At 31.9% G+C, this 461,373-nt stretch carries 408 protein-coding genes, 1 tRNA gene, 6 pseudogenes and 1 riboswitch (1 of these 416 cut by a window edge); of the genes and pseudogenes, 190 read left to right on the forward strand and 225 right to left on the reverse strand.

Annotated features, from left to right (window positions below):
* From M4I21_RS00300 to M4I21_RS00335, 8 genes are all read right to left on the reverse strand, one after another.
* Nucleotides 1-538, reverse strand: partial view of a flavodoxin family protein gene (locus M4I21_RS00300; RefSeq protein WP_249556957.1) — the 5' portion only. Its footprint begins 197 nt before the window's first position; 538 of the gene's 735 nt are visible here — the first part of the coding sequence; the start codon lies at nucleotides 536-538; the stop codon falls past the left edge of the window.
* Between the two features lie 26 nt (nucleotides 539-564).
* The gene (locus tag M4I21_RS00305) at nucleotides 565-2,127 is read right to left on the reverse strand and encodes a protein adenylyltransferase SelO (protein WP_249556958.1); all 1,563 of its coding nucleotides are present in this window, start codon (nucleotides 2,125-2,127) and stop codon (nucleotides 565-567) included.
* Nucleotides 2,128-2,130: 3 nt separating this feature from the next.
* A complete protein-coding gene (locus M4I21_RS00310) occupies nucleotides 2,131-2,406 on the reverse strand; it encodes a GNAT family N-acetyltransferase (RefSeq protein ID WP_249556959.1) in 276 nt (91 codons plus the stop codon).
* 60 nt (nucleotides 2,407-2,466) lie between these two features.
* Nucleotides 2,467-3,018, reverse strand: a complete 552-nt coding sequence (gene msrA, locus M4I21_RS00315; protein ID WP_249556960.1) for a peptide-methionine (S)-S-oxide reductase MsrA — start codon at nucleotides 3,016-3,018, stop codon at nucleotides 2,467-2,469.
* Nucleotides 3,015-3,476, reverse strand: a complete 462-nt coding sequence (gene msrB, locus M4I21_RS00320; protein ID WP_249556961.1) for a peptide-methionine (R)-S-oxide reductase MsrB — start codon at nucleotides 3,474-3,476, stop codon at nucleotides 3,015-3,017. Before msrB ends, msrA begins: the two co-directional genes overlap by 4 nt.
* 160 nt (nucleotides 3,477-3,636) lie before the next feature.
* Nucleotides 3,637-4,062 (reverse strand): 3D domain-containing protein, encoded by a 426-nt coding sequence (locus tag M4I21_RS00325; RefSeq protein WP_249556962.1) that lies wholly within the window; start codon nucleotides 4,060-4,062, stop codon nucleotides 3,637-3,639.
* 112 nt (nucleotides 4,063-4,174) lie between these two features.
* Nucleotides 4,175-6,406 (reverse strand): TonB-dependent receptor, encoded by a 2,232-nt coding sequence (locus M4I21_RS00330; RefSeq protein WP_249556963.1) that lies wholly within the window; start codon nucleotides 6,404-6,406, stop codon nucleotides 4,175-4,177.
* A 143-nt stretch (nucleotides 6,407-6,549) separates the two neighbouring features.
* The gene (locus M4I21_RS00335; protein WP_249556964.1) at nucleotides 6,550-6,996 is read right to left on the reverse strand and encodes a hypothetical protein; all 447 of its coding nucleotides are present in this window, start codon (nucleotides 6,994-6,996) and stop codon (nucleotides 6,550-6,552) included.
* 187 nt (nucleotides 6,997-7,183) lie between these two features.
* Between M4I21_RS00335 and M4I21_RS00340 the strand changes: the two genes are divergently transcribed.
* A complete protein-coding gene (locus M4I21_RS00340) occupies nucleotides 7,184-7,345 on the forward strand; it encodes a hypothetical protein (protein WP_249556965.1) in 162 nt (53 codons plus the stop codon).
* A 63-nt stretch (nucleotides 7,346-7,408) separates the two neighbouring features.
* Here M4I21_RS00340 and M4I21_RS00345 read toward each other — a convergent pair whose 3' ends face one another.
* Nucleotides 7,409-8,965: an NAD(P)/FAD-dependent oxidoreductase gene (locus tag M4I21_RS00345; RefSeq protein WP_249556966.1), complete on the reverse strand. Its 1,557-nt coding sequence runs from the start codon at nucleotides 8,963-8,965 to the stop codon at nucleotides 7,409-7,411.
* Between the two features lie 256 nt (nucleotides 8,966-9,221).
* Between M4I21_RS00345 and M4I21_RS00350 the strand changes: the two genes are divergently transcribed.
* Genes M4I21_RS00350 through M4I21_RS00360 form a run of 3 tightly spaced genes read left to right on the forward strand, consistent with a single transcriptional unit; the run spans nucleotide 9,222 to nucleotide 11,285 of the window.
* Nucleotides 9,222-9,824, forward strand: a complete 603-nt coding sequence (locus M4I21_RS00350; RefSeq protein WP_249556967.1) for a transcriptional regulator — start codon at nucleotides 9,222-9,224, stop codon at nucleotides 9,822-9,824.
* Complete coding sequence (locus tag M4I21_RS00355) at nucleotides 9,818-10,534, forward strand: DUF3307 domain-containing protein (protein WP_249556968.1); 717 nt, start codon at nucleotides 9,818-9,820, stop codon at nucleotides 10,532-10,534. The genes M4I21_RS00350 and M4I21_RS00355 overlap by 7 nt, the downstream gene beginning before the upstream one ends.
* A 10-nt stretch (nucleotides 10,535-10,544) precedes the next feature.
* Entirely contained in the window at nucleotides 10,545-11,285 is a 741-nt protein-coding gene (locus M4I21_RS00360; protein WP_249556969.1) for a hypothetical protein, read from the forward strand.
* Between the two features lie 150 nt (nucleotides 11,286-11,435).
* Here the strand turns inward: M4I21_RS00360 and M4I21_RS00365 are convergent, their stop codons facing one another.
* The 5 genes from M4I21_RS00365 to M4I21_RS00385 all read right to left on the reverse strand — a co-directional run bounded on the left by M4I21_RS00365 (nucleotide 11,436) and on the right by M4I21_RS00385 (nucleotide 18,278).
* Entirely contained in the window at nucleotides 11,436-12,065 is a 630-nt protein-coding gene (locus tag M4I21_RS00365; protein ID WP_249556970.1) for a response regulator transcription factor, read from the reverse strand.
* Between the two features lie 889 nt (nucleotides 12,066-12,954).
* Entirely contained in the window at nucleotides 12,955-14,955 is a 2,001-nt protein-coding gene (locus M4I21_RS00370; RefSeq protein WP_249556971.1) for a PorP/SprF family type IX secretion system membrane protein, read from the reverse strand.
* Between the two features lie 113 nt (nucleotides 14,956-15,068).
* On the reverse strand, nucleotides 15,069-16,286 hold the full coding sequence (locus M4I21_RS00375; protein WP_249556972.1) for a TolB-like translocation protein: 1,218 nt from the start codon (nucleotides 16,284-16,286) through the stop codon (nucleotides 15,069-15,071).
* A gap of 138 nt (nucleotides 16,287-16,424) precedes the next feature.
* Nucleotides 16,425-16,802, reverse strand: coding sequence for a response regulator (locus M4I21_RS00380; RefSeq protein WP_249556973.1), 378 nt, complete (start codon nucleotides 16,800-16,802; stop codon nucleotides 16,425-16,427).
* 3 nt (nucleotides 16,803-16,805) lie between these two features.
* Nucleotides 16,806-18,278: a sensor histidine kinase gene (locus M4I21_RS00385; RefSeq protein WP_249556974.1), complete on the reverse strand. Its 1,473-nt coding sequence runs from the start codon at nucleotides 18,276-18,278 to the stop codon at nucleotides 16,806-16,808.
* A gap of 1,149 nt (nucleotides 18,279-19,427) precedes the next feature.
* On the opposite strand from M4I21_RS00385, the gene M4I21_RS00390 reads away from it, so the two are divergent.
* The 3 genes from M4I21_RS00390 to M4I21_RS00400 are packed head-to-tail and all read left to right on the forward strand — an operon-like array spanning nucleotide 19,428 to nucleotide 27,822.
* Nucleotides 19,428-23,033: a carbohydrate-binding protein gene (locus tag M4I21_RS00390; protein ID WP_249556975.1), complete on the forward strand. Its 3,606-nt coding sequence runs from the start codon at nucleotides 19,428-19,430 to the stop codon at nucleotides 23,031-23,033.
* Nucleotides 23,034-23,089: 56 nt separating this feature from the next.
* Nucleotides 23,090-25,027, forward strand: a complete 1,938-nt coding sequence (locus M4I21_RS00395) for a T9SS type A sorting domain-containing protein (protein WP_249556976.1) — start codon at nucleotides 23,090-23,092, stop codon at nucleotides 25,025-25,027.
* 56 nt (nucleotides 25,028-25,083) lie between these two features.
* A complete protein-coding gene (locus tag M4I21_RS00400; protein ID WP_249556977.1) occupies nucleotides 25,084-27,822 on the forward strand; it encodes a right-handed parallel beta-helix repeat-containing protein in 2,739 nt (912 codons plus the stop codon).
* Between the two features lie 125 nt (nucleotides 27,823-27,947).
* Here M4I21_RS00400 and M4I21_RS00405 read toward each other — a convergent pair whose 3' ends face one another.
* From M4I21_RS00405 to M4I21_RS00475, 16 genes and pseudogenes are all read right to left on the reverse strand, one after another.
* Nucleotides 27,948-29,024 carry a hypothetical protein gene (locus tag M4I21_RS00405; RefSeq protein WP_249556978.1) on the reverse strand — a complete coding sequence of 359 codons (1,077 nt, stop codon included), beginning with the start codon at nucleotides 29,022-29,024 and terminating at the stop codon, nucleotides 27,948-27,950.
* Between the two features lie 174 nt (nucleotides 29,025-29,198).
* Nucleotides 29,199-29,741, reverse strand: coding sequence for an REP-associated tyrosine transposase (locus tag M4I21_RS00410; RefSeq protein WP_249556979.1), 543 nt, complete (start codon nucleotides 29,739-29,741; stop codon nucleotides 29,199-29,201).
* Nucleotides 29,742-29,838: 97 nt separating this feature from the next.
* On the reverse strand, nucleotides 29,839-30,171 hold the full coding sequence (locus M4I21_RS00415; protein WP_249556980.1) for a hypothetical protein: 333 nt from the start codon (nucleotides 30,169-30,171) through the stop codon (nucleotides 29,839-29,841).
* Nucleotides 30,172-30,178: 7 nt separating this feature from the next.
* The gene (locus M4I21_RS00420) at nucleotides 30,179-30,523 is read right to left on the reverse strand and encodes an EndoU domain-containing protein (RefSeq protein WP_249556981.1); all 345 of its coding nucleotides are present in this window, start codon (nucleotides 30,521-30,523) and stop codon (nucleotides 30,179-30,181) included.
* Between the two features lie 118 nt (nucleotides 30,524-30,641).
* Nucleotides 30,642-30,785: pseudogene (locus M4I21_RS18675) on the reverse strand (transposase); the annotation flags it as partial.
* A gap of 85 nt (nucleotides 30,786-30,870) precedes the next feature.
* Entirely contained in the window at nucleotides 30,871-31,866 is a 996-nt protein-coding gene (locus M4I21_RS00425; RefSeq protein ID WP_249556982.1) for a hypothetical protein, read from the reverse strand.
* Between the two features lie 93 nt (nucleotides 31,867-31,959).
* Entirely contained in the window at nucleotides 31,960-32,577 is a 618-nt protein-coding gene (locus M4I21_RS00430; RefSeq protein ID WP_249556983.1) for an imm11 family protein, read from the reverse strand.
* A 71-nt stretch (nucleotides 32,578-32,648) separates the two neighbouring features.
* Nucleotides 32,649-32,906 (reverse strand): hypothetical protein, encoded by a 258-nt coding sequence (locus M4I21_RS00435; RefSeq protein WP_249556984.1) that lies wholly within the window; start codon nucleotides 32,904-32,906, stop codon nucleotides 32,649-32,651.
* 6 nt (nucleotides 32,907-32,912) lie between these two features.
* Nucleotides 32,913-35,285: a TonB-dependent receptor gene (locus M4I21_RS00440; protein ID WP_249556985.1), complete on the reverse strand. Its 2,373-nt coding sequence runs from the start codon at nucleotides 35,283-35,285 to the stop codon at nucleotides 32,913-32,915.
* Nucleotides 35,286-35,324: 39 nt separating this feature from the next.
* Nucleotides 35,325-36,182 (reverse strand): hypothetical protein, encoded by an 858-nt coding sequence (locus tag M4I21_RS00445; protein WP_249556986.1) that lies wholly within the window; start codon nucleotides 36,180-36,182, stop codon nucleotides 35,325-35,327.
* Nucleotides 36,183-36,269: 87 nt separating this feature from the next.
* Nucleotides 36,270-36,560 (reverse strand): hypothetical protein, encoded by a 291-nt coding sequence (locus tag M4I21_RS00450; RefSeq protein ID WP_249556987.1) that lies wholly within the window; start codon nucleotides 36,558-36,560, stop codon nucleotides 36,270-36,272.
* Between the two features lie 6 nt (nucleotides 36,561-36,566).
* Nucleotides 36,567-42,845 (reverse strand): hypothetical protein, encoded by a 6,279-nt coding sequence (locus tag M4I21_RS00455; RefSeq protein WP_249556988.1) that lies wholly within the window; start codon nucleotides 42,843-42,845, stop codon nucleotides 36,567-36,569.
* Between the two features lies 1 nt (nucleotide 42,846).
* Nucleotides 42,847-44,214 (reverse strand): PKD domain-containing protein, encoded by a 1,368-nt coding sequence (locus M4I21_RS00460; protein ID WP_249556989.1) that lies wholly within the window; start codon nucleotides 44,212-44,214, stop codon nucleotides 42,847-42,849.
* A gap of 1 nt (nucleotide 44,215) precedes the next feature.
* The gene (locus M4I21_RS00465; protein ID WP_249556990.1) at nucleotides 44,216-47,590 is read right to left on the reverse strand and encodes a T9SS type A sorting domain-containing protein; all 3,375 of its coding nucleotides are present in this window, start codon (nucleotides 47,588-47,590) and stop codon (nucleotides 44,216-44,218) included.
* 3 nt (nucleotides 47,591-47,593) lie between these two features.
* Entirely contained in the window at nucleotides 47,594-49,672 is a 2,079-nt protein-coding gene (locus M4I21_RS00470; RefSeq protein WP_249556991.1) for a fibronectin type III domain-containing protein, read from the reverse strand.
* Nucleotides 49,672-54,393: a hypothetical protein gene (locus M4I21_RS00475; protein ID WP_249556992.1), complete on the reverse strand. Its 4,722-nt coding sequence runs from the start codon at nucleotides 54,391-54,393 to the stop codon at nucleotides 49,672-49,674. Before M4I21_RS00475 ends, M4I21_RS00470 begins: the two co-directional genes overlap by 1 nt.
* A 510-nt stretch (nucleotides 54,394-54,903) precedes the next feature.
* Here M4I21_RS00475 and M4I21_RS00480 point away from each other — a divergent pair.
* From M4I21_RS00480 to M4I21_RS00545, 14 genes are all read left to right on the forward strand, one after another.
* Entirely contained in the window at nucleotides 54,904-67,707 is a 12,804-nt protein-coding gene (locus M4I21_RS00480) for a T9SS type B sorting domain-containing protein (RefSeq protein ID WP_249556993.1), read from the forward strand.
* Nucleotides 67,708-67,825: 118 nt separating this feature from the next.
* The gene (locus tag M4I21_RS00485) at nucleotides 67,826-68,020 is read left to right on the forward strand and encodes a hypothetical protein (RefSeq protein WP_072302409.1); all 195 of its coding nucleotides are present in this window, start codon (nucleotides 67,826-67,828) and stop codon (nucleotides 68,018-68,020) included.
* Between the two features lie 134 nt (nucleotides 68,021-68,154).
* Nucleotides 68,155-68,847 (forward strand): hypothetical protein, encoded by a 693-nt coding sequence (locus M4I21_RS00490; protein ID WP_249556994.1) that lies wholly within the window; start codon nucleotides 68,155-68,157, stop codon nucleotides 68,845-68,847.
* Between the two features lie 12 nt (nucleotides 68,848-68,859).
* Entirely contained in the window at nucleotides 68,860-69,348 is a 489-nt protein-coding gene (locus M4I21_RS00495) for a hypothetical protein (protein WP_249556995.1), read from the forward strand.
* A gap of 58 nt (nucleotides 69,349-69,406) precedes the next feature.
* Complete coding sequence (locus tag M4I21_RS00500) at nucleotides 69,407-70,630, forward strand: DUF4272 domain-containing protein (RefSeq protein WP_249556996.1); 1,224 nt, start codon at nucleotides 69,407-69,409, stop codon at nucleotides 70,628-70,630.
* Between the two features lie 27 nt (nucleotides 70,631-70,657).
* Entirely contained in the window at nucleotides 70,658-71,188 is a 531-nt protein-coding gene (locus tag M4I21_RS00505; RefSeq protein ID WP_249556997.1) for a hypothetical protein, read from the forward strand.
* Between the two features lie 58 nt (nucleotides 71,189-71,246).
* Nucleotides 71,247-71,942: a DUF3667 domain-containing protein gene (locus tag M4I21_RS00510; protein WP_249556998.1), complete on the forward strand. Its 696-nt coding sequence runs from the start codon at nucleotides 71,247-71,249 to the stop codon at nucleotides 71,940-71,942.
* A 21-nt stretch (nucleotides 71,943-71,963) separates the two neighbouring features.
* The gene (locus M4I21_RS00515; RefSeq protein WP_249556999.1) at nucleotides 71,964-72,218 is read left to right on the forward strand and encodes a DUF4448 domain-containing protein; all 255 of its coding nucleotides are present in this window, start codon (nucleotides 71,964-71,966) and stop codon (nucleotides 72,216-72,218) included.
* Nucleotides 72,219-72,261: 43 nt separating this feature from the next.
* The gene (locus M4I21_RS00520; RefSeq protein ID WP_249557000.1) at nucleotides 72,262-73,092 is read left to right on the forward strand and encodes an SH3 domain-containing protein; all 831 of its coding nucleotides are present in this window, start codon (nucleotides 72,262-72,264) and stop codon (nucleotides 73,090-73,092) included.
* A 111-nt stretch (nucleotides 73,093-73,203) separates the two neighbouring features.
* Nucleotides 73,204-73,830 (forward strand): DUF1444 domain-containing protein, encoded by a 627-nt coding sequence (locus M4I21_RS00525; RefSeq protein WP_249557001.1) that lies wholly within the window; start codon nucleotides 73,204-73,206, stop codon nucleotides 73,828-73,830.
* A gap of 45 nt (nucleotides 73,831-73,875) precedes the next feature.
* Nucleotides 73,876-74,364: a P-loop nucleotide/nucleoside kinase family protein gene (locus M4I21_RS00530; RefSeq protein WP_249557002.1), complete on the forward strand. Its 489-nt coding sequence runs from the start codon at nucleotides 73,876-73,878 to the stop codon at nucleotides 74,362-74,364.
* A gap of 26 nt (nucleotides 74,365-74,390) precedes the next feature.
* Nucleotides 74,391-74,762: a hypothetical protein gene (locus M4I21_RS00535; RefSeq protein WP_249557003.1), complete on the forward strand. Its 372-nt coding sequence runs from the start codon at nucleotides 74,391-74,393 to the stop codon at nucleotides 74,760-74,762.
* 48 nt (nucleotides 74,763-74,810) lie between these two features.
* Nucleotides 74,811-75,263: a hypothetical protein gene (locus M4I21_RS00540; RefSeq protein WP_249557004.1), complete on the forward strand. Its 453-nt coding sequence runs from the start codon at nucleotides 74,811-74,813 to the stop codon at nucleotides 75,261-75,263.
* Between the two features lie 23 nt (nucleotides 75,264-75,286).
* Nucleotides 75,287-75,967: a hypothetical protein gene (locus M4I21_RS00545; RefSeq protein ID WP_249557005.1), complete on the forward strand. Its 681-nt coding sequence runs from the start codon at nucleotides 75,287-75,289 to the stop codon at nucleotides 75,965-75,967.
* Nucleotides 75,968-76,008: 41 nt separating this feature from the next.
* Here M4I21_RS00545 and M4I21_RS00550 read toward each other — a convergent pair whose 3' ends face one another.
* On the reverse strand, nucleotides 76,009-76,818 hold the full coding sequence (locus tag M4I21_RS00550; RefSeq protein WP_249557006.1) for a hypothetical protein: 810 nt from the start codon (nucleotides 76,816-76,818) through the stop codon (nucleotides 76,009-76,011).
* Nucleotides 76,819-76,872: 54 nt separating this feature from the next.
* Complete coding sequence (locus M4I21_RS00555; RefSeq protein ID WP_249557007.1) at nucleotides 76,873-77,328, reverse strand: hypothetical protein; 456 nt, start codon at nucleotides 77,326-77,328, stop codon at nucleotides 76,873-76,875.
* 165 nt (nucleotides 77,329-77,493) lie between these two features.
* Between M4I21_RS00555 and M4I21_RS00560 the strand changes: the two genes are divergently transcribed.
* From M4I21_RS00560 to M4I21_RS00655, 20 genes are all read left to right on the forward strand, one after another.
* Complete coding sequence (locus tag M4I21_RS00560; RefSeq protein WP_249557008.1) at nucleotides 77,494-79,341, forward strand: tetratricopeptide repeat-containing sensor histidine kinase; 1,848 nt, start codon at nucleotides 77,494-77,496, stop codon at nucleotides 79,339-79,341.
* A complete protein-coding gene (locus M4I21_RS00565; protein WP_249557009.1) occupies nucleotides 79,338-80,078 on the forward strand; it encodes a LytR/AlgR family response regulator transcription factor in 741 nt (246 codons plus the stop codon). The genes M4I21_RS00560 and M4I21_RS00565 overlap by 4 nt, the downstream gene beginning before the upstream one ends.
* A gap of 114 nt (nucleotides 80,079-80,192) precedes the next feature.
* A complete protein-coding gene (locus M4I21_RS00570) occupies nucleotides 80,193-80,603 on the forward strand; it encodes a hypothetical protein (protein ID WP_249557010.1) in 411 nt (136 codons plus the stop codon).
* Nucleotides 80,604-80,614: 11 nt separating this feature from the next.
* Entirely contained in the window at nucleotides 80,615-81,073 is a 459-nt protein-coding gene (locus M4I21_RS00575; protein WP_249557011.1) for a DUF3806 domain-containing protein, read from the forward strand.
* A gap of 49 nt (nucleotides 81,074-81,122) precedes the next feature.
* Nucleotides 81,123-81,668 carry a hypothetical protein gene (locus M4I21_RS00580; RefSeq protein ID WP_249557012.1) on the forward strand — a complete coding sequence of 182 codons (546 nt, stop codon included), beginning with the start codon at nucleotides 81,123-81,125 and terminating at the stop codon, nucleotides 81,666-81,668.
* 36 nt (nucleotides 81,669-81,704) lie between these two features.
* On the forward strand, nucleotides 81,705-82,424 hold the full coding sequence (locus tag M4I21_RS00585; RefSeq protein ID WP_249557013.1) for a DUF6882 domain-containing protein: 720 nt from the start codon (nucleotides 81,705-81,707) through the stop codon (nucleotides 82,422-82,424).
* A 208-nt stretch (nucleotides 82,425-82,632) separates the two neighbouring features.
* A complete protein-coding gene (locus M4I21_RS00590) occupies nucleotides 82,633-85,392 on the forward strand; it encodes a T9SS type B sorting domain-containing protein (protein WP_249557014.1) in 2,760 nt (919 codons plus the stop codon).
* Nucleotides 85,393-85,416: 24 nt separating this feature from the next.
* Nucleotides 85,417-85,905: a MepB family protein gene (locus M4I21_RS00595; protein WP_249557015.1), complete on the forward strand. Its 489-nt coding sequence runs from the start codon at nucleotides 85,417-85,419 to the stop codon at nucleotides 85,903-85,905.
* 99 nt (nucleotides 85,906-86,004) lie between these two features.
* On the forward strand, nucleotides 86,005-87,465 hold the full coding sequence (locus M4I21_RS00600) for an SH3 domain-containing protein (RefSeq protein WP_249557016.1): 1,461 nt from the start codon (nucleotides 86,005-86,007) through the stop codon (nucleotides 87,463-87,465).
* Between the two features lie 37 nt (nucleotides 87,466-87,502).
* Nucleotides 87,503-88,207: a hypothetical protein gene (locus M4I21_RS00605; RefSeq protein ID WP_249557017.1), complete on the forward strand. Its 705-nt coding sequence runs from the start codon at nucleotides 87,503-87,505 to the stop codon at nucleotides 88,205-88,207.
* A gap of 49 nt (nucleotides 88,208-88,256) precedes the next feature.
* Nucleotides 88,257-88,829: a hypothetical protein gene (locus tag M4I21_RS00610; RefSeq protein WP_249557018.1), complete on the forward strand. Its 573-nt coding sequence runs from the start codon at nucleotides 88,257-88,259 to the stop codon at nucleotides 88,827-88,829.
* Between the two features lie 150 nt (nucleotides 88,830-88,979).
* Nucleotides 88,980-89,474 (forward strand): hypothetical protein, encoded by a 495-nt coding sequence (locus tag M4I21_RS00615; RefSeq protein ID WP_249557019.1) that lies wholly within the window; start codon nucleotides 88,980-88,982, stop codon nucleotides 89,472-89,474.
* 536 nt (nucleotides 89,475-90,010) lie between these two features.
* The gene (locus M4I21_RS00620) at nucleotides 90,011-90,574 is read left to right on the forward strand and encodes a hypothetical protein (protein ID WP_249557020.1); all 564 of its coding nucleotides are present in this window, start codon (nucleotides 90,011-90,013) and stop codon (nucleotides 90,572-90,574) included.
* A gap of 479 nt (nucleotides 90,575-91,053) precedes the next feature.
* Nucleotides 91,054-91,893, forward strand: a complete 840-nt coding sequence (locus tag M4I21_RS00625; protein WP_249557021.1) for a hypothetical protein — start codon at nucleotides 91,054-91,056, stop codon at nucleotides 91,891-91,893.
* Nucleotides 91,894-91,922: 29 nt separating this feature from the next.
* Complete coding sequence (locus tag M4I21_RS00630; protein WP_249557022.1) at nucleotides 91,923-92,126, forward strand: cyclic nucleotide-binding domain-containing protein; 204 nt, start codon at nucleotides 91,923-91,925, stop codon at nucleotides 92,124-92,126.
* An 11-nt stretch (nucleotides 92,127-92,137) separates the two neighbouring features.
* Nucleotides 92,138-92,500 carry a Crp/Fnr family transcriptional regulator gene (locus tag M4I21_RS00635; protein ID WP_249557023.1) on the forward strand — a complete coding sequence of 121 codons (363 nt, stop codon included), beginning with the start codon at nucleotides 92,138-92,140 and terminating at the stop codon, nucleotides 92,498-92,500.
* Between the two features lie 69 nt (nucleotides 92,501-92,569).
* Nucleotides 92,570-93,067: a hypothetical protein gene (locus tag M4I21_RS00640; protein WP_249557024.1), complete on the forward strand. Its 498-nt coding sequence runs from the start codon at nucleotides 92,570-92,572 to the stop codon at nucleotides 93,065-93,067.
* Between the two features lie 193 nt (nucleotides 93,068-93,260).
* Nucleotides 93,261-93,824, forward strand: coding sequence for a TetR/AcrR family transcriptional regulator (locus M4I21_RS00645; RefSeq protein ID WP_249557025.1), 564 nt, complete (start codon nucleotides 93,261-93,263; stop codon nucleotides 93,822-93,824).
* Between the two features lie 103 nt (nucleotides 93,825-93,927).
* Nucleotides 93,928-94,017 (forward strand): hypothetical protein, encoded by a 90-nt coding sequence (locus M4I21_RS18630; RefSeq protein ID WP_349628824.1) that lies wholly within the window; start codon nucleotides 93,928-93,930, stop codon nucleotides 94,015-94,017.
* A gap of 204 nt (nucleotides 94,018-94,221) precedes the next feature.
* Complete coding sequence (locus tag M4I21_RS00655; protein ID WP_249557026.1) at nucleotides 94,222-95,202, forward strand: alpha/beta fold hydrolase; 981 nt, start codon at nucleotides 94,222-94,224, stop codon at nucleotides 95,200-95,202.
* A 91-nt stretch (nucleotides 95,203-95,293) separates the two neighbouring features.
* On the opposite strand, the gene M4I21_RS00660 is transcribed toward M4I21_RS00655, so the two are convergent.
* Nucleotides 95,294-95,962, reverse strand: a complete 669-nt coding sequence (locus tag M4I21_RS00660) for an RluA family pseudouridine synthase (protein WP_249557027.1) — start codon at nucleotides 95,960-95,962, stop codon at nucleotides 95,294-95,296.
* A 25-nt stretch (nucleotides 95,963-95,987) separates the two neighbouring features.
* On the reverse strand, nucleotides 95,988-97,067 hold the full coding sequence (locus M4I21_RS00665; protein WP_249557028.1) for a methyltransferase: 1,080 nt from the start codon (nucleotides 97,065-97,067) through the stop codon (nucleotides 95,988-95,990).
* Between the two features lie 364 nt (nucleotides 97,068-97,431).
* Here M4I21_RS00665 and M4I21_RS00670 point away from each other — a divergent pair, with 364 nt between their 5' ends.
* Together M4I21_RS00670 and M4I21_RS00675 are read left to right on the forward strand one after the other, a co-directional pair.
* Complete coding sequence (locus tag M4I21_RS00670; RefSeq protein ID WP_249557029.1) at nucleotides 97,432-97,941, forward strand: hypothetical protein; 510 nt, start codon at nucleotides 97,432-97,434, stop codon at nucleotides 97,939-97,941.
* A 147-nt stretch (nucleotides 97,942-98,088) separates the two neighbouring features.
* Entirely contained in the window at nucleotides 98,089-98,688 is a 600-nt protein-coding gene (locus tag M4I21_RS00675; protein WP_249557030.1) for a DUF6642 family protein, read from the forward strand.
* 53 nt (nucleotides 98,689-98,741) lie between these two features.
* On the opposite strand, the gene M4I21_RS00680 is transcribed toward M4I21_RS00675, so the two are convergent.
* Nucleotides 98,742-99,512: a TIGR03915 family putative DNA repair protein gene (locus tag M4I21_RS00680; protein ID WP_249557031.1), complete on the reverse strand. Its 771-nt coding sequence runs from the start codon at nucleotides 99,510-99,512 to the stop codon at nucleotides 98,742-98,744.
* A gap of 9 nt (nucleotides 99,513-99,521) precedes the next feature.
* Entirely contained in the window at nucleotides 99,522-100,784 is a 1,263-nt protein-coding gene (locus M4I21_RS00685; RefSeq protein WP_249557032.1) for a putative DNA modification/repair radical SAM protein, read from the reverse strand.
* 136 nt (nucleotides 100,785-100,920) lie between these two features.
* On the opposite strand from M4I21_RS00685, the pseudogene M4I21_RS00690 reads away from it, so the two are divergent.
* The 11 genes and pseudogenes from M4I21_RS00690 to M4I21_RS00740 form a co-directional block, all read left to right on the forward strand.
* Nucleotides 100,921-101,097: pseudogene (locus M4I21_RS00690) on the forward strand (helix-turn-helix transcriptional regulator); the annotation flags it as partial.
* Nucleotides 101,098-101,154: 57 nt separating this feature from the next.
* Nucleotides 101,155-101,526 (forward strand): annotated as a pseudogene (lexA, locus tag M4I21_RS00695) (transcriptional repressor LexA); the annotation flags it as partial.
* Between the two features lie 370 nt (nucleotides 101,527-101,896).
* Entirely contained in the window at nucleotides 101,897-103,114 is a 1,218-nt protein-coding gene (dinB, locus tag M4I21_RS00700; protein ID WP_249557033.1) for a DNA polymerase IV, read from the forward strand.
* Nucleotides 103,114-106,116, forward strand: a complete 3,003-nt coding sequence (locus M4I21_RS00705) for a DNA polymerase III subunit alpha (RefSeq protein WP_249557034.1) — start codon at nucleotides 103,114-103,116, stop codon at nucleotides 106,114-106,116. The genes dinB and M4I21_RS00705 overlap by 1 nt, the downstream gene beginning before the upstream one ends.
* Nucleotides 106,117-106,910: 794 nt before the next feature.
* Entirely contained in the window at nucleotides 106,911-107,624 is a 714-nt protein-coding gene (locus tag M4I21_RS00710) for an SIR2 family protein (protein WP_283771744.1), read from the forward strand.
* A 436-nt stretch (nucleotides 107,625-108,060) separates the two neighbouring features.
* Nucleotides 108,061-111,546, forward strand: coding sequence for an AAA domain-containing protein (locus tag M4I21_RS00715; protein ID WP_249557035.1), 3,486 nt, complete (start codon nucleotides 108,061-108,063; stop codon nucleotides 111,544-111,546).
* Nucleotides 111,547-111,782: 236 nt separating this feature from the next.
* Nucleotides 111,783-112,499 (forward strand): hypothetical protein, encoded by a 717-nt coding sequence (locus tag M4I21_RS00720; RefSeq protein WP_249557036.1) that lies wholly within the window; start codon nucleotides 111,783-111,785, stop codon nucleotides 112,497-112,499.
* A 133-nt stretch (nucleotides 112,500-112,632) separates the two neighbouring features.
* The gene (locus M4I21_RS00725) at nucleotides 112,633-113,502 is read left to right on the forward strand and encodes an SH3 domain-containing protein (protein WP_249557037.1); all 870 of its coding nucleotides are present in this window, start codon (nucleotides 112,633-112,635) and stop codon (nucleotides 113,500-113,502) included.
* Between the two features lie 169 nt (nucleotides 113,503-113,671).
* Nucleotides 113,672-114,568 (forward strand): SGNH/GDSL hydrolase family protein, encoded by an 897-nt coding sequence (locus M4I21_RS00730; protein WP_249557038.1) that lies wholly within the window; start codon nucleotides 113,672-113,674, stop codon nucleotides 114,566-114,568.
* Nucleotides 114,569-114,876: 308 nt separating this feature from the next.
* A complete protein-coding gene (locus tag M4I21_RS00735; protein WP_249557039.1) occupies nucleotides 114,877-116,562 on the forward strand; it encodes a serine hydrolase domain-containing protein in 1,686 nt (561 codons plus the stop codon).
* A gap of 140 nt (nucleotides 116,563-116,702) precedes the next feature.
* Nucleotides 116,703-118,844, forward strand: coding sequence for a tetratricopeptide repeat-containing hybrid sensor histidine kinase/response regulator (locus M4I21_RS00740; RefSeq protein WP_249557040.1), 2,142 nt, complete (start codon nucleotides 116,703-116,705; stop codon nucleotides 118,842-118,844).
* Nucleotides 118,845-119,137: 293 nt separating this feature from the next.
* On the opposite strand, the gene M4I21_RS00745 is transcribed toward M4I21_RS00740, so the two are convergent.
* Nucleotides 119,138-119,518: a Fur family transcriptional regulator gene (locus M4I21_RS00745; RefSeq protein ID WP_249557041.1), complete on the reverse strand. Its 381-nt coding sequence runs from the start codon at nucleotides 119,516-119,518 to the stop codon at nucleotides 119,138-119,140.
* 302 nt (nucleotides 119,519-119,820) lie between these two features.
* Here M4I21_RS00745 and M4I21_RS18635 point away from each other — a divergent pair, with 302 nt between their 5' ends.
* The 16 genes and pseudogenes from M4I21_RS18635 to M4I21_RS00825 all read left to right on the forward strand — a co-directional run bounded on the left by M4I21_RS18635 (nucleotide 119,821) and on the right by M4I21_RS00825 (nucleotide 130,449).
* Nucleotides 119,821-120,042: a hypothetical protein gene (locus M4I21_RS18635; RefSeq protein WP_349628825.1), complete on the forward strand. Its 222-nt coding sequence runs from the start codon at nucleotides 119,821-119,823 to the stop codon at nucleotides 120,040-120,042.
* On the forward strand, nucleotides 120,032-120,697 hold the full coding sequence (gene folE, locus M4I21_RS00755) for a GTP cyclohydrolase I FolE (RefSeq protein WP_249557042.1): 666 nt from the start codon (nucleotides 120,032-120,034) through the stop codon (nucleotides 120,695-120,697). Before M4I21_RS18635 ends, folE (M4I21_RS00755) begins: the two co-directional genes overlap by 11 nt.
* 706 nt (nucleotides 120,698-121,403) lie before the next feature.
* Nucleotides 121,404-121,967 (forward strand): TetR/AcrR family transcriptional regulator, encoded by a 564-nt coding sequence (locus M4I21_RS00760; protein ID WP_249557043.1) that lies wholly within the window; start codon nucleotides 121,404-121,406, stop codon nucleotides 121,965-121,967.
* Nucleotides 121,968-122,020: 53 nt separating this feature from the next.
* Nucleotides 122,021-123,013, forward strand: coding sequence for an alpha/beta fold hydrolase (locus M4I21_RS00765; RefSeq protein ID WP_249557044.1), 993 nt, complete (start codon nucleotides 122,021-122,023; stop codon nucleotides 123,011-123,013).
* 5 nt (nucleotides 123,014-123,018) lie between these two features.
* Nucleotides 123,019-123,345 (forward strand): TfoX/Sxy family protein, encoded by a 327-nt coding sequence (locus M4I21_RS00770; protein WP_249557045.1) that lies wholly within the window; start codon nucleotides 123,019-123,021, stop codon nucleotides 123,343-123,345.
* A 2-nt stretch (nucleotides 123,346-123,347) separates the two neighbouring features.
* Nucleotides 123,348-123,677, forward strand: a complete 330-nt coding sequence (locus M4I21_RS00775) for an NAD-dependent epimerase/dehydratase family protein (protein WP_249557046.1) — start codon at nucleotides 123,348-123,350, stop codon at nucleotides 123,675-123,677.
* A gap of 8 nt (nucleotides 123,678-123,685) precedes the next feature.
* Complete coding sequence (locus tag M4I21_RS00780; protein WP_249557047.1) at nucleotides 123,686-123,883, forward strand: hypothetical protein; 198 nt, start codon at nucleotides 123,686-123,688, stop codon at nucleotides 123,881-123,883.
* A gap of 10 nt (nucleotides 123,884-123,893) precedes the next feature.
* Nucleotides 123,894-124,283: a hypothetical protein gene (locus M4I21_RS00785; RefSeq protein ID WP_249557048.1), complete on the forward strand. Its 390-nt coding sequence runs from the start codon at nucleotides 123,894-123,896 to the stop codon at nucleotides 124,281-124,283.
* Nucleotides 124,284-124,306: 23 nt separating this feature from the next.
* A pseudogene (locus M4I21_RS00790) lies at nucleotides 124,307-125,048 on the forward strand (SDR family oxidoreductase).
* Nucleotides 125,049-125,066: 18 nt separating this feature from the next.
* Nucleotides 125,067-126,134: a haloalkane dehalogenase gene (locus M4I21_RS00795; protein WP_249557049.1), complete on the forward strand. Its 1,068-nt coding sequence runs from the start codon at nucleotides 125,067-125,069 to the stop codon at nucleotides 126,132-126,134.
* A 20-nt stretch (nucleotides 126,135-126,154) separates the two neighbouring features.
* Complete coding sequence (locus M4I21_RS00800) at nucleotides 126,155-126,790, forward strand: SDR family oxidoreductase (RefSeq protein WP_249557050.1); 636 nt, start codon at nucleotides 126,155-126,157, stop codon at nucleotides 126,788-126,790.
* Between the two features lie 68 nt (nucleotides 126,791-126,858).
* The gene (locus M4I21_RS00805) at nucleotides 126,859-127,302 is read left to right on the forward strand and encodes a nuclear transport factor 2 family protein (protein ID WP_249557051.1); all 444 of its coding nucleotides are present in this window, start codon (nucleotides 126,859-126,861) and stop codon (nucleotides 127,300-127,302) included.
* Nucleotides 127,303-127,330: 28 nt separating this feature from the next.
* On the forward strand, nucleotides 127,331-128,326 hold the full coding sequence (locus M4I21_RS00810; protein ID WP_249557052.1) for an SDR family NAD(P)-dependent oxidoreductase: 996 nt from the start codon (nucleotides 127,331-127,333) through the stop codon (nucleotides 128,324-128,326).
* Between the two features lie 47 nt (nucleotides 128,327-128,373).
* Complete coding sequence (locus M4I21_RS00815) at nucleotides 128,374-129,072, forward strand: DNA alkylation repair protein (protein ID WP_249557053.1); 699 nt, start codon at nucleotides 128,374-128,376, stop codon at nucleotides 129,070-129,072.
* A gap of 21 nt (nucleotides 129,073-129,093) precedes the next feature.
* Entirely contained in the window at nucleotides 129,094-129,996 is a 903-nt protein-coding gene (locus M4I21_RS00820; protein ID WP_249557054.1) for a haloalkane dehalogenase, read from the forward strand.
* 9 nt (nucleotides 129,997-130,005) lie between these two features.
* Nucleotides 130,006-130,449, forward strand: a complete 444-nt coding sequence (locus M4I21_RS00825; protein WP_249557055.1) for a hypothetical protein — start codon at nucleotides 130,006-130,008, stop codon at nucleotides 130,447-130,449.
* Between the two features lie 732 nt (nucleotides 130,450-131,181).
* Here M4I21_RS00825 and M4I21_RS00830 read toward each other — a convergent pair.
* Nucleotides 131,182-131,544 carry a helix-turn-helix domain-containing protein gene (locus M4I21_RS00830; RefSeq protein ID WP_249557056.1) on the reverse strand — a complete coding sequence of 121 codons (363 nt, stop codon included), beginning with the start codon at nucleotides 131,542-131,544 and terminating at the stop codon, nucleotides 131,182-131,184.
* Between the two features lie 666 nt (nucleotides 131,545-132,210).
* Between M4I21_RS00830 and M4I21_RS00835 the strand changes: the two genes are divergently transcribed.
* Complete coding sequence (locus M4I21_RS00835) at nucleotides 132,211-133,644, forward strand: T9SS type A sorting domain-containing protein (RefSeq protein ID WP_249557057.1); 1,434 nt, start codon at nucleotides 132,211-132,213, stop codon at nucleotides 133,642-133,644.
* Nucleotides 133,645-133,852: 208 nt separating this feature from the next.
* On the opposite strand, the gene M4I21_RS00840 is transcribed toward M4I21_RS00835, so the two are convergent.
* The 3 genes from M4I21_RS00840 to M4I21_RS00850 all read right to left on the reverse strand — a co-directional run bounded on the left by M4I21_RS00840 (nucleotide 133,853) and on the right by M4I21_RS00850 (nucleotide 140,882).
* Nucleotides 133,853-137,422, reverse strand: a complete 3,570-nt coding sequence (locus M4I21_RS00840; protein ID WP_249557058.1) for an NACHT domain-containing protein — start codon at nucleotides 137,420-137,422, stop codon at nucleotides 133,853-133,855.
* Nucleotides 137,419-138,534 carry a metallophosphoesterase family protein gene (locus M4I21_RS00845; protein WP_249557059.1) on the reverse strand — a complete coding sequence of 372 codons (1,116 nt, stop codon included), beginning with the start codon at nucleotides 138,532-138,534 and terminating at the stop codon, nucleotides 137,419-137,421. The genes M4I21_RS00840 and M4I21_RS00845 overlap by 4 nt, the downstream gene beginning before the upstream one ends.
* Before the next feature lie 650 nt (nucleotides 138,535-139,184).
* Nucleotides 139,185-140,882: a glycerol-3-phosphate dehydrogenase/oxidase gene (locus M4I21_RS00850; protein ID WP_249557060.1), complete on the reverse strand. Its 1,698-nt coding sequence runs from the start codon at nucleotides 140,880-140,882 to the stop codon at nucleotides 139,185-139,187.
* 255 nt (nucleotides 140,883-141,137) lie between these two features.
* On the opposite strand from M4I21_RS00850, the gene M4I21_RS00855 reads away from it, so the two are divergent.
* The 3 genes from M4I21_RS00855 to M4I21_RS00865 all read left to right on the forward strand — a co-directional run bounded on the left by M4I21_RS00855 (nucleotide 141,138) and on the right by M4I21_RS00865 (nucleotide 142,512).
* Nucleotides 141,138-141,446: a hypothetical protein gene (locus tag M4I21_RS00855; RefSeq protein ID WP_249557061.1), complete on the forward strand. Its 309-nt coding sequence runs from the start codon at nucleotides 141,138-141,140 to the stop codon at nucleotides 141,444-141,446.
* A gap of 250 nt (nucleotides 141,447-141,696) precedes the next feature.
* Nucleotides 141,697-142,005: a hypothetical protein gene (locus M4I21_RS00860; protein WP_249557062.1), complete on the forward strand. Its 309-nt coding sequence runs from the start codon at nucleotides 141,697-141,699 to the stop codon at nucleotides 142,003-142,005.
* 204 nt (nucleotides 142,006-142,209) lie between these two features.
* Nucleotides 142,210-142,512, forward strand: a complete 303-nt coding sequence (locus M4I21_RS00865) for an HPF/RaiA family ribosome-associated protein (RefSeq protein ID WP_072302229.1) — start codon at nucleotides 142,210-142,212, stop codon at nucleotides 142,510-142,512.
* A gap of 62 nt (nucleotides 142,513-142,574) precedes the next feature.
* Here M4I21_RS00865 and M4I21_RS00870 read toward each other — a convergent pair whose 3' ends face one another.
* The gene (locus M4I21_RS00870; protein WP_249557063.1) at nucleotides 142,575-144,551 is read right to left on the reverse strand and encodes an alpha-ketoacid dehydrogenase subunit alpha/beta; all 1,977 of its coding nucleotides are present in this window, start codon (nucleotides 144,549-144,551) and stop codon (nucleotides 142,575-142,577) included.
* A 128-nt stretch (nucleotides 144,552-144,679) separates the two neighbouring features.
* On the opposite strand from M4I21_RS00870, the gene M4I21_RS00875 reads away from it, so the two are divergent.
* From M4I21_RS00875 to M4I21_RS00895, 5 genes are all read left to right on the forward strand, one after another.
* Nucleotides 144,680-145,630: an isopenicillin N synthase family dioxygenase gene (locus M4I21_RS00875; protein ID WP_249557064.1), complete on the forward strand. Its 951-nt coding sequence runs from the start codon at nucleotides 144,680-144,682 to the stop codon at nucleotides 145,628-145,630.
* Nucleotides 145,631-145,757: 127 nt separating this feature from the next.
* Nucleotides 145,758-146,087 (forward strand): translation initiation factor, encoded by a 330-nt coding sequence (locus M4I21_RS00880; RefSeq protein WP_249557065.1) that lies wholly within the window; start codon nucleotides 145,758-145,760, stop codon nucleotides 146,085-146,087.
* A 69-nt stretch (nucleotides 146,088-146,156) separates the two neighbouring features.
* On the forward strand, nucleotides 146,157-147,089 hold the full coding sequence (locus tag M4I21_RS00885) for a DUF1835 domain-containing protein (RefSeq protein ID WP_249557066.1): 933 nt from the start codon (nucleotides 146,157-146,159) through the stop codon (nucleotides 147,087-147,089).
* 1 nt (nucleotide 147,090) lies between these two features.
* Nucleotides 147,091-147,957: a nucleoside phosphorylase gene (locus M4I21_RS00890; RefSeq protein WP_249557067.1), complete on the forward strand. Its 867-nt coding sequence runs from the start codon at nucleotides 147,091-147,093 to the stop codon at nucleotides 147,955-147,957.
* A gap of 5 nt (nucleotides 147,958-147,962) precedes the next feature.
* Nucleotides 147,963-148,808 (forward strand): substrate-binding domain-containing protein, encoded by an 846-nt coding sequence (locus M4I21_RS00895; protein WP_249557068.1) that lies wholly within the window; start codon nucleotides 147,963-147,965, stop codon nucleotides 148,806-148,808.
* A gap of 14 nt (nucleotides 148,809-148,822) precedes the next feature.
* Here the strand turns inward: M4I21_RS00895 and M4I21_RS00900 are convergent, their stop codons facing one another.
* On the reverse strand, nucleotides 148,823-149,488 hold the full coding sequence (locus M4I21_RS00900; protein ID WP_249557069.1) for a uracil-DNA glycosylase: 666 nt from the start codon (nucleotides 149,486-149,488) through the stop codon (nucleotides 148,823-148,825).
* Nucleotides 149,489-149,554: 66 nt separating this feature from the next.
* Here M4I21_RS00900 and M4I21_RS00905 point away from each other — a divergent pair, with 66 nt between their 5' ends.
* Complete coding sequence (locus tag M4I21_RS00905; RefSeq protein ID WP_249557070.1) at nucleotides 149,555-151,051, forward strand: YfcC family protein; 1,497 nt, start codon at nucleotides 149,555-149,557, stop codon at nucleotides 151,049-151,051.
* A gap of 99 nt (nucleotides 151,052-151,150) precedes the next feature.
* Here M4I21_RS00905 and M4I21_RS00910 read toward each other — a convergent pair whose 3' ends face one another.
* The 8 genes from M4I21_RS00910 to M4I21_RS00945 form a co-directional block, all read right to left on the reverse strand.
* Nucleotides 151,151-153,796, reverse strand: a complete 2,646-nt coding sequence (locus tag M4I21_RS00910; protein ID WP_249557071.1) for a carboxypeptidase-like regulatory domain-containing protein — start codon at nucleotides 153,794-153,796, stop codon at nucleotides 151,151-151,153.
* Between the two features lie 20 nt (nucleotides 153,797-153,816).
* Nucleotides 153,817-154,572, reverse strand: a complete 756-nt coding sequence (locus tag M4I21_RS00915) for a GLPGLI family protein (RefSeq protein ID WP_249557072.1) — start codon at nucleotides 154,570-154,572, stop codon at nucleotides 153,817-153,819.
* Between the two features lie 136 nt (nucleotides 154,573-154,708).
* Complete coding sequence (locus tag M4I21_RS00920) at nucleotides 154,709-155,470, reverse strand: GLPGLI family protein (protein WP_249557073.1); 762 nt, start codon at nucleotides 155,468-155,470, stop codon at nucleotides 154,709-154,711.
* A gap of 297 nt (nucleotides 155,471-155,767) precedes the next feature.
* Nucleotides 155,768-156,379, reverse strand: coding sequence for a DEAD/DEAH box helicase (locus tag M4I21_RS00925; RefSeq protein ID WP_249557074.1), 612 nt, complete (start codon nucleotides 156,377-156,379; stop codon nucleotides 155,768-155,770).
* Between the two features lie 235 nt (nucleotides 156,380-156,614).
* Nucleotides 156,615-157,457, reverse strand: coding sequence for a 1,4-dihydroxy-2-naphthoyl-CoA synthase (locus M4I21_RS00930; RefSeq protein ID WP_249557075.1), 843 nt, complete (start codon nucleotides 157,455-157,457; stop codon nucleotides 156,615-156,617).
* Nucleotides 157,458-157,517: 60 nt separating this feature from the next.
* Nucleotides 157,518-158,750, reverse strand: coding sequence for a glycosyltransferase (locus M4I21_RS00935; RefSeq protein WP_249557076.1), 1,233 nt, complete (start codon nucleotides 158,748-158,750; stop codon nucleotides 157,518-157,520).
* An 11-nt stretch (nucleotides 158,751-158,761) separates the two neighbouring features.
* Nucleotides 158,762-160,273: a DEAD/DEAH box helicase gene (locus tag M4I21_RS00940; RefSeq protein WP_249557077.1), complete on the reverse strand. Its 1,512-nt coding sequence runs from the start codon at nucleotides 160,271-160,273 to the stop codon at nucleotides 158,762-158,764.
* 144 nt (nucleotides 160,274-160,417) lie between these two features.
* The gene (locus M4I21_RS00945) at nucleotides 160,418-160,927 is read right to left on the reverse strand and encodes a DUF6155 family protein (RefSeq protein ID WP_249557078.1); all 510 of its coding nucleotides are present in this window, start codon (nucleotides 160,925-160,927) and stop codon (nucleotides 160,418-160,420) included.
* Between the two features lie 211 nt (nucleotides 160,928-161,138).
* Here M4I21_RS00945 and M4I21_RS00950 point away from each other — a divergent pair, with 211 nt between their 5' ends.
* Nucleotides 161,139-162,002, forward strand: coding sequence for a sigma-70 family RNA polymerase sigma factor (locus M4I21_RS00950; RefSeq protein ID WP_072302244.1), 864 nt, complete (start codon nucleotides 161,139-161,141; stop codon nucleotides 162,000-162,002).
* A gap of 436 nt (nucleotides 162,003-162,438) precedes the next feature.
* Here the strand turns inward: M4I21_RS00950 and M4I21_RS00955 are convergent, their stop codons facing one another.
* The 8 genes from M4I21_RS00955 to M4I21_RS00990 form a co-directional block, all read right to left on the reverse strand.
* Nucleotides 162,439-163,665 (reverse strand): YaiO family outer membrane beta-barrel protein, encoded by a 1,227-nt coding sequence (locus M4I21_RS00955; RefSeq protein WP_249557079.1) that lies wholly within the window; start codon nucleotides 163,663-163,665, stop codon nucleotides 162,439-162,441.
* Nucleotides 163,666-163,699: 34 nt separating this feature from the next.
* Nucleotides 163,700-166,036: an alkaline phosphatase family protein gene (locus M4I21_RS00960; RefSeq protein WP_249557080.1), complete on the reverse strand. Its 2,337-nt coding sequence runs from the start codon at nucleotides 166,034-166,036 to the stop codon at nucleotides 163,700-163,702.
* Between the two features lie 2 nt (nucleotides 166,037-166,038).
* Nucleotides 166,039-167,469, reverse strand: coding sequence for a glycosyltransferase family 2 protein (locus M4I21_RS00965; RefSeq protein WP_249557081.1), 1,431 nt, complete (start codon nucleotides 167,467-167,469; stop codon nucleotides 166,039-166,041).
* Nucleotides 167,470-167,493: 24 nt separating this feature from the next.
* The gene (locus tag M4I21_RS00970; RefSeq protein WP_249557082.1) at nucleotides 167,494-169,413 is read right to left on the reverse strand and encodes a hypothetical protein; all 1,920 of its coding nucleotides are present in this window, start codon (nucleotides 169,411-169,413) and stop codon (nucleotides 167,494-167,496) included.
* 10 nt (nucleotides 169,414-169,423) lie between these two features.
* Nucleotides 169,424-169,792: a response regulator transcription factor gene (locus M4I21_RS00975; protein ID WP_249557083.1), complete on the reverse strand. Its 369-nt coding sequence runs from the start codon at nucleotides 169,790-169,792 to the stop codon at nucleotides 169,424-169,426.
* Between the two features lie 11 nt (nucleotides 169,793-169,803).
* Nucleotides 169,804-171,513 carry an ATP-binding protein gene (locus tag M4I21_RS00980; RefSeq protein ID WP_249557084.1) on the reverse strand — a complete coding sequence of 570 codons (1,710 nt, stop codon included), beginning with the start codon at nucleotides 171,511-171,513 and terminating at the stop codon, nucleotides 169,804-169,806.
* Nucleotides 171,514-171,844: 331 nt separating this feature from the next.
* Nucleotides 171,845-172,234 (reverse strand): acyl-CoA thioesterase, encoded by a 390-nt coding sequence (locus M4I21_RS00985; protein ID WP_072302246.1) that lies wholly within the window; start codon nucleotides 172,232-172,234, stop codon nucleotides 171,845-171,847.
* A gap of 31 nt (nucleotides 172,235-172,265) precedes the next feature.
* On the reverse strand, nucleotides 172,266-173,162 hold the full coding sequence (locus tag M4I21_RS00990) for a DUF72 domain-containing protein (RefSeq protein WP_249557085.1): 897 nt from the start codon (nucleotides 173,160-173,162) through the stop codon (nucleotides 172,266-172,268).
* A 103-nt stretch (nucleotides 173,163-173,265) separates the two neighbouring features.
* Here M4I21_RS00990 and M4I21_RS00995 point away from each other — a divergent pair, with 103 nt between their 5' ends.
* Nucleotides 173,266-173,673: a glyoxalase gene (locus tag M4I21_RS00995; protein WP_249557086.1), complete on the forward strand. Its 408-nt coding sequence runs from the start codon at nucleotides 173,266-173,268 to the stop codon at nucleotides 173,671-173,673.
* On the opposite strand, the gene M4I21_RS01000 is transcribed toward M4I21_RS00995, so the two are convergent.
* Nucleotides 173,665-174,345, reverse strand: a complete 681-nt coding sequence (locus M4I21_RS01000; protein ID WP_249557087.1) for a DUF2461 domain-containing protein — start codon at nucleotides 174,343-174,345, stop codon at nucleotides 173,665-173,667. The two genes, M4I21_RS00995 and M4I21_RS01000, sit on opposite strands and share 9 nt — an antisense overlap.
* Before the next feature lie 98 nt (nucleotides 174,346-174,443).
* Between M4I21_RS01000 and M4I21_RS01005 the strand changes: the two genes are divergently transcribed.
* A complete protein-coding gene (locus M4I21_RS01005; protein ID WP_249557771.1) occupies nucleotides 174,444-175,238 on the forward strand; it encodes a serine O-acetyltransferase in 795 nt (264 codons plus the stop codon).
* Nucleotides 175,228-176,109, forward strand: coding sequence for a cysteine synthase CysM (cysM, locus tag M4I21_RS01010; RefSeq protein ID WP_249557088.1), 882 nt, complete (start codon nucleotides 175,228-175,230; stop codon nucleotides 176,107-176,109). Before M4I21_RS01005 ends, cysM begins: the two co-directional genes overlap by 11 nt.
* Nucleotides 176,110-176,135: 26 nt before the next feature.
* Here the strand turns inward: cysM and truA are convergent, their stop codons facing one another.
* A complete protein-coding gene (gene truA, locus M4I21_RS01015) occupies nucleotides 176,136-176,930 on the reverse strand; it encodes a tRNA pseudouridine(38-40) synthase TruA (RefSeq protein ID WP_249557089.1) in 795 nt (264 codons plus the stop codon).
* Nucleotides 176,931-177,022: 92 nt separating this feature from the next.
* On the opposite strand from truA, the gene M4I21_RS01020 reads away from it, so the two are divergent.
* Together M4I21_RS01020 and M4I21_RS01025 are read left to right on the forward strand one after the other, a co-directional pair.
* Nucleotides 177,023-177,460 (forward strand): hypothetical protein, encoded by a 438-nt coding sequence (locus tag M4I21_RS01020; protein WP_249557090.1) that lies wholly within the window; start codon nucleotides 177,023-177,025, stop codon nucleotides 177,458-177,460.
* 187 nt (nucleotides 177,461-177,647) lie between these two features.
* Nucleotides 177,648-178,133, forward strand: coding sequence for a hypothetical protein (locus tag M4I21_RS01025; protein WP_249557091.1), 486 nt, complete (start codon nucleotides 177,648-177,650; stop codon nucleotides 178,131-178,133).
* Nucleotides 178,134-178,208: 75 nt separating this feature from the next.
* On the opposite strand, the gene M4I21_RS01030 is transcribed toward M4I21_RS01025, so the two are convergent.
* The gene (locus M4I21_RS01030) at nucleotides 178,209-179,090 is read right to left on the reverse strand and encodes an anti-sigma factor (RefSeq protein WP_249557092.1); all 882 of its coding nucleotides are present in this window, start codon (nucleotides 179,088-179,090) and stop codon (nucleotides 178,209-178,211) included.
* A 219-nt stretch (nucleotides 179,091-179,309) separates the two neighbouring features.
* On the opposite strand from M4I21_RS01030, the gene M4I21_RS01035 reads away from it, so the two are divergent.
* On the forward strand, nucleotides 179,310-180,002 hold the full coding sequence (locus M4I21_RS01035) for a response regulator transcription factor (protein ID WP_249557093.1): 693 nt from the start codon (nucleotides 179,310-179,312) through the stop codon (nucleotides 180,000-180,002).
* A 2-nt stretch (nucleotides 180,003-180,004) separates the two neighbouring features.
* Nucleotides 180,005-181,492, forward strand: a complete 1,488-nt coding sequence (locus M4I21_RS01040) for a sensor histidine kinase (RefSeq protein ID WP_249557094.1) — start codon at nucleotides 180,005-180,007, stop codon at nucleotides 181,490-181,492.
* Here M4I21_RS01040 and hisIE read toward each other — a convergent pair.
* From hisIE to M4I21_RS01135, 19 genes are all read right to left on the reverse strand, one after another.
* The gene (gene hisIE / locus M4I21_RS01045) at nucleotides 181,489-182,085 is read right to left on the reverse strand and encodes a bifunctional phosphoribosyl-AMP cyclohydrolase/phosphoribosyl-ATP diphosphatase HisIE (RefSeq protein WP_249557095.1); all 597 of its coding nucleotides are present in this window, start codon (nucleotides 182,083-182,085) and stop codon (nucleotides 181,489-181,491) included. The genes M4I21_RS01040 and hisIE overlap by 4 nt on opposite strands.
* A gap of 22 nt (nucleotides 182,086-182,107) precedes the next feature.
* Nucleotides 182,108-182,863 carry an imidazole glycerol phosphate synthase subunit HisF gene (hisF, locus tag M4I21_RS01050; protein ID WP_249557096.1) on the reverse strand — a complete coding sequence of 252 codons (756 nt, stop codon included), beginning with the start codon at nucleotides 182,861-182,863 and terminating at the stop codon, nucleotides 182,108-182,110.
* A 72-nt stretch (nucleotides 182,864-182,935) separates the two neighbouring features.
* On the reverse strand, nucleotides 182,936-183,664 hold the full coding sequence (gene hisA / locus M4I21_RS01055; protein ID WP_249557097.1) for a 1-(5-phosphoribosyl)-5-[(5-phosphoribosylamino)methylideneamino]imidazole-4-carboxamide isomerase: 729 nt from the start codon (nucleotides 183,662-183,664) through the stop codon (nucleotides 182,936-182,938).
* A 64-nt stretch (nucleotides 183,665-183,728) separates the two neighbouring features.
* Nucleotides 183,729-184,310, reverse strand: coding sequence for an imidazole glycerol phosphate synthase subunit HisH (hisH, locus tag M4I21_RS01060; RefSeq protein ID WP_249557098.1), 582 nt, complete (start codon nucleotides 184,308-184,310; stop codon nucleotides 183,729-183,731).
* A 25-nt stretch (nucleotides 184,311-184,335) separates the two neighbouring features.
* Nucleotides 184,336-185,469 carry a bifunctional histidinol-phosphatase/imidazoleglycerol-phosphate dehydratase HisB gene (hisB, locus tag M4I21_RS01065; protein WP_249557099.1) on the reverse strand — a complete coding sequence of 378 codons (1,134 nt, stop codon included), beginning with the start codon at nucleotides 185,467-185,469 and terminating at the stop codon, nucleotides 184,336-184,338.
* A gap of 44 nt (nucleotides 185,470-185,513) precedes the next feature.
* Nucleotides 185,514-186,563 (reverse strand): histidinol-phosphate transaminase, encoded by a 1,050-nt coding sequence (gene hisC, locus M4I21_RS01070; RefSeq protein ID WP_249557100.1) that lies wholly within the window; start codon nucleotides 186,561-186,563, stop codon nucleotides 185,514-185,516.
* A complete protein-coding gene (gene hisD / locus M4I21_RS01075) occupies nucleotides 186,563-187,846 on the reverse strand; it encodes a histidinol dehydrogenase (RefSeq protein ID WP_249557101.1) in 1,284 nt (427 codons plus the stop codon). Before hisD ends, hisC begins: the two co-directional genes overlap by 1 nt.
* Nucleotides 187,846-188,703, reverse strand: coding sequence for an ATP phosphoribosyltransferase (hisG, locus tag M4I21_RS01080; RefSeq protein WP_249557102.1), 858 nt, complete (start codon nucleotides 188,701-188,703; stop codon nucleotides 187,846-187,848). Before hisG ends, hisD begins: the two co-directional genes overlap by 1 nt.
* A gap of 255 nt (nucleotides 188,704-188,958) precedes the next feature.
* On the reverse strand, nucleotides 188,959-189,771 hold the full coding sequence (locus tag M4I21_RS01085; protein ID WP_249557103.1) for a prohibitin family protein: 813 nt from the start codon (nucleotides 189,769-189,771) through the stop codon (nucleotides 188,959-188,961).
* Nucleotides 189,772-189,779: 8 nt separating this feature from the next.
* Nucleotides 189,780-191,816 carry a vWA domain-containing protein gene (locus tag M4I21_RS01090; RefSeq protein ID WP_249557104.1) on the reverse strand — a complete coding sequence of 679 codons (2,037 nt, stop codon included), beginning with the start codon at nucleotides 191,814-191,816 and terminating at the stop codon, nucleotides 189,780-189,782.
* 46 nt (nucleotides 191,817-191,862) lie between these two features.
* Nucleotides 191,863-192,609, reverse strand: coding sequence for a 3-oxoacyl-[acyl-carrier-protein] reductase (fabG, locus tag M4I21_RS01095; protein ID WP_249557105.1), 747 nt, complete (start codon nucleotides 192,607-192,609; stop codon nucleotides 191,863-191,865).
* A gap of 134 nt (nucleotides 192,610-192,743) precedes the next feature.
* On the reverse strand, nucleotides 192,744-193,196 hold the full coding sequence (locus tag M4I21_RS01100; RefSeq protein ID WP_249557106.1) for a DUF1569 domain-containing protein: 453 nt from the start codon (nucleotides 193,194-193,196) through the stop codon (nucleotides 192,744-192,746).
* A 106-nt stretch (nucleotides 193,197-193,302) separates the two neighbouring features.
* The gene (sucD, locus tag M4I21_RS01105; RefSeq protein WP_249557107.1) at nucleotides 193,303-194,175 is read right to left on the reverse strand and encodes a succinate--CoA ligase subunit alpha; all 873 of its coding nucleotides are present in this window, start codon (nucleotides 194,173-194,175) and stop codon (nucleotides 193,303-193,305) included.
* 70 nt (nucleotides 194,176-194,245) lie between these two features.
* On the reverse strand, nucleotides 194,246-195,181 hold the full coding sequence (locus M4I21_RS01110; protein ID WP_249557108.1) for a UDP-3-O-(3-hydroxymyristoyl)glucosamine N-acyltransferase: 936 nt from the start codon (nucleotides 195,179-195,181) through the stop codon (nucleotides 194,246-194,248).
* Nucleotides 195,182-195,225: 44 nt separating this feature from the next.
* Complete coding sequence (efp, locus tag M4I21_RS01115) at nucleotides 195,226-195,792, reverse strand: elongation factor P (RefSeq protein ID WP_249557109.1); 567 nt, start codon at nucleotides 195,790-195,792, stop codon at nucleotides 195,226-195,228.
* 8 nt (nucleotides 195,793-195,800) lie between these two features.
* Nucleotides 195,801-196,586 carry an acyl-ACP--UDP-N-acetylglucosamine O-acyltransferase gene (gene lpxA / locus M4I21_RS01120; protein WP_249557110.1) on the reverse strand — a complete coding sequence of 262 codons (786 nt, stop codon included), beginning with the start codon at nucleotides 196,584-196,586 and terminating at the stop codon, nucleotides 195,801-195,803.
* Between the two features lie 4 nt (nucleotides 196,587-196,590).
* On the reverse strand, nucleotides 196,591-197,991 hold the full coding sequence (locus M4I21_RS01125; RefSeq protein WP_249557111.1) for a bifunctional UDP-3-O-[3-hydroxymyristoyl] N-acetylglucosamine deacetylase/3-hydroxyacyl-ACP dehydratase: 1,401 nt from the start codon (nucleotides 197,989-197,991) through the stop codon (nucleotides 196,591-196,593).
* The gene (gene lpxD / locus M4I21_RS01130) at nucleotides 197,981-199,006 is read right to left on the reverse strand and encodes a UDP-3-O-(3-hydroxymyristoyl)glucosamine N-acyltransferase (RefSeq protein WP_249557112.1); all 1,026 of its coding nucleotides are present in this window, start codon (nucleotides 199,004-199,006) and stop codon (nucleotides 197,981-197,983) included. The genes M4I21_RS01125 and lpxD overlap by 11 nt, the downstream gene beginning before the upstream one ends.
* A 227-nt stretch (nucleotides 199,007-199,233) precedes the next feature.
* On the reverse strand, nucleotides 199,234-200,457 hold the full coding sequence (locus tag M4I21_RS01135) for an HD domain-containing protein (protein ID WP_249557113.1): 1,224 nt from the start codon (nucleotides 200,455-200,457) through the stop codon (nucleotides 199,234-199,236).
* 37 nt (nucleotides 200,458-200,494) lie between these two features.
* Between M4I21_RS01135 and porX the strand changes: the two genes are divergently transcribed.
* From porX to M4I21_RS01155, 4 genes are all read left to right on the forward strand, one after another.
* Nucleotides 200,495-202,039, forward strand: a complete 1,545-nt coding sequence (gene porX / locus M4I21_RS01140) for a T9SS response regulator signal transducer PorX (RefSeq protein WP_249557114.1) — start codon at nucleotides 200,495-200,497, stop codon at nucleotides 202,037-202,039.
* Nucleotides 202,040-202,089: 50 nt separating this feature from the next.
* A complete protein-coding gene (gene tsaE, locus M4I21_RS01145) occupies nucleotides 202,090-202,509 on the forward strand; it encodes a tRNA (adenosine(37)-N6)-threonylcarbamoyltransferase complex ATPase subunit type 1 TsaE (RefSeq protein WP_249557115.1) in 420 nt (139 codons plus the stop codon).
* Between the two features lie 76 nt (nucleotides 202,510-202,585).
* The gene (locus M4I21_RS01150; protein ID WP_249557116.1) at nucleotides 202,586-203,785 is read left to right on the forward strand and encodes an alanine dehydrogenase; all 1,200 of its coding nucleotides are present in this window, start codon (nucleotides 202,586-202,588) and stop codon (nucleotides 203,783-203,785) included.
* A 3-nt stretch (nucleotides 203,786-203,788) separates the two neighbouring features.
* Nucleotides 203,789-204,175 (forward strand): DUF4258 domain-containing protein, encoded by a 387-nt coding sequence (locus tag M4I21_RS01155; RefSeq protein ID WP_249557117.1) that lies wholly within the window; start codon nucleotides 203,789-203,791, stop codon nucleotides 204,173-204,175.
* Between the two features lie 69 nt (nucleotides 204,176-204,244).
* Here the strand turns inward: M4I21_RS01155 and M4I21_RS01160 are convergent, their stop codons facing one another.
* Nucleotides 204,245-205,414, reverse strand: a complete 1,170-nt coding sequence (locus tag M4I21_RS01160; protein ID WP_249557118.1) for a proline dehydrogenase family protein — start codon at nucleotides 205,412-205,414, stop codon at nucleotides 204,245-204,247.
* Between the two features lie 95 nt (nucleotides 205,415-205,509).
* On the opposite strand from M4I21_RS01160, the gene aroB reads away from it, so the two are divergent.
* Nucleotides 205,510-206,571 carry a 3-dehydroquinate synthase gene (aroB, locus tag M4I21_RS01165; protein WP_249557119.1) on the forward strand — a complete coding sequence of 354 codons (1,062 nt, stop codon included), beginning with the start codon at nucleotides 205,510-205,512 and terminating at the stop codon, nucleotides 206,569-206,571.
* Nucleotides 206,572-206,668: 97 nt separating this feature from the next.
* Nucleotides 206,669-206,968 (forward strand): hypothetical protein, encoded by a 300-nt coding sequence (locus M4I21_RS01170; protein ID WP_249557120.1) that lies wholly within the window; start codon nucleotides 206,669-206,671, stop codon nucleotides 206,966-206,968.
* 16 nt (nucleotides 206,969-206,984) lie between these two features.
* Here the strand turns inward: M4I21_RS01170 and M4I21_RS01175 are convergent, their stop codons facing one another.
* The 3 genes from M4I21_RS01175 to M4I21_RS01185 form a co-directional block, all read right to left on the reverse strand.
* Nucleotides 206,985-207,500 carry a DinB family protein gene (locus M4I21_RS01175; protein ID WP_249557121.1) on the reverse strand — a complete coding sequence of 172 codons (516 nt, stop codon included), beginning with the start codon at nucleotides 207,498-207,500 and terminating at the stop codon, nucleotides 206,985-206,987.
* 71 nt (nucleotides 207,501-207,571) lie between these two features.
* Nucleotides 207,572-208,051, reverse strand: coding sequence for an Lrp/AsnC family transcriptional regulator (locus tag M4I21_RS01180; protein ID WP_013622539.1), 480 nt, complete (start codon nucleotides 208,049-208,051; stop codon nucleotides 207,572-207,574).
* A 107-nt stretch (nucleotides 208,052-208,158) separates the two neighbouring features.
* Entirely contained in the window at nucleotides 208,159-209,274 is a 1,116-nt protein-coding gene (locus M4I21_RS01185) for a M14 family metallopeptidase (protein WP_249557122.1), read from the reverse strand.
* Between the two features lie 304 nt (nucleotides 209,275-209,578).
* On the opposite strand from M4I21_RS01185, the gene M4I21_RS01190 reads away from it, so the two are divergent.
* Together M4I21_RS01190 and M4I21_RS01195 are read left to right on the forward strand one after the other, a co-directional pair.
* The gene (locus M4I21_RS01190) at nucleotides 209,579-209,950 is read left to right on the forward strand and encodes a helix-turn-helix transcriptional regulator (RefSeq protein ID WP_249557123.1); all 372 of its coding nucleotides are present in this window, start codon (nucleotides 209,579-209,581) and stop codon (nucleotides 209,948-209,950) included.
* A 57-nt stretch (nucleotides 209,951-210,007) separates the two neighbouring features.
* Complete coding sequence (locus tag M4I21_RS01195) at nucleotides 210,008-210,385, forward strand: hypothetical protein (RefSeq protein WP_249557124.1); 378 nt, start codon at nucleotides 210,008-210,010, stop codon at nucleotides 210,383-210,385.
* 174 nt (nucleotides 210,386-210,559) lie between these two features.
* On the opposite strand, the gene M4I21_RS01200 is transcribed toward M4I21_RS01195, so the two are convergent.
* The 4 genes from M4I21_RS01200 to ychF form a co-directional block, all read right to left on the reverse strand.
* Nucleotides 210,560-211,519: a sterol desaturase family protein gene (locus M4I21_RS01200; protein WP_249557125.1), complete on the reverse strand. Its 960-nt coding sequence runs from the start codon at nucleotides 211,517-211,519 to the stop codon at nucleotides 210,560-210,562.
* Between the two features lie 48 nt (nucleotides 211,520-211,567).
* Nucleotides 211,568-214,207 (reverse strand): DNA gyrase/topoisomerase IV subunit A, encoded by a 2,640-nt coding sequence (locus tag M4I21_RS01205; protein WP_249557126.1) that lies wholly within the window; start codon nucleotides 214,205-214,207, stop codon nucleotides 211,568-211,570.
* A gap of 31 nt (nucleotides 214,208-214,238) precedes the next feature.
* Nucleotides 214,239-216,095, reverse strand: a complete 1,857-nt coding sequence (locus M4I21_RS01210) for a DNA topoisomerase IV subunit B (RefSeq protein WP_249557128.1) — start codon at nucleotides 216,093-216,095, stop codon at nucleotides 214,239-214,241.
* Between the two features lie 230 nt (nucleotides 216,096-216,325).
* The gene (gene ychF / locus M4I21_RS01215) at nucleotides 216,326-217,420 is read right to left on the reverse strand and encodes a redox-regulated ATPase YchF (protein WP_249557129.1); all 1,095 of its coding nucleotides are present in this window, start codon (nucleotides 217,418-217,420) and stop codon (nucleotides 216,326-216,328) included.
* A gap of 108 nt (nucleotides 217,421-217,528) precedes the next feature.
* Here ychF and M4I21_RS01220 point away from each other — a divergent pair, with 108 nt between their 5' ends.
* The gene (locus M4I21_RS01220; protein WP_249557130.1) at nucleotides 217,529-220,219 is read left to right on the forward strand and encodes a TonB-dependent receptor; all 2,691 of its coding nucleotides are present in this window, start codon (nucleotides 217,529-217,531) and stop codon (nucleotides 220,217-220,219) included.
* Between the two features lie 76 nt (nucleotides 220,220-220,295).
* Here the strand turns inward: M4I21_RS01220 and M4I21_RS01225 are convergent, their stop codons facing one another.
* Complete coding sequence (locus M4I21_RS01225) at nucleotides 220,296-220,646, reverse strand: 4Fe-4S dicluster domain-containing protein (protein ID WP_249557132.1); 351 nt, start codon at nucleotides 220,644-220,646, stop codon at nucleotides 220,296-220,298.
* 87 nt (nucleotides 220,647-220,733) lie between these two features.
* Between M4I21_RS01225 and M4I21_RS01230 the strand changes: the two genes are divergently transcribed.
* The 6 genes from M4I21_RS01230 to M4I21_RS01255 all read left to right on the forward strand — a co-directional run bounded on the left by M4I21_RS01230 (nucleotide 220,734) and on the right by M4I21_RS01255 (nucleotide 225,605).
* On the forward strand, nucleotides 220,734-221,795 hold the full coding sequence (locus M4I21_RS01230; protein ID WP_249557133.1) for an acyl-CoA reductase: 1,062 nt from the start codon (nucleotides 220,734-220,736) through the stop codon (nucleotides 221,793-221,795).
* Nucleotides 221,796-221,952: 157 nt separating this feature from the next.
* Nucleotides 221,953-223,017 (forward strand): 3-phosphoserine/phosphohydroxythreonine transaminase, encoded by a 1,065-nt coding sequence (gene serC / locus M4I21_RS01235; protein WP_249557134.1) that lies wholly within the window; start codon nucleotides 221,953-221,955, stop codon nucleotides 223,015-223,017.
* Between the two features lie 26 nt (nucleotides 223,018-223,043).
* The gene (locus M4I21_RS01240; RefSeq protein ID WP_249557136.1) at nucleotides 223,044-223,997 is read left to right on the forward strand and encodes an NAD(P)-dependent oxidoreductase; all 954 of its coding nucleotides are present in this window, start codon (nucleotides 223,044-223,046) and stop codon (nucleotides 223,995-223,997) included.
* An 82-nt stretch (nucleotides 223,998-224,079) separates the two neighbouring features.
* Entirely contained in the window at nucleotides 224,080-224,721 is a 642-nt protein-coding gene (locus M4I21_RS01245; RefSeq protein WP_249557138.1) for a DUF937 domain-containing protein, read from the forward strand.
* A gap of 78 nt (nucleotides 224,722-224,799) precedes the next feature.
* Nucleotides 224,800-225,255 carry a DUF6146 family protein gene (locus tag M4I21_RS01250; RefSeq protein ID WP_249557142.1) on the forward strand — a complete coding sequence of 152 codons (456 nt, stop codon included), beginning with the start codon at nucleotides 224,800-224,802 and terminating at the stop codon, nucleotides 225,253-225,255.
* A gap of 32 nt (nucleotides 225,256-225,287) precedes the next feature.
* The gene (locus M4I21_RS01255) at nucleotides 225,288-225,605 is read left to right on the forward strand and encodes a DUF6787 family protein (protein WP_249557143.1); all 318 of its coding nucleotides are present in this window, start codon (nucleotides 225,288-225,290) and stop codon (nucleotides 225,603-225,605) included.
* Between the two features lie 27 nt (nucleotides 225,606-225,632).
* Here the strand turns inward: M4I21_RS01255 and M4I21_RS01260 are convergent, their stop codons facing one another.
* The 5 genes from M4I21_RS01260 to folE (M4I21_RS01280) are packed head-to-tail and all read right to left on the reverse strand — an operon-like array spanning nucleotide 225,633 to nucleotide 228,498.
* On the reverse strand, nucleotides 225,633-226,112 hold the full coding sequence (locus M4I21_RS01260; protein ID WP_249557144.1) for a monoheme cytochrome C: 480 nt from the start codon (nucleotides 226,110-226,112) through the stop codon (nucleotides 225,633-225,635).
* Nucleotides 226,113-227,333, reverse strand: a complete 1,221-nt coding sequence (locus tag M4I21_RS01265) for a sulfite oxidase (protein WP_249557145.1) — start codon at nucleotides 227,331-227,333, stop codon at nucleotides 226,113-226,115. It lies immediately after the preceding gene.
* 21 nt (nucleotides 227,334-227,354) lie between these two features.
* On the reverse strand, nucleotides 227,355-227,540 hold the full coding sequence (locus M4I21_RS01270) for a hypothetical protein (RefSeq protein WP_249557146.1): 186 nt from the start codon (nucleotides 227,538-227,540) through the stop codon (nucleotides 227,355-227,357).
* Between the two features lies 1 nt (nucleotide 227,541).
* Nucleotides 227,542-227,844, reverse strand: a complete 303-nt coding sequence (locus M4I21_RS01275) for a hypothetical protein (protein ID WP_249557147.1) — start codon at nucleotides 227,842-227,844, stop codon at nucleotides 227,542-227,544.
* 54 nt (nucleotides 227,845-227,898) lie between these two features.
* Entirely contained in the window at nucleotides 227,899-228,498 is a 600-nt protein-coding gene (gene folE, locus M4I21_RS01280; protein ID WP_249557148.1) for a GTP cyclohydrolase I FolE, read from the reverse strand.
* 174 nt (nucleotides 228,499-228,672) lie between these two features.
* On the opposite strand from folE (M4I21_RS01280), the gene M4I21_RS01285 reads away from it, so the two are divergent.
* Genes M4I21_RS01285 through M4I21_RS01295 form a run of 3 tightly spaced genes read left to right on the forward strand, consistent with a single transcriptional unit; the run spans nucleotide 228,673 to nucleotide 230,847 of the window.
* A complete protein-coding gene (locus M4I21_RS01285; RefSeq protein WP_249557149.1) occupies nucleotides 228,673-229,524 on the forward strand; it encodes an ABC transporter ATP-binding protein in 852 nt (283 codons plus the stop codon).
* Between the two features lies 1 nt (nucleotide 229,525).
* Nucleotides 229,526-230,083, forward strand: coding sequence for a CPBP family intramembrane glutamic endopeptidase (locus tag M4I21_RS01290; RefSeq protein WP_249557151.1), 558 nt, complete (start codon nucleotides 229,526-229,528; stop codon nucleotides 230,081-230,083).
* Entirely contained in the window at nucleotides 230,083-230,847 is a 765-nt protein-coding gene (locus M4I21_RS01295; RefSeq protein WP_249557152.1) for a TIGR02757 family protein, read from the forward strand. Before M4I21_RS01290 ends, M4I21_RS01295 begins: the two co-directional genes overlap by 1 nt.
* A gap of 35 nt (nucleotides 230,848-230,882) precedes the next feature.
* Here M4I21_RS01295 and M4I21_RS01300 read toward each other — a convergent pair whose 3' ends face one another.
* From M4I21_RS01300 to M4I21_RS01350, 11 genes are all read right to left on the reverse strand, one after another.
* Entirely contained in the window at nucleotides 230,883-233,510 is a 2,628-nt protein-coding gene (locus tag M4I21_RS01300; RefSeq protein ID WP_249557154.1) for a TonB-dependent receptor, read from the reverse strand.
* Between the two features lie 63 nt (nucleotides 233,511-233,573).
* Nucleotides 233,574-234,395 carry a GLPGLI family protein gene (locus M4I21_RS01305; protein WP_249557155.1) on the reverse strand — a complete coding sequence of 274 codons (822 nt, stop codon included), beginning with the start codon at nucleotides 234,393-234,395 and terminating at the stop codon, nucleotides 233,574-233,576.
* A gap of 421 nt (nucleotides 234,396-234,816) precedes the next feature.
* A complete protein-coding gene (locus M4I21_RS01310) occupies nucleotides 234,817-235,674 on the reverse strand; it encodes a 5-oxoprolinase subunit C family protein (protein ID WP_249557157.1) in 858 nt (285 codons plus the stop codon).
* Nucleotides 235,655-236,383 (reverse strand): 5-oxoprolinase subunit PxpB, encoded by a 729-nt coding sequence (gene pxpB / locus M4I21_RS01315; RefSeq protein WP_249557159.1) that lies wholly within the window; start codon nucleotides 236,381-236,383, stop codon nucleotides 235,655-235,657. Before pxpB ends, M4I21_RS01310 begins: the two co-directional genes overlap by 20 nt.
* A 3-nt stretch (nucleotides 236,384-236,386) precedes the next feature.
* Nucleotides 236,387-237,127 carry a 5-oxoprolinase subunit PxpA gene (pxpA, locus tag M4I21_RS01320; RefSeq protein WP_249557161.1) on the reverse strand — a complete coding sequence of 247 codons (741 nt, stop codon included), beginning with the start codon at nucleotides 237,125-237,127 and terminating at the stop codon, nucleotides 236,387-236,389.
* Nucleotides 237,127-238,359, reverse strand: coding sequence for an Nramp family divalent metal transporter (locus M4I21_RS01325; RefSeq protein WP_249557164.1), 1,233 nt, complete (start codon nucleotides 238,357-238,359; stop codon nucleotides 237,127-237,129). Before M4I21_RS01325 ends, pxpA begins: the two co-directional genes overlap by 1 nt.
* Before the next feature lie 110 nt (nucleotides 238,360-238,469).
* On the reverse strand, nucleotides 238,470-240,005 hold the full coding sequence (locus M4I21_RS01330; RefSeq protein ID WP_249557165.1) for a YifB family Mg chelatase-like AAA ATPase: 1,536 nt from the start codon (nucleotides 240,003-240,005) through the stop codon (nucleotides 238,470-238,472).
* 104 nt (nucleotides 240,006-240,109) lie between these two features.
* Nucleotides 240,110-242,503, reverse strand: a complete 2,394-nt coding sequence (locus M4I21_RS01335) for a penicillin acylase family protein (RefSeq protein ID WP_249557166.1) — start codon at nucleotides 242,501-242,503, stop codon at nucleotides 240,110-240,112.
* Between the two features lie 85 nt (nucleotides 242,504-242,588).
* Nucleotides 242,589-243,896, reverse strand: a complete 1,308-nt coding sequence (tilS, locus tag M4I21_RS01340; protein ID WP_249557168.1) for a tRNA lysidine(34) synthetase TilS — start codon at nucleotides 243,894-243,896, stop codon at nucleotides 242,589-242,591.
* A gap of 19 nt (nucleotides 243,897-243,915) precedes the next feature.
* Entirely contained in the window at nucleotides 243,916-245,220 is a 1,305-nt protein-coding gene (gene pabB / locus M4I21_RS01345) for an aminodeoxychorismate synthase component I (protein ID WP_249557169.1), read from the reverse strand.
* A gap of 4 nt (nucleotides 245,221-245,224) precedes the next feature.
* A complete protein-coding gene (locus M4I21_RS01350) occupies nucleotides 245,225-245,755 on the reverse strand; it encodes an NADPH-dependent FMN reductase (RefSeq protein ID WP_249557170.1) in 531 nt (176 codons plus the stop codon).
* A 124-nt stretch (nucleotides 245,756-245,879) separates the two neighbouring features.
* Between M4I21_RS01350 and M4I21_RS01355 the strand changes: the two genes are divergently transcribed.
* The 4 genes and pseudogenes from M4I21_RS01355 (at nucleotide 245,880) to thiD (ending at nucleotide 248,248) form a co-directional block, all read left to right on the forward strand.
* Nucleotides 245,880-246,998 (forward strand): heparan-alpha-glucosaminide N-acetyltransferase domain-containing protein, encoded by a 1,119-nt coding sequence (locus M4I21_RS01355; protein ID WP_249557172.1) that lies wholly within the window; start codon nucleotides 245,880-245,882, stop codon nucleotides 246,996-246,998.
* A 38-nt stretch (nucleotides 246,999-247,036) separates the two neighbouring features.
* Nucleotides 247,037-247,093, forward strand: a pseudogene (locus tag M4I21_RS18525) (hypothetical protein); the annotation flags it as partial.
* Between the two features lie 3 nt (nucleotides 247,094-247,096).
* A complete protein-coding gene (locus tag M4I21_RS01360; RefSeq protein ID WP_283771747.1) occupies nucleotides 247,097-247,291 on the forward strand; it encodes a CDGSH iron-sulfur domain-containing protein in 195 nt (64 codons plus the stop codon).
* A 138-nt stretch (nucleotides 247,292-247,429) separates the two neighbouring features.
* Complete coding sequence (gene thiD, locus M4I21_RS01365) at nucleotides 247,430-248,248, forward strand: bifunctional hydroxymethylpyrimidine kinase/phosphomethylpyrimidine kinase (RefSeq protein ID WP_249557176.1); 819 nt, start codon at nucleotides 247,430-247,432, stop codon at nucleotides 248,246-248,248.
* Nucleotides 248,249-248,301: 53 nt separating this feature from the next.
* On the opposite strand, the gene lpdA is transcribed toward thiD, so the two are convergent.
* On the reverse strand, nucleotides 248,302-249,702 hold the full coding sequence (lpdA, locus tag M4I21_RS01370; protein ID WP_249557177.1) for a dihydrolipoyl dehydrogenase: 1,401 nt from the start codon (nucleotides 249,700-249,702) through the stop codon (nucleotides 248,302-248,304).
* 119 nt (nucleotides 249,703-249,821) lie between these two features.
* Complete coding sequence (locus tag M4I21_RS01375) at nucleotides 249,822-250,286, reverse strand: Lrp/AsnC family transcriptional regulator (protein ID WP_249557773.1); 465 nt, start codon at nucleotides 250,284-250,286, stop codon at nucleotides 249,822-249,824.
* 161 nt (nucleotides 250,287-250,447) lie between these two features.
* Here M4I21_RS01375 and M4I21_RS01380 point away from each other — a divergent pair, with 161 nt between their 5' ends.
* The 5 genes from M4I21_RS01380 (at nucleotide 250,448) to M4I21_RS01400 (ending at nucleotide 254,735) form a co-directional block, all read left to right on the forward strand.
* Complete coding sequence (locus M4I21_RS01380) at nucleotides 250,448-251,650, forward strand: aminotransferase class I/II-fold pyridoxal phosphate-dependent enzyme (protein WP_249557179.1); 1,203 nt, start codon at nucleotides 250,448-250,450, stop codon at nucleotides 251,648-251,650.
* A gap of 84 nt (nucleotides 251,651-251,734) precedes the next feature.
* On the forward strand, nucleotides 251,735-253,405 hold the full coding sequence (locus tag M4I21_RS01385; RefSeq protein ID WP_249557181.1) for a Na+/H+ antiporter NhaC family protein: 1,671 nt from the start codon (nucleotides 251,735-251,737) through the stop codon (nucleotides 253,403-253,405).
* A 125-nt stretch (nucleotides 253,406-253,530) separates the two neighbouring features.
* Nucleotides 253,531-254,175, forward strand: a complete 645-nt coding sequence (locus M4I21_RS01390) for a peroxiredoxin (protein WP_249557183.1) — start codon at nucleotides 253,531-253,533, stop codon at nucleotides 254,173-254,175.
* Nucleotides 254,176-254,182: 7 nt separating this feature from the next.
* Complete coding sequence (locus tag M4I21_RS01395; protein ID WP_249557184.1) at nucleotides 254,183-254,497, forward strand: thioredoxin family protein; 315 nt, start codon at nucleotides 254,183-254,185, stop codon at nucleotides 254,495-254,497.
* Nucleotides 254,478-254,735, forward strand: a complete 258-nt coding sequence (locus tag M4I21_RS01400; RefSeq protein WP_249557185.1) for a DUF6952 family protein — start codon at nucleotides 254,478-254,480, stop codon at nucleotides 254,733-254,735. The genes M4I21_RS01395 and M4I21_RS01400 overlap by 20 nt, the downstream gene beginning before the upstream one ends.
* 231 nt (nucleotides 254,736-254,966) lie before the next feature.
* Here the strand turns inward: M4I21_RS01400 and M4I21_RS01405 are convergent, their stop codons facing one another.
* Together M4I21_RS01405 and M4I21_RS01410 are read right to left on the reverse strand one after the other, a co-directional pair.
* A complete protein-coding gene (locus M4I21_RS01405) occupies nucleotides 254,967-255,440 on the reverse strand; it encodes an ankyrin repeat domain-containing protein (RefSeq protein WP_249557187.1) in 474 nt (157 codons plus the stop codon).
* Nucleotides 255,441-255,507: 67 nt separating this feature from the next.
* Nucleotides 255,508-256,965 (reverse strand): catalase, encoded by a 1,458-nt coding sequence (locus tag M4I21_RS01410; protein WP_249557188.1) that lies wholly within the window; start codon nucleotides 256,963-256,965, stop codon nucleotides 255,508-255,510.
* A gap of 228 nt (nucleotides 256,966-257,193) precedes the next feature.
* On the opposite strand from M4I21_RS01410, the gene tpx reads away from it, so the two are divergent.
* Genes tpx through ribB form a run of 6 tightly spaced genes read left to right on the forward strand, consistent with a single transcriptional unit; the run spans nucleotide 257,194 to nucleotide 263,813 of the window.
* Nucleotides 257,194-257,691: a thiol peroxidase gene (gene tpx, locus M4I21_RS01415; RefSeq protein WP_249557190.1), complete on the forward strand. Its 498-nt coding sequence runs from the start codon at nucleotides 257,194-257,196 to the stop codon at nucleotides 257,689-257,691.
* 1 nt (nucleotide 257,692) lies between these two features.
* Nucleotides 257,693-258,064 carry a diacylglycerol kinase gene (locus tag M4I21_RS01420; RefSeq protein WP_249557192.1) on the forward strand — a complete coding sequence of 124 codons (372 nt, stop codon included), beginning with the start codon at nucleotides 257,693-257,695 and terminating at the stop codon, nucleotides 258,062-258,064.
* Between the two features lie 44 nt (nucleotides 258,065-258,108).
* Nucleotides 258,109-260,520 carry an FtsK/SpoIIIE family DNA translocase gene (locus M4I21_RS01425; RefSeq protein ID WP_249557194.1) on the forward strand — a complete coding sequence of 804 codons (2,412 nt, stop codon included), beginning with the start codon at nucleotides 258,109-258,111 and terminating at the stop codon, nucleotides 260,518-260,520.
* Nucleotides 260,521-260,538: 18 nt separating this feature from the next.
* Nucleotides 260,539-261,180 carry an outer membrane lipoprotein periplasmic chaperone LolA1 gene (gene lolA1 / locus M4I21_RS01430; protein WP_249557195.1) on the forward strand — a complete coding sequence of 214 codons (642 nt, stop codon included), beginning with the start codon at nucleotides 260,539-260,541 and terminating at the stop codon, nucleotides 261,178-261,180.
* A gap of 25 nt (nucleotides 261,181-261,205) precedes the next feature.
* Complete coding sequence (locus M4I21_RS01435; protein ID WP_502798709.1) at nucleotides 261,206-262,693, forward strand: LptF/LptG family permease; 1,488 nt, start codon at nucleotides 261,206-261,208, stop codon at nucleotides 262,691-262,693.
* Nucleotides 262,683-263,813 carry a 3,4-dihydroxy-2-butanone-4-phosphate synthase gene (gene ribB, locus M4I21_RS01440; protein WP_249557199.1) on the forward strand — a complete coding sequence of 377 codons (1,131 nt, stop codon included), beginning with the start codon at nucleotides 262,683-262,685 and terminating at the stop codon, nucleotides 263,811-263,813. The genes M4I21_RS01435 and ribB overlap by 11 nt, the downstream gene beginning before the upstream one ends.
* A gap of 95 nt (nucleotides 263,814-263,908) precedes the next feature.
* Here ribB and M4I21_RS01445 read toward each other — a convergent pair whose 3' ends face one another.
* The 3 genes from M4I21_RS01445 to M4I21_RS01455 all read right to left on the reverse strand — a co-directional run bounded on the left by M4I21_RS01445 (nucleotide 263,909) and on the right by M4I21_RS01455 (nucleotide 266,582).
* The gene (locus tag M4I21_RS01445) at nucleotides 263,909-265,102 is read right to left on the reverse strand and encodes a DegT/DnrJ/EryC1/StrS family aminotransferase (RefSeq protein WP_249557201.1); all 1,194 of its coding nucleotides are present in this window, start codon (nucleotides 265,100-265,102) and stop codon (nucleotides 263,909-263,911) included.
* Nucleotides 265,103-265,181: 79 nt separating this feature from the next.
* Nucleotides 265,182-265,814: a nitroreductase family protein gene (locus M4I21_RS01450; RefSeq protein WP_249557203.1), complete on the reverse strand. Its 633-nt coding sequence runs from the start codon at nucleotides 265,812-265,814 to the stop codon at nucleotides 265,182-265,184.
* 15 nt (nucleotides 265,815-265,829) lie between these two features.
* Complete coding sequence (locus M4I21_RS01455) at nucleotides 265,830-266,582, reverse strand: sulfite exporter TauE/SafE family protein (RefSeq protein WP_249557775.1); 753 nt, start codon at nucleotides 266,580-266,582, stop codon at nucleotides 265,830-265,832.
* Nucleotides 266,583-267,141: 559 nt separating this feature from the next.
* Here M4I21_RS01455 and M4I21_RS01460 point away from each other — a divergent pair.
* The 15 genes from M4I21_RS01460 to M4I21_RS01530 all read left to right on the forward strand — a co-directional run bounded on the left by M4I21_RS01460 (nucleotide 267,142) and on the right by M4I21_RS01530 (nucleotide 277,491).
* Nucleotides 267,142-267,510, forward strand: coding sequence for a hypothetical protein (locus tag M4I21_RS01460; RefSeq protein WP_249557205.1), 369 nt, complete (start codon nucleotides 267,142-267,144; stop codon nucleotides 267,508-267,510).
* A 164-nt stretch (nucleotides 267,511-267,674) separates the two neighbouring features.
* Nucleotides 267,675-268,436, forward strand: a complete 762-nt coding sequence (locus M4I21_RS01465) for a hypothetical protein (protein WP_249557207.1) — start codon at nucleotides 267,675-267,677, stop codon at nucleotides 268,434-268,436.
* 95 nt (nucleotides 268,437-268,531) lie between these two features.
* A complete protein-coding gene (locus M4I21_RS01470) occupies nucleotides 268,532-268,972 on the forward strand; it encodes a DUF4952 domain-containing protein (RefSeq protein WP_249557208.1) in 441 nt (146 codons plus the stop codon).
* Nucleotides 268,973-269,141: 169 nt separating this feature from the next.
* Nucleotides 269,142-269,606: a hypothetical protein gene (locus tag M4I21_RS01475; protein WP_249557210.1), complete on the forward strand. Its 465-nt coding sequence runs from the start codon at nucleotides 269,142-269,144 to the stop codon at nucleotides 269,604-269,606.
* 128 nt (nucleotides 269,607-269,734) lie between these two features.
* Nucleotides 269,735-270,214 carry a hypothetical protein gene (locus M4I21_RS01480; protein ID WP_249557212.1) on the forward strand — a complete coding sequence of 160 codons (480 nt, stop codon included), beginning with the start codon at nucleotides 269,735-269,737 and terminating at the stop codon, nucleotides 270,212-270,214.
* A gap of 62 nt (nucleotides 270,215-270,276) precedes the next feature.
* Nucleotides 270,277-270,672, forward strand: coding sequence for an immunity 22 family protein (locus M4I21_RS01485; protein ID WP_249557214.1), 396 nt, complete (start codon nucleotides 270,277-270,279; stop codon nucleotides 270,670-270,672).
* A 179-nt stretch (nucleotides 270,673-270,851) separates the two neighbouring features.
* On the forward strand, nucleotides 270,852-271,349 hold the full coding sequence (locus M4I21_RS01490) for a hypothetical protein (protein WP_249557216.1): 498 nt from the start codon (nucleotides 270,852-270,854) through the stop codon (nucleotides 271,347-271,349).
* Between the two features lie 202 nt (nucleotides 271,350-271,551).
* Entirely contained in the window at nucleotides 271,552-272,436 is an 885-nt protein-coding gene (locus M4I21_RS01495; protein WP_249557217.1) for an alpha/beta fold hydrolase, read from the forward strand.
* Nucleotides 272,426-272,932 (forward strand): RNA polymerase sigma factor, encoded by a 507-nt coding sequence (locus tag M4I21_RS01500; RefSeq protein WP_249557219.1) that lies wholly within the window; start codon nucleotides 272,426-272,428, stop codon nucleotides 272,930-272,932. The genes M4I21_RS01495 and M4I21_RS01500 overlap by 11 nt, the downstream gene beginning before the upstream one ends.
* A complete protein-coding gene (locus tag M4I21_RS01505; protein WP_249557221.1) occupies nucleotides 272,925-273,524 on the forward strand; it encodes a hypothetical protein in 600 nt (199 codons plus the stop codon). The genes M4I21_RS01500 and M4I21_RS01505 overlap by 8 nt, the downstream gene beginning before the upstream one ends.
* Before the next feature lie 271 nt (nucleotides 273,525-273,795).
* A complete protein-coding gene (locus M4I21_RS01510) occupies nucleotides 273,796-274,518 on the forward strand; it encodes a hypothetical protein (protein WP_249557222.1) in 723 nt (240 codons plus the stop codon).
* A gap of 67 nt (nucleotides 274,519-274,585) precedes the next feature.
* Nucleotides 274,586-275,476: a hypothetical protein gene (locus tag M4I21_RS01515; protein ID WP_249557223.1), complete on the forward strand. Its 891-nt coding sequence runs from the start codon at nucleotides 274,586-274,588 to the stop codon at nucleotides 275,474-275,476.
* 7 nt (nucleotides 275,477-275,483) lie between these two features.
* On the forward strand, nucleotides 275,484-276,059 hold the full coding sequence (locus M4I21_RS01520) for a hypothetical protein (RefSeq protein WP_249557225.1): 576 nt from the start codon (nucleotides 275,484-275,486) through the stop codon (nucleotides 276,057-276,059).
* A 57-nt stretch (nucleotides 276,060-276,116) separates the two neighbouring features.
* A complete protein-coding gene (locus M4I21_RS01525) occupies nucleotides 276,117-276,608 on the forward strand; it encodes a hypothetical protein (protein ID WP_249557227.1) in 492 nt (163 codons plus the stop codon).
* Between the two features lie 106 nt (nucleotides 276,609-276,714).
* Nucleotides 276,715-277,491, forward strand: coding sequence for a hypothetical protein (locus M4I21_RS01530; protein ID WP_249557229.1), 777 nt, complete (start codon nucleotides 276,715-276,717; stop codon nucleotides 277,489-277,491).
* A gap of 339 nt (nucleotides 277,492-277,830) precedes the next feature.
* Here the strand turns inward: M4I21_RS01530 and M4I21_RS01535 are convergent.
* From M4I21_RS01535 to M4I21_RS01550, 4 genes and pseudogenes are all read right to left on the reverse strand, one after another.
* Nucleotides 277,831-277,915 (reverse strand) — tRNA-Ser (locus M4I21_RS01535).
* A 155-nt stretch (nucleotides 277,916-278,070) separates the two neighbouring features.
* Nucleotides 278,071-278,529 (reverse strand): RNA methyltransferase, encoded by a 459-nt coding sequence (locus tag M4I21_RS01540; RefSeq protein ID WP_249557231.1) that lies wholly within the window; start codon nucleotides 278,527-278,529, stop codon nucleotides 278,071-278,073.
* Nucleotides 278,526-280,061, reverse strand: a complete 1,536-nt coding sequence (locus M4I21_RS01545) for a Fic family protein (RefSeq protein ID WP_249557232.1) — start codon at nucleotides 280,059-280,061, stop codon at nucleotides 278,526-278,528. Before M4I21_RS01545 ends, M4I21_RS01540 begins: the two co-directional genes overlap by 4 nt.
* 278 nt (nucleotides 280,062-280,339) lie before the next feature.
* Nucleotides 280,340-280,462: pseudogene (locus tag M4I21_RS01550) on the reverse strand (RNA methyltransferase); the annotation flags it as partial.
* A 119-nt stretch (nucleotides 280,463-280,581) separates the two neighbouring features.
* Here M4I21_RS01550 and M4I21_RS01555 point away from each other — a divergent pair.
* Nucleotides 280,582-281,619, forward strand: coding sequence for a polysaccharide lyase family 7 protein (locus tag M4I21_RS01555; RefSeq protein WP_249557233.1), 1,038 nt, complete (start codon nucleotides 280,582-280,584; stop codon nucleotides 281,617-281,619).
* Between the two features lie 16 nt (nucleotides 281,620-281,635).
* Here M4I21_RS01555 and M4I21_RS01560 read toward each other — a convergent pair whose 3' ends face one another.
* The 20 genes from M4I21_RS01560 to M4I21_RS01655 form a co-directional block, all read right to left on the reverse strand.
* The gene (locus M4I21_RS01560; protein WP_249557235.1) at nucleotides 281,636-283,378 is read right to left on the reverse strand and encodes a hypothetical protein; all 1,743 of its coding nucleotides are present in this window, start codon (nucleotides 283,376-283,378) and stop codon (nucleotides 281,636-281,638) included.
* A 3-nt stretch (nucleotides 283,379-283,381) separates the two neighbouring features.
* Nucleotides 283,382-283,819, reverse strand: a complete 438-nt coding sequence (locus M4I21_RS01565; RefSeq protein WP_249557237.1) for a hypothetical protein — start codon at nucleotides 283,817-283,819, stop codon at nucleotides 283,382-283,384.
* Entirely contained in the window at nucleotides 283,816-285,060 is a 1,245-nt protein-coding gene (locus M4I21_RS01570) for a restriction endonuclease subunit S (protein WP_249557239.1), read from the reverse strand. Before M4I21_RS01570 ends, M4I21_RS01565 begins: the two co-directional genes overlap by 4 nt.
* A complete protein-coding gene (locus tag M4I21_RS01575) occupies nucleotides 285,053-286,678 on the reverse strand; it encodes an HsdM family class I SAM-dependent methyltransferase (protein ID WP_249557241.1) in 1,626 nt (541 codons plus the stop codon). Before M4I21_RS01575 ends, M4I21_RS01570 begins: the two co-directional genes overlap by 8 nt.
* 93 nt (nucleotides 286,679-286,771) lie before the next feature.
* Nucleotides 286,772-287,122: a four helix bundle protein gene (locus M4I21_RS01580; protein WP_249557243.1), complete on the reverse strand. Its 351-nt coding sequence runs from the start codon at nucleotides 287,120-287,122 to the stop codon at nucleotides 286,772-286,774.
* Nucleotides 287,123-287,150: 28 nt separating this feature from the next.
* The gene (locus tag M4I21_RS01585) at nucleotides 287,151-288,122 is read right to left on the reverse strand and encodes a virulence RhuM family protein/type II toxin-antitoxin system death-on-curing family toxin (protein ID WP_249557245.1); all 972 of its coding nucleotides are present in this window, start codon (nucleotides 288,120-288,122) and stop codon (nucleotides 287,151-287,153) included.
* Between the two features lie 57 nt (nucleotides 288,123-288,179).
* Nucleotides 288,180-291,248 (reverse strand): type I restriction endonuclease subunit R, encoded by a 3,069-nt coding sequence (locus tag M4I21_RS01590; RefSeq protein ID WP_249557246.1) that lies wholly within the window; start codon nucleotides 291,246-291,248, stop codon nucleotides 288,180-288,182.
* Nucleotides 291,249-291,653: 405 nt separating this feature from the next.
* A complete protein-coding gene (locus M4I21_RS01595; RefSeq protein WP_249557248.1) occupies nucleotides 291,654-292,622 on the reverse strand; it encodes a hypothetical protein in 969 nt (322 codons plus the stop codon).
* Between the two features lie 226 nt (nucleotides 292,623-292,848).
* Entirely contained in the window at nucleotides 292,849-293,070 is a 222-nt protein-coding gene (locus M4I21_RS01600; RefSeq protein ID WP_249557250.1) for a hypothetical protein, read from the reverse strand.
* Between the two features lie 149 nt (nucleotides 293,071-293,219).
* Complete coding sequence (locus M4I21_RS01605) at nucleotides 293,220-294,071, reverse strand: universal stress protein (protein WP_249557255.1); 852 nt, start codon at nucleotides 294,069-294,071, stop codon at nucleotides 293,220-293,222.
* A gap of 149 nt (nucleotides 294,072-294,220) precedes the next feature.
* A complete protein-coding gene (locus tag M4I21_RS01610) occupies nucleotides 294,221-295,069 on the reverse strand; it encodes a universal stress protein (RefSeq protein WP_249557257.1) in 849 nt (282 codons plus the stop codon).
* Nucleotides 295,070-295,153: 84 nt separating this feature from the next.
* Nucleotides 295,154-296,050: a 3-hydroxyacyl-CoA dehydrogenase gene (locus M4I21_RS01615; protein ID WP_249557258.1), complete on the reverse strand. Its 897-nt coding sequence runs from the start codon at nucleotides 296,048-296,050 to the stop codon at nucleotides 295,154-295,156.
* A 38-nt stretch (nucleotides 296,051-296,088) separates the two neighbouring features.
* Nucleotides 296,089-296,454, reverse strand: coding sequence for an arsenate reductase family protein (locus M4I21_RS01620; RefSeq protein ID WP_249557260.1), 366 nt, complete (start codon nucleotides 296,452-296,454; stop codon nucleotides 296,089-296,091).
* Between the two features lie 29 nt (nucleotides 296,455-296,483).
* On the reverse strand, nucleotides 296,484-296,678 hold the full coding sequence (locus tag M4I21_RS01625) for a hypothetical protein (RefSeq protein WP_249557262.1): 195 nt from the start codon (nucleotides 296,676-296,678) through the stop codon (nucleotides 296,484-296,486).
* A gap of 24 nt (nucleotides 296,679-296,702) precedes the next feature.
* Nucleotides 296,703-297,161 carry a hypothetical protein gene (locus M4I21_RS01630; RefSeq protein WP_249557263.1) on the reverse strand — a complete coding sequence of 153 codons (459 nt, stop codon included), beginning with the start codon at nucleotides 297,159-297,161 and terminating at the stop codon, nucleotides 296,703-296,705.
* Between the two features lie 157 nt (nucleotides 297,162-297,318).
* A complete protein-coding gene (locus M4I21_RS01635; protein ID WP_249557265.1) occupies nucleotides 297,319-297,630 on the reverse strand; it encodes a hypothetical protein in 312 nt (103 codons plus the stop codon).
* A 52-nt stretch (nucleotides 297,631-297,682) separates the two neighbouring features.
* Nucleotides 297,683-297,880, reverse strand: a complete 198-nt coding sequence (locus M4I21_RS01640) for a hypothetical protein (RefSeq protein WP_249557267.1) — start codon at nucleotides 297,878-297,880, stop codon at nucleotides 297,683-297,685.
* A gap of 125 nt (nucleotides 297,881-298,005) precedes the next feature.
* Complete coding sequence (locus tag M4I21_RS01645; protein WP_249557269.1) at nucleotides 298,006-298,665, reverse strand: hypothetical protein; 660 nt, start codon at nucleotides 298,663-298,665, stop codon at nucleotides 298,006-298,008.
* An 85-nt stretch (nucleotides 298,666-298,750) separates the two neighbouring features.
* Nucleotides 298,751-299,191 (reverse strand): hypothetical protein, encoded by a 441-nt coding sequence (locus M4I21_RS01650; protein WP_249557271.1) that lies wholly within the window; start codon nucleotides 299,189-299,191, stop codon nucleotides 298,751-298,753.
* A 222-nt stretch (nucleotides 299,192-299,413) separates the two neighbouring features.
* Nucleotides 299,414-299,884: a nucleoside deaminase gene (locus M4I21_RS01655; protein WP_249557272.1), complete on the reverse strand. Its 471-nt coding sequence runs from the start codon at nucleotides 299,882-299,884 to the stop codon at nucleotides 299,414-299,416.
* 237 nt (nucleotides 299,885-300,121) lie between these two features.
* Between M4I21_RS01655 and M4I21_RS01660 the strand changes: the two genes are divergently transcribed.
* Nucleotides 300,122-305,140 carry a translocation/assembly module TamB domain-containing protein gene (locus tag M4I21_RS01660; protein ID WP_249557274.1) on the forward strand — a complete coding sequence of 1,673 codons (5,019 nt, stop codon included), beginning with the start codon at nucleotides 300,122-300,124 and terminating at the stop codon, nucleotides 305,138-305,140.
* Between the two features lie 13 nt (nucleotides 305,141-305,153).
* Entirely contained in the window at nucleotides 305,154-307,466 is a 2,313-nt protein-coding gene (tamL, locus tag M4I21_RS01665) for a translocation and assembly module lipoprotein TamL (RefSeq protein ID WP_249557275.1), read from the forward strand.
* 108 nt (nucleotides 307,467-307,574) lie between these two features.
* Here the strand turns inward: tamL and M4I21_RS01670 are convergent, their stop codons facing one another.
* The 8 genes from M4I21_RS01670 to M4I21_RS01705 all read right to left on the reverse strand — a co-directional run bounded on the left by M4I21_RS01670 (nucleotide 307,575) and on the right by M4I21_RS01705 (nucleotide 316,168).
* Complete coding sequence (locus M4I21_RS01670) at nucleotides 307,575-308,513, reverse strand: hypothetical protein (RefSeq protein WP_249557277.1); 939 nt, start codon at nucleotides 308,511-308,513, stop codon at nucleotides 307,575-307,577.
* Nucleotides 308,514-308,524: 11 nt separating this feature from the next.
* Nucleotides 308,525-309,484, reverse strand: coding sequence for a DUF6175 family protein (locus M4I21_RS01675; protein WP_249557278.1), 960 nt, complete (start codon nucleotides 309,482-309,484; stop codon nucleotides 308,525-308,527).
* 18 nt (nucleotides 309,485-309,502) lie between these two features.
* Entirely contained in the window at nucleotides 309,503-310,027 is a 525-nt protein-coding gene (locus M4I21_RS01680) for a hypothetical protein (RefSeq protein WP_249557280.1), read from the reverse strand.
* Nucleotides 310,028-310,037: 10 nt separating this feature from the next.
* Complete coding sequence (locus M4I21_RS01685; RefSeq protein ID WP_249557281.1) at nucleotides 310,038-311,246, reverse strand: hypothetical protein; 1,209 nt, start codon at nucleotides 311,244-311,246, stop codon at nucleotides 310,038-310,040.
* A 263-nt stretch (nucleotides 311,247-311,509) separates the two neighbouring features.
* Nucleotides 311,510-311,701, reverse strand: coding sequence for a cold-shock protein (locus M4I21_RS01690; protein WP_072302199.1), 192 nt, complete (start codon nucleotides 311,699-311,701; stop codon nucleotides 311,510-311,512).
* 198 nt (nucleotides 311,702-311,899) lie between these two features.
* A complete protein-coding gene (locus M4I21_RS01695; RefSeq protein ID WP_249557283.1) occupies nucleotides 311,900-313,162 on the reverse strand; it encodes a DUF2130 domain-containing protein in 1,263 nt (420 codons plus the stop codon).
* A 262-nt stretch (nucleotides 313,163-313,424) separates the two neighbouring features.
* Nucleotides 313,425-314,417, reverse strand: coding sequence for a hypothetical protein (locus M4I21_RS01700; protein ID WP_249557284.1), 993 nt, complete (start codon nucleotides 314,415-314,417; stop codon nucleotides 313,425-313,427).
* Nucleotides 314,418-314,497: 80 nt separating this feature from the next.
* On the reverse strand, nucleotides 314,498-316,168 hold the full coding sequence (locus tag M4I21_RS01705; RefSeq protein ID WP_249557286.1) for a hypothetical protein: 1,671 nt from the start codon (nucleotides 316,166-316,168) through the stop codon (nucleotides 314,498-314,500).
* Nucleotides 316,169-316,342: 174 nt separating this feature from the next.
* Here M4I21_RS01705 and M4I21_RS01710 point away from each other — a divergent pair, with 174 nt between their 5' ends.
* Nucleotides 316,343-316,912, forward strand: coding sequence for a Crp/Fnr family transcriptional regulator (locus M4I21_RS01710; RefSeq protein WP_249557288.1), 570 nt, complete (start codon nucleotides 316,343-316,345; stop codon nucleotides 316,910-316,912).
* Between the two features lie 70 nt (nucleotides 316,913-316,982).
* Nucleotides 316,983-317,726 carry an acyl-CoA desaturase gene (locus tag M4I21_RS01715; protein WP_249557289.1) on the forward strand — a complete coding sequence of 248 codons (744 nt, stop codon included), beginning with the start codon at nucleotides 316,983-316,985 and terminating at the stop codon, nucleotides 317,724-317,726.
* A gap of 111 nt (nucleotides 317,727-317,837) precedes the next feature.
* On the opposite strand, the gene M4I21_RS01720 is transcribed toward M4I21_RS01715, so the two are convergent.
* Complete coding sequence (locus tag M4I21_RS01720) at nucleotides 317,838-318,428, reverse strand: DUF6515 family protein (RefSeq protein ID WP_249557290.1); 591 nt, start codon at nucleotides 318,426-318,428, stop codon at nucleotides 317,838-317,840.
* A gap of 230 nt (nucleotides 318,429-318,658) precedes the next feature.
* Between M4I21_RS01720 and M4I21_RS18530 the strand changes: the two genes are divergently transcribed.
* A complete protein-coding gene (locus M4I21_RS18530) occupies nucleotides 318,659-318,787 on the forward strand; it encodes a hypothetical protein (RefSeq protein ID WP_283771736.1) in 129 nt (42 codons plus the stop codon).
* A gap of 311 nt (nucleotides 318,788-319,098) precedes the next feature.
* Here M4I21_RS18530 and M4I21_RS01725 read toward each other — a convergent pair whose 3' ends face one another.
* From M4I21_RS01725 to M4I21_RS01770, 10 genes are all read right to left on the reverse strand, one after another.
* Entirely contained in the window at nucleotides 319,099-319,827 is a 729-nt protein-coding gene (locus M4I21_RS01725; RefSeq protein ID WP_249557291.1) for a LytR/AlgR family response regulator transcription factor, read from the reverse strand.
* A 3-nt stretch (nucleotides 319,828-319,830) separates the two neighbouring features.
* On the reverse strand, nucleotides 319,831-320,805 hold the full coding sequence (locus M4I21_RS01730; protein ID WP_249557293.1) for a sensor histidine kinase: 975 nt from the start codon (nucleotides 320,803-320,805) through the stop codon (nucleotides 319,831-319,833).
* Nucleotides 320,806-320,876: 71 nt separating this feature from the next.
* The gene (locus M4I21_RS01735; RefSeq protein WP_249557295.1) at nucleotides 320,877-322,097 is read right to left on the reverse strand and encodes an ABC transporter permease; all 1,221 of its coding nucleotides are present in this window, start codon (nucleotides 322,095-322,097) and stop codon (nucleotides 320,877-320,879) included.
* A 2-nt stretch (nucleotides 322,098-322,099) separates the two neighbouring features.
* Nucleotides 322,100-322,843: an ABC transporter ATP-binding protein gene (locus tag M4I21_RS01740; protein WP_249557296.1), complete on the reverse strand. Its 744-nt coding sequence runs from the start codon at nucleotides 322,841-322,843 to the stop codon at nucleotides 322,100-322,102.
* Between the two features lie 4 nt (nucleotides 322,844-322,847).
* Nucleotides 322,848-324,092 carry an efflux RND transporter periplasmic adaptor subunit gene (locus tag M4I21_RS01745; protein ID WP_249557298.1) on the reverse strand — a complete coding sequence of 415 codons (1,245 nt, stop codon included), beginning with the start codon at nucleotides 324,090-324,092 and terminating at the stop codon, nucleotides 322,848-322,850.
* A gap of 11 nt (nucleotides 324,093-324,103) precedes the next feature.
* Nucleotides 324,104-325,432 (reverse strand): TolC family protein, encoded by a 1,329-nt coding sequence (locus tag M4I21_RS01750; protein WP_249557299.1) that lies wholly within the window; start codon nucleotides 325,430-325,432, stop codon nucleotides 324,104-324,106.
* Nucleotides 325,433-325,705: 273 nt separating this feature from the next.
* A complete protein-coding gene (locus tag M4I21_RS01755) occupies nucleotides 325,706-326,464 on the reverse strand; it encodes a hypothetical protein (RefSeq protein ID WP_249557301.1) in 759 nt (252 codons plus the stop codon).
* A gap of 300 nt (nucleotides 326,465-326,764) precedes the next feature.
* A complete protein-coding gene (locus M4I21_RS01760; RefSeq protein ID WP_249557303.1) occupies nucleotides 326,765-326,917 on the reverse strand; it encodes a hypothetical protein in 153 nt (50 codons plus the stop codon).
* 161 nt (nucleotides 326,918-327,078) lie between these two features.
* The gene (locus tag M4I21_RS01765; RefSeq protein WP_502798710.1) at nucleotides 327,079-329,574 is read right to left on the reverse strand and encodes an ABC transporter permease; all 2,496 of its coding nucleotides are present in this window, start codon (nucleotides 329,572-329,574) and stop codon (nucleotides 327,079-327,081) included.
* Between the two features lie 44 nt (nucleotides 329,575-329,618).
* Nucleotides 329,619-330,308, reverse strand: coding sequence for an ABC transporter ATP-binding protein (locus tag M4I21_RS01770; protein WP_249557306.1), 690 nt, complete (start codon nucleotides 330,306-330,308; stop codon nucleotides 329,619-329,621).
* A 31-nt stretch (nucleotides 330,309-330,339) separates the two neighbouring features.
* Between M4I21_RS01770 and M4I21_RS01775 the strand changes: the two genes are divergently transcribed.
* Entirely contained in the window at nucleotides 330,340-331,077 is a 738-nt protein-coding gene (locus tag M4I21_RS01775; RefSeq protein WP_249557308.1) for an arylesterase, read from the forward strand.
* A 110-nt stretch (nucleotides 331,078-331,187) separates the two neighbouring features.
* On the opposite strand, the gene M4I21_RS01780 is transcribed toward M4I21_RS01775, so the two are convergent.
* Nucleotides 331,188-331,955, reverse strand: coding sequence for a hypothetical protein (locus tag M4I21_RS01780; RefSeq protein ID WP_249557309.1), 768 nt, complete (start codon nucleotides 331,953-331,955; stop codon nucleotides 331,188-331,190).
* 868 nt (nucleotides 331,956-332,823) lie between these two features.
* On the opposite strand from M4I21_RS01780, the gene M4I21_RS01785 reads away from it, so the two are divergent.
* The 6 genes from M4I21_RS01785 (at nucleotide 332,824) to M4I21_RS01810 (ending at nucleotide 340,601) form a co-directional block, all read left to right on the forward strand.
* Nucleotides 332,824-333,504 (forward strand): TetR/AcrR family transcriptional regulator, encoded by a 681-nt coding sequence (locus tag M4I21_RS01785; protein WP_249557310.1) that lies wholly within the window; start codon nucleotides 332,824-332,826, stop codon nucleotides 333,502-333,504.
* Nucleotides 333,494-335,161: a peptidase domain-containing ABC transporter gene (locus M4I21_RS01790; RefSeq protein ID WP_249557312.1), complete on the forward strand. Its 1,668-nt coding sequence runs from the start codon at nucleotides 333,494-333,496 to the stop codon at nucleotides 335,159-335,161. The genes M4I21_RS01785 and M4I21_RS01790 overlap by 11 nt, the downstream gene beginning before the upstream one ends.
* A gap of 3 nt (nucleotides 335,162-335,164) precedes the next feature.
* Nucleotides 335,165-336,526, forward strand: coding sequence for an HlyD family secretion protein (locus M4I21_RS01795; protein WP_249557314.1), 1,362 nt, complete (start codon nucleotides 335,165-335,167; stop codon nucleotides 336,524-336,526).
* On the forward strand, nucleotides 336,526-337,920 hold the full coding sequence (locus tag M4I21_RS01800) for a TolC family protein (RefSeq protein WP_249557318.1): 1,395 nt from the start codon (nucleotides 336,526-336,528) through the stop codon (nucleotides 337,918-337,920). The genes M4I21_RS01795 and M4I21_RS01800 overlap by 1 nt, the downstream gene beginning before the upstream one ends.
* A gap of 200 nt (nucleotides 337,921-338,120) precedes the next feature.
* Nucleotides 338,121-339,497 carry a right-handed parallel beta-helix repeat-containing protein gene (locus M4I21_RS01805; RefSeq protein ID WP_249557320.1) on the forward strand — a complete coding sequence of 459 codons (1,377 nt, stop codon included), beginning with the start codon at nucleotides 338,121-338,123 and terminating at the stop codon, nucleotides 339,495-339,497.
* Nucleotides 339,498-339,740: 243 nt separating this feature from the next.
* Nucleotides 339,741-340,601, forward strand: a complete 861-nt coding sequence (locus M4I21_RS01810; RefSeq protein WP_249557322.1) for a sigma-70 family RNA polymerase sigma factor — start codon at nucleotides 339,741-339,743, stop codon at nucleotides 340,599-340,601.
* Nucleotides 340,602-340,759: 158 nt separating this feature from the next.
* Here the strand turns inward: M4I21_RS01810 and M4I21_RS01815 are convergent, their stop codons facing one another.
* The 3 genes from M4I21_RS01815 to M4I21_RS01825 all read right to left on the reverse strand — a co-directional run bounded on the left by M4I21_RS01815 (nucleotide 340,760) and on the right by M4I21_RS01825 (nucleotide 344,199).
* Complete coding sequence (locus M4I21_RS01815; protein ID WP_249557324.1) at nucleotides 340,760-342,217, reverse strand: CotH kinase family protein; 1,458 nt, start codon at nucleotides 342,215-342,217, stop codon at nucleotides 340,760-340,762.
* A 229-nt stretch (nucleotides 342,218-342,446) separates the two neighbouring features.
* Complete coding sequence (locus M4I21_RS01820) at nucleotides 342,447-343,541, reverse strand: alkene reductase (protein WP_249557325.1); 1,095 nt, start codon at nucleotides 343,539-343,541, stop codon at nucleotides 342,447-342,449.
* Nucleotides 343,542-343,611: 70 nt separating this feature from the next.
* Nucleotides 343,612-344,199, reverse strand: coding sequence for a Crp/Fnr family transcriptional regulator (locus tag M4I21_RS01825; protein ID WP_249557327.1), 588 nt, complete (start codon nucleotides 344,197-344,199; stop codon nucleotides 343,612-343,614).
* A gap of 294 nt (nucleotides 344,200-344,493) precedes the next feature.
* Between M4I21_RS01825 and M4I21_RS01830 the strand changes: the two genes are divergently transcribed.
* Nucleotides 344,494-345,972 carry a glycoside hydrolase family protein gene (locus M4I21_RS01830; protein ID WP_249557328.1) on the forward strand — a complete coding sequence of 493 codons (1,479 nt, stop codon included), beginning with the start codon at nucleotides 344,494-344,496 and terminating at the stop codon, nucleotides 345,970-345,972.
* Nucleotides 345,973-346,042: 70 nt separating this feature from the next.
* On the opposite strand, the gene M4I21_RS01835 is transcribed toward M4I21_RS01830, so the two are convergent.
* The 6 genes from M4I21_RS01835 to M4I21_RS01860 are packed head-to-tail and all read right to left on the reverse strand — an operon-like array spanning nucleotide 346,043 to nucleotide 352,921.
* Nucleotides 346,043-346,927 (reverse strand): carbohydrate kinase family protein, encoded by an 885-nt coding sequence (locus M4I21_RS01835; protein WP_249557329.1) that lies wholly within the window; start codon nucleotides 346,925-346,927, stop codon nucleotides 346,043-346,045.
* Nucleotide 346,928: 1 nt separating this feature from the next.
* Entirely contained in the window at nucleotides 346,929-348,425 is a 1,497-nt protein-coding gene (locus M4I21_RS01840) for a mannitol dehydrogenase family protein (RefSeq protein WP_249557330.1), read from the reverse strand.
* 11 nt (nucleotides 348,426-348,436) lie between these two features.
* Complete coding sequence (locus M4I21_RS01845; RefSeq protein WP_249557331.1) at nucleotides 348,437-349,405, reverse strand: ABC transporter permease; 969 nt, start codon at nucleotides 349,403-349,405, stop codon at nucleotides 348,437-348,439.
* A gap of 28 nt (nucleotides 349,406-349,433) precedes the next feature.
* A complete protein-coding gene (locus M4I21_RS01850) occupies nucleotides 349,434-350,948 on the reverse strand; it encodes a sugar ABC transporter ATP-binding protein (RefSeq protein WP_249557332.1) in 1,515 nt (504 codons plus the stop codon).
* A gap of 17 nt (nucleotides 350,949-350,965) precedes the next feature.
* Nucleotides 350,966-352,030 (reverse strand): substrate-binding domain-containing protein, encoded by a 1,065-nt coding sequence (locus tag M4I21_RS01855; protein WP_249557333.1) that lies wholly within the window; start codon nucleotides 352,028-352,030, stop codon nucleotides 350,966-350,968.
* A gap of 21 nt (nucleotides 352,031-352,051) precedes the next feature.
* On the reverse strand, nucleotides 352,052-352,921 hold the full coding sequence (locus M4I21_RS01860; RefSeq protein ID WP_249557334.1) for a hypothetical protein: 870 nt from the start codon (nucleotides 352,919-352,921) through the stop codon (nucleotides 352,052-352,054).
* Between the two features lie 259 nt (nucleotides 352,922-353,180).
* On the opposite strand from M4I21_RS01860, the gene M4I21_RS01865 reads away from it, so the two are divergent.
* Nucleotides 353,181-353,912, forward strand: coding sequence for an NUDIX hydrolase (locus M4I21_RS01865; RefSeq protein ID WP_249557335.1), 732 nt, complete (start codon nucleotides 353,181-353,183; stop codon nucleotides 353,910-353,912).
* Between the two features lie 34 nt (nucleotides 353,913-353,946).
* Here M4I21_RS01865 and M4I21_RS01870 read toward each other — a convergent pair whose 3' ends face one another.
* The 8 genes from M4I21_RS01870 to M4I21_RS01905 form a co-directional block, all read right to left on the reverse strand.
* Nucleotides 353,947-354,285 carry a TfoX/Sxy family protein gene (locus tag M4I21_RS01870; protein ID WP_249557336.1) on the reverse strand — a complete coding sequence of 113 codons (339 nt, stop codon included), beginning with the start codon at nucleotides 354,283-354,285 and terminating at the stop codon, nucleotides 353,947-353,949.
* Between the two features lie 2 nt (nucleotides 354,286-354,287).
* Complete coding sequence (locus tag M4I21_RS01875; protein ID WP_249557337.1) at nucleotides 354,288-356,174, reverse strand: monovalent cation:proton antiporter-2 (CPA2) family protein; 1,887 nt, start codon at nucleotides 356,172-356,174, stop codon at nucleotides 354,288-354,290.
* Nucleotides 356,175-356,180: 6 nt separating this feature from the next.
* On the reverse strand, nucleotides 356,181-356,774 hold the full coding sequence (kefF, locus tag M4I21_RS01880) for a glutathione-regulated potassium-efflux system oxidoreductase KefF (RefSeq protein WP_249557338.1): 594 nt from the start codon (nucleotides 356,772-356,774) through the stop codon (nucleotides 356,181-356,183).
* A gap of 381 nt (nucleotides 356,775-357,155) precedes the next feature.
* Nucleotides 357,156-357,638, reverse strand: a complete 483-nt coding sequence (locus M4I21_RS01885; RefSeq protein ID WP_249557339.1) for a cupin domain-containing protein — start codon at nucleotides 357,636-357,638, stop codon at nucleotides 357,156-357,158.
* Nucleotides 357,639-357,801: 163 nt separating this feature from the next.
* Entirely contained in the window at nucleotides 357,802-358,809 is a 1,008-nt protein-coding gene (locus M4I21_RS01890; protein WP_249557340.1) for a zinc-binding alcohol dehydrogenase family protein, read from the reverse strand.
* A 20-nt stretch (nucleotides 358,810-358,829) separates the two neighbouring features.
* Nucleotides 358,830-359,495: an oxygen-insensitive NAD(P)H nitroreductase gene (nfsB, locus tag M4I21_RS01895; RefSeq protein WP_055445944.1), complete on the reverse strand. Its 666-nt coding sequence runs from the start codon at nucleotides 359,493-359,495 to the stop codon at nucleotides 358,830-358,832.
* A gap of 271 nt (nucleotides 359,496-359,766) precedes the next feature.
* Nucleotides 359,767-360,396, reverse strand: coding sequence for an alpha-ketoglutarate-dependent dioxygenase AlkB family protein (locus M4I21_RS01900; RefSeq protein WP_249557341.1), 630 nt, complete (start codon nucleotides 360,394-360,396; stop codon nucleotides 359,767-359,769).
* An 82-nt stretch (nucleotides 360,397-360,478) separates the two neighbouring features.
* Nucleotides 360,479-361,030: a thioredoxin family protein gene (locus M4I21_RS01905; protein WP_249557342.1), complete on the reverse strand. Its 552-nt coding sequence runs from the start codon at nucleotides 361,028-361,030 to the stop codon at nucleotides 360,479-360,481.
* Between the two features lie 336 nt (nucleotides 361,031-361,366).
* Between M4I21_RS01905 and M4I21_RS01910 the strand changes: the two genes are divergently transcribed.
* Nucleotides 361,367-362,260 (forward strand): AraC family transcriptional regulator, encoded by an 894-nt coding sequence (locus tag M4I21_RS01910; protein ID WP_249557343.1) that lies wholly within the window; start codon nucleotides 361,367-361,369, stop codon nucleotides 362,258-362,260.
* A 66-nt stretch (nucleotides 362,261-362,326) separates the two neighbouring features.
* Here the strand turns inward: M4I21_RS01910 and M4I21_RS01915 are convergent, their stop codons facing one another.
* Together M4I21_RS01915 and M4I21_RS01920 are read right to left on the reverse strand one after the other, a co-directional pair.
* On the reverse strand, nucleotides 362,327-362,950 hold the full coding sequence (locus tag M4I21_RS01915) for a hypothetical protein (protein WP_249557344.1): 624 nt from the start codon (nucleotides 362,948-362,950) through the stop codon (nucleotides 362,327-362,329).
* 139 nt (nucleotides 362,951-363,089) lie between these two features.
* The gene (locus tag M4I21_RS01920) at nucleotides 363,090-363,659 is read right to left on the reverse strand and encodes a hypothetical protein (RefSeq protein ID WP_249557345.1); all 570 of its coding nucleotides are present in this window, start codon (nucleotides 363,657-363,659) and stop codon (nucleotides 363,090-363,092) included.
* A gap of 80 nt (nucleotides 363,660-363,739) precedes the next feature.
* Between M4I21_RS01920 and M4I21_RS01925 the strand changes: the two genes are divergently transcribed.
* From M4I21_RS01925 to M4I21_RS01935, 3 genes are all read left to right on the forward strand, one after another.
* Complete coding sequence (locus tag M4I21_RS01925) at nucleotides 363,740-364,555, forward strand: DUF1853 family protein (RefSeq protein WP_249557346.1); 816 nt, start codon at nucleotides 363,740-363,742, stop codon at nucleotides 364,553-364,555.
* Nucleotides 364,556-364,609: 54 nt separating this feature from the next.
* A riboswitch (SAM-I-IV-variant riboswitch) is annotated at nucleotides 364,610-364,705 on the forward strand.
* Nucleotides 364,706-364,759: 54 nt separating this feature from the next.
* Entirely contained in the window at nucleotides 364,760-366,076 is a 1,317-nt protein-coding gene (locus M4I21_RS01930) for a Na+/H+ antiporter NhaC family protein (protein WP_249557347.1), read from the forward strand.
* 46 nt (nucleotides 366,077-366,122) lie between these two features.
* Nucleotides 366,123-367,022 carry a DMT family transporter gene (locus M4I21_RS01935; protein WP_249557348.1) on the forward strand — a complete coding sequence of 300 codons (900 nt, stop codon included), beginning with the start codon at nucleotides 366,123-366,125 and terminating at the stop codon, nucleotides 367,020-367,022.
* A gap of 29 nt (nucleotides 367,023-367,051) precedes the next feature.
* On the opposite strand, the gene M4I21_RS01940 is transcribed toward M4I21_RS01935, so the two are convergent.
* Genes M4I21_RS01940 through M4I21_RS01955 form a run of 4 tightly spaced genes read right to left on the reverse strand, consistent with a single transcriptional unit; the run spans nucleotide 367,052 to nucleotide 369,384 of the window.
* Nucleotides 367,052-367,717, reverse strand: a complete 666-nt coding sequence (locus M4I21_RS01940) for an SCO family protein (protein ID WP_249557349.1) — start codon at nucleotides 367,715-367,717, stop codon at nucleotides 367,052-367,054.
* Entirely contained in the window at nucleotides 367,695-368,312 is a 618-nt protein-coding gene (locus tag M4I21_RS01945; RefSeq protein WP_249557350.1) for a toxin-antitoxin system YwqK family antitoxin, read from the reverse strand. Before M4I21_RS01945 ends, M4I21_RS01940 begins: the two co-directional genes overlap by 23 nt.
* Entirely contained in the window at nucleotides 368,239-369,075 is an 837-nt protein-coding gene (locus tag M4I21_RS01950; RefSeq protein ID WP_249557351.1) for a YHYH protein, read from the reverse strand. The genes M4I21_RS01945 and M4I21_RS01950 overlap by 74 nt, the downstream gene beginning before the upstream one ends.
* Before the next feature lie 18 nt (nucleotides 369,076-369,093).
* On the reverse strand, nucleotides 369,094-369,384 hold the full coding sequence (locus M4I21_RS01955) for an EF-hand domain-containing protein (protein WP_249557352.1): 291 nt from the start codon (nucleotides 369,382-369,384) through the stop codon (nucleotides 369,094-369,096).
* Between the two features lie 278 nt (nucleotides 369,385-369,662).
* Here M4I21_RS01955 and M4I21_RS01960 point away from each other — a divergent pair, with 278 nt between their 5' ends.
* Nucleotides 369,663-370,607, forward strand: a complete 945-nt coding sequence (locus tag M4I21_RS01960; RefSeq protein ID WP_249557353.1) for a sensor histidine kinase — start codon at nucleotides 369,663-369,665, stop codon at nucleotides 370,605-370,607.
* Entirely contained in the window at nucleotides 370,600-371,280 is a 681-nt protein-coding gene (locus tag M4I21_RS01965) for a LytR/AlgR family response regulator transcription factor (protein WP_249557354.1), read from the forward strand. Before M4I21_RS01960 ends, M4I21_RS01965 begins: the two co-directional genes overlap by 8 nt.
* Here the strand turns inward: M4I21_RS01965 and M4I21_RS01970 are convergent.
* The 3 genes from M4I21_RS01970 to M4I21_RS01980 form a co-directional block, all read right to left on the reverse strand.
* Nucleotides 371,277-371,714: a GNAT family N-acetyltransferase gene (locus M4I21_RS01970; protein WP_249557355.1), complete on the reverse strand. Its 438-nt coding sequence runs from the start codon at nucleotides 371,712-371,714 to the stop codon at nucleotides 371,277-371,279. The two genes, M4I21_RS01965 and M4I21_RS01970, sit on opposite strands and share 4 nt — an antisense overlap.
* A gap of 7 nt (nucleotides 371,715-371,721) precedes the next feature.
* On the reverse strand, nucleotides 371,722-373,017 hold the full coding sequence (locus tag M4I21_RS01975; protein WP_249557356.1) for a phosphoribosylamine--glycine ligase: 1,296 nt from the start codon (nucleotides 373,015-373,017) through the stop codon (nucleotides 371,722-371,724).
* A gap of 228 nt (nucleotides 373,018-373,245) precedes the next feature.
* Nucleotides 373,246-375,753 (reverse strand): TonB-dependent receptor, encoded by a 2,508-nt coding sequence (locus M4I21_RS01980; RefSeq protein WP_249557357.1) that lies wholly within the window; start codon nucleotides 375,751-375,753, stop codon nucleotides 373,246-373,248.
* A 270-nt stretch (nucleotides 375,754-376,023) separates the two neighbouring features.
* Here M4I21_RS01980 and M4I21_RS01985 point away from each other — a divergent pair, with 270 nt between their 5' ends.
* The 5 genes from M4I21_RS01985 (at nucleotide 376,024) to M4I21_RS02005 (ending at nucleotide 382,614) form a co-directional block, all read left to right on the forward strand.
* Complete coding sequence (locus M4I21_RS01985; RefSeq protein WP_249557358.1) at nucleotides 376,024-377,643, forward strand: M14 family metallopeptidase; 1,620 nt, start codon at nucleotides 376,024-376,026, stop codon at nucleotides 377,641-377,643.
* Between the two features lie 10 nt (nucleotides 377,644-377,653).
* Entirely contained in the window at nucleotides 377,654-379,393 is a 1,740-nt protein-coding gene (locus tag M4I21_RS01990) for a M14 family metallopeptidase (protein ID WP_249557359.1), read from the forward strand.
* A 136-nt stretch (nucleotides 379,394-379,529) separates the two neighbouring features.
* The gene (locus M4I21_RS01995) at nucleotides 379,530-379,964 is read left to right on the forward strand and encodes an RrF2 family transcriptional regulator (protein WP_249557360.1); all 435 of its coding nucleotides are present in this window, start codon (nucleotides 379,530-379,532) and stop codon (nucleotides 379,962-379,964) included.
* Between the two features lie 77 nt (nucleotides 379,965-380,041).
* Nucleotides 380,042-380,383, forward strand: coding sequence for a cupin domain-containing protein (locus M4I21_RS02000; RefSeq protein WP_249557361.1), 342 nt, complete (start codon nucleotides 380,042-380,044; stop codon nucleotides 380,381-380,383).
* An 11-nt stretch (nucleotides 380,384-380,394) separates the two neighbouring features.
* Nucleotides 380,395-382,614 carry a nitric-oxide reductase large subunit gene (locus tag M4I21_RS02005; protein ID WP_249557362.1) on the forward strand — a complete coding sequence of 740 codons (2,220 nt, stop codon included), beginning with the start codon at nucleotides 380,395-380,397 and terminating at the stop codon, nucleotides 382,612-382,614.
* Nucleotides 382,615-382,679: 65 nt separating this feature from the next.
* On the opposite strand, the gene M4I21_RS02010 is transcribed toward M4I21_RS02005, so the two are convergent.
* Nucleotides 382,680-384,803 (reverse strand): M3 family metallopeptidase, encoded by a 2,124-nt coding sequence (locus M4I21_RS02010; protein ID WP_502798707.1) that lies wholly within the window; start codon nucleotides 384,801-384,803, stop codon nucleotides 382,680-382,682.
* Between the two features lie 146 nt (nucleotides 384,804-384,949).
* Here M4I21_RS02010 and M4I21_RS02015 point away from each other — a divergent pair, with 146 nt between their 5' ends.
* Genes M4I21_RS02015 through M4I21_RS02045 form a run of 7 tightly spaced genes read left to right on the forward strand, consistent with a single transcriptional unit; the run spans nucleotide 384,950 to nucleotide 390,258 of the window.
* Nucleotides 384,950-385,519 carry a pseudouridine synthase gene (locus M4I21_RS02015; protein ID WP_249557363.1) on the forward strand — a complete coding sequence of 190 codons (570 nt, stop codon included), beginning with the start codon at nucleotides 384,950-384,952 and terminating at the stop codon, nucleotides 385,517-385,519.
* Nucleotides 385,520-385,572: 53 nt separating this feature from the next.
* A complete protein-coding gene (locus tag M4I21_RS02020) occupies nucleotides 385,573-385,986 on the forward strand; it encodes a DoxX family protein (protein ID WP_249557364.1) in 414 nt (137 codons plus the stop codon).
* Nucleotides 385,986-386,564, forward strand: coding sequence for a TetR/AcrR family transcriptional regulator (locus M4I21_RS02025; RefSeq protein ID WP_249557365.1), 579 nt, complete (start codon nucleotides 385,986-385,988; stop codon nucleotides 386,562-386,564). The genes M4I21_RS02020 and M4I21_RS02025 overlap by 1 nt, the downstream gene beginning before the upstream one ends.
* Before the next feature lie 38 nt (nucleotides 386,565-386,602).
* Nucleotides 386,603-387,235 (forward strand): NAD(P)H-dependent oxidoreductase, encoded by a 633-nt coding sequence (locus tag M4I21_RS02030; RefSeq protein WP_249557366.1) that lies wholly within the window; start codon nucleotides 386,603-386,605, stop codon nucleotides 387,233-387,235.
* 11 nt (nucleotides 387,236-387,246) lie between these two features.
* Entirely contained in the window at nucleotides 387,247-388,245 is a 999-nt protein-coding gene (locus tag M4I21_RS02035) for an NADP-dependent oxidoreductase (RefSeq protein ID WP_249557367.1), read from the forward strand.
* A 36-nt stretch (nucleotides 388,246-388,281) separates the two neighbouring features.
* Nucleotides 388,282-389,439 carry an iron-containing alcohol dehydrogenase gene (locus tag M4I21_RS02040; protein WP_249557368.1) on the forward strand — a complete coding sequence of 386 codons (1,158 nt, stop codon included), beginning with the start codon at nucleotides 388,282-388,284 and terminating at the stop codon, nucleotides 389,437-389,439.
* 9 nt (nucleotides 389,440-389,448) lie between these two features.
* The gene (locus tag M4I21_RS02045) at nucleotides 389,449-390,258 is read left to right on the forward strand and encodes a type 1 glutamine amidotransferase domain-containing protein (protein ID WP_249557369.1); all 810 of its coding nucleotides are present in this window, start codon (nucleotides 389,449-389,451) and stop codon (nucleotides 390,256-390,258) included.
* Between the two features lie 168 nt (nucleotides 390,259-390,426).
* Here M4I21_RS02045 and M4I21_RS02050 read toward each other — a convergent pair whose 3' ends face one another.
* From M4I21_RS02050 to M4I21_RS02080, 7 genes are all read right to left on the reverse strand, one after another.
* Nucleotides 390,427-390,876, reverse strand: a complete 450-nt coding sequence (locus M4I21_RS02050) for a KTSC domain-containing protein (RefSeq protein ID WP_249557370.1) — start codon at nucleotides 390,874-390,876, stop codon at nucleotides 390,427-390,429.
* Between the two features lie 78 nt (nucleotides 390,877-390,954).
* Complete coding sequence (locus tag M4I21_RS02055; RefSeq protein ID WP_249557371.1) at nucleotides 390,955-392,214, reverse strand: NAD(P)/FAD-dependent oxidoreductase; 1,260 nt, start codon at nucleotides 392,212-392,214, stop codon at nucleotides 390,955-390,957.
* 142 nt (nucleotides 392,215-392,356) lie between these two features.
* On the reverse strand, nucleotides 392,357-392,548 hold the full coding sequence (locus tag M4I21_RS02060) for a cold-shock protein (RefSeq protein ID WP_249557372.1): 192 nt from the start codon (nucleotides 392,546-392,548) through the stop codon (nucleotides 392,357-392,359).
* Between the two features lie 207 nt (nucleotides 392,549-392,755).
* Entirely contained in the window at nucleotides 392,756-393,262 is a 507-nt protein-coding gene (locus M4I21_RS02065) for a peroxiredoxin-like family protein (RefSeq protein ID WP_249557373.1), read from the reverse strand.
* Between the two features lie 148 nt (nucleotides 393,263-393,410).
* On the reverse strand, nucleotides 393,411-394,961 hold the full coding sequence (locus M4I21_RS02070) for an SDR family NAD(P)-dependent oxidoreductase (RefSeq protein ID WP_249557374.1): 1,551 nt from the start codon (nucleotides 394,959-394,961) through the stop codon (nucleotides 393,411-393,413).
* Nucleotides 394,962-394,964: 3 nt separating this feature from the next.
* Nucleotides 394,965-396,275, reverse strand: coding sequence for a DEAD/DEAH box helicase (locus M4I21_RS02075; protein ID WP_249557375.1), 1,311 nt, complete (start codon nucleotides 396,273-396,275; stop codon nucleotides 394,965-394,967).
* A gap of 15 nt (nucleotides 396,276-396,290) precedes the next feature.
* Nucleotides 396,291-397,628: a DEAD/DEAH box helicase gene (locus M4I21_RS02080; RefSeq protein WP_249557376.1), complete on the reverse strand. Its 1,338-nt coding sequence runs from the start codon at nucleotides 397,626-397,628 to the stop codon at nucleotides 396,291-396,293.
* A 101-nt stretch (nucleotides 397,629-397,729) separates the two neighbouring features.
* On the opposite strand from M4I21_RS02080, the gene rlmF reads away from it, so the two are divergent.
* Both rlmF and M4I21_RS02090 read left to right on the forward strand, forming a co-directional pair.
* Complete coding sequence (rlmF, locus tag M4I21_RS02085) at nucleotides 397,730-398,587, forward strand: 23S rRNA (adenine(1618)-N(6))-methyltransferase RlmF (protein ID WP_249557377.1); 858 nt, start codon at nucleotides 397,730-397,732, stop codon at nucleotides 398,585-398,587.
* 72 nt (nucleotides 398,588-398,659) lie between these two features.
* Nucleotides 398,660-400,831 (forward strand): endonuclease MutS2, encoded by a 2,172-nt coding sequence (locus M4I21_RS02090; protein ID WP_249557378.1) that lies wholly within the window; start codon nucleotides 398,660-398,662, stop codon nucleotides 400,829-400,831.
* Between the two features lie 1,143 nt (nucleotides 400,832-401,974).
* On the opposite strand, the gene M4I21_RS02095 is transcribed toward M4I21_RS02090, so the two are convergent.
* Nucleotides 401,975-403,942 (reverse strand): thiol-activated cytolysin family protein, encoded by a 1,968-nt coding sequence (locus M4I21_RS02095; RefSeq protein ID WP_249557379.1) that lies wholly within the window; start codon nucleotides 403,940-403,942, stop codon nucleotides 401,975-401,977.
* A gap of 356 nt (nucleotides 403,943-404,298) precedes the next feature.
* Here M4I21_RS02095 and M4I21_RS02100 point away from each other — a divergent pair, with 356 nt between their 5' ends.
* The 5 genes from M4I21_RS02100 to M4I21_RS02120 all read left to right on the forward strand — a co-directional run bounded on the left by M4I21_RS02100 (nucleotide 404,299) and on the right by M4I21_RS02120 (nucleotide 410,422).
* The gene (locus M4I21_RS02100) at nucleotides 404,299-406,173 is read left to right on the forward strand and encodes a tetratricopeptide repeat protein (RefSeq protein ID WP_249557380.1); all 1,875 of its coding nucleotides are present in this window, start codon (nucleotides 404,299-404,301) and stop codon (nucleotides 406,171-406,173) included.
* A 39-nt stretch (nucleotides 406,174-406,212) separates the two neighbouring features.
* Nucleotides 406,213-406,620, forward strand: coding sequence for a thiol-disulfide oxidoreductase DCC family protein (locus M4I21_RS02105; protein WP_249557381.1), 408 nt, complete (start codon nucleotides 406,213-406,215; stop codon nucleotides 406,618-406,620).
* 43 nt (nucleotides 406,621-406,663) lie between these two features.
* Nucleotides 406,664-407,929, forward strand: a complete 1,266-nt coding sequence (locus tag M4I21_RS02110; RefSeq protein ID WP_249557382.1) for a mechanosensitive ion channel family protein — start codon at nucleotides 406,664-406,666, stop codon at nucleotides 407,927-407,929.
* Between the two features lie 109 nt (nucleotides 407,930-408,038).
* A complete protein-coding gene (locus M4I21_RS02115; RefSeq protein WP_249557383.1) occupies nucleotides 408,039-410,060 on the forward strand; it encodes a DUF4139 domain-containing protein in 2,022 nt (673 codons plus the stop codon).
* Between the two features lie 50 nt (nucleotides 410,061-410,110).
* On the forward strand, nucleotides 410,111-410,422 hold the full coding sequence (locus tag M4I21_RS02120; RefSeq protein ID WP_249557384.1) for a hypothetical protein: 312 nt from the start codon (nucleotides 410,111-410,113) through the stop codon (nucleotides 410,420-410,422).
* A 181-nt stretch (nucleotides 410,423-410,603) separates the two neighbouring features.
* On the opposite strand, the gene M4I21_RS02125 is transcribed toward M4I21_RS02120, so the two are convergent.
* Nucleotides 410,604-411,935, reverse strand: coding sequence for a dicarboxylate/amino acid:cation symporter (locus tag M4I21_RS02125; protein WP_249557385.1), 1,332 nt, complete (start codon nucleotides 411,933-411,935; stop codon nucleotides 410,604-410,606).
* A gap of 125 nt (nucleotides 411,936-412,060) precedes the next feature.
* Entirely contained in the window at nucleotides 412,061-413,122 is a 1,062-nt protein-coding gene (gene aroC, locus M4I21_RS02130) for a chorismate synthase (protein ID WP_249557386.1), read from the reverse strand.
* 167 nt (nucleotides 413,123-413,289) lie between these two features.
* On the opposite strand from aroC, the gene M4I21_RS02135 reads away from it, so the two are divergent.
* Nucleotides 413,290-414,156, forward strand: a complete 867-nt coding sequence (locus M4I21_RS02135) for a UDP-2,3-diacylglucosamine diphosphatase (protein WP_249557387.1) — start codon at nucleotides 413,290-413,292, stop codon at nucleotides 414,154-414,156.
* A gap of 10 nt (nucleotides 414,157-414,166) precedes the next feature.
* Here M4I21_RS02135 and M4I21_RS02140 read toward each other — a convergent pair whose 3' ends face one another.
* Nucleotides 414,167-417,073 carry an FAD-binding and (Fe-S)-binding domain-containing protein gene (locus M4I21_RS02140; RefSeq protein WP_249557388.1) on the reverse strand — a complete coding sequence of 969 codons (2,907 nt, stop codon included), beginning with the start codon at nucleotides 417,071-417,073 and terminating at the stop codon, nucleotides 414,167-414,169.
* 89 nt (nucleotides 417,074-417,162) lie between these two features.
* On the opposite strand from M4I21_RS02140, the gene M4I21_RS02145 reads away from it, so the two are divergent.
* Nucleotides 417,163-417,678, forward strand: coding sequence for a porin family protein (locus M4I21_RS02145; RefSeq protein WP_249557389.1), 516 nt, complete (start codon nucleotides 417,163-417,165; stop codon nucleotides 417,676-417,678).
* Between the two features lie 108 nt (nucleotides 417,679-417,786).
* The gene (locus M4I21_RS02150) at nucleotides 417,787-418,896 is read left to right on the forward strand and encodes a TlpA disulfide reductase family protein (protein ID WP_249557390.1); all 1,110 of its coding nucleotides are present in this window, start codon (nucleotides 417,787-417,789) and stop codon (nucleotides 418,894-418,896) included.
* A 73-nt stretch (nucleotides 418,897-418,969) separates the two neighbouring features.
* Here M4I21_RS02150 and M4I21_RS02155 read toward each other — a convergent pair whose 3' ends face one another.
* Together M4I21_RS02155 and M4I21_RS02160 are read right to left on the reverse strand one after the other, a co-directional pair.
* Nucleotides 418,970-420,607: an LVIVD repeat-containing protein gene (locus tag M4I21_RS02155; RefSeq protein ID WP_249557391.1), complete on the reverse strand. Its 1,638-nt coding sequence runs from the start codon at nucleotides 420,605-420,607 to the stop codon at nucleotides 418,970-418,972.
* A 118-nt stretch (nucleotides 420,608-420,725) separates the two neighbouring features.
* A complete protein-coding gene (locus M4I21_RS02160; RefSeq protein ID WP_072302107.1) occupies nucleotides 420,726-421,373 on the reverse strand; it encodes a rhomboid family intramembrane serine protease in 648 nt (215 codons plus the stop codon).
* 58 nt (nucleotides 421,374-421,431) lie between these two features.
* Here M4I21_RS02160 and M4I21_RS02165 point away from each other — a divergent pair, with 58 nt between their 5' ends.
* Entirely contained in the window at nucleotides 421,432-422,319 is an 888-nt protein-coding gene (locus M4I21_RS02165; protein WP_249557392.1) for a lysophospholipid acyltransferase family protein, read from the forward strand.
* Between the two features lie 56 nt (nucleotides 422,320-422,375).
* Here the strand turns inward: M4I21_RS02165 and glmM are convergent, their stop codons facing one another.
* Nucleotides 422,376-423,764, reverse strand: coding sequence for a phosphoglucosamine mutase (gene glmM, locus M4I21_RS02170; RefSeq protein WP_249557393.1), 1,389 nt, complete (start codon nucleotides 423,762-423,764; stop codon nucleotides 422,376-422,378).
* Nucleotides 423,765-423,859: 95 nt separating this feature from the next.
* Between glmM and M4I21_RS02175 the strand changes: the two genes are divergently transcribed.
* Complete coding sequence (locus M4I21_RS02175) at nucleotides 423,860-424,456, forward strand: acyl carrier protein phosphodiesterase (RefSeq protein ID WP_249557394.1); 597 nt, start codon at nucleotides 423,860-423,862, stop codon at nucleotides 424,454-424,456.
* Nucleotides 424,457-424,460: 4 nt separating this feature from the next.
* Here the strand turns inward: M4I21_RS02175 and M4I21_RS02180 are convergent, their stop codons facing one another.
* From M4I21_RS02180 to M4I21_RS02190, 3 genes are all read right to left on the reverse strand, one after another.
* Entirely contained in the window at nucleotides 424,461-425,813 is a 1,353-nt protein-coding gene (locus tag M4I21_RS02180) for a DEAD/DEAH box helicase (RefSeq protein WP_249557395.1), read from the reverse strand.
* Nucleotides 425,814-425,937: 124 nt separating this feature from the next.
* A complete protein-coding gene (locus tag M4I21_RS02185) occupies nucleotides 425,938-426,387 on the reverse strand; it encodes a cold-shock protein (RefSeq protein ID WP_072302102.1) in 450 nt (149 codons plus the stop codon).
* A 259-nt stretch (nucleotides 426,388-426,646) separates the two neighbouring features.
* Nucleotides 426,647-427,219: a uracil-DNA glycosylase family protein gene (locus M4I21_RS02190; RefSeq protein ID WP_249557396.1), complete on the reverse strand. Its 573-nt coding sequence runs from the start codon at nucleotides 427,217-427,219 to the stop codon at nucleotides 426,647-426,649.
* 162 nt (nucleotides 427,220-427,381) lie between these two features.
* Here M4I21_RS02190 and M4I21_RS02195 point away from each other — a divergent pair, with 162 nt between their 5' ends.
* Entirely contained in the window at nucleotides 427,382-427,645 is a 264-nt protein-coding gene (locus M4I21_RS02195; RefSeq protein ID WP_249557397.1) for a heavy-metal-associated domain-containing protein, read from the forward strand.
* 66 nt (nucleotides 427,646-427,711) lie between these two features.
* Here the strand turns inward: M4I21_RS02195 and M4I21_RS02200 are convergent, their stop codons facing one another.
* The 11 genes from M4I21_RS02200 to M4I21_RS02250 form a co-directional block, all read right to left on the reverse strand.
* The gene (locus M4I21_RS02200; protein WP_249557398.1) at nucleotides 427,712-428,320 is read right to left on the reverse strand and encodes a hypothetical protein; all 609 of its coding nucleotides are present in this window, start codon (nucleotides 428,318-428,320) and stop codon (nucleotides 427,712-427,714) included.
* Nucleotides 428,321-428,322: 2 nt separating this feature from the next.
* The gene (locus tag M4I21_RS02205; protein ID WP_249557399.1) at nucleotides 428,323-428,811 is read right to left on the reverse strand and encodes a sigma-70 family RNA polymerase sigma factor; all 489 of its coding nucleotides are present in this window, start codon (nucleotides 428,809-428,811) and stop codon (nucleotides 428,323-428,325) included.
* Nucleotides 428,812-428,924: 113 nt separating this feature from the next.
* A complete protein-coding gene (locus tag M4I21_RS02210) occupies nucleotides 428,925-429,509 on the reverse strand; it encodes a nucleotidyltransferase family protein (RefSeq protein WP_249557400.1) in 585 nt (194 codons plus the stop codon).
* A 9-nt stretch (nucleotides 429,510-429,518) separates the two neighbouring features.
* Nucleotides 429,519-430,529, reverse strand: a complete 1,011-nt coding sequence (locus M4I21_RS02215) for an XdhC family protein (RefSeq protein ID WP_249557401.1) — start codon at nucleotides 430,527-430,529, stop codon at nucleotides 429,519-429,521.
* Between the two features lies 1 nt (nucleotide 430,530).
* Nucleotides 430,531-431,730 (reverse strand): molybdopterin molybdotransferase MoeA, encoded by a 1,200-nt coding sequence (locus tag M4I21_RS02220; RefSeq protein WP_249557402.1) that lies wholly within the window; start codon nucleotides 431,728-431,730, stop codon nucleotides 430,531-430,533.
* Nucleotides 431,731-431,732: 2 nt separating this feature from the next.
* Complete coding sequence (locus tag M4I21_RS02225) at nucleotides 431,733-432,797, reverse strand: HesA/MoeB/ThiF family protein (protein WP_249557403.1); 1,065 nt, start codon at nucleotides 432,795-432,797, stop codon at nucleotides 431,733-431,735.
* 22 nt (nucleotides 432,798-432,819) lie between these two features.
* Nucleotides 432,820-433,410 (reverse strand): NTP transferase domain-containing protein, encoded by a 591-nt coding sequence (locus M4I21_RS02230; protein WP_249557404.1) that lies wholly within the window; start codon nucleotides 433,408-433,410, stop codon nucleotides 432,820-432,822.
* Between the two features lie 30 nt (nucleotides 433,411-433,440).
* Nucleotides 433,441-434,424, reverse strand: coding sequence for a GTP 3',8-cyclase MoaA (gene moaA / locus M4I21_RS02235; protein WP_249557405.1), 984 nt, complete (start codon nucleotides 434,422-434,424; stop codon nucleotides 433,441-433,443).
* Nucleotides 434,425-434,448: 24 nt separating this feature from the next.
* On the reverse strand, nucleotides 434,449-434,694 hold the full coding sequence (locus M4I21_RS02240) for a MoaD/ThiS family protein (RefSeq protein WP_249557406.1): 246 nt from the start codon (nucleotides 434,692-434,694) through the stop codon (nucleotides 434,449-434,451).
* A gap of 2 nt (nucleotides 434,695-434,696) precedes the next feature.
* Complete coding sequence (locus M4I21_RS02245) at nucleotides 434,697-436,862, reverse strand: xanthine dehydrogenase family protein molybdopterin-binding subunit (RefSeq protein ID WP_249557407.1); 2,166 nt, start codon at nucleotides 436,860-436,862, stop codon at nucleotides 434,697-434,699.
* A gap of 24 nt (nucleotides 436,863-436,886) precedes the next feature.
* The gene (locus M4I21_RS02250; RefSeq protein ID WP_249557408.1) at nucleotides 436,887-437,348 is read right to left on the reverse strand and encodes a (2Fe-2S)-binding protein; all 462 of its coding nucleotides are present in this window, start codon (nucleotides 437,346-437,348) and stop codon (nucleotides 436,887-436,889) included.
* Nucleotides 437,349-437,561: 213 nt separating this feature from the next.
* Between M4I21_RS02250 and M4I21_RS02255 the strand changes: the two genes are divergently transcribed.
* Both M4I21_RS02255 and M4I21_RS02260 read left to right on the forward strand, forming a co-directional pair.
* The gene (locus M4I21_RS02255; protein WP_249557409.1) at nucleotides 437,562-438,653 is read left to right on the forward strand and encodes a vWA domain-containing protein; all 1,092 of its coding nucleotides are present in this window, start codon (nucleotides 437,562-437,564) and stop codon (nucleotides 438,651-438,653) included.
* 167 nt (nucleotides 438,654-438,820) lie between these two features.
* Complete coding sequence (locus M4I21_RS02260) at nucleotides 438,821-438,988, forward strand: hypothetical protein (RefSeq protein WP_249557410.1); 168 nt, start codon at nucleotides 438,821-438,823, stop codon at nucleotides 438,986-438,988.
* Nucleotide 438,989: 1 nt separating this feature from the next.
* Here M4I21_RS02260 and M4I21_RS02265 read toward each other — a convergent pair whose 3' ends face one another.
* Nucleotides 438,990-440,465 carry a M14 family metallopeptidase gene (locus M4I21_RS02265; protein ID WP_249557411.1) on the reverse strand — a complete coding sequence of 492 codons (1,476 nt, stop codon included), beginning with the start codon at nucleotides 440,463-440,465 and terminating at the stop codon, nucleotides 438,990-438,992.
* Between the two features lie 87 nt (nucleotides 440,466-440,552).
* On the opposite strand from M4I21_RS02265, the gene M4I21_RS02270 reads away from it, so the two are divergent.
* On the forward strand, nucleotides 440,553-441,890 hold the full coding sequence (locus tag M4I21_RS02270; RefSeq protein WP_249557412.1) for a serine hydrolase domain-containing protein: 1,338 nt from the start codon (nucleotides 440,553-440,555) through the stop codon (nucleotides 441,888-441,890).
* A gap of 851 nt (nucleotides 441,891-442,741) precedes the next feature.
* Here M4I21_RS02270 and M4I21_RS02275 read toward each other — a convergent pair.
* Both M4I21_RS02275 and M4I21_RS02280 read right to left on the reverse strand, forming a co-directional pair.
* Nucleotides 442,742-444,295, reverse strand: coding sequence for a DEAD/DEAH box helicase (locus tag M4I21_RS02275; protein WP_249557777.1), 1,554 nt, complete (start codon nucleotides 444,293-444,295; stop codon nucleotides 442,742-442,744).
* 109 nt (nucleotides 444,296-444,404) lie between these two features.
* A complete protein-coding gene (locus tag M4I21_RS02280) occupies nucleotides 444,405-445,340 on the reverse strand; it encodes an EamA family transporter (RefSeq protein ID WP_249557413.1) in 936 nt (311 codons plus the stop codon).
* A 166-nt stretch (nucleotides 445,341-445,506) separates the two neighbouring features.
* Here M4I21_RS02280 and M4I21_RS02285 point away from each other — a divergent pair, with 166 nt between their 5' ends.
* The 4 genes from M4I21_RS02285 to M4I21_RS02300 are packed head-to-tail and all read left to right on the forward strand — an operon-like array spanning nucleotide 445,507 to nucleotide 448,321.
* The gene (locus M4I21_RS02285) at nucleotides 445,507-445,803 is read left to right on the forward strand and encodes a GNAT family N-acetyltransferase (RefSeq protein WP_249557414.1); all 297 of its coding nucleotides are present in this window, start codon (nucleotides 445,507-445,509) and stop codon (nucleotides 445,801-445,803) included.
* A complete protein-coding gene (locus M4I21_RS02290) occupies nucleotides 445,803-446,681 on the forward strand; it encodes a pirin family protein (protein WP_249557415.1) in 879 nt (292 codons plus the stop codon). Before M4I21_RS02285 ends, M4I21_RS02290 begins: the two co-directional genes overlap by 1 nt.
* A 12-nt stretch (nucleotides 446,682-446,693) precedes the next feature.
* Nucleotides 446,694-447,407, forward strand: a complete 714-nt coding sequence (locus tag M4I21_RS02295; protein WP_249557416.1) for a pirin family protein — start codon at nucleotides 446,694-446,696, stop codon at nucleotides 447,405-447,407.
* Between the two features lie 32 nt (nucleotides 447,408-447,439).
* Nucleotides 447,440-448,321, forward strand: a complete 882-nt coding sequence (locus tag M4I21_RS02300; protein ID WP_249557417.1) for a pirin family protein — start codon at nucleotides 447,440-447,442, stop codon at nucleotides 448,319-448,321.
* Between the two features lie 20 nt (nucleotides 448,322-448,341).
* Here the strand turns inward: M4I21_RS02300 and M4I21_RS02305 are convergent, their stop codons facing one another.
* The 9 genes from M4I21_RS02305 to M4I21_RS02345 form a co-directional block, all read right to left on the reverse strand.
* Entirely contained in the window at nucleotides 448,342-448,935 is a 594-nt protein-coding gene (locus M4I21_RS02305) for a Crp/Fnr family transcriptional regulator (protein ID WP_249557418.1), read from the reverse strand.
* Nucleotides 448,936-449,013: 78 nt separating this feature from the next.
* Nucleotides 449,014-449,556 carry a porin family protein gene (locus tag M4I21_RS02310; protein WP_249557419.1) on the reverse strand — a complete coding sequence of 181 codons (543 nt, stop codon included), beginning with the start codon at nucleotides 449,554-449,556 and terminating at the stop codon, nucleotides 449,014-449,016.
* Between the two features lie 154 nt (nucleotides 449,557-449,710).
* Nucleotides 449,711-450,805 (reverse strand): hypothetical protein, encoded by a 1,095-nt coding sequence (locus tag M4I21_RS02315; RefSeq protein WP_249557420.1) that lies wholly within the window; start codon nucleotides 450,803-450,805, stop codon nucleotides 449,711-449,713.
* A 52-nt stretch (nucleotides 450,806-450,857) separates the two neighbouring features.
* Complete coding sequence (locus M4I21_RS02320) at nucleotides 450,858-451,361, reverse strand: SMI1/KNR4 family protein (RefSeq protein WP_249557421.1); 504 nt, start codon at nucleotides 451,359-451,361, stop codon at nucleotides 450,858-450,860.
* A 45-nt stretch (nucleotides 451,362-451,406) separates the two neighbouring features.
* On the reverse strand, nucleotides 451,407-453,344 hold the full coding sequence (locus M4I21_RS02325) for a heavy metal translocating P-type ATPase (protein ID WP_249557422.1): 1,938 nt from the start codon (nucleotides 453,342-453,344) through the stop codon (nucleotides 451,407-451,409).
* Between the two features lie 45 nt (nucleotides 453,345-453,389).
* Nucleotides 453,390-453,800 carry a Fur family transcriptional regulator gene (locus tag M4I21_RS02330; RefSeq protein ID WP_249557423.1) on the reverse strand — a complete coding sequence of 137 codons (411 nt, stop codon included), beginning with the start codon at nucleotides 453,798-453,800 and terminating at the stop codon, nucleotides 453,390-453,392.
* Between the two features lie 4 nt (nucleotides 453,801-453,804).
* Nucleotides 453,805-455,016 (reverse strand): efflux RND transporter periplasmic adaptor subunit, encoded by a 1,212-nt coding sequence (locus tag M4I21_RS02335; protein WP_249557779.1) that lies wholly within the window; start codon nucleotides 455,014-455,016, stop codon nucleotides 453,805-453,807.
* Entirely contained in the window at nucleotides 455,012-459,337 is a 4,326-nt protein-coding gene (locus tag M4I21_RS02340; protein WP_249557424.1) for a CusA/CzcA family heavy metal efflux RND transporter, read from the reverse strand. Before M4I21_RS02340 ends, M4I21_RS02335 begins: the two co-directional genes overlap by 5 nt.
* 108 nt (nucleotides 459,338-459,445) lie before the next feature.
* Nucleotides 459,446-459,751: a DUF6660 family protein gene (locus M4I21_RS02345; protein ID WP_249557425.1), complete on the reverse strand. Its 306-nt coding sequence runs from the start codon at nucleotides 459,749-459,751 to the stop codon at nucleotides 459,446-459,448.
* Between the two features lie 215 nt (nucleotides 459,752-459,966).
* On the opposite strand from M4I21_RS02345, the gene M4I21_RS02350 reads away from it, so the two are divergent.
* On the forward strand, nucleotides 459,967-460,428 hold the full coding sequence (locus M4I21_RS02350) for a COG2426 family protein (protein WP_249557426.1): 462 nt from the start codon (nucleotides 459,967-459,969) through the stop codon (nucleotides 460,426-460,428).
* Between the two features lie 10 nt (nucleotides 460,429-460,438).
* On the opposite strand, the gene M4I21_RS02355 is transcribed toward M4I21_RS02350, so the two are convergent.
* Nucleotides 460,439-461,194, reverse strand: a complete 756-nt coding sequence (locus tag M4I21_RS02355; RefSeq protein ID WP_249557427.1) for an XRE family transcriptional regulator — start codon at nucleotides 461,192-461,194, stop codon at nucleotides 460,439-460,441.
* Nucleotides 461,195-461,373: the final 179 nt, after the last annotated feature.

A 461,373-nucleotide genomic window follows, 5' to 3' on the forward strand; every position in this document is an offset into this window, starting at 1 on the left:
ACTCGGTGTCACCATAACTTGGTCCTGGTCCAACTTCACCAATCCACCCAGCATCTGCTTGTGGCGGTATAGAATAGCCAATGTGTTGCATAGCGTATAAAATACCCATAGCACAGTGTTTTACGCCGTCTTCATTACCAGTAATAATAGTGCCGCCAACTTTTCCGTAGAACAAATACTGCCCTTTTTCATTGGTCATACCACTCATAGCATAAAGTCTTTCTATAAGTTTTTGAGCTACAGAAGACTTTTCGCCCAACCAAATAGGAGTACCTATTATTAGAATATCTGCATCTATAATTTTCTTAAATAGCTCTGGCCATTCATCTTTTTCCCATCCGTGCGCTGTCATATCCGGATAAACACCACTAGCCACGTCGTGATCTATAAGACGTATTTCTTCTACAGTTACATTCTCTTTTTGCATTATTTGCTTAGAAACATCCATAAGTTTGGAAGTGTGACTTTCCGATGGAGATTTTTTAAGCGTACAATTAATGTACATTGCTTTTAAGGTACTGAAATCTGTTTTTTGCATAGTGTTTGTTTTAGGTTTCACCAGGTTTAAGAGCTGCAAGACAGCATAGAACAACCTACTTTATGTCTTGCCCATTCAGGTCTTTTTGCAAACCATTTGTTGTGGTTTTGTTGTTCGTTATATGGTTGTTTTAGAATAGTATACAATTCATTAATTAAAGTATAATCTCCATTTTCTGCAGCGTCTATAGCTAGCTGGGACATATAGTTTCGCAACACATATTTTGGATTAACTAAGTTCATTTGTTGCTTGCGCTTCTCTGGGGCTGTATGCTCTAACTCTAATCTATTTGCATAAGCAGTAAACCATTTGTTCCATTTACTTTTTACAGCGTTTGTAAGTGCATCAGGATTGTAATAAGCATCTTCTAACAGCTTTAGAGCCTCTTCAGGAGCCTTATTGTTAAAGTTGGCTAACGTTCTATAGAATATGGTCATATCTGTCTCTACAAGCTGTAAATTAGCTTCTAGTTCTTGAATTAGTTTAAAGTCGGAATCAAATTCTGTATACAGACCTATTTTAGAACGCATCATTTTTAAAGAAGCCTTATCATAACCTAGTTTGTAATCGTCTAAAATAGCTTCTAATGGAGCAGCTTCATTAACTAAGGGAAACAAAGCATTTGCCAATTGAAAAAGATTCCATAAACCAACGTTAGGCTGATTGCTGTAACGATAGCGTCTATTTTCTGCGTCTGTTGTGTTAGGAGTCCAATCTACATCATAGTCTTCTAACCAGCCGTATGGCCCATAATCTATAGTTAACCCAAGGATAGACATATTATCTGTATTCATGACACCATGCACAAAACCTACACGCTGCCAATGCACAATCATTTCTAATGTACGCTCTGCAACTTCTTTAAAAAATGCGATATATGTTTCTTTAGATGGATCCCCTAAATGAGAAAAATGATTTTTAATAGTATAATCCACTAGTGTTTTTAGTGTAGCAGTATCTTCTCTTGCTGCTAATAATTGAAAACTTCCAAAACGCAGAAAACTAGGCGCAACTCTAGATACAACAGCGCCTTTTTCATAAGCAGCATTGCCATTGTATAACATATCTCTTAAAACTTGGTCTCCTGTAAGAGCTAAAGATAAGGCTCTTGTTGTTGGTACACCTAAGTGGTACATGGCTTCGCTACACAAATACTCTCGTACAGATGAGCGTAGCACAGCCAAGCCATCTGCAGTTCTAGAATACGGAGTTTCGCCAGCTCCTTTAAGCTGTAACGCCCATATTTTGTTGTTGTGTTCTACCTCTGCAAGGTTAATAGCTCTACCATCTCCTAATTGTCCGGCCCAATTGCCAAATTGGTGTCCGCCATAGCACATAGCATATGGTTTTGTATCTACCATAACACTATTACCTGTAAACACATTTAGGAACTCTTTGGTGGCGCTATCTTTTTTAGTTAATCCAAGAGTTTGCAACATATCATCAGACACGTGTAACAATTGTGGATTAGCTGTTTGTTTAGGTGTAACATAAGAGAAACAAGCATTGGAGACCTGTCTTCTAGAATTTTCTAAAATAGGATCTGCGGGTAATTGCGATGTAAATCTATCTTTTAAATTAAATTTCATTGCTTATGCTTGTTCAATTATAGAATTCCATTTGTCACTTCTTTTGGCAATAGCTTTTACATAACCGCATACAGCCACAGCTTTGTAACCTTCTGTGGTTAATAGCTCAAAAGTTTGTTCTACTAAAACTTTACCAACACCTTTTCCTCTTAGGCTAGTAGGTACTTCAGAATATACCAAGTACATTTTACCATCTTTTAATTTATAATCTACAAATGCAGTTGAACCTTCTACATCCATAGTAAATTTTTGATTTTCTTTATCGTGTATAACTTTCATTCTTTCTAAAATTTAAAATACCTGCAAGTCAAATAGAAATACAGGTATTATATGTTTTTATTAAGCTGTTACGCTTTTTAATTTATCTGCGTGCATTTGTCGTAGTTTGGCCAATTTTGGATCTATAACTACGGTACAGTAGCCCATTGTTTTATTGTTTTCATAAAAACTCTGGTGGTCTTCTTCTGCGTCATAAAAAACACCAATAGGACTAAGTTCTGTTACAATAGGGTCTGCATAGTAAGGAGCCATTTCTGCTAAAACAACCTCAGCAACCTCTTTTTGCATTTGACTATGGTAATAAATTACAGATCTGTATTGTGTACCAGCATCTGCACCTTGTCTGTTAAGCGTAGTAGGGTTGTGGGTGGTCATAAATATAACTAGTAAATCTTGGTAAGATACCTCTGCCGAGTTATATGTAACTTGTACCACCTCTGCGTGACCAGTTAGGCCAGAGCATATTTCTCTGTACGTTGGTCTACCAGGCGCAATACCGCCAGTATACCCAGAAACTACCTTTTCTACACCTTTAACCTCATTAAAAACTGCTTCTGTACACCAAAAGCATCCTCCACCAACAGTTAACGTTTCTAATTTTCTATTCTTCATTCTTGTATTTCCTTTCTATTTTGTAATTGTAAAGCTTCTGAGTTTACACAATAGCGTAAACCACTAGGTTCTGGTCCGTCTGGAAAAATATGACCTAAATGCGCGTTGCACGTATTGCATAAAACCGCTACCCGAACCATTCCAAAACTACTATCTTTTACATATTTAATAGCATTTTCTTTAATGGGTTGTGTAAAACTAGGCCAACCAGAGTTAGACTTAAACTTAATGTCAGAGTTAAACAACGGCGTATTACAGCAAACACAATTATAATCACCGTCTGTAAAAGAACTGCACAATGCACCTGTATGCGCTGGTTCGGTTCCTTTTTTACGCGTAATTCTATATTGTTCTGGCGTTAGCAATTGTTTCCATTCACTATCCGACTTTTCAACTTTAAAATCTGGATCTAGATTGCCCTTTACAGCAAAATGAATTACATTTTTCCAAGTTAGCATAAACCAATTTCCTTTCTACTTTACAATTGTTATGATACTGTTATATTACTTGTGTATTTTGTCGTACTAAAAGTAAATTCCTATCAATTTAAAAGAGATAAGAAATTATATTATAATACGCAAAAAGCAATAGCTTAAAGATAAGAAGAACTCAATAGACTTAAGGTGTATTTAAGCTATCTTTAAGAGTTTTGTACTGTATATTAATTTTTTTGACCCCGTATTCTATAGCCTTTTCTACATCTACACCCATATAAATATCTATACGGTTGCGCCATTTGGAGTGCATTTTGTCTTTTACCAGAAAAGTACCACTAAACCCTTCTAGTTTTACTTCTGTATTTCTGTCTAGGCCTAATTTTAAAAGATCTTTAGAAACAGCAATGTATTTATCTCCAGGAGCAAGACTATCTCCCCATGCAGCAATAGTAGGTTGTAAAGATGTTTGGTATGCTAAAGAGTTGTATGCAGTAGCTCTAACGTTAAGGGTTCTCCAGACATACGGATCCTCTTTCTTTTGTACGCTTGTGTTAGAACAAGAAAAGAGTGTTATACAGCATAAAATGAAGGCAAGGTTCTTTAGCATTAAACTAAATATACTATAAATTTTATAAAATTAGTATAAATGCTGTTGGTTGATAAAAAATAAACCCACAACTAAAGCTGTGGGTTTACTAGGTGCAATAAAAATACCGTTTTTAAAAAGTTACGGAAACTTTAGCTTTTAAAAAGAACGGAGTTCCCGGTGTAAAATGAATTTCATCTACAGAATTAGTTTCATTAAATAATCTTGTTTCTGTAGCAAACTGACTCTCGTTCCACTCTGTATCAAACAGATTCTCTATAATAACTCCGTATGTCCAGTTTTTAGTATTGTAGCTTAGGTTAAAATCTGATAAAAAGTAACCATCTGCAACAATAGAGTTATCTTCATTAGCGGGTCTATCTTTTACGTATCTGTAATTTAACCCACCAGAGAACTTACCAACGTTTTTAAATGTTAAACCACCAGCAGCAGTTAAAGAAGGTGCTAATGGTATGTAATCTTCACCATCTGTTTCTTCTGTACTTCTTGCGTAGGCGTAATTAGCATCACTATAAAAATATAAACTAGGAGTAATATTGTATCTAAAACCAAGATCTACACCATAACGTTGCGTTTTTCCACTAGGTTCTACCACGCCAGCATCACCAACATATACAAATTCTTGTTCTAGGAATAAGCTCCATAAAGCAGCGTTTATAACTAGTTTAGATGATGGTTTTAGAATTACACCCAAGTCATTACCATAAGCTGCAGGTAATATTTCTTTACCATTGTTAGCTGTTACTACACGTGTGTCGTTAGAATGAAAACCAATACCTGATTTTAAAAATAACTGTACACTAGGAGAGGCAGCATATATAAAGTTTAGCTTAGGACTTACAAAGACCTTGTCTTCACTTAAACTAGTATAAGTAGTTTGTAGTTTATCTATATAATCGTTTTTAAAATAGTCTAAACGTAAACCAGGATTAATTGTCCATTTGTTTTTCTTGTACGTAGCGTTTAAAAAACTATACATATTTACTTCATCAACATCACCTAAAGCATACGTTTCTATGGTAGTTTGTCTGTTTGCTGTATGCGATAACTCTACGTCATTTATATCATCATATCTAAAACCAACACCAGCTTCTAATTTTAATTGCGAGTTGTCTTTATCAAAATGGAAATTATGCGCGTAAACAGATTCGGCTCCAAAAATACTACGAGACTCTTTCTGTTTTATTTGATCGCCGTTAACAGGATCATCTAAAAAGAACGTAAAGTTAGAGAATAGCTCAAAATCGTACTTAGATACAAATGCCTTAGAAGTAAGAGACTCGTGCTCATTAAATTGTTTGGTGTGATTAAACCATAGGTTAGACCTACTAGTTTTACCACCTTCTGTATCGTCTATAGCGCCAAACCTACCAATTAATCCTTGGTCTATTGCGCGTTGCGGTATTTGCCCAGAAGCATCCCATTTACTTTGAAAATGACTAGCAGTAATAGTAAACTCTTGATCGTCATAGTTATTAAAGTTATAACGGCCCATTAAGTTAATTCTATTAAAATTTTGAGGAGAATCAAAAACACCATCTGTAAGTACAAGTTCAGAAGCTAAATACATATTACTTTGTTCTTCTTCTAATAACTTAAGCATACTTACAGCGCGTAAACTATTAAATTGTCCGGCTTCTACAGAAAGTAAGTTTTTGTCTAACTTCTTTTTGGTTTTAAGGTTTACATACCCAGCAGTGTTAAAGTTACCAACATTAGCATAGTAAGGACCTTTGCCAAAATCTATATTATCTACTGTTTCTGGTATAATAAAGTGCATATCTGCATATCCTTGTCCGTGTGCATGAGACACCATATTTACAGGTAAGCCATCTACGCTAATGGCTACGTCTGTACCATGGTCAATATCAAAACCACGTAAAAATATTTGTTCTGCTTTACCACCACCTGCGTGCTGACCAATAATTAATCCAGGAACTTTACGTAAAATCTCTTGTGAAGACTTAACGGGGTTTGTTTTTACATCTACATTTAAAAACGTACTAAGTGAGTTTACTTTAGATACTAGAACTACTTGGTCTAAAGAAACAGCGCTTTCTGTTAAGCTAACTTTTATTGTTGTATTTAAATGTTCTTCTGTAATTGTCATTTGTTGCGTAGCGTACCCAAGGTTGTAAAAGAAAATAACATCGTTTAAAGAGACATCATTCAACTTAAAAAAACCAGAAGTGCTAGAGTAGGTGTAGTCACCTGTTGTTTGGTTGTACACACTAACACCTTCTATAGGTGTATTGCTATTAGATACTACAGTACCTTTTAGTTCGTGTGCTTGTATACTTCCAACGGTTGTAAGGAGCAGTACTAATGCTATAAAATATTTCATTTGTTGTAGTTTGTTGTAAGTAGTATCTAGATCTAGAACAATGTTCTGCATCTAAATACTAGAATTGTAAGCGCATAGTTTAGCCATAGGCATAGTTGAGCCTAAAGTAACTTGCAGTTCTTGTATAAATAATTTTGTTTCTGCTAGTACAAGCAGTAGTAAGCCAGTGCGCTTTTTGGAGGTTTTTCTACAGCTGTTATATAACCATTTGTAGTTTTATCTAGGCTAGTATAACTATGATTAACATGTAGTGGAGTGTTATTTTTAAAGATGTAGGTATATGTATCTACAATATGCTTGTCTATTTTTATGTCTAGTACAAGGGTGTCGTTAGAGTCATTATCTGGTGCGCCAAAAAGGTTATTTATAAATGTAATTACTTGGTGCTCGTGATTTACAGTGTGAGAATGACTATGTGCTGTTGCTGAGGTATTGCTGTGCGAGTGTTCTGAAGCTGTAGTATGTGTTTCTATGGCGTGAGAAATAGCGTGTAAACCATCTTTTATTTGATCTTGCAACGGATGAAGTACATACAATAAGCTTATGCTTACTGCTATTAACCGTACTATATGCTGCTTAATGTTTCTCATTTTATGCTTTAAAACACTTTGTTATTATTGTTTATTTAAGTGTTATTTTTGCAGCTACCAAAGCTATAAAAACTTAGACACTCTTACCATACTAACGAGAAAATTTGAAGTAGGGTTTTAAAAAAAGTGAAAAAAATACGTTTTTTTGTTTTTAGGTTGATAGTAGAACGTTTTAAATAAGGTACTTATGGCAAAAAAAGGAAGAGAGAAGAATACATTAAACAAGGCTAAACACACTAAATTGATGGCCCGAAAAATTAATAAAAAGAAAAAAGAAGAAGCTTTACGTAAAGAGCGCCTTAAAGCTATTATTAAAAAAGCGCACGAAACTAGTGAAAGTCCAGAGTAAAGTAAATAGTATAAGTAAAAAAGCCCAAAGCTGAGTGCTAAAGGCTAGTTGTTCATAATTAAGTTATATACCACTTACTGCTGCTTCAGCACATCTTTCGCCATCCATAGCCGCAGAAATAATACCTCCTGCATAACCACCACCTTCTCCGCACGGGAATAAGCCTTTAATTTCTGGATGCTCTAATTTTTCTGTTCTAGGGATATTTACAGGTGATGAGGTTCTAGATTCTACACCAATAATGTTGGCTTCAGAGGTATAATACCCATTCATTTTATCACCAAAAGCTTTAAATCCACCTCGTAAACGACTGCCAATTAGCTTTGGTAAGAGGGAGTGTAGTGGAGCAGATTTTAATCCTGGTTGGTAAGAGGTATCATTTAAATCTGTAGATAATTTTCCTTCTACAAAATCGGTTAGTCTTTGTGCGGGTGCAACTTGACTTCTTCCGCCTGCATTAAAAGCTAACTTCTCTAAGTCTTTCTGGTATTCTAACCCTTTTAAAACACCAAAATGGTTGTATTTAGGAATATCTTCATCAATATTTAATTCTACAACAATACCAGAATTTGCGTATAAATTATTTCGTTTAGAAGGCGACATACCGTTTACAACAATTTCTCCAGGAGCCGTTGCTGCAGGTACTATAAATCCGCCGGGGCACATACAAAAAGAATACACACCTCTTCCTTTTACCTGCTCTACAAGGCTATATGCCGCAGCTGGCAATAACTCATCTCTTTGTCCGCTACAATGGTATTGTATGCTGTCTATAATATGCTGTGGGTGTTCTACACGTACACCCATTGCAAACGATTTTGCTTGTAATGCAATTTCTTTTTTATGCAATAAATAGTAAATGTCTCTAGCCGAGTGTCCTGTTGCAAGAATTACACTATTTACAGCCATTTCATCTCCATTTGCTAAAATAATGGCTTTTAAAGTGTTGTTTTTTATGTCAAAGTCGACCACTTTAGTATCAAAATGAACCTCACCACCGTACTTTATAATATTTTCTCTAATATTTTGTACAAGTTTAGGAAGCTTGTTGGTACCAATATGTGGGTGTGCGTCTATTAAAATTTGTTCTGTAGCTCCGTGGTATACTAAGTTTTCAAAAATTCTACGTACATCTCCACGTTTAAGACTACGGGTGTATAACTTACCATCAGAATAGGTGCCAGCGCCACCTTCACCAAAACAGTAGTTAGAGTCTTCGTTTACAATATGTTCTTGGTTAATGGCTTTTAAATCTCTACGTCTGTCTTGTACATTTTTACCCCGCTCTAAAACAATAGGCTTGTAACCTAGTTCTATGCAACGTAAGGCAGCATACATTCCTGCGGGTCCAAAACCAATAATATGTACTTCTTTAGCATTAGAAACATCTTTATAATCAAACGTATAATTACTACTTTCTGGAGCTGGTTCTTTTATATAAACAGATACTTTATAATTAAAATATATTGTTGCTTTACGTGCATCTATAGACTTACGATCTACTTTTACTGCAGTAATTTCTGATGTGGGAATGCCTAAATATTTTGCAGCTTTTTTAGTTAGAATGCCTTCTATAGGTTCTTCTTTTAATGTAGTTCTAAGCTGAATGTTTCTTACCATACCGCAAAAATAGTGGTTTTAAAAGAATTTATCTTTTTTGTCTTTGATAATTTTAAGATTGATGAGACAATAACCGGGAAGACATGTAGAAAATATTATAATAACACTTTTTTATAGGGCTTAAGAAGTTGTTTTAAAGTGATAAATGCTTGAAAATACTATTATATGTTAAAGAGCATATAATTTAATTTATATGCAAATAGGCATATATTTGTAATTATATGTAAAAAAGCATATATTTGATAAAATTTAAAGAATGATAGCCGTAATAACAGGAGATATTATAAACTCTAGGGCAGAAGATGTATCCCTTTGGATGCCGGTGCTAAAAAAAGAGTTACAAAAGATAGGTGAAAGGCCTATGGATTGGGAAATATACAGAGGAGATAGTTTTCAAGTAAAAACGACTCCTGCTTTGGCTTTAAAAACAGCATTAGAATTAAAAGCAGTTATAAAAGAGTTTAAAACTCTAGATGTTAGAATGGCTATTGGTATAGGAGAAGAAAGCTATTTAGCAGATAAAATAACAGAGTCTAACGGAACAGCTTACGTAAACTCTGGCGAATGTTTTGAAGAATTAAAAAAGCAAACTTTAGCAATAAAAACACCTTGGACAGATTTTAATACAGTACTAAATTTGTTGTTAGATGTACTTGTATTAACCATAGATAACTGGACACCAAACTATGCGTTATTAATAAAAGAAAGCTTAGCAAACACAACTGTAACACAGAAAGAACTAGCAAACAAGCTAGATAAAAAGCAAAGCAATATAAGTACTAGTTTAAAAAAAGCTGGTTTTGACGAAATTATAAAAATACTAGATTACTATAACAATCAAACGGAAAAACTATGTTAGTACTTACTTTAAAGTTGCTTTTGGCACATATTTTAGGAGATTTTGTGTTGCAACCTAATAGCTGGATCAAAGACAAGCAGAAAAAGAAACAAAAATCTATTTACTTGTATTGGCACACACTTATACACTTAGTAGCTTTGGTTTTAATTTTAGAGTTTAATGCTACATACTTCTTAGGAATAGGAGCTATTGTAACTACGCACTACATTATAGACTTAGCAAAGCTTAAACTACAGAATAAGAAAAACGCTAGAGTCTTATTTTTTCTAGATCAGGCGTTGCACTTAATAGTATTACTAGTAGTAGCATATTGCTATACAGATGTTACTTTTAATATGTCGTATTTAACTGCACCAGGTGTAATTCTGTTTCTTATCGCTATTTTTTTACTCACAAATGTATCTGCTATACTAATGAAGGTTATAATCTCTAGATGGAAATTAGAGAACGACACTAAAAAATCGCTTAAAAATGCAGGAGCCTATATTGGCGTATTAGAGCGCTTATTTATTTTTATATTTATTGTTTTAGGACAGTGGAGTGGAATTGGCTTTTTGTTAACAGCAAAATCGGTTTTTAGATTTGGAGATTTATCAAAAGCAAACGACCGTAAGTTAACAGAATACATCTTAATAGGAACATTAATTAGCTTTGGATTGGCTATTTTAATTGCCCTAGGATATACTTATATATTAGAACAATTGCCTTAATACCATTGTTATGGAGTCAGAAAATAAAAAAACATCGACCTCTAAAATGCAGAAAATGTTACATTTAGATTACAAGAGGGATGACGATATTTGGCTAACTAATACTCAGACTTTACGTAAATTAATAGGTATTTTAGGTATAATATTGCCTTTTTTCTTATTTGGCTTCTTGTGGCTTACAGCAGAGCATACAAGCATATTAGAGTCTATTAGTCATTATTACTACACTCGTGCAAATCCTATTTTTATTATAGTCGTAAGTATTATGGCTATATTTTTAATGGTGTATAAAGGCAGAGAACCAATAGATTTTTACGTTTCTTTTATTGCCGGGCTATTTGCAATTCTATTATTGCTGTTTCCTACAGATAATATTGCAATTACGTGTTGTGACGCAGATGCAGCTTATAGCGTAACATATATACAAGACAATGTTTGGCGTGTACGTTTTCATTACATAGCTGCAGCTATATTTTTATTAAGCCTTAACTATATGTCGATTTTTATTTTTACAAGGTCCAATAAACCTAAAGCAGAACGTACTAAAGAAAAAAAACAACGTAATACAATTTATAAAATAAGCGGAATAGTAATGTTAGCGTCATTACTTGTAATAATGCTTGGTTTGTTAAAAGTTATACCAGAAGAACTATACAGCCAAAACCACATTACTTTTTGGATGGAGTCTGTTGCTATAGAGTGTTTTGGAATATCTTGGTTGGTAAAAGGAGAAACCATTTTTACGGATTAAAAATATAAAACCCCTGAAAAAATCAACAATTTCAAGGGTTTTATGGTAAAATATGGACAATCTAAATAAATAGCCTAGACTATTTAAATTTTAGCATAAGCAGAATAGCATAAGTAGGTTTTGTTTGTTTTGCTTTGCTTGCACGCGTTTTTAAGCACAATCTAATTGTCTAAGTCTGTCCAATGCTTCTGACTTAGAATTTACATTAAGTTTTAAATATATATTTTGAATATGAAAGTTTACTGCACTTGCAGTTACAAATAACTTTTCTGCAATTGTTTTGTATGTCTCTCCTTCGAACAAATAATCAATAATTTCATTTTCTCTTTTAGAAAAATCGCTAAGAGATTTACGCTGAAACATAGCTATTACTTGTTTAGCAATATCGTTACTAATTGCAGCACCATCAAACCTAATAGAGTTCAAGGCATCATACAACCTCATTTCTGTAAGTGGTTTAGTTAGGTAGCCATTAGCACCATTTTTAAATGCTTTTTTAATTAAAGTGAAATCATTTTGTTCACTAACAATTATAATTTTAGCATTTTTAGCTTTCTTTTTAAACTTAATTAATACATCTATACCGCCCAATTCTTCTTCTGGAATATCTGTAATAATAATATCTGGAGAAACAGTAGTAGAAGATCTTAAAGCTTCTTTAGCAGAGCTATAAGTCCCAATTAAATTGTAATCTGAATACAGGTTAAAATAGTCATTGTAGGTTTTAATAAAGTTTTTGTCGTTATCTATTACAATAACATTTAAATTTTTTGGTAGCATAAGTAGGGGGTTTTGCATACTGTTACCAGTATACGGGTTAAGTAATATAAGTAAAATTTGGGGTGTATTTGTTCTTAAATAAAAGCAATAGTATACTATTCTTAATTATTTTTTAAGATAATTAAGTGTAATTTGTTAAGTACAATTTGCAACTAAAACTAAAGGGTAGGGGTAATACTTTTTTAGTTTTAGATTGAAAAAAACTTTTACAAATTTAGTTCCTAAGCTTACTAAATAGGATTAAATACTGTGATGTAAAAACTGTTTACAGCGGAGATTATCACTTTCTTTCGGGGAAAAAGGTGAACAAATAATGTAGGTTGTGTAAGATTGTTTTTTGGTACTTTTTAGAGTGTAAAAAAGCTTCATATAATTTGGGTTTTGGGGGTTAAAGAAACCTTTTTATCAGTTTCTAAACTTAACTTTTAGAGCAGAAAAACACTGTAGTTTAATAGTTTTTTACTTTTTTAATTTCTTATTTACGTTCTATTATTAAAACTAAAAAAGAAACTATTAAATAGGTTATACACTATTTCTCTGTATCTCTATACTAAAGATAGAAAATTTGAGTTAGCTACCAAAATTTTTATGTAGGACGATTCGCTGTTAAACAATGTTAAAATGCATTTCATCGATAAAAAATTACATTTGAACGCTTATTTAAAAGGGGCTAATCGATAAAGTGTTAAGAAAATCACGCCTTATTAAGAACGATTCTAAAGTTTAGTTTTTAGATGAACTACACTTTTAAGCAAAAAAAAATAGTCCAAAAGACAAGTATAAGAACGTTATATACTTTGTCTTTTAGGACTACCCGCAACCCCCGATGCGTATTTTTACTTATAAAATAACCCAATTTTTCCTCTTGGAAGAGGTAACTTAATTTGTATTAATCTTCATATATGTTTGATGCCGTTGCAGTTGATGTAGAAAAAGTAGGATTGTCTACTTTTAAGATCCATTTTTCATCCTGGTATTTACCATTTAAGTTAGATGCATATGCTGTTTCAGCTTCTTCTTCATAATTGTAGTCTGCTAAGTATACATAGTAAAGATCATTTTCTTTATTGTAGAACTGCTTAGCATTAATGTTTTGTTCTTTTAGCTTAGTAACAAAAGCATCTAAATATTTTTTAGTCTTGTATACATTTGCAATTACATAATAACCAGATTTTACGCCATCAATATCAGACTCGTTAACCACTTTTAATGGTAACTTTTTAAATTTGTCTGCGTCTTTTTTAGTAGCATCTAATTGGTAAGTAACTTTCTTAGTTGTTGTAGATGCTACTGCTGTAGTAGGCATAGTGTTTACATTTTGTGGTGTAGTATTTATGTTTTGTTTAATGTCGTTTCTTAAAATACGTACAATAGTCTCAAACTTCTTTTCTAATTCTGCACTACGTGCGTTTTCTATAGAATCTTGTCTTAATATAAGTTCGTCTAAAATTAGTCTGTTTTGGTATGCTAGTGAGTTTGTGTCTTCTTGTACTGTCTCTTCTGCAACAACACTATTTTTAGCAGCTCTTTTATTATTTTTATTCTCTTTTCTTTTGTTGCTGTTTAAGGTAACACTTTGCGACTCAAAGTTTTTAACAATTGTATTGTACTTGTCTTGTACTTTACTTTGTGGCACTCTTGAGCTAGATGTACTAGCGTAAGTAGCTTTAGGAGTTACTGTAGTACTCTTAGCTTCTTGTGTATTACTTTGTTTTTTCTTTAAATTATTTTGTTCTGTAATTAAGGCTAAAATTTCTCTTTCTCTTTTTTTACTAGAAATAGCCATTTTAGTTGAGTTTTTACCACCTTCTAAAGCAACTATTCTTTCTTTATCTCTTTTTTGATCTTCCATTAGAGCTAAAATTTGCTCTTCATAGTTTCTAATAATACCATCTACTTTACGGTCTTGAGAATTTTGCTCATCATTTGTAGCAAAAGCAGGTCCGTTATTTTTAAATGTATATGCTAAAGACAATTCGTGGTTCCATCCTAAATCTGTATTGTCTTGCATAATATCTTTTTCAAGTAAATACCCTAAAGACATTTTATTACTTAAGTTAAACCCAAGTCCCATAGAAACTCCGTGCTCATTATCTATTGTAGATTGTAACCATCCGTATTTTGGTAAATCTAAAAGCATAGAACCTACATAAGATAAATTACCATTTTCACTTTTACCCATTTGTACTAAAGGCATAAATCTAGCATCAGCAAACAAACCTCTAGTTGCATTAAATGGTTGTGTGTATTGTAAAGATGCTTTTACACTTCTATCATTAAAATTAGTAGAGAAAGCATTTGTTGTTTGGTTGTATTTTAATAAATCTTTAGCGTAGATACCAACATCAAACCTACCAACAGATAATGTAATAGCTGGTTGTATAGCCAATTTGCTTTCTTTTTTAGAATCTACCAATTGTATATCGTTATCTTCTGCTACAATTCTGTTTTTATCTAAACCTTCGTTAAAATAAGTAACGTTAGCCCCAAAAGTAAGTTTGCTTTTAGCCCCTAATTGTACCGCCGTTGCGTAGTTTGCATTAAAGCCAAACTCTTGTACAACACCTGCCCACTGGCTGTAAATACCGATCCCAAAAGCAGTATTGTCATTAATTTTACTACTAAAACCTACAAAATAGTTTTGTACGTTATCATCAAAAGTAGCATACTGGTTTCTGTGTAATATGTTTAAGTACGATTTGTTTTCTCTTACCAAAGAAAAGGTAGGGTTAATTAAAAATCGATTAAAAAACAATTGGTTGTGATAAGAATTGTTAGAACTATTCTCTGAAACCTTAGCTTCTTGTGCTGTTACTGCTTGCAAGCTTAGTACTACATATACTAACACTAGTAAACAGATTTTGTTAAATGATGAAACGTTACTTTTCATAGTAGTAAAAATTATGGTTATTTTGGGGGGGTAAAATTACAGGTGCTTTTTGCCAAAGCACAGGTATTAGTATTGTAAACTAGGGGGTAATAGATGTTTACAGTACCTGGGTCTTAATCTTCAAAAACAGAAGTAGAATAATTAATAGAAGACTCGTCGTTTGCAGCTTCTAAAGAATTAAAGTCTCTATCATTATTTTTAGGATAGCTAAATGCAACTCTTTGCACATTACCTTGTCCTCTGTTAGACATTACATATCCCGTTCCTTTGTTAGACATAAGATCTATAGAAAAATCATCTTTATCACTATTAATTTTACTACCTAGGTTCGCAGCTATACCAACTTTTCGTTGTCCAACTTCTACCATATAAATATCTAGTCCGCCGTAACCTTTATGACCGTTAGAGGCAAAGAATAATGAGTTTCCGTTTACAATTTTAGGATATAAATCGTTTTTTTCTGTGTTTACCTTTTTACCTAAGTTTTTTGCAACTCCAAAATCTCCTTTAGCATTAATAGATGCTACATAAATATCGAACTTACCAAAAGTGCCTGGCATATTAGAAGCAAAAAATAAACGTTTGCCATCTGCAGATACTGTAGGGTGCATAACAGAGTAGCTTTTTGGAGCTAGGGCAACTTCTTTAACGTTTTTCCATTCTCCGTTTATTTTTTCTGCTTTGTAAATTTTGTGAACCAATTCTTTTTTAGAGAAGAGTCCAGTAGCTGGTTTTTCATAAACACCTTTACTAAAATAAGCTGTTTTACCGTTTGCAGTAACGGCAACAGGAGTTTTGTAAGCGTTTTGCTTGTCTTTAATTTCTTCGGTATAGTTGTTTTGTTGCGTAACCGTTTCTAGTGAAGAGTTTTGTTTTGGGTTAAAACTATACTCGCCATACTTACCTGTATACGTAGCGTTGTTTTTTTGTTTGCTAGTTTTGTAGTCAGATGCTACAGCAGCCATCCAGTCTTTATTATCTGTAGTTGTAGCAATTGCCTTAATACCTAGTTGTTTAAGCGCAAATTGGTAACGCTCTTCGTAGCTCGTATTTAGCATTTGGTTATTGCTAACTTCCTTTAATTTTTTATACCAGAATAAAGATGTTTTGTATTTTTTTACTAAAAAGTTAGCGTTACCTAAATCTTCGTAAATTTCTTTGTCTGTGTAACCTAAACTTTTAAGTTTTTTGTAGTTGTCTACTCTTTTTTGAACTTCTATAGTAGCTGTTTTAGAAGTGTTATAGGCAGTAGTTTTTTGAGCCGATAACGAATAGCATAAAAATGTAGTTAAACATCCTAAAGCAATCTTGTGGGTCATTAAGTTTTTCATAAGATAGGGGTTAAATTATTGTTACCTCAAAGATCTTACAATTGCTCTAATTTGTTATTAGTAAATATTCATAGGTTTTTGCTTTTTTCGGTCATTTCATCGATAAAATTAATAATTTATACGATGAATAACGCTTTTTTACTGTTTAGCACTCAATTTTGCACATATAACTTCGAACTCAGCCTTGAGTTGATTTTCATCAATTGGCTTACGTATAATATGTAATGGGTTTGTTTTTTTTGCGCGTTCTATTGTAGATACATCAGAATTTCCAGTGATAAAAACAAACGGTAATTGATACTCTATATTAATAATTTCTGCCACCTCTATGCCGTCTTTGTCTCCGCTTAAACCAATGTCTAATAAAACTACATCTGGTGCAAAGTTTTTTAGCGTAGCTATTGCCTCATTACTATTACTAGCCGTTCTAACAACACAGTTCATACCTTCTATGATACTTTCTATAAACATTTGGATAATCATGTTGTCTTCTACAATTAATACTTTTCTTGCCATAACTTATGATGTTTGTTCGATTTCTTGAAATGTGATGATGTAATGAGTTCCTTTTTTAGAGTTATCTTTTTCTATATTACCTCTAAGCTGAAGTGCCAGCTTGTGTATTAGTTTTAAACCAAGAGATTTCGTATTTCTAAAATTAATATTCTTAGGGAATCCTGCACCGTCATCACCTATAAGAAGCAAAAAGTTAGGATATACTAGTTTTTTTACTTCTATAGATAATGTTCCTGTATTATTTTCTTTAAACCCGTACTTTAAAGAATTTGTAATAATTTCGTTAATCATTAGCCCTAATGGTACAGATGTATCTATGTTTAAGAAAAGATTGTTTGTCTTAATCTGTAAATTAACAGTATTGTTATTACCTCTCATAGACAATAACAATGTAGATGTAAGTTGCTCTAAATAATTACCATAACTAATTCTGCTTAGATCATTAGACTTGTAGAGCATTTCATGAATTATTGCCATTGAATTAATTCTATACTGACTATATCTAAACAGAGCCTTAGTTTCCTCGTCTTTTATAAAGCTAGATTGTAGACTTAGTAGACTGGTAATTACTTGTAAATTATTTTTTACTCTGTGGTGTATTTCTTTTAAAAGCGTATCTCTTTCATACAAACGGTTTTCTACAGTCTGACTAAGGACTGTTATGTCTTTATTTTTTTTGTACAAACTAAAAACTATAATTAAGAAGAAAAGTCCGCCTATATTTAGTAAAGCGGCATTTTTATATGTTTCAAATTTATAGGCTGCTCGCTTACTTTGTATATCCCGTATATCTGGACTTGTGTAAATAGTCCAAACGTAATTACTTTCCAAGCTAATTTTCTTTGTAAAATAAAGAATATTGCCATTTTCGTCTTTACTTAATAAATCTATTGTATCTGTTTTATATAACTCTTGATTCGCAGCAACAAAAACTTCATTCTTAGAATTTAATAGGTTTATATCTAAGCTTTTTAAGTTGTTAAGCCAATTTTTAGCATTAAGATTTATACCTGCAATACCCTGTAGTTTATTGTTTACATATATAGGACTAAAAAAACGGATTGTTGGTCTATAAGGTTTTTCAATTTTTTTGTTTTCGATGTTTAAATCTAAATAAGAAATAAAAACCTGCCCTTTTTTTAGTTTTATAGCTTCTTTAAAGTAGTATCTTTCTGATTTATCTTGATATTTATGTAAGGGATAAATGGAATCATTGGATGTACGTATAATTTCTAAGCCTTCAGTATTAATTAGTCTAGCCTGAAAATAATTAGAATCGATATCTAGAAAGTTTTTTAATTTATGTTCAATCTTGTTTAAGGCTATATTTTCTTTTAAGTCTAACTCTATTAATTTACTTATATATAATATGTTTTTTTTACTGATATTATATAGTTCAGAAATTCTAGACTCTGCTTCGTCTAACTTATTATTCGTTTTTATGTTTTCAGCAAGAGTAATGTGTTTTGTATACATAACTACCTGTTTATATGAAATGCTCCATATAATTATAGAAACAATTATAAATAAGACAACAGAGATAAGTGTAAGTTTTTTTCCCATGGGGTAAGAAAAAGATTTAAAAAATTAAATAATTAATATTTTTATATAAAATCACATATATCTAAAGTAGTCTTTTTAGTACGTTCAGATATAATTTTTTTGTTATAAAAGTATACTAAGTCGCATTTTAGTTATAGCTAGTACGTTTTTATGTATAGATGAACATTAAAAAATTGTGTACTTGTTTTTTTGAATTGATTTATAATCATCAATATGTCTTTTTTTTATGACATATGTCATATATGCTATTGCTTTTCAGTTAGTTATATTTTTTTTTATGTTTCAAATAAAATACGCAAATCTTTAAATGAGCATCACTTTTGATAATTGGCCATTTTTTAGTAATTATAGGGTATTATAACTAACCGTTGATTCTAAAGGGTTTCTAATGAATTATTCTTTTTAGGTTAAAAAAATGCTTAATTGAGATAAAATACACTTTGTTATCGGTAAGAAAAAACTTACCTTTGCTGTAACCCCCAAAGATTTTTTATTAATTTAATTTTATTAGAATGAAAACATCTTTACTCGAAACCTACTTAATAGCTAAGAACAAGTCAATATCTTGTGATAACCTAACCTCTAATCGGTTAAAATATAATTTACTTCCACTTAAACACATTAACTAATAGTTTTTTTTACTAAAAAAGGCAAGCCAACGTATTTAAATATAAGTTTTGGTTTATGTCATATTAGTAAATTCTAAGTAGTTTACATTCTTCAAATTTTATTCTAAAAGTATATGTTTTAGAGTATAACTTTATTTTATGCAACTACTATTATTGGCTATTATGGAGATCATAAATACACCTTTTTTGTATAAGAAAAACTTTTGTTATTGTATATAAAATAACGAATCTTATAACTCTTTTTTTCATTTTTTTATAAGAATATAGGACGTTAGAAAGTTCTCTCTGCTTGCTTATTTATCATTTTAAGTAGAGGGGCTATAGAACTGTTATGTCTTCATATTTGTCTTAAAGAATTAAAGTCTTAAACTCTTTTTAGTGGTTATAAGAGCTCGTTTATAGTTCATTAATTAATAATTTAAATTTTACTACTATGAAATTTTTTAAACCTTATCTATTTATTGGATTCATACTATTAGGTATGTTTTTAAATGCCCAAACGCCAGACGGAGAATTAAAACGATGGCACAAATTATCCTTAACATTTAATGGGCCAAGTACTACAGAAACCTCTAATCCTAATCCATTTTCAGATTATAGACTAGAGGTAACCTTTACCCATGCGGGAAGTAGCAGAAGTTACACTGTACCAGGTTATTTTGCAGCGTGTGGAGATGCAGAAAATACAGGGTGTGATTCTGGAAACAAATGGAGAGTACATTTTGCTCCGGATGATATTGGAGCTTGGAATTGGACGGCCGTTTTTAAATCTGGATCTAATGTTGCCATTAATGGCGGTGGTTCTAGTGCTGGCTTTATGGATGGTACTACAGGATCTTTTACCATTGCAGAATCTGATAAATCTGGTAGAGATTTTAGAAGTAAAAACCTAGGTAGATTACAGTATGTGGATGAACATTATTTAAAGCACACTGGCACAAACCCTAATACCCCAAACGGGCCTTGGTTTTTAAAAGTGGGAGCAGATTCTCCGGAAAATCGTTTTCATTATGTAGATTTTGATGGTACACCAGCTAATACGGCAGGTGGTAACAAGAGTAAAACTTGGGAAGCACATACTAGAGATTATGTAGCTACAGACGCCAGTGCGTATACTTGGAACGGCGGTAAAGGAAAAGGAATGTTAGGTTCTATTAATTACTTATCTGGACAAGGAGCAAATGTAATCTCTTTTTTAACTTGGGCAGCAGGTGGAGATGATGGTGCTGTTTTTCCTCACATTTTAAAAGGATCTTCTGCAGATTATTCTAGCGCAAGTAAACCAGAACAATGGAACAAATTACATAAAGACAGGTTTGATGTTTCTAAGCTTGCTCAATGGGAAAAAGTAATGGAATATGCAGATAAAAAAGGAATGTACTTGCATTTTAAGACAATGGAAGCAGAGAATTGTAAAGCAATGGATGGACATTCTTTTGGTAGAGAAAGAAAGTTGTATTACCGAGAATTGATCGCAAGATTTGGTCATCATTTAGCTTTAAATTGGAACTTGTCTGAAGAGACAGAAATGAAAGATGAAGTAGTAAAATCAACTATATCTTATATTAAAGATATGGATCCCTATGATCATAATATCGTAATTCATACCTACCCAGGTAAGCAAGATGAAGGATATACTCCATTACTAGGAAATAAGTCAAAATTATCTGGAGCCTCTGTTCAATCAGCTCAAAACAACATTCATAGGGATATAAAAAAATGGGTAGAAAAATCTAGAGATTCAGGAAAAAAATGGGTAGTTGCCAATGATGAACAAGGTAGTGCACCACAGGGTATTATGGTGTCTGACAAACAAGTTAGAGAAAAAGTGCTTTGGGCAACCTTACTTGCAGGTGGTGCTGGTGTGGAATATTATAGTGGTTACACTAGTGATGATGGCGATCTTAACGGTCAGGACCATAGAAAAAGAGGTGTAAAGTATAAAGAAGGTAGCTATGCGCTTAAATTCTTTAATGAAAACCTATTATCTAGCTTAACAAAAATGGTTTCTGATGATGGTATTACTTCAGATAATAAAGATTATGTGTTTACGGAGGAAGGTAAAACGTATGCTATTTACAGACCCAACGGAGGAAACACATCTTTAAGTTTGCCAAGTGGTAACAATAAATATAATGTACAATGGTTTAACCCTAGAGCAGGCGGTAATTTAACAGCTAAAGCTACATTGGGTTCTAATTTAGTAGCTCCAGATACTAATGACTGGGTTGCTTTGGTTACAAGTAAAAATGAAGACGGTAATGCAGGTGGTTGTGATGATACCTTTAGTGGAACAATTACTCATGATGCTTATTTACAGGGAACAACAAGGTTTAATAACGGAGATCTTAGAGTTGAGAGTGGCAAAAGATTAGCTTACCTACAATTTACAGTACCAGCAACAACTAAAACAGTTACAAGCACAAAGCTAGAGTTAACGGTTTCTAGTGATGGCGGTAATGGTTTAATAGAAGTTTTTAAAGGTTCTAGCAATAACTGGTCGGAGTCTAACTTAGCTAATACTAACAAACCATCAGAAGGTGCTAAACTAGGAACTTTAAATACAAATTACAGTGTTGGTACTACTTATACTTGGAACCTGTCTAATGTTACACCAGGACAAACAATTTCTTTAATTGTAAAGCAAACTGGCGGTAATGATGTTTCTTTTTCTTCTAAAGAAGGAGCTGCTTCTCCTAAATTAATTTTAGAGGTTGAGTGTGATGATGCTAGCGGTGCGGTTGATAGTGCTATTTCTTTACCAGGTACTTTAGAGGTAGAAGATTTTACGGATCAGTCGGGTATTGAGGTAGAAAATACATCTGATGTTGGTGGAGGAAAAAACATAGGCTATGTAGAGAATGGTGATTTTACCAATTACAAAGTAACTGTAGCAGAAGCTGGTGACTACCAAGTACAAGCAAAAGTAGCTACAAACACTACAGGCGGTACAATTAAAATTGATGCTGAAGGTGCTAATGTTGGGGAGCTTACGGTTGTAAATACGGGTGGTTGGCAAACTTGGAAAACGGTAACTACAATCGTTAATTTAGAAGCAGGTGAGCAAACACTTCAATTGAACTTCACGGGTGGTTCTGGTTATTTATTTAATGTAAATAAACTAATTTTTGTAAAAGATGTTACAACTGGAGAATCTGGCAATGATTGTATTGCGGTAGAAAAAAATGGAATATTAGCTGTAGAAGCAGAACATTTTGACAGTCAATCTATAGATGGCGATAGAAAATGGTATTCTTTTGACGAGACTACAACGAGTACTCCAACTCCAGATCCAGATCCAAATCATTCTAACGGAGCAAGTGGTAAAGGATATTTAGAAATTCTACCAGATACAAGAGTAACTCACGGTGATCCACTTAACGCTCAAAGTTTTTCTGATCAACCAGGGAAAATAGCAATAGTGAATTACAAAGTTAAGTTTACTAGTCCAGGAAAATATTTTGTTTGGGTAAGAGCACATTCTACAGGATCAGAAGATAACGGTGTACACGTTGGTATTGATGGAACTTGGCCAGCTTCTGGACAAAAAATGCAATGGTGTACTGGTAAACAAAAATGGACTTGGGAGAGCAAACAACGTACAAATGCAAACCATTGTGGAGAACCGCAAAAAATCTTTATTGATGTACCAACCGCAGGAGAGCATACAATTTCTTTTTCAATGAGAGAGGATGGATTTGAGATGGATAAGTTTGTATTATCTAAGACCTATACTAAACCTGTTGGATCTGGACCAGAAGAAATATTAGAGGGTTGTTCTAGTTCTAAAAGCGACATTGTTGCTTTAGCAGTCACTAATAGTAAGGTTGTAGTTTTTCCTAACCCTGCACAAAACTATGTCACTATTTCGGGTATTGCTAGTGGTAAACAAATTGTTGTATTTGATTTTACTGGCAATGTAGTACTTAAAAAAGTAGCTCGTAGTACGGCAGAAACTTTAGATATTTCAGGGTTAAGACCAGGAACATATATAATTAAAGCTGAAGGAGAAAAAAGCATTCATTTTTTAAAAAATTAAGTAATATAGAGCTATTTGGGAGCATATCCCAAATAGCTTTTTTAATTTAAAAACATATGAAAGATAAAATTCTCACACTTTGGAGTGTAACTGTTTTTAGCATTTTTCTACAATTGTTAATGACTTTTACTGCAAATGCACAATTAAAAGTAGGTGACCCCGGAGTAATATTTGATGCTAATAAGTACGATAATCGTTATCCGCAAATGAAACAATGGGAAAAAGCCGGTGTTAGAGGCGGTATTCCCTTTTTAAAGGATGTAAAAGTTGTAAAAACACTTACTAACGGTGCAAATAGTGATGCTATTAATAAAGCAATTAATGATGCAGCTAAGCAAAGTGGGCTAGTAGCTGTTTTACTTAAAAACGGTGCGTATACCATTGACAAACGAATTACTATGAAATCTAATGTCTCTTTAATAGGAGAAAGTAGAGACAAGGTAAAATGCGTTATAAGTATGAGTAGTGGTGATGCTTTTAGTTTTTATAAGGTTCGTAAAAGTGGTATTTATACATTGACTATAGAAGGTAGTTGGGGTACACCTAAGTACAATTGGAACTATAGTTTAGATGCTAATGACGAGCTTAAAAATAACGATAACATCTCCGTAAAGTTTAATGACTCTGAAGATTGTTGGTTAGATAAAGTTAACATTTTAAATTCTGCTAGAGATCCTGTTAGGGTACCAGCAAACCATATAACATTAAGAGATTTAAGAGTAGATGGCGCGCATAAAAAAGCTGGTGGTGCACAAGGATATTTTTTTATTCAAGGTGCGTATAATCTAATTACAGGTTGCGAAATTACGCATTTAAGACATATTTCTCTACAAGGAAGTAATGTGGAGTACAATGTGGTTTATGATAATGATTTTAAACAAGAAGTGAGTTTTCATAGTGGAGATAAAGGCAATAACCTAATAGAAAACAATAGAATTACGTTGCCTTTTGATATGCCTAATTCTAAAGCAGACACACCTAATTCGGTTTATAATAATAGTGATGAACCTAATTATTTTGCTATTATGGGACCTTGGTCAATTCAACATCAGAATTCTAAAAACCCAAACTTTATTTATAAAAATAACTGTTTAGAAAAAAACCATAACAATGCTACCCCTTGGTCTAACCCTAATTTACTATATAAAGGACCTAGGCAAGTAAAACCATCGAACCCAGCTACTAATTTTCCGGCTTTGTCAGCAAGCTTAACTCCAAAAGGAGAAACGTTGTACCCTATTATTTTAGGAGGAGGCACAACCGGCGGAAGCGCTTGTAATGAAGAAGAAATTGTATTATTGTCTGAAGATGCATACTTACAAGGATCACAAAAGTACAATACGAGTGAGCTAAGAGTAGAAAAAGGCAAAAGGGTATCTTATCTTAAATTTAAAATACCTTCTAATATAGCAAGTATAGTTAGTGCTACTTTGCATTTAAGTGTGTCTACAGATAGTGGTGATGGTGGTATAGATATTATTAAGGGTAGGTCTAGTAATTGGACCGAAGATAATTTATCATCTACCAACAAGCCATTGGAGGCATCTAAAATTGGCACTTTAACAGGATCTTATTTGTTAGGAAAAACGTATCAATGGTCATTGTCTAACTTACAAGCAGGAGAAACAGTAACCCTTTTGGTAAAGCAAATTAGTGGTAATGATGTGTCATTTTGGTCTAAAGGAGGTGTAAAACCACCAAAATTAGTATTAAAGCTAAATTGTACACAAGAAAACACGAATAGTATATTTTCTTTAAAGGCTGATAATAGTACAACCGAGGTAAAAGTGTATCCTAATCCTGCACAAAATTATATTACTATTTCGGGTATTGCTAGTGGTAAACAAATTGTTGTATTTGATTTCACAGGCAATGTAGTACTTAAAAAAGTAGCTCGTAGTACGGCAGAAACATTAGATATTTCAGGGTTAAGACCCGGTACATATATAATTAAAGCTGAAGGAGAAAAAAGTATTCATTTTTTTAAAAAATAACAACCAAAAGTCGCTTAGCTATTATAGTTAAGTGGCTTTTTATAAAATAACTTACTATGATATTAAATAAACAAAAATTAAAAACATACATGTTGTGTGTTTTTCTATTGTTAAGTGGACTGTCTGTAGTTGCACAAAAAAACTATTATGTTAGTGCCTCTGGTAACGATGCTAATAACGGAACGTCTGCAGCATCTGCTTGGAAAACAATAAATAAAGTAAATAGTGCTAAAAATAGTATTAGTGCTGGTGATGTTATCAATTTTAATAAAGGAGATGTTTTTTATGGCTCTTTAGATTTAAAAGGAAAAAAAGGATCATCTGGTAAATATATAGTTTTAAAAGCGTACGGATCTGGTGTAAAACCTGTAATTAGAGCTGCTAAAAAGATGAATAACTGGACACGCCACAGTGGTAGTATCTGGAAAACCAACTTGGGTAAAGTAGCTAATGGTAGAGTTCCATCTCTGTTTTTAAACAACCAAGCGCAGCAAATAGGTAGAGAGCCAAATGTTAGTGCCGCTAATGGTGGTTACAGAACAATTAAATCTCACGGAGGAAATAATACATCTATTTCTGAAGCATCTAGTTTGCCATATGCTTCAAACAGGTTTAAAGGAGGTGAAATTACCATTAGAACCACAGATGATAATGTTAAGGTAGAAACGGTTACATCTCACGGAGGTACAACGGTAAATTTTGGCTTGTCTGATACTAGCAATTCTTTTGAAAATAATATTGAGAATAATTTTGGATACTTTTTTCAGAATCACGTAAATACATTGGATAAAAACGGAGAATGGGCACACGATACTAACGCCGGTGTTTTGTATTTGTATAGCAATAGTAATCCAAACAATTTAAATGTAGAAATACCAGCAGGAGAAGAAGCTTTGGCTTTAAATAATACCAATTATATTAAAATTCAGGATTTAAGAGTAGAAGGTGGTTTAAAGCAAACGTTGTCTATAAGTGGAGCATCTAACCTAACTATTGCAAACTGTAATTTTTACAACGGTAACAACTATTTGTCTTTAGGGTATACAATTAGTAATATTAAAGTAACCAATAGTGTTTTTGAAGAAAGTAATAATATTGCTATACGATGGGAAGGTGTAAGCGGACTTACTTTTACAAATAATACGGTGCAAAATATAGGGATGCGTACAGGAATGGGAGCGCGCAGCTTTATTGGTTATACAGGAGCAAGATTTATTAGCAAATCTGGCTCATCAGCAAATATTATAGAAAAGAATACCATAAAAGATATTGGTTATCACGCTTTAAACTATTCAGGTGGTAATTTTACAATAAGATATAATAATGTAAGTAATTATTGTTACACAAAAGATGATGGTGGTGGTATATATTCTGTAGGTAATAGAAACGGAGATAACAGTATTTATAAGAATATAGTGCATGATTCTCCTGGTGCAATTAGAGGTATACCAAGTGGTAGAGGTGTTAAAACTGCAGGTATTTATATAGATAATGACTCACAAAACCAGTTAATTTATGAAAATACAGTATATAATGTAGTGGGTTGGGGATTAATGGCAAACCTATCTAGTAAAAATACGATAAGAGACAATACGGTTTACAATTGCGATTTTGGTTTGGTATTATCTACCTATAACAATAGTTTTGGAGTAGGTGGTAGCGTAGCAAAATCTACAAATAACACAGTTAAAAATAATATTCTATTTTCTAAAAAAGCAACTCAGGTTGCTGCTAGGTATACCAATCAAATTACAGATGCAGGTTTTAATACTTTCTTGGGGGACCTTAATAGTAATTACTATTGCATGCCTTTTAATGGGAGTAAAGAGATAAGCATACTTGCAGGAAGGCAATCTGCGGAGTATACTTTAGATGGTTTTAAAACAAAATATCCAAATTACGAGAAAAAAGGAAAGAGTGCTCCGGTTACTTTTGCAGCAACAGCAAACCCTAATACTTTTATTAAATTTGAAATAAATAATACAGGTGTTGCAAAATCTGTAAGTTTAGGGTCTACAGATTATGTAGATGCTAAGCATAAAAATTACACAGGAAATATAACTTTAGCTCCTTACTCTGCTATAGTATTATTAAAAGGTAAGGGTGATGATGCTTCACCAGTAACGTCTCAGTTAATAGACAACGGTATGTATACCATAGAGTCTGTAACGTCTAACCAAAGATTATTGTCTAGAGCCTTAGAGACATTTAACGCTAAAATGGTGAATCCGGGTAATTTTGATGATCAAAAATGGATTTTTACGCATTTAGGAGATAATGTATACACTATAAAAAATAAGGCAAATAATAGGTTTTTAGAAGTGCCTTATGGTAAATGCGAAAACGGAACCCAAGTAGCAACATATACAAACGCAAAAAGTACACACCAACAATGGAAAGTTGTAGAAAACGGAGCTAATGTATATGGCTTACTACCTAACCATTGCCAAACACAAGGTTTAGACCGTAACAACGGGACACTTAATACAAATTCTATAACTTATTTTTATGGTAAGGACAATGGCAACCAGAAATGGAAAATAGTGCCAACAACAGCTAGTTTAAGAAGTAATGCTGTGGCTTTAACAGTATATCCTAACCCAGCAAGTGAATTTATTACGATAGCAGGAGTAAAAGTAGGGGATAAGCTTGTCGTTAGAAATATGAGTGGCGTTGTTGTAAAAGAAATGAATGCAACAGCAGAAGAAGCAGTTATTTCTTTAGATAATTTAAAATCTGGAATGTATATTATTTCTATACCAGGAACAGAAAGCAAACAGTTTTATAAACAGTAATCTTAAAAATTAGTAAAAATGCCACCTAAATGTACCATTTGGGTGGTTTTTTAGTTTTCTGTTAAGCTTTTTACTTATTACGTCACGAGCGTGACGCTCGCGCTAGCGGGGTGTTTTTTTTGTTTTTATATTGATTCTTCTTTCTCAAAAATATATAATGTGTTATCTCCGCTAAGTTGATATAGTTTATTATTGGCTAGTTGAGGAATATCAGTTTTTACCCAATCTCCTTCAAACCTATAGTGCCAATCTATTTTTAGTGTTTTTCTATTAAATGCAACAATACATTGCGGTATATAGTCTAAACCTAACTCTAAACGGTTCATTTCTGCTATAGTATAAATGTGAGTTTTATCTTCTGCATAGCCAGTACTCCATCTAAAACCAGAAAATATGTGCTCTTCTAAAGTGTTTTTTAATGATTGATAATTTGCTTTGCCTGTAACTAAATCTATTGTTACTAAAAAAGCACCAGCTAAATGGTATAGGTACGATTTAGAGATATCTAACTGAAAACCATCAGTAGAAGGTAATTTATGTTGCAAACGCCCTTGAAAAGCAGAACTTCCATAACCAGGCAATGCTTGCCATTTTCTATTTAGTTCACCTGTTTGAATATTAATGTCAAGAATCATTTGACCTGAACAAGCAACTAATATAGAGTTCTGCCAAGCACCTATAAATTTAATAACTTCATAGTTTTGTAAGTTGCCATCTCTGTCTTCAAACTTACCTAGTGTTGATAATTCAAATTTCCATTGCAATTTTGCTATAGGAAGAGTATAGGCGTAGATTTCGTTGTTTATTAAACAACAGTAAATGTTTTTATTTGAAAAATTAATAGAGTTTTTTTTATCTATAATATCCAAGTTAAGAATTACTTCATTTTTATCAATCAATGCTTCTTGAATATTCCCTTCTTTCAGATATTGATACCCTAAATATGAATTGCTTGAATGGAAAAATGCTTTTCCTTCTCCTTTTTCAATAACTTCTCCAGAAGTTTTATAAATTTTATAGTTGCCATTCCAGTCATTTAAATATACCTTATTATTAAATATTTCAAAACCATCAACAGGTGTGTCAAATATCGAAAATGATTTTTCGTTAAAAAATAACTTTTTATTCGAAAAAAAATATAAGTTATTTTTTTTCGAATACTTAATTACTTTCGATATCTCCTTTTTTTTGTAAAAATTCATTTATTCGGATTTTATAAAACTATACAAGTTAGAATTAACATCATCAATTAGTTCAGTGAATTTTGATTGAGCATTTAAACCTGTAAGATTTAAACTTTGTTTTAATTCGTCATTCCCCCGCTAGCGCAAGCATCTTGCTTGTGCCGTTAAACCAACTAAAAGTTTTACTAATAATCATATATCAATATTTAAAATGGTTTGGTCATCTTGGTAATTTCTAGCGCTACTATATTTCCAGTCTACGGGACTAGTTACAAAACCAGATTCTACAGGGTTGTTGTGTATATAATCTATTTTTTGTTGAATAACTTTTGTACTCCATAATTCTATTGGTTTGTTATGTTGTTGCCAAAATTGCATTTTAGATACATTGCTTTTATTTTTTCCAGCTCTTTCTAACATCCAAAGCAACCATTCTTTTCTACTTTCTTGTGGATTATCTTGAATTGTTTTAATTAATTTTCTAGCTGTATAACCTTTAAAATCTCTAAGTAATCCAGAAGGATCTTCTTCGTTTGACCTAAAAATTAAGTGAATATGGCTAGGCATAAAACAATAAGCAAATACCTCCATTCCTTTTTCTTTTCTATAATAATTAATACTTTCTTCTAATACATTAAAATAAGTTTGTCTAGTAAATACATCTATCCAATAAACAGTAGCAAAGCTTACAAAGTAAGCTGCTGTTGGATTATTAAATTTGTATTTTCTGCTCATTTTACTTTTATATTGTTTTGTTGCTCTGCTTACTCTTTACGGCACGAGCGTGACGCTCGCGCTAGCGGGGCACCCTAATTACTTGCTGTCTAAATTATTATACTAAATCCTGTTCTTTTAACCAATCATTAATTACATTATATAAAGAAACTGAATCAACTTCAATTTCACTTTCAAAGTAATCATAATTAATTATAGATTTTTCTTTTTTAAAATCTATAATTGTAGAATCAAATCCAAATTCGTATTCTTCAATTTCAGAAGATAATACTAATTCAATATTCGATACTATTTCTTCCAAATATGTAACACCAGAACCCCCAGCTTCTTTTGACAGAATTAAACTTAATTCACAAAGCATATAATGTTCACCAGACATAGATATATCAAAAGAATACCTTTTTCCTATTTCAGATAAATTAGACATCATTTTAAAATTAATTTATTAGAGGAAAATAGGAGTTTATTGTTCCTAATGTTTCATTATAATAAAAACCTATTTTGATTTTACCATCACTTGAAAAACCATAATACCCTTTGTTAACATCAGTCGGGTCAATATATCCTTTATTATTTTTAATTGCAAATTCTACTTCAGATGTAATTTTAGTTTTAGTCCAATTATTAGGGAAAAATGTAGAGACTCCTCCATTTCCGCTTTTTGTTACTATTACATTTCCTTGTAAATCTTTAATTACAACTTTTCCTGTATAAACCCCATGCAATCCATCATCTATCTTTTGAATATCTACTATATAATCCGTTGTTTTAGTTCTTGACACTATTGTTTTACCTTGTTTTATTACAATATAAATATCAACTTTTGCCAAATCAGAATGGACCCCGATAGCGCAAGCATCTTGCTTGTGCCGTTAGACAAACTAAAAGTTTTACTAATAATCATATATCAATATTTAAAATGGTTTGGTCATCTTGGTAATTTCTAGCGCTACTATATTTCCAGTCTACGGGACTAGTTACAAAACCTGACTCCACAGGGTTGTTGTGGATATACTCTATTTTTTGTTGAATAACTTTTGTACTCTATAATTCTATTGGTTATTACTTTTATATTTTTTATTGCTCTGCTTGCTGGTTACAGCACGAGCGTGACGCTTAAGGTAGCGTTTTAACTTTTTTTTAATTCTTCAGTAAAAATATAAAGAGTATTCTTGTGTAAACCTCTCAAGTATAATTTTTCATTATGATATACAGGCACATCAAATTGTTCGTCGTTTTCTAAAGGAAAATCTTGAATAAAAATTAATTCAGAAGTATGTATGTCAATTGCTCCAAATTTTAAATTCTCCCCTTTGCCTCCCACAAACCAAAGTTTATTATCATAAATAGAATTTTTACTTGGATTAAAGTTACTGTCATCAGATATTACTATATCTTTTTGGAGTACTATTTCCCCTGTTAGAGGATTAAATTTTTGGTATTGATTACCATAATAACCGTAGCAAAGTTCATCTAGAGGATTAATTAATGTTGCTATTATATTTTTATGATATGGTAGCTCAAAATTATGTTCCCAAATAACATTACCTGTTTCTAAATCTAAACCTGTAACTTTTTTAAATTTATTGGTTTGTTTGTACGCTATTATAAGAAGCGTTTTTCTGATTTTTTGAATTTTACTTGTGATATTATACTCTTCATTTAAACAATGTTCCCAAAGGAAGTTTTCATTTAGCATATTATATGCTTTAATTGTTGTTGGTTTATATGAATTATATTCCAATCTGTAATTTTGGTCGAGTATAGTCCCTCTAAACATAGGAATAGTTATGAGTTCTGTGTTTTTAGAGTAAAGCGTATAATACTCATTTTCTTTCTCATCTTCCCATCTAATTAAAATTGATTCTAGGTTGTCAATTATACCGACAGAAATTACACCTCTCTTTTCTATGCTAATTACTTTTTTAAAATTTAAATCATATATATTGACCAGACATTTTTTTATATCAAAAAAATATCCTTTTTCTAATTGATCATATAGTTTCCCTTCAGCCTTAAATGAGGTATTTCCTTTTTTAATAGTTTTATCTATAAACTTTATAACTAAAGAATTATCAGTAAATCCAAAATTTAAGACCTCATTAATTGAATTTATCAGTTTCATTGTTTATTAATATATTATCTAATTTTTATAAAATTAACCACCGCTAGCGCAAGCACTTTGCTTACTCGTTACGGCACGAGCGTGACGCTCTCGCTAGGTGAGAGTTTCTATTTCTTCAAATGCACATCCTTTAATATTATTTAATTCTAAAGCTTGTTTTGCTTTTTCACTTACAAAAGCATACTCCATTGCTTCCTTTATTTTAAATACAGGCTTGAAGCCATCTTTAGGAACTTTCAAAACTAATCTTTTAATCGTACCTACTTTTTCTGGAAAAATTAAACTTTTTGTAAAATCAGAATTTGAGTAATCAAAAACATCTTCACAACTCTTAAACTGTAAGGCTAAATAATTATAGTTACTAGGCACTTCTTCATTTAACTTATCTTTTCTATCAAATTGATTACCTATGAAGGAGTCATCAAGCATACAAACTGGAATGATATCAAAATCAAATTGTTTTACATTTTTTAAAATACTAAACATTCGATTACTAATAATTGGAAATGATACGTCTGTAAATGGAAAGTCTGAATCAGGAATTGATAAAAAATCAGCTGTAAAATATAACATTTTAGGCTTATCAAAATCACGAATTCCCATCATATTAGCCCCAATTACTTCTCTACCATCAAATTCATTGCAATAAGCATCGTGATCAGCATCTACCTTAGGGTTTTTAACTGAACTAATTTTATAAACTTTCTCCATACAATTAATTTATTGAACTTCCCCCCGCTAGCGCAAGCATCTTGCTTGTGCCGTTAAACAAACTAAAAGTTTTATTTTTTTTTACTAAAATCCCTTATTATTTTATAAATATAGTAGGTGCTTAAAACAACTAAAGTTCCTTTACCTAAAAACTCACCAAATTTGTTGTTGTGTAGGTAAGCTAATATAGCTTCAAATAATATAGGTCGCCAACCCGTAGGTTGAGTTTCTCTAGGAGTCCAAGAGTCATAAATATAGTAGAGAAACGCTAAACAGAGTACCACAAATAAGTTATGTAACAGCTCTTGTGTTTTATCTGAGATTTTCATGGTAACCTATTTCTTAATCTGCTTATGGTATAAATCAGCTAAATAATACTCTAAAAAGTTTACAATGTCTACTTCGGTTTTACCATTGGTATACATTAGATATACTTTGTTTATGTGCTTGTCTTTAAAAGCTGTTAAACGTGTACTATTAATCTCTTCCATAATGTCCCAAGTACGCATACCCTCTAACATATCTCTATGGTTGTCAAAACGCTCATTAACAACCTTTAGTTTTTCTTTAGATGCTTTTGTTTTTTTAACTTTAGGATCATTATTCTCTGCATTTAAACGTATAAACTCTTTCTCTAATTTATAATCTATATCTTCTGCATCTTTAACAAGCTTGTTATAAGCACGTAGTACAAAATCGTTGTACTTTTCCTGAAAACCTTTAAAATCTTCTATGGACTTTAAATAGATAATCGCCTGCTCCTTATAAACGGCATCTTTTTTACCAATAGCTTTTATCATATTATCTGCCAAGCCTCTTAACTCAAGGTTTTTATCATCTGGTATTTTTCCAAAATCAGGATCTTTTGTAATTCGTAAAATGGTGTCTGTAATATTATTTGCATAATCTACATACTTGTATTTTTTATAATTAATAGTAATAATACTGTCTCTTGTTTTACGTTTCCTATCTTTTTTCTCCCATTTAATTTTAGGTTTTTTAACATCAAAAGAATAGTTGTAAGATACTGTTGCTGTAAACTCTTTTAAACCAGAAACCGTTGGTGTGGTTCTAAAAAGCTGAATTGCATTTAAACTAAGATTGTGTTTCTCTAGCAACACGTAAGACACACCACCTCTAAGATTGGTAATATTTGTTGTACCACCAGTGTTTTCAGTTTTGTTATAAGATGATGCTAAAACTGACTTTAATTTGTTGTCAAAAAAACCTTTTTTAACGCTTAGGGTAGGTCCCCAAGTTGTAGCATCTTCCCGCCCAATAGTATTGTATGTTCCGTTTAATGACGGTGTAATATTTAGGTTTAATTCTGTAAAGCCAATAGTGTAGGAGGTTGCAATGTTATGAAAAGTAGACGCATCACCAATTCTAACAATTCCGCCTTGCTCATTTGCAATATCACTAACGTTGTAGTTTAAATTTACATTCTCTTTTTTAGTTTTTGAGCTCGATAAAATATAGTTGATATTCAAATTTGCGTTTTGCGATATCTGCTTGTAGTTTAAAGAATCTGTAGCATTGTTTAAAAGATTATCATCGTTAATATCATCAAACTGATTGGTTCTAACGTTTGTATAGGTACTAAAGTTAGAGTAGGAGCCAGTAAATGTTAAACGCTCTGATGCCGTGTACGTTGCATTTGCAGCACCAACAAATCTGCTTGTAGGGTTTGCTTTTTGGTCGTCTAAATCATCTCTCTGAAAACCAACATTAAAGCTTAAATTCACTTTATTGTTAAACAACGGCCTAGATAGGTTTAGTGTGATGTTCTCAAAGTCGTTGTTAAAAAAATAAGCACCTAAAGTCTCATAACCAGGATCTACACGCTCATAATTAACACCAAGATTAGCTTGGTAAAATGAGTAGTTTACACCTAATTTATAAGCACTATAATACTCCGTAGAAGCTCGGTTTTTAAAAAAGCTACCCAACAATCCTTTTTTACCGCTAGAGGTTTCTTGCGCTCTAGTGTCTTGTGTAATTGCTGTTGTGGCATATTCTGCACGCACTTCTAAATTTTTAGACAATTTTACGCTACCCTCAAAGCCTAGAACAAGATTTTCTTTAGGCAACACCCCTTCTTCATCTGGGTTAATGTCAATGGAGTTTTCACGGTCCGATGCATAAAAAGTAGACACGCCTACACTGTATTTATCTTGCTCAAACACCGTTTTAAAACCATAACCCATTCTTTGGTAGGCAACAATAGCACGCTCATCTTCTACAGGCTCTGTAGCCTTTAAAAGTCTGCCATACATAGCACTAAACGTAAAACCTTTGCTAGGTGTTAGTTCTACACCACCACCAGTAAATTGGTGTCCGCTTAACGTATAAGGAGAAAATGTCATATTTACATCTCCAATATGCGCAGTAATCCACTTGTATTTTGGGTGTAAGCTTAGTCTGTTAAAATTAAAAGGCAATTGGTAACCTAACTGTTCCCCTTGGTTAGAGTAGTTGTAGCTAACAGGAATAGAAAAATTATAATAACTAAAATTTAAATTACCTTGTGCGTAATATGTAAAAGGTTCTCTGTTATTTCTTTGGTTGCTGCTGTAAAATACAGAACTAGCAGAAATACCTCCGCCTACTTTAAAAGGCGAAGATTTTCCAAAAGTTTCTAAATCTACACTTTGCGATAAGGCAAGTATAGGTAGTAGTATAAAAAGTGTATGTAATATATTTTTCAAGAAAAAAGTTGGTTGGTGTTTATAATAGTAAAATAAGAATTATAGTTTTTCTCTTAAAATATGGTTTATAGCCATAGCTTTTAAAACCTCTTCTTTTGTTTTTAACTTGTCTAATTTGTCGCTTTCTTCCTTTCTAAAAGGAACGTATGTTTTGTAATTATAGGTTACGTATGACGCCAAAGGCACTCTTTTAGCATTTAATAAGTACGTTTTTTTATACGTAGTATTATTTGCAAATGTTTTAAACTCATACACACCGTAACCAATTAATAATGGCTCACTATCTGGGTTTTCTTCCGTAGCAGTATTTTGGTAAATTTCTAACTCAGTAGCAGTAACCACCATAGTGCTTTTAATACTAGTTGTTTGCTTAGGAGCATAGCTTTTTATAAAAATATCACGATTTTCAAAGTCTCTTTCTACTTTGTAGCCAATGTGTTTTTTAAGCTCTTTTTCGTTGTTTTGTAGTTCTACCAATTTTGTTGGAATTTTGATAGACTTAGCAATTAAATTAGGAATATTAGCTTCATTATAGCCGTTATTATTTAAAAATCCAGCTTCTACCAAGTACTTTACAATTCTTTTTTGCGTAATGTAAAAGCCTTTTTCTACTATAGCAAGTGTGTCTTGTATTTTGTCTCCTGTAACCACGTGGTAGTCTGTAGTTTCATCATCATGAAATAAGATAGACTCGTACGTAATTGTTTTTACTTTAAAAAGCGGATTACCATCTACATCTGATATTTGGTAGTATTTAGGTGTCTCCGTTTTTATCTTTTCTATATTGGCAACTTTTACTTTATCTAAAAATATCTCTCCTTTTTTTTCTTTTATTTTTTGCGCCGTGGCACCAAGAGATACTAGAAATAAAGAGGCAATAAGCAATTGTTTTTTCATAATAGAGTTTACTTTATTTGGGTGTTTTTTTGTTTTTATATTGTTTTTGCTCTGCTTACTTGTTACGGCACTAGCTGGATGATTGTGCTAGCTGGGGGATTTTTCTTCTAATACAGATTCTGCATATTCATAAGCCATAAAGAAACAAGTAAACAATAAATATTCATCAGTAGATTTTTGAACTTCATTTTCATCAGAAAGCCATTCATTAAACTCCACTATTATTTCTTCAGTAAAAATATTTACTAAAGATTTTAATTCTTCAATACTTGAATTCTCAATTTGCTCATCTCTATATCCGTCATCTCCAAGCCCCCATTTCTTGGCCTTAGAGATTAAAGCTCTTAATTTTTTCGGAATGTTTTCTTCGTTATACATATTTATTTAATTAGAGGTTAAAGTTTTTAAATAATCATCCCATAATTTATAATACTCATCTCTAACTAATTGAGGGGTGTCAGCTGCGTCAAACTGTTTTTTTGCTAAATCTAAAATATCATCTTTAGTTACCTTTGAGTAATCAACTTTGGTTACACCTTGTTTTATTCTCATTTCTTTTGCCCAAGTATTGAAAACACCTCTTGTAGCATTATGATTAGGATTATTTAGCATATAAACAGAAGGGGCTTTATTGGCGGAATAATTTGAATACTTAGCTTTCATCCAAACAGAATTAACTCCGTGATGAGATTGAACACCTGTAGGTCTTGGTGTTATATCTGTATGTTTACCGACATAAAATACATTATCTCCTTTAGCAATAGCTGCTTTAAACTCATCAATATTCTTAAATAATCTATTCCCCACCGCATCAACAGCCTCACCAGCCCTTCTAAACTGTATAGTTACGTTCTTCTCTGTGTTTAATATTATTTCAGGTTCCGCATCAAAATTATTTCTTTTAATAGTTTTTCCAGAAGGAGTTAAGAAAGCAGCTTCTTTTGGAGGAACAGGAGGAATTTCGTCTGTTCCTTTTATAAGTTTTTTAAACTCAGTAAGGTTGGCAGGCTCACCACCAATGTAACGTTGAGATGCTATGTACTCTTCTTTTATAATTTTTGTTTCTGGATAACGCGCTAATCCTTGAGCATAAATTTCTGAAGCTATTCCTTGTTTTTGTAAATATGGAGGAACGTTTATATTAAAATCAATAGTTTTTGTTGCTTGCGTATAGGTAATTTCTGCAACACCTATTTCTACGTCATCTAAAAATTTCACTTTACAATATTTACTTGTAATGTCAATATTTGTCCATAACCTATTATTAATACCTGCAGAACTAGTTTTCCAAGTTTTATAACTGCTCCCAATTAAATCAGAAACCTCATCTAAATGACCTAGGTTCATTTTAAGAGCATCATCAACACCCATATCATCCAAAACAAACCAAGCTTCTGCTGATTTTGGTTTATTATTTAGAGCAACGAGTGATTCCGATAATTCTGAAAATTCGTCCGCAAATCTTGCTAATTTATCCTGATCGTTTATATCTAATAATGTTTGCTTTAACTTAGAAAGTCCTTTTTCATCTATCACTTTAAATAGATTTGTGATTTCATTTGTCGCCGCTATTGTTCTAAGTTTTATAATACCAGTGGCAGACTCAAAGACTTCAACAAAATCATCTACATATTTACCATTTAGTTCTTTTAATAGTTTAAGTTCTCCTATTTTAGCATAATCCGATGGTATTGCATCCGAAAAAGATAACATTTTGGAATCTGATATGTTAGTAACCATTGTGTTAAAACCTTCATCTACATATTCAACAGTGCCAACAGGTTTGTTATTTATGTGTAATGAATTATAGTTTTTAACCGTTATAGTTTTATTATCAAATCCTTTAATTATTGAGTTTTGGATTTCTGTTGCTTTAAAACCTTGTTTTAATTGATTATTTAACAACTGTACTTGACCATCTGTAGCTACTTTTTTAAGATTTAAAATAAAATTTGAAAAATCTGATTTAGTTTTATTAATTACTGATAATGATTTGTCTTTTAAATACCCTCGAAGATTATCAATTTCTAAAACTTTTTTACCAGCTTTTACAACTACTATTCCTATAATAGCCGCACCGTATGTTAATGATAATGTATCCCATGCTTTAATGAATTCTTCACCTCCGTCTAGACCTCTTAATTCATCATCTGTTAATACGATAAGTATTTCGCCTGTTCCTAAAGTCACTTCTATGCCAAGGGCCAAAGTACTTGACGCTGATATTGGTGCAGTAATTATAGTTAAAGTTGCCAGAGCAAACTTTAATTCAAGTGCCTCAACTCTTTCTGTGTGTCTGTGAGCAAAATGATGAGCCCAAAGAATTGGCGCAACAATAGAGGTGTTCGCTTTAATTTCTTTCTGGCCTTTTATATAATTAAAATCTTCTAAGAAATTAAATTTAACATAAGATGTTAGAGGATCTCCTTCATAATAATAATGAAAATTAGGCTGAAATTTATTGCCTTGAAAATCATGCACAAAACGTTTTAGAACATATGTAAATCTAACTTTTTGATCATTAGTAGTAACTCCTGGATAATCATATTTTTTTGTTGTGAAGTGTTGACAAGGAGCTAGACCGTCTAATATTCCTCCACAATCAGTAAAAAGACCTGAATTTCTAACTTGAAAATGATTAACGTTTATTGGTATTATTCCATTTACTTCTTTATTCACCAAATTATCTACTGGTTCTGCAGGAAAAATAGGTGGTGTTCCATATTCTTTGGTTAATTCTACAATGAAGTGAATAAACATTTCACGTTCCGTATTATCTAAATCAGTATAAATATCAATTATAGATTTGTTGTTTTTCTCTAGGGTGAATAAATCAAACCATTTTTTTAACTCTGTTGTAGGTGTATTATATAATAAACTTATAAAAGTGCTACCATAATCATCTAATCCAGATTTTATAAGGGTATTAAAAATTTCTATCCTTCTTTCAAAAGGAATTAATTTTAAAGAGCATTGACACTCTTCTAAATTTTCAATAATTGCTTCAATACTTTCAGAGTCTAGATACGTTTCCGTAGTTAATTTTTTAATTAACTTTGGTGCTTTTAAATAAATTTCAAAGTATTTTTTATAATAACCTTCTTGTTTACTTAATTGACTAAATGTGTATTTCATACTACTTTCACTTGAAAAAGTAGTTATGTCATCTAAACTAGCAACAACTGGAAACTTAGTTTTAAATTCTTCAAAAGATGCATCGTTACATACCTGGTGGAGTTCAGGGTTCTCATGAATTAAAGAAGAAAGACCAAATATAAAAGAAACATATTCTGAATCTGATTTAGCGTTTTCTTTATTCGAAAAGATATAACTCTCTACAAAAGAATCATTAAATTCACTTGAAAGACTTACTGGTACATCTAAATATTTTGAATCAACATTAAATAATCTTGAAATATCATTAATTCCCTTGAGTTTTTCTTCTGAAAATAAAGAAAAACTAGATTGGTTTTTATTAAAATTTTCAATATTTGTAACTTGAAATAAATAACCAGATTCTTTATCATTTAAAACTAACCTTCCAATTATTGGTTTAATATTGGTAACACCTAACGCTTCAGTTATAGTATCTTGATACTTACCAATTTCTTCGTTTTTATATCCGAAATCACCTCCTGAATTTTTACCTATGGTGTGATCATATTTTTTTCCGGCAATAGTAAAGTTAAGCAGAGTCCCTAATGGGCTTATTCTACCACTCAAACTATATAAATCTCCTGTGCTAAATGTTATTTGTTCTACTTTTTCAGGTATAGTTATAATTTTTCCAAATGGATCAACAAAAGAATAAGTGTGGTCTTTGTTTTCAAAAGATTTTAGAGCACTAATATCATATATTGTTGCTTGCTCCCCATCCTCTTCATCTTGAAAAATATAGAACTTTAAATTTGGGTTGTGTATTTGTGCCCAGTCCATATGGCTTAAAAGGTCATCGTTGGCATAGTCCATAAGCCAAGGAGTTTTTCCTTTTATATCATTGCCATAAGTTGTAAAAGGGTGTTGTAAGGCAAAAATACCATGAGCAACTTCATGCGCTGTTACTTTTGCTAAATCTCCTTTGCCTTCTTCATCTGAGCTTAACCCACCATTAAATACAAAACCAAACTGGCGTTTTAGTGGCATAAATCCAGCTATAGACTTAGTAGTGTTAAAACCTGAATTAAATGTAAAGACGTAGTACTTATCTTTTTGGTAGTCTATTTTTTGTTTTAAATCGGCAATAATTGCTTTTTGCTCTTGGTTATAGGTGTTTAACCAAGGTTTGTCTCCAATTTCTAATTCATTATCCGCACCTAATAAGCCACTAGTTAAAGAAACACTTTTAGTTTCTATATTAAGTGTAGTTGCAGCTTGGTTAAAAATTGTATTTAACTCTATTGCTGTAGGTAGTTGTGCACCGTCTACAGAAACGAGTACAACGTCTACAGTTTTTCTAGATAAATGCCATAAATTAAACGCACCAGCCGTTTGTTGTTTGGTAGTATCTTGTTTAGATTTTACAACTGCGTAAATAGGTTCGTTCTCAAAAGTATACCTTCCTTCTACACTTAAGTTAATAGTGTTGTTGGTAGCTTTTGTATGTGTTAATAACTCTCCTTGTTTGGTCTTAAAAATAAGATCATCAATGGTATAGTCCGAGTTAGATATACTAACAGTTGCTGTAATAAGTGAAGGTGTATTTTTTTCTGCTACGTGGTTTACAATATCATAATTGGCACCTTGTGCATCTTTTATAGTTTTGTATTCTTCATTTAACTTGGTATTATTTATTCCGCTTGGTAATTTGTCATACCCGTAAGTACCTCTAGAATTAAAAGTTACAGTAATGCCTTTGGCAGTTAAAGACTCTATGTCTCCGTTTTTGGTTACGCCTTCTACATTATCTGCATTTACAGGTCCGCCCTCATCTATTTTACCACCTTTAGTTACATTACCTTCTGCATCTACGTGGTAGGTGTTGCCAGCACTATCTACAATAACTTTATCATCACCTAAAGGAGAAGTTCTAACTTGTGCATCATTAGGATTTCTAATAACAACTTGTCCGTCTTCAACAGTAATGTAATCTTCAAAATAATCTGGTGGAATAACAAAGTTTACATTTATATTATCAATATCATTATCACCTTCAATAAGCTCTGTTAGTTCAGATATATCAGACATACCAGCACCACCTGTTGTCGCAAACTTTTCATCATACTCTGTCTCTACAAGGCCAGTTGTTAATTGCTTGTCTGTATTAATTTGTATGTTGTTAAAACTAACCCTTATTTGTGTGTCTCCTAAATAAGGTACTACTATAAAGCCCCAACCGGTATAACTACCATTACCGCCGTTAACTTCTTTTACAGTTACAGGAAAATCACCTGCGGTAAAAACATCGTTAACACCTAGTTGCTGTAAAGGGTCTTGGTTTGTAATTACAATTTCTGGTGGTATGCCACAATTGTACTCACTAGCATCTTCTTTGCCGGGAGTTGTAAAGGTGTTAACCGCAGAGTAGCTATAGCCACCGTTTTGCACACATTGGCCACCAACTCTATATTCATAGGTAGTTTCTGCTTCTAAAAAGAACAATTTCTTTTTAGTTTCAACAGTTTCAGACTCAAACCACACATTATTACTACCGCCTTCTTTTCTAAATTGTATTTGGTAGTTGATATGGTCTGGGTTTTGCTGCCAGGTAATTTCTTCTGTGGTTGTTCCCTCAGACTTTGCTAAAATATACTGTGGAGCATCACACTGACCAGTATAGGTAAAGTAAAATATTTCACTATAACCACCATTTTTAAATACAGCAGTTTCACTAATACCGTTGCTAACAACAGCACGCACACGCCAACCGTATGTTTTGCCTTCTAACAGGCTAGTTTCTCCAGGACCGTAGAGTAGGGTATTAGCAAAACCTGTAGTTTGGTATAAATTAGGTGAAGCTAAAAAAGCCGTTTGTGGGTCTACTTGAGTATCCCAAAGTTCACGCAGTTCAAACTCATATTCAACACCAGTTGCATTTACGTGTCTTGGCGTCCATTGAAAAATAAGATTTTGAGGATCTCTAGCTGGAACTTGTTCTCCGTTTTGTGGTAAATTTAAAAAAGGTGGGTCGTTTAAGACCAGATATACAGGAAAGCATTTTTTTTCTGATAATGGTCTTCCGGTTGTCCAATCAAAAACCTCAAAACAAAACTGATACAGGCCGTCTGGTAAGGGTTTGTTGTATTCACTAGGTGTAATACCATCTAAGTTTTGTAAATCGAAATACGGTTGTAAATCTAGGTTAGATAAGCGTAAAGGAATACCACCTGTTAATTGTATTGGCGCAGCATTTTGTACAAAGTCTTTGGACTGTATGCGGACACTGTTTCCAGAGATCGAAAATCGTAAACGCACTTGTAAGTCGGACTCATTAACATCTGTTAAAAGTAAGTTTACCAATAGTTTTTCTGCGGTAGTTGTACTGTAGTCAGACAGTTTTAAACTATAAGGAGGAGTCAACTGTGGAGATACTTGTACAGGAAATACTTGTGCCGATGTTACAGAACTCGTAAGTAGTACGAGCATTACTAATGCTATTCCTAAAAACTTGTTTATAGGTGCACTTAATAAGCTTGCTTTAAAAGGTATTAAATTACGTATATTCATCTTACTGTTTCTGTATTTTAATATCGGTTAGTATGTAAGAGGCTTGTCCGTCTTTTACATATTCTTTTATTTTTATAGCACCATTTCTACCGTCTGCAGTAGTAAATAATACAATTCTAGGTACTGTAGCATCTGTAAAATGCTGCGATCCTCCGTTTGTTTCTGTAACGGTTAAACCGTTTAATACACTATCGTCTGTTATGGCATCAAATTGTGCAACAGTTAATAGTGTTGTACAGCCACATTGCTCTTGAGAATTTATAATACGTGTGTTTTGTGCATTTGCTAGTGCAGGAAACGTAGTAGTGCTTAAATCGTCTGGAGAAACAAATTTGTTAAATGAAAAGTCTTCACCCAAGCCAAAAAGGACAATGTCTATTAAACTCCCATCTATAGCGGCTAGTGTTTCTTTATTGTATATTTCTCTTGTTGTAGCAGAATAAAAAGCACCAATAGTATTATTGTTATGCGCTGTATTAATTCCGAATTTTACATCCGTTAAACTTCTAATATTGGTGTCTGCTAATAACTCTATAGTTTTAGAGATCGATTTTGATTCTTTGCCATTAGAAACTGTTAATGTTAGTGTTTGAGTGCCTTCTGCAGTAAAAGTAACAGTTGGGTTTTCATCAGTACTAGTTGATGGTGTAGCATTAGTAAAAGTCCAGTTGTACGTTAAAACACCTGTGCTGTTATTTTGCATTGTAAGGGTTACGGGAATTTGAAGATCATCATCTTGAAAAGCAACTTCCCAATCAAAATCTGCTACTAAACCATCTGCAACTGTTATTGTTTTTTCTAGTTGATGTGTTTCTTTACCATTACCAACAACTAAAGTTATAAGATGATCCCCAGGCTCATTAAAAACGACTGTTCCTGGTTGTTCCTCTGTAGAAGTTTCTGGAGTACCACCTGCAAACGTCCAATTATAAGTTGTAGCTCCTTTTGTGTTATTAGTTATTAAAACTGATGCAGGAGCAAAATTATTAGTTTGTATTTCTGCATCAAAAGCAACTTCTACTGCAGCATCTAAATTAAATGTAACTTCTTTGCTTTCTGCAGATCCATCTTTGTTAGCTGCATCTAAACGTATGGTATACTCTCCTAAAGTAGTATAGACTAATGCACCTGGGTTTCTGTCTGTACTAGATTCACGATCTGCGCCTACAAAAGACCAAGAATAAGAATCTGCACCAACCGTTTTATTTAAAACTTTAACCGTAACAGGTATAGAATAATCTTCATTTACTATTGCAATTTCAAAATCTATAGCAACAGGTACGGCCTGCTCTTGTGTACAGGCCGTACACAAGAGTAGCATTGCTATTGCATTAAGGCAATAAAAAACTATTTTTTTAGGATGTAGCATATTACTTAATAATGATTTTTCTTATTTCGCTTCCTTTAGCAGTTTCTAACAATAAAACATAAGTTCCAGAAGCAAATGCAACTCCGTAATTAAGATTAAAATTAACAGCTGCTTTCTCTTTACGTTGGTGTACCAACCCTTGAGACGCCATACTAAATATTTTAAGTGATATAGAACTAGCTTCAGAAAGTAAAATGTCTACACTAAATTCACCATTAGATGGGTTAGGGTATATTTTAAATTCCTGAATAAATGGAATTACAGCATCGCCTATATCTGGAATGTTTTCTGCTTCGCCAATAATAATAGTTTTCATATAGTCTAAGAAACAAGTCCCTTGGTTAGAGCGCAGTAATATCTCGTAAGAACCAGGTTCATCAAACAAAAGAATAACATTTTCATCTGTTTTAGCAATAACTACAGCTTCCTCTGGTAAAAACCACTCTACTTTATCGCCTATAGGTTCACTAATGTTTACCAAAGCTAATTCTTCACCAGCAAAAGCCTGAGTACTTACAATAAAGTGTGCATCTATTGGCGTATCTGATACCGTAATTACAATACTATCGCCTCCACTACAACCAAGAAGTGTTGTAACTTCTACAGTATAGGTACCAGCTTCGGCAACTTCTATACTTGGTTCTGTACTTGTAAATCCGTTGTCCGATGTCCATAAGTATGTGGTGCCGTTACCTTGGTATGTTGCATCTAAAACAATACTTTGTCCACCACAAAGTAATCTGTCTTCTCCTAAACTAATTAAATCTGGACTAGGATTTTCTAATGTAACTTCAACTGTCTCTGAACATAAATTAGCATCGGAAACTGTAATTGTATATGTACCTGCTGTTAAGTTGTTGGCGTAAAAACCAGTCTGACTAGTTATAACATCACCATCTTTAAGCCAATTGTATGTGTAATCTTCTAATCCGCCACTAATACCTAAAGATATTACACCGTCTGATCCGTTGTTACAAACAGGATCGTTTTCTTCTAAAATAGCAACTTGGAGTGGGTTAGGAGCATCAATTATAACCTGACTCGTAGCCTGACATCCTTTTTCATCAGTTACAAAAAGAAGGTAAGTTCCTTTTTCTAGGTTTTCAATTCTAGATGATGTAGACCCATTAGACCAGTTTAAAGTATACGAACCAGTTCCGCCAGTGATTGTAGCTTCTGCCCAACCTTCAGTACCATCAGAACATAGTAAATCTCCTTTGGTGAAAGTAATAACAAACGGTTCTGGATCTAGCAAGTCGTGAATAACATCAGTCTCATTAACCAAACTATTGTTTACATAGTTACCAATAACAATACCGTTAGCATCTCTAATGTTTACGGAATAACGAGCAGCAGTTAAATTACTTATGGTATTCCCATTTTCTTCTGTAAGTTCTTGAAAAATACCGTTTTCATCTTCTTTTTTCCAAGTATAGTAATACAATAACCCTCCATTATCAGTTGGAGCCAATTGTATACCTCCGTTGGCGTTAGCTACTAATTCTCCATCGCCCACAGGGTTGTTAAAGTCGTTTGTACTATTACAAGAAACGGCATTTGTTTCCTCTATAGTTAATACCAATTTTTCTGGTTGGCCAATTGAAAACTCTCCTTCAGCAAAGCAGGTAGTTTTTTGTATTGCTTGTGTATGGTTTGCATCTGTTACAGTTAAAGTATACGTTTCAGCACCTATGTTCTCTAAAGTAAAGGTTTGACTTATTTCAGTAGTATCAAAATCAGAATTAGAAGCATAACCAATATCAAATACAGTTCCGGCTGAGTTTTTCCAAACAGCTGTATAAGGCCCAGTACCACCAGTAACTACGGCAATAATTCGGCCATCTGTAGAACCAAAAGCTTTAGCGTCGTTACTATCATTATCTCTATCAACTGTTATTGGTAAAAATTCTAGAGCTAGGATGTTAGCAGGTTCTTCAATTGTTTCTGATAATTCTTTATCTACATCTTGAACAGGAACATACTCACCCTCTACTAATATTAAGTTTTTAGCAACACATTGGTTACCGTCTCTAACCTTAATTTTGTTAAGTCCAGCAGATAAATCACTAACCGTATGTGTAAATGTATTATCAAAATTAACCCAATCTTCAACAGTGCCATCTGGTCTTGTTAGTTGGTATTGATAATTACCATCTGTACCACCTTCTGCTGTAATTAAAACGGTACCATCTTGTCCTCCGTTACAGTTTACATCGGTAGGATTTGAAAGAGTGAAGTTTACATAAGCTGGTTCTTCAACATTAAATTCTATTTTATGATTATCACCATCAGCAAATAAGGTTGTTCCCCCAAGAAATTCAACACGAAAACCATCATCAGTACTTCCTGGTAACCCCGTTATGGTTAATCTATCATTAATGATGTCATTAGCTGTAATATTATCAAATTTAGGGTCTATAGTTATTTTAGCATATAATGTCTCTCCAGATGTATCAGTACCTGCCACAACAGATAAGTCTAAAACTTCCAATGCAAAACTTTGACCAGGTTCTAAATTTTCATTAAAAACGAGTGTTATTTCTGCATCATCTGTACCGTTACAGCGTAAGCCGTCATTATTTTCAATAGCAGTGATATGTGGTGCAGATGGGAGGATTTTATAGAAACGAATACTTCCTGGTGACTGATCGTCATAACAAGGTTTAATTCTAAAATAAATGTATTTATTGAAATACCACTCCGGTGGATTAGCTGTTAAAATATCACTAGCTATAAATTCTAAAGAGCTAGGAGTTGCAGGTCTTGTTATATTTGTCCATAAATTAGGATTTGGCATTGCGCTAGTATTATTTACTATTTGGTATTGCCAATTGTAAGAATCATTACTAAATGAAGGATCTGCTTCTATAGTTTTTACATCTTCAAAACCAAGTGAGCCACTACTACTAATTACATCAACCGAAGTGGAAATTTTATAATCAAATCTAATATCGTGTCTAACTTCAAACTCCCCTTCATTTCGATTTGTATAATTAATAGTGTTATTAAAACAAGAATTTGATTCTAATTTTATTTCAGGATCAAATTTTAAATAAGAATCATTACCACCACCGCAACTTCCTCTTTTTTCTGTTACATCTGCAAAAACTTTTAAGGATTTTAACTTTCGACCTGAATATTCTATTAATATATTATCATAATTATAAGTGTGTGTACCTCTACGTTCTTTTCCTTTCCTATGGGAGAAAAATTCTTCAGAACCATCATCGAAAACAGCTGTTAATACAATATTACTACCACAAACTTTTTCATCTCCTTCTACTTCATAGCTGAAATTAGTGATTTCTATTGTCGATTTTTGTGCATTAATAGCACAGCTAATTAATATAAATAATATAAATAGTATTTTTTTCATAGCTTAATAATTTACTTCTATAATCTCTAAAGTTCCAAAACTACCATTTGCAAATACGGTACGTACTTGATAGATGTATATGTTATTAGGAGATATATTGTTGTCTATAATTTTTGTAAGTGTTGCTGGTAATTGCTTCCAAGTCGAAGGTTTCCCTTCTTTTTTAGATTTAAAAATCACTAATTCTTTAATCTCAGATGGTAATTTTCGCCAGTTTAGCGTAATACTGTTTTGCTCTCTGTCTATAGTAGCATTCAATCCCTTTAAAACTTTGTCTTCTGTATTAGAAGCTGTTTCTATGGTTAGCGTAGGTGAGTCGGCAGAGGATAATCCGCTATCATCTACAGCCTGAATTTTATACGTATATTTTGTAGCAGCTGTTACTTTGTTGTCTATAAAATTGGTAATGGAATCTTTTGTTTCAAAAATTAACTCCCACTCGCTCACAGTGCTTTTATTTTTACGATAAAGTTGGTGCTTGTCTACATCTGCACTAACACTTTTAATCCAAGAAAGAGTCACGCCTGTATTTGTAACCTCATACGCTTTAAAAATAGGAGAGGAGGGTGGCACTACATCTGGTTTTTTAATTTCTAGTACTTCTGAGTAGTCGGAGTTGTTATACCTGTTATCTACAGCAACTATGGTATAGTACACTTTATCATTTAAAGATTTAACTTGTACTGTATCTATAAATTTGTTTGTGGTAACCGGGTCTATTGTAATTTGTGCATATTCTTCATTTTTAATATTTCCTCTAAAAACACGGTAGCCTAACATATCTTTTTCAGTATTAGACTCCCAAGTAATAGTGGTTATTCCTAAACTGTCTATAACACCAATTAGTCCATTTGGTTTTGCAGGCGGAATAGAATCTACAAACTGCACCAAAGCAGAAAATGAAGTTGTTTCTGTACTATCTTTACCAATAGCAATTACTTTTATATAATTGGTGGCATATGGCGTAGTAACGTTTGCCGATCTAGTTTGTGGTGTTATTCCTTTTTTTATAATTTCATATTTGCCATTATCCTTTGTGGCAGCTTTTATTTGAAACTCGGCTACCTCTAGTTCTTTTTCTTTTGGAAACTCCCAAAAGATATCCGCATTGGTATCTCCTATCAATTTATGGTTGGTAATAAAAGGCGTTGCAGTTAGTGCTTTTTGTCCTTGACCAACAATAGATTTTGAAGGCTCACCTTGCTCTCCAAAAGGAGAAACACCCAATACTCTATAATGGTATTTTTTATTATTTTGCGCTAATGTATCTACATAATACATACGTTTTGTAGGCGAATCTTCTGTGTTGTTTAGGTTTACCAATGGCAAGTCGTCTAAACGTTTGTAATTGGTACCATCTTCAGAACGTTCTACATAATATGTTGCATAAATACTTTTAAAAAGCTCATATTCCCAAGTAAGTAATACCTCCTTGTCGTTAAAAACTCCTACTAAATCTATAGGAGCGGGTAGTGCTTCTGTATTAGAGGCTTCTATATAGACTATACCTTCTTTTACGTTGGCTGCTAACTCTGTGGGAATAGCTGATTTTATACGGTATAAATAGCCTTCGTTGCTTTTAATATCGGTATCTTCAAAACCTAAACCAGCTAATTTTGCAGCTTCAAAATTCATATCAGCAGCAAATAATGCAAAAGAAAAGCGCTGTTCTAATTGTTGTACTTTATTTACAATTGCCATTAGTTCACCTTCATCTGTACCAACCTCAAAATCTTCACCGTGAATAGCTTGTGCTAGTATAGCTGCATTGTCATTGGCCATAGAAATTTCTTCCCAAGATGCTACAGGAGCAGGTTTTAAAGTGCCTGTTACTATTGTTTTTTGTTCTGGTGATTCTAATCTTTTTCCATCTCTGTATACTGTAAAGCGTTCTAGTGTATAACCGTACGTATTTGCTCTTTGCCATACTACAGCATCTGTTGGCGCCCAACGCACCAATATTTTGCCTTGTTGCGCTCTGGCAATAGCCTGTATAGATGGCGTTGCAATGCTGTCTTGTTGCTGAGCAAAAGAAGATTGGATAGCAAATAAAATAAAAAAGAAAAATATTTTTTTAATCATTAATCTAGGTCTAATGGGTTTTTAAAATTCACAGTTGCAGAACTTCCCAACTTATTACCAGGTAAAACATACTGTACTTTTATTGTATATGTTCCTTTTGGAATAAAAATATATTCTGTATCTAGTATTGCGGCATTTGGATTAGTTAACGTAATTATACCATCTACATAATCATTTAAAACATTAGTTTTAGTGGTAGTGTAGTCTAATTTATAGATTTCAGGTAAATTATACCTGAACGGAAAATGTGTTCTTGTCCACCCTGTATTAATGCCATATGCGATGTTTGTAACATAGTTAGTAAACAACGGTAATGCTCTTTTTGGTGGTAAACCATAAGGGTTTTCTGGTCTTGTTATTTTATAAGCTCCAGTACTATATTTTTGGTATAGAATAGGGTTAATATCTTGCTTAAAATAGTTGTCATTTAAATCTGACTCTGCTAAAATCATTGGTTTATTATCCGTGTAGGCTGTACCAACCAATTCTGCCGTTTCAAAAGCCTCATGGTTATCTATAGCATTGTATAGGTAAACAACGTCATTTGTAATTTTGCCCCAACCATAATTGTCCACTTTTATAGCCTTTATTTTTTTAGCAAATGTATTGTAAGCACTACTTGTAAAATTATAACCAATACGTTCTATACTGCCATCTTTAGAAACAGATTGCGCGTTGTTGTCGGTCACAGTCATTGTATTATCATCTCCTAGATCTGTACTATTTTCTGTTCTAGTAGATGTAGTTTCTGCACTTCCGTTTTTAGGTTTACTAAAAATTGATAAAGCGTAGGTTGTAGATTTGTCTAATGTTGGTAAAGTATAATTAATTGTGTTACTAGCATTATTGTATGAAAATGCAGGTTTTTCTTCTTCTCCAGTTTCATTAATTAATGCCAATTCACTTTTCCATTGCGAATCATCAAACAAGTAATCTTGACCTTGTTTTAATTGTATATACCCATTATTGTATTCTTTTGGGTAGTAATATTCCTGATCTATAACGGGGTAGGAGTATACTATGTTTTTTAATGGAATATATTCTGGAGCACCACCTGTTGTAAACGAACGTTCTTCAGTTTCTTTTGCAGGAGCACCATCTACCATTACTATTTGATAAACACCATTTACTCTTTCTTTAAAGCCAACAGTTACACTAACTTTTAAAGCAGTAGAAGGTGGTAATATATCTTCAGGAACAAAAGTAACATTGTTACTGTTTTCTCCCCATTCTAAAGTACCAGTGATTTCAGTATTACTTTCATCTGTAATTTTAAATTCGTCTAAGGTAATTTTATAAATATGATCGCCATCTGCTTCAGGAATTGTCAAAGCTTTTTCTACAGCCATATTAAATGCTGCTTGTGGTGTAGCAAAAACATCAGCTTCTGTTTCTCCGTCTCTAGGAGTAAGATCACTTACAATTTTTAAGCCTCCAAGTGGAGAGCCATTATCAAACTCGCATTCTTCACCAAGAGTTACTTTAAAGTTAAACTTACCTTTAACCAAACCTCCTAGTAAATCATAATGTCCGCCAACATAACCACGCATCCAAATAGGATTTGGTGCTTTGGCTTGTAATAATACAGCAGCACCAGCCTTTATAATAGGAATACGCTTTTTAACAAAGAATAACTTTAAGTTGATACCTAATTCTCCTTGTAAATATGCATAGGCTTGTCCGTTTGCATACCAACCATTAATTCCAACTTGGTCACCTGTATTAACGCATTGAGCATCACCATAATTTTTTAACATAATATCGTACCCTACACCCGCTTGAAAACGAGCATAGAACATTAGAAAGTTTAACTCTCCGGTGTCAATGGAAAAATCACTTCCATAGGCAAAACCACGGCCGTCTCCCAAGGCATTTTCATCCCTCATATAGTTTAATGTTTCAGCATCTACCCCTAAAATTTCGGCTACAATAGCAGGGGGAGGAGGACTACCAGGAATATTATCACCTAGCATAAAATAATCACCTGTTTTAACAGATAAAGAATTAATACCTAATTTTAAACCAAGTCTATCCGTTGGTGTTCCCATGTATACATACCATTCTTCTTCAGATAGATGAGCAACACCCCAGCCAGCTCTTCCGCCAGAACTTCTACCTTGTAAAGCTCCACCAATAACATTTACATATAAATCCATAGTTGCATGAAAAGATTTATTAGCAAAATCAAATTCGATTCCTATATTGGCACTAATACCTTGTTTACCAACTTTTATGGGTTTGTATTCATCAACTGCTTTATCTAAAAAGGTTTTCCCCATTTTACTATCCATAACACCGTTAAGAGCTTCGGTGTCTACCATTTCATTTAGTTTTTCTGATAAGCTAGCAACTGGATTTTCAATTTCAAAAGCTTGCATCACAATTGCCTCTCCAAAGAAACCTAACCTGTTTACACCGCCACTACTATTAAATTCAATTTCAAAACCAGCACCTATTTTAATAGCTTTTTCATCCGGAATACCACCATAAATCATTGCTTTTACTCCTAAACCAGTATCATCATTAGGGATATAAGAAAGTCCTGAAGGAGAAAAATCTGGACCAGCATTAGCTCGTCTTGTCATTTTGTAAAAAGCACCACCTGCAAAACCGGATAATTGTATAGGTCCGGCTTGTATTTTTAGGCCATGTACTGCAGCATCTACATACCAATACCTAAATTCTTTTTTACCAAAAATTGCTTTACACGTAATTGGTCCAAAAGCACTAAAAGTACCTTCTATATTACCAGAAAAACCATTGCCATAAATAGGGTCGTCATTCATAAGAAGCAATCCTCCTTTTATTTTAACGGCACCCATATTGGCTTCAATATTTATTTCAGAAAGATCTATACGATCGTATTTCCATTTTTGAACAAAATTCTCCTCACTAAACTTACCTATGATGCCTAATCTTGCATCAGCAGCAAATCCTTTATCAGACTTCCCCATAAGATTTATCTTTAAATCAAATGAAATACCGGCTTCTTGGTCATTAGAACTAAAAGCAATATCTGCTATGGAAACAGGGAAATTGGCAAGTTTAACTTCGTCTTTGTACCCAAAATAATCTACTTGTAAAATAGGGGCTTCTGTTTGTAGTACTAAATTCTGGAACTCTATCCCTTTAAAGTTAACCATACTACTATCTTTGGACATAGTACCTTCATCTTCTAAAGATTTTTTTTGGCTAGCGGAGATAGCCATACGACCATTTAATACGGCTTTAGGTTTAAAATTACCATTGGTAACTTTAAGTTCTATAAAAGAGTTAGGTAGTAATTGTGCTTCAGCCTGCCATACATTAAAGTTTAATGTATCTGCAGTAGCAACGCGTACAAGGTATTCTTCTTCACTTATTAAACCCTTATAGGATAAGCCTAGTTTTTTGCCTTCTTCTTTGGTAGTAGGAGTATCTTCTTTTTTAGCCGAAATTGGTAGTACTATTTGCCCATTAAACGCAGCACTAGTTATACGATTAGTAGTAAGTTCTACAGCAATTGAGTCAACAGAAAAGGCCCATGCTTTTTTGTCGTTGGTTCTTCCTTTATCTAAAGGAATAATATTCTCTGCGGAGAATAGACCAGACACACCATTATTATCAATGATCATATTAGTGGCCGTAAACTTAACACGTTCTTGTTTGGCTATACTTTCTGATGTTTTAAAGGTTTTTGGTAATGATACTTCTAAAGATTGTACATAAACACCTCGCCACAATTCAACATTAGGTAATAGTAATCCTTTTTCTTGGTAATGTTGAGGAAAAGGAATATCGGGAGTACGAGTATCACTAAAATCTAATGTAGCCTCGTTTAAATTAAAAACAAACTTGTCTGGGTGTTTTGTAAGTGCAAATGGTTGAAGATCTATGGTGGCTACAATATCATTCCATCCACTGGCAACCATAGAAAATTTACCCGTAACTCTATTGTCAACTTGTGCCGTAGAACCATCTATTCTTTTTACGCTTTTAAACTCTTCTTCCGGTTCGCCAAGGTCTGTAACTGGTATAATTAAATTCCTTGAGAATTGTACCTCAGCTGCTAAACCCATTTCTTTTACACCATTACAGTCTATAGTAACATAGGTAAGGTTATCTGTATTTCCTGTTTTATAGTCAAACCCACCTTTAAGTTCTAATAGCCAGTTACCAGCGTTAAAAGGTATTTGTACATCACCCAAAAGTACAAGGTTGGCATCACCAAAAATTCCACCATCGTGAGAAAGCTTTACATTGTTTGCTCCAAAAAATATTTCTAATGGATCTCCATTATCATCAGTTTGCGGCAATCTAACTCTAGCAAAAACGGTTAATTCTGTATAATCTTTGTGTATGGTAGCTTTTGCAATTCCAATTGCATAATCTACTTCACTAACAGTGGTTTTAATACCAACAGGTAAGGTAACTATATCATTATTAGATAGAGTATTTACCCAGGTATCATTTAAATCTATTTCTTCAAGTACAGCTGCAGCTTCATTTCTATCATTAAGAATAGGTGTAGGAACAGGAAATTCATTTTTGATATTCTGAAAAGAAAATACGTTTTTAGAATTGAACAATTCTAAAGTAGAACCTATAGCGTTTGCACTTTTTAAGATACTATCTATTTTTGCTTTTGGCAAGTCAGGATTAAGCATTCCAAAGCTAAAAAGAGGGTAAACCAATAAGAGTAGTAACAAAAAAACAGATTTAAACTTTTTGTTGTAATTCATGAGTAGGGTTTATCAAAAAAAAATTATTGAAGCGCAATATAGGAATTTACCTTCATTATAAGGTTTTAACTTTTATTTAGTAAGTCATCTAATATATATTTGATGTATTACAATACATATACGTGTAGTATGCATCTTTTGGTTTTTAAAAAATTAACATTGCTTTAACTATAATAGTATACTGTAGGGTTCTATTATATTTTCTAGATAAAATGTACATTTTTCACGTTTAAAAACCTTTTATATGTAAGATTAATAGTACTATTTGAGAGGCGGAGTTGTACTAGTATCTTGATCTTTATTATTCATTGTATTTTCAAGTAATTAGGCTATTCATCGGTCTTTTTTGCATAAAAAAAAATAACAATTCTTCTTTTATTTTTTGTGATGTTAATTTTTTTAAGTGTTGCAACACTCTACAGGCTTTTTACAACAAAATATTGCTTTACTGCCTACTTAATGTTCTTTTTGATAGTAATAACACGCGTAGTGAGAACCAAAAAATACCCAATGATCAAAAGAATTCTTATTTTTATTTTAGTAGCGTTAGGCTTTAGTTTATCAATGAAGGCTCAGTTAAGTGATCTTCATTACTTGCCGCCGCTAAAGCAAGGACAAAACAACCAAGCCATACAACAACAGGCTGTTTACTTGTCTACTCCAGAGCCAACAACATTTACGGTTAATGCCTATAGAGGAACAAGTACAACACCAATAGCAACATTTAATATATCAAATGTTAGTCCGGCTGTGTATACACTTGGCAATGGAGATAATAACATAACACTTGTAGACAATAGCAATACGGGTGTTGTTTTAAATAATAGTGGATTACGATTTGAATCTCCTAGTGGAAATAAGTTCTATGTAAATTATAGAGGGTATTCGGCAGCACAAGCAGCATCTTTAACATCTAAAGGTAGGGTTGCAATGGGTACTCGTTTTAAATGGGGAGGTATTCCTAATTTAGGACAGCACTCATCTAAGTCTAATACATTGGGTATTATGGCTACAGAAGATAATACGGTGGTTACTGTTTCTGGCTACGATCCTAATTGTGAGTTTAGATTGGGTTCTGATGTAGCAGGAATAACAGATAATACATACCAAATAACATTAAATGCAAACGAATCTTTTGTTTTTGAAGCATACGTAGGTAACTCGCCAACACAAGCACAAAGAGATGGTTGGATTGGTGCTTCTGTTACTTCTACAAAGGATATCGTTATTAGTAATGGTGGTATGAATTTTGGTCGTCAGGCTGGTTCATCAAATCGCGATGCAGGTATAGATCAACCTGTACCAGAAAATAGATTAGGAAAAGATTATGTATTTGTTAGAGGTAATGGTGGTACAAGTGGTGCTACAGAATTTCCTTTAATAATAGGAACAGCAGATAATACAAATATATATGTTAATGGTGGTACAACACCAGTTGCAACTATAGATAATGGCGATTATTTTGAAATACCAAGTAGTTACTATTCATCTAATACAGTCGGTGCAAATATGTTTGTGCAAACTTCTAAAGATGCTTACGCATACCAATGTCTTGCTGGTGCGGCAGAAGTATATACACAGGGTTTAAACTTTGTTGCTCCTGTAAACTGTTTGCTGCCAGATGTTATGGACAATATTCCGAACATTAGAAATATGGCCGGAGCTACCGTAACTGGTGGTGTAACCATTATAGCAGCTACAAATACACCAGACGCCAATGTAAAGGTATATCAAAACGGAACAGAGATTACTACTATGCCGGCTTCTGTACCAGTTGCAGGAACATCTGATTGGAAAACATTTTTTATACCAAACTTAGATGGTAATATTAGCGTACAATCTACAGGCCCAGTAGCCGTAGGTTTTTTTGGTTATAATGGAGCCAGAGGTGTTGCCGGATATTTTTCTGGATTTGATACCGTACCTGAAGTTACTTTAGAGATTAGAGGCCCTAGCGGATGTTTTGTTGGTTCTGAAATATTTGAAGCCACAGGGAATTTTGATGCTTACCAATGGTATGAAGATGGCGTACTTATTCCTGGAGCAAATAGCCCAAGTTATGCTCCTTCTGGAGCAGGAGAATTTTTTGTAAGAGGTACTAAAGGTCCTTGTACGTATGATTCTCAGCCAATTAAAGCACTATATTGTGATCCAGATGTTGTTTTAGATAAAACAGTAGATAAGGCAGAAATAGTAGAAGGAGAAACAGCTACGTTTACAATTAAGGTGCGTAATTTAGGCTTAGGTCCATTAACAAACCTTCAAATTACAGATAATATTCCTGCTGGTTTAACACTAGTTTCAAGTTTTACAATTACAGGTAGCTTTAGTGGTACTATTTGGAATATAGGGACACTTGATGGTGGAGAAACAGCTGAATTAGAATTAGTGGTGCGTGGAGATGAAATAGATATACTTCCTTTGTTAAGTTTAGTAAATACAGTTACTAATACACAAGACCAAGTAGATAAAAATATTACTACTGATAGTCCTACAGCAAGAATTATTGTGCATAATGATTATGATAATGATGGTGTAATAGATTCTATAGATTTAGATGATGATAATGATGGTATCTACGATTCTGTAGAACAACTTTGTACTATTTCTGGCGATGTAACTTTTGGTACTCCTGCTTCAACAGTGCAAGGAGGAACACCAATAACAGAAATTTTTACAAATTTTAATGATTTATGGAGAAGCTCTTCTACGAGTATAAGTAGTACAAGACCAAATCTTTCTCATGAATTATTAGCTTTTACATCTGGTGGGACTACTTTTTCTACTGGTGTTATAGATGACGATATTTTTGATGCCAACAGCAATGGTTTGATGGATGGTATTGATACTAATAACGATGGCTTGGTTGATTTAAATATTTCTGAATCTAACTGGTTGGGATTAACACCTTCTAATAATATCTTTGGCGAAATGACTATAGAAGCTAGCCTTAATGATGGTGATGCAAATAACGCTTTAGGTTTAACTGTAGTAGGCGATCCTACCTCGGACCCATTAAATCCATTATTAACCAATGGTCAAAATGGTTTAGATTTAGGTACTGCAATAGCTAATATTGGAAATAATTGGGTATATGAAATAGACCCAATTGTAGCATCTACAATTGGTGATGGTGTTCCGGATATTTTATTAACACAGGTTGCTCAACCTGGAGGTTCCGGTCATATTATTAGCTTATACGATGCTAGTGGTGCCCCTTTAGGTAATGCGGTACAGGTAAAAGATTCTGGAAGTGGAGCTCTATCTACCGTAGTGGGTTCTTACAATTTAGATGTTTACAACTCTAATGGGAGTGTTTTCGCTTCAAATACATTCAGAGATTATCGTTTAGCAACTATTGAATTATCAGAATTTGGCATACCTGCTAGCAGTATAAATGATGTTGCATTTTTACGTTTAGAATTATCTAGTAATGCAGATATTGCTTTTCTAGCCTACAATACAGATTCATTCACTGGGTTTTGTGCTAATTTAGATACCGATAACGATGGTATCCCAGATCATTTAGACTTAGATAGTGATGGTGATGGATGTAGTGATGCTAATGAATATTATAAAGATGATAATGCAGATGGCGGAGACGACGGTGTTTTCGGATCAGGAACGCCAGCTGTAGACCCAACAGATGGTACTGTAATTGCAGCACCTTATGTAGAAGTTTTAGCTCCTGAAATTTTATTAGGAAATACGGTTGAAGATTTATCTGCTAATGATATTAATGGTGATGCAGTTAGTTTAGGACAAACTATGCAGTACGTACTACGTTTTCAGAATACAGGAGATGATGATGCTACAAATTATACTATTAGAAATATACTACCAGAGAATGTTATATTAGAAGGAGTAGATTTTTCAGGTGCGCCAGGATCATCTTACACAGAGGATGTTGCTAATCATACCTTAAACTTTACTATTCCAAATAATTTAGTAGAAGTAGGAGATACAGAATATGTTATAAGAATAAAAGTTTCAATTACTGCAAATTGTTCAGAGTTTGTAGCTGCTTGTTCTTCTACACTAGAAAACATAGCATACTCTACCTACCAAGGTACGGTTAATACAAATACTTTTTCAGATGAAGGAGGAGCAACTTCTATTGGAGCTTGTACAAGAGATCCAGAAGTGGCTAGTAATTCAATTTTAGATGATTTAGCAGCTTGTAACCAAGCAAGAACAGTACAATTATGTGGAGACGATGTTGTGTTGTCTGCTGGTGCTGGTTTTACAGCTTACAATTGGGTGTTAGACAATAACGATAACGGCGTTGTAGATGCTGGCGATACTGTGTTAAATGATGGTGATCCAGATTCAGATCCTAGTACATACCTAACAACTGTTATTGGTAACTTTATTGTAGAAAAAACAGGAGATGGGACTTGTCCTAATTTAATAGAGCGTATTAAAGTAGAACGTTTTGGTACTACACAAACAAACCCTGTATTAGACTATTTTAATTATGTAAATAGTGATGCTAATCCAGATAATGATATGCAAGGTGAAGTAGCTACTTGTCCTATAGACGGTAGTTTATTACCTAAAATATATTTATGTGGTGCTTCAGATGAAGCAACTATACAATTGGGTATTACAGACGCAGAAAGTATTACTTGGGAAAAGTTAGATGACACTAGTTGTTCTGATGCGGGTGAAGATTGTGCAAACAAAAACGGAACCTGTACTTGGAATGCAGTATCTAACGTAGATAATTATACAGCTAATGAAAGCGGAGAATACAGAGTTGTTGTTCGTTATTCTGGAGGTTGTTTTAGTCGTTTTTACTTTACAGTTTACAAAAACGAATTGGAGATAGAGTTTACATCTAAAAACATTTTATGTGATACAGATGGTAACATAAGAGTTACTAACGTAGGTGCTGGTTATGGTTTTCAGTTGGTAGACGGAATTAGTGGAGCAGTAGTTGTTCCTTTTTCAGCCAACAACGGACCAAATTTTGATATCGCAACAAGTGGTACATATAGAGTACAAGCAACACAATTAAACCCAGCAGATAACACTCCTATAGCTGGTGCTTGTATTTTTGAAACAGAAGATATAGGTATTAGAAGAGATATTTTTACAGTAAGTGTTACAACAACTCCAGAAGATTGTAATACTGGTGGTACAATAAAAGTACAAGTATCTAATGCATTACCAAATTATGGATATGAACTTCGTTTAGATGACGGTTCTAACGGAGGTGATGGTTCTCCAGTACGTAACCACCCAACGGTTAAAGATAATACATATGAGTTTACAGGTGTTACACCTGGTGACTATATTGTAATAACGAGTACACAAGATGGTTGTTTAGATACTAAAACAATTACAGTAGGTGAAATAGAAGAACTTAAATTAGGTGCTGTTACTACGGCAAATATTACGTGTAATTCAGGTATTATTAATCTAACTCCATCTGGTGGCTTGCCAAGCCCTATTTATGAAATGGCGATTTATAGTAAAAATGGTGTGTTATTGTATGCTGATGAGGCTTCTGTACCAGATTCGGCCTTTACTGAAAATACTAGTTTCTTATTTGGATATCGTGGAACTCCATTAACTTATTATCCTAATGAAGAAGGTGAATATACTTTTATAGTAAGAGATGGTAATGGTTGTTTTGCTATTTCATCCCCAGTTACTATTGAAGATTTAGGAGCGCCAGAAATAACAGCAACACACAGTAAAATTACATGTGCAGATTCTGCTACATCAACCTTAACAATAAATGTAACAGGTGGCACAGCTCCTTATAGATATAGTTTAGATGGTGGTACAAATTACCAAACTCCAAATACGTTTGATAATTTAGCTGCAGGTATATACACTATTACCGTAATGGATTCTAGTGGAGCAACTATAGATACAGGTTGTAAGGTAAATGAAGACTACGAAATAGATCAGCCTTTTAGGTTATCTGCTTCTGCTTCAATTATAGAAGATGCTTCTTGTAACCCATTAGGAGCTTTGGTAAAAATATTAAATCCTAACGGAGGAGATGGTACGTACGAGTATAGCTTTAACGGAGGTACAAGTTTTAGCGCTACAGATACAGCTAATTTAGCTCCAGGAAATTATGAGTTAGTATTACGTGATGGTTTAGGTTGTACGTACGAAATGGAAATTACAGTTCCTGATCCAATTACGGCACCAACATTTTCTAGTGCTATAGGTTATGATTGTTTAGGTGATGGTACAATAACAATGACACCATCTAACACAACAGACTTTAGTTATATTTATAAGTTAAATACAGTAGCCAATACACTACCAAGCAATAATGTATTTGCAGGTGTAGGTAATGGTACATATACAGTTACGGTAGATTATGCAAGTGTTTTAACTGCTGGTCAGTCTACTTTATTCTACGAGAGTTTTGGTGCAGGTGCTACTACACAAATAGCAGAAATAGGATCAGATTATTGTTACGAGCCACAAAGTGGTGCAGCAACAGCTTGTAATCGTGGTCCGGCTGGTATTCTGGTAAATGGTGAATATACAGTTACCAATCTTGTAACAAATCCTATTACTTCATTAAGAAGTCCTAACGACCATACTGGTGTTACAGACGGAAGATTCTTAGCAATAGATGTTAGTACATTTTCAGATGTATATGCTGCGCCAGTTTTAAACGGTGTTTTATGGTCTAGAAACGGAATTGAGGTATTGGCTAATCAAGATATTACTTTCTCTTTATGGGCATACAACTTAATGCAAGTTGGTGGTAGTGGTAACAATCCAGAAATGACAATAGAATTAGTAGATGGTTCTGGTACTGTTATTTCTAGTGTTGCAACTGCAGAGATTCCTAAAAACACAAACGCAGATGATTGGCATAACCGTACGGTTACTTTTAACCCAGGTGCTAATACAACTGTAGGTATTGTTATACGTAACAATGTTAATAGTAATGACGGTAACGATTTAATAATAGATGATTTACAAGCAACACAATCACCAGAAGCATGTGCTCAATCGGCAGATGTAACTGTTATTGTAGAAGAAAATAAAGCATTTACAGCAAAATTATTAGGAACAACAGATCCAAGTTGTAATGGCGGTTCAGACGGTAATATCCGTTTTGAGGTTACTAATTTTGATGCCGTTACAGGATTTGAGTATTCTGTAGATGGTGGTGCAAATTGGGTTACCTCTTTAACATCACCAGTAACAACAGCTTCTAATTTAGCAGATGGTGCGTACAATGTACTTATTCGTAAAGTAAGTGATAACGCTTGTATTACAGATATTGATGCAACATTAACAGATCCAGCGGCAATAGTGCCTAGTTTAGGAGAAACTGCAACGTATACTTGTTTTAATACTGGAGCAACATTAACAGCTTCTGCAACAGGTGGTTCTCCTGGTTACGAGTATCAGTTAGAAAGGGCTGCAGATAACTCTATTGTTAGAGCATACCAAACAGATGTTAATTTTGCAAATGTAACAGAGGGAGATTATGTGGTACGTGTAAAAGATGATAAAGGTTGCGAAGTTGCATCAACAATAGCAATTACAGTAGATAAGTTTGATGATATAGATTTTGATTTAACAGCTACATCTTGTTATGATGGTGCTAATAACGCTACAGTAACTGTTACAGTTACAAGTGGTAATGGCGATTATACGTTTAGGTTAAATGGTGGAGCTTGGATTACTCCAACACCATCAACTTCTAATACGTATACATTTACAGATTTGCCAAATGGCAGTTATGATATAGATGTGAATGATTCTTACGGGTGTGGACCTGTTCAAAAATCAATTACAATTAATCCATCATTAAGAGGTGACGCAACATTACAATCTGACTTAACTTGTTCGGCTGATGCTGTTATTAATTTAAACATTGTTGGTGGTTCTGTTACTTATACTTATGAATGGTCTACAACAAATTCTGGCCCATGGAGCGTAACAGGATTTACAGGAGATACATTTTCTACAAATACGGCAGGTACATACTTTTTTAGGGCAACAGATTCATCTACACCAACGCCATGTGTTTTTGTAACAAACTCTGTTGAAGTTTCTGCTGCAGATACTCCGGTAATAACAAGTATTACTGCGACAGATTTAACATGTAATGGTAATAATACAGGATCTTTAGATATTGTAATTGATACTAATGTAGGACTAGCTCCGTATACTATTAATGTTTTAAACACAACTACATCAAATGATTACGGTAAGCAAACAACAAATTTAGAGGCAGGTGACTATATAATTACGGTTACAGATAGTAAAAATTGTTTTGTAACAGGAACAACTACCGTAAATGAACCAACTGTTATTACTCCTAATATTTCATCTACAGATATACAATGTACTGCAACAGGTACAGATTTAGGTACAATTACTGTTGATGCAAGCGGAGGTACAGCTACTTATATATATAGAGTTAATAATGCAGACTTTAGTGTTTCTGAAACATATAATACATTATCAGGAACTAATGATCATACATTTTCTAATTTAGATTTTGGAGATTATACAGTTACTGTTACAGATATTAATGGATGTGAGACATCTACGTCAGTTACAATTGCTACAGGACCAGATGTATTAGTTACTACGGTAGGAGCTTCTGGTTGTACGCCAGGAAGTGGAGAAATGTTGGTAGAGGCTCAAGCTACAAATGGAACATTAGGAGCTGGTTCTTTTTACTTTGCAGTATTTCCTGCTCCTCCATTTGATCCAATGGATCCATCATGGCATGCAGAAGATGTTTTGCCAGCACCAGACAATACACACTTATTTACAGGGTTAACACCTGGTGTTATATATACATTTATTGTACATGATACAGATACTAATTGTGAATATATGCAAGAAGCTACCGTTCCTGTTTCTAGCAATTCTACATTAATTTCTACTATAGACGACATTGCACCTATAACTTGTTTTGGTAGCTCTGATGGAGTGGTTGAATTTACAATATCTGGTTATGATGCAACTAATGTTAATTATGAAATTTTCTCTTATGCAACTAATGTTAGTACGGGTATAACAGGAATTATTTCAGGTGCAGCTGGTGGTCCAGAGACAGAAATAGCTAACAGTCTTCCTCCTGGTGAATTTTATATATTATTTACAGAAGTAGATGGTATAAACCCGGGGTGTGTAAATACATCTGATGTATTTACTGTAGAGCAAGCTCCAACTTTATTAGAGATTTCTGCAAGTACTACTAAGAATGCAAATTGTAATGAGTTAGGTACTGTAACTGTTCAGGGGCGTTATGGTGTAGGTCCTTACCAATACCAATATTTATTAGATACAGATGCAGCGCCAACAGCAACATCTAGCGGTTGGGAAAGTAACACTATTAAAAACCTTGCTGTAGGTGATTATACAATTTATATAAAAGATGCAAGCAATTGTATACAAGAAACAGATGTAACGGTAGCTTTAGATGTGGCACCAGTAATAAACTCAATAACAGTAGTAGATTATTGTGTTGCAGAAGGTAGTTATGAGGTAGAGGTAAGTTTATCAACACCAGATACGGCATCATATAACCTTAGTATTAATGGAGGTGCATTACAATCTACGAATTTTGTTAATGGCAATTATACGGTATCAGGATTAAGATCTTCAACAGCTTTACAAACAATTAGTATACAAGATGTAAACGGTTGTGGTAATACAGTAAATTTTGAAATTTATCCAAAGTTTCAGGCTAAAGCAGAAATTACAAAGTTGTTAGATTGTAGGGTTAGTCCCGAAAGTCCTAATGCTTCAATAACAATTTCTGGTTTTGATGGTTCAGGGTCGTTTTCTTATGAGGTATCTGGTCCAATAACACAACCTAGAACAGTTATTTCAGACCCTTCAAATATAGAAGTTTGGACAGGAGCTGCAACAGTAGGTAGTTATCTAGTATCTGTGTATGATGATAACACTCCATTATGTAGTCCAAAAACTTTTACTATAGAAGTATTGGATAGGGTAACACCAAACTTTACAGCTACGCCAACAGACGTAACTTGTAACGGAGGAACTGATGGTGTTATTAAAATTGCAGAAGTAAACAATGGGAATAACCCATTAACATATACAATTGCACCTGCTGCAACTTATGATGCAGTTACAAACTCGTTCTCTGGTTTATCTGCAGGATCTTATGATGTTACAGGTACAGGACCAAACGGTTGTGTAACTACTAGAACATCTATAGTAGTGGGAGAGCCAAATGTAATAGCATTTGCTATGCCAACTGTTAACCAATTTGGTTGTACAGCAGATAATTCTACTAATAATGCAACTATTGTTTTAGATGCGGCAAGTATCTCAGGCGGTAGTACTGTTTACTCTCGTTATGAGTTTGAGGATGTTGCAACAGGTACTATCTTACAAAACGGAACAGCTTTAACATACACGTATACAGATTATGCTGGTGCAGATGTTATAGTACGTGTTTTTGATAATAAAGGTTGTAGTGCAGAGCAAACAGTAACCGTTAATGCTTATGATCAGTTAGTTTCTGCTTCAGTAACTGTAGACGATGCTATTAGTTGTGCAAATCTAGGAGAAGATATTAGTGTAAATGTTGTTGGTAGTATCTCTACTTATGCAACTAATCCAGGAGATTATCAATTTACATTATTGCCAAGTGGAACACCGCAGGCTTCAAATGTATTTGCAGATTTACAACCAGGCACACATACTATTTTAATAGAAAATACGGTTACAGGTTGTCAAATAACAACAGAGCATACAGTATCAGAACCTAATACGTTCGATGTAAACGTAGAGGTGTTATCTAATGTAGTTTGTTTTGGAGATGAAGGTGAAATTAGACTTACAATGAGCGACCTTACGTATACTGGTAATTTCACTTTTAGAGTTTACCAAACAAATGGTACGCCAGCAGATCCTTCAGATGACGTAAGTTATACAGGATCGATTAACTCTATAGATATGGGGCCAACAGCTCCTATTAATTTACCTGCCGGTAACTACAGAGTAGAGGTAGTGCAAGATGGTTTTCCAAGTTGTGCTCAAAACAGAATATTTAGTATCACTACGCCAAGTGCAGTATTAGGTTTAGAGCCAGTTGTATATCAAGAAGCAGGTTGTACTAACGATATGGGAACAGCTAGTATTAATCCAACCGGAGGTGTTGCTCCATATACGATTACTATTGTTAATAATATGACAATGGTAAGCACTACAGAGACTAATGTTAACTCGTTCTTATTTCAGAATTTAGATGCGGGCGAATATTCAGTAACTATAGAAGATACTTTAGGTTGTGTAGACACATTCTCTAATGCTTTTGAGCTGTTAGTACCAGATGCAATATCAGGTACCATAGCTGCAACTAATTTAGTTTGTGCAGGAGATAATGATGCTTCTATATCTATAAGTTTAAATACAAGAAATGTAACACCTAATTACAGGTATATTTTAAATACGTATTCTGATATTTCTGGTAGTACTTTAGTATCAAGTACCGTTAGTCAGACTACAGCAGCCTTTTCTAACATAGGGCCAGGTTTTTATAATATTAGTGTTTTTGATGATATTAACTGTTCTTTTGAATCTTCAATATTAGAAATTGTTGATCCATTAAAGCCAGCAGGAAGATTAATTACAACAACTGCTTTAGGTTGTACAACTGGTGCAGAATTACAATTATCTGCAACTGGTGGTACTGCTCCTTATACTTGGAGCGTAGATGGTACTACGTTTTCAGCTATGAACAATGCAAATGGTCCAGGAACGCATTTGTTTACAGGACTTTCAGATGGTACCTATCAATATTACATAAGAGATAACTTTAACTGTATCTCTACACTATCTAATGTTGTAGTTATAGATCCTATTGAGGCTTTAACACTTGCAATAGATGAAAGCGCTGCAGTAATTAACTGTAATGGAGAAAGTACTGCCGTAATCACAGCTAAAGCAGATGGCGGTTTAGGTAATTATCAATATGGTTTATTTACAGATGCTACATTAACAAATCAAATTAGAGCATACCAAGCATCAGAAATATTTGCAGATTTACCAATGGGTACCTATTATGTAAACGTACAGAGTAATGATTGTGAAACAATATCTACAGTAATAAACATAACAGAACCTACGGCATTAAATGTAATACCAGATATTACAAATGTGAGTTGTAATGGTGATGATGATGGTAGTATTGTTTTAAATGTAACAGGTGGTACAGGCAACTATCAATATGCAATATCTCCAAACTTAAATCAGTTTGATGATGAAAATGTATTTGATGAATTAATAGCTGGTGATTATAGTGTTATAGTACAGGATGCTAATGGTTGTTTTGAGCTTATTGAGTTTACAATTACAGAACCAGTAGTATTAGGTATGAGTTTAACATCTACACCAGAAATTTGTGCTGGTGAAGAAGATGGTACTATAACAGTTACAGCAACGGGCGGTACATCTGCATACAGTACAAGTATAAATAGTAACGATGATGCCGACTTTGTAGAAGGTAGAATGTTGTTTACAGATTTAGCAAGCGGTAGTTATGTAATATTTGTAAAAGATGCAATGGGTTGTATAACTAACCAGGTTATAGAAATAGAAGCTGGTGCAAACTTAACTGTTACACCAGAGGTTATTTACGAGTGTACTGGCGATACTCCAAACAATAGCATTTCGCTTATTTTTGAAGATCCAACAGTAACATCAGATGTGTTATACGGTTTAGATACTGCAGACCCAGCACTTATGGTGTTAAGTCCAGACTTTACTAATATGGCTCCTGGTATGCACTTTATAACAATTGCACACGCAAATGGTTGTACAAATACAATTAATTTTGAAATTGAAGATTTTGAACCATTAGCATTATTTGTAGAGCAACAAAGTATAAACGAGATTACTGCTTTAGCTACAGGCGGTAAACCAGGGTATACATATTACTTTAACGATGTTAACAACGGAGAAGATAATACGTTTTATATTAAGAAAACCGATACATATACTGTAAGAGTTGTAGATGAAAACGGATGTGAATCTATACAAACCATTTTTATGGAGTTTATAGATATAGAAATTCCTAATTTCTTTACACCAGATGGTGACGGACAAAACGATTTATGGATACCTAAAAACATAGATCAGTTTCCAGATATTTATATTACAATTTTTGACCGTTACGGTAGAGAAGTGTATAAGTTAAAAGATAACGAACAAGGCTGGGATGGTTTATACCAAAAAACAGATTTACCTACCGGAGATTACTGGTATGTAATTAAGTTAAATGGTGAGAACGATACTAGAGAGTTTGTTGGACACTTTACATTATACAGATAATATCAATTTTTTAGATTGATGTAAAAGCCCTTCTATTTTTATAGAAGGGCTTTTTATTTTATAAGTTTAATATGGTTTTATTACATTTGAAAAATCTTAGACAAACAAACTGAACAGGTTGAATACAACTAAATTTGTACTTTTTACAGCAGAAAATAAATACGTAGTAGAGTATTTGTTGCAACAACTAATATTGAGCGATAGTATTACTGAAGCTCTTATTTTTGATAATTATGACCTAGCTATAGGTTTTAGAAAAATGCTGGTAAAAAATTGCAATCTAGACTGCTCTATAAATACTTATATAGAATAATTTTTGCTTCATTAAAAAACAATTTCTAAATTACTCACTGTAAGAACTATCTTTTGTGTTTGAGAGTAATAACTTTTGTTTAATACGAAGATCTGGTAAAAGAAGTTCATAAATAACTTAAAATATACCCAAATTTGAAAGATTATTTTTATGAGGTTGAGAAACCAAGAATTTTAAAAATTTTAATGTTTTTAAAGGAGTCTTTACCTAAAAAATGTACTAAAACTAATTATCAACTTACTCAAAATTTATTGCAAAAGCCATTTAGTTCCGAACTAAATCTTCAGGAAAAATTGCAAATAATTGCAGACGAAATGCGTGTGCACTTATTAATTAAAGAACCAATAAAGATCTTAACTCTTCAAAATGTTGAAGCCGGAAAATTTGAAATGATAAATGATTTAAATTGTATTTATATAAATGCAAATACAGGTACTCAAAATTTTCATCAAAAAATTGCAATTCTAGCGCATGAAATGTCACATTATTATTTAATGAGAAAACACAATATAAAAAAAGAGTTTGTTAAAGAGAATGAACTGTTAACAGAATTGAATGCCGTGTATTGTGGATTTGGTTTTTTATTATATAATGGATATCAAGAAGAAAAAATAGAATTAGGAAATAAGACTCACAAGCACAAAGTTGGTTATATTAGTACTAAAGTTGTTCAGGAAACAATAATACAAACAGCTTATGTTAGAAAGCAAAACCCTAATCATATTATGAAAAACTTAGATTTAGGATTTAAAGACACAATTACTTTAAAATTTAAACTAAAAAAATTAGTTAAGGAATACAATTTAGCAATGGCTACTAAAAATTAATTAAAATAAAAAATGGGACTATTTAATTTTTTTAAAAAGAAAGATAGCAATACAAATAAAAGTGAAACGTCTAAAGATGAGCAACAAAACAAATTTATAAGTGATATGACTAAGTCTGCTGAATTCTTTGTAAACAGCAGTTCTGAAAATTTTAAAGGATTAGATTATACTGTTAAGAGTTTAGAAGTTGTTGATGATATGTTAGATGAGGCATCTGATTTTTATACGCAAATGGATAAGGAACAACAGCAAAATTTAATTACGACAGTTGGCTCCTATATTTTTGAAGTAGCGCGACAAAATTTTGGAGGAAAATATTTTTGGTATGATAAATTAAATCAACCAATTCTTGTTACTGGTCAGCCTAATTTTGAAGCTTCAATTATAGCCAATGACAAAGTTGAAAAGAGGCTAGTAAATGGTGCAGAAGATAATATCCCTTTTTATTTTATTGGTTATGTGCAGCTTGTAAATAACAAGAAATCAGGAATGATTGTTTAAATCTTAACATCAATACATAAAAATTAAAAAACTATAAATTCTTAATAGTAAATAACATATGATTTGTACTGTATATACACATAAACTAGGTGTAGATAAAATTGTAGAAGTACTAGAAAAAGGTATTTCTAATGTAAATGTAAGCGTAAATACTACAGATAATTCTAGCTTAATAACAGTAGAAACTAAAGGTGGTTTATTTGGTAAAGACAGTAAATTGGTAATTCGTAAAAGAGAAAGGTTACAACCAGATTACCAAATTCACGAAAGCAAAGAGTGCCCTTTAAACGAGAATCTAAAAGGTTTGTATGGGTATATAAACTCTCTACCAACAACTAACGAAAAGGTAAAAGGTTTGTTCTTGGCTAAAGTACAAACAATAAACTCAGAGTTTTCTATACAACAAGAAAAAGGTACAACCAATAACCTAAAAGAGGTAATACAAAACTTGGCTCAGGAATTAGATGCTATCCTTTTTGTACAACCAGATGCTATAATATCAAAATCTAACGGGCAGCATTTTTTAGATAAAAACTTAGATTTAATTATAGACGCTACTGGTACGTGCGAAATAGAAGATTTAACGGTAAACATAGACTCTAAGTATTATGACAAACCACAAGTAGAAATTACAGAGGACCAGAAAATAAGAAAAGAAAAAAACGATGCATTTATAGCATCAAAAAATATAAAAGCAAATAAGAATTTACCATATATAGATAGTGAAAATAGCGCCATAATACGCACTGCTAAAGAAGTAGCAGAACGTTTAACTATTTTAGCCATTACCAATCAGGTTGCATTTAACACAATGGCTGCTCCAGAGGCAATTAACTATATTTTAGAACATAATTTGTCTAATTTGGTAACAGCCAAAGAAAAAGCATTTTTAGAAAACTCTACAGACGAGCAAAAAAATCACGAAACTTGGAAGTGTGAGTGTATTTGGACGCTTTATTGGGCATTAAAAAAGGTAGACGATTTAGGGTTTCCAAATCAGTTAGCAGATTTAAACAATGTACCAATAGAAGATTATCCAATAGGGAAAAATAAAAATCCGTGGGACTTTATTAATGCACAAACCCAATTAAGAAGTACATCAGAACTATTAGATGCAAACGATTTGTATTATCGTTTAGACTGGGCCTGTGTAGATGCTCGAATAAACGAACAACAGTTAGAAGAAGTTCACGGTGGCGTTGTGTACGAAAGGCATTATGCGCTAAACTGGCTTGTAAATCATATGGATGCCGAATGGGATGATGTTTCTTGTGACACTTAAAATTTATTATTCATAAAAATCTAAAATATGCCTAGAGCTATTGTTTTAACAATTATTGTATTTGCTGCAATTGTAATTTTCTCTGTATTTATTATTCCTAAAAAGAAAAATAATAATGTAACAGCGATTAAAAACACTAAAAATTTAAAGCCTAAAAGTGCTGCCGTTGTTGTAAATAATAAAGGCGGCAACTATGCAGAAAAGTTAGAAAAAGCCAAAGAGTTTTATCCTTTTGTTAAATGGAGAACAAACTTTACAGCGTATGATATGGAGCAGTACACAGAGGAAAACTGTAATTCTGCAAAACATATTTTTGATACCTTAATAGCGGATTTAATTACTGTAGGAGAGCGTAGTGAAGAAAAGAACAAAGTAGCGCTATTTGAAACCGCTATAAACGCATTAAATAATTTAGACAGTAAGGCAGAAGGTTTAATTGAAACTGGAGAAAGAGAAGATTTATGCGAGCTCATAGATTACATTACAATAGCAGCTGGTTTAAATCCAGATGATTATGCAGATGGCGAAGGCTTAGCAGATTTATGGAGAGATTGGTAGTTTTTTAGTAGGAATAGGATAGAATCAAAGATAAAAACAGTGGATTTAACAAACAATAATGAATGAAGATTTAAGAGATACCGCAGCGCATAAATCTAAGTTAAAAAGGATAGACAAGGACTATCTGTACAATGAAATTAAAGGGGTATTTAACTTAGAAAAAGGACTTTTCTTAACAATAAAGAATTTGTTGGTTAGGCCAGGTAAATCAGTTAGAGAATTTCTTTTTGAAAACAGGAAAAAATATGTAAAACCAATTATATTTTTGATTCTTACGTCCTTATTTTTCTCTTTAATAATAAGTTTATTAGATATTAATCTTAGCTTTTTTAATATTGATAAGATTGAAGGATTAAAAGGGAAACTAAGATCTAAGGAAATTGGAGATTGGTCACAAAATAATCTTGGATACTCTCAGTTAATAATGGGAGTTTTTATTGCCTTTTGGTTAAAGGTGTTTTATAGAAAAATGAATTATAATCTTTACGAAATTTTAATTCTTTTATCATTTGTATTGGGCGAATCTTTTATAATATTTGGGATTTTTGTTTTTTTAGCTGCCATTTTAAATAGTGCGGTAATAGGGCTTATTGGTACTTTAATTTACTTTATCTATATCATTTGGGCTATTGGTCAATTTTTTGGAGAACATAAGTTTATAAATTATTTAAAGTCCTTTTTTGCATACGCTTTAGGCAATATTACGTATTTAATGATCATGACATTAATAGCTTTTCTTTTAAAGTTCCTTTAAATAAAAACCAACCAAAAAAAAATGAAAACACAAGATTTAAAAGGTAAACCAACAGATCAATTAAAAGGAGAATTAAATATGCTTAAAGTACTAACCATAGCGCTTAGTGTGGTTGTGTTTTTGCTATTTGCAATCTGTATGTACGGTTTAATACTAAAAGACAATAACGGTGTATTTATACCATTAATGGTGGTTGCTTTTTCAACAGGAAGTATGATTCCTATGAACTATATGAATATGAAAAAAATCAAGGAAGAGTTGAAAACCAGAGATTAATTTTCAACATAAAATAGAGTGGTGCTAACACTAAATAATAATTATGAAACAGCTTGTATTTATTCTAATAATAATTCTGTCTTATTTGGGCAACGCGCAAGAATGTAATTACCTTGGGGTGGATAAAAAATTTGAAAATGGTGATACTACTTATTTGTTTGGAGATAATGTAAGATTAAGATCATTACCGTCATCAGATTCAGAAATTATAGCAACCCTTAAAATAGGAACACCGCTGCAAATTGTTGCGTTAACAGATATAACAGAGACATTTAATGGTATACGATCTCCCTGGTATAAAGTACGCTATAACAATGAAACGGGCTATGTGCTTGGTGGCTTAATTTCTATGACTAAAGTAGAAGAAGAAAACGTAAACTGTTTTGTTAATCTAGAACAAAAAGAATCCATAATGTACATTGTAATTAGGGTTGTTTCGACCTTAAAGCCTAATTATATAGAGCATAAATCGTTGTTTTTAGGTGATAATAATGGTTTTTGTATCAAATTATACAATAACAGAGGTGTAGAAGGTATTCGCAATATAATTCAGGTGAACTATTTGCCAGAGTCGTGTGGTGCTAATTCTGGAGGGTATTATCTTTTTTATAATGATACTGAATTACACAAAGTAATAGACCTTACGAGTAGAGGAGAAATAGGGTATTGGGAATCAGAAAACATTTACTTTCCCAGTGATGAATTAGGAGAAAAAAATAAGATTATTTACATAAAAGAAAACGGTCAAGATTCTGAAGATAGAGATAGTGAGTTTAATTGGGAGAAATCATCTAAAATGAAAATAAAATTAGAATGGAAGAACAATAGCCTTACTCCAAATCCTAAAAAAATTAAACGCGAAGATTTAAATTAATTCTACAAGCATCAAATATAAAACCGTTGGCTGCACTTATAAAAAGGGTTTTATTACTTAAAGTATTTACTATAATTTTATTATAAGTTTAAGTAATTTAATGCAAGTACTATGAGTAAAACAATTAGCGGTAAAGAAAAATCAGAAGAAGAAATAGCAAAATTAGCAGAACAAGCAGAAAGCGGAGATTATAAAATTTATCCAATTTTAAAACCTGCAAATTGGGTTGGTATTAAGGCAGGAGCTTTAAAATCTAATTTAATTGGTAGTGATGAAGATGGCGATTTAGAAGTTGTTGTAGGCTATGGATACGATACTCCTGATAATTTTATATTTCTTACAAAAAAGGATTTAGAAAAAAAAGATGGTCCGGAAATCTTAAAAGAAGCATTTGCTAACTTAGAAAACTATGACACTGAATTCGAATTTTGTGAATCATTAGAAAACAAAGCTTTAGCATCTAGCGGAACAGATTTTGCTAGTGAACGAATATTGTCTGTAAAACACATGCTAAAAGCTCATAAAATGCTAGAAGCAGAAGAATTATTAGTATCTGTACCAAGAAGAACTTGTATGATGGTGATTTCTAAAGAGGCAGATAATAAATTAATAAATACATTTCTGTTTTTACACAAACACACGTGGGAAGACGATAGTTTTGGTAATGCACCAATAGCAAACATGCTTTTTGTAGTTAAAAATGGTAGTATTGTTGGTCACGTGCCCTTAGAAGAATAAACAGTAACAAGTAAATAGGTTACTAGTAATTAGTAAAATATAAAAATGATTCACTTAATAGTAGGAAATACTGGTTCCGGAAAAACAACTTATGCTAACGAGTTGAAAAGGAAAACAAACGGAATTATTTTCTCTATTGATACATGGAACAACACATTATTTATTGCTGATAAAAAACCAGAAGACGGTTTAGAGTGGTTTTTAGAGAGAATTGATAGGGCAGAAGTGCTAATTATGAATTTGGTACAACAGTTAGAAGCATCTAAAATAGATGCGATATTAGACCTTGGCCTTTCTAAATTTCAGCACAGAGAAAAGTTTAGAAAATTTGCAGAAACCAATGGGTACCAGCATAAAACTCATTTTTTAGATGTTTCTAAAGAAACTAGGCTAAACCGAGTAATGAAACGAAATGCTGAAAAGGGAGATACGTTTGAGTTTGAAGTAAGTAAGGAGAATTTTGATTTTATGGAAACTTGGTTTCAAAAACCAGGCAAAGAAGAAATGAAAAACGGAATTGTTAGTAGTGAATAGTTACAAGTTTAAAAAATAAATAGTTGATGAGCGAATTACGTTTAGAAGAAAATATAGACCCCCAAGTACAAAACTTAATGATAGATACTTTTGAGCTTGTGGGAGCAAACAAAGGCAATTTAACGGTAGTGGATTTGCTAAAAGGAGAAGCTACTCTAGAAAAAGTGTTTTTTATGGTAAAAGAATCGGGTTTTTATGAAACTAATGATGCTTTACCCCTTTTAAAAGCTTTAAATATAGAGTTTTCAGAAAATAACACTACAGAAGATGCATTGTATAAGTCCTGGTCTACAATGGTAGCAACTATGAACAAGGCAACATCTCAAGAAGATTTTAATGCTAAATTTGCATTGTTTGTGCCTTTATTATTAAAAAAAATGAAAGAGTTAGATAGTTAATTTTTTTAATAAATAAAATCTATCTTTAATTCTTAGAACTATACCACTATGTTTGACTTTTTGCTAGGTAAAAAAAAGACTATTACGCACCCTATATTAGGTAAACTTACAAGTGACCGCATTAGAGGAAAAGATAAGACTAAGATTTATTCTTGGTCTACAACGGTAGTATTAGAACCTAAAGCAGAAAAAACTTCTATTTTTTTAGAAGGAAATGAATCTGGCCCGTTTGCAAACCATTTAAATTTTGCGAGTCAGTTAGTAGAGAATTGGAAAAGCGAATTTATTTCAAAGTTGGCGTTGGAGCTGGCCAAAGGTGATTGCGGAAAAATTGAGAAAAATCTAAATTGGAAGGAAGACTTTTACTTAGCTGCAATATACCCAATGAATGGTAAAAGTCTAGATTTTGAAGTATCACTAGAGTCCATAGATTCAAGTACAAGTAATGTTATAGGAATTTTTTATAAAAATGATATAATTACCAGTATTGAAGAATATTAGTACTTAAACTAAAATTGTTTTTTATGAATAACTTACTTTATGAAGTAAAATACGCAGTAGAAACACATTTTAAATTTCTTCAAAACGATTTTAAATTTAAGCCTTTTAAAGAAGTTCCGTTAGCGTACGAGTACCATTTTAAAGCATTTGATGAAGCAAAAAACCATATAAATATTCATATAGAATTAATTGCATCTACACCTATTTGGATAACTTTTAATGGTGTTTATATTGAAGAATTAATTAAAGATGATCTTTTAGATAAATATAACAAGGAGTTACATTATTTATACGATAAAAACTTTAAGAGCTACTTAAAAACAAAAGATGTAAAATACATAAGCGCCAATATAGACAACTACAATTTATACGGTAATAGCATAAATAACAAACGACTACAAAGAATAGGGGGAATTGTAGCTGAGAAATTTTATTCCTTAGTAAAAGCGAGTCACGACCATACAGATGCTAAGAAGAAAGAATATCTAAAAGAAACAGAACATATAAATTCTTGTAATTTAGAAGCGCTAAAAGAACTTACTAAAAATGAAGAATTTAAAGAGCAATTTAAGCAAAGTAAAAAACTTGTGTTAGATACAGATAAGTGCGAAATAGATGTAGCGTCTATAGAAGAGCTTACAAAGCTCATAACTACCTTTTCTAGTCAAAATTTCAATAATTTTGAGTGGCATTTTATAAAATAGTTTAAAGTCTTATGATCTATAAAAGACGTGCCTAAACTAAATTAACCCCAATTTGTTTTCTGATATTCGTTTATCCATTCTTTAGGGTATTTGCTATACAAATCTTTTAAAAGTTGTTTGTTTGCTTCTGTTTTCTTAAAATCCATATAAAAGCTACCTAAAAACCAAACATTGGTGTTTGTTAAGTTGCTCTTATGTAAGTCCAATAAAACAGTCTTAGACTCCGCATTAGTGTCTAGCAATAGTAATACTAGAGAGCCAGCTGTTAAAAAACTACTTTTAAAATAATAGTCAAACCCATTTTTTATGCGATTTACTAGAACTCTGTTGTTTAAAAAAGGGGAGAAACGTGCGTGCTTTTTTCTAAGGTTGGGGTAGGTGGTATAACTATTGCAAAGCCCTGTAAACTTTAAAAGATCTAGATAATCATTGTAGAGCACATCATAAATAGAATCAGAGTTTTCATTGTTTTTTATGCCAAATAATAGATATAAAATGTCAGCGCTTAAAAATGTATTTTCTAAATCGTTATCTTCAATATTATGTGCCACAGCTTTTAAAAATAAGCTGTAATGCTTTTCTAAAGGCTTGTATATATTTCCTAATTTAAGTTGATAATAATAGGCCAGGTACATATCTTCCTCAGAAATTTTAAGCATTTTAGTACTCATTACTCTGTTAATCTCGTAATGATATGAAGGATAGAATTGCCCTTGAAAATTATTTTCGTACGCTTCCTTTTCACTCGCTATAAAATGCTTTATAATTCCAATATTATCCTTTTTTATCTCTGCAGCAAAATTTAAATTTCCATATAAAGTTTCTTGGTTTTTTAGTAAATCGTTTTTCATTTTTTTACGGTAATTTAATTTTTACTTCGCTTCTAAATTGGTAGTGTTCGTTGTTTAAACAGTATCTATTAAGCAGCCTTTTAATGCTTTGTTAGCTAGTCTTTTTGCTTTGGTTTCCTGTGTATCAAAAGGAGCTGTATTAGTTAAAGAAACCCCAAATTCTTCTTCTAATTTTTCTTTAGAAATTTCTAATGCTCTTTTAACAATTAAGGGGTACACATCGTTAGTAAACCAATTTTTTAAACTGTGTTGGTAACTAGAAACATTATAATCATAAAAAGTGTTTTTAGTGCCTATTTCATACTTTTTATCGTCTAATATAAAAAAGTACGTTAAGCTTATGGTAATTGTTGTATTGGCACCTTCCTTATCATCTGGCCAGTCATAGATTAAAAAATAGGCATCATCTATACTTATTTTAGGCGTAATTTTTTTGGTTACTTCTTTTTTGTGCGTTATTTGAAAACCACCACCTTTACATATATTATCTACTGTTTTTGTATAATCCATTCTATTTCTTTTGAAGAACTAATGTAGTGTTGAATTTCTATAACTTTAATTGCCTTTTATAAGTGCTATCAATTGTTTTGTATTTGCTATTTTAGATGTTAAAATAATTTCTCTTTTAAAAGGAATACAGTAGTTTCGTTCTTCTAAGAACAGCATAACATATTTATGAAATATTGCTTTTTAAGTAACGTTTTAGTTTACACAGGTTTATTCTTTTTACTAAACAGTTGTACCCATTCTAATAGTAATGAAAAAGAGTTTACGGCTAGTATAGAAACTGCAGACAGCCTAGCGCAACATAATGCAATAAAAGGCATACAAACTTTAGATAGTTTAAAACTTAATTTTTCTGGAATAACCCAAGAACAAGAAGCACTTTTATTATTTAAAAAAGGAGAGATTTATTACATAAACGATTTGTATGTAGAATCTATTTTAGAGCATCAAAAAGCCGCTGCATTATTTACAAAACAAAAAGATACTTACAATAAAACTAGGAGTTTAATAACTTTAAGTGCAGCAAATTTAAGGTTAAAAAACATAGAAAAAGCACAAGAATTTGCTTTAGAAGCTTTACAGAATGCAGATTTATTAGAAGATAAAAGGTTGCTAGCAAAGGCAAACAATCAATTGTTTCAGTTGCATTTTAGTTTAGAAGATTATCCCAAAGCAATGGAATACATAAAAAATGCAGATCGTATTTTTGTAGACCAGAAAGACACCACTTCTAGTATAGCTATTAAAGGAAATATTGCAAGTATTTACTTAAAACAGAAACAATATAATAAGGCATTACAAGCGTACCAAGAAGCATTGAAATTGGGCCAAAATTCCAAGTCGCCACAGACCATTGTTAGCATTCTTAACAACATAGGTTACACGTATATAGAAACAGAAAAATATGCAACCGCCGCAACCTTTTTAGAAGGAGCTATAAAATTAAATAAAAATATAGGAGCAATTAACGGTGCGCCATACAAAGGTTTAGGTTATGCTTACTTTGTAAATAACGATTTTGAAACAGCTAAACTTTATTACAGCGAAGCTTTTACAATATACCAACAGAATAAAAATATACCAGAGCAAATTCAAATTTTAGATAAGCTAATAACAATTGCTATTCGTGGTAATAATTCTGAACAAGCTTTAAGTTATCAATCGCAAAGAGATCAGCTTCAGATAGATAATCAAGCAAAAGAAACAGAGAGTTTATTGCATTTTGCTACAGTGAAGTATGAAGCAAAAGAAAAAGAGGCAGATCTATTATATCAAAAACAACTAAATAAGAAAAACAGATTGCTTTATGGTAGTAGTTTAGTGGCTTTGGTATTGCTGCTAATTCTAGTTGGTTCTTATTTATATATAGCAAAACTTAAGGCGGCAAATAAGGCATCTAAATTAGAACAAAGTTTACTGCGAGTACAGATGAATCCACACTTTATTTTTAACACGCTTGCAGCAATACAAAATGTAACATTAGATCAGGACCCTATAAAATCATCAAACTACATAGCAAAATTCTCTAAGCTTATTCGTCAAAATTTTGATTACGTGCGTAAAGAAGAAATTACGTTAGAGCAAGAAATTAGTATGATAGGGAACTACATAGAAACACAACAATTGCGTTTTCATAACTCTTTTGTGTATCAATTAGACCTCGCCACCGATCAAGATATAAAAAGCTTAAAGGTACCACCAATGCTTTTACAACCGTTTTTAGAAAACGCAATAGAGTATGGGTTAAAAGATAAAAAATCTGGAGGTGTTTTAACATTGCAAATTTTTAAGGAAAACAATGCTCTTTGTTTTGTTGTAACAGATAATGGTATAGGTAGATCACATCAAGCTAAAGAACAGAAAAAGTCTACAGAGCTACACGCTACAGATATTTTTATAGAGCGATTAAAGTTGCGTAAAAAAGGAGAAGAAAAGACGTTTAAAATAGAAGATTTATACAATTTAGAACGCCAAGCAGTTGGAACTAAAGTATCTTTTAAAATTTATTTTGTATGATAAAAATTGCGATTATTGAAGATGAATTTAATGCGTTAAACACCTTATCTAAACTACTGCAATACACTCAAAAAGGAATAGAAATTGTAGCTAAAATAGATACTGTTAACGATGCTATCACATTTTTAAAAAACAACACTGTAGATTTAGTTTTTTTAGATATAGAACTAATTGGTGGCAATGCTTTTTCCATATTAGATGCCTTAGACAACATAAACTTTAAAATTATATTTACTACTGCCTATAGCGATTTTGCCATAAAAGCAATACGTGTAGATGCTATAGATTATTTGCTAAAACCAATAGATTCTGACGAGTTAACAGCTTCTATGGACCGTTTTAGAACCTCTTATAAAAAAGAAGAACAATACAACACCCTGCTTACTACAACGACCAGTGCAGAAAAAGATAACGAAGCAAAAAACACATTGCTAATTAAAACAACACAGGAGCAACACGTTTTGGTAATGGATGATATTATTAGGTGCCAGTCTGATGGGAGTTACACTATTTTTTATACAAAGAATAAAAAAATTATGAGCGCCAGAAACTTAAAGTATTACGAGAGTATGTTAAACGATTCTGCCTTTGTAAGAGTGCATCAATCGCACTTAATTAATATAAAATACATAGATTCTATTGTAGTAAACGATATTGTTTTAAAAGACGGTGATAAGGTGCCTGTATCTTCCAGAAAAAAGAGTTATTTAAAACAATTTTTAGCGAATCTAAAGTAAGATTGTAACGAATTTAAAACAAAAAACTACGCTTGTAAAACCGTTTGCAAGCCTTGCCATTTTTAGTCTAGTTTTAGGGTTGTAAATAAAAATATAAACTTAAAATATACTATTATGGGACTTAAAGAGAAGAAAATTACAAAGCAATTTCAAGACGAAAAACTTCCTGCGTTAAAAGAGCAAATCGTTAAAGCTGCTGGTTTTGATGTTCCTTTAGAAGTAGAATGGGATACTTTATTTGAAGATCGTTTTACTCATTTATATATGGACACGTATTCACAAATTTATTTTGAGCCATTAATTGAAGCTTTTACAGCAATTACTGCAGACGATCTAGGTAAAGAGGCATTACAAGAAAGTCTTAAAAAAGTTGTTATTGTAAATAGAGACAACCATCACAACCCAACACATGCTTATACTTTTAAAGATGGTGTTTTAGAAGTAAACCACTGTCCGGTTAGTAATGCACCAGATGTAGCTAGAAGAACAAAAGTACTTACAGAGTTATTAGAAAATAACCTTTAATACTAGTTTATATGCAATCTACTCTTAGAAATTTAACAGAGGATGAATATAATGTACTAGAGCTAAATTTAGATTTAGGATATTCAATTTGTAAAAAATATGTACCAGATTTTGATGGCACATTTACAGCTAAATTACTAACTAACGTTTTTGGACTTTGGTTGGCAGATACAACAGCATATATTGCAAATGAAAATATCAATGATTTTAACTCTAGCTGTGCAGAAAAGCCAAATGATAGAATGATTGAGTTTGGTCTGGGTAGTGCATATGGTGAGATATTAAATACGGAGTTTAATACAAACTGGAAACATATTACAGACGAGTATGGTGCTGAGATTTGTATACGACATGAAAATCCAGAATATACTACGTTCCCTTATTCTATAGTACAAAAAAGAACGGTGTCTAAAGAGACTAGTTTTTTTGAGCCTATAATGGCAACAATGAAGTACAATATATCTAAATAGATCAGATTGTTTATACTGTTTTTATATAAAAAGAAAAACCCTTGTGAAGATGAGTTATGAAGATGAATTAAAGATATCTGAAGCGGCAACCAAAGATACCTACGTGGGTTTGTTATTGTATTATAGAGATTGTGATTTGTATGCAGGTTTAATAGCCAAGTATGCAGTAAATCAGATTATTAAAGAAAAAGGTTTAACAGACGTATCTTCTTTTGCAGAAGGTTTGGGCAAAAATTTAAGGTTTGCAATAGCAAGTAATAAGGCTGTTGATATGTCAAAAATTAATCCGGATGTTGCTAAGTATGGTTTTAATCTTATTAAGCAACCTTCTTATTATAAAGTATTAGATGTCTATACCGTTGGAGATAAAACACAAATTACGTTATTAAATTTTAATGTCGAATTTGTGAATTACATAAAAGATACAACGCATAGTATAGACAAGGAAATAATAAAATTAGCAAGAAATAGGTTCGACCGTTATTTAAAGATAGAGCCTAATGGGTTTTTATACGACGATAACTGGTTAGCTAGAACTAAATTTCCAGTAGGAATGTCAGATTATGGTTTGTTTTTTAATCTTGAAAACGAATAGTAAGACTCTAAAAACTAATTTATTTAAAAAATAAGAATGGAAAAAAATACAGACAATACAGAAATTGATATACATAAGTTTGAAACCTTGACTAAGGTAGATTTTAATTCGCTAGAAGATGCTTTTGAAGCCCATGCAGGTTTATCATTTGAAAAACAATTAATATTTGGGGATATTATTGGGGATAATGGTTGGCAACTAGATTTGGGAAAAGAAAGTATTCTTTTTGGTGAGTTAGAATTTCCTATACAGGTTATAGGTTCGTTATCTTTTAATTCTAATTCTTGGATGTGGGGCTGGGCAAATACGCAAAGCGGAATTCCAGAAAGTTTATTAGTACAATCTAATAAGTTAAAAGAAATAGGAGAAGAGAAGAACATTAAAGAACTAATAGATGGTCATTTTAATGTAGAAGAAGGTTTTGAGCATAAAATGGGTATGCTAGCTAGCGGGGTATTTAACTCTAAAAGTTATTATAGTGCTAATTACGGACAAGGAACACTTATTGTTACAATAGACGATAATAAAGTACCGGCAATAAATAAGACAGAACTAGAGAAGGTTTTAACTTGTTTTCCGCAATTAATTAGTGCTATTACAGTAGACCATAAAAAGGCATTTAAAAACTATTTAATAGATCGCGATTTTAAACTGTATACAACTGATACTAAAATTAAAGGATTAAAAGATGGTAAAATTATAACCGCTGAGTTTGATGATTTGGGAAGATTAGAATCCTTAAGTGCCAAATTATAGTAGGTTTGCAATTGTTTTATACATTTTTAAGACCCTGTAACAGCAATGTTATAGGGTTTTTTATTTTAAATTCGTTTTTACTGTAGAATTATTCTTAGTTTAAATTGTAGGTGTTATTTAATTAGTTATGCCTGTTAAACAATTCTAAAATTGTATTTTAGCTTAACACATTGACCTTTTTTAACTATAGTTTAATAATATAAATCAGATGCGTTTTTTTACATATATAATTTTCTTTTTTTTTACAACTGTACTAATTGCCCAAGTTACACCTGCCGAGAAAGCTGCATTGTTAGCTTTTTATAATGCAACTGGTGGGCCAAATTGGAAAAGTGAAACTGATGCAGATCCAACCAATGATTGGGATTTTAGTGGTAATGTTACTAGCGACTGGTATGGAGTTACAGTTACAAGCGGAAATGTTGTTTCTATTGATATGAATCCTACAAGAAATTCTAATGCCGCAAATAACTTAATAGGTTTTATACCTCCGGAAATAGAAGATTTAAGTTTCCTAAGGACACTAAGATTACCAGCGGAAGAGGATCTAATAGGTACAATACCATTAGGTTTATATAACATAACATCTTTAGTTACTTTAGACTTAGCAAGAAATGGTTTTTCAGGAACAATGCCAACAGAAATTGCGCAACTAACAAATCTAAGAACTCTTTATTTAACTGCAAATGAATTTAGTGGTGAACTTCCAATAGAATTTACTACGTTGAATCAATTACAAGTATTTAATATTAGCAATAATGACTTTAGTGGCGAAATTCCTATAGCGATTACTAATATGTTAAATTTGAAAGAGTTGAATTTATCTAACAACCCTTTTACGGGATATCTGTATCCTGAATATGGAAATTTAATAAATTTAAATCTATTCCACTTTTCCGGAAATTTAATAACTGGATCTATACCAACAGAATTTGGAAATTTAACGAGTTTAAGATCGCTCGTCCTTGGAAATAATGATTTAAGTGGAGTATTACCACCAAGTTTAGGTAATTTAAGCAACTTACAATACATGAATATATTTGGCACAGGTATTTCTGGTTCTATACCTCCAGAATTTGGTAATTTAACTAGCGTTAATACGATGTACTTAAGTAGTAATTCACTTTCAGGAGCAATACCATCCTCATTAGGTAATTTAATACAAATGAATAGGTTTAGTATTAGCGAAAATCAAATTTCTGGCGAGTTACCTGCTACTCTTGGAGCCTGGAGCAATGTAGGTAGTTTTGAGGCATCTGGAAACGAACTTACAGGGAATATACCAGAGAGTTTCCAAAGTTTTACAAATATTAAAAAATTGGGTCTGGCATCAAACCAAATGTCAGGAGCACTATCTCCGTTGTTTTCTAGTTGGACAACTATTGAAACTCTAGATTTACAAAAAAATTCTTTTTCCGGAGAAATTCCAGATAGCTATTCAAGTTTTACCAATTTAGTAGTATTAAATTTAGGAGAAAATGAGTTTAGTGGCGAGTTATCACCATCTTTTGTGAACTGGACCAATATAACGTCCATTGATATTAGAGATAATGAGTTAGAAGGTGTAATACCAGATTTTACATCTATTCTTACTGCAGATCCATCAGGTTCTAATGGGGAAACTTTAGAAATTGATGGTAATAAATTTGAGTTTGGTGATTTTGAAGATCAGTTTACTCATTATAATGAACAACTTTTTGGTTTTATTTATAGTCCACAAGCAAATGTAAATGATGTAGAAAATTTAACCAGCTGTTCAGGATCTTCTATTACTCTTTCTACCGTAGTTAGTGGTAGAGCTAACGTATACCAATGGCTTAAAAATGGTACTGCTATTTCTGGAGCAACTAGCGCAGATTTGGTTTTAAATTCCTTAGGGACCGCAGATTCTGGCACCTATACTTGTATAATAACTAGTACAATTGTAACAGGTTTAAGTTTAGAGCGTAATCCTATTGCATTAACAGTAAATTTAACAGGTCCAACAGCTAATACAATAAGTGATATACTTGCTTGTGACTTAGATGCAGATGGTTTTACTAATTTTACGATAGACTTAGCAAGTATAGAATCTCAAGTAGTAGGTTTGCAAAGCGGTGTTGTTGTTTCTTACCTGAACCCCAACGGAACCCCCTTAACGTTAAGCAATAATTATACAAATACAATTCCTAATAGCCAAACCATAACAGTTAGAGTAACAGATATGGGAGGTTGTTATAATGATACTAATTTTAATCTTGTAGCTACACAACCAATAACGGCAGATAGTAAGAGTGCTGTCATTGCTTGTGATAGTTATATTTTGCCAAAGCTAAATGTTGGTAACAACTATTACACAGAAACCAATACCAATGGTACGCAATTGCAAGCAGAAGATATTATAACTACAACGCAGACTATTTATATACATACAGGAATTGGCTCTTGCTCAGACGAAACTAATTTTAGAGTAACAATAGAACCTGCATTATTGGTAGATGACTTGGAAGATGTAACAGAATGTGGTGTATTTTCATTGCCAAATATTATTAATGGTAATTATTTTACCGAATCTAACGGGCAAGGTTTAAGATTAAGCGCAGGCGATAGTATAACAGAAACACAAACAATTTATATTTTTAATCAGAGAGGTTCCTGTGCATTAGAGACTAGTTTTGTGGTAAGAATAGATTTGTTAGCTTGTGAAGATTCTGAAGAAGCTATAAAATCTAAATTCCCTAATTTCTTCACACCAAATCAAGATGGTATTAATGACGTTTGGAAAGTAGATCAAGAACTTTTCACCCTAGAAGGTATAGTTACAATTCACGATCGCTATGGTAAGCTTTTAAAACAATTTAATGCAGTAAATGGGAGCTGGAATGGAACTTTTAATGGACAAAGATTACCATCGGCAGACTATTGGTACAAATTTACAAGCTTAGATGGTGCCATTGTTTTAACAGGTCACTTTACATTAAAAAGATAATAGATAAAGATCTAGACCAAAATAATGAACCCACATCTAAACCTCATAAAAACAAAAATTTACGATAGTTGTAAACTAAGTATAACCAACTTTGTATTAGAAGAAGAAAGTAAAGAATATGATGCTTGTAGATTTCTGTTAAATGGACGTACTATTATTAGCAGAAACGCTAAAATTACACCTAAAAAAGCAGGTCAGTTTGTAACCTTCTGGAAACGTAGCAATGCAGGGCCAATAGAGCCATTTAATCATACAGATACCATAGATTTTTTTATAGTGAATGTTGTGTATAAAGATAAAATGGGGCAATTTGTATTTCCTAGATCTATTCTATTAAAAAAAGGAATACTATCTACAGATAAGAAAGAAGGGAAAAGAGCATTTAGAGTGTATCCTAGTTGGGATGTAACAACGAGTAAACAAGCATTAAAAACCCAAGAATGGCAATTAAATTACTTTTATAATATTAACGATAAGTACAACTTAGAGCGTGTTACAGCGCTTTATAGCTAGTTTAGCACAATCCCCTAATACAGTGATATTTTAATTAATTAGATGTGCTAATTTGCAGTGTCTAATAAAACAATTTAAAAAGGCATAAAACCAGTACTTATGAAATTACCAAGTATACTATTGTTGTTGCTTTTTTTAAGTTTTAACAGTTATGGACAAGAGCAATACCTAATTAACGCAGAAAGCGGACTAAATGTTAGGGAAAAACCAAATGTAAGTTCTGCCAAAGTAGCTAAAATACCTTACGGAGTTTTAGTAGATAAAATTGAAGACACTGCTATTCCATTAACCGTTTACGATAATGGCACACCTGTAATGGGCAAATGGGTTAAAATTAGATATGATAATTATTTGTATTTGGTTTCTAAAGAAAAGCAACAAATAAGAAAAGAAGGCTATGTTTTTGATGGTTATTTAAAACAATACAACAATTCTAATTTAAAAATTACAACTCAGAAAATAAGCGAATTAGCGTATACTAAAATAGTTTCTACACTACCTAAAGCAACACAAGCGTATAAAAAAATAGGTAGTCTAGACTCAGTAAAAACCGTATTAAAAGATAGGGTTACTTGGAAAAATAGTGATGATAAAGAAAGATATTCAAGAGATGATGTCATTGAGAGCATTACATTAGTTAACGGACAAAAGCTTTTGCTAAATCAAGATTCTAATGACTATGGTTTCTCTAAAGGATGGTCTGGTTATTATCCCGATCTAGATATTTTAGTTTTAGAAGGCGGACATTCTTCAGATATGGTATTAAATATAAAAACGGGAGAATCTAATAATTCTGTTGGCAATCCAGAGTATTTAATTCCGTCTCCTACAAACAAGTACCGTCTAAACGGTTACCATAGTGGTCAGGAATGTGTTATATATTCTCTTCAAAAAAAAATAGATGGTAAATTTATTTATTTGGGTAAGGTTAACCCAGATTATGATATTTGTATATTTCATAATTTTAAATGGGTTAGTGATACTCAGTTTGTTTACACACTAATATATCCTGATGATTATGCAGAAAAGAACCCGAGACTAACGTATTATTCAGGTGAAATAGAGGATAAGACACCAACCACACAGCAAGCAAGTAATTTAAAAACTATTGCTAGTTTAATAAAAACAAGAACATTACCAGCTGTAGATTCTACTAATTTTGATAATTTTAGCAAAGACAATTTTTATAAAAAAGAAGCAATTGCTACACTTCAGTTACAAAAAATATTTCCCTATTATTTTAAAGAAGGATATGACAGCAAATCTATTGCATCATATAAATTAGAATTTTCTAAAGATTTTTATTCCCTAGTAATAGTTACATACAAAGGAGATCACGAAATGGTATCTACTTTAATTAACTACAGTTTAAATGGCGAGTTACTAGATTATAAAACAATTTCTTATGATGAAATAGCAGAAGGCTGGTCTAGAATAGAATCTAAAATTGAAAAAGATAAACTTACAATTACAGATATTCTTTGGACTGATGACAAGCAAGAAGAAACAACATATTTTAAAATAGAAACAAGCGGAAAAATAACACCAATAAAAAAGTAAATTTAATAACTAAAAATAATTTAAATAGATAACTATTATGCATAAAAAACCATTAAAATTAACTCTTGTAATTTTATCTTTAATTATAGTTTCTTGCTCATCTAAAAAGGAATATGATCTGTCTGAAGTACGTATGCCTTATAGCATTGATAATTTAGTAAATGATAAGTTTGAAACACGCTTTAAAGAAAATCTAGATAATGTAATAGCAAGATATACTTCTGAAGATCCTAAACTATTAGTTTTTGATGATATTAGTTTTGAAAAAGAATTTTCTGCTAAATATTTTAGTCCAACAACCTTAGAGTTTTATGCAGACAGTACTAGTACTCACATAAATTATATAGCTTTAAAAACTAGCGTAGTAGAAGATAGCAATGATTTATATACGGCTTTATTAGAAAAATTTGGTAAGCCAAAATATTATAATAAGGATACTGCTTTTTTTAATGGTTTGTGGCAAGTAGATAATACATATTTTGTATTTAAACAATCTTTTAACAGTGCGGTTGGTGGAGAAAAATCTATTAGAACTAAACTTATGATAATAGACGTAACTAAAGATGAACTGGTAAATCGTTTCTTATCAATAGATTTTGATAAATATAAAAAGTATTTAAAAGAATTAGCAAAGCAATCTGACAAGAGTAATTTTTCATACGAAAATTTTGTGAAAAGCCAAGAAGAGGAAGGCTATAAAAATAAATATCAAGAAGAAATAGATAATAATCTTCCATTATAAATAACCCTTATTACAGACTTATTAATAGTTTGAAAAGCAGATAAATAAATTGAAAATAATAATAATTAAAGTATTGTTCTTTTGCCTTATCCCCCTAGGATCAGTAGCATTGTATTTTAGCATTAAGCTTTTAAGAAAAAAGTTTAGAGGCGATCTAATAACAGAGTTTTCTTTTCTTCGAAATGAGACTAATTTTATAGTAGATCAACCCGGGAACTATGCTGTTTGGTATAAAGCTGTAGCATTTAAAAAAAATATTCTTTACACTAAAAAGCCTCGTGTAATTAATTTAAAAACAAAAGAACCACTAAAAATAAGAATTTCTTTGTTTGGACCTCGTGTAAATAATTTTGATACAGGAGTAAAAGAAATGTATCATTTTTATGCTGAAAAAGGAGAATATACGATTAGTTTAGAAGATGCTTTAAAATTTAAACGAGCCCTATATAACGCTATTCCCAATTTAGACAAAGGCATTTCGGACTCTAGGGCTATAGTTCAAGTGAATAAAAAACATTCTGGTTTTTTTATGATTTTTTCAATTTTAGCTATTGTTTTTTCTGTTCTTTTAATAATTGGAGGATTTCTTATAGGTCTTCTGGCTGATCAAATATTTATATAAAATAATTATAGTTTAAATGGTGACGATACCCTGTAAAACGGGTATCGTTTTCACTATATATAGGTTTACAGGATTACTAAAATAACTACATCTTTGAAGTATCTAAATATTGTTAACCGCAGTATTGTAGTGCAACTTTAAAAAGATGGTATGAAACTAAAACACACTTTATCTCTAATACTACTAACTACTCTATTTTTTACTTCTTGTAAAGACCAGGAATATGCGTCTAATTTACATACAGAAGAAAGCAATAAAACAAAGAGCGATATTTTTATGAGTAGTAGAATAGCACGACTAGAAGATACCATAAAAGGTTTAAAAAAAGAGGTAGATTATTTAACCGCATATAAAACAGAGACCGTTAGCGGAAAATTAATCTTTGGAGTAGAAGTTGCTAGTTTTCAGCCTTGTGGTAGCGATAAGGTATTTTGGATTACTGATAACTCTAAAGAAACAGGTAAATTAGAGAAACTTTACTATGCTTTAGTTCTGGGTAAGGAACCATACACACAAATTTATACTACTATTGAAATTATAGATAGAGGTAAGGAAAAGTATGGCTTTGCCGCAGATTATGCCAGTACTTACGCGGTTACTAATGTCTTAGAATTAAGACAATTAAAGTCTTCAGATTGTAAATGAAAATTATAGTTTTATAAAAAAAAATACGTTTACTTTTAGTTTTACAATTTGGTTTTGCCCAAACAGAAGCTAAACAAATTAGCTTGTTAGACGATGCATTATAGGTAATCAAGGATAATGTAACCTATAATTATACGTACCCAAAACTATGGAGTTTAAAAATTACAGAAATAATATAGACCATCATAGGAATCCCAATTTAAGGCCATTTTTTTAACGTAAATAAGCCGGTAAACCAATTATAACACTGCAAAAGATTATGAGTATGGAGATGGTGTTTATCGGAATTTAAGTGGTGCCATAACACATATTAGAATTGTAGTTGATAAAAAATCAACGAACGGAAAAAGGCGGGCAAGTTTTATAAAAACTCACTTTTCATCTTTAAAATTATTAGTTATAATAGATGTAAACTAGAGACTTTAATACCCTATAAACAGCTAGTTTATTTTTACCACAAGTAGGCTATGTTATGCTATTAAATAGTTGCAAATTTGTTAGGTTACTATTTATAAAGAAACTTTAAATTGTTTATTATGCGCATCTATAAAATTACTACCTACATCTTTGTTTTCTTGGCAATGTGCTCTTGTGCAACACTTAAAAAAGCACCAGAGGTAAAAAATAGGATAGAGTTAACGGAAAACAACTTACATTTAATAAACGGTACCTATCAAAATAACAATAAAAACCCGGCAAATGCCTCAGAATTTTTTTGGGGATCTTTTTTTAGAAGAAAAGAGAGCGATGCTATATATCATAAAGACTCCAAAGATGATCCTATCTTTTTAATTACACTAGAAGCAGTACATAAAAAAAGAATTAATGCAACCGTTACTGTCAACGATAGTGTATTAAAAACAATTAAGATTAGAGGTAGAATTAAAAACGGATATTTTGAACAAAACAGAAAAATGTATGTTATACCTATGGCCGTCTTAAATGTTGCTTATACATCAAAATTTAGAATAGGACTTCAGAGTAATAACAATGTTATAACAGATTTTAGAAAGGTAGAAGCAGGGACAGTATACTTTTTTCATCCATTTAATAACAGTGGTAATCTTTATAATTTAGAGCATAAAAAAGTAACTAATTAACTGCAGGTGAAGAACTAGAAGCGACTGTTATTTCTAATCACTTTTTGTTGTTTACAAAAACTAGTGCTTCGTAATTAAATAAAAATATTTTCAATCCTATAAAATTGGTTCAAACAAATACAACGGAGTATAGTACCAATGGATATGTACTTGTAAATAAACAAGGGATTTTAAATTGTGCTGTTCTTACAGGAAGTGTAGTCAAATGTTTTAAGTATAGCTACTAAAAATAGTATTCCTAAGTTACCCATAGAAGAGACACTATTATGCTTCAAAATTTGAACCTGGTTTATATAGTTTATTACTAACTTAGGTTAAGACATAAGGCCTCTAAGGCTATGGTTAAAGTCAATAAAAAACATTCTAGCTTTTTTATGGTTTTTTCAATTTTATCCAGTATTTTCTCTGCTCTTTTAATAATTAAAGGATTCGTTATAGGTCTTTTGGTTGATTAAATATTCAATTAAAAACAATATAAGATGTTAAAAAATAAAGCAAGCCTACTACTAATTTGTTTATTCATTGCTTTCACAAGCTGCATAGAATTAGATAAAGATGTAAAAATTGAAAATATAGTAAAAGAACTTAAGCAAGGTAAAAGTACATTGGAGCAAGAAAAATTAGATCATAATTTAATGGTAATTAAGACCATATCTAGAAGAGAGAAGATAAATAAAGCAGCGCTATACGATGGTACATCTATCAATGAAATTTATGTAAAAACAATAGAAGATAAATCCTTTGAAGCTATAGAGAAGATTGCTAGTGATTATTTGGCAGAAAAAAAGGATAGAATAACGTATTTAGAAAAAGAAATTAAAGACAGAAGAGCTATTTTAAAAAGTAAATCTGGAAAGGAAAACGTAGAAATGACTGGTTATACAATCTATGATGACGCCCCTTTACAGATAAAAATGAACTTTATAAGTAATGCTGAAGAAGGTAAAGAAACTGGCTATATTTACATCATAGAACTCTACAACTTAGAAAGTGGAGAAGTGCTGCAAACATTAGGTTCTAATTCGGATAACTCTAGTGAACTGGTATTTTATAACACAACAAATTTTACTATAGAAAAAAGATTGTCTAAAGAATTATCAAACAGTATAAAAAAAGCTGGTGACATAAGTTATCCAATAACAGACCTTGCAACGTATAACATAGGGCTTAATTACTATATAGTTGAGCTTAAAAGAGACCCTAAAGCTGCTTTTAAACCAAGAGAAGAAGATAATTATACCGCTAAAAAAACGTTAGATGAGTTAAAGAAAGACGTAATGGCACTTAGGGATTTAGTAATTCAATTAAAATCTAATTAATTTTTTTAAAAATCACTATAAGTAGTACCATGATAACTACGTTGCTACAACACTTAGATGTATACATTAAACTGTCTAAAGAAGATATAGAACTACTAGTAGAAAACACAGAAGAGAAACATTACAAAGCTTCAGAGTTTCTTGTAGAAAGCGGAGAAAAATGCAGTAAAATAGCATTCTTAATTACTGGAGTATTTCGGTTTTATTTTATTGATACTAAAGAAACGAAGTAACATCTTATTTTATGAAAGAAAAAGATTTTGTAACTAACATAACAAGCTTCTTTGAGTTTTCTGTAAGTTCTGGTTCTATACAAGCAGAAACAGATTGTACAGTAATAGAGTTTTCTAGAGCGTCTTGGGACTTATTTTGTACTACTATTCCGGAGTGGGAGAGTTCTTTTCAAAAAATAGTAAATGACACATTAGTTGCCAAAATTAACTTTCAACGAAGTTTAATAAGCTTAGATGCTAAAGAATCGTATTTAAAGTTTTTAAAAACTCATCCAACAGTTTTACAAAGAGTACCGTTAAACCACATTGCTTCATTTTTAGGAATAACACCATTTTCATTAAGTAGGGTACGTAAATCAATTTCATTTTTCTAGTATTACTTGCCAAATGGCAAGTTGTACATGTAAAGAAAAACGGACCTTTGCTTCTAAATAAATTTACATATGGATACTAAAGAATTAGAAAGAGTATATAGAGTTAAGGCCATGATGCATCGTTTTTTTTCGTTGTATGAAAGTAAAAATACCAATTTTTCATTGGTAAAAGAATTACTTTATAAAGATGGTTTTGAATGGTTAAGTCCAAGTGGTAACTTAGTAGGTATAGCTGCTTTTGAAGATAGTTTTAATCAACTTAACAAAGAATGGGGACACTCTCACAGACCGTTTGAGATGGATGTGAAATTGATAGATAATACTAAGGCGATCTTAAGTTTTAACTACATTTATCAGCACGTACAAGATGGAGCTATTGTATTACATGCAAAGGGCCATTATGAAATTGAATGTATTGATAATGGAGGCGAATTTCCACAAATTAAGAAATGCAACCTTACTTTATTAGAGATGATAGAGGTTGGTGAATTCATAGATATGTTAGCTATGAACACCACATTATATCAAGACTATAAACTTAAAGTTGAGCAAATTTCTAAAAAGTAATGCTTCTTTAAGAGTCTAATTTTTCAAATAAAACCCAATAGTTGTATTTAATTATTGGGTTTTTATCAGTCTAAATCATAGATTCTAATAGGCTTTAAAGGGCTAATTATCTAAAATAAAAATAAAATTTTTAAATCTTACATTTGGTTACCGAACGATTGGTAAAGCAAAATATTTATACTATTTTTGCGGTATGAGACCACAGAAAGTATTAGATAAAGATTTGTTAACTGCCTTAGGTAAAGTATTTAGATCTAAAGGGTATGAGGGGACAAGTATTAAAGATTTATCTGAGGCAACAGGTTTAAAAAAAGCGAGTTTGTATCATAGATTTCCTGATGGAAAAGAAGAAATGGCAAATTCTGTTTTTAGCCATATCGACGAATGGGTAAAAGAGACAATTTTTTTTGCTTTAAATGATGAATCTATTGTACCCCAGGCCCGATTAAAACAAGCAATAGATCATATAAGTACCCTTTACAACGGAGGTAGTTATAGCTGCTTATTTAGAGCTTTTTCTATGGAAAACGGCTTGCAATTGTTTGAGAAGCATATTAGCAATGGTATTACCGCATATATAAAGGCTTTTAATACTGTTGGTTTGGCTTTAAAATTTAATAAAAAAGAAGCTACAGAACACGCAGTACAAACCTTAATAGAAATTCAAGGAAGTCTAATTTTGACTAAAGCGTTAAATGATACTTCAATTTTTGAAAATACGTTAAAAAATATTGAAAATAGATATTTAAAACAGTAAAAGTTTTACCTCATTTAATTACCGAACGTTCGGTAAAAAACATTGACTACTAAAATAAGAATACGCGTTACGGCCTTTTACGAAACAAACGGCAAATGAGAAAATTAAAAAAGTAGAAGGTGCATGGACTACCGAAGACCCAATACACAGATCTAAAGCATACACTGTAGATACAGGATTGCAACAGTGGTAAGTTTAGTAACGGTAGGGAAGAAGTAGAAGCTTTTTTAACTGATAAACGGAACAACGAACTTGAGTACAAAAACTAACAAGGACAATGGTTTAAATCTTATGACAACGAGAATTGGGATTTTAATGCAAAAAAGATATGCCAGCATTAACGATATAACTACTAAAGAATTTAATCGAAAATTAGAACACTAATAAAACAAGTAACATGAAAAAACTAATTCCGCTTTGCGCAGCATCAATACTATTATTTGGCTGTAACGATATAAAAAAGGATACAGCCCAAAGCACAAGAGTACTACAAACAACAAAAACCAAAACAAAAATGCACAACACAACATTTAAAAAAATGGCGATTAAGGGTGTAAACATCGCATATCGCGAGGCTGGTAATCCAGAAAACCCAACTATAGTTTTATTACACGGGTTTCCATCCTCATCTCATCAATATAGAAAAGTATTAAACCAATTGGCAGATAGTTACCATTTAGTTGCTCCAGATTATCCAGGGTTTGGCGCTAGTGATTTTCCTTTATCAAAAGATTACGAGTATACTTTTGACAATATAGCAGTTACTATAGATGCTTTTTTAGAAAAAAAAGAAATAAGCTCCTATGCACTTATGATCCAAGATTATGGCGCACCAATTGGGTTTAGAATTGCAACGGCACATCCAGAGCGTGTTACAGCTATTATAAACCAGAATGGTAACGCGTATGAGGCTGGTTTAGGAGATGCTTGGGCAACTACAAGACAACTTTGGGCAAACAGAACTACAGCTACCGAGAATGCTCTATTACATGCATTTACTTTAGAAGGTTTAGAGTGGCAATACACTCACGGTACAAGAAATCCAGAAAATGTAAATCCAGATACTTGGCATTTAGATTTTTTAAGATTGTCTAGACCAAACGCACATAAGGTTAATATAGATTTGTTTTACGATTACCAAAACAATGTAAAGTTGTACCCAAAATGGCAACAATATTTAAGAGACAACCAACCGCCACTTTTAATTGTTTGGGGCAAAAACGATGCCTTTTTCCCAGAAAGTGGGGCAGAAGCATTTAAAAAAGATGTAAAAGAGATCGATTATACTATTCTAAATACGGGACATTTTGCATTGGAAGAAGATGCAGACATCATTATTGAAAAAATGAGGAATTTTATGGGGAAAATAGAGAAATAAGCTTCAATTACAGCTATTACACGTAAAAAGGCGCAAGTTTATACAATTTGCGCCTTTTTTATTTTTTTATTTTTTTATAAATTGCTAAAAGCTATACTTTATCAAAAGTCCATTGGGCGTTTTTGGGTAAAGGCGCTTCAAATGTAATTTGTTCGTTAGTATCTGGTTTATGGTACGTTAATTTCCAAGCGTGTAAACAAACAGATAGCGGTGCATATACCTCCTTAGATCCATATTTATCGTCTCCAAGAATAGGCGATCCCAAATGTGCTAATTGCGCTCTTATTTGGTGAAAACGACCTGTTTTAGGCTTTACTTCTATTAAATAACCATAATTGTTTTGGTCTATAACTTCGTAAGAAAGACTGCATTGTAAAGCTTCCTTAGATTTAGACGCTACTATATCTGCTCTTTTTTCTTTGTAATTCTTAATCAAAAAGTTTTGCAAGATACCTTTGTCTTCTGCTGGTTTATTTTTAACCACAGCCAAGTACGTTTTTTGTACTTTACGACTACTAAACAACTCGTTAAAAGCGACTAATACACTTTTCTTTTTGGCAAAAACCAATACACCACTTGTTACACGGTCTAGCCTGTGTATAACACCAATATAGGGCTTTTTCTTGCTTTTTAAAATATGGGTATGAACTAAACTTTCTATAGTTATATCTTCAAAAGGGCTTTTCTCACTTATAAGTCCGGCTGTTTTGTTTACAACTATAAAATCGTTGTTTTCATGTATTATATCCAGATTAGGCATTCGCTGGTATCTTTAGGAAACTCTGTTATTTATGATTTAAGACCCACAGTTGTACTTCTTCTAAAGCACGCCAATGTTGATCTCTTTTTGTTTTATCTGATGCAGTTTTTACTGTTTTTTTAATACATTTTTCTAATGTAAATCTGTTTCCTTTGGCCAATTCTATTTCAATAGGGTGGTCTTTGGTAACAGAAGTAATCTCTGCTAAATTAGAGAACAAAATTACGAGTTTTCCATCAGGTAATAACCTTTTTTTTGCTTCAGTAAAGAAATCAGGAAATAAGGTTTCATTATAATAAATAGCTTCATCATTTTTATCGTTCTCACTAGTTTTAGGCAACCAAGGCGGATTAAATACTAGTAACTCGGTTTGTTTTTCCCAAGATCCAAATAAATGTCCGTAGTCTAATTCTATTTTTCTAGATAGTTTAGTATCACCCAAAAACTCTTTTAAACCAGCAATAGCATTAGGGTTTGTATCTGTACCAAATACTTTCTGAAAACCGTGCTTTACCATTTGGAAAGACAATATGCCACTACCTATACCAACATCTATAGCCGTTTTTTTAGGTCCAGAATATCGTTTTAACCAATTATCAAAAAGGATTAAATGGTCAAATCTAGTAGGGAAATAGGTACCGTAGTACGGGTGTATTTTGTTACGCAAAACAGGAATAACAATTCCGTTTTTATACCATTGCCAAGAACTATTTAATCCCTGTACTTGCGGAAAAGGTAGTAAAAAACTACTTTTTTCTTCTGCGTAAAATTTTTGCAACCAACCAATAGAAGGTGCTTTGCCAACCGTTAGTTTTTGGCCTGCAATTTCTATTAAAATAAGATTAGATAATCTACGGTATGCAGCTCTAAACGCACGTTGTTCGTTAAACGTTTTGTTAGGCATTCTTCTTTTAAGGTACAATTGTACCTCTTTAAGTAAGGTTAAACCATTACTATAAAAGTCGGTAATTAATACAGGTTTACCCGCATCTAAGGTCTGCATTGTATTTTTTACATCTGCAGCTCTATTAAATAAGTGCAACCCTTTTCTTTGTGGTATAGGTTCAGGTTTGTTTATAGTTACATCTTTGTTTAAAAATGTCATATTTCTATTAAATTGAAACGAATTGCAGGTTAATGATATATGCAAAGCGTAAGATTAAAAACTATTATTAAATACTTACTAGCAATCAGCCATTAAGTTGGCTACTAAAATTTTATTAATTATAACCAAAACGTAAAAAAATAGCCTTTATAATGCGCTAGAAAAATACCAAGCAATAATTAATATAAGCATATAAATAATATATGGTACAAAGGTAACTTTTAAAAAACTAGTACACAGGTATTTCTAAAGCAATATATACGGGCATATTTGGGCGTTTTATTTTATAATTTGTCCTTTTTGGAATACCTTTGTTGCGACTATTATTTTTAAAATAGATCGTTTACACACCTGATTTTTTACTATGAAAAAGATACTACATATAAGCGCCGTGCTTGTGTTTGCATGCTTGCTATGTACAGCTTGTAAAAACACTGAAAAGCAAGAGCAACATATAGAGGAACAAAGTATAAAAAAACAAGAAGAGAGTTTAGAAAAGGATGCTACTGTACCAGAAGAGAATAAGCCGGTTGTTACAAGTGCTACGCTTTGTTTTAGGAACGAGTTGGTACATAAAATCGATACCACTAAAAAAGATGTGGTAGAGCTCCTACTTACAATTAAAGGCGAGACTGTGATAGGGAGTTATGTTTTTGCCCCAGCCGACAAAGATAGGCGAAATGGTATGCTAATGGGGACTATAAAAGATGATGTTATAGATGCTAGGTATGACTATTTCTTTAAAGAAAAACAAAGTAAGACCACGCTTAAAATTTATTTAAAAGACACTACTGCAGTAATAGAAGGTGGCGCACCAGAATTAGGTCTAGAAACCACTATTACTAAAATAGATTGTGACGATTTTAGAGAATAAAATTTTTAATAGAAATTACACTTATTTTAATTGGCTATATACACTAAGCTACTCATACTTTAGGTCTATAGTATTGGCATTTGTTTGACGATTAAGCTAATTATAATTATTTTTGCACTTTAATATACGATGTATAAACCCTGAAATTTGTTAGAAAAAAGACAACAATTACCCCAAGAACAATTAATAGATCCAGATTATTTTATTTACTGCTTAGAAGCAGTAGAAGATATAGAAATAGATACCGTTACAGAGGCTCAAAAAAAATTAGATCTGTTAACTACAAAATATGGTGTAGCTAGTATTTATAAAACGTGTGATACCATTGAAGGATTAGAAACGAGCTTAAATACATTGATCTTAGATGATCATAATTTTAAGAATTATGAAATAATCTACTTGGTTATAACAGGGGAAGCAAATAGTATTTGTTTAAACGATTATTACTATAGCCTACAAGAAATTGCAGAGATTTTTGAAGGAAGATTAGAAGGTAAGATTCTACATTTCTCAAATGCTAAAATCTTAGATTTAGACGAGGAAGAAGCACAGTATTTTATAGATATCACTGGGGCAAGAGGCGTATCTGGCTACGGTAATGAGCATAATGGCATAACTAGTTCGGATTTAGATATCGCATTCTTTAACTTATTTAAAGAAGATGATAATATGTTAGATGTTGTAGAAGAGTTGCATCAAAGACATTATAAAATGTGTAAATTATTAGATTTTAGAATGTATTACTAAATACACTCACAATCTTTTAAATAAGGTTATTTTTTTACTCTAAAAACCTTGTGTTAAACAACACTTTTTTCACTTAAATATTTCCAGTATCGTTTGGGAACATGTTGTATGTGTAGTTTCATATTTTTTCTAGAAGCAATATTTGTACTCTTAAAATAATTGTTCCATAATTGTTGAAACTCTAATTCTACTTCAGCAAAAATAGCTGCAGACGTTTTGGTAGGATCAAAATCTGCCCCCAACTCTAACGTAATGATAGCTACCTTTTCTAAATCATAATAAATACCATACTTACGTTTTAAATCGTAAATAAGCCATTTTTGATCTGCATAACGCTTTTCAAAATGCCTTTTTATAAGTGGTAACACATTAAAGTCGGGCTCTATATTTGCAAAGTAAATACCGTCTTTGGTAAGTTTAAACCGTACAAAAGCTTCCATTCTGTGTTTTTCTCGTCCTACGTTTTTAGTAAGTTTGGCTATTTCTAATATGTATTTGTTGGTATAATTAGATCCCACATTGGTTGTAGCTGCAAACACATAGACTATGGCATTGTATAAGGTATCTTCTACACTAGTTTTTTCACTCAAAAAAGCATAATAAAAACGACGTGCTTCGTCTGTAGAAAGCTTCTTTTTTAAACCAGCCCAAACACGGTTTGCTTTTTCTTGGTTGGTATACACTGTTTCAGAATCCCCAAACAAAGGTTGTTGAAATCGTTGTTTGGGAACAATTTTTACTGTTTTTAATTTCATCTCAAAAGCAGTAAAAACCGCAGTTAAAAATCCATCAAAAGAGGCATCATAAACTAAAGTGGTTTCCATAACAAAAGACTATCCAAAAAGATTTAATTGGTTGCTAAGCATGCTCGTATATTTACTTGTTGAATTTTGTAGGATTAAGCCTTTAATTTTTTCGGCGGTTAAATCTCTACTTTCAAATTTATTAGACGCACAAATTAAAAAGTATTGTGCACGATTTAAGGATACGCCAATAGCTTTTAAATGGTCCCAATTAAGTTCTCTGTAACGCCTAGCTTTTAGTATCTTATAAACAGATTTCATACCCAAACCAGGTATTCTTGCCAGCATATGCTTATCGGCCTTATTTACATCTATAGGATACTCGTGTAAATTACGTAAAGCCCATCCTAATTTAGGATCAATATCTAAATCTAAATGCTGGTGCTTTTCGTTTAAAATTTCCTCAATATTAAACCCATAAAATCGCAATAACCAATCGGTTTGGTACAATCTATTCTCGCGTAGCATAGGAACAGGAGTACCAATTTGTGGCAAGCGCGTATCATAACTAATAGGCACATAACCAGAGTAGTACACCCGTTTTAAATTAAAATTTTTGTAAAAGTAATTAGAGGTGTACATAATTTGCATATCATTTTCACCACTAGCGCCTACTATCATTTGTGTACTTTGCCCACCAGGTGCGTATTTTGGCGTACTTTTAATAAGCTTCTTTTCTTTTTTATACTGTATAATTTCATTTTTAACCTTTATCATAGGTTTAATAAAATCGGCTCTATTTTTGTCTGGAGCCAAAAGTTTTAGGCCTTTTTCAGTCGGAATTTCAATATTTACACTTAGCCTATCTGCATACAAACCAGCCTCACGCATTAACTCATCACTAGCACCAGGAATAGATTTTAAATGTATATATCCATTAAAGTTTTCTTCTAAACGTAATTTTTTAGCCACAGCAACCAAGCGTTCCATAGTATAGTCGGCACTTTTAAAAATTCCAGAGCTTAAAAAAAGACCTTCAATATAATTACGTCTGTAAAAGTTTATAGTTAAATCTACTACCTCTTGTACTTTAAAAGCAGCTCGTTTAATATCATTACTTTTTCGTGTTACACAATAGGCACAATCAAATATACAATGGTTGGTAAGTAGTATTTTTAATAAAGAAACACAACGGCCATCCTCTGTATATGTATGGCAAATACCAGAAGCAGATGCATTACCTAATCCCTTATTGGTGTTGGTTCTATTGCTGCCACTAGAGGAGCAAGACACATCGTACTTTGCAGCATCTGCTAGGATGTTTAATTTTTCTTGAACACGTTCAAAAGACATATGGAAGTATTTAGGTTTAGGGTGTAAAGATACAATGTAAACAAATAAAAAACACATTTAGTAATTAATAAATATATCATATTATGATATATTAATGTGTAATTGATTATATTTGACACTGAAAATCACTGCATTTATGAACCGTATTAAAGACGTACTAGAGGGCAAAGGAATTAAGCAAACTTGGTTAGCAGAGAAGCTAGGTAAGAGTTACAATATGGTAAATTCTTATGTGCAGAATAGGAGGCAACCCAGTTTAGAATTGCTGTATGAAATTGCTCATATTTTACAAGTAGAAGCAAGAGATTTATTAGATGGCAACCAAACCGTTTTTAATGCTAACACTACAGTTAAGACAGCTACTGTAAGCATACCATTAGTTGGAGCAGTAGCTTGCGGATTACCTATTTTTGCAGAAGAACATATTGAAGCCCAAATTGAAATTTCTGCAAAACTTGTTAAAACACCTACAGATTATTTTTTGTTAAGAGCTACCGGAGATTCTATGAATAAGAAAGGTATAGATAGTGGCGACTTACTGCTAATTAAACGCCAGAATACTGCAGAAACAGGAGATTTGGTGCTTGCTTTACTAAATGACGAGGCTACGGTTAAAGAATTTAGACATAACGGCAGCAACCTTGTTTTAAAACCACATTCTACAAACCCTAAACACCAACCTATTATTTTAACTGCAGATTTTAAAGTACAGGGCATTGTAGCAGATGTTATTAAAATGTAGTTTAAACAGTACTTAAATACCTTGTAAAATTCATTAGAACATACATAGTAAGTAGCTACATAGTAGCTAACTAGCTATTTCGTAAGTCTAGATTTTCTTTGGTTGTTTTTTTTACCAATAAAACCCCAAAGTATTGGGGCTGTCTGTAATTTCCTGAATTCAAAAAAATAATTCTGCTATACACGAACAACAACATTTAGTTCTTTATCAATTTTAAAAAATTAGTAAATAGTATATACTAGCTTGCAAAGTATTGTTTTGCAAGAGAATTTAATAATGTTAATAACAACAGTGTTAAAAATGATTTTTGAGCTACTTTAATATGTAATTTTGGAAAAAATCCATTTACGAAAATGGAATATATCCAAATATGAAGCCAGAATCAATATTACATTTAGATTTAGACACCTTTTTTGTGTCTTGTGAACGCTTAATTGACTCAAAGTTAGCAAAGCGACCTCTTTTAGTTGGAGGCACGGGAGACAGAGGTGTTGTGGCTGCGTGTAGTTATGAAACTAGAAGGTTTGGAGTACACTCTGGTATGGCTATGAAATTAGCAAAACAACTTTGCCCAGAAGCAACAGTAATTAGAGGAGACTCTAGTATTTATACAAAACACTCGCAAACTGTTACTCAGATTATAAAAGAACGTGTGCCCTTGTTTGAAAAAGCAAGTATAGACGAGTTTTATGCAGATTTAACGGGTATGGACAAGTTTTTTGGTACGTATAAATTTGCAACAGAATTACGCAATACCATCATAAAAGAAACGGGTTTGCCCATCTCTTTTGGGTTATCATCCAATAAAATTGTTTCTAAAGTTGCAACTGGTGAGGCTAAGCCTAATAACCAAATGCGGGTAGATAATGGTTTAGAAAAGCAATTTTTAGCACCGTTATCAATTCAGAAAATACCATCAGTAGGCACAAAAACATACCAAACACTGCGCAATTTAGGAATTACCACAGTGCAAATAGTACAAGAAATGCCAGTAGAAATGTTGGTGAGTGCGTTGGGTGTAAAAGGAGAAATAATATGGAAACGCGCTAATGGTATAGACAATCCACCGCTTATTCCTTTTCATGAACGAAAATCTATCTCTACAGAGCGCACATTTACAAAAGACACTACCAATATGGTGCAGCTAAAAACCACATTAACTGCAATGGCAGAAAATTTAGCGTATCAATTGCGTAGAGCAGATAAATTAACAGCCTGTATTTCTGTACGGTTGCGTTATTCGGATTTTCAAACGTATTCCAAACAAGTAAAAATACCTTATACAAGTGCAGACCATATTCTTATTCCTAGAATTTTAGAATTGTTTGAGCGCTTGTATGATAGACGTTTATTGATACGATTAGTAGGCGTTAGGTTTACAGATATCGTTACAGGAAATTATCAAATTAACTTATTTGATGATACTGAAGAAATGCTAAACCTGTATGATGCTATGGATCATATTCGTGAAAAATACGGAGAAAAAAGTATTATGAGAGCCACCTCTATGGGCGCAAAAACCATAGGTCGTTTTCATAACCCGTTTAGCGGTGAACCTCCAATAGTTTTAGCACACAGAAAACAATAATGTATTTAAATTGCCACTCATACTACTCCCTACGTTTTGGTACATTTTCAGAAGTAGATCTTTTAGAAATGGCCAAAGGCTTTGGTGTGTCTTGTTTGGCCTTAACAGATATAAATAATACGTCTGCCTGTTTAAACTTTATTCGTACATCTAAAGCGTACGGTATAAAACCAGTTGTGGGTATCGATTTTAGAAACGGAGCAGAACAATTGTATGTTGGTTTGGCCAAAAATAATGAAGGTTTTAAGGCCTTGAATGATTTTTTATCATTGCATTCTCATACATCACAAGATTTACCTAAAGAAGCACCAGAGCTTGCAAATACGTATTTTATTTATCCTTTTGAAAAGGTTTTACAATTAGAGAAAACAGAATTTAAACCCAATGAATACATAGGCATATCTGTAGAGAATTTAAGACGATTGCCATTTTCTAAATACAAATCTTATGTAGAAAAATTAGTAATTCAGCAACCAGTTACATTTAGAAACAAGAGAGATTTTAATGCGCACCGTTTGTTAAGAGCAATTGCAAACAATACGCTTTTAAGTAGATTACAACAAACAGAAGAAGGCAGTCCGTCTGAAAAAATGCTCCCCATGAAGGAGTTATTGGCGGTGTATAACGATTTTCCTTTTATTGCAGAAAACACAAAAAAACTACTGTCTGCCTGTTCTATCAATTTTGGCTTTGGAGAAAGCAGAACCTCTCAAAATCAGCACGTATTTGGAGCCTCTAAAGAAACCGATTTTGAGTATCTAAATGAGCTTTGTAGTATTGGGTTACCAAAACGATATTCTACTATTACTAATGCCGTTACAAAGCGTTTAGAAGTGGAGCTTAGAACAATTAGAGAAATGGATTTTGTATCCTATTTTTTAATTAATCACGAAATTGTATCCTATGCAAATTCCAAAGGCTATTTACACGTTGGTCGTGGTAGTGGTGCAAATAGTATTGTGGCGTACATAATTGGTATTACAGACGTAGACCCTATAGAGTTAGACCTTTATTTTGAGCGTTTTATTAATCCTTACCGGGCTTCTCCTCCAGATTTTGATATCGATTTTAGTTGGAAAGATAGGGCAGATGTTACGGCTCATATTTTTAAACGCTTTAAAAACACCGCTTTATTAGCAACCTACAACACTTTTAAATACAGGGCAGTTGTTAGGGAATTGGGCAAAGTATTTGGTTTGCCTAAAGAAGAAATAGACAAATTATGTAAAGGTCATTTTTCTGTAAATGATATAGATGAAATGAGCAAACTGGTTTTAAAATACAGTGCACTTATTAAAGGCTTTCCTAATTATATAAGTGTACACTCGGCCGGTATTTTAATATTAGAAAAGCCAATACATTACTATTCTGCAACAGATTTACCGCCTAAAGGTTTCCCTACAGTACAGTTTGATATGAATATAGCTGAAGATGTAGGTGTTTTTAAGTTTGATATTTTAGGGCAACGAGGTTTGGCCAAAATAAAAGATGCCATAGACATTATTAAAGAAAATAGGCCAGAGGTAGGTGATATAGATATTACTCAGGTTGAAAAATTTAAAGTAGATAAAAACATCAACAAACTATTAAGTCAAGGTAGAGCAATAGGAGCTTATTATGTAGAGTCTCCTGCTATGCGTGGTTTAATGAGTAAATTAGAGGTAGACAATTATTTAGGTTTGGTTGCCGCAAGTTCTGTAATTAGACCAGGCGTTTCTAGCTCTGGTATGAAGAATGAATATATTAGAAGACACCGAGATCCAAACAGACGCAAACAAGCCAATCCTATTTTGGCAGACATAATGCCCGAAACCTATGGTATAATGGTATACCAAGAAGATGTTTTAAAAGTAGCCAACCAGTTTGCAGATTTAGACTTAGGAGAAGCAGATGTATTGCGTAGGGGAATGAGCGGTAAGTTTAGATCTAGAGAAGAGTTTACACGGGTAGAAAACAAGTTTAAAGCAAACTGCAAAGCAAAAGGTTACACAGACCAATTAACCACCACCGTTTGGGAGCAAATAGCAAGTTTTGCGGGCTATGCATTTGCAAAAGGTCATTCTGCATCTTATGCCGTAGAAAGTTACCAGAGTATGTATTTAAAGTGTTACTACCCATTAGAATTTATGGTAGCCGTATTAAATAATGGAGGAGGATTTTATTCCGCAGAACATTACATACACGAGGCTCGTATGTGGGGAGCAAGTATACACCCGCCTTGTATTAATAATAGCAATAACCATAATATAATTAAGGGTAAAAATATTTACTTGGGTTTTGGATATTTAAAAAATTTAGAGAAACTAGTCATACAACGTTTGCTTACAGAACGGCAGTTGTATGGTGAGTTTAGTTCTTTGGATGATTTTATAGATCGTATTGCCATAAGCATAGAGCAGTTGTCTATTTTAATAAGAATAGGAGCTTTTAGCTTTACTAAATTACAGAAAAACCAATTGCACTGGCAAGCAATTTTTAAACTGAATTCATCTAAAAAAAGGAATACAAACCCCAGTTTATTTAAGCCAACACATAGAAATTTTGAGTTGCCAGTACTAGAACATTCTTGGTTAGAAGATGCGTATGACCAAATGGAGCTTTTGGGTTTTCCGTTGTATAGTTATTTTGATCTAATTTCTGAAAAACTACTTAGCAACACAAAAGCAGCAGAGATGAAAAACAATGCATACAAAGACGTTTTATTGTATGGCATTTTGGTGAACACACGTTTTAATACCACAAAGAATAACAAACATATGCGTTTTAGCACGTTTATAGACCAAGAAGGTACTTATTTTGATGTGGTACACTTTACCAAAGTAGTAGACAAATACCCTATAACAGGTATTGGTGTGTATGCCTGTTATGGTAAAGTAACAGAAGAATTTGGACACTTTAGTATAGCTGCCATTTGGACACGGAAAATTGCACTACAAGGAGACCCTAGAGCATTAGACAAACCAACATTTAAAAGTGTAAAAGAAAAGGGCACTCATAACTAATTTTATACCATTTATAAGTGAATTTTAGCCAATTACACATTTCCGTAATTGGAGTAAAAAAAATAGTTTTACATTGTACAACAATTAAGAAAAAGAGGTTTTTTCTTAAAAATAAACGACATAATAAAGGGAACAAAACTTCTGCATATTCTGCCCTATTGGTGGAATAAGTAAGCTCTAGTTCCGCATATAAATAAGTTGTAAAACACTAAAAAATGCTACAAGAAAACAAAAAAAGATTAAATAAAGTTTTACGAGATTTTAATATTTCGTTAGATAGAGCTATTGATTTTCTTGCAAGTAAGGGACACGAAATAGAAGCAAGACCAACAACTAAGATATCTGAAGAAGAATATAACCTGCTATATGAAGAATATGGTAAAAGGTTACTTAATAGCAATAAAGCTATTAATCCAAATTTTTTCCTTAGAACAAATGAACTAAATGAGAAATTAATTTCTCTTGGAAAAACAATTTTAGATAAAGATTTAGAGGAAAAAGTTAATACTACTTTGAAAGCAAACATAAGTAGACAACAAGCTTTAAAAAACATTAGCAAATCTTATAAAAATGAAAAATTAGTACTTGTACTTGGAGCAGGGATTTCTTTAGAATTTGGTGTAGCATCTTGGAATGTTCTTTTACAGAATTTAATGGTACATACTATAGAAAAAGAAAATAAAGTTTCAAATATATTATCTACACTTTTTAATAATATATTCACTCCTAATCCACTAATATCAGGTCGATATTTACAAGATTATTTTGAGAACAATGAAGTTTCGTTCGAAGAAATGGTAAGAAGTGTTTTATACTCTGAAGTTGACAAAGACCAAGAATCAAAATTACTTAATGAAATAGTACGAATATGTGTCGCTCCTGGAAAGAGCCCTAATTTAGACTCCATAATAACCTATAATTTCGATGATATTTTAGAACACAAACTTGATAAAACAAATATGGAAATTCCTTATAAGTCTATTTTTGGAATTGGAATGGATATTAAAAATGATGAATTACCAATATATCACGTACACGGTTTTCTGCCTGAAAATAAAAAATTAGATAAATCTAACATAATAACATTTGGAGAAAGTAATTATCATGAACAATATTCAGACATTTATAGCTGGAATAATATTGTTCAAATCAATAAGTTCAGAGAAAACACTTGTATTTTCATTGGTAGTTCGTTAACTGATCCAAATATTAGAAGACTTTTAGATATAGCACTAAAACAAAAAGGAAATAGTAAAGAGCATCATTATATATTTAAGAAAAAAATAAAACCAGAATATTTACTTGAACAATTAGATACTCAAAGTTCTGTTGACGACATTAATTCTTTAAATAATAAAGACAAAAATAATTTAATAGAACTTTTAATAAACATACACGCAAGATTTGAAGAAAATGATTCTGCTTCATTTGGAGTAAAAACTATATGGGTTAATGACTGGCAAGAAATTCCAGATATATTAAAAAAAATCAGAGAAAGCGCTGTATAACAACGGCTATATAATTAATACTGGTTTAAGTGTTTAATCAAAAGTTTAGTGTGTTTTTTATAGAGTCCTCCAAATATAAAACTTGGCAATTTAAAAAGAAAAGATAAAACAAAATACAAAAAAATAGCTTGTCTTTAATCCAAAAGGTATCGCTTTTCAATAGAGCTACTTTTCATATTCGGAGACGTAGTAAATAATTTTTAGCAAAATTTAATTGAAGATAATATAACAGACTATTAAGTGTTGAGTCAAATATTATTACAATACTCATTGTGAAAATATTGAGTGCGTTATTTCTGGGGATTGGAATTTTAAATTGGATGGCATACCAAAATTTATATCCCTAGCGATTTTTAAACTATTTTTTTAAGATGAAATATAATACTTGTAATATAAATACTAATTTTAAAGAAATTTTATCTTAAGAATCTAATAAATGAAAACTACTGGTAAATGGTTAAACTATTACAGAGCATCATTAATTGATGGTAATAAAAGAGACAAAAAACTCCTTACTCGTAATTTCATTGAACGCAACACAAGTATCATTTCCAGTTTTAATGAAGACGAGATTAAAAGTTTTTGGAAAGATGCTAAAGAAGAGGAGGAAACCTTATTTAACGAAATTGAAATAGCACCTTTTTATATTACATCAGAAGTTGAGCACGGCTTTAGAAAAGGATCTTCAAAAAAACACTTTCCTTTCTGGATAAAGGCTCGTGTGAACAGAGAAGGAGTACTAAGCCCTCCAAATGACCCCAAACCTCCTGAGTTCCTTAGAGAATTTTTAAGTCCCAACCCTGGTAATTCCCCTACAATAGCTAGTTTAAAAAAGCTAGACCGCTTAATATCAAAAACTGAAATCAGTATTGAAAACTGGGATACATACTGGAACGACTGTGAGAAATTCTTTTATAGAGTTACAAATAGAAAATTTAACGAATATCACGAAGAAGATATCTATCAATTTTCAATAGCTGAGAGTAGTGACGATTCAGTTATACAAAATGTATTACAGCTATATAATGCATTAACAGATAAAAATAATAAAACGGAGTATCCTTTATTAAATAATGTTTTAATAGCAGAACCAGAGGCTAATAATTATGAATTAACAGAGGAAGAAATCTTTCTTAACCCAAATCATTTTGGACAAATGAGTGGTGAGTTTCCTCTATCTGAATCTCAACGTGTAGCTTTTGCACAATTTAGCTCTAAATACAATAAAAAAGCATTTGCAGTTAATGGCCCTCCTGGTACAGGTAAAACGTTCATTTTACAAAGTTTTATAGCTAATATTATAAGCGAATCTGTACTAAACGGTGCAGAGGCTCCTCTTATCATAGGTAGTTCTACAAACAACCAAGCAATTACAAACATTCTGGATAGTATGAGCTTAGATGGTGGGGGTATTTTAAATAGCAGATGGATTCCCGATGTAAACTCTTTTGGTCTTTACCTCTGTTCAAAAGCCAAAGCTGAAACAGGACAATATCAATCTGCTACATCAAAGTACTTAAATGATTTCTTTTTAGAGAAATTAGAGGATTACTCAAAAATAGTTGGATACAAACATTTTTTTTTAAAACAATTAAAAACACAGTTTAGGACGGAGACCATAGATAAGGATACTGATGTTAAAGCTTTTTTACTAAAAAGAATAAAGGCACTTAAAACTACTATTAATAAGACAATTAGTATAGCGCTAAAAAAACATCAGATACCTGAATTATTAACAGACAAAAACTATAATAATACAAAGGGATTAATTTCAAAAATAGCTCAACTCAAAGAGGAGATAATTAAAGCTTCGAATAAAGAGGAACAGTTAAAAAGTGTATTAAACCAGTTAGAAGAGAAAAACAATAATTTTCCTGTGCACATAAGACTATTGCCTTTGGGAAAATTTCAAGAAATAAAAATCAACTCTTTTAAATTAATTGCTCATCCGTTTATTAATGAGTTCACTGGTTTTAATAACTGGAGTAGCTATCTTAAAGTTTATAGTAGGTTAGAAAAAGTTTTACTAAACAATATTAAACAACGAGAAAACCTAGAATATAATCTAAATGAGCTACTTCTTTTAGTTGAAGAAATAAAGGCAAGAAACAGTGTTTATGAAAACTTTAAATCAAAATGGAATAACACGTATTCTCACAAATGGGAAGCATTAATAAAGATTACCAAAGAAGAGTATAACAATCTTGATATATTAAGAGATACAGCCGTAAAACTAGATATTTCTTATAGATATGAACTTTTTTGGCTCTCTACTCACTACAGGGAGTGGGAATATATAGAGGAATTAGAAAACAAAAAAGAAGATGAAGAAAGGTATAAAAAAGAAAACAAAGAGTTAGGAGAAAAAAGTTATGCTAAAAAGCTTAGACGTATTGCTAAAATTTCACCTTTATACATTGCTACCTTTCATTCTTTACCAAAATTTCTAATGTATTATAATCACAAAGAGGGAGAGAAATATTACACAGAGTTATTTGATTTAATGATTGTAGATGAATCTGGTCAAGTGTCTCCTGAAGTAGCAATACCGTCATTATCCTTAACAAAAAAGATACTAACTGTTGGTGATGTGCATCAGATAGAACCGGTGTGGAATGTTACAAAAAACATAGATTTTTTTAATGCTAAAAAATATGATGTAATTACATCTGAAGATGAGTTTGAAAGAAATGCTACTCTCGGCTTTAATGCTTCAAACGGAAATCTAATGAGGATAATTAGGAATGCTACTCCATTCACATATAAACATCAAAATAATGAGTTGGAAAAAGGAGCTTATTTATTAGAACACAGAAGATGTTTAAATTCCATAGCTGAGTATTCTAAAGATAATATTTACAGTGGTTCATTAAAATTAATGGGAGGTGAAAGTAATGACAAGTATAAAATACCACCTCTTGGTTATATACATGTAAATGGAAGCGCCGAAAAGCATAATGGTAGTAGTAAGAAGAATGTAAAGGAAGCCAATGCCGTTGTACAATGGATTATTAGTAAAAAAGCTGAAATTGAAGCAGCGTACGCTAAGCCGATTGATGAAGTCTTAGCTGTAGTAACACCTTTTGCTGCACAAAAAACAATTATTAAAGGGATTTTAAGAAAACAATTAGGGAAAGAAATATCAGAAAAAATAATTATAGGAACAGTACATGCTCTTCAAGGAGCAGAAAGAGCTATTATTTTATTCTCTAGTGTACATGGCTTAGAAGATACCGCATTGTTTTTTGATTTTGAGGGGAAATTTAATATGCTTAATGTGGCCCTTACTCGTGCAAAACACTCTTTTATAGTAATTGGTAATATGGGCGTATTTAATCCTAAAGATAAAACACCTTCAGGACGACTAGCAGAAAAATTATTTTCTAACGAATCATACGCTTTAGATGAACGGTTTGTATTTAAATCAGACCTGGTTTACCAGCCTACTCCCCAACATAAAGTTGATCGTATTAATGATTTAGACACGCATCGGAAAATATTAAAAAGGTGTTTTGATTCTGTAGAAAAGGAATTAATCATCTTTTCTCCTTTCCTTTCTATCAACGCTATTAAGGATGATAATATAATATCTTTAATTAATGAGTGTATTACTAAAGATATAAAAATAACAATTCTAACGGACAACAACCTTGACAAAAAAGATGGTCAATTAAAGAAACATAGCAAACTGGGTAGAGAAGCTATTTCTGGAACTAAAGCTAAATTAGTAATTATTAATGGTATTCATAATAAAACCATCTGTATCGACAATAAAGTTTTAATTGAAGGTTCGTTTAATTGGCTTTCAGCCACTAGAGATGTGAACAGTCCATACCATAGAAATGAAACCTCGGTTATTATTCAAGGTGACACAGTTGAAAACGAAATAAATAAAATAAAAGATAAATTCTCAATTAAGTAAAACGTTTGCTAAAAAGGTATCAACATAAAGCAATTTGGGCTTAACCGAAAAGTTTGTAAATTTTCAAAAGGTTCGCTAAATTTAAAAATTTGGCATTTTCAGTCAAAAAGATAAATACAAAATATTTATATATGGCTCGTGCATAACCCAAAACGATAGGGCTTATAAATTGTTCTATGTTTGTTAAACGGAACGTTAGGAGTCATTAGAAACCGAATACGTAAAAAGGAGTAATTATGAAAAAAACAATCTGTATACTAATTTTTTTGATTGTAAATTATTATGGTCTAGCACAAGATGCCGTTTTTAGACATCTTACAAAAAATGTTATGGGTGGTGACTATGAAATAACGCTGACACTCAAAGAAAATAAGGAGTTTTTATATAGTGAGATAGACGACCAAGAATGTTATGTAAACACAGGTGTATCTTTGGGTAAATGGGAACAAAAAGGGAAAAATATTATTCTAAAAGTTGCCGATACAATCCAACCAAAAATTAAAATAGAAAAACCATTTCTCAAAAAAGATACTTTGACAATTTTTTTCAAAAAAATGAATGATTGTGATTTTTTGAACAAGGTGTTACATACACCTTGTTACGATGATAAAGATGAAGATTATTTTAATTATTACGGTGAGAGAGATTTACATTTTTACGATAAAGACGGCAAAGAAATTAGTATTGGATTACAAAATAAAGCCAAAATAGAAATTCCAATACATAAAAAAATTGCTAAAATTGATTTTTATTTCCCTAATGATTGGTCACCAAATAGTGCTAAATTATCGCTTAAAGTGTCTGATAGTACAGGGCAAATTTACATAAGCAATATTTCAGGTTATCTTCAATCAAATTTTGATAGTTCTACTTTTGTTCTGAATAAAAACCATATTTTATTGAATGGATTTCGTATTAAAAAAGTAAAATTAAAACGGCAGAAAAAGAATTAAGTTACAAAGAGTACAGACACAACAAAGTGTAGGGATTATTAGAAACTTCTATTCCGTATTTAATTGTTAAATTAGGGCTTAAAATACGCTGTAAACCACATACAAGCGAGCTACAAACACGGTGGTCACAATTATGAAAAGACTATTAATTATACTATTCCTTTTTCAATTAAATTATCTTTTTAGTCAAGATGCATTATACGTTTCTGCTAAGAATGGTTTAATTGTAAGAAGTGGACCAGATAAAACATATGATAAAGTTGGAAAACTTGATTATGCTGAGAAAATAACTTTTTTTCAAAGCACAAAACGATATGATGAGATAACTGATAACGGTGTTGTACTAAAAGGGGAATGGTATCATATAAGTGCAAATGATATCAATTCAAAAACAATAGTAGGTTATGTTTTTAATGGCTTCCTAACTAATAAAACCTTAAAAAAGAAAATAAACTATTATGAATTTAAGCCTGAAAAAAATCTTGATTTTAAATTAGCATCTTTTAGCATTTACGATGTCTATAAATTAGATACGTTAAAGATAGTTAGTGGTTATTATGAACATAAAGATGCAAAAATGGTCTTGCCTAATACGGAGAATGATTACGGTGTTAGACTTTTAATGGTAAACGAACAGCATAAAATAATTTATCAATCACAAGGGTTTTTCGAAGCATATTCATTTGAACCTCATTTTTTTAAAAATAACAAATCAGATAAAATTATTATTGTTTGCCAGTTATCATCCGAATATTGCTACGGGGGACAAGCATTCATATTAGAAAATGGAAAAATAAAATATATGGGATTATTAGATATTGAACCACAAACTGAAGAAAAATGTTTAATTGACATATTAAAAATAAATGAATTTTCTAATGAATTGATCTTCTCTTTTAATTCAAAAAAATTAGTATTAGAACCAGGCAAAAGGGGCATTTATATTAAAAATAATGGAACTACGTACAACTATAGTAATGGGAAATTACTATTGAAAAAATAAACTACTGCCAAACCCATATATAATTTATTGCTTGGTTTTAGCCAATTTACAAACCCTAAAGCGTAGGGACTATTAGAAATTACTATGTAGTATTTAATTGCTAAATTAGGTGCTTAAAATACGCTACAAACCATATACAAACAGGGTGGCCATAATAAAAAAACTAAAAATGAATAGACTACTAATGCTACTATTTTTATGTGCTACTATTTCTTCCTCCGCTCAAGAAGAAAGCACGTTTAATGATAAACAGTTTATTGAATATCTTACAAATTCATTAAAAAATGATGAAGTAAATACTGAAAATAAAAATACCTTTTTAAAAGTATCTAGAAATTACTGGAACGATAGAAAATTAGATTACAACGTACATCCTGAGAATTATAAAAAAGCAATGTCTTTGTTTCATAAGAATCAAGAAAAATTTAAGGAAATAGAGCGGGTCCCTAATACTAAAAGGAATCACAGGATAGAAGATGCTGTTAAAAATTTCCAGAATTTTGATGATAGAAACACATTTTCAAAAAATCCAATCTTATTTGTAGGAAGTTCAAGCATTGCTGGTTGGAAAACTTCAATTTCATTTCCTGAATTCTATGTTATGAATAGAGGAATTGGAGGAATGGATATGCACGAAATAATTTATTACTATGATATTTTAATAAAAAAACACGCTCCTTCAATAGTTGCTATTTATTGTGATATTGATATTGAACAAGGGAAATCTCCACAAGAATCTGTTGCTGCATTTAAAGAACTAACAAGAATTATTAAAGCTGACTTCCCTAATACAGTAATACTACTCCTTTCTATGAAACCTGTAATGATTGATGATTTTATAGGCAGAGACATACGTACTAATAAAATGATTACAAATGACCAACTGCTAAAGTTTAGTACTGAAGAAAACAATGTTGAATTTATTGACCTAGCTTCTCCTATGTTAAATACAGAAGGAACATTAAAAACCGAAATCTTTATTGAAGACGGAATGCATTTAAATCAGTTAGGTTATGATATTTGGAATCCAATAGTTAGAACTGCTTTACAAAAAATACATAAGTAAAAACAAAGAACTAGTATAAAAAATAAGTTAACCTCATTAATTTAAGACATTTATAGATTAAGCTCATAGGCCCTAAAACAGGTTCTTTGAGCTTTTTTTATTGGTTATCTTCTATTTGGTTTATAGTTGCTTACACCCGCTACAAACTATATATAACAAGGTTGTACAACATTAAAAAGAAACTACGCATATACAAGATCTATGGTCAATAGATTTAATACTTTATTCTTTTTGTAACTCAAGCCTATTATTTGTCGTCCTACAAACAAATAACATTTAGAAAAAATGAAAAGACCAATTTAAAAACTATGTCAAATATAAAAATGATGATTAAAAACAGTATAGCATTACTTAGTGTCCTTTTTTCCTTTTTAACCTATGCTCAAGATATGGCAGAATATACAAGTGGTTGGGAAGGCAAAATTGAAAATTCAAAATCATTCAACTTAAAAGTTGAAATAGAAAATCTAGGACTTGAAACAGCTAGATTCAAAATTTCGAATACTAAAAATATTATTGACTATCCATTTGATTTTAAAAGCACGTCAATAGTAAAAATACCATTTGCAGAAAATTATTCTTTTGAGGGTGTACTTTCTGAAAATGGAAAAGAGATTAACGGCTTTATTAAATCTGGTTTATTACTTTATCATGTAAGGTTAACACTGTCAAATTCAAATTCGTTTGTAGGTGTTTGGAATGTAGTCATGGCAGACAACTTAAAGTCTGATAAATTCTATTTAAGCCTAGAAAATGGATTGGAAAACGACTATGAGGCTTATCCTTTTTTTGGTGATACTACATTTACAGGAACTTGGTGTACCAATTTTGAAAAAGAAAATGATAGTTTGTTTTTTGAAGATTTTAAAACAGGATTAAAGTTTAAAGGAAAATTACGTCCTCAAAAAATTATTTTAGGAATTTATATAGGCGATGGTTTAGTTACTCAAATCGATTTAAAAAAAACCAACACAGATTGGGAAATAGGCTTGTTCGATACCAATAGAAAGGAGAAAAACGTGGGAAACCTTGAACTTAAAGAAATGGAAAAACGTATCGCAAAAGATAGTTTTCCTAATACACATTCCGTTTTAATTTCAAGAAAGGGTAAGCTTGTATACGAAAACTATTTTGAGGGTTACAATTCCAATATTCCTCATCAGATGAAATCAGCTTCAAAAAGTATATCGTCTGCCATAGTCGGAATAGCAAAAGACAAGGCATTATTTAAAAATGTTGAGCAATCAATTTTCGAGTTTTTACCTCATAAATATCAAACACATAAAGACAGTTTAAAATCAAAAATAAATATACAGAGCCTTTTAACAATGAGTTCTGGAATAGATGCTATTGATTATGGTATTAACGCCAATCCAAAATCACCTGCTGTAGAAGATAATTTTCAGATGACCAAAGACTGGACAGAAACAATATTAGATTCTAAAATGATTAATAGTCCAAATACGAAAGCCAATTATGGTTCTGCCAATCCCTATCTTCTTGGTGTGGCAATGGACTCTATAGTTTCAGAATCATTGGCATTGTTTATGGATAAAAATTTATTTCGCCCACTTAAAATTTCAAATTACGTAATTCAATCAGATTTAAAAGGAACCCCATACTTTGGTGGTGGAATGTATCTTACACCAAAAGATATGCTCAAATTTGGAGAATTATACCTGAATAAAGGGAAATGGGGATCTAAACGAATTCTATCAAAAAAATGGGTTAAAAATTCCTTTAAAAATTATAGAAATTTAGAAAATGTATCAGAAAAAAATGGCTATGGTTATTTATGGTGGCATAATACCTACGAAACTAAAGGAAAACCAATAAAATCTATTGAAGCAAGAGGTAATGGTGGCCAGTATATTTTTGTTCTTCCTTCTTTAAAAACAGTTGTAGTTGTAACAGCTGGTAATTACAGAAATGGAAAAACACAACAACCTGAACTAGTTTTTGAAAAATATATTTTACCATATCTTAAAAATTAAGGAAAGCCACTGGGTCTAAAAACAGCATTTATTATAATACTAGGAGGGAAGTAGTGTGCACGTTTATCGGTATTTATTCTTTTTTAAGTCGTTTTTAAAATATTCTTTTTATCTTAAAAGGAAATATAAAAACATACATATTGAAAAAAAATCTATTTCTAATCTTTCTTGTATGTTGCTATAGCTTCACTGTTTTCTCTCAAAGCAATTTAAATAAAGTAATAGATAGTGTTAATATATTAATTGTATTATCTAAAGAACAAAATTTAAAAGGGAACTATAAAGATGCGCTCAAGTATGCCACTTCAGCTGTGCAATATGCTACAACAAAAAAGGATAAATTACTACAGGCAAGGGCCTATGTAAGTTTAGCGAACACTTACCAGATAATTGATGATACCGATAATGCTAAAAAGTATTATAACATAGCATTAAATAAAGCTAAAAACACAGATAACTACTTTGTAAACGTAGCTAGCCTTAATGGACTAGGAAATATATACTCAAATGATTTTAGTACAGCAGATAAAGCCGCAGCTTATTTTGAGGCTTCAATAGTACACGCATTAAAAGCAGGTAAAAATGAATATGCATTTTTAACGTATTTTAATATAGCTGGTATGTATTTAAATTTTGAAGATGCAGATAAAGCTTATCCATACATTATAAAAGCAGAAGAGCAATTAACAAAAATTGATAAGGAAAAGCCCTTAAATGCTGCGCTGTTGAATTTAAATTTTGCCATATACTACAAGTTAAAAAAGAATTATAAAGTTGCAGCAAACTATATAGAAAAAGCACGAGTACTAGGAGAACAGCACAAGCTTAATAGAGAACTAATAGATATTTATGATTTTAAACATGAAATTCATCGGGAATTAGGTGAGTATGATTTAGCTATTGAGAGCCTTAAAAAACAGTATTACTATAAAGACCTAAACTTTAATGCTGAAAAAAACCTTCAAATAGAAGAAGTTACAGCAAATTTTAAGGTCAATGAATTTAAGGAAGCAGCGAAAGCATCTAAGTTAAAAACCAATTATATAATTATAGTAGGTATTGGTTGCTTGTTATTTTTAAGTACATCTTTTTTAGTGTTTTATAATTACAAAAAACGCTTGTCTTTTGTAAAACTAGAGAAAAAGAATGAAGCACTTTTGCAGGCTAAAAATGAAGCTGAACGTGCTAATACACTAAAATCAGAATTATTAATAAATATTAGTCATGAGTTGCGCACACCATTATACGGAATTGTTGGTATTACAAATATGCTTATAGAAGATAAAGCAGCAAAAAGCAATCAAGAAGGGCTCCTTAATTCTTTAAAATTTTCAGGAGACCATTTAAAGTCAGTTGTAAATAATATCCTAAGAATTCATGAGGTAGAATCTAATAGCGTTCGTTTAGAAATCACTAAGGTTAATTTACATTTGCTTTTAAAAAACATAGTAAGCTCTTTAAATTACTTAGCAGATCAACAAGAAACACAATTGGTATTAAACATTTCTAAAGATGTTTTAGAAGTCTACAATATTGATGGCGCTAATTTGTCTGAAATACTTATAAAACTTATTGATAATGCTATAAAGTACACTAAAAATGGTGTTGTTGAAGTTGCCGTTAACTTGGTTAAAAGAGAAGAAAATAAAGATTTTATAGCGTTCAAGGTTTCAGATACAGGAGTTGGAATTTCTAAAAAAAATCTAGCTATGATTTTTGATAATTTTAAACAAGGAAATTCTGAAGAAAATACATCTTATGGCATTGGTCTAGGACTACCTATTGTTAGGCATTTAATAAAAATTATGGGCAGTACATTAGCTGTAACAAGTAATGTAGGTAAAGGTTCGCAGTTCTCATTTATAATCGAATGCGAAGTTTTAAGGGATGATTTAAAAATAGAGCCTGTTTATAGTAAAAAGATCTTAAATATATTGGTTGTAGAAGACAATAAGATAAACCAACTTGTTACAAGTAAGCTAATTAAATCTCTTGGTTATACATGCACAATTGCAAAAAATGGATTAGAAGCTGTAAAATTATGTAACAGCAATGTTTATGATTTAATACTTATGGATCTTAATATGCCAGTTATGAATGGTTTTGAAGCTTCAAAGACTATTAAAGCGAAGCATAAGGATATACCAATTATTGCATTAACAGCATTAGAAATTAGTGAGGTTAAAGAGCGATGTCAAAAAGCAGGTATTAATAGTATTACCAATAAACCAATAAGTAAAGAAGGCTTAGAAGATCTTATACAAATGAACGTATTAGATTAATAATTACAGAACCTTTAAAATATTAAAATTTGCATGTAACAACTCATAAGAATCGTTTAAAATTTTAATTCTTATGAGTTGTAAGACGTATTTAATTTAAAGAGAACGCCTATTTTCTTATTATTGGAATAAAACCGAATTTATAAGGTTTATATATTCTAATCTAAAACACTAAAAGTGATCTAATTAAAAACTGTTTATGCGACTACGTAGGAGGGAAGTAGGAATAGCTATGCCATCCTATTTTAAGTAAGTAATAGTCCAATATTATCAATTTTATATAAGGTGTTTATTTAATTAAAACACGCTTCACACGTTCCTTGAAGTAATATTTGAGACACATGAACTTTACGGTTGGGAATATCAGGAATAAGAATATCTGTTGGTAAACAATCTACTTTGCCACAATCCAAACATTGAAAATGAGGATGAATATCATGGTGTTCTTCACTAGAGCAACCACTGCATTTGGCATACCATTTATGGCCATTTTTTCCTAAAAACGAATGAAGAAAACCATCATCTTCTAGCTTGTCTAAAATACGATATATTGTTGTTTTATTCATCTTTAAATGAAGACGTTCTATTAATGTAATTGCTGAAATAGCTGTTGATTGTTCTTCAAACTCATCCAGAAGTATTTTAACAGATTTTGTTTTCCTTAAAATTCCCATAGTACAAATATAGCGCAACTAAAGTCCATAAAAAAGATAAAACCATATTTACTGCAACTAAGTTGCGTTAAACGATAATAGCATTATATTTGCAACTTAGTTGTATTAATAAAATATGTAATGATCATCACAAACCAAAAATCAGATAACATAGGAGCAATAGCAAGTACACTTTGTCTTATACATTGTGTGGCTACACCACTATTATTTATTATGCAAACGTGTTCTATAACGTGTTGTAGTGCTGCACCATTTGGTGGAAATCTATAGATTATTTATTCTTAGTAATTTCATTTTTTGCCATTTACCGTTCTACAAAAACGACTACCAGTACTTGGATAAAGCCTGCCTTATGGCTCAGCTGGATTTTGCTATTTGTAATTATAGTAAATGAAAAAATAGCGTGGTTTAATTTTCCAGAAAGTCTTATATATGCACCAGCTTTACTACTTATTGCTTTGCATTTATACAATAGAAGATACTGCCAATGTAAAACCACTAATTGTTGTACAAATGAAAAATAAAGAAGAAATTATAAGTGTAGGCGATAATCATTTTTCAACAAGTATAAAAACGCCTTTGCGTGCAGATGCCTTTGCTAGATCTGACGATGAAAAAATAAAGAACATTCAGCATCATTTTAAAATGATAATGGAAGAAATGGGACTAGATTTAACTGATGATAGTTTATCTGGTACACCATATCGGGTTGCAAAAATGTATGTAAAAGAGCTGTTTTATGGACTAAACCCAATAAACAAACCCAAACTGTCCACCTTTGAAAATAAGTACAGGTATAAAAAAATGGTAGTAGAACAGAATATTACTATAGATTCTGCTTGCGAGCATCATTTTTTACCCATAATAGGCTATGCTAATGTTGCCTATATACCAAAAAACAAAGTAATTGGACTGTCTAAAATTAATCGTTTGGTAGATTATTATGCACGTAGACCACAAGTTCAAGAACGATTGGTTATTCAGATATTACATGATTTGCAAACTGTTTTAGAAACTAAAGATGTTATTGTTTCTGTAACAGCAAAACATCTTTGTGTTTCCTCTAGAGGCATAAAAGATCAAAGCAGTTTTACAACGACTTTAGAATATGGAGGCTGTTTTTCAGATACTGAGACCCGTAAAGAATTTCTAAATAGTATAAACCAACAAATGCCATAAAATAAAAAATGATTCTCTTGTAGTACTCCACGGGAATCGCGTATTTAAAAATTTCTTTATCTAATTAAAGGATACTCAAATTATGAGCAGTATGTATTTTGTTGTATTTATATAGTTACTTGTGTTTTTATAACTTTTAGTGATATTCTTTTAATCTCATAATTAAAATTATTCTAATGAAGCCACAATTAGCTTGTACATAATTACTAGATATAAACCTAAAGGTGTTCTATCATTAATTATGTCAAATATCGCCCAAAAGCGCTATTACGCTAATTGTTATTCTATGCACTATAATGTTCTGCGTTATGTAACTTGAGCTTTGGCTACAAGCGAAAGTATTTCTAAAGTTTCTTAAAAAAAATGGTTATTAAAAGTTTCTTCTGTGATGTTAATGAAACCGAATTTATGAGGTTCACGAATTCCTATAGAAAAATATATATAAGCAATGAATAAACACTCTTTAGGCGACGACGTAGGAGGGAAGCGAAATCGACGAAGGAGATTCATGAATTCCTTAACATAAAATAACTAGGTATTAATAAATGTGTGTGAAATGGCAATTATACCAAATCACTAATTTCTTATTAAAATTTAAATAAGTTCTCGTATCGTATTATAATCTTATGTTATTATTATCACAAAATATTGTGTTTATTTTTTCATAACTAATCAATTGATTAGTTTTGTGCTCTAATTTAGTTTTATGCCAAGAGAAAAGCAATATAATGAAGCGGAAGTAATTGAAAGTGCTATGGGCGTATTCTGGCAGAATGGCTATAAAAGTACTTCTTTGCGAATGTTGTCTAAAGAAATGGGAATTAATCAATTTTCTATAAATGCTAGTTTTGGTAATAAGCAAAATCTGTTTTTAGAAAGTTTAAAATTGTACAGAACTAAGCTACAGCAATTATTAAAAACCTTTGAAGAGAATTCTAATGGTATTGAGAGTATTAAGAACTTTTTTTATGCATTTGCAGAATTTTCAAACCAAAATGAGTACAAAAGAGGCTGTTTAATAATCAATACAATGTCTGAATTTGGTCTTGAGGTAGATAAAGAAGTTGGTGCTCTTATTTCAAATTACGCAGAACAGTTAAAGGCTTTATTTAAGAAGAATCTTGAATTCAATACTACAAAAGATAACGACACTATAAAAAGACAATTAAATTACCTTGATTTGGCTATTGGAGGTTTAGGCTTAGCAACAAAAGTAAAAGACAATACAGCCATAGAAGATTATATAGAAATGACATTTAATAACTTATAACATTTTTTTTACCTTAAAACTAATCGATTGATTAGAAACAAATAATAGAACACATGAAAACAAAGAACAACTTAGGAAAAACAGTACTACTTACATTAACAATTGTATTATTAATGGGAAACAATATGCAAGCACAAAAAAAGGAAGTGTATAACAAAGATGTTACCAACAAGAAAGAAAGACCATTTATAGTGGATAAGGGCGAGTATCCTTTTAAAAGTAATTGGTATGAAAAAGATGGCGTTTCTATGCATTATATAGATGAAGGCGAAGGGATACCTATTGTATTAACTCACGGTAACCCAGATTGGTCTTTTTTAAATAGAAATATTATTAAAGAGCTTTCAGGTGAAGCTCGAGTAATAGCGTACGATTTACCAGGATTTGGTTTTTCTGACACGCCAGAAAACTATGGTTTTACACCACAAGAGCATGTAGAATGGATTAGCGCACTTCTTTTTGAACATTTAAAGTTGGATAAATTTATTATCGTTGTTCAAGATTGGGGTGGACCTACAGGGCTATCCGTAGCTACAAGTAACCCAGATAAAGTTTTAGGAGTAGTTATCAGTAATACTTGGGCTTGGAAAGCAGAAGGAAAATTAGAAGGTTTCTCTATGTATATGAGAACACCAGAAATGGAAGCAAAGGTTATCGATAACAATTATTTTGCAACCACATTAATGCAAAGCTCTATTAATAAAAAATCTAGTAGTACTAAAGCAATTACAGATGCCTATGCGATGCCTTTCCCAACCAAAGAATCTAGGATAGGAACGGCTGTTTTTCCACAACAAATTACATTGGCAGAAGATTGGTTAGTAGCGTTAGAAGGAAAACTAAATACTCTAGAAGAGAAACCTGTGGAATTTATTTTTGGATTAAAAGATGATGTAGCTGCTTCACAAGATATTCAAGATAAATGGCGCTCTATTTTTCCTAAAGCACCAGTACAATTGCTTCCTGAAGCAGGACATTTTACACAAGAAGACAGTCCTGAGAGTTTTGTGTTTTCATTGAGAAGAATTCTAAAAAATATAGAATAGATTAAATGGCTGCTTCTACTGATTATTTAGACTTTATTCTTGACCAATTATCAAATTGGAAAACGATAATCACAAAAAGAATGTTCGGTTGTGTCGGTCTTTATGCAGATGGTTTAATGTTCGGTATAATCGCCAAAGAAACTATTTATTTTAAAGTAGACGACTCCAATAAAAACAAGTATTTAGAAGCTGGTTCAGAGACTTTAAAACTTTTTAAAAGTAACAGTGTGGTCGCTTCTTTTTATGAGGTTCCTATTGCTATTCTAGAAGACGCAGATCAATTTGTGGTTTGGGCTGAAACCTCTTTAGAGATTCAAAAAAGAAAAAAATAAGTATGAAAGTAATTATAACAGGAACCACGGGTATGGTAGGACGAGGCGTTTTAATAGAATGTTTAGAATCTCCAAATATTGAAGAAGTATTGGTCATAAACCGAAGCTCTTTGCAAATGCAGCATCCAAAATTGAAAGAAGTAATTCATAAAGATTTCTTCAATTTTAGTTCCATTAAGGAAGAATTAAAAGGGTATGATGCTTGTTTTCATTGCATGGGAGTTTCCTCAATTGGAAAGAAAGAGGAAGAATATCATCGTTTTACCTACGGAATAACGGAAGAATTAGCTAAAACGCTTTATACTATAAATCCAGAAATGGTATTCAATTAATTCTTCCTTTGAAAGGCGCGAAATCCAAGACCGCGTGGGTAAATGCATTCTATTTTATCGCTCGTCCGTTTTTTGGACTTTTAGAAAAAAAGAAAAATAACACCACAAGTGTCAACGTTGGTCTCGCTATGATTAATAGCGTTCTTTTTGGAACAGACAACAAGCTTTTAGAAAATGAACTGGTTAATAAATTAGCAAAAAATTAAACCAATCAAAATGAATAAAATATTTAAAACAATAGTTCTAATAGCTGGTATCTTAAACTTCCCAATAGGTATTATGATGATTGTACAAGCAATCTCTAGTAAAGCGGGCGAAGCTTTAATAACCAATTCGGTAGCAGGTGCTTTTATAATCTTCGCGGGAGCATCACTAATATGGGCGATACAAGAAGTAAACACAAGAGCGTCCATAATCCTTTGGAATGGCTTTGTGCGCTTATTTAACGTATTTCTAGTATCCTATGCTACAACGGTTGGGGATGTGCCACAAGAAATGATATACACTACGGGAATGGATTTAGTATTAGCAATTGTCTTCATAATTGGTAGTGTAAAAGTTACTGGAATACCATTTTCAAAATTAATAGTAGGAAAAACAAATTAATAAAAATTTAAAAATTAAATACGATGAAAAATAATATAGAAGGAAAAGTAGTAGTAATTACAGGAGGAAGTAGTGGATTAGGAGAAGCTACAGCACGTTATTTAGCAGAAAAAGGAGCCAAAATAGTTTTTAGGTGCTCGTAGACTAAATAAATTAGAAGTAATTGCTGATGAAATAAGAAAAAGCGGAGGAGCAATTGAAGTTTTAAAAACAGACGTTACCAAAGCTAATGATGTAAAAGCATTAGTAAAAAAGGCGATTGACAGTTTTGGTAAAATAGATGTAATGATAAATAATGCAGGCATTATGCCATTAGCACCATTAGCTGCACTTAAAGTTGACGAATGGGACAGCATGATTGACGTAAATATCAAAGGAGTATTATACGGAATTGCTGCAGCATTACCAGAATTTCAGAAACAAAAATCAGGTCATTTTATAAATCTTGCTTCCGTAGCCGGATTAAATGTGAGCCCAGGTGGAGCCGTATATAGTGGGACTAAATTTGCCGTAAGAGCGATTAGTGAAGGCTTACGAAAAGAAGTAGGTAAGGACATTAGAACCACCATACTTACACCAGGTCTTATAGATTCTGAATTACAACTAGGAAGCTCAGACGAGGCTACTTCTCAGTTTGTTCAACAAGTATATAAAGATGCAATTCCTGCAATTTCTATTGCTAAAGCTGTCGCTTATGCTATTGAGCAACCTGATGATGTAGATATTAATGAGTTGGTAATTCGTCCTACAGTACAGGAATTTTAAACTAATAAAGGAAAAATTATGAAAAAAATTGTAACTAATTTATACAAAACTAATTTGCGAACATCTATGTTGAAACTTATTCAAAAAGCTCCAGTTATCTTAGCAGCTACCCTGATAATGGGCTCGACAACATTTATAAGTGCTCAAGAACTAAACCCATACGAAGGATACAAAATCCCTCCGCTTGAGATTTCTGCGAAAAATAAATATGAATATAATTATCTGGATATTTTTGGTTCAAAAATGGCATATATCGATGAAGGAAAAGGTGATCCGATTCTTTTCATTCATGGTACCCCGATGTCTTCTTATGTCTGGCGTAATATTATGCCACACGTTGAAAATCAAGGACGCATAATCGCGCCGGATTTAATCGGTATGGGTAAATCAGACAAGCCTGATCTAAAATATACTTTTGATGATCAGTACAAATACCTCGATGCTTTTATAAAAAAAATGAACTTAAAGAATATCACGCTTGTTGTACATGACTGGGGATCTGGTTTAGGTCTTCATTATGCACACCTAAATCCAGATAATATCAAAGGTATTGTTACTATGGATGCCGTGCTTGCACCAATGCAGCCTGCGGAAAGCTATGATTCTATGTCAAAAGTAATGGGAGACTACTTTCGTATGATCCAAACGACGGAAGAAGGTAAGAAATTTCTGTTAGATGACAATATGGTTGTAGAATATGAAATCCCTGCAATGATTGATAGACCGCTTAAAAAAGAAATTCACGATGTTTATCGTGAACCCTACAAGACAATTGAATCACGTACCGCTGTAATGCAATGGCCACTAGAAGTACCTGTTGGTGGTAAACCGGCAACAACGGCTAAATATATCTCTGAGTACAATGCTTGGTTAGAGAAAACAGATACTCCTTGGTTATTCCTCTACGCGACCCCTGGAATAATGAGTACGCCTGCAGTCGCTGACTACTGGACAGAGCGTGCTCAGAATATAGAAACTGTATACATTGGTAATGGCTTACACTTTGTTCAGGAAGACCATCCCTTTGCGATTGGGCGAGCTATTTCTGATTGGTACCGTCGTTTGAATGCCTCGAAATCGAAGTAAATAAAATAAAGAAAAAAAGAATGAAAAAAACATTAGTTATAGGAGCAAGTGGGCAAATAGGAAAAATGCTTGTTGAAAAATTGCTCAAAGAAGAAAATCCTGTAGTTGCCTTGGTTCGTAATGAACAGAAAGGGCAAGAACTTAAAAAACTAGGTGCAGAAATTGTAGTTGGAGACCTTGAAAATGATTTTGAACACGCTTTTAAAGATTGCGATAAAGTAGTATTTAGTGCTGGTTCTGGAGGTAATACAGGTTACGATAAAACACTTTTAATAGATCTATGGGCTGCCAAAAAGGCTGTTGATTATGCTATAAAAAATGATATACAGCATTTTATTATGGTAAGTGGTCTGGGTGCTGGTGATCCTAACGAGTTTGTATCTGACTTAAAACCATATTTAGTAGCGAAGTATTTTGCCGATTATTATTTATTAGAAAGTGGTTTAGCGTATACGATTTTACAACCTGGTAGTTTAATCAATGAAAAAGCAACGGGTTTAATTAGAACTACAAGATCTGAAATTTTTAAAGAGTTAGTCATTCCAAGAGAAGATGTCGCTAATGTAATTGCGTATTGTCTAGAAAATAACTCTACAAAAGGCAAAACAGTTGAGCTATATAGCGGAAAAGAGTCTATTAGAGAATCTCTAAGTTAATGAACTAGTATTTCCTTGGGTACAAAACAAGAGTTTAGTACCTGTGGAATTCATAAAAAAATACAATAATGGAAAATACATTAGAACAAAGAATTCAAAAATTAGAAGATTTAGAAGCTATAAGAACACTACAGGCTACCTACGGTCATTATGTAGATAAAGGTTGGAATGGAAAGGAAATGTATATTGAGAAGCTTACTGACATCTTTACCGAAGATGCTTTATGGGAAGCCCCAGGAGCTGGAGTGCTAGCTAATGGACACAAAGAAATAATGGAATCCTTTACATCTTTTGATGCAGAAAATAAATTTTTCATTCATAGTTTTACGAATCCCATTATTGAAATTAATGAAGATAAAGCTACTGCAAAATGGATTCTTTTTTCTCCAGCTATTGATGGTGAAAAAGTAATTTGTATGCTTGCTAGTTATGATAATGATTATGTTAGAACAAAAAATGGTTGGCGTATTAAAAGTTTAAGACTTAACTTGGCTAATGTACTTGGAGCTTAATAATAAGAACTAATAATAATAAAAAATTATGACTCAAAATAAAACAATACACCTTAATAAAGTACTTGAAGAACATGCTCAAGATATGACAAATAAGGTGGTTGCCATTACAGGCACAACAAGTGGTACCGGATTTGTATTCGCAAGAGAAGTTGCTAAAAAAGGGGCTACAGTCCTATTGCTTAATCGTACAAGTGCAAGATCAGAAAATTCGTATAAGCAGTTAACCGAAGCAGTTCCAAACGGTAAATTTGAAGCTATAGCTTGCGATTTACAAGATTTAGAAAGTGTAAAAAAAGCAGCAGAAAAAATTAAATCGGAATATAATGTTCTTGATGTTTTAGTCAATAATGCAGGCATTATGGCTGTAAAAGATGAAGCGACTAAAGATGGGTATGATGTTCAGATGCAAACAAATGCCATATCACACTTTCTTTTAACCAAAGAATTATACCCTTTGCTTAAAAACAGTAGTGAAGCTAGAGTCATAAACCAAACGTCGTTATCTAGATTAGGTGGACCTTTAAAATCTGCCTATTTTGAGAAAAATGGAGGTAATTTAGGAGGTAATGGCACAGTAGAAGAAACGGCTAATTTTCAAGGTGCTAGATGGGAGCGTTATCACCAAACTAAATTGGCAAACGCAACTTTTACTTATGGTTTAAAAAAGAAACTTTCAGAAGCTAACGTTAAAAATATTATTTCATTATTAGCGCATCCTGGAGTAGCAATAACCAACCTTCAATCAACTTCATCTAAAACAGGTGGAATGGATGTTAACGGAGGAGTTATGAGCCAAGCACAGTCTGCTGAAGATGGTGCGGCTGGAATTATTAGAGCGGCTATGGACAAAGAAGCGAAATCTGGTGATTTTTATGGACCAACTGAAGGTGTAAGTGGTTTTCCTAATTTGTTAGAACCAGAAGAACTACTTTTTGACGCATCTAATGTAGCTATCAATTGGAATGGTTGTGAAAAAGCTGTTGGTGAATATAAAATCACAAACGGTTGGTCATTTCTTTAAATCTAAATTAGGGAAAGAAGCCATCACTATTAGAGTTATTAAATAATATGCAAAACTATCTTCAAGAAATAGAAACAATCACTTCTAAAGCAGGTGAAACAGTTCCTTTACAAAGGAAAGCTTTTAATGCTGGCTTTAGTTTTAGCCTTTTAACTTTTAGTGAACAACTAGAGATATGGAATTATATCTGGACGAACACAAAAGTGTATAGAGCAGAAATGTTTTGTTTGTATTTCTTGGAGGAGCATATTAAAAACAAAGAAGAAATGCTGACCACTTGGTCAACGATTAGAGTATGGCAAGACAAAATTAATCGTTGGGAAACAAGTGATAGTATTTCAAAAATATATGCGCAATTAGTAGAATATGATGCAGCACTAATTTTGCCAACGTATAAAAAATGGAATACTTCTAAAAACCCATGGCATAGAAGGCAAAGTATAGTAGGTTTACTTTATTATAGCGCACATAGAAAGCACTATTTACCTTTTCAGGTACTTATAGATTTGGTAGCACCTTTAATTTCTGACAAAGCGTATTATGTAGAGAAAGGAGTAGGTTGGACGCTTAGAGAAATAGGAAATATATACCCTAAAGAGCAGGAAGCATTTCTATTTAAAAATGCAACTAAAATTTGTGCTTATGGATATAGTGCAGGTACAGAAAAATGGGATAAAACAAAACGAGAAAAACTGAAGGAAATTAGAAAAGTGGGAAGAGTTTTAAACCGCAAAAGTTCAATTTAAAAATTTAAAAAGTAAAAAAATATGACAAACAAAAAACAGATATCAGCAGCGTTTCCTTTTGAGTCTAAATTTCAAGAAGTATTAGATTCTAAAATGCATTATGTAGATGAAGGAGATAAAAATTCAGAACATACTTTTTTACTAATACACGGTAATCCTACATCCAGTTATTTATGGCGTAATATTATTCCGTATGTAAGTCCGTTAGGTCGTGTAGTTGTTCCAGATCTTATTGGAATGGGCAAATCTGACAAGCCAGATATAGACTACACATTAAAAGATCACATTGCTTATTTAGATGCATTTGTTGAAAAGTTAGGGCTAAAAAACGTCATCCTTGTAATACAAGATTGGGGTTCTGGTTTAGGTTTCAATTATGCCAATCAGCATAGAGAAAATGTAAAAGCGATTGTGTTTTTTGAAGCTATGGTTCAAGTTTCTTATTGGAAAAATACAACTAAAGAGACCGAAACTCTATTCAAAAAATTCCGTGACCCTGTAGAAGGACATGAAATGATTGTTAAAAACAACTTCTTTATTGAAGCTATGCTACCTATGATGGCAGGCAGAGAATTAACTAAAGAAGAAATGGACCATTACCGAGCTCCTTATTTGGAAGAAAAGAGTCGTAAACCACTGTTTATGTGGCCAGGTCAAATTTCGTTTGATGGTGTTCCAAAATTCACTACAGATATAGTTAATTCATATAATGAATACCACAAAAATTCAGACGTTCCTAAGTTGCTCTTTTATGCAGAACCAGGACTCATAATTAACCGAAAATTAGGTGAGCATATAGCTGAAACTTGGAAAAATGTTACTGCAGTAGATTTAGGTGAAGGAAAGCATTATCTACAAGAATCACATCCACACGAAATTGGGGAAGGTATTGTAGATTGGTATAAAAAAACATTAAATAAATAAAAGATAAAAATGAAAACCAATTTTAGTTTAAAACAGTTTGCCATAATCACACTAATAACCAGTATTTGGATACATATTTCAGAAGTTTTACGTGCTGTTTTATTAGTATTCCCTAGAATGGAATCTTTTTTTGAAGGTAAAATGGTAATAGGGCAGATGGCACTTAAAAATATGGTTGTCTGGACCTTATGGGATACGCTGTTAACTATTATATTGGTTTTCATTTTTTGGCTTTGTGCTAAAGCTTTTGGCAACACTACTAAAGCTATTTTTATAAGTGCAACTGTAACAGCTTGGGCAACTATTGGCATATTTTGGATAGCAACTGTTAATACAGGTTTAGGAGAATGGTCTACAGGCTTTTTGGCGATACTATTTGCTTGGATTGGTCTCTTAATAGGTGCATTTATAGCCTCTAAGCTATATAAGACAGAACGTTGGGTTAGTAAGTAAAGTTTTATTTTGCTTACTTATTCTGAATTTTATCTAAAAAGGAGAATTCTAATAATGACCTTGGCCTCATAACCCCGAAGCTTCGGGGTGGTAAAACAATAAGGTGAAGTGAGTGTAAATATTTTAGGCTATACAAATGCAATGATCCAGTGGATGATTGGATTTGGATACAACACTTTACTAAATGTTAGTTTCAAATCGTATTTAACTAAAAATGTACTTTGGGTACATTTTCTTAACGTTAAATAGTCTAAAATATCCAATTTTATAAAATTTATGTACTTAATAGCCAATCCATGAGAATCGCGTATTTAAAAATTTCTGTATCTAATAATTACAGGATACTCAAATTATGGGCAGTATGCATTTTGTTGTATTTATATAGTTACTTGTGTTTTTATAACTTTTAGTGAAATTCTTTTAATCTCATAATTAATAACAAATAAACTTTTGCATAATTAGATTAACAAAATTAAAAAGATTCTAATGAAGCCACAATTAGCTTGTACATAATTACTAGATATAAACCTAAAGTTGTTCTATCATTAATTATGTCAAACATCGCCCAAAATGTAACCGTTAATTTAAAATTGACATTTCGAGTTACGGTAAAAAACTCTTGATTTATTAATGTTTAAAGGAGGTAAGGAAGTTTACTAAAAATATAGCTAACAATTTAAAACTGCTAAAAAAGTATTTTTTTGGAATAATGCTAAATTAAAATTACCATTTTTATTTTTTTAGCATTGCTTCATTTATTGATGATTCTAAAATCACAAGATCAAAAATCTTCTCTATTGCATTTTTAGACTCTTTACTTATTACTTCTAAATTTTTAAGCTTTGTATATTTTGCATCCAAATTTTTAAAATCTGGATCATCACTATTTGTAGTGTAGATTAACTTATTAGTTAATTCTTCTATTCCAATATTTAAAGCATTAGCTAGCTTAAAAATTGTTTTAGCTGATGGTTTGGCTTTGTTATTTTCATATCTACCTATTTGTACATAAGAAACCCCATAAATTTTATCAAGCTCTATTAAATTTAAATTTCTCTCTGCTCTTAATTTCTTGAGTTTATCTCCTAATTTCATTATATTTTGTTTATTTGATAAAAATTAACGAGTTTTAACTAGTTGTGATGTTTTGGTTTATGTAGTTTTTGAAATATTGAATATATGCCTATATTAACTGTAAATATTGGTATATTCAATATAAAAAATATAAGCAATAGAAATATTAAAATCTAATACAATTTAGTAGTTTTTAGTATAAAGGTTGTAATAATATTGTTTAGATACAATGACTTAAAAGTATATATTAATTAAACTCTTGACATATGAATAATTACAAGATTAAAGATAAGAAACTAATAATTTCTATTGATTATGTAGTTATTTTAATTGTTAAACGACTTTGTTATTTGTTAATGTACGTATTGTTATGCTAAATTAAATGTATTCTGCCTGAAGCATTAACTCAATTCTTAATATTATTAACCTTATTGAGGTTGTGCTAATTTGCTTATAATTAAAACAGAACTTTGGCTTTATTAGGATACTCATTTTTAAAAGCCAGTAATTTTTAGTACAGCAATTTTACATTCTACTTTTAATAAGTACCAAATTAACTAACACTAACACTATTTTAACAGGCTTCCTTTTTAAATTATTTTGTAATACATTTCTTACTATATTTGATTTTTTAGATGAAATTATAATCATCACTAATAAAAAAATTAGTTATAAAAATCAAAAATTATGAAAACAAAAAAACTACAATTAAGTTTTCTTTTAGTATGTGTTTGCTTGTTGGGCTACAGTCAAAAACCTAAAGGACAAACATCAAATCCAAATGATAATTTTAAATTATTAAACGATTTTTCTGATGAATTTAATACAGGAAATATTAATTGGAACAAATGGAGTAAAACAGCTAATTTACCCAGTACAAAAGCTTGGAAATGGAATAACAATGCTAATGCTAAATCTGTAAATTTTAGTGGAGAACGTGCTGTTGAGTTAACTATGCGTCAAAATGCAAATAATGCTATAGATGGTATTACTTATTTTAAAAGTGGCTGTTTACAATCTATTAAACAATTGCCTAAAAACTTTGTAGGTTATGTCGAATCTAGAATTTATGGTGCAGAAATTAATTCTCCAAAAGCTACAGGTCTTGACAAAAATAGAGGCGTATGTCCTTCTTTTTGGTTATACAGTAAGTTTTTTGATAATAAACCAATTGGAGAAGCTGTTTATACAGAAATTGATATAGTAGAACTACAGCAATTTGATTATGACCCTAATGGCCCAGTTGGGCACCAGCAAGATTTTATTACAGATGCAGAATCTAATCTACACTTAGTAAAAAAGGCAAGTTTTGGTAGAGATTGGTTTAGACCAAAAGAACCAAAAGCAAGAGCTACCCAATTAAATAAGTATGAGTTGCCTGGCAAATTTGATCCTACAAAAGGTTGGCATACCTATGGTTGCGAAATTACGCCTACTAAATTATACTTTTATGTAGACGGAAAAAGAGTAGGTAAGGCTTTAAATAATACATACTGGAGTGATAATCCTATGTATGTTATAGCATCATTAGGGTTAAGAGTACCTTTTGTAGCGTTTCAGGGCAATGTATTTGAGCCTGTTAACCCAGAAGTAAACCCTAGAGCAAAAAAAAATATAGATGAAATGCCAGTATCTATGCAAGTAGATTATATAAGAGTTTGGAAAAAAGAGGGTGCAGGAGGAGCTAGTAATGCTATAGACAGTAACTGCTCATCAGCTACAACTTGGAAAAAATCAGGGAATTTTTTAATAGGAGACAAGGTAAAGCTTAACAATGCTATTTATGAACTAAAAACAGGTAATGGTACTTGTAGACCAGGTGGCGCTTCTAATTGTTCTGTAAATCAATGGACTAAAGTTTTAGATTGTACATCTAATAGCAGTATTATTAATAATGACTCAGGAACAGTATATCCAAACCCTGCTAATACAGTAGTTAATGTTGTAGCTAGTAAAGGAGATTTTATTAGAATAATTACTTCTGTAGGCACAGTAGTACGTACTGTAAAGGCTAAAAATAGTACAACTGTAATTAATATTTCTGCATTACCAGCAGGTTTATATACTGTTACAATTACTGGTAACAATAAAAATGAAACAAAACAATTGCTTATTAATTAGTTGAAAATCTACATAAATTAAATAATAAAGGCAGAATTAAGGTTAAACTTAATTCTGCTTTTTTCTTCTCAAATGTTTCTTCTGTAGTGTTAATGAAACCGAATTTATGAGGTTCACGAATTCCTATAGAAAAAAATATATAAGTAATGAATAAACACTTTTTATGCGACGACGTAGGAGGGAAGCGTAATATGTGTGGAATGGTTTTTTAAGATATTAAATGAATAACTTTTTCCTTAGCTTCTATAAAGCTGTAAGGTTTTGATTTTGAATTAACATAACTATTGTTTGAAACACCTATTAATAAATTAATATAAAACAAGTCAGAACCACTTTGCATTAATTCATCCTTAATTTCATTTAAAATTTTAATTATTGATTTATAACCTTCGTCAGTAATTGATAAATTTGATATATATGAATTATAAAAAGTTCTCAAATGATGACCATCAAATCTATCTAATTTATCATCATAAAATAAATGATAAAGTTGTTTTAAAATATTATAATCTTTTATGTTATCATAGTTCGAAAAAGAAATAAATCTAACTGAAGGTTTAGAACCATTTTCTTTGTTTTCTTTCAATAAGTACTCTAATGCATACTCGTTATTAAATAGAAATAGTATGCTTAATGCTTCTGTAACATAGTTTTTATTATCTGTATTCAAGTATTCTATAGACTTTTCTATACAGAATTTCTCTTCTTTAAATTTTTCACTTAATATTTTGATAGATGCCCAACAAATTCTACTATTTAAATCATCACAATAACTTTTTAATAAATCATTACCTCTATATAAACTTGCAAATTTTTCAATTTTTTTATTTTCATTATATATTGATTCATCCTCTTTAAAAAACTCGGCAATTTCAGGATATACTTGATGTAATTCATTATCAATTGCGTATTGTATATGCTTAGATTTCACAAAAGAAAATAAATTATTCTTTTTTATATTTTGAATTATTCTTTGATTAAATAAGTTTTCATCGTTAATTTTATTTTTGACTTTTGTATAGCTATCCTCGTTAGTTGAATTTTCTAAATCAATGTATTCCAGTGAATTAAGTAAGAAATCTTTGCTTGAATTAATATTATATTTATCTATAAAGAACATGATTAATTTTAAATTATCATAGTCATTTTTATATGAAAAAGATTTGAGACTATGTAACTCTAATATATTATCAAAATTAATTAACGAAGATTTCTCATTACACCATGACTGAATAATTTCTATTTGTTCTGGAGATATTAGGTAATTAACTTTTGAATAATCATATCTCTCAATTAGTTGTTTTATTTGTCTATATCTAACAAAGTCATTTGACAATATTCCTATTATGTCCTCATAATTTAATTGCTTCCCATTTGTATTTAAAATAATATTTTCAGTTAAAGCTATATGTGAGTCGAGATAATTACCATGACCATTGTTATCATACCATTTATGACTTATAGATCCAATTTTTTCAATGTCAATTTTATTACCATTCTCTTTAAATAACTCTTTTATTTTAATAAATAATTCTTTTTTATTAAAAAGTATATCTAGATTATTCTGAACTTGAATTTTATATTCTAATTGCCATTTAATAGCATCTGCTTTTGTAAGAACAGGTTTCTCGAAAACAACATTTTTAGCAATCATTTCCTTGTGAAAATATTCAGCCAAATCTCGATCGTTAGTATTACCTATATAATTTCTAAATTGCTCTATTTTTTTATGAGAAACATTTTGTGTTAAAATAGCATTAATTACTAATTCTAAAGTTTTCTTATCAATGATTTTTGCTATAAAAAAATATACTTTTTCTAATTCATTATTATCAATTAAGAAATTAATGGATTCTTCCCTCTTATTACTCCTTATAATCAAATTAGAAATGAAGTTTCCTTGTATGTGATAAATTATTTCATCATTAATTAATAAAAGAAAATCTCTAATAAAATTTTCATCTTCTTTAATAAAACTAAGAGACTTCTCAAGTACCTTGATTGCAAAATCATTATCAAAATCCAACCTATAATCATTTATGAAATAATGTTTTATGATTGACAAAAAGTTTTTTGAACTTTTTAAGTTTAAAATAATGTCTTTTAATTTATAACTATTACCTCTAATAACATTTTCACTATCCAGTCTTTGGTTTATATTAGAATCTCTAAGGAATTCCTCTTGTACATACCAAAATAGTTTATCAATATTGCTGTAATTTTGAATTAAAGTTAAAAGACTAGAATTTATCTGCTTGTTTGTTTCTTTTTTGAATAAAAGGAAAATATCATTCAAATATTCCTCATTATCCATTGCGAGTTTTTTGAATTCTATTAAATTTATTATTTGTGATTTAATACCAATTTCTAATGAATCTTTTTTTAATAAATCTAAAAACATTTTTTTAGTTTCATCCAATTTATTAAATGGTATATCAAAGTAAGAAAGTAGGTCCAATGCTGAAATTGTAACTCTATAATGTAAATTATTCTTTTCAACAATATTTATTAAAAAATCAAAGTTCTTTTCACAATTTCCAAATTTGGCTAATTCACTTACCTCAATAGTTTTATTTGTTGTTATCCATAGAGTTTTATCAATACATTCTTTTTTAAAATAATCCTGAAATATAGCAACTCGTAGGTCTTTTATTCTATTTGAATCTGCTTTAAAAAGTAATTCTACTTGATTTTCATTAAGCCAATCAATTAATTTTTTATATTGATCTGAATCTGTTCCTAATAAATTTATTAGAAAAGTTATTGAATTGAAAAATGAAGGATGTAATTCATTTAAATCTTTAATTTTTATGATATCTAAAATTTCATTGAAATTTTTATTAATTAATGAAGAAGCAACAAAATATTCTTGCACTTGTTTATATTCAAAACTCCAATTATTTAATTTCTTGTTTCTTTTAATAAATGGATTATCAATAAAGTCTAAATGATCATCTCCTATTAAACTATTCAATTCAAATTCATCTATATAATTTCTTTGCATTAGCTCATTTACAAAGGCAACAAGTTTCAATTCTCTCTTTAGTTTTGGAATATTAATCAACCTAACCTTTGCAAATTTTTCTTTTAAAGTTTCAAGTTGTTCATTTATAAATAAATCCCATATTTCAGAATCAGTATTTGGTAAACTCCCTTTTTCAATATAATATTTAGCAAATAAATTAAGAAAAAAGGGAGACTCTATATAATCTTTGTGGTTAGTATTTAAATTTAAAGAATCTAAATTTATACCAAATGTTTTTTTCAAGATTGAATAAGCTTGTGTACTATTTAAATTCTTAAGAAAAAAAACTTCGAAATCAGTAATTTTTACAAGATATTTCTCATAAATATTAGTCCTACAGCTAAGGACAAACTTTAAATTTAGATTATGATTTTTTATTATAAAAATTTCAAATTCAGATATAAAGTCTTGAATATTTGCAATTTCATCCAATCCATCTAATATAAAAATAATACTAGGAAGTTTTTTCCATTCTTCATAAGTAATTAAATCTTCAAAACTATTATTCTTTCTAAAGAATTTTAAATTTATTAATATCGGAATTATACCATTACTTTCTTTTTCTTTCCATAGCTCATTAAATAAATTTTTTAATTCTGTGGTTTTTCCAATACCAGGATTCCCTAAAAGAATTATCTTATTAAATTCGAAAATCACATCAGAAAGCCCTTTATTTTCATCTTCGTTAAAAACAAGTGATTCTATAGAATCATTACTCGTCTTGCTTATGTATCTTTTTTCGTAGTGATTCATTCTGATAATTGATTAAAGTCTTTAATATCTAATGCTGAAAAAGGGTTATTAGATTCTTCATTTTGAGGAAATTTATAACCTTTCCCTCCAAATTTATCATTTGAGTCTATGCCATTTCTCGGAGCTGTCAACGTATCAGGAGCAAAGGTTGATAATTCTTTATTATATAATCGAAAATGTATTCTTTCGATTCTATTTGTTAAAATATCAATATCAAATATATTGTAACCAGGAACATATGAAATGTGATTTTCATCAGGGTTATTTAAGCTTGCTCTTCCTCTAAAACCATAACAACTTCCAATTTGGTTTACATAATGACTTGATTTATTTTTATGATAATGACCATATAAGAATAAGTTAATATTTTTTGTAGTTAAAAAGCGTACAACTTCGTTTTCTTCTTCAAAGTTTTCCAACGAGTGATGAAGTAAGCAAATATTTAAATTAGTACCTGATTTATCTAATTCACGTAATCCATCATATAATTGTTTAGCACCGAAATAATGCTTATTCATATCTTTATTTTCTAGTAAACAAGTTGAACATCTCCATGAGTCATTTATTAAAATAAAACCAATTTTGAATTGAGATTGATAATTATAAATGTATGTAGATTGGTTGTTTGTAGGCTTATAATTAGGAGTTGAAGAATGAAATTTACTTTCAAAATCTTTAAATTTCTTTATTCGAAGATTTGAACTATTGAAATTATTTTCATTTTTTATTAAATAATTTTTGACTTCTTTATCATCAATTTCCATTTTCATTTTTTTTTCATCAACCCATAATATTTCATTTTCATCAATATCATGATTACCAGGTATGAATAGAAATTTTGATTTTGGTATATTTAATTCTTTAGAAATTGGATCGATAAAATATTCTTCAAAAAAATCATATGGATTTATATGTTTTTTGTATTGAGGTAATTTTTTTAGGGAATGTCCACCTTTATCGACTAAATCGCCAGTAATGACAATTAAATCAATAGGCTTTTCAATAACATTATAACTTTTTAAATCTCTAATTAATGCAATTTTAAGATTGTCATCAAATTCATCAAAATTTTCTTTTGAAAGATGAATGTCGGTTAAATGGATTATGCGCATTATTTATTATTGGTTATTCTCAAAAGTAAAAAGAAATATTAACTTGAAACTATATTATGTAAATGTTTTCGACATTTAAAACGACCTCATAACCCCGAAGCTTCGGGGTGGTAAAACAATAAGGTGACGTGAGCGTTCTTATTTTAGGTTATACGAATGCAATTATCCTGTGGATGATTGTATTTGGATAAAACACTTTACTTAATGTATGTTTCAAATCGTATTAAGCTAAAGTTGTACATTATACATTTTCTTTATGCTACATAGTCTAAAATATCGAGAAAATTTATGTACTTAATTGCCAATCCACGAGAATCGCGTATTTAAAAATTTCTGTATCTAATTAAAGGATACTCAAATTATGAGCAGTATGACTTGTGTTTTTATAACTTTTAGTGAAATTCTTTTAATCTTATAATTAATAACAAATAGACTTTTGCATAATTATAGCTACACATCTAAATTATTCTAACGAAGCCACAATTAGCTTTACATAATTACTCGATATAAGCCAAAAGGCAATTATATCATTAATTATGTAAAATATCGCCCAAAAGCGCTATTACGCTAATTGTTATAATATGCACTATAATTTACATTATGTAAAATAGAATAATTAAAACCACGCGTACATTGTGGTTTTCTCGATCTTATTTAAACTCTTCTGCGTAATACGTTTCAGCATCTTGCAATAACAGCTGCATCTTTTCTCTTTCTAATACAACCCTTATAGTATCCCAATTTAAATACGAAACAAAATCATCTACAATACAATCTAGAAATGTAGAAATACTAGAGATATTAAAATACAAACGACCAGTTCTACGTACAAAGAAATCTGTAAGGCTGTTTGTCATTTCAAAATGGATACAATACCAAAGTTCTGCCCTAATAAGATTCTCTAACGCATTAGTACCTGTAAAAGATGCTGCTTTATCTAAAATGGTTGATGCCTTTTTACCATAGGTAGTACACAAATACCACGCATAATATGCATCTGTAATCTGTAGCTCTTTTAATTCTATTTCTAATTCTTTTTGGTATGCAGCAACTTCTTCATCAGAGGTCATTGCGGGTTCTACCAACGGTAATTCTTCTGTAATAGAATCGCGTAAAGTATCTTTTTTATCGTCTGTAACCGTCTTTAACACCGCATCTATAACACGTTGTGCCATTTTTCTGTAACCTGTAAGTTTTCCGCCCGCAATAGAAATTAATCCGCTAGATGAAACAAATATTTCATCTTTTCTAGACAACTCAGACGGATCTTTATCTTCTTCATGAATAAGTGGTCGTAAACCTGCCCAGTTAGATTCTATATCATCTACCGTTAAATGTAATCCAGGAAATGTATGGTTTGTAGCATTTAATAAATAATCTGCATCATCTTCTGTAGCCACTACCCTTTCTAAATTACCAGAATAGTTGGTGTCTGTTGTACCCACATAAGTAGATCTACCGCGTGGTATGGCAAAGATCATACGGCCATCTTCTACATCAAAATACACAGATTGTTTTATTGGTAATTTATCAAACGGAAAAACAAGATGTACACCTTTTGTTAAATGCAGGTGTTTTTTGCTCATAGACGCATCTTTTTTACGCAATGTATCTACCCAAGGTCCAGCTGCAGAAACATAGTTAGTAGCGCTAATATTAAGTGTATTGCCTGTGTTTTTATCTACACAATTAAGGCTTTCTATAATGTGGTCTTTGCTATACACAAAAGATTCCATTTCGCAATAGTTTACTATCGTTGCTCCAAATTCCGTAGCTTTTTTAAGTATTTCTATGGTTAATCTAGCATCATCTGTTCTGTATTCCGCATAATAACCACTGCCAAGCACAACGGCATCATCTAACAAAGGTTCTTTAGCTAAGGTTTCTTCTTTGTCTAACATTCTACGTCTGTCATCACCTTCTACATTGGCAAGCATATCGTAGACTTTTAAACCAATGGCAGTCATCATTTTACCATACGTACCGCCTTCTATTAAGGGCAGTAACATTTTTTCGGGAACCACTAAATGCGGTGCTAATTTGTGTACAATAGCACGCTCAGATCCAGATTCTCTAACCAATCCTATTTCCAACTGTTTTAAGTAACGTAAACCACCGTGTATTAATTTGGTTGACTTATTACTTGTGCCAGAGGCAAAATCTTTCTTCTCTACCAAACAAACGTTTAAACCTCTAGAAGATGCATCTAGTGCAATACCTGCACCAGTTACACCACCACCAATAATAATTAAATCGAACTTTGTGGATACTATTTTTTTAAGTTGTTCTGGTCTGTCTAAAACAGAAAAACGTAGTGCGTTTGTTTTGGAATTAGTGTTATTATACATACTATTTTTAGCTTCTTTATTAATTAAGAAAGAACAAATTACTTGGTAGGTTTATTCTAACTACGGGTGTACTACAAATAGTATACCTAACAATAAAGATACTTATTAGATTACTTAGAAAAACATAAACGTTAATTATTACGAAATATAATATTATGGGGTTCTAAAATTTTATTTTTCATAATTCTGCTTTTTTCCAAGATCCAAGAATTAGACCTAAAACGTAGATAGATTTTAACCCTTAAACAAAACAAAATGAGAACAATAAGTATTCTATTATTTGCTTTAGCAACAGCCGTTGTATCTACATTTACAACAGAAACTTTTACAGGGAACTACGCTGGTTTAGAAAATGACATGTATGTTTTTACTACTGATGACGGAACAACTATGGAGTTTGATGATATTAGTCCGGAAGCATTAGAAAAATACGCGCTTACAGATGAGACTTTCATAGGTAAAACATTTAAGGTGAGCTACGAGTCTTTAACCTACACAGATGAAGAAACTGAAGAGGATATACTAAAGTATACCATAATAGATTTAGAGTTATTAGAAGAATAATTCTAGGTATACCACTCCAATGTTGCATATTAGCAATGCCACTACCCTATAACTAGCAATAATTTAAACATTTAACATAATTACATATTAAATACGCATTACGCTAATAATCAATGATTTACAAATCACAAATTGTTAAATATGAAACAATTAATGATTAAAAATGTAAAAACATAACTTTTTATAACATCTAAATAATTGTTGGCTGCGTAGATATATCAGTTATTAACCCTAAATAAATTTGAACACTATGAAAACATTATCAATTGTATTATTCGCTTTAGCAACTGCAGTAACTTCTTTAGTTTCTACAGAAACAGTAACTGCTACTTATGCTGGTTTTGAAAACGAAGTTTATCAATTTATAGCAGAAGATGGTTCTACTTTAGAGTTTCAAGGCATTAGCGCAGAAGCTTTAGAACAACAAGATTTATCTGATGATTCTTTAAAAGGAAAAACATTTGTAATTTCTTACGAAAGTGAGACTGTTATGGATGAAGAAACAGAAGAAGAAATGACTACAAATATTATTGTAGGTCTAGAATTACAGGAAGAATAGATCTTATTTTTCTATCAAATTTTACGAGCGCAGCTGTTAAAGCTGCGCTTTTTTTGTTTTTTACTAAAAATGCAACCTATTAATTTAGAAAGTCTTAAATATGAACCTAGAACTAATCTTTTAACTTTAATATAATATTAGGTTTAAACATTTGATTTTTTCGTGTACTATATGTACCTTCAAACAAAGAAAAACATTTGACCTATGAACATAAACTTTCACTACGACGGGGTTACAGCTAGTAACCGCTTAGAAATATTAATAGCTAAGAAAATTGATAAACTTTTTAATAAGTACGACTTTATTGTAAGTGCAGATGTGTTCTTTAAAAAAGAGAATACAAGCTCACCAGAAAAAGGTAAGGTAATTGGTGTGCGTTTAAGTGCTCCTGGACCAAGATTATTCTCGGAATCTAGTGAAGCATCATATGAAGCAGCTATTACATCTAGTGTAGATGATTTAAGTAGACAATTAGAAAAAAGAAAAGCTAAAATGAAAACGCATTAGTAATGTGTTTCCATTTTAGCTTTTGACAACATTTTAATGTTGTTTAAAAAACTGTTAGCCTTTTAATACGCTAACAGTTTTTTTAGTTCTTGCTCAAATCGTTCTCTTGGTTGGTATTCTTTTTCTAAATCTTTAGCAAACGGTATTGGTGTTTCTATACTTGCTACACGCTTAACTGGTGCATCTAAATACTCAAAACAATCTTCCATTACCATTGCAGAAATATCACTTGCAATACCACCAAACATACTATCTTCTTGTAAAATAATAAGTCGACCTGTTTTTTGCACAGACGCATATATAGCTTCGGTGTCTAAAGGTGCTAGTGATCTTAAATCTAAAAGATCTGCACTAATACCTGTATTATTCTCTAAGGTTTCTAATGCCCAATGTACACCTGCACCATACGTTACAATAGTAACCGCACTACCCTCTTTTAAAAGACTTGCTTTACCTAGTGGTAGTGTATAATAGTTTTCTGGAACATCTTGGTATATGCTTCTGTACAAGGCTTTATGCTCAAAAAACAATACCGGATTTGGATCTTCTATTGCTGTTGCTAATAAACCTTTAGCATCATAAGGGAAAGCAGGATACACCACTTTTAAACCTGGTGTTTTTGTAAACCAAGCTTCATTTGTTTGGGAATGAAAAGGTCCCGCGCCAACGCCACCGCCGCAAGGCATACGAACTACAATGTCTGCCTTTTCTGCCCAACGGTAATGAGATTTAGCCAATAGGTTTACAATTGGATTAAAACCACTACTTACAAAATCTGCAAATTGCATCTCCATAACAGCTTTGTATCCATTAATAGATAAGCCCATTGCAGTAGAAACTATGGCCGACTCACAAATTGGTGTATTCCGTACGCGTTCTGTACCAAATTCGGCCACAAAACCATCGGTAATTTTAAAAGCACCACCATATTCGGCAATATCTTGTCCCATAATTACAAGATTTTCATACTTTTCCATCGCTTGTCTTAAGCCTTCAGAAATAGCATCAACCAAACGAATATTTTTTTCTATGCCTACAGGTTTTATTTCTTCAAAATTAAATGGTTTAAAAACATCATGTAACTCATTCTCTATAGTAGAACTTATTTTAGGCTCATCAAAAGCAAGTTGTAAGTTTTCGTTTATTTCGGTCTTAATTGCTGCTTTAATACTAGCAATTAAATCATCATCTAGAACTTTTTTACTTTTTAAGAACGTTTCGTAATTCGTTATAGGATCTTTTTTAGCCCATTCGTCTAACAAACTGCCTGGAACATAAGCTGTACCACTAGCCTCTTCATGACCCCGCATTCTAAAGGTTAAAAACTCTATTAATATAGGTCTAGGATTTTTTCTAATGCTCTCGCACAATTCATTTACCTTACTATACACCTCTAAAATATTGTTACCGTCTATTTGGTAAGATTCTATACCATAGCCAATACCTTTGTCTACCAAATGCTCGCAAAAATACTGCTCTTTGGTAGGCGTAGATAAGCCATAACCGTTGTTTTCTATACAAAATAAAACAGGCAATTGCCATACTGCAGCAACGTTTAATGCCTCGTGAAAGTCGCCCTCACTAGTAGCACCTTCTCCCGTAAACACTGCTGTTACCTTGCCATTGTCTTTTAGCTTGTCTGCCAAAGCAATACCATCTGCAACTCCTAATTGCGGACCAAGGTGAGAGATCATCCCAACAATGTTAAACTCTTGTGTACCAAAATGAAAGCTACGGTCTCTACCTTTTGTAAATCCGTTCGCTTTTCCTTGCCATTGCGAAAACAATCTATATAAAGGAATGTCTCTTGTAGTAAAGACCCCTAAATTACGGTGCATTGGCAAAATATACTCGTTATTTTGCAAAGCGCTAGTGACACCAACAGAAATAGCCTCTTGTCCTATGCCACTAAACCATTTAGAAATTTTGCCTTGACGTAATAATATAAGCATTTTTTCTTCGATTAAACGTGGCTTTATCATACGTTTGTACAATAATAACTGCTCTTCTGAAGAAATAGTTTCGGTATTGAATTCCATTTAGCGGAAAATTTTATAAATTGAGAAATAAAAGTAACAAATTAGAAGAGATGTTGTTACAAAAATCAATAATTTATCAAAGAATGTTAGATTATTATTAAATTTGAATATCTAAAAAATATTAAACGATGAGTTCTATTCCAAGTGTCAATTTACAGGAATTTTTATCTGATGACAATACGCAAAAACAAAAGTTTATTAATGAAATTGGTAGTGCTTTTGAAAACATAGGCTTTGTTGCCTTAAGTGGTCACTTTTTGTCTGATGAGTTAGTGGCAGATTTATATGAAGAAATTAAAGTCTTTTTTAATCAGCCTCAAGAATTAAAAGATAGTTATGAAATTGAAGGTATTGGCGGTCAACGTGGCTATACTTCTTTTGGTAAGGAACATGCAAAAGGAAAAAAAGAAGGAGATTTAAAAGAGTTTTGGCATTTTGGACAGTATGTAGAAAACGATCCTAAATTAGCAGCAGAATATCCTGATAATGTATTAGTTCAAGAACAGCCTAATTTTAACGTTATTGGTGAAGAAACCTATAAAATGTTAGAGAAAACGGCAAAATATGTACTTAGAGCTCTTGCATTACACTTAAACTTAGAAGAAACGTATTTTGATAATTATATTAAAAATGGGAATTCTATTTTAAGACCTATACATTACCCACCAATTAAGGATGAACCTAAAAATGCTGTACGTGCTGCAGCTCACGGAGATATTAACCTTATTACATTGTTAATGGGTTCTCACGGTAAAGGTTTACAGGTAAAAAATCATAATGGGGACTGGGTAGATGCTATTGCGCGTCCAGATCAACTTATGATTAATGTTGGCGATATGTTATCTAGGTTAACAAACAACAAATTAAAATCTACGATACACCAAGTGGTTAACCCACCAAAAGAGCTTTGGGGAACGTCTAGATACTCTATTCCGTTTTTTATGCATCCTGTTAGTGAGATGCCTCTAAATTGTTTAGAGAACTGTATAGATGAAAACAACCCAAAACAGTTTGATGATACTACTGCTGGTGAGTTTTTACACGAAAGATTAATAGAATTAGGACTTATTAAAGCATAATTCTTCCAAATACACTGCATAAAAACAACTAAATATATTGGTATAAGTACATCAATAGTTTAGTTGTTTTCTTTTTAAAATAATTACGCATCATCCCAATTAAAAGAACAACCAATACATATTAAAAATGGATTTACAAGATCAGCTAAAAAACCTTTTTCCAGATCATGAACCTTCTAAAGAACAAGAAAAAAAAGCACCAAAAACTGACATTTGGTTGCAAGATGATCCCATAATTTGTAAGTACGAGAAAAGAAAAGGCAAACCAATTACCATATTAGAAGGGTACACTGGAGCAGATGCAGATTTTAAATTATTAGCCAAGGAATTAAAGCAAAAGCTTAGTGTTGGCGGTAGTTTTAAAAACGATAGTATTATTATTCAAGGTGATTACAGAGACCAAATAATGGTGATTTTAAAAGAGAAAGGTTTTAATGTAAAACGTGTTGGCGGTTAAAAGTGTTAATTTCTTTTTGATTATTTAGATAAAAATGTAATTTTAATAGTTCAAATCTAGAAAATTACTATGGGATCCATCTTACATATAACCAACGGAGATAGCTTTACAGATAGATTAAAAAACTTACCTATAAAAGGAGACATTATCACTTGGAATGAGATGTTGTGCGAAGGCCCAACATTAAACAACGTGGGTAGTGAAACTTTCTGGAAAACGAGGTTCGATTTTTTAAGCAAAAACTATAAAGTAACAAAAGCAAAATTTATTGATCGTACTCTAAAGGAATACAGATCTTTATGTAACCACAAGCAAGAAGATAAAATTGTTTTATGGTTTGATTATGATTTGTTTTGTCAGATTAATATGCTTGCTGTAGTCAGTTGGTTAAAAATGCATCGCAGGTATGCAGAAATATCTATTGTTTGTACCGGAAAAGTAGAAGGTAAAACAAAACTGCATAGTTTAACTGAATTGGCAGATGACCAATTGCTTGCCCATTATGAAGAACGTATATTTTTACGTCAAGATGATATAGAATACGCAGATTATATTTGGCAATTGTATTGTAGTGATAATCCTATTAGGTTAGAGAACTTAACAGATTTTTCTAAATACAGATTTCCATACTTAGAACAAGCTATAGATCTTCATTTAAAACGCTTCCCTTCTATTAAAAATGGTTTAAATGCAGTAGAAAATAATCTTTTACAGGTTGCATCAACCAAGAAACCAAAAACAAAAGACGAATTGTTACGAGAGCTGCTTGTAGCGAATAACAATTATGGTTTTGGTGATATTCAATATCAAAAAATTATTACCTCTTTAAAACCTTTATTTGGCTCTTTTAACCCCGTTAAACTAACTAAAAAAGGAAAAGAAATATTAGATCAACAAACAAGTTATTACTCTTGTATACAAGATAATGACGTTTATTTAGGTGGCGCGTTAAAGTATAATTTTTTATATAATACTGCTACTGATAGAATCCTTAAATTATAATATGCAATTAAGTCCATCGGAGTTAATTTTAAATGCTGATAATAGCATTTATCACCTGAATGTATTACCAGAAGATATAGCAACTACCATTATTACTGTTGGCGATCCCGACCGTGTTGGTGAAGTGTCTAAATATTTTGATACCATTGAATTAAAGAAAGGTAAAAGAGAGTTTATTACACATACAGGTGTACTTAACGGAAAACGTATTTCTGTTGTTTCTACGGGTATTGGTACAGATAATATAGACATTGTTTTAAACGAGCTAGATGCTTTGGTAAACATAGATTTTACGACTAGAAAAATTAAAGAAGAAAAAACAACTCTAGATATTATTAGAATTGGCACTTCTGGCTCTATACAAGCAGATATTCCCATAAATTCTTTTTTAATGAGTGAATATGCTATTGGTTTAGATAGCTTATTACAGTTTTACGACAGCAAACACGTACAGCATCCAGAAATTCAAGCTGCTTTTGTAGCGCACACAAATTGGGCAAAAGAAAAATCTATGCCTTATGTGGTTACTTGTAGCTCAGAATTAGCAGATAAGATTTATTCAGATAAGTTTGTAAAAGGGTTTACCGCTACAAATGTTGGTTTTTATGGCCCTCAAGGAAGAGTTTTACGTTTAAATACGCAGGATAACGAGTTAAATAACAAAATTGCTGCTTTTAGATACAACGATTTAAAGATTACCAATCTGGAAATGGAAACTTCAGGGATTTATGGTTTAGCCAAATTACTGGGGCACAATGCATTATCATTAAATGCAATCTTAGCCAATAGAGCCACAGAAGAATTCTCTGTAACACCCGGAGAAACTGTAGAAGAGTTAATAAAATATACCCTTAACAAGCTAACATAATAGTATTGAAAACAGTAAAAATTATTGGAGTACCAGAACATTTTAACCTTCCATGGCATTTAGCTTTAGAAGAAAATGCTTTTAAAGATCGTGGTATAGATGTACAATGGACAGACATTCCTGAAGGTACAGGAAGAATGTGCCAAATGTTAGCAGATAACGAAACAGATATTGCAGTTATACTTACCGAAGGTTTGGTTAAAAGTATAACTGCTGGTACTAAAGCAAAAATAGTACAAGAATATATAGCTACTCCCCTTTTGTGGGGAATTCACGTTGGTGCAAATAGCAAACACCAAACCATTGAAGATTTAATAAATACCAAAGCTGCAATTAGTAGATTTGGTAGTGGTAGTCACTTAATGGCGTATGTAAATGCACAAAATAATGGTTGGGATACAAACCAATTACAGTTTGAAATTATAAATAATTTAGATGGCGCTGTTACTAGTTTAACAGAAGGTACTGCAGATTATTTTATGTGGGAACATTTTACCACAAAGCCTTTGGTAGACGACGGCACTTTTAGACGAGTTGCAGATTGCCCTACACCTTGGCCTTGCTTTGTAATTGCTGCTACAGATCGTTTTATTGCAGAAAACCCTGGTACTTTAGAACATATTCTAGAAGTAATTAATTTATATTCTGAAGAGTTTAAGAGCATACCAAGTATAGACAGAACCTTAGCCAATAGATACGAGCAAAAGTTAGAAGATATACAAGAATGGCTGTCTAAAACACGTTGGAGTCAGTCACAACTAAACACTAAAACATTAGAAAAAGTACAAGACACTTTATTATCTTTAGATTTAATAGATAAAAAGCTAGATAGCAAGTCTATTTTAGCATAAACTAGAATATACAATTACCATTCTATTTCTTTACTATTGTTATTTTTTAGAATGGTATTTGTTTTACTAAAATGCTTGTTTCCAAACCAATACCCCCTATTTGCACTTAATGGTGATGGATGTCCGCTTTCCAAAATATGGTGTTTTTTAGCATCTATTAATTTCGTTTTTTTCTTGGCATAACCGCCCCAAAGTAAAAATACTACACCTTCCTTTTCGTCAGATATTTTTTTAATAATGGTATCCGTAAAAGTTTCCCATCCTTTTTTTTGATGACTACCAGCCTCGTGGGCTCTAACCGTTAATGTAGCGTTTAAAAGTAGTACGCCTTGTTTGGCCCATCGTTCTAAATTGCCACTTTCTGGATATGGTATAGCTACATCGGTTTCAATTTCTCTAAATATATTTAGTAATGATGGCGGATGCTTAATACCATCTTTAACAGAAAAACACAAGCCGTTAGCTTGGTTTGTACCGTGGTACGGGTCTTGCCCTATAATTACAACTTTAGTGTCTTTAAAAGAACTCCAATTAAAAGCAGCATAAATAGCTTCTTCTTGCGGGTAACACTTATTATTTTTATACTCAGAAGTTACAAAAGAGATCAGCTCCTTAAAGTATTCTTTTTCAAATTCTGGTAAAATAATTGGACTCCAACTCTCTGGTATACTTGTTTTCATTCTATGTCAAAACTAATTATTCCACTAAAATAATACTATCTTTAAACCCTTGAAAAAATAATCGCATTGAAAAAATTAAAATTCCCTTCTGCCCAAGCCATTTTATTAGTAATTGCAGCACTCGTAGCTGTGTTAACATATGTAGTTCCTGCTGGTAAATATGATACGCTTACGTACAATGAATCTGATTCTACATTTACAAGAAATAGTAGTGAAAAATCTATAATTGTGCCAGCTACACAAGAGACACTTACCTCATTACATATTAATATTCCGTTAGAAAAATTTAAAAACGGAGATATTAGAAAACCTATAGGCATACCAGATACGTACAAAGAAATTGAAGCACAACCACAAGGCGTTGCTGCTTTTTTTAAGTCGCCCATAAAAGGAATTATTGAAGCCGCAGATATTATTTTTTTGGTCTTAATTATTGGTGGTTTAATTGCTATTATGAATTTAACTGGTGCTTTTGATGCCGGAATTGCTTGGTTAGCCAATAAATTACAAGGAAAGGAATATATATTAATAATTTTAGTAACCTGTCTTATTGCTTTAGGCGGGACTACTTTTGGGCTAGAGGAAGAAATTATTGCCTTCTACCCTATTTTAATTCCAATTTTCTTAGCTGCAAAATATGATGCTATGGTTGCTTTGGCATCCATTTACATTGGGTCTTGTATAGGAACTTTAGCGTCTACAATTAATCCGTTTAGTGTTATAATAGCCTCTAATGCTGCTGGTATTAATTGGACATCTGGTATAGATGGTAGGCTTATTACTTTAGTGTTAGGTTTGGTTATTTGTATTGTATACATTACAAGATATGCACAACGTGTTAAAAAAGATCCTACCAAGTCTATTATCTATGATCAAAAAGCAGAAATAGCGCATTTATTTGGCTCAGACACTGCAAAAACAGATTTAAAACTAACAGCAAGGTTACGTCTCATATTACTAGTTTTTACAGCGTGTTTTGTGGTTATGGTATACGGAGTATCTAGTTTAGACTGGTGGTTTGTAGAAATGACTACCGTATTTTTAATAGGATCTATTGTTATAGGTTTTATAGCTAAAATTAAAGAAACACAGTTTATAGATACTTTTGTAAAGGGCGCAGGTGATCTTTTAGGCGTTGCTTTTATTATTGGTATTGCCAAAGGTGTTACCGTTTTAATGCAAGATGGTGCTATTGGAGATACATTACTGTATTATGCATCTAGCGTTACTAGCGGTATGGAGAAAGGAATTTTTATTAACGCTGTAATGTTGGTGTATAGCGGACTTTCATTTTTTATACCATCTACATCAGGAATGGCTGTTTTAAGTATGCCTATTATGTCGCCTTTAGCAGACACAGCAGGCATTGGTAGAGAAATGATTGTGAATGCTTATTTATATGGCATGGGCTTGTTTAAGTTTATTAATCCAACTGGATTAATTTTGGCTTCTTTAGCTATTGTAAAAGTTGGCTATAATAAATGGCTAAAATTTGTATGGCCTTTGGTTGCTATTTTAACTATATTTTTAATGATAGTGCTTACTGTGTCCGTTTATATATAAGTCTTAAATAATTTTGTAGAGAGAATTATTTTAGTGAATAAATGCTAGTCATTTTTTAATTGATAAAAAACAGAAATCGATTTATAAAATAGTACTAAATTAAAATTTGTATTTCAACTCAAATAAAAATACCCGTGGTAGTGTGAAAATTTGATTAGATGAAAATAAATTATTTCTAAAAGAGGTACGTACTATAATACCATTGTTATAGATGTTATTAAATTTTATACCATATGAAAATTTACTATTTGGTTTAGTGTAGCCTAAATATAAATTTTGCAAGGTGTAATTTTGATTTTTGTCACTAAAATCTTTGACTAAATGTGTAGAAAAATCTGTTTTAAAAATAAAATTCTTTAAAAACTTACTATCAAAATCTAAAGAAAATATGTCTTCAGTAGAGCGTGAATCTTCATCTGAGTTTACGTTATACCCATTATGCTTATATTTTAAATTAAGCTGTGTTTTCTTATTTAACTTCATTCTTAATTTACTACTTAAGCCATATTCAAAAGAATTTATACTAGTTATGTCTTCATTAATAACTTGGTTAAACTTTAGCCAATCTAAATCTACCCCAAAATCTAAACTGGTTTTTCCAAATATTAGCCCTAGCTCGGTATTAAAACTTAAATTATTCTCTGGTAAATTAAGCAAGATTGGAGTGCTTAATTGGTTAATACCACTCTGTATTATACTATTATTTTTTACAGGGTTCATAATACTATAATCTATTGAGGCATCAATAAAGAAATTATCTATGTTTTTGTAATTACTGTAGTAGAGACTAAAATTGTGAGAGCGCTCATCTTCAAGGTTGGGATTCCCTTGTGCCAGAGAGCTAAATCCTGTTATTTTTAAATTTCTTAAATAGTTAGTGTCATTTAAATAGTTGTTTGCATAATTATATTCAAAATCTAAATCTATATCATCCTCTATCTTATATTTTGCACTAAATTTAGGTTCAATAAAGAAATTAGTGCTTTTTACTTGTGCTCTTTCAAAACTATAATAATGTGGTTTTGCTTCTACTATAAATTCAACCTTTCCTGTTTTAGTTTTTACACCAAGCCCAGAATTAAAATCTGAAAGTATTACAGGATTATTATTGCTTAATTCTGAAAAATATGAAGAAGAATTATCAGGGAAAATTTGACTAATATCATTTATATATCTTGAGTTTTTATAATTATAACCAACGTGATAAAACAAATGAAAATACCTGTTGGCAAGCCAGTAGTCTTTAATTAGAAAATTAAAATTTTGAGAGTTAAGGTCATTCTTTTGATTTAATTGATAATCTGTAGTTTCTGTAACAGGTAAAAAATCATCTAAAAAAATAGCATTACTAAACCAATTGTCTGTGGAGTTAGAGTTGATAACATTATGATATAAAGCTACACCCATTGTGTGTTTATCATTTAGTTTAAAATAGCCTTCTAAATTCTGAGTAAAGCTACCGTTGCTACCCTTTACTTTTGTCAAAAATTGATTTGTAGTTTCAACGTTTGATATAGACTCATTAAAATAGTCAGAATTACTATTTAAATAATTAATATTATAAATCCATTTTTGTTTTTTATTAGGGTTATAATCTAGTTTTAAATTAACTAATGTAGATCTATTGTCTGCCTTACCAAAATCATTTCTAGTTTCAAATATAGATTCCTCCCCAATATACTCCCTTACAGATGCAGATTTATTAGCAATATCATTGTTTGAGTATATTACATACCCTGTCATATTTAATTTATGATTAAGTTCTTTTTGAAAATTTAAAGCAGAAAATCGTGTTGTAGACTCAAAGCGTTCTTGATTGTTTCCTGCAAAACTCAGTAAACTTCTAGATAAATTACTTCTTTTAAATAGATTACTAGTGCCACCTACTAAACGTGATAAATCACTAATACTAATGCTACTATTATTAAAATTATTAATATCGCCAATAAAACTGATATTTGACTTTGGGTTATATTTAAACAAAGCACTATGTACGCTATAAAAATCATTAAAGCCTAAACCAGCTTCAATATCCCCAAAAGCAAAGTCTTTTTTATCTTCTTTTAAAACCACATTTAAAGCTAAATCTTCATTATCAGCAAGGTTTCTTAATAATTTAGATTCTTTGTAGTCCGATATAATCTCAATTTTAGCCATAACATCTGCCGGGATATTTTCAATAGCTAATTTTGTGCTACCGTCAAAAAAAGGCTTCCCTTCTACTAACAATTTGGTTACTGTTTTGCCTTGTACTTTAATACTACTATCTTCTACGCTTATACCTGGTAGTTTATTAAGAACATCTATCATTTTAAACTCATTACCATTGGTAAAGGCATCTAGGTTATAAGTAATAGTGTCTTTGTTTTTTTCTATGGGTTGGTATTTGTAATTAATTACTACTTCATCTAAGCTTTCTACTTTAGTTGTTAGTTGAATATTATAATTGGAGTTTTCTTCTGTAAAAGTTACAGTTTTATGTACTGCATTATAACCTAAATGAGATATACTTATCTTATATATTTCATTTTTTAGTAATTGAAGCGTGTAAAAACCACTTTTATCTGTAATAGCATATACTACCTTAGCTTTTTCTTCTTGGGGTTTGGCTAGTAGTGTAGCATTAGCTATAGGTTGCTGCAGACTATCTGTTACCTTACCTTTTACTACTATATTATCTTGCGCAAGAATTGAAGGACTATAAATTAAGAAGACAACCCAAGAGAGTATATATTTAAATTTCATTAATTTGTATAAAAAAAATATTAATTATGATTTTCCTGCCAACGTTTTTCATCCATAGCGGCCAATGCTTCAAATTCTTCTTCTGATATTAATTTTAGTCTTTTTAGACTAGGCATTTTGTTTTTTTTACTTTTTTCAACATCCCCATAAAATTGAATCTTTTTAACACCGTAAGTAAAATTATCTCCTTGCAATTCAATAATTAACCCAGGTAAATTTCCATAACCTGCAGGACCATACTTATAAGGTAATTGTGGCGTATACCAAGCTGTAAAATTGTGTTTAAATACTTTTCCCTTTGGGTTAGTTGTGGTATAAGATGTTGTGGCTTTAAAACAGGTATATTCGCCTATAACCTTACTTTCATTATGTAATTCCCATTTTTGGTATTCTCTAGATACTAAGAACCGTCCAAAATCTTCTTCTAATTCTTCGGTAATATAATTTTCAGATTCTTGCTTAATTATTCCATAAAAGTTCAAATGTATGATTGCTAATTTAGCAGCAAGATTATCGGAATATAATTTTTCTTCTAAGTAAAAAACGGAGGAATAATCATTTAAAATTAATGAAAAATCAAATTCCGATGCTATTGTTTCTATTTTAGGAGCTGCCTCAGGAAAAGATTCTAATAGTACTTTGTGTTTTAGTATATTTTTATTAACGTAAGCCTTTGCTTCATATGTAACTTTAGCTTTTGCATATTGTATATTTGGTTGTGAAAAAACAACTATATTTTTCAATAAAAAAAGAAGTATGATAATTTTAAATTTCATTTTTCGAATAACATTTTAGAGTTATGAAAACTAATCACACTCACTGATAAAACCTGTACAATCAACTAATCTGAGTTTCTTATTTATAATTCCTAACAAAATTTTATTTTTTAGACACAGCCATATTCTAAATTTATTAATTATGCTTTTTTTGCCAACGCTTCTCATCTATTTCAGCCAATGCCTCAAACTTTTCTTCTGAGATTAATTTTAGTCTTTTTAGATTAGGCATTTCGTTTATTTTACTTTTTTCATCATCCCCATAAAATTGAATCTTTTTAACACCATAAGTGAAATTATCTCCTTGCAATTCAATTATTAATCCAGGTAAATTACCATAGCCTGCAGGACCATACTTATAAGGGAGTTGTGGCGTATACCAAGCTGTAAAATTGTGTTTAAATATTTTTCCCTTCGGGTTGGTGGTTGTGCAGAATGTTGTGGCTTTAAAACAGGTATACTCACCTATAACTTTACTTTCATTTTGTAATTCCCAATTCTGGTACTCCCTAGAAACTAAGAATCGTCCAAAATCTTCTTCTAATTCTTCGGTAATATAATTACTTGTATTTTGTTTTATACGACCATAGTAACTGGCGTTTCTAAGTACAAATTTAGCCGCTCTGTTGTCTGAGAACAACTTTTTTTCCAGGTAAAATACTGAAGTGGAATCATTAAAGACTAAAGAAAAATCAACTTCTGAAGCCATATTTTCCCCTCTTGCAACCAATCCTGGAGAGTACTTCTCTTGAATTTTATATCTGTTTTTATTTTTATCTATGTGAACTTGAACAAAATAATCAACTTTAGCAGTAATAAATTCTTTTATATTCTGAGAGCTTACTGTCAAACAAATTACAGTAAACAATAAAGCTAGGATTGTTTTTTTTAAAATCATATATACTATTTAAAATAGGGTTTAGAAAACAACCCTTCTTTTCTTAATTTATTTTTCAGATTAAAATTCCTACAATTATAAAGAAATTAAACAATGAAAAGAAAGAAAAATATGTTATTTAAAATATAAATATATGTTAATGAAATATTGAAAATCACTGAAGGAATAATATCAATTCAACTGAAAAACAACATTTTTCTAAACAAAGTTTTATTTAGAAAATAGACCTAAGAAAATATTATTTAAAGCTAAAGTAGATTTTCGAAGGTCGGTTTAAGAAGAAATTTTTAGTGTAAATTACAACTTCACAATCTGTGCAGAAGCCATAAATGAATCTTGCATACGTTGCATGCGATCATCAAACTTAGTCCCAAAAACTAAATACTGACACTTATCTATACTCTCTGGTGTTCTAATTACTTCAGAAAACAAGCTAGGTTTTATTAAAAACTCAGCATCTTCAACTATAAATAATTCTAGTCTGTTTAGGTTTATTCCGTTTGTATAAAAAATTCTATTTAATCTTTTAGGTGTCGCAATAACAACATCTACACCGTCATAAATATCATCTCTTTGGTCGTCCATACCTTGTTCTTCATAAGCACAATACGTACGTACAGACATTCTAAACGTAAACCTATCAAATTCAGCCTTTAAATCTAATGCAGCCTGTTTGTCCTTTACAAAGATTAAAGCGCGTGGAGCATCCTCAAACTCCTCACAATTTAGTTTTTGCAACGTACTCATAACCAAAGCTGTTGTTTTACCAGATCCTTCTGGGGCTAAAGCAAAAAGGCTAGCTCCTCCTTTTATTTTAGAAAGAATTGTTTTTTGAAAAGGTAATGGTTCTGTAATTTTTAAGCGTTCTAATGCTTCTTTTAATTCTGGATGTATTTTTTTAAACGACATCTTATATTTTTTTTAGCTGATTTCTCTTTTTTAAATAACCTTACAACTTAATTGCAAAGCTACACAACAATAAAAGTTATGTTAACAACATACATTTTATTAAAAGGCAAAGGTACTATACTTTAGCCGTGTTGTTAAAGAGTAAAAAATTTTCATTTTCATATAGTGTTCTCAAAAAAAGAGTCTTAGCTTAATTGGTAAGACTCTTTTTTATTTTACACACTTAAACCTTATTTTAAGGAATCCATTTGTTTTTCCCAAAGTCAGGCTTACGTTTTTCTAAAAACGCATTACGCCCTTCTTTTGCTTCTTCGGTCATATATGCCAAACGTGTAGCTTCACCAGCAAATACTTGTTGACCAACCATACCATCATCAGTCAAGTTCATTGCAAACTTTAGCATTTTTATAGATGTTGGCGACTTTTCTAATATTTCCTGAGCCCACTCGTACGCAGTATCTTCTAATTCGTCATGCGATATAACAGCATTTACCATACCCATATCTAGAGCTTCTTGAGCAGAATAATTACGACCTAAAAAGAAAATTTCCCTAGCCTTTTTTTGTCCAACCATTTTTGCCAAATAAGCAGAACCATAACCACCGTCAAAACTAGTTACATCTGCATCAGTTTGCTTAAAAATTGCGTGTTCTTTACTCGCTAAAGTTAAATCGCACACCACGTGTAAACTATGACCACCACCAACAGCCCAACCTGGAACTACGGCTATAACCACTTTAGTCATAAAACGTATTAAACGTTGTACTTCTAAAATATTAAGTCTGTGCATTCCATCTTCACCAACATAACCTTGGTGTCCTCTTGCTTTTTGGTCTCCACCACTACAAAAAGAAAATACACCATCTTTAGTAGAAGGTCCTTCACCAGATAATAAAACAACACCTATAGACGTGTCTTCTTGTGCATCGTAAAATGCTTTGTATAATTCACTTGTAGTTTTAGGTCTAAATGCATTACGTACATTTGGTCTATTAAATGCTATACGTGCTACTCCATTGCATTTTTTATACGTAATATCCTCAAACTCCTGAGCTACTTTCCACTCAATATTTTTCATCTTGTTTTTTTATTTAGGATTACACATCTTAAAATAGAATTAAAAAATGTGACAGATATCTTATTTGTTCTTTTCTTTTTCAGCGATCCATTTAGATAAATACGTTGTACTCGTCATACTATGATGCTGTAACAAACTACCAATAAAATTGGTAGTTCTATGCTTTTCTAAATCTTTTTGCAAAGTACTAATTTTATTAGATAATTCTATTTCTAAATTAGACTTAGCGTAATATGTTTTTAAAATTTCTTCTCCGTTTTTTTGTGCTTGTAACCATTTCGTTTCATTGGTGTACAATTCTACTGCTGCAGCTACAAGATTAGCAACTGTATCTGTAATTTCTCCGTTCCAAGGCAAATTACCGTGCATACCCTCTGCCCCTATTTGTGTGGTAACATTAGGAGTGCCGTTATACATTGCATCTATTAATTTACCTTTTATACCTGCTCCAAAACGCAAAGGTGCCAAGTTTACTTTTGCTTGTTGCATAATTTGGTTTACATCTTCTCCCCAGCCGTGAACTAGAAATCCGGTTTTAGGATTGTGTTTTTCTGTAATTTGCTGTGGTAGGTAGGCACCGTAAATATGTAAATTAGCATGAGGTAATGCTTTGCGTACTAAAGGCCAAATCTCTTTATGCAACCATAAAACAGCATCTACATTAGGTTTGTGCTTGCCATTACCAATACACACAAAGTCTTGTCTGTCTTTAAATCGCGGTAAATTAGTGGTCGTATAACCTTCTAACATAAATGGCAAACGAAGGAGTATGTTAGTATCTATTTTAAAGTTTTCTTGTAACAGCTTTTCTTCATACATAGAAATTAGTAAAGAAAAGTCGCATCTATAGATACTTGCTATTTCTCGCTTTGTTATTTCTTGTGATTTTAAATCTGATTCCGAAACCTGAATTGTACCATTCTTAAATGCTATTTCTCTTGCTTTACGTAAAAAATGAAGGTCTTCGGTATCTAATATACGGATGGCATTAGGTGTATTTTGTACCACACGCCAGCCAAATTGTTCCTCGGTTAAAAACCGATCAAAAACTACAATATCCGGATTTAATTTTATTATAAAATCATCAAAACTAGTACTGTTTAATACTATTTTTTCTTCTAAAACATTTATCTCTTTAAAATTTACAGAGTAGATAGACTTTGCCGCTGTACTTGCAAATGTAACTTTGTATTGTTCTTGCTTAAAAAAGTTTATTAATTGCATAATTCGGCCACCAGCAGCTGTGGTAGTAGGCTCCGGCCAAACAAAACCAATAAATAAAACATTTTTCACGCTTGAAGAATTTACATTTTAGAAGAGAATTTCTGCGAGATACTTAATCGTAATTTACGCTCATAGTCCTCTTCTAACCACTCTTTATAGTTCTTAGTGTTATTCATTATACAGTACGAGTATTGCCTAACACGGTATTGTATTTCTTCTTTTAATTTTTTTGCTAAAATACGCGCATCAAAAACATCTTCACTATTCTCTACACATATTTTTGCGTGCTGCTCTATACTTTTTTCTAAGACCGATTTTGATTTTAGTCCTTTGGCAAAAGCATCTTTATATTCCGCTTTAATATCAAAAAATATATTATCAGATTTAGAAAACTCATCTCGTAAAGACTGCGGCATTTCATAAACAAAATCGCGCTCTATTTCTTCATCATTCTTAATATTTTCTAGGTAAAAATCTGGAAAATGAAAAATTTCTTGCCAGTCTATAGGCTCACTCCATAAACCGAATCTCTTCGCATTATTACCAAGGTCTATAACTGTAAATTCGTTTTTATGTTCTGTAAAACGAGAACCACGACCAATCATTTGAAAATACAAGGTTAACGATCTTGTTGCTCTGTTTAAAATAATAGTTTCTACCGTAGGTTCATCAAAACCAGTAGTTAGTATACTTACAGAGGTTAAAATTGCATCTGGAGTAGTAGAAAACCACTCTAGAATTTCTTTACGTTCGGAGGCTGAATTTTTATTGTCTAAATGACGTACGTTGTAACCTGCTTTTTTAAAGGTTTCATACACATAATAAGAGGTGCTAATACCATTATTAAATATTAAGGTTTTAGTACCTTTTGATAATTCCTCGTATGATGACAATAACTTGCCTTGCATAGTTTGGTTGCTATATAGCTCATCTGATGACTTTACTGTATAATCGCCATTAATACCTAGTTTTAAGGTTTTAAGACCAACATCGTAACTATATTGCTTTGCTTTAGATAAGAATTTACGTTTAATTAAAGATTTTATAGACTCGCCAATAATTAACTTTTTGTAATTATCTTTCATTGGCAACTTAATATTAGAACTAAGCGGTGTTGCCGTAACTCCTAATATATACGAATCTTTAAAATACTTAAATAGCTTACGAAAAGAATTGTAATGTGCTTCATCTATAATAACCAAGCCAATATCCTCTAGCTCAACACTATCTTCTTGTAGCCTGTTATTAAGCGTTTCTACCATGGCTACAAAACACTTGTAACCATTTTGGTCGTTAAGGTCTTTAACGCTACTATTTATAACCTTGTTTTTTACACCAAAACCATCTAGCATTCTAGATGTTTGTGCACTTAACTCTATTCTATGTGTAAGTACAACAACCTTTTTATTTTTTTCTTCTATAAACCTACGAGCAATTTCTGAAAAAACTACAGTTTTTCCGCCACCAGTAGGTAATTGATATAGTAAATTGATACCATCGGGATTCTCTTCAAAATAGGTGAATATTTTATTAAGATCTTCTTCTTGATAGTCGTATAATGTTTTTTCTGTAGTTGTTTTATGCTCTTCCAAATGAGATAACCTATTTTGTAATTAATCGTAGAAAACGACTTTAAGTTTAAAAATAAACCTTGCTAAATTAGGAGATTTTTGTGCCTTAATAAAACTTATGGCCATAAAATTGATAAAAAAACGGACAAAATAACGGTTAGCAGATTAATCTATACTGTCTAAAGCTCTAGAGAAACCATCTGCATACATCCAGTTTTTATCTTGTGTTTCGGTATAAATTAGTACAATTCTGTTTTTAAATTCTGGTAAAATAGAATTTACAGCAATGTATTGTACCGCCTGCTCAAAAGAGTTAAGCATGCTTTTATAAAATGCATCTGGTACATTTTTATGCTGTGCAAATTCTTGAGCAATTTCTATATTATACAACATAACATCTGCCACCAAAGGCGCATCTACACCTAACAATAAAAAGTTTTTAATGTATTTCTGAGCTACAGATCTACGCGCTCTTGGTCTTTTGCGTTTTACAGGAAAGTACTCGTTTCCTATTTTTAGTTTAGCTTCTTGTACGAGTTTTTCTTCTTTAGGGTTAAAAACAAAGCTATAGTATGCCTTAACAGCAGGGAACTTCTCGTACAAGCTCAATAATTGCTCTTCTAATTCTCGCTTTTTTAATTCTGACAAATACTTTTTTAAAGCTCTTTTACTCATACAAACATCTATAATTCTCGAAAGTTACCAAATAAAATAAAAACGAAAGGTATTATTTATATAGATGTCTAGTAGGTAGTTAAATATTGATCTTAAAAAAAAGTAAGTAATTTATTCATAAGTAATGTATAAACATAATGTTAAATGTTTGGAAAATAACATTTTAAAATGTATACTGTACCTTTAAACTTTAAATTAACGGAACAGATATATGAGGCAACTAAAGATTATCAAGCAGGTTACAAATAGAGAATCAAAATCACTAGACAAATACCTGCAAGATATCAGCAAAATAGATCTAATTACTGCAAATGAGGAAGTAGAGTTAGCTCAAAAAATACGTGCAGGCGACGAGGCTGCATTAGAAAAATTAACTACAGCAAATTTAAGATTTGTTGTTTCTGTTGCTAAACAATATCAAAATCAAGGTCTAAAATTACCCGATTTAATAAACGAAGGTAATGTTGGTTTGGTAAAAGCTGCTAAAAGATTTGATGAAACTAGAGGTTTTAAGTTTATTTCTTATGCCGTTTGGTGGATTAGACAATCCATTTTACAAGCTTTAGCAGAACAGTCCAGAATTGTACGTTTGCCTTTAAACAAAATTGGTTCTATAAATAAAATTAAAAAAGCATTTTCTTATTTAGAGCAAACTCACGAAAGACCACCTTCTGCAGAAGAAATTGCAAAAGAATTAGAATTGTCTGTTAGTGAGGTAAAGCAGTCGATGAAAAATTCTGGAAGACACGTTTCTATGGATGCTCCTTTTAAAGAAGGTGAAGATTCTAACTTATATGATGTAATTAAATACGGAGAATCTCCTAATCCTGATGAAAAATTAATGCACCAATCTTTAAATACAGAGATTAATAGAGCATTAGAAACATTATCACCTAGAGAAGCAGATGTTGTTAAATTATACTACGGTATAGGAGATAAACATTCTATGACTTTAGAAGAAATAGGTCAGATTTTTGATTTAACACGTGAGCGTGTTAGACAAATTAGAGAAAAAGCAATTCGTAAATTAAAACACAACTCTAGAAGTAAAATCTTAAAAACATATTTAGGATAGTTTATTTTTCGAGTATAAAAAAAGGAGCAACGTTTATGTTGCTCCTTTTTTTATGCTTTTTTTTCAGTAATGTAGTAAATACTAAGAATAATTTAGTTTGGTTACATTAATTTCTGATAAAATTTGATTTAGGCTCTCTACAAATGATAAATAAGCCGAGTTGTTTGGGTTTGCCATGACAAAAGATTTTGGGTTTAACTTAAATAAATTGATTAGAAACTTATATATAATCTAATTCTATTAACTCGTTTAGACTTAAAATTTCATTTAAATCATGTAAGAAGTTTAGGTATTCTTCTCCGTATGTATCGTATAGCATAATAAGTAGGTTATTTGGGTTTCTAATCTTTTATAAAACTAAAGAAACACTACTTATGTTACAACTAAATGTGGTGAACTTATTCTTTTTTGTTGTGAAACGATATGTTTAATATAGTTACCAATTAAATTGATATTTTAGACCACCACTAACTGCTAAATAAAACTCGTTTGGTGTAAAAATTAACTCCTGTCTTGTTACACCAATACTTGTAGCAACTATATTTTTACTGCTTTTTGCTGTAAAATTGTAGGTTAATAAGGCTTCTTGGGACTCTAAATAAAAGATTGACTCTGATAATAATACATTGTTTTCTGTAAGCTGTGTGGTCTCTGGAGAAAATCCAAACCCAAATTGAAAACCTAGATAATTGTTCTTATCCTTTAAATAGCGACGGACCGTAAAACTATTAGAAAAGCTAATAGAGCCACCACTTGGATTAACATATGGTCTCCACGATACATAATAGTTACCAGGATACCAACTAATAGAAGCAGTTAACACGGTAGCATCTTTACCTTTAAATTGTAAATATCTAGCACCGATAGAGGCTTCTAATGACTTTGGTAGACTTTTGTAAACTTCTGCTCCTACTCTATGATTTGGATAAATTACAGCATTAGAAAATGCATAACTAGCATACCCATACATTTTTTTTGAAAGCTTAGGGTACGCATCTACCTGAAATTGCAATCCGTCTGTACTAAACCTATTGCTGTAATTTATAGTCGGTAGTATAGCGCCAAACTTAGTGGTGCGTTTATAGGCTATACTCCCAAAATACATAGGGTCATAAACCGTATTAAAAGAGTGCGCATCTGCACTTAATAAAATAGCATTTTTAGTGGTTTTGTTTTTAGCTATTATTTGTTCTGTTGGGATAGTTTGAAGTATATCCGGTTCTGAATTTATTGCAATTAATGCTTCATTTTTTAGATTTATAAGATCTCTATTATTGTTTAAATATAATAGTCCTTTGTTTGATAATCCCAAGGCTGTTTGGTAATTTTCAGCATACAATTCATTTTTAATTGCGGCAACCCAAACCTCAGAATTGGTTTTATCTCTACTCGTTATGTTATTAAAATGCAACCTAGCTTCATCATACTTAGCATCCCAAGTTAAGGTCTTTGCCAATAGGTTTTCTACGTCTGTGTATTTGGGGTACTTAGATAAAATACGTTTTAAAGTGTCCCTTGCTTGTATTCTCTTATTTGCAAAAGCTAAAGTACGGGCCTGTAAAAATGAAGCGTCTGGATCTCCTGTATACTCTTTAGACTGGCAAAAGCCCGTGAAAACAAAAAGAATTAGAGATACTAGAGTTATGTACTTTTGGTACTTCATACAGTGGTAAATGTGGTTAAGTTGACTTGCTATTTTATAACGTTTTTTTTGCTAGTTCTGTATAAGCTCGTTTTAATTTAATAGCTACTTGTTTATCGTCTATATTATTTCTCTTAATTAGAAATTCTAATTCCATACTCTTTTCATTTTGATTAGACCAAAAATAAACATCAAGTAAGGCTTTGTAAGAATCTGCATAACTGGGATTTAGAGAAATACACTTTCTAAGTATTTTTTCTGCTTCAACATAATCTTTATTCCAAGCATTTATTCTGCCTGTTAAAATTTTTGCATCTATATGACTGGGAATTTCTATTAAAATATACTTACAAATACGCAAAGCCTTGTCTGTTTCTCCTTTAAATGCTAGGTTTTGAGCCGTTTTATAGGCACTGCCAAAACTCTGACCATTAAGAATACTGTTTAACCATATTTTGTCGGCCTCAGAAAACACTTCTTTCTTGACTTTAAAAATTGCTAAGTTTTCAGGAATAAGCTTGTTATACCTAGTAACGTAGGAGTTTATAGATTTAAAATTTACGAGTAAGTCCTTGACAGTGTCATTGGTAGTTTGCGTTAGATTTAGACGTTCATCAAACTTATAAACACTACCAGAGGTATAAAAATAATTGTTGTGTATGTAGTCTTTTATCTGGCTCTTAGTGCGCATTAAAGGTATATCTCTTGTAGCTGTAAAATGCTTGGTAGTACTAAGCTCCTCTCCCAGCCAAGCTATTTTTTTAGGTACACTTATACCATAATTATTTGCCAATAAACTTACTAAAGACGGAGCAATATCTAAATGAGATGTTACACCTTTTATAGTTTCAGGTTTTTTTAATAATGGACTGTATATTAGCAACGGAACATGAAACTTACGTAATTGATTATTTGTTGTTACAGGTGCTAAATTATGAGTGCCCGTAATTACAAAAATAGTGTTGCTATATTCTTTTTTTGCTTTATAAGCTTGTATAAAATACTGTATTGCATTATCTGCATACAATAAACTAGCATACCTATTTTTATGATCTTCTATGCGTTCTATAGTGCTTTTTACAAGCCTAGATTGTTCAACAATTTTTTCAACCTTATTTATATATAAAGATTGATTAGGCACTAAAAATGGTTCTGCTGTAGAGGTTGTAAAAAAGACATCTAACCTTGGTTTGTAACTGTTTCGGTTGGTATTAAAGCTTTTTTTAAACAGTTCTTTATCTGGATAGCCTATAGAATGACCAGAATCGTCTGTAGGAGAAAGAGAATAATTAGCTCCATAGTAGCTGCGATTTAGCAACAAATCTACCTGCTCTTGTTGTACAAAATTATCTAAATTATTAAACGAGCTGTTTGTGCCTTGTAAATAAGCTGTGGTGTACCCATTATTTTTTAAAATACCAAACAGTGTTAGCCTATTTACAGGACTGGATAACTCCATAAATCCTTTTTTGCCGTACGGTAAAGAGCCTGTAATTGCTGGTACAGCTCCAAAATCTTTTGCAGTTGTACTTAAACAGTTTTTCCAATAGAGAGATTGTTGCGCTAACGAATCTAAGAAAGGAGTAAATCCTCTGTACGTAGCTTTGGTGCCAATAAAATTGCTCCCAAGACCATTTACCATAATAAGCACAATGTTTGGCTTTTGCTTTTTTAAGTTGAAATAACTCCCCAATACATCTTTGGTTGCGTTCTTTTTTAATAAAGGATACGGAGGGTTGTTTCTATTTTCTAAATAACTATCGTCCTCTAAGTAATCTTCATACAAGTTAACTGCTAAGTACTGGGTTTTATTCTGATTTATAGGTTGACCCGCCATAAACAAATTAGCAATAAAAATAGATAGCAGAAAAAATGTAAACGGAAACATCTTGTTTACATAATGGTAGTATTTAGCTGTAATTAAGTACGTTCCATAAAAAATAAACACCACAATCACAATCATTAACAACAGTAAAAACGGAATTGTTATATTTTTAAATGCTGCTGTTTTAATACTATTAAAATTATATTCTAAAATGTCTGCTCCCAATGGGGTATACATTTTTGTGTAATATACTAGTAGAAAACACTCTATAGAAAGTAAAACAATAAGTATAAAAAGTGTACATCTAAATCCCCTATAAAATTTAGATTTTTCTAAAAAATGAAAAGGAACTGCAAGCAATAAGCCAACAAATGCAGTGTAGCCAAGATGGTGTGTAATACTAAGCAAAAAACTTATACTTAATATACTGTCTATAATACCTTTATTAAATAAAACTATATATTGATAAAGAGACAATAAAATTAAAACAAAAGCAAACGAGATTAGCAACCTTGTATAATGCTTTAAGGTTAAATCTGGACTTGTATTTGCTATAGTTGCATTCATTATTAAGCAGCTTTAGTAAATCCTTTACGGGTAATTGTACCCCAGCCAGACTTTATTTTAAATAACTTCTTGTAATTACCTCTTACGGCAGAAAATGTTACTATTGGATGAAAAATAAAAGGTTCCAGAACGGCAAAAATCATTAGTATAAAAATATCTTTTGCTTTGTATTGATTGTATGCATAAACTTCCCAGAAAATAGCAAAAAAAGAAAACATTACAGAAAAGGAAAATACAGCAGCAGTAATGGCAACAAAAAACTTAAAGTTTAAAATACCGAAATAGTAAAATAAAACAATTGATATAAAACCAAAAAACTCTAATAATGGTGCCAACCATTCGTAAAAAAACCAATAGGGATAACTAAGCATGCCTAGTCTACCATATTTTGGATTAAAAAACATATCCTTATGCTTTGTAAGTGTTTCTAAATTGCCTCTAGACCACCTATCTCTTTGGTTTACAAATATTTTAATTTCTTCTGGTACTTCTGTCCAGCATAAAGGGTCTGGAATGTATTCTACTGTATACGGTAAATCTCTTTCGTGCATATATCTACGCATTCTAAAAACAATTTCCATATCCTCACCAACCGTATTGGTATCATAACCACCTGCAGCTAAAGCTATTTCACGGTCAAAAAAACCAAATGCTCCGGAGATAATTAACAAACTATCTATACTACCCCAAGCCATACGGCCTAAAATAAAAGATCTAGTATATTCTAATAACTGAAATTTAGCCAACCAATTTTTTGGCAGTCGTACTTCTTCCAATTCGCCACCATCTATAATACAAGAATTTGCCACCCGTATAACTCCGCCAACTGCAATTACTCGTTTTTCTGATCGCTGAAAAAATGATTTTACTACATGTAATAGAGCATCTGGCAATAATAAACAATCTACATCTATACAGCCAACGTACCTATTGTTAGATAGTTGCATACCTGTGTTTAAAGCATCTGATTTACCGCCATTTTCTTTATCGATAACTGTTAGTTTAGAAAATGCTTTTTGTTTCGATTTATAGATGCCACGTATGGGTTTACATTGCCAATTAGGATCTATTCTTTGCTCTATTTTTTCTAATTCATAAGCAACAATCATTTTTTCTAATGTATCGTCTTTGCTACCATCATTAACAACCATTACCTCATAATCTACATAGTTCAGAGATAATAACGATCTTACATTTTCTACAATATTTAAACCCTCATTGTAAGCCGGTGCAATAATGGTAATACTTGGAGCTAATGGAGAAGCCATTACTTTAGATAAATCTCCAAAGCTATTTTTTCTACGGTAATGTAAAGTATGCTTGGTTGCCAAATACCCCATTACGGTATACCCCGCAAACAGAATTATGGTAAACATTAAAAATATAATGTTTATATAGTCTACAACAATTGTAAAAAAATCGTTTTGAAACATAAGTTGCCATTTCTATGGCATAATTTAATTGTGCTTTTTTTTGTAAAACTCCTCTGATAGCTTAAAGTTGATATCAAAATAATTAAGTTCATCCTCTGCTTTATCCATTAGACCTTCTTCTAAGAAGCAAAACTCTAAGGATAATAATTCTTTGTCTAAAGCTGTTTTACTAACGAGTACCGCTATAGTGCTAGGTGTTATTTTTGGGCCAGAAATGTCGTTATACGTTACATCAGATAGTTCTACTGTATTTGTGGTGTTTACATCCAAACTTACAGCGTTTTCTTTCTCTTTTCTGAGTTGCAATTTTGCTTCTATAATTTCTTTAACTATAGCTGCCTTTTTTTTAATTTCTAGTTCAGGAGCTTCTAATAAATCAGTGACCAACTGTAATTCTTTTTGGTCTCCTAAAGCTGCAATTTCATCTAAAAGAATAAGCTTGGCTTCTGTATCACAAACATCATATAAACTCTTAAATACACTTTGGCTGTTAAAAATTATCGTCTTAGAAGCATCTTCAACCTTTTTAAGTTCCGCTACCCCTTCTTCTGTTTTGTTCTTCTCTAGGCTGCTATAGAGAGCATTAACATTATCAATCGCTATACTTTCTTTTTTAGATTCTAAAAACTCTATAAATTCTAAATGTTTTATATCGTCCAGAGGTACATCTTCAACAATAACATCGGTATCACCCAAAGTAAAATCTATTGTTTCTGTTACCTCTTCTGTATCATCTTGGACAGGTAGTTCTTCTGTATTTGCTATTAATTGATCTATTGCAGATGTTACATCTTTTTCTACTTCGGTTCTAGGCGTAATTGTTACTTCTAGAGGATTAATTGCCTTTGTTGGCTTTGCTAAAATTTCTTGAGTATCAATATTTTCTAAACCTTCTAATTCTAAGTCGTTCTCTGGCAACAAACTATTTATAGCTGCTAAAGCCTTGTTCTTAACAGCAAATACTTCGTTACGATCTTCTATTGTGTTTAAAAATTGTACATCTTCTTTAAAACCAAGGTTTTCCAAAGCTTCAATTATTAAAAGTTTAGAATCGTTTGTACTACTATGAAACACTTTTTTTAACGACGCCCTTGCGATTACCAAATTAAACTCACTAACACATTGTATTGCAACTTGTCTAATTAAATTATTTTTATGTCTAATTAACTGTATAATAGAATCGTTAGCATCACTTTGGTTGTAATATTTAACCAAACGCAAAGCAAACAATACGGTATCTGTATTTTTAGAAAACAACCAGTTTTTAAACCTAGGTGGGTCGTAATTTTTCTTATTCTGAAGAATCTCTAATAGCTTAAGTTGCTGCCATTCTGAAATTTTATATTGTGTTGTATCTAAGAAATAGTTTATTCCTTCATCTTTTAAAGATACAATTGCAATTACGGATTGTTTGCGTAAAACTCCCCTGCTACCATTAACAAACTTGGTTATTTTTTTATAAGAATCTGTTACTTGCATCTGTGTTAGCTCTAGTACACCTTGAGAGATGGTATACCAACGCCAGCTTTTTAGTTTTTCTAATGCGTCTTTATCTAAGCCTAAGTTAACATATAAACTATGCAATTGCTTTAAGGTTTCTCCAGATAAATCTTGACTTAACTCTACTAATACTTCTGATAAAACTTTACGATTGCGCTTATTTTTAAGCATTTGTCTTATTTTTATTTTAAGACGTATGTAATTGTTTTTATCTTCTAAGGTTGCAGTTTCTTCATCAAAAAAAAGAAACTCGCTCACAATAGGACCTAGCTCTCTCTTTTTTATTTTTTTTCGTTGTAACTTAAATGTTAAGTTACTTTTTGTGTAAAATGTTATGGCAATATATAGTGCTGTTATGACTGCAAAAATAATCGCTAATATCCATAAAAACCCAACACCAATTTTTGGTGCTATAGTTAAGTAGGTTACATTATTAATGATCATTTTTTAGCAATTAAGCGCTTTTTAAAACTCTAGCAACTCTTATTAATAATTCTGGAGGACTAACTGGTTTAGACAAAAAATCGTTTGCTCCCATTTCAAAAGCATTTAGTACATTTTCCTCATTACCAGCAGAAGATATTATAATTATGGGTAGTTTAGAATTTAACTCGTTTCTTACATAATCTATAAGTTCTATACCAGACATGTAAGGCATCATAATATCGCTAACTATAAGGTCTGGAGTAGTGGTTGTAAGATACTTTTTTACGTCTTTACCATTTACAACTACATCTACAGCATAGCCACTTTTTTCTAATCTAAATTTTAATAAAGAAGAAAGTAATTCGTCATCTTCAGCCAGCAATAATCTCTTTTTCATACATCTTTATTTTATGCCTCTTGTGCTAATCTTAGCAGCTCATCATCTAATTGTTGATCTATTACTGGGTACTCTTCTATAAAACAGTTGTATAAGAAATTAAGATGTTTTACATCTATATCACCTTTAATAGCATTTTCCATTTCAAGCACAGTATCATGTAAAGCTTCAGTCTTCATCATTTTTAAACCAGCTTTTATTTTATGAGTAGAAAATTTTAGACCTTCATAATCTTCATTTTTAATATGTACAATAGCTTTACCTATAAATTCTAGCGCATTGTTTTTAAACAACTTAATTAGCTCCTGTAGCATTCCTATGTCTCCCATACACTCGTTTAAAACTGGTGTGAGATTAATTTTAGGAACCTCTCCTTTGTCATTTATATGATTGCTTGTTAATGTTTCCATATTGGCATTATTTTCAATTTGTTCTAACAGGGTACTAAGTAACTCGTCAGAGGTGTAGGGTTTAAGTAAAAATTCTGTAAAATTTGAGATATTAAATTCGGTACTAGTTCTTATATCGTGATCTGCTGTAACAGCAATTATTGGCGTGTTTTTCACCCTTAAGTCATTGTTATTTCTAATTTCCTCAGCTATTTGGTCACCATTTTTACCTGGCATTCTAAGATCCATTAAAATAATATCTATAGGGTTGTTTTCTAGAATCTCTAAACCAACATTACAGTTATCTGTAATAAAGGTTTTACAATTCCATTTTTTAAGTTTAAGTTCTATTAACTTTTGATTTAACATATTATCCTCAAAAATTAAAACTTGCATATCTGCAATACCTTTAGAAAGTGAAGATCTAGTAGGTTCTTCTGGTTTTTTAAACGGCAACATAAATGTAAACATGGTACCTACATCTACTTTACTAGATACAGAAATAGTACCCTCCATAGATTCTATTAATTGCTTAGCCACATTTAAACCAAGCCCAATACTGGATTTATCTTGACTATAAAAATCAAAAACGGTGTCTAACTTATCATCCGAAATTCCAAAACTAGTATCTGTAACCGTAAATTCTATAAAAACCTTATCCTCTGTTTCTTGCTGTAATTTTGAAACAACTAAAATTTCTCCCTTCTGTGTAGTTTGTACCGCGTTACCAACTAAATTTAAAAGAATCTGAGACAACTTAGAAGGATCCCCAATAAGATCATTTGGAATAGTATTAGCCGCAGTGTAATCTAGCTTTAATGATGTGTTTAAAATTAAAGCATTACATAAAAATAATACATCCTTTACTATAGTATGAAACTTAATGGTTGTGCTTTCGTTAGTGCCTATTGCATCATTTCCTGTGTAGTCTATAATGTCTTTAGATACAGTTAAGATATTGCTAGACGATGTCTGAATCTCTTTTACTATTTTTTCTTGTTCCATAGTTAAGTTGCTTTTTAATAGTTTCTCAGAAAATTTTAGAATGCCATTTAGGGGAACGTTTATCTCTTTATTTGCTGCAGTAACCAGTAGACTTTGTAATGTTTGCTGTGTCTCTTCTAGCTCTGTTTTACTATCAATAATAGTGTTAGAGCTACAAGGATTATTTAGACTACCGTTTATGGTATTCTTATAATCTAGTAAAGACTTAAAACTGTTTAATGCATTCCTGAATGAATCTGCTTCCTTTGCAGATAATTCGTCAAAAGAAAAACGAGTTAGTTTTTCTTGCAAATTAGATAATGAAGTATGTAGGTCGTTCAATTTCAATTTGGGGGAAATTTTACATTAATATTTTCTGCAAACCATTACTATATTGGTTTATACTACGGTAAAACTCAGTAATTAAAGAAGCATCAACAATTAAATGTTATCTATGTATCTTTTTTTGTTGTGAAATAGCCTTATTTGTAAGTATACCTTCTAGTATCTGCATCAATTAACCGTTTTTATTGGTTTTTCATCTATTTAAAATACGAAATACCAAAATCCACTTTCAATTTAAGTCAATCCAATTAACTTGTTTAAAATCAGATATTTAAATGCAAAAAGCCTTTGTGACATGTCACAAAGGCTTTAAAAGAATGTTAACTGGTCTTATTTACTGTGCCAGTCTGTCTTTTACATATTCTATTTTTGTTTTTCCGTGTGGTTTTGGTTTGCCATCAGGACCTAGATTTACCATAATAATATTATCGACAGTCAAAATAGTTTCTCTTGTCATCTTATTACGTACTTCGCAATTTAATGTTAAAGAAGAAACTCCAAATTTTTCAACCTCAATACCTATTTCTACTATGTCACCTTCTGTTGCAGAGCTCATAAAATTAATCTCTGACATGTACTTGGTAACCACTTTTTTATTTTCTAACTGTATAATAGTATACAATGCTGCTTCTTCATCTACCCATGCTAAAACTTTACCACCAAAAAGTGTTTTATTAGCATTTAAATCCCCTGGTTTTACCCATTTTCTACTGTGAAATCTCATAATATTACGATTTAGAATACAAAATTAGCTATTAAAATAGGGTTAGACTAGTATCTAACAAAGTTTTAGGAATTTTTAAATTAGAGTCAACTTTTTTGTTTAAACTGCTAATAAAACTAGCCGATAATAATGGGGAATCTAATTCCATGTTCTGATGCACAAAAAAATGAATGTTTTTAAGTCCTTTTTCTTTCCAGGATTGTAGTCTAGTTGCCCAGTCCTCCAGTCTATCATAATCGCTTTTATGGTTTGCTCCAACAAAACGTATAAAAGCTTCATTATTTGTTAAGCGCATATGCAACAAGTCTCTTCTGCCAGCAGTATCTACAATGGTATTCGCTATATTATTCTCTTGCAATAAATAATATAATTCCCGAGCTGTATTTTCATCATTAAACCAATCTGTATGCCTAAATTCTATTGCAAGTTTAATTTCTTTAGGCCAATATTTTACAAATTTCACAACCTTATTCCAGTTTTTAGGATCAAAATTAGAATGCAATTGTAAAAAAATAGTTCCTAGTTTCTCTTTTAAGGTCGATGTAGCTTCTAAATAACGATCTAAAATAGGATATACGGTAGTGTCTAATTTATAAAGATGACTAACTTCACTCGTTATTTTTGGAAAAAACATAAAATTAGAGGGTGTTTTATCATACCATTTTTGGTATTGCTCTCTAGGAAAAAACCTGTAGAAAGTAGCATTTAATTCTATTGAGTTAAATTGCGATGCATAGTACACCAATTCATCTTTTGTTCCTCTTGGATAAAAGTTCTTTAAATCTTGCTTATTCCATTTTGCACAACCAACAGAAATTTGTAATGCTGTATCTGTTTTAGCTCTTTCTAACACTGTAACAGTATCTAAATGATCTAATGGTAATTTAAAATCTACTACTTCTGGGTTAATTACTTTACCAAACTTCATAATTTAAATGTATTATACTAAATGTTCATAACCACGTTAAAAACTAATTTAATCCTAAAATTTAGACTCTCTTAGATATTGTACCTTTAATAAAACACTAGTTATGAACCAAAGATCTACAGACCTCTTGCGTATTAGGCCAGAAATAAAAACTACTAAAATAGTAGACGGAATTAGTACTAATGAGCTTTTTCAGAACAAAACTATTAGGCCTATTCTTAAATTGCAAAACGATTTACTCTTACTTGTTTTTAAAAACTACATTAAAAAGCACAAAAATAAATTTTACACACTAGTTTTAGATAAAAGACTAGAGTATATAGATAATGCCGTACAAAAAGACAGTAAGTTTAGGAACGCTCTAAAAGGCATAATTATAGGTCAATTTACGGTGGAAGAATATCAAATTTACATTCAAAATTCATCAGCCCTAAATAAACGCATGATGTCTATGGCTGTTACGAGATTAAAAGATCAGCTTCAATTTTTTGAAGAGTCAACTTTAGTCTAAAATAGATTCGCCGTTTAGGTTTGTCGTTAACACATCACTCATTAAATCAAAAAATGGTCTAACTGTGGCAAACGACTTGTTTATAGTGTTTAAAAAATTAGAAGACAATACCTCTTTATCTGTGAATTTACGGGTAAAAACGTATTGTTTTTTACGTAGAAGATCAATGTCTTTATGCGCTACATCAAAACCTTTTGGTGCTCTTTTTAACTCATCGCCTTCTAATTCTCCCCAAATAGCTTTAAATTCTTTATTAGAAATAGCTTCTCTAAACTCAGATGCATCCAATTCTAACTCTTTTCTAATTCTAAATAAATCTTCTTTGTTTGGATCCCAAAAGCCAATTGCTATAAAGCTACTGCCAGACTCTATATGCACATAATAACCACCTCTAAGTCTAGCTCCTGCCCTAGCAAAAGATCCGCTTAAATGTGTTTTGTATGGTGTTTTATTTTTAGAGAAACGTACATCCCTGTAGATTCTAAATACTTTAGATTTTTCAATATCGTCGTGTAAGTTTAATTCTTCCAACAAAGCCAAAATAAAATCTTTAAATGATTTTTCTTCAACTTTAAACTCATCTTTATGCTCTAAAAACCATTCTCTTGTGTTGTTTTCTTTCAACTTATTTAAAAAATCGAATGTATTTTTAGATATAACCTCATTTTTCATAAAAATCCTACTAATATATTATTTATGCTAAAGTTAACGGTTTTTAGAAGTTTTTTTATAGAAATAATGGTTAATTTTGATAGTTGAATTCATTATATATGACACTAAAATCTGTAATTGACGAAATTGAGTTACACAAAAAACAACCCAATTTAAACTTTAGTCTAAAAGAAAAAACAGAGGTTTTTACGCAAAAGCTTTTTTATACTTTGTTTGACACACAGACTCCTGTTAAAGAAAACTTAGAGTTATTAGAAGTACAGTTTGATGAATTGGTTAATCTTGCTTGCTGGCAAGTAGACAAACCGTGTAAAAAAATATGGGATCGTTATGTTGTAACGTTACCCAACATATTAAAAAAACTAAACTTAGATGCTGAAGCTATTGTTAATTGTGACCCAGCATCTTTATCTATAGAAGAAGTCTATATGGCTTACCCTGGCTTTTACGCTATTGCTATTTATAGATTGGCCCACGAGTTACACACGATTGGTTTTCCGCTAATGCCGCGTTTAATGACAGAATATGCACATAGATTAACAGGTGTAGACATAAACCCCGGCGCGCAAATAGGAAGTTCGTTCTTTATAGACCACGCCACAGGTGTTGTAATTGGCGAAACTGCTATTATAGAAGATCACGTAAAAATATACCAAGGAGTTACTTTAGGCGCATTATTTGTAGCTAAAAGTTTGCAACAAACAAAAAGACACCCTACCATAAAAAACAATGTTACAATTTATGCTAATGCTACTATTTTAGGTGGAGATACCGTTATTGGAGAAAACACAATAATTGGCGGTAATGCCTGGGTTACAAGCTCTATACCTGCTAATTCTAAAGTGTTTCACAAAACAGAAATTAAAATTAAAACTACAAATAATGTATCATAGTATTCTAGATTTAATAGGTAATACACCTCTAGTAGAATCTAAAGTTTTAAACACGAATCCTAATGTTAAGCTTCTATTTAAGTTAGAAGGTCAAAACCCTGGTGGTAGTGTTAAAGATCGTGCGGCTTATAATATGATTAAAAGTGCGCTAGATAGAGGCGATATAGATAAAAACACCAAACTTGTAGAGGCCACTAGTGGTAATACTGGTATTGCTTTAGCTATGATTGCAGGTATTTTTGACTTAGATATAGAGATTGTATTGTCTGAAGGTTCTACTATAGAACGCATTCAAACAATGCGCGCTTATGGTGCAAAAGTAACCTTGACTCCTGCAGATATTGGTATTCTAGGAGCTAGAGATTATGCCGAAAATCAAGTTAAAAAAGGAGCCGTAATGCTTAATCAATTTGGCAATAACGATAATTGGAAAGCACATTACAAAACTACAGGGCCAGAAATATGGAAAGATACTGACCATAAAATAACTCATTTTGTATCTGCGATGGGCACAACAGGTACTATTATGGGGACTTCTACCTATTTAAAAGAACAAAATAAAGAGATACAAATTGTAGGTGTGCAACCAAAAGATGGTGCTAAAATACCTGGAATTCGTAAATGGCCACAAGAATATTTACCAAAAATATTTAATGCATCTAAAGTAGATACTATACTAGATGTTAGTCAAGAAGAAGCAGAACAAACAACACTGCTACTTGCTAAAAAAGAAGGCATATTTGCTGGTGTTAGTAGCGGTGGCGCAGCTTTTGCCGCTATAAAATTAGCAAGCACACTAGAAAGTGGTACTATTGTATCTATTGTTTGTGATAGAGGTGATAGATACTTATCTTCTGGCTTATTTGATTAAGATTTAATTAGATGATGCTTAATAGACTAAACACCATCATTAAAATCTAAACTATGTAACATTAAACCAGATCCTGGAGCTACGTAGGAAAATTTTATAGCACTATCTATTTTAAGAGCATTTTCTATTTCTGTAATAGCTATTTCTCCCTTACCAAGCTGAATTAAAGCACCCATTAGCATACGTACTTGGTAGCGCATAAAACCTTCTCCTTTTATATGAAAAGCATATGAGTTCTCGGGGAAGAAATTAGCTGTAAGTATTGTATTCTCTTTTATTTCGGACGAATTTATTGTTCTAATAAACTTACCGTTTTCTTTAGGCTTGGCCGTAAAGCTTTTAAAATTATGCGTGCCAACAAATAACTTTGCTGCAGTTTTCATAAGTTCTAAATCTAGTTCTTCTTGCACGTTTGCCATAAATGGCGCAGTATACGGATGATTTTTTTCGCCATAAGAAAACAAATACACGTACTCTTTTTCTTTGCTATGTTGAATTATATTAAACTTTTCTTTTACATGCTTTACAGCTGTTATTCTAATATCTGAAGGCAAGTTTTTATTAAAATCTTTTTTAAAAAACACCAAATCATCTAAAGGTTCACCGTCTAAAAAAAGCTCAAAAGCCGCATCTAAAGCAGATACTTTAGCATCTGTGCGTCCGGCTCCTAATATTTTACATTGTCTTTCTGGTAGTATAAATTTTAGTGTTTTGGTTAACATCCCTTCTATCGTCTTGTATCCGGGTTGTTTTTGCCATCCACTAAATCTGTAGCCTAGAAATTGCAGTCTAATTAAGTAATATTGTTTTTGTTTCTTCACATTGGCAAAAATATACAAATAAACAAAAACAGACTACAACTTATTTTTTTTGTATTTTACCAATCCAATTTAACAAATTAAAGCCAAGCAAAATGACAGATCTAACATCAAAAAAAATACCTACTTGGTTCTTGCTTATAGCTGTTCTTGCTTTGGTTTGGAATTGTATGGGAGTTATGGCATTTTTAGCTGAATCTTTTATGTCTGACGAGGTATTTGCTAATTATTCTCCAGAAATACAAAAACTTTACAACAAGAGACCTTCTTGGGTTACTGGTGCCTATGCTATAGCTGTTTTTGGAGGTGTATTGGCTAGCATGTTATTGCTAATACGTAAAAAAGCAGCCAAAACAGTTTTTTTAATTTCATTGGCAGGAATTTTAGCCAATGATGTTTATACTTTTTTTATGAGTAAAACTTTAAAAGTATTAGGAACTAACGCTATTATTTTTCCTTTAATTGTACTTATAATAGCTGTTTTACTTGTACTTTTCTCTAATTATGCTACAAAAAGAGAGTGGTTATCGTAAAAAAACACTGTTTTTTGGTTATTTGGTTTACCTATTATCGGATCAAAAATGCATTTTATCTATGCTAATACACTTACCCTTATATTCTTGTTTTTTGGCGATTATATTCACATAATTTTAACACTACTCCTATTTTTGTATAAACTTTAAGCATAGAGCCCCCTAGCTTTTATACTCTATATACGATATGAAAATTACGTCTTTAAAAATTTCTTGGAAAGCATCTATTGTTATTTCTGTTGTTTTATTAGTACTAGTTATGTTTTCTAACTTTTACGGTTTACTAACAGATAAATTTCATTTTGATAGACCTAGCAGTTATTTCTTTATTTTATTAGCAACAGTACACATTGTGTATTTATATGCTTTTTGGTTTAAACTTACAGAAAATGAGTATCCAGACAAGGAAATGAGAAACTTAGAATACGGTTTTTATGCTGTAGTAGCTTTTTATGCTTATAAATTAGTAGATATTACTAGTATTGTTTTTGGATACAGTACTTATGATAATTTAATACTATCAGGTCACTTTTTAGTTGTTGGTATTGCAATAATTTTAGGCTATTTATTTTTATGCTTAATTACCTTATATGTGTTTTCTATTCGTAAAGCTAAAATTGGTAATTACACCACAGATTGCTATGTAGAAGAAGATTTAGATACATGGCCATAAACAATACAAAATCAAATTAAACATAACAAAAAGAGCCTCTAGAAATCTAGAGGCTCTTTTTGTGACCAAAACAAATTATCTTTTAACCCAACCTGTTGGAAAAGAATCGCTGTTTAAACTTAATGCGTGTGTTGTTGGTGCAGTTTCTTGACCAGATACACCCACTAATGGTTTTAACAAAAATGGATTAGGACTGTTATCCGGAGAAGGTTCAATAGATATAACTACTGTTCTACCTCTAACATCTAAAGGAAAAGTAAATCCTGTTGGTGCATTTTCAAAGAAATCTTCACCTGGAATTGGAGGTCCTGGATTAGCTCCACTAAAAGGATTTCCAGAATCTTCCATTTGTGCCGTAGGATCAGAGAATGTACCTGTAGTTATTGGTCCTTCTGTACCTACTACCCATCCTTCATACACCCATCCATCAGGTAAAACTGGCAATTCTAAACCTGTCGCTGGTGGTGCACCAGGTACTCCAAACCAAATACCAAATTGGTCATTACCATTATTCATTCCATCTGCTTCATCAGTTGGTGTTCTTAAAAAGAATTCCCCGCTTGCGCTAGAAAAATCGCCTACTAAGTCAGTAATACTAACAGTTGCCGTTTCTGCTGCAAATGCACCAGATAATAATTTAGTTGTTGCAGGCGCAGGATCATTATCTACTGCTGGTTCTATAGATAATACGTAAGCTGTTGCTTGGTTTAAGATATCTGTATCTACTGCAAAAGTGGTTTTAGATGGTGTACCGCTAGCGTCTACCGTAAAAACACCTGTGGAAACTGGAGCACCATTTACAATTATCCATCCTTCATATACAAAGTCAGATCCAAGGTCTTCTAAACCATCTATACCCATTGTTAAATTGGTTGTTTGCGGTTCGCTAGTGTCGTCATCACTATCACAACTAACTACAAGAGCTGTTGCCATAAATAATAAAAGTAATTTTTTCATAATATTAGAGTTTTAGATTATAAGGCAAATTAAGTGTATGTTTTTGACGATAAAATCACAGAAAAGTAAACTTTACAGCAAATATTGTAAGGAATTTGTGATAACTTCTACCTTTAAATAGAAATAACGCAGCTTAAAGCTTAATTTCATTGACCTTAATAAACTTTTATTGTTTGTGATAGCTTTGTGATATTATATTAACTTCTTTGTAAACATATTATGAAACAGATTTTAATTATTGAAGACGATCCAGAAATTATACAATTACTGGAGATCCACTTAACAGATATGGTGTATACTACAACTAAAGCTATGGACGGGGAAACTGGTCTTAATTTAGCGTTAGAAAACAATTATGACCTTATTTTACTTGATCTTACTTTACCAGTTATGGACGGTATAGAAGTTTGTAAAAAATTACGAGCCAAAAAAAACACACCTATTATAATGCTTACTGCTAAGTCTGAAGAAATAGATCGTGTATTAGGTTTAGAAATTGGTGCAGACGATTATTTAACAAAACCCTTTAGCATTCGTGAGCTATTAGCTAGAATTAAAGCTGTGCTACGCAGATCTGATGCCCCTGAGCCTGAGAAAAATAATTCTACCACTTTAAATTTTGAAGGTCTTTTTATAGATATTGATAAACGCAAAGTATTACACAATAAACAAAAGATAGATTTATCTCCAAAAGAGTTTGAGCTATTGGTTTTAATGGCCTCTAATCCAGGAAGAAACTATTCTAGAACAGAATTACTTAATATTATTTGGGGCTATAATTTTGAAGGATATGAGCATACTGTAAATTCTCATATAAATAGATTACGTGCCAAAATAGAGTCTAATATGGCACAGCCAATGTATATCCTTACTACTTGGGGAGTTGGCTATAAATTTAATGAAGAAATTTAATTATGGGAGCATCAAAAAAAGTCTTAGGAACCAAGCTTATTAAAAAATTATGGATTGCCTTTATATTAATTATTTTGTTAATGGGTGCCTGTTACATTCTAATAACAGGATATTTTACCAATAAATACAATGAAGCTACGATACAAAAGGTAAATGCAAAAGTAGCAAACCACCTTATTGAAGAAAAGTTCCAAAATGCATCACCTTTCTTAGAAGATGGTAGTGTTAACAAGCCTCTTTTTGGAGATTTAATGCATGACATGATGGCCGTTAACCGTAGTATTGAAGTGTATTTACTAGATAATGAAGGTTCTGTACTCTATTCTGTAGTATTAAAACACGATGCCAACGAGCCTATTAAACACGTATCTCTAGCTCCCATAAAAGAATTTATAAAAGCAGATGGCCAAAACTATATTTTAGGTGATGACCCTAGAAATACGCAAGAGCAAAAGATATTCTCTGCCGCTCCTTATAAAAGCGGAGATAAAGAAGGATACATTTATATAATTCTTGCAGGACAAGAGTTTCAGGCTATTAGTAGTGGTTTATTATCTCAATATTTTGCTAAGCTAGGTATAGGTGCTACCCTACTAACTATGGTTTTTGCAGCATTACTTGGATTATTAAGTATCTGGTTTTTAACTAAGAACTTACGTGTAATGATTAGCACCGTGAACAAGTTTCAAGAAGGTGACAGATCTGCAAGAATTCAAAATCCAGATAATTCTGATATAGAAATTTTAGCCAACTCTTTTAATGATATGGCAGATACTATTGTTAGTAATATAGATAAAATACAATCCGTAGATACCTTACGTAGAGAACTAATAGCCAATGTATCTCACGATCTAAGAACACCCTTGGCCATCTTAAAAGGATACGTAGAGACACTTCAAATAAAGAAAGACACACTAACAGAAGCTCAAAAAGAAGAGTATTTACAGATTACACATAATAATATAGATCGTTTATCAAATTTAATAAACCAATTATTTGAATATTCTAAACTAGAATCTGAGCAAGTAGTACCTGTAAAAGAGCCATTTTCTATTACAGAACTATCTTATGATTTAATTGAAAAATTTAAAGTAATAGCAGAGAAAAAACAAATTACTTTAGAGATGGATGTTTCCAATGAAAACAGCTTTGTTTATGCAGACGTTAGTATGGTAGAGCGTGCTTTGCAAAACTTAATAGAGAATGCTATTAAGTATACAGAACCAAACGGTAAAGTGACATTAGCTATAAAAAAACAAGCTAAAAAAGTAGAGATTAATATTACAGATACTGGTGCTGGTATTCCTATAAACGAGCAGCCCTATATTTTTGATAGATACAAGCAACTAGATAAATCCGAAAAGAAAAGAGGTGCTGGCTTAGGTTTAGCTATAGTGAAGAAAATAATGGAATTACATGATACCACTATAACTGTACTTAGCAAACCTAAAGAAGGCAGCACCTTTACTTTTACATTACCTGTGCACTAATTTCTTGTTTTTAGTACCGCAACAATATCGTTTAATTTATACCCTTTAGCTTGTAAAAGAATTAAGTAATGAAATAATAAATCAGCGCTTTCTTCTTTGAACAAGTGATCATTACTATCCATTGCTTCAATTACTACTTCAACTGCTTCTTCCCCAACTTTCTGGGCAACTTTGTTAATTCCGTCTCTGTATAGAGATGCAACATAGCTGTCCTTATTTTCTGGGTTGTCTTTGCGATCTGTAATTATATCTTCTAACTTAGATAAAAATCCGTAACTAGCTGTATTGTCTTCTTTCCAACACGTATCTGTACCTGTATGGCAGGTTGGCCCAACCGGGTTTACGGTAATTAATAAAGAATCATTATCACAATCAACCTTTATATCAACTAAATTTAAAAAGTTACCACTTTCCTCTCCTTTAGTCCATAAACGGTTTTTGCTTCTGCTGTAAAACGTAACTTTTTTAGTTTCGTTCGTTTTATCAACAGCATCTTGGTTCATATACCCTAGCATTAACACATTTTTAGTTGTTGCATCTTGTATAATTGCAGGTATTAAACCGTCTGTACTCTTTGTAAAATCTATTGTCATTTTCTTCGTTTTACTATTGATATTATAATCTAACAGGTATTCCGTTCGTTTTTAATTCTTCTTTTAAATCTTTAATTTCAATTTCTTTAAAGTGAAAAACACTTGCTGCCAATGCCGCATCGGCTTTACCTTCTTTAAAAGTATCTGTAAAATGTTGCATAGTACCTGCACCACCAGAAGCTATAATTGGAATATTTAATTCGGTTGATAATCTAGCTAAAGCCTCATTAGCAAAACCGTCCTTTGTACCATCATTATCCATAGACGTAAACAAAATTTCTCCTGCTCCTCTTTCTTCTACTTCTTTTGCCCAATCAAACAAATTAAGTTCCGTTGGTACTTTACCACCAACCAAGTGTACAACCCAATTGCCATCTATGTTTTTAGCATCTATGGCTACAACAACACATTGCGATCCAAATTTGGCTGCTAAATCGTTTATTAGTTGCGGATTTTTAACTGCTGATGAATTAATAGAAACCTTATCTGCACCGTTTTGCAGCAATATATCTACATCTTCAACAGAAGATATTCCACCACCAACAGTAAACGGTATATTTACTTTTTCTGCAACGCGTAATACTAGGTCTGCTAATGTTTTTCTACGTTCTTCTGTTGCTGATATATCTAAAAAAACAAGTTCGTCTGCTCCTGTTCTTGCATATATTTCGGCTAATTCTACTGGATCACCAGCATCACGTAAATCCACAAAATTTATACCTTTTACAGTCCTTCCGTTTTTAATATCTAAACAGGGTATTATTCTTTTTGTTAACATAATCTTTATTGATCATAGAAAAAAGAGAACAGAATATAGATGTCTATTTTCTATACTCGCTATTCTAAGTTCTTATTTATTTAATATAAAATTTTCTAACTGTTTCATAGAAATTCTATTTTCATAAATAGCTTTCCCTATTATGGTTCCTTCACAACCGATTTCTGCTAGTTTTGGTAATTCATCATAAGTTGAAATTCCGCCACTTGCTATTAGTTTTAATCCTTTATCAGAAGATGCTAATATTTTTGAATACAAATCAAAAGAAGGACCTTCTAACATACCATCTTTACTAATATCTGTACAAATAACATAGCTAACACCTTGCTTTTGGTATTCTTGTATAAATGGCACTAATTCTTCTTTAGACTCTTCTAACCACCCAGAAACAGCTACTTTTTCATCCAAAGCATCTGCACCTAATATAATTTTATCAGCTCCAAATTTCTGAAGCCAAGAAGCAAATACATCTCTATCTTTAACAGCAATACTACCACCAGTAATTTGGTTAGCTCCACTCTCAAAGGCTATACGTAAGTCACTATCTGACTTTAATCCGCCTCCAAAATCTATTTTTAAGCCTGTTTTAGACGCTATTTGCTCTAAAACCTTATGATTTACTATGTGTTTAGATTTTGCACCGTCTAAGTCTACCAAATGTAAATATTCTATACCGTGAGCTTCAAATTCTTTAGCAACTTCTAAAGGGTTCTCGTTATATATTTTTTTAGTGTTGTAATCTCCTTTAGACAGGCGTACACATTTGCCGTCTATAATATCTATTGCTGGTATTATTCTCATTTTTGTTTTTTTGTAAAAAAGTATAATGTCCTAAGTAAAAAGTCTTAAGATTTTAAATACTAATTTATAACTTTAAAAAATTCCTCAAAATCTGCTCTCCTACTTCACTACTTTTTTCTGGGTGAAATTGGGTTCCGTAAAAATTATTTTTTTGCAATGCTGCGCTATAATCTACATCATAATTAGATGTTGCAATGGTTTCATTAGAAATTGGTGCATAAAAACTATGTACCATATAAATATGGGAATTCTCTTTTATACCATTAAAGAGGTCTGTTTTTAAGTTTGATATCTCATTCCATCCAATTTGTGGCACTTTTACCTTGTTTGAAAACTTTACAACATCAACATTAAAAATTCCTAACCCAGTTGTGTTTCCCTCTTCAGATGCGTTACACATTAATTGCATACCCAAACAAATACCCAAAACAGGTTGTTTTAAAGTAGGTATTAATGCATCTAAACCACTAGCACGCAACTTACTCATTGCACTACTGGCCTCACCTACACCAGGGAAAATTACTTTATCAGCAGCTAGAATTTCAGTTACATTATCTGTTAAAACAGCCTCAAAACCGAGCCGTTTTATAGCAAACTTAATGCTCTGTATATTTCCTGCTCCGTAATTTATAATTACTATTTTCATTTTAAAGTTTAAGTATTATTGCTATTTACAGCATTCCCTTTGTACTAGGTAAAACCATTTTTTCTACATCTCTCTTTACAGCCATCTTAATTGCTTTTGCAAAAGCTTTAAAAATAGCTTCAATTTTATGATGCTCGTTTACACCTTCTGCTTTTACATTTAAATTTGCTTTTGCACCATCTGAAAATGATTTAAAAAAGTGTAAAAACATTTCAGTAGGCATATCTCCTACCATTTCGCGTTTAAAATCAGCATCCCAAACCAACCAATTTCGACCACCAAAATCTATAGCCACTTGTGCTAAACAGTCATCCATTGGCAAACAAAATCCGTAACGTTCTATTCCTAGTTTTGTTCCTAAAGCTTTCGCAAACACCTCTCCCAAAGCAATAGCTGTATCTTCTATGGTGTGGTGCTCATCTACTTCTAAATCGCCATTTACTTTTATTTCTAAGTCCATTTGACCGTGACGCGCCAATTGGTCTAACATATGATCAAAGAATGACAATCCTGTTTTTATATCACTTTTTCCAGTACCATCTAAATTTACATTAATGTAAATATCAGTTTCATTGGTTTTACGGGTAACTTCAGAAACTCTGTCTTTTAGTTTTAAAAACTCGTATATTTTTTCCCAATCGTTACTTTCTAAAGCAATAATATCGTCTAAATCTCCTCTTTTTACTGTAATTTCTCCAGTACCAAGATTGGTTTCGTCATTAATAAAAATACCCTTAGAACCTAAGTTTTTAGCTAGCTCTATATCTGTTAAACGATCTCCAATAACAAATGAGTTTGCTAAATCATACTCAGCCGAAAAATAGTCCGTTAACAAACCAGTTCCTGGTTTACGCGTATTGGCATTTTCGTGCGGAAAAGTTCTATCTAAAAAAACCTTATCAAAAACAACACCTTCATTTTCAAAAGATTTTAGAATAAAGTTTTGTACTGGCCAAAATGTATCTTCCGGAAAAACATCTGTACCCAAACCATCTTGATTGGTAATCATGACCAATTCATAGTCTAATTCCTTAGCTATTTTACCCAAGAATGTAAATGCTTTTGGATAAAAAATCATTTTTTCAAATGCATCTATTTGCTCGTCTACAGTCTCTTTAATTATGGTTCCGTCTCTATCTATAAATAATACTTTTTTCATCTTCTATAGTTCGTTATAATTCAATTTTTTAAAAAGAATTACGGTTAGTTATTAATTTGGTTTAGCGCATTTATTAGTTGCTTATTTTCCTTTGGCGTACCTACTGTAAAGCGCAACGTATTTTCACATAAAGGTTGCGTTGTTCTGTTCCGTATTACAATTCCTTTTTGTAAAAGTTGATTGTATCTTTTTGTAGCATCATCAACTTTTGCCAGAATAAAATTAGCGTCAGAAGCATATACTTTCTCAACAAAACTAACTTCAAGTAATACTTTAGATAAAGTATCTTTTTCAGCCATTATATCAGATACTTCTTTTTTTACGGAAGCTATATCTAAAACGCGCTCTTTTGCTCTTTGCTGCGTTAATTCGTTTACGTTATATGGTGGTTTAATTTTATTTAAAACTGATATAATTTCTTCTGATGCAACACAAATTCCCAATCGTACACCTGCCAAACCATAAGCTTTAGACAATGTTTGTGTCACTATTAAATTAGGGTAATTAGCTAGTTGAGACACCCAACTTTGTTGTGATGAAAAATCAATATAAGCTTCATCTACAACCACCAAACCATTAAATTTATCTAACAACTGATGCATTTTTTCTGCAGCAAAACTATTACCAGTAGGATTGTTTGGTGAGCATAAAAATAAGATCTTACTTTTCTCATTTGCAGTAGCTAATATAGCACCTACATTAGGCTCAAAATCTGCTGTAAGCAATACCTCTTTATTCTCTACATTATTAATCCCCGATAATACCTTGTACATACCGTAAGTTGGTGGTAAGGTTATAATATTATCTTCCTTTGGCTCACAAAAAGCTCTGTAAATTAAATCTAAAACTTCATCACTACCATTACCCAAAAGCAAATTTTCTGGAGCTACGCCTTTTTGGCCAGCTAAAATAGATTTTAAACTACGTTGTTGCGGATCTGGATACCTATTTACACCATTAGAAAACGGGTTCTCATTAGCATCTAAAAATACCATTTCTGTACCATCAGAAACATACTCATCTCTAGCAGAGGAATACGGACTAAGTCCTTTTACATTCTCCCTAGTTAAATTATCTAAGTTAAAATTCTTCATTATTTTAAACTCTTTAAACGTAATGTAACCGCATTTTTGTGTGCCTGTAAACCTTCGGCCTCTGCCATTAGTTCTATGGCATTACCAATGCCTTGTATGCCTTCTTTAGATATTTTTTGAAACGTAATACTTTTAGTAAAACTGTCTAAGTTTACACCACTATATTGCTTAGCATAACCGTTTGTTGGTAAGGTGTGGTTGGTTCCAGATGCATAATCACCAGCACTTTCTGGTGTATAATTACCAATAAAAACCGAACCAGCATTTTCAACTGTGCTTAAAACATAATCTTCATTTTCTACACAAACAATAAAGTGCTCGGGAGCATACTCATTAATTAATTGCATTGCAGTTTCTAACGTTTCTATGTAAATAAGTTTACTATTCGCTATTGCCTGTGTTGCTATTTCTACCCGAGGTAAAACTGCTAGCTGTTTTTCTACCTCCATTTCTACTGCAGAAATCATTTTTTTAGAGGTTGAAACTAATATAACCTGACTATCTGTTCCGTGTTCTGCCTGACTTAATAAATCTGACGCTACAAATGCTGCATTTGCAGTATCATCTGCTAAAACCAAAAGTTCACTTGGACCTGCTGGCATATCTATTGCAACACCGTATTTAGTTGCTATTTGTTTGGCAACCGTTACATATTGGTTTCCTGGACCAAATATTTTATATACTTGTGGTATAGTTTCGGTACCAAAAGTCATAGCAGCAATGGCCTGTATACCGCCAACTTTGTATATTTTGGTAACACCACATAAATTTGCAGTATATAAAATAGCAGGATTAATTTTACCTTCTTTATTTGGTGGAGAACACAATACAATTTCTTTACAACCCGCTATGTTTGCTGGTGTTGCCAACATTAAAATGGTAGAAAATAATGGTGCTGTACCGCCAGGAATGTATAAACCAACTTTTTGAATGGGTCTTTTTTCTTGCCAACAGTCTACTCCGTTAGCAGTTTGTACACTTACCTTTTCTGTTTTTTGAGCGCTATGAAAAGTTTCAATATTACTCTTAGCTAACTGTATGGCCTTTTTTAGCTCTTCTGACACTAATTTATTCGCATCAGCTAACTCTTCATTGCTAACAATAGTAGAATCTAAAGAAACGCCATCAAACTTAGTTGTGTATTTTTTTATAGCACTATCACCATCTTGTTGTACTTCGGTAAAAACAGAAACTACAGTATCTTCTATGTCTGCAACCGTTTGTGTTGGTCTTTCTAAAACTTGTTTCCAATCTGCAAGAGCTGGATTATCAATTTTATTCATTACAATACCATTTTTTCAATTGGACAAACCAAAATACCTTCTGCGCCTTCTTTCTTTAATTCCTGAATTACTTCCCAGAATTTATCTTTGTTTATTACAGTGTGTACAGAACTCCAGCCTTCTTCTGCCAATGGTAATACAGTAGGACTGCGCATTCCAGGCAATAAGGATATGATGGTATCTAATTTTTCATTAGGTGCGTTTAAAAGTACATATTTGGATTGTCTAGCTCTTAAAACAGATTCAATTCTAAACTCTAACTGACCCAATATTTCTTTACGTTCTTCTGATATTTTAGGAGAAACAGCTAAAACAGCCTCACTAGTTAACATTACCTCCACCTCTTTAAGGTTGTTCTTAAACAAAGTACTACCACTAGAAACAATATCGCAAATACCATCTGCCAAACCAATGTTTGGTGCAATTTCTACAGAACCATTAATAATATGTAAATCTGCAGTAACACCTTTAGTTGCTAAATAGTTTTTTACGGTATTTGGGTATGATGTTGCTATACGTTTTCCTTGAAAATCTTGAACAGATGTATATTTAAACGATTTTGGAACAGCCAATGAAACTTTACATTTAGAGAAACCTAATCGCTCTGAAAACGTTAGATCTTCTCCTTTTTCAATTAAAACATTTTCTCCAATAATAGCAATATCTACAACACCATCTCTTAAATACTGAGGAATATCTCCGTTTCTTAAATAAAAAACTTCCATTGGAAAATTTCTTGAAGATGCTTTTAATTGGTCTTTACCGTTGTCTATAGATATACCACAATCTTTTAAAAGTGCTATGGAATCTTCGTTTAAACGTCCGCTTTTCTGAATTGCAATTCTAATTTTAGTCATTCTTTTTTTTAGTATGTGTTCAAGAAATCAAAATGGATTAAAAACAAAAAACCCGTTTGATTTCTCAAACGGGTTAGATTTATGTTTAAACACTGCAAAACACTTCTAGCTCGCTTGATAGCAAGGTGTAAAGTGATGGTGATGTGTGTTATTGTTTCTCATTATGGTGTAAAAGTAAAACTTATTTCTATTATATAAAAGAGAATTTATATTTTTAGTTCACTATTAATAATTTCTTAACAAACAAGCGTTAATTTATTGGTTTCCTAAAATTAATGGCAAACCAGAGTCACCACTACCAATTACTATTACTTTAGAGTTAGGAGACTCAGCCAATTTAATAGTAGCTTCTATACCTTTATCTTGCAAAATTTTATCCGTTAAAGATGCGCTAAGTATTTTGTTTGCGTCTGCTTTTCCTTGTGCTTCTATAGTTACTTTTTCAGCCTCTTTCTTAGCCGTAACTAGTCTAAACTCATATTCTAAAGACTCTTGTTCTTGCTTTAATTTACCTTCAATTGCATTTTTAATTGTAACAGGTAATTTTACATCCTCTACCAATACTCTTTTCACTGTTAAGTATTGATCCTTTAAAAGTAATGTTACTTCTTCTAAAATTTCTTGCTCAATAACATCACGCTTACTAGAATATAGTTGTTCTGGAGTGTAACGCCCTACTACGCTTCTTGCAGCAGCATTTACAGCAGGATCTAAAAGTTCTTGCTCATAATCCTCTCCTTTAGTTTTTATCAGTTTACCCAAATTGTCATATTCAGGTTCGTACCAAATTGTTCCGTTTACTTTAACTTCTAAACCATTTACAGAAAGCACATTCATTTCATCAGAAATAGACTGTTGTCTAACGATACGAATAATCATACTGTTCCAAGGAGCAATGATATGTAGCCCTTCACTATAAGTTTTATCTGTAACTATACCCTCTCCAAATTGCTCAAAAAGAACACCTCCTTCACCTGGACCAATAGTCACTGAGGATTTAAATATTAAAACAATAATTAATACTGCAATAAACATCACAGGCAATGCAACCTTAGGTAATCTTTCCATAGTTATTTTTAAGTTAAACCATTATATTTTCTAAGAAACCATTCTGCGGCAAACGCCAGTAAAATAAAGCCTAATAGAAATTTAAATTCTACCAAAGATACGATATTTTCCTTGCTCTTTTGTACTGGTTTGTACTCTTCTTTAGATAATAGTTGCTGTTTTAAACCTTCTAGATTAGCTGTAAAAAACAAGGCTCCATTTGTATTTTTTGCCAAGCTGTTTAATTTCTTATAATTACTAGAAGAAAATTGCTGCTCTACATCATAATCCAATATGGTAAAAGTACCAGATTTGGAGCTGTTAATTCCCGTAACCGTTGCTATAAAATTATAATCTCCTGAGGGTAAATCACTTAAATCCGCTATATAGTTTAACTGATTTAGCAACATAGGAACTGTTTTACGTATTGTTTTTTCCTTATTCTGTATTTTTAAAGTAACCGAAGCATTGGTATCAAACTCAAAAGTTTCATCAAAAACAGAAGCTCTAATAACAGCTTCATTACTTCCTAAATAAATCTGTTTATAATCTAAAATAAATCTATTTTTAGGTTTGTTAGATGATAAATACAATACAAGTTTACCTATAAAATCGTCAAAAGTCTTAAAGTCTTTTTCGTTCCTATAAGTCTGCATTCTCCATTTCCAAATATCTTCTCCAAACAAAAATGCTTGTTTATTATTTTTACCCTCATTTACAGAAAGTAAAGGCGTCTCTATAGAAACCCCTCTTATTTTAGTTTTTAGTATAGTTTGATTTAAGCTTTTCGGAAATAATGGACTAACATTACTCCTTAATGGAGGAAAATCGTTTATAGAAAACTCTGAAACATCAAACTTAGAAAACGAGGCATTTAGCACAGGTATTAGTTCTTGTACAGGATATCCATTTTCAAAAACATACGTATTTTGCACCTTATTTAAAAAATTCCAATCGGTTTGTAGACCACTAATTATTAATGAGTTTCTATTAGATTTAGCGGCATAACCAAAAACGTTCTTAAAATTTTCTGTTGGTTGATAGAATATAAATAAATCTATATTTTGCCAATCATTATTAGTCGCTGTTGGCTTTAAAATAGTAACAGAACGTTGCTCGTTACTTTCTATAGCTTTTTTTAAAGCTCCTAAATCTGGGTGTTCTATTGCAGATATAATTGCAATGTTGGTTTTCTCGTCTATAACCTCTATAGCAACGGTTTTTGTGTTATTTACAATGTTTTTTTCATTTGGAAGTGATCCAATGGTCGTTGTAATTTTTTTAATTCCTATGGTTTTAGCATCAATATTTGTAGTTACGACTTTACTATTTTCATTTTTAGAAAAAGTTAGGTTTTCTCTATATACATTTTTCCCATTTTCAGATATGGTAAATACTTTTGCAACCGCCTTATCTCCGGAATAAGAAACATAAACCTCTAAAGGATATTTATTCTTTAAAAAGGCATAATTATTTTTATTTACCTGAGTTATTTTTAAATCTTCATAACTTGTAGTATCACCAATAACCACAGGGTATATTGTTTTTTTAGATGTAGTTCCAAAAAACTCATAATCCTGACCTAAAGTCTGGTTGCCATCAGACACTAACAGAATAGCTGTATTGTTGTTTCTGTAAATTTCTTCAATTGACTGTAAAGCTGCACCTATATTTGTGTTTTTCTCATTAAAAGAAAGAGAATCGCTTACAGCGTTTAGTTCCGTTCCAAAAGAGTAAGGAGTTACTTTAAAACGATCCTTAAGTTCCTTATCATTTGTAAAGCTTTCTACTATTTTATGAACAGAAGAAATAGACTTACTATTTTTTATAGAAGCAGAATTATCTATTAAAACTACAAGGTTTGCCTTTTCTAAATCATACGTAGTTTTGGTTATTTTTGGATTTATTAGTAATAAAAGAATACCAAAAATACCTAAAAATCGTAAAAAGGAGAGTAAAACAATAAGCTTTCCTCTCCTTTTAGTTTTATAATAATTTTGAAACAAGACTACAAGCAGCGAAAAAACTACTGCTACTAAAATCCACACTACAGTTGTAATTTGCATGTATTAATTGTCTCTATTTTTCAATATAAATTTATTTATCTAGTTCTTAAGTTAGCATTCCGCCATCTACGTTTAGTACTTGACCAGTAACGTAAGCAGACATATCTGATGCAAAGAACAAACATGCATTAGCTACATCATCCGGAGAACCACCTCTTTTCAAAGGAATACCATCTCTCCATCCTTGAACAACTTTTTCGTCTAGCTTATCTGTCATTTCAGTTTCTATAAAACCTGGTGCAATAGCATTACATCTTATGTTTCTAGAACCTAATTCTAAAGCTACAGACTTAGTAAAACCAATCATTCCGGCTTTGGATGCTGCATAATTTGTTTGTCCGGCATTACCTTTAACACCAACAACGCTACTCATATTTACAATAGAACCTTTACGTTGCTTTAAAAAAGTGCGTTGTACAGCCTTTGTCATATTAAAAACAGATTTTAGGTTAATTTCAATTACTGAATCAAAATCTTCCTCTCCCATACGCATTAGCAAGTTATCTTTAGTAATACCCGCATTGTTAATTAATACATCTATACCACCAAAATCTTCTAATACATTTGCAACTAATTCCTCTGCCTGAGAAAAACTTGCTGCATTACTTTTATATGCTTTGGCTTTTACACCTTTAGCAGTTAATTCTTTTTCTAATTCTAAAGCAGGAGCTTCACTAGAACTATATGTAAACGCTACATTTGCGCCATTGTCTGCAAATACTTTAGCTATTCCCATACCAATACCTCTACTAGCACCAGTAATAATTACGTTTTTTCCTTCTAACAATTTCATGTAATAAAATTTTGCGTTGTTGCAAGTCAAATATAGGATATGTTTTACACCTTTAAAAGGCATACCTCTATTTTTTAAGATTGATAAAACAAAAAGGTAAACCCTTTACAATTTAAAGCCTCTTAATTTTAATTCTAAACATCAAATTGTTTTAAATGATGATCTAAATGTTTAGCGAACATTGTATTCCATTCAATATCGGTTAATTTTCCAAATGAATTTGACTCTTTGCCGTTATAGTGTGCTTTTCCTAGTTTTTCTGTATTGTATAAATAAGCAAATAAGCGACTTTTTTCTTCTTCAAAATCTCTTTCTTCTGCTATTATAAACTCAGGAGCAGTTCTTCCATTTTTTGGATATGGCTTTGGCCCTACCACCGCATTTTTTACAAAAGTTTTTAGTAAAAACTTCTTAAATGCATTTGGCTTAGGGTGCTTCTCCTCATAGGTCAACTCATATGCAACATTACAATGTGCTAACATTTGGTCTACTCGCATTTTACCCCATAGTGCCTTAGTACACGGAGTTAACTTTGCTATTCTCTTTTTAGTTAGAAAAACATCTTCTTTAATAAATAAGTTTTTCATAACGAGTTGGTTGTTTGTTCTTCTAATTTACACTAAAATATAAAACAAAAAAAAGTGTCTACTAGGAAGTAGACACTTTTTTATATAATTTAATAATGGCGTACAATTAACCCATTACTTCTTTTACTTTTTTACCTATTTCAGCAGGAGAATCAACAACGTGGATACCACATTCTCTCATAATTCTCTTTTTTGCTTGAGCAGTATCATCACTACCACCAACTATAGCACCAGCGTGACCCATAGTTCTACCTGCAGGAGCAGTTTCACCAGCGATAAAACCTATAATAGGTTTTTTACTTCCTGAAGCTTTGTACCAGTTAGCAGCATCTGCTTCTAATTGACCGCCTATTTCACCAATCATAACAACACACTCTGTAGCAGGATCGTTAATTAATAACTCAACAGCTTCTTTTGTAGTTGTTCCAATAATAGGATCTCCTCCAATACCAATTGCAGTTGTAATTCCTAAGCCTTGTTTTACTACTTGATCAGCAGCTTCATACGTTAACGTACCAGATTTAGAAACAATACCTACAGTACCAGTTTTAAAAACAAAACCAGGCATAATACCTACTTTAGCTTCACCTGGAGTAATAACACCTGGACAGTTAGGGCCAATTAAACGACAATCTTTATCTTTAATATAATCAGCAGCCTTTACCATATCTGCAACAGGAATACCCTCTGTAATAGTAATAATTACTTTGATACCTGCGTTAGCAGCTTCCATAATTGCATCTGCAGCAAATGCTGGCGGAACAAATATAATAGTAGTATCTGCACCTACTTTTTCTACAGCTTCTAAAACCGTATTAAAAACTGGTCTTCCTAAATGCTCTTGACCACCTTTACCTGGTGTAACACCACCAACTACGTTGGTACCGTATTCAATCATTTGTTCAGCGTGAAAAGTACCTTCACTACCTGTAAAACCTTGTACAATTATTTTGGAATCTTTATTTACTAAAACACTCATTATATCGTTTGTTATTTTTTTCGCTTCACAAAAATATAGCTTTGTTAGCGATTATTAAAGTATTCTTTGTTTATTTATTTTTAATATTTTCTAAAATAGACGGTATTTTTTTAACATTGGCCAATTGCCTCAGTTTTTCCCTCGACTCTTCTATTGGTGTACCAAAATAACTTTTACCACCTACAATAGATTTTGTAACTCCCGTTTGCCCCATTACAACAGCTTTTTTACCAATGGTAATACCGCTGGTTGTTCCAACTTGACCCCAAAGAGTAACTTCATCTTCTATAATTACACAGCCTGCAATACCTGTTTGCGATGCTATTAAACACTTTTTGCCAATTATAGTATCGTGACCAACATGTACTTGGTTGTCTAATTTTGTGCCTTCTCCTATAGTTGTATCTCCTGTAACTCCTTTATCTATAGTACACAATGCTCCTATATCTACATTGTTTTCTATTACTACTCTACCTCCAGATAATAATTTATCAAAACCTTCAGGTCTGTTTTTATAATAAAAAGCATCGGCTCCTAAAACAGAACCCGCGTGTATAGTAACATTGTCACCTATAACACAATTGTCATAAATTGCAACATTGGAATGTATAATACAGTTTTTTCCAATTTTTACGTTGTTCCCAACAAAAGAATTTGGCTGCACTATTGTATTTTCTCCTAATTGTGCTGTTTCGGAAATTGTAGAAACAGATTTCTGAAAAGGCTTAAAATAAGTAGTTAACTTATTAAAATCCCTAAAAGGATCATCCGAAATTAATAACGCCTTTCCTTCTGGGCAATCTACCTCTTTATTAATTAAAATAATAGTGGCTTTAGATTGCAACGCCTTGTCATAATACTTTGGATGATCTACAAAAACAATATCACCTTCAGTAACTACATGTATCTCGTTCATCCCTAGAACAGAGAAACTATCTTCACCAACAAATGTACAGTCTATAATAGCCGCAATTTGTTTTAAAGTATGTGGAATAGGAAATTTCAAATCGCTATACTATCTATTTATATAAATACAAAAAAAGTTAAGAATTACTCCTTAACACGTTCCATGTAAGAACCTTTTTCTGTATCAACCTTAATTTTATCACCTTCATTAATAAAAAGAGGAACATTAACTTCTGCTCCTGTCTCTACCTTTGCTGGTTTAGTTGCATTTGTTGCTGTATTCCCTTTTACACCTGGCTCTGTGTATGTTACTTCTAAAATAACACTAGCTGGCATATCTATAGACAATGGTAAACTGTCTTCTGTATTAAACAGAATAGTTACAACTTCACCTTCTTTTAATAAACCAGGAGTATCTAAACTACTTTCTTCTAATGTAATTTGATTGTAATCGTCCGTATTCATAAAATGATACGTAGTTCCCTCTGCATATAAAAATTGATACGAACGTGTTTCTACACGAACGTCTTCAATCTTATGCCCAGAAGAAAAAGTATTATCAATTACTTTACCTGTAGTAACACTTTTTAACTTAGTTCTTACAAAAGCAGGCCCTTTACCCGGTTTAACGTGTAAAAATTCAATAATTTTAAAGATATCGTGATTGTATCTAATACACAATCCTTTTCTAATGTCTGATGTTGATGCCATACTTTTATTTAATTTGTACTAAAATAGCCTTTCATAATTCCCCTTTGAGAATCCCTGATAAACTGAAGAATTTCATCACGCTCTGGAGTTGCTTCCATTTCCGCTTCTATAATCTCTACAGCTTGACTATTGTTATAATTTTTTTGATATAATATTCTGTATATATTCTGAACTTCTCTAATTTTTTCTGCTGATATACCTCTTCTACGTAAACCAACGGAATTTATCCCCACGTAAGATAGCGGTTCTCTCGCTGCTTTTACAAAAGGAGGAACATCTTTACGTACTAAAGAGCCACCCGTTACAAACGCGTGATTACCTATAGACACAAATTGATGTACTGCTACCAAACCTGCTAACACAACATTATCCCCTACAGTTACGTGACCTGCTAAGGTAGAATTGTTAGAAAATATACAATTATCACCAACAAAACAGTCATGTGCAATATGGCAATATGCCATAATTAAGCAATTTTTACCAATTTTAGTTTTTTGTCTATCAGAAGTACCTCTGTTTATTGTAGCACATTCTCTAATCGTGGTGTTATCTCCTATTTCTACAATAGTCTCTTCACCTGCATATTTTAGATCTTGTGGCGTAGCAGAAATAATTGCTCCTGGAAAAATATTGCAATTTTTTCCAATTCTAGCACCTTCCATAATAGTTACGTTAGATCCTATCCAAGTACCTTCTCCTATTACTACATTATTGTGTATTGTTGTAAAAGGTTCTACAACAACGTTTTTTGCAATTTTAGCACCTGGGTGTATATACGCTAAAGGTTGATTCATTCTATTATTTTTTTGCTATTTGTGCCATCATTTCGGCTTCACAAACTAATTTATCATTTGCATAAGCATACGCTTGCATATGACATATTCCTCTGCGTATTGGTGTTATAAGGCTACAGTGAAATATTAACGTATCTCCTGGTAAAACCTTTTGTTTAAACTTAACTTTATCAATCTTCATAAAGAAAGTTAAGTAATTTTCTGGATCTGGAACTGTGCTTAAAACCAAAACTCCTCCTGTTTGCGCCATAGCCTCTACTTGTAAAACTCCTGGCATTACAGGAGCACCTGGGAAATGCCCAACAAAGAAAGGTTCGTTCATAGTTACATTCTTCATCCCAACAACATGAGAGTCAGAAAGTTCCAATATTCGATCTATTAATAAAAATGGTGGTCTGTGCGGAAGCATATCCATAATCTGATGAATATCCATCAATGGAGGCAAGCTTAGATCGTACTTAGGAACACTATTTCTTTTTTCTAATTTTATAATCTTAGCTAGTTTTTTTGCAAACTGTGTGTTTACAAAATGCCCTGGCTTATTCGCTATTACTTTACCACGGATTCTTGTGCCTACTAAAGACAAATCACCTATAACATCTAACAATTTATGTCTAGCAGCCTCATTAGGTTGGTGCAAAGTTAAGTTATCTAAAATTCCGTTTGGTTTAACAGATAATTTATCCTTTCCAAAAGCCTTTTCAAGCTTGGTCATTGTTTCTTCAGAAATCTCTTTATCTACATAAACGATAGCATTATTAAGATCACCTCCTTTTATAAGTCCGTGCTCTAATAACATTTCTAGTTCATGTAAAAAACTAAAAGTCCTTGCACTTGCAATTTCCTCTTTAAAGTCAGATAACTTTAATAAAGTAGCATTTTGAGTACCCAATACCTTTGTACCAAAATCTACCATTGTAGTTACTTGATAATCATCAGAAGGTATTATAGTAATTTCACTACCTGTAGCTTCATCTTTATAAGAAATAACTTCTTTTACAATATACTCTTCTCTATCTGCCTTTTGCTCTACTATGCCTGCGCTTTCTAATGCTTCTACAAAGAATTTAGAAGAACCATCCATAATAGGGAGCTCAGGAGAATTTAATTCTATTAAAATATTGTCTATTTCTAAACCAACCAATGCTGCTAAAACGTGTTCTGGAGTTTGGATTTTTACACCTCTCTTCTCTAAATTAGTACCACGTTGTGTATTCTCTACGTAATTTGCATCTGCCTCTATAACTGGTTCTCCCTCTAAATCTATACGTTTAAATGCATAGCCATGGTTTTCCGGAGCAGGTAAAAACTTCATTGTTACTTTTTCACCTGTGTGTAAACCAACACCCGTAAGTATTGCTTCTTTTGCTATAGTTCTCTGTTTTACATTGGTTTTATTTGTCATCAAACTTTTTTTCAATGTTATTTATTCCGTTTACTATTTTAGGTAAGTTTCTAAAATGAACATAAGATTTGTTAAAATCACCATAATTCATAGCTGGTGAGCCTTGTAATACTTCATTATCTTTTATATTCTTCCCGATACCAGATTGTGCTTGTATACGCACATTGTTACCTATAACAATATGGCCAACAATACCCACTTGACCGCCAATCATACAATTTTTTCCAATCTTCGCAGAACCTGCAATGCCTGTTTGTGCAGCAATAACGGTGTTTTCACCTATTTCTACATTATGTGCTATTTGTATTTGATTGTCTAGCTTAACACCTTTTCTAATTATAGTAGAACCCATTGTTGCTCTATCTATAGTGGTGCCAGCACCCACATCTACGCTATCTTCTAATATAACGTTCCCAATCTGAGGTATTTTTGTAAAAGTACCATCTGCATTTGGAGAAAAACCAAATCCGTCTGATCCTATAATAACACCTGTATGTATTACACAATTATCACCTATTATAGAGTCTGAGCATATCTTTGCTCCAGAAAAGATAGAGACATTATCGCCTATTCTAACATTATCTGAAATATAAGCGTTTGGATATATCTTAGCATTTTTACCAATAGTTACATTTTTACCGATATAAGAAAATGCACCTAAATAAATACCATCTCCATAAACTGAAGATTCATCCACATAAACAGGTTGCTCTATTCCGTTTTTATCATTTTTAACCTGATCGTAGTACGATAATAATTTAGCAAAAGATTGATAAGCATCTTCTACCCTAATTAAAGTAGTTGTATATTCTTTTTCGGGTACAAAATCATTATTAACTATTGTAATAGATGATTTTGTAGTATATAAATGTGGTGTATATTTTGGATTAGCTAAAAAGGTAAGCGAGCCTGCTTCACCTTCTTCTATTTTAGCAAGTGTATGCACAGAAATCTCAGGATCACCCTGAACTTCTCCTTCTAAAATACCTGCAATTTGACTAGCTGTAAACTTCACGTGATGTTAATTAATTTTAAAGGTATTCTATCTTTATTATAAATTGGTAACTATTTAAGGTTTTGTACAAAACCATAATTAACGGCCACAAAAGTAAGAAAAATAGTGAAATTATTATACTTTACTTGCCTTCTGTTGCAATAAAACAGAGTAAAACGCTGTGTTTTACACTATATAACGGTGTAATATTTATTAAATTACTTCTCTAAAAAACTACATTGTACCTATTATACTTTAGGATAACAAGCATAATACTTTGTAACCGTTTTAGATAAAGTTTTACTATTTAACTGGTCAGATGCTTTTAAAACATCTGTTATTTTACCATTTTCTCTTAAAACCTTAATTGGTTGTGTGTTTTGTACATAAGCCGTGTTTTTAATTTCTCCACTAAAAACAAAATAAGCTGTTTCTTCATCAGATAAACTATGTTTCTCCTTAAAAGTCGCAAACTCCTTCTTCAACTTAATTACAGATATCGGTTTTTTCTTCACCTTAATATGAAGCAAATCTCTATGTAATATCATTTTACTTAAAGTAGACAACACAAAATCATCTTGATACTGCCACTCTTTAATTGCTGCCATAATATCTACATCGTCTAACTCTGCAAATTTAGCAATTACATCTGATGTAAAATCCTTTAATTCAATCTTGTTCTTCATAAAAAAAGACAAAATAGAGCTACAAGGTAAATCGCATCCCTTACTTATTAATGATTTAGCTCTGTGCAACGTTTTAATTAATAATTGCTCTGCTACTAAGCCAGTTTTATGTAAATACACTTGCCAGTACATAAACCTGCGAGCCATTAAAAATTTCTCTACCGAGTAGATTCCTTTTTCTTCTACAACCAAATCACCTTCTGCTACGTTAAGCATTGTAATTAGACGTTCTGCGTTAATGTTACCTTCTGCAACACCGGTGTAAAAACTATCTCTTTTAAGATAATCTAATCTATCCATATCTAGTTGACTAGACACTAAATCGTTTAAAAATTTCTTTGGATATTGTTTTTTAAAAATAGCAATTGCCGTTTCTAAAGCACCATTAAACTCCTTATTTAATTGCTGCATAAAAACAAGAGATATAGCCTCATGATCCACACCCTCTACAATGGTATGCTCCATTGCATGTGAAAATGGCCCATGACCAATATCATGCAACAAAATAGCACATAAAAGCCCTTCTTCTTCTTTAGGTGATATTTCAACACCCTTAAGGCGTAGTATCTGTACTGCTTGTTGCATTAAATGCATACACCCAACTGCATGCTGAAACCTAGTATGCTGTGCGCCAGGATAAACCAAGTAAGTTAAGCCCGTTTGCGATATTCTACGAAGCCTTTGAAAATAAGGATGCGCAATAATATTAAAAATTAGAGTACTAGGTATGCCAATAAATCCGTAAATTGGATCATTGAATATTTTAAGTTTGTTAGATATAATCAAAATCTTCTTTCTTTACAATTACAAATATAGACACTAAATGAACAAGATTACAATACTTTGGGTAGATGATGAAATAGATTTACTTAAACCACATATTATTTTTTTGGAAAAAAGAAATTATGAGGTAGTTACGTGCCAAAGCGGAAGAGAAGCTTTGGAGGAGCTAGAAACCACCAAAGTTGACATTGTTTTTTTAGATGAAAATATGCCCGGAATTAGTGGTTTAGAAACCCTTACCGAAATTAAAAAAGTGCATACTACGCTACCTGTAGTAATGATTACAAAGAGCGAAGAAGAGCTTATAATGGAAGAAGCCATCGGCTCTAAAATAGCGGATTACCTTATTAAACCTGTTAATCCTCATCAGATTCTTTTAAGTTTAAAAAAGAGCTTAGATCACTCTAGGTTAATCTCAGAAAAAACAACATCTAACTACCAACAAGAGTTTCGAAAAATAGCTATGGATTTGTCTATGGTAAATTCTTTTGAAGAATGGGCAGATTTATATAAAAAACTTATTCACTGGGAATTACAATTAGAAGAGATTGAAGATACTGGAATGTTTGAAATTCTAGAGTCTCAAAAAATCGAAGCTAACAATCAGTTTGGTAAATTTATTGAAAAAAATTACCCTGAATGGTTTTCAGGTGGAGACGCTCCTGTCTTATCGCATAATTTATTTAAAAAATTAATTTCACCTGAATTAAAAGGAAAATCTACTTTGCTGGTTGTTGTAGATAATCTAAGATACGACCAATGGCTTGCTTTTGAAAGTACGGTAAACTCATTTTATAAAAAAACAAAAGAGACTCCTTATTATAGTATACTACCTACTGCAACACAATATGCTCGTAATGCTATTTTTTCTGGTTTAACGCCTTTAGAAATGGAAAAAAGACATCCAGAATGGTGGAAAAACGACACTGAAGAAGGTGGTAAAAATTTACACGAGGCAGATTTTCTTGGAGCACAATTAAAAAGGCTTGGTTTAGATCTAAAATGGGACTACCATAAAATTAGCAGTCTAAAGCAAGGGAAGCATTTGTCTCAAAATTACAAAGCGCAAAAAGAGAACGATTTAACCGTTATTGTCTATAATTTTGTTGATATGCTTTCGCACTCCAAAACTGAAATGGAAGTGATAAAAGAGCTTGCTAGTAATGATAAAGCTTATCGATCTTTAACGGTAAGTTGGTTTAAAAACTCTCCTTTACTAGAGATTATTCAACAAGCCCAAGCAATGGGTCAAAAATTAATTATCACCACAGACCACGGCACAATTAATGTTAAGCAACCATCTAAGGTTATTGGAGATAAAGACACTAGCTTAAACTTAAGGTATAAGACAGGAAGAAGTTTATCTTATGAAGATAAAGATGTGTTAGCTGCTAAAAAACCAGCTTCATTGCAATTGCCAACGATTAATATGAGTAGCTCTTATATTTTTGCTAAAAACGATTTATTCTTTGCTTATCCAAATAACTACAATCACTATGTAAGTTATTACAGAAACACTTATCAACACGGTGGGGTTTCGCTAGAGGAAATGATAATTCCGTTTGTAGTTTTAGAGCCTAGATAATTGTTTTTAAAGCAGTACCGTTTTATATTTGCAGATCGTATTTTACAAAAATGAACAAAACTTTTTCCACACAAGAAATACAGCTAATTGCTGAAGAAATTATAAAACAAGCACCAACTAAAACATTGTGTTTCTATGGTGAAATGGGTGCAGGCAAAACCACACTAATTAAGGCTATTGTCAAACAATTGGGCTGTGTAGGCGATACATCTAGCCCTACTTTTGGTATTGTTAATGAATATCAAAATACATCTAACGAAACACTAGCTTATCATTTTGATTTTTATAGGCTTGAAGATGAAATGGAAGCTTTAGACATTGGTGTAGAAGACTATTTCTACGCAAATAAATGGGTATTTATAGAGTGGCCAGAGAAAATAAGTTCTTTCTTACCAGAGGACGCTACTAACATAAAGCTAGAGGTAATAAGCCCTACAGAGCGAAAAATCAGTTTTTTAACAACAGCCTAGTAAATCCCATTTATACGTACAATTTTCAAAAATAAAATTGTAATTTTGATGGTCAGACTAACAAACTCTAACGGATATGAATCAGCCTTCTTCGCCATTTAGCAAATACCAATTAATACCACAAGAAGAAAAGCTAGAAATACTTAGAAAAAAAGGCGAGATATTTATTGGTATCCTAAAAGAGAATCAATATCAAGAAAAAAGAATATGCTTAACTCCAGATGCTGTAAATGCCTTAACAAGTAATGGCCATAGAGTTTTAATTGAATCTGGCGCCGGTGAAAGTGCAAGCTTTTCTGATTTAGACTATACAAACGCAGGCGCAGAAGTAACAAAAGATACTAAAAAGGTTTTCTCTTGTCCTCTTATTTTAAAAGTAGAACCACCTACGCTATCGGAGATACAAATGTTAAATCCGCAGACTACAATTATATCTGCACTTCAAATAAAAACACAATCTAAAAAGTATTTTGAAGAGTTAGCTAAAAAGCGAATTACAGCTATTGCTTTTGAATACATACAGGATGAAGACGGAAAATATCCTGCTGTTCGTTCTTTGAGTGAAATAGCTGGTATTTCATCAGTTTTAATAGCATCAGAACTAATGGCTACAACCAATAATGGTAACGGCTTAATGTTTGGCAACATAAGCGGCGTACCACCGGTAGAGGTTGTTATTATTGGAGCTGGAACTGTTGGTGAATTTGCTGCAAGATCCGCAATTGGACTAGGAGCAAACGTTAAGATATTTGATAATTCTATTACCAAATTAAGACAAATACAAACCAACCTTAAACAGACCGTTTATACATCTACTATACAACCAAAAAACCTTCTAAAATCTTTAAAAAGATGCGATGTCGCAATTGGCGCTATTCGCGGTAAAGACCGTTGCCCTGTTGTTGTTACAGAAACAATGGTAGAGAATATGAAAAAAGATGCTGTTATTATAGATGTTAGCATTGATATGGGTGGATGTTTTGAAACCTCTGAACTAACAACACATAATAAACCAACAATAAAAAAGCACGGTGTAGTACATTATTGTGTACCTAATATACCGTCTAGATACCCTAAAACGTCCTCTATTTCCATTAGCAATATTTTTACGCCTTACCTCTTAAAAATTGGTGAAGATGGCGGAATGGAAAATGCATTGCGATTTGATAAAGGTTTACGTAATGGATTATACATGTACCACGGAATTTTAACAAACAAGTCTGTAGGAGAATGGTACGACTTGCAGTATAGTGATATCAATTTTTTAATTTTTTAATTTATGGCTTTTATAAAACGATTGGGATGGTACTTAGTAGGACTATCAATCGGTATTGTATTTTTAACTTTTTTCCTTAAAAAGAAATCAGAAGATACAGGAACAGAATTTTGCTACTTTCCAAATTGCAGAGTTCTAAAGGATCTGCGATCTAAACCTTTATCATATTCAGATGAAATAAAAGTGCTTTTTGCAAGCGAAGCTCTAGATTCTATAACTGTAGCTCACTTTTTAACAGATGGCGAAATAGATTTTGGCAGTAGTGACACAGAGTCTACTCCATGCAAAACTTACAAAATTGAAGGCTTAGTAAAAGAAAAAGAAGCAATTTTAACGGTTGTTAACTGCACTTCTAAAGTACTCGTAGATAAAATTGAGATAGAGAAATAAACTATATTTAAACAATAAGTATAAAAAAAGGGTGAACTTTAAAAGTTCACCCTTTTTTTATACTTATTGTTATTTTATTTTTCTTCGCTTACGCTCTTCCTTCAACAAAGATAACTCTCTAGTTGTTTGCCCAGCAACAGAAGTGTTTTCCTCTGCTCTGCGTATTAAGTACGGCATAACATCTCTAACAGGTCCAAAAGGCAAGTATTTAGCTACATTATACCCTTTATCTGCAAGATTAAATGAGATATGATCACTCATACCATATAATTGTCCAAACCAAATACGAGTATCAGAGTGTGCAATGTTTTTCTCTTTCATTATTCGTACTAAATCATAACAGCTGTTCTCATTATGGGTCCCCATAAATATAGACATTGCATCTAAATTATCAACCATATAAGCAACAGCTGAATCAAAGTTATCATCTGTAACTTTTTTGCTAGCACAAATAGGTGTTGGGTAGCCTTTTTTTTCAGCCCTGTCATTTTCTTTCTCCATATATGCACCACGCACTACTTTCATTCCTATTTTAAAGCCTTCTTCTTTAGCTTTCACATGTAGTTTTTTCAGATAATCTAACCTATCCCAACGGTACATTTGCAATGTATTAAACACCACAACCTTTTCTTTATTATACTTTTGCATCATTTGCGCGCATAAATCATCAGCTGCATCTTGCATCCAACTTTCTTCGCCATCTACCAAAAGAGCTACGTCCAAATCGTGTGCTTTTTTGCAAACCTTATCAAATCTAGCAACAACTCTGCTCCATTCTAATTGCTCAGCATCAGTAAGCGTTATACCCGCTCCTACTTTTTCAAAAAGAATAAATCTACCAAAACCTGTTGGCTTAAATACCGCTAATGGTATAGATTCTTTTTCTTTAACAAAATCTAGTACATGTAAAATTTTCTCGTAAGCATCATCAAAATGAGTCTCATCTTCCTTACCCTCTACAGAATAATCTAAAATAGTACTCACTTTTTTATCATACATTTTATCTGCAACAGGCATACAGTCCTCTTCATTAACACCTCCACAAAAATGATCAAAAACCGTGGCCCTTATTAAGCCCTCTACGGGCAAATGGGCTTTAATAGCAAAATTTGTAACCGTAGTACCAATACGTACCAAGGGTTCGTTTGCTATTAGTTTAAACAAAAAATACGCTCTCTCTAATTCAGAATCCGATTTTAGAGCAAAAGCAGTTGCCGTATTTTCAAAAATATGTTCCATTTTTATCAATTTCGTAAAGGAGCAAATATAAATACAGATTTTGTATTCTAATAACTAAAATATGTCTTTATTTTGCGATAAGTAAAATAAAAATCATGCAGTCAGTTTCAGCCAATACATATTCAGTTCATTTTAACGATAAAGCGTATACAGAATTAAATACTCACCTAGAAAAAGCGAATTATTCTAAGGTGTTTATCTTAGTTGATGAAAACACACATCAACACTGTTTACCAAGCTTTATGTCTCAGATTTTTGGAGATTATAATTACGAAATTATAGAGATTGAAGAAGGCGAGATTAATAAAACTATAGAAACTTGCGTACAAGTTTGGCACGTATTATCTGAGCTAGAAGCAGATCGCAAAAGTGTAATGATTAACCTTGGCGGTGGTGTTATTACAGATTTAGGTGGTTTTGTTGCCTCTACTTTTAAAAGAGGCATAGATTTTATTAACGTACCTACTACCCTATTATCCATGGTCGATGCTTCTGTAGGCGGAAAAACAGGAGTAGATCTAGGTTCTTTAAAAAACCAAGTCGGTGTTATAAATTTACCGCAAATGGTATTGGTTATTTCTTCTTTTTTAGAAACATTAGAAGAAAGACAATTACACAGTGGTTTTGCAGAAATGCTGAAACATGGCTTAATTAGGGATAAAAAGTACTGGAACGAACTTAACTTAGTATCAGATTTTAATAAATTGGATGAGTTTATTTACGATTCTGTAGTTATCAAGAACGATGTTGTCATGCAAGATCCTACGGAACAAAATCTACGTAAAATCTTAAATTATGGTCACACACTTGGCCACGCGGTTGAATCTTACTTTTTAGAAAGTGAAACTCATAAAACACTTTTGCACGGAGAAGCAATTGCTGTTGGCATGGTATTAGAAGCATATTTAAGCAACAAGCTTACAGGATTAAGCGATGATTCTTTACATAGTATAAAAAATACATTTATTCATAGATACGGTAAAGTTAGTTTTACCGAAGAGGATATAAAAAACATACTTACTTATTTAAAGTTTGATAAAAAGAATTCTCATGGGAATATTAATTTTGTTTTACTAGAAACCATAGGAGAATGTAAAATAGATGTTACAGTTCCTGAAGATTTACTGTATGAGTCATTTGCATACTACAAAGTTTAAGTAACACACCTACATAAAACACCTGTTACACAACTCTTTACAATTTTTACGTAAAAAAAGTTTTAGCTTAGACTTTATAACCTAAAACCAACAAATTATGTTACGCAAAATTGTAGATTACAAAAAATTAGACCATACTGTAGCCGCTAAACTGATAGAATCCTATCCTCACGGATATGGAGACGGAGACCTAATTGTTTTTAAAAATAGTAAAGGAGAATTTGTAGAAGCCGTAGAAGTAAAAACAGAAAAGATTATTTATCTGGTAAGAATAAGCAAGAGCTTATCTAGCTTTATAGCAAACTTTGATGAGATTATTGAAAAAGAATTAGAACCTACAGATCTGGAAACTTCAGTATCTAATTTTAGCATAGACACTGAAGCTGCAGAAAATTAAACAAACCCCTTATGCATTAAAGGTATCTATTCATTATTATTTTAGAATGATGCTCTTGATGTCCGCATAACACAAAACCGGCAGCAGCAGTACTCATTGGTGAGTTGCTTGCAGAACCTCTAAACTTTAATTGCTCATCACTTAAATAAGCAAATAAAGAAGTGGTAGACGCCCTAACGTCTAAAAACTCTTGCAATAAACTTTGCTTTGTTCTTTTGTTTGCTCCAGATACTGGCACATAATCATCTTGTTCAAAACCAGGTAAAGGTGTTGCATCTAATCTAGAAAAACGCATTGCTCTATATTGAAAAATACGCTCGGTATCTATAATGTGCAATAATGCTTCTGCAATTGTCCATTTTTCCGGCGCATATGCAAAAACTAATTTATCCTCAGGTATTAGATCTAATAAGTTTCTAAACTGCTCTTTTCCGTTTTCTAATGCAGTTAACAAACTTACATCTTCAACTAAATCTATATAGCCTTTATAATAAGAATTGTAATCTTCAGGCGTTAATGCTGTTGCTTTCATTTTATAAAATAAAAAAACCCAATGTAAAAACATTGGGCTTCTTAGTTATTAATTTGTTTCAATTAAAAAAATTACAATTCATTAAAAATTGTATGCATTAAACGCTTTTTATCGTTTATGCTTTCTTCTAAAGAAATCATTGTTTCTGTTCTACTAATACCATCAATATCATCTATTTTAAAGATAATATTTTTAGCATGCTGCGTGTCTCTTGCTCTAATTTTACAGAAAATATTAAATTTACCTGTTGTAATATGAGCAACCGTAACATAAGGTATACCTATTAAACGCTCTAATACAAATTTTGTCTGATGTGTTTTTTCTAAAAAAATACCAACATAAGCAATAAAAGAGTAGCCTAACTTAACATAGTCTAATGTTAAAGAAGAACCTTGAATAATTCCGGCTTCTTCCATTTTCTTTACCCTAACGTGTACAGTACCAGCAGATATTAGTAATTTTTTAGCAATATCTGTAAATGGTGTTCTGGTGTTATCTATTAACATATCCAGAATCTGGTGATCAATTTCGTCTAACTTAACTTTAGTCATTATATAATTAAATTTGGAACAAAAATAGTAAATTAAGAAGATATACGCACTAAATATGTATTTTTTTTATCAATAATGCAATTATTTTGCGTATACTAATTAAACTGTTAATTTACAAGCAAACAATCACTTAAAAGCGCATTGCTTTTTACGTAATCTAAATCACTGTTTATTAGTAAATTAAGTTTTTTATGTGCAAAAAAACAACCTAAATTATTTTCTTCGACAATTGTGGGTGCAAAAACAACTTTTCCGTTTTTTAACACTTCCTTATAAAGAACCCCTAAAGAATCGGCCTCTGGATGTATAGTTGCTATAGATTTAGCATTATATATAATAAGGTCTAAAAATAACTTACCATTCTCTGGAATATCAAAATAAGAGTCAACTTTATATAGGTCTACCTCTTTATTAACAATAGTTTCTACTCCTTTTAATAAAGAATAGAAAATAAACTCTCTTGTTTTCTCTCTATCATAGTCTCCTGGGTAATGCCCGGACTCAAACAAAATAGTAGGCGTATTTAGCATTTGGAACGCATCGCCAACACAATTACTATTAAACCCATCATCATACCTACCAACCTGACCAGGAATAAATTCTTGCAAAACGCTATTCATAGCAACAATTAACTGCATACTTTTATCTCTAGAAGCAGACATACCTCTTTCCTTATTAAATGCTGGTGCTAAAAAAGAGACCGTAGCCGGTTTGTCTGTTACCCCAACATTAAATATTGTTCTTTGATCATGAAGGTTAAAACAAAAATCTGGTTTAAAATCTAAATATACTTCTTTCAGTATTTTACTTTCTGGCTGACTTTGATCTTGTGCATCTCTATTTAGATCAATTTTATTCGCATTTATTCTTGTATAGGCAGCAGCACCATCTGGATTTAAAATTGGAATAATACGCAGTGTACAATTTTCTAAAATAGACAATGAAAGATCTGAAGATTTTTCAAGAAAATGTATTAAATCCAAAACAGCTTTTGTTGTTGTAGATTCGTTTCCATGCATCTGGGACCACATTAAAATTTTTGTTTTTCCGTGACCTATAGTTACCATTTTAATAGGAGCATTTAAAACAGATTTTCCAACTTCTTTTATTTCATTTTTAAAAACAGTCTGCTCTAAAAAAGGAAAAACATCTTCATTGGTTACATAACGACCTGTGACATTATCAACCTTAGACTCTTTAAATATTTCTTCAAAATTTACCATTACAAAAGATATTATTATGGCCTAAAGATAACGCTATATTAAGTTACAATTGTAACATCGTAAATTACATTTGTAACTACTAATGTTACAAATGTAATTTACGATGTTCGAGTATTACCTAAAATTGATTACATTTGTAACGTAGTAAATTTGCAGGTATCGATAATATTGATACAAAACACTTAAGTTCCTTTATTTCAATTAATTACACTATTTTATCTAAATTTAAATAAAGGTATATTTGAATTTTATTAAGAATTAGAAAGAGGAGCCACACAAACAAAACAAGCAATACAACGTTACAATGGTAAATTCTGAAGAGTTTATAAAGAGATTAGAAAAAGTAATAAACTATTACGGTTTAACCGCTGCTGCTTTTGCCGATAAAGTAGATGTGCAACGCTCTAGCATATCTCACCTATTATCCGGAAGAAATAAGCCAAGCTTAGAATTTGTTTTAAAAGTAGTAACTCAATTTCCTGACGTAAACTTGTATTGGTTGCTTAACGGAAAAGGTACTTTTCCGTATGTAAAAAAGAAAGAGATTGCCTCTGCCCCAAAACCCATTATTGAAGATAAAATTTTAAAACCTGAAGCTAAAAAAGAAGTAAGTAAGGTGATTATTTTTTACACTGATGGCACTTTTGAAACGTTTGATAAAAACGAAAAAAAATAAGCCTTATTTTAACATCTTAAAAGTCAAAATACTTCCTTAATTATTTATTTTTGTAGTATGAAAAAAAAATACTTTTACCTACTTGCCTCTGTTATATGTTTTTCATCTTGCTATAACCCAGAAAGAAAATGTGTAGATTTTAAAACTGGGGAATTCACCTTTGATTATGAAATTAATGGCGAAGAAAAAACAGGAAGATTTACTAGAGACAATGATTTTAGTGTTGAATACTACGAAAACAAAATAGACAGCTCCTCTGTTCGCTGGATTAACGACTGTGAGTTTGTGCTTAAGTCTTTAAATGATCAAAGCTCTATTCATTTTAAAATATTAGAAACAAGCAAGGAGAGCTACACTTTTGAATACAGAAACGCTGTTAGAGATCCTAAAAAGGAACTAATCGTAAAAAGAGGAAAGGCTACAAGAGTTAAATAACATCTTTTACCGCATTTTAAGGCGATTTAAAGAAGCTTATAGGCTTTTATTACATACCAATCGTTTGTATAAAGAAAATAGCACAAAACCAATCATTTTAAATAATGCGACTACAAACAAAAAGCCTCGTTGTTTCTAACAACGAGGCTTTTTTATTTACAAACATTTAAGACCTTAATTAGGACGCTCAAATGAAGATTTAGGATTTTGCTTAGCGTGTACTCTAAACTCTTTCTGCTGCTGCTTAACAGTCATTGTACTGCCATCATGACTCCAACCTGGAGGTCCAAATATATACATCAATTTATCTGAGATTTTCTTAGATTTTTTCATATCCGCCCAAATATCCTTAAACTCGTGTGTTAAAATAACAATTGGATTATTAGAGCTTGGCGCATGTATAACACCATACTTTACATCAATTTTATCATCTAACTCTAACCAAGTACCAAAAAGTCTGTCAAAAATATTTAAAAATCCACCGTGGTTTTTATCCAAGTACTCAACGTTTTGAGCGTGGTGTACCTGATGCATTGTATGTGTATTCATAAATTTCTCAAAGATCCCAAGTTTAGGAAGTAACACTGTATGTAATTGAAATTGCCATAGTGCCTCAATACCCAAGCAGAATACTACCATTTCTGGCTGAAAACCTAAGGCTGGCATCCACATGTAAAACAATGGCTTATACAACAATGTAAACCAACCGTTTCTAACAGCTGTACCTAAATTAAAATTATCTGATGAGTGATGCACAATGTGTGCTGCCCATAAAATTCTAATCTCGTGATTAGCTCTATGAAACCAATAATACGTAAAATCATCCGCAAGCTGACAAAGCAACCAAACATACCAAGCATAACCAAAAGATTGGTACCCCAATATATTAGTATGCACACCATTCACTAATGGATTGCACAACTCAAAAATAAATTCAAATATTACTATTGCCGATATAACCTTAAGTGCTGCAGCTAAAATTGCCGATCCCACACCCATAAAACCACTCGCAAAAAGATCTTTCCAATCGTAAAGATCATGATGCTCCTCATGGTTTTTACTATATGTTAATTCTAATAAGATAAAAATTATAAACGCTGGACCGCCATAAACTAACGGGTTTGTTAAATCCATAAAAATATTTTTAGTTTGCTAAGATAACAATATTAAAAGTTAATTTTTCTAAAATAGAGTTGTTTGTTCTATGTCATCATCACTAGAATCATCTTCCGAATTTGTTTTTTTAGCATCACCTTCTTCACCTTCTAACACCTCTTCATCTTCATGTTCTTCCACCACTTCTTCTGGTTCCTCATAAGGTAACGACTCTAATACGTTAGCAGATTTAATTTTATCTGCGGTCAATTGATTCCCTAAAGCTTTAATTCCTTTAACCGATATAAAATCTTCTATATTAACCTCTTGGTTTGGTTTTTGATCCTTGCCTCGTGGTTTCGTAAACTCTAATTCTACCATTGGCCTCCAATCTGTAGAAACTAATTCTAAAACAGATTTAGGATGTTCAGATATAAATAACTCTTCTTTATTTTCTTGCTCTACAAGAAAACGTTTTATGTAATAACGCTCTTTTGCTCCATCAAAATAAATTGCAGAAATTGGTTTTTTAGGACTCCATTTTTCCAAGACTATCATATCTTCATCAAAATGAATCGTAATTTCTGGCTTAATAGTCTTTACAATTCCTTTTTGCGTGATGATCAAAATTAAATCATCACCCTTAAATTCCCCTAGCAATTCACCTCTTCCTTCTAAATTAAGTCGACCTACAACTTCATCAAACCAAATTTTACGCGGCTTAAGCGTAGAAACTCCTTTTTCTTTTAGATCTATACGTTTTACAGCATATTTACTAACTATATTTCCTTTAGAAGATCTTCCTTTAATTAAGATGTCCGAAAAATCCATATCCCATTTCAACTTCTTAACACTACCAACCTGTCTTAAGTGAATTGTAACGACTTCCGCTTCTCCGTTAGGGTTGGCAGAAAAATACAAAACTTCAGAATTTGGTTTACCAGTAGTTAATGGGTACAACCTATCTCTTGTTACAGATGTAACATTAAATCTCTTTATATAACTAGGCCCACCTTTACCATCCTTATAGATTAGATTGTAGATGGTGCGTTTGTCTTTTTTCTTAAACACAGCGACGTGAATAATATTTTTACCTACAAATGTCTTTGAGTCAACTTTAGAAACCATCATATTACCCTCTGCGGTAAATACAATAATATCGTCTATATCACTACAATCTGCAACATACTCATCTTTCTTTAAAGAAGTACCGATAAAACCTTCTTCCCTATTTACATAGAGTTTTGTGTTTCTAATAGCCACTTTTGTCGCTTCAATATCATCAAAAATTCTAATTTCCGACTTACGCTCACGATCTTTACCGTATTTATCTTTAAGGTTCTTAAAGTAATTTATAGCAAATTCAATTAAATGTTCTAGATGATGTTTTACTTCTGCTATACGCTCTTCTAAACTATCTAATAGCTGTTGGGCTTTATCTAAATCGAATTTAGAAATACGTTTAATACGTATTTCTGTTAAACGCATAATATCCTCTTCTGTAACTGCTCTTTTTAAATGCTTGGTAAATGGTGCTAACCCCTTATCTATAGCAGAAATAACTCCTTCCCAAGTTTCCTCTTCTTCAATATCCCTATAGATTCTGTTTTCTATAAAAATACGTTCTAATGAAGAAAAATGCCATTGTTCCTCTAATTCGCTTAATTGAATTTCCAATTCAGCTTTAAGCAACTCTACAGTATAATCTGTAGAACGCTCTAACATTTCTGTTACACCAATAAAAAGCGGCTTATTATCTTCAATTATACAACCCAAAGGAGAGATAGATGATTCACAAGCTGTAAAGGCATACAATGCATCTATAGTTCTATCTGGTGATATACCAGAAGGCAAATGCACCAAAATCTCTACATCTGCAGCAGTATTATCTTCAATTTTCTTAACTTTAATCTTTCCCTTTTCATTTGCTTTTAGAATAGAATCTATTAAAGAAGAAGTGTTAGTCCCATAGGGTATCTCATTTATAACCAGCGTACTCCTGTCTAATTGAGCTATTTTTGCTCTTACTCTTATCTTTCCGCCACGTAAACCATCACCATAGTTAGAGACATCTATAATTCCAGAAGTAGGAAAATCCGGAAACAACTTAAATTTTTGACCTTTTAAATGCTTAATTGAAGCATCTATTAGTTCTATAAAATTATGCGGAAGTATTTTTGTTGATAAACCTACGGCAATACCTTCTGCACCTTGAGCAAGTAATAAAGGAAATTTTACCGGAAGATTTACTGGTTCTTTTTTACGACCATCATAAGACTGTTGCCAATCTGTAATTTTTGGACTAAAAACAACATCTAAAGCAAATTTAGACAATCTAGCTTCTATATATCTAGATGCCGCAGCCCTGTCCCCTGTTAGTATGTTACCCCAGTTACCCTGTGTGTCTATTAGCAAATCTTTTTGACCAATTTGCACCATAGCATCCGCAATACTAGCATCGCCGTGTGGATGATACTGCATTGTGTGACCAACAACGTTAGCTACTTTATTGTATCTACCATCATCTAACTCTTTAAGCGAGTGCATAATTCTACGCTGCACAGGCTTAAAACCGTCTTCTATAGCAGGGACAGCACGTTCTAAAATTACATAAGACGCGTAATCTAAAAACCAATCCTTGTACATCCCTGTAACCTTGGTAAGCTCGTTTTGGGGATCGTCTATATTACTATCTAGATTCTCGTTAATTTCTTCGTTCTCTTCCATAAAGAAAGACTCGTGTTTATCTGGTTTATAATTAGTTTTCCTCGATTATATCAAGTTCTACTTTAAGGTTTTCGATTATAAATTTTTGTCTGTCTGGCGTATTTTTACCCATATAAAAACTAAGCAATTGCTCTATAGACATTGACTTATCTAGCATTACAGGCTCTAAACGAATGTCTGCTCCAATAAAGTGCTGAAACTCATCTGGAGATATTTCACCTAAACCTTTAAATCGGGTTATTTCTGGCTTACCACTTAACTTCTCCATAGCATCAGCTTTCTCTTCTGGACTATAACAGTAGAAAGTTTGTTTTTTATTACGAACTCTAAAAAGTGGAGTTTGTAATATATATAAATGATTTTCTTTTATTAATTCCGGAAAGAATTGCAAGAAGAATGTAATTAATAACAATCTAATGTGCATACCATCTACATCGGCATCTGTTGCAATTACAATATTATTGTAACGCAGATCCTCCATAGACTCCTCTATATTTAATGCAGCCTGAAGTAAATTAAACTCTTCATTCTCGTACACTATCTTTTTTGATAACCCATAAGAATTTAAAGGCTTACCCTTTAAACTAAATACCGCTTGTGTGTTTACATCTCTAGACTTAGTAATAGATCCAGAAGCAGAATCTCCCTCTGTGATAAATAAAGTTGACTCTAATCTTCGATCTTTTTTTAAATCACCTAGATGCACACGACAATCTCTAAGCTTTTTATTATGTAGACTTGCTTTTTTAGCCCTATCCTTTGCTAATTTACGTATACCAGACAAATCTTTACGTTCGCGTTCTGCTTGTATTATTTTGCGCTGTAAAGTATCTGCCGTATCTGTGTTCTTATGCAGGTAGTTATCTAAATACTTACCAACAAAATCGTTAATATACGTCCGTACCGTTGGGTAGTTACCCCCCATATCTGTAGAACCAAGCTTTGTTTTAGTTTGACTCTCAAAAATAGGTTCCGTTACTTTAATAGAAACAGCAGAAATAATAGATTTACGTATGTCTGAAGCTTCGTAATTTTTCCCGTAAAAATCTCGTATTGTTTTTACTATCGCCTCTCTAAAAGCTGCTTGGTGCGTACCACCTTGTGTTGTATGTTGACCATTAACAAAAGATTGATACTCTTCACTATACTGACTTTTACTGTGTGTGATAGCAATTTCTATGTCGTCTCCTTTTAAATGAATAATAGGATACAGTAAGTCTTCTGCATTGTTGTTTTCCTCCAAAAGATCTTTTAATCCGTTTTCAGAAAAATATTTTTCACCATTAAAAACTATAGTTAAACCAGGGTTTAAGTACACATAGTTTTTAAGCATACGAATTACATACTCGTTTCTATACTTGTAATTTTTAAAAATAGCTTCATCTGGAGTAAAAGAGACTTTTGTTCCTTTTCGCTTAGAGCTTTCTACAGGCCCTTCTTCTGCCACTAAATTACCTTGACTAAACTCCGCCCATTTAGATTGCCCTTCTCTAGAAGATTCTACCTTAAAAAAGTTAGACAAAGCATTTACTGCTTTTGTACCAACACCATTTAAACCAACAGACTTTTTAAAGGCCTTAGAATCGTACTTACCACCAGTATTCATTTTAGACACAACATCTACAACTTTACCAAGCGGAATACCACGACCATAATCTCGCACCTTAACCACATTGTCTTTTATGCCAATCTCAATGGTTTTACCGGCACCCATTACAAATTCATCTATACAGTTATCTAACACCTCTTTTAGAAGTATGTAAATACCATCATCAGCAGATGAACCATCACCCAATTTACCAATATACATTCCAGGACGCATACGAATATGCTCTTTCCAATCTAGCGAACGGATATTGTCTTCTGTATATTTAGTATTGTCTGACATTAGTTTTGGGTAATTGCAGTTTTCACGCTAATATAGTAAGTGTTAGAAAAAAATGAAACTCCTACGGCTTAAAGTAATTAACAATAGTACTTTTTATTTTGTTAATAGATAAAAATTAAGTAGTTACAAAACTGCACTACTTTAAAAAGTTAGGGATTTTAACCCTAACTCATAAAAAATGCCACAACGTTAATTGTGGCATTTTTTTGTTTTATAAAAAAAGTATTTAATTATACATTAAATCTAAAATGCATTACATCTCCGTCTTTAACTATATATTCTTTACCTTCTACTCGCATTTTTCCTGCTTCTTTTACTTTTGTTTCACTACCAAAAGCAACATAATCATCATAAGCAATAACTTCTGCACGTATAAATCCTTTCTCAAAATCTGTATGTATAACTCCTGCCGCTTGTGGCGCAGTAGCTCCTACAGGAATAGTCCATGCACGAACCTCTTTAACTCCAGCTGTAAAATAAGTTTCTAGGTCTAATAATTTATATGCTCCTCTAATTAACTTAGCAGAACCAGGCTCTTTTAAGCCTAAATCTTCTAAAAACATTTGACGTTCATCATAACTATCTAACTCCGTAATATCTGCCTCTGTACCTACTGCCAAGAAAATTACTTCAGCATTTTCTTTAGCAACAGCTTCCTTTACTTTCTCTACATATGCATTGCCACTAACAGCACCTTCTTCATCTACATTACAAACGTACATCACTGGTTTATCTGTAATAAATTGTAAAGGTTTCACAAATTCTATTCTATCCTTTTCATCTATTTCAATAGCTCTAATAGAAATTCCAGCTTCCAATGCTTCTTTTATTTTTAAAAGAACAGCCTCTTCTTTTTGCGCTTCCTTATTTCCTGTTTTAGCAGTACGCTTAACTTTTTCTAGTTTTTTATCTACAGTTTCTAAATCTTTTAACTGTAATTCCATGTCAATAGTTTCCTTGTCTCTAATAGGATCTACAGAACCATCTACATGCACTATATTGTCATCATTAAAACAACGTAAAACATGTAAAATAGCATCAGTTTCACGAATATTTCCCAAAAACTGATTCCCTAATCCTTCACCTTTACTAGCTCCTTTAACAAGACCTGCAATATCTACTATCTCTACAGTAGCTGGCAAAACGCGCTCTGGATCTACCAATTCTTCTAATTTCTGTAACCTTGCATCAGGAACGTTTACTACTCCAATGTTAGGTTCTATAGTACAAAAGGGAAAGTTTGCACTTTGCGCTTTTGCATTAGATAAACAATTAAAAAGGGTAGATTTCCCCACGTTTGGCAATCCAACAATACCTGCTTTCATTTCTAATTCTATTTTTAGTGCCGCAAATATACCATTTATAAATTTTCAAGAACAAATAAAACGTTTTTCATTACCTTTAGATTAGTAAAAACCTAAATATCAACCTATATGAAAAAAAAATGCATTCTTATTTTAAGTCTTTTATGCTTCTCGTTCTCGTTTAGCCAAAGCACAATTACGGGTACCGTAGTAGACGACCAAGGAGCTCCACTTGCTGGGGTAAACATCCTTGAAAAAGGAACTACAAATGGAATATCTACCGATTTTGATGGTAAGTACTCCATTGATACCCAAGAAAACGCAACACTTGTATTTAGCTACATTGGCTTTGCAACACAGGAAATTAGCACGTCTGGCAAAACAACAATTAATGTAACTTTATCTGAAGGTATGCTTTTAGATGAAATACAACTAGTTGGCTCCAGAAGTCCAAAGAGAACAGCCACAGACACTGCTGTACCTATAGATGTACTAGATGTAGCAGAAATTGCTTCTAACACAGGGAAAGCAGAAGTTAGTGACATTCTACAATATGCCGCCCCTTCTTTTAATGCTACCAAACAATCTGGATCTGATGGTGCCGACCATATTGTACCTGCTTCTTTAAGAGGCCTTGGTCCTGACCAAACACTTGTTTTGGTAAATGGAAAAAGAAGACATCAATCTTCTTTAGTAAACATCTTTGGAACTAGAGGTCGCGGAAATTCTGGAACAGATTTAAATGCTATTCCTACTTCTGCCATTAAAAGAATTGAAGTACTAAGAGATGGTGCCTCTGCACAATATGGTTCTGACGCTATTGCAGGCGTAATTAACATTGTTTTAAAAACCAAAACAGATGGTTTTTCTGGCGGAGTAACTTACGGAGCTTATAGTACTGCTATTGGCGATGGATGGGCCGAAGAAACTGGAGAAACCTTATACAACGTAGAAGGTGAGAACAGATTAGATGGTAAAGACAAAAGATTTGATGGAGCTACAACTAAAATAGATGTAAATTATGGTATGCCTCTAGGACAGAATGGTGGCTACCTTAATCTAACGACAGAATTTTTATCAAAAGAAAAAACACTTAGACCTGGTTTCTCTTGGAGAAAAGGATATGGTGGCGCGGCTATTGACGGATTTAACTTTATGATTAACTCTGCTGTTCCTATAGATGAAAACACAGAAGTATATGCTTTTGGTGGCAGAAACTACAGAGACACTAATGCAAACGCATTTTCTAGAGATGGTTTTGCAGATGGCGACAATAGAGCTGTTCCTAGTCTTTACCCTAATGGTTTTACACCTCAAATTACATCTTTAATTACAGATGCTTCATTATCTGCTGGTGTTAGACATACAATGGAAAATGGTTGGAATATGGATTTTAATAATACATATGGTAAAAACAATTTTCATTATTTTGTAAAGAATACAAACAACGCATCTTTAAAAGATGCTTCTCCAACAGATTTTGATGCTGGCGGACACTACTTATCTATGAACACTACAGGATTAGAGTTTAATAAGTATTTTGAAGATGTTGCAGCTGGTTTAAACGTTGCTTACGGATTTGAATATAGAACCGAAAACTTTGGTATTTTCTCTGGAGAAGAAGCCTCTTATTCCTTATATGATGATAATGGCGTTGCTGTTACAAACCCCGCGACACAATCTGCTGCGCAAGATAGTAACGGAGATGATTTACCTGGAAGCTCACAAGGTTTTCCTGGCTATGGTCCTGCTAACGAAGTAGATCGCAGCAGAACTAACTATGGTATTTATGTAGATTCAGAATTAAATGTATCTGAAGAATTTATGGTTGGCGGTGCTTTGCGTTATGAAAACTATAGTGATTTTGGTAACACATTTAACTTTAAACTTGCAAGTAGATATAAGGTTAGTGATAATTTAGCTTTTAGAGGTTCAGTTTCTTCTGGTTTTAGAGCTCCTTCTTTAGCGCAATTGTATTACAACTTAATTTTTACAAATATTGTTGCTGGTAGATCTGTTCCTTCTTTATTATCAGCAAATAATAGTACAGTAACTAAAGCTTTTGGAATTGGGCAATTAACCGAAGAAAAAGCTTTTAATGCTAGTTTAGGTTTTACCTATACAAATGGTGGTTTTTCTGCGACTATAGATGCCTATTCTATCTCTGTAGATGACCGTATTATATTAACAGATAACTTTACAGACCAAACTGTATTAGGTCCTTTGGGTGTAGATGCTGCGCAGTTCTTTGCTAACGGTGTAGATACCAGAACGTCTGGCTTAGATATTGTATTAAACTACAGCACAGCTCTTGGTAGTGAAGGAAAATTAAATGTTGGACTTATTGGTAACTTTAATGATCTTGAAGTAAAAGAGATACACAATGGCAATTTAAATGAATTTACATTTTTTGGACCATTATCTCAAGCTTATTTAGAAGCTGCTGCTCCAGATTACAAGTTTGGACTTAATCTTGGTTACGCTACTTCTAAATTCAACATACAATCTACTCTAACACAGTTTAGCGAGGTACAATTACAAGATTTTCAATGGGTAGATACTCCTGCTACAACACAAGCAGAAGCAGATGCTTTATACCCTGTAGCTACAGATGTTTACGAAGCTGCTTTGGTTGTAGATTTAAGTGCTGGTTATCAGTTTTGCAAAAATCTTAAGTTAACAATTGGTGCCAATAACTTATTTAACAAGTACCCATCACCACAGTTTGATGGCTGGACAGATCAAGGTGGTCTAGCAGATTCTGTGCAAATGGGCTCAGATGGAACTTACCTTTTTAGTAGAATTAACTTTAATTTCTAAAAAACAGAAACCATATAAATGCAAAAAGCGAGGACAATTGTCCTCGCTTTTTTTATGTAATAGAATTAAAATATTATTATTCAGGGTGCATAAAGCGTTGCTTTCCTAGTAATACTTCTTCTGTTTCAACTATATCATCATCTGGCACGCAACAATCTACAGGGCAAACTGCAGCGCATTGTGGTTCTTCATGAAAACCCTTACACTCTGTACACTTATCAGGGGAAATATAATAGATTTCATCACTTATAGGTTCTTGAGACTCTTCAGCGTCTACTTCTTTTCCGTTAGGCAAAACCACCTTACCTTCTAAAGATGTACCATCTGCATATCTCCAGTCATCTGCACCTTCATAAATTGCTGTATTTGGACATTCTGGTTCGCAAGCACCACAATTAATACATTCGTCTGTTATTATTATTGCCATAATTTATATCAATTTTTAGACTGATATTTAATCAGTATATCTACTTTTGCACAAAGGTAAACCCTATTAAATCACTATACAAATAAAATGGCTAAACTTGAAGATAGAATAGTTGCTTTTTCTAAATTAGGAACTTTGTTTGCAGATTATTACGAATATGCAAGCGCAGAAAAACAGATAGAAACTACAAATGAGTGGGTATCTAAACTGCATGATACTGTACACTCAGCTAGCTTATATAACGGTTGGTTTACGGAAGAAAATATTCTTTTTTGCTTGCAAAGTTGGAGTGAATTATTAACAGAAAAAAACTTAAACAATTGGTTTAAGCAATACGACTTAAACACGTTAAATAACAAACGTGTAGCTATAATAATGGCAGGGAACATTCCGCTTGTTGGTTTTCACGATTTTTTAGCTACTATTCTAACAGGAAACACTGCATTAATTAAGTTATCATCTAACGATAAAATACTTTTACCTTTTGTTTCTTCATTCTTAATAGAACAACTTCCTAGTCTAGCAAACGCAATAGTTTACATAGAGGGAAGGTTAGAAAACTTTGATGCCGTAATAGCTACTGGAAGCAACAATACAGCTCGTTATTTTGAGCATTACTTCGGTAAAAAACCTAATATCATAAGAAAAAGTAGAAATTCAATTGCAGTTTTAACAGGGAATGAATCCAAAGAACAACTAGAAAAACTTAGTGAAGATGTATTTAGATACTATGGTTTGGGCTGTAGAAGTGTATCTAAATTATTTGTTCCTAAAGGATACGATTTTGACTCGTTCTTTAAAGCTATGTACCCAAAACAAGATATTATACACCACGTTAAATACGCTAACAACTACGACTACAACAAGGCTGTATATTTAATGAGTGAATTTAAAATTTTGGAGAATGGGTTTTTAATGATAAAAGAAGATCCTAGCTACGCCTCTCCTATTTCTTCTGTCTTTTATGAGTACTATGATACTATTGAAGAGTTAAAAGAAAAACTAAACACAGACAAAGATAAAATACAATGCGTTGTTTCTAATGGATTATTAGATGATGAAGTTGCCTTTGGAAAAACACAACTCCCTAGTTTAACAGATTATGCAGACAATGTAGACACTGTTGAATTCTTGTTGAAAACATCTTAGAATTAATTAAAATAAAAAAAGGTCTATTGCTATAAAAGTTAGACCTTTACGCAATATTTAAATAAATTTATTATAGGGTTAAACAATTAGCACATAGTTAATTAACTCACAAACATTAATTGGTTTGCATGTGCCAATTACAAACAAATTCTTACAAATGAAAAAACATAATTTTAGCGCAGGACCTTGCATATTACCACAAGAAGTATTGCAAAAAGCATCAGAAGCTATACTAGATTTTAATGGCTCTGGATTGTCTTTAATAGAAATATCTCACCGTAGTAAAGACTTTGTTGAAGTAATGGATACTGCTCAATCTTTAGCTCTAGAACTTTTAGACCTTAAAGGCAAAGGCTACAAAGCGTTATTTTTACAAGGTGGTGCTAGCATGCAATTTTTAATGACAGCTTACAATTTATTAGAAAATAAAGCTGGTTATTTAAACACAGGTACTTGGAGTGATAAAGCTATTAAAGAAGCTAAGTTATTTGGAGAAGTTGTTGAAGTAAGATCATCTAAAGACAAAAAATTCAACTATATACCAAAAAACTATATGGTTCCTGCAGATTTAGATTATTTTCATTTAACATCTAACAATACCATATTTGGAACTCAGGTAAAAGAATTTCCAAAGACTAAAATTCCAATGGTTTGCGATATGAGTTCTGATATCTTTTCTCGTAAATTAGATTTTTCTCAGTTCGACTTAATCTACGCGGGAGCCCAAAAAAATATGGGTCCGGCTGGTGCAACACTAGTAGTTATTAAAGAAGACGTTTTAGGTAAGGTAACTAGACAAATACCTTCTATGTTAGATTATAAAGTACATATTAGCAAAGAAAGTATGTTTAACACTCCTCCCGTTTTTGCCGTGTATACATCCATGCTAACCCTACAATGGCTAAAAAACCTAGGTGGTATAGAAGCTATTGAAGAAATAAATAATAAAAAAGCACAACTTTTATATTCAGAAATAGATTTAAACCCAATGTTTAAAGGGTATGCAGAAAAAGCAGACCGTTCTACTATGAATGCCACATTTAACTTAACAGATGAGAAATTAAAAGATTCCTTTGATGCCATGTGTAAAGAAGCTGGTATTAATGGTATTAACGGTCATAGATCTGTTGGTGGTTATAGAGCGTCTATGTACAATGCACTGTCTTTAGATAGTGTTGGTGCACTGGTAGACATCATGAGCGACTTAGAAAGAAACGCATAAGCAGTTACAACTAATTAAGATTAAGTATGAAAAAAATATTAGCAAACGACGGTATATCTCAAAACGGTATAGACGCATTAGAAAAAGCTGGTTTTTCTGTAAACACAACAACTGTGGCACAAGAACAGCTTGCTAATTACATAAACGAAAATAAAATTTCTGCCTTATTGGTACGCAGTGCTACACAAGTTCGTAAAGATATTATAGACAACTGCCCTACTTTAGAGTTAATAGGTCGTGGTGGTGTTGGTATGGATAATATAGATGTAGATTACGCTAAAGAAAAAGGACTGCACGTTATAAATACGCCTGCTGCCTCTTCTGCTTCTGTAGCAGAACTAGTATTTGCACATTTATATAATGGTGTGCGTTATTTATATGATGCCAACCGTATTATGCCTTTAGAAGGTGACAGCAAGTTTAAAGAGCTTAAGAAAGCCTATGCTAAAGGCGTAGAACTTAGAGGTAAAACCATAGGTATTATTGGTTTTGGTAAAATAGGTCAAGCCACAGCACAAATAGCACTTGGTGTTGGCATGAAGGTGATTTACCATGATATAAAGGTTGAAGAAGCTACAGTTGCCGTTTCTTTTTTTGATGGACAATCAGTTTCTTTTAAGCTAAAAAACACACCTAAAGATCAACTTTTAAAAGAATCCGACTTTATTACTATTCACGTTCCTGCACAAAAAGGATACACTATTGGTGAAGCTGATTTAGATAAAATGAAACATGGTGTTGGTATTATTAATGCAGCTCGTGGTGGTGCTTTAGATGAAGTTGCTTTGGTTGATTCTTTAGAAGAAAACAAAGTTTCTTTTGCAGGTTTAGACGTATACGAATCAGAGCCAAATCCAGAAATAAGAATCTTAATGCATCCAAAAATTTCATTAACACCACATATTGGTGCTGCTACTAAAGATGCGCAAGATAGAATAGGTGAAGAATTAGCACAACAGATTGTTACTTTACTGAAATAATTGCAGCTTATCGGTTATTCTATAATACCAACTTTTTTTTTTGTAAATTGAATCATTATTAAACATTAACTAAACAAAATAAATGTCAGGATTATTAGATTTATTAAATAGCCCATTAGGGTCGCAGATTATTAAAGGTGTTGCTGGTCAAGCAGGAGAATCTGAACAAAAAACAGCAGGTGTTTTAAGCATGGCGTTACCTTTATTAATGGGTGCCATGAAAAAAAACTCAGCTACTCCAGAAGGAGCTCAAGGATTAATGAGTGCTTTATCAGGTAAACATGATGGTAGCATTTTAGATAACCTTGGAGGTTTATTTGGTGGCGGTGTAGATGACAATGTTATGAACGATGGTCAAGGCATTTTAAATCACGTATTAGGAGCAAAACAACCACAGGTAGAAAATGCATTAAGCCAAAAAGCTGGTGTAAGTTCTGATACTGTTGCTACCATTCTAAAAATTGCTGCTCCACTTTTAATGGGGGTTTTAGGTAAACAAGCAAAGAACGAACAAGTTGGTGAATCTAACGGAATAGGGAACCTTTTAGGTGGCTTATTGGGTAATGACGATAACAGCAACAAAGAACAATCTTTAATTGAATCTTTTTTAGATTCTGATGGAGATGGTAGCATCTTAGACGATGTTGCTGGTATGGTACTTGGAGGAAACAAAGGTGGAGATTCTGGAATTGGAGGTCTTTTAGGCGGACTTTTTGGAAAATAAAAACACTTATTTTACATATAAAAAGCCACTTAATTTTTTTAAGTGGCTTTTTTGTATCTTAGAGTAAATCTAAAAGCTATGAAAAAGCGAACTTATTTATATAGTTTATTATTAGCTACTACTCTATTTTTAAATAGTTGCGTTAGCTCTAAAGAAGTTGTGACTATTTCTGATGCCGAAAAAGAAATATTTACCGAAAAAGAAGGTGAAGCTGTTGTAATTGGTGATGAAGAATCTGAATACGAAATAACAATAATAGATCCAGGGTTTAGTGCTTGGTTAGCAAGTTATGCAAGGCCAGAACAGTTTTACTCCCAAAATTACCTGGAAACAAGAAATAGAGTTTATGTAATTGAGTGGAACGCTAGAGCAGCACAACCTTTTAGATATGATCCTAATTTGTACGAAATGCAAATAAATTACAATTCTAATACAGATTACGGCTACGAGGTTAACTATAAACTATACAATTACTTCATATATTTTCAAAGAAAGTACAATCAACGTCTTGGGTATTTTGTTCCTCGCATATAAGCTATTATATTTGCGACCGAATAAACACTACTATGGACAAATTAAAAAAACGCTGGGGAATAGATTCTAATTTCGCCATTGTTATGATACTTCTTGTTTTTGCTGTAACAGGATCCTCTTCTTTAAAAATTGCAAGACCATTTTTAGAGTTCATAGGTTTTACAAGAGAAATTTTCCCTACAGACTGGTACTATGCTATTCCTTATTGGGCAGTACGTATTTTAGTTATTTTCCCAATTTACCAAATATTGCTAGTTGCTTTTGGTTGGTTATTTGGACAATTTAAATTCTTTTGGGCTTTTGAAAAGAAAATGCTTTCTAGACTAGGCTTAGGTCGTTTTTTAAAATAATAGCTGCAAATCAGTCTAATTGATTAACTAATTCAACTCGTACCACTCTATATTTTCTAAGTTTGCCCGTCTACCCATATTTTTGGGTGCATAATTTTTAGCTAGGTAATTTACTATTATGTCTTCGTTTTTACCCAAGTCCCACAGATTCTGTGTTTCTTGCATCCAACGAATTGTAGCAATCCATCTTTCTTTTGTCATTCTATTCTGAGTCACCATTTTAGCAGAATGGCAGCTTGTACAATTAGTAACCACTGTCATTAACCCGTCATCATCAACAAAGCCAGTTCTTAAATGTATTCCGTTTTCAACTTTATCCCAGTCGTCTTCACTTATAGTATCATCTACTACAACTAACTCTGTTTCTTTTTCTTTAAAAGCAGATAAACTAGGATCTACAAGCGCATATATAGCAAAGGCTGTACCCAAAAGTACAACACACCATACCATAATAAGCATTCTGTAGACTTGTTTAGCTTGGCCTTTAAATTTATTTTCTTCACTCATCTATTTCACTTTTACAGCTATTCTATGACAAGCATTGTTTAAGTATCCTTTAGGATTCCACCCAGGAACCAACATTGGTTGCCCTACTCCATTAGCATCTGTAGCACGAGCCCAAACTTCATAATATCCTTTTTCAGGAAATGTAATTACAGCATTAAAATGTTGCCAAGCCAATCTATTTACTGGTTTTTCTATAGAACACGTTTGCCAAGTAGCACCAAAGTCTATGGAATATTCCATTTGATCAACTTCTAATTCTCCTGCCCAAGCGTGACCACGAATTTTCAATTTTTTATCTAATTCTAACACTGCACCAGACTTTGGATAAGTAATTAAAGATTTTACAGGCATAGACTCTATAATTTTCATATCCTCATCTTCTACCTTTTCTCCTGGAGCAACTGTATTTTTGGGAACCCTATAAGCTGGTGCTTTCATTTTAGCCCCGTCATGTTCAATATTACGAACACTAATGCGGTTTAACCACTTACCAGAAGTAGATGCTGGCCAACCACCACAAACCAAACGTAAAGGGTAGCCGTGAGCTGCCGGAATATCTTCACCATTCATTTTAAAAGCTACTAAAGTTTCCTCTTGTACCGCTTTACGCATTGGTACACCCCTAGAAATAGGCTCTTTATTTGGATCTCTGCTAATATGAGAATCTGCTGCGTGATACCCAATGTAAACCGCAGAATCTTTTACACCTACATCATCAAGAATATCTTTAAGCCTAACACCAGTCCAACTAGCACAAGAAACAGCACCTATAGTCCATTGATTTCCTTTTGCTGGCGGGTTAAACTCGGACCTACCGTTACCGCCGCATTCAACAGTAAGTTGATAAGTATAGTGCTTAAATTTTGATTTTAATTCTGATAAAGTATACGTTTTTGTCTGTTCTACAGATTCACCATCTATGACAAGCGTCCAACTAGCAACATCTATATTTTCTGGTGGAATACCATTATTTCTAATAAACATATTTTTATTAGATGTTACTTTTTCATCTAATAAATGAGCTTTGGCTTCAATATTCCAAGGTTTATCATTTAAAACCACCATTTCTTTATCTAACCCAAATAAAACAAATGGATCTGTATCTTGCAAAGCTAACGGTTGGTAATTTATTGGCATTTTAGAACCAAAAACAATATCCGCCCCAATAATACCTGCCATAGTAGTTAGTGTGGCTTTTCTAACAAAATTTCTTCTTTTCAAATCAGTTCTAGGATATAATTATTATTCAATTTCACCTCTATTTCTTGCTCTAATATTAAAAATCATTGCTACAGTTACAGCAGTAGCTGAAATAATACCCACATAAAAACCAATACTTAAGTCATTATAATCCGCAGTAAGTAGGTGCATTAAAATTAGTAATAAACAGAAGAATATTACAATAAATGGTATAATTTTTTTACTCATACTATTTTTTAGTGATAACTTTATCTAGTTTAGATCCGCTAATTACATATGTATATAGCCACATTAAGGTAAAAGAAGGTATAAAATCTGTTCCAGGTATTAATTCCTCTACAAAAGATACCATACCTGCTGCTTTGCCTGCCGTACCTTTATACATTCTAGTCATTAACCAATAAGAAACTGGAGCCCACACAACATCTGTAAACTCTCCTATTCCTATAACTGAAAAAGAAAGCATTCCTATTGCATCAAAAAGAAGACCCAAGAACAAGTCTTTATATTTGTTATTTTTAGTATTTGTCATATTAAAATAGTTAGTGTACTTTACTAATATACAAAAGTAATGCCAGTGTTTTTTTTACGAAAGACTAGAGCTTATCAACTTTAAAAACTCATTTCGCGTTTCTTGCTTTTCAAACTGACCTCTAAAACCAGATGTTGTTGTAACAGAATTTTGTTTTTGCACTCCACGCATCATCATACACATATGAGAAGCCTCTATAACAACAGCTACACCTTGTGGTTTTAATGTATCGTTTAGACACTCTAAAATATCGTGTGTTAAGCGCTCTTGCACCTGCAGTCTTCTTGCAAATACATCTACAATTCTTGGTATTTTACTTAAACCAACAATATGCCCGTTTGGTATGTATGCAACATGTGCTTTTCCAAAAAATGGTAACATATGATGCTCACACAAAGAATACAACTCTATGTCTTTAATTATAACCATATCGTCATAATCTTCTTTAAACATTGCAGCCTTTAATATCTTTACTGGATCTTGCTCGTATCCTTGAGTTAAAAACAACATTGCTTTTGCTGCTCTTTCTGGTGTTTTAACTAAGCCCTCTCTTTCTATATCTTCACCAACACCTTTAATTATTTTAGAATAATTATCCTTTACTTCGTCTGCTGCTTCTAAGTTGTACTCCTCAAAGTTTTTGTAAAAAGACATAGTATGTATTTTGTTTTAATGTAGTTTTTATTCCGTTTAAGAACTTTTAAATCTAAAAAGTCCGCTTCTCTTTCAAAAATAGGTATTAAAATTGAATATTAAATACCGCTTTCTTTTATTTATTTTTGCCATATCACAGCTAATGACTACTTTCATCGGCGAAAAAATAAGGGAATGATAAAAGCTAAAAATATTAGAAAGTTTTACGGGAAACTTCAGGTTTTAAAAGGTGTAAATCTTCATATAAAAAAAGGTGAAGTTGTTTCTATTGTTGGTGCTTCTGGCGCAGGTAAAACTACGCTATTGCAGATACTAGGAACCTTAGATAATCCCGATTTACAAAAAGATTCTTCTTTAGTTATTAATGATACAGATATTACATTATACAGTGAAAAAAAAGCTAAGAAATCTGCTCAATGGTTATTTTTTCTAAAAATAATATACTCCATATTTGTCGCTGTTTCACTTTTTATAAGCCCTGAAAACCTAGATGAATATGTAATGTTAACAATAAGAATTGTTCTAGTTATACCCTTATTAATATTAGGTATTTTACGATTTATCAAGAAAGAAGAAAAATCTAATGATCTTTCATCCTTTAGAAACGAACATATTGGCTTTATTTTTCAATTTCACCAATTATTACCTGAATTTACAGCTTTAGAGAATGCTTGTATCCCTGCTTACATCAGAAAAACACCTAAAGAAGAAGCTGAAAAAAGAGGAAAAGAACTTCTAGATTTTCTTGGTCTTTCTCATAGATACCACCATAAACCTAGCGAATTATCTGGAGGAGAACAACAACGTGTTGCTGTTGCAAGAGCTTTAATAAACAACCCTTCTATTATTTTTGCTGATGAACCTAGTGGTAACTTAGATTCTGAGAGTGCAGATAACCTACATAAATTATTTTTTAAATTACGAGACGAGTTTGGACAAACCTTTGTTATTGTAACACACAATGAGGAGCTCGCAGATATGGCAGATCGTAAATTAGTAATGGTAGACGGACAAATAAAAGAGTAGAATGTTAAAAGAAGTTTATCAGTTTTTAAAAGATCCCGAGAATAGTAAAGACGAGAACACCAATTTTACTTACAGAATAACCGTTTTTATAAAATTGCTCTTTTGGGGCTTGGCTATTGGCGTTGGTATTGTAATTTTTAACTCTATATGGGAAGTTACGGGTATTTTAGAGCCCAATAAACACGCTATAAGTAAGGCTTTTGAAGAATATAGTACTCCTGTATTGGGATTACTAATAGTTATAGTAGCTCCTGTGTTTGAAGAACTAATTTTTAGAGGTCCGCTTGGCTTTTTTAAAGACCATAAAACATTTAGAATTATGCTATACATCTCCATTGTACTATTTGGAGCAGTGCATATTACAAATTTTGAAATTACACCAACGGTTTTAGTATTGTCTCCATTTTTAGTAGCTCCGCAGTTGGTTTTAGGAACTTTTGCATCATTTATACGTGTTAAGTTTGGCTTAGGCTGGTCTATGCTGTTACACGCTAGTCATAATTTTATGTTGTTTTTACCAATTTTAGCTCTTAAAATTTTAGATATCCCTATTGAATAATGACAAAAACCGAATTAAAAGAGTTTTTAGATCTAAAGGTTGTACAGTATAACAATCCCGATTTCATCACCTCAGATCCTATACAAATTCCGCATAGTTTTACTAAAAAGGAAGATGTAGAAATTGCTGCTTTTTTAACCGCTACTATTGCTTGGGGCAACCGTAAAAGTATTATTAAGAACGCAAAACGAATGATGGAACTTTTAGACAATTCTCCGCACGACTTTGTTTTAAATCATTCTGATGACGATTTAGGAAATTTTAAAGGTTTTGTTCATCGTACTTTTAATGAAATAGATTTAACCTTTTTTGTACAAAGTTTAAAAAACATTTATACAAATCACGGTGGCTTAGAAGCTGTTTTTAAAACGCATACCAAAGAAAACGACCTACAAACGGGAATTTCTAAATTTAAGACTACTTTTTTTGAAATAGAACATCCAAAACGTACTACAAAACATATCTCTGACCCTTTAAAAGGTTCTGCTGCTAAACGTATTAATATGTTTTTACGTTGGATGGTACGAGACTCTAATACCAATGTAGATTTTGGCATCTGGAAAACTATAGATCCAGCACTCCTCTCTTGCCCATTAGATGTGCACTCTGGTAATGTAGCTCGTAAATTAGGGCTACTAAAACGAAAACAGAATGATGCTAAAGCGTTAGCGGAATTAGATAAAAGTTTACGCAAACTAGATCCTAAAGACCCATCTAAGTACGACTTTGCTTTGTTTGGACTTGGGGTTTTTGAAGGGTTTTAATAATTCTAAGTATATAGTCTACTGAAGAATAAAAATTAAAATGAATACATAAAACTAAGTAAATAACACCTCCCTAATAAATTAGTTTCTTGAGAGTTAATAGAAAACTCATTTACATTTCCCACTATAAATGAAGTGTTATTTAATAAATTAACCCCTTTTAATCCCCATTGCCAGTTTTTATTTTCTGGTTTATACATTACATCAAAATTTAAGAATGAATTGGTTGTGCCCTTATCTGTAAAATTTGGAATAAAGTAGTTATAAGAAATAGTACTAAATAAGGACCTTGATGGTTTAAACAGTAGTTTTAAATTATTTTCTAAAGATTTATTTGCAAATGAACTCTGACTTACGGCTTCATGATAAGTAAACTTAGTTGTATTCTCAAAATTAATTGATGAATTAAAAGCGGTTTTTAAGAAAAGACTATTAAACCAGTAAAGAGCTTTATTGTCTCTTAAGCCTGAATTATTAATGATGTTTTTATAATTATAAATTGAATAGTTTGATGAAATTTTGAAATTGGTTTTTATTGATGGTATTAATTTTGAAAAATTAAAGAACAAACTAGTATTATCTGTGTATTCATTTAGAAAAAAACTTGTTGTTTTTATAGCGTTTTCATTTATATCTGTATTAGAAAAATAATTACCTTTTTGCTTTAAGTAATCTACTCCTAATGATAAGGCTAACTGATTAAAAAGATCATTTTTAGAGTAAAAAAGACTATATTTTTGATTTTTTTGTGTTGTAATATCAGGAATATTATTTTTTACCATACGATTACTAATTAAAACTTGGTTCTCAAATACATTCTGAATTTCCTGTGTGTTTTGATTAAAACCTGTATTCAAATTTAAATACGAATTTCCATTAAACTTATACATCACTGATAATGAAGGCTCAAAAATAATAATACTTTCATCTAAGGGATTTGTAGCACCCTTTAACCCCTGATAAAGTTGTTGAAAAGAGAGTTTAGGTGAAATAGAAAATTTTCCTATTTTCCAATTATATGATCCTTGAGTATATAAGCTATTTTTAATAAAATTGATATCATTTAAACTACCATCAACTGCTAACTGTTGCGTGTTATTTTTGCTAATTAAATTAGAATAAAAAGTTTCTTTATCTAAATTAAACCCTACTAAAACACTGTATTTATTGTTGTTTTTGCTTTTACCTAGCAAAACTGTTTTAAAATCCGTGTTGTATTTTTTAGAAGAATTACTTTGTATATCACTATTAAAATTTTCAGTATTAAAAACAGAAGGATTAATGGTGAAATTTTGATCTAAATTATTAAAAGAGTTTGCTAAGTTAATCTGTAAAGCCTTGTTTTCTGATACCTTGTTGGTATACTTCAAGTTCTGTTTAAACAATGTATTTTGGGTATTAAGTAGTGAATTAAAATCATTCTCTTGGTTAGATATAGTTCTATATTCTGTATCTATCGTTTCATCCCTAAAACTAAAATTATACTCCAACAATGAAGTTTTAGATGTGTTGTACTTTAATTCTAAATCTCCTCTGTACTGTAAAGGTTTTTTGTTTATATAATTATCATCAAAAATTGCAAACTGCTCATCACCAGTAATTATAGTACTTTCTGAAAACTGGTTACTGTTAATTTTATCTGACAAATAATATAAATTTACTTTTGCTTTTAATTTATTAGTTACTGTATAAATACTATTAAAATTAGTAAACAACTGACTATTTTGATTTGATAAGTTGTTATTAGTAACCTGATTAATATTATATTCTGGAATTATATTTTGAGTGTAGTAATTTTTATCTTTTAATTGTTCTTGTGTAATTTGATAACCAGAATAATTAAAAGGAGACGAATTCTCACCAATAGAATTGTAAGCGCCTACAGCAAAAGATTTATGTATTTTATTTATTGCCAATAAATTTGTTGCTATTTCTAATGGACTCCTTTTAGAAGTAGTAAAACCACCCAGTCCAATATCTATACCACCAGAAATGTCACTCCTGTCTTTTTTTAGCTTTAAATTTAAAGCAACTTTTTGGCTATTTTCAATCCCTTTTAAAAGTTTGTTTTCAGAGTAGTTTTCTATAGCTTCTATTTCTTCAATTAAGTCTATATTTATATTTTTAGTACCAATAGTATAATTATAATCAAACAAGTTATCCCCTTCAATTGTAACTGATTCTATAGCTTTACCCCTGTAACTAATATTACCCGTACCACTATCAACTTCTATACCCGGAAGTTTCTTTAGTAAGTCTTCTACTTTTCTTTCTGTACCATCTGCATAAGAATCTACATTATAGGTAACAGTATCTTCCTTTATTGTAAATGCTTTCTTTTTTTCAACTACAACTTCATCTAAATATTCAATTTTTTCTTTAAACAATACAAACTTAAAAGTTAATGTATCTAATGGTTTAAATCCTTTTATCTCTTCTGTATAAGCTGTATACCCCGTAGCTTTAACAGTTAAAAACAAACTATTAGTAGAGTAACTTTTTTTAAGTTGATATGCAAACGCTCCTTTAGTAACAAGTATAAACTCTTTAATTGCACTAGCATTAGGTTCTTTTAATAGTATTTGTGCGTTTATAGGTGTATTACCACTAGTAGTAACGGTACCTTTTATTACTTGTGAATAGCTTAATGCTATACTACTCAATAAAAGAAATGGTATTAGTAAAATTTTAGAACAAAGGAAATTTTTCAAAAGTTATGTGTGCTATTAATTTTTAGAAAATTTCTTATGGTATTTATCTAATGCATCATTATACTCTTTGTCATCTGCATCTATATATAATTCAATACCACCTCTAGAAGATACTACACCTCCACTATTTTCAGCTGGTGCGTAACTTAAAAGTTCTATTGCTTTTTTCTTGTACAAGTCTTTAAACTCCTGCCAAGTTAGTGCATCTTTTGTATCAAAAGGATTTTCTAAATTAGCTAACTTTACCTTAGTGTTTTTAATGCTTACAGGTTTAAAAGAGATAAAGTTATCTACAGATTTCAGCTCTAAAATCATACCTGGTAAGCCATCATATTTATAAGGACCGCCTACTGGAAGATCTGGCGTAAACCAAGCCTCATATTTTCTACCTCTAAAATCCATTGTTGCTAATTGGCATTTAAAACCTAAAATTTCATTAGTATTATTTTGTATGCTCCAACTAAAAATATTTAGACTATCCTTAACAACAAAATACTTGTAAGCAACTTCATGTTTAGAGTAAAAGGTGCCATTGTTGTAGTCCTTAAATAAGGTAGTTATATTTTTACCAGTTGGCGTAAAAGTTAACCTAGAATCGTCATCTTCATCTTTAGTAAAAGCTTCTGTAGTTTTCGGCTTACCTTTTTTTGTATATATAGATTTATTTAGCTCTACAAAATTATTTAACTCATAAACAGCTATAAATGGTCTACGACCTTCTTCTATAGTTAAAGTTTTTTCATATTGTATTTGATAGATGTTTACAGAATCTTTCTGTGCGAATGCACTATAAAAAATTAATAATGTTGTTATTATGATAAATGTATTTCTTGACATATTCAGCAAACCAATTTTTAATTCGTCGGAAAATACTGATTTTGTAAGAAAAAAAGTAGCTTAAATGAAAGATTTATACTTAATTTAAGAAAAAAAACTAATAGTATCTAAAAATTGACTTAAAAGTATGGTGTATATAGAATTGTTAATATAGAATGTTTATACTGATACAGTAGCCTACAAACTAGATCTTAAAGACCCATCTAAGTACGACTTTGCTTTGTTTGGACTTGGGGTTTTTGAAGGGTTTTAGAAGGGTTTTAGATTAGATTTTTAGTTTTTTTCTATTATTTATTCTCTATTATCTCTTATCTATTTTCTATTCTCTCTCTTCTCTCTTCTCTATTCTCTATTCTCTATTCTCTCTTCTCTCTTCTCTCTTCTCTCTTCTCTATTCTCTATTCCCTATTCCCTATTTTCTCTATATCAAACTAAAAGCAAGTTCATCTCCCGTAAATTTTTGAGCTAGTGTATTTATGGCCGCACCTGTAAGCTGTAACACTCTTGGGTAACCACCTGTTGTTTGGCAATCTTTCATTAAAATTATAAGTTGACCAGACGGAGTTAATTGCACCGTTCCTGGTAGCACTACTGATGTTATTATTGATTTTAACCTATTTTCTACCAACTCTGACAGTTGATACGCCATTCTACTATTGTTTTTAGACACCGTAAACACCGTATTGAATAGTTTTTTCTGTTGATGAGCATCTAACTTAGTAAACTCAGGACCCTTATGTACTGTAATAATTTTTTCTTCTAAATAAGTGTTATCTACAGCTAAACTAGCGTAAGACTGGTTTTCTAGAATTTCAACATTATCAATAGGTAAAACACCATCTTTTTGCAGAACGTGATGTTTGGTTACGTTATTAAACATACTTCTGCTATTCATAACAGAATCAGTTAAAAATCCACCTAAAACAGCAATATAACCTCTAAAACCACTCTTTTTTGTTCCAAAAGAGAGAATATCACCCTTTTTTATAACAATTACACTATCGTTCTTTATAGGTATGCTATTTACTATTGGCAGAAAATCTCCACCTGTAATACATATTCTGGTGTTAGATAAAAACTGAAGTTTTGGACCTGTCATTGTAAACTCTAAAACGGCTGAATTTGTAGTATTCCCCAACAAAGAGTTAGCTAGCACGGCAGCTCTTTCATCCATAACACCAGCATAAGGCACTCCGTATTTCTGGTAGCCAAACCTGCCTAAATCTTGCACAGAAGTATAAAAACCTGTTTGCAACACCTTAACCATTGTAATCCTCACTTTCTATTTGAAAAACACCGGCATTAACCAAGGTTTTAATATCATTATATTTCTTTTTTGGAACCGAATAAAACTGAATAGCATCTCCTGCTTTAGCAAAACAAGGAACATCTTTAGTTACATCAAAAAAAGTAAGTGGCGAATTCCCAATTATATTCCAGCCTCCAGGGCTCTCTACAGGGTAAACCCCGGTTTGGTTACCGCCAATTGCAACTGACCCTTTTTCAACTTTTAAACGAGGTGTTGCCTTTCTGGGCATTGTTATCTCTTCTGGCAATCCGCCCAAATACAAGAACCCTGGTAAAAAACCAATAAAGTATACGGTGTAAACTGTTTTTGTATGTACTTCTATAATTTCATTTACGGTCCTGTTCTTTTCTGCAGCAATCTCTTTTAGATCTATTCCAAATTCATCTTCATAACAAACGGGAATTTTCCAAAGTGTATTATTACTGTGTATTTTTTTGCTTTTCTGAAGGTATATTTGTTTTAAATTTTCAATCTCCTTTGATAAATTCACTTTAAAGTCATCAAAAACTATTAAAAGAGAATTATACGCTGTTGTTACCTGAATTCCTGATATGTAAGTAGCTTCAATTTTAGAAATAAACGCCAATACATCACGCAAAACATCTTTTGCAATAACTGGCTCCCACTCTATTAAAATAGAGGTGTCACCAAATATTTTATAATTTAAATTAGCGGTCATAAGCTATGCAACATCAATATTTAAATCTTCAAATTTATCTTTTAACTGCTTAATAATTTCTACGGCATTAGGGTTATCACCGTGTATACAAAAAGTATCTGCCTTTATTTTTTTTATAGACCCTTGTACGGTTATTACTGCTTGATTGGCATACATACCGTAAACGTGATTAAATAATAAATCAAAATCTTGCAGAATTGCATTTTTTTGTGACCTAGAAACTAAGGTTAAATCGTCATTGTAATTACGATCTGCAAAAGCCTCATACCTAATCTTTACATTTTCTTTTATTGCTATTTTTTCAACTATAGAATTATAAGGAACATATAATTTTACAGGTAAATTAATGCTTTTTACAGCTGCTACAACCACTTTGGCAATATTCTCGTCTACCGCAGCCAAATTATACAAAGCGCCGTGTGGTTTTATATGATGTAATGTGGTTTTCTCCTCTACAATTATGGTTAGTAGGTTTAGCAATTGTTTCTGTATAGAGTTTAATAACTCCTCATTACTAATAGCCATTGCTACTCTTCCAAAATTTTCTTTATCTGGAAAAGAAGGATGAGCACCTATTTTTACACGGTTTATTTTTGCTAAACGCACAATATGCTTCATTAAATCCATAGTGCCAGCGTGACCACCACAAGCAATATTACAGGAAGAAATAAAGGGCATTAATTGCGACTCATTACCAATACCCTCACCAACATCTACATTAATATCTATTGTTTTTACCGTCATTAAAATAAGTTTAAAGAGAACACTTTATTTAAGGTTGCTATAGATAGTAAAATACTAATAGCTAGAATAATAAAGCCTAATATATTTTGAGTTATGCTATTTTTATATGCTCCTAAAACCGACTTTTTATTCATTATCCATAATAAAAAAGCAGCGATAATTGGCAGTAAAATTCCGTTTGCTATCTGAGCAAATTTTATAATTTCAATAGGTTTAATTCCGAGTGAAGAAAATAAAACACCTAAAAACAAAATAAACATCCAAACGGCTCTAAATTTTGAAGATTTCAAATTTGTAGACCAACCCAAACAACCACAGGTAACATAGGCAGCAGCTAACGGAGCTGTAATTGCACTAGTTATACCAGCAGCAAACAAACCAATTGCTAAAAAATACTTGGCAAAACTACCAAATAAAGGCTCTAATCCTTTGGCTAAATCTGCAGCCGAATTAATTTCACTACCTTGAATTGCAGCAGCAGATATTATAACACACATAGACACAACACCTCCTAAAATAACAGCCACAATGGTATCTTTTCTGGCATATTGTAAATCAGAAACCGATTTCCATTTTTCGCTTACTAATGAAGCGTGCAAAAATAAATTATAAGGTACAACAGTTGTTCCTATTAAAGCAATAACAGTTAATATTCCGTCTTTAGGTAAATTTGGTTTAAATATGCCGCTAAAGATTAATGAAATGTCTGGTTTAGTTATTATTGCAGTAATTAAAAAAGCCAAACTCATTGCTATTACTAGTGAAATCAATGCTTTTTCTAAAACCTTATAATTACCTATATAAAGTAATACAAATGCAATTATACCAATTAAAATGCTTAAATAGTTAAAAGAAAAACGACCTATATGTATATAAGAATCTCCCAATATTGCCTCTAAACCTAGAATACCACCACTTATATTACCTGCCTCGTAAACTGCATTACCAATAACAATAGCCGAAAGTATAAGTACTATTGTAAACCATTTTGCAATAGGATTTTTAATCTCTGTTCTAATAATCTCGCTTAACCCTTTTTGAGATACAATACCTACTCTAGCAGACATCTCTTGAAGAACAATTGTTGCAACTATAGAAAGAGCCATAGCCCATAACAAGGCAAATCCAAAATGCACTCCCGCTAAGGTACACACCGTTATAGTTCCTGGACCAATAAAGGCAGCTGCTATTAACGGACCTGGACCAATATTTTTAAACCATTTTTTTATCATTATTTGGGTTGGTTGGTTAGTCCTGTAAGATAAAAACTTATATCTTCATTACTGTAAAAAAGTAACAAATATTAAAAATAATATAGTATTATGTTTTAGAACAATACAAACTACCCCAGCCAACCTTCTCTGTCCAAACTTCGATATTGTATAGCCTCAGAAATATGATCTCCCAAAATAGCCTCCGACGCTGCTAAATCTGCAATAGTTCTAGATACTTTTAAAATTCTATCATAAGCTCTGGCAGATAAATTTAAGCGCTCCATTGCGGTTTTAAGCAATTCTTTAGAAGGCGCATCTAAAGCACAATACTCACGTATTTGTTTGGTATTCATTTGTGCATTATAGTGTATGGTTTCTAAGGCTTCAAAACGCTGTGTTTGCAATTCTCTTGCTGCTGTTACGCGCTTGCGAATGGTAACACTGCTTTCTCCTTTTCGTTCTTCAGAAAGTTTATCAAAAGGAACCGGAGTTACTTCTATATGTATATCTATTCGATCTAATAAAGGTCCCGATATTTTACTTAAATACCGTTGCATTTCTGCTGGCGAAGAAGACACTGGTGCATCTGGATCATTAAAGTAACCTCCCGGACTAGGATTCATACTTGCAACCAACATAAAACTACTTGGGTATGTTACCGTAAAGCGTGCTCTAGCAATGGTTACTTCTCTATCTTCTATAGGCTGACGCATCACTTCTAGAACTTTACGCTCAAACTCAGGCAGCTCATCTAAGAAAAGAACTCCATTATGAGATAACGATATTTCTCCTGGTTGTGGGTAACTTCCGCCGCCTACTAAGGCTGCAGAACTAATCGTATGGTGTGGATTTCTAAACGGACGCTGATTCATTAATCCTGCGTTTTTAATTTTACCAACCACACTATGTATTTTTGTGGTCTCTAGGGCTTCATGCAAAGTCATTGGAGGTAAAATTGAAGGCAAACGTTTGGCAAGCATTGTTTTTCCTGAGCCTGGAGGACCAATTAAAATAATATTATGTCCGCCTGCTGCTGCAATTTCCATACTCCGCTTAATGCTTTCCTGTCCTTTTACATCATTAAAATCGAACTCCGGAAAATCTAAGCTTTTATAGAACTCTTCTCTGGTATCTACTATGGTTTGCTCCAAAGGCACATCTTTATCAAAAAAATCTATAACCTCCGTAATATTTTCTACACCATATACTTTTAAACCTGTAACAATGGCTGCTTCTTTTACATTTTGTTTCGGTAGAATAAAGCCTTCAAAACCTTCTTCTTTTGCTTTTATGGCTATAGGTAACGCACCAGTAATAGGCTGTAAACTTCCGTCTAGAGAAATTTCGCCCATAATAATATACTTTCCTATAGCATCGGATTTAATCTGACTAGAAGCACTTAAAATACCTAACGCAAGGGTTAAATCGTATGCAGAGCCTTCTTTGCGTAAATCGGCAGGAGCCATATTAATAGTTATTTTCTTTCCTGGGATTTTATAGCCATTGTTCTGCAAAGCTGCAGCAATTCTGTAGTTACTTTCTTTAATGGCATTATCTGGCAAACCTACTAAATGGTAGCCAATACCCTTACTAATATTTACTTCTACTGTAATAGTTGTAGCCTCTACTCCAAATACAGCACTACCAAAAACTTTTGTAAGCATTCATTTTTAATTTTCTTAAAAGTAAGAAAATTATTCTAAAAATTAACAAGTGTTAATCAGAAAACAGCTATGTAATAATTAACTCTTACTTCGAAAAATAAAATTTACTTCTCTTTTGGTTTAAAGACCAATAAAGATTTTTTAGTAGATATAATCTCTTCTTTATTCATCATCATTTTACGAAACTCGCCATTGTTATACATTTTAGCTTGGTCGTTGTAATGAGAACTAAACGGGTTACCAGATTGGCCCGTAGGCAATATACTTATACTATTTTCTATATCAGAAAAATCTATAACCCTACGTGTAGATGGCCCTGATGTTACTTTATACTCACCGGTTTCATCATACGTAAAACCCATATTGTTTATTACTTCTTTTGTCCCATTTATAGGAAAAGGACCCACGTTAAAGTATTTACGTAGTGCTTCTACTTTACCAATAGGATGCTCGTGCTCTAGGGTGTGTATTTTACCCCAAGTCCAAGTAGAGGTATCTTTACCAAACTGCTTTTCCAAGGATGCAACTGCTTGCTCAAAAGAGATTTGAAAAATATCTTTCGAGGTTTCTATTTTTTCAGTTTCTACATTATCCCACCAAATAGAAGTAGTATTATTCACTAAAGGCGCAATTAATCTCTTATGAAAATGAGTTGATAATAGTTGTGTAAAAAGCACATCACCCAACTCATCTTTAAACGTGTTTTTAAGCATATAAAACACCCAACGTTGGTACACACTAGATTCTACACTGTTTACCGTAGCTTCACCCTCCCATTTACTTAAATCGTCTAACAGTTTAATATAGCTTTTATCTAAATTGGTAATGTCTAAATCTTTAGCCATACTTGTAGCTAAATATGGGTCTACCGAAGAAGTTACATCTGTTATCATTTTAGAAACCGCTTCTTTATCCCAATCGCTTTTAGGCTTTAACAACTCATCAATTCGTTTTGCTCTATTTTCAGGTAAGTAATATCCAGGAAAAAATCGACCATTAATGGTATCTGGTTGGTTGTTTGCAGAATAGACATAGTTCCAAGGCGGATTTTCTGCGTGTGGATTTTCAGAAAAATCTAAAAACCCACCACGTTCTTGCTTGCCACTAGCTCCGTTTAAAATAAGTTTTGTATTGGTGCTATCGGGCATCGTATATAATTTTGCAGTTGCCCACCAAGCTACATTACCTTCTGCATCGCCATACATAATATTTAATCCTGGAGCGTGTATGTCTTCTAAATGACGCTTAAAAGTGTTCATGGTCTCGGAATGAGACATCCCATACAAAGCACTTAATAATTTGTTTTCTACTTTTGTATAAATCCACGAGATAGTAACTGGCTTTTCTCCTGTAACACTAGCTGCAACATCGTTTACAACTGCTCCGTGTCTTGTAGATTTTATCGTAAACTTAATATCATCTTCTCCTTTTACCTTAATTATTTTTTCTTTGTACGTGTATTTCTCCCAACCATTTTCGGTTTTATACAATGTAGAATCTTGTGGATTTGTTTCTTCAAAATAAAAATCTACATCGTCATTCTCAAACATAGTTAAACCGTATGCCAATTGGCGACTGTGGGCCAACAGCGGAAAAGGAACACCTGCCAAATGATATCCGTATTTTTTATATGTAGGCGTACTAATATGAGCCTCGTACCATACAGATGGTTGCGAAAAGCCTATATGCGGATCGTTTGCAAGAATAACATTCCCATTTTTTGTTTTCTCGGGCGATAAAACCCAGCTATTACTCCCCTCAAACATTGGTAAGGGTAAATCTTTTAAGGCTGAAGTTAATTTTGAAGACAATTCTAGTTGAAGCGTATCTTTTAAAGGATCGTAATTTTTGATATAGGTTGATGTAGGAATGGTTTCTATAGATAAATCTTGTAAATACGCTACTCCTAACTTCTCTTGTATTGTAGTTAAAAAAGGATCTGTTTTGTGCGCCATAGCAAAGCTAAAACCAATGTAACCAATGGTATTATACACGTCTTTAAGCTCAAAAGCTCTTTTTTTAACTCCCGTTAAATAAAACTCTACTGGAGTTGGACCTTCTTCTATAAACTGATTAATACCATCTAAATAAGCCTGTGTAAGCTGAACATAATCGCTATTAGGATCTAAATTAGCTACTGTTTCTTTAGAATAATCATCTATACCTAAAGCTAAAAACAGTTTATCCGTTTCTACTAAATCTTCTCCAAAAATTTCTGATAATTGACCCGCACTAATACGTCTAAGCAGCTCCATTTGCCACAACCTATCTTGAGCATGAACATACCCTAATGCACGTGTAGCATCTTTTTCACTAACACCATATATATGAGGAATTCCGTAAGAATCGTAGTAAACATCTACGTTTTCTGATAAGTTTTTGAGGTTTGCTTCCCCTTCATAAACAGGAGTTAAAGAGTAAAGAAAAATACAAAGTCCTAACACTAACAATCCTACTATTGGAATTGTTATTTTTAGTATCTTTTTTAATCTGCGCATAACCTTAGCTTGTTTGCCTAAAGGTAGAATTAAATTTTATAAATAGAAATCTATTTTTTAATGTAACGAACAAAAAAGACAGTAACTAACCTAATAAACTGATTTTTAAAATACTAGAAACACCATCTTTTACACTAAATCTGTTGTCTGCTCTTTTACCAACAACCCAAACAATTTTAGTTCCAGAACACAAAAGCCATTGCTCTTCTTTAGCAACAACACTTAATTTTATATCCTTATAATATTTACTTAGTTTCTTTTTTCCTTGTTGTCCAAACGGATAAAAAACGTCTCCTTGCTCCCATTTACGTAACACTAACGGAAATTCTAACTTTGTTTTGTCTACATAAATAGTAGCATCATTTACTACATCTAAAGTAGATGCCTTTTCTAATTTTAAAAAAATTGGGTGATCTACGGCTGTTTGTTCTTTGTTTATTAAATAGATATCAGAACTACGTTCTTTTAGCTCTTGTAACAGCAATACATCTCTATCTTTAACCAATCGGTGAGTTTTAGATAAAACCTGCTTACCGCTCATTGTAGTTAGCAAATTAACAACATCTTGCCATTCGGTAAAACCAAACTCATTAAACAGCGCGTACATATACGTTTTAGCCGGCTTGTATTGTAACAATTCTAAGATCGAAATCTCTGTTACATTCCCTTTCTGCACAAACAATTGCTCTTTAATTTGTTTTATATGATTGCTAGCAAGCGCTGCTGTTTCTTGTAAATTAGACTGAGTATTCTCAAAATTTTGTAAAAAAGTAGGATGCAACTCTTTTAATACCGGAACAATTTTATGTCGTATTTTATTTCTTAAATACTTTGTTTCTTTATTGGTTTGGTCTTCTCTCCAAACTATAGTATTCGCCTCTGCATACGCTACAATTTGTTCTCTTGTAAAAGGTAATAAAGGACGTGTTGAAAGTTCTGTTTTTGAGGGTATACCAACCAAGCCATCTACACCTGTACCTCTAGAAAGATTAATTAAAAAAGTTTCTAAATTATCGTCTGCTTGGTGACCTGTAACTACAGTTTTTAAATTGTTTTTTTTTAGTAATTTAGCAAACCACGTGTATCTTAATTCTCTAGCTGCTATTTGAATAGACACTTTATTATCTGCAACATAACCATTTGTATTAAAATTAGTTACATAAATTTCTTTTTTGAGTTTACTTGCTAATTGTCTTACAAAATCCTCATCACCATCACTAGCAGCATCACGTAGTTTAAAATTACAATGTGCTATAGAAAAATCTAAATTACAAAGCGCACATAAATGCGTTAAAACAACACTGTCTACGCCACCACTTACTGCTACTAAAAAAGGATATTTTAGCAGTAACGGAAAGTTTGTTTTTATATGATTTTTAAATTCTTCTAACACAATACAAATGTATATAAAGTTAAGACACTTTACCTTCTAAAACCTGCCTCATTGCTTTTGCCTTTAGCAAACACTCCTCATACTCCTTTTCGGGACTAGCTTTTGCAGTAATAGCGCCACCCACAGAGAATGAAACATATTTTTCTGAAGCATTGTACAAGATACTACGGATAACCACATTAAAATCGAAATCTTGATCTGGTGTAATGTACCCAACGGTACCGCTATAAAGTCCGCGTTTTGTAGCTTCTAATTCTTCTATAATTTGCATAGCAGAAACCTTAGGTGCACCCGTCATACTACCCATCGGGAAGGTTTCTCTTATAATATCTACAGGATTTTTATCTTCTTTTACTATTGAAGTAATAGTTGAAATCATTTGATGTACTTGACTAAAAGTATATACTTTACACAATTCCGATACTTGCACACTCCCCTTCTCCGCACTTTTAGAGAGGTCGTTGCGCACCAAGTCTACAATCATTATATTTTCTGCACGTTCTTTCTCGTCTTCAGCTAAAGTAATACGTAATTTTTCATCTTCAATTTTATCTAAAGATCGCTTTGCAGTTCCTTTTATAGGCTGAGAAATTAGCGTTGTACCTTCTTTTTTTATGTATCGTTCTGGAGAAGCAGAAGCCAAATATTTATCGTTTAACTTAAGAAAAACAGAAAATGGAGCCTCAGATATTTTATTAAGCTCTCTATACGTCTCTAAAGGATTTATCTCCGTATTCTCTGCATAGAATTCCTGACAAAAATTTGCCTCGTATATATCTCCTCTATGTATTTTTTGAAGCATTTTATGAACCCTACTAAAATAATCATCCTTAAAGATTCTCATTTTAATATGTATATCTTTTTCTGATGTTGCTTCAGCTTTTTCTTCCTTAAAAGCTGTAATCTCTTTAAAATCTAGCTCAATTTCATCATCAACCATATTTAAATACAAGAAATGAACTGTATTTCCCTGTAGTTGAATAATTTTCTTAGGTTGAAAAAAGTACAATTCTGGAAAGCGAAGTCCATCAAAATTAGCCGATTTTAATCGTTCTACATTATTCTTTAAATCGTACGTTAAATAACCAAAAATCCAATCTTTAGTCTCTGTTTGATACGTTTTTAGATCATCAAAAGCATTAAAACTATCGGTAGACAAAGCCGTAAGTGCATCTGTTGCCAACATACCGTCATAAGAACTGTACCGGTCTTTGTGCCCATTACTGTCTAACCAAACTACTTCATGAAATTGCTGGCTCCATTGTAATAATTGTGTTTTAAACACCGAAACATTACCAACGGTAAAAGAAAGAGATTTTCGCAATGTTTTAGATTTTTGCTAAAAATTGATCAATTGCATTTTTGTAGCTTTTATTAAGATCGGGATCTACAATACCTTCGTCCTTTAAATTATCATAAAAAGATGGTAAGGAGAACGTAGCTACAATTTCTGCTCCAAAACGAGGCAACATACCACTAGCCTGCTCTTTTGCGCTCATAGCTGCTCTTTTGCCCGGAGAAGTAGATAGTAATAGTACTTTTTTGTTTTCTAAAAAATTACGATCGTATCTAGACAACCAGTCCAAAAGATTTTTAAAAAATGAAGATAAACCACTATTGTGCTCATTTACAGATAAAACAAGTGCATCTGCATTGCTTATCGCTTCTTTTATATCTTTTAATTCGGTTGAAAAGCCATTGTTCTTTTCTAAATCTTCACTATACAAAGGAAGCTTAACCTCTGCCATATCTAATAAAGTCACTGTATGGTCGTTTAAAAGGCTAGCTGTAAAATTTACGAATTTATAGTTAATAGAAGAGCTAGAATTGCTTCCTGCAAAGGCTAAAATTTTACTCATTTTATATAGTTTTTAACGAAAATACCGTAAATAAGGATCAATTGCGAGCATTTTAGCTAATTTTGCAAACGAAAAAACCAAAACCACTTGTAAAACAAGCAAATAGCTTTTTTATAAAAACCGAATGAAAGAGAATAAGTACAGATTATACTTTATAGACGCTATGCGTGCTTGGGCAATTTTAATGATGTTACAAGGACATTTTATAGACGGACTTTTAGATTTTGAATACAGAGACAGGGCAATTCCAGCTTACGCAATATGGAGTTATTTTAGAGGAATGACGGCTCCTGTTTTCTTTACTGTATCTGGTTTTATTTTTACATATTTATTAATTAGAGGCGATAAAAAAGGACTTAAAAATCCGCGTGTAAAAAAAGGAATTAAGAGAGGCCTACAGTTGCTACTTATTGGCTATTTACTTAGAATGAACCTTTTTAGCATACTATTTGGTGAAGTTTTTGATTCTTTTTTCTACGTAGATGTTCTGCATTGTATTGGGTTTTCAATTTTAGGTTTAATTGGATTGTATTTACTTACAAGTACAACTAAACCGGTTGTATTTTCATCAATCTTAGTAACCATAACTATAATCTTATTTATTTTTGAACCGACTTATGAAAAGCTAACGCACGATTATATACCTGCTGCTCTAGCGAATTACCTAACCAAGGCAAATGGCTCTGTTTTTACAATAATACCTTGGTTTGGTTACGCAACTTTTGGTGCGTTTATGGCTATCTTATTTACCAAATACAAAGCGTACAAAAAACTATATACTACTGCAATCCTGATATGCAGTGTAGTTGGATTGTTTTTAATTTTTGGATCGTCTCCTTTATTTGCTTTAATATGCGATGTTACAGGAAGCAACTTTCTAGAGCCCGTTTACACCAATAACTATTTATTTATAAGATTGGGAGATGTTCTTCTTATATTTTCAATCTTTATGATATTGCGGTCTTACATAAACAATAAAGTAATTTTAAAAATTGGCCAAAACACACTTGCTATTTACGTAATACACTTTATTATTCTTTATGGTAGCTTTACTGGCTTAGGGTTTTATCATTTCTTTAAATATTCTTTAAGTCCTATTCAAGTTATAATTGGTGCTATTTTATTTATGGTAGCGTCTACTTATTTAGCCTTATTGTATGATAAACACGAACTTAAAATTAAATCTAAAATAGAAAAGTTTAAATCTGCTACTTTAAAGCTATTTAGACTAGCTAAAAATTAAGTCTTACTATTTTTTGATCTGTTCTTTTAGGCTATGTTTACAGCCAAATAACTATAAAAATGAGCGACGACAAACAATATACTCCAATTAAAGTAGAATTGGAAAAAGATAAAAACTACGGATGGTGTACGTGTAGCCACAGTAAAAATCAGCCATTTTGTGACGGTTCTCATAAAGCACACAATGCAACTCCTTCTTTACGTTTTTCTGTAGAAGAAGCTAAAGTTTACAACATGTGTACTTGTAAATTAACGAGTAATCCTCCTTTTTGCGACGGGTCTCACAAAAAATAAGCACATAGCAATACTAAAAAAGCCCTTACGAACAATTCGTAAGGGCTTTTTTTGTGTTTTACACGTATGTTAATTAAGAATAATGTAGTGCCAAAAACTACAAATTATATAGATTTGCATGCTGACATTAAAACACGAATGAAAAACACAAAAACCATATACAAAACTGTATTAACTATTGCTGGGAGCGACTCTGGTGGCTGTGCCGGCATACAAGCAGACATTAAAAGCATAAGTGCTAATGGGGCGTTTGCAACAACAGCAATTACTGCCATTACATCACAAAACACAGTAGGTGTTAATTCCATTTATCCAATTCCTTCTTCAGAAATTAAAAACCAAATAGTAGCGGTATTAAGCGATATAAATATTGGTGCTATAAAAATCGGAATGTTACAATCTGCAGAGATTATAGAGGCCGTATTAGAAACCTTAGAAGCATATAAAGATTTACCCATCGTTTTAGACCCAGTAATGGTAGCATCTTCTGGACACAATTTACTGGATAATTCTGCATTAGAAGCCTTAAAACTGCTTTTACCAATGGCTACTTTAATAACACCTAACCTACCAGAAGCACAGGTTTTACTTAATATTGATGTAATTTCTCCTGAAAATATGCCAGAAATTGCTGAGGAAATAGGAAAAACATACAAAACATCTGTTTTATTAAAAGGCGGACATATAGAAAATAGTAAAACGCTAGTAGATGTTTTATACAACTACCAAACAAACACTTTACATAATTTTAGTAAAACGCAAGTAAATACAAAAAACACACACGGTACAGGGTGTACATTATCTTCTGCAATTGCTACACATTTAGCATTAGGAAACAAACTTAAAGATGCTGTACAAAAAGGAATAACCTATACACACCAAGCTATTGTAGCAGGAAAAAGAAAAGAATTAGGTAAAGGAAATGGTCCTGTAGATCATTTTTACAAATTATATTAAACAAAAAAGGCTACTCTATTGAGTAGCCTTTTTTGTTTAATATAAATAGAAGCTTAAATATGTAAAGCTCTATCGCCTGTAGCAGCTAAGGCCGCTTCTTTAATAGCTTCTGTAAATGTTGGGTGAGCGTGAGACATTCTAGATACATCTTCTGCACTAGCTCTGTACTCCATAGCAACAACTGCTTCTGCAATCATATCTGCTGCACGTGCACCAACCATATGCACACCTAAAATTTCGTCTGTAGTTTTATCTGCAAGTACTTTTACAAATCCGTCTAAATCCATACTAGCTCTAGATCTACCTAAAGCACGCATAGGAAACTGACCAACTTTATATTCAACTCCAGCTTCTTTTAATTGCTCTTCCGTTTTACCAACAGCTGCAACCTCTGGCCAAGTATATACTACACCTGGAATTAAATTGTAATCTATATGTGGTTTTTGACCTGCAATAGTTTCAGCAACAAAAGTTCCTTCTTCTTCAGCTTTATGCGCTAACATAGCACCTTTAATTACATCACCAATAGCGTAAATATTAGAAGCACTTGTTTGTAAATGCTCGTTAACATCTACCAATCCTCTATCTGTTAATTTAACACCAGCAGCCTCAGCATTTAAGCCATCTGTATATGCATGACGACCAACAGCTACCAAACAGTAATCTCCTGTAAATGTAACTTCTTCTCCTTTTTTATTATCAGCCTTAACTATAACTTCATCTCCTTTGCGCTCAACAGATTTTACTTTGTGAGACAAATTCATTTTAAACTTCTGTTTCTTTAAAACTTTATTCAGTTCTTTAGAAACACCAGCATCCATAGTTGGTACAATACGGTCCATATACTCCACTACAGAAACTTCTGCTCCTAATCTTTTGTATACTTGTCCTAATTCTAAACCAATAACACCACCACCAATTACAATAAGGTGTTTTGGTATTTCTTTAAGTTTTAATGCTTCTGTAGAAGTAATAACACGCTCTTTATCTAATGTAATAAAAGGCAATGTAGATGGTTTACTACCTGTAGCTATAATAGTATGTTTAGCTTCAATTTCTGTAGTTTCTTCACCTACTATAGAAATATGCGTAGCATCTTTAAAAGAACCAGTGCCTACGTAAACATCAATTTTATTTTTCTTCATTAAAAAATCAACACCACCAGTAGTTTGGTCAACTACTGCTTGTTTACGAGAAATCATTTTCTCTAGGTTGACTTTAATCTCGCCAGGAATATCTATTCCATGCTCTTCAAAATGCTTTACGGCATCTTCATAATGATGAGAAGAGTCTAACAATGCTTTAGACGGAATACAGCCTACATTTAAACATGTACCACCTAAAGTTGAATATTTCTCTATTATTGCTGTTTTCATTCCTAATTGTGCGCAACGTATAGCTGCAACATACCCTCCAGGACCTGAGCCAATTACGGCAACATCATATGAATTCATATCTTTTTCTTTGATTAAAGTTGTAAAATTAGCACTATTTTTTGTGGATAGGAAATTATAATACCTTCCTCTTTTTATTATAACAAATTTTTAGCGTTTTAGAAGTCATAACATAGATTCTAAACGCCAATCTCTATTGCTGTAGTATGTTTAACTTCATTTATCACAAAAGAACTTTGTGTACTACCAATATGGTTTAATGCCGTTAATTTGGTAACCATAAAATCTCTAAAGGCTTCCATATTTTCTACATATACTTTTAAAATGTAATCATAATCGCCACTAACATGGTAACACTCTCCTACTTCCTTTAGCTTTTGCACTTCTTTTTCAAACTGCATTAAAAACTCTTTAGAATGCTGAATAAGTTTAATGTGACACAAGACAACAAAAGACCGCCTCACTATTTTTTTGTCAATTAAAGCTACATATTTAGTAATTATACCAGTGCGTTCTAAACGCTTAATTCGTTCATAAACAGCAGTTACAGATAAGTTTAAATGCAACGCATACTCTTTAGTTGTCTTTTTACAATCGCTTTGCAGTAACGCCAATAATTTTACGTCTGTTTCATCAAAATTCACCATATTTTCCTAAAATTGAAGTAATTCCGACTAAAAATAGATTAAAAATCTATGATATTATATTTTGATAGATTTATTTTAACCAAATAACAAAATAGGTTGACAATACTACTGCTTAAATCTACTTTTAGTTCACAACTAACTACTTAAAATCAAGAAAAATGGATTATAAAGCATCAGACAAGTTACTAGATTTGCAGTACTTTGGAGAATTTGGAGGGGTTAATCCTTCTATTTCAGACTCATCTACCTATACGTTTATTTCAGCCAAAACAATGTCTGACACATTTGAAGGCAATACAGAAGGTTGTTATTTATACAGTAGACATTCTACCCCGTCTAATTTATACTTAGGTGAAGCTCTAGCTGCTTTAGAAGGCACAGAATCTGCTAACGTCTACGCAAGTGGTATGGGCGCAATAACATCTGTAATTATGCAATTATGTAGCGCTGGCGACCATATGGTAAGTAGTAGAACTATATACGGAGGAACTTATGCTTTTTTAAAGAATTTTGTAAAAAAGTTTAATGTAGACACCTCTTTTGTAAACATTACAGATATTGATGCTGTAGCTCGTGCTATTACTCCTGCAACAAAAATGATTTATTGTGAAGCTGTTAGTAACCCGCTTTTAGAAATTGCAGATATAAAAGCGTTAGCGCTATTGGCTAAAAAACATAATATTCCGCTAGTTGTAGACAATACATTCTCCCCCTTATCTATTCTTCCTGCTAAATTAGGAGCAGATATTGTAATACACAGTTTAACTAAGTTTATAAACGGTACTAGTGATACTGTTGCAGGTGTGGTTTGTGGCACTGCAGATTTTTGTGCTAGTTTAAAAGATGTAAACAATGGCGCAGCAATGCTATTGGGTAGTACTTTAGATAGCTATAGAGCAGCATCAATCTTAAAGAATATGAGAACGCTACATATCAGAATAAAAAAGCACAGCGAAAATGCTTTGTATCTATCTCAAAACTTTGAAAAAGACGGCTTACGAGTGGTATATCCTGGATTAAAGTCGCACCCTAGTCACGAAAAAATGAACAACCAAATGGTTGCCGAATATGGGTATGGTGGTATTATGACATTAGATGTAGGTTCTTTAGATAACGCCAATGCAGTAATGGAATTAATGCAAGAACGCAATTTAGGATACTTAGCAGTAAGTTTAGGGTTTTACAAGACATTATTTAGTGCTCCAGGAACGTCTACATCATCAGAAATACCAATGGAAGAACAAGAATTAATGGGACTATCTAACGGTTTAATTAGGTTATCTATAGGGTTAGATAATGACATTGAACGAACCTACAAAATGATGAAAAAATGTATGTTAGACTTGGGTATTTTGCGATAATTTAACCTTTAATATGAAGATATAAAACTTGCAAGAAACGCACCAAAATTGTAATATTACAAGGTAATTAACTAACTCACTTTAATGCATAACCAAAACCTAAGTACCTCAGACCCTAAAAATGAGCATATTGTAGAAAATAAAGAATTAAATTTCTTTGAAGCTTTAATCCCGGTAATTATCTTAATGTCGCTTTTAGCATACAATATATTTTTTGTAGAGGATCAAGAGTGGTTTGGTCAATATACCAACCAAATAATACTTTTAATTGGTGGTGGCGTTGCTGCTATAGTTGGTTTTTACAATAAAACTTCTTTCCTGACAATGGCAAAAGAAATTTGGGAAAACCTTAAAAGTGTTTTTATACCCATACTTATATTAATTATGGTTGGTGCGTTAGCGGGTACTTGGCTGGTTAGTGGTATTATACCTGCAATGGTCTATTATGGCTTACAAGTTTTAAATCCAAGTATATTTTTACCCGCATCTGTTATTATAGCTGCTATAATATCTATTGCTACTGGTAGTAGCTGGACCACTTCTGCTACTGTAGGTATTGCGCTAATAGGTATTGGTACTGCATTAGGTATTAATCCTGGAATGATCGCTGGAGCTGTTATTTCTGGTGCTTACTTTGGAGATAAAATGTCCCCGTTGAGTGACACCACAAACCTTGCTCCTGCTATGGCAGGCACAGACCTGTTTACTCATATAAAATATATGACTATAACAACGGTACCAACACTAATTGTTACACTTATCTTTTTTGGTATTTTAAGCGCTAATATAGATACATCGGGAACTACGGATACTGCATTTATATTAGACACAATAAGCACAAATTTTACTATTACACCATTATTGTTTATAGTTCCTATAGTCGTTATTGTTTTAATTCTATTAAAAACAAAACCCATTGTTGCATTACTTTCTGGTGTAGGTTTAGCTATTGTTTTTGCCTTTATTTTTCAGCCTAAGCTTTTAGATAGATTAGGTAAATCACAAGTAAGCTCTATTGTTACTGCTGTATTAACTGATACCTCTGTTTCTATAGATGACAGTGAACAAATAGCTCGTTTTTCTGCTGAAGAGTTGACACTAATTAAAGAAAATGACGATCTAAAAAACATTTTTACGAGTACCGATCTAGAACACATTTACACAAAAGAAGATCTAGCAGGTATTTTTACTACTCTTACTACAGATAAAGCAGTTTTAGCAACTAAGGCAGATAACCTAGATAAGCTAATTACTAAAAAAAGATTAAAGAAATTGTTTAGTGCTGGTGGTATTAATGGTATGCTATGGACAATTTTACTTATTTGTTGTGCTATGGTTTTTGGTGGCATTATGGATGGCATTGGAGCCTTAGCTAGAATTACAAGAGCTCTACTATCTGTAGCAACAACTACCTTTGGTTTGTTTGCAAGTACAGTTGCTAGTTGTTTGGGTTTAAATGCTATTGCAAGTGACCAATATTTAGCCATAGTAATTCCAGGTAAAATGTTTAAAAAAGCATACGAAGACAAAGGTCTTGCTCCAGAGAACTTAAGTAGAACCTTAGAAGATTCTGGTACCGTAACATCTGTATTAATTCCTTGGAATACCTGTGGTGCTTACCAGTCTGGAGTTCTTGGTGTTGGTGTTGGCGAATACTTTATATATGCTATATTTAACTGGTTAAGTCCGTTTACAACTTTACTTTTTGCTGCCTTAAACATTAAAATTAGACAGTTAAAAGACAAAAAAGCGTAAAACTAAATACTACATAAAGAAAGCTTATTGTTCTATAAACAATTAAAATTTTATTCATCTTACTAAAGCATATTTGTAGGTTATATTTGCAGTAACAAAAATGTATAACCTTAAATAAAAAATAAATGGCTTTTGTAGGTAAAAAATTCCCGGATTTAAATGTTAACGCAATGAATGAAATGGGCGATACTTTCAAACTGAACGTATTGGAAGAGGCTCAAAACAACAACAAAAAAGTATTATTATTCTGGTACCCTAAAGATTTTACTTTTGTATGCCCAACAGAATTACACGCTTTTCAATCTGCACTAGCAGAATTTGAAAAAAGAAATACAATAGTAATTGGAGCTTCTTGTGATACTGCGGAAGTACACTTTGCTTGGTTAAGTACGCCAAAAGATAATGGTGGTATAGAAGGTGTTACTTACCCAATATTAGCAGATAGCAACAGAAACTTAGCTTCTACTTTAGGAATCTTAGATATATCTAACGAAACTTACAATGATGAAACAGGAGTTATAACTGTAGATGGTGACAATGTTACTTACAGAGCAACTTACTTAATAGATGAAGAAGGTACTGTTTTTCATGAAGGAATTAACCATATGCCTTTAGGAAGAAATGTAAATGAGTTTTTACGTTTAGTAGATGCTTACACTCACGTACAAAAAAACGGTGAAGTTTGTCCTGCAAACTGGGAAGAAGGAAAAGATGCTATGCAAGCTAACGCTAAAGGTACAGCAGAATATTTAGCTTCTCACTCTAACTAATTTTAGTATGTTACTAGAACTAGAAAAAGACAACTTAGCAGAACTAATTGCTGAAAACGAAAAAGTTGTTGTACAGTTCTCTGCTACTTGGTGTGGAAACTGTAGAATTATGAAGCCTAAATTTAAAAAAGAGGCTGCAGAAAACGAATCTATTACATTTATTTTAGCTGATGCTGAGAAATTTCCTGAATCTAGAAAATTAGCCAATGTAGACAATTTACCTACATTTGCTACATTCGAAAATGGAAGTATCAAAAACCAGACGCAGACTAATAAATATGATGTTTTAAAAGAATTAGTACATGAAATTGCCAATAATTAAACACCTTACAAGTTTTATAAAAGAGAACGATGAAGATTACGTTCTTGAAACAATTGAAACTCTAGAGGCGCTCACAGAAGTTTCTTCTATTAAAGATGAAGAACTGGATGTTATTGGAGAACTAATTTCTAATATGTATGGTGCTTTAGAGGTGCAAAAATCTATTAAGGAAGGTGTACCAGAAAAAGAAGCTCTAAACAGTTTTATGAAACGAGTATTAGGTTCTATAGACAAGTAAGCAGTATAACTACTGCTCTAAAACAAAAGCCACAATTCTAATTTAGAATTGTGGCTTTTATATTTTAGACCTTTCTTTCTTTCTTTCTTTCTTTCTTTCTTTCTTTCTTTCTTTCTTTCTTTCTTTCTTTCTTTCTTTCTTTATAATCTATAATTTAAAACAAACAAAACCCTGAAAACTAGTCTCAGGGTTTTGTTTGTTATGGTAAATTGTTGTTGTTTGTTATATTCTCTATGCTAGTAGCGCAACTAAATCATCTAAACCTTGCATTTTAGCATGATCCAAAGCCGAGTTTCCTCTTTGATCTACTACAGTTTTATCTGCATTTTTATCTAATAACATTTTAATTATAGATTGCCTATTAAATGTTGCCGCGTAAATCAAAGCTGTAGCTCCAGATAAATTTACTGCATTAACAGCTGCACCTTCAGCAATTAAAAACTCGGCAATAGCATCAAAACCTTTAAAGCAAACTCCCATTAAAGCAGTATTTCCAGATGCATCTTTATCTTCTATAGAAGCATTATTAGTCAATAACACCTTTGCTATATCTAAATAGTTATAATAGGTAGCCAAAATTAGAGGCGTAGATCCACGCGTGTCTCTTATATTCACTAATTCTGGATGAGCAGCAACCATTTGGGTTACTTCCTCTAATTCATTAGCACGTATTGCATTAAAAAATGCAGTTGTTATATCCGTCATATTCTTTTTATAAAAAAAGGGATAAATAGCATACCGCTATTTATCCCGTATTAAACTATTGTTATTCTTAGTAATTTTCTAATTCCGAAATACCTAGAGCTCTACGTACTCCGTTACCGTAGGCAAGATCTGCTTTATCAAAAAGAACTAATTGACGCTCTATAACTGGCATAGAAACTCCTTGCATTGCCGCAGCAATATTACTAAATAATCTATTTTTTTGGTCGTCATTAAACATCCTGAATAAATCTCCTGGTTGCTTAAACTCACCATAGGTATCATTTTCTTCGTAACGTTTAACATCACCGCTAATTTTCATTGGTGGTTCTTCTACGCTAGCGTCTTCAATTGGTCCGCCTTTAGAATTTGGCTCATAATACGCATCTGGAGTACCAAAATCATTAGTAAAGAAACGCATAGCACCATCTTTATGGTAGTGATTAACTTCTGATTTAGCTGCATTAGCAGGTAAAGCCTCGTAATGTGTACCTAATCTATATCTGTGGGCATCTGCATAAGAAAATATACGTGCTTGCAATACTTTGTCAGGAGAAAAACCAATACCCGGAACAACATTAGAAGGCGAATAAGCTGCATTTTCTACAAATTGCCAGTAGTTTTCTGGATTTTTATTTAACTCCATCTCCCCTACTTCTATTAACGGGTAATCTGCGTGTGGCCACACCTTAGTTAAGTCGAACGGATTGTATGGTGTTTTTTCGGCATCTGCCTCTGGCATTACCTGTATTTTTAATGTCCACTTAGGAAAACTACCTTTTTCTATAGCTCCAAAAAGCTCTTCTTGATACTTTTCTCTAGTCTCACCAATTATTTTAGCCGACTCTTCATTTGTATAATGCTTATGTCCTTGTTGTGTTTTAAAGTGAAACTTCACCCAAAAACGTTCATTATCAGCACTCCAAAAACTATAGGTATGAGATCCGTAACCATTCATATGCATAGGCGTAATTGGTATACCTCTATCAGACATTAAAATAGTTACTTGGTGTAAACTCTCTGGAGATAAAGACCAATAATCCCACATTGCTTCCGGAGAGCGCATATTTGTTTTTGGATGCCTTTTTTGTGTATGTATAAAATCTGGAAACTTATAACCATCTCTTAAAAAGAATACGGGGGTATTATTACCAACCATATCCCAATTACCCTCTTCTGTATAAAACTTAACAGAAAAACCACGTACATCTCTTTCTGTATCTGCAGCTCCCATTTCACCAGCAACGGTAGAAAATCGACTTAAAATAGGTGTTTTTTTTCCTACTGAAGAAAATATTTTTGCTCTAGTATACTTACTTATATCATGTGTTACAGTAAATGTACCCATTGCTCCCCAGCCTTTTGCATGTACAACACGTTCTGGTATTCGCTCTCTATTTTGATGCGCTAATTTCTCTAATAATTTATAATCTTGAATTAAAACCGGGCCTCTATCACCAGCTGTTTGTGAACGCTGATTGTTTGATACTGGAGCCCCAGCAGAAGTGGTAAGTTTTTTGTTTTCCATAACAATACTATTTATTTGTGTCGTAAAATTAGTAAAATATTTAGCAGAACATAAGTTAAGAAATTGTTTGATCTTATCAAAGAATAAGTTTTACTTATAACTTCTTTAAAAGTAATAATTTTACCTTATAATTAATTAGTTGCAGGTGTTCGCTACTTTTTTATTCAAAATAGTTACATATCACTCATATATTTTTTAATTTCACACCAAAATTAAAACACACACATTATGGCTATAGTTACATTAAAAGGAAATAAAATAAATACAGTAGGGAATTTACCAGAAGTTGGAAGCTCAGCTCCTGATTTTAAACTAACTAAAAATGATTTATCTACAGCTACTTTGGAAAACTACAAAGGTAAAAAGGTAGTTTTAAATATATTCCCAAGTGTAGACACGGGTACTTGCGCACAATCTGTTAGACAATTTAATAAAGATGCTGCTACCTTAAATAACACAGTTGTTTTATGTGTATCTAAAGATTTACCATTTGCACAGGCTCGTTTTTGTGGCGCAGAAGGTTTAGATAATGTAGAAATGTTATCAGATTTTAAAGATGGTAATTTTGGTTCGCATTACAATGTTTCTTTTTCAGATGGACCTTTAGAGGCTCTTTTATCTAGATCTATTGTTGTTTTAAATGAAGAAGGTAAAGTTATCTACACAGAACAAGTTGCAGAAACCACTGAAGAACCCAATTATAAAGCTGCTTTAGAAGTATTATAGTATGCCAAAGGAAAGTTTTGCATTAAATAGAATACGCAGTGTTGGTTATGCTTTAAAAGGTGCTATATTACTTTTAAAAACAGAAGCTAGTATTAAGGTTCAGTTTTTTATCTGTATTTTAATTACCTCTTTAGGTTTTTATTTCAAAATCTCTAGCTCGGAATGGATTTTTCAGACGTTCGCTATTGGTATGGTAATGGGTATTGAAGGCCTTAATACAGCTATAGAAAAAATAGCAGATTACGTACAGCCGGAGTTCGATGTAAAAATTGGCTTTATTAAGGACGTTGCTGCTGGTGCTGTTATGATTGTGTCTATAACAGCATCAATAGTGGGATGTATTATTTACATCCCTAAAATTTTTAACTGGTAACCAACACATTGGTTATTTATAAATAATAAAGGAATACATATTTAATGGCAAAACAGACTAGTAAAAAGAAAGCTGCTACCCCTAAAAAGAAACGCAGTCTTGGCTTATCTAAACAAAACAAAATATTGTTAGGTAGTGTTATAATGCTGTTTGCCATTGCTTTATTTTTCTCTTTTACTTCTTTCTACTTTACCTGGCAAGAAGACCAGAGTTTGTTATCTGAGTTTGCAAATAGAAACGAACAAGCACAAAATCTATTAAATAAATTTGGAGCCAGTATTGGTCATCTATTTTTATACAAAGGTTTTGGCGTGTCTTCTTTTATAGTACCAATACTTTTATTTTTATCCGGATTAACGCTCTTTTTTAGTTTGCCTAAAAACGGTTTAATTAAAAAATGGATTTGGGGACTACTATTTATTTTGTGGTTTTCTATTGCTTTTGGATTTTTTGCTGCTAAATGGCCTTTACTAGGTGGTTTAGTTGGTTATGAGATGAATGATTTTCTTCAAGATTACGTTGGTAAAATTGGCGTATTATTATTGCTTATTTTTGGTTTGATATTTATTTTGGTTCGCCTATTTAAATTCACGCCAGAAAATGTATTACTTTACTTTAAACAAAAGAAAACTGCTTTATCTGAAGAATTTAGTTCTACCACCGATGCTACCGATTCTACTGATGCTGCTAAAGAAGATAAAAAATCTTCCGTTACAGAAAAAGTAAAAGAAGAAGCTCCTGTTGTAGTAGAAACATACACTCATAAAGAGAAAATACCACCTATAGAAAAAGAGGTTGTTAAAGAAGACAATAGCTTTGAGGTTACTGTAGCTAAAGAGGAAGAGGAACTTATTCCTGATAACTTAGATATGCAGGTAGAAAAAGTTACCGAAGAGAAAGAGGAAACAGATAACCTAGCAGATAAATTAGTTGAAGACTTTGGAGAGTTTGATCCTACCTTAGAATTAGCTAATTATAAGTTTCCGCATATAGATTTACTTGATCAACACGGCGCAAATACTGGAATTACAATTAATCAAGAAGAATTAGAAGAAAACAAAAATAAGATTGTAGAAACTCTTAAAAACTACAAAATTGGAATTGCTCAAATAAAAGCTACTATTGGACCTACGGTTACTTTGTACGAGATTGTTCCGGATGCTGGTGTACGTATTTCTAAAATTAAAAACTTAGAAGACGATATTGCATTGTCATTAGCTGCATTAGGTATTCGTATTATAGCACCAATTCCTGGCAAAGGAACTATTGGTATAGAAGTTCCTAACAAAAACCCGTCTATCGTATCTATGCGTTCTGTAATTGCAAGTAGTAGGTTCCAAAAAGCAGAAATGGAACTGCCAATTGCTTTTGGTAAAACTATTAGTAATGAGACTTTAGTCGTAGATTTAGCTAAAATGCCACACTTATTAATGGCAGGTGCTACAGGACAAGGTAAATCTGTTGGTTTAAACGCCGTATTAACATCACTCTTGTATAAAAAACATCCTGCAGAGGTTAAATTTGTACTTGTAGATCCTAAAAAAGTAGAACTTACGCTATTTAATAAGATAGAACGTCACTTTTTAGCCAAATTGCCAGATTCTGAAGATGCCATTATTACAGACAATGCCAAGGTTATAAATACCTTAAATTCGCTTTGTATAGAAATGGATAACAGGTACGAGTTGCTAAAAGCTGCAATGGTACGTAACATCAAAGAATACAATGTTAAATTTAAAGCTCGTAAATTAAATCCTAATGACGGACATATGTTTTTACCATACATTGTATTGGTAATAGATGAGTTTGCAGATTTAATTATGACAGCTGGTAAAGAGGTAGAAACACCTATTGCGCGTTTAGCTCAGTTGGCTAGAGCCATTGGTATTCATCTAATTATAGCCACACAAAGACCATCTGTAAACGTAATTACGGGTATTATAAAAGCCAATTTCCCTGCGCGTATTGCATTTAGAGTAACTTCTAAAATAGATTCTAGAACCATACTAGATGCGCAAGGTGCAGATCAATTAATTGGTCGTGGAGATATGCTTTACACACAAGGTAATGATGTTATACGTGTACAATGTGCCTTTGTAGACACTCCTGAAGTAGAAAAAATAACAGGTTACATAGGATCACAGAGAGCATATGCAGAAGCTCTTTTATTACCAGAATATGTTGGTCCGGATGAGTCTGGCACAGGTATTGATAATAACATATCAGACAGAGATATTCTGTTTAGAGATGCTGCAGAAGTTATTGTAATTGCACAACAAGGTTCTGCCTCTCTAATACAAAGAAAATTGAAGTTAGGTTACAATAGAGCAGGTAGAATTATAGATCAATTGGAAGCTGCTGGTATTGTTGGTCATTTTGAAGGAAGTAAAGCAAGACAAGTTTTAGTACCAGATATGATGGCATTAGACCAATTATTAGACAACGAGAAAAAATAACATTTAATAACCATTACGATGAAAAAATTAGGAGTTTTAGTATTTATTTTAATAGCAAATGTATCTTTTGCTCAAAATTCCGCTAAGGCAAAAGCCTTGTTAGATCAGGTTTATAACAAAGTTACTAGTTACGATAACATTTTTGTAGACTTTAAACACTCACTAAACAATAGTGAAGCAAACATAAATAGAGAAACAAGAGGAGATGTTACCCTACAGGGCGAAAAATATCTTTTTAATTACTTAGGATCTATGCAATTGTTTGATGGCAAAAAGGTATACACTGTTGTTCCTGACAACGAAGAAGTAACTATTGAAGATAAGTCTAGCGACGATAATGCTATGACGCCTTCTAAAATGTTAACTTTTTACAAATCTGGGCATAATTATGCTTGGGATAAGTTGCAAACTATAAACGGAAGAAAAATTCAGTATATTAAATTAATTCCTATAGATTCTAATTCTGAGATAAAGTCTAGACTTTTAGGTATAGATGTAGAGACAAAACACATCTATAATCTTATAGAAACAGGCGCTAATGGAACAAAAACTACAATTACTGTTAATTCTTTTAAAACAAATCAGACTTTATCAAAAAGCTTATTTACTTTTGACCTTAAAAAGTACGAAGATAGTGGGTACTATATCATAAGAAACTAAGCCATTGAAATTATTAGATCGTTACATTCTAACAAAATTTTTATTTAACTTCTTCAGTTCGTTTGCAATATTGATGTTAATCTTCATATTTCAAACGATCTGGTTGTATATAGGAGACTTAGCGGGTAAAGGTTTAGACTTACTTATTATAGGTAAGTTTATTTTTTACTTTATGCCAAGTCTTATAGACAAAGTATTGCCGTTAACGGTGGTACTTTCTTCTATTTTAACATTTGGTAGTCTAGCCGAAAATTATGAGTTTGCCGCGATGAAGGCTTCAGGTATTTCTCTACAACGTGCAATGCGTACTATTATAGTATTTGTTTTATTACTTGGTGTTGTCGCTTTCTTTTTTGCAAATAACGTAGCTCCTGCCGCTGCTCACAAAATATACAATCTTAAACGTAATATTGGTAACGTAAAACCTGCTGCTATAATTGCAGAAGGTATTTTTAGCGATTTTGAAGGAATGAATATTAAGGTTGATAAAAAGTATGGTGAAAACGACCGCTTTTTGGAGAACATTATAATTCATAAAAAAGCGAATAAGGTACTTAGCAATGTTGTTATTAAAGCTAAAAAAGGCGAATTAGTTAGTAGTGAAGGATCTGACATTGTAAAACTTATTCTTAAAGATGGTAATTATTATGAAGATATACAGAGTAAGAACAGTAAAACAAAGCTAAAACTACCATTTGCCAAAGCTAAGTTTAACGAGTATATTATTAATATACAGCTTACAGATATGGGCGATCAAGATTTAGAAGAAGATCGTAATGTTGATACTGAAAAAATGAAAAAAGTATCTAGGCTTATTGTTGATATAGATTCTATAAAAAAAGACAATATAAAAACCATAAATGCAATTGCTAAAAATATAAGTGATAGAGCTGGTGCTTTTAAACCCGATTATGGTTTTAACAAACCCCAACCAAAACTAGAAGATAAAGAAGGTGGTATAGAATTACCCAATAAAGAAAAAAAAGTAATTAAAAAAGATACGGTACCTTTTACTGGTGACATTGTTACCCTCTTTAAAGAGCCATTGCAAGGACAATTGTATAATACCGCTCACAGCTTAACCACAGCAGTATTAAGCTCTGTTAGTGCTAGAAAAAAAGAATTAGAAATAAAATACCAACGATACAATATACATATACTGGCTTTACATACGAAGTATGCTTTAGCCTTTTCTTGTATTATATTATTTTTTGTAGGAGCTCCATTAGGTGCTATTATTAGAAAAGGTGGCTTAGGATTACCAATGGTTATTGCCACCGTACTCTTTTTAACATACTATTTTTTAGGCGTTTTTGTGGGCAACTCTGCAAAAGTCGGAAAAATATCTCCGGCCCTAGCTGCTTGGATCCCTGCTTTAGTAATGCTACCATTAGGTATGTTTTTAACAATAAGAGCAACAAATGATAAAGGCCTAATTTCTTTTGGCGATATTATTTATATGATTAAAAAAAGATTTATTAAAAATTCCAAGACTAAAACTGATGGAAAATAAAGTACAATTAAATACAATTGAAGAAGCAATAGAAGACATCCGTAAAGGAAAAGTTATTATTGTTGTTGATGATGAGGACAGAGAAAATGAAGGAGATTTTATTGCTGCATCCGAAATGGTAACTCCTGAAATGATAAACTTTATGGCCACTAATGGTCGTGGTTTAATCTGTGCTCCTTTAACAGAAGATCGTTGTGAGGAATTAGATTTATCTATGATGGTGAAAAACAATACTGTTCTTCATAATACACAGTTTACTGTATCTGTAGATTTAATTGGCCACGGCTGTACTACAGGTATATCTGTTCATGATAGATCTAAAACTATTAAAGCTTTAGTAGATGGTGATACAAAACCAAGTGATTTAGGTAGACCTGGTCATATTTTTCCTTTAAAAGCTAAAAATGGTGGCGTTTTACGTAGAACAGGACATACAGAAGCTACTGTAGATTTAGCTCGTTTAGCTGGTTTTAAGCCTGCTGGTATTTTAGTCGAAATTTTAAATGAAGATGGTACAATGGCTCGTTTACCTGAACTTTTGAAAGTTGCTGAAAAATTTGATTTAAAAATTATTTCTATTGAAGATTTAGTAGCATACCGTATGCAACACGATTCTTTAATTGTTAAGAAAGAACATTTTACAATTCAAACTCGTTTTGGTGAATTTAAACTACATGCATACGAGCAAACTACAAATAACCAGATACATATAGCACTTACTAAAGGTAATTGGAGCAAAGACGAGCAAATACTTACACGTATTAACTCTACCCTAGTAAACAATGATATTTTAGGTACGCTAACAAACAATCCTGACAAAAAGTTAGAAGATATGTTTGCATCTATTAATAAAGAAGGCAAAGGCGCAATGGTTTTTATTAACCAACAGTCACAATCTTTAAACTTATTAAATAGACTATCTCAGCTTAAAGAATTACAAGGAGACGGATTAGTAAAAGCTCCTAATGTTAATATGGATAGTAAAGATTTTGGTGTTGGCGCACAAATACTACACGATTTAAAAATTAGTCAAGTTAAATTATTAACGAACACACCACAAACCAGACGTGTTGGTATTGTTGGTTACGGTTTAAAAATTGTAGACTACGTTACATACTAACTAGCCTACATTTTATAAGACATAAAAAATCCCTTAAAACTTAGTTTTAAGGGATTTTTATGTATCTAGAACCTTGTCTTTAAATTACAATGCAATTATAAAACAGATTTTATTGCTTTTACCATATTAGCAGCTCTTTGCTCTACTTCTTCATCTGACCATCCTAATTTAACCAAACAAGATATAGTTCTACTAATCCAGTGATCTGACTTAGAAAAATCTGATGTACTATAGTCTGGCAATTGCTCTTTAACCTCGTTAGGTAATTTACCTAAAGATGTTAAATTAGTTAAGTGAGCCCATTTTTTGTAGTAATGCCAGTTATTTGCATACCAGTAGAAACAAGCATCAACACTGTTTTCTCCTAAAGCTTTATGCGCTTTCTTTGTCAATTCTTCTGTTGGTAAAAATATAGATAAGAAAGAGTAGTTTTCTTCACCACCTTCTGGTACAGCTCTAAATGTTACTTCTGGTATAGTAGACAATGCATTACGTAAAATAGTATACGTTTTTTTCTGTATTGCAATAAACTCATCTAATCTTTGTACCTGAGCCACACCCACTGCTGCGTGTAATTCAGAAATTCTATAGTTGTATCCTAAAAATGGGTGATCTTCCGCTCCCCTATCTTTTCCAATATGATCGTGACCATGATCTGAATAATGATCTGCGTTTTTGTAATACTGCTCATTATTAGTAATTATAGCACCACCTTCACCACAAGTAATTGTTTTTACGTAATCAAAAGAAAAACAACCTAAATCTCCGTAGCTACCTAAAGGTTTCCCCTCGTAAGTACCACCAATTGCTTGGCAAGCATCTTCTAACAACAAAAGGTTGTGTTTAACACAAATAGCTTTTAATGCACTTAAGTTGGCCATAGAACCACACATATGCACAGGCATAACTACCTTTGTTTTTGGCGTAATTGCTTTTTCAACCGCTTCTGGATCTAAGGTTAATGTATTATCAACATCAACTAAAATAGGAACCGCTCCTAATGCTAAAATAGACTCAAAACTAGCGACAAACGTAAATGTTGGCATAATTACTTCGTCACCTGCACCAATACCAGCACTAGCTAAAGCAACCGTTAAAGCTGCTGTACCGCTACTTACCAATTGTGCGTAACCTACTTCCATTCTTTTAGTTAAGGCTTCTTCTAGTTCTAATGCTTTCCATTGGTCGCCACGCATACCGTCAAAACCATAACGCATTAAAACACCTGAGTCTAGCACTTTTTGTACTTCTGCTCTTTCCTTATCTCCAAAAAATTCAAATCCTGGCATATTGTATATTTTTCTTGTTTCTAAATCTTTCTAATGCTATTTAAACAATAGCTTCAATATAACTGTAAAGTTAGTAATTTTAGGCTATTTCTATGACACTTTCTACAGTCTCTTTGCGTACTTTTTTAAAGGTAGAAAATACATCGTCATCTGCCCTTACACCTATTGGCATTGCCAACACAGAAGCTAATTTTAAGGTATCTAACCCTAAAAGCTTATCGTATTCTGCAGGTATAAAACCTTCCATTGGGCAGGCATCTACTTCTACAGCTGCACAAACAGTTAATAAATTCCCTAAAATAAGATAGGCCTGATTAATAGCCCATTGTGCTACTTCTATATCATTTTTTTGACTAAAACTAGCTGTTAGTTGTTCTTTAAAAGGGTCTAAAATAGCAGAACTAGTGCCTCTCACTTGCTGTACTCGCTTAAAATAATTGGCAATATAGTCCGAGCTTATTTCTGTTTCTCTACATAAAACCAGTACGTGAGACGCTTGCGCCACTTGCTGCTGGTTGTATGAGCTTGCAGCTAATTGCTGCTGTAAACCCTTATTTTTAACAACAACCATTTTTATAGGCTGCAAGCCATAAGATGTTGCCGTTAAATTAAAAGCTTCTTTAATCGCATCTATTTTAGCATCTGCAATTTCTACTTTTTCATTAAACTTTTTAACAGCATAACGCCATTCTAATTTTTTTATAATCTCCATTATTTATCAATTGCATTAAAAAAACCAAAGTTTTACTGCCATAACCACTATCATTAGCATTAAAAACTTCTTTATAAATCCGTCTCCCTTAGCTACCGAAACTCTACTTGCTACCCAAGCACCAGAACCATTACCAATTGCCAAAACAAGACCTATTTCCCAAATTATTTTATCGTAATATATAAAAACAGCCAATGCTGCTAAAGTGTAAATTAAAACCACCGCTACTTTTGTTGCATTTGCACGTACTAATGTCATATGGTTGGCATAGTGTAAAAACAGAATAACTATAAAGCCTAAACCGGCATTAATAAAACCACCATAAATACCAAAAAAGAAAAAAGCTATTATACCTATCCACAAGTATTTACCTGTAATACGCTCGTGTATATCTTCTGTTTTTAATTTGGGTTTAAAAATAATGATGAGCAAAACAACCATCATTACTACAGCTAAAATTCTATTAAAGGTTTCTCCGCTTACTTCTACAGCTATATTTGCACCAACTATAGAGCCTAACATTGCAGAAATTCCTAAGTAAATGTTAAACGGAAACGTACTAACGCCTTTGCTTTTAAATCCTGCAACACCCAAGACGGACTGTATGGCTACTGCAACTCTGTTGGTACCATTTGCTATACTTGGTGGTACACCAAAAAATATTAATACCGCCAGTGAAATTAAAGAACCTCCACCTGCTACTGTATTAATAAAACCTACTGCAAAACCAACTACAATTAAAAGTAGGTAATGATACCATTCTTCCATAGCCTGCAAAAATACTGTTTTATGGTCTTTTTATATAGTTTTTAAGTGATTAGTGCTGTTAAGTAGTAAAATAGTGACCTGTTCAATTGTGAAAATTTTGAAAGCAAAGATTAGCTACCATTAATTTTATACCCTTTAGAAGTATTTCTAATGCAATTGCGCAATGCTACTATTAATAAATAGTTTTACATTCTAAGAAAATAAGAGTTATTTTTATAAAAAATAGACCCAATAATAGGCGGAACAAAAGTTCCATATATAAACAAGTTAGATGTACTATGAAAAACATTCCATTTGTATGAATAATACTGATTTTTTTAGGGTTTAACAAAATACCCAAAACGGCAGTAAACGGAAAAAAAGAAACTGAAGTTTTACTTGACACAATTTCAAATGGAAAATTTTTAAAAATTAAATAAAGATCTAAGGAAGATTATTCACAGCATATACCAGCTGAATATGGTTATAAAACATAAAATTGATTTACTAATCGGTTGTAAAAGAGCGTACAAATCACCTTCCTATCTACGCCAAAGTAGATTGGATATCCAAAAAAAGCTTGGCTATTGTAGATGGGTGCGGAACCGAATGTCTGTTTGCTATAATTTTTAATATGGAAAAGGAGAAACCATCAATTCAGCCAATTCTATTTTACCCAAATAAGAATGATTCCGGTTTTGAAACTGATAACCCTAATTTAGGTATTGCTCCTATCGGAAATTATGGTAACGATCCATCTTTTGTCATAGTTGATATTGACAATAACACAAAAGATACTATTAATTTACCCAATAATTGGTTCCGTGGACTTGGTACTATTTATACTATTGTTGATCACATCAAAATTGAAGAATCTAAGATTGAAATAGTGCAAAATCAAGAAAATGGGCAGAAGAAAAAAATACAGAAAGAAATAAATTTAAAATAAATGTTGCAGCGCATAGTAGCCATAAGTAATTGCTAGTCCTCGCCTACTTACGAATTTGAAAACGTAGGGACTTACCTATTTTCTATTTGGTTTGTATAAACTAAATTTAATACTCAAAACAAGCAACGAACCATACACCTTTACCGAAGTAAAAAATAAAAATTATGAAAAAAAAATTTCTTTTATTAAGTACTGTTTTTCTTATACTTGGACTAACTAAATCTTATGGAGGTTGGTACCAATGTTACAACTATGAAGGAAAAATAGGTGAATACCCAATAACTCTTTCTATTCAAATTACAGAAGGATATTTTGGTGAAGAGGACAAAAAAGAGTTTACTATTAATGGAGTTTACAAATATGACAAATACAATAACCCTATTAAACTAATAGGATCTTTAAAAAACAACAGAATTAAACTTTACGAAAACTATAATGACAAAGAGTCTGCTATCTTAGAGTTTGAGTTTTTAGAAAAAATCTCTAAAGGCTATTGGACTGACTTAAAAAGTAAAAAGACACTTCCTTTGAATTTAACATATGTATCAAAACTGACCGATAAAAGTGAAGATGCGTCTTTTGAAAATGTTGAAATTTTACAATTACATTCTCTTAAAGATTATTATTTTATAGGTGTTTATTCAAAAGAACAAGACGCAAATAGAGTTTATATGTCCAAACTAAAGATTATTAAAAAACGGGATAACTCAATATTTCAAATGATTGATTTTAATGATTTAGATTACAGTGTAGGAAATGTGATTACTATAATTTACCAAAACATAGAGATTAATGATTTAGTAAATAATAAACTAGACCTTTGGTGTGATGTTGGAAGAATGGGTGGATGGTTTACACTTAGCTTTAGTAATGAGAAAAATAAATTCAGTTCAAATTATGAATTAAATATAGATGGACCCAACTAAAATCTATGCACAATAATGGATCTAATTAATACCGTTTTTAGTGCTTAGCCCAAAGTTTAAACGCTTAATGTAATTTAAGTGCCAAATAAAAAAATATGAAACCCATTTTATTAATTTTAGCTTTGCTTATTTTTAAACCTTGTGCAGACAAGTCCATAGATTGTGAAGATTTGTTACTGAAATATGCAGAACAAAATCAGAAAATAGAATTTATAGAATGCCAAAAAGGAAAAGGACAAACTGTCCTTGAAGCCAAATACAAGGTACTAGGTCATAATTCTGATGAAATAGAAACTATTCTAATAAAAAAGTATGGTATTGGAAAACTAAAATTTACGTGCTGTGGCTGGGAGTCAACTAATGGAAAAAATGGTTACATCAAGAATAAGGACTTAATAAAAAGTAACCCAAATTATATTTTAGAAATTTCAATGTATGGAAATGCAGAAAAAGAAAATCAAAAAGGAGAAATCTATTTGGAGAAAGATAAAAGCAAAATAGATTTTTATGTGATTGTAAAATTACTTGATATATAACCGTGCTTAAAATACCTAACACTATATAAAAAAGTTAATCAACATTAAAAGATGTGTTTTAATAAAAAATATTGAGATAGAAGAAGCGCATTTATTGGATTACCCCTCACTAACAATGATTATGATTATGATTAACATATAGATTGTAATTTACACCTAATTAAACTTAATGAATAAACCTGTAAAGTATACCTATATAACGGTTCTTATAAATCTTCTGATTGCAATGCTGCTATTTTTTAGTATGTCAGGAGGAACTATAAACCCAATAAAAGAATTTTTTGATTTTATTATCTATTTCTATTTAAATTTTACAGCAGCAATAGTTGCATTATTTGTTTCAAGTTATTACGTTGGCCAAAAAATGGGGAAACTGATTTGTGAAAAAAAATGGAATTCAATTCTTGTTGGGATGATCGGAGTAATGGTTATTTTAATTTGCGGAGTTTTTGGAGGTGCAACAGTTGGGTTTTTAGAAGAAGGCATAATGAGAGGTCATAATGTTTCTGATTCTATTGTTGATTATTATTTTAAACCATTATTTTGGATTTTAATATTTGGGTTTATCCCAACATTTATCTCCGGAGCATTTTTAGGTGACAAAATAAAGAAAACGTGTTCTAAAACTATATAAAATTAATTAATACTACACACCTACTTCTACTTGCTATAGCATCTGCAATTCTATTTGGTGTTTATGTGCTAAATTAGGTGCTTTAAACACAAACAAAACCGTTAACATTAACGTATATAATTAAAAGAATGAAAGCATTAAAATATATAAATCTATTAATAATTGTTATTACTTTTTCAGCCTATTCGCAAGTAAGCGATAAGGGTATAATAACAATTGATACATCTAGTTACGGATCATATCCCGCAGTTTTTGTAGACTTATCTAGCGGGTCATTACTTAAATTGGATGCTAATTTAAAAGAAATTGATGCAGACCTTTGGATAGAGCCAAATGATCCAGAAATTAATGGATTAGAAGAATCTTTTGATGGAGGAATTACACATAGCGGAGAGAATGTATTGCTAAGAATACTTGAAAAAGGAGAACATGAAGCAGACATAAAAAAAATGTTTCCCAATACATTTGTAGATAGTGTTGATAGAGGAAAAATAAAAACAGGCCTACAATTTATAGTGCATACAAGTGAAAACTTATTTTATGTCATTAAAATAAGTTCGTTTAGCAAAGAAGATGAAGAAATGACATTGGAATATCAAAAAATATAATAGAAAATAACTTTTACGGAGCAACAATAGACATAAGTATTAGGTGTAATTTATAATAAAAAATGAAAACTGAAAAAAGTCACTTTTGGATAGGTAAATTTGAAAACGAAAGTCTATACTCCAATTTTATTGCTGAGGATGACAGTAGGTATGAACTAGAAGACTATGATGCTATTCCTGTCTCTAAATTTGCAAAATCGCAAGGAGAAATATGGATTGATCACGATTTTATGGAATCTGGATTTGAAAAACAAACAGGGAATATAAAAAATCAGTTTAATGAATACTCTTATTCTAACCATTGGAAATCCGAACTTGAAAATAGATGTTCTAAATTAAAGGAGTCTACATTTAATACGCTAATTTTTATAAGTCATGACCAAATTAAAAACCCAAAATCTATAAAAGATACTGGAATAACGCTTAAATACCTTGGAGTTATTGAGTACGAAATATAAACGCTATACTATAGTGTAAATAGGGTAATTATGTTTAGTAATGGTTTTAGGTAATTACCGCTACTCACCTCCTCTTTAATCTTAAAGTCTGCAAACGTATGGGCATTCTATTTGGTTTGTATGTACTTTATTAGTTGCGCCAGTGCTTTACACGGATTTATAATTAAAACAAGAATAATATGGGATTATTTTCATTCTTTAACAGTAAAAAGAAAGAAGAAAAAGAAGGTTTTGAATTTGTCACCGATTTTAAAAAACACTTAATAGACAATATACTTATTGTTAATTTACCAGTGAATTGGATACCTTATAAAAGTGACAGGTTTAGAGCCAAAACAGATGATGAAAAACTACAAATGTCTCTTGTAAACTATGAGAATAAAGAAAAGAATAACGTAGTACTAAATAGTCAATTTTTTAAAGACTTAAAATTAGAATTGTATGATGTTTTTGTAACCGAAGGTGAGTATGAACCCTATGATGACTTAAAAATATCAGATTCCTTTATAACAAAAAGTTTTAAGGTCGATGACGAAACGCAATATTATTATACAACTGCAAGAAATGTAAATGGACGATTAATTATTACAGATATAATTGTTAGAGACATTGGAGGGTATGACAAAAAAATGCAACCATTGCTTCAAATAATAGGGCATTCTATGGCCGTAAAATAAACTTGATCTTAATTGTACAACAGAGAGAAAAAAGTTCAAAATTAAAAAAAACCTAACTAATTACTATTCATAATAATAACTTAAGTTTTCAGAAGATAAACGACCCTAAATAAATTTATTTTCAAAAATAATTAATTCTAAAGTGTAACAAATACTATTTTTTTAATCAAAGGGATACAAACAATTAAAAAACAATAGTATTATGAGAAAATTAATTAGAATTATTACCCTATTCATTATTACCATAAGCAGCACTACTAGCTTTGGCCAAAATAAAGAAGCAACTCTAGACAAGACAACAGAAGCTAAAGCTTTTACCGTAGAAACTGTTGGACAAGGTGAGCCAGTTTTATATCTTCCAGGATTTGCAACACCTGGTTCTGTATGGAAAGAAACTGTTGAGAACTTAAAACTAGAAAGAAAATCGTATCTGTTTTCTTATGCAGGCTTTAATGGCAACCAACCTATAGAAATGCCTTGGTATTCAAATATAAAAAACGCTATTATTAACTATGTAAAAGACAATAATATGTCTAACATTACTATTGTTGGCCACAGTATGGGCGGAAATTTAGCTGTTGATATAGCAGCTGAATTACCTAGTAACGTTTCTAAAATTATTATAGTTGAAGCATTACCTTGTATGCGAGAAGTAATGATGCCTAATGTACCCGCAGAAAACTTTTATTATGAGAGTCCGTATAATAAGCAAATGCTAGAAATGGATGCGCAACAATTTAAAAATATGGCAAATATAATGGCGGCAAATATGACCTTAAAAGAAGATAAAAAAGTGATTATAGCAAATTGGATAGCTGAGGCTGACAGAAAAACGTGGGTTTATGGATATACAGATTTATTAAAACTAGATTTAAGAAACGTCTTAGATAAAGTAAAGTGTAAAACCTTAATAATAGGTGCATCTTTCCCAGACGTAAAAATTGCAAAAGAAAACTATGAAAAGCAATATGCTAACTTACCAAACAAAACAATAGTTATGGCAACTAACAGCAAACACTTTTTAATGTTAGATGAACCAGAATGGTTCTATAAAACCGCAACAGATTTTTTGGTAAATGAAAAATAATAAAAACGAACCTTTTGAAACAATTTATCGCCAACACCATCCAATGGTTTTACAAATGTGTTTGGGTTTTGTTAAAGGAGATAAGGATACTGCCAACGATTTGTCTCAAGAAATATTTATTAGTGTATGGAACAATCTAGATAAATTTAGAGGTACATCTTCTTATAAAACCTGGATTTACAGAATAACAGTAAACACCTGTTTGCAGTATGTAAAAAAGGATAAAAAAGAAAAGACAGTTACAACAGTAGACCTAGAAAATAAGGCAGCTACCATAGAAACTGAAAGCACAAAAAACAACGATGTTTCTGACTTATATAAAGCCATTGGAGAACTAAAAAAAATAGACCGTTTAATTATTATGATGGTTTTAGAAAACCAAGATTATGATAGTATCTCAGAGGTTATAGGTATAAAAGCAATAAATGTGAGAGTTAAAATCCACAGGATTAAAAAACGTCTTGAAACAATTTTAAAAAATAATAAAAATGAATAGCGATTTTAAAGAACTGCAAAACACCTGGGAAAGCAGCAAAAATAATCTTGATCTTTCTGCTACAAACTTTGACGGTCTATATGCCAAAATAAAGAAGAAGGAAAAAGAAAACTATTTTTTCTATTACGGTACAATTACAATCTTGTTAACCACACTTATAGTAATTTCTCTATTCTTTTATTATGTTGCTCCTGTAAAGGAAGTATTAAGTAAGGTTGGTGCCGGATTAATGATTTTTGGTTTGGTATTTAGAATTTTAATTGAAGTGATTAGCATCTATAAAGCAAAACAAATTAACAACTTAGATACTACCTTAAAAACTACTGAAAACACTGAGAATTTTCATCAATTTAGAAAAATAATTCACAAAGTTATTGCGCCTATAATTATAGGGCTATATACTATCGGTTTTTATATGATAACGCCTGAATTTAGTGCACATATGGAATCTTGGAATATTATATTAATTGATGTTTCTTATGTTGTTATTGCCATCATTCTTTTCATTGTAATTAGAAAAGGAGTTAAAAAAGAAATGCAGAAACTAGCAGATATTATAAAGTTAAAAAAAGAAATAACTGAAGAAAATTAAGACTAAAACGCTAGCAATGTACTTTAACATTGCTAGTGCTTACTTACTTCCTAAAGTTCTTTTGGGTTTTACGCTAAGGTTTGTCTATATTTAATTCACCTGCGTAATACACAGCCGAAAAAGCTAACTCTTACAAAGCATTCAAAATTAATTGGAGAAGAATTAACGGACTTAACTCAAGGTCTTGCAATCTATACTCCTAGTATAGGTGTAAAATATGATCGTTGGGGAGCAGCAATTGTGAAATAATATAAATACGTTGGGGTACATTATGAAAAAAATAAAAAAAATAGTTAACTGGATTTTTGGAGGAATAAGTTTAATTTATATTCTAATACTAATGTTCCCTTCATTTCTTTTTGCGAATAAGCTAGACTACAAGAATTTTTCTGTTCATTACCATTCCAATGCTATTAGTACAGAACAATTAAAGCTGGTTTTAGACGAATCTGAAAAATTATTAAAAAGTAGTGAACTTTTTAAAACAGAAATAAATCAAGATATATTTATTTGTAATAACTTTAATGAGTTTACTTTTTTTGCATTGTTCTCGAGAAAAGCATTTGCTATAAACTACCCCATTACTCAAAATATTTTTCTTTCTAAATCTTCAATTTCAGATAACGTTATTTTTAGAAATGCAAAAGAAAATAACAAAAGAACAGTAAGTGGCGTTATCGCTCACGAGACCGTTCATTCTCTTTTAGAAAATAAACTAGGTAGTTTTAAATGTAAATTACTTCCTTCTTGGAAAAGTGAAGGATATTGTGATTTTATAGCAAATGAAAGTTCATTTAACAAAGAAAAAGGATTAGAAGACATTTGTAATGACAAGGAAGATATAGACGATCCCTCGTTTAAATATTTTAAATTTAGAATGGTAACAGCGTATTTATTGAAAGAAAGAAAAATAGGCATAGATAAATTCTTGTATGATGATTTTGATTTGGAAGAAATAAATCCAGATTTAAAGAAAAAGTACTGTAAAAAATAAGAGGTTGAGTTTATAAGTACCTACTCTGCGTTTCTTAAATCCAAACGCAGCCAATTAAAAAAAAAGAATGGCAACAGATGGAACTAAAATAATTGATGGAGATACTGCCCACGATACATACTGGGGAATTATGGACTTGTATGATAGTGAAGCTGAATTAAAAATGATACTACATGAATTCCCTTTAAAACAACCAGATTATTTTGACGATTTTGATAATGAAATTTATGTAACAAGTTGTGGACTTGCTTATTGGGAAATTGGATTAATGACACCCGAAAGAATCAATTATATTGAAAGTATTACAATAAAAAATGCTTGTGTAGAAGAATGGACCAAGTTATCCGAGAAAGAAGGTAAGTCAAGAAAAAGCGTTTTAAAGCGCTTTTTAACTAAGATTAGTAAACCAAATACTAAAATTCGGAAACCAAAAAAATATAGAAAAATCTCAAATTTTATATTTAACGAAAATGATATTTTATCATTCAAAGTTAAAGATAATAGCTACAGAAGTCTAATTTGTGTAAAAATAGACCAATATAGAGGAAATTGTAATTATTGGTTTGTCCCAACTACGTATACAAGTTTAGAAATTTCTACGGAACAATTAGTTGCTAAAGAGATGATTTTAGGAAGAACAATTGGCTCCGGGTTTGACAAAAAAAACACAAGAGAAAAACAACCTGGAATTGATAGAATTTGGGATTATGTTGGCGGAAATAATAATTTCTTTTTTGGACTCACAATTGATGCAGTTGAACATAAAGATTTACTAAAATTTAAAGATTCATTTGTAAAAGTGGGTTCTTTAAAAATAGTTGAGGGATTAAAAAAAATAGGCTCATTTGGTTATTCCGGAAATTTTGAAAGCTTTGAGAATAGATATCAAGATTTGGACAAAAAAATCAAGATTTTTGGCTATAAAAAATATCCTATGGAACTACTGTTACAAAAATAATAAGCAAATGTTTAAACTACATAAAAGAGACGCTACAAACAATTTACTATATGCAGAATGTTGGGTTTCTGATGAAAAATTAGTCGTAGTACACACAGGAAAAGTTGGTAAAAAAGGCGAAACCGAAGAGTTTACTGTTGGAGAGAAATTTAAAACAAGTTCTGAATTTCTTAGTCATTTTGAAGAGAACTTTAAAAAACTAGGGTATTCGGAGTTTCATGAAGCTGACTTAACTTGGCTAGTTGTTCAGTTTGAAATGAAAAGTCTGAAAGGCGCTAAAAGAGACCATTGGTTAAAAGATAAAGTTTCTGAATATCTTAACGATGAATTAGGCTGGAAAGGAATTGGACATGTAGATGGGGCCGATATGGGAGAGCAGATTGCTTTTAAAGGCAAATATGCACTTAACATACTTTGCGAGGTATATGATGAAGAAAAAGGAATTGCTGCCATTAAAAGGTGTCTAAGAGAATATAGGCTAGATTATACGAGAATAAAAATTGCCTCGCGTCCCTATTTGTCAGATGTAGGTTTTCAATTAAAATATTCTGCAAAGAAAAAGGACCAAACATTTAGCTTGTAAAAAGCGTATTTGTCAAATAGTACGAAGTAAAAAAGTAGTTCGGTAATAAAAAAGGGTATGAAATATAAAATAGCACTAATAGCACTAATAGTATTAAACTGTAATTGTAAAACGGTAACATGTGCTATACCTATAAACCAGTACAACCTTGATAAACTTACAACCACATCGGTTCAGTTAAAAGAAATTGATAGTGATGGCACTACTTTAACCATACCAGCCAACAACTACCCTATTTACCCTAATTGTAGTACTGACATTTCTAAAAAATGTTTTGTAGACCTATTAAACACCGAAGTTCAAAAACACTTTACCAACGAACTTGCAAAAAATTTAGACTTAGTTAATGGAAAAAAAAGAACTACTATTTTATTTGAGTTAGATAGCATCGGAAACATTAGGAATATATCAGCAAGATCTCCTCACCCCAAATTAGAGAAAATAGGAATTTCAATTATTGAAAATATTCCTAGGATGAAACCTTATCTAAAAAACGATAAACCTACGAAGCTTAAATTTGATTTTACTATTTTGTACGTTGTTGAATAAATACTAAAACAACAAATACTGAAAAGTTTGACTTCTAAATAAAAATTAGTTAAAAAATGGAAGTCAGATCCAATTAAAAATGCTGCTATCTGTCTAAAAATTTATTATGAAAAAATTAGTTCTCGTTTTAGTTGGTGTTATTTTAACATCTTGCACTACCAATTACCTTGAAAAAAAATACGATTCATCTTCAAACAGTGATAATTTAAAAGAGATTTCAAATTTAATTCCTGAAGCTGATTTTAAAATATTAAAAGAATACATAGCAGATTCTGAAAGTAAATATATCAACTTAGGTGAAAATACCTATCAAAATTTACTTTTAAAGGCACAAGATACGTATCGTGAAAAAGAGCTTCTCAGAAAAGAAGCAGAGGAAAAAGAAAAGCTAACAACATTTTTATGTACAGAAGAATGGACACAAGCAGATTATGCGCTACTAATAAAAATACCTAGCGATTCCGAAGAAAATGTAAAAAATGCAAAAGAACTGCTAAATATGGGCATTATAGGATATAAAGGAGTAGAATTCATCTATAGTGTAGAAAAGAACAAGTACGGTACTTTTCTAAAGGCTAAACTTAGTGGTGGTTTTGAAAAAACATACTCTGGAAACAATCGAAGCTTTAAAAAGTATTACGCAGATGGCACTTTTATTAATTATTTTAAAAATGATAGTTTAAATGCCTACAAAGGAAGTTGGGAATTTCCAGATACAAATTATATAAGCGAAAGTCGATCTGAAAGCATCATAGGACGGTTTAGAAAAAAGAATAGATACCACAAAATTGCTCTTTTAGACGAAAAAACATTTTTGTTCTACGAGGATTTTGATAAAAATATTATTACATCAATTAAAATGGTACACCAGCGTAACGAGTAATTTAACAAACTGGGGTTTTATAAAATAAAACAACTACTAAGAATTCACTACGTGCATCCCAGATAAGAATCTTGAGTAAGCATAAAATCTTAAAGAACTACCCTAAAAACACTAGCAAAAGGATTACTATGGTATCCCTCTTACGGCATTTAGCAAATGCCTAAATCTTGAAATCATAAGGGATTCACTACGTGCATCCCAGATAAGTATCCCTAGCAAGCATAAAACCCTAACAAACTACGTTTGTAGGTTTTTGTTTTTTAAACTACTTATGAAAATAAATTTTCAGCGTAGTTATAAAAAACAAAAACCCGTAACTTTCGTTACGGGTTTCTTTTGCGGAGAAAGAGGGATTCGAACCCCCGGAGGTGTGACCCTCAACAGTTTTCAAGACTGCCGCATTCGACCACTCTGCCATTTCTCCAAGTGTCTCATCAGGTATTCCCTGATTGCGGGTGCAAATATAAGAACCTTTTTTTATTCTATAAAAGATTTTAGTGCTTTTTTCTTCTTTTTTTATTGCTAACTACGGTAAGTCTTTGTTTACTAAAAAATTAGACCCTAAAAAAAACACATAAATTAACTTCTTGGTTTGCCAAGTTGCCTATCATATAACACAATACTGCCTGCAACGGCCACATTTAAACTAAAGGTGGATTTAAATTTTACTAAAAAGTGCGCTCCTTCTATGGCTTCTTTACTTAAACCGTGATCTTCTGCCCCTAGCAAGTACACACAGCGTCTTGGATGCTCAAAGGTTTCTAAATCTACCACAGTATCATCTAACTCCACTCCCACTATTCTAGTGTCAACAGGAATGTTATTTTTAAAATCGGTAAACGTATTGTAATGGTAATACGGTATAGACTTTACAGCATTGTGTGTATCGCACGCTTGTTTAGCATATCTATTGCCAATAATAAAAATAAAACTTGCCCCTAGGTTTTGAGCAGTTCGCCATAAAACGCCCAAATTCTCTGGTGTTTTTCCGTTCTGAATACCTATACCAAAGTATTCATTTACAAAATTGCTATTCATACCGCAAAAATAACTTTATACTGCGCCTCTATAGCTTTAACTTCTTCTTTTTTTAATGCTGAAAATTCTTTTTTTAATGCTCTTTTTGATAATACACCATTATTCTGTTCTAAAAATCGAATTAAAGTAGCCACCATTTTATCTGGCATTTCAAATTCGTTATCTAGATATCTTTTAAAAGCATCATAATTTTGCAGATAGTTTACTTCTTGCGGAATAACTCGTTTTAACGTATCATCTACACAATCGTATAAAAATTCTGCCTGTTTGGTGGCATCAAAATAGCGATACAAGTCTATGGTATGGTTTAAAACTTCTACATTATTATCTTTTGTTACTTTCCATTTAATAACATCTAATAATGGATGCGAGTAACTTTCTAGTACTTTTCTATAATCATCAATATGGTCTAAAATGGATGCTGATACTGGAAAAATAACTCCTTGTTTTGTAAATTCTTTTTTAGCTAGTATATGATGTATTAAATATCTGTGCAAACGACCATTACCATCTTCAAAAGGATGTATAAACACAAATCCAAATGCTATAGATGCAGCTGCTAATACTGCATCATAAGACGCATCTTGCATTAACATATTGGCGCTAACCAATCCGTTTAATAACGATGCTATATCTTGGTGTTTTGCTGATATATGTTCTGGAATTGGCTCTCCAGAAAATCTATCATGTTCTCCAACAAAACCGCCTTCATCTCTTAATCCTAGTTTTATAAATCTGGCATTTTCAATAACTATTTGCTGTAAACGCTCTAATTCTGCTACACGCAATGGTTTGTTTCCTGCTTGTCCAATTGCTTTTCCCCAACGCATAGCTCTATTGGTTCCTGGGTTTTCATTCTCAATAGTAAAGGAAGCTTTTGAATCCTTTAAAAGCAAAAAAGAATAGGCACGTTGTAATACATCTTTATGTATACTATTTAAAAATGTGTTTTTTTTATCAGATAGATTGGCGTTAATATGTGTTTCTAATTTTTGGGTTTTAAAAATTAACGGACAAAAATCTACGGTTCCAGGAAGGTTGTTTATTATACGATGTCTGGCAGAACGTGTACCAGTAATTGCATATTGTATATTGGTATCTATTAAAGCCACAAAGTTTTTAATTGCCAAATCCTTTATTGGAAGTTGTTTTTGCAAAAGCCACTCGTACAAAAACCATATTTTACGACTGTATTGTCCTGTTGGTTCTAGTTGCAATAAGGTAACAATATCTTTCTCTGATGCTTTTTCGAATAATTTTTTAAAGAATAATAGATTTATGCCTTCGTATTTTAAGGCAAAAACTAAATGTTTGTACAAGTTATCATCAAAAATATTTCTAGACGAATACACATTCCATTTTTCTGTACTATAACTTCTCCTTTTTTCGCTTATAATAGCCAATTTATCTGGCAAAGGCATTGCTAATTGTAAGCCTTCTATAACAGCTCCATAACCAACCAGTGTTCCTTCCTCTGGTACTTGCATACCGTGAAAAACTGTTATTTTATGTGAAAAACGTTTATTTATCATAGCTTTAATAAAGATACTTACATCAAATATAGTGGAAAAACGGGTTTAATATTGGAAAAACAGGTTTTATTTATTGATTTATCGGAAAAATAGGTTTTTGCTTTTTGGAAATACAGGTACTATATTGTTTTTTTAGGTTAATTTAATATTGAAAACGGAAAAACAGGTTGACAAAAAAATACGCGCAGCACATAAAATATCAGCGCATACTTATACTGTTACAAAAATTTGTGCGCAAACGCAATTAAACAAATAGCTGTATTTAATAAACCGTGTGTAATAGTAAAAATAAAACTTGCCCCTAGGTTTTGAGCAGTTCGCCATAAAACGCCCAAATTCTCTGGTGTTTTTCCGTTCTGAATATCTATACCAAAGTATTCATTTACAAAATTGCTATTCATACCCCAAAAATATTAAAATTTCACTATTTTAAATAGTTGTTTGTCTAGTTCTATAAAAATTAAACAGCTACTCCCCTATTTTATAGTATATTACAGCTTAACATATTATAATATTGTTTATGCACGGAAACAATACCCCAACCAAACACCTAAATTTTAGGTGCACAATTCTATGTCTCCTTATTTTTGGTTGCACTTTTTTTATCTCTTCTTGTAGTTCTAATGATGATTCTTCAGAAAAACAGAAAGAAAACACAGAAACAACCCAAACAGAAAACGAAGAAGAAAATACGACTACTGCTACTGATACTGCCAATGGTTTAGATGCTAATGTTGCACCCTCAGCAAACTTTAATCTTACGACCTGGAATATTAGTATTCCTATAGATAAAGATGGCAACAACAAAGCAGATACCGTTAAAGAAGACGAATTAAATAACGGCTATCAAAACTCAAATTACTTTTATACGGGTACCAATGGCGGAATGGTGTTTAAATGTCCTGTAGCAGGCTATAAAACTTCTGAAAACACAAAATATACGAGAACAGAACTACGTGAAATGCTACGTGCTGGCAACACCAACATAGAGACACAGGGTATTACTAAAAACAATTGGGTTTTTGGTAGTGCTCCGCAAACAGATATAGACAATGCTGGTGGTTACGATGGCGAATTATATGCTACACTAGCCGTAAACCACGTTACCACTACTGGTGACGATGACCAAGTAGGAAGAGTTATTATTGGCCAAATACACGCTAATAATGACGAGCCGCTACGTATATACTACCGTAAACTACCCAACAATACTTTGGGTAGCATTTATATAGCGCATGAAGAAAATGCTGCTGCCGAAACCTATTATGAGCTTATAGGTAGCCGTTCTAAAAGTGCTACCAACCCAGAAGATGGTATTGTTTTAGATGAAAAATTTAGCTATACCGTAAAAGTCACAGGCAATAGCATGTGGGTTACCATTAACAGAGACGGCAAAGATGCTATTGAACAATTTGTAGCTATGACCAACAGCGGTTACGATGTTGGCGGACAATACATGTATTTTAAAGCAGGAGTCTACAACCAAAATAATAGCGGTACCGCTACAGATTATGTACAGGCTACTTTTTATAGCTTAAAGAGTGGGCATAGTAAGTAATTTATTATATGAAAAGTTATTTAGTAGATAATTTTCTAAACCCTTTAATAATTTGAAAAATAAAAACTCCCAAAATAATACGATGAAATAAATCTAAAAAATGGAGCAAAGCACTATCCAAATTACCATAAGTTGAAGTAAATTTTCTTGTTGGATTAAATAACTTCCAAAAAACTTCAAAATTGATGTAAAATTCACTAAAAGTTGTTTTTACTTCGTCCCAATTACTTGCTATTGCATAATCCATTTCTGTTGAGAATATTGGTACCATAATAAAATAAAAAAACAGTGTGATAAAAAAAATTATCCAAGTAGGTTTCCACCAACTTAATCCATAATTATTAGTTTGATTAACTGTCATTATTATCCTATCCCAACAACTATATTTCTTTCCTAATTTATTTAGTTCTTCTCTATATGCCTTTAACTCTCTTGCTTTAAATGTTAAACTATCAATTTGGTTACCATTTCTTATTAATGATTGCTTTAATTGCCTGTAAACTTCCCTCTTCCTTTTTGCAATTTTTAATTGATCTCCTAACCGATCTTGAATTTGTAACTTATCCTCATTAAACCAATCAACATTAGATGTATAGATCTCATTAAAAGAAGAATTATTAATTTCAATAAAATCAAATGAATTAAAATTAAATTCTATAAATTTAGTTTTGCCTAAGTCTGCATGAGCCAATAACATAGAACTCTTGGGAACTAAATCAGTTTTGAAATTAGTATTATCAGCCTCACATCTTTCAAATGTAATATCATTATAGTTTGTAAATTCTATTATAATTAGGCGCTTCAACTCTAATTGACTAAGAATCAATTTTAAATTTTGATTTACACCAGAAATATTTAACTTTCCAACTTTCCAACCACTAATTTTAATTACACCTTGTAAATTAGGAGTAATACTTAATGTTATTTTCTCTATTAATTTACCTAAACCATTAAAATCTACACCTTCTATAAATTTTGCCTCAGTTATGTATATCTCATTACAATAAGCTTCATTATTATTATTATTACTCGAGCGATCTCTGTTCTCTAGTGTAACTTTTTTATTAAATGTATCGCGATGAATAAATAAACCATTTAATCTACTTCCTTCTATTATAAAATCACCATTAAAAATATTGTCATTAAGAGTAAAACTATTAGGGCACTCAACATTCCAAAATTTAACCCAACTATCAACTTCACAATAAATAAGTGCTATATCTCCTTTAAAAGAAGTTATTCTTATATTTTTTAAAACCTTTACTTTGTTTAATCGTAATTCCAAATTACAATTACATATATCTAAAAGTTCTTTTATCCTACTTTCTTCTATTTTTAAACCTTGTTCAATTTTAGAATGTAGAACAGAAATAACTTCAAACTCTGAATTATTTTCAATTTTAATTCCTCTTTTAAAATTGCATTTATTAGTTATAACTAATTTTGACCCTACACAATTTTCAAAAACAATAGTTGTATTGTACGGACTAATATTAATTTGGGAATCTGATGAAATTACATTATTAAATGTTACGCCAGATTTAAAAATGCAATTTTTAAAAATCAACCCTGATTTTATATCTACATCTCGAAAAAATAATAACTTATCAAAAGTTACATTTTCAATAATACGTACATCCCAATTAAAATTACTTGAATCTATCCTAACTTCTTCTTCAACTACTATTTTACGATCAATTAAATGATCTTTCTGCAGTTCATTTATTAAGTTTGCGAATGTAAGCTTGATAGATTCCATATTTTACTTTTCTAATCCTGTTAACCAAGTCTTCAACTCATCAATAATAGCTGCATCTCTAACAGATTGAGTTGCAATATTACCTGGCGTAATTTCATCAACATTTATTTTAGTTTCTAACCATCCTAAAGATCGATTATAATTTTTATAAATATGCTGATAGGTAATCCCTTTTGTTCTACAACTACAAATAAGTATATCACATTTAGATGCAATCGTATCTATTTGTTTTATACACTCATCATCATCTCCTGCTGTATTAATACCGATAACTAACTTATTTACTTTTAATAGACCTATTGTATCTTTCCCAAAATCTGAAGTATCTAAACCAATTGTGTTGGGTATAGCGTATTTTCTTATTATCCAATCAGCTATTTGATTAATTTTTGTTGTCTTTCCCGTATTGCTTACTCCTTTTAAAATTATAATTCTTTTCATACAGTTTTATTATATTTAACATTATCCTCCGCAACCATACCTAACTGCTCCTCTACCGCACCAACACTAACCTGCCCATTCATTAACATAGGTAAGATCCAATCGCGAAGCTCTGAGAGTTTTTGGTTTTGTTCCCTATTTGAAACTATTTTATCTAAATTAGATTTGAAAAAATCATTTGCTTTTAATTGAATTTCATTTGTAGCTTTTAAAACTTTTAAATCATTTACATCTTTAGCACTTAAATGAGCTACGGTAGTTCTTGATACATTTTTCTCTCTTGCTTTTATATATGGTTCAATTGAAAATCTAGCTTGTATTTCTGAAATAGAATCTTCATTTGACCTTATTCTTAAACTCCTTTGATTTAAATAGCACCCTTCTTTATTCCAGTAATTAATATGAAAATTACCATCCATTCCTACTATTATGTCTCCTTTATTTAATTTGTACTTATCATCAACATCTTGGGTAGAATAATTAGAAATAGAACAATTTAAAATATCTCGAATTCTAATGACAGGTACTCCTTTTTCTTCGTCATTGAAAAGTTTAGTACTAAAAGGAAAGCCATATTGTAAATCCATCTCTTCAGTCAAAAACTTAACCTCCCAATCCTCAGGAATCTCACGTTTCAAGGCTTCATTAAAAACCATTTTACCACCAGACGATTTATAAGGTTTGCCATTAGCATCTGGAAAATCGAACTGTACAAACCAATAATCGTAAAGCGTTTTTGCCATCGCTTCTAATTCTTGGTTTATTTTGTTGTTAACTTCTATTTTGGCATCTAAATCGGAAAGGACTTTGGCTATTTGTTTTTGTTCTTCTTTTTTATGAATCTTTAAAGGAATAGAATTTAAATTATCTTTTGTTAGCTTTGGTTGAGCAGAACCCGTTACAAAAGGTTTAAAATTCATTAAATTAAGATAATAACATAGATATTTTGTACTATTACCTTCTTTAGCCCTAATTATATGAGCATGATTATTAACCCAAAATTTTCCATTAACTAAATTGCAAACGTTATTATTTTGTGATTTTAAATTTTCACCATCTTCAGCAACTAAGATATATTCACCATCAAATAAAAAATCATCAACGTAATCAATTATGCTTTGAGCACCATAATATGGATATATTTTCGCTATATCTTTTCTTTGCTTAGAGGATAAAGGCACTCGAATATTATCAAAATTTTCAGCAACCTCTTCAACAGTCGTAATTCTAAATTTAGTCATGCTTCAACCCTTTCAAATTATTCTGAATCTCTTTTTCCAAACTTTTAGACTCTGCAAATAAGCCTTCTAAATTGATTTCAAAAGCATTCATCTTAGTGGTAAACTCTTCCGCAGTAATATCTATATATTCAATTTTAACTTCAAAATACTGTCCTGCACTTAGGCTGTAGTTTTTGGCTTTAATATCGTCATAACTTACTACTACAGAAAAATCGTCTTTGGCTTCTTTGGCATTAAATACATCTATAATTTGTTGTTCTTCGGTTTCGCTTAATACCGTTTTTTGGTTTCTACCTTCTTTTACTTTGGTTCCTAAATTAGAGGCATCTACCAACACCACATCTTTAGTATTGGTTTTATCTAAAAACAAAATACTTACGTTGGTTCCTGTGGTGGCGAATATGTTAGATGGCATAGAGACTACACCTGCTAGCATTTTACTTTCTACCAGTTTTTGCCTAATTTTTTTATCGATACCAGATTGTGCGGTAATAAAACCTGTTGGCACTACAATGGCTGCTTTACCCTTTGCGGTAAGGCTGTGCATAATGTGCTGTATAAACAACAGGTAAATAGCCATAGAGTCTTTCTTGGTTTTTGGAATATTTGGGATTCCTGCAAAAAAGCGTTCTTTATTGGCTTTGCTGTCTAAATCTGCGCTGTAATCGGAAAAATCTAGCTTAAATGGTGGATTAGAGACTATATAATCAAACTGTTCTAATTGTCCGTTATCTTGTTTGTGATACGGACTTAAAATGGTATTGCCTTGTATAATGTTTTGTATGGAATGTACCAGATTGTTTAAAATTAAATTTAAACGCAGTAAAGCCGATGATTTCTGAGAAATATCTTGCGAGTAAATGGTACACTTATCTTCGCCAATGGCGTGAGCAATACTCATTAACAGCGTTCCCGATCCGGCACTTGGGTCGTAACAGGTTGCATTGTTTACGTTAGTATCGGTTACCAAACAGGCTGCCATAATTTTTGCTACAGCGTGTGGCGTAAAATACTCCGCGTATTTACCGCCACTATTGGTATTGTAATCTTTAATTAAATACTCGAAAATAGCTGCAAAAAAATCAAACTTCTGCGTGAATATATGCTCAAAACTAAAACCAACCAATTTGTTTACTAAGGCTTTACAAAAGGCATCTTTATTATCGGTAACATATTTACTTAAGTTTTCAAACAACACCACTTTTTCACCTCCTTGTGAAAGTACCGAAAATATATCGATATTATCTTTGGCTACGCTTACTAAGGTTTCATCAAAAATATCAGCAAAATCATCTTTGTTTTGTTGTTCAAATAAACGCGACAATAAGTTTTTGGGTGCAATACTCGCAGTGTTTTCGCTTATTTGCATGGTTAGCATTTCTAGATCATCATCGGAAAACTTTTTAAGAGCTTCGTCAAAATTATCTGCTTTTGCTAAATCTGGTTCTAACTGTTTTAACTCGTAAACGTATTTATCGTTTAAGAATTTATATAGAAAGACTTGGGTTATTATTTTAAATTCGTTTCCGTCATTTCCTAAACCGTAATTGGCACAAACGCTTTTTAAGTCGTCTATGAGTGCTTTGGTTTGGGTTTCAAATTGTGCTGTGCTTGTCATATATTCAATTATGAATTTTTAATTATGAATTACGGATTCAATTAGGAATGTTCAAGTCGTAATTCCTAATTCTCCCTTCTTCATTCGTAATTTTTAATTGTTTCTTATTGTTTTTTGGATGCTTCCAATAATCCGTAATAGTTCTTCAATATCAATTAAAAGTGGTTCACTTTGTTGTTTTGTCAAATAGTTTGTATCGGTTAACAATCGTATCCAATATTTAGATTCTCTGGCTTCTTTATATGAAATAGTGAGTTTTGCATAAAAATCTTTTCTACTTTGACCGCCAATAGCTTCTTCTATATTTGCACCTACCGATGTTCCGGAACGCAATAATTGTTTACTCAAAATAAACTCTTTCTTTTCATCTTGAAGAACTTTACAAATATTCACAATTTTAATTGCGAAAGCATACGACTTAGTTTGTACAATATTCTCTTTCATTTAATTCCTAATTCCTAATTGAACATTCTTAATTGTCTTTATTTCTGTTTAACACACTAATTACTAAACGTGCTACCGTTTGCATTTCTTCTGGTTTGCTAGAAGCTATAAATAGTGTTAAACTGGCTAATGTATCGTTACTAATTATGGGTTGCTGCTCACTATTAAACAACATGTTGTTTTGTTGCAAAAACTTTAAAAAACAAGCTGCTGCAATACGCTTGTTACCATCTACAAACGAGTGGTTTTTTACTACAAAATATAAAAGCATGGTTGCTTTTTCTTCTAAACTTGGGTAAAAATCGTCGTCCCCAAATCCTTTTGCTATTTGCGCCACAGAACTCTCAAAGCTTTTATCTTTTTCTTTACCAAAAACATCAGAATCGAACTCCGTGAGCATTTGGTTGATTATTTCCTGATAATCGTTTAAACTTGGGTAATTGGCTTCTTTTGTCGTTAAACCTTTAGCATCTAGCTCTTCATGATCATAATCATCTAACAAGCTTAAACCTTTAGCAAAGGTCTCTAAGATTATAGTGTCTGATGCTTTATCTTCTATTGCTTTACTTACTGTTCTGGTTAAAATATGAATCCCGTCTTTTAGTAATTTTACTTCTTGTTCTTTTTGCTCTAAACGTTTTTCATTAAGCGCATAGCCTTTAATGAGATAGTCTTTTAAAATACTATTTGCCCATATTCTAAATTGTGTTCCTCTTTGAGATTTAACTCTATAACCTACGGATATTATTACATCAAGATTATAATGTTCTGTTTGATATGTTTTACCATCTAAAGCAGTTGTCGCAAATTTTGCGACAACTGAATCCTTACTTAACTCCCGTTCTTTAAAGACATTGTTTATATGCTTACCAATAGTTTTAACATCTCTATCGAACAAGGTAACGAGTTGGTTTCTATTTAACCAAACCGTTTCGTTATCAAATTGAACAGAAACTTCTACTTGATTGCCTTTAGCTAGAAATATTTTTATTTCACTCATTTCACTTTATTATTGAACTATTAAGGATTTCTTAATAGTTGCTTTTTCACGCTTCAATTATGCAACGTTACCGTTATATTCGTTCATGTATTCTTTTACAATAATGCTATTAATACGCCTAACGTCGGTAGTATTAATGTCTATTTTTTGTTCTTTTTTAAATTGGCTCACTACTAAACGCATCATCATTTTTTCTACATAACTTTCGTTTTCTAAAATTTTAGAGTTTTGCTGAATTTCAGTATCTACTGCTGTTTTCAATCCTTTTAGGGCATCAAATAATTTGCGTTCACTATCGGTTAATGGATCTTTTTCCATTAATCGTTTATGGATGCGTGCATATTTAGCATCGTAATCGTATTTCGCTTTTAGTAACTGATTTTCGCGCTCTAGTTTTTTAGCTTTATCATAAATGGCATTTAACGCTTTTATGTTGGCTTCCATTTCTTCCTTGGTAACCTCGCTTAAATTCTTCTTCTTAAACAAGCGTTCTAGTTCTTCTTTAAGCGATATAAAACTAGGATCTTTCTGGTCAAAATTTCCTGCTAACATTTCTCGGGTTTTACCCAACGTGTTTTTCAACTCGTCTGCCAATACCATTTCTTCTTCCTTCACTTTGGTAAAAGCGAAAATAACATCTTCTAAAGCGGTATTTAAAATGTTCTCGGTATCAACATTATTTTCTAATGCTATTCTGGTGTTTATTAATGCTAATCTATCATTAGTTAATCGTGCTAAAACAGAAAGTGCTCTAAAGTCTAATTTTTCTAGTAATTCAAAATTACCAGATAAACGGATTAGGTTATATAACTCTTTAGAATTGTTTAAGGCTTTAGCTATCTGGCGTATTTCCGTACGATCATTAATTTCAGAAATCTGATCTCCGAAAATAGTCGCATTTTCGGTATTAAATTTGAAAAGAACATCTTTTATTTCTTCAATCTCCTGTTTTATTTCCTCTGGTTTTTTAAACAGATTAGAATAATGCTGCATTTCATCTCCCAGCTCACTTTGCAACTCGTTAAAATAATCTTGATTGGTTTTATCGAACTCTTTTTGGATGTCTGCAAAATCAACTACAAAACCATATTTATGTGCCTTATAAGTTCTATTAACACGTGTAAGTGTTTGTAATAAGTTATGTGATTTAATTTTTCTACCTATGTAGAGCTTCTTTAAACGTTTGGCATCAAAACCAGTAAGTAACATATTATATACAAATAGTAAATCGAGTTTACCTGCTTTAAAATCGGATACCCAATCTCTTCGGTCTTGCTTAGTACCAATATCATGTAAAATAACTTGTGCTGTATTTACTTTACTCTCCTCTTTCTTTTTGCTACCATAACTCGCAGGTTCTTCTGCTGCAGAATTCAATAAAGATGCTTTTTTATCAGCATAAGTTTCTTCAAAAATGTCATACATCATTTTAGCTTGGTCAGACGAATCGCAAACTACCATACCACCAATGCTATTATCATTCATAGAAATTCTAGCTTGCTCCATATCTTTTACAATATAGTCTAGCATAGGTTCTACAAAACGATGATCGGCAAAGAGTTTTTTCTTATCAATATTACCTTGTAATACTTTAATATTTTCTAAAGCTTCTTGTAATACCAACTTATAATTGGTTTCAATTTCTTCACGGATTAATCGTAAAGTGTAACCATCTTTAATAGATAGGTTGTAGTAGTATTTATGAATATAATCACCAAATAAGGTTTTAGAATTATATTCTGAACCCAACAATGGTGTTCCTGTTAATCCTATTTTAATGGAATGTTTATCGGCTAATTCTAAATTAGCTAAAAAACTACCTTTTGGATTATAACTACGGTGAACTTCATCTAAAAAGAAAACACGCTGTATGCTTAAATTGTAATCGTTGTTTTTAATAACATCGGGATCGTCTTTAAACTTCTGGATATTTACAACCGTTATTTCTGCTTGACCAGAATTATTATGGATAACTTGGGTCGATTTAATATCCTTACTAAAAGCATCTCTGCTATCTATGGTGTGTACTTTTAAACCACGCGCATTAAATTCTTTTGCCGCTTGTACTAACAAATCTATGCGATCAACAATAAAGTAGAACTTAGGTATAATGGTTTTCTGCTGAAAGTAATGCGTTAAATGCTTAACATTAAAAAATGCTAGGGCTGTTTTACCAGAACCTTGCGTATGCCAAATAATTCCTTTTTTAATACCGTTTTCCAACTTGTTTTCTATCGCTTTGGTAGCAAATAGTTGTGGATAACGCATAATGTGTTTTTCTAAACCTTTTTCTTCTTCAACATAAGCAAAAGCATATCGTAATATAAATTTTAAACGATCGCGTTGAAATAAGGATGTTGAAATAGAATTGGTTGCTTTATTTGGATCTTTATTAGATTGATATTCCTTTGAATTTTTAATACTTAAAAGATTGGTATCTTTTAAAACAAAGATTTCATCCTCTTCTGAAAGCGGTTTTAGTATCGTATTTAAATCAAAGGTTTCTTCTTCCCTAAAATAATTGAATATTGGTTTTCTGTAATTTGTAGTACTATAAAATGCACCTTCTAGCATTTGGGTATCATCCTCACTATACTCCATGTTGTTAGAAAACACCATAAGTTGTGTTAGGTTGATGAATTTTCGGAATTTCTTATTCTGAAAACGACGCTGCATTCTATTGTGTTCATCACGAACACCATTTCTATTGTTCGGCTTTTTAACTTCAATAAAAACCAAAGGCATTCCATTAATTAAAAGAATAATATCTGGTCTAAAGGTTTCATCGTCTTTTTTATAGGGTAATTCTGTAACGACGTGAAATGAGTTATTATCAAAATTTTCAAAATCAATAAGCTTAATGCCCGATTGATCTATGAGTTTATTGTAAAAAGCGCGACCTAAATCTTCATATTCTAATGAAATAGAAATATCATCATATACTTTTTGAATATCCTTTTCTGATAAATTAGAATTTATCTTTTGAATACGCTCTTTAAAAATAGCAGTAAAAATATTCGTATTCTCGTCCCATTGAGCTCCTTTCAAAGAAAGGTATGTATAACCCAATTGAATTAAATGAAGTATTGACGGAATTTTAACTCTGGAATCCTCGTTATGAATCATTAATTTATTTATTTAATGCACTAAAAGAGCTAATTGTATAAGCTCTAAAGATATCTAATTTATCTAAATTCTTACTCGTAAATATCCTAAAAAACAATACGGCTTCTTTACGTTTTTCCGTAATGCTCTATAAAAAAATAATACAACGCTATATAAAATTAACCACTGTTATTTAACGCAATAACAAGTGTAACTGTAAATGCGGATGATTTTTAGTTTTAAGCAAGAAATGTAAATCTATTTTAGATAAGACAAGCCCATTAATGTATAGTTGGGTACAAATACGTTATAGTTGGGAACCTTATACCCACAATTGTCTTTTTATCCTTTTAAAAAGCTACAAAATGTAGTAAACAAAAAAAAGCCATTACAATAGTTTGCAATGGCTTTTTATAATGTGTTGTTCTATAATTTAATTTCCTTAGTTATTAATTTATACTCGCCAGAATCTGAAAACTCACTATAAGTAACCTTAATAATATTAGGGCTTACTATTTTTAGCATATCTTCTTTTTGAACAGTATCAAAAATATTCCTGTTTACAAATAAAGGATCTATAATTTCTGGTTTATAATAATTATTCGCATTTATTACTCTTAGAGCTGAATTTCTTCTACCAGAAGAATAAACTAATATATCATCTGATCCATCATTATTTAAATCTCCTAAAGTAGATAACTCACTCATACTTGAGTTCACCGTAATTGGCCAAATATTTTTATTAGAAAAATGTATTACAGCCTTAGTTCCTCCAATGTACTCATCTTGTAATAAGTACAATTCTCCTTCTTCTAGTTTGCTCTCATCAAATATATAATCGGAATCTAATAACCTTTTAGGATCAACGATCCAAGCATATTCTTTTTCGCCATCTCCATTAAAATCACCTTGTATTTTTTTAGCCTTATTAATTTCTTCTTTTTTAAAATTAATATCACTTGTAACTAAATCGTTCTCTTCAATAATTTTCCATTCATTAGCTACTTTTTTAAACACTAAATAGGATGGATAATCTTTATCTATAGAATTTACGGTCACCTTTTTTAAGAATGATATTTTAATTTTATTATTAATTAAATCCTTATAAACTTCACTAATTTCTATATCTAGTTGTTTAAAGTCTTTATACTGATCAAATAAAGTTGACTTGTCGTTTCTTATGTACTCTTGTGATTTTTCTTTTCCATAATAATTAACTGTCGTATTATATTGGTTTGCTAAACTATTTAGATCTTTAGTATTATGATTCTGATTCCAAATTTTTAATACTTTTAAAATTTCAATTTTATCATCTAAAACCTTCTCACTTTCTTTACAGTTATAAAGACAAAGAGATAAAATAAGTATAATTATTAATGTCGGTTGTTTGGTCATTTGTTTGAGTGGTTTAAGCTTTATGAACGTCTTGCTTTTTTAATTGTTGTAAGTAAATAGCCTAATTTAAAAAATATAAGAAAATGGATTAACTATCATAATTGACAAGTATAACAAATGTATTTGTAAGAATTATCAAACGTAAACCATAACACTAATTGTTATTGTAGTAAAAAAAAAGCCATTACAATAGTTTGCAATGGCTTTTTATAATGTGTTTGTTGTATTACTCTACAATCTCGTAATCTATATCTAGTTTACGCAATGCTCTTAAGGCAGAACCTGTGTTTTTATCTTCTATTTCTATGTCTACGGCATCGCCTTCTAAAAGTATTTCTGTTAACTCATTAGCCAAGGAGCCATCTACATCTGAAATTTCTGTTATGCATTTGGCTATGGCTCTTTTATCTGGTCTTTGAGCATCACAAGATAATAGGTTTATTTTCATAATTGTATTTTATAATTGTACCAGCTGTACGTAATGTTTCTGTGTTTGACACAATTTAGTCAATAAAAAGTAAAATTGAGATACGCTTTGCTCTTAAAAGCAAAAAAAGCCCAAAAAGGGCTTTTTAAGACTATAGTTATGGGGTTGCTTTAGTTTTTTATAGTATGTAATGCCAATATGGGTACATTGGTATTATTACCCAACTCTTTTACCATTGGGTTAGAGAATATACTACCAAAAAAATTGTGCTTTTTGTTTACAAAAGCTATCATACCACTATCTCTACTCTGTACAAAAGAGCGTACACCGTTATGCAAATTTTGATTGTATAATTTATGATGTGTGAATATAGCGGGTGCTAATATCTGATTTAAAACGGCTTTATTTTCTATTTGTTGGTTGCTAAATTCCAAGTCTTTCTGAATATACAATACGCGTATTGCTGCACTGGCTAACTTAGCAATCTCTAGTAAAGTTGCCAATTCTGCCTCTTTATAGGTGGTTTTAAAACTGGTAGGAAACACAATTTCGGCCGCTACTTTATAGGTAATATGTCCAGGAATGGCTAGTACTGGACAAGCTCTAATTTTTTCCATTGCTACTACGGCATTACTACCTAAAATTAGATGTTTGCTGTCTGTTTCTCCTCTTGTACCCATAAGTACCAAAGCAATATCTTTACTTTTAATGGTCTCTTTTAGGTTGTCTGTGAGGTCGCCAATTTCTATAAGGTACTCAAATGTATGGTTGGTATTTTTAGTGTTAAATGGAGGTTGTGTTTTTAACGCTTCCATCTTTTTTTCTGCTTCTTCTTTGGCTTCCGTTACCGTTTGGTCTACATTATCTACACTTAAGAGGTTGCTTTTTGCATACCCTGGAACATAACAAGAGTGCAGTACAAAAAACTGACATTCCTCCTCTTTGTAAAGCTGAGTAGCATACTGTATGGCGTTATTAGAATTTGCTGAAAAATCTGTGGGTAATAGTATTCTTTTTTTCATAATAACTATAGTTTTAAAATTGATTAAAAATTGAATGTAACGCCTATAAAATACTATTGCAAACGTGCATAAATTAATGAAACCGAATGCACATCAACCTATATAAAAAACCTACGCTTTGTGTTTACTACCGTAAAACTGCTTATAAGTTAGTAACGACTAATGTTTTGCAGTACCAAAAATGGTATTTTAATTTGCAGTCCAATATCCTCTATGGTAGAGCTATATAGTATGTTTTCTAGATATGAGTGTCTGCGGTTTACCATTACTAACATATCTATATTTTGATCTGCTATGGTATTATTTATACTTGCTGTTATGTCTTTCCCAGCGGTTTTTAAATTAGTACATCTATTCTCTTTAAATGAGCTATCTAAAAACATTTTATTGTCTAACTGCCTGTGCGACGATGGTTTAAAATCTGACACATACAAGAAATTTACAGCTGCACCATAGTTTTTTGCCAAGGTGCTTACCAACTTTAACTCTCTGCGTTTATAGGCTAACATATAATCTGTAGGAAAGAGTATATTTTTAGGATACTCTCTGTGGTACGTTACAGGTATTGCTAAAACCGGACATTCTACATATTTTATAACTTGTAAGGTGTTGCTACCAAAGGTAATGTTACGGTCGTTTGTTTTGCCTTTAGTGCCCATAACTACCAAGTCTGCATTTTGTTTGTCTACAATTTGGTTTATCTCATCTACCAAGCTACCAAAACTAGCAGTGTACGTATATTTATGCTTTGGGTTAGGAGAAACTTCTAATATTTCTGCAACTTCTTTTTGTAATGCTTTTTCTATTTTTTGCTGATAGGCATCTTTATATTCATCAAAATCGTCCCTATCCAATGTAGTCGTATTTTTATATACTTCATCTGCATAGGCGTGCAGTATAGTAATTTCACTTATATCATGCTTAAATAAATGTACGGCATACATTATGGCATTCATAGATGTTTCTGAGAAATCTGTAGGAATTACTATTTTTTTCATCTTGATGGATTTGTTTTAATTATGCTCTAATTTAACCACTAATCACCAGATATAAAATGACTTATATCATATTTTAAAAATACCTTACGTTAAAAAGTCAGGGTTTTTATACGCCGGGTTTGGGTATTTGTAAAAGCCCTCTCCTGTAGAAACACCTAATTTATTTTTAGCTATATAATTCTCTTTTAGGAATTGTACTGTTTTTATTTTTAACTCATTCTTAGTCTTATCTGCTTCTATTTTATTAATATTATAGGCTGTTGTAATACCTACAACATCTAAAATACCAAAAGGACCTAAAGGAGCTCCAGTGGCTTTCATCCAAGTTTTGTCTATGGTTTTTGGATCTGCAACCTCACTAACCAATAAATCTGTTGCAGCAGTAAGCAATGGCACCAATAAGGAATTAAGAATGTATCCTGGTTGCTCTTTATGCAATGGCAAAGCTAGCATACCTATTGCTTTGGCAAATTCTACTACAGCAGCAAAAACCGTTGGGTCTGTGGTAGCGTGTCCCATAATTTCTGCCGTATTATGTATCCAAATGGTATTGGCAAAATGCAAGGCTATAAACTTTTCTGGTCTCCCAGTTGCCGCTGCAAACGTACTTGGTAAAAGTGTAGACGAATTGGTAGCAAAAACTGTTTTCTCTGGTGCTACTTTTGCTAATTTATGATAAAACTCTATTTTTATTTCAGGGTTTTCTGGTACCGCTTCTATGAGTAAATCGGCATTTTTTACTGCTATTTCTAAATCCGAGTTATAACTTAGGTTGTGAAACGTTTGATCTATCTGTTCTTGCGTTGCATTTAAATCTGTTTTAAAAGCAGTGCTCATAGTTTCAAATTTTGCTTTTGCTTTTTCTAAAACAGCATCATTTATATCGTAAACAGTTACGTTAAAGCCATAAAAAGCAGATTGAAAAGCTATTTGATATCCTAAAACTCCACTGCCTGCTACAGTTATATTCTTGAAATTCATTTGTATTATGTATTTGTAGTTACCACAAAACCAACATTCTAAATTTTAAGAATATCTGTTGGTGTTTCTATTAAAATGGTCATATCTCCTCTTAATACAATGGGTTGTTTCATTATATTAGGGTTGTGCTGTATCATTTTTATCCAATCGTTAGTAGATAAACTATGCGGCTCAAATTTAGAGGTATACGCTGGGTGGTGTTGGTTTACAAGATCTGAAACCGCTATATGCAACCGATCTGCCAATTCTATAATTTGTATTCCCGTAAGTTTTTCTTTTAAGATATCTACTTCATGTATAATATAACCCTCCGTTTTTGCATAGGCCAAAGTTTGTTTTGCTCTAACAGATTCGGAACTGTAATACATTGTAATTTGCCTATTAGACGTAGCTATTTCTCCCATATCTTTACATTCTACTTGTTATACATTTTTTATGTATGATGTTTTAATAACTCCTTTAACCCCTCTAAGTAGTCTTGTAATGCTTTTTTGTTTAAATGCGAACTATGGCCCTCTTTTAGTGTTATGGGCTCCTCATCTAAGTTGCGATACAGTTCCGGGTAATTGGTCTCTATCTCTGTTGTTAGGTCCGTAATTTCTTTTAAAATTTCATCTACACTTTTCATAAGTTTTAATTTTAAAATTACAACTTAATCTACCAAGTCCGTGTATTGTCTCACGAATTTTTCACCATCAATAATGTACTCTGTTATACCAAAAATTTCCTTTCTGTTTTTTCTAAAATCCTTTACAAAACGTGATAAATCATCTTCTAAAACACCGTGTTCTGCTCTAAACTTATGAGAATCATAGGCAAAAGGGTTTTCTTGTAGCTCTGCTAAGTGATGTAAATGCAGTGCAGTACGTTCTACTAAAGAGATACATTGTTTTTCTACATCCAACAGGCTAATTTCTAATTCTTTAACCAAATCTAAATTCTCTTTTTTAGAAATCCACATTAAATATTTTTCAATAAGTTCGTGTAAAAATCTTAAGTCGTCCTTATAAAACAAGAGGTCAGATTTCCAGTGTTCTGTTAATACGTATAACTCTTGCCAATTAGCTTCGTTAATATACTGATCTTTTGGTCTGTTTCTAAAATCGCTCATACTATTAATTTTTATAGTAAAAGTAGGGATGCAAGTTTGCTGATACTATGACTTAAGTCATTTGTAAAATAAAAAGAAGGCCGTAAATTATTCCGCTAGTAAAATAATTTATGTTGTATTAGGATGCACCTTATGCTTTTTTCATAAAAATAGAGCACTACCCTCCTTGTCCGTTTTCTAGATGTACAGAAAAATAATATTCTAGCAGAAAGAACAAAACACACAAACTACTATATACAATTAGTAGCAATTTTGATTTTCTTTTTTTATATATTGATAGGCTAAATGCAATTAAAAACACAGTAGTAAGTCCTAAATAGGCAGGAAATAAAATATCTTTACAGAACCTAGTGTAGGTAGTTAAATGTCCGTCTGGAAAGCCCAATGCAGCTAGTTTGTAGTAATAGAACAATGTTAATACTCCTGAAAAAACCAAACCTATTACCGCTAACCTATTCTTTAGTGCCATTTGTTTCGTTTTTAAAAATGTGTATCTATTTCATTTTAAAACTAAAGCGATATTAGCTTTTATACTTTCTTAAAATAAACAGTCTAATGCGCAGTATACCCAATACTACAATAGATGGTAGTACTATAATAATAAAGCTTAGGATACTAAATATCCACCAAGGAATATCTACACTATGGTTATATGCTGTACCTAATAAAAGGCCTATTGCCAAACTAACTATTACAGCAATACTACTTACTACATACAAATAGCTTTTAGGTTTTTTTATAGCGTACTTTTTAAATATGCCAAGTAGTAGTGTACAAATTATTGTGAGTATTATTGTGGCTATGTAGTACATGTCTGTTTTTTAAAATACGTAAAATAGTATTATTAATCGCTTATTAGATCGTACACTGTGTCGTCACTAATTATAGCTATAGGCTTTAGCTTTGTAGCTACTTTTGTAATTTTATTTTTAGGGCCCTTAAAAATCCTTTCCCCTGTAATAAAATTGGTACTGCTATGTTCTCTAGAACTTATTCCACTACCGTAATTAGCATACTCTGCTCCTATTAACACATAGTCTTTAGTTGTATTCTGATATTTAATTTTTAAAATATAATCATGTCTCATAGATTGATGCTTTAGATGAATCGTATTTTTAGCATCTACACTTAAACGATCTGCTATACTGTAATATATAAATGCATAGGTTAAGTTACCAGTCTGATTTTTTAACTTAAAAGTTCCATCATTTTGCCCTTCAAAAATAGCTAGTCTAATATCTTTTGAGTTAGCATACGCTTTGTTGTTTTCTCCGCTTGCTAGTAGAACCACGAAATCTAAAATAGTATCGTTATTAAAATCTGCTATACAAATGTTGTCCTTGTTATTTTCCGTTACAATTTCATATCCGTCAGGAATAAAATTTGTACTATTTTTAATTGTTGTCTTTTTTTCTTCGGTAGCAAATTCTTTTAGTTCTTGAGCTGTACTTTTAGCTGCATACGAAAAAATTAATAAAAGTAATAGCAATCTAAAATTCTTCATAAATACGTAATTAGCTGTTCTTTTATGCCCTATTTGGTAATTGCTCCTACTGTTCTCAAAAGGATAAAAAAAGTAGATGCAAATTTTATAGATGAGTTTTGCGCTCTAGTATTCTAAAAATTAAAATACTTACTACTGTGCCGGTTATAAAACCAAACATTAAATAATATCCAAAATCCACTTCTTTTAAATTGCTAATTTCTCCAGAAACGGTACCCTCTATATATGTACTAATCCTAAAAGCCCAAAACAAGATACCTGTACTAAAGATAACAAAGTAAACTAGCCCAGATATAGATTTTAATTGTGTTACTTTTTTAACAAATAAATACAGTAAAGGCACGCTAGCAATAACAATAGGAATTAAGAACCTTTTAAACAAGCTGTCTTTAATATAGTCACTAGCTATGGTAACCTTTGTGCCTGCTACATAAGAAATAGGAAAGTCATACATATAGTCTTGTATTAAAAAACCTATAACACCTAGTATAACAATTAAAATTACGTACTTCACTATCTGACTCATTTTTTAAAAAACTATAGAACACAATTCGTATAACAAAGTTAGCGCTAATTAGACTACAATAGAAGCCTATTAGTAGTGAGAACAAGCTCCCATTTTACAGGGTACTTGTAGCATTCTAAAAACTAGAATTAAATTGCATCGATTTTAATAAAAAAAGCTCTAATTAATACCAGTAGGTTACTAGTTTTAATTAGAGCTTTAAAAGTGATGTGCAGCTACAAACTAGTACTCTGTTTTATCTACTTTTTTAGTCCATTCCTGAAAAGGCTTTATAGCTATTTCTGGTGCCAGTTGCTCAAAAGGAATACTCCTTTCGCTATACGGTAACGGAATTTCTTTGTAAATAAACTCGTCATCAAAACCAATATTAGCGGCATCTCCTTGGCTACTTCCGTAGTACACTTTATCTGGTCTTGCCCAGTAAATTGCCCCTAAACACATAGGACAAGGCTCACAAGAGGTATAAATTGTACAACCGTCTAACTGAAACGAGTCTAAATTTTTACACGCATCTCTAATGGCTGTAACTTCTGCGTGTGCTGTTGGGTCATTGGTAGAGGTAACTTTGTTGTTACCACGCCCAATAATTTCTCCGTCTTTAACTATAACGCAACCAAATGGGCCGCCTTCGTTGTTTTGCATTCCTTTTAAAGCTGCGTTTACAGCTTCTTGCATAAACTTTTCTTTGCTCATTCTACTTCTATTTTTTTAGTAAAATACAAATCATTTTACAATTTTATAAAAAATGCAGCTTTATTATTCAGATCTATTTCTAAAATAGGCCCCATTAAAACCATAGCTACCTAAGTCCCAAATATATAGTTGTACCTTTTATATTTTTATAGATCGATGTTAATTCTTATACTTCTACAAAAGTAGGTGCCGTAAAGAATATGCTTTCCATAAAATTATTAGATATTTGCGGATTAAATGAAAAAGAAGAAAAACCGTATTCTTAAGCGTTCCCTTAAAGTACTTGCCGTACTTCTGCTCCTTTTTATAGGTGTTATCCTATTTATAAGAAGTCAGTGGGGACAAGATATTATAGTAACCAAGGTTGTAAATTACGTCTCTAGTAAAACAAATACGGAGGTACGTATAGATCGTCTTTTTTTAACTTTTTCAGGTAACATTTTTTTAGAAGGCCTTTATTTAGAAGACAAAAAAGGAGACACACTAGTGTATTCTAAAAACGTAGAGGCTAATCTACCATTTGCACCTATTATTTGGGGGAACGGTATAGAATTAAAACATTTAGAATGGGATGGTTTAAAAGCCAACATTACGAGAAAAGAAGACACTGAAAAATTTAACTTTAGTTTTTTAGTCGATGCTTTTGCTACACAAGATACGGTAGCAACTCCCACAGAAAGCAAACCCTTAGATATTACTATTGGCACTGTTTCTTTTTCTGATTTTGATGTTACCTACAATGATGATTTTTTAGGGATAAATAGCCATTTTAAATTAGGAAACTTAGCGTTAGATATAGAGGAGATTAATCTAGAAAAAATGCGTTTTATAGTTGATGAACTTGCTATAAAACAAACCCATATTAATTACACGCAAACCAAAGCTTTCCCTATAACGGAAGAAGATACTACAGCATCTCTGCTACCCTATTTTGCTATAAACAACTTATCTTTAGAGGCTGTAAAAGCAAACTATAAATCGGTTCCAGATCATATGCTGGCAACGGTACATATTGGCACTTTCACTGTAGATGCACCAAAAATAGATCTAACTCATAATGCTTTTAACATTGATCATGTAGCCTTAAAAAATTCTACCGTATACTTAAAAACAGCTGAACAAGAAGCAAGCAAAACTGACAGTCTTAGTGTACCTAAAACTAATACTACTTTTAAATGGCCTACATACACTGTGCAAGTACAAAAAGTAGATTTTAAAGACAATAATATAACTGTCTTAACCGGAGACCAAAAACCTGTTGTAGGTCTGTTTAATGCTTCGGCAATAGCTATTACAGATTTTAAGGTACAAGCTAATAATATAAATTATACCGCGGGTAAAGCCACTGTATACTTACATGCTTTCTCTTTTAATGAGCAAAGTGGTTTTAAACTAAAAAATGCCGCTTTTAAAGCTCGTATAGATAACAATTCTGTTGCAGTTTCTAATCTAGAACTACAAACCAACAAGAGTGCTTTATCTGGTAATGCATCCCTTAATTACACCTCTTTACAACAACTTATAGATACTCCGGAATTAGCAAGTATAAATATTGCCATACCTAAGCTAAATGTAGCTGTAACAGATGCTTCTGTTTTTCAACCAGAATTAGCTAAAAATGAATATTTTACTAAGGTTGCTCAAAAACAGATTACAGGGAATATTACTGCAAAAGGAACCCTAAAAGCTCTTAAAATTCCAGATGTAACACTAAAATGGGGAGAAAACACTCAATTAATAGCAAAAGGAGAATTGTATACTATTACAGATCCTGAATCCCTTTTATTCAATTTTAACACCATTAAAGCAACTACAGCTCGCAAAGATGTTTTAAATTTTGTTTCTGAAAAAGATCTAGGAATTTCTGTGCCAAAAACCATTGCTTTAACTGCTATGGCAAGTGGCAGTCCAACCAATATAAAAGGAAATTTAGAGCTTAAAATTCCTGAAGGAACAGCAAAACTTAGCGGTACTTATAGCAATGCTACTAAAATAGCTTTTACTGGTAATTTAAAGGTTGATAAGTTACAATTAGATAAACTTCTAAAAAACGAAGAACTAGGTGCACTTTCTTTTACAATGGATGTTGCTGGTAACGGTTCTAGTATAAACACCTTAAATGCTACTTTAGACACCCGTTTTACTGCTTTAGATTTTAATAATTACGACTTCTCTCCGCTTAATTTATCCGGGGAAATTACAAATGGCAAAGGTAATATTGATCTAAATTTTAAGGATGATAATTTAAACATAGAAACAAATACTCAGCTTAAGCTAGATTCTATTGCTTCTAACATAAAGTTAAAACTAAATCTTATTGGTGCAGATTTATATGCATTGGGAGTTACGCAAGAAAATGTAAAACTTGGAACAAAGTTAAATGCCAATTTTAGTGGTAATCCGGAAGATTTTAAGTTAAAAATAGATATTACAGAAACTATTGCCGTCTATAATAACGAGCAATACAGAATGGATACTATTGCAGTAGATGCAAAAATTGATACCAACAATACAAATGTGCTTGTTTCTAGCGATTTTCTTAAAGGAAACTTAAGCTCTAATGGTTCACCAGAACTTGTTTTTTCTGCCATAGACAAACAGTTTAAAGGTTATTTTTCTACTCAAGAAATAGATACTATTGTGAGTCCTATTGTCGTAGATGTAAACTTTCTACTAAAGCCCTCTCCTATTTTAACCGATGTTTTATTCAATGGCGTAGAGCAATTAGATTCTATAACAATGAAAGCTAATTTTAATGCTGCGACTAAAAATATAAGTGCACAGCTTTTAATGCCTTCTGCGGTATATAATGGTACTGCCATAGATAGTCTTAATGTATTGGTAAAAGGCAATGCTACAGATTTAAATTTCTCTGTCGGACTTAAAAGTTTGGTAGCAGATCCTATTTTAATTAAGGAAACATTATTTACAGGTAATTTAAAAAACAATGCGCTTTTATTAGATTTTTCATCTTTTGACGATGATAAAAAATTGGTGCATATAGCATCAGAAGTAACGCTAGCTAAAGATACTGTTCAGGTTCATATAAACCCGTCAGAACTTATTTTTAATAAAAAGCAATGGACAATTCCGCAAGAGAATAACATTACCATTGCAGAAAAAGTGTTCAACTTTAAAAACGTAAAATTTACCCAAGACACGCAAGAACTAGTAATTAGTAATACTATTGCTGGCAGTACTCAAGAACATCTTGGTGTTGTTTTTGATAATTTTAAACTACAGACCTTTTTAAGTTTATTAAATCCAGATGAAGCACTAGCTTCTGGCTTGGTAAATGGAAGCCTGGTGGTAGAAAACCCTTTTGGAGCATCTGGAATTGTAGCCGATTTTAAAATTAATCAGCTAAAAGCTTTACAAAACTCATTGGGTAATCTTAGTCTTAAAGCTGAATCTACAAGTAATTCTAAATACAATTTTAACCTATCTTTAAAAGATGCCGGTATAGATATGGATCTTAGCGGAGATTATGCTGCTGCCGAGAATGGCGCAAAACTGAATCTAGATTTAGACCTTAATAAACTAGAATTAAAAAGTATAGAATCTTTTGTAGAAGGTGCAATAACAAACGCAAAAGGTGCCATTTCTGGTACTGTAAAAGTATCTGGTACTACTACAGATCCAGAATACAAAGGAGATTTTACATTTAACAATACGCAGTTTAAAGTAGCAGCATTAAATTCGGTTTTTAAAATTTCTAATCAAAAACTAAAGATTAATAACTTGGGCTTATTCCTAGATAATTTTGAGATTAACGACAACAATAGCGATAGTTTTACCCTTAATGGAGCTGTTAAAACAGAAGAATTAACCAATCCCACTTTTGATCTTAATTTAAAAGCAGATGCGTTCCAAGTTATGAACTCTACCAAAGAAGATAACGAGTTGTTTTATGGTAAAGCAAGTATGGATGCAGATATTACTGTAAAAGGCAATATGAGCCTCCCTATTGTTACTGGTTTACTTAGAGTGCGTAAAGTTACAGACATGACATTTGTAGTGCCAGAATCGCAATTAGATGTAGAAGAAAGAGATGGTGTTGTAATTTTTGTAAATAGAGAAAATCCAGATGATATATTAACCCGTAAAGACAATGAAGAGTCTTCTTCTATTTTAAAAGGATACAAAGTAAATACGGTTTTAGAAATTGCTAATGATGCTGTTTTTAATGTTATAATTGATAAAAAAACGGGAGATAACCTAAGAGTTTCTGGAGATGCTGCTCTAAATTTTGGTATGAGCTCTAATGGAAATATGAGTCTATCTGGAAGATACGAGCTTAAAGATGGCCATTACGAGACTATTCTTTATAATTTAGTAAAACGCAAGTTTACTATTAAACCAGGCAGTACTATTACTTGGCAAGGAAACCCTATGGATGCAGATCTAGATGTTACCGCTATTTATAATGTAGAAACATCTGCAAGTACGTTAATGGCAAGTGTTACTTCTAGTGAAGATGCCAGCGTTTCTAGTAAATACCAACAAGTTTTGCCTTTTCTAGTGTATTTAAATGTAGACGGACAATTGTTAAAACCTGAGTTGTCTTTTGATTTGGATATGCCAGAGGAAGCACAAGGCTCTTTAAGTGGCGCTGTTTACGCACGAGTACAACAGTTAAACGAGCAAGAAACCGAACTAAATAAACAGGTGTTTTCTTTATTGGCTTTAAATCGGTTTTTCCCAGATACGGGTAGTGATGGTAGTGGCGGCGGTACAGCAACAATTGCACGTAATAACGTAAACAAGGTACTTTCAGGAGAATTAAATGCTTTTTCTGATAAGATATTTGGAAGCTCTGGATTTGAGCTCGATTTTGATTTGGATAGCTTTACAGATTACCAAGGAGAGAGCCCGCAAGACAGAACACAACTTAACATTAATGCCAAGAAAAAACTTTTTAATAACAGGTTAATTGTGTCTGCAGGTAGCGCTGTAGATGTAGAAGGTAGCGCACAAGAAGACCAAGGAGAAACACCTATTATTGGTAATGTAAGTTTAGAGTATTTACTGTCTGAAGATGGTAGATACCGACTTAAAGGTTTTCGTAAAAATGAATACCAGAATGTTATCGATGGTCAGCTTATTTTAACTGGTGTAGCCTTAATTTTTAATAGAGAGTTTAATAGTTTTAGCGAGTTATTTAATCCTATTAAAAAAGAAGAAAAGGCTAAAAGTAAAGAAGAGAAAAAGTCCAATAAAAAAGACGCAAATAGTAAAAGTAATCCTAAACAATAAAGCATACTTTAATTTGAAAAAAAACGCATCATATCATTATATTTTTATTCTACTAACACTAGTGGTTTGCTATTCATGTAGTGTAGCTAAGTTTATCCCAGAGGATGAAATATTATATGCTGGTTCTAAAATAATAGTAGAAACAGAAGAAGATACTATAAAAACAAAATTAATAAAGGAAGAACTAAATACATTACTACCGCTGCAACCAAATTCTAAATTTCTTGGAAGTAATTTTGGCTTGTATTATCACTACAAAGCACAAAAGGAAAAACCAGGATTTATTAACAAATGGCTGAATAAAAAGTTTGGAGAAGAGCCTGTTTTTTTATCAGATGTAGATCCTAAACGTGTAGAAAAACTAATACTAAACAGACTAGATAATAGAGGCTTTTTCTATAGCAAAGTAAAATCTGAAATAGATAGCACCAAAAAATATGCAGGTGTTACCTATACCGCAACTACACCCCGTCCCTATCGCTTAGAAAAGTTTGAGCTAGACAAAGATTCCTTGCCTATTTACAATGAAATTCAAGAAATACTAGCCGATACTAAAATAAAACCCGGAAATAGATTTGATTTAGAATTGATGAAATTTGAGAGAGAACGTATAGATAATCGTCTAAAACAGCGAGGATATTACAATTTTAATTCAGATTTTCTAATTTTTGAAGCAGATACCAATAGATACGATACGTCTAAATTTGACCTTTTTCTTCGTTTAAAGAAAAATACACCTCCAAAGTCTACCATACCCTATACTATAGATTCTATTACGGTTTACCCTAAATATGTTATTGGCGATACAGCTACTGTAGACCAAACCAGTGTTGTAAACGGAATTAAATTTATACAGCGAAATGAGTTTTTTAAACCGGAACAATTGCAACCTTATATTCTTTTTAAAAAAGGTCAAAAATACAATGCAAATACAGCCAGACTTACAAGTAACAGGTTGTCATCTATAGGAAGTTATAAGTTTGTAAACATTCAATTTAAAGAAAAAGATACTACTGCGGTCACAGACGGTTCTGGTTCTTTAGATATGGATATTTACTTGTCTCCGTTAACAAAAAGGTCTTTGCGAGCAGAATTGCAAGGTGTTACCAAATCTAACGGTTTTGCCGGCCCAGGAGTTTCACTATCTTACAACAATAGAAATGTTTTTGGTGGTGGAGAAACGTTAAGCATAACAGGTAGTTTCTCTTACGAAACTCAACTTTCTGGCAGTAGCGATTCTGGACTTAGTAGTATTGCCGGTGGTTTAAAAACAGATTTAATTATTCCTAGATTGGTGCCATTTTCTCCAAGTAGGTTTAAATATAATGTTCCTAAAACAAAAATTAGCTTGGGTGCAGATTTTTTAGATCGAAGTAAATTGTACACGCTAACGTCTTTTAATACTTCTTTTGGTTACATCTGGAAAGCCAATGACTATGTGTATCACGAGTTAAATCCTGTAAGTATAAACTATGTAAACTTAACAAACACTACCACGGAGTTTGAAGAAATATTAGATGATAATCCATATCTAAAAAGTAGTTTTGAACAACAATTTATAGCCGGACTTAATTACAAATTTACATATAACGAATTGGTAGATGAAAGTATAACAAAGCCTATTTTTATCTCTGCAAATTTTGATATCGCTGGTAATGCCTTACATCTTTTAAATGGCGGAAAAGAAACTGCTTTTGGTTTAGATTATGCACAGTATGCAAAATTAGATGTAGACTTTAGATACTATCTTAAATGGAAAAATGAACAAACATTTATAGCTAGAGCTTTTGCTGGCTGGGGATTACCATATGGTAACTCTACTACCCTGCCATTTGTAAAACAATACTTTTCTGGCGGACCATATAGTGTTAGAGCGTTTAGTATACGATCTTTAGGACCAGGAACTTTTTCTACGGATGATGCTAGTTCTTCTTATTTTGATCAGTCTGGTAACCTGCGTTTAGAAGCAAATCTAGAATATCGTTTTCCTATTTTTTCTTACTTAAAAGGAGCCTTGTTTGCAGATGCTGGTAATGTTTGGCTCACATACGATCCAGAAATATCTGATGACGAAACGGCAGAAGGCATCGCTTTTAACGAGCAATTAAAAAGTGAAGGTAAATTTGGTAACGATTGGGTTAGAGAATTGGGAGCGGGAGTTGGTTTTGGCTTGCGAGTAGACGTACAAAGTTTTGTTATTCGTTTAGATTTAGCATCGCCATTTAGAGTGCCGTATCTTACAGGAGGAGAACGTAGTAGAATTCCTTTTTTTGATGGTGGTGACGATAATCTAATGTTCAACTTTGCTATTGGCTATCCTTTTTAAAATGGGTACTAAACTTTAGTTCTACACTTGTATAAAACAAAAAGCCCATCAAATAAATTTGACGGGCCTTTCTAAACAAACTAATCTATCTTATAAAAAAAAATACGATTATCTCCAACTTCTTACATTGTAATTTACATTCTGAGGCTGATTTTTACCGTAAGCAACACCAACATCTCTAGCTGCTTTAATGTAAGTCTCGTTTAAGTCTAAAACTTTTAACTGGTATTTCCAATCTCTATCGCTTACATCTTTAACTCTAGCTGCAATTTTAGCATATAAAGACTTTACTTGTGAGTAACAAGAACCTTGTGGTTCTACGCTAGCTAAAATAGCTCCAGCTTCGTTAGCAGCATTTAAATCTTGATTTGCAGACCATATCGCTGTTGCTTCAGAAAGCTTTTGCTTACAATCTCTATCAATACTCTTTTGGTATAAAACTTTAATTTTAGATTTTACTTTATCAAAACAAGTACTCGCTTCAGGAACCGTAGTTAATAAAACCAATGCTTCTTCAAATTGATTCTGAGCTTCTAAAGCTGATGCCTTTTTAAGAATGTTAGAACAGTTAGCATTATAGTACTCTATAATTTTTGTCTTACCTGCTTCTACAAATTCTAAAACCTGAGCATTTTTAGGCGATAGTCTTTTAATAGCAGACATATACGCTTTGGTCTCATTAGTACCAACACCTTTTAACTCTATAGACTCACTAGCAAATATTGTACCTGCAATGCCATCGCCAATATATAATGTAACATTTAAATTTAATGCTATTTTTGGTGGTGCAGTTGCTGTAACATCTTTACTTAAAACAGTAACATTAGGTACCAATACAAACCTAGAGTTGTACGGGTTTTCACTAATTCCATTTTTAGTAATAATCTGTGCCAATCTATTTACAAGCATTTTTCTTGCAGAAGCTGGTACATTTTCAATTTGTTGTGGTACATAGGTCGCTAATGCAATACCGTCTGTATTTATTTTTTCTTGAGCAACCATTGAGCCTGCAACAGAAAATAATAGTATGTATAATAATTTTTTCATAATTCTATGTTTTATTTACCTCCTAATATAATTGTTGCTCTACCTAAACCTTTCATAACAAGTTTGTTCGGAATTCCAAAAGGATCATTTTTTAATTTTTTGCTTAAATCGTTAACGAATCTTCTAGCATCTATAGCTCTTCCTTTTTCATTAAAAAGAGGAATTCTAACTTGCTCAAATAAAGCCATATCTGCTGTCATATCTGTAGTGTTAAATCTACCTTTAACTGCATTATCTGCTATCCAATCTTCAATAACAATTCCTAACTCTTCGTCATCGTCACCAAATTCAGTTTCTAAATCACCATCCCAATCGTCCCATTTCTGGATTCTAATGATAATCTCACGTCCGTTTTCAAACATATCATCAAAATGCGTTTGTAAAGAACTAGAGAAATTATCCATATGAGATAATACTGCTTCTGAAAGTAAAACTGGTACTTCAGCAGCAAAAGAAGGAGCTCCTGTACCAGAAGCTGTAGCTACTTGCTTGTCTGTATATGCATCTAAACCTTGTAAATTAAAGTTAATAGACTTTTTAGGTCCCGTTTTATTAATTGTCCAAGTTAACTGCATAATAATATCCGCTTTCGCAACTTTTTTAAGTGCATCTATTGGACTTTCACTTACACCACTACCAGAATCTTTAGAAGAACGCATGTTGTCTTCTGCTGCATTAGACTCTAATGTTTTAATAGCAGATTCCATATTTTTAAGAGGAAAACCTCTTTCAGCCATCATACCGTTAATTTGACTAATTACTTGTAATACTTCTGCATTTTCTTGAAAAGCTCTTTTATAATCAGGAATTTTTACAATTGTTCCTTGATTATTGTAACTTAACATATATCCGTTTTGATTGCACCAAACATCACTAGGTACAACCATTATGGTTGGTTTCTTTGCCTGAGCAAAACTGAATGATACTGCTAGCATTAAAAAACCAACAAGTGCTATAATATTCTTTTTCATTATTTTATTTTTTTATGATTAAAATCCTGAGCTTAAACCTCTAATTATTCCTTTTGCTTCTAATGCTTTTCTTAATTGATCTGTGGAAACATTAACAACCACTCCTATTTTGTATTCTTTTTTGCTAACTTTTAAACGATCACCAGGTGCTATATTACCATCTGCTGCTGCTGTAACGTATTTTCTAAATTCGCCACCGTCTTTAAAGAAATCTGCAAAAAATACAGCGTGCTCACTCTCTGCTCCTACGTCTGTAACTAATGGTTTAAACGAAGTACAACCATTACCACCGCCAGAATATCCTTTAAAAACCATACCGTGTACGGCATTTTTCATTGCTTGCTCAATAGCAAACTTTGGGTTTTTAGAGTACGACCAAACTTTTACAAGTTTAGAGCCTTGCTTTGCAATGCCTTCACATTCCACATCATACCTCCACTGTTTAGTATCTCTATTTGCTTTTTTACGTTGTGCGTTGGCATTAAAACTAAAGCATACTAGTAGTACTGCTATTACGCCAATTTTTGATATAAATTTATTCATTGTATTACGTTTAATTAATTTGTCTAATTAACATTCCTGAGTAGTAGTTTTTACCACCTTTAAATAAAGTATACTCTTTTACATCTTTAGGTGCTTCAGTTTCTTCACCAGCTAAGAAACGGTTGTCCCAGATCTGTTTTTTATCAACTTTAATAATACCTTGTCTTTTGTAAAATGTTTTCCCGTTTTTATCTATAGTTTGTTCTAAAACTTCGTATTTATCTCCACCTTCAAGACCTTCTTTTAGTCCAATTTTAGCAGCTAAAGGATCACCACTCTGTAAAGGTGTCTTAGTTCTAAACACTTCGTATTTTCTTTGCAATTTTGCAATTACAGCATCAACAGCTTTAACTGTAGCAACTGCAACTAATTGTTCTTCACTTTTTCTGGTAAAGGACGTTGCTTGTAAATCTGCCCAAGCTATTTCTGTACCAACTAATTCTAATTTAAAAATATCAGATTCTTCAAAAGCAACTTTTCTTGCTTGATCTATGTCTGCATCATCATTCCAATAATCATTGTAAAAAATAGCAGCAGTTTCTTCATCCCAAACCAATTTGTATAGGTTAGATGTTGTTTTTATTACATATCCTTTACCTGCAACATCAAGGGTTTTTTTTGCTATTTTATTTCCCAAACCGCTATTACCAGTTAAGCTAGATGCAAATCCTAATCCTTCTTTTGCTTTTTCAGCAACTTCTTCTTTACTTATGTAGTCAAAATCATTAACTACAACAAAAGTTGTTTTAATAAGCTCTTCTCCAGCATCTGCTAATAAAGCCAAACCTCTTTCACTGCTTTTAGCAATCTTTACGTCTAAGTCTGTAGCGTTATAAGAGCCTCTTTCAGAAATAAGGTCCATATTAAAACCGCCTTGTGCACTTCTATTAAACCATTTAGCTACAACTGCTTTTGCAATGTTATTTTTTGAAAAATATTCTTGAATAGCAATTTTTTGAGCCGCCTTGATTTCTTCCTTAGAAGAAGAAGAATCGTAGGTTTTAGGCATTGTTCTTAAATCGATGTTGTGGTTATTAAACTTTTCCGGAATATCTGCCGAGATAAAAGCTTCTTCAATAACATCTGCATATTTTCTATCTTCATCTGTAACCATAACAGTAAACAGAGAGCTTCTTCTATATACTACGTCAGTTTTTTCCTGAGCATAGCTTCCAAAAGTACTTACAGATACCAATAAGCATAGTATTGTTTTTTTCATAGGTAATTATTTAAATTAATAGTTTGTTGTTTAAAGCATTTCTATATGGTGTAAATATAGAATGGAGGGTCAAAAGATTAATAGACGTATATATATTCGTATCTATTTAATCTTTATTCGTAATGCTTTTAAACTTTTTAAATAATTGAAGTGAAGTATTGTAATCTTAGGGTAGTATAATTTGGGGTATTGTAGGTGAGGTATATAAAAATAAAAAGCCCATCAATAAATTGATGGGCTTTTAAAAAACTTGAAATATATAATTAGATAACTTTTACGTTTACTGCATTTAATCCTTTGTTTCCTTCTTGTAAATCAAATTCAACTTCGTCACCTTCGCGAATCTCATCTACTAATCCTGAAATGTGTACAAAATGATCTTTGTCTACTCCTTCTTCAGTTATAAATCCGAATCCTTTTGTGTCGTTGAAAAATTTTACTGTTCCTTTACTCATAATAATATTGTAATTAATAATTTGATAATATGTTTGCAAAGATAATGCCAAATAAACTAACAAGACTACATAATAGTTAATAAAATAGAAAATAAAATGCTTTTATTTTTTAAACCCCTGCAAATCAATTGTTTAAAGTTATTTAATTTTCGCTTATTGCACTTCTCATTTATATTTAAGCAAAAGAGTATAAACAAGTTACATGTCTAACTCCTCATCATAACCAGGCAACTCCAGCGCTTTTACAGATTGTATTGCATTTCCTGCAATACCTTTAATAGAACCGTACATATCTATAGTATTGGTTACCACCTTATCTATTTGCTTCTCTCTTTGTTTCCAAATTCGTTGCATAGAACGCTTTTCACTTTCTAAATCAGATTTCATTTGTGTAAACCCTTCAACAATAGCTTCAATCTGCATTCTAAATGTAGTACTGGTAAGGTAATCATAAAGCAAATCCATTTTATCGCCTTTGTTCTCTTGGGTCATTATAGCATTGTTTACCTGCACAATGCCTTCTCTTAAAACAGTACACAATCCTTTAAACTCTTCGTAATTACAAATCCAGATTCCGTCTTTTAAGCCCATTCGGTCCATATCAGACGGCATAACTTCTGTAACTAAAACTCCAATATTTGCCCCTCTATCTCTAATGTCTGCTTTAAACTTCTCTATCCAACTTGGCTGAAAATCCTTGGTCCTTTTACTTTCGTAATAAATAGTACCGCAGTTCTGCTCTGTTCTAGTATGTACAATTTGTATACAATCTCCGCCTCTAGCTCCTTTTTTAATTTCTTCTATAGTATCTAACGGAAATTGTGATGCCAGCCACTCCTCTATTGCCAATTCTTGTACTTCTCCTTGCAATTGCATAGAACCTTGCTCTTGCTTACGTTTCATTTCTTCAGTAAGCTTTTTCTGGTCTTCTAACTGTTTTTGCATTTCTTTAAAACGCAATTCGTTTTTATCTTCTTCAGATTTTTTAATCTTCTCTTTTTCAGAAATAAGAATTTCATTTAATTTTTTCTGTGCCTCTGCTTCTGCTGCATCCTTAAGCTCTGACTTCTCTCTCTTTAGCTTTTCTATTTCAGCTTTAGATTTGTTTAGTTCTTTTACCTGTTCAGATTTTTCATTTAATTCCTTTTGTAAGGCACTAAACTGTTCAGACTGTTCTTCCTTTAATTTTAGCTTTAATTTAGCTTCAATTTCTTTTTTATCTGCTTTAAGCTGATTTTCTAATCGTTCTTGAAACAATTCATTTTCTTGCCTTTTCTTTTGCTCAAAAACTATTTTCTCTTGTTTCAGTTTCTCTTGCTCTCCTTGATACTTTCTTTTCTCTTCTGCAATTTGAGACTGATATTTTTGTTTTATTTCTTCTTCTAGTTGATGCGATAAAATGTCTTGAACATCTATTGACGTACCACAATTAGGGCATTTAATCTGATTTTCGTTCTTCATATTATGGAGTTCTATTCTGCTTGAAAAAGTGCAACTTATTACTATGTAGTAAAACTATAAAATACTTTTCTTAAATATATTTATATGTCCACAAAATATTTAAAATAAATTATAACACTATTTAAAGTAAGACTATAAAGATACCAACTTTAATACCATTTAGATTACGGATATCTGTATTCTATACTAAACTAAAAACCCAATCTTCTTATTTTGAAGATTGGGTTTCTTAAATAACAACAAATACTATTCTAATAGCTTACTATTCTTGCTTTAAGTATTTTTCAGGGAATAATATACGTGATAAATTCATATATCTAGAATCGAAAAAGAAGCTAGATTTTGTTTTTCCGATAATAATCATCTTGTAAGGATTTTTATAACTATAAGATTCCGTATTAACTGCTATTTTTATGCTTTCGTTATTTTTATTTTTTATATAAGAAGAATAGCCAATCTTATCTAAATAATAATTATTTACTTCAGTAGGTTCTAATTTATAAAGGTTCAAATCCCAATAACCGCCCCAAGAAGACTGAATAGTAAGAACGGGAGTATTTACCTTAGCTTTATAAATCGTTGATAACTGCTTTACTACGACTTCATCTAAAAACTCATAATTACCATTCTTATTAGGTTGAACTTTAACTTTTTTAATCATTTTATAAGTGTCGTTATAAAAAGTATAATATCCGTTATTTTTAATTGCTAATCCAACCGGATGCATATCTTTCTCTATCAATTCAAGATTAGACGATCCGTAAGTTAAATTAGTTAATGGCGTTAGTGCATTACCATTTTTAAAAAGTTTAAACTTATTATTATCTAGATAAAGTTTTAATAAACTATTGGTTTTATCACCATTAATGTTGTGCAGTTGAACTTCTCTAGCATAAATATATTTTTCAGAAAGCTCAATGGTATCGTTTGTTTCAAAATTTATTAAAACTGAGTTTTTTTCGTTGGTGAATAAATAATAATCTTCATTATTTATGTTAATATTTATTATATATTTTCCAGGAGATTTAAATTTTTCTCCCGTTTTTAAATTAAATAAATCTTTACCATCAAACTCTGCATAAGTAAAGTCATTAAATAACTTTAGACTTTCATAATTAGGCGCTTCTATTTCATTAGCTAAAGAATCTACAACTCCCCATTTATTTTGGTGCTGAAATGGCACAATTTTTCTATATTCTTGAGCTTGTGAGCTTATACTAAAAATAAGTACTAATAAGGAAATGTATTTTTTCATCTTTAATTATTTTAGGACTCTGGTTAAGAGTGTTTTTATTAGTATTTATAATCGTTTTTTTTCTACGAATAAAAAAAAAGCTATTCTTTTTTTAGGCTTTTACTCGGTATTTCAATTTCAAAGGGAACTTCTGTTGTATAATTATCAGTAGAATATTTCCAATCATAAGGTTTATGCCTAATAATTATTGTTTTAGGTTCAGTTTTAAAATTTATAATTACGTGGTTCTCTTGATCTGATTCTAATACGTAATACGGTATTGATGTTTCTAAGTCTTCATTTGTAAATGCATATAAAAAGAATTGCCCTGAAGAGCTATCTACTTTTGCATCTAAAGAATTGGTACGCTTATCATAACGATATGTTTTGGGTAGTTTATCTAATGTATAAACTTTTTCTTCAATTTTTTCTGTACTTACACTTATTGTGCCACTTACTTTTGTATATAAAATAGTATCGTCTTGCATCTCAAACGTTCTACTTTGTATACTTTCTGGATTTCCTATTAAAAAACCATTGTAATAACTATCTGTTCTACCAACTTCTATAGAATCGTTCTCTTCTGTCTTTACATATAGATCTGTTACATAAATTTTATTAAGATTGTCATAATTAGAAGGTAAAGAAGTATATAAATTGTATTTATTGTCCTGGTTTAAAGCTACAAAACGCGTTTTTAATTCCTTTTTTATAATAGAATTAGTTAAAAGTTCTAATTTTTTATATACTGGTTTTTCAATGTATTTATCTTCCTTTAAAACGGTGCTAGCAAGTACTTCATTTGCTACTGGTTTTAAACTTAAGACTTCCTTTTTTCCCTTATTTGAACGAAGAAAAAAGTTTAACTTATCAATTTTACCCATACCTCTAAGGTTAACAACATACAGGGGATTATATTTGTGGTTTGGATCTTTACTTTCTTCTTTATACCTATCTCTTAAATTATAATAAGATTGTAATAACTCTGGATAAGGCATATCATTTTTTCTGTACCATAAATAATGTCTAAAATCTATAATACTCCCATCACTTTTAATGGTTTTTCCTTTTTCGTCTGCAACACTAATACTTAACCTATCAAAAGTAACTTTTAATGTATCGTTTTTAAACTCTGTAAAACGACCTTTTTTATTTGGTTTTTTATAATTACCATCACTAAACAAATTGTTTTTATAACCTATTGGTTCTTCTGCAGTGTCTCCTCTGTTTGTACGTATGCCATAGGTATAAGAATAATCGTTTGTTTCTGCTGTATTTTCTAATACTAAAGTTGCTGCATCATTTCTTACATCTAATACTGTAATATTTAAGCCATCTTTTATAAATTTAGTACCAACATCTTCTTTTGTTAAAGAAAACTTATCGTAACTATCTGGTACAAAGACAGAGAATTCTACATATACAGTATCTTCTACAACATCTTTAAAAACTACTTGGTGTGGGTATTGTAGAGGGTTACTAATGTTAGAATAACTGTAATTTAAGGTAGAGTTATCATCTTTCTTAATAGTAAAGTTCTGTTGTAATTCTTTTTCTAATTTTTTAATATCAAAAATACTATCATAAAAAACAGGCTCTTCTTCATAAAAACTCTGTAAATCTAAATTATAATAGTAATTAGAACCTCCATACCTATTTTCTAGTTCTGCAAACTCTAAAAATACTTTTTGCTGTTCTGTTAGCTCCTTTTTACAAGAAAAAAAAGATGAAAAAACAACGATTATAGCACTTAAATAAATAAACTTTTTCATTCTATGATCCACTTTAATGTGGCAACCAAAAATAGATCAATTTGCGATAGGAAGATATAGTGCGTATATATTTGAGTAGTCTTGACCTATATTCGTTGTAATTATAATTATAAATTGACGCATAAAAAACAGTAATGCTTATCTTTACAGGCTTAATTACTAGGATTAAAAGGTTTGGACCAGATAAAAGCATACTTAGATCAAATAGCAACAATTTCTAATGAAGATTGGGCGTTTTTTACGTCTAAATTACAACGTCGTGTAATTCCTAAAAAGACTGTTTTTTTAAAGGTTAATGAAATAGAAAATCATATCTCTTTTATAGAAAATGGCGTGGTGCGTTTGTTTATACCTAAAGAAAATCCGGACAAAGAAATTACGTTTGGCTTTAGTTTTGACAATCAGTTTGTTAGTGCATACGATTCTTTTTTAACACAACAACCCTCTGCCTACGAGCTACAAGCACTTTCTAACACTACTCTTTTAAGTATAACGTATAACGATTTACAAGAGATTTACGCTAAAACGCAAATAGGTAATTTTATAGGTAGGTTAACAGCAGAACGTTTGTTTTTATTAAAATCTAAGCGAGAACAGAATTTATTAAATCTTACCGCAGAAGAACGCTACCTTAAATTATTTAAGGAAAGGCCAGAGCTTTTAAAGATAATTCCATTAAAGTACATAAGTTCTTACATTGGTATAACGGCACAAGCTCTAAGTCGTATAAGAAAGCGCCTATAAGCCCATTTTTATTGACTTAGGTTCATTGTTTATAGTAAAATAGCGGTATACCTTTGTAAAAAAAAGAGTTATGGCAGTAGTCATTTTTATTATAGTACTTTGGTACGGAGGTTTATTTTTTCAATCTTTCTTTTTACACAGGTACGCAGCACACCAAGTTTTTACCATGTCCAAAACTATGGAACGTATTACGTTTGTATTAACTTGGATTTTTCAAGGTTCTAGTTACTTAAGCGCTTATGGTTATGGTGTTATGCACCGTATGCACCACGCGTATACAGACACAGAAAAAGATCCGCATTCACCATCTCATGATGCCAACTTATTTGCTATGATGTGGCGTACAAAAACAGTTTATCAGGATATAAATAAAGAACGCATTGCTGTTGATCAGCGTTTTACTAAAAACGTACCACAATGGAAAGCTTTTGATACTTTTGCAAGTTCTAGATTTTCTAGATTGCTTTGGCTAACATTGTATATTTTGTTTTTTGCATACTTTACAACAGCAGTTTGGCAGTGGGCATTATTACCAATTGCTTTTTTAATGGCACCAATACACGGTGTTATTATTAACTGGTTTGGTCATATTTATGGCTACGTAAACTTTAAAATGAAAAACACCAGCAAAAACCTTTTCAGGTTCGATTTTTTAATGATGGGTGAAGGTTACCATAACAACCACCACAAATATGCTAGTAGAGCTAATTTTGGTGTAAAATGGTACGAGGTAGATGTTACCTATGTTATTATTAAAATACTAAATGCATTTGGTCTTATTAAGCTTAGAACTATTAGAGTTTCTAATAAATAGTTTTGACGTCGCTTTATTTATTCTTTTATAATAGGTAAACAACGAAAAAAAGGAGGATAATTAGCATCTAATTATCCTCCTTTTTTTTAAACTAACCTAAACAAACCCAACTTAATTCATATCTATAATACCAACAACCTCATAGGCTCTTGTTCCGTTTACTTGTACTTTTTCATACAATACATTAGCATACTCGTAATACGATTGTCCGTCTAAGGTTACCTTTTCATAATCGTCTGGTAACTCATACACAATAGTACCAACTTCTGGATCTACAACCTCGTATTCATTATTTATTTGTGAGTAAAAAATACCTTGCACATTAAAATAAGTGTGATTGTTAAAGCGTACGCTTTTATAGTTTGTAGGCAATACTTTTATTCTAAACCCAACTTTTGGTGCAATTACAATATACCTACCTCTAGATTGTGTATAAAACCTATTATTAGCATAGTAGTAATCTTGCCCTCTATGTTTTATAACTGTTCTATTAGGTACTGTTCTTACAGATACAACTTTCTTTTTAGGTGTTTTGTACGTTACTTTTGTACTTGGCACTCTTCTACTTGTTGTACTTCTTGTGGTTGTAGTTGTTACTACAGTTTTCTCTTTCGTAGTAAGTTTTCTTTGTGCCGAAACTTGTGTTGTAAACGCCACCAAAAGAGTTACAGGTACTATGTATTTTTTAATTAATGTTTTCATAATTGATACATTTTAAGGTTAAACTTTCTACTTTAATAAGACTCTATTTTTTATTAATAGTTTAAAAGTATACTCAAAAAGTGTGTTAAAAAAAGCAAATAGATAAATGCATAAATTGTATCTACGACTACAATGTTTTTATAGATTAAATATTATTAACTTATACAATTATTAAATATACCGCATAAAAAAAGGCGCACTATAAATGCACCTTTTTTAAAATTACTTAAATGGATTATTTTAATAACGCAAGTAAACCTGTTAACTCTGTTAAGTTTAAACTTGAATTACTATCTGTATCTAAAACATTAAAATTTTCTGACACAGATCCAATTGCTTCTGTAGAGCTAATAGCCTGATCTTTATTAGAATCTAATAAACTAAAAAGACTAGATATTTGTTGAACTGTAGAGTTAGAGCTTAATGAACTTAATAAAGTTGCTGCATCTGCAATATTTGATGTATTTACGTTTTTAACGCTATTACAACTTAATAAACTTACTGTAACTACTTAGGTTAGTGCTATTTTTTTCATGATCTATTTGTTTTATTGTTAATGTTACCGCAAAGATAAGTGCTCCTCTAAATATTCAAGTGTAAAATAGACAGGTACTAATTACTAATCTACCAAACACATTTTTTTATAGACCAAATAATAATTAGCATGTTTTTAAAGAGAGTTATTATTTGCAAATTCTAGAAAAGCAGATTTATACTGCTCTGAAACCGTTATACGTTGCTTATTAATAATAATCTGACTACGTTCTATAACATCTATATTTTTTAAAGAAACAATAAAGGATCTATGAACACGCATAAAGTTGGTTTTTGGCAACTCCTCTTCCAAAGACTTTAAACTCATAAGTGTTAAAACAGGTTTAGGATTATCTTTTAACCATATCTTTATATAATCCTTTAAACCTTCAAAATACAAAACGTCTGCAAGTTTAATTCGCAATTGTTTGTACTCAGATTTTACAAAAAGAAATTCTTTTTCTTCTGAAACTATAGGTTGGTTTTTTCCTTTCACTAACGAAAACCAAGTACTTGCTTTGTTTGCTGCTGCTAGAAATTCTGCATAATCAAAAGGTTTTAATAGATAATCTAAAGCCTCTACATTAAAGCCTTCTAAAGCATACTCATCAAACGCAGTTGTAAATATTACACGTGTTTCTTTTGGTAGCATTTTAGAGAACTCTATGCCTGTTAAATCTGGCATTTGTATGTCTAAAAATAATAAATCTACAGGTTCGTTTTTAATACACTCCAAAGCTTCAATTGCACTACTACACTTTTGCTTTAACTCTAGAAAAGGGGTTTTTTCAACATAGCTTTCTACTAAATTAAGCGCCATAGGTTCATCATCTACAATAACACAAGTAATTTTTATATTGCTCATAATCTAGTTGGTTTCAATTTCTAAATGAGATACAAAATAGTTGTTCTCTAGAGTTGTTTTAAAGTTGTATTTCTTTGGATACAATAACTCTAAGCGCTTTTCTATATTAAGAAGCCCTATTCCAGAGCCACTTTTATCATCTATCTTTTTAGGAAAATCATTATTTTTTATAGTAAAATATACCGTCTTTTCTTTACAAATCATTTCTATATTAATTATACTCTTTTTACTTGCAGATACACCGTGTTTAAAAGCATTTTCAATTAATGAAATAAATAATAATGGAGCAATTTTTATTCCTGTTTCTGTAGTAGGGAAACTATAATTTACTGTTGTTTTATCTGATACACGCAATTTCATTAATTCTATGTATTTTTTCATAAAATCTATTTCTTTAGATAACGAAACCTGCTCTACATTAGTTTCATACAACATATAACGCATAAGTTTACTTAAACTATGTATAGCTGTTTTAGCCTCATCTGGCGATACATCTACCATAGCATAAATATTATTTAATGAGTTAAAAAAGAAATGTGGTTGCAATTGGTAATGCAAATGCTGTAGTTCTGATTTCAGTTTAAAATTAGCAGCCTCTTTATGTTCTGCCTCTGTTTTAACCCAACGCTTGGTTGTTTTAACCGCAATAGAAAACAACAAAGGCGCCATATATGATACCATTTGAACATAAATAAACATTTTAAATCTTGGGGCTCCACCTTCTTTGGTATTGATACGATTTTTGGTTAGCTCTTCAAAAAAAGTTGCTTCTATAGTCTCTTTACAAAAAATGAAAAAAGAAATTATAATTATGTTAATACCTACAAACCAAATTATTTTTTTTGGAAATAAAAATTTATCAATTAGCACAAAATAATTAAAGTAAAATAGAATTGCCGAAAACACCAATGGAGTCCAAAAATGAATAACAACTCTATTTATTTCTTGTTCCTGTCCGTAAGATAATAAGTAAGGCATACTAAAGAGTACAATCCAAATCAGTATATGCGATAATAGGGTTATATTTTTGTTTTTTAACATCATATATATTATTCGTAACGTAATGCGGTTATTGGGTCTAAAGCCGATGCTTTTCGAGCAGGATACCATCCAAAAAAGATACCAGTTACTGCACAAACAGCAAAAGAAATCACAATAGAATACAAGGCTACGCTTGTAGGCCAATTTAAGAATTTTTCTATAAACACGGTGGCACCAAGCCCTAATAAAACACCTAAGAGTCCACCGGTAATACTTATTAAAATGGCTTCAATTAAGAATTGCATTAAAATATCTGCACCTTTAGCACCAACTGCCATACGCAAACCAATTTCTTTTGTACGTTCTTTTACAGATACATACATGATATTCATAATACCAATACCTCCTATTAATAGAGATATACTGGCTACTGCAACTAGTAAAATAGTAAGCATTTCACTAGTAGAACTAAATGTAGAAATTAACTCTTCCATAGATTTTACACTAAAATCATCTTCTTGATTGTCTAATAACTCATGTTCGGTTCTTAATATATCTATCACTTGGGTAACCGCTTCGGTTGCTTCATCTTCACTTATTGATGATGCTATAATCTGATTTAAATGATCGATTGCCAAAATACGTTTCTGTACTGTTGTATAGGGTGCAATAACTACATCATCTTGATCTTGCCCAAAAGTATTTTCTCCTTTTTCTTCTAAAACACCAATTACTTTAAACGGAATATTATTAAAACGAATCATTTGCCCTACTGGCTCTTGACCATCTGGAAATACGTTTTCTACTACAGTCTGACCAATTACAGCCACTTTAGAAGCAGACTTCACTTCTGCATCTGTAAACATACTTCCACTTTGTAAGCCTACTACTTTAATTTTAATATAATCTGGGTTTACACCGTAAATACTACTTGGCCAGTTATTAGAGCCATTAATAATTTGTCCACTTCCATTTACAAGAGGCGTTACATAGCTTAATAAATCAGCTTTTTCTTTAATAACCTCGTAGTTTTCAAGTGTTAATGTTTGAACATCGCCTCCACTCCCTCTTGCAGGTCCTTTATCATCTGCTCCTGGTTTAATGGTAATCATATTAGAACCCATAGCAGAAATAGAAGTACGTATACTTTCTTTAGAACCTTCACCAATGGCTAACATAGCAATTACAGATGCTACACCAATGATGATACCTAACATGGTAAGCAATGTTCTTGTTTTATTAAGAATAATTGCCTTTGTTGCGATTTTAAATAAATTTAATAGTCTCATAATTAATGGTCTTGTTTAGGTAATTTTGCTAACTCTTCTTTTGCCGATTGTACATTTTCATTTTTGTAATCTTGAATGATATTTCCATCTTTTAAAACAATGGTTCTACTACTAAATGTTGCAATATCTTCTTCGTGCGTTACAAAAGCGATAGTAATACCTTGTTCATTTAACTCTTGAAAAATGGACATAATTTCATAGGCAGTTCGTGTGTCCAAGTTTCCTGTTGCTTCATCGGCAAGTAACATAACAGGATTATTAACTAATGACCGTGCAATGGCAACACGTTGTTGTTGCCCTCCAGAAAGTTGTGAAGGTTTATGGTCTAATCTTTCGCCCAAGCCTACTTTTTGCAAAGCTTCAATAGCACGTTTTCTGCGTTCTTCTGTAGACACTTTACTATTATATAATAGCGGTAATTCTACATTTTCGATAGCAGATGTTCTTGCCAATAAATTATAGGATTGAAAAATAAATCCGATTTTTTCATTACGTATGGTTGCTAACTGATTTTTAGTAAGGTCTTTAACCTTAACACCATCAATTTCATAGTTGCCAGATGTAGGTTGGTCTAAACAACCCAATATATTCAACATCGTACTTTTTCCAGAACCAGATGACCCCATAATGGTTACAAACTCACCTTCTTTTATATCAAACGAAATACCTTTTAACGCGCGTACCGTTTCGGATCCCATGGTAAATTCGCGTTTTAAATCTTCTATTTTTATAATTGCTTTGCTCATAGTATTATCTTTTTCCTCCACCTCTTGTTGTTTGTGGCATAAATGGACTTTCGCTTTTATCTGTTGTTTTTGTTTCTGAAGCACTAACGCCTTCTAAACTGTACACTAATTTATCACCTTCAGAAATACCTTCTAAAATTTGAACGTTAACACCATCACTTGTTCCTAAAGTGACTTTTTGAGATTTTATTTCTCCAGTACTACTGTAAACCCAAACAACGCTACCATTCTTTTTATTTGTTGATGACCTATCTGTTGATTTTTCATTTGATCTTTCATTAGATGCTTCAACCTTTATATTTTGTTGTTCGTTATACGCTTCAAGCTCTAGTCGTGTTGGCTTAAAATTAATGGCTTTGGCTTCAGCTGTTAACACATCTTTTAATTCTAAAGTGTAAATAGAAATGGTAGCTGTTAAACCTGGTTTTAATTTTAAGTCTGGATTATCAGCTTTAATCACAACCGTATAAGTAACCACGTTAGAAGTTACGGTTGGGTTTAATCGTACTTGTGTAACAACGCCTTCAAATTCTTCTCCTAAATAAGCATCAACAGTAAAACTAACACGTTGCCCTTCTTTTACCTCTCCTATGTCTGCTTCATCAACATCAGCTTCTACCTGCATTTCTTTTAAATCTTGTGCAATGGTAAACAAGGTTGGTGCACTTAAACTTGCGGCTACAGTTTGACCTTCGTCAATGGCTCTCGATAATACCACACCATCAATTGGCGAAAATATATCGGCATAACTTAAATTGGTTCTCGCTTTTTGTAAATCAGACAAGCGTTGAGTCACTGTGCTTTTTGCAGTTTCATAATTGAAGTTTGCATCATCAAAATCAGACCTACTTATAACCTGACTGTCGTATAATGTTTTTTGACGGTCGTAAATGGTTTTTGTGTAGTTTTTTTGATTTACAGCATTATCATAAACAGCTTGTGCCTGCGATAATGTAGCTAACAGATTAGTTTTATCTAATTCTGCTATTAATTGACCTGCTTTTACTTCACTGTTATAATCTACATATATTTTCTCTACAACACCAGAAACTTGTGTACCAACATCTACTTGGTTTGTTGGTTCAATGGTTCCTGTTGCTGTTACCATTGTAGTAACATTTGCTTTTTTAGCACTAACTGTTTTAGGTTCTATAATTATTGCATTATCGCTTTTAAAAAAGCTGTAAACACCAATTGCTAGTGCAATTAATACAATACTGACTATTATTATGTTTTTTTTATTTTTCATAACTATATTGATTAAAGTTTTATGTCGTTTCCTTGGTAAAATTGTAATAATTCGTGATATAAAATATGTAGATACTTTGCTTGTAAATAGTCTTCTTGTGCACTGGTATAAGTGTTTTGACTAATTACTAAATCTGTTGTGCTTAAGCCTCCTAACTCGTATTTTTTTTGAGCTAATTGGTAAGACTGTTTAGCAGCTTCCATAGAAGATTCGGCAGCAAACAATTGCTCTTGAGCTGATACTGCATTTTGATAAGCAGTTTCTACTTTACGATATATTTCTTTTTCTGTAGATAGCTTTGCTATTTGTGCTTTTTCAATATTAATTTCTGCATTTTGAACAGCCGCTTTTGTTTGATTTTTATTAAAAATTGGAATGTTAAGAGACAAACCTATTCGTTGGTTAAAATTAACTTCAAACTGATCTGTAAATGTGTTATTATTAATACTTGTATAACCTGTTCCTATGTTTGATGTTAAAGACAAAGTTGGTAAATAAGCTCCTTTGGCAATATCTAAATCTTTTTTACTAGACGCTACACTTAAATTACTAGCATTTACCTCTGGTAGAATACCTAAAGCCTTACTATATATTTCTGTTTTATCTAATAATATAGATGAGTAATCTGTGTTGTTGTCTAGTGGCTCTATTACTATATCTTTAGCAGGGTTTAGCTCTAGTAATTGTTTTAAGGCTATCATATATTGCTGATATGTGTTTTTAGCATTTATTAGAACATACTTATTAGATGCCTGCTGACTTTGAGCTTCTGTATAATCATTAAGTGCTATTGTACCAGCATCTAACCTTGCTTTAGCACGTTCTACCTCTGCCTCTGATGATTTTAAGTTGTTTTCTGCAATAGCAATACCTTCTTTAGCGTGTAACACTTGTAAGTAATTTTCTAAAACACTTAAAATAATATTGTTTTTAGCCTCTTCCTGCAAAAACAAACTTTGGTTTGAAAGTATTTTATTTTTTGCAATTTCATTGTTAATTTGATTGCCCTGAAAAAGTGTAACTGCACTATTTAAACCTACATTGGTACTATATATTTGATCTGTTACAAAATCACTTGTAATAGGATCTATAGAGCTACCATTGGTAAAACTTTGAGACGCAGAGCCAAAAAGATTTGGCAACCTAGAAGATTTAGCTTTAAAATAAGCTACATCTGCTTGAGATTTGTCTAATGCTGCATCTTTTAGTGTTATGTTATTTTCTACAGCATAAGTAATACAATCTTGTAGTGTCCAAGTTGTTTTTGCTAATGCTTCATTTGTTTGCGCAAAACTTACTTGCACTAAAAAGCCCATGGATATAATTAGTAATCGTTTCATTTAACGTGTATTTTAATTTACACTTCAAAAGTGAAACAAAAGACGACCATAATAAAGTGTAATAGACGTTAGGGGTAATTCTCTATACCAAAACCCTATTTTAATCGATGAGATTTTGAGCAACTAATTACAATTATAGAATATAATTATAGGTATTAATACGTTGTATTTACAGCTAATTAAAAAAACATAACGCAAAAAAAAACCGACTACAGTTACGTAATCGGTTCTTAGATAAATTAAATATTTAATAAACTGTAATGGTTAGTGTTTCTATTTATTTTTTTTGGGATAAAGCTTAAACCAAAAATCTATTGTATTTTCTGTTGTTGCAGTTCTTTGCGCAGGTACACCACTGTTTCCTCTACCAGCGCCACCACGACCACCGCCTCTGCCACCAGAAGGTCTACCTTGGCCACCACCTTGTCTACCGCCCATACTTACACTAGGTTGTTGTTGGTTTTGTGCTAACTTATTAGAAACAATACCTATAGATAGCTTAGTCAAATCTATGTTGTCCTCAGATATTTTTGAAGCCGGAATTTTTAAATGATATACTAAAATTGGTCCTTCATTCGCATCTTCATAATTATAGCTCATTGTAATTCCTAAATCATTTATATCTAAATTAAAATCTCTAGAAGAATCAAAATAGGTGTAATTTGCCTTTTTAGGAGCATTTTCAATCATTTTTGCTATATCTGGACCTTTTTGCTCACTATTTTCATCTTTTTCTCTACGTTCTCCTCTTTCTGGTTTAGAACCTTTTTCTGATCGTCCTGCGTTTAAAGGATAGTGTATACTTACATTTTTCTTCTTCTTCCCTTTTACATCAAAATATATGGTATAGCCCCGGTGCAACATAGATTGCATCGTCTCTTTAAACTCTATACGTAATGTTACATACACATCTTTACCATCAAAAATTGCTTTGTATTCTACATTATCTTCACTCCCTGTAAACGTTTCTTTATCCTGCGCTCTACTAATAGTGCAGATTAAAAAATATAAGATTGCTAATTTTATTTTCATAGTGTTTTCTTTATTTTAGTCTTCATAATTTATAGTACTCTTCCTCCTTGTTTTCCTTAGCCGCAAACACTCTTTTTACCATAAAACCAATACCTATAATACAAAGTATTACAAATAAATTCTGATAAGAGAATATTGCTTGCTTCCTGTGTTGTACTCAATACAAAATTAGTATCCTGAGCATTTAACACTAACGTATGTTGGTTAGCATCATTTAGCACAAAACGCTCTTTTGTAAACCCTTTTTTTAATATTACTAGAGCACTTTTACTTTTATAAACGTCTTAAAAAGCTGTATTTTTAACCAATAACTTGGTTTGTTTGGCTGGTACACCTCCAACCATAAAAACTACTTTTGTCTCGTGTCCAAGTTGTTTTTGCCAATGCTTCATATGTTTGTGCAAAACTTACTTGCACTAAAAAGCCTATGGTTATAATTAGCAATCGTTTCATTTAAGGTGTATTTTAATTTACACTTCAAAAGTGAAACAAAAGCCAACCATAATAAAGTGTAATAGACGTTTGGGGTAATTCTCTATACCAAAACCCTATTTTAATCTATGAGATTCTTTGTTAAGTGTTCTATACGTTAGTGTTAAAAAAAGCAAATGTGATCAACCTTCTTTTCGTAATACTTCTAATGGCGGACTTTTTAAGACACCTCTAATATTGCTTAAACCAATAATTAAAACTAATAAAGTAATACCAGGAAGAAATACTAAAAAAGGAACAAGTGACGGAATAAAAGGTTCCTTAAATAAAAATATTGCTAATAATTGACTACTAATTAGCGATAATAAAATACCCGCCAAGCTTCCTAATATCCCTAAATAAATATATTCTAAAGCTGTAATTTGTAAAATTTGTTTGCTTTTAGCTCCTAAGGTTCTTAATAACACACTCTCTTTAATTCGTTGATACTTACTATTCCTAACTGAACCAATTAAAACAATAATTCCCGTAAGAATACTAAAGAAAGCCATAAAATTTATAATCCAAGAAATTTTATCTAAAATATCTTCAACTACAGCGTATACTTGCCTTAAGTCTAACACTGAAATATTTGGAAATTTAGCGACCAAATCTCGTTGTAAATCTGCAGAACTAGCTTCATTTGGAACATTGGTTGTTAAAACACTAAATTGAGGCGCATTTTCTAAAACACCTTTGGGAAACACAACGGAAAAATTCAATTGCATTCGTCCCCAATCTACTTTTCTTATGCTACCAATAACGGTTTCCATTAAAACACCTTGCACATTAAAAACAAGTTTATCTCCAATTTTTAATGCTGCATCTCGAGCAATATTATCTGATATTGAAATTAAAATAGGTTCGCCCTCACTTCTTTCTCCTGTCCAAGTTCCTTCTAACAATTCTTCAGAATCTAATAATGAATCACGATAAGTTACCCTAAATTCATGATTTAAAATCCATTGATTCATAGTTGAAGTTGTATCTTTCTTAATATCATTTACCAATGCATCTTTAATTTGATGTAATCGCATTGTTACAATGGTAATGTTATCAATCACTTTTAAACCTTTAGGAACTATAGTTTTAACAACTGCTTCTTTTTGTGCTGTTTGCACATCCATTACTATAATATTTGGATTGTCCAAGCCGTTCTCAGTAGAAGTTTTAGCGAGCAGAATATCTTTAGTAAAATACAACGTACTTATTAAAAAAGTACCCAAACCAATGGCTAAAATTAGCACCATTGTTTGATTGTTTGGCCGAAATAAATTTAATAAACTTTGTCGTTTTGTAAATTTCCAATTACTGGGGAAATACTTTTTAATAAGGTTCATAAAAAGGCTAGAAATACCTGCCATTATAGCAAAAACAATTAAAATTCCTACTGTAAAAGCCAAGCCAAACAAAGCATTTTTTAACAACCAGAAAGAGAATAAAAACATAAAAAGTAAAATAGCTGCCAAGGTAAAAAGTCTCGCCTTTCTAGGTTTCACTAAATTCTCATCTGTACCTCTTAAAACTTCTAAAGGTGAAACATACCATGTGCCCAATAACGGTAGTAAAGCAAATAAGACCGACATTAAAATACCTAAGCTTATACCCATTAGTAATGGTTGTACCGTAATTGATATTTGTACATTAAAAGGCAAAAAATCTTGTAAAAAATACGGAAAAGCATATTGCAATCCAATTCCAATAGCAGCACCTAGAAGACCTCCAATTAGCCCTATACCCATAACTTGAATTAGGTAAATTAAAAAAGTTTGTGATCCCGTTGCTCCTAAGCATTTTAAAACGGCAACATTTTTTAATTTTTCTTTAATATATATATGAACAGAACTTGCAATACCAACGCAGCCCAATAGAAGTGCTATAAATGCCGCTAAATTTAAAAATTTACTCACGTTATCATACCTTCTTCCTAAGCGCTCACTTGTACTTGTATGAGTATCTAAATCTGCATTTTCGTCATCTAAAATAGGATCAATCTTTTTACTTAACTCCTGCAAATCCATTGTTGGTGGTGCTATAAAAAAGTATTGGTATTCTTTTCTACTGCCTAATTGTAACAACTCGGTATCATCAATAAAACGCAAAGGAATAAGTACTAGTGGCGCTACGGAAGTAGAAATAGCGGTACTTCCAGGAATGGCTTTTAAAGCGCCTATAATTGGAAAAGTGATTTTCCCTAATTTAATAGAATCTCCTGGTTTTAAATTATATTGAAGCATTAGTGTTGCATCTACTAATGCGCCACCTAATTCTTGATAACTCCCAGCAGCATTGACCGGCTCTGTATCTAAAGTGCCATAAAAAGGAAAGGCACCTTCTATAGCCCGCACTTTCACCAATTTTGTACCTTCATTTTTGGGAAATGCTGCCATAGAAACAAAATTAACTTCTGAAGCTGCCACATTTAAAGAATCTATTATAGCTTCAACTTTTTCACTTGGGAGTTGTCTACTATCAATAATAAAATCAGCGCCCATTAGGGCTTTACTCTGATTTTTAATATTTTGTTTTAAATTTTCACTAAACAATTGAATGGAAACAACAGCAGCTATACCCAAAATAATAGATGCCATAAAAAGCAGTAATCTTGAAAGACTAGCTTTTCCGTCTCGCCACGCCATTTTAAACAGCCATTGCAATGAAGTTTTTGAAGAAAAAAGACTCATTAAACTACGCATGTTTTTTCGTTCGACATAATTTTTCCACCTTTTAATCGTAGTATTTGTTGTGTTCTATTGGCTAAATCTAAATCGTGTGTAATGATGACTAAGGTAGTTCCTGCTTCTTTATTCAAATCAAACAATAATTGAATAACTTTTTCACCTGTTTCTTCATCTAGATTTCCTGTAGGTTCATCTGCAAATAAAATTGATGGTTTGTTACAAAAAGCTCTGGCCAACGCAACTCGCTGCTGCTCCCCACCTGATAATTGTGAAGGGTAATGATCAAATCGATCTCCTAACCCTACTTTTTTTAACAGTTCCATACCTGCCTTATTGGCGTTTTTATCACCTTGTAACTCTAAGGGCACAATTACATTTTCTAAAGCTGTAAGCGTTGGTAATAATTGAAAATTTTGAAAAATAAAACCAACCTCTTTATTTCGTAATTGCGCGCGTTCATCTTCATCTAAGTTCTCTAAATTACTACCACATAACTCAATTTTACCAGCACTTGGGTAATCTAAACCAGCACATAAACCCAATAAGGTTGTTTTGCCACTTCCTGAAGGACCAACAATTGAAAAAATACTGCCTTTTTCAACTTTAAAAGAAATATTAGATAATACCGTTAAATTTTTAGAACCACTTGTATATATTTTCTCTAGTTGGTCAATCTTTAATATCTTTGTCATAGTACTTACTAAATATAATGTTTCAATAAAAATGCTGAATTTGAAAAATAATCAAATGATTTTAGATATAAAGGTTAATGCAGTAAAGCTTTTCCTAAAGTTTTGTTATTTCTCATTCGTAATACTCCTACTCGCTTGCAAATCAGACAACTCTAAGAATAAGCTTCCCGAAGAGAAAGCAACTGAAGAAGCCATTAAAGAAAATAGTAGCACCAAAACCATTTTAGTTTTTGGAGATAGTTTAACGGCTGGCTATGGTTTAGATGATGTAAACGATGCTTTTCCGGCAATCATTCAGACAAAAATAGATTCACTTTCTTTGAGGTATATAGTTATAAATTCTGGTTTAAGTGGAGAAACAACTGCTGGAGGAAAAAACAGAATAAGCTGGGTTCTAAATCAAAAAATAGACATTTTCATATTAGAATTAGGTGCAAATGATGGTTTACGAGGAGTACCTTTATCAGAAACAAGAAAAAACTTACAAGCTATTATAGACGCAGTTCTAGCAAAAAATGCGACAACAAAAATTATATTGGCGGGTATGCAATTGCCTCCAAATATGGGACAGGATTATAGTACAGAGTTTAAAACTATTTTTCCCGAGTTAGCTAAACAAAACGAACTTTATTTAATCCCTTTTTTATTAAAAGATGTTGGCGGAATTCCTGAATTAAATCAAGCAGATGGTATTCATCCTACTAGTAAGGGGCAAAAAATAGTAGCAAATAATGTTTGGGACATATTAGAACCGATTATAAAAAAGTAATGGACTAGCACATAAAAATGAATGCATAAAAAAACCGATTACTATCAAGTAACCGGTTTTTAAAAGAAAATAAACTAAAAATTATAAATGGTTCGTGTTTAATTTTTATACTACCTCTTTTTAGGATATAACTTAAACCAAAAATCTATTTTTTCTACTTCTATTGTTGTCGCATCCCTTTGTGGAGGTCTTCCGCCACTACCTCTTCCTGCACCACCTTGGCCATTGCCGCCACCTGGAGGTCCGCCTTGTCCGCCACCGCGTTGTTTGCCTCCCATACTAAAACCAGACTGTTGTCCGCTTTTCTTTTGTTCTTGTTTGGCAGATACAATACCAATAGACAATTTAGACAGATCCATAGTATTTTCAGATATTTTAGAAGCTGGTATTTTTAGATGGTATTCTAAAATTGGACCTACTTCACTATTTTCATAGCTGTAATTCATTACAATACCCAAATTATTCATATCTAAATTAAAACCTTTAGAAGAATCAAAATAAGTGTAATTTGCCTTTTTAGGAGCATTTTTAATCATTTTTGCTATATCTGGACCTTTTTGCTCACTATTTTCATCTTTTTCTCTACGTTCTCCTCTTTCTGGTTTAGATCCTTTTTCTGGTCGTCCTGCGTTTAAAGGATAGTGTATACTTACATTTTTCTTCTTCTTCCCTTTTACATCAAAATATATGGTATAGCCCCGGTGCAACATAGATTGCATCGTCTCTTTAAACTCTGTACGTAATGTTACATACACATCTTTACCATCAAAAATTGCTTTGTATTCTACATTATCTTCACTCCCTATAAACGTTTCTTTATCCTGCGCTCTACTAATAGTGCAGATTAAAAAATATAAGATTGCTAATTTTATTTTCATAGTGTTTTCTTTATTTCAAATCTATGTATAGAAACTATGCCAAAAAATAACTTTCTGTAAACGCTACTAGGTTTTCTGTGAAACCTTGGTTGTACTCGTTTTTAGATTTTATAAAATGAAGAACAGAGGTTTTCTTTATTTTTTCTGATAAGAAGATGCTGTTTGTACAAGGGTTTTAATTGTAGTGAAATTAAATGTATCGAGAACCAATTGTACATTAAACAATAGTTGATCATTTTTTTCATTGATAAAAAAACGAACCAAAAAAATCTAGACGCACGAACCCATTGCTATTGCTAAACTATAGTTTTACACAATACTTTCGTAGATCGGCCTAAAAATATTATTCTAATTATGATAATAAGCTGTTAGTGCAAGTGTTTTAATTGTAGTAATAATAAAATTAAATGTATCTCTAACCAATTGTACATTAAACAATAGTTGATCATTTTTTTCATTGATAAAAAAACGAACCAAAAAAATCTAGACGTACGAACCCATTGCTATTGCTAAACTATAGTTTTACACAATACTTTCGTAGATCGGCCTAAAAAGAAATATTTTTTGTGAAAAAGATATCTAAATAAAAGATATAAAAAAAGAAACTCCATTACTCCAGTTTATCGCTATTTTTTTAGGTTCTTTTTGATGTTTTTAAGTCAAATCATCAACCTAAAAGCAATTATTACTTTAGTATTTTATCAACTTTATATATAAAAATTAACGCTTATGCTATTTTTTAATAACAATACAACAACCTAAAAAACAATACTATACACTCCACTTACAATAAAAACCCTTCTATTTAATAGCATAAATTTCTTTTTTAATAGTATTACTATTATATTTGCACGTATAATTTGAATCTATGAAAACATTACTATCAAACATTAAAATAGAAATACCCACTGGCATCTACTTAAAAGATCCTGAATCTTCTACTTTGGGTAAAAAAATTATAGAAAACAGTATTATTCTTCTAGAAGAAATTGGTTTTGAAGAGTTTAACTTTAAAAAACTAGGTGCTATTATTGGTTCTAACGAAAGTTCTATTTACCGTTATTTTGAGAGTAAACACAAACTACTTATGTATTTAACGGCTTGGTATTGGGGTTGGGTAGAATACCAATTGGTAATAGAAACCTACAGTATTACAGATACTACAGAAAAGCTTAAAAAAGCCATAGAAGTGGTTACTAAAACTACGGAACAAGACAACAAATACACCCATATTAACGAGGTTTTACTTAACTCTATTATTATTAACGAGAACTCTAAGGTGTATTATACTAAAGATGTAGACGAGGATAATAAAGAAGGTTTTTTTATGCCTTACAAGCGTACCATACAGCGTATTGCAGACATTATTTTGGCATACAACCCAGACTATAAATTTGCATTAAGCTATGCTAGCACTATGGTAGAGGGTTCTTTACACCAACATTTTATACAACAGCATTTTAAGTCTATTACCAATTGCAATAATATTACAACACCAACAGACTTTTTTACCGACTTAACTTTAAAAACAGTAGCAAATGCCAAATAGTACTTTATCTCCTTGGAAACGTTTTTTAGGTCTATTACAATTAGAACGCAAAGACATTTTTCAAATAGGTTATTTTGCCATTTTTGAAGGTATTGTAGCTTTAAGTTTGCCTATTGGTATACAGACTATTATTAACTTACTACAGGGTGCGCAGGTTTCTGCTTCTTGGGTTGTTTTAATTGTTCTAGTTACTATAGGTGTTGCATTTTCTGGCATTTTAAAACTAATGCAGATTCGTATTATAGAAACCATACAGCAACGTATTTTTACAAGATCGTCTTTTGAGTTAAGCTACCGTTTTCCAAAAATTAAGATGAACGAGTTGCGTAATTTTCACTTTCCAGAATTGGCCAATCGTTTTTTTGATACGCTTACCATACAAAAAGGCTTGTCTAAAATATTAATAGATGTGCCGTCTGCCCTATTGCAAATTATATTTGCTTTAATTCTATTGTCTTTCTACCATCCGTTTTTTATACTATTTGGAGTATTGCTACTGCTTTTGGTATACATTGTTTTTAAATATACGTCTCAAAGAGGTTTAGATACTAGTTTAAAAGAGTCTAAAAACAAATACAAGGTTGCGCATTGGTTACAAGAAATTTCGCGCTCTGTAATTAGTTTTAAACTATCTGGTAAAACAGCTTTGGCTTTAGAAAAAACAGATGATTTGGTTAGTGACTATGTAACATCTAGAGAAAGTCATTTTAAAATACTAAAGATTCAGTTTTTACAAATGGTTGGTTTTAAGGTTATTGTTACAGCCGGATTACTATCTATTGGTGGATTTCTAGTGCTAGACCAACGTATGAATATTGGACAGTTTGTTGCCGCAGAGATCATTATTCTTTTGGTTATAAACTCGGTTGAAAAACTAATTTTAGGTTTAGAGTCTTTTTACGACGTCTTAACTGCCATAGAAAAATTAGGACAGGTTGTAGACAAACCTATTGAAGCACAAGAGGGTGAACTACTAGATAATAATGAAGACTTAACAGTTGAGCTTAAAAATGTTTTTTACAAAGTAAACGAGAATAATACGCCTTTACTTAAAGATATATCTTTTACCATAAATCCTAAAGATCGCATTTTAGTATCTGGAGAAAGTGGTTCTGGTAAGTCTACCCTATTGCAACTTATTGCCGGTGTTACCTTCCCTACAGAGGGATATATACACGTGAACAATTTGTCTATAGAGAGTTTGTACATAAACAAATACAGAGCTATTTTAGGAATGTCTCTTTTTGAGGAAACTACCTTTGAAGGAACTATTAGAGAGAACATTACGTTTGGCGATAAAGATATTACTGACGCCACTATTTACAACACTTTTGAAAACTTAGGCTTAACCCCGTTTTTAAAGCAACAACCAAATGGTTTAAACACAATGTTAATACCAGAAGGCAAGCAAATTTCTTATACTGCTACTAAAAAATTGGTATTGGCAAGGGCTGTTGTTAAGCAACCAAAATTATTGATATTAGAGAATCCATTAGACTTGTTTGATGCACAAGAAGCTACGGCAATTATTGATTATTTAACGCTATCTGCACACTCTTGGAGCTTGGTTATTGTGAGCAATAACAAGAGTTGGGAGAAAAAGTGTAACAAGCAAATTACACTTAAAAACGGAGTTGTAATTAACAATAAAAAATAGACTATGTTAAATATATCTAACAATAAAGTATCTGAATTTATTGACTTGACAAAGTACAAGTCTGGAAAAGATATTTTTACAAAAGAATACCATAAAGGTTTTAGAAAGTTCTTATTAGTTTTTACTATTATTTTAATTCTTATTCTGTTTTTACCGTGGACACAAAACATATCTAGTCAGGGTAATGTTACTACCCTAAAACCAAACCAAAGACCACAGACATTACAATCTCAGATTCCTGGCCGCGTAGAAGAATGGTTTGTACAAGAGGGTAATTTTGTAAAAAAAGGAGATACTATACTTAGAGTTTCTGAGGTAAAAAGCGAGTATTTTGATGAGCGCTTGGCAGAGCGTACAGACAACCAAATTACAGCAAAATCTTCTTCTGTTACAGCATATAAAAACAAAGTCAATGCATTGCAAAGTCAGATTAACGCATTGCAACAAGAACGTGGTTTAAAGCTAGAACAAGCTAAAAATAAGGTCAAACAAACGTTTTTAAAAGTAATAAGTGACAGTATAGATTTAGAAGCCCTAAAAATTAATGCTGACATTGCTAACAAACAATATTTACGTACTGTACAATTGCAAGAAGATGGCTTAAAAGCCGTAAAAGATGTTGAAGAAAAACGCTCTAAATACCAAGAGGTAAACGCTAAATTACTATCGCAACAAAATAAATTACTAAGTACAAGACAAGATGCTATTAACAGTGAGCTTGCTATTGCTACTTTAGGCGCCACATATGGAGATAAAATTGCCAAAGCACAAAGTAGTTTATACACGGCACAATCTGGTGGTTTAGATACAGAAGCACAAGTATCTAAATTAGAAACTAATTTAGCCAATTACAAAAAACGAAACAGTTTGCTTTTTATTACTGCGCCACAAGATGGCTTTATAAACAAAACAATAAAAGCTGGTTTGGGTGAAACTTTTAAAGAAGGTGAACCTTTGGTAAGCATTATGCCTGCAGATTACGAGTTGGCCGTAGAAATGTATGTAAAACCAATAGACTTGCCTTTAATACACGTTGGTGAAGAAGTACGTGTTCAATTTGATGGTTGGCCTGCCATTGTATTTAGCGGTTGGCCAAACGTATCTTATGGTACGTATGGTGCTAAAATTGTTGCTATAGAAAACTTTATTAGTGATAATGGTAAATATCGTGTGCTCCTAAAACCAGATTCTAATATGGTAGAGTGGCCAACAGCAATACGTGTGGGTTCTGGTGCTAAAACAATTGCCTTGTTAGAAAATGTGCCTATTTGGTTTGAGCTTTGGAGACAAATAAACAGTTTTCCTCCAAATTTTTATCAGCCTACAGAAAAAAAAACCGATTCTAAATACAAAAAGAAAGCCTAATGAAAAAAATACTAATTGTTGTTTGTTCTTTATGGTTTTCGGTAACATTTTCGCAAGAGACGGATACTATTTTAAGCCTAGAGGAATATTTAGGGTATGTAAAAAAGTACCATCCTATAATTAAACAAGCACGCCTTATAACCACAGAGGGCGAAGCTAAATTACTAAAATCTAGAGGCGCTTTTGATCCTAAATTAGAAGTAGATTTTGCCAATAAAAAATTTAAAAACACGGATTATTATGACAAGCTAAACGCTACTTTTAAAATACCTACTTGGTATGGCATAGAGTTAAAAGCAAATTATGAGAATAACGAAGGTATTTACCTTAATCCAGAATATACCACGCCAGAAGATGGTTTATACAGTGCCGGCGTTTCTGTATCGCTTGCAAAAGGCTTGCTTACCAATAAAAGAATGGCAACCTTAAAACAAGCTAAACTATATACAGAACAAGCTGAAGCAAAACAGAAATTGGTAATAAGCGATTTTCTGTACAACGCATCTGAGTCTTATTTTAATTGGCTTAAAAATTACAAAGCTGTCGTTGCCTACAAAAGCTATTTGATAAATGCAGATACACGTTTACAAAATGTAAAAAAGAGCTTTAGATCTGGTGATAAGCCTGCTATAGATACGTTAGAGGCAGGAATTAATTACAAAAACAGATTGTTAGATTTAGAAAAAGCAAAAATTGGTTATCTAAAATCCACCCTAGAAGTTTCTAACTTTTTGTGGTTGCAAAACAATGTACCCTTAGAGATTACAGACAATATTACACCAGACATAAACACCATTGCTACCATAGATGTGGTACTTAATAGTTCGCTCTTAAACACTACCACAGATAATTTAATAGAACATCATCCTAAATTAAAAGCGTTAGAAATTAAAAAGGATATTTTAACAATAGATAAGCGCTATAAAACAAACAACCTATTGCCTAAAGTAGACTTACAGTATAACTTTTTAAGTGCAGATTATGAAAATCTTAATAGCTTTAATACTACCAATTATAAAACTGGTTTAGCAATTAGTTTTCCTTTATTTTTAAGGAAAGAACGTGCCGATTTAAAGTTAGCTAAAGTAAAACTACAAGATGTAGATTTTGATATTATGGCTACAAAAGTGAGCTTAAAAAATAAAATAAACAGTAGTTTACAAGAAATTGAGTCTTACCAGGCACAACATTCTATTTTAAAGAGTTTGGTTACAGATTATACAAGATTGGTAACTGCTGAAGAACGTATGTTTAATTTAGGTGAAGGATCTCTGTTTCTTGTGAATTATAGAGAAGTAAAACTAATAGAAAGTCAGCTTAAAGAAATAGATACAGAATACAAGTTGTTTCATAGCAAATATAAATTTCTAAACATTATTAGTAGTTTAGAATAAATTTAAAATGAACTCTTCCCTCCTATTAACAATGACTTTTAAGTTAGTTAATAAAGAATAAGATGTCTTTTTAGAAACAAAGTTGTGCGTCTTTATAATACTAATTAAAGAAAAAATCAGTTTACTATTTTATGCATTGGTATGTCAAATTTTAGATATACCATAGTTTTTACAACCTATTAAATTAGAAAAAAAACAACATGAAAAAAGTATCCCATTCTTTATTTTTAGCCCTACTTGTATGCCTAACATCTTGTAATAAGGACGAGTTAGACGTAGTTAACAAAGTTACCGCAGAAGACTTAGACGGTAAAGGCTTGCCAAAATTAGCCTTTAGCTCTAAACAACCAGAACTAACCAACATACAAGAATACATTATAGATTTAGAGCAATGGAACATACCCAACAACGGCACAGACCCTACTACAACAACCGCTAATTTACAAGCTGCAATAGATTGGGCATATGACGAGGGTTTTGGTATGGTTACGTTACCAAAGGGAGAATACCTTGTTGGTAAAGATGTAAACGAAATATACCAAGGCGGCATAGAAATACACAACAATACAGAGTTTGTTTTTAGCGAAGGTGCGGTATTAGAAATGGATACAAACGACAAATGGAACTACTGCGTTATTAGCTTAGACGGCGATAATATTATTGTGAGAGATGGCACTATTAAAGGCGATAGAGATTCTCATATTTTTACACCTCGCGAAAGTGATGGTGCTACATCTCATGACGAAGGTCACGGAATTTGTGTTTGGAACGATAGTAACATTGTTTTAATAGACAATATGATTATTAAAGATACAACGGGTGATGGTTCTTTAGTCCTAGATGCTACAGATGTTACTTTTACAAACAATAACATTTTTAACAACCGCAGACAGGGAATCTCTGTTGTTGGTGGTACACGTATTACTATTACAGATAACGAAATACATCATATAAACGGTACTAGTCCACAATTTGGAATAGATATCGAAGGTGCTGGCCGTGTTGATGAAGATATTTTAATACAGAACAATTACTTTCACCATAACAAAGGCGGAGACATTGTAAACACTAGCGGTAAAAACGTTTATATTCTAGACAACATACTAGAGCAAGGAGATGGTAACGTATATATAGATGGCCCCCTTGTGTCTTGGCATAAAACCCATAATATTATTGCCAGAAATACAATTACAATGCTAAGCGGCTCTGTAAATGGAAGATTGGGTTATATACAATATTCAAGTGGCGGTGATAAAGGACACAACAGGGCTACTTACGTACACGATAACGTGCTTAACAATTGCGGAATGTATATGTACAAAAGCGCAGATGCAGATGTACGTAGAAACAAGTTTTTAGGCTACTTTTTAGCCTTTTCAGATTTTGATAATGTAATTCTAGAAGATAATTTAGTTACATATTCAGAAGAACATACCAACCTTAGATATTGTTGGTCTTATCGTTTTAAAAATGCTACTGGTTCTGCTAGTGGTAATTATTTGGGTGACGAGTTACAAGATTTACCCTTATCTTCAACCCAACCATATACGATGCAGTGCGTTTTAGACGGTTGGTAAATGTTAGATAAATTTAAGTATAAAAATGCCTTTTTGAAGTATTCTTCAGAAAGGCATTTTTAGTTCGCTACCTATCAGCCTGTTAGTGTATTTTCTTGCTTTTATAAAAACTGTAGAAAAGTACTATTTTAACCCTAAATAGCTTTTTTTTAATGTAAAATTGATAAAATATGCCTTTTAATTAGGAATTACGTAAATAAAATGGTATAATAAGGTAAGAGAAATATTAACTAAAACATATATATGAGGCAACTAAAGATCACGAAGCAAATTACAAACAGAGATACGAAATCATTAGAAAAGTATTTTCAAGAAATATCTAAGTTAGATATGATTACAATTGATGAAGAAGTAGAACTGGCAAAAAGAATTCGAGAAGGTGATCAAGTTGCTTTAAACAAATTAGTAAACGCCAATCTACGTTTTGTAGTTTCAGTTGCAAAACAATATCAAGGAAGCGGATTGCGATTATCAGATTTAATTAATGAAGGAAATGTTGGACTAGTTAAAGCTGCACAACGTTTTGATGAAACAAGAGGTTTTAAATTTATATCGTATGCCGTATGGTGGATTAGACAATCCATCTTACAAGCAATATCTGAACTATCTCGTATGGTACGTTTGCCTTTAAATAAGATTGGTGAGATTAGTAAAATAAATAAAGTCTTTTCTTCTTTAGAACAAAATTACCAACGACCTCCTAGCGCCATAGAAATTGCTAGAGAATTAGATATGAGTACATCACAGGTTAAAACTGCTATGAAAAACTCTGGTAAACACTTGTCTATGGATGCTCCTTTTGAAGACGGAGAAACATCTAACTTATACACTGTTATACAATCTAAAGACGTAACAAGTCCTGATGTTAATATGATTAAAGAATCTTTAAGCTCTGACATTACGCAATTGTTAAAGACCTTACCTAGTAGAGAAAGTGAAATTATACGCTTGTATTACGGAATTGGAGAAAAAGCTCCTATGAGTCTTTCTGAGATTGGTGATGTGTTTGAATTAAGTCGAGAACGTGTTAGACAAATTAGAGAAAAAGCAATTGTAATACTACGCAGAAAATCGCAAAACGAAGTATTAAAAGCATACCTGTAATAAAGTCCTTTTCCCCTCAAATAAAAACCGACCTGAAAAGGTCGGTTTTTTTTATGCCTTTTTTTAAAACCTAAAGCCATATGGGATTGTTTGTTTATACAACGCAAAAAAGCCAGCTATTTAAAATAACTGGCTTAAAAAACGAACTCAACTAATTACTAATCTAAATAATTTTGTACTGCTGTTGCACGTTCTGTAACGTGATTTTTTAATTCGTTTACTGCCGTACTAAAATCTGTACTAGAGTTTAAAAATGTATGCCCCGCAATTTCTGTGGTTGCATACGGCTCTATTAAAGATGCATACGTAGTATATGTTGCTTGTAATGTACTTGCATTAAAGGCATTATCTATAACATCTTGCACATAAGAGTTGTATTGTAGTTTATATGTATCATCTGCATATAAATACCCAATTAAAGGCCATTCTTCTTCGTTTAAGTCAGAGAAATCTAAGGCTAAAGAACCTTGCATATTACCTTGTTGTAACGCCTCGTTATTATCCCAAGGAATCCATTGTAATTTATCGGTATCTGGATTGTTGTATAAAAAGTAATTGTGCGTCATTCTACCATAGGTATCCCAATTCTGAATTACCGTGTTTACGGCTACATATTTTAAAAACTGATCTGTATCAAAAACCGATTCTAAATTTGTTCTCCAAGCTTCAGGATCTGTAGTTCTGTTGCTTGCATGCAAAGCATCAAAAACACGCAATATATCAGAATAATCTGCTTCGTCTTCATTTGTTTTCTTTACAAATACCTCTTCAGAAAAAGAACCTTCTGCAAAACTAGCTCCATCGCCATCTGGTTTGTATAAATTTTCATCATCATCAGAAAATTGTGTATCTATAACAGTATCATCAACTTCTTCTACCAAGGTATACAACCCAAAATATACAGGTCCGTCTCCGTGATCTACATATACTGTATAAAATGCAGTATGCGAACTTACCAAGCCGGCAGCTGTAAATACATCGGCAGCAACTTTTTCTCTAAGCATAGATTTATCATTGTAGTTATTCTTTAAACTCAATTTTTTAAATCCGTAAAAGCGTTGGTTGTCTATTTGTGGGTATTCATCTTCAAACTCATCAAAATCAAGTTTAAAAGACAATTTTAAGTTTCCGCTAGACCAAGTAGATTGTAAGCTAGAGTTACCTTTAAAACGTATACCAACTCTATACCATTCTTTTCCTTCGTAAATTACATCTGCAGGAACAAAAATAGGATCCTCGTCTACTGTTGTTAATCCGCCACCACCGGTTGGAGGAGCACCAGCTCCAGGACCACCTGTAGTGGTTCCAAATTCACCATAATTGGTTGTCATATCATCTAACATACTTTGCCAACGATCTTCGGTAACAACTAAGTCTAAACGATTTACTTCTGTATTAGGAAAAATTTCTTCAAAATTAGGATCTGCACTTTTGCTATGTGTATTGTCTGTCCAATCTGCAGCCGTAAAATCTGAATCTTCGTACATTTCTACATACGATCCTGTTTCTTCCGTTTCTTCTGTATCATCTGTAATAGCATCAGAATCTGAAGAACACGACAATAAAAACATAAAATTTAGTAGTGCTAAAAGCAATATCGAATTATTTTTTTTCATCCTTAAGTCTTATTATAGTTATTAATCTGAGTCAAAGATGCAGAGAAGAAGCATAGTATTTAGATACTATCTGTGAACAAGGTTTGGTTTTCTGTGAATATGCTTTTAAATCCTATAAGAAAAAATTAGAGATTTAAGAATAAACCAAAAAAGAGGCTCTATGGTTGCATAGAGCCTCTTTTAAATAATGTTGAATTACACTTTAAGTGTTTTTCTTTTCTATAGTAAATTACATAGAAGCTGTTGGGTAATCTGTATATCCTTTTGCTCCTGGCACATAAAATGTACTTTCATCCCACTCTGCTAATTCTAGATGATCTCTAAAACGCTCTACTAAATCTGGATTAGATATAAATGGCTTGCCATAAGCTACTAAATCTGCATCACCATCTTCTATAACTTTGTTTCCTTTTTCTTGATCAAAGGCAGAATTTATCATTAATGTTCCGTTGTACAAAGGTCTAAAATGCTTAGCTATTTCTTTTACAGCAAACGGAATATTAGAAACATCTGTAAATGGTTCTGATAAATGAACGTAAGCCAAATTGTAATCGTTCAATTTTTTAATAATAGACTCAAACGTTGGTATTGTTTCTTCATCCATAGTAATACCAAATAAACCATCTAAAGACGGATTAAATCGTACGCCTATTTTTTCTTGCGGAATTACTTCTTTCATAGCATCTAAGACCTCAAAAAAGAAACGTGTTCTGTTTTCTATATTTCCACCATACTCATCTGTTCTTACATTAGATGTCCCTGTGAAAAACTGATGAAATAGGTACCCGTTAGAAGAATGAATCTCTACGCCATCAAAACCAGCTTTTACAGCATTTGCAGCAGCGTTTTTAAAATCTTTAACCGTAGTTTTAATATCCTCTATAGTCATTGCTCTAGGCGTAACGGTATCTTTGAAGCCTTCTGGAGTATAAGATTTTGCATTAGGGTTTATTGCAGATGGCGCAAGAGGTAATTCTCCGTTATGAAAATCTGGATGAGACATTCTACCAACGTGCCATAATTGAATAAAGATTTTTCCGCCTTTATTATGCACACGCTTGGTAACTTTTTTCCAACCTTCTACCTGTTCATCTGTATGTATACCAGCAGTGTGTATGTACCCTACGGCATCCTTAGATACTTGAGATCCTTCGGTTATTATTAAACCCGCAGATGCTCTTTGCTCATAATAAAGTCCGTGTAACTCGTCTGTGGCTACACTACCCTCATTATCTGCTCTACTACGGGTCATAGGCGCCATAGCAACTCTGTTTTTTAGATTTATATTCTTATGATATGGTGTTAATAACTGTTGCTTGTTCATTTTAATATTTTATTTATTTGTATATACAAATGTACAAGACTGTTCTATCAATTCCATTGACCTATATCAATTAAGATATATTTAACTTTTTTAGTTGTTTCCGAACTCTACTTAAGTTTTCTGGAGATACACCTAAGTAATTGGCGATATCATAATTTGGAACTCTATTCTCTATATTAGCATACGCCTCACAAAATTCTAGATACCGTTCTTGCGTATTTTTTTCTAAAGAAGACAATATACGCTTACGTTGTGCAATAGTACTATTTGTTACTAAAATTCTATAGTAGCGCTCAAATATTGGCATATCATCATATATTTTCTGAAGACTATCGTAATCTATAGAAAGCAATTCAGAATCCTCTAAAACCTCAATATGTAGCTTAGATGGCACGTTATTATAGTAGGCGTCAAAATCTCCAACCCACCAATTTTCTACTGCAAACTGAATTATGTGCTTATTTCCTTTTGGATCTATATAATATGCTTTTAAGCCTCCTTTAATTACAAAATATTTATGCTTGACAATTTGTCCTGGTTCTACTAAAAATTGGCCTTTATCAATAGTTATTTCCTTTAAAAATGAAGTAAACTGATACAACTCTTTTGCTGTTGGACTAACATGTTTAGTAATATGTTCTTCTATAGATTTATACATCTTACAAAGATGCTAAAAGCATTACCCTTAAGCAATACAAAGTTGATGATAACAGCTGCTGTTTGATAGTTTACATTTAATTAACCTACTAGATATTTAGTTCTAAAAACACATACTTAACTCATAACCAACACATAAACTATTTAAAACACCACCTAAAACATAAAGAATGTAGATTTTAAACAGTAAATAAGAAGTTCTTAAGGTAAAATAATGCTAATTAACAGTAAAATACTCTTACATATGTAAGAATAGACGTTATAAATTTGTCGTTATTAATAAAAAACATATACTATGAAATTACAATTTAAACATTTTTATGTAACATCTATGGCCTTATTAGCTATAGGATGTTCTAAAGAAATTGAAGAAAATGACAATGCGGCAATTTTAGAAACGCCAACCGAATTAAGTGCAAGCGTCGCTAGATTTTACACACCGCCGAGTAATGCTGTAACATCTAATAAAAAAAATTTAGTAACAGATTACAATGTGAACAACAATGATACTAATGATGATAGTGCTAAATTAAATTTAGCAATTAAAGATTTATTTAATACTAATGGCGGTGTATTAACCATTCCTAAAGGAAAATATTATTTTAATAAAATTAGAATGCGTTCTAATGTACACCTAGAGATTGAAAAAGGTACAGTCATATATCCTACCAAAGGGCTAACACCGGCTAAAAATCATAGAATATTTGATTTTGCGAATAAAACGGAAGATAAAATTGAGAACGCAAGTATTATAGGTAAAGGAGGAAAATTCATTGTAGATTTAAGAGGAAACACTTCAAAAAACCTTATTGTAGCCGATGTAGGTAATGTAGACAATTTTAAAATATCAAACTTTTCTATTAAGGATGAAAAAACTGTGTTTGCCTCCGTACTCATAAGTTTTACGGACAATGGAAGTAATGCTTGGCCACACAATGGTATCATAGAAAATATAAGTCAGACCAATGCACACACAGGTTACGGACTTATACAAGCCTATGCTGCGGATAATGTATTATTTAACAATCTAAAATGTACAGGAGGCGTAACATTACGACTAGAAACTGATAACCTTGCTATGAAAACAGCTAACAAAGGTGGTGTAAGAGATATTTTTGCTACTAAAATTAGCAATACAAGTGGTTTAACGCCTGTAATGTTTTCTCCTCATTTTATGGAAAATGGTAAGGTAACTATAGATGATGTAACAGCTATTGGTTGCGCATATGCTGTGCGTGTAGAACACGGTTTTATAGAAATTTTTGATAAAGACAATAGAGCTAACGGACAAGCTTTTAAAACCTATATTGAGGGCATTTTAGGAGCTGGTTCTGTGTCTGAATTATACAAACGTAACAACGGAAGAACTTGGGCTGTACGTATTGATAATGATTTTAGTGAAGCTGCTTACAACCACTCTAACCCGGCTGTAAATGGTATTAAACCAGGAAACTTTAAAAATTCTACAGTAAGTAATGTCAAGGTAACCTATAAAAATACAGGAGCTAAATTAAAACATCTGTTTTTACCATACTTACCTTGTTCAGAACGTTCTAAGGTGTGTAAACCTGGATCTTCTGGTTTTGAGTATAATGGTCCTTCTTTGGGCGTTTCCATAGATAATACCAAAAGAGATAATAGTTTAGGTAATTACAATGTAAATGTAACTACATCTAGAGTACAGGGATTTCCTAGTAACTATATCCTAAACGTAAAATACAATACACCCAAACTTTGTAACCAAGGTGTTGGTACCATTACTTCTTGTAACTAATTTTAGTTTTACAACATAAAAAAACAGCTGTTTAAATTAATAAACAGCTGTTTTTAGTTTTGGGGAACGGTTAATTGGGGGAAATAAATTTATAAATATCTTCTTCTTTAATTTCTGGGTTTGCACCTTCGCTACCAGCAACCAAAGCGCCTACTGCACAAGCAAAATCTATTGCTTCTTGCGGATTGTTTTCATTAATTAGCTTATTAATTAATGATGCTAAAAACGAATCTCCTGCTCCAACAGTATCTACCACTTCTATTTGATAACCACTATTGTAATAAAAAACATCGTTATAATATAAAATAGCTCCGTGCCTTCCTTTTGTAACACAAATAGACTTGGTATTGGTATGCTCTGCTATAAACTTAATGTTCTGTTCTAAAGAATGTGTTTTAGAGTTTATTTTTTTTCCTATTTCAAAAATCTCATCATCATTAAACTTAATAAAGTCTGCTTGTTTCATTAAGTAATTTAAAACGTCCGTGGTATAGTATGGTTCTCTTAAATTAACATCAAAAATTTTATGTTTTGCTAATTTCAAAAGCTCATATAATGTATGTCTAGAGGTACTATCACGTGCAACTAAACTACCAAACACAAAGGCATCTGCTTTTTCTGTTAAGGTTTTATTTGTATCTGTAAGCTTAATATTATCCCAAGCTCTTGGAAATTTAATATCATAAGATGCAGAACCTTTTTGGTTAAGCATTACCTTAACTTTCCCTGTTTTTAATTTACGATCTACTTGTAAATTAGTTGCATTTACGCCATGTTCTTTTATGTAAGCTTCAATTTTTTTTCCTTTTTTATCATCACCAATACTACTAATAATAGATACATTATTACCTAAAGACTGTAACCGTAAGGCTACATTTAAAGGTGCACCTCCTATTTTTTTATGGGTAGGAAAAACATCCCATAAAACTTCACCATAGCAAACTATGTTCTTCATATTAATTGTTGTTTGCAAGGTTATTATTCATCTCAACAACACATTTTTCTACACCATTAGCGGTAATATTTTTATATGCTGATGTATATGCGTCTACAAAAGGTACAGCAGTAATAAGTTTCCCAAAAATAGAATCTATTTCTAAAAAAGCTTTTGGGTTTTCTTTTGCTGCATTTGCTTTAATATCTAAAAGTAATTTTACGGCATCTTTAATATTTAAAACTTTCCCATTTTCATCTTTACCTAAGCTATAAATTGCCCAAGCAGCAACCACAAAAGCAGCCATTTTTATGGATCCGTTTTTCTTTAACTGTGAATTTACCGTTGGTACTATAAATATTGGAAACTTAGCAGAACTCTCTGAACAAATACGATCTATTTGATCTTTTATATTCATATTTCCAAACCTTTCTAGTAATGAGGCTTTATATTCACTTAAATTAATACCTTCCAAGTCACCCAAAACAGGAGTTACCTCGATATTCATATAATTATTTAAAAACGTTTTAATGTTTTCGTTATTTACGGCTTCATCTATTGTAGAATACCCTACTAAAGCACCAAGTATACCCAACACAGAATGTCCTGCATTTAGTAAACTAAGTTTCATTTTTTCATAAGGCGCTACATTGGCTACAAATTGTGCTCCTACAATTTCCCAAGCAGGTCTGCCTTCAATAAAATTATCCTCAATAACCCATTGCTTAAATGGTTCACAAACAACTGGCCAAGCATCATCTATCCCAGAAGTTTCTTTTAAACTTAAAATATCTAATTCTGATGTAGCAGGTGTTATTCTATCTACCATTGCATTAGGAAAAGATACATTTGTTTCTATCCACTTTACCAAATTTGGCTCTGCAATCTTTACATAACTAAGCAACATTCTCTTCGTCATATGTCCGTTTCCTTGAATATTGTCACAAGACTGAATTGTACACCCTTTTATACCTCTTTCTTTTCTAAGTTTTAAAGCCTGAGTTAGGTAACCAAAAATAGTTTTTGGGGCATAAGCATTCTTTAAATCGTGCTGAATTAATGAGTTATTAAAATCGAAGTCTTTTGTAGCTTCATTATAATTGTAACCTCCTTCTGTAATGGTTAGCGTTATAATTTTAACCTCAGGACTAGCCATTTTCTCTATAACTTTTATTGGATCCTCAGGAGCAAACAAATACTCCACTATGGAACCAATTACTTGTTTTTTATGGGTCCCATCTAACTCCTTAACAATTAAAGTATACAGTCCATCTTGTTCTTTTAGGGTGTTGTATATTTTAGTATCAAAATCTAATAATGCTACACCGCAAATTCCCCATTCTGTACTGTCCTGGTTATGTAATAACTGATCTGTATAAAAAGCCTCATGCGCTCTATGAAAGCCACCTATACCAACATGTACTATTCCTGTTTTAAGTTTAGATCTATCGTATTTTGGAATTGAAATTCTTTCTGAAATCGAAGAAAGATTCTCACTATTTAATTTATAATTTTTCATAGAATATTGTATTATTTACTTTCAAATCTTTGAAGCAGTACTGCAAATATGATAATACCACCTTTTACTACCTGTTGTGGGTAAGATGGTACATTTAATAAGTTTAAAATGTTTCCTATTAATCCTAAAATAAGTACACCCATTAGTGTATTTATTGCGGTTCCTTTTCCGCCATTTAGGCTTGCGCCACCAATAACAACCGCTGCAATAGCATCTAGCTCCCAAGCCATTCCCATATTTGGAGAACCAAGGTTTGTTCTTGAAGCAACAATTATAGCCGCTGTAGCAGCCAAAGCTCCAGAAATAGCATAGACTAAAAACTTGTATTTATTTACCTTAATACCAGACAAACGAGATGCTTCTTCATTACTGCCTATTGCAATAATTAATCTACCAAACACATTATACCTAAGCATAACCATTGTTATAATCACAATTATAAAAAATACCAAAGCAATATTTGGAATACCTAAAGTAGAGTTGTTTGCAAAATTAGACATGAACAAACCTCCATAGGTTTTAAATGTAATAGGAGATCCTTTAGAGTAAATAAAACCTAGTCCTCTAGCAATAGTCATTAATGCCAATGTGGCTACAAATGGTGCCATTTTTTGATAAGCAACCAAATACCCAGAAATACTACCCAATCCAAAACCAATAGCAATTGTTATTACAATTGCAAGAGGTAATACTACTAAGTTTACAAGTATAGCAAAAGTTACAGCCAGTAATGCTACCATAGAGCCCACAGACAAATCTATACCTCCTGTTAAAATAACGATTAACATACCAATACTAATAATACCTATTCCAGATACTTGTTTTAGTAAGTTTGATAAGTTTACTGACGTAAAAAATACATCTGATATTAGTGCTGAAAATATAAGTAGTAAAATAAATATAAATACAGTATTGTACTTTACTAAAAACTTAAGAATACCACTAGGACTGCTTAATTGTTCTTTTAATGTTAAAGCCATAACGTTAGTTTTTTAATAATTTAATTGGTTATTTTAATGTTTCTCCAATGGAGTAACGCAATATGTTTTCTTCAGAGAATTGGTCTTTTTGTAATTCTCCGTAAAAAGTACCTTCGTGCATCACAAGAATACGATCAGAAATACCCATAATCTCTGGCATATCTGAAGATATTACAACAACACCTACTCCTTTTTTAGCTACTTCGTTTATTAATTTATAGATCTCTATTTTTGCACCTACATCTACTCCTCTTGTTGGCTCGTCTATAAAAATAACTTTACTATCTATGCTTAACCATTTGGCTAATGCTACTTTTTGTTGATTACCGCCGCTTAAGTTTTTAACATTTACCTCCGAGCTTGGCGTTTTAATGTTCAATTTTTCAATTAGACCTAAAACCTTTTTATACTCGCGATCTATGTTAATAAAACCAAGTTTGCTAGATATAGACCCAAAACTGGTGACACTAATGTTTCGTCTAATAGACAATGGTAAAAACACACCTTCTTCTTTTCTATCTTCAGAAACAAAACCAATTTGATACGCTGCAGCATCTACTGGAGAGTTAATTTTTATTTCTTCTCCATCTAAAAATAGTGTTCCGGATTTCTTTTTATCGGCACCAAAAATAAGTTTTGCAGTCTCTGTTCTTCCGCTACCTCCTAAACCTGCTATACCCACAACTTCTCCTGCTTTAACAGAGAAAGAAACATCATGTACTATACAATCTTTACCTGATAAATCTTTGACCTCAAAAATTGCTTTTTCTCCTATTTTAAAGTCTCTAACTGGGTATAAATCTTTTAACTCACGCCCTATCATCAAATGTATTACGCTGTCTTTGTCTGTCTCAGAAACAGGTACACTTCCTGTATCTACGCCATCTCTAAGTACTGTTATCGTATCTGCTATTTTAAAAATTTCATCTAAATGATGCGATATGTATATTATTGATATTCCTTTTTCTTTTAGCTTTAAAAGGTTGTTAAACAATTTTTTAATGTCTGTAGGATCAAAAACTGTTGTGGGCTCATCTAAAACCAAAACTTTAGTGTCTTCAGATATTGCTTTTGCTATTTCTACTACTTGTTTTTGAACAATACTTAAATCTCTTACGGTAGCAGTAGCATCAATCTTAAACCCTAAAGAATCTAATAACTCTTGTGCATTCTTAGTTAGTTCTTTCCAATTCATCCAAAATTTGCTTGCACCTAATTTGTGCAAATAAATATTTTCTGCAACTGATAAATCTTTAACTAATGACAACTCTTGGTATACTACGTTAATACCCAGAACTTGACCTTCATGTGTATTTTTAGGATTTATCTCAGCGCCATTTAAGACTACTGTTCCTGAATCTTTTTGGTGTACACCGCTTAGTATCTTTATTAATGTAGATTTACCAGCACCATTTTCACCTAGTAAAGCGTGTATTTCTCCGTGTTTAACCTTAATATTTACATCTTTAAGTACAGAAACAACACCAAAACTTTTTGATATCCCAGACATTTCAAGACGGTATTCACTTACTGGCTCCTTCATAGTAATGGATATTAAATTTAAAATAAAGCTTTAGGGTTGTAATATTTAGCAGCATTTGCTTTTGTAATTAATAACGGGGCAGTAAAAGAAGTTTTATCAAAATCTCTTTTTCCGTTTATATATTCTACAGCGTATTTAACAGCATTTTTACCTATTTGTACAGGACTATTCATAGCCGTACATCCGTAAAAATCTGTATCCATAATGTATTTTATTGCTTCTTTTTGACCATCTGCGCCAGCTACAATTAAAATATCATTTGTTTTACCTGCTTGTTTAATCGCTTTAATAGCTCCTAAAACACAAACATCTGACTCAGTAATTACAACATTAATATCTGGATGAGCCACTAAAATATCTTCCATAGCTTGCAAACCACCAGCATAAGACCATTCTGTATATGCTTGTGTTTTTATATTTAAATCTATTTTACCTTGTGTTCTAAGTTGTTCTTCTGTTATACCTTGTAATAAACCTTGCTTGCGTTTTTTACCAACAGGGTTGCCAGCATTACCACTTAATAAAGCAATGTTCATTTTTTTATTTCCCATTTTTTTTACCAACCACTCGCCTGCTAATTCACCGTTTGCTAAATTGTTAGACTGTATTGTAGTTACAAAATCTGCTGAAGGGTTAATAGAGCTATCAATAATAAAAACAGGTATACCAGCAGCTTTAGCCATTTTTGTTACACCAACTAAGGCATCTGGATCTTTAGGGTTTAACAACAAAGCATCTACACCTTTGGTAATTAAATCTTCTACAGCTGCTATTTGTTTGTTAATATCGTTTTGACCGTCTGCAGATATAAATTCCATACCATTTTTCTCGGTTGTAGATTTTATACTCTGGAACAATGCTTGGTAGTATGGTGCGTTTAAAGATGGTGTACAGTACCCAATTTTAATGCCTGTTAAATCTACTTTACTCTTAAAAATTTCGGCAGAATCTTCCGTGTCGTTTCCGCTAGATTGTGTTGTTTTTATTTCTTCTGCACAGCCAACTACATTTAAAAACAATGCAACAACCATTAGTGGTAAAAACATCTTATTAAAAGTGGCTTTTAAATTTTTAGTTTTCATAATTATATATGTTTGGTTCGTTTAAAATAAAGTAACGTCTAACTGCAGTACCGTTTTTTCTTGTTCTGGATTCCACATTAAAGTAACATCTACAGGTATCTTATAATCTCTTATTGCTAATTTTTCACTAAAAGTTACGCCAACATTTATAATATTTCCAGAACTTTCTGTGTAAAATGTTTTAGCTGTAATAAAAGACCAAGCACCACCTGCAAAAAGAGATAAACTAGCGTTTTTATCTTGCCATACTTTACTACTAACTTCAAAATAGTGTGTCCAAGAATTTTCTAATGACCCGCTCTCTTTTATTTCATAATCTCCAGACCCACCATTTATAATAGTTGCCAAGTATAGTAAGGTATTTGGCGTAACATTATATCCAAAGTTTAAATCGACAAAATTATATCCTTGCGTTTTATCGTAACTCCAATAGTGCAACTTATCTCCTCTTTCTTCTACACCTGTGTAATTGTTGTGAGATACAGCTTCAATAAAAAACTTATCAGAAAAACGGTATTTAGTATAAATTGATAGTTCTTTATAATATGCACTAACATTTTCTCCTGTAGTAGTATTTGCAACATCTACAGTAGAAAAACTTGCCCCTCCCCAAAAACCAAAGGTAAATTTGGTATCCTTTGAGTTGTATTCAAGATGTGTTGCAAAAAGGGCTCCTGGATGAACTACAAAGCCATGCCAAGTATGCATATTCTTTATATGTGCACCTATACTAAAAGGTTTATAGTCCTCATTTACTACTTTTTCTTGTGCTACTCCTAAATTTACACCAAAAAACAATAAGATGACTGTAGCTGTAAAAAGTAATTTGCTTGGTTTTTTTATGCCTAAATCAGAAATATAATCAAGCATTGGTTTCGCTATTTTTTTCATGATTATCAATTTAGTTGGGTTATAAATTTATAAACGTCATTTTTACGTTTGTTTTTCAAATGTAAATAAAAAATAACCTAACAACCTAATATTCAGTGAAAATATCTTCAATTTTAACATAAATCTATATTATTTTGCCCTTAAATTACGGATATAACAACAAATTAAATTTTGTTACTAACGTTAAAAACACGTTTAAAATAAGTTTTACTATATTAGCATAATACTATTTAAGTCAATATTTTAAATACGTTTAGTTATGGAGCCAGAAAAAATATTAAATATATCTGTAGATTGTGTTGTCTTTGGATATGATATAACTACAAAATCTTTAAATGTTTTAGTCATAAAGCGTTTTTTAGAAGCCGAAGGAAAAGTTTTGGTAGACGATTATGTTTTAACAGGATATCACGTCTATAAGCAAGAGACATTAGACCAAACTGCAACTAGGGTATTAAAGGAATTAACAGGCTTAACAGGACAATATAAAAAACAGTTTAAAGCTTTTGGTAACCCAGACCGATTGACAAATGAAAAGGATCTTATTTGGATTAAAAATGAAGAATTTAACTTAAGAACTATAACAATTGCTTACTACTTTTTATTAAAAACTGAAGATGTAGACTTGTATAAAAATAAATACGAAGCCAAGTGGTTTCCTGTAGACAACTTACCAGAATTAGGGTTCGATCATAAAAAAATTATTGAAGAAGCATATGAAGACTTAAAAATAAAATGTTTGTCCGAGCCTATTATTTTTAAATTACTCCCAGATAAATTTACCATAAATGAAGCTCAAGATTTATATCAATCTATTCTAGGTATAGAAATAGACAACAGAAACTTTAGGAGAAAGTTAATAAACAAAAAGTATATAATTGCTTTAGATGAAAAACAAGTAGGTGTTTCTAAAAAGCCAGCGCAGCTCTATATGTTTAGCCTAGATTTATACGAGAAAATGTTTAAGAAAAACTACTTAATAAATATATAATTTATTGTTCTCAACGCATTAAAAGACCTTCATTTTACAAATCTATAGAATTCTTTTTTACTTGTATTTGATAAGATTCTTGTGCCCATACTACAAAGTCGTCTACATCTTCTAAAACTACAGGTGGCAGAGTATAAAATGATGGTAACGGCGTGTTTGTTTTAAATATTTTTATAGGCGATTCTCCTGCTGCAATGTACTTTTTTATATTGGTATCATCAATTTTTAAGGAAACAGTATCATTATAAACTAAACCAAACATTAGACCATCAAAAAACAGCCCTACACCACCAAACATTTTTTTAGTGTAAACACCATGCCATTTTTGCAACTGATCTAAAACATAACCTAAAAAGTCTTCAGAAATTGCCATATTTAAGAATCAGAATCATCTAAAGACTTTCTAATCTGCTCTGCATCCCAATGACCATCAAACTCAACAATACCCCTTTTAAAGTCTTGCTCTAATAGCTTTTCTTGCTGCTCTAGTTCTTTACGTGCTTTAAAAATATAATTGTCGTCTCCTATTTTTTTCTCTTTTGATAAGCGCCTAATACTATCCTCATCATACTTTATAAAATTCTGGATTTGACGTTGTAATGTATATTTTCTAAAGCCCATTTGACTAAGAACTTCACTCGCTAATTTTAAAGAAGTTTCTAATGAATCTCTGTAAATATGATCTATTTCCATATTTAAAAACTCGTAAGCTGCATACCTGCTTTTGGCACGTACCATTAGTTTTACTTGCGGGTACTTACTCTTCACCATTTTTGCTAGTTGCTTTATAACATCTGGGTTAGCCATAGCACAAATTAAGATATTAGCGTCTGCAATACCAGCCGATTCTAGCAAATCTGCTCTTGTAGCATCTCCATAATATACATTAAAACCCATTTTACGTAAAAAATCTACACGATTAGAGTCGTGATCTAAAATAGTAGCTTCTACACCGTGTGTGCGTAAAAAACGGCCAATTGTACTTCCATAATGCCCAAAACCAACCAAAATTACTTTTTGTGACTTTGCTATATGGTCCATTGGTCTTTTTATAGATTCTTTAGTTCCTAAACGAGGTAATAGAACACGCTCATTAATTATTCCTATAATTGGTGTAACTGTCATTGTTAAGGCAGTTACTACGAGCATAATATCCATTTGACCTTGCTCTAAAATATTTAATGAAAACGCAAAGGACAATAATACAAATGCAAATTCTCCTACTTGTGCTAAACTAAAGGTTAGCAACATTCTCTGATTCAATTTTAACTTGAAAACGGAACCCGTAATAAATAAAATTGCTGCCTTTAATGCTATTACTGATAGTAAAATTCCCCCTATAGTTAGTGGACTTTTAGCAATTACAATAAAGTTTATTGATGCACCAACAGCCATAAAAAACAATCCTAATAACAAATTTTTAAATGGTTCTAAAGTACTTTCTAACTCGTGCTTAAATTCACTGTTAGATAAAACTACGCCACCTAAAAAAGCTCCTAAAGCCGGACTTAAACCTACCAATTCCATCAACAAAGAAATTCCAAAAACAATGAGCAATGCTGCTGCAATTAATAATTCTCTAACTCCTGTTTTAGCCACTTTACGCAACAATGGTACTATTAAGTAGTTGCCTGCAACAATAATTGCTACTACAGAGGCTAAAATAGATAAGGTTTGTAGACCTAATGGTAAATTTTGAAGCAGACTAGTGTGCCCTTCTTTGTTTTCTAAAGGAACACTGCTGGTGTTTGCTAGCAATGGCAACATACCAAGCATAAAAATTACTATTATATCCTGAAAAAGTAATATTGAAAATGAAGATTGACCAAAAGTTGTATTTAATAAGCCCTTCTCTTTTATTGTTTGCAAGGCTATTGCCGTAGAAGATAATGCAACTGCCATAGCAAATGTTAAAGACACTTTCCAGTCGAACCCAAATAAAATAAATAGGAAGTAAGACAATAACATTGTACCTGCTACTTGCAAACCTCCCATACCTAAGATGGTTTTCCGCATTTTCCAGAAATTTTTAGGTTCTATTTCTAAACCAATTAAAAACAACATCATTACAACACCAAACTCTGCAAAATGAAGAATATCTTCTCCCTCTTTACCAATAAAACCAAGTACATAAGGACCAATTAACACACCTGCTAACAAATAACCTAGCACAGAACTTAATCCCAAACGCTTGGCTATAGATACACAAATAATTGCTCCTAATAAAAATACAATGGCTTCAAAAAGAATACTACCCGTCATACGTACTTATGTGTTTAATTGTGGAATATCGTTTAAAAAAGAAAAATTACCAACATCGGCCAACTTCAAACCTTGTTGTAATAAACCAATCAATTTATCATACTTATTGGCATAGTCGTGTAATTCTTTATCTTCTATTTTATGGGTTCCCATAATTGTAAATGGTGGTAGGTAACGCATACCGCATAAATTTGCTGTTTGCTCAAAAGGTCGTAAAAACTCTGTTACGGAAAAACTATTGGTTCCTTTTTCACAATACAAAGCTCTAGTACCACCAGTTGTTATTACATTTAAGCATTTTTTTGTGTGCAGTGCATTTCCATTAGGACCATAAGCCCAACCAAACTCTAACACCATATCTATCCATTGTTTCATTAATGGCGGACAGCTATACCAATAAAATGGATGATGCCAAATTATAATATCGTGTGCCTTTAAAAGTTCTTTTTCTGCGTCTACATCTATATTAAAATCGGGATAAAGTTCATATAAATCGTGAAAAGTTACCCCTTCTTTATCTTTAATCTTGTCTACTAAAATGGAATTCGCCCTAGATTTTTCAAACTTAGGATGGGAAAATAGAATTAGTATTTTTTTCATTTTGCGAATTTAGTTGAAAATAATATAAAAAAATGAATCTTGTTTTTTTACTGCAAATATGTGTATGTGCACTAGAATATAATCTTTTAGTATTATAAAAATAAGCTCTTGCTTTGCTCTGTCTACGACAACAGATAATTATAAAATTAAATTTTAATATTGGTTGCATAAAAAAAGTCGCCCTAGAGCGACTTTTTAATTGGGGAACAGTCTTTTAGTAAGATACTAAAAAAACAGCCTCTAAGCGGTTAAGCTTATATTAAATATAATTACATTATAAGTAAATCTAAAAAAATAGAATCGTCTACTATGTATTTTTACAATTTGATATAATTAAAATAACTTATTCTTAATACCTCAAAATATAATCGAAGTGATGTACTAATCTTGTTTTTCTGTCTTTTTTAAATAATCTGGTAATTCTTTAGACAACCAATCTTGACGTACAGGCACGTGCACATCTAAATCTACAGTTTCTTCTAAAGCCCAAAATTCGTGTGGTACATTTTCAGGAAATACAATCACTTCTCCTGCTCCAACTTCTACAAATGTTTCTTTACCATCAATAATAGTTTTGATTTTAACCTTACCAGACATGATGTATGTTATCTGCTCGTTTGGGTGTTTGTGCCAAGGAATATGCGCTCCTTTTTCTAAATTAAAAATTGTCATTTGACCTTTTTCACCGTGGAACCACTTACGTTTAATTCCTTCACCGATAGTTTCCGATGCCATATCATCAAAATTGAAATGTTGCACTTTTGATGTCGCTACAGAATCTATAGTATTTACTTGTGCATTTGCAGTATTGCTCGCAAATAAAGCAGTTACAGCTACTGCTGCTATAATTGATTTGAAATTCATTTTTCTATTTATATATTTCGTCAGTTCCAGTGATTTTTTTCTCAGAATTTTGTATCGAGAACCATTCTAAATATTGTACTTATCGATACATTTTTATTTTCATTCTATTCCAATAAAAACACTCGAAAGAACAATTTTTACTTAATTATCTAACCCATTGGGTTTAAAATCCTTCTAAAACTATTTTACCTTTTGCGTTTCCGGTTTCTAAGAACGCGTGTGCTTTACGTAAGTTTTCAGCATTAATAGTTCCGAAATTTTCACCTAAAGTGGTTCTAATTGTTCCGTTGTCTATTAATTCAGAAACGTTGTTTAAAATGTTGTGTTGCTCAATCATATCTTCTGTTTGAAACATAGCACGTGTAAACATTAACTCAATGTGGGTAGACACTGCTTTCCCTTTAAAAGGCATCACATTCATCACTTTTGGGTCATCAATAAATCCGAATTTCCCTTGTGGCTTAATCAGTTTTACAATTTCATCTACGTGATGTTCGGTAGCATTTAAACTCACCACATATTCCGGAGCTGGTAAGTTGTATTTCTCAAACTCTTCACTCAATTTATTTCTGTGGTTGATAACCGTATCTGCACCTAATTCTTTTAACCAATCGGTAGTTTCTTCACGAGAAGCAGTCGCAATAATGTTCAATTTTGTTAGCTTTTTAGCTAATTGTACCATTATAGAACCAACGCCACCAGCTGCTCCTATTATTAAAATAGATGTATTGGCATCGTCTTTAGAAACCTCTAATCTATCAAATAACATTTCGTAAGCAGTCAATGTTGTTAATGGTAACGCAGCAGCTTCAGCATAAGATAAACTTGTTGGTTTTTTACCCACAATACGTTCATCTACTACTTGAAATTTCGCATAACTACCCTGACGTGTAAAATCGCCCGCATACCAAACTTCATCACCAACTTTAAATAATGTAACATCTTCACCAACTTCCTTTACAATACCAGTTGCGTCCCAACCAATAATTTTCCAATCGTCACCCTGTACAGGCATATTTGCACGTACTTTGTAATCTGCAGGATTTACCGAAATGGCTTTAATCTCCACCAAAATATCTCTTCCTGTTGCTTTTGGAGTCGCTATTTCTATGTCTTGTAGTGAATTTACATTGTCTATCGGTAAATTCTCTTTGTATCCTATTGCTTTCATCTAAATTAAAATTTTTGCAATTATATTACAGTGATAATTTCACTTTGTGGTAATCTAGATTTTGGAGTTTTGTCCGTCGAATTAAAATCAGATGCAGCTCTATACCCTAAAGAAACAACTACTAAAGATGTAAACCCTTTTGCTCTTAATCCGAATTCTTCATCTAACGCTTTTACATCAATACCTTCCATTGGCGTAGCATCAATACCTAAACTTGCAACTCCTAACAAAAAGTTTCCAATGTTAAGATATACCTGCTTTTCCATCCAATGTTGATAGTCTTTTAAATCATATTTATGAATGTCTCCAAAAGCGTTCATTCCACCGTACATTCCGTTTTTTATATCTTCATTAGGGAATCTTCCGTCTTTATCCTGTACTTCTAAAAGGTGTTTAAAAAAAGTATCATCTGCACCTTCACTTGTTTTTGAACAAAACAATACTACCGCAGAAGCATTTGTAATCTTAGGTTCATTAAAATGAAAAAAGCCTTGTGTTCCTTTTGTCATACGTGCTTTCCCTTCTGTAGTTTCAGCAACGATAAAGTGCCAAGGTTGAAGGTTAATACTTGAAGGACTCATTCGTAATAAGTTTTTAACTTGTGCCATATCTTGTTCAGATATTTTCTTGGTTGTGTCGTATTCCTTCGTAGTATATCTCCAGTTTAATGTGTCTTGTAAATTCATTTTTATATGTTTTTTTAATTAACTATCATTTTTATAGTGACAAAAGTAAGTATAGTATTAAAACCTCACAATAACGGTCATAAATGATAGTACAAAAATAACTAGAAAACCACCCCAAATTGATGTACGTAAAAAGGGAATACTGGTATAATTCAAGGCTAATTAGAGGTTAATTCTTAAATTTCTCATAAAAAAGAGTACAAACACGCTTTTAAAACAGAAAAACGCACCTAAAATTTAAACGAATCCTTTATTACTACCATTTTTGGTTTTATCCAACCCATCTAAAGGTTAAATTAATTCTTGGTTGAATTTGTTTTGTAGTTTTTGGTATTTTATGCTTCCAATTGTCTTGTGTAGCACCTTGCATTAAAAGTAAGCTCCCGTGAGCTAACGGAATATCTATGCGTTTTAAATCTTTACGTGTAGTGTGTTTTAGTTGAAAAGGTCTTGTTTCTCCAAAAGTTACCGAAGCAATTACAGTATTTTTACGTTGATCGCCTTTATAATCTTGATGCCAATCTACACTGTCTTTTCCGTCTCTGTAATAATTAAGTAAACAACGTGTGAATTTGATATCAACTTCTTTTTCAATGCGCTCTTTGATAAACAACAAATCGTCATTCCATAAATGCATTTTACTTTTAGTATTGGTGTATTTAATGTCTTTGCTAATATCACCAAACCAAGCTGTTAATCTGGGGTAATCCACATTTTTACCGTGAATAGTAATTTGTTCTTGTTGCCAAGAGGTATTTTTTAATAAGCTATTATATAAATTGTTGCTTTCTTCCCTACTAAAGAAATTCTTGAATAAAACAACATCTGCTCCTGGTAAATTAAATTCTGTTTTACGGACTTCGTCTGTTGAAAAAAGGTTTGCTTGACTAAAAAAATCCATCTCTTTTATTCTAAATCATTTTTTATTTAAATCGAACTAAAAAACCAAACAGTACCTGGAACTAATTTGTGTTATCTATACTTTATTTCCACTTAATGTTACAGCCCATACTTGGCTTCTGGTCTACATCTACTTTATTCCCTGCTATTAAAACATCTAAAGCATTTGTTAAATCTTTACCTGACGGTTGTCCCATTCCTGGTCTGGTTTCATCAAAACGACCTCTGTAAGCACACTCTAAATCTTTATTAAAAACAAAAAAATCTGGCGTACACTCAGCTTTGTAAGCTTTAGCAACATCTTGAGTTTCATCATATAAATAAGGAAAAGGATATCCTTCTTTTATTGCTGTTTCAGTCATATATTCAGGAGCATCTTGCGGATAATTAGCTACGTCATTACTGCTAATAGCTATAAAATTGACACCTTTTGCTTGGTAAGCATTTGCTACTTCTACTAATTTTGAATTAATATGATGTACAAACGGACAGTGATTGCATATAAAAACAACCACAGTGGCCATATCTGATTTTAATTCTGATAACCCCACCGTTTTTCCTGTTACTGTATTTAATAAAGAAAAATTGGGTGCTTTCGCTCCCAATTCCATCATATTAGAATATGCTAAAGACATACTATTACTATTTTATATTATTATTTTAGACGTAAAAATCAATCTACTTTTCTAATGTTCTTTTCAAATTATCTTGAAGCTGTAATCTTCCAAAGAACAACACAGCTTATCTATTATCTTCTGTAATATTACTATTTCTATTGATCTCTTTATGTCATCCAGTACATAAATTGATTAAGCACTAAATTACCTCACAAATATACTTGCACAACATTTTCTTTTTGTGGTACATTAAAAGGATAATTCTGTACGATTAAAGGTTTGAAATACAAAAATAAGATTTTACAATGCTTTTTTATCTAATTTAGCCTTTACTTTTTACTAAAACATACCACAATGCAAGTACTAGAAGCTTATAAACCTTTTGAAATACAAGAAATAGAATTAACTGATTGGAAACAACGCCCCGTTAAAAACAATTTTTTTGAACTAGTCTTAATTAAAGACGGAGAAGGTACACAGTGTATAAACTATAATGATTATGCCTATGAAAAGAATAGTATGTTTTTGTTACCGCCTTTAAAATGTCATTCTTTTACGATAGAGAAACCCACAAGATTTGTATTTTTAAAGTTTACCGATTCATTTTTTAAAAATGCGAACGGAATAACCATTGATAGAAATGAATGGTTTAAAGAGGCTTCTTATATATTATCTAACTACAACCAGTTACCAGGAGATATTATTAAAAATGAATTAGATCGAAATTACTTAGAGAATCTTATTGGTATGATTCTTCAAGAGTCTAGAAATTATGGTGAAGAATCTATAAACTTAGTCACCAGCTTAATGACAAGTATTTTAGAGATTTTAATTCGAAATATTAAAAAGAGTACTTATTTTGAAGTTCCAAAGAATAATTCTGATGATAGAATAACAAAAATGCTGACATATATTAACGAAAATATTGATAAAACAGAACTGTTAAGAGTTGAAAATTTGGCAGCTGTTTTTACAATGTCTCCTACTTATGTTAGCGAGTTTTTTAAAAAACAGATAAATATGTCTTTGCGAGAATATATTATTAAAGCGAAGCTTAAACTAGCAGAAATACGTTTATTAAACTCTGACTTTACACTTACACAAATTGCAGACGAATTAGGTTTTACAGATGTAAGTCATTTATCTAAAACCTTCAAACGTTATGCCGGCACAAGTATACGTGAGTTTAAAAACAATGGTGAGTATATGCTACTTAAAAGAGGTTCTTGTGCAACTGCCAGGGTTTAAAAGCAAAAAAGGCTACCTTTTTACAGGTAACCTTTTTCTTAAAATTGGGGTTAGTATTTAGTATATCTAGTCCTTAATAGTAACATTACCTTCTTCATCAGAAGAAAACTTAACTTCGTAAAAGTTAGTAACTATATTACGTCCTTCAACAGACTTATTATCTGGTTTTGTTACATGCAACTCAAAATCTGCAGTAACTTTATTTGTTTTAGAATCTACACTTAAATAGTAATTTCTTACTTGGTAGTTTTTTACTTCAATTTCTTCACTAACTAAGGCAACAGCCTTGTCTATGTTTGCCATAATTGCAGTTACATCTATATCGCTAACCTTTAATTTTCCTTGAGCATTTTTAATAAAAAATGCGCTCTGAAAGTTCTTGCTCTGCAATTCTTCTTCTCCTAAAGCAGCCTCTTTATAATCTGTTTTACTATTATAAGTTCTAGTGTACAACTTACCATCTTTATGGTAACTTATAGCCAACGTACCTAAGTCAGAACTTAAATCCTCTGCTGAATTTAAACGTAATTTATATATCTCTAAATCTGGACCAAAAGAACTAACCATTAGCTCTTTTGCTTTTGCTAGACCCTCTGGCGTTGATATTCTAATTGTTTCTTCACTACTTCCTCCGCAAGAAGTAATAAGTACTAGCATAAAAACAGATGCAATTCTTCCTATAATTTTCATATTATTTAGTTCTTTTATTTACAACAAAACTATTACAACAGAGGTTTTTAAAGAAACTAGAATGTAAATTTGTAGCTACTTAATGTTTATTTAGGTGCATTAAGTTAATTTTCGTTTTTCGTACTATTTAATTTAAAAACTACGATATAAGTAGTAATGATGTTCCAAATAGAGAACCCACTACCAAACCAAGGACAACTTCTTTAGGCGTATGTCTTTCTAAAACAAGCCTAGACCAGAGCACCACAACTGTAAAAAGAGCCAATACGATACCTAATTCTAAACTCACCTTACTAATAGCTAAAGCCAGGTACATATTAATTGCTACGTGCATAGACACCTTTATATAAAAGTTAATACCGAAAGAGACCAACAATAAAAGTGTTGCTAATGCAAAGCTTGTTACAATATATTTAGGCTGATTGGTATATATTAAAAAAAACAAGGTTAGCACCATTACCGGTATAGTAAATACGTATAAAGATTTTCGTTGTTTTTTATTAGACACATCTAAGTCTGTGTACTTCCCTCTTCTCTTACCAATGTATACCCAAGCTATTAAAATAAAGAAAAAAAGCCCAAGAACCATAGCTAATGTGTTCGAAAATAATACCTGTTCTTCCCTTAAATTAAAAAATAAAATTAAGAAAGGAAATAATAACAATGGATGTCCTATAACTGATAAAAACTGAGCAATTTTAATTTTCATTTAAAGGTTTTATTAAAACAAATATAACTTTATTTGTAAAACAGAAGTAAATAGCAATCTTCTTCTGTATTTACAATAAAATGGATACAAATTCTAAAGACATAGAATTACAGATTATAGGCTATAGCAACACTCCTTTTTTATGGACTAAGCAGGCCATTTTTGGCTTAACTCAATTAGATTATAAGACTAAAAAAAATAGTGTATTAAATGAGAGTATTCCTTTAAACTTGCGATTAGGAAAACGAGTAGAGCGTTTTGTAAGCGCAGATTTGAGAAGCAATAAAACAATAAGTATACTAGCTGAAAACATACAAATACAAAACAATAAACTCACTATTGGTGAAATAGACTGTATTTTAAGACAGGGCAAAAAATTATATCACGTAGAAATAATTTTTAAATTTTATTTGTTTGATGCAACTGTAGGCACAACAGAGCTAGAACATTGGATTGGTCCAAATAGAAATGACACCCTTATAAAAAAGCTAACTAAATTAAAAGAAAAGCAACTACCACTACTCTATAACGTACATACAAAGCCTACCTTAGATACTTTAAATATAAAATCTCACGAATTAGAGCAACGTGTATTTTTTAAAGCACAGTTATTTATACCCTATAAAAGTGAGACAATAACTTTTGTTGCTTTAAACGAAGATTGCGTACAAGGTTTTTATATTAACGTTAAAGAGTTAAGTCAATTTAAGGATTGTAAGTTCTACATTCCGTCTAAAGTTAATTGGCTTCAAAATCCACAAACACAGGTAGACTGGCTACTGTATACTACCTTTACTAATGAAATAAATACACTTGTGGCTAATAAAAAATCTCCTTTATGTTGGATTAAGTTTCCTAATGGTGAATTACAAAAATTCTTTGTTGTTTGGTGGTAAAAAAATAACAGAAAATTATGATTTTATCTCGTTGTTAAGCCTTAATTTTGCACACTTAATTATCAAGAATCTCAAAAAGAGATAGCAACCTGCAGTAACGAGCAAGGTGCTAAAGCGATAAGCCAATACTTTGGAACAAACGTTAATTGTAATCCCTTTTATTTGTCTTAAACACCTTTTTGTTATTCTATAAAAACAATAGAAATGACAACTGTTAAAAATAGCACTCCAAGTTTTACTGCATTACTACCACTGTTTGTATTTGTATTTACATTTTTAGGCGTAGGTATTTATCAAAACGATTTTTATGCTCTACCAGCTCCTATTGCTGTTATAGCGGGTATAATAGTTGCCTTTTTACTATTTAAACAAAGTATAAACGCTAAAATAGAAACACTTTTAGCTGGTTGTGGTGATAGTAAAATACTAACAATGTGTCTTATATATTTGCTAGCTGGTGCATTTGCTGCCATTACTAAAGAAACTGGTAGTGTAGATGCTATTGTAAATTTAGGCTTAGATTTTATAGCCATACAATATATATACTTTGGTGTGTTTATAATTGCTGCATTTTTATCTATATCTACAGGTACTTCTGTTGGTGCAATTGTAGCATTAACGCCTATTGTAATTGGTTTTTCAGATAAAGGCGGAGTATCATTAGCTATACTCTGTGGAGCCTTGTTAGGTGGCTCTATGTTTGGCGATAATCTATCGGTAATATCTGATACCACAATAGCTGCAACGCAATCTTTAGGTGTTAAAATGAGTGACAAGTTTAAGCAAAACATAAAAATTGCGCTACCTGCTGCTCTATTTACTATAGTTATTCTAATATTTAAAGGTGCTGCTTTAGAATCTAACGATTTAGAAAACATTACATATAATTATTCCTTACTTAAAATTGCGCCTTATATATTAGTAATTGGGCTATCTGTAATTGGCGTAAATGTATTTGTCACCTTACTACTAGGTGTGCTAATAGCAGCTGTAATTGGTATCTTTTATGGCGATTTTACACTTATTGAGTCCACCAAAATTGCATATACTGGGTTTACCAGCATGACAGAGATTTTTCTACTCTCCTTACTATCGGGTGGTTTAGCAGCACTAGTAGCCAAAAATGGCGGAATTGACTATATTTTAAATAAGATTAAAACCCTTATAAAAAGTAAAAAGTCTGCACAATTTGGTATAGCAACCTTAGTTAGCACGGTAAATATGGCTATAGCAAACAATACGGTTTCTATTATTATTTCTGGTTCTATTGCCAAAACTATTAATGACGAATACAAACTAGACAATAAAAGTACAGCATCTATACTAGATATATTTGCCTGTATAACTCAAGGTTTACTGCCTTATGGAGCACAGGTTTTAATGATTTTAAGTTTTTCTGAAGGAAACTTAACATATACCGACCTAATAAGTAACACTTGGTATTTGTTATTACTCTTAGTTTACACCATTCTTTACATAACCTTTACCCCATTTAAATTGAAGAAAACTAGCATAAATTAAAGGTTCTACTCTTTTTAAACTTAGCTAAAAAGTTATCTTCGCGGCCATGTGGATGTATTTAGGCCTTTTATCGGCTTTATTTTTAGGGTTACATAACTTATGTAAAAAACACGCAGTACAAGGCAACGAGGTGTTTCCTGTGCTCTTAGGTACTATTACATCTGGGTTTTTAGTATTACTACCTTTTTTTATTGGCTCTAAATTTTTTCCTGAATTCACTAAAGAAATAGGATTCTACATCACAGATATTCCTTGGCAACAACACGGTTTTATTATTATAAAATCCATGCTAATGGCTGGTTCCTGGGTATTGGCATACCAAGCACTAAAACATTTGCCAATAACTATTGTTACACCTATACGTTCTGCTGGACCATTTTTTACGTTTATTGGCGCTATATTTATCTACCAAGAACGACCAAATAATTACCAATGGATTGGGTTTTTCTTAATTATTTTCTCTGTATTCTTATATTCTAGAATTGGCAAAAAAGAAGGCATTAATTTTAAAAACAACAAATGGATATTTGCTATAATTGGAGCTACCTTTTTAGGTTCTTCTAGTGGTTTGTATGATAAGTTTCTAATACAACATATACATTTAAACCCGCAAACTTTACAATTTTGGTTTTGTTGGTACACTATCTTGATCCTTTTAATAATCTTAGCAATTACGTGGTTTCCAAAAGCAGAAAAAAGAAAGGCTTTTAAATGGCGCTGGTCTATACCAGCAGTTGGAATTTTATTGCAGACAGCAGACTACTTTTATTTTAAAGCTTTACAAGACCCAGATGCTTTAATTATGTTATTATCAGCAATAAAAAGAAGTCAAATTTTAATTGCTGTTGTATTAGGCGGAATTTTGTTTAAAGAAAAAAACAAGCGAAAAAAACTTATTCCGCTTGCTGGTATAATGCTGGGCGTAGCATTAATTCTATACTCATAAAAATTATAATAAGCTAAAAAACAAAACAGTTAAAACTCCTCTTCTAAAGTTTTAATGTCCTTAATTAATTGCTGTATAGCCGTTTTATTTAACCCGTTATAAATACCTCTTATGTGTTTATCTTTATCAATAAGCACAAAGTTTTCAGTATGTAAAAAGTCATCATCAGTTTTTAATTCGCCCAAGTCCTCTTCTATAAAATAAGAGTCTCTACCAAGACTATAAATTGTACTTCTGTCGCCTGTAGCCAAATGCCATTTATTTGTAATAACTCCTTTAAAATCCGCATATTCTTTTAACACAGAAGCAGAATCTGTCTCTGGAGTTACAGAATGAGATAATAAAAGCACATTATCATCATCTTTAAAAGCATCTTGAATAACAGCCATATTTGATGTCATTTTAGGACAAATTCCTGAGCAAGTAGTAAAGAAAAAATCGGCTACATAAATCTTATTATTAAACTCTTTTTCTGTAATAGTTTTACCTTCCTGATTTTGTAAACTAAAATCTGGTATAGTGTGTAAGTTTTCAACTTCCGCGCTATTAGCAGCTAACCATTTTGGAGTAAAACTAGATTCTTGATAGTACGGTAAGGCACTAATCTTGTTTGGAGTAGCATTTTGTTTACAGCTAAAAACTGTAGCGACAACTATAAAAACAGCTACTACCCTACTTAACTTGTACAACTTCATTCTCCAATTGAAAACATAAATTTGCTCTTTTAAGTCCAAAAATACGTCCATCTTTTGCCTCATAATTGTTATAAACTTTTCCATTTTTTCTCCAAGATTTTTGAATTCCATTTTCTTTGCCATTTACAATATTCATTTCTTTAAACTTAGCTCCGGTATTGTACCATTGTTTTTGTAATCCGTTTACAATACCCTTTGTAAAAATAGATTTAGATCTAAGGTTACCGTTAGCCCACCAAGACTTAGCAACTCCTTCTTTTTTACCGTTTTTATAATATGCTTCATAACTAAGATCACCAGAACTAAACCACTTTTGATAATCACCGTGCTTTTTACCATTTTGGTAACTAATACTTTCTGACGTACCTCCGTGTTTGTAAAAAGTTACAGCTAAACCAGTAAAAAGCTCGTTGTTATAATATACAAGTCCTAGGTTATTTTTTACTTCAAGTTTTTTCTTAGATACTAAGTTAACAGGCGTACAACTAGATATAGAGGCTACCAGTAAAATTAATACTAGCTTATAAAATAGTAGCTGGCGTACCTTGGTAATCTCCTGGAAATAAGATATAAAACTGATTAAGGTATAATTCATTTTGTATGTGATAATGATATTCTTGTTCTGTTGTATGCTGTGTAGTACTTGTGTGTCCGCCAGATGCATCTAAATCTTCTGGATAAGCACTGGTAGAATTGCATTTTCTTCCATAAAGAAAAAAACCATCTGCCATCACTCCAATTAAATTTTCGTCATCATTAGACCACGCTTTTGTCTCTAAATGATAATGGTAACTCTGCGGTCCTGTATGCGCTGCTGTATAATCTAAAGATCCTACAGCATCATCTAAAGGCACATTTGGCCCTTCTTCATCATTATAGATCATTGCACCACTAATAGCAACACCAATTGCTCCTAGGCCCGTAGAGCTACTCGCAGATGCCTTAATTGGTGTTTGCGGAACAGTTAAAGAATATGAACCATTAAAATCGTCTATATTTCCTGGTGCCATTTGCTCATAACTTGTAACTGTAGGCTCTACAAATAAAGGATGGTTTACATCTGCTGCTTCTGTAGTTAATGTGTTACCCATAGGATCTACTGTAGAACGCTCTGTTGTATTAGACCAATAAGGAGAAGAATGATTTGGCATACCATTAGTTTCTATTTCTACATCTGTCCCAGATAACATAATTGTTACATTATCAGCATCAAACTCACCAAAAGCTGCGTGTAATTCTCCTGTTGTAGCTACTGTATCATCTGTTGAGTTACTATCACTGCTACAAGCAATAAATGCAACTGCAAATAAAGCTAATGTGCTTAGTACTCCTATTCTTAATTTATTAGATTTTTTCATTGTATTATAAATTTAGTATTAGTTTTTAGTTGGTTTCTTTGACTTTCTCTTCGGCATTTTCTCTATTTCTTTTTTAGATAAAAATCCGTCTTCATTAGCGTCAATCTTTTTAAAATCATCTTTTAAAGGCCCTTTTACTTCTTTTTTAGATAGTTTACCATCTTTATTGGCATCCATTTGTTTAAAAAGCTCTTCTATTGTTGGTCTTTTACCTTGCTCCCCTTTTGGTGGTTGTGCTTTTACTCCTAGTACACCAAATGCAATCATAACTGTTGCTAAAACCCCTTTTTTTACTATTGTAGAAATCATATTTTTTATTTTTAAATTCAATTATTTAGATGTCAAAGTTGAACATAAGTTTAATGCGGATGTACTGTTTTAAGCGAACGCCAAGAAACTTTCTGTGAATCTGGTTTTATATTCTGTAAAACCAATTATAAAGAAGCTAAATGAGCTTGTTTTAAGCTATCTATTGATTTTTATTTTCATTTATTTGCAGTATGAATGCAACAATGAGATTTATATTTCAGTCGGTTTTATGGTTAATATTATGGTTTGTGCTGTGGTCCCAACAAGCCTATGATACAATGTTTTTAGAACAAAATGGAATTTCTTTTCTGGGACAAATTATAGTTATTGCTTTATTAATTTATTATACAGCGCCTAAATTTTTATTCACAAAAAAACACCTTCAGTTTGTTATAATATCTAGTATTGCACTTGCAATTTTTATTTTAATACCCACATTAGTATTACCACCAAACCAAGAATTACCTATGCCCAGAATGCCAGAAATGGGTAATTTAAACAGACCTTTACCAATGCCACCATCTAGGCACCTAACACAAATATTATTACTTTTAATAGCCTATATTTTAGCAACTGTAGTTGAGTTTATTGTTTATACTAAAAAGAAAGAAGAAGAAATAATTAGAAGTAAAAATGAAAATTTAGAAACAGAATTAAAGCTTTTAAAATCACAGATAAATCCGCATTTTTTATTTAATGCCCTAAACAACATCTATGCTTTATCTGCAATAGACACAACTAAAACACAAGAAAGTATTAGCTACTTGTCTACAATGTTACGCTATGTTTTATACGAGTGCGAAAGACCATTTGTACTACTCTCTAAAGAAGTAGAATACATAGAAAATTATATTAAATTATTCGCCTTAAAAAGCAGTAAAAAATACCCTATAGAAACTAACTTTAATATAGAAGATAGCACTCTTAAAATAGCCCCAATGTTACTTATACCTTTTGTAGAAAATGCTTTTAAACACAGTAATGTAGAGCAAATTAGAGGTACTTATATAAACATAAACTTAACATCTAAAGGCAATACAATTACATTTAATGTGGAGAATACTATTGCACAAGATAATATCATAAAAGATGCTGTTGGTGGTATTGGTTTAGAAAATGTAAAAAAGAGACTAGAAATTCTATATCCTAAAAAGCATAACTTGTCTATTTCTAAAAACGATGGTATTTTTAAAGTTGAATTAAAGCTAGAGAATTATGTATAAGTGTATTGTTATTGATGATGAAGAACTGGCAAGAGCTTTACTTACTAGCTATATTGATAAGTTAGATTTTTTAGAACAAATTGGCTCGTTTGAAAACCCAATAGAAGCTATTTCTTTAGTTAAAAGTAAAGCAGTAGATGTTATTTTTTTGGACATACAAATGCCTAATCTAAAAGGAACCGACTTTGCAAAAATTGTACCTGCATCAACAAAAATAATATTTACAACAGCCTATTCAGATTATGCATTAGAAGGTTATGAACTTAACGCTTTAGATTATTTATTAAAACCAATAACGTTTCAACGCTTTTTAAAAGCTGTAGATAAGTTAGAGACTAAAACCGTTATAGAAGATAAGCAGGTTACAGCTACTACCATTACAATAAAATCTGGGTACGATTTACACAAACTTCAAGTACAAGATATTACACATATAGAGAGCGATAGTGAGTATGTTGTTTTTTATACTGATTCAAAAAAAATTATGAGTCACCAAACATTAAAGTCGTTAGAAAAAACTCTAGATGCTACTATGTTTATGCGTGTACATAGATCTTTTATAATTAACAAAACTAAAGTTACAAGCCTAAAAGGCAGAGACTTATTGCTATCTAACTTAAGTATCCCTGTAAGTGACAGTTATTATGACAAAGTGAAAAAAGAGTTGTTTTAGTAATAGAACAACTCTTCTTGACCTCCATTAAAATGGATCGTTTTTTTATAGACAAACCCAATCTTCTTATAAAACTTGCGCAACATTTTATCTTCTGTTACCAACCAATAATGTTTGTTTTTATCTGCCCTAAATAACTCCTTAAACCATTGAGAACCGTAGTTCTGTTTACGCTTATTTTCTGGCACCCAAACATACCCTACATAGAGGTAATTTTTAGAAAAGTAATACAATGCCTCTTGCTTACAACTATCCATTTCTGGAGTAATTGAAGAGAAAATAATACCTCCTGCACATATTTCTGCATCGTTTTTCAATACAAAAACTGTTGCATTATTCCTTAGTAAATTCCAATGCGGCACTAAGCCATCTGCCCAATCTTTAGGTAGTAAATTAAAAAAAGGAATTGGATTATTAGTAATATCTATGAACATCTTAACCTTATAAAAGACCCCAAGACCATAACTTATCACAATCCTCTTGCCAACGATCTCCAATATCTGTACGGTAGTAACTATTGTTTACAATTACATTATGTACCCTGCCATACATACTACGTTGCGCATCTTTCATTGTTAAGCCAGTACCTGTTACCAAAAGAGCTATACCAGTATCGCCCGTAATTAACCACTCATCATTAATCTTTTTTAAATGCATTGGGTGTATACCATCTTTTGCATTCTTTTTAAGTATAACCACAGCATCTTTAGAGAATAGTTTAAACGCCTTTTTATCGTTAAAAGGAAAAGGAGGAACAACAATAAATACACCTGCCTGAAATCCTTTTTTTGTATCAATCGTAAAATTTAAACCTTGAGCTAGTTTATAAAACATTTGACCAATAGGCTCCGTAATACCAGCTCTTTGTATCATTATTTGCGGGTAACCAAATCTAGATGTAAACTCCAACGGATAAATACCATTACCGTTTACAATACAATTAATATCTATATGGCCAATAAAGTTAGATGTAGCCAAAGTAGGCTCAAACTTTTTAAGTGTAGCATCATAAATAGGCGAATCTTTAGTCCAAAACATACTAGAACCCATTTCTCCTGTAGAAACCCCTAGCTCTTTCGGAAACAGTTTTTTATGTTCAAAAGTAATATTATAAGGTTTTAAAAACTCTTTCCCATTAAAATAAGCTGATACAGAAATCTCTACTCCTTTTACCTTTTTCTGAAGTTGAAAATCGCCAAAGTCATTACCCCAAGATTTTTCATATGCTTTTAAGACTCTAATTACATCTAAACCTTCGTCATCACTACCAACAAAAAGCAGTTGTTTTAATTCTTGAGTTTCTCCAGAGGGCTTAATTACGTAAGAGTCTGGATGCTTTTCTATGTGTAAAATTGCATCCTTAAAGTTAGTAAACTCATACGATGGTAATACCTTTATTTTATGTGCTTTTAGTTGTTGATGCCCGTAATTACGATCCATCTCTAACAAATCTGTAAATGCAGAGCCACCAACAACCAGTTTGCCAGCAGCGCGCAGTTCTTCACAAATTGCACCGTAGCCAGTGTAATCAAAAATTAGTAAGTCTGCCCAATCTATATGCTTTTTCCAATCTGTAACCTTTGGGACAAAGCCATACCCAATTTCTTTACAGCCTTTTTCTTGTATAAACATTTTAATACTATGCCCTTCTTGGCTCATAGCATATGCAATATCTAAGGTTTCTCCGTATTTAGAAACCAAAAGTATTTTTCTACTTATCCCTTCTTCTTTCTTCAATTTAATTTAAAAAATAATATAAGTTATATACGCTTTACAATACATTTTAGTTGTAAAAAAAAGCGCGTAAATTTATATTTTATTTTGATACGTTATTCAAAATAATAAAGTGATTTAAAGGATGTTTTACAGCTTTAAAAAGCGACAAGTCTAGTAAAACAATTTACCATAAAAAAAAGCCTAATTAGTTGCACACTAATTAGGCTTTTAACAAATCTAACAATTTAATTAAAACTCTCTTTTTCCAAATTCACTATCTATGAATTTAGATTTATTTTTATTTGCATTAAAGGTGTATGATAGATTTAAAGAAACCATATCTACCTCATATTTATAATTTGTAGTTGTATAAAATTGCCCTGGTCTAGATGTAGAAATTCGTTGTTCATTAGTATTTAAAAGCCCCATATCTATATTTTGCCATTGCAAAGTAGCAGTTAATTTATTGTCTAAAAACGATTTTCTAAAGGTTACATTGGGTGAGTAAAACCTAGAGTCTTCACCCATTGCTGTATTTCTGTCTGATAAATAATTAAAAGAAAACTGTGCACTTGCATTTTCCCAAAAATTATAGGTAGAGTTTAGGTTAACAGAGTAAATAGTTGCCTTGCTATTTATACCGTAAGTACGAGCAATACCGTCTCTATGGTTAAAATTTAAAGCACCCTTTATATCATAACTATATACATTGGCTCCTATAAAATTAGACCAGTTTTTAGTAGGTTTAATAGTTGCGCCTACTTCTAAACCATATGCATTACTTTTACCAACATTAGAAAAAACACGATTAATAATGGTATCTATTACAGCGCCATTTTCTTGGTATGCCAATACGTTAACACGGTTAATTACATTTTCTACGTGTCTGTAATAGGCTGTAGCAAAAAATGAATTTCCGCCTTTTAATTTCTGTATTATACCCACTTCTACCAAATCTATAAACTCTGGTTCTAGTCTATTGTCTCCTTGCTCAAAAACCTCTGAATGTTCGCGTTCTGCAAAGCTATTCATTTTTAAGGTAGTTGTACGCTCTACTCTTTTACTGTAAGCCGTTTTTAATTTTGTTTTATCACTTAACTTGTACTGTAAAGAAGCTGAAGGGAAAAGCTTTACAAAATCATACTTATAAGTATTAGGTAATGCTTCACTTTTTAAAGATTCTGTATACTCCCGATCCATAGACTCTAAACGTATACCAGCAGCATAATCCCACTTATTTTGTGTTCCTGTTAATTGAGTGTAACCAGAATGTATGGTTCTGTCTAAAGACACATCACTAGAAAACTCAGGTACTAAAACACCATCTCTTTGGTAAACAAATTCTCCTGTATGGTCTAAGTTACGATATTGATACCCTGCTTCAATTGTTCCAAAAGAAAAAGGCCTAAACTTATAATCTAAATTTACACGTGTACCATACAATGGGTTATCATTTGTGTTGTATTCTTGTTGATAAATAATAGTATTATCCGGATTTCCTAAGTTATCATTTACTGTTGGTCCGCCTAAAAAAGTATATTCATATAAAAATGAAGCGGAGATATTAGACTCATTATCAAATTTATGCTCATAATCAAAACTACCTAAAGCAAAATCTCCTTTTCTAATTCTTAGGTTGTGATTGTAATATGTAAATGTATATAATCTATTATCGCCCCCGGACGGTGACACTGCGTGATTATCATAATAAACAATGTCTGCCAAACGGTCTTTGGTATGTTTGCCTGCAAAAAAACCAACAGAATAACTATCTCTTTTATTAGGGGTATGGTCTACATTAAATCTTCCGTTATAACTAATCTCATCAAAACTACGTTCACCATCAGAAGGCAAAAAAGTAGTTTTATTTTCTGCATCATTCACAATAAACATATCTCCTTCTCTTCTACCCGTTTTATCATTGCGCTGGTAACTAGCACCTAAAGAAAAGTTCCATTTATCTGTACGCTTATTTAAGGTTGCATCTATACCGTAACGTTGTGCAGCTTCTTTTGTATCGTATTCTTCAATAGACGGAAAACCTCCACGTACATTTACTTGTGCGTAGGTACCATTTGTAGCTCCTTTTTTTGTTATAATATTTAAAATTCCGCCTTTTCCTTCTGGATCATATTTTGCAGATGGTGCTGTAATTAGTTCTACAGATTCTAAAGCATTAGCTGGTAATTGTGCTAAAATGGCACTAGCATCTCCTTGGGTTGGCTTTCCGTTTATTAATACAGAAAAACCTTGGCTACCTCTAACACTTATTTCTCCTTGACCATCTACAGTTACTGATGGTAAATTTTTAACTACATCTACAGCAGAACCACCCTCACTATTTTGATACTTTTTTGTATCAAAAACTTGACGGTCTATTTTATGTACAACAGCAACACGTTCTGCCTGTACAACTACCTCATTTAATTGGTTGCCTAAAGATAATTGTATGGTTCCTAAATCTATATTAGTACCTTTTTTCGAAAAAATAACTTCTACTTTTTTTGTAGTATACCCTAAAAAAGAAGCTTCTAGGTAATATACACCAGCTTTAACATTTGGTATTTTAAAGGTACCGTCTAGTTCTGTAATTACACCTGTAACTAAACTAGCATCTTGTGTTTTATACAATGCAGCCGTTGCATATTCTAAGGATTCACCATTGCTAACGTCTGTTATTTTACCCGTAATTTGTGCAGTAACATTTGTAATTATAAAGTACATTACAAAAAATGTAATGAGTGTTTTAAATTTCATAAAAAAAGTGATTTATTTTAATAATAAAATATAGGTTAGTTATAGTAAATGTATATAATTTATCAACTTTTAAACTAAAATGAAACCCTTAAATATGTTAAATCCACGAAAACCTTTTAGTAAATAGATATCAAAAAATGCTAAAACAATTCGTTAACCATAGAGTTAATTATATCTTGAACAAAAGCAAACTCTTAAAACTATCTTAAATCAATCATCATTTTAACAAGAAGTAGTATTTTCATAGCAAATAACTAACAAACTCAACTAATGAAATTAAAACTACAGTATTTGTTGCTGGGATGTATTTGTTTTGCATCTACTTCTTCCCTATTTGCGCAACAAAATTACCAAACAACAACACAATTAACATCAAACTTAAAAAGCCTTGTTTCTAAACACAAAAGCAATGCTAAACTTACATCTTTAACCAAAACTTTAGGCGGTAAAGACATTTGGGTACTAACACTGTCTAATGGTAATCCAGAAAATAACCCTGCAATGGTAGTTGTTGGTGGTGTAGAAGGCAATTATTTAGTAGGTACAGAATTGGCCATTAAGTTTGCAGAAAATGTTTTAACCAACAACAAAAGTGTTTTAGACAATACAACGTTCTATATTTTTCCTAATATGAGTCCAGATGCTACTGAACAATATTTTAGCAAATTAAAATATGAGCGTCAAGGAAATGCTAAAAAGACAGATGATGATAGAGACGGACAACTAAATGAAGATCCTTTTGAAGATTTAAACAAAGACGGACAAATTACACTTATGCGTATTGAAGATCCTACTGGAGACTATATGATGCTTGAAGAAGACAACCGCATTATGATTAAAGCAGATACTAATAAAGGCGAAAAAGGAACTTATAAAGTATTTACAGAAGGTATAGATAACGATAAAGATGGCGAGTATAATGAAGACGGCGAAGGTGGTGTACACTTTAACAAAAACTTCACTTACAATTCTCCTTACTTTAAGCCAGGCGCTGGCGAACACGCTGTTTCTGAATTAGAAAATAGAGCTATGCTAGATTTTTTATATGAAAAATGGAATGTATACAGTATTTTTTCATTTGGACCAGCAAATAATTTATCAGAACCTCTTAAGTACAGTGCATCTAATGCTAAAAAACGTGTTGTTACAAGTATTTTAGAGAATGACGCTAAACTAAACAAACAATTATCAGAAAAGTATAATGAACTTATACCCAACAAAAACACTCCTGCTTCTATTACAAATGGAGGTGGTTTTTTTGAGTGGTCTTACTTTCATTTTGGAAGATTAGCTTTAAGTACGCCTGCGTGGTGGGCACCAGAGTTTAAAGGAGATTCTATTAACAAAGCTCCAAAAAACAGAGATGCCAACTTTTTAAAATGGGCAGAGCAAGAAGGTATAACAAGTGCATTTGTAGATTGGAAAGAAGTAAAGCACCCTGATTTTCCTAATAGCAAAGTAGAAGTTGGTGGTATAGCTCCATTTGTACAAAACAACCCTCCGTATAAAATGATAGATAGTATTGCGCAAAAGCACAATACATTTATTTTGGATGTTGTTAAAATGCAACCATCTTTACTTTTTACAAACCTAAAACAAGAAAAATTAGGTTCTGGACTTACCCGTGTAACAGTAGATTTACACAACCAAGGTTTATTACCAACGCAAACAGAAATGGGCGCAAAATCTAGATGGCTACGTAAAATAAACATTGCTTTAGATTTAGGTAACGGTCAAAAAATAATATCTGGCAAACAACGTCAGCTTATTACTAAAATAGACGAAGATGGTACTAATCATTTTACGTGGTTAATTAGTGGAAAAGGGAAATTGGTTTTAAAAGCTGGTGCACCGCAAACAGGAACACAACAAATAACCATAAACCTTTAAAATACTACATATGAAATCTTATATATATTTTATAGCTCTTCTAGTTTTTGGTCTAAGTACCACAACTATAGAAGCACAAAGTGCAAACGATATTTTTAGAGCCGCAGGATCTCCTCATAACCCTAAGGTAACTGTTGCGTTTAACAAATACTATACTGCAGAAGGTTTAGCTACTATTAGTAAAAAAATTGCTGATGCATACCCAGAATTGGTAAAAAGAAAATCTATTGGTAAATCTACTCAAGGTAGAGATATTTGGATGTTAGCAATTACAGACTACTCTGTTGGTGATGCAGACCGTAAACCTGCTTTTTATGTAGATGGTAACATACACTCTAACGAAATACAAGGAGGTGAAATTTGTACCTATACAGCCTGGTACTTAACAGAGAGTTTTAAAGATGTTGATTATATAAAGCAGCTGCTTAAAGATCGTATTTTTTACATTGTACCTACCATAAACCCTGATGCACGTAATAACTATATGAAAGAAGGTAATACTGCTCACAGTCCTAGGGCTGGTTTAATTGCTTTAGATGATGATAGTGATGGTTTGTTTGATGAAGATGGTTATGATGATTTAGATAACGATGGTTCTATTACTAGAATGCGTAGAAAAAATCCTAATGGCACCATGATTGTTGATCCATTAGATCCTAGAAAAATGATACAAATAGGGCCAGATGATGTGGTTACAGCACAACGTTATGAAAATCTAGGTGGTGAAGGTATAGATAATGATGGTGATGGTAGTATTAATGAAGATGTCCCTGGCTATTACGATCCAAACAGAGATTGGGGTTGGAAATGGCAACCAGATTACATACAACGTGGTGCTTATAAGTATCCGTTCTCTGCTCCCGAAAATAGAGCTGTTGCAGATTTTGTATTAACTAGACCAAATATTGCAGGTGCACAAAGTTTTCATAACTCGGGCGGAATGATTTTAAGAGGTCCAGGTGCAGAAGAAGATAAAGAAACGTACAACAGAGTCGATGCTAAAATATATGATGCTATTGGTAACAAAGGAGCAGAATTGCTCCCTGGTTACAGATATATGGTAGTTTACAAAGATTTGTATTCTGTTTTTGGTGGTGAGTTAGATTGGTTTTACGGTGCTAGAGGTGTATATACTTTTACCAACGAGATATTTACCGGTTTTGCCTATTATAAAAATAAAAACGGAGATAGAGATCAGGCATATAAAGCAGAAAAAGATTTGCTTTTAGGTGACGGATTTACCAATTGGAAAGCATACAACCACCCTACATACGGAGAAATAGAAATTGGTGGCTTTAGAAAAAATGTTGGTAGAGCTACTCCTGGTTTTTTACTAGAAGAAGAAGCGCATAGAAATATGGTGTTTACTTTTTACCACGCGTATCATATGCCACTACTCTCTGTAGATCGTATTACAGAAAAATCTATTGGCAACGGATTAAAAGAAATTACTGCTATTATAAAAAATGATAGATTAATGCCTACACACGCTAGTCAAGATCTAAAATACAAAATAGAAAGACCAGATTATATTTCTTTATCTGGAGCTCCTGTTTTAGCTGGGATGATTGTAGATAACGATGATTTTAACATCACTACAGAGCAAAAAAACAATCCTAATAAAATTAAGGTTGATAATATTCCTGGTAACAGCATTATTAAAGTTAGGTGGATTGTTAAGGGTGGAGGAAAAGTTACCGTTACTGTAGACAGTGCAAAAGGAGGATTAATTAGCAAAAAGCAAAGCTAAAATTCTAACATATACTTAAGTTTAAAGGAGCGATCACTTACCCTAAGTAATCGCTCCTTTTTTTATTTAAAAATAATAAAGGATAATTTTGTCCTCTATTAAAATATTGTATAGTTTTGTATCATAAAATAATTGTATGTTTTCAAAATCTTGCGAATACGGACTTAGAGCAGTACTCTTTATTGCAAAGCAATCTACGGCAGATACAAAGGTTAGTTTAACTACCATATCTGAATCTATAGATTCGCCACAGGCCTTTACCGCAAAAATTTTACAACAATTAACAAAAAGCGGATTTGTACAGTCTTCTAAAGGTCCCTATGGTGGTTTTTTTATAGAGAAAGAAAATTTACCAACTATTAAGTTAAGTGATATTGTATCCGTTTTAGATGGAGATTCTATTTATACCGGATGTGGCTTAGGACTGCATCAATGTAACGAAAAAGAGCCCTGTCCTCTTCACTTTAAATTTGTAAAAATTAGAGAAAACCTTAAAAATATGCTAGAAACAAATACTCTATCTATGGTGGTTAAGGATATGAATTCTGATATATTTCATCTCAAAATATAAAACTTTTAATTCAATAAAGGATAAAAAGGTAATTTTATCTTTTTTAAACAAATAAATAACTATTTAAATTAACAATTATGATAACAGCTTCATTAACACAGGATAAAATCTATAAGGATGGAAAACCCTCTTTACAGTTACTAATGGAAACAGAAGTAAGCAAAGAAATAAGAATTTTAATGCGAAAAGGAAACGTAATGAAAGAGCATAAAGCGCCCTACCCTATTGTAGTAGAAATCTTTGAAGGTGAAATAGAATTTGGTGTACATAATGAAAAACACCTACTTAAAAAAGGAGATTTACTAAGTCTAGAAAGTAATATACCACATGATTTAGTCTGTACAGAAGATGCTATTGTTAGGTTGTCTATCTCTAAAGCAGATACAGTAGACCGCGTAAACAAAGTACTAAACAACTAAAAACCGATACAATGAGAAAAATTTGGATAGCTTTTACAAGCGTAGTCGTGCTCTCGTTTATAGTACTAATTTGGGTTGGTACAGAAGTATATCAAACTCAGCCTCCTATACCAGAGCAAGTAATAGTAAAAGAAACAGGTGAAATATTTTACACTAAAGCAGATATACAAATTGGGCAAAATGTTTGGGAATCTATTGGTGGTATGGAAGTTGGTTCTGTTTGGGGCCATGGTAGTTATGTAGCACCAGATTGGACCGCAGACTGGATACACAAAGAAGCTGTATACATCTTAGAACATTGGTCTAAACGAGATTTTAATAGTACCTATGCTAATTTAGATGTAGAAAAGAAAGCTGCTTTAAAGGCCAGGTTAATAAAAGATATAAAAACAGATTCTTATAACCCTGACACTAAAACTATATCAATTTCTGAAGCTCGCGTTGCGGCTATACTAAACAATAGTGAGCACTATAGCAGTATTTTTGCAAATGGTAACGAAAGGTATGCAATACCAGTAGGCGCTTTAACTGACAAGGCAAAATTAAAGCAATTAAATGCATTTTTCTTTTGGACATCTTGGGCGGCTAGTACAAACAGACCGGGTAAAGATTATACATACACATCTAACTGGCCACACGAACCATTAATAGATAATAATATAACAGATACTTCTATTATATGGTCTGGTTTGTCTATTGTTTTATTACTGCTATTTATTGGTATACTTACGTTTTACTATTTAAAAAATCACGAAAAAGGAGATTCTATTACCAAACCAGACACGGATCCTTTAATTGGTTTAAAAATGTTACGCTCTCAAAAAGCAGTATTAAAATATTATTTAATAATATGCTTTTTAATCGCATTACAAGTAGTCTTAGGTATACTAACAGTACATTATACCGTAGAAGGTCAGGCTTTTTTTGGATTCGATTTATCTAGTTTCTTGCCCTACTCTATTACTAGAACTTGGCACACACAATTAGCTGTATTCTGGATTGCTGCTACATGGTTGGCTACTGGTTTATTTTTAGCTCCTATGATATCTGGTAAAGAAATGAAATATCAAGTTTTTGGTATTAACTTTTTATTTATAGCCTTACTTATAATTGTTTTAGGCTCTATGCTGGGAGAATGGCTTGGTGTACATCAATTTTTAGACTTAACCACTAACTTTTTCTTTGGTCACCAAGGATATGAGTATATGGATTTAGGTCGGTTTTGGCAGATATTCTTAGGAGTTGGACTTGTACTTTGGGTAATAATGGTGAGCAGACATATCTTATTTGCTATAAAAAAGAATGATGAGTCTAAACACCTACTTATTATATTGCTATTATCTGTAATGGCTATTGGTATGTTTTTCTTTTCAGGATTAATGTATGGCGAAAACAGTAGCTTACCCGTTATTAACTATTGGAGATGGTGGTTGGTACACCTTTGGGTAGAAGGTTTCTTTGAAGTTTTTGCCACTGTAGTTATCGCTTTTATCTTTTCTAGAATGAAAATAATATCAACAAAAACAGCAGGTAAAGTTTCTATTGCCTCTGCTTCTATATTTTTAGCAGGTGGTATTATAGGTACACTACACCACTTATACTATTCAGGAACACCCGTACAAGCTATAGCATTGGGTGCTACTTTTAGTGCATTAGAAGTTGTGCCCTTAACTTTAATGGGCTTTGAAATTAGAGAACATTGGAATTTATTAAAAAGTAAAGAATGGATACAAAAATACAAATGGCCAATATTTTTCTTTATGGCTGTTTCTTTCTGGAACTTTTTAGGAGCTGGTGTCTTCGGGTTCATAATTAATCCTCCTATTGCTTTATATTACATACAAGGATTAAATACAACTGCAGTGCACGCACATACTGCTTTGTTTGGGGTGTATGGCTTGCTAGGAATGGGCTTTATTATAATGTGTCTCCGTTTTTATTCAGACAGAGCTTGGGATAGTAAAAAGCTAAAAAGAGCCTTTTGGTTTTTAAATATAGGTTTAATTACTATGGTATTACTAAGTTTATTACCAATTGGTATTATACAAGCATATACTTCTATCACTCAAGGATATTCTTTTGCTAGAACGTCAGACTTATTATACTCACCAACAATACAAACCTTAAAATGGTTGCGCATGGTGGGCGATATTTTATTCTCTGTTGGTATATTCTACTTCTGTTGGTTTACCGTACAAGAAACAATATACTGTTATAAGAAAAAACAGTAATCCCCGATTTTTAAACCAAAAAAGGAGCCTTTAAAGGGCTCCTTTTTATTTAATATAGTATTCGTTTATTTTAAACCACGTGCTTTTAACATTGGTTCTATTTTAGGGTCACTACCTCTCCAATCTTTATACATTGCTTCTAGGTCTACCGTATTACCTCTAGAAAGCACCATATCTCTAAAACGTTGTCCGTTCTCACGCGTTAAACCACCATTGTTCTCAAACCAGTTGTAAGCATCATGATGTAACATTTCTGTCCATAAATAAGAATAATATCCGGCAGCATACCCACTACCAAATATATGTGCAAAATAAGTAGATCTGTAACGTGGTGGTACAGCGCTTACAACATCTAATTTTGTTTTGTGTAATGCATCTTTTTCAAATGCATTTGCTGCTGTAACATTCGCATCTGCAGCAATAGTATGCCATTGCATATCTAAATTAGAGGCAGCAAGGTTTTCTGTTAAACTATATCCTTGATTAAACGTACCAGCCTTTTTAATTTTATCTAGTAGAGCCTGTGGTATTTGTTCACCAGTTTTATAGTGCAATGCATAGTTTTTTAATATTTCTGGATACAAGGCCCAATTCTCATTAAATTGAGAAGGAAACTCTACAAAATCTCTAGCTACAGCTGTTCCAGATAAAGAAGGATATTCTTGATTTGCAAAAAATCCATGTAATGCATGTCCAAATTCATGAAACATAGTACTTACTTCATCATATGTTATTAAAGCCGGATCACCTTCTGCAGGCTTAGGATAGTTACATACATTATATATTACAGGTTTTTTATCGTACAAATGAGACTGTGTTACAAAATTACTCATCCAAGCACCACCTCTTTTACTAGGTCTTGCAAAGTAATCCGCATAGAACAACCCTAATTGATCTCCGTTTTCTTCAAACAACTCATATACCATAACATCTTTATGGTAGGTAGGTATGTCTTTACGTTCTTTAAAAGTAATACCATAAAGTTGTTGTGCTGCATAAAAAACACCTTTCTCTAAAACAGTTTTAATTTCAAAATATGGTTTAATAGCACTCTCATCTAAGTCGTACTTTTCTTTTTTAACCATTTCCGAATAACGGTTCCAATCCCAAGCAGCTAAGGTAAAATCCTCGCCGTTTTTGGTAATCATTTGTTGAATTTCAGAAGCTTCATTCTCTGCTTTTGCAGTAGCAGACGGTATTAGGCCATTAAACATATTAAATACATTTTCTGGTTTCTCTGCCATAGTTCCTTGTAAACTCCATTCTGCATAATTAGCAAAACCTAATAATGCTCCTTTTTTAGCCCTTAATTCGGCAATTTGCGTAATTATAGTTTTTGTGTCATTTTTAGATCCGTCTGCTCTAGTCCAAGATGCTTTAAATATTTTTTCTCTAGTAGCTCTATTTTCTAAACTTTGTAATAATGGTTGTTGCGTTGTATTTAGCAATGGAATTTTCCAACCTTCACCATCTTTATTCTCTAAAGATTTTAACTGAGATTCTGTTAAACCAGCTAAATCTTCTTTATTGGTAAAAACTAAAGCTCCATCATTATTGGCTGCCAATAATGTTTTATTAAAAGTATTAATTAGCGTTGCTAACTTAGTATTGTATGTTTTTAGCGTTTCTTTATCTGCAGAACTTAAGTTTGCCCCTGCTTTTTCAAAAGCTTCAAAATAGGTTTCTAATAATTTATAAGATTCAGGATCCAAGACCAAACTATCTCTTTTTACATAAAGCTCTTTTACACGCTTAAATAGGTTTTCGTTTAAATAAATACCATCTTGTAATTCAGAAAATTTTGGAGCCATTTCTTCCTGTACAGCCTGTAACTCATCATTAGTATGTGCTCCTGTAAGTCCAGAAAATATATTTTGTACACTTTGTAATTGTGTACCACTCTTTTCCAATTCTAAAATAGTATTATCAAAGGTTGCTGTTTCTGCATTATTTGCAATTTTTGCTACAGCTTCATTCTGTGCAGCTATACCTTGTTGTAATGCCGGCTTAAAATGTTCGTTTTTAATTAATGTAAAGTCAGGCGCACCATAAGGCAGCTTACTTTCTACTAGTAAGGGGTTTTCTTTTGTATTCATAGTGTTTTCGGTAGTTGTTTCTGTTTTAGTCTTACCATCTTTACACGAGGCAAACAAAATAGTAACAAGTGCTACTGCATAAATATTTTTCATTAATAATAAGTTTTAAAAATTGAATATAAAGATACTTTTGTTACCAAGGCTATACTCTTAAAATTATCTTAATATTTATTAGATCGTATACAATAGATCTACTGTCTATATTCTTATTATTTTTGTGTCTTAATTTGATTTACCTTATGCCTAAGCATCTTCACTATAAAATGTACAAGCCTTACGGAGTACTTAGTCAATTGGCTAGTAATGACAATAATCAACTTAAAAAGAAATTTTTATCTGAATTTCATACTTTCCCTGATGGCATAATGCCTATTGGTCGTTTAGATGAAAAATCTGAAGGCCTACTTCTACTTACAACAGACGGAAAATTAAGTGATACCATAAATAGGTCTGGAATAGAGAAAGAGTATTACGCACAATTAGATGGTTTAATTACTGATGAAGCTATAGCCAAACTGGAAAATGGAGTACAAATTGGTTTAAATGGTACCACATATACTACCAATTCTTGCAATGTTAAGCATATTGATGAGCCCATACATTTGCCAGCACCAGATTCAAAAATTAGATTGGGTAGACATAGACCTAACAGCTGGATTAGTATTTGTATAACCGAAGGGAAATTTAGACAAGTCCGCAAAATGACTGCTGCTGTCGGCTTTCCTACGCTACGCTTAGTGCGTGTACGGATTGCTGACATCACATTAGACAACCTTACTCCTGGCCAAATAACTAGTACCCATATGTAGTCCTTTTTTAACGTCTGTGTTAATTTGATATTAAATAATGTTAAAAAAAGAGAATGAACATTCATTTTTATATATCTTTGTACTATCAAAACAAAGACATGAAATTAATTTGGAACATTTTAAAACTACTTCTTGCAGTATTTATGATATATGCAGGTAGTCAGCATTTTGTAAATCCAGACTTTTTTAATCCATTTGTGCCAGATGTATTGGTTTTTAAAACCGCTATCATTTATGCATCAGGAATTTTAGAAGTTGCTTTGGGTGTTTTATTACTTTTTCCAAAGTATACTAAAAAAGCTGCCTTAGCAATCTGTATTTTAATGTTACTTTTTTTACCTATACACATTTGGGATGTATTTTCAGACACACCAGCAATTGGTAGTCACGAAGCCGCATTAATAAGATTACCTATTCAGTTAGTGTTAATTGCCTTGTCTTATAAACTATATAAAATAAAAGCATAATGGCAAAATTACAAAAGAGTATAGACAAGCGTAATGCATTGATAAAAGCAACTATAGAGTTGGTTAATAATAATGGTTTCCACGCAACTCCTTTGTCTAAGGTTGCCAAAATGGCGAATGTTTCTCCTGCTACTATTTACTTGTATTTTGAAAACAAACAAGATTTAGTTAATAAGACATATATAGAAGTAAAAGAAAAATTTACGGCATATGCCTTTGAAACGTTTAAGGAGGATATGGCAGTAGAAGAAGGTTTTAAATTAATTTGGAACAGAATTGCAGACTTTAAATTTAAACATTGTGAAGAGGCAATGTTTTTAGCGCAGTGTGATAATACACCGATGATAGATGAACCTAGTCGTGAAGTTGGCATTAAACATTTTCAGACCTTATTAGATTTATGGGGAAGAGGTAAAAAGGAAGGTTTAATAAAACCGATGTCAGATCACATTTTATATGCCTACACTATTATTCCGCTGTCTTTTTTAATTATTTCTCAAAAAAGAGGAGCTATTACATTAACTAAGGAGCATATAGAACAGTCTTATTTGGCAGCTTGGAATAGTATTAAAGCATAAAACAAAAACATATAAACTAAATATATAATACAGAAAAAATGGAATTATTAGATAAATTAAATTGGAGATACGCTGCTAAAGCAATGAATGGTGAAAAAGTAGCTGAAGACAAAATTGATAGAATTATTGAAGCAGCGCGTTTAGCACCAACATCTAGTGGCTTACAACCTTTTGAAATTTTTGTAGTAAAAAATCAAGAAATTAAAGAAAAGATTAAACCAATAGCTTGGAACCAATCTGTAATTACAGACTGCTCTCACCTATTAGTTTTTGCCGCTTGGGATACCTATACTCCTGAACGTATTAATAGAATGTTCGATTTAACAAACGATATCCGTGGTTTTAAAAATGAAGGTTGGGAAAACTACAGAAAAATGTTGTTAGATATGTATCCACAGAGAGATGCCGAAGAAAACTTTAATCACGCTGCAAAACAAGCATACATTGCTTTTGCTCACTCAATTATAGCTGCTGCTTTTGAAGGTGTAGATGCTACTCCACTAGAAGGTTTTGATCCTGCTTCTGTAGACGAAATTTTAGGATTACGCGAAAAAGGATTACGTAGTGCCGTTTTATTACCATTGGGATATAGAAAAACAGAAGAAGATTGGTTGGTAAATTTAGTTAAAGTACGTAATAGTACAGAAGATTTAGTAACTGTAATAGAATAAAAACAAAAAATATGATTCAGACAATTTTATTAAAAAACAGACCTGTAGGGAAGCCTTCAGTATCAGATTTTGAATTTGTAACGGATGAATCTGATGTAAAGATTAAAGATGGTGAGTTGCTTTTAGAAGCAACTTACGTATCTGTAGATCCTTACTTAAGAGGAAGAATGAGCGATGCAAAGTCTTACGTCCCTCCTTTTGAGTTAAATAAACCCGTACATTCTGGTGTTGTTGCAAAAGTACTTGCTTCTAAAAACGACAAGTTTAAAGAAGGAGATTTTGTTTCCGGAATGTTAGATTGGAAAACAAAGCAAGTATCTAACGGCGAAGGACTTTTAAAAGTAGATGGTTCTAAAGCTCCTTTAAGCACATATTTAGGTGTTCTAGGGATGACAGGCTTAACTGCTTACTTAGGCTTAAACCAAATAGGTAAACCTAAAACAGGCGAGACACTTGTTGTTTCTGGTGCTGCTGGTGCTGTTGGTAGTGTAGTTGGGCAAATAGGAAAAATTCTTGGACTTAATGTAATTGGTATTGCTGGTACAGATGAAAAGGTAGAAATGCTTACATCTAAATTTGGTTTTGATACTGGTATTAATTACAATACTACTAAAGATATGAAAGCTGCAATTGCAGCAGCTGCTCCAAATGGTGTAGATATCTATTTTGATAATGTAGGCGGACCAATATCTGATGCTGTGCTTTTTAATATAAACAAGTTTGCTAGGATGATTATTTGCGGAGCTATATCTGTATATAATAATACCGAGTTACCACAAAGTGTAAGTGTACAACCGTTTTTAGTTAAAAATAGTGCCTTAATGCAAGGGTTTATTGTATCTAACTACGCAGATAAGTTTCCTGAAGCAATGAAGGAATTATCAACTTGGTTAGCAGAAGGTAAATTAACCTATTCTGAAACTGTTGTTAACGGCTTTGAAAATATCCCAAGTGCTTTTATCGATTTATTCGATGGAAAAAACAAAGGAAAAATGATTGTGAAAATTTAAAAATTAGATTTTTTATCAACTTAAAAAACAAAGAAAATGAACAATTTTGAATATAAAAACCCAACTAAAATCATATTTGGGAAAAATACTATAGAAAAATTAACTGCAGAAATACCTGCCGATGCTAAAGTTTTATTACTTTATGGTGGTGGTAGTATTAAGAAAAACGGAATTTACGACCAAGTAAAAACTGCTTTAGCAAAAGTAGACATTACAGAGTTTGGTGGTATTCCGGCAAATCCTGAGTATTCTATTTTAATGGATGCTTTAAAAGTAATTAAGGACAAAAAAATCACCTATTTGTTAGCTGTTGGTGGTGGTTCTGTGATAGACGGAACTAAATTCTTATCTGCTGCTGCTTTATATGATGGTGCAGAACCTTGGGATATGCTAAAAAATAAAGAACGTCCTAGCAAGGGATTGCCTTTTGGAACAGTATTAACTTTACCTGCAACAGGGTCTGAAATGAATTCTGGTTTAGTTGTATCTAGAAAAGAAACAAAAGAAAAACTTTCTATGGGAGGTCCAGCATTGTTTCCTACTTTTTCTATACTAGATCCACAGGTAATTACATCTATTCCTAAGCGTCAATTAGCAAATGGTATTACAGATGCTTTTACGCACGTTTTAGAGCAGTATATGACCTACCCTGCCGGCGGTTTACTCCAAGACCGTTTTGCAGAAAGTATTTTGCAAACATTAGTAGAGGTTGCTCCTACTGTTATTAAAGATCCTACAAACTACGAAGCTGCATCTAACTTTATGTGGAGCTGTACAATGGCTTTAAATGGGTTAATACAACAAGGGGTTCCTGGAGATTGGGCTATACATATGATGGGACACGAGTTAACTGCTCTTTTTGGAATAGACCACGCAAGAACATTGGCTGTAGTTACTCCTAGTCATTACAAGTATAATTTTGAAGCTAAAAAAGAAAAACTAGCACAATATGCAGAACGTATTTGGAATGTTACCGAAGGTAGCCAAGAAGACAAGGCATATGCGGCAATAGAAAAAACTGAAGCTTTCTTTCATCAATTAGGTATAGACACCAAATTATCTGACTATACTAAAGATTACGAAGGAACTGCAGAAGAAATTGCAAAACGTTTTACTCAACGTGGTTGGAAATTAGGAGAACACCAGTCTTTAATGCCTGAAGATGCAGAAAAGATAGTAAAAATGGCATACTAAATAAGTTTAATGAATTTTATTAAAACAATAGTTATAGCACTAGTAATAGTAACAGTTACAGCTTGCAATAACAAAAAAGAGAAACAGTCTTCTGAAAAAATTTCAGAAGAAAAAACAGAACTTAAAAAAGATAAAAAAATGAAAGTATTATTTGTATTAACATCTCACGATAAATTAGGCGATACTGGTAAAAAAACTGGTTTCTGGGTAGAAGAATTTGCAAACCCATATTATACACTATTAGATAAAGGAGCTGAAATTACTTTAGCAACACCAAAAGGTGGTGCTGCACCAATAGATCCTAGTAGTGATTCTCCAGATGCTGCTACTGAAGATACAGAACGTTTTAACAACGATGCAGATGCAAAAGCTAAAATTGCAAATACAAAGGTTTTAGCAGATATGAATGCTGATGATTTTGATGCTGTATTTTATCCAGGTGGTCACGGGCCATTATGGGATTTAGCTAATGATGAAAAATCTATTGCATTAATTGAAAAATTTAACGCACAGAAAAAACCAGTAGCATTTGTATGTCACGCTCCGGCTGCACTTAAAGGTGTTAAAGGTACAGATGGTAACCCATTGGTAAAAGGTAAAAAAGTAACTGGATTTACAAATACTGAAGAAGCTGCTGTACAACTTACAGATGTTGTTCCGTTTTTAGTTGAAGATATGCTAAAAGAAAACGGAGGTATTTATTCCAAAAAAGAAGATTGGGCTGCTTACGCAATTCAAGATGGTAACTTAATTACAGGTCAAAACCCGGCATCGTCTGAGTTAGTTGCTGAAAAATTAGTTGCAGAATTAAATAAATAAAGATTCCATTTTTTCTTAAAAAGGGCGTGTAGACAATTAGTTTACACGCTCTTTTTTTTATAGATTAAAGGTAGAGCTATACTTTTAAAACATAAAAAAAGCTTTATAATAAATAGTAACTATTTATTATAAAGCTTTTTACAAAACACAACTTAAATAATTAAGCTACTATGCTTCTTGTGTTGTTTTTTTAGACTTACGGTACATGTAAGAATCAAATATGTTACGTTTTGCAAAACGATAAATCTTATCTGAGTTTATCATTTTTACATATATTTTTTTAGGAACTCCAAAATACTCATAGGTAGTACCATCCAAAAAGGTAACTTCTAAAAGCTGACCATTGTGTTGAAAATCTAAAATACCAGAAGTATTTGTTAATGCTTTGTATTCTTCTGCACTAGCAACTTTAGTTTCTGGAGCTATACTTACAAGAAAATGGTAACCATCTATAATTTCTCTACTCTTTATTTCTGCTTCTTCACGCTTAGCGTCTCCTTCTTGAAACTTATCTGGATGCCATTCTTTTACTAAGTTTCTGTAACTAGTTTTCAATGACTTAAGTTCTATGTTATTCTCCACAGAGAACATTTTCTTGTATTGATTTATTCGTTTCATTCAGGTACTTTTTTTAAAACCAGCCGCGAAATTACATCTTTTTAATTGATTATCAACCTATATAACAATAATAGCGTGTTATTTTCTTTTATTAAAAGGTCTAATAATTAATCCTAAGGGTCTGTCATAGGTAAAGTAATTAGTCATCCACCCCATAAAAGCAGACAATTTATTCTTAAATCCGACTAAAGACATAATGTGTATAAACATCCAAACCAACCAGGCAAACGTTCCTTGAAACTTCCATTTAGGTAAATCTACGACTGCTTTTTTTCGTCCAATTGTTGCCATTACACCTTTATTCTTATATACAAATGGCTGTAAAGGCTTATTCTCACAAAGGTTAATTATGTTTTTAGCTAAGTGCGTTCCTTGTTGCTGTGCAACAGGTGCTAACATTGGTAGTCCACGAGGTTCATCTTCAGAAATATGAGCTGCTACATCACCTATAGCAAAAACATCCTTAGTTTGCACAACTTGGTTATACGCATCAACTGCTATGCGGTTACCTCCTATTATTGCATCTTTTGGTAATCCATCTATTGGAGCTGCTTTTACACCAGCTGTCCAAATTACAGTATCTGTATAAAAACTTTTATCGTCTATTTCTAGCTTATTGTCTTTATAAGAACTTACTCTGGAGTTTAAATGTACATTAACACCTAAGTTAGTTAAGTACAATAAACTCTTAGCAGATGCCTGTTTAGACATTGCATTTAATAAATTAGGAGAAGCCTCATAAAGGTTTATACTCATTTTAGAGATATCTAAATCTGGGAAATCTTTTGGTAGCACGTGTTTTTTCATTTCTGCCAAAGCACCTGCGAGTTCTAAACCAGCTGGTCCGCCACCAACAATAGCAATATTTAAAATTTCATCTAAAGGTTCTTTATCTTTTTTAGCCAATGCTTTTTCTAAATTCTGAAAAATATAACTTCTTAAGTTTAAAGCATCCGGAATAGACTTTAAGGTTAGCAACTCATCCTTTATAGGCTCAAAATTAAAGAAATTATTTTGACTCCCTGTTGCAATAACTAAATAGTCATAATTAATTGTACCTATAGAGGTTTCTAGTTCTTTAGCTTCTGAATTAACAGACATAACGTTTGCCATCCTAAAAGTAACATTTTTATATCCTCTAAAAATGCGCCTAACTGGGTAAGCAATACTATCTGGCTCAAGACCTCCCGTAGCAATTTGATACATTAGAGGCTGAAAATTATGATAGTTATTTTGGTCTATTAGACGTACATCTACATTTTTGTCTTTAAAAGCTTTTGCTATAGTAATACCGCCAAAACCAGCACCTATAATCACTACTTTTTTTCTATTTCCCATAAGTTTAAATTGTAGCATAAAGGTACAAAATAAGGACGTTTTTATAGGTTGATAAAAGCTTTGATTTACGTTAAATATTTGACAAAAAAAAGAGTCTATTCTTTCGAATAGACTCTTAGTTTAAAGCTTTTACTAGTATATGTTATAAAACTCTTACGTTTGCTGCGTTTAAACCTTTTTTACCTTCTGTAATCTCATATTCAACTTCATCGCCTTCACGAATTTCGTCTACTAAACCAGAGATGTGTACAAAGATATCATTACCTGAACCTTCTTCTGTGATAAAACCAAATCCTTTTTCATCGTTGAAGAATTTTACTGTTCCTTTACTCATTGTATTGTATTTATAATAATTAATTTAAACAAAATTAATACATAAGAATAAAACTACCAAATTTTTTTAACCACTTTAGTATCAGTTAACTTAAAGTTAATATTGCGACTGTATCTAAGTAATATTTTGTTAATTTATTGGACTTAAATCTCTTTAATATTACCCACTTAAATCCAGGTTTTTACATCATTACAGATTAAAAATAATCTAAGCTTCTCCCCTTGCAGGATAATCTGCTTTTAAAATATAATCAATTCCTCCCAATACATCTCTAAATTCTGGTCGTCCAAAAGGCATAGACTGTATAGATTCCCAATACACTGTGCTATCTGTCGTTATTAAAAATAAGCCTGGTTCTGTAAAAAATTCTGGTTCTTGTTTTATTCCACTAGAAATAAACAATCCCCATTTTCTTGCTTCTTCAATAGAAAAACCATAACCAAGAGGAATATCATCAATAGCCCATTCTTTATGTGTTGCTTTTGCTACTTCTTCTGTATCAGAACTAATAGCTATTACATTAACGCCACGTTCTGTAAATTTAGGAAGTATTTTTTGTAACTGCTCTAATTGTTTTTGACAAACAGGACAGTGTTTACCTCTATAAAAAAGAATTAAAGTAAAGTTTTCTGGTGATTGTTCACTTAACTTCCACGTAGTATCATTCACCAATTCTATATTTAATTCTGGTGCTTTTTCTCTAGGTTTTATCATAATAATGTGTAGTTTTAATTAAACTGTAGTAACAATTTAAGATTTAAATGATACTTTAAAAATAAAGAAAACCACAACCAATAAGGTGTGTTTTACAAGTAGTAACACAAGTTTAACACATCTATTAAAGAATTTTTGATATAATTTTTTACCAGTCTATTGGTCTGTAATCTTTTAAAAATTTACCACTCCAATGTTTTCCAGTATTAATACCATCTATTAACGGATCCATTACACGTGCTGCACCATCTACAATATCTAAAGGAGGTTGAAAATCATGTAATTCTGCTTTTCTTTTAGATAATTCTGCTGGATCTTCATCTGTAACCCAACCCGTATCTACAGCATTAATGTAAATTCCATCTTTAGCTAAACTACCTGCAGCAGTATGTGTAAGCATATTTAAAGCCGCTTTTGCCATATTGGTATGCGGATGCCTGTCTTCTTTAAAGAATCTATGAAATTTACCTTCCATAGCAGAAACATTTATAATATGCTTTTTACCTGTATTCTCTTTCTTCATTACTTCAGAAAGTCGGTTACAAAGAACAAACGGTGCAACAGAGTTTACCAATTGCACTTCTATCATTTCTGTAGTTTCTATTTCTCCAAGTTTTAAACGCCAGCTATTTGTTTTACGTAAATCTACTTGTTGTAAATCTGCATCTAACTCACCTTCTGGGAAAACCTCTGATGTTTGTAATGAATTGTCAAAACTATATGGTATTTGAGACAACTTAGCAGATGCTCTAATTCCTATTCCTGGTTCTGGTCCGTGCCAAGTAACTGGCATATTTTTATTTGAAGATGCACCAGAAGTTAAAGTTTTTAGCTCATGCATACAGCCAACGTGGTCTTGCAGTAAATCTGCTGCATACTTTGGTAAGTCTGAAATTGGTGTTTCTTCATTAGCCATTAAATGCGTATAAAAACCTGCTGGTCTACGTACTGTTTGCGCTGCATTATTGATAAGGATATCTAAATTCTCATACTTCTGTTCTATAAAATTACAAAAGATCTCTACACTAGGTATGTGCCTTAAATCTAAACCGTGAATTTTTAAACGATGTCCCCATTGTGTAAAATCTTCTTCTTTAGAAAAACGTAAAGCAGAATCTACCGGAAATCTTGTTGTTGCAACTACAGTAGCTCCTGCACGTAATAACATTAACGTAATATGGTACCCAATTTTTAATCTAGAACCTGTTATTACAGCAACCTGACCTTTTAATTCTGTTGTTTGAAAACGTTTAGCATAGTTAAAATCACCACAACTAGTACACATTTGATCATAAAAATGGTGCAATTTGGTAAACAGATCTTTACAAACGTAGCAGTTTCTTGCCGACTCTAACTCCAGCTCTTTTTGATTAGATAAATCTGCCTCTGGTAATAATTTAGGAGCAACAAAAACAACTGCTTCACGAGCACTACGTATTCCCGTTTCTTTACGAGCATTACGGTCTCTAGAGTCTTGTTTACGTTTTTGTGCTTTTTTAGCGTCTTTTTTTCTACGAGAAAACTCTTCCCTACTTGGTCTAGAAAGTTGACCAGCAGCTTTAATTAAAGTTGTTCTTTTATCTTTAGAAATTTCAAAAATTTCATCTGTATTGGTAATTAAGTGCTCTAAAACAGCGATACACTTATCTATTTCTTCTTGTGATAATGCATTGTCTGCATTAGTATTCTCCTCTTTCATACATTAAATAATACTAATTCTAACTTTCTTCTTCTTTAACCTTGTATTGCTTAATTCTTCTACAAGTTTAGGTGCTATATCTGCAGGTACAGACACAAACGTACAATCTTGTTTTAGCTCTATAACTCCTAATTGATCTTTACTAATCTTTCCTTGCTTAAAAAACAAACCTGCAATATCGCCTTTAGATATTTTATCTTTTCTTCCTCCAGAAATAAATAAAGTTGTCCAATAGGGTGGTTTTCTAGTACCCGTTTTGCTAATTTTTGCTACTGGTACATTTTTTATAAAATCTGGTAGATTCTCTTCTTCCCATTTTAAAATATACGCTGTTCCTTTAGAGTTTACACGTGCAGTTCTTCCGTTTCTGTGTATAAACTCTTCATTTTTATAGGGCAACTCGTAATGTATAATATATTTCATTTCTGGAATATCTATACCACGGGCAGCCAAATCTGTGGCAATAATTACGTCATAGGTTCCGTTTCTAAATTTTAATAAAGAACGTTCTCTATCTTTCTGTTCCATATCGCCATGAAAACAGCCGTGCGTAATATTATTTTTATCTAAAAATTTACTAACTCCTTTTATACTTTCTCTTAAATTACAAAAGATAATACCTGGACTATTGCCCTCGTGATTAAGTAAATTTAATAGTGTTCTTAGCTTATCTCTGTTAGGAGAAACCACTGTTTTAATTGCTAATTTATTTGTATTTTCTTTTAAATAATCTATAGTAACAGCCTTATCTAAACGCACAAATTTAGGTATTGTAACACCTTGCGTTGCAGATGTTAAAATACGTTTATTTAAAGCAGGCAATAGATTAATTATATATTTCATTTCTTCTTCAAAGCCTGTTTCCAAAGACTTATCAAACTCATCTAAAACTAAAGTTTTAATAAAGTTTGTAGAAAAACGTTCGTTATCAAAATGATCTGCAATTCTACCAGGTGTACCAATTAGTATTGCCGGTATATGTTTAAGCTCTATCTTATCTTTAGACATTGCTCTACCTCCGTATACAGCATTTACTTTGTAACCAGACCCCATAGAACGTATAACCTGTTCTATTTGTATAGCTAACTCTCTAGAAGGCACTAAAATCAAAGCTTGTATTTCTTCTAGCTCTGGATCTAACTTATCTATTAAAGGCAATAAAAACGCTAAGGTTTTTCCTGTTCCTGTAGGTGATAAAAGTACCGTATTAGTGGTATTTTGTATTACAGAAAGCGCCTCTTCCTGCATTGGGTTTAATTGATGAATATTTAACTTCTCTAAAATATCTGCCCTATTCTTAATTATATTTGCCATACTATTCTTGTTCTATTACAACGTAAAGTTTTTGTCTTCTGCTGAAACAGAACCTATATTTTTAGTTTGTCCTAAATGGTTTGCCAGTATCTTATCTACTAATTCTTCTTTTGTTAAATGATGAAATACAGTGTGTATTTTATCTCTAAACTCTGTAGGTATAGTATGATTAGGTTTTGTTTTAAAAATCTTTTTAGCCCAAAGCAAACTATTATTTTCTTCTATACTAGCTGCATCTGCTTTTTTAAATTTAGTAAACTTAAGTCCTAATTCTTTTTCAAAATCTACAATTTCCTTTTCTTCTTCCTTTTGTAAAACGGTTAATGAAAATCCGTTTGCACCTGCCCTAGCCGTACGACCACTTCTGTGAACATAGGTCTCATAAACATCTGGCAAGTGATAATTTACAACATAAGATATCTCTTTTACATCTAAGCCACGTGCAGCTAAATCTGTAGCCACTAGTATTTTTATATGTCCCTCTCTAAACTGCCCCATAATACGGTCACGAATAGGTTGTGTTAAACTACCGTGCAAAGCACCTGAAGAAAATTTATGAATGGCTAAGTTTTTAGCAAGCTTGTTTACTGCTGCTTTTGTTTTACAAAAAATAATACCTCTTTCACCTTCTCTAGAGTTTAAAAAATGCATTAAAACATCTAATTTCTCTATTGGCTCTACTACTACGTATTGGTGATCTATAGTTGTATTACCAACGGTCTCCATATTTACACTTACCTGAGTGACGTGTTTAGATAAGTAATTCTGTACCATTTGTTTAATGGCACCAGGCATTGTTGCTGTAAATAAAATTGTTCTCTTTTCTTTTGGTAAAGCAGCCACAATAGTATCTAAACCTTCTTTTAAAGAGGTAACCATTTCATCTGCCTCATCTAAAACAAGATATTTAGCATTTTTTATATTGATAGCACTTCGTTTTAATAAATCTATTAATCTACCAGGAGTAGCAATTACGATATGCGTATTTTGTGTTAAACGTTCTATTTGTGGTTTTATAGGTGTACCACCGCAAACAGATGCAATAGAAACTTCTGGCACATATTTACCAAAAGCACTTAAATTGCTATAAATTTGTTGTCCTAATTCTCTTGTAGGAACAACAATTACAGCTTGTATATTGTTATTTTCTGTATCAATTAATTGTATAAGTGGCAAACCAAAAGCGGCTGTTTTACCAGTTCCTGTTTTTGCAAGACCAACAAAATCTTTGTTAGACTCTAATAAAACAGGTATAGATTTAATTTGTATTTCAGTGGGAGTAGTAATCTCTAATTCGGCTAAACTTTTTTGAAGAGGTGCATTTACACCCAGTTTAGAAAACTTTTTTGACATAATATAATTTTGCACAAAGATAGGTACTCTTTTTACTAGAATACAGAAAAAAGTAGCCTATCTATTTAGATATCATCTTACATTTGTAAAAAATAGTTATAGTGCATCCAAAAAACTTACATAATACGCCGTATCAATTTAAAGAATTAATAGAAAAATATCCTGATTTAGAAGCGTTTGTTTTTACGAATAAATACGGAAATAAGACTATAGATTTTGCGAATCAACCAGCAGTTATAGCACTTAATAAGGCTTTATTAAAGTTGCATTATAACATTAGCTCTTGGAGTATTCCAGAAAACTACCTCTCTGCTCCTATTCCAGGGCGCGTAGATTACATACATTATATAGCAGATGTACTTGCCAAAGAAAACATACAACAACCTATTAAGGGTTTAGATATTGGCGTTGGTGCAAATTGTATTTACCCAATTTTAGGCAGTCAAATCTACAATTGGCAAATGGTGGGTTCAGATATTAACGAAACTGCTGTAGCATCTGCCAAGCACAATGTAGTTACTAACTCTAATTTAGTTGATAAAATTGATATTAGACATCAGAAAAATAATGCCCACATTTTCTCTGGAATAATTAAACCGAATGAAAAGTTTCATTTTACAATGTGTAATCCGCCTTTTCACGCATCAGAAGAAGAAGCTACAAAAGGTACATTGCGCAAGCTTAAAAATCTTGGCAAAAGAAAGAATGAGCTGGAACTTAATTTTGGGGGTATGGCAAATGAACTTTGGTGCAATGGCGGTGAAGCGCTATTTTTAAAGAGGTTAATAAAAGAAAGCGTACTGTTTAAAAATGAAGTTACATTTTTTACTAGCCTAGTTTCTAAAAGTGAAAACTTACCTAAACTAGAAAAACAGTTAACAAAATTAAAAGCTACCCATTTTACAATACCAATGGAACAGGGTAATAAAAAAAGTAGAATATTAGTATGGAGATTTTAATGGTTTTAAAGAGAGTCTCAAATTTCTAGTTTCATCACTTATCTTTACCTTTGCAAGGCTTAAAATTATAGAATGCTTAAAATTAACACTAAAACACTTCAAGACCTAGAATTTAATACCGTATTAGAGCACATTAACATGCGCTGTAGCACCGAACTAGGTAAGGAATTAGCTTTAGAAATAGTACCCTTTAGTAGTAAAGAAGAGATTCTAGAACATTTAGGTAAAACAAGTGAGTACGTAGCATCTTACGTCAACGAAAATCGCATCCCTAATCACGGTTTTGATAGTATTACCAAAGAACTGTACTTATTAAAAATAGAAAATGCCACCTTAGAAATTGGTGGGTTTAAAAAAATAGGTACTATTTGTAGCACTATTGTTGTACACACAAAATTCTTTAAAAAATTTAAAGAATATTACCCGCTACTTTTTGCAAGTGCAGAAACATTAAATGTACTTCCAGAAATTCCAAATGCAATAGATGCTGTTGTAGATAAATTTGGAGAAGTAAAAGATAAGGCTTCTAATAAGTTATATGATATCCGTAGAGAAATTAATTCCGTAAAAGGCAAAATTAATGGTAGCTTTTTATCTGCTTTAAACTCTTACAACTCTGCCGATTATTTAGATGAAATAAGAGAGTCTGTTGTTGAAAACAGACGCGTTTTAGCAGTAAAAGCCATGTACCGTAAAAAGGTAAAAGGCGCTGTTATGGGTGCTTCTAAAACTGGTAGTATTGTTTATATAGAGCCTGAAGCAACATTACGCCATAGTAGAGAATTAAACAATTTAGAGTTTGATGAAAAGGAAGAAGTAAATCGTATTTTAAAAGAATTAACGGCTGCTATTAGACCTTTTGATTATATTTTAGCAACTTACCAAGAGTATTTAGCACAAATAGATATTACTGCTGCCAAAGCTAAATACGCCCAAGACACCAAGTCTCTTTTGCCTAAAATTAGCGAGGAAAGAGAAATGTACTTGCGAGATGCTTACCACCCACTTTTGTATTTAACCAATACAAGAAAAAATGAAAAAACGTGGCCACAAACAATAGAGCTAAAAAAAGATAACAGAATTATAGTTATTTCTGGTCCTAATGCTGGTGGTAAAAGTATTACTCTAAAAACTATTGGTCTACTTCAGGTCATGTTACAAAGCGGAATGTTAATTCCGGTTCATGAGCGCAGTACTGTTTGTTTGTTTGAAAAAATATTGACAGATATAGGCGATAATCAATCTATAGAAAACCATTTAAGCACTTATAGTTATCGACTTAAAAATATGAACAGCTTTTTAAAAAAGTGTAACGACAGAACACTCTTTTTAATTGATGAATTTGGTACAGGTAGCGATCCAGAACTTGGTGGTGCTTTAGCCGAAGCCTTTTTAGAAGTTTTTTATGAGCGTGGAGCTTATGGTGTAATTACTACACATTACGCCAATTTAAAAATGCTTGCAAACGAATTACCACACGCTACAAACGCCAATATGTTGTTTGATGCAAAAAGCTTAGAGCCTACTTTTAAATTAATGTTAGGGCAAGCAGGTAGTTCTTTTACATTTGAAGTTGCTCAAAAAAACGGAATTCCTTATAGCTTAATCAATAAGGCTAAGAAAAAGATTGAACATGGTAAAGTTCGTTTTGATGCCACCATTGCTAAAATGCAAAAAGAGCGCAGTAAAATGGAAAAGACAGGTTCTAGACTACAGGAAGAAGAAACAAAAGCTAGAGAAGAGTCTAGACGCCTAGAGGAGCTAAATAGTAAAGTAAAATCTAAACTAGAAAACTACCAAGAATTGTACGATCATAACCAACGTATGATTTACTTAGGTAATAAGGTTAATGATGCTGCGGAGAAGTATTTTCAGGATAATAAAAAAAAGATAGTAATATCTGAGTTACTACGACTTGTAGAAACTGAAAATAGCAAAAGAAAAAAGAAAACGGTTAAAGAGGTTAAAGCACAAAAGGTTAAAAAGAAGCAAGTAGAAGAAGAGGTTGCTAAAAAGGTTGAAGTTATACGTGAAAAGAAAAAAGAAGAAAAGAAAAAGGGTATTGTAAAAGAAAATCTTAAGCCTAAGTACACCTTTAAAATTGGCGACAGAGTACGTTTAATAGGTGGTAAAGCTGTTGGTAGTATAGATACCTTAGAAAAGAAAAAAGCCATTGTAAATTATGGTTTATTTACAACTAACGTAGATGTAGAAAAATTAGAGTTGGTACAGGCTAAAAAATAAACAGCCAGCATCAAGTATATAAAGTTTTAAAAAAAAACAACTTGAGAGGCCGACTGTTCCCCAACTCTTAAAACTTAGTCAATAAAAAATATTTTGACTAAATGTATTTTATTTTGATAATTACTATTTAAAAGCTAAACTATATTTTTATCTTATTAAGACAAAATAACAACCATAGACAAAATATGGACACCTAAAAATTAGCTAAAAAAAAGTAAGTATTTCACTTTAATTTTACAGCGTTAAAACTTACGCCCAAATATATACGCAGAAGGATTGAAAAAAGTTGTTAAAAACTTTAACTTTTATTCAACTTACTGAATTGCAGTAAATTATTTTTAATAAAAAATTGAAATGCTTAGTTATTGTCCATGCTTTAAGGAAAAAATAACAGTTGACATATTGCAGTAGAAACTAAAAAACTACATTAGAGGTCAACTGTTCCCACATTTTAATAAATTATTCTATTATTCCTTTAAAACTACCGTTGGTAAGTAAAATTCCTGTTCCGTACCATTAGGATCGTAAAAACCTGTAGCTTTACCAACAAATTTTAAGTTTAATACTTTTTTATTTTCACCTAAAACTTGTGTTGTAATTACACTAATTACTTTTGCACTCTTATCTTGATTTTAACAAAAAATGCATTAATATTCTAATATAGCAGCCTTTATAAAAGTTATTAATTTCTTTATCTAAAGATTTATAACTCTAGTAATGTCCTTTTTTAATGTCTACTATATGTAATAAATTACGCCCTACATTAGCTCTACTAAAATGTAAGCCAAATATAATTTGTTCCCGTTTTCTAGAGTAGCATTATAATAAGCTTCTCTTACAAAATTTATTTTATTATTAAGGTTTTGTGACTAACTAGAATTTTTTTGAGCAACTACTACTTTACTTGGTTTTGATGTATAATTATTATCCGAATTAAGTTTTTACATTGTAAAGTTTAATTCGTCTTTGGATTGCAACACAATGCTATCCTCTTGATTAGGACAAGAGATAACTAATGTAAACACCACTAACAGTCATTTTACCTTTTTCATAATATCTTAATTTAAATAAGCATAAGTAGGTTACTAAATTTCAAAGAAAGAAACAGTAGCAGAGCATTACTTTTCTAATTGTTTCTTTTAATTATAGTCTATAAGCAGGAGAATAGCCGGTCGTAGATGTAATATCAGATATAGTATATCTTGTTCCTGTTATATCAAATATTATATATTTTTTACTTCCTCCAACATCAAATCTTAATGCTGCTCCAATAGCCGTAAAAGGTAAATTTTTATACTGACTTAAAGTTGATGTTAAATCGTATGAATCACTAATCTCTCCACCTTTTCCATATCTACTTCCTGACCAAAATAAAGTCTGTTTAGTACCGACTTTATTAAAAAAATGTAAAGAACTTTTATAATAACCAGTCTCTTTATCTTCTACCTCATAAAAAACATTTAGCACTGCTCCAATACCACTAACACCAAAAGGATTACTCCCTAGAGTATTTAATTTTTCTACTGAAAGATCTGCTACACTTGTAAAGTCTTCCCAAGAGTTTCCGCTAGCGTATTTAAATTGCAGACCACTTTTTGAAATTGCTAAAAATTGCCTTTCATTATCTATACTATCTTCTTTACTATTATTTCTAATATTTACTATTGCACCAATCCCATCATAATTATTACTGTTTTTATCACCTGTAAAAAAAGGAAATTCACCTTCAAACAGCTCGGTTACATCAAATGGTCCATCTAACTCTCCATTGTAACTGCGCATATATTTATCACCTGTTTTATTTATCAAAAAAAACTCACCGGAATTACGCTCAAATGCTGCTCCTACACCCCCCATTTTATTTAGGATATTGCCTCGCCAATGCTTTGTTTGTATTGGTTCACCACTACTAAAAAGAGGAGTACAATCTGTTTCACTAAACTCTGTTGCAAGTTGTACACCAACTATTTGGCTTGTATTTACACTACGCACTACATAGCTAATAGGCAAACCAGAACCAATTACTGCACTTTTAGATAATAAATCAACCAATGTTCTTAAATTTGTTTCTCCAATTGTAGAGATCGTAGATTCTGTATCACCACCAAAAGCAATTACTTTAATATTTAGATTACTTAACTCTTTTAAATAATCTACTTCTAAATCTGCTTTTACTTTAGCGCCAAATGCACCAAAACTGGCATTTACCGCAACATTAAGTTCCTGATAAGATGAGCTAGATTCTATTAACATATAATACACACGACCATAAGTAACGTCACTAATATAAGTTGCAGGGTTATCTTCTTGTACGTATTTAGCTAACTCTTGTGGAGTTACAGAGTCTGCAAACAGATCGTCCAAACTAGTTGGTAAATCCATAGACATAGTGTAAAAAGTTTGTTTTAACTTAACTAAAATTCTATTACTACTATTACCGTTTTTAAAATCAAAACTAGCACCAACTTTTGCAAAAGCTGTTTTAATATCTAACCCCATACTAATAGCAAGTGCCTCTCTACTTTGAATTTGCTCGTACTCAAAAGAAAAATTAGCAGGTGCTACATTAGGAGACGTGGCTATAATTTCATTCATTGCTGCATATATACTACTTTTAGAGACAACATCTACAGTAACATTACTAGAGGCATTTCCATTAACTAAGTCATAAGATATAGTACCACCAGCACGATCTACAGATATAACATCTGGGGTTGTATTTTTAAGAGTTTTACCCTGTAGTAGGCTTCCAGGGTAAATTATTTTAGCGTTAGGACTAAATAATGGAAATCCCTCTTCTCCACCAGTTCCTTTTTTTAAATCGTATGTAGTAGTTGTACATTTCCAACTTTCAATTACAGGTTGACCATTATCATCTGTTGTTGTTATACTTTCTTCTTTATCAGTACTTTTGACCTCCGTTTCTTCTTCTATTGGTTTTTCTAATTCTTTACCAACAGCCAAAACACTAGTAAAGGTTTCTGCAGCTATTTCTTCTTTTTCAATAGTTTTTGTTTCTTCCTCTTTATTACAAGAAATTATCGTTGCTAGCAGTATTAAAAACACCAATAGGTTTGTTCTTAACTTATTTAAATACATTACTTTCATCATTAATTATTTTAAGATTTGTGTTACCAAAACTAGATGCTAATACCAGCTTAACCTAAAAAATCTTATAGACAAAGTATGGACAAACAAGAATAATGATTACTCTAAACACATTAAATAACCAATAAACAAAACACAACACAATAATCTTGTAACATCAACAAAAACAGAGTTTTACGGAGTAATATCATTATAAAAAAACACATTATTTTATAGACAAACAATGGACTTTACCCGAATAGACATTATTACGATATACATAATTTAAAGCATTTAATCTTTACCTTAGAACCCAAGAATAAGAATAAACTCTCCAATTATTTTAATTATTCATTAACTCAAATTTTTTAATTCTACTTATGAAAACTCTAATAATTGTCGTTGCTACATTTTTTACTACGCTATGTTACAGTCAAACAAAAAAGACCATAGATAGCTTAGAAAAAAGTTTAAAAACAAAAACCTATCCTTTAGAAAAAATAGAAGTCTTAGAAAATTTGTACTCAACATTGTTGTATGAAAACCCTAAATTTTCATTAAAATATTCGTTAAAAGCTTATCAAATTTCTAAGTCAATTAGTAACAATAAAAAAATGCTAAATGCCGCATATCAATCTGGCGCTACTTATAGAGTAATACATAAGTTAGATTCTGCCGTTTATTACCAAAGAATAGCTATATCGCTAGCTAAAGAGTTAAATGAGGATATTTTTTATGCTAAAGCTTTGTCTGAATTAGCGGATATAGAAAGATTAAATAGCAATAAAGAAGAAGCTTTACTCTTTTTTAATGAAGCTAAAGAAATTTATAAAAAAAATAATGAAATAGAATTACTAAGTTCCTGTATTGGCAACATAGCTAGCGTTTACTTAAGTAATGGACAGTTTAGAATATCTCAAAAACTATATATGCAAGCTTTAAAAAAATTAGATTCTATAGATGCAGATCCTGTATTTAAAGCAGATATGATTGCAAGAATAGGCGAAATACAGTATAATGTACAAAATTATGAAGAATCTATAGATTATTACAAACAAGCACTAAAAGTATACACTGAAGAAAACGATAACATTTGGAAATGTAATATGTATTTGCAAATTGGCACTTCTTATGTAATGCTTAAAAATTACAATAGCGCTATAGAAAATTTTTCTAAAAGTTTAAAAATAGCAAAAGAATACAGTCTTAAATCTAATGAAGCTATGCTCTACACAAATATAGGAGCACTTTACAGAGAAACCAGAGAATTTGAAAAATCTAAAGTGTACTTAGAAGAAAGCTTAGTTTTTCATAAAAGAGAAGGTTTTACTTTTAATTATATAGATGTACTTAAAGAACTAGGTAGCCTTTATATAGATTTAGATGAACCTAACAAAGCTATAGAGTATTTAGACCTTGCTATTTCTAAATCTATTCCTTCTAAAAGATTAGATTATTTAATGGATCTCTACAAGCTAAGATCTTTGGCTTATGAAGAATTAAATAATACCAATATGGCTATTAAAGATTTAAAAGAACATCAAAAATTTAAGGATAGCATATACAACTCTAATAAAAATCAACAAATAGAAGAATTACAAACTATTTACGAAACCGATAAAAAACAGACCCTATTAGCTTTAAATAAAGAAGAAATAAAAAATTTACACCAAAAATCTAAGGTAGACACACTTACCAAAAGTCTTTATGCTGGTGGTATGTTTTCTGGTGTTTCTTTATCTATAATGTTGTTCTTTATTTTTAAACAAAGAATTAAGAAAAATAAAAGTAACCAGAAAAAGCAAAACGAGCTTCACAAAAAAGAAATTGAGCACAAACAAAAAGAATTAACCAGTCTAACCGTGCATTTGGTTCAGAAAAATACATTTACTCAAGAGTTAATAGAAAACTTAAAAAAACTAAAAAACAATCCTGAAAAATTTAATGTAGAGTTTAGACGCATTTTAATGCTACTTAAAAAGCAAACTTCAGACGATAAAGACTGGGACTTATTTAGATCTTATTTTGCAGATGTACATAATAATTTTGACAATAAACTAAGAGCCATATACACAGACATTACAGAGAAAGAAATTAGACTTGCTGCTTTTTTGAGAATGAACTTATCTACCAAAGAAATTGCTGCCATTTTTAATGTTTTACCAGATAGCATTCTAAAATCTAAATACAGATTAAAAAAGAAACTTAATCTAGGCAAACAAACAGATTTGTGCTATTTCTTAAATTCATTATAAAAACAGGGATAATCTACCTTTGTATTCTATCTTTGCAGGGTGAATACAACTAAAAAAATAATTCTTTTTGACGGCGTTTGTAATCTATGCAACAACGCTATACAGTTTATTATTAAACACGATAAAAAGGACCAATTTAGGTTTGCAACGCTACAGGGAGAAATTGGTCAAAAATTTATATCAGAAAGAAATATAGATCAACAAAAAACAGATTCTATAATACTAATAGAACCTAGTGTTGCTTATTATTTAAAATCTACCGCAGCTTTAAAAATAGGGCGTAATTTTGGGAGTATTTGGAGCCTTTTATGGATTTTAGAACAGATTCCTGTTTCTTTTAGAGACTGGGTGTATAGCTATATCGCAAAAAACAGGTATAAATGGTTTGGAAAAAAAGATAATTGTATGATACCTACACCTGAGTTAAAATCTAAATTTTTAGATTAAAAAAATTATATTATTACCTAACATTAAAATATAAAATACCTTTATGTACAGTTTAAATCAGATTTCTTATTTACTACATGACTACTTAGTAGACTTGGGTGTAAGTGATATTTACGCTAAGTACTTAAACACATTAATACTTCTTGTACTATTAGCTATAGCGCTTTATATTTTTGATTATGTTTTAAGAAAATTGGTTATTTCTTTATTTGCTCGTTTTACAAGTATATCTAGAACAAATTTTGACGATTTTTTAGTAAAGAATAAAGTACCTAGAAATGTTGCACATATAGTACCTATTATTATTGCTTACAATGCTGTGCCTTTTGTTTTTAATGGTTTTGATAAAGCACAAGTTATAGTTTTAAAAGGGTTAGAAGTTTTTGGTATCGTATTAACCTTATGGGTAATTAGGAGCTTACTTAATACTTTAAAAGACTTTTTTAAGACACTACCCAACCTTAAAGACAAACCAATAGACAGTTACATACAAGTATTTATGATATTTTTATGGTCTATAGGAATTTTGCTTGCTATTTCTATACTTACAGATATAGAACTTTGGAAGTTTTTAACCGGTTTAGGTACCGCATCTGCCGTAATACTATTAATTTTTAAAGACACTATTCTTGGTTTTGTTGCTAGCATACAGGTATCCATTAATGATATGGTACGTATTGGCGATTGGATTTCTTTTGACAATTATGGTGCTGATGGCGATGTAATAGAAATTAACCTTGCAACAGTTAAAGTTCAGAATTTTGATAACACAATTACAACAATACCAACCTACGCATTAATTTCAGATTCTTTTAAAAACTGGAGAGGAATGACAAATTCTCCTGGACGTAGAATTAAACGTGCACTTATTATTAAGCAAGAAAGTATTAAGTTTTTAACACCTAAAGACATTCAAAAACTTAAAAAAATTAGCTTAATAACTGATTATATAGTAGGTAGACAAGAAAATATAGTTGGTTACAATAAGGATAACAGTATAGATAAATCTATCCTAATTAACGGAAGAAACCTTACCAACATTGGCCTTTTTAGAAAATACACGGATACTTATTTAAAAAGTCATTCTGCAATAAATAAAGATATGATTATTATGGTTAGGCAATTAGCGCCCACTCCACAAGGTATACCCCTAGAGGTTTATGCTTTTAGTAGCGATAAACGATGGGAAAACTACGAGTATATAATGTCAGATATTTTTGATCATTTGCTTGCTGCTATTACTTATTTTGATTTAGAACTGTTTGAACTTCCTAGCAGTACTAACTTTAAAAACAGTCCTAAATTGTAAACTAGCCCAAAGAACAACTTTACTCACCCTAAAGACCACTTTACACACTATTAGTTTTTTTAAAGTATTCCAATACTTAGGTTTACGCAACCATAAAAAACTAATATCTATGAAAAAGCTACTTTACTTATTATTACTAATTCCGATTGCAATAACAGCAAACGATAAAAAAACTCCTTCTGCTATAAAAGAGGTAACGGTATACCTTAGTGGCGCACAAATTACACGTACAAGCAACTTTATATTAAAAGAAGGTACAACAGAGTTGAAATTTACTGGTTTATCTTCTAAAATTGATGAAAATAGCATTCAAATCTCCGGATTAAAGTCGGTTTCTATTTTATCTATGGATTATGGCATTAATTATTTAGATAAGTTTATGCTTATGCCTGAAGTTACAGAAATGATAGAAAGCACTAAAAAATTAACTGAAGAAATTGAGCTTTTAAAAAATAGGATTGCTGGCTTACAAGAAGAAGAGTTATTAATTTCTAAAAACAGACAAGTAAGTTCTACGGCTGAAAGTTTAGATTTAGAAAGATTAAAGCAAATTAGCACCTATTACAGAAAACGTATTACAGAAATTAGAGACGAAATATTTACTATTACTAAAGAAATAGAAAACAAAAATACAGCTATAAGCGATTTTAATTTACAGATTAAAGAACTTACTGCCGAGCCAGCAGTTGCGCAAGGAGAACTTGTTATTACGTTCGATACTTCTATCGCTATTAACCTAGACCTTATACTTTCTTATATAGTTACTGATGCTGGTTGGGTACCAACGTATGACATTAAATCTGAAAACACAAACAGTAACCTTCAACTTAAATACAAAGCCAATGTGTACCAAAATACGGGGAACGAATGGAAGAATGTAAAAATTAATTTATCAACAGGGAACCCAGTTACACAAACAACTAGCCCCGTTATAGATACAAAATACTTAAACTTTGTTAGCGGATATAATTATCAATCTAAAGCAATTAAAAAAAACAAGTATTATTACAATCCCTCAGTAAAAAAAGTAACAGGTGTAGTTACCGATGCCTCTGGACAACCATTACCTGGCTGCAGCATAGTAATAAAAGGCACCAACATTGGTACACAAACAGATTTTGATGGCAATTATACAATAGCAGTACAAAGAGGACGTGAATTAGTATTTTCTTATATTGGAATGCAAACAGCTGAGACTCCAGTTTATGCATCTATAATAAACACAAAACTAGATGAAGATAATGAAGCATTAGAAGAAGTTGTTGTAGTTGGTTATGGTAGCAAACTACAAGGAAAAGCAGCAGGTGTAAGAGTCAGAGGTACATCGAGCATTTCTGAACCAAAACTACCTTTGTATATTATAGATGGTATACCTGTGCCAGATTTTATAGAGGGTGATATAGATAGTGACGACATACAATCTCTAGAGGTTTTAAACAACTCTAACGCAACTGCTGTATATGGTAACCGCGCAAGTAGCGGAGCTATAGTTATAACTACAAAAAAGAGTACAACACAAGACGATGTAACCAATACAACTTTTGCAATTAAAAAACCATATTCTATTAAGTCAGATGGTGATCTAATTGCTATAGAAATAAATACTTTTAAACTAGAAACTACGTACCAGTATTTAGCAGTGCCAATTATAAATGAAAATGTATTTTTAACGGCTTCATTTAAAAACTGGGAACAATATAACTTACTACCTGGTGAAGCTAACATCTACTTTAAAGGAGGTTTTGCCGGTAAAACAGTTATAGACCCTTATAAAACAACAAAAGAAATGGTTGTTTCTTTAGGTGTAGATGCAGGAATAACTGTTACAAGAAAACAAGACCGTGATTTTAAAAGTAAATCTTTACTTGGTAACAATCGTGTTTTAAATAGAGCTTACGATATTGAAATTAAAAACAATAAGAACACAGCAGTTACTATAAAACTAATGGACAGAATTCCGTTATCTGAAAACAAAGAAATTAAAGTAAGCGAAATAGAAACGTACAATGCAAATTACAATGATACCAAAGGTTTACTAACCTGGGAGGTACATTTAAACAGTAAAGAAACGCAAAAAGAACGTTTCTCTTATCAAGTTAAATTCCCTAAAAACAAAAATATATCTTTATAACTTTAAAGCCCTTAGGGTTCTAATTCTAAGGGCTTACTTAATTTACAATTGTGGTAATACTAATTATTCTATTTATAGCTATCGTCTTATTTTTCATTTTTAATTGGCTTTTAAAAAGAAGCAATAAAATTACTTTAAAGTATAAAAGAATTATTGCAATAGGACTATCTATCCTTTTTGCGCCGCTATTATACCTAATTAGCATACTGAGTTTTGTAGCTATAGTTTCTTACTACCCTGAATATAATTTTAATCAACAAAAATGGGACAACATTCCTGAGCAACGTTATGAATTATCTGCTGATATTATCGAGAGCAAAATGCTTATTGGAAAAACCAAAGCAGAAGTATACTGTTATTAGGTGAAGGTTTTTATGAATATACCCCAGATCATATTGCGTATACCTTGGGCTTTATACCTGGTATATTTAATATAGATACAGACGTGTTAGCTATTGTTTTTAAAAACAATGTAGTAGTAAAAGTAAAACAGCATCAAACTTAATAGTCCGATGCTGTTTTTTATATATTAAAAGTAGCTTACTACTTTACTTTATCATAATTGTCATCCCAATTCCGTGCTTTAGGATTATCGTGTAATTTTCCAGCGGACTTAGCAACTATCATTGATACTGCAGCATCACCTGTTACGTTTACAACTGTTCTACACATATCTAACGGTCTGTCTACCGCAAAAATTAATGCCAATGCTATTGGATATAAATCTGCCGGAAAACCTATAGCCTCCAAAACAATTACCAACATTACCATACCTGCCCCTGGAACTGCAGCAGAACCAATAGAGGCTAATAAAGCAGTTAAAACAATAGATAATTGATTCCCTAAAGTTAAACCTTCTGGCCAAAGCACTTGCATTATAAATACAGCTGCAACAGCTTGGTACAAACTTGTACCATCCATATTAATTGTTGCTCCTACAGGTAACACAAAACTAGATACCTCTTTATCTACACCAATGTGCTCCTCTACTCTCTCCATTGTTACAGGTAAAGTAGCAGCACTAGAACTAGTAGAAAAAGCTAGCAATTGAGCCGGACTCATTTGTTTTAAAAACCAAATAGGGTTCTTTTTTGTATAAAAATATACCAATGAACAGTAAAATGCGATCATTAGTAATAAACCTAAAACAACAACTCCCGCATAGGATAGTAATTTCTGTAAAATTTCTGGATCATCTGCTGTTACTACAACCTTACATAATAATGCAAATACAGCATAAGGAGCTGCTAGCATAATTAAATCTACCATTTTTAAGATGACATCATTTAAGGAGTCAAAAAACTTTTTTAATGGTTTAGATCTTTTTTCACCAACCAACAGCATAGATATTCCCATAAATATGGTGAAGAATATTACTTGTAACATTAGCTTGTTGTTACTCATAGCTGCCAAAGCATTACTAGGAACCATATCTACTAAAAACTGTAATGGCCCACTTTCTTTTTGACTAGTTGCCTCTGCTATTTTACCTTGCAAGCTACTGTCATTGGCATAAGTACTTGCTAATTTTGCAATAGTCTCTTCAGAAATACCTTCTCCTGGTTTAATAACATTAACTAAAACTAAACCAATAGAAATAGCTATTATAGTAGTAAAAACATAGATAATAATAGTACGTACGCCTATATTTCTGAATTTAGATATGTCTTTTAAGTCCGATATTCCTTTAATTAATGAAGCTAATATTAATGGTACTGCAATTAACTTTAGAAGATTTACAAATATTTGTCCAAATGGTCCAATCCAGTCTAATATAAATTGTTTTCCCCAAACGACTTGTGCCATTCCAAAACCAAAGAGGATTCCTAAAACCATCCCAATCATAATCTGCCAATGCAGCTCCAATTTCTTCATACTAAAATTTTATAATTTTTTGTGAGTAATATACCATTTTGGATTGTTATCATCCAAATAAAATTGAATCAATAATTTTTGATATCAATTATTAGCAATAATTCAATGTAAATTCACCTTAAAACTTACTTAATACTATTATTTATTAAGGTATAATCTGCCAAAACCAATGCTGCCATTGCTTCTACAATAGGCACAGCTCTTGGTACAACACACGGGTCATGACGCCCTTTTCCTTGCGTTTTTACCATATTACCTTCCTTATCTATAGTCTCATAAGGTTGTATAATTGTTGCAACTGGTTTAAAAGCTACATTAAAGTAAATATCCATACCATTACTTATGCCTCCTTGTATACCTCCACTATAGTTGGTTTTTGTAGTACCGTCTACATTAAATTGGTCGTTATGCTCGCTACCTTTCATAGCTACACCACTAAAACCACTACCATACTCAAATCCTTTTACAGCATTTATACTTAGCATAGCTTTACCTAATTCTGCATGTAATTTATCAAACGCTGGCTCTCCTAAGCCTATTGGTACATTTTGTAAAACACACGTAATAACACCGCCAATAGTATCGCCTTGCTTTTTTATGTCTTTTATATAAGCTTCCATTTCCGCAGCCATTTCTTGATCTGGACAACGAACTGGATTTAACTCCGTTTCTTCTAAGTTTAATTCTTTGTAGTTTTTTGTCAGTTTTAATTCTCCTACTTGAGATACAAAAGCATTAATTTTTATATTAAGCAAAAATTGTTTTGCAATTGCACCCGCTACTACTCTACTTGCTGTTTCTCTTGCAGAACTACGACCACCACCTCTATAGTCTCTAAATCCGTATTTTTTATCGTACACATAATCTGCGTGAGATGGTCTGTAGGAGTCTTTTATATGCGAGTAATCGTGAGATTTTTGATTGGTATTACGTATCGCAAAACCAATAGGAGTTCCTGTTGTTTTACCTTCAAAAAGGCCAGAGAAAAATTCTACGGTATCTGGTTCTTTGCGCTGCGTAACAATTTTAGACTGCCCAGGTTTTCTTCGGTTTAGTTCTGTTTGTATTGCTTCTAGGTCTAATTTTATTCCAGATGGACAACCATCTATTACTCCGCCTATTGCTACTCCGTGAGATTCTCCAAAGGTTGCTACCTTAAAAAGGTTACCAAAAGTGTTTCCTGCCATCTAATTAATTTAATTGGTATGTATAATTCTCAAAGGTAATTTATAAGCATCAGAATATAAAATTTAGATATGCCTTAATACACACTTAACGCAATCATCACAAAATTTTCATTGTTTGTTCATATTCAATTCATATAGAATAGGTTAGTTTGTGTAAACTACTAGAGATGAAGAAAAGAAAAATTGATGTTGCTGTAATTTCTGATGTTCACTTGGGCACTTATGGCTGTCACGCAGACGAAATACTAATTTATTTAAATAGTATAGACCCAAAAATTCTAATTCTAAACGGAGACATTATAGATGTATGGCAGTTTAGCAAGCGTTATTTTCCTTCATCACATATGAAAGTTTTAAAAAAAATAATAGGGATGGCATCTAAGGGTGTTCAGGTTTATTATATCACTGGTAACCATGATGAAATGCTACGTAAATTTAGTGGTACCGTTATGGGTAACGTACATATTGTAGATAAACTTGTTTTAGATTTAGACGGAAAAAAAGGATGGTTTTTCCATGGCGATGTTTTTGACGCCTCTATAACAAACGCAAAATGGTTAGCCAAATTAGGCGGTAAAGGCTATGATATTTTAATTCTTATAAACAAAGCCCTAAACTGGGGTTTATCTAAAATGGGAAGAGAAAAATACTCACTTTCTAAACGAATTAAGAATAGTGTAAAAGGCGCTGTAAAATACATTAGTAATTTTGAAGAAACAGCCATAAATTTGGCTATTGAAAAAGGGTACGACTATGTTGCATGCGGACACATACACCAACCAAAAAAGGAATTAAGAGAAAACAAATACGGCCGTTGTGTATACCTAAATTCTGGAGATTGGATAGAGAACCTTACTGCCCTAGAATACTCTTTTAAACGTTGGAAACTGTACCAATACAATCACGATAAATTAGCTCCTTTTTTTGCTGATGAAGAAATAAAAAATATGGATATGCAAGAGCTCATAAACACTATAACAAACAACACCCCTATTACAGACAGTAATAAGGTTGAAGATAATTCTACGGAATAAAAACTCTTAATTAAACAAGAGCCTCCTTTAGTATTGTTATTGGATGTAACGCATGACGCTTTGTACCATCATAAATTTGATGTCTGCAACTTGTACCATTTGCAGAGATAATTACATCAGAATTGCTATTATTAATAGCCGGAAATAATTTTAAATTACCAACAGCCATACTTGTTTCATAATGTTCTTTCTCATAACCAAAAGAACCCGCCATACCACAACAACCAGAGCTTATAATGGAAACCTTATAGTTTTCTACAATATTAAGCGCATCAAAAGTAACTTTTTGGTTACTTAAAGATTTTTGATGACAGTGACTATGTATTTTAATCGTCTTTGCTTCTTTGGTAAATTGATCTTTTAAAATATTCCCTTTTTCAATTTCCTTTGCCAAAAACTCTTCAATTATAAAAGAATTATTTGCAATGGCGTTTACCAGCAATTTATCGCTAACTAATTTTTTGTATTCGTCTCTAAACGTTAATATTGCAGATGGTTCTAAACCAACTATAGCAATATTTTTATCTACATACTTTTTTAAACTAACAACATTTTTAAGGGCAATTTCCTTCGCCTCTTTTAAAAAACCTTTAGATAAAAAAGTTCTTCCGCTTTCCGCATAAAACAGCTCTATATTGTATCCTAACTTTGTAAGTACCTGTATAGCATCTATTCCTAGATTAACATCTAAATACTTTGTAAATTCGTCTATATATAAAACAACATTACCCTTATTTTTAATTTTAGGCTTACTAATGTTACTGAGGTACGAATCAAAATTAAATTTATAAACATTAGGCAAACTACGTTCAGGAGCCACACCACTTATATTTTTTAATAATCCACCAAAGAGTGATGAATTAAACATAAAATTAGTGATTTTAGGTATTTTACTCCCTAAAGCATTGTACTTTGTATTGTATGCAAAAAGTTTATTTCTAAAAGAATAACCATTTTCTTCTTGGTATTGGTATGTAAATTCTGCCTTTAAAGTTGCTATATCTACATTACTAGGACATTCGCTAGAACACGCCTTACAACTTAAACAAAGATCAAAAACTTCTTTAAGTTCTTTTTGGTTAAACTTATCGGTTTTATCTGTATTGGTAAGCATTTCTCTTAATGCATTAGCTCTACCTCTTGTTGTATCTTTTTCGTTACGCGTAACGTGGTAACTAGGACACATAGCTCCAGATGCCTTTTCTGTTTTTCTACAGTCGCCACTACCATTGCATTTTTCTGCTGCTTTTAATATTCCTTCGCTCTCAGAAAAATCTAATAATGTTTTTATCTCTGGTTCTGCCCTATCAATTTCATATCTAAAAGATTCATCCATTGGGTAAGAATCTACTATTTTACCAGGGTTAAATATTCCTTTAGGATCAAAATAAGATTTAATTCTACGCAGTAATTGGTAGTTTTTATCACCAATCATTAGCGGTATAAACTCGGCACGTACAATACCATCACCGTGTTCACCACTAAAAGAACCATTATACTTTTTAGTTAATTTAGCTACATCTGTAGTAATGTCTCTAAACAATTTTACATCATCACCCTTTTTTAAATTTAAAATAGGGCGCAAGTGTAATTCTCCGGCACCAGCGTGTGCATAATACACAGCACTCTGGTTATAGCCTTTCATTATTACAGAAAACTCCTCTATAAATTCTTTAAGATCTTCTATAGCAACAGCAGTGTCTTCTATACAAGCAACAGCTTTTTTATCACCCACCATATTACCCAAAAGCCCTAATCCAGCCTTACGTAACTCTACTGCCTTTTTAATATCGTCTCCAAATAAAATAGGGTTAGAATAACTTAATCCTGATTTTTTAATAGTCTCTAATAAACTATCTATTAAATAATTAAGATCTGCTTTGGTTTCTGCTTTTAACTCTAACATTAATAAAGCAGCGGGATCACCCTCTACAAAAAACCTATTTTCTAGCTGAGCTCTGTTATTTTTAGTACAGTCTAAAATAACTTTATCCATCATCTCACAAAGATGAAGCTGATGGTCCATAACCGGGACTACATCTGACAAACAATCTTCTAAAGAATTGTAATGGGTAACAATCATTGCTGCAAACTTAGGAGGCAACGGGTCTAAACGAAGTGTAATTTCTGTTGTAAAGGCTAAAGTACCTTCACTACCGCTTAATAGTTTACACATATTAAACTTACCTTCTTTACCAAAAACACTATTGTGCAACAACTCGTCTACTGCATAACCAGTATTTCTTCTGTGTATAGAGGGTTTAGGAAACTCTGATATAATTTCATCTTGAGTTTCTTTAATGCTTAATTCATTATAAATTGAGTTATAGATTTTTCCTTCTAAACTATCTTCTTCTCTTTTTTTATGAAATTCAGCTTCACTTAAATTACCAAAATTAGCATTTGTACCATCAGCCAAAATCGTTTTTAAAGAAACTGTTTTTTCTCTTGTTATACCATATTGTATAGACGTTGTACCAGATGAATTATTACCCACCATACCACCTATCATACATCTATTAGAAGTAGACGTGTTTGGACCAAAAAACAAACCATAGGGTTCTAAAAACAAATTAAGTTCGTCCCTAATAACACCAGGCTGTACTGTAACTTGCCTCTTATCTACATCTACATTTAGTATTTCTGTAAAATGTTTAGACACATCTACCACAATACCATCACCAACACATTGCCCAGCTAAAGATGTACCGGCAGTTCTAGGAATTAAACCAATATTATTTTCTGAGGCAAAATTTATTAATTGCTTAATATCATTTTCACTTTTAGGAAAAGCAACAGCTAAAGGTATTTTACGGTATACAGATGCATCTGTAGCGTATAAAGTAGTCGAAAGTTTATCGGTTAATAGATCTCCTTCTAAATTAAGACTTAGCGAGTTAAGTTGTTCGGTGTTCAATTTGGTACAATTTTTGGGAACTAAAATAAGTTTTTATTCACTTAAATGTAATTTAAACATCATATTTTTACACCAAAATTAATAGTATTATGAAAATCTTAAAAGTAATTCCATTTTTTGTTTTTTTAATAACCGCAACAATCAGTGCTCAAGATATAGCCGAGCATACAGGTGGTTTAAGACTGGGAGATAGTAAAGGCTTTGGAGCAGAGTTGTCTTATCAAAAAAGTCTAACAAGGTATACACGTTTAGAGGCCAACTTAGGCTGGAGAGATAGTAAAAATTACGACTCTTTTAAAATATCTGGTATACACCAGTGGGTTTTTGCTATAGACAATGGCTTTAACTGGTATTATGGTGCTGGTGCTGGTTTTGGTAGTGTAGATTTTGAACCAATAGCAAACCCTAAAGACCCAACAGATATAAGAGAGCCAGATGGAGGCTTATTTATTTTTGCTGCTGGTGATGTTGGTATAGAGTATAATTTTGATTTTCCGCTACTTGTTTCTTTAGACATTAGACCAGAAATAGGTTTAACGGGTTACAAACATTTTAGTGATAATTTTGATTTTGATATTGCTTTAGGCTTACGTTATAAGTTTTAAAACAGAAACAAAAACAGTAAAAGCCCTTAACAATACAAAATGTTAAGGGCTTTTTTTATGACTTTTAGTTTGCCTACATTTGTAGATCTAAAAAAATAAAAACAAAGAATGAAAAAATTACTAGTTACACTTACTATTGCAATACTAGCAGTAGCTTGTGGAGAAAAAGCAGATACATTTGTTGTAAACGGTACACTTAGAGGCGAAATTGCAGATGGTACAAAAGTGTTTTTAAAAACTGCAGGTGAAAAAAATTCAGTTGTAGAAATAGATACAGTAGCTATTAAAGATGGTAAATTTGTTTTTAATACAGCTAAGCCAGCAACATTAGATCCTTACTATATTTTTATTGATAAAGTAAGAGGTAATATGATGTTTTTTCCTGAACAAGGAACAATAGAAATATCTGCACATAAAGACAGTATAAGAAATGTTGTAGTTTCTGGAACATTACAGAACGATGCATTTACTAGCTTTATAGAAGGCTCTAAAAAAATAGGAGAAAAAATACAATCTATTCAACAAGATTACCAAAAAGCTTCTATGGCTAGAGATACTGCTACTGTAAAAGCATTAAAAGATGAGATTAAAGAAATACAAGAAGAAGGTAAAGATTACGAAATTAGTTTTGTAAAAGAAAACCCTAATGCTGTTATATCTGGGATGATTATTAGTAGACTGTTTACAAACAAAGTTTTAGCACAAGAAGAAATTTCTGAGCTTTTAAATGGTTTGTCTGATGATGTTAAAAAAACAAGAGCTACTAAAGCTATTTTAGAAGTTTTAGAAAAATCTAAGGCCACAGCTATAGGTGCTAAAGCTCCTGAGTTTTCTGCTCCTAATTTAGAAGGCAAAAATTTAGCTTTAAAAGACGCTTTAGGTAAAGTAACAATTATAGATTTTTGGGCTGCCTGGTGTGTTCCTTGTAGAAACGAAAATCCTAATGTTGTAAAAGTATACAACAAATACCACGACAAAGGCCTAAACATTGTTGGTGTTTCTCTAGACAGAAGTGCTGATGATTGGAAAAAAGCTATTGAAGAGGATGGTTTAACTTGGAATCACGTTTACAACGCTAAAGATGTACAAGAAGTTGCAAAATTATACGATGTAACATCTATACCTGCTACTTTTATCTTAGATGAAAATGGTATCATTATTGCAAAAAACTTAAGAGGAGATGACTTAGAAGCTAAAATAGCTGAGTTACTACAATAGTCTATTAGACCTACAAAAAAAAGCCCTGAACTTAATTAAGTTCAGGGCTTTTTTTATATCTTAAAACTTAAGATTAGAACTTGTTTCTAGCATCTCTATACTTACCTGTAACTTCCGCCGTAGCAGATTTTGTAACCGTTCCGTATACACTTACAACTGAATCTTCTCCTAGAAATTCTAATGTTGCCCCCTCTTCCAAGATAACATCTCCATAAACATATAAATTGCCTTCTACTCTAAAAGTAGCATTCTTTTTTATTGTTAAAGAAGACCTTCTACTGTTTGTAGCCATTGCATAGGTACCTCTCATTTCAAATAAAGCGTCTTCTTCTATTGTAGTGCTGTATCTCGTAGTCCAAGAACCGCATAATAACAATTCACCTTTACTAATTACACTATTAAATCTTTTAGAACCTGTATATTGTTTTTCTTCACCTGTATTTACTGTTAAATTAGAAGAACCTCTATATTTTTCTAAACCTGTACATTTTGTTTCTAAGCTTGTAGATGGTCTATTTAATTTTATAATTTGTAAACCTTCTGTTCCTGAAGCAGCAAAAACATAATCACCTTTTGTGGTTACATAGTTTACAGAACCTTCTATATCTATAATTCCAAAGACAGTTAAATCACCATTTTTTTCTTCAGCTAAACACAAACCAGAAGCTCCGTTAGCTATCATTACTACATCTCCATTTTTAGAAATAGCATTGGTAACATTATCTCCAGATGCATCTGCATCTGGGTGAATAGAAACTGGTATGTATTTAATAAATTCACCTGAAGCAAAGTTATACACACCTACTCCTTTGTTAGCTTCTGGAACTAAGATTTTAGTATCCGTAAAATCCATATTCTTTTTAGTACCAATACCTAAGTCCGTATCTATGGCAATTGTACTAACTTTTTCTAAGTTTTGATTGTATACCGTAACTCCAAAATCGCCATCTAAAACAGCTAATTTATCATTATGAGAAGCAACAGAAAGTAAATCGTTAGCTTCTAATTGTTTTTCAATCTTCATACCTGCCGTACTGTAGACTGTTAATGTACCTTCTTTACCACTAGTAGCATATACTTTATTACTAAAAGAAATCACATCTGTACCTGCTTTTCCTTTTTGAAAACCGTAAGTAATATCATTTAAATTAAAAGAACCACCGGTAACATTTATTTTGGCTACAAAAGAGTTTTCTAATGCAGTAGCAGATAACTCCGCATCTACACTACCTGCAGCATAAACATAACCATCTTTTATAGTTATAGAATTTATATCTGCATTTGTATAATTTAGTCTTGATTTTACTTCTGGATTATGAGGATCACTAACATCTATAATATCTATTGCGCCAGCATAAGTATCAAACTGTGTGTTATAAGAGACATAAGCATAATCACCATCTACAGCAATATGCGTAGCTGCTAATTTAGTATTACCATTATAAGTTGGTGGTTTTACTTGTGCTATTAAAGTAAGTGGATAATCACCCGCTAGGTCATCTTCTTCTTTCGAAAATTTTCCTGATACTTTACTTTCTTCTAAAACGTTTAGAACACCTGCATTGTCAAATACAATACTATTTGTTAGTGTTTCTTGATTAACTTCTAACGCTGCTAATTTCTCTGCTTCATTAAAAACGGTAGTCTCTTCACTACACGCAACAAATCCTAGGGCAATAGCCATAGAAAACAACAAGGATTTAAACTTCATACTAAGTAGGTTATTAATTATTTGGGATAATTATAACGTGAAAATAAACTACTTAGTACATTTTTTATACAATAAGTAAACTTTAGTAGCCTTACTTATTCCTTTTCAATACAAACAGTTATAATTTACCTAGTTTAGCTAAAATAAACAATACAATTATAGGTATAGCTAGTAATGCCACAACCAAAGTGTCTGTAATTAATAAATCTGGCTTAAAAAGTATAGTGGTAACATAACCACCAATTGCTCCTCCAAAATGTGCTGTGTGCCCAATATTACCTATTCTCTTTTTCATACCATAAATAGAATACAGTAAATAACCAATACCTAATACATATGCCGGCAATGGTATAGGAATAAACATAATACCCAAACGCATATTTGGTTCTAGTAAAATAGCTGCATATAAAATTCCTGTCACAGCACCACTTGCTCCTACAGCACTATAGTAAGGTTCATCTTTATGAAAAAATAAAGCCAGTAAACTACCCGCGACTAAACTTATTAAATATATAAGTACAAAGTTTACTGGTCCTAGGTACGATATTACTACGTTAGCAAAGAAATAAAGCGTAAACATATTAAAGAATATGTGTGATATGTCTACGTGTAAAAAACCAGAAGTAAACATTCTGTCTTTTTGACCCGCTTTAATACCGCCAATACTAAATTTATAACGTTCAAAAAAAGAAGTATCATTTAAACCCTTTAAGGTTACTATAATATTCAATGCTATTAGGACTATTGTTACTGGGTGTAAATTCATTTTTTAACTGCTGTAGTTTAGCCTCAAATATAACTATATTTGCATAATTTTATTCTTAATGCAGTTACTAGTTTTTATTTTAGTGTATCCAATTCTTTGGATTGTTTCAATTCTTCCATATACTTTGTTTTATGGGGTTTCTAATGTGATGTACTTTTTAGTATACCACGTTGTTGGCTACCGTAAAAAAGTAGTTTTAGATAACTTAAAACTTACTTTTCCAAATAAAACAGAAGACGAATTAAAAGTAATACGCGCTAATTTTTTTAAACATATGTGTGATATGTTTATGGAAATGGTAAAAACCATGAGCTTATCTAAAGCAGCAGTTAAAAAAAGATTTAATGTTGTAAATATTGAAGAGTTAAAAGCCATAGAAAAAGAAAAAAGTATTTTATTAGTTTGTGCACATTATGCCAATTGGGAGTGGAATGTTAGTATTAATAACCTAATAGATACAGAAGGCTATGCTGTATACCAAAAAATAGGAAATAAGTATTTTGACAAGTGGATTAAAAATGTACGTTCTAGATGGAACACTACACCTATAACCCAAAGAAATACGGTAAAAACAGTTATTAGAAACGAAAAAGAAGGTGTTAGAGGAATATACGGTATGGTTAGTGACCAATCGCCGCAATACTCTCGAGCTCAACATTGGGGTAATTTTATGGGGCTAAAAGTACCTATACATAATGGAGCCGAAATTTTAGCAAGAAAATTAGACCTTGCCGTTGTATTTATAAAAGTTAGCAAAGTAAAAAGAGGATATTACAATGCCGAGTTTATACCAATTACTTTAGCGGGTAAAGAAACTGAAAAAAACTACATTACAGAAGAGTTTTTAAGACTTACAGAAGAACAAATTAGAAAAAAGCCCGAGTATTACTTATGGACACATAAACGTTGGAAACACGCAGGTAAAACGCCTAAGTTTAATAAATAAAAAAACTCATAGCTTTTAAAGGCAATGAGTTTTTTTATTTGAAACAGTAGTATGAATTACAAACCTGCTACTTCTTTAATTTCTGATATTACACGATCCGCTAATTTATCTGCTTCTGCCTGACTTTTAGCTTCGGTATAAATTCTAATAATTGGTTCTGTATTTGATTTACGTAAATGTACCCAATTTTCAGCAAAATCTATTTTTACACCATCTATAGTAGATATCTCTTCATCTTTATATTTATCTGCCATAGCAACTAAAATACCATCAACATCTAACCCTGGTGTTAACTGTATTTTCTTTTTACTCATAAAGTAACTTGGATAACTAGCTCTTAATTCTGCAACTGTACCTCCTTTTTCTGCCATAAGCATTAAAAATAAAGCTGAACCAACTAATGAATCTCTACCATAGTGACTTTCTGGATATATAATACCTCCGTTACCTTCGCCACCAATAACTGCGTTAGTAGCTTTCATTTTAGTAACTACGTTTACTTCTCCTACAGCAGCAGCCTGGTATATACCACCGTGTTTTTCTGTTATATCTCTAAGAGCTCTAGAAGAAGATAAGTTAGAGACTGTGTTTCCTTTAGTTTTACCTAAAACATAATCTGCACAAGCAACCAATGTATACTCTTCTCCAAACATTTCACCATCATTACTAATAAATGCTAAACGGTCTACATCTGGATCTACTACAATACCAAAATCTGCTTTTTCCTTGACAACTAAAGCACTAATATCTCCTAAGTGTTCTTTTAAAGGCTCTGGATTATGCGGAAAATGACCTGTAGGCTCACAGTATAGTTTTACAACTTCTACTCCTAGTTCTTCTAATAACTTTGGTATTGCAATACCTCCCGTAGAGTTTACACCATCTACAACCACTTTAAATTTAGCAGCTTTAATTACTTCTTTGTCTACCAATGACAAGTTTAAAACTTCATCAATATGTATATCTATGTAAGAGTCATTTCTAAGAATTGTTCCCAAGTCATCTACTTCAGAAAATACAAATTCTTCCTTATCTGCAATAGCTAATATTTTTGCTCCTTGTTCTGCATCTAAAAACTCTCCTTTTTCATTTAAAAGTTTTAAGGCATTCCATTGTTTTGGATTATGACTAGCTGTTAGTATAATACCACCGTCTGCTGCTTCTAAAGGCACAGCAATTTCTACGGTTGGCGTTGTAGACAAATCTAAATCTATAATATCTATTCCTAAACCAACTAAAGTAGAAACCACGATATTCTGAATCATTTCTCCTGATAATCTAGCATCACGACCAATTACAACTTTTAATTTTTCTTTTTTAGAGTACTCTTTTAACCAAATACCATAAGCTGCCGCAAATTTTACTGCGTCTAAAGGTGTTAAGTTTTCTGAAGGCTTACCTCCTATTGTTCCTCGTATTCCTGAAATGGATTTGATTAGTGTCATATATAATATAAAAGTTTTTACAAATATACATGTACAGAAGCAATTCTTAGGTTTTGAATTTGTAAATTCGATTTTAAGAATACTAATATCGATTTATGAATTTTCTGGCACACATTTACCTTTCTTTTGATAACGATGAAATAACTATAGGAAACTTTATTGCCGATAGTATAAGAGGCAATAAGTTTAAACACTTGCCAAAAAACATACAAAAAGGTATTACACTACACAGACATATAGACACTTTTACAGATGCGCATAAAACGGTACGTAAAAGCACCAAAAAACTACACGAAAATTACGGACATTACAGTGGTGTAATTGTAGATATTTTTTATGATCATTTTTTAGCTAAAAACTGGAGCAAATACTCCGACACTCCTTTAGATATCTTTGTAGATAACTTTTACGATCTATTAGAAGATAACTTTCCCATATTACCAGATAATACAAAGCATATGATGCCGTATATGATAGCCGATAATTGGATACTTAGTTATGCAAGTCTTGCTGGTATATCTAAGGTTTTAGACGGAATGAATAGACGTACTAAAAATAAATCTAAAATGAATTTTGCCATTATAGATTTAAAAGAACATTACGATGAGTTTGAAAAAGAGTTTACTTCCTTTTTTGAAGAATTAACAACCTTTGCTAAGCAAAAGTATATTTCTTTACTAGAAGAAGCGTAAATTATTACTTTTTCTTATTACGCTTATTGTAGTTCTTATCCCCTTTAGTTTTAGGTTTTTTATATTTTCTAGCAATCTCGAACTTATAAGAACCACCTTTGTTTACCTTCTGGTTTTTCTCTTTCTTTTCATGAAAACTAGCGCCTCTTTCTTCAGCGTTTACGTTAATAGGATTGTGGTGCTCTAAAATTACGGTACGCTCTTCTGGTATTAATTCTTTAGATATCTCTACTGTTTCTGGAATTTCTAATGCAGGAATATTATAATCCATTAGTTCCTCTATAGCATCTTTATACTCTTCTTCTTTTTCTGTATAAAACAATATAGAATTACCTTGCTCTTCTGCCCTACCTGTTCTACCAATACGGTGCATGTAGTTTTCAGGAAAAGTTGGTGTATCAAAATTAATTACGTGAGATATTTTATCCAAATCCAAACCACGAGCCATAACGTCTGTTGTCACTAAGATTCGGTTTTTACCTTCATCAAACTGATTAATAGAACGTATTCTATAATTTTGTGTTTTGTTAGAGTGAATAACACATAATTCTTCAGCAAAAATTTCGTCTAAAGATTTAAATAAACGATCTGCAAAACGTTTGTTTGCAACAAAGACCAATACTTTTTTATATGTTTTCTCATCTTTTAACAAATGAACTAACAAGTTAGCCTTTGTATAAAAGTTAGGAACAGCGTATGCTGTTTGGTGTATATTATCTAGTGGTGTACCACTAATAGCAATAGATACCTTTTCTGGATTAATAAAGAAATCGTTAATTAAAACTTCTACATCGTCTGTCATTGTAGCAGAAAACATAATGTTTTGTCTACGTGTAGGTAACAACTCAAAAATATTAGTAATCTGAAAACGAAAACCTAAATCTAACATTACGTCTACTTCATCTATAACTAACTTTTTTATAGATTTTAATTGTAATGCTCTAGATAAGACAAGATCGTATAAACGCCCTGGTGTAGCAACAATAATATCTGATCCTTTAGATACCATTTGTGCTTGAGTGTTCATATTTGTTCCTCCATAAACACCCATAACGCGCATATTTATGTATTTAGAAAAGCTACTTATTTGCTCTACTACTTGTAAAACAAGTTCTCTTGTTGGTACTAATATTAATACTCTTGGATTTTTTTGCTTAGAATATTCTAAATCTTGTAATATAGGCAACATATAAGCAAAAGTCTTTCCCGTACCCGTTTGTGCAATACCAATCATATCCTTACCAGATAGAATTACAGGGTAAGCACCTTGTTGTATTGGGGTTGGGGTAGAAAAACCTAAATCATCAATTGCGTAATGCAGTTGTTTTTTAAGATTAAATTCAGAAAAAGATTCCATTTATAATATTTTGGGCAAAGTTACAAGATATTTCTAGTAGTTGTAAACTCTAGAATTAGTTTTACATAAAAAAAACGGTCATACTAAAATATGACCGCTTTTGTATACAATAGTAGTTATTGTATTATACTCTTTTAACACGTACGGCATTCATTCCTTTCATACCTCTCTCTAGTTCATAGCTAACTTTATCGTTTTCTGCGATTTCATCAACTAATCCACTAACGTGAACAAAATACTTTTCGTTATTTTCTGCATCTATAATGAATCCGAAGCCTTTAGAAGTATCAAAGAAAGATACTTTTCCTTGTCTTACTGGATCTTCTTCTTCCATTTCTTCCTTCTTAGGAATACCAATTACTATACTTTCAGCGTCAACTTTAACTTTCTTGGTTGGATCTGGTGGAGTATCGGTAAGATGTCCATTTTCATCAACATAAGCAAGCATATCTTCAAATTCACCACCCTTAGAGTTGGCTTTTCTTTCTACTTTACGTTTTGCTTTTTCTTCACGTTTTTTTAAACGTTTCTTTTCTTTTTCTTTTTTACCGAATGTCTGTTGCGATCTCGCCATTAATATTTACTATTTTTTAGAATTGTACTTAGCCTATTTAGCTCTTTAAAAAGGAATTGAGTAAATACGTAGAGGGGCGACTTTTATTAATTAACCTGTCTAAAAAGATTTAGAATCAGGATTTATAGGGACCACTTGTTGTGTATTTAAACTTTTTCTTTAGGCTACAAATATACAAATTTTAAAATATAAAATAGTATTTACATCTAAATTCAAAGTTAATTTTTTGATAACTAATGGTTTTACCATCATTTTTATACTACTTAAGAACGCCTGTAACCCTTTTCCTTAGTACTGGCAACACCTCTTCTGCAAACCATTTGTTCTTTGCTTGCCAGATATTATTTCTAGGAGATGGGTGCGGTAAGACCATATAATTTGGTAAATAATTACGGTAATTTTTTACTGTTTGGGTCAAAGTTCTCTCTGCATTTTTCCCTAAATAATAATATTGTGCGTAAGAACCTATTAATAAGACCAAGCTAACTGAATCTATTTCGTCTAAAATATGTTTATGCCACAAGGGAGCACATTCTTTTGTTGGTGGTACATCTCCCGTTTTTCCTTTCCCTGGGTAACAAAACCCCATAGGTATTATAGCTACTTTTTTTTGATCGTAAAAATCTTCGTTAGAAATACCCATCCATTTTCTTAAATTCTGACCACTTTTATCGTCCCAAGGAATTCCTGTTTTGTGTACAACACTGCCTGGAGCCTGACCAATAATAACTATTTTACTAGTTTTAGAGGCGCTAACAATTGGTCGTGGACCAAACTGTAATTTAGCACTACATACTGTGCAGTCTTTAATTGTTTCTATAAGTTTTTCCATAGTAGAGAAAGGTAGAATTCTAAATTTAAGGTAAATTAAAGTCTTAATCTATACCTATGCTAACATTTAATGTTTTTACCTTTTAAATTAGAGGTTACACATATTAATTTTTAATTTTGTGTTTTATTAATATGTACATATACACACTATAAAACATACAAAATGAGTTTACTTTCTGAAAATGTAATACCTGGAAACCACGGTAAAATATTTGGTACAAACGCCAAAGAACAAGCAGACATTGCTATAGTAGTAGAAGCTATACTTACTGTTAACGGCATTAAAGACGTAATAGTAAATGCTGATGTTTTCCCTGCAGAACTTACTATACATACGAATGCCATAGTAGAAATAGAAAAAATTGAAAATGCGGTTAAACCATCTGGTTTTCACGCAATTCCTAAAGGTGGTTTGTTTCAGTTATAAGAAATAAACATAAGCATAAAAAAAAGTCTGGCTATTTAAAATAGTCAGACTTTTTTTTATTTAAAACTAAACCTCAGTATCTTCTAGTTCTTTTAATAAGTTTTCGGCCGAGTTTGTTATCTTTTTATAACAATTGTATCCCCATTTAGACACAAAAACCATTACTATAACAAGAACTGGCAACAACCAATACCAAATAGCACTTGGCGTAACAAAAACATCCTTATTCTTAAATAGTTTAGAAAATACAGGAATTACCAATACTATAGCCACAAAATTTAAACAAACGCCTAATTGTTGTACAAGCATTAACTTGTTTTTAGCTTTTACATATTTTTTTGCTGTTAAAGCATAACTGGCTGCATCTATTTTTATAGCTTTAATAGCGTATAAAGACTTTAATACCAAAGCAGGTAACGTTATAAAATATACAATTAAAAGTGCCCCACACAAAACAAAGTACCAAGTATCTAACTTATTAAAGTTTAGTAAAATTACCACTGCTGTAATAAAGCAAATAAACGCTCCTACTGTTTCATACGTTGCTAATTTATTAAATTTGTTTGCATAGCGCTCTTGTGTCATTTTTAGGACTAGTGTGTTTGTAATTTTCTTTTGCTTTTCTAAATCTTGGCCTATTTGTGACCATATGGCTTGCATCTCTTCAATATCCATAATTATTTATTTAAAATATTATTTTTCATTTTTTGCTTAATCCTAGAAATTTTAGTTCCAACATTACTTGCTGTAATACCTACTATTTCTGCTATTTCATCATACTGTTTTCCTTCTAAAAGCAGTAACATAAGTGCTTTCTCTAAAACGTTTAACTGTTGTATTTGAGCATACACCATTTTTAATTGTTCTTCAAAAACAGGATTATAATTTTCCGTTTGTTGCAATACAACCTTTTCTATAGCTATGCTCTTAGGTGCTTTAATTTTCTTTTTAAGTCTAGTTAAGGCTGTATTTAATGCCACTCTATACATCCAAGTACTAATTTTAGATTGGTTTTTAAATCCATCAAAAGATTTCCAAAGTTGGTATACTATATCTTGATACAGATCTTGTTGGTCCGTTTTATTAGTAGTGTATACAGTTGTAATCTTAAAAATTAGACCTTGATTGTTTTGTATTAATTCTACAAATTTTTCTTCTTTGGTCATACTCAACTTCTATTTATAGCATTAGTATAAGATACTTTAAAAAAATCACACTTTTAGGCATAAAAAAACCCCTATTTTTAATAGAGGCCTTTGTTTACTGCTATATTTAACTATTATTTTACCAAATTACTATAGTCTTCTTTAGTATCTATATCTATTTCTTTACCGTTAGGTTCTACCATTACAATTTCTTCTGCGTACTTTATTAAAACCTCTTTTGCTCCATAATCTTGACCTAGTCCTTTTAATTCTGAAAAGTAAGTAGCATCAAAAATAGCAGGTACTCCTACTCTATCTCCGTAATTAGTAGCAACAATTGTACTTATAGAGGTAGAAAACAGACTTACCATTTTAGTTAAGTAAGCACTATCTATTAAAGGCTGATCTGCCAATGTTATTAATACAGCATTGTATTCTTCTGGTAACTTCTCTAACTCGGTAACCCCACAAGCAATAGAGCTGCCAAGTCCTTTTTTCCAATCTAAATTTAAAAAGACATTCTCTTTTTTTAAATCGATTTTACTCTTAATCTCTTCTGCATTTGCTCCTAAAACCAAATAAACATCTAATAAAGCAGTATTTTCTGCTTGTTGAAGAGCATTTCCTAAAAGAGTTGTATTTCTCCAAGGTAATACTTGTTTGGTGCTCTGCATTCTGCTTGAAGAACCTGCTGCTAAAATAAGGTTGGCTATTTTCATTGGTTGTATTTAGTTGTGTATTTTTCCTATTTTATCTTTTAATTGTATAGGTTCTCTTTTTCTTATAACTGTCAAAATTTCTGCAACAATTGCAATAGAAATTTCTTGCGGAGTTTCTGCTCCTATATTTAATCCGGCTGGACCGTGAATTACATCTAAAAACTCTTCTGTAACCTCTGGATAATGCTCTATAAACTCGTTTAACAATTTTTCTCTTCGTGTTGCTGGCCCCAATAAACCAAGATAAACCGGATTTGAATTTTTTAAAGCTAACAAATATTGTAAATCTTTAACGTAGCTGTGCGTCATTAATACTACTGCTGTTTGTTTATCTATAGCAGAAACATCTAAATTTTCTGGCGTGCTTACTTGTAATCTTTCTGCTCCAGGAAAATCTGTTACTTGTTTTTCTTCATTTGGTATGGTACATACCGTGACCTCCCAACCTGTTAAAGCTGCATAAGAAGTTAACTGCACCGCATCATGTTCTGCACCAACCACAAGTAATCTAAAACAAGGTTCTAAGTCTTGGTTAAATAATGGCAACTCTTCATTTTTAGTAAAACTAGTAGAAACTACCATTTTTTCATCTAAAAAAGTAAAAATAGAACCATAATTCGAGCTTTTCACATCTTTTTTCTCATAATAAGATGAAACACTAAAATTAGTTCTGTTTCTTATTGTTTTCCAAAAAGTAGCGCAAAAATTACTACTAGGCTCAAAAGGTTCTATTAAAATATATAAAATACCCTCGCAACCCAATCTATAACGTCCATCATAGGTCATTACTTTTGCAATGCTTGTTTTAAAAACCGAATCTGCTTGTCTAATTACTTCTTTTTCTACGCAACCTCCACTAACGGCACCAATAGTTTTGCCACTATCTAAAATAAGCATACGCACTCCAGGACGCCTGTAAGAAGATCCATCTAGAGCAACAACAGTAGCCAAAACAGTCCTTTTATTTTGTTCTTTTGCAACGGTAAAAGCAGTTAGTATTTTCTTTAGTTCATGCGTCATCTTATAAAACTCTTCTTGTTTTTACAAAAGGTATAGTATCTCCCTTTAGATAAGTATTTTGGCTTGGAGCAATTTTAATAAAGCCATCACAATTTGCAAGACTAGTTAAATCTCCTGAACCATTTTCTTTTATTCTGTTCGCTAGTAGTTTTCCGTTTTCAACTGTGATCTTTACACGTAAAAACAATGTTAACGAGCCTTTATTTTCTATCTCTTCATTTAAAATAACCAAGTTTTCTGTTACAGGTAGTTGTAATGACTTTGCAAGCCAATCCTTAAAATAGATATGATAATTGGCAAATGTAGATGCTGGGTTGCCAGGAAACGAAAATATAACAGTATTTGTTTTTTTATGTACACCAAACCAAAAAGGTTTCCCCGGTCGTTGCAATACTTTATGAAACACTTTTTTTACCCCCAACTCTTCTAGTACAACTGGTAAAAAATCGAACTTACCTTTACTAACGCCACCACTTAACAACAAAACGTCATTGGTTTGTAAAGCAATTTCTAAAGCCTCTTTAATAGCCTCTTTACTATCTTTTAAATGCAAAGACTCTGCTACAATATGCTCTTCTAACAAAGCAGCACATAAAGAGTTAATATTAGATTTACGTATTTGGTGCGGTAAAGGAACTTCTGTAACTTCTACCAACTCGTTACCCGTTGCTATAGTGGTTATGCTTGGTAGTTTCTTAACCGTTACTTCTGCAGATCCCACGGCAGATAACACCCCTATTTCTGCAGCAGTAATTAGTGTATTTTTCTGTAGTACAGTTGCGCCTTTAGCCTCGTCACTACCTTTTAAATGTATATTTTGACCTTGTGTTGGTACTTTTTGCAGTTTAGCAATACCGTTTTCTATACTAATATCCTCGTACATTACAACAACATCTGTACTGTTTGGAACAACTGCACCTGTCATAATTTCTACACAAGATGTTTGTTCTTTTAACTCTACGGTTGGGTTACCAGCAGCAATTACGGCTTCAATCTTAAATGAATCTTGACCATTTTTAATAGCCGAATAAGATAATGCTATACCATCTTTAGTAGCTCTATTAAATGGCGGAAAATCTCTATCAGCCTTAATATCAATAGCTAAAACTCTACCTACAGCATTTTTTAAATGCACCTGTTCTGTGCCATAATCTACAGTATGTTCTAAAACCTTGTTATATGCTTCTTTAAATGTTATCATTATTAGTTTGCTATTTCTAAACTTCTATAAGCGTTAATTCCGCCTTCTACATTTATCACCGTAATTTCTATTTCTAAAAGCTGATTTTGAGCCATTTTACTTCGCTTACCAGACTGACAAATAACATAAACTGTTGTTTCTTTTTCTATTTTAGAATGATGAAAACCAAGCTCTGTTAAAGGTATATGTGTAGAATTTGGAATATGATATGTATTGTACTCTTCAATAGTACGTACATCTAGCAGTTGAAAACTAGTCTTTGTATGAACTAATTCTATAAAATCTTGAATATTTATTGATGCTCCTAATGAACAACCATTATCACCATAAGAATCTTCTAAAACTGTACGCTCTAAATTTTCTTTTACAGCGGTAAATTTTATTTTATTGTACGATTGATGCAAGCCGTTAAACAACAGTAATTCACCCGACAACACCTCTCCAATTCCGGCTATTAACTTTACGGTTTCTAAAGCTTGTAAATTACCAATAATTCCAGGAACTACACCTAAAACACCATTGTCGTTACAATTAGGTATTTCATTGGCAGAAGGCATATTAGGAAACAAACAGCGGTACGTTGGTCCGCCTTTGTAATTAAAAACACTTAACTGACCTTCAAAACCTTGTATTGCCCCAGAAACAAATGGTTTCTTTAAAATAACGCAAGCATCATTAACCAAATATCTGGTTGCAAAATTATCTGATGCATCTACAACAACATCAAAACCAGAAACAATATCTAACACATTTTCTTTAGTTAAAAATGTATTGTATTGCTTAAAAACAGTAGTACTATTCTGTGCTTTTAATTTCTGTACGGCAGTTGCCAATTTAGAGGCACCAACCTCAGCCTCTGTATACAACACCTGACGCTGTAAATTGGTAATATCTATAGTATCTGCTTCTACCAACCCTAAAGTACCAACACCCATTGCATTTAGGTATTGCAATACAGGAATACCTAAACCACCAACACCAATAACCAAAACTTTTGCTTTAGAAAGTTTTTCTTGTGCTGCTAAACCAAACTCTTTTAAAACGGTTTGTCTTACGTACCTCATCATATAATTGTATTCTACTTTGCTGTTATTGTTTTATCTTTTGTATTGCTTCCTCGTACTCTTTAACAGAATTAGCATTAAGTAATACTTTATCTTGTTCTGGATATACTAATTTAACATCAGAATTAATTAAAAATTTACGTGGACAACTACCATTTCCTGCGTTTAAATATGCTAAAGATTGTTGTAATGCTTCTGGCTCCCAAATAGCACATAGTGGCTCTGGTAATTCACTATCACTAGTTGCAAAAGCAGTTGCCAATTTAGTATTATCTCTTTCTGCTATTAATTGCTGTAGAGCGGCTTTATCCAATAATGGTAAATCGCAGGCTACAACCAACCAAGCAACATTAGGATTATGATTGTACGCACTTAGTAAACCATTGTATGGGCCTCTAAATTTGTTTTCATCTACAATAACATTTACCTCCTTAGAAAATTCTTTTTTTTGGTCTTCTCTTATGCTGTAAAAAGTAGAATTACATACTTCTCCTAATAAATTATATAAATAATCTCTCTGCGGAATATTGTGGTATGTTATGGCTCCCTTATCTGTACCCATTCTAGTACTTTTTCCACCAGCTAAAACCAATCCATATAGTTCTGTTTCTTTCAAAATAAAATAGTTTTTTAATTTGTAGCAGGTTTACCCACCAATAGACGTCATAGAATTACTAAAAACACCATCATATTTCTTCTGAGCTTCAAAACCTGTTTTTGCTCTACTGCCCACAGCTTTTAAAATTTGTTCCTTAACAGCTTCATCAGAATTACCTTCTCTTAAAATAGCTCTTAAATTATCACTAGGTTTAGCGTATAGACACGTAATTATATCTCCAGTAGCAGAAATACGCAGTCGATTACAAGAACCACAAAACGTTCTACTAAAAGATGGTATTAAACCAAATGTACTTTTATGGCCTTTAATTTTATAGTTGATAGAAGTTGATGTAGCAGGCGACTCTAACTTTTCTATCTCTGGAAAAGCTGTTTTAATATGATTAAATATGCTTTTATAATCCCATTTTATGGTTGAAAATTCCTTAGAACCACCATTAAACGGCATTTCTTCTAAAAACCGAATAGAAACATTGTAATGCTTCATAAGTTCTAAAATAGGAATAATATCCTCTGTGTTTTGTCCGTCTAAGGCAATAAAATTTATACGAACATTAAAACCTTCAGAAATTAACTTAATTAGATTACTGTACACAGTATCATACGTATCTCTACGCGTTATTTTATTAAATGTCTCTTTGGTAATAGCATCTAAGCTTACGTTTATATTGGTGATCCCAAGTTCTTTTAACTCGGCAATATGCGGACCAATTAATGTAGCATTTGTAGTTATAGAAATATCATCTAAACCATCTAAAGAAGCTAATCTACGTAGCAAAACCATTAAATCTTTACGTACAAAAGGTTCACCACCCGTAATTCTTATCTTATCTATACCTTGAGAAACTACTATTTCGCTAAGTTTCAGCAATTCTTCAATCGTAAAAAGCTTATCGTTTTTTGCAAAGTCTATCCCCTCAGACGGCATACAGTAGTTGCAACGTAAATTGCATCTATCTGTAACAGCTAGGCGTAAGTAATTTATTTTTCTATTATGATTGTCTATCAGCATTATTCTCTTTCGTTTGTCAAAATATTATCCACCACTAACTGGTGGTATTAAAGCAACCTCATCTGTCTCTTTAAGTGTAACGCTATGTTCCGCATAAGCACTATTTACTGCAATAGCTAAAGATGATAGCTTCTTTAAATCTGGATATTTTTCTTGTAAGTAGGTGTGTAAATCTCCTACTGTTTTTTGTGTATTGGTTGTAAAGTTAGAAACATCTAAGATACTAGAACCAATAATATCTTTGGTTACTCCAAATAATAAAACTTTCATAATTAACCTATTATCTCTTTATTCTGCACTCGCAAATGCTCTGGGTTTTTAGTAAAGGGTTGTTGTGTAAACCTATGTCCGGTTACAGCTTTTAACGCATTTGCTACAGCTGCACCTGCTGGCGGTAATGTTGGCTCTCCTAAGCCTGTCGGCGCTAGAGTATTTTCTACAAAATGAGTTTCTACTACTGGAGCTTCTTTCATTCTTATTAGCCTATAGGTATCAAAGTTTTTAGATGATGGCACACCCTTATTAAAAGCAAAATCGCCATACATAGCATGACCTATACCATCTATAACTCCACCTTGAGCTTGGTTCTCTGCTCCTATTGGGTTTACTACAATACCACAATCTATTACACAAGTAACTTTTTTAACTACAGGTAAGCCATTTACAACTTCTACGTCTGCAACCTCAGCAACGTGAGAGTTATGACAATAATACGCAGAAAAACCTTGGTATATAGTATCTGGAGTTTTCCCCCAATTAGATTTCTCTACAGCTAGCTTTATAACATTCCCTAGTCTTTCTGGAGAATACTGTATTTCTTCATCTGTGGTACCTTTTACTTTTTGTAATAGATCTAGTCTCATTTGTACACGATCTACTTTTAACTCATCTGCAAGTTCATCAAAGAAGCTTTGCTCAGCAAAAGCCAAAAAGTTTGTATACGGTGCACGCCAAGCACCAGTTGTAATTTTACTTTGGTAATTAGCAGCATCAACTTTATAATTAGCTATAGCACCTGCCGGAAAAAAGTTAGGAATTAGCCCATACATATTACCATTTACTGCCGCCTCTCTTAAATGATAACCCGTTATCTCTCCATTTTTTATAGAGGCCTTTATTTTATATTTAGATGCTGGTCTGTATATACCAGCCGTCATATCATCTTCTCTAGAGTACACAACCTTTATTGGCTTTTTAGCTAAGTTAGCTATGCTTGCTGCCTCTATAGCAAAATCACCATACAAACGTCTACCAAAGCCACCCCCCATACGTGTCATCTCTAAATGTACCTCTTCTTCATTTCTCCCTAAATTACTTGCTATAACTTTAGCTGTACGTTGTGGCGTTTGTATAGGACCTACTAAATGAATTTTATCTGCTGTTACATTGGCATAGAAGTTCATAGGCTCCATACAATTGTGTGGCAAAAAAGGCGCTTCGTATGTGCGCTCTAATATTTTATCTGCTTCTGCAAATGCTATAGCTACATTACCATCTTCTCGTAATACCTTAGCTTCTTTATCTTGTAATAAATCCTTAAGTATTTTATCGTGGTCTTCTGTACTCTCTAATTCCGTATCAGTTTTCCATTCTGCTTTAATAGTCTTCTTAGCTTTAAAAGCAGACCAAGTATCTTTTGCTAAAACAGCAATTTTATTATCAAACTCAATAACATCTATAACGTTATTAGATGCTTTGGCCTCAGAAGCATCAAAAGAAACTAGTATTTTACCAAAAGCAGGCGGACGAACAACTGCCGCGTACACCATACCTTCTGCCTTATAATCTAAACCAAACAAAGGTTTACCTGTTATAATTTTATCTATATCTACATTTACCGCATCTGTACCAATTATAGTAAAGTCTTTTGGATCTTTTACAGTAACATTCTCTGGTACTTCTAATGCCGCAGCTTCTGTTACAACTTCTCCGTAACCTAATGTCTCTCCTTTAGCATTGGTGATTACACCTTCTTTTGTTTTACAACTAGAAGCGTCTACTCCCCAACGAGCTGCTGCTGCATTTACTAACATTTGGCGAGCTGTGGCCCCTGTTTGCCTCAGAGGTTCCCAACCTAAGCGTATAGACTGACTACCACCTGCTACTTGTCTTTGAAAATGTACAGTATCTAAATCTCCTTGTACAACGTTTACATTGCTCCAAGCTACATCTAACTCCTCTGCTATTAACATTGGCATAGCGGTTTTTACACCTTGGCCTATCTCTGGATTTGGAGAAAATATGGTTACTGCTCCGTTTTCTGCTATCTTAATGTATGCATTAAAATCTTTGTAATCTAAATCTGCTAAATCTACAGGTGCTTTTGCATTGGGTTTGCAAGAGTTAAAAAGATTAAAGCCAATTAATAATCCGCCACTTGCTAAAGACGACGTTCTTATAAAATTTCTTCTACTGAATGTTATTTTTGAGTCTGACATAGTTGTTGCTTTTAAATATATTAATTAGACTAATTTATTTGCAGCAACTTCTACTGCTTTATGTATTCTATTGTAAGCCGCACATCTGCATATATTACCGTGCATTGCATTTTTTATTTCTTCTGATGACGGACTAGCATTTTTTGCTAAAAAAGCAGAAGCTGTCATTATTTGTCCAGCTTGGCAATAACCACATTGTGGCACATCTACTTCTTTCCAAGCTTCTTGCACAGGATGTGTACCATCTGTAGACAAACCCTCTATGGTAGTAACCTCCTTATCTGCAATAACACTTATTGGCGTAGAACAGCTGCGCATTGCTGTGCCGTTTATATGCACTGTGCACGCACCACATTGCCCAATACCACAACCAAACTTAGTGCCTACTAAATCTAATTGATCTCTTAACACCCACAATAAAGGTGTTTCTTCGCTAACATCTACTGTTTGTTCTTTTCCGTTTATTTTAATGGTGTAAGTTGGCATATTTTTTGATTTTAGATTGATTCACACAAAACCTATAATTAAGCAATGACAATTTACCAAAAAAATCACAATCAAATAGCACAATATTAGCATATGCTAGATGTATAGACGCTTAAAACAAAACCTTAACATTTTTTAACAGCATTAACAACAGTAGACCTATAATTTTGTACGTTTACAACCGTTAACACTAATGAACATAAATTATTATATATGAAACTGAATTGGAAGATTTTTTCTCTTTTTTGCCTAACACTTTTATTTATTTCTTGCGGAAATGCAGATGATGACGTAAAGTTTAATTTTAACGATAAGGGCGAATTAGGAAAAGGAAAAACAGTAGATGATTGCCTTGGCTTTGGAGAGAATGACCTAATATTATCTATACAAGAACAATACACTGCTAAACCAGCTAAAGTATCTATCTTTTTTAAAGTATCTGATGCTAACGGCAACCCAGTATCGGGATTACGACCTGAAGACTTTACAATATACGAACAAGGTAGAAATGACGAATGCTTTAATAAAATATCTACGTCAGAGTCGTCTGCAAAAATATCTCCTAATGAAAAGATATTTAACAACAGTACGCTGCTTGTATTAGATTTAAGCAAAAGTGTTTTAGATAGTAGTTTAGATGAATTAAAATCTGCATCTATTAGTTTTGTAAATAATGTAATGCCAGAAATAGGTAAAGAATCTTTTACAATGAGTATTCTTTGGTTCGATGGTGAAAATAAATTACACGAACTAACACCATTAACTTCTTCTAGAGAAGATTTAGTTAGCGCTATTGAAGGTATTACATCTACTATTAGTTCTGATGCTTCTACAGATTTATACGGAGCTGTAATAAAGTCTACGGATTTAGCTAGTGAATTATTAAAAGACAATAGCAGTCAAGATGTTATTGGTGCATCATCTGTAGTATTGTTTACAGATGGTACAGACCAAGCATCTAGATACACTAAAGCTGCTGCCTTAAAAAAGGTGACCGAAGCAGATCCTAATATATCTTTCTTTACTATTGGTTTAGGTAGTGAAATTGATACTGAAATTTTAAAAGAACTTGGTAAAACATTTAGCGTTTTTGCTAGCAACAAAGAAGAATTAGAAACTACGTTTAATGAGATTTCTTCTAAAATATCTGAAAGAGCAAATAGTTTTTATTTATTTGAATACTGTACCCCTAAAAGAGATGGTAGTGGAACTAGTAATTTGGTAATACAAGTTAAAAACCAAAGCAGAGAAGGCGCTGTGCAAACTAAATTTAGTGCAGACGGTTTTACTGGTGGTTGCGAATAAAATATAAAATACATCTTACTAAAAAGAGCTTCTAATAAGAAGCTCTTTTTTTATGTGCAAAAAGTAGGGTTTTCCTAGCTATAGTTGTTATACTAACATACCAAGCAATTAAGATTTATATCTAAATACAATTGCAAACCAAGAACTAACACTATAACATATTTAAAATGGAAATCTTAAAAGAAATTATTGACGAAAGTGCCATTGGCAACAAACCAGTTATTTACAAAGCATTTGTAATAAGTGTCTTTATTAGTATTGTATTAATTAGTATTACAATGCTAACCGCTATACTTAGAAATCCACAACAAGTAATTACAGGTTTTGGATATTAACTTACTTTTTTAGTATCAATCCGTTTGCAAAAGAACCTTTACCTGTATCTAAGTTTATTAAATAACCATTAATAACAGCATATACAAGCTTTCCGTTTTTCTCCAAAAAGAAATTAGGATTTTTACCTGGTGTTAATCGCATTGTTTTAGGCAATATAAAACTAGTGTCTACCATATGTAAAGGTATACTTGTGCTTTTAAGTTTAGCTGGCACTTTTAATAGAGGTATATACATAAAGCCTTCTTTTAAGATAGAAAGCGCATCTAAACTATTAAATTGTTGTGCAGACTCTAATGTCTTTGGATATACTTTAGCGGGTATTACGGTATATCCAGATGCATTAAAAGTAGTATAACCATAATAGGTAGATAAATCTCCTTGGTCTGCTACCTTACCCAAATTATAAAACTCGGTATGCTTAGGATCATCTATCTCTGTATGGTTAATTCCTAAATCTAATTGATACGTCTTACCTAATAAGTTGTAACTAACATTCAACATTTTTAGATCGAACATTTTTTTATCATTTTCAGGAATTTTTTCATACGCGTCTATAGCTATTTTAGCATAAGAGCCATTTGCAATAGTATAAATCGCGGATAAAATAGAAACGTAATTTAGCTTACGTATTTCTTGTTTCTCTATATCATCATAATTACCACCAGATTCTATTAAAATAGCACTTGTACCCCATTTTTGTATATTATCTCCAAAAGCACGCGGTTCAAAATCATCATTATAACGCCCAACTTGCCCTGGCGCATATTTTTGAACAATACTATTCATAAACACTATTACCTTCATAGCATTTGCACGCACATCATTAATATCTTTTTCATAGTTATATGCTGGCGCTAAATAAGATATTGTAGCGGGTTTATTTGTGCGTTCTGCATTGTAATACGTACTTTGGTCGTGTAGGTTAAAACCAAAATCGGCCTTAAGACTATCTCTTACTCTTTTTAATGTTCTACCCTCTGGAGATTGCAAATGCAAAGCATCTCTGTTTATATCTATTCCCAAGGTATTTCTGCGTGTATAATACTCTGCCCCATCAGGATTAAGCATTGGTAAAAAGTGCAACGTTAAGTTGCTTAATATTTCTTTCTTTTCTTCTGAGAAGGAATTGGCATCTAAAAAATTAAGAATATCAAAAATAGCCTGTGTTGCTGTAGGTTCATCTCCGTGCATTTGAGACCATAAAAATACATTAGTTTTACCCGTACCAATACTTACTAAAGAGATACTACGCCCTTCTATAGACTCCCCTACTTTGGAAACTTTAAATTTAGGATTGTTTGCAAATTTCTGTAGTAATGGCTGTATGTCCTTATGCTTAATTCTTCGCTCTTTTAAACTACCTTCTTTATAGGTATTATACGTGCTAAATAAATTAGTCGTTATTTCTTTTTGTTGCCCGTAACTGCCAAATACAAAACTTAAAACACCAACTATACTAAGGACTAAAGGCTTCATACTATTATTAATTTAGATTACTGCAAGATAATGAATGGTATTAAGTAAAATCTACTATTTTTGAAAAAGAGATTAACCTATTCTAGTATGAAAAATTTAAAAAGAGTTTTACTTGTTTTGTTTGTAGTTGTAATTGTAGCTGTAGTTTACAATTACCCTAAATTAAATATGATTTCTGGCTATGCAGCTAAAAATATGGCGTCTAATGTTTTTATTGCTGATAGATCTGCGGAAGATGTTACTGCGGTAGACAACAATGTACCATTAATAAAACTAGCCGATTCTAAAGTAGATAAAGAATCTAAGAATGCTAGCTCATCAGTTTTTGGCTTAATGACGCGTAAAGCCGTTTATAGAGATGGTTTGGGAGCTGTTTTAGTTAATGATAATTACGATCCAACTAAATTTACGTTACAACCACATAGAGATTTTACAAAAACTGGTTTGCCTTTTCCTTATGGTGATAAAGAGCAAAAGGACACTGTTTTTTCTACTATAGATTATACTGCTTTACAAAAAGCTATGGACCAAGGTTTCTCTAACCCAGATATTCAAAAAACAAGAAGTACAATTGTTATTTATAAAGATCAGATTATTGCAGAAAATTATGCAGGTGGCTTTACGGCCGATACTAAAATTTTAGGTTGGTCTATGACAAAAAGTATTGTGTCTACTTTATATGGAATATTACAGTGTAACGGAAAATTAAACGTGAACCAACTTGCTCCTATTCCTGAGTGGCAAAACGATGACAGAAAAAACATTACCTACAACCACTTACTGCGTATGCAAAGTGGTCTAGAGTGGGATGAAAATTATACTGAAATATCTGATGCTACTAAAATGCTTTTTTTAGAGTCTGATATGACACTGGTACAACAGAACAAAGAAGCTATAGCTAAACCAACAGAAATCTGGAATTACTCTTCTGGCACCTCTAACCTATTGTCTGGTTTACTAAAAAAGAACTTTAAAACACACCAGGAGTATTTAGACTTCCCTTATACTAGTTTAATAGATAAAATAGGAATGCACTCTATGCTAATTGAAGCAGATATGGAAGGCAACTACGTAGGTTCTTCTTACGGATGGGCAACTACTAGAGATTGGGCTAAATTTGGATTACTGTACCTACACAAAGGAAACTGGAACGGAGATAGAGTTTTTGATGCAGACTGGGTAGATTATGTAGCAAAACCTACTGCACACTCAGACGGTACTTATGGAGGGCATTTTTGGCTAAATGCAGAAGGTAGGTTCCCTGATGTTCCTAGAGATATGTATTACGCCAGCGGATACCAAGGGCAGTATGTATTTGTAATTCCTTCTAAAGACTTAGTTGTTGTTAGAACTGGCTTGGCTACCTATCCTATTTTTGATTTAAATGGATTTTTAGGTGGTATTGTAAAGGCTATTGAAGATTAATAAGGTACACCTAAGTAAACAGACACACATAAGAACTACAACATAGTTATCTACAGTAACCACATATTAGAACACATTGACAACATAAAGTTTTTTATACCTTATACTCGCTATATATTAGTGGTATAGTTAGTTAGAATAAAGATTTTCATTTTCATATAGTGTTCTCGTAAAAAGAGCCTTGTCTTTGTCGACAAGGCTCTTTTTCATTTTAGAAACTTTTTGTCTCATGTATGAAGGGCGTGTTATTACATAAATTAATACAACCATAATAGAATAAAAATAGAGCTAAAAAAAGCATTACAACAGAAACACCTTACATCACCACAAATAAGAAACACTTTACAACATATAGTTTTTAAAATTAAAGAAGCGCTATATATTAGCGGTATAGTTAGTTAGATTAAAAATTTTCATTTTCATATAGTGTTCTCGTAAAAAGAGTCTTGTTTTTGTCGACAAGACTCTTTTTCATTTTAGAAACTTTTTTTTGTAATCTATATCACTAGCCTTAGAATGGTGTTTTGCACTACTAAAAACATATTTTAAAAACGCTAACAACAAAATAGCGTATACTCACAACAAATACGAGTTAGTTTACAACATTAAATTTTTAAAACCTTATAGTCACTCTATATTAGGAGTGTTATTAAATAAGAAATAAAATTTTCATTTTCATATAGTGTTCTCGTAAAAAGAGTCTTGTTTTTGCCGACAAGACTCTTTTTCATTTTAGATCTTTACTATCCTAAAGTCTACTTCTTAGAAATACACCTCTCTGTAGTTCTGTAAAACAAAAAAAGTGCTCAATTAAAATTGAACACTTCTTTTTATATATACAATCTATAAAATTATTCTTCTGGCGGAAATCCGTGTATTTCTTCAAAAACTTGATCAAAATTTTCTCTTAAGTAAGCCGTTAACCTTTTCTTATAATCGTCTTTTAACCAACTTAAAAAGTTAAACGTACTTCTACTTATACATTTTGCATATACTTGTATACGGTAATCAATATCAACATCTAATAATTTAGCCAAAGCTAAAGCATCATAAACATCTTCACTGTTCTCTATACATATCTTTGCGTGCTGTTCTATAGATCTTTCTAAAACTACTTTAGAAGATTCTCCTCCAGATACAGCGCTTATGTATGTTTCCTTTATATCAAAATATACTTCTTCCGATTTTTCAAATTCTTTACGAATTTCCTCTGGCATCTCGTGCTTAAAGGTACTTTCTATATCTTCATCGTTCTTTAGACGATCCATATAGAAATTAGGATTACTAAAGATTGTTTGCCAATCTAAATCTGCTCCCCAAGGACCAAATCTATGGTAGTTATTACCTAAATCTATTACCGTAAATTTAGATTTATTATTTAAAATACGAGAACCACGACCTATCATCTGGTAATACAGGGTTAAAGACTTAGTTGCTCTGTTTAGTACAATAGTATCAATTGTTGGCTCATCAAAACCAGTAGTTAAAATACTTACAGATGTTAATATAGCATCTGGCGTTTCTTTAAACCACTTTAATATTTGTTTACGTTGTTTTTTTGTAGCTGTATTATCTAAATGCATTACAGGATACCCTGCATCTTTAAAGGTATAATAAACCTGTATAGAGGTATTAATACCGTTGTTAAAGATAAGTGTCTTCTTATTTTTAGAATGCTCTTTATAAGCCTCCATTAACTTATCTAGCATTGCAGAACTAGAATATAAATCTTCAGAAGACTTTACAGTATAATCACCATTAGAACCAATCTCTAAAGATGTTAAACCCATATTGTATTGATGAACATCTGCACGTGCTAAAAATTCGTTCTCTATAAGAGATCCAATACTTTCACCAGTAATTAATTCATCATAATTATCTTTCATTGGTAAGTTCTTGTTAGAACTTAAAGGTGTAGCTGTTACTCCTAAAACAAAAGAATTATCAAAAAATTTAAAAAGCTTTGTAAATGAATTGTAATGCGCCTCATCTATAATTACAAGACCAATATCAGAAATATCTAACATACCATCGTTTAAACGATTGTTAAGTGTCTCTACCATTGCCACAAAACAGCCATACCTTTCTTGATCTTCTAAATTTGCTGTACTGTTTACTACTTTGTTAATTACCCCAAAACTATCTAACATTTTAGATGTTTGGTTACAAAGTTCTACACGGTGAGTCATAATTAACACCTTCTTTTGATGGTGCTTTAGGTATTGCCTTACTATTTCAGAAAAAATAACTGTTTTACCACCACCTGTAGGTAATTGATAGAGTAAGTGATGATCATCTGGAGCTGTTTCAAAACGCTGAAAAATCTCATTTAGGGCTCCTCTCTGATAGTCATAAAGTTCCTTATCTGTCTTTTTTTCTTGTAATTCAAAAGCAGTCTTCGTCATAGTATCCTTTTCTGTTGGGGTGCAAAAATACATTCTTTAGTGCGTTTTACACGAATAAATAGGTAAAAAACTACTTATAATTTTTAAAAAAAGGAGTATGTCCCAAAAATTAAGACTTTCGTCCTATACGATTTGAAAATCTAGAAAATATCATGATTTTTTTCTTTGTATTAATAAAATAGACTCCTGTTAAAAGTACTACTGCTGCTGCTGCTGATTGCGTTGTAATATTTTCGTCTAAAAAATACCACCCCAATAGTAATGCGATAATAGGATTTACATAGGTAGAAGTTGCTACTTTTTCTGGAGAAACAAACTTTAATAAGTAGTTAAAAGAAGTAAATGCAACTATGCTCCCAAATACAATTAAAAGTACCATTGCCATTTGTGTTTTTCCCTCCCATTCTGTTGGTAATGACCAAGTTTCTCCAAAACAAAAACTAGCTATTAATAAAAAGAAACCCCCAGATAACATTTGGTAACCTGTGTTTACAAAGTAATTCCTTGGTAAGTCTGCCCTAGCTACAAATAAACTACCACTAGACCAACTTACCATACAAATAAATATCATAATCATACCCAATAAGGATCCCTCTTGACTAACAACTTGTTTTTGACTTACTAATAAATAAATACCGATAATACCTAAACAAACACCAACAATAGACATTGGTTGTATTTTTTTACCTTGAAAAATTCTCATTAACAACAAGACTACTAATGGCTGTGCAGATATTTCTAGTGCTGCAAAACCACTGTCTACATAACGTAAAGCCCATACTACTACTCCGTTTCCTAAGGCTAAAAATAAAAATCCTGCTATTACCGTATTTCGTAATTGTTTTGCTGTTACTTTTATTTCTAGCTTTAAAAATTTACTAATAATAAAAACAAGTATCCCTGCAGTAATAAAACGTATGGCCGCCAACATAAAAGGAGGTAACTCTGTTACTGCAATTTTATTTAATAAATAGGTAGACCCCCATATAACATAGATCGAGAAAAAAGCTAAAACTATTAGCGTTGTGTTAGATGATTTACTCATTATAAGGAGGCTAAAATATTAATTCTGCAAAAGTAAGAATAAGTTTTAAGTAATGAATTACAGCTATATTAAATAGACAAAACAAGTTGCTTTTATTACGTTCTTAACATAGATCAATGCAAACAAGTGTAATGCTTATTAAATTTGTTGTAAATAAGATTAGAATATGGAGTACAAACTAATTAATAACACAGAAAAAAGCAGATTTGAGGTACACGTTGGTCCTTATACTGCTATTGAAGAATACAAACTTTTTGATGGTGGTATTTCTTATATACATACAGAAGTTCCTAAAGAACTTGCTGGCAAAGGGGTTGGTTCTTTTATAGCCAAGTCTATTTTAGAATATGCAATTACAAACAAGTTAAAAGTAAAACCATATTGCACGTTTATAAAAAGTTATATCGATAAACATCCTGAATATCAAAAAATCTCAGTTTTTCATAATAAAAACTTACAATAATGAGTATTAAAAACATAGAATTAATAGCAACTCCTAGAGCTCCGCACTTTGTAGGAGACGGATTTAGAGTTCATAATTTTATACCTAGCGGATTTAGGTTAGATATGGAACGTATGAGTCCGTTTATTTTACTAGACTACAACTCTAAATATAATTTTCCGCCATCAGACTCTCCAAAAGGTGTTGGCGTACATCCGCACAGAGGTTTTGAGACCGTAACCGTTGCCTACAAGGGCAAAATTGCACATCACGACAGTAGTGGCGGTGGTGGTATTATTGGTGAAGGTGGCGTACAATGGATGACAGCTGCATCTGGTGTTTTACACAAAGAATACCACGAAGAAGAATTTAGCAAAACAGGAGGCGAATTCCAGATGGTACAACTCTGGGTTAATTTACCTGCTAAGGACAAAATGAGTAAGCCTAAATACCAAGGGTTATCTAATGGTGATATTAACAAGCATACTTTAGATAATAATGCGGGCACTATAGAGGTTATTGCAGGTAATTATAATAATACAATGGGCTCTGCAAGTACATTTACTCCTTTACATATGTACAATGCAAAATTAAACACAGACAAAGAAGCTTCTTTTAGTTTTCCTGAAGATTACAATACAGCTGTTTTAGTTATAGAGGGTTCTATTACTATAAATGATAAAGAAAATGTTGCTACAGATCATTTTGTATTGTTTGAAAACAAAGGAGAAGACTTTACAATTAAAGCGACAGAAAAAGCAATTGTTTTAGTCCTAAGCGGAAAACCAATTAATGAACCTATTGCAGCTCAAGGTCCGTTTGTAATGAATACAAAAGAAGAAATAAAACAAGCCATAAACGATTTTAATATGGGCAAGTTTGGTTATTTAGAAGATTAAAAAAGATACATTATGAAAACAATATTACATAAAGCAGATACAAGAGGACACGCTGATCACGGTTGGCTAAATAGCTACCATACCTTTAGCTTTGCAAATTACCAAGATACAGAACGAATGAATTTTGGAGCATTACGTGTATTAAATGACGATACCGTGAGTGAAGGCAGAGGTTTTGGCGCACATCCTCATCAAAATATGGAAATTATATCTATACCTCTAGAGGGTGATTTGCAACATCAAGATAATATGGGAAACTCCACTGTAATTAAACAAGGAGATATTCAAATTATGAGCGCAGGTACAGGTGTAACTCATAGCGAGTATAACAAAAACAGAGATAAAGCTGTACAGTTTTTACAAATATGGGTAATACCTAATAAAGTAAATGTTACTCCACGATACGATCAAATTTCTACAATAGAACTACAAAAAGAAAACGAAATATACCAAGTCTTATCCCCTAATAAAAACGATGCTGGTGTTTGGGCGCATCAAGATGCTTGGTTTAGTTTAGGTGATTTTTCTAAAGAGACTACTTCTAATTATAAATTACATATGCCTAACAATGGTGTTTATGCTTTTATTTTAGAGGGTGCTATAGAAATAGAAGGTCAAAAATTACATAAAAGAGATGGTTTTGGACTTTGGGATGTAGATACTATAGAAATAAAAGCTACTAAAGACAGTAAAATTTTACTAATGGAAGTTCCTATGGAATTTTAATTGAAAAAATTATATAACTTTAGACTAAAAAAATGTCTAATACACAACTAATTATTGAAGAACGCGCAGCTAATATAGGAAACTTCCTTGTTGGTCGTTTGTTACCGTTTAGACAAAAAAGAAGTGTAGGCCCTTTTGTTTTTATAGATCATATGGGACCTGCAACTTTAACTGAATCTGAAAACTTAGATGTGCCACCACACCCACATATTGGCTTATCTACATTAACTTTTTTGTTTGATGGTAGTATTATGCACAAAGACAGTTTGGGAACAGCAATAGAAATAAAACCTGGCGCGGTAAATTGGATGACTGCCGGAAAAGGTGTTGTACACTCCGAGCGTACTCCTAATTACTTACGCAATACACAGAAAACATTACATGGCTTACAGATTTGGGTTGCATTACCTAAAGAGTTAGAACATTGTGAACCTAGTTTTTATCATATAAACGAAGAAGATATTCCTACTTGGACAGCAAACGAAATTGCAATAAAATTAATCGCAGGAGAAGTTTTTGGTAAAAAATCTCCAGTTCCTGTACATAGTAAATTGTATTTTATAGAACTAAAAAGTACAATTAAACAAACTGTAGATCTAGGCAAGCATTTATTTGGAGAAAGTGCTTTATATATTTTAGAAGGTAGCATTGTTAGTGAAGAACACACCTACCAATCTAAACAAATACTAATAGCAAAAGATAGTAGTTTATGTTCTTTTACAATGAATAAAAACACAACTGTTTATATTTTTGGAGGAGAACCATTCCCCGAAGAACGTTATATACATTGGAATTTTGTTTCTTCTAGTAAAGAAAAAATAGAACAAGCAAAAACAGATTGGAAAAATCAAACTTTTGATAAAGTTCCTGGTGAAACTGAATTTGTACCCCTACCAGAACCAAGAACTAAATAAAAATTATAAAGAACGTCAGATTAATAAGGAGTAAAGTTTTGTTTTGATAAATCTTTACGTATGCGACTTAAACTTTCTGGGGTTATTCCTAAATAGGAAGCTATCATCCATTGCGGAACTCGTAACAAAACATCTGGATACAATTTTATAAACTCTAAATATCTTGTTTTAGCGGATGCTCCCAAAAGTAAATGTATTCTTCTGTTTAAATGTCTAATATGATTGTGTAGTAATTTTTCATTCTTTTTTCTAAATGATGGTGTAAATTCTGCTAAAAGCTCTACAAATTGTTCATCTAATAGAACTACTACAGTATCTTCTAAAGCATCTATGTAATAGTTAGATGGCTCTTTAAAATATACACTATCTCTATCTGTAACCAACCAGTTTTCTGTACCAAATTGTAATATATTTTCTTTACCGTTTTCATCTAAACCATAAAAACGTAACAATCCTTTTTCTACATAAAAGGTGTATTTACAAACATCACCTGCTTTTAAAAGTTGTTCCCCTTTTAGAACATCCCTGCTTTTAATGTAAGGTGATAATTGTTCATAGGCAGTAGCTTCTACTCCCATTTTATCAAAAAGATATGTTTTAAAGTTCTGTAGCATTTTAGTATGTTTACTATTTTTAAACAAAAAAACCGAAGCATAAACTCTTCGGTTTTTTTGTATTAAAGTAACTAATTTTTAAAAGAAGTATCCAACAGAAAACTGAAGCACACCATTTCTTCCATTAAAATCATTAATATTCGTTAAACCAAAATTGTAACGAACACCAAAATTAATTCCATTATCTAACTTATAACCGACCCCAACATTTACTCCTACCTCCATACGTTCATAGTTACTAGTTACAGAAGATCCATTAAGTTTCGCAGAGGATAAATATCCTATTTGAGGCCCTGCTTCTAAACTAAAACCTTTTGCAACGTAATATTTACCAATTAACGGAAGGTTTAAATAACTTAAATCTAGCGTATTTCCTCCTCCACTACTACCTTGTCCAGAATATAATAGTTCTGGTTGAAAAGAAAATTTTCCATTAATTGGTATTTCTGCTATAAACCCAAAATTAAAGGACGTTACAGTTTCAAAATATTCCGCTTCTCCATAAAGAGAAGAAAAGTTAAGCCCTCCTTTTATTCCAAATTGAATGTCTTGTTTGTCTTGAGCATTAACATTTGCTACTCCAAAAGCAGCCAAAATAAAAGTTAGTAATAATTTTTTCATAATTAAAGTTTTAAAACAAATCAACTAGTTATATGTTTAAGTAACCCATTAATTTTCAAAAATTTAACTATTTTAACTTACTTTAACAAGTTGAATTAACTTACAAATAAATGTATTTATATATACATAATTACTAACATAAAAAATTGAAATTTTAGTGTATTCTTTTTTGAAAAACTAGTATCTTTTTATTCTTTTCTTTTCTTTCTACGGAAGGATAAAAAACAACGGCATAACCGTTTTCTTTAGTTTTATTAATACTAGCTATAATCAAATTAGGTTCTTCTAACTCTAAGACATCTCCACTGATTAAATTCTTATACCCTTTAGTGTCTTTACTATAAAAAAGTTCTAAAACTTCATCATTTTTTATAGTTAACCAACCATTACCAAATTCTGTATTAAATTGAACTATAAAAGTATCGTCTTTAATTTGTACAGGCTGCCACGTATTAAAAAACTCATCTTTAATAGCTATAATAGCTTTGGAGGAACAAACGTTATCTGCCGTTATCGTTTCTATACTAATCTCACCCTTTTTTTCATATAAAACATAAGAGTTAGACTCAAAAGATAAACTAATAATTTGCCAAAAATAATTTGTAGTTGCTTTTAACGCTCTACTTTTTACCTCTGTTCCTTTTTCATCTATTTGTCTATGCAGCCAAGTATTACCACTACTAGAAAGTAAGTGAATTTCATTAGCATTAATATATATATTATTGTCTCTAGGGAGTGGTACTTTTTTATTGTATTTTTTTTTAAGAACACCATTCTTAAATTCCATTGCTAAAAGCTTATCTGGTTTTTTGTCGTCCCAAATATCTACATCATAAAAAATAGAAAACTGCTTAGAGACACCTATAAAACCACCAGTAAAAGGCCTATTTCCTTTAGGTAAATCGGTGTTTCCTCTATTAAAAAGTGGAATGCTAATTTCTAATTCTTTATCAGGATGGTAAGGAATTAGAGATACATAATTTTCTAAATCTGGATTAATAAATAAGGTAGGCAAAATACCATCATCCTCTATAAAACTTTCTGCTTTTCCTGTGTCATCTATAACAGTATACACCAGATTATATCCATCGTCTTCATTATAAATATAACTTGCAACTAGCGTCTGCTCCTTACAAGATATACTCTTTTTTACGGATACTTCATTTTTAACCGTTAAGGTTGTTAATACACCATAACTAGATTCCGATGCTGAAACTGTAAAAGGAGTTATTTTATCAATATTCTTCATTTGAAAAGACTTAAAAATTAGAAGTAGTTAAATATATTAAACTTAATCTGTTCTAAGAATAAGCATGCAACAAATCATTAACCTCTTCTAATAACCAAGCACTAAAACTTTCATAAGAGTCGTTATCTTCTAGCCAATGCTCTAAAGGAACTTCCGCTCTAAATAATGCAAAAGTGGCATACTCACGTTTAAATTCATCAAGAATAAACCCTCCCATTTCACCAGATACAGTATTAATTACAATTAAAATCTTTGGAAAAGGATCTTCTCCGTAGTTTTTAAAAATACTAGTTGCGTTCTCTAAATATTTCTGTGGAGCTATAACTTTAAATCCCCACGGAATAAACAAGTCGGCCTCACCAATCGTTTCTAAAAACAAACAATAATCTTGGGGTAACTTTACATTGTTAACTTCCTCAAAATCTACTATTTCTTGTTTTGTAATAGGGCTATACCGAATAAAGCTATTGGCATCCTCCCCTACTTGAGTTAACGGATTTCCATTACTTAAGCTTACCCAACTAGCTAGTTGTGTGCATTGTTCTTTAAAATCCATTATACGTTATAATACATTTGTTATTCTGCTGTTGCTTATTTTTAATTACCACTTCATTCGCTGCAACCTAACTGCATTTAAAATAGCTAGTAAAGCTACACCAACATCTGCAAAAACGGCTGCCCACATTGTTGCTAAACCACCAGCCCCTAAAAGTAAAACAATTAGTTTTACTCCAAAAGCTAATGCTATATTTTGCCAAACTATTATTCTTGTAGATTTACCAATCTTTATGGCTTGTACAATTTTAGATGGCTGATCTGTTTGTATAATTACATCTGCTGTTTCTATAGCCACATCACTACCTAACCCACCCATTGCAATACCAACATCACTAACAGCAAGTACAGGAGCATCATTAATACCATCACCCACAAAAGCTACAACAGCGTTTGGATTGGTCATAATATCTTCAACCTCTTTTAGTTTTTGCTCTGGTAACAAACCACCTTTAGCTCTTAGAACATTAATCTCTTTTGCTACTTTTTTTGTAATAGAATCCCTATCACCAGAAAATATATAAAAATCTTTTACGCCAACTTTATAAGCTTCAGAAATAGTCTCTTTTGCATCTTCCTTAATTTCATCTGCAATAATAACATAGCCTGCAAATTGGCCATCTATTGCTATTAAAACACTAGATTCCACAACATCTTCTATCTCTGTTAACGCATCTATTTTATAATCTAATAATAAGGCCGCGTTACCTACCAAAACTTTTTTATTATTAACAATACCTTTTAAGCCTTTCCCTGCAATTTCATTGGCATCTATTGCTTTAAACGTTTCATCTAACGGATAATCTAAAAGTGCTTGTGCTATTGGGTGTGTAGATGTAGCTTCTAATGCTAGTACATACTGCATCATTTCTTTTTCTTCCATAATTAAAGTATGGATTTCCTGAATTTTAAATACACCTTTTGTAATAGTCCCCGTTTTGTCCATCACCAATGTATTTACTTTTGCTATAGTATCTAAAAAAGAAGCCCCTTTAAACAAAATTCCGTTTTTAGACGCAGCTCCTAATCCTCCAAAATAACCCAGCGGAATAGAAATGACCAATGCACACGGACAAGAAATAACTAAGAATATTAACGCCCTGTACAACCAATCTCTAAATACATAATCATCTACAAAAAAATATGGAAACAAGGTTAAACCCATAGCTAAAAACACTACAATTGGCGTATACACCTTAGCAAATTTCCTTATAAATAATTCGGTTTTAGATTTACGAGCCGTAGCATTTTGCACCAACTCTAAAATACGAGCTATAGAACTGTCTTTAAATTCCTTAGTAGCTTTTATTTCTATTACGTCTTGCAAATTAATACTACCTGCATAAATAACATCATTTTTACCAATTGTAGCTGGCTTACTTTCACCGGTAATAGCAGCTGTATTTAAAGATGCCTTAGCAGAAAATAAGACACCGTCTACGGGTACTTTTTCTCCGGATCTTACCCGTATTTTTTCTCCTATTTTTATAGCGTCTGGTAAAACAGAAATATATTCGTTATTTCTAAAGACTAAGGCTGCTTTAGGCCTAACATCTAACAATGCTTGTATATTGCTTTTTGCTCTTGTAACCGCTGCACTTTGGAACAGCTCACCAACGGCATAAAAAAGCATTACGGCAACACCTTCTGGGTATTCTCCTATAGCAAAAGCACCTATTGTTGCAATTGACATTAACAAAAACTCAGTAAAATAATTACCTCTTTTAATACTTAACCATCCTTCTTTTACAACAGGAAGACCTACAGGTAAATAAGCAATAGTATACCAAACAATTCGTATAAATCCTTTAAAAAAGGAAGCTAAGTTAAAATAATCTGCTGCAACACCAATAAGTAGCATTGTAAAACTAATTATTGCCGGCATATATTCTTTTATACCAGAATTTGTATTAGAATGACTGTGATTGTGTGTATGGTTGTGTGTATTTTTTTCTAGATCTTTTAACTCTTTTCTCTCTTTCATATTCAAATTTCTATAAAATATACGTGCAACAATAGTGCATTGGACTTAACTGCATTTGTTACATATTCCTTTTAGCACCAAATTTGCATTTTCTGCAATAAAGCCATCCGGAACTTCTACTTTCGGAATCTTATAATCTGTTAAACAGATCGTTTCTTCACAATTATTGCAATGAAAATGTAAATGCAAATCTGTTTCCAGTTCGCACTTACAATTCGTTTTGCATAAAGCATATTTAGTACCTGTAGAGCCTTCATTTATTTGATGAACAATACCTTTATCTTCAAACGTTTTTATTGTTCTATATAATGTAGTTCTATCTACTTTATCAAATGCTTTCTCTATATCACTAAGTGTAACCGCGTTACTCCTTTCTGCTAAAAACTTATAAATTAAGAGTCGCATTGCTGTTACCCTAATTCCTTTTGTTGTTATATGTTGCTCTATAGTTTGCATATGCTTAATGACTATGTTCTGCTTCTCCCTTTTTCATTTCTGCCAATAAATAATATGCATTATTATAAGCAAATTTGGTATTCGGATCTATAGGTACTAAAAAATTTACAGCTGCCCAAGAATCTACCGTATTTCCTTTTGAAATTTCTATAGGTTTAAAACTCCAATCTTCATTTTCTTTTTCTACTGTAAACACAAAAAATCGTTCTCCGTCTTTAACAATAGCATTTTCTGGCAACGCAATTCCCTTTTTACTATCTATCTCTATTCTACCCTCTATATACATACCAGGTATTAAATTGTCTTTCTTATTCTCAATTTCTGCGTGTATATGCACTGCTTTTGGATTTTCTTCAAAAGTTTTACCTACAGATATAATTTTAGCCCTTAGCTGTTCTCCCGGTACAGATTGCACACTAAAACTTACTATTTGCCCCTCTTTTACCTTATGCACGTCTTTTTCAAAAACCATTAAATCTGCATGTATATGGTGTGTATCTACAACCTCAAACAACTCGGTTTGTGGATCTACATATTGCCCAGTTTTAATTGCTACTTTTTGCACATAACCTTCTATAGGGCTTACTAATGGTACTTGCTTAAAAATGTTCCCTTTACGAACGCTGGCTACATTTATATGTAAAATTTGCAATTGTGCAGCTAAACCATTTACTAAAGATGTAGATACATTATAACTCGCCTCTGCTTGTTGGTATTTACTACCTGAACCAACACCGGCCTCATACAACTTTTTTTGTCTTTCAAAATCTTGCTTTACAAAATTACTATTGCTGTATGCATTTAAATAATCTGTTTGTAGTTGAATAATATTTGGATGTGATACATAAGCCACAACTTGCCCTTTACGAACTTTATCCCCTTCTATAACCTTTATAGAAACCACATTAGAACCTATAGTCGCTGTAATAGAAGCTTCATTTTGTGGCGGAACCTCTAAGCGTCCATTTGCTTCAACAAAACCACTTATAGTACGCTTCGTTAGTGTATCAACCTCCATTTGTAAAGCTGTAAATTGTTGGGCTGTTAACATCACCTCTTCTTCATGACCATCTTCTTTATGCTCATCTTTTACCTGTTCATTAGGTTTATTGGTGTCTTCTAAATGACCTTCTTTGGTACTGCCCGTATTCTTACAACTAGAAACTCCAATTGCAAATACCAAAACTGTTATATAAATGTATTTTTTCATCTTAATTTTGATTATAATATTGAACTTGAAACAAACTATCCATATAATTTTTAAATGCAGATTGTGCATCTAATTCTGTTTGTATAGCAGCTTTTATTAATTGTGTAAAACCGTTGTAATCCAAAGCCCCCTCTTTATAGGCAAACAATGCTCCTTTACGTTGTTCTTTTGCCAAAGGCAGAACCTGATCTTTGTAAAATAACCAAGAAGAATTCCATTTTTTATAGTTTTCTATAGTTTGATAAAATTCAGATTCAAGCTGCTTTTTAGTATACGCGGCTTTAGAGGATGCAATTTCTTTATCTATTTTAGTCGTTTTAATTTGTGCCTTAGTTGAGCCTGATAAAAACGGAATAGACAAACCTGCTTGATAACTATAAAAACCAGAAGTACCATTTATACGTTGCACTCCGCCCTGAAGATTAAACTTTGGTAAATTTTTAGCTTTAGCCGCCTTATAATTAGCATCTGCCAATGATACTGCATTCTCTAACATTGTATATTTAGGATGATTTTTAAATTCTGGTTGTTCTTCTACAACTATTATATTGTATTCATCTGTAACACCATAAAACAAATCACTTGGTAACCATAAGTTTAGCTGTGACAGCGCTATATTGTAATTAGCACTTGCTTTTTTGTATTGATTTTTAATTTCTAAAGCTTGACTTTTGGCTGCCAAATATTCTAGTCTGGAGATCGCTTCTACTTCGTAATTTAGACCTATAGCTTTATCAAATTTCACATAAATAGAATCTAACTCTGTATACAATACAAACCTTTTTTTTGCCTGCAATGCATTTGCCCAAGCAAGTTTAACTTGCTTTTCTACCTCCAACAAGGAAAGTGAGTATGCCTTTTTAGCAAGCTGTATTTGTTGCTCTTGTACTTTCTTTTTAGATGAAATTCCTAAAACATCTATATTAGATTGTCTAAACCCCACTAGAGTGTAAACCCCTGCCACATCGTTAATTTCCTCGCCACCAGTAAAAACAGAAGTTACTCCTAAGTCTACTGCGCTACTTTTTAACTCTATTTGTTTAGCTACCTCTAAAGCATTTTGCTTTATTGAGGGATAATATGTAGCAGATAAAGAAACTGCCTGTTCTAAACTAATTTCTTGCTGTACCAACTTAGCATCTTGTGCTTGCAATCCAAATGAAGATAAAAAGAATAATACTATAGTTGTAGTAACCACAACCGGCTTCTTTTTAAATGTAAATTTGCCATCTTCTACCCAATGGTATAAAATTGGTAAAATAAATAAGGTTAATAACGTTGCAGTTACTAAGCCTCCAATAACCACAGTTGCTAACGGACGCTGTACTTCTGCTCCTGCTCCAGATGAAATTGCCATTGGCAAAAAGCCTAAAACATCTGTAAATGCTGTTAACATAATTGGTCTAATTCTACGTTTAGTTCCTTCAATAATTCGGTCTTTTAAATTGATAACACCTTCTTCTTTAAGTTCATTTAAACCACTAACCATAACCAAACCATTTAGTACAGCTACTCCAAAAAGCACAATAAAACCAACACCTGCAGAAATACTAAAAGGCATATCCCTAAGCCATAATGCAAATACACCACCGATGGTTGCCATTGGTATAGCCACATAAATCATTAATGTTTGTGGCACCGACTTTAATGCAAAATAGATTAAAATAAAAATAAGCAATAGCGCTAAAGGCACTACCGTTTTTAACTTATTACTTGCACGTTCTAAATTCTCAAAAGCTCCACCATACCTTAGATAATATCCAGGAGGCAAACTTAATTTCTCATCTAAAATATCTTGTATATCTAAAACAACAGATTTAACATCACGATCTCTAATATTAATGCCGACGTAAGTTCTCCGATTGGTATTATCTCTACTAATTTGCATTGGACCTGGCTTGTAGCTTATATCTGCTACTTCTCGTAACGGAATTTGAGAGCCAGAAGGCAAGTTTACAAACAAGTCTTTTACATCAGTAATATCACTTCGGTTGTCTTTATTTAATCGCACAACCAAATCAAATCGTTTTTCTCCTTCAAAAATTACACCTGCTTTTTTGCCTGCAAAAGCAGCTTCTACAATACCGTTTAAAGTTGTTACCTGCAATCCATATTGTGCTAGTTTATTGCGGTTGTAATTAATAGAAATTTGTGGTTGTCCGGTTGTAGCTTCCACTTTCATATCTGCAACACCTTCTACACCCGCTATTAATTTTCCTATTTCTTCTGCTTTAGAGGCTAGAATGTCTAAATCGTCTCCAAATAATTTAATAGCTACATTTTCTCTAACACCTGTAAGCAATTCATTAAATCGCATTTCTATGGGTTGCGTAAACTCAAAATTAACACCAGGAACTAGGCTAACTTCTTCCTTTATTTTACCAATTAATTCTTCTTTAGATGAAGCCGATGTCCATTCTGATGGATCTTTAAGAATAGCAAAAACATCTGCAATATCCATAGGCATAGGATCTGTAGGTACATCTGCAACACCAATACGACTAACTATAGTAATTACTTCAGGGAATTTTGCTTTTACTATTTGCTCTATTTTAGTTGTAGTTTCAATTGTTTCTGTTAAAGAACTTCCCGGTTTAAGTATTGCGTGAAAAGCAATATCACCTTCATCTAATTGCGGAATAAATTCGCCTCCCATTTTTGAAAAAACAAAGACTGTTGATACCAATAAAGCAATAGAAATACCTAAAATTAATTTTCCCTTTTTTAATGATCTTTCAAGTAATGGCTGATATTTAGCTTCTACCCAATGCACAAATTTATCTCCATACGATAGCTTATTATTCTTTGGTGCTCTTAAAAATAAAGCCGAAATCATTGGCACATAAGTTAAACACAAAATCATAGCGCCAACCATTGCAAAAATAAATGTCAACGCCATTGGTTTAAACATTTTACCCTCTACACCTTCTAGTGCTAGAACAGGAATAAAAACAATTAAAATAATTAACTGACCAAAGAAGGCTGCATTCATCATTTTTTTTGAAGAAGAACGTGCTATTTCATCTCTTTCTGTAGCACTAATCTCTTTCCGTTTTAGTATTTGCGACGCTATTAAAAAAACTGTACTTTCTACTATAATAACAGAACCATCGACAATAATACCAAAATCTATAGCACCTAAACTCATTAAGTTAGCCCATACGCCAAAGACATTCATTAAAATAAAAGCAAAAAGTAGGGAAAGCGGAATAGTAGATGCTACAATTAAACCACCACGCCAGTTACCCAAAAGTAATACCAATACAAATATTACAATTAAACCTCCTTCAAATAAGTTTTTAGTTACCGTACTTGTTGTCTCTGTTATAAGCTCACTTCTGTCTAAAAAAGGTTTTATAGATACCCCTTTAGGCAATGATTTTTGTATCTGTACAATTCGGTCTTTTACGTTTGTTATAACATCGTCGGTATTAGCGCCTTTAAGCATCAAAATCATACCACCAACGGCCTCTCCTTTTCCATCTTTGGTTAAGGCCCCGTAACGCACAGCACTACCAATAGTTACTGTTGCAATATCTTTGATTTTTATGGGAATGTTATTTTCCTTTTTAACTACAATATGGGCAATATCTTCTATAGATTTTACCAAACCTTCTCCTCTTATAAAGTTCGCTTGATGATTTTTTTCGATATACGCACCACCTGTATTTTGGTTGTTATTTTTTAAGGCTTCAAAAACATCTGAAATAGTAAGACCAATAGCCGTAAGCTCACTAGGGTTTATGGCAACCTCGTATTGTTTTATTTTACCTCCAAAAGCATTTACCTCTACAACCCCTGGCACCATTGCCATTTGTCGTTTAACAATCCAGTCTTGTAATGTTCTTAGTTTTATGGCATCAAAATCTTTTTCATATCCTTTTTCTACCTCTAAAGTATATTGATAAATTTCTCCCAGACCAGTAGATATAGGCCCCATTGATGGTTTACCAAATCCGTCTGGAATTTGCTCTTGTATTTCTGGTAGTTTTTCAGATACTAATTGCCGTGGTAAATACGTACCTACAGCATCATCAAAAACAATAGTAACAACAGACAAACCAAATCTAGAAATAGAACGTATTTCTTTTACATCCGGTAAATTACTCATTGCCAGTTCTACTGGGTACGTAACAAATTGCTCTATTTCTTCGGTTCCTAAATTTGGTGCTTGCGTAATTACTTGCACCTGATTATTTGTAATGTCTGGCACAGCATCTATGGGTACTTTGGTTACACTCCAAATACCAGCGCCTATAATAGCCAGGGTAAATAGGCCAATTATAAATTTATTATTGATTGAAAAATCAATGATTTTATTAATCATAAAAAAGTATTAATACAGTTAAACTTTTGATGATTTTTAGAATTAATCATCAAACAAATGACTTTAAGAAGTCTAAACAGGATATAAGTATCCTATTAAAAAACTGTATTATACCCTAGGAGGTTGCAAAAAGGAACGTGAAATATCTTTTCCTAAACTATTAAAATAAAGAATAAGATTTGCTGAAATGTCTGGTGAAGGCAATTCTACTTCTACTATTGCGTAATATGTTGCGTTTATATGGCAACAATGGCATTGACAAAAAGGAGAACACATATCTACATGTCCGTGGTTATCTAACGATGACTGTACTAAATTAACTGTGTCACTAGAATCTAACACAACAACATCTTCACAAGGAATAAAGTTTAGTGTTAATATATATAATGATAATATGATTGTTAGTACTTTCACACCACAAACTTATAAACTTTTACAATGCAATGTTGTTGCAAAAGCAAAAAAATCTTAAATATTAAATTTTAATTGTAAAAAAGAAGATACTATCACGACCAAAGGCACGTTATAGATGCTATTATAAAACGTAAAAATTAGTATTTTTTTATGTTTATAATATGTTTATTATTAAAATGGTAATGTTAAATTTGCAAATTAAAACCTAACCAAAAGTGATTATAGAATACATTATAGCAATATTATGGAGTTTATCCCCATTTGGAGAAGCCAAAGTTGGTATACCCTATGGTATGTATAACGGGTTAAACATCTATGTTGTTTTTATTTTATGTTTCTCTGCTAATGTACTGGTTTTTCCCATAATGCTTTTCTTTTTACACAAAATAAACCACTACTTATTAAAGTGGCGTGTATATAAAAAAGGAGCCATTTTTGTTGCTCGTAAAGCTAAAACAGGCTCTGGAGATAAGATTAAAAAGTATGGTTTTTGGGGTTTAATCTTTTTTGTAATGCTCCCAGTACCTGGCACAGGTGTCTATGCAGGTACAATTGCCACTTATTTATTTAAAATTGAACGAAAGAAAGCTTTTTTAGCTAATGTTATTGGTATTTTCTTTTCTTCTGTAATTGTATGGGTAGTCACGTATTTAGCTATGCACGGCATGTCTATGTAAAAACAAGCTATTACTTTATTCTTTTTTTTAGCTCTTCCATAGATTCTTGTAGCTCTTTTAATAGTCCTTTTTCTGTAGTTGTATCTAAACCAAAAGAAATTTTACTATTTACTTGCCAAAGTTCCTGTATTTGATCGTTAGCGACTTGGTACGGAGGATATGTTTCGTTTAAAGAAATCAAGGAAACTGAGTTACTATTGGGTACTTTTTCTATCTTTTTAACCAAAACGGCATCATACAAAACAACCACATACATTTTATTTGCACTAACATCGTCTAAACTTTCTGTAGCTTTGGCTAAAACCCATTCTCCTGGGTATAAATTAGGCAACATACTATCCCCTTCTACCTGAAAACCCCTGTAGCTTGCATTTCTAAATTCGGGAATAGGTAAATCAAAAGCTGGTAATTGTTTGTACCAACTTGCATCTTGTATATTTTGTGGGTAACCCGCAGCAGCTTTAGCATTAACAAGTACCATATTTTCACGGTCTTCTGCATCTACAGTAACAAATTTTGGAATTACACTATTTACTTTCGTAGATAAATATTGCTGATCGCTGTCTCCAAAAAGCCATAGCGGATTTATTTTAAATTGTTTTAAAAGCTCTGTTACAACTTTTCCAGACAATTTTGTGCGTCCCCGTTCTATATCTGCTGTTGTTTTAGAAACACCAAGTAATTTTGCAAATTCAGGCTGAGTAAAATCAAGACCTTTACGTACTTCTATAAAACGCTTTACTTCTATTGTATTCTCTTTTCCCATACGCTAATATACAACTTAAGGAAAAAATCCAACTATAAAATTGGATTAAATCCAATAAATATATTTTTTTTTGACCAAACCTAGGTTGTAATTACGTATAGGCCTCTCAAATTATGTTGTATACAACAATAAAACACTAAAAAACAATTATATACGTTAACCTAACCAATAACCTTAAT

Origin of the sequence: Cellulophaga sp. 20_2_10 (assembly GCF_023476645.1) — a bacterium.
In the GTDB taxonomy this organism is placed as follows: Bacteria; Bacteroidota; Bacteroidia; order Flavobacteriales; family Flavobacteriaceae; genus Cellulophaga.

Bases quoted from the DNA above. Each gene is read 5' to 3' on its own strand.
- glmM (WP_249557393.1), bottom strand. From the start codon at position 423,764: ATGACACTAATCAAATCCATTTCAGGAATACGAGGAACAATAGGAGGT.
- M4I21_RS00460 (WP_249556989.1), bottom strand. From the start codon at position 44,214: ATGCTACATCCTAAAAAAATAGTTTTTTATTGCCTTAATGCAATAGCA.
- M4I21_RS02330 (WP_249557423.1), bottom strand. From the start codon at position 453,800: ATGCAAACTATAGAGCAACATATAACAACAAAAGGAATTAGGGTAACA.
- M4I21_RS01600 (WP_249557250.1), bottom strand. From the start codon at position 293,070: ATGAAAATAAACCTATTATCTTGTGATGCTCAAAGACCAGATAAAAGA.
- M4I21_RS01970 (WP_249557355.1), bottom strand. From the start codon at position 371,714: ATGTTCATAGATATTACTAATAATCCAATTCCTTTTTTTAATTTACTA.
- M4I21_RS01385 (WP_249557181.1), top strand. From the start codon at position 251,735: ATGCATAACCAAAACCTAAGTACCTCAGACCCTAAAAATGAGCATATT.
- fabG (WP_249557105.1), bottom strand. From the start codon at position 192,609: ATGAAATTGTTAGAAGGAAAAAACGTAATTATTACTGGTGCTAGTAGA.
- M4I21_RS00995 (WP_249557086.1), top strand. From the start codon at position 173,266: ATGAACCAAAGATCTACAGACCTCTTGCGTATTAGGCCAGAAATAAAA.
- M4I21_RS00920 (WP_249557073.1), bottom strand. From the start codon at position 155,470: ATGATTTTAAAAAAAACAATCCTAGCTTTATTGTTTACTGTAATTTGT.
- M4I21_RS00760 (WP_249557043.1), top strand. From the start codon at position 121,404: ATGCCAAGAGAAAAGCAATATAATGAAGCGGAAGTAATTGAAAGTGCT.
- M4I21_RS00685 (WP_249557032.1), bottom strand. From the start codon at position 100,784: ATGTCTTTTGAACGTGTTCAAGAAAAATTAAACATCCTAGCAGATGCT.
- M4I21_RS01705 (WP_249557286.1), bottom strand. From the start codon at position 316,168: ATGAAAAAGTTTATTTATTTAAGTGCTATAATCGTTGTTTTTTCATCT.
- M4I21_RS00930 (WP_249557075.1), bottom strand. From the start codon at position 157,457: ATGAAAAATATTGAGTGGAAAGTAGCTCAGGAGTTTGAGGATATTACG.
- M4I21_RS01995 (WP_249557360.1), top strand. From the start codon at position 379,530: ATGTTTTCAAAATCTTGCGAATACGGACTTAGAGCAGTACTCTTTATT.
- M4I21_RS02340 (WP_249557424.1), bottom strand. From the start codon at position 459,337: ATGATTAATAAAATCATTGATTTTTCAATCAATAATAAATTTATAATT.
- msrA (WP_249556960.1), bottom strand. From the start codon at position 3,018: ATGAAGAATAGAAAATTAGAAACGTTAACTGTTGGTGGAGGATGCTTT.
- M4I21_RS01610 (WP_249557257.1), bottom strand. From the start codon at position 295,069: ATGAAAAAAATAGTAATTCCTACAGATTTCTCAGAAACATCTATGAAT.
- M4I21_RS01260 (WP_249557144.1), bottom strand. From the start codon at position 226,112: ATGAGTGAAGAAAATAAATTTAAAGGCCAAGCTAAACAAGTCTACAGA.
- M4I21_RS01865 (WP_249557335.1), top strand. From the start codon at position 353,181: ATGGAGCCAGAAAAAATATTAAATATATCTGTAGATTGTGTTGTCTTT.
- M4I21_RS00925 (WP_249557074.1), bottom strand. From the start codon at position 156,379: ATGTCGTTTAAAAAAATACATCCAGAATTAAAAGAAGCATTAGAACGC.
- M4I21_RS00585 (WP_249557013.1), top strand. From the start codon at position 81,705: ATGGAAAAAAATACAGACAATACAGAAATTGATATACATAAGTTTGAA.
- M4I21_RS00335 (WP_249556964.1), bottom strand. From the start codon at position 6,996: ATGAGAAACATTAAGCAGCATATAGTACGGTTAATAGCAGTAAGCATA.
- M4I21_RS00345 (WP_249556966.1), bottom strand. From the start codon at position 8,965: ATGGTAAGAAACATTCAGCTTAGAACTACATTAAAAGAAGAACCTATA.
- M4I21_RS01245 (WP_249557138.1), top strand. From the start codon at position 224,080: ATGTCAGGATTATTAGATTTATTAAATAGCCCATTAGGGTCGCAGATT.
- M4I21_RS01035 (WP_249557093.1), top strand. From the start codon at position 179,310: ATGAAACAGATTTTAATTATTGAAGACGATCCAGAAATTATACAATTA.
- M4I21_RS02200 (WP_249557398.1), bottom strand. From the start codon at position 428,320: ATGGATATTGAAGAGATGCAAGCCATATGGTCACAAATAGGCCAAGAT.
- msrB (WP_249556961.1), bottom strand. From the start codon at position 3,476: ATGCTAACTTGGAAAAATGTAATTCATTTTGCTGTAAAGGGCAATCTA.
- M4I21_RS02135 (WP_249557387.1), top strand. From the start codon at position 413,290: ATGAAGAAAAGAAAAATTGATGTTGCTGTAATTTCTGATGTTCACTTG.
- M4I21_RS01450 (WP_249557203.1), bottom strand. From the start codon at position 265,814: ATGGAGATTATAAAAAAATTAGAATGGCGTTATGCTGTTAAAAAGTTT.
- serC (WP_249557134.1), top strand. From the start codon at position 221,953: ATGAAAAAACATAATTTTAGCGCAGGACCTTGCATATTACCACAAGAA.
- M4I21_RS00340 (WP_249556965.1), top strand. From the start codon at position 7,184: ATGGCAAAAAAAGGAAGAGAGAAGAATACATTAAACAAGGCTAAACAC.
- M4I21_RS00870 (WP_249557063.1), bottom strand. From the start codon at position 144,551: ATGGAATTCAATACCGAAACTATTTCTTCAGAAGAGCAGTTATTATTG.
- M4I21_RS02020 (WP_249557364.1), top strand. From the start codon at position 385,573: ATGAACATTCATTTTTATATATCTTTGTACTATCAAAACAAAGACATG.
- M4I21_RS02175 (WP_249557394.1), top strand. From the start codon at position 423,860: ATGAATTTTCTGGCACACATTTACCTTTCTTTTGATAACGATGAAATA.
- lpdA (WP_249557177.1), bottom strand. From the start codon at position 249,702: ATGAATTCATATGATGTTGCCGTAATTGGCTCAGGTCCTGGAGGGTAT.
- M4I21_RS01670 (WP_249557277.1), bottom strand. From the start codon at position 308,513: ATGAAAAAATTATTATACATACTATTATTTTCTGTTGCAGGCTCAATG.
- M4I21_RS00305 (WP_249556958.1), bottom strand. From the start codon at position 2,127: ATGAAATTTAATTTAAAAGATAGATTTACATCGCAATTACCCGCAGAT.
- M4I21_RS01555 (WP_249557233.1), top strand. From the start codon at position 280,582: ATGCACGGAAACAATACCCCAACCAAACACCTAAATTTTAGGTGCACA.
- M4I21_RS02030 (WP_249557366.1), top strand. From the start codon at position 386,603: ATGGAATTATTAGATAAATTAAATTGGAGATACGCTGCTAAAGCAATG.
- porX (WP_249557114.1), top strand. From the start codon at position 200,495: ATGAACAAGATTACAATACTTTGGGTAGATGATGAAATAGATTTACTT.
- M4I21_RS00550 (WP_249557006.1), bottom strand. From the start codon at position 76,818: ATGAAAAACGATTTACTAAAAAACCAAGAAACTTTATATGGAAATTTA.
- M4I21_RS02000 (WP_249557361.1), top strand. From the start codon at position 380,042: ATGATAACAGCTTCATTAACACAGGATAAAATCTATAAGGATGGAAAA.
- M4I21_RS02145 (WP_249557389.1), top strand. From the start codon at position 417,163: ATGAAAATCTTAAAAGTAATTCCATTTTTTGTTTTTTTAATAACCGCA.
- M4I21_RS00915 (WP_249557072.1), bottom strand. From the start codon at position 154,572: ATGAAATTTAAAATTATCATACTTCTTTTTTTATTGAAAAATATAGTT.
- M4I21_RS00350 (WP_249556967.1), top strand. From the start codon at position 9,222: ATGATAGCCGTAATAACAGGAGATATTATAAACTCTAGGGCAGAAGAT.
- M4I21_RS01870 (WP_249557336.1), bottom strand. From the start codon at position 354,285: ATGGCAATTTCTGAAGACTTTTTAGGTTATGTTTTAGATCAGTTGCAA.
- kefF (WP_249557338.1), bottom strand. From the start codon at position 356,774: ATGAAAAAAATACTAATTCTATTTTCCCATCCTAAGTTTGAAAAATCT.
- tpx (WP_249557190.1), top strand. From the start codon at position 257,194: ATGGCTATAGTTACATTAAAAGGAAATAAAATAAATACAGTAGGGAAT.
- M4I21_RS01605 (WP_249557255.1), bottom strand. From the start codon at position 294,071: ATGAAAAAAAGAATACTATTACCCACAGATTTTTCAGCAAATTCTAAT.
- hisIE (WP_249557095.1), bottom strand. From the start codon at position 182,085: ATGACAATAGATTTTACAAAGAGTACAGACGGTTTAATACCTGCAATT.
- M4I21_RS02260 (WP_249557410.1), top strand. From the start codon at position 438,821: ATGGAAATCTTAAAAGAAATTATTGACGAAAGTGCCATTGGCAACAAA.
- M4I21_RS01595 (WP_249557248.1), bottom strand. From the start codon at position 292,622: ATGACCAAACAACCGACATTAATAATTATACTTATTTTATCTCTTTGT.
- M4I21_RS01580 (WP_249557243.1), bottom strand. From the start codon at position 287,122: ATGAAAGAGAATATTGTACAAACTAAGTCGTATGCTTTCGCAATTAAA.
- M4I21_RS01465 (WP_249557207.1), top strand. From the start codon at position 267,675: ATGAAAAAAAAATTTCTTTTATTAAGTACTGTTTTTCTTATACTTGGA.
- M4I21_RS00355 (WP_249556968.1), top strand. From the start codon at position 9,818: ATGTTAGTACTTACTTTAAAGTTGCTTTTGGCACATATTTTAGGAGAT.
- M4I21_RS00600 (WP_249557016.1), top strand. From the start codon at position 86,005: ATGAAATTACCAAGTATACTATTGTTGTTGCTTTTTTTAAGTTTTAAC.
- M4I21_RS02065 (WP_249557373.1), bottom strand. From the start codon at position 393,262: ATGATAAAACCTAGAGAAAAAGCACCAGAATTAAATATAGAATTGGTG.
- M4I21_RS01330 (WP_249557165.1), bottom strand. From the start codon at position 240,005: ATGCTTACAAAAGTTTTTGGTAGTGCTGTATTTGGAGTAGAGGCTACA.
- M4I21_RS00885 (WP_249557066.1), top strand. From the start codon at position 146,157: ATGGGATCCATCTTACATATAACCAACGGAGATAGCTTTACAGATAGA.
- M4I21_RS00770 (WP_249557045.1), top strand. From the start codon at position 123,019: ATGGCTGCTTCTACTGATTATTTAGACTTTATTCTTGACCAATTATCA.
- M4I21_RS01350 (WP_249557170.1), bottom strand. From the start codon at position 245,755: ATGAGTAAAATTTTAGCCTTTGCAGGAAGCAATTCTAGCTCTTCTATT.
- M4I21_RS01475 (WP_249557210.1), top strand. From the start codon at position 269,142: ATGAATAAACCTGTAAAGTATACCTATATAACGGTTCTTATAAATCTT.
- M4I21_RS00910 (WP_249557071.1), bottom strand. From the start codon at position 153,796: ATGAAATTTAAATATATACTCTCTTGGGTTGTCTTCTTAATTTATAGT.
- M4I21_RS01410 (WP_249557188.1), bottom strand. From the start codon at position 256,965: ATGGAAAACAAAAAACTTACCACTTCTGCTGGGGCTCCAGTATCAAAC.
- M4I21_RS01955 (WP_249557352.1), bottom strand. From the start codon at position 369,384: ATGATTTCTACAATAGTAAAAAAAGGGGTTTTAGCAACAGTTATGATT.
- M4I21_RS00985 (WP_072302246.1), bottom strand. From the start codon at position 172,234: ATGAGATTTCACAGTAGAAAATGGGTAAAACCAGGGGATTTAAATGCT.
- M4I21_RS01620 (WP_249557260.1), bottom strand. From the start codon at position 296,454: ATGGGAGAAATAGCTACGTCTAATAGGCAAATTACAATGTATTACAGT.
- M4I21_RS01685 (WP_249557281.1), bottom strand. From the start codon at position 311,246: ATGAAAAAAACAATACTATGCTTATTGGTATCTGTAAGTACTTTTGGA.
- M4I21_RS00705 (WP_249557034.1), top strand. From the start codon at position 103,114: ATGTATTTAAATTGCCACTCATACTACTCCCTACGTTTTGGTACATTT.
- M4I21_RS01920 (WP_249557345.1), bottom strand. From the start codon at position 363,659: ATGAAAATTAAAATTGCTCAGTTTTTATCAGTTATAGGACATCCATTG.
- M4I21_RS00795 (WP_249557049.1), top strand. From the start codon at position 125,067: ATGAAAAAAATTGTAACTAATTTATACAAAACTAATTTGCGAACATCT.
- M4I21_RS00450 (WP_249556987.1), bottom strand. From the start codon at position 36,560: ATGTATAACGAAGAAAACATTCCGAAAAAATTAAGAGCTTTAATCTCT.
- M4I21_RS00850 (WP_249557060.1), bottom strand. From the start codon at position 140,882: ATGTATAATAACACTAATTCCAAAACAAACGCACTACGTTTTTCTGTT.
- M4I21_RS02080 (WP_249557376.1), bottom strand. From the start codon at position 397,628: ATGTCAAAAAAGTTTTCTAAACTGGGTGTAAATGCACCTCTTCAAAAA.
- M4I21_RS01455 (WP_249557775.1), bottom strand. From the start codon at position 266,582: ATGGAAGAATGGTATCATTACCTACTTTTAATTGTAGTTGGTTTTGCA.
- M4I21_RS02005 (WP_249557362.1), top strand. From the start codon at position 380,395: ATGAGAAAAATTTGGATAGCTTTTACAAGCGTAGTCGTGCTCTCGTTT.
- M4I21_RS00860 (WP_249557062.1), top strand. From the start codon at position 141,697: ATGAAAACATTATCAATTGTATTATTCGCTTTAGCAACTGCAGTAACT.
- M4I21_RS00525 (WP_249557001.1), top strand. From the start codon at position 73,204: ATGAGTAAAACAATTAGCGGTAAAGAAAAATCAGAAGAAGAAATAGCA.
- M4I21_RS00435 (WP_249556984.1), bottom strand. From the start codon at position 32,906: ATGAAAATCTCAGATAAAACACAAGAGCTGTTACATAACTTATTTGTG.
- M4I21_RS01510 (WP_249557222.1), top strand. From the start codon at position 273,796: ATGAAAAAAATAAAAAAAATAGTTAACTGGATTTTTGGAGGAATAAGT.
- M4I21_RS18530 (WP_283771736.1), top strand. From the start codon at position 318,659: ATGGATTATTTTAATAACGCAAGTAAACCTGTTAACTCTGTTAAGTTT.
- M4I21_RS00655 (WP_249557026.1), top strand. From the start codon at position 94,222: ATGAAAAAACTAATTCCGCTTTGCGCAGCATCAATACTATTATTTGGC.
- M4I21_RS00590 (WP_249557014.1), top strand. From the start codon at position 82,633: ATGCGTTTTTTTACATATATAATTTTCTTTTTTTTTACAACTGTACTA.
- M4I21_RS02225 (WP_249557403.1), bottom strand. From the start codon at position 432,797: ATGATGAGGTACGTAAGACAAACCGTTTTAAAAGAGTTTGGTTTAGCA.
- M4I21_RS01560 (WP_249557235.1), bottom strand. From the start codon at position 283,378: ATGGAATCTATCAAGCTTACATTCGCAAACTTAATAAATGAACTGCAG.
- M4I21_RS00745 (WP_249557041.1), bottom strand. From the start codon at position 119,518: ATGGGAATTTTAAGGAAAACAAAATCTGTTAAAATACTTCTGGATGAG.
- M4I21_RS00810 (WP_249557052.1), top strand. From the start codon at position 127,331: ATGACTCAAAATAAAACAATACACCTTAATAAAGTACTTGAAGAACAT.
- M4I21_RS00625 (WP_249557021.1), top strand. From the start codon at position 91,054: ATGTTAAAAAATAAAGCAAGCCTACTACTAATTTGTTTATTCATTGCT.
- hisC (WP_249557100.1), bottom strand. From the start codon at position 186,563: ATGAAGAATTTTAACTTAGATAATTTAACTAGGGAGAATGTAAAAGGA.
- M4I21_RS02060 (WP_249557372.1), bottom strand. From the start codon at position 392,548: ATGAGTAAAGGAACAGTAAAATTCTTCAACGATGAAAAAGGATTTGGT.
- hisH (WP_249557098.1), bottom strand. From the start codon at position 184,310: ATGAAAATAGTAATTATAAATTACGGAGCAGGAAATATACAGAGCATT.
- M4I21_RS02190 (WP_249557396.1), bottom strand. From the start codon at position 427,219: ATGGAAAAACTTATAGAAACAATTAAAGACTGCACAGTATGTAGTGCT.
- M4I21_RS01470 (WP_249557208.1), top strand. From the start codon at position 268,532: ATGAAACCCATTTTATTAATTTTAGCTTTGCTTATTTTTAAACCTTGT.
- M4I21_RS01655 (WP_249557272.1), bottom strand. From the start codon at position 299,884: ATGAGCAAAGAAAAGTTTATGCAAGAAGCTGTAAACGCAGCTTTAAAA.
- M4I21_RS01900 (WP_249557341.1), bottom strand. From the start codon at position 360,396: ATGGATTTTTTTAGTCAAGCAAACCTTTTTTCAACAGACGAAGTCCGT.
- M4I21_RS01930 (WP_249557347.1), top strand. From the start codon at position 364,760: ATGACAACTGTTAAAAATAGCACTCCAAGTTTTACTGCATTACTACCA.
- tsaE (WP_249557115.1), top strand. From the start codon at position 202,090: ATGAACAAAACTTTTTCCACACAAGAAATACAGCTAATTGCTGAAGAA.
- M4I21_RS00945 (WP_249557078.1), bottom strand. From the start codon at position 160,927: ATGAGTAAAAGAGCTTTAAAAAAGTATTTGTCAGAATTAAAAAAGCGA.
- M4I21_RS00560 (WP_249557008.1), top strand. From the start codon at position 77,494: ATGAAATATTGCTTTTTAAGTAACGTTTTAGTTTACACAGGTTTATTC.
- M4I21_RS00805 (WP_249557051.1), top strand. From the start codon at position 126,859: ATGGAAAATACATTAGAACAAAGAATTCAAAAATTAGAAGATTTAGAA.
- M4I21_RS01285 (WP_249557149.1), top strand. From the start codon at position 228,673: ATGATAAAAGCTAAAAATATTAGAAAGTTTTACGGGAAACTTCAGGTT.
- M4I21_RS00580 (WP_249557012.1), top strand. From the start codon at position 81,123: ATGAGTTATGAAGATGAATTAAAGATATCTGAAGCGGCAACCAAAGAT.
- M4I21_RS00955 (WP_249557079.1), bottom strand. From the start codon at position 163,665: ATGAAGTACCAAAAGTACATAACTCTAGTATCTCTAATTCTTTTTGTT.
- M4I21_RS00445 (WP_249556986.1), bottom strand. From the start codon at position 36,182: ATGAAAAAACAATTGCTTATTGCCTCTTTATTTCTAGTATCTCTTGGT.
- M4I21_RS00595 (WP_249557015.1), top strand. From the start codon at position 85,417: ATGAACCCACATCTAAACCTCATAAAAACAAAAATTTACGATAGTTGT.
- M4I21_RS00615 (WP_249557019.1), top strand. From the start codon at position 88,980: ATGAAACTAAAACACACTTTATCTCTAATACTACTAACTACTCTATTT.
- M4I21_RS02195 (WP_249557397.1), top strand. From the start codon at position 427,382: ATGAGTTTACTTTCTGAAAATGTAATACCTGGAAACCACGGTAAAATA.
- M4I21_RS00875 (WP_249557064.1), top strand. From the start codon at position 144,680: ATGAGTTCTATTCCAAGTGTCAATTTACAGGAATTTTTATCTGATGAC.
- M4I21_RS00410 (WP_249556979.1), bottom strand. From the start codon at position 29,741: ATGAGCAGAAAATACAAATTTAATAATCCAACAGCAGCTTACTTTGTA.
- M4I21_RS01495 (WP_249557217.1), top strand. From the start codon at position 271,552: ATGAGAAAATTAATTAGAATTATTACCCTATTCATTATTACCATAAGC.
- aroB (WP_249557119.1), top strand. From the start codon at position 205,510: ATGCAGTCAGTTTCAGCCAATACATATTCAGTTCATTTTAACGATAAA.
- pxpB (WP_249557159.1), bottom strand. From the start codon at position 236,383: ATGACCGCTAATTTAAATTATAAAATATTTGGTGACACCTCTATTTTA.
- M4I21_RS01755 (WP_249557301.1), bottom strand. From the start codon at position 326,464: ATGAAAATAAAATTAGCAATCTTATATTTTTTAATCTGCACTATTAGT.
- M4I21_RS00965 (WP_249557081.1), bottom strand. From the start codon at position 167,469: ATGTTTCAAAACGATTTTTTTACAATTGTTGTAGACTATATAAACATT.
- M4I21_RS01100 (WP_249557106.1), bottom strand. From the start codon at position 193,196: ATGAAAAACTTATTTATTAAAGAAGATGTTTTTCTAACTAAAAAGAGA.
- M4I21_RS01625 (WP_249557262.1), bottom strand. From the start codon at position 296,678: ATGAAAAGTGTAGATGAAATTTTAAAAGAAATTACGGACCTAACAACA.
- M4I21_RS01185 (WP_249557122.1), bottom strand. From the start codon at position 209,274: ATGGTAAATTTTGAAGAAATATTTAAAGAGTCTAAGGTTGATAATGTC.
- M4I21_RS01255 (WP_249557143.1), top strand. From the start codon at position 225,288: ATGGACAAATTAAAAAAACGCTGGGGAATAGATTCTAATTTCGCCATT.
- M4I21_RS01630 (WP_249557263.1), bottom strand. From the start codon at position 297,161: ATGAGCGATTTTAGAAACAGACCAAAAGATCAGTATATTAACGAAGCT.
- thiD (WP_249557176.1), top strand. From the start codon at position 247,430: ATGAAAAACACAAAAACCATATACAAAACTGTATTAACTATTGCTGGG.
- M4I21_RS00425 (WP_249556982.1), bottom strand. From the start codon at position 31,866: ATGAAACTGATAAATTCAATTAATGAGGTCTTAAATTTTGGATTTACT.
- M4I21_RS01800 (WP_249557318.1), top strand. From the start codon at position 336,526: ATGAAAAAAATACTAATTGTTGTTTGTTCTTTATGGTTTTCGGTAACA.
- M4I21_RS01085 (WP_249557103.1), bottom strand. From the start codon at position 189,771: ATGGAAAGATTACCTAAGGTTGCATTGCCTGTGATGTTTATTGCAGTA.
- M4I21_RS01770 (WP_249557306.1), bottom strand. From the start codon at position 330,308: ATGACAAAGATATTAAAGATTGACCAACTAGAGAAAATATATACAAGT.
- M4I21_RS00515 (WP_249556999.1), top strand. From the start codon at position 71,964: ATGAAAACACAAGATTTAAAAGGTAAACCAACAGATCAATTAAAAGGA.
- M4I21_RS01830 (WP_249557328.1), top strand. From the start codon at position 344,494: ATGAAATTACAATTTAAACATTTTTATGTAACATCTATGGCCTTATTA.
- M4I21_RS00380 (WP_249556973.1), bottom strand. From the start codon at position 16,802: ATGGCAAGAAAAGTATTAATTGTAGAAGACAACATGATTATCCAAATG.
- M4I21_RS02125 (WP_249557385.1), bottom strand. From the start codon at position 411,935: ATGAAGAAATTGGAGCTGCATTGGCAGATTATGATTGGGATGGTTTTA.
- M4I21_RS02100 (WP_249557380.1), top strand. From the start codon at position 404,299: ATGAAAACTCTAATAATTGTCGTTGCTACATTTTTTACTACGCTATGT.
- M4I21_RS01040 (WP_249557094.1), top strand. From the start codon at position 180,005: ATGGGAGCATCAAAAAAAGTCTTAGGAACCAAGCTTATTAAAAAATTA.
- M4I21_RS01835 (WP_249557329.1), bottom strand. From the start codon at position 346,927: ATGAAGAACATAGTTTGCTATGGTGAAGTTTTATGGGATGTTTTTCCT.
- M4I21_RS00495 (WP_249556995.1), top strand. From the start codon at position 68,860: ATGGGACTATTTAATTTTTTTAAAAAGAAAGATAGCAATACAAATAAA.
- M4I21_RS00960 (WP_249557080.1), bottom strand. From the start codon at position 166,036: ATGAATGCAACTATAGCAAATACAAGTCCAGATTTAACCTTAAAGCAT.
- M4I21_RS02185 (WP_072302102.1), bottom strand. From the start codon at position 426,387: ATGGCGAGATCGCAACAGACATTCGGTAAAAAAGAAAAAGAAAAGAAA.
- M4I21_RS02325 (WP_249557422.1), bottom strand. From the start codon at position 453,344: ATGAAAGAGAGAAAAGAGTTAAAAGATCTAGAAAAAAATACACACAAC.
- folE (WP_249557042.1), top strand. From the start codon at position 120,032: ATGAAAAATAAAGAAGAAATTATAAGTGTAGGCGATAATCATTTTTCA.
- M4I21_RS00385 (WP_249556974.1), bottom strand. From the start codon at position 18,278: ATGTATACAAAACACATTACTCTTGCTGAAAACATAAAAACGAATAAT.
- M4I21_RS01885 (WP_249557339.1), bottom strand. From the start codon at position 357,638: ATGAATTTCAAATCAATTATAGCAGCAGTAGCTGTAACTGCTTTATTT.
- M4I21_RS01125 (WP_249557111.1), bottom strand. From the start codon at position 197,991: ATGACAAATAAAACCAATGTAAAACAGAGAACTATAGCAAAAGAAGCA.
- M4I21_RS01405 (WP_249557187.1), bottom strand. From the start codon at position 255,440: ATGACGGATATAACAACTGCATTTTTTAATGCAATACGTGCTAATGAA.
- M4I21_RS02150 (WP_249557390.1), top strand. From the start codon at position 417,787: ATGAAAAAATTACTAGTTACACTTACTATTGCAATACTAGCAGTAGCT.
- M4I21_RS00470 (WP_249556991.1), bottom strand. From the start codon at position 49,672: ATGATTAAAAAAATATTTTTCTTTTTTATTTTATTTGCTATCCAATCT.
- M4I21_RS01945 (WP_249557350.1), bottom strand. From the start codon at position 368,312: ATGAATTATACCTTAATCAGTTTTATATCTTATTTCCAGGAGATTACC.
- M4I21_RS01240 (WP_249557136.1), top strand. From the start codon at position 223,044: ATGAAAAAAATATTAGCAAACGACGGTATATCTCAAAACGGTATAGAC.
- M4I21_RS01190 (WP_249557123.1), top strand. From the start codon at position 209,579: ATGGTAAATTCTGAAGAGTTTATAAAGAGATTAGAAAAAGTAATAAAC.
- M4I21_RS00520 (WP_249557000.1), top strand. From the start codon at position 72,262: ATGAAACAGCTTGTATTTATTCTAATAATAATTCTGTCTTATTTGGGC.
- M4I21_RS01960 (WP_249557353.1), top strand. From the start codon at position 369,663: ATGTTTTTAGAACAAAATGGAATTTCTTTTCTGGGACAAATTATAGTT.
- M4I21_RS01380 (WP_249557179.1), top strand. From the start codon at position 250,448: ATGGATTATAAAGCATCAGACAAGTTACTAGATTTGCAGTACTTTGGA.
- M4I21_RS01220 (WP_249557130.1), top strand. From the start codon at position 217,529: ATGAAAAAAAAATGCATTCTTATTTTAAGTCTTTTATGCTTCTCGTTC.
- M4I21_RS01980 (WP_249557357.1), bottom strand. From the start codon at position 375,753: ATGAAATTTAAAACACTCATTACATTTTTTGTAATGTACTTTATAATT.
- M4I21_RS01875 (WP_249557337.1), bottom strand. From the start codon at position 356,174: ATGACGGGTAGTATTCTTTTTGAAGCCATTGTATTTTTATTAGGAGCA.
- M4I21_RS00640 (WP_249557024.1), top strand. From the start codon at position 92,570: ATGGATACTAAAGAATTAGAAAGAGTATATAGAGTTAAGGCCATGATG.
- M4I21_RS01730 (WP_249557293.1), bottom strand. From the start codon at position 320,805: ATGCCTTACTTATTATCTTACGGACAGGAACAAGAAATAAATAGAGTT.
- M4I21_RS00370 (WP_249556971.1), bottom strand. From the start codon at position 14,955: ATGAAAAGTAACGTTTCATCATTTAACAAAATCTGTTTACTAGTGTTA.
- M4I21_RS00865 (WP_072302229.1), top strand. From the start codon at position 142,210: ATGAACATAAACTTTCACTACGACGGGGTTACAGCTAGTAACCGCTTA.
- M4I21_RS01890 (WP_249557340.1), bottom strand. From the start codon at position 358,809: ATGAAAGCAATAGGATACAAAGAGAATTTACCGATAGACAATGTAAAT.
- M4I21_RS01855 (WP_249557333.1), bottom strand. From the start codon at position 352,030: ATGAAAACTAAAAATTTAAAAGCCACTTTTAATAAGATGTTTTTACCA.
- M4I21_RS00605 (WP_249557017.1), top strand. From the start codon at position 87,503: ATGCATAAAAAACCATTAAAATTAACTCTTGTAATTTTATCTTTAATT.
- M4I21_RS01935 (WP_249557348.1), top strand. From the start codon at position 366,123: ATGTGGATGTATTTAGGCCTTTTATCGGCTTTATTTTTAGGGTTACAT.
- M4I21_RS00620 (WP_249557020.1), top strand. From the start codon at position 90,011: ATGCGCATCTATAAAATTACTACCTACATCTTTGTTTTCTTGGCAATG.
- M4I21_RS01725 (WP_249557291.1), bottom strand. From the start codon at position 319,827: ATGAGCAATATAAAAATTACTTGTGTTATTGTAGATGATGAACCTATG.
- M4I21_RS01005 (WP_249557771.1), top strand. From the start codon at position 174,444: ATGACACTAAAATCTGTAATTGACGAAATTGAGTTACACAAAAAACAA.
- M4I21_RS00555 (WP_249557007.1), bottom strand. From the start codon at position 77,328: ATGGATTATACAAAAACAGTAGATAATATATGTAAAGGTGGTGGTTTT.
- folE (WP_249557148.1), bottom strand. From the start codon at position 228,498: ATGTCTTTTTACAAAAACTTTGAGGAGTACAACTTAGAAGCAGCAGAC.
- M4I21_RS01740 (WP_249557296.1), bottom strand. From the start codon at position 322,843: ATGAGCAAAGCAATTATAAAAATAGAAGATTTAAAACGCGAATTTACC.
- M4I21_RS00715 (WP_249557035.1), top strand. From the start codon at position 108,061: ATGAAAACTACTGGTAAATGGTTAAACTATTACAGAGCATCATTAATT.
- M4I21_RS00575 (WP_249557011.1), top strand. From the start codon at position 80,615: ATGCAATCTACTCTTAGAAATTTAACAGAGGATGAATATAATGTACTA.
- M4I21_RS01180 (WP_013622539.1), bottom strand. From the start codon at position 208,051: ATGACTAAAGTTAAGTTAGACGAAATTGATCACCAGATTCTGGATATG.
- M4I21_RS01680 (WP_249557280.1), bottom strand. From the start codon at position 310,027: ATGAATAAATTTATATCAAAAATTGGCGTAATAGCAGTACTACTAGTA.
- M4I21_RS00475 (WP_249556992.1), bottom strand. From the start codon at position 54,393: ATGAATTACAACAAAAAGTTTAAATCTGTTTTTTTGTTACTACTCTTA.
- M4I21_RS00765 (WP_249557044.1), top strand. From the start codon at position 122,021: ATGAAAACAAAGAACAACTTAGGAAAAACAGTACTACTTACATTAACA.
- M4I21_RS02310 (WP_249557419.1), bottom strand. From the start codon at position 449,556: ATGAAAAAATTATTACTAACTTTTATTTTGGCTGCTTTTGGAGTAGCA.
- M4I21_RS01695 (WP_249557283.1), bottom strand. From the start codon at position 313,162: ATGAAGAACGAAAATCAGATTAAATGCCCTAATTGTGGTACGTCAATA.
- M4I21_RS01490 (WP_249557216.1), top strand. From the start codon at position 270,852: ATGGGATTATTTTCATTCTTTAACAGTAAAAAGAAAGAAGAAAAAGAA.
- M4I21_RS02165 (WP_249557392.1), top strand. From the start codon at position 421,432: ATGCAGTTACTAGTTTTTATTTTAGTGTATCCAATTCTTTGGATTGTT.
- M4I21_RS01425 (WP_249557194.1), top strand. From the start codon at position 258,109: ATGGCAAAACAGACTAGTAAAAAGAAAGCTGCTACCCCTAAAAAGAAA.
- M4I21_RS00660 (WP_249557027.1), bottom strand. From the start codon at position 95,962: ATGCCTAATCTGGATATAATACATGAAAACAACGATTTTATAGTTGTA.
- M4I21_RS02270 (WP_249557412.1), top strand. From the start codon at position 440,553: ATGAAAAATTTAAAAAGAGTTTTACTTGTTTTGTTTGTAGTTGTAATT.
- M4I21_RS02180 (WP_249557395.1), bottom strand. From the start codon at position 425,813: ATGGAATCTTTTTCTGAATTTAATCTTAAAAAACAACTGCATTACGCA.
- M4I21_RS00840 (WP_249557058.1), bottom strand. From the start codon at position 137,422: ATGAATCACTACGAAAAAAGATACATAAGCAAGACGAGTAATGATTCT.
- M4I21_RS01940 (WP_249557349.1), bottom strand. From the start codon at position 367,717: ATGAAGTTGTACAAGTTAAGTAGGGTAGTAGCTGTTTTTATAGTTGTC.
- M4I21_RS01570 (WP_249557239.1), bottom strand. From the start codon at position 285,060: ATGACTAAATTTAGAATTACGACTGTTGAAGAGGTTGCTGAAAATTTT.
- M4I21_RS01785 (WP_249557310.1), top strand. From the start codon at position 332,824: ATGAAAACATTACTATCAAACATTAAAATAGAAATACCCACTGGCATC.
- M4I21_RS00825 (WP_249557055.1), top strand. From the start codon at position 130,006: ATGAAAACCAATTTTAGTTTAAAACAGTTTGCCATAATCACACTAATA.
- M4I21_RS01825 (WP_249557327.1), bottom strand. From the start codon at position 344,199: ATGTATAAATCTATAGAAGAACATATTACTAAACATGTTAGTCCAACA.
- M4I21_RS00775 (WP_249557046.1), top strand. From the start codon at position 123,348: ATGAAAGTAATTATAACAGGAACCACGGGTATGGTAGGACGAGGCGTT.
- M4I21_RS00390 (WP_249556975.1), top strand. From the start codon at position 19,428: ATGAAATTTTTTAAACCTTATCTATTTATTGGATTCATACTATTAGGT.
- M4I21_RS00845 (WP_249557059.1), bottom strand. From the start codon at position 138,534: ATGCGCATAATCCATTTAACCGACATTCATCTTTCAAAAGAAAATTTT.
- M4I21_RS01305 (WP_249557155.1), bottom strand. From the start codon at position 234,395: ATGTCAAGAAATACATTTATCATAATAACAACATTATTAATTTTTTAT.
- aroC (WP_249557386.1), bottom strand. From the start codon at position 413,122: ATGGCAGGAAACACTTTTGGTAACCTTTTTAAGGTAGCAACCTTTGGA.
- M4I21_RS00465 (WP_249556990.1), bottom strand. From the start codon at position 47,590: ATGAAAAAAATACTATTTATATTATTTATATTAATTAGCTGTGCTATT.
- M4I21_RS00630 (WP_249557022.1), top strand. From the start codon at position 91,923: ATGATAACTACGTTGCTACAACACTTAGATGTATACATTAAACTGTCT.
- M4I21_RS01660 (WP_249557274.1), top strand. From the start codon at position 300,122: ATGAAAAAGAAGAAAAACCGTATTCTTAAGCGTTCCCTTAAAGTACTT.
- M4I21_RS01325 (WP_249557164.1), bottom strand. From the start codon at position 238,359: ATGATAAAAAAATGGTTTAAAAATATTGGTCCAGGTCCGTTAATAGCA.
- M4I21_RS01850 (WP_249557332.1), bottom strand. From the start codon at position 350,948: ATGAAGGAGCCAGTAAGTGAATACCGTCTTGAAATGTCTGGGATATCA.
- M4I21_RS01420 (WP_249557192.1), top strand. From the start codon at position 257,693: ATGCCAAAGGAAAGTTTTGCATTAAATAGAATACGCAGTGTTGGTTAT.
- M4I21_RS00730 (WP_249557038.1), top strand. From the start codon at position 113,672: ATGAATAGACTACTAATGCTACTATTTTTATGTGCTACTATTTCTTCC.
- M4I21_RS01025 (WP_249557091.1), top strand. From the start codon at position 177,648: ATGAAAATTACGTCTTTAAAAATTTCTTGGAAAGCATCTATTGTTATT.
- M4I21_RS01590 (WP_249557246.1), bottom strand. From the start codon at position 291,248: ATGATTCATAACGAGGATTCCAGAGTTAAAATTCCGTCAATACTTCAT.
- M4I21_RS00365 (WP_249556970.1), bottom strand. From the start codon at position 12,065: ATGCTACCAAAAAATTTAAATGTTATTGTAATAGATAACGACAAAAAC.
- M4I21_RS01765 (WP_502798710.1), bottom strand. From the start codon at position 329,574: ATGGCGTGGCGAGACGGAAAAGCTAGTCTTTCAAGATTACTGCTTTTT.
- M4I21_RS01720 (WP_249557290.1), bottom strand. From the start codon at position 318,428: ATGAAAACATTAATTAAAAAATACATAGTACCTGTAACTCTTTTGGTG.
- M4I21_RS00530 (WP_249557002.1), top strand. From the start codon at position 73,876: ATGATTCACTTAATAGTAGGAAATACTGGTTCCGGAAAAACAACTTAT.
- M4I21_RS01515 (WP_249557223.1), top strand. From the start codon at position 274,586: ATGGCAACAGATGGAACTAAAATAATTGATGGAGATACTGCCCACGAT.
- M4I21_RS01170 (WP_249557120.1), top strand. From the start codon at position 206,669: ATGTTACGCAAAATTGTAGATTACAAAAAATTAGACCATACTGTAGCC.
- M4I21_RS01840 (WP_249557330.1), bottom strand. From the start codon at position 348,425: ATGAAAAATTATAAATTAAATAGTGAGAATCTTTCTTCGATTTCAGAA.
- M4I21_RS01195 (WP_249557124.1), top strand. From the start codon at position 210,008: ATGAAAAAAAAATACTTTTACCTACTTGCCTCTGTTATATGTTTTTCA.
- M4I21_RS00570 (WP_249557010.1), top strand. From the start codon at position 80,193: ATGGGACTTAAAGAGAAGAAAATTACAAAGCAATTTCAAGACGAAAAA.
- M4I21_RS02115 (WP_249557383.1), top strand. From the start codon at position 408,039: ATGAAAAAGCTACTTTACTTATTATTACTAATTCCGATTGCAATAACA.
- hisB (WP_249557099.1), bottom strand. From the start codon at position 185,469: ATGAAAAAAGTATTATTTATAGATAGAGACGGAACCATAATTAAAGAG.
- M4I21_RS00735 (WP_249557039.1), top strand. From the start codon at position 114,877: ATGTCAAATATAAAAATGATGATTAAAAACAGTATAGCATTACTTAGT.
- M4I21_RS01615 (WP_249557258.1), bottom strand. From the start codon at position 296,050: ATGAATTTCAAGAATATAACTGTAGCAGGCAGTGGAGTTTTAGGATAT.
- moaA (WP_249557405.1), bottom strand. From the start codon at position 434,424: ATGCTGATAGACAATCATAATAGAAAAATAAATTACTTACGCCTAGCT.
- M4I21_RS01155 (WP_249557117.1), top strand. From the start codon at position 203,789: ATGGCTTTTATAAAACGATTGGGATGGTACTTAGTAGGACTATCAATC.
- M4I21_RS00310 (WP_249556959.1), bottom strand. From the start codon at position 2,406: ATGAAAGTTATACACGATAAAGAAAATCAAAAATTTACTATGGATGTA.
- M4I21_RS02275 (WP_249557777.1), bottom strand. From the start codon at position 444,295: ATGACGAAGACTGCTTTTGAATTACAAGAAAAAAAGACAGATAAGGAA.
- M4I21_RS02055 (WP_249557371.1), bottom strand. From the start codon at position 392,214: ATGGGAAATAGAAAAAAAGTAGTGATTATAGGTGCTGGTTTTGGCGGT.
- M4I21_RS01990 (WP_249557359.1), top strand. From the start codon at position 377,654: ATGAAATCTTATATATATTTTATAGCTCTTCTAGTTTTTGGTCTAAGT.
- M4I21_RS00990 (WP_249557085.1), bottom strand. From the start codon at position 173,162: ATGAAGTTTGGTAAAGTAATTAACCCAGAAGTAGTAGATTTTAAATTA.
- M4I21_RS01775 (WP_249557308.1), top strand. From the start codon at position 330,340: ATGCTGAATTTGAAAAATAATCAAATGATTTTAGATATAAAGGTTAAT.
- M4I21_RS01820 (WP_249557325.1), bottom strand. From the start codon at position 343,541: ATGAACAAGCAACAGTTATTAACACCATATCATAAGAATATAAATCTA.
- M4I21_RS02015 (WP_249557363.1), top strand. From the start codon at position 384,950: ATGCCTAAGCATCTTCACTATAAAATGTACAAGCCTTACGGAGTACTT.
- M4I21_RS01780 (WP_249557309.1), bottom strand. From the start codon at position 331,955: ATGAAAATAAAATTAGCAATCTTATATTTTTTAATCTGCACTATTAGT.
- M4I21_RS01565 (WP_249557237.1), bottom strand. From the start codon at position 283,819: ATGAAAAGAATTATAATTTTAAAAGGAGTAAGCAATACGGGAAAGACA.
- M4I21_RS01175 (WP_249557121.1), bottom strand. From the start codon at position 207,500: ATGAAAGCAACAGCATTAACGCCTGAAGATTACAATTCTTATTATAAA.
- M4I21_RS01540 (WP_249557231.1), bottom strand. From the start codon at position 278,529: ATGAATAGCAATTTTGTAAATGAATACTTTGGTATAGGTATTCAGAAC.
- M4I21_RS02090 (WP_249557378.1), top strand. From the start codon at position 398,660: ATGCTTAAAATTAACACTAAAACACTTCAAGACCTAGAATTTAATACC.
- M4I21_RS01390 (WP_249557183.1), top strand. From the start codon at position 253,531: ATGGCTTTTGTAGGTAAAAAATTCCCGGATTTAAATGTTAACGCAATG.
- M4I21_RS01160 (WP_249557118.1), bottom strand. From the start codon at position 205,414: ATGGAACATATTTTTGAAAATACGGCAACTGCTTTTGCTCTAAAATCG.
- M4I21_RS00505 (WP_249556997.1), top strand. From the start codon at position 70,658: ATGCCTAGAGCTATTGTTTTAACAATTATTGTATTTGCTGCAATTGTA.
- M4I21_RS02205 (WP_249557399.1), bottom strand. From the start codon at position 428,811: ATGACCAAAGAAGAAAAATTTGTAGAATTAATACAAAACAATCAAGGT.
- M4I21_RS02040 (WP_249557368.1), top strand. From the start codon at position 388,282: ATGAACAATTTTGAATATAAAAACCCAACTAAAATCATATTTGGGAAA.
- M4I21_RS02315 (WP_249557420.1), bottom strand. From the start codon at position 450,805: ATGAAGAATATTGATAAAATAACTCCTTTTACAGTTTCAGCATCGGAA.
- nfsB (WP_055445944.1), bottom strand. From the start codon at position 359,495: ATGAATTTACAAGACACATTAAACTGGAGATATACTACGAAGGAATAC.
- M4I21_RS01810 (WP_249557322.1), top strand. From the start codon at position 339,741: ATGAGGCAACTAAAGATCACGAAGCAAATTACAAACAGAGATACGAAA.
- M4I21_RS01205 (WP_249557126.1), bottom strand. From the start codon at position 214,207: ATGGAAGAGAACGAAGAAATTAACGAGAATCTAGATAGTAATATAGAC.
- M4I21_RS00395 (WP_249556976.1), top strand. From the start codon at position 23,090: ATGAAAGATAAAATTCTCACACTTTGGAGTGTAACTGTTTTTAGCATT.
- M4I21_RS01585 (WP_249557245.1), bottom strand. From the start codon at position 288,122: ATGAGTGAAATAAAAATATTTCTAGCTAAAGGCAATCAAGTAGAAGTT.
- M4I21_RS00510 (WP_249556998.1), top strand. From the start codon at position 71,247: ATGAATGAAGATTTAAGAGATACCGCAGCGCATAAATCTAAGTTAAAA.
- M4I21_RS00725 (WP_249557037.1), top strand. From the start codon at position 112,633: ATGAAAAGACTATTAATTATACTATTCCTTTTTCAATTAAATTATCTT.
- M4I21_RS02010 (WP_502798707.1), bottom strand. From the start codon at position 384,803: ATGAAAAATATTTATGCAGTAGCACTTGTTACTATTTTGTTTGCCTCG.
- M4I21_RS00820 (WP_249557054.1), top strand. From the start codon at position 129,094: ATGACAAACAAAAAACAGATATCAGCAGCGTTTCCTTTTGAGTCTAAA.
- M4I21_RS00815 (WP_249557053.1), top strand. From the start codon at position 128,374: ATGCAAAACTATCTTCAAGAAATAGAAACAATCACTTCTAAAGCAGGT.
- M4I21_RS01355 (WP_249557172.1), top strand. From the start codon at position 245,880: ATGAAAGAGAATAAGTACAGATTATACTTTATAGACGCTATGCGTGCT.
- M4I21_RS01925 (WP_249557346.1), top strand. From the start codon at position 363,740: ATGGATACAAATTCTAAAGACATAGAATTACAGATTATAGGCTATAGC.
- M4I21_RS01030 (WP_249557092.1), bottom strand. From the start codon at position 179,090: ATGAAAAAATTACTTTTATTATTTATGGCAACAGCTCTTGTAGTTAGT.
- M4I21_RS02035 (WP_249557367.1), top strand. From the start codon at position 387,247: ATGATTCAGACAATTTTATTAAAAAACAGACCTGTAGGGAAGCCTTCA.
- M4I21_RS00855 (WP_249557061.1), top strand. From the start codon at position 141,138: ATGAGAACAATAAGTATTCTATTATTTGCTTTAGCAACAGCCGTTGTA.
- hisF (WP_249557096.1), bottom strand. From the start codon at position 182,863: ATGTTAACAAAAAGAATAATACCCTGTTTAGATATTAAAAACGGAAGG.
- pxpA (WP_249557161.1), bottom strand. From the start codon at position 237,127: ATGACGGTAAAAACAATAGATATTAATGTAGATGTTGGTGAGGGTATT.
- M4I21_RS01275 (WP_249557147.1), bottom strand. From the start codon at position 227,844: ATGACAAATACTAAAAATAACAAATATAAAGACTTGTTCTTGGGTCTT.
- cysM (WP_249557088.1), top strand. From the start codon at position 175,228: ATGTATCATAGTATTCTAGATTTAATAGGTAATACACCTCTAGTAGAA.
- M4I21_RS01225 (WP_249557132.1), bottom strand. From the start codon at position 220,646: ATGGCAATAATAATAACAGACGAATGTATTAATTGTGGTGCTTGCGAA.
- M4I21_RS00415 (WP_249556980.1), bottom strand. From the start codon at position 30,171: ATGATGTCTAATTTATCTGAAATAGGAAAAAGGTATTCTTTTGATATA.
- M4I21_RS01790 (WP_249557312.1), top strand. From the start codon at position 333,494: ATGCCAAATAGTACTTTATCTCCTTGGAAACGTTTTTTAGGTCTATTA.
- M4I21_RS01210 (WP_249557128.1), bottom strand. From the start codon at position 216,095: ATGTCAGACAATACTAAATATACAGAAGACAATATCCGTTCGCTAGAT.
- M4I21_RS01735 (WP_249557295.1), bottom strand. From the start codon at position 322,097: ATGAGACTATTAAATTTATTTAAAATCGCAACAAAGGCAATTATTCTT.
- M4I21_RS02215 (WP_249557401.1), bottom strand. From the start codon at position 430,529: ATGACGCATGAACTAAAGAAAATACTAACTGCTTTTACCGTTGCAAAA.
- M4I21_RS01915 (WP_249557344.1), bottom strand. From the start codon at position 362,950: ATGAAAATTATAGGAAGAATTGCATCTGTTTTTATGCTAGTACTTATT.
- ribB (WP_249557199.1), top strand. From the start codon at position 262,683: ATGGAAAATAAAGTACAATTAAATACAATTGAAGAAGCAATAGAAGAC.
- M4I21_RS00360 (WP_249556969.1), top strand. From the start codon at position 10,545: ATGGAGTCAGAAAATAAAAAAACATCGACCTCTAAAATGCAGAAAATG.
- M4I21_RS02025 (WP_249557365.1), top strand. From the start codon at position 385,986: ATGGCAAAATTACAAAAGAGTATAGACAAGCGTAATGCATTGATAAAA.
- M4I21_RS00670 (WP_249557029.1), top strand. From the start codon at position 97,432: ATGAAAAAGATACTACATATAAGCGCCGTGCTTGTGTTTGCATGCTTG.
- dinB (WP_249557033.1), top strand. From the start codon at position 101,897: ATGAAGCCAGAATCAATATTACATTTAGATTTAGACACCTTTTTTGTG.
- M4I21_RS01525 (WP_249557227.1), top strand. From the start codon at position 276,117: ATGAAATATAAAATAGCACTAATAGCACTAATAGTATTAAACTGTAAT.
- M4I21_RS02355 (WP_249557427.1), bottom strand. From the start codon at position 461,194: ATGGGAAAAGAGAATACAATAGAAGTAAAGCGTTTTATAGAAGTACGT.
- M4I21_RS01845 (WP_249557331.1), bottom strand. From the start codon at position 349,405: ATGGCTTTAACATTAAAAGAACAATTAAGCAGTCCTAGTGGTATTCTT.
- M4I21_RS02045 (WP_249557369.1), top strand. From the start codon at position 389,449: ATGAATTTTATTAAAACAATAGTTATAGCACTAGTAATAGTAACAGTT.
- M4I21_RS02245 (WP_249557407.1), bottom strand. From the start codon at position 436,862: ATGTCAGACTCAAAAATAACATTCAGTAGAAGAAATTTTATAAGAACG.
- M4I21_RS01200 (WP_249557125.1), bottom strand. From the start codon at position 211,519: ATGGATTTAACAAACCCGTTAGTTTATGGCGGTCCAGCGTTTATAATT.
- M4I21_RS01480 (WP_249557212.1), top strand. From the start codon at position 269,735: ATGAAAGCATTAAAATATATAAATCTATTAATAATTGTTATTACTTTT.
- M4I21_RS01650 (WP_249557271.1), bottom strand. From the start codon at position 299,191: ATGAGTCAGATAGTGAAGTACGTAATTTTAATTGTTATACTAGGTGTT.
- M4I21_RS02155 (WP_249557391.1), bottom strand. From the start codon at position 420,607: ATGAAGTTTAAATCCTTGTTGTTTTCTATGGCTATTGCCCTAGGATTT.
- M4I21_RS00720 (WP_249557036.1), top strand. From the start codon at position 111,783: ATGAAAAAAACAATCTGTATACTAATTTTTTTGATTGTAAATTATTAT.
- M4I21_RS02250 (WP_249557408.1), bottom strand. From the start codon at position 437,348: ATGCCAACTTACACCATTAAAATAAACGGAAAAGAACAAACAGTAGAT.
- M4I21_RS01020 (WP_249557090.1), top strand. From the start codon at position 177,023: ATGACAGATCTAACATCAAAAAAAATACCTACTTGGTTCTTGCTTATA.
- M4I21_RS01950 (WP_249557351.1), bottom strand. From the start codon at position 369,075: ATGAAAAAATCTAATAAATTAAGAATAGGAGTACTAAGCACATTAGCT.
- M4I21_RS01745 (WP_249557298.1), bottom strand. From the start codon at position 324,092: ATGAAAAATAAAAAAAACATAATAATAGTCAGTATTGTATTAATTGCA.
- M4I21_RS00830 (WP_249557056.1), bottom strand. From the start codon at position 131,544: ATGAAATTAGGAGATAAACTCAAGAAATTAAGAGCAGAGAGAAATTTA.
- M4I21_RS01795 (WP_249557314.1), top strand. From the start codon at position 335,165: ATGTTAAATATATCTAACAATAAAGTATCTGAATTTATTGACTTGACA.
- M4I21_RS01715 (WP_249557289.1), top strand. From the start codon at position 316,983: ATGGCAGTAGTCATTTTTATTATAGTACTTTGGTACGGAGGTTTATTT.
- M4I21_RS01230 (WP_249557133.1), top strand. From the start codon at position 220,734: ATGGCTAAACTTGAAGATAGAATAGTTGCTTTTTCTAAATTAGGAACT.
- M4I21_RS01635 (WP_249557265.1), bottom strand. From the start codon at position 297,630: ATGGCACTAAAGAATAGGTTAGCGGTAATAGGTTTGGTTTTTTCAGGA.
- M4I21_RS00545 (WP_249557005.1), top strand. From the start codon at position 75,287: ATGAATAACTTACTTTATGAAGTAAAATACGCAGTAGAAACACATTTT.
- lpxA (WP_249557110.1), bottom strand. From the start codon at position 196,586: ATGAATCAACCTTTAGCGTATATACACCCAGGTGCTAAAATTGCAAAA.
- M4I21_RS00785 (WP_249557048.1), top strand. From the start codon at position 123,894: ATGAATAAAATATTTAAAACAATAGTTCTAATAGCTGGTATCTTAAAC.
- M4I21_RS00665 (WP_249557028.1), bottom strand. From the start codon at position 97,067: ATGACATTTTTAAACAAAGATGTAACTATAAACAAACCTGAACCTATA.
- M4I21_RS00430 (WP_249556983.1), bottom strand. From the start codon at position 32,577: ATGGAGAAAGTTTATAAAATTAGTTCAGTTAAAAACCCTAAGGTAGAT.
- M4I21_RS01910 (WP_249557343.1), top strand. From the start codon at position 361,367: ATGCAAGTACTAGAAGCTTATAAACCTTTTGAAATACAAGAAATAGAA.
- M4I21_RS00635 (WP_249557023.1), top strand. From the start codon at position 92,138: ATGAAAGAAAAAGATTTTGTAACTAACATAACAAGCTTCTTTGAGTTT.
- M4I21_RS01400 (WP_249557185.1), top strand. From the start codon at position 254,478: ATGAAATTGCCAATAATTAAACACCTTACAAGTTTTATAAAAGAGAAC.
- M4I21_RS00800 (WP_249557050.1), top strand. From the start codon at position 126,155: ATGAAAAAAACATTAGTTATAGGAGCAAGTGGGCAAATAGGAAAAATG.
- M4I21_RS02095 (WP_249557379.1), bottom strand. From the start codon at position 403,942: ATGATGAAAGTAATGTATTTAAATAAGTTAAGAACAAACCTATTGGTG.
- ychF (WP_249557129.1), bottom strand. From the start codon at position 217,420: ATGAAAGCAGGTATTGTTGGATTGCCAAACGTGGGGAAATCTACCCTT.
- M4I21_RS00835 (WP_249557057.1), top strand. From the start codon at position 132,211: ATGAAAACAAAAAAACTACAATTAAGTTTTCTTTTAGTATGTGTTTGC.
- M4I21_RS01545 (WP_249557232.1), bottom strand. From the start codon at position 280,061: ATGATAAATAAACGTTTTTCACATAAAATAACAGTTTTTCACGGTATG.
- M4I21_RS01805 (WP_249557320.1), top strand. From the start codon at position 338,121: ATGAAAAAAGTATCCCATTCTTTATTTTTAGCCCTACTTGTATGCCTA.
- M4I21_RS00405 (WP_249556978.1), bottom strand. From the start codon at position 29,024: ATGAATTTTTACAAAAAAAAGGAGATATCGAAAGTAATTAAGTATTCG.
- M4I21_RS01750 (WP_249557299.1), bottom strand. From the start codon at position 325,432: ATGAAACGATTACTAATTATATCCATGGGCTTTTTAGTGCAAGTAAGT.
- M4I21_RS00680 (WP_249557031.1), bottom strand. From the start codon at position 99,512: ATGGAAACCACTTTAGTTTATGATGCCTCTTTTGATGGATTTTTAACT.
- M4I21_RS02295 (WP_249557416.1), top strand. From the start codon at position 446,694: ATGAAAACAATATTACATAAAGCAGATACAAGAGGACACGCTGATCAC.
- M4I21_RS00540 (WP_249557004.1), top strand. From the start codon at position 74,811: ATGTTTGACTTTTTGCTAGGTAAAAAAAAGACTATTACGCACCCTATA.
- M4I21_RS01090 (WP_249557104.1), bottom strand. From the start codon at position 191,816: ATGCAAATTACAACTGTAGTGTGGATTTTAGTAGCAGTAGTTTTTTCG.
- M4I21_RS01335 (WP_249557166.1), bottom strand. From the start codon at position 242,503: ATGCGCAGATTAAAAAAGATACTAAAAATAACAATTCCAATAGTAGGA.
- M4I21_RS01000 (WP_249557087.1), bottom strand. From the start codon at position 174,345: ATGAAAAATGAGGTTATATCTAAAAATACATTCGATTTTTTAAATAAG.
- M4I21_RS01395 (WP_249557184.1), top strand. From the start codon at position 254,183: ATGTTACTAGAACTAGAAAAAGACAACTTAGCAGAACTAATTGCTGAA.
- hisD (WP_249557101.1), bottom strand. From the start codon at position 187,846: ATGAATAAAATTGATAATCCAGCTCTTGCAGATTGGAAACAAGTTTTA.
- M4I21_RS00890 (WP_249557067.1), top strand. From the start codon at position 147,091: ATGCAATTAAGTCCATCGGAGTTAATTTTAAATGCTGATAATAGCATT.
- sucD (WP_249557107.1), bottom strand. From the start codon at position 194,175: ATGAGTGTTTTAGTAAATAAAGATTCCAAAATAATTGTACAAGGTTTT.
- M4I21_RS01645 (WP_249557269.1), bottom strand. From the start codon at position 298,665: ATGAAGAATTTTAGATTGCTATTACTTTTATTAATTTTTTCGTATGCA.
- M4I21_RS00455 (WP_249556988.1), bottom strand. From the start codon at position 42,845: ATGAATATACGTAATTTAATACCTTTTAAAGCAAGCTTATTAAGTGCA.
- M4I21_RS02050 (WP_249557370.1), bottom strand. From the start codon at position 390,876: ATGAAACGAATAAATCAATACAAGAAAATGTTCTCTGTGGAGAATAAC.
- M4I21_RS00710 (WP_283771744.1), top strand. From the start codon at position 106,911: ATGGTAAGAAGTGTTTTATACTCTGAAGTTGACAAAGACCAAGAATCA.
- M4I21_RS02075 (WP_249557375.1), bottom strand. From the start codon at position 396,275: ATGGCAAATATAATTAAGAATAGGGCAGATATTTTAGAGAAGTTAAAT.
- M4I21_RS02265 (WP_249557411.1), bottom strand. From the start codon at position 440,465: ATGAAGCCTTTAGTCCTTAGTATAGTTGGTGTTTTAAGTTTTGTATTT.
- M4I21_RS00970 (WP_249557082.1), bottom strand. From the start codon at position 169,413: ATGATCATTAATAATGTAACCTACTTAACTATAGCACCAAAAATTGGT.
- M4I21_RS01675 (WP_249557278.1), bottom strand. From the start codon at position 309,484: ATGAAAAAGAATATTATAGCACTTGTTGGTTTTTTAATGCTAGCAGTA.
- M4I21_RS02305 (WP_249557418.1), bottom strand. From the start codon at position 448,935: ATGCTACAGAACTTTAAAACATATCTTTTTGATAAAATGGGAGTAGAA.
- hisA (WP_249557097.1), bottom strand. From the start codon at position 183,664: ATGAGAATAATACCAGCAATAGATATTATAGACGGCAAATGTGTACGC.
- M4I21_RS00500 (WP_249556996.1), top strand. From the start codon at position 69,407: ATGATTTGTACTGTATATACACATAAACTAGGTGTAGATAAAATTGTA.
- M4I21_RS01965 (WP_249557354.1), top strand. From the start codon at position 370,600: ATGTATAAGTGTATTGTTATTGATGATGAAGAACTGGCAAGAGCTTTA.
- M4I21_RS02280 (WP_249557413.1), bottom strand. From the start codon at position 445,340: ATGAGTAAATCATCTAACACAACGCTAATAGTTTTAGCTTTTTTCTCG.
- M4I21_RS02160 (WP_072302107.1), bottom strand. From the start codon at position 421,373: ATGAATTTACACCCAGTAACAATAGTCCTAATAGCATTGAATATTATA.
- M4I21_RS00400 (WP_249556977.1), top strand. From the start codon at position 25,084: ATGATATTAAATAAACAAAAATTAAAAACATACATGTTGTGTGTTTTT.
- M4I21_RS01690 (WP_072302199.1), bottom strand. From the start codon at position 311,701: ATGAGTAAAGGAACAGTAAAATTTTTCAACGACACAAAAGGATTCGGA.
- M4I21_RS02300 (WP_249557417.1), top strand. From the start codon at position 447,440: ATGTCTAATACACAACTAATTATTGAAGAACGCGCAGCTAATATAGGA.
- M4I21_RS02290 (WP_249557415.1), top strand. From the start codon at position 445,803: ATGAGTATTAAAAACATAGAATTAATAGCAACTCCTAGAGCTCCGCAC.
- M4I21_RS01505 (WP_249557221.1), top strand. From the start codon at position 272,925: ATGAATAGCGATTTTAAAGAACTGCAAAACACCTGGGAAAGCAGCAAA.
- M4I21_RS01815 (WP_249557324.1), bottom strand. From the start codon at position 342,217: ATGAAAAAAAATAATTCGATATTGCTTTTAGCACTACTAAATTTTATG.
- M4I21_RS02220 (WP_249557402.1), bottom strand. From the start codon at position 431,730: ATGATAACATTTAAAGAAGCATATAACAAGGTTTTAGAACATACTGTA.
- M4I21_RS00330 (WP_249556963.1), bottom strand. From the start codon at position 6,406: ATGAAATATTTTATAGCATTAGTACTGCTCCTTACAACCGTTGGAAGT.
- M4I21_RS00325 (WP_249556962.1), bottom strand. From the start codon at position 4,062: ATGCTAAAGAACCTTGCCTTCATTTTATGCTGTATAACACTCTTTTCT.
- M4I21_RS02285 (WP_249557414.1), top strand. From the start codon at position 445,507: ATGGAGTACAAACTAATTAATAACACAGAAAAAAGCAGATTTGAGGTA.
- M4I21_RS01250 (WP_249557142.1), top strand. From the start codon at position 224,800: ATGAAAAAGCGAACTTATTTATATAGTTTATTATTAGCTACTACTCTA.
- lolA1 (WP_249557195.1), top strand. From the start codon at position 260,539: ATGAAAAAATTAGGAGTTTTAGTATTTATTTTAATAGCAAATGTATCT.
- M4I21_RS02255 (WP_249557409.1), top strand. From the start codon at position 437,562: ATGAAACTGAATTGGAAGATTTTTTCTCTTTTTTGCCTAACACTTTTA.
- M4I21_RS01290 (WP_249557151.1), top strand. From the start codon at position 229,526: ATGTTAAAAGAAGTTTATCAGTTTTTAAAAGATCCCGAGAATAGTAAA.
- M4I21_RS00950 (WP_072302244.1), top strand. From the start codon at position 161,139: ATGAGGCAACTAAAGATTATCAAGCAGGTTACAAATAGAGAATCAAAA.
- M4I21_RS00480 (WP_249556993.1), top strand. From the start codon at position 54,904: ATGATCAAAAGAATTCTTATTTTTATTTTAGTAGCGTTAGGCTTTAGT.
- M4I21_RS00975 (WP_249557083.1), bottom strand. From the start codon at position 169,792: ATGAAAAAGAGATTATTGCTGGCTGAAGATGACGAATTACTTTCTTCT.
- M4I21_RS00565 (WP_249557009.1), top strand. From the start codon at position 79,338: ATGATAAAAATTGCGATTATTGAAGATGAATTTAATGCGTTAAACACC.
- M4I21_RS01985 (WP_249557358.1), top strand. From the start codon at position 376,024: ATGAAATTAAAACTACAGTATTTGTTGCTGGGATGTATTTGTTTTGCA.
- M4I21_RS01295 (WP_249557152.1), top strand. From the start codon at position 230,083: ATGACAAAAACCGAATTAAAAGAGTTTTTAGATCTAAAGGTTGTACAG.
- M4I21_RS01150 (WP_249557116.1), top strand. From the start codon at position 202,586: ATGAATCAGCCTTCTTCGCCATTTAGCAAATACCAATTAATACCACAA.
- M4I21_RS01270 (WP_249557146.1), bottom strand. From the start codon at position 227,540: ATGAGTAAAAAAATTATACCATTTATTGTAATATTCTTCTGTTTATTA.
- M4I21_RS01530 (WP_249557229.1), top strand. From the start codon at position 276,715: ATGAAAAAATTAGTTCTCGTTTTAGTTGGTGTTATTTTAACATCTTGC.
- M4I21_RS00535 (WP_249557003.1), top strand. From the start codon at position 74,391: ATGAGCGAATTACGTTTAGAAGAAAATATAGACCCCCAAGTACAAAAC.
- M4I21_RS00375 (WP_249556972.1), bottom strand. From the start codon at position 16,286: ATGAAAAACTTAATGACCCACAAGATTGCTTTAGGATGTTTAACTACA.
- M4I21_RS01575 (WP_249557241.1), bottom strand. From the start codon at position 286,678: ATGACAAGCACAGCACAATTTGAAACCCAAACCAAAGCACTCATAGAC.
- hisG (WP_249557102.1), bottom strand. From the start codon at position 188,703: ATGACTAAAATTAGAATTGCAATTCAGAAAAGCGGACGTTTAAACGAA.
- M4I21_RS01485 (WP_249557214.1), top strand. From the start codon at position 270,277: ATGAAAACTGAAAAAAGTCACTTTTGGATAGGTAAATTTGAAAACGAA.
- M4I21_RS01760 (WP_249557303.1), bottom strand. From the start codon at position 326,917: ATGAAACGATTGCTAATTATAACCATAGGCTTTTTAGTGCAAGTAAGT.
- M4I21_RS02320 (WP_249557421.1), bottom strand. From the start codon at position 451,361: ATGGATTTTAAAGAACAATGCACACAACTAGCTAGTTGGGTAAGCTTA.
- M4I21_RS00645 (WP_249557025.1), top strand. From the start codon at position 93,261: ATGAGACCACAGAAAGTATTAGATAAAGATTTGTTAACTGCCTTAGGT.
- M4I21_RS01445 (WP_249557201.1), bottom strand. From the start codon at position 265,102: ATGCCAGGATTTGAATTTTTTGGAGATAAGGAAAGAGCAGAAGTACAA.
- M4I21_RS02210 (WP_249557400.1), bottom strand. From the start codon at position 429,509: ATGAAAATAGCCAACCTTATTTTAGCAGCAGGTTCTTCAAGCAGAATG.
- M4I21_RS01520 (WP_249557225.1), top strand. From the start codon at position 275,484: ATGTTTAAACTACATAAAAGAGACGCTACAAACAATTTACTATATGCA.
- M4I21_RS01700 (WP_249557284.1), bottom strand. From the start codon at position 314,417: ATGAAAAAATACATTTCCTTATTAGTACTTATTTTTAGTATAAGCTCA.
- M4I21_RS01500 (WP_249557219.1), top strand. From the start codon at position 272,426: ATGAAAAATAATAAAAACGAACCTTTTGAAACAATTTATCGCCAACAC.
- M4I21_RS00880 (WP_249557065.1), top strand. From the start codon at position 145,758: ATGGATTTACAAGATCAGCTAAAAAACCTTTTTCCAGATCATGAACCT.
- M4I21_RS01905 (WP_249557342.1), bottom strand. From the start codon at position 361,030: ATGTCTTTAGCATATTCTAATATGATGGAATTGGGAGCGAAAGCACCC.
- M4I21_RS01860 (WP_249557334.1), bottom strand. From the start codon at position 352,921: ATGAAAAAAATAGCGAAACCAATGCTTGATTATATTTCTGATTTAGGC.
- M4I21_RS02240 (WP_249557406.1), bottom strand. From the start codon at position 434,694: ATGAAAGTTTTATTATTTGGAGTAACCAAAGATATTATTGGTTCTAGT.
- M4I21_RS02070 (WP_249557374.1), bottom strand. From the start codon at position 394,961: ATGAAAGAGGAGAATACTAATGCAGACAATGCATTATCACAAGAAGAA.
- M4I21_RS02110 (WP_249557382.1), top strand. From the start codon at position 406,664: ATGTACAGTTTAAATCAGATTTCTTATTTACTACATGACTACTTAGTA.
- M4I21_RS00900 (WP_249557069.1), bottom strand. From the start codon at position 149,488: ATGAAAACAAGTATACCAGAGAGTTGGAGTCCAATTATTTTACCAGAA.
- efp (WP_249557109.1), bottom strand. From the start codon at position 195,792: ATGGCATCAACATCAGACATTAGAAAAGGATTGTGTATTAGATACAAT.